At 64.9% G+C, this 434,690-nt stretch carries 466 protein-coding genes, 2 tRNA genes, 6 pseudogenes and 1 riboswitch (2 of these 475 cut by a window edge); of the genes and pseudogenes, 262 read left to right on the top strand and 212 right to left on the bottom strand.

The genetic code is table 11. The annotated features are described in order from the left end of the window. The 9 genes from EJ074_RS07180 to EJ074_RS07140 form a co-directional block, all read left to right on the top strand. Positions 1–25 carry the 3' end of a DMT family transporter gene (locus tag EJ074_RS07180; RefSeq protein ID WP_245420606.1) on the top strand. It extends 1,046 nt beyond the left edge of the window, so the window shows 25 of its 1,071 coding nt (coding positions 1,047–1,071); its start codon lies off the left edge, out of view; the stop codon is at positions 23–25. Next, positions 18–230 (top strand): hypothetical protein, encoded by a 213-nt coding sequence (locus EJ074_RS07175; protein WP_095808815.1) that lies wholly within the window; start codon positions 18–20, stop codon positions 228–230. The genes EJ074_RS07180 and EJ074_RS07175 overlap by 8 nt, the downstream gene beginning before the upstream one ends. A gap of 394 nt (positions 231–624) precedes the next feature. After that, positions 625–1,062, top strand: a complete 438-nt coding sequence (locus tag EJ074_RS07170; protein ID WP_095808740.1) for a MucR family transcriptional regulator — start codon at positions 625–627, stop codon at positions 1,060–1,062. Positions 1,063–1,273: 211 nt separating this feature from the next. Further along, the gene (locus tag EJ074_RS07165) at positions 1,274–3,151 is read left to right on the top strand and encodes an ABC-F family ATP-binding cassette domain-containing protein (protein ID WP_095808741.1); all 1,878 of its coding nucleotides are present in this window, start codon (positions 1,274–1,276) and stop codon (positions 3,149–3,151) included. A gap of 215 nt (positions 3,152–3,366) precedes the next feature. Further along, complete coding sequence (locus EJ074_RS07160) at positions 3,367–5,472, top strand: molybdopterin oxidoreductase family protein (protein ID WP_095808742.1); 2,106 nt, start codon at positions 3,367–3,369, stop codon at positions 5,470–5,472. A gap of 303 nt (positions 5,473–5,775) precedes the next feature. Then, entirely contained in the window at positions 5,776–6,552 is a 777-nt protein-coding gene (gene dapB, locus EJ074_RS07155) for a 4-hydroxy-tetrahydrodipicolinate reductase (RefSeq protein ID WP_095808816.1), read from the top strand. A gap of 203 nt (positions 6,553–6,755) precedes the next feature. After that, positions 6,756–7,742 carry an ABC transporter substrate-binding protein gene (locus EJ074_RS07150; protein ID WP_245454860.1) on the top strand — a complete coding sequence of 329 codons (987 nt, stop codon included), beginning with the start codon at positions 6,756–6,758 and terminating at the stop codon, positions 7,740–7,742. A gap of 163 nt (positions 7,743–7,905) precedes the next feature. After that, the gene (locus EJ074_RS07145; protein WP_095808744.1) at positions 7,906–8,760 is read left to right on the top strand and encodes an ABC transporter ATP-binding protein; all 855 of its coding nucleotides are present in this window, start codon (positions 7,906–7,908) and stop codon (positions 8,758–8,760) included. Positions 8,761–8,774: 14 nt separating this feature from the next. After that, positions 8,775–9,650, top strand: coding sequence for an ABC transporter permease (locus tag EJ074_RS07140; protein ID WP_095808745.1), 876 nt, complete (start codon positions 8,775–8,777; stop codon positions 9,648–9,650). Here EJ074_RS07140 and EJ074_RS07135 read toward each other — a convergent pair. Next, entirely contained in the window at positions 9,631–11,028 is a 1,398-nt protein-coding gene (locus EJ074_RS07135; protein ID WP_095808746.1) for a sensor histidine kinase, read from the bottom strand. The genes EJ074_RS07140 and EJ074_RS07135 overlap by 20 nt on opposite strands. Next, positions 11,025–11,702 carry a response regulator gene (locus EJ074_RS07130; RefSeq protein WP_095808817.1) on the bottom strand — a complete coding sequence of 226 codons (678 nt, stop codon included), beginning with the start codon at positions 11,700–11,702 and terminating at the stop codon, positions 11,025–11,027. The genes EJ074_RS07135 and EJ074_RS07130 overlap by 4 nt, the downstream gene beginning before the upstream one ends. 479 nt (positions 11,703–12,181) lie before the next feature. Between EJ074_RS07130 and EJ074_RS07125 the strand changes: the two genes are divergently transcribed. Beyond that, the gene (locus tag EJ074_RS07125; protein ID WP_095808747.1) at positions 12,182–12,421 is read left to right on the top strand and encodes a DUF680 domain-containing protein; all 240 of its coding nucleotides are present in this window, start codon (positions 12,182–12,184) and stop codon (positions 12,419–12,421) included. Between the two features lie 67 nt (positions 12,422–12,488). Next, positions 12,489–12,692 carry a DUF680 domain-containing protein gene (locus EJ074_RS07120; RefSeq protein WP_095808748.1) on the top strand — a complete coding sequence of 68 codons (204 nt, stop codon included), beginning with the start codon at positions 12,489–12,491 and terminating at the stop codon, positions 12,690–12,692. A gap of 225 nt (positions 12,693–12,917) precedes the next feature. Here the strand turns inward: EJ074_RS07120 and EJ074_RS07115 are convergent, their stop codons facing one another. The 3 genes from EJ074_RS07115 to purM form a co-directional block, all read right to left on the bottom strand. After that, positions 12,918–13,427: a histidine phosphatase family protein gene (locus EJ074_RS07115; protein WP_095808749.1), complete on the bottom strand. Its 510-nt coding sequence runs from the start codon at positions 13,425–13,427 to the stop codon at positions 12,918–12,920. A 271-nt stretch (positions 13,428–13,698) separates the two neighbouring features. Continuing rightward, positions 13,699–14,406, bottom strand: coding sequence for a phosphoribosylglycinamide formyltransferase (gene purN, locus EJ074_RS07110; protein WP_095808750.1), 708 nt, complete (start codon positions 14,404–14,406; stop codon positions 13,699–13,701). Beyond that, positions 14,403–15,482, bottom strand: a complete 1,080-nt coding sequence (gene purM / locus EJ074_RS07105; protein WP_095808751.1) for a phosphoribosylformylglycinamidine cyclo-ligase — start codon at positions 15,480–15,482, stop codon at positions 14,403–14,405. The genes purN and purM overlap by 4 nt, the downstream gene beginning before the upstream one ends. A 363-nt stretch (positions 15,483–15,845) precedes the next feature. Between purM and EJ074_RS07095 the strand changes: the two genes are divergently transcribed. From EJ074_RS07095 to hdaA, 3 genes are read left to right on the top strand one after another with little or no spacing between them, the layout of a single operon-like run. Further along, the gene (locus EJ074_RS07095; RefSeq protein ID WP_095808752.1) at positions 15,846–16,448 is read left to right on the top strand and encodes a CDP-alcohol phosphatidyltransferase family protein; all 603 of its coding nucleotides are present in this window, start codon (positions 15,846–15,848) and stop codon (positions 16,446–16,448) included. Between the two features lie 22 nt (positions 16,449–16,470). Beyond that, positions 16,471–17,613: an AI-2E family transporter gene (locus EJ074_RS07090; RefSeq protein ID WP_348626991.1), complete on the top strand. Its 1,143-nt coding sequence runs from the start codon at positions 16,471–16,473 to the stop codon at positions 17,611–17,613. Between the two features lies 1 nt (position 17,614). Further along, positions 17,615–18,319, top strand: coding sequence for a DnaA regulatory inactivator HdaA (hdaA, locus tag EJ074_RS07085; protein ID WP_095808754.1), 705 nt, complete (start codon positions 17,615–17,617; stop codon positions 18,317–18,319). Between the two features lie 37 nt (positions 18,320–18,356). Here hdaA and EJ074_RS07080 read toward each other — a convergent pair whose 3' ends face one another. The 6 genes from EJ074_RS07080 to EJ074_RS30570 all read right to left on the bottom strand — a co-directional run bounded on the left by EJ074_RS07080 (position 18,357) and on the right by EJ074_RS30570 (position 23,208). Further along, on the bottom strand, positions 18,357–18,623 hold the full coding sequence (locus tag EJ074_RS07080) for a hypothetical protein (protein WP_095808755.1): 267 nt from the start codon (positions 18,621–18,623) through the stop codon (positions 18,357–18,359). A gap of 463 nt (positions 18,624–19,086) precedes the next feature. Beyond that, complete coding sequence (locus tag EJ074_RS07075) at positions 19,087–19,761, bottom strand: outer membrane protein (protein WP_095808756.1); 675 nt, start codon at positions 19,759–19,761, stop codon at positions 19,087–19,089. A 432-nt stretch (positions 19,762–20,193) separates the two neighbouring features. Then, positions 20,194–20,270: transfer RNA gene (locus EJ074_RS07070), tRNA-Pro, on the bottom strand. Positions 20,271–20,386: 116 nt separating this feature from the next. Further along, positions 20,387–20,869 (bottom strand): pyridoxamine 5'-phosphate oxidase family protein, encoded by a 483-nt coding sequence (locus EJ074_RS07065; RefSeq protein WP_095808757.1) that lies wholly within the window; start codon positions 20,867–20,869, stop codon positions 20,387–20,389. A 74-nt stretch (positions 20,870–20,943) separates the two neighbouring features. Further along, the gene (locus EJ074_RS07060) at positions 20,944–22,107 is read right to left on the bottom strand and encodes an NAD(P)/FAD-dependent oxidoreductase (RefSeq protein WP_095808758.1); all 1,164 of its coding nucleotides are present in this window, start codon (positions 22,105–22,107) and stop codon (positions 20,944–20,946) included. Between the two features lie 129 nt (positions 22,108–22,236). Further along, positions 22,237–23,208: an NAD(P)H-dependent oxidoreductase gene (locus EJ074_RS30570; RefSeq protein WP_135904456.1), complete on the bottom strand. Its 972-nt coding sequence runs from the start codon at positions 23,206–23,208 to the stop codon at positions 22,237–22,239. A gap of 266 nt (positions 23,209–23,474) precedes the next feature. Between EJ074_RS30570 and EJ074_RS07050 the strand changes: the two genes are divergently transcribed. Continuing rightward, the gene (locus tag EJ074_RS07050; protein WP_095808760.1) at positions 23,475–23,780 is read left to right on the top strand and encodes an ETC complex I subunit; all 306 of its coding nucleotides are present in this window, start codon (positions 23,475–23,477) and stop codon (positions 23,778–23,780) included. Positions 23,781–23,832: 52 nt separating this feature from the next. Continuing rightward, positions 23,833–23,909: transfer RNA gene (locus EJ074_RS07045), tRNA-Arg, on the top strand. A gap of 224 nt (positions 23,910–24,133) precedes the next feature. Here EJ074_RS07045 and EJ074_RS30565 read toward each other — a convergent pair. From EJ074_RS30565 to EJ074_RS07025, 5 genes are all read right to left on the bottom strand, one after another. Next, a complete protein-coding gene (locus EJ074_RS30565) occupies positions 24,134–24,769 on the bottom strand; it encodes a CatB-related O-acetyltransferase (protein WP_095808761.1) in 636 nt (211 codons plus the stop codon). Between the two features lie 167 nt (positions 24,770–24,936). Further along, a complete protein-coding gene (locus tag EJ074_RS07035; RefSeq protein ID WP_095808762.1) occupies positions 24,937–25,128 on the bottom strand; it encodes a hypothetical protein in 192 nt (63 codons plus the stop codon). A gap of 39 nt (positions 25,129–25,167) precedes the next feature. Next, entirely contained in the window at positions 25,168–25,266 is a 99-nt protein-coding gene (locus tag EJ074_RS29880) for a putative RiPP precursor (RefSeq protein WP_189523785.1), read from the bottom strand. A 479-nt stretch (positions 25,267–25,745) separates the two neighbouring features. Beyond that, complete coding sequence (locus EJ074_RS07030; RefSeq protein WP_095808818.1) at positions 25,746–25,988, bottom strand: DUF982 domain-containing protein; 243 nt, start codon at positions 25,986–25,988, stop codon at positions 25,746–25,748. Between the two features lie 316 nt (positions 25,989–26,304). Then, complete coding sequence (locus EJ074_RS07025) at positions 26,305–26,550, bottom strand: DUF982 domain-containing protein (protein WP_095808763.1); 246 nt, start codon at positions 26,548–26,550, stop codon at positions 26,305–26,307. A 206-nt stretch (positions 26,551–26,756) separates the two neighbouring features. Here EJ074_RS07025 and EJ074_RS07020 point away from each other — a divergent pair, with 206 nt between their 5' ends. Continuing rightward, positions 26,757–26,996: a hypothetical protein gene (locus EJ074_RS07020; protein WP_095808764.1), complete on the top strand. Its 240-nt coding sequence runs from the start codon at positions 26,757–26,759 to the stop codon at positions 26,994–26,996. A 64-nt stretch (positions 26,997–27,060) separates the two neighbouring features. On the opposite strand, the gene EJ074_RS07015 is transcribed toward EJ074_RS07020, so the two are convergent. Then, positions 27,061–27,255, bottom strand: a complete 195-nt coding sequence (locus tag EJ074_RS07015) for a hypothetical protein (protein WP_095808765.1) — start codon at positions 27,253–27,255, stop codon at positions 27,061–27,063. A 523-nt stretch (positions 27,256–27,778) separates the two neighbouring features. On the opposite strand from EJ074_RS07015, the gene EJ074_RS07010 reads away from it, so the two are divergent. After that, positions 27,779–28,138, top strand: coding sequence for a metalloregulator ArsR/SmtB family transcription factor (locus EJ074_RS07010; protein ID WP_095808819.1), 360 nt, complete (start codon positions 27,779–27,781; stop codon positions 28,136–28,138). Positions 28,139–28,531: 393 nt separating this feature from the next. On the opposite strand, the gene EJ074_RS07005 is transcribed toward EJ074_RS07010, so the two are convergent. From EJ074_RS07005 to EJ074_RS06985, 5 genes are all read right to left on the bottom strand, one after another. Then, a complete protein-coding gene (locus EJ074_RS07005; protein ID WP_095808766.1) occupies positions 28,532–29,338 on the bottom strand; it encodes an ABC transporter permease in 807 nt (268 codons plus the stop codon). 4 nt (positions 29,339–29,342) lie between these two features. Continuing rightward, complete coding sequence (locus tag EJ074_RS07000; protein WP_095808767.1) at positions 29,343–30,176, bottom strand: ABC transporter permease; 834 nt, start codon at positions 30,174–30,176, stop codon at positions 29,343–29,345. A 21-nt stretch (positions 30,177–30,197) separates the two neighbouring features. Further along, positions 30,198–31,310, bottom strand: a complete 1,113-nt coding sequence (locus EJ074_RS06995; RefSeq protein WP_095808768.1) for an ABC transporter substrate-binding protein — start codon at positions 31,308–31,310, stop codon at positions 30,198–30,200. Positions 31,311–31,377: 67 nt separating this feature from the next. Further along, a complete protein-coding gene (locus tag EJ074_RS06990; RefSeq protein WP_095808769.1) occupies positions 31,378–32,472 on the bottom strand; it encodes an ABC transporter ATP-binding protein in 1,095 nt (364 codons plus the stop codon). A gap of 139 nt (positions 32,473–32,611) precedes the next feature. Continuing rightward, positions 32,612–33,508: a LysR substrate-binding domain-containing protein gene (locus EJ074_RS06985; protein WP_095808770.1), complete on the bottom strand. Its 897-nt coding sequence runs from the start codon at positions 33,506–33,508 to the stop codon at positions 32,612–32,614. An 82-nt stretch (positions 33,509–33,590) separates the two neighbouring features. Here EJ074_RS06985 and EJ074_RS06980 point away from each other — a divergent pair, with 82 nt between their 5' ends. From EJ074_RS06980 to EJ074_RS06925, 12 genes are all read left to right on the top strand, one after another. Further along, complete coding sequence (locus tag EJ074_RS06980) at positions 33,591–35,183, top strand: amidohydrolase (protein ID WP_129552862.1); 1,593 nt, start codon at positions 33,591–33,593, stop codon at positions 35,181–35,183. 30 nt (positions 35,184–35,213) lie between these two features. Continuing rightward, positions 35,214–36,146 carry a dimethylarginine dimethylaminohydrolase family protein gene (locus EJ074_RS06975; protein WP_095808771.1) on the top strand — a complete coding sequence of 311 codons (933 nt, stop codon included), beginning with the start codon at positions 35,214–35,216 and terminating at the stop codon, positions 36,144–36,146. A gap of 147 nt (positions 36,147–36,293) precedes the next feature. Further along, positions 36,294–36,911, top strand: a complete 618-nt coding sequence (locus EJ074_RS06970; protein ID WP_095808772.1) for a cupin domain-containing protein — start codon at positions 36,294–36,296, stop codon at positions 36,909–36,911. Between the two features lie 133 nt (positions 36,912–37,044). Next, positions 37,045–37,986: a substrate-binding domain-containing protein gene (locus EJ074_RS06965; RefSeq protein WP_095808773.1), complete on the top strand. Its 942-nt coding sequence runs from the start codon at positions 37,045–37,047 to the stop codon at positions 37,984–37,986. 97 nt (positions 37,987–38,083) lie between these two features. Continuing rightward, positions 38,084–38,881, top strand: a complete 798-nt coding sequence (locus EJ074_RS06960) for an ATP-binding cassette domain-containing protein (protein ID WP_095808774.1) — start codon at positions 38,084–38,086, stop codon at positions 38,879–38,881. Continuing rightward, on the top strand, positions 38,878–39,897 hold the full coding sequence (locus EJ074_RS06955; RefSeq protein WP_095808775.1) for an ABC transporter permease: 1,020 nt from the start codon (positions 38,878–38,880) through the stop codon (positions 39,895–39,897). The genes EJ074_RS06960 and EJ074_RS06955 overlap by 4 nt, the downstream gene beginning before the upstream one ends. A gap of 1 nt (position 39,898) precedes the next feature. Next, positions 39,899–40,987, top strand: coding sequence for a phosphotriesterase (locus tag EJ074_RS06950; protein WP_095808776.1), 1,089 nt, complete (start codon positions 39,899–39,901; stop codon positions 40,985–40,987). Between the two features lie 30 nt (positions 40,988–41,017). Beyond that, the gene (locus EJ074_RS06945) at positions 41,018–41,788 is read left to right on the top strand and encodes a glutamine amidotransferase (RefSeq protein ID WP_095808777.1); all 771 of its coding nucleotides are present in this window, start codon (positions 41,018–41,020) and stop codon (positions 41,786–41,788) included. Positions 41,789–41,790: 2 nt separating this feature from the next. Continuing rightward, a complete protein-coding gene (locus EJ074_RS06940) occupies positions 41,791–42,702 on the top strand; it encodes a ribokinase (protein WP_095808778.1) in 912 nt (303 codons plus the stop codon). Further along, entirely contained in the window at positions 42,699–43,565 is an 867-nt protein-coding gene (locus EJ074_RS06935) for a BtpA/SgcQ family protein (RefSeq protein WP_095808779.1), read from the top strand. Before EJ074_RS06940 ends, EJ074_RS06935 begins: the two co-directional genes overlap by 4 nt. Continuing rightward, the gene (locus tag EJ074_RS06930; RefSeq protein ID WP_095808780.1) at positions 43,562–44,818 is read left to right on the top strand and encodes a Zn-dependent hydrolase; all 1,257 of its coding nucleotides are present in this window, start codon (positions 43,562–43,564) and stop codon (positions 44,816–44,818) included. Before EJ074_RS06935 ends, EJ074_RS06930 begins: the two co-directional genes overlap by 4 nt. Positions 44,819–45,043: 225 nt before the next feature. Further along, positions 45,044–46,483, top strand: coding sequence for an FAD-binding oxidoreductase (locus tag EJ074_RS06925; RefSeq protein WP_129552861.1), 1,440 nt, complete (start codon positions 45,044–45,046; stop codon positions 46,481–46,483). A gap of 46 nt (positions 46,484–46,529) precedes the next feature. Here the strand turns inward: EJ074_RS06925 and EJ074_RS06920 are convergent, their stop codons facing one another. Further along, positions 46,530–46,745 (bottom strand): hypothetical protein, encoded by a 216-nt coding sequence (locus tag EJ074_RS06920; RefSeq protein WP_095808821.1) that lies wholly within the window; start codon positions 46,743–46,745, stop codon positions 46,530–46,532. Between the two features lie 133 nt (positions 46,746–46,878). Here EJ074_RS06920 and EJ074_RS06915 point away from each other — a divergent pair, with 133 nt between their 5' ends. The 4 genes from EJ074_RS06915 to EJ074_RS06900 all read left to right on the top strand — a co-directional run bounded on the left by EJ074_RS06915 (position 46,879) and on the right by EJ074_RS06900 (position 49,175). After that, positions 46,879–47,139 carry a hypothetical protein gene (locus EJ074_RS06915; RefSeq protein WP_095808782.1) on the top strand — a complete coding sequence of 87 codons (261 nt, stop codon included), beginning with the start codon at positions 46,879–46,881 and terminating at the stop codon, positions 47,137–47,139. 3 nt (positions 47,140–47,142) lie between these two features. After that, on the top strand, positions 47,143–47,403 hold the full coding sequence (locus EJ074_RS06910) for a hypothetical protein (protein WP_129552860.1): 261 nt from the start codon (positions 47,143–47,145) through the stop codon (positions 47,401–47,403). A 286-nt stretch (positions 47,404–47,689) separates the two neighbouring features. Then, a complete protein-coding gene (locus EJ074_RS06905) occupies positions 47,690–48,169 on the top strand; it encodes a class I SAM-dependent methyltransferase (protein ID WP_095808784.1) in 480 nt (159 codons plus the stop codon). Positions 48,170–48,377: 208 nt separating this feature from the next. Continuing rightward, on the top strand, positions 48,378–49,175 hold the full coding sequence (locus EJ074_RS06900; RefSeq protein WP_095808785.1) for a hypothetical protein: 798 nt from the start codon (positions 48,378–48,380) through the stop codon (positions 49,173–49,175). A gap of 49 nt (positions 49,176–49,224) precedes the next feature. On the opposite strand, the gene EJ074_RS06895 is transcribed toward EJ074_RS06900, so the two are convergent. Continuing rightward, entirely contained in the window at positions 49,225–49,929 is a 705-nt protein-coding gene (locus EJ074_RS06895) for an SOS response-associated peptidase (protein WP_095808786.1), read from the bottom strand. Between EJ074_RS06895 and EJ074_RS06890 the strand changes: the two genes are divergently transcribed. Together EJ074_RS06890 and EJ074_RS30710 are read left to right on the top strand one after the other, a co-directional pair. Next, positions 49,928–50,176: a hypothetical protein gene (locus tag EJ074_RS06890; protein WP_129552859.1), complete on the top strand. Its 249-nt coding sequence runs from the start codon at positions 49,928–49,930 to the stop codon at positions 50,174–50,176. The genes EJ074_RS06895 and EJ074_RS06890 overlap by 2 nt on opposite strands. 296 nt (positions 50,177–50,472) lie before the next feature. Next, positions 50,473–50,706 carry a multicopper oxidase domain-containing protein gene (locus tag EJ074_RS30710; protein ID WP_348626990.1) on the top strand — a complete coding sequence of 78 codons (234 nt, stop codon included), beginning with the start codon at positions 50,473–50,475 and terminating at the stop codon, positions 50,704–50,706. On the opposite strand, the gene EJ074_RS29625 is transcribed toward EJ074_RS30710, so the two are convergent. Beyond that, a complete protein-coding gene (locus tag EJ074_RS29625; RefSeq protein ID WP_095808822.1) occupies positions 50,703–50,849 on the bottom strand; it encodes a hypothetical protein in 147 nt (48 codons plus the stop codon). The genes EJ074_RS30710 and EJ074_RS29625 overlap by 4 nt on opposite strands. Before the next feature lie 216 nt (positions 50,850–51,065). Here EJ074_RS29625 and EJ074_RS06880 point away from each other — a divergent pair, with 216 nt between their 5' ends. The 5 genes from EJ074_RS06880 to EJ074_RS06860 all read left to right on the top strand — a co-directional run bounded on the left by EJ074_RS06880 (position 51,066) and on the right by EJ074_RS06860 (position 57,005). Further along, positions 51,066–51,530, top strand: coding sequence for a DUF2231 domain-containing protein (locus EJ074_RS06880; RefSeq protein ID WP_095808789.1), 465 nt, complete (start codon positions 51,066–51,068; stop codon positions 51,528–51,530). Positions 51,531–51,839: 309 nt separating this feature from the next. After that, complete coding sequence (locus tag EJ074_RS06875; RefSeq protein WP_095808790.1) at positions 51,840–52,907, top strand: type III polyketide synthase; 1,068 nt, start codon at positions 51,840–51,842, stop codon at positions 52,905–52,907. Then, the gene (locus EJ074_RS06870) at positions 52,904–53,626 is read left to right on the top strand and encodes a methyltransferase domain-containing protein (protein WP_095808791.1); all 723 of its coding nucleotides are present in this window, start codon (positions 52,904–52,906) and stop codon (positions 53,624–53,626) included. The genes EJ074_RS06875 and EJ074_RS06870 overlap by 4 nt, the downstream gene beginning before the upstream one ends. After that, on the top strand, positions 53,623–54,873 hold the full coding sequence (locus EJ074_RS06865) for an NAD(P)/FAD-dependent oxidoreductase (RefSeq protein ID WP_095808792.1): 1,251 nt from the start codon (positions 53,623–53,625) through the stop codon (positions 54,871–54,873). The genes EJ074_RS06870 and EJ074_RS06865 overlap by 4 nt, the downstream gene beginning before the upstream one ends. Positions 54,874–55,481: 608 nt before the next feature. Then, entirely contained in the window at positions 55,482–57,005 is a 1,524-nt protein-coding gene (locus EJ074_RS06860; RefSeq protein ID WP_245454803.1) for a DUF2778 domain-containing protein, read from the top strand. Between the two features lie 3 nt (positions 57,006–57,008). On the opposite strand, the gene EJ074_RS06855 is transcribed toward EJ074_RS06860, so the two are convergent. Both EJ074_RS06855 and EJ074_RS06850 read right to left on the bottom strand, forming a co-directional pair. After that, positions 57,009–57,902, bottom strand: a complete 894-nt coding sequence (locus EJ074_RS06855; protein WP_095808823.1) for an EamA family transporter — start codon at positions 57,900–57,902, stop codon at positions 57,009–57,011. Positions 57,903–58,022: 120 nt separating this feature from the next. Further along, entirely contained in the window at positions 58,023–58,781 is a 759-nt protein-coding gene (locus EJ074_RS06850; protein ID WP_095808794.1) for a DUF4239 domain-containing protein, read from the bottom strand. 256 nt (positions 58,782–59,037) lie between these two features. Here EJ074_RS06850 and EJ074_RS06845 point away from each other — a divergent pair, with 256 nt between their 5' ends. From EJ074_RS06845 to EJ074_RS06830, 3 genes are all read left to right on the top strand, one after another. Beyond that, complete coding sequence (locus EJ074_RS06845) at positions 59,038–59,823, top strand: ThuA domain-containing protein (protein WP_095808795.1); 786 nt, start codon at positions 59,038–59,040, stop codon at positions 59,821–59,823. Between the two features lie 53 nt (positions 59,824–59,876). Then, positions 59,877–60,935, top strand: a complete 1,059-nt coding sequence (locus EJ074_RS06840) for a Gfo/Idh/MocA family oxidoreductase (RefSeq protein WP_095808796.1) — start codon at positions 59,877–59,879, stop codon at positions 60,933–60,935. A gap of 378 nt (positions 60,936–61,313) precedes the next feature. Continuing rightward, positions 61,314–61,715, top strand: coding sequence for a GFA family protein (locus EJ074_RS06830; RefSeq protein ID WP_095808798.1), 402 nt, complete (start codon positions 61,314–61,316; stop codon positions 61,713–61,715). 278 nt (positions 61,716–61,993) lie between these two features. Here EJ074_RS06830 and EJ074_RS06825 read toward each other — a convergent pair whose 3' ends face one another. From EJ074_RS06825 to EJ074_RS06815, 3 genes are all read right to left on the bottom strand, one after another. Next, positions 61,994–62,716, bottom strand: a complete 723-nt coding sequence (locus tag EJ074_RS06825) for a 3-keto-5-aminohexanoate cleavage protein (RefSeq protein ID WP_095808799.1) — start codon at positions 62,714–62,716, stop codon at positions 61,994–61,996. Positions 62,717–62,822: 106 nt separating this feature from the next. Further along, on the bottom strand, positions 62,823–63,086 hold the full coding sequence (locus EJ074_RS06820; RefSeq protein WP_095808800.1) for a hypothetical protein: 264 nt from the start codon (positions 63,084–63,086) through the stop codon (positions 62,823–62,825). 135 nt (positions 63,087–63,221) lie between these two features. After that, positions 63,222–64,481, bottom strand: a complete 1,260-nt coding sequence (locus EJ074_RS06815) for a cytochrome-c peroxidase (RefSeq protein ID WP_095808801.1) — start codon at positions 64,479–64,481, stop codon at positions 63,222–63,224. A gap of 236 nt (positions 64,482–64,717) precedes the next feature. On the opposite strand from EJ074_RS06815, the gene EJ074_RS06810 reads away from it, so the two are divergent. From EJ074_RS06810 to EJ074_RS06790, 4 genes are all read left to right on the top strand, one after another. Then, a complete protein-coding gene (locus EJ074_RS06810) occupies positions 64,718–65,140 on the top strand; it encodes an OsmC family protein (protein ID WP_095808824.1) in 423 nt (140 codons plus the stop codon). 5 nt (positions 65,141–65,145) lie between these two features. After that, positions 65,146–65,673 carry a hypothetical protein gene (locus EJ074_RS06805; RefSeq protein WP_095808802.1) on the top strand — a complete coding sequence of 176 codons (528 nt, stop codon included), beginning with the start codon at positions 65,146–65,148 and terminating at the stop codon, positions 65,671–65,673. A gap of 479 nt (positions 65,674–66,152) precedes the next feature. After that, a complete protein-coding gene (locus tag EJ074_RS06795) occupies positions 66,153–66,890 on the top strand; it encodes a 2OG-Fe(II) oxygenase (RefSeq protein ID WP_095808804.1) in 738 nt (245 codons plus the stop codon). A 126-nt stretch (positions 66,891–67,016) separates the two neighbouring features. Continuing rightward, a complete protein-coding gene (locus EJ074_RS06790) occupies positions 67,017–68,639 on the top strand; it encodes an ABC-F family ATP-binding cassette domain-containing protein (RefSeq protein WP_095808825.1) in 1,623 nt (540 codons plus the stop codon). Between the two features lie 276 nt (positions 68,640–68,915). Here EJ074_RS06790 and htpG read toward each other — a convergent pair whose 3' ends face one another. After that, positions 68,916–70,808 (bottom strand): molecular chaperone HtpG, encoded by a 1,893-nt coding sequence (gene htpG / locus EJ074_RS06785; protein ID WP_095808826.1) that lies wholly within the window; start codon positions 70,806–70,808, stop codon positions 68,916–68,918. A gap of 449 nt (positions 70,809–71,257) precedes the next feature. On the opposite strand from htpG, the gene EJ074_RS06780 reads away from it, so the two are divergent. Beyond that, the gene (locus tag EJ074_RS06780) at positions 71,258–72,676 is read left to right on the top strand and encodes a hypothetical protein (protein WP_095808827.1); all 1,419 of its coding nucleotides are present in this window, start codon (positions 71,258–71,260) and stop codon (positions 72,674–72,676) included. Positions 72,677–72,718: 42 nt separating this feature from the next. On the opposite strand, the gene EJ074_RS30125 is transcribed toward EJ074_RS06780, so the two are convergent. The 3 genes from EJ074_RS30125 to EJ074_RS06770 form a co-directional block, all read right to left on the bottom strand. Beyond that, positions 72,719–73,087: a hypothetical protein gene (locus tag EJ074_RS30125; protein ID WP_245454802.1), complete on the bottom strand. Its 369-nt coding sequence runs from the start codon at positions 73,085–73,087 to the stop codon at positions 72,719–72,721. Between the two features lie 92 nt (positions 73,088–73,179). Continuing rightward, positions 73,180–73,527 (bottom strand): type IV secretion system protein, encoded by a 348-nt coding sequence (locus EJ074_RS30120; protein ID WP_245420615.1) that lies wholly within the window; start codon positions 73,525–73,527, stop codon positions 73,180–73,182. A 228-nt stretch (positions 73,528–73,755) separates the two neighbouring features. Then, positions 73,756–75,411: an acyl-CoA synthetase gene (locus EJ074_RS06770; protein WP_129552858.1), complete on the bottom strand. Its 1,656-nt coding sequence runs from the start codon at positions 75,409–75,411 to the stop codon at positions 73,756–73,758. A 342-nt stretch (positions 75,412–75,753) separates the two neighbouring features. On the opposite strand from EJ074_RS06770, the gene EJ074_RS06765 reads away from it, so the two are divergent. Beyond that, complete coding sequence (locus EJ074_RS06765) at positions 75,754–77,310, top strand: serine hydrolase (RefSeq protein ID WP_129552857.1); 1,557 nt, start codon at positions 75,754–75,756, stop codon at positions 77,308–77,310. Positions 77,311–77,329: 19 nt separating this feature from the next. Here the strand turns inward: EJ074_RS06765 and EJ074_RS06760 are convergent, their stop codons facing one another. Together EJ074_RS06760 and EJ074_RS06755 are read right to left on the bottom strand one after the other, a co-directional pair. Continuing rightward, on the bottom strand, positions 77,330–77,884 hold the full coding sequence (locus EJ074_RS06760) for a hypothetical protein (protein WP_245454801.1): 555 nt from the start codon (positions 77,882–77,884) through the stop codon (positions 77,330–77,332). Between the two features lie 56 nt (positions 77,885–77,940). Next, positions 77,941–78,879: a hypothetical protein gene (locus EJ074_RS06755; RefSeq protein WP_095808830.1), complete on the bottom strand. Its 939-nt coding sequence runs from the start codon at positions 78,877–78,879 to the stop codon at positions 77,941–77,943. Positions 78,880–79,231: 352 nt separating this feature from the next. On the opposite strand from EJ074_RS06755, the gene EJ074_RS06745 reads away from it, so the two are divergent. Beyond that, entirely contained in the window at positions 79,232–80,353 is a 1,122-nt protein-coding gene (locus EJ074_RS06745) for a KamA family radical SAM protein (protein WP_095808831.1), read from the top strand. A 144-nt stretch (positions 80,354–80,497) separates the two neighbouring features. Here the strand turns inward: EJ074_RS06745 and EJ074_RS06740 are convergent, their stop codons facing one another. After that, complete coding sequence (locus EJ074_RS06740) at positions 80,498–81,037, bottom strand: group 1 truncated hemoglobin (protein WP_095808832.1); 540 nt, start codon at positions 81,035–81,037, stop codon at positions 80,498–80,500. 243 nt (positions 81,038–81,280) lie between these two features. On the opposite strand from EJ074_RS06740, the gene EJ074_RS06735 reads away from it, so the two are divergent. Together EJ074_RS06735 and EJ074_RS06725 are read left to right on the top strand one after the other, a co-directional pair. Next, positions 81,281–82,054, top strand: coding sequence for a BA14K family protein (locus tag EJ074_RS06735; protein ID WP_129552855.1), 774 nt, complete (start codon positions 81,281–81,283; stop codon positions 82,052–82,054). A 354-nt stretch (positions 82,055–82,408) separates the two neighbouring features. Then, positions 82,409–82,834, top strand: coding sequence for a globin family protein (locus EJ074_RS06725; RefSeq protein WP_095808833.1), 426 nt, complete (start codon positions 82,409–82,411; stop codon positions 82,832–82,834). A gap of 387 nt (positions 82,835–83,221) precedes the next feature. On the opposite strand, the gene EJ074_RS06715 is transcribed toward EJ074_RS06725, so the two are convergent. Both EJ074_RS06715 and EJ074_RS06710 read right to left on the bottom strand, forming a co-directional pair. Further along, positions 83,222–83,419, bottom strand: a complete 198-nt coding sequence (locus EJ074_RS06715; protein WP_245420620.1) for an FAD-linked oxidase C-terminal domain-containing protein — start codon at positions 83,417–83,419, stop codon at positions 83,222–83,224. Between the two features lie 244 nt (positions 83,420–83,663). Beyond that, positions 83,664–84,083 (bottom strand): SgcJ/EcaC family oxidoreductase, encoded by a 420-nt coding sequence (locus tag EJ074_RS06710; RefSeq protein WP_095808835.1) that lies wholly within the window; start codon positions 84,081–84,083, stop codon positions 83,664–83,666. A gap of 185 nt (positions 84,084–84,268) precedes the next feature. On the opposite strand from EJ074_RS06710, the gene minC reads away from it, so the two are divergent. The 3 genes from minC to minE all read left to right on the top strand — a co-directional run bounded on the left by minC (position 84,269) and on the right by minE (position 86,376). Further along, positions 84,269–85,135, top strand: coding sequence for a septum site-determining protein MinC (gene minC, locus EJ074_RS06705; protein ID WP_095808836.1), 867 nt, complete (start codon positions 84,269–84,271; stop codon positions 85,133–85,135). Positions 85,136–85,291: 156 nt separating this feature from the next. Beyond that, a complete protein-coding gene (minD, locus tag EJ074_RS06700) occupies positions 85,292–86,107 on the top strand; it encodes a septum site-determining protein MinD (protein ID WP_095808837.1) in 816 nt (271 codons plus the stop codon). Then, entirely contained in the window at positions 86,104–86,376 is a 273-nt protein-coding gene (gene minE / locus EJ074_RS06695; protein ID WP_095808838.1) for a cell division topological specificity factor MinE, read from the top strand. Before minD ends, minE begins: the two co-directional genes overlap by 4 nt. A 345-nt stretch (positions 86,377–86,721) precedes the next feature. On the opposite strand, the gene EJ074_RS06685 is transcribed toward minE, so the two are convergent. From EJ074_RS06685 to EJ074_RS06660, 5 genes are all read right to left on the bottom strand, one after another. Beyond that, positions 86,722–88,500 carry an ABC transporter ATP-binding protein gene (locus EJ074_RS06685; protein WP_095808839.1) on the bottom strand — a complete coding sequence of 593 codons (1,779 nt, stop codon included), beginning with the start codon at positions 88,498–88,500 and terminating at the stop codon, positions 86,722–86,724. Further along, entirely contained in the window at positions 88,497–89,519 is a 1,023-nt protein-coding gene (locus EJ074_RS06680; protein ID WP_095808840.1) for a glycosyltransferase, read from the bottom strand. The genes EJ074_RS06685 and EJ074_RS06680 overlap by 4 nt, the downstream gene beginning before the upstream one ends. A gap of 328 nt (positions 89,520–89,847) precedes the next feature. Continuing rightward, on the bottom strand, positions 89,848–90,963 hold the full coding sequence (locus tag EJ074_RS06670) for a glycosyltransferase (RefSeq protein WP_095808841.1): 1,116 nt from the start codon (positions 90,961–90,963) through the stop codon (positions 89,848–89,850). Beyond that, on the bottom strand, positions 90,963–92,111 hold the full coding sequence (locus tag EJ074_RS06665) for an acyltransferase (RefSeq protein WP_095808842.1): 1,149 nt from the start codon (positions 92,109–92,111) through the stop codon (positions 90,963–90,965). The genes EJ074_RS06670 and EJ074_RS06665 overlap by 1 nt, the downstream gene beginning before the upstream one ends. Beyond that, positions 92,111–92,344: a hypothetical protein gene (locus EJ074_RS06660; protein WP_095808843.1), complete on the bottom strand. Its 234-nt coding sequence runs from the start codon at positions 92,342–92,344 to the stop codon at positions 92,111–92,113. Before EJ074_RS06660 ends, EJ074_RS06665 begins: the two co-directional genes overlap by 1 nt. Positions 92,345–92,951: 607 nt before the next feature. On the opposite strand from EJ074_RS06660, the gene EJ074_RS06655 reads away from it, so the two are divergent. Next, complete coding sequence (locus EJ074_RS06655) at positions 92,952–93,431, top strand: hypothetical protein (protein WP_129552854.1); 480 nt, start codon at positions 92,952–92,954, stop codon at positions 93,429–93,431. 589 nt (positions 93,432–94,020) lie between these two features. Then, complete coding sequence (locus EJ074_RS06650; RefSeq protein ID WP_095808847.1) at positions 94,021–94,473, top strand: hypothetical protein; 453 nt, start codon at positions 94,021–94,023, stop codon at positions 94,471–94,473. A 276-nt stretch (positions 94,474–94,749) separates the two neighbouring features. Here the strand turns inward: EJ074_RS06650 and EJ074_RS06645 are convergent, their stop codons facing one another. Next, positions 94,750–95,394 (bottom strand): response regulator transcription factor, encoded by a 645-nt coding sequence (locus EJ074_RS06645; protein WP_095808848.1) that lies wholly within the window; start codon positions 95,392–95,394, stop codon positions 94,750–94,752. After that, positions 95,391–96,791: a sensor histidine kinase gene (locus EJ074_RS06640; RefSeq protein ID WP_095808849.1), complete on the bottom strand. Its 1,401-nt coding sequence runs from the start codon at positions 96,789–96,791 to the stop codon at positions 95,391–95,393. The genes EJ074_RS06645 and EJ074_RS06640 overlap by 4 nt, the downstream gene beginning before the upstream one ends. Positions 96,792–97,028: 237 nt before the next feature. On the opposite strand from EJ074_RS06640, the gene EJ074_RS06635 reads away from it, so the two are divergent. After that, positions 97,029–97,313, top strand: coding sequence for a hypothetical protein (locus EJ074_RS06635; protein WP_095808850.1), 285 nt, complete (start codon positions 97,029–97,031; stop codon positions 97,311–97,313). Between the two features lie 355 nt (positions 97,314–97,668). Here the strand turns inward: EJ074_RS06635 and ade are convergent, their stop codons facing one another. Together ade and EJ074_RS06625 are read right to left on the bottom strand one after the other, a co-directional pair. Continuing rightward, positions 97,669–99,378 carry an adenine deaminase gene (gene ade, locus EJ074_RS06630; protein WP_095808851.1) on the bottom strand — a complete coding sequence of 570 codons (1,710 nt, stop codon included), beginning with the start codon at positions 99,376–99,378 and terminating at the stop codon, positions 97,669–97,671. 132 nt (positions 99,379–99,510) lie between these two features. Beyond that, positions 99,511–100,383, bottom strand: coding sequence for a LysR substrate-binding domain-containing protein (locus EJ074_RS06625; protein ID WP_129552853.1), 873 nt, complete (start codon positions 100,381–100,383; stop codon positions 99,511–99,513). 70 nt (positions 100,384–100,453) lie between these two features. On the opposite strand from EJ074_RS06625, the gene EJ074_RS06620 reads away from it, so the two are divergent. Next, positions 100,454–101,473: a permease gene (locus EJ074_RS06620; RefSeq protein WP_095808853.1), complete on the top strand. Its 1,020-nt coding sequence runs from the start codon at positions 100,454–100,456 to the stop codon at positions 101,471–101,473. Between the two features lie 62 nt (positions 101,474–101,535). Here EJ074_RS06620 and EJ074_RS06615 read toward each other — a convergent pair whose 3' ends face one another. Next, positions 101,536–101,916 (bottom strand): YkvA family protein, encoded by a 381-nt coding sequence (locus EJ074_RS06615; RefSeq protein WP_095808854.1) that lies wholly within the window; start codon positions 101,914–101,916, stop codon positions 101,536–101,538. A gap of 90 nt (positions 101,917–102,006) precedes the next feature. Further along, on the bottom strand, positions 102,007–102,540 hold the full coding sequence (locus EJ074_RS06610; RefSeq protein ID WP_095808947.1) for a DUF6428 family protein: 534 nt from the start codon (positions 102,538–102,540) through the stop codon (positions 102,007–102,009). A gap of 44 nt (positions 102,541–102,584) precedes the next feature. Here EJ074_RS06610 and EJ074_RS06605 point away from each other — a divergent pair, with 44 nt between their 5' ends. From EJ074_RS06605 to arsC, 3 genes are read left to right on the top strand one after another with little or no spacing between them, the layout of a single operon-like run. Next, positions 102,585–102,935, top strand: coding sequence for a metalloregulator ArsR/SmtB family transcription factor (locus EJ074_RS06605; RefSeq protein ID WP_095808855.1), 351 nt, complete (start codon positions 102,585–102,587; stop codon positions 102,933–102,935). A gap of 41 nt (positions 102,936–102,976) precedes the next feature. Beyond that, on the top strand, positions 102,977–103,681 hold the full coding sequence (locus EJ074_RS06600) for an MIP/aquaporin family protein (RefSeq protein WP_095808948.1): 705 nt from the start codon (positions 102,977–102,979) through the stop codon (positions 103,679–103,681). Beyond that, the gene (gene arsC, locus EJ074_RS06595) at positions 103,678–104,088 is read left to right on the top strand and encodes an arsenate reductase (glutaredoxin) (RefSeq protein WP_095808856.1); all 411 of its coding nucleotides are present in this window, start codon (positions 103,678–103,680) and stop codon (positions 104,086–104,088) included. The genes EJ074_RS06600 and arsC overlap by 4 nt, the downstream gene beginning before the upstream one ends. 62 nt (positions 104,089–104,150) lie before the next feature. Here arsC and EJ074_RS06590 read toward each other — a convergent pair whose 3' ends face one another. After that, positions 104,151–104,333 carry a hypothetical protein gene (locus tag EJ074_RS06590; protein ID WP_245420625.1) on the bottom strand — a complete coding sequence of 61 codons (183 nt, stop codon included), beginning with the start codon at positions 104,331–104,333 and terminating at the stop codon, positions 104,151–104,153. Between the two features lie 259 nt (positions 104,334–104,592). Here EJ074_RS06590 and EJ074_RS06585 point away from each other — a divergent pair, with 259 nt between their 5' ends. Further along, the gene (locus tag EJ074_RS06585) at positions 104,593–104,742 is read left to right on the top strand and encodes a hypothetical protein (RefSeq protein ID WP_095770090.1); all 150 of its coding nucleotides are present in this window, start codon (positions 104,593–104,595) and stop codon (positions 104,740–104,742) included. 271 nt (positions 104,743–105,013) lie between these two features. Here EJ074_RS06585 and EJ074_RS06580 read toward each other — a convergent pair whose 3' ends face one another. Then, on the bottom strand, positions 105,014–105,349 hold the full coding sequence (locus EJ074_RS06580; protein WP_095808857.1) for a low affinity iron permease family protein: 336 nt from the start codon (positions 105,347–105,349) through the stop codon (positions 105,014–105,016). Next, a complete protein-coding gene (locus EJ074_RS06575; RefSeq protein ID WP_129552852.1) occupies positions 105,349–105,693 on the bottom strand; it encodes a hypothetical protein in 345 nt (114 codons plus the stop codon). The genes EJ074_RS06580 and EJ074_RS06575 overlap by 1 nt, the downstream gene beginning before the upstream one ends. Positions 105,694–105,884: 191 nt before the next feature. Here EJ074_RS06575 and EJ074_RS06570 point away from each other — a divergent pair, with 191 nt between their 5' ends. Further along, the gene (locus tag EJ074_RS06570; RefSeq protein ID WP_095808859.1) at positions 105,885–106,142 is read left to right on the top strand and encodes a metal-sensing transcriptional repressor; all 258 of its coding nucleotides are present in this window, start codon (positions 105,885–105,887) and stop codon (positions 106,140–106,142) included. A 7-nt stretch (positions 106,143–106,149) separates the two neighbouring features. Continuing rightward, positions 106,150–107,493 carry a cation diffusion facilitator family transporter gene (locus EJ074_RS06565; RefSeq protein ID WP_095808860.1) on the top strand — a complete coding sequence of 448 codons (1,344 nt, stop codon included), beginning with the start codon at positions 106,150–106,152 and terminating at the stop codon, positions 107,491–107,493. A gap of 54 nt (positions 107,494–107,547) precedes the next feature. Here the strand turns inward: EJ074_RS06565 and EJ074_RS06560 are convergent, their stop codons facing one another. Together EJ074_RS06560 and EJ074_RS06555 are read right to left on the bottom strand one after the other, a co-directional pair. Next, on the bottom strand, positions 107,548–107,763 hold the full coding sequence (locus EJ074_RS06560; protein ID WP_095808861.1) for a hypothetical protein: 216 nt from the start codon (positions 107,761–107,763) through the stop codon (positions 107,548–107,550). Positions 107,764–107,912: 149 nt separating this feature from the next. Then, positions 107,913–108,275: a hypothetical protein gene (locus tag EJ074_RS06555; protein ID WP_095808862.1), complete on the bottom strand. Its 363-nt coding sequence runs from the start codon at positions 108,273–108,275 to the stop codon at positions 107,913–107,915. A gap of 193 nt (positions 108,276–108,468) precedes the next feature. Between EJ074_RS06555 and EJ074_RS06550 the strand changes: the two genes are divergently transcribed. Continuing rightward, the gene (locus tag EJ074_RS06550) at positions 108,469–108,741 is read left to right on the top strand and encodes a PilZ domain-containing protein (RefSeq protein ID WP_095808863.1); all 273 of its coding nucleotides are present in this window, start codon (positions 108,469–108,471) and stop codon (positions 108,739–108,741) included. Between the two features lie 98 nt (positions 108,742–108,839). Here EJ074_RS06550 and EJ074_RS06545 read toward each other — a convergent pair whose 3' ends face one another. From EJ074_RS06545 to EJ074_RS06530, 4 genes are all read right to left on the bottom strand, one after another. Further along, a complete protein-coding gene (locus EJ074_RS06545) occupies positions 108,840–109,124 on the bottom strand; it encodes a photosystem reaction center subunit H (RefSeq protein WP_095808864.1) in 285 nt (94 codons plus the stop codon). A 104-nt stretch (positions 109,125–109,228) separates the two neighbouring features. After that, positions 109,229–109,552: a DUF2934 domain-containing protein gene (locus tag EJ074_RS06540; protein WP_129552851.1), complete on the bottom strand. Its 324-nt coding sequence runs from the start codon at positions 109,550–109,552 to the stop codon at positions 109,229–109,231. A 97-nt stretch (positions 109,553–109,649) separates the two neighbouring features. Continuing rightward, positions 109,650–112,088 carry an FAD-dependent oxidoreductase gene (locus tag EJ074_RS06535; protein WP_095808865.1) on the bottom strand — a complete coding sequence of 813 codons (2,439 nt, stop codon included), beginning with the start codon at positions 112,086–112,088 and terminating at the stop codon, positions 109,650–109,652. A gap of 139 nt (positions 112,089–112,227) precedes the next feature. Further along, complete coding sequence (locus EJ074_RS06530) at positions 112,228–113,226, bottom strand: L,D-transpeptidase (protein WP_095808866.1); 999 nt, start codon at positions 113,224–113,226, stop codon at positions 112,228–112,230. A 166-nt stretch (positions 113,227–113,392) separates the two neighbouring features. Here EJ074_RS06530 and ligD (EJ074_RS06525) point away from each other — a divergent pair, with 166 nt between their 5' ends. Further along, positions 113,393–115,162, top strand: coding sequence for a DNA ligase D (gene ligD, locus EJ074_RS06525; protein WP_095808867.1), 1,770 nt, complete (start codon positions 113,393–113,395; stop codon positions 115,160–115,162). A 2-nt stretch (positions 115,163–115,164) separates the two neighbouring features. Here the strand turns inward: ligD (EJ074_RS06525) and EJ074_RS06520 are convergent, their stop codons facing one another. After that, positions 115,165–116,502, bottom strand: coding sequence for a phospholipase D-like domain-containing protein (locus EJ074_RS06520; RefSeq protein WP_245420626.1), 1,338 nt, complete (start codon positions 116,500–116,502; stop codon positions 115,165–115,167). Positions 116,503–116,715: 213 nt separating this feature from the next. Between EJ074_RS06520 and EJ074_RS06515 the strand changes: the two genes are divergently transcribed. Beyond that, positions 116,716–117,069 (top strand): DUF768 domain-containing protein, encoded by a 354-nt coding sequence (locus EJ074_RS06515; RefSeq protein WP_165349876.1) that lies wholly within the window; start codon positions 116,716–116,718, stop codon positions 117,067–117,069. Beyond that, positions 117,050–117,334 carry a hypothetical protein gene (locus EJ074_RS06510; protein WP_129552850.1) on the top strand — a complete coding sequence of 95 codons (285 nt, stop codon included), beginning with the start codon at positions 117,050–117,052 and terminating at the stop codon, positions 117,332–117,334. The genes EJ074_RS06515 and EJ074_RS06510 overlap by 20 nt, the downstream gene beginning before the upstream one ends. A gap of 10 nt (positions 117,335–117,344) precedes the next feature. Here the strand turns inward: EJ074_RS06510 and xth (EJ074_RS06505) are convergent, their stop codons facing one another. Further along, positions 117,345–118,133 carry an exodeoxyribonuclease III gene (gene xth, locus EJ074_RS06505; RefSeq protein WP_095808870.1) on the bottom strand — a complete coding sequence of 263 codons (789 nt, stop codon included), beginning with the start codon at positions 118,131–118,133 and terminating at the stop codon, positions 117,345–117,347. 36 nt (positions 118,134–118,169) lie between these two features. Continuing rightward, on the bottom strand, positions 118,170–118,376 hold the full coding sequence (locus EJ074_RS06500; RefSeq protein ID WP_129552849.1) for a DUF3606 domain-containing protein: 207 nt from the start codon (positions 118,374–118,376) through the stop codon (positions 118,170–118,172). Positions 118,377–118,664: 288 nt separating this feature from the next. On the opposite strand from EJ074_RS06500, the gene EJ074_RS06495 reads away from it, so the two are divergent. Further along, positions 118,665–118,940 carry a hypothetical protein gene (locus EJ074_RS06495; protein ID WP_245454800.1) on the top strand — a complete coding sequence of 92 codons (276 nt, stop codon included), beginning with the start codon at positions 118,665–118,667 and terminating at the stop codon, positions 118,938–118,940. Positions 118,941–119,137: 197 nt separating this feature from the next. On the opposite strand, the gene EJ074_RS06490 is transcribed toward EJ074_RS06495, so the two are convergent. The 3 genes from EJ074_RS06490 to EJ074_RS06480 all read right to left on the bottom strand — a co-directional run bounded on the left by EJ074_RS06490 (position 119,138) and on the right by EJ074_RS06480 (position 122,839). Then, on the bottom strand, positions 119,138–121,066 hold the full coding sequence (locus EJ074_RS06490; protein WP_095808952.1) for an adenylate/guanylate cyclase domain-containing protein: 1,929 nt from the start codon (positions 121,064–121,066) through the stop codon (positions 119,138–119,140). A 329-nt stretch (positions 121,067–121,395) separates the two neighbouring features. Further along, positions 121,396–122,232, bottom strand: coding sequence for a methyltransferase domain-containing protein (locus tag EJ074_RS06485; protein WP_165349875.1), 837 nt, complete (start codon positions 122,230–122,232; stop codon positions 121,396–121,398). Between the two features lie 187 nt (positions 122,233–122,419). Continuing rightward, positions 122,420–122,839, bottom strand: coding sequence for a VOC family protein (locus EJ074_RS06480; protein ID WP_095808873.1), 420 nt, complete (start codon positions 122,837–122,839; stop codon positions 122,420–122,422). Between the two features lie 224 nt (positions 122,840–123,063). Between EJ074_RS06480 and EJ074_RS06475 the strand changes: the two genes are divergently transcribed. Together EJ074_RS06475 and EJ074_RS06470 are read left to right on the top strand one after the other, a co-directional pair. Beyond that, on the top strand, positions 123,064–126,438 hold the full coding sequence (locus tag EJ074_RS06475; RefSeq protein ID WP_095808874.1) for an AAA family ATPase: 3,375 nt from the start codon (positions 123,064–123,066) through the stop codon (positions 126,436–126,438). Between the two features lie 322 nt (positions 126,439–126,760). Beyond that, complete coding sequence (locus EJ074_RS06470; RefSeq protein WP_095808953.1) at positions 126,761–128,965, top strand: adenylate/guanylate cyclase domain-containing protein; 2,205 nt, start codon at positions 126,761–126,763, stop codon at positions 128,963–128,965. Positions 128,966–129,031: 66 nt separating this feature from the next. On the opposite strand, the gene EJ074_RS06465 is transcribed toward EJ074_RS06470, so the two are convergent. Then, positions 129,032–129,898 carry a FecR domain-containing protein gene (locus EJ074_RS06465; protein WP_095808875.1) on the bottom strand — a complete coding sequence of 289 codons (867 nt, stop codon included), beginning with the start codon at positions 129,896–129,898 and terminating at the stop codon, positions 129,032–129,034. 277 nt (positions 129,899–130,175) lie between these two features. Beyond that, a complete protein-coding gene (locus EJ074_RS06460; protein WP_095808876.1) occupies positions 130,176–130,637 on the bottom strand; it encodes a phasin in 462 nt (153 codons plus the stop codon). A 292-nt stretch (positions 130,638–130,929) separates the two neighbouring features. On the opposite strand from EJ074_RS06460, the gene EJ074_RS06455 reads away from it, so the two are divergent. Continuing rightward, the gene (locus EJ074_RS06455) at positions 130,930–131,262 is read left to right on the top strand and encodes a hypothetical protein (protein ID WP_129552846.1); all 333 of its coding nucleotides are present in this window, start codon (positions 130,930–130,932) and stop codon (positions 131,260–131,262) included. 213 nt (positions 131,263–131,475) lie between these two features. Here EJ074_RS06455 and EJ074_RS06450 read toward each other — a convergent pair whose 3' ends face one another. Continuing rightward, positions 131,476–132,000, bottom strand: a complete 525-nt coding sequence (locus tag EJ074_RS06450; protein WP_095808878.1) for a hypothetical protein — start codon at positions 131,998–132,000, stop codon at positions 131,476–131,478. Positions 132,001–132,290: 290 nt separating this feature from the next. Between EJ074_RS06450 and EJ074_RS06445 the strand changes: the two genes are divergently transcribed. The 4 genes from EJ074_RS06445 (at position 132,291) to EJ074_RS06430 (ending at position 136,080) form a co-directional block, all read left to right on the top strand. Next, positions 132,291–132,896: a cupin gene (locus EJ074_RS06445; protein ID WP_095808954.1), complete on the top strand. Its 606-nt coding sequence runs from the start codon at positions 132,291–132,293 to the stop codon at positions 132,894–132,896. Further along, positions 132,893–133,504: a dihydrofolate reductase family protein gene (locus EJ074_RS06440; RefSeq protein WP_165349874.1), complete on the top strand. Its 612-nt coding sequence runs from the start codon at positions 132,893–132,895 to the stop codon at positions 133,502–133,504. The genes EJ074_RS06445 and EJ074_RS06440 overlap by 4 nt, the downstream gene beginning before the upstream one ends. A 617-nt stretch (positions 133,505–134,121) precedes the next feature. After that, positions 134,122–135,720, top strand: coding sequence for an alpha/beta hydrolase (locus tag EJ074_RS06435; RefSeq protein WP_129552844.1), 1,599 nt, complete (start codon positions 134,122–134,124; stop codon positions 135,718–135,720). A 30-nt stretch (positions 135,721–135,750) separates the two neighbouring features. Further along, positions 135,751–136,080 carry a hypothetical protein gene (locus EJ074_RS06430; RefSeq protein WP_129552843.1) on the top strand — a complete coding sequence of 110 codons (330 nt, stop codon included), beginning with the start codon at positions 135,751–135,753 and terminating at the stop codon, positions 136,078–136,080. Between the two features lie 106 nt (positions 136,081–136,186). Here EJ074_RS06430 and EJ074_RS06425 read toward each other — a convergent pair whose 3' ends face one another. Beyond that, on the bottom strand, positions 136,187–136,543 hold the full coding sequence (locus EJ074_RS06425; RefSeq protein WP_095808882.1) for a hypothetical protein: 357 nt from the start codon (positions 136,541–136,543) through the stop codon (positions 136,187–136,189). A gap of 248 nt (positions 136,544–136,791) precedes the next feature. Here EJ074_RS06425 and EJ074_RS06420 point away from each other — a divergent pair, with 248 nt between their 5' ends. From EJ074_RS06420 to EJ074_RS29875, 3 genes are all read left to right on the top strand, one after another. Continuing rightward, entirely contained in the window at positions 136,792–137,088 is a 297-nt protein-coding gene (locus tag EJ074_RS06420; RefSeq protein WP_095808883.1) for a hypothetical protein, read from the top strand. Next, complete coding sequence (locus EJ074_RS06415; protein ID WP_095808884.1) at positions 137,036–138,538, top strand: winged helix-turn-helix domain-containing protein; 1,503 nt, start codon at positions 137,036–137,038, stop codon at positions 138,536–138,538. The genes EJ074_RS06420 and EJ074_RS06415 overlap by 53 nt, the downstream gene beginning before the upstream one ends. Before the next feature lie 62 nt (positions 138,539–138,600). Next, positions 138,601–138,834 (top strand): RNA-binding protein, encoded by a 234-nt coding sequence (locus EJ074_RS29875; RefSeq protein ID WP_176478471.1) that lies wholly within the window; start codon positions 138,601–138,603, stop codon positions 138,832–138,834. Positions 138,835–138,890: 56 nt separating this feature from the next. Here the strand turns inward: EJ074_RS29875 and EJ074_RS06405 are convergent, their stop codons facing one another. Both EJ074_RS06405 and EJ074_RS06400 read right to left on the bottom strand, forming a co-directional pair. Then, on the bottom strand, positions 138,891–139,454 hold the full coding sequence (locus EJ074_RS06405; RefSeq protein WP_095808885.1) for a DNA-3-methyladenine glycosylase: 564 nt from the start codon (positions 139,452–139,454) through the stop codon (positions 138,891–138,893). Beyond that, a complete protein-coding gene (locus EJ074_RS06400; protein ID WP_165349873.1) occupies positions 139,444–140,061 on the bottom strand; it encodes a TetR/AcrR family transcriptional regulator in 618 nt (205 codons plus the stop codon). The genes EJ074_RS06405 and EJ074_RS06400 overlap by 11 nt, the downstream gene beginning before the upstream one ends. Before the next feature lie 146 nt (positions 140,062–140,207). On the opposite strand from EJ074_RS06400, the gene EJ074_RS06395 reads away from it, so the two are divergent. After that, entirely contained in the window at positions 140,208–140,660 is a 453-nt protein-coding gene (locus EJ074_RS06395; protein WP_095808887.1) for a hypothetical protein, read from the top strand. A 66-nt stretch (positions 140,661–140,726) separates the two neighbouring features. Here EJ074_RS06395 and EJ074_RS06390 read toward each other — a convergent pair whose 3' ends face one another. From EJ074_RS06390 to EJ074_RS06380, 3 genes are all read right to left on the bottom strand, one after another. Next, positions 140,727–142,070, bottom strand: a complete 1,344-nt coding sequence (locus EJ074_RS06390; protein WP_129552842.1) for a chloride channel protein — start codon at positions 142,068–142,070, stop codon at positions 140,727–140,729. Between the two features lie 186 nt (positions 142,071–142,256). Continuing rightward, a complete protein-coding gene (locus tag EJ074_RS06385; protein ID WP_095808889.1) occupies positions 142,257–142,556 on the bottom strand; it encodes a hypothetical protein in 300 nt (99 codons plus the stop codon). A 147-nt stretch (positions 142,557–142,703) separates the two neighbouring features. Continuing rightward, positions 142,704–142,961, bottom strand: coding sequence for a hypothetical protein (locus tag EJ074_RS06380; RefSeq protein ID WP_245420644.1), 258 nt, complete (start codon positions 142,959–142,961; stop codon positions 142,704–142,706). Between EJ074_RS06380 and EJ074_RS30115 the strand changes: the two are divergent. Both EJ074_RS30115 and EJ074_RS06370 read left to right on the top strand, forming a co-directional pair. Beyond that, a pseudogene (locus tag EJ074_RS30115) lies at positions 142,951–143,294 on the top strand (SAM-dependent methyltransferase); the annotation flags it as partial. The gene EJ074_RS06380 and the pseudogene EJ074_RS30115 overlap by 11 nt on opposite strands. 40 nt (positions 143,295–143,334) lie before the next feature. After that, on the top strand, positions 143,335–143,634 hold the full coding sequence (locus EJ074_RS06370) for a DUF718 domain-containing protein (RefSeq protein WP_129552841.1): 300 nt from the start codon (positions 143,335–143,337) through the stop codon (positions 143,632–143,634). Positions 143,635–143,890: 256 nt separating this feature from the next. Here EJ074_RS06370 and EJ074_RS30560 read toward each other — a convergent pair whose 3' ends face one another. Beyond that, positions 143,891–144,013 (bottom strand): hypothetical protein, encoded by a 123-nt coding sequence (locus tag EJ074_RS30560; protein ID WP_281033653.1) that lies wholly within the window; start codon positions 144,011–144,013, stop codon positions 143,891–143,893. Between the two features lie 243 nt (positions 144,014–144,256). Between EJ074_RS30560 and EJ074_RS30110 the strand changes: the two genes are divergently transcribed. Then, positions 144,257–144,634: a response regulator gene (locus EJ074_RS30110; RefSeq protein ID WP_165349872.1), complete on the top strand. Its 378-nt coding sequence runs from the start codon at positions 144,257–144,259 to the stop codon at positions 144,632–144,634. Between the two features lie 24 nt (positions 144,635–144,658). Here the strand turns inward: EJ074_RS30110 and EJ074_RS06360 are convergent, their stop codons facing one another. Beyond that, positions 144,659–144,928, bottom strand: coding sequence for a hypothetical protein (locus EJ074_RS06360; protein ID WP_129552840.1), 270 nt, complete (start codon positions 144,926–144,928; stop codon positions 144,659–144,661). Between the two features lie 211 nt (positions 144,929–145,139). Here EJ074_RS06360 and EJ074_RS06355 point away from each other — a divergent pair, with 211 nt between their 5' ends. Further along, positions 145,140–146,819, top strand: a complete 1,680-nt coding sequence (locus tag EJ074_RS06355; protein ID WP_129552839.1) for a winged helix-turn-helix domain-containing protein — start codon at positions 145,140–145,142, stop codon at positions 146,817–146,819. Positions 146,820–146,855: 36 nt separating this feature from the next. On the opposite strand, the gene EJ074_RS06350 is transcribed toward EJ074_RS06355, so the two are convergent. Further along, the gene (locus EJ074_RS06350; protein ID WP_129552838.1) at positions 146,856–148,004 is read right to left on the bottom strand and encodes an amidohydrolase; all 1,149 of its coding nucleotides are present in this window, start codon (positions 148,002–148,004) and stop codon (positions 146,856–146,858) included. A gap of 235 nt (positions 148,005–148,239) precedes the next feature. Here EJ074_RS06350 and EJ074_RS06345 point away from each other — a divergent pair, with 235 nt between their 5' ends. Then, positions 148,240–149,415, top strand: a complete 1,176-nt coding sequence (locus tag EJ074_RS06345; protein ID WP_095808955.1) for an MFS transporter — start codon at positions 148,240–148,242, stop codon at positions 149,413–149,415. 127 nt (positions 149,416–149,542) lie between these two features. Here the strand turns inward: EJ074_RS06345 and EJ074_RS06340 are convergent. Then, positions 149,543–150,192 (bottom strand): annotated as a pseudogene (locus EJ074_RS06340) (glutathione S-transferase family protein). 169 nt (positions 150,193–150,361) lie between these two features. Here EJ074_RS06340 and EJ074_RS06335 point away from each other — a divergent pair. The 3 genes from EJ074_RS06335 (at position 150,362) to EJ074_RS06325 (ending at position 153,361) form a co-directional block, all read left to right on the top strand. Continuing rightward, on the top strand, positions 150,362–151,267 hold the full coding sequence (locus EJ074_RS06335) for an alpha/beta hydrolase (protein ID WP_095808893.1): 906 nt from the start codon (positions 150,362–150,364) through the stop codon (positions 151,265–151,267). A gap of 134 nt (positions 151,268–151,401) precedes the next feature. Beyond that, positions 151,402–152,361, top strand: coding sequence for an EamA family transporter (locus tag EJ074_RS06330; RefSeq protein ID WP_095808894.1), 960 nt, complete (start codon positions 151,402–151,404; stop codon positions 152,359–152,361). A gap of 88 nt (positions 152,362–152,449) precedes the next feature. Further along, positions 152,450–153,361: an ankyrin repeat domain-containing protein gene (locus EJ074_RS06325; protein WP_095808895.1), complete on the top strand. Its 912-nt coding sequence runs from the start codon at positions 152,450–152,452 to the stop codon at positions 153,359–153,361. A 65-nt stretch (positions 153,362–153,426) separates the two neighbouring features. Here the strand turns inward: EJ074_RS06325 and EJ074_RS06320 are convergent, their stop codons facing one another. From EJ074_RS06320 to EJ074_RS06305, 3 genes are all read right to left on the bottom strand, one after another. Then, positions 153,427–153,804 carry a hypothetical protein gene (locus EJ074_RS06320; protein ID WP_095808956.1) on the bottom strand — a complete coding sequence of 126 codons (378 nt, stop codon included), beginning with the start codon at positions 153,802–153,804 and terminating at the stop codon, positions 153,427–153,429. A gap of 765 nt (positions 153,805–154,569) precedes the next feature. Continuing rightward, complete coding sequence (locus EJ074_RS06310) at positions 154,570–154,767, bottom strand: hypothetical protein (RefSeq protein WP_129552837.1); 198 nt, start codon at positions 154,765–154,767, stop codon at positions 154,570–154,572. Between the two features lie 12 nt (positions 154,768–154,779). Then, positions 154,780–155,010, bottom strand: coding sequence for an RNA-binding protein (locus EJ074_RS06305; RefSeq protein ID WP_095808896.1), 231 nt, complete (start codon positions 155,008–155,010; stop codon positions 154,780–154,782). A 1,024-nt stretch (positions 155,011–156,034) separates the two neighbouring features. Here EJ074_RS06305 and EJ074_RS06300 point away from each other — a divergent pair. The 4 genes from EJ074_RS06300 (at position 156,035) to EJ074_RS06285 (ending at position 161,165) form a co-directional block, all read left to right on the top strand. Next, positions 156,035–158,095 carry an ABC transporter ATP-binding protein/permease gene (locus tag EJ074_RS06300; RefSeq protein ID WP_095808957.1) on the top strand — a complete coding sequence of 687 codons (2,061 nt, stop codon included), beginning with the start codon at positions 156,035–156,037 and terminating at the stop codon, positions 158,093–158,095. A 376-nt stretch (positions 158,096–158,471) separates the two neighbouring features. Further along, positions 158,472–159,884, top strand: a complete 1,413-nt coding sequence (locus EJ074_RS06295; RefSeq protein ID WP_165349871.1) for a polysaccharide biosynthesis/export family protein — start codon at positions 158,472–158,474, stop codon at positions 159,882–159,884. 32 nt (positions 159,885–159,916) lie between these two features. After that, entirely contained in the window at positions 159,917–160,669 is a 753-nt protein-coding gene (locus EJ074_RS06290; RefSeq protein ID WP_095808958.1) for a hypothetical protein, read from the top strand. Positions 160,670–160,871: 202 nt separating this feature from the next. Continuing rightward, complete coding sequence (locus tag EJ074_RS06285) at positions 160,872–161,165, top strand: hypothetical protein (protein ID WP_095808899.1); 294 nt, start codon at positions 160,872–160,874, stop codon at positions 161,163–161,165. Between the two features lie 49 nt (positions 161,166–161,214). Here EJ074_RS06285 and EJ074_RS06280 read toward each other — a convergent pair whose 3' ends face one another. Beyond that, a complete protein-coding gene (locus EJ074_RS06280) occupies positions 161,215–161,655 on the bottom strand; it encodes a hypothetical protein (RefSeq protein ID WP_095808900.1) in 441 nt (146 codons plus the stop codon). Positions 161,656–162,065: 410 nt separating this feature from the next. Here EJ074_RS06280 and EJ074_RS06275 point away from each other — a divergent pair, with 410 nt between their 5' ends. From EJ074_RS06275 to EJ074_RS06260, 4 genes are all read left to right on the top strand, one after another. Then, on the top strand, positions 162,066–162,500 hold the full coding sequence (locus EJ074_RS06275; protein WP_095808901.1) for a DOPA 4,5-dioxygenase family protein: 435 nt from the start codon (positions 162,066–162,068) through the stop codon (positions 162,498–162,500). A gap of 462 nt (positions 162,501–162,962) precedes the next feature. After that, positions 162,963–163,145, top strand: coding sequence for a hypothetical protein (locus EJ074_RS06270; RefSeq protein WP_095808902.1), 183 nt, complete (start codon positions 162,963–162,965; stop codon positions 163,143–163,145). Positions 163,146–163,610: 465 nt separating this feature from the next. Beyond that, complete coding sequence (locus EJ074_RS06265) at positions 163,611–164,237, top strand: LysE family translocator (RefSeq protein ID WP_095808903.1); 627 nt, start codon at positions 163,611–163,613, stop codon at positions 164,235–164,237. Positions 164,238–164,252: 15 nt separating this feature from the next. Next, on the top strand, positions 164,253–165,404 hold the full coding sequence (locus EJ074_RS06260; protein WP_095808904.1) for an ATP-binding protein: 1,152 nt from the start codon (positions 164,253–164,255) through the stop codon (positions 165,402–165,404). A 74-nt stretch (positions 165,405–165,478) separates the two neighbouring features. Here the strand turns inward: EJ074_RS06260 and EJ074_RS06255 are convergent, their stop codons facing one another. Continuing rightward, positions 165,479–165,664: a hypothetical protein gene (locus EJ074_RS06255; RefSeq protein WP_095808959.1), complete on the bottom strand. Its 186-nt coding sequence runs from the start codon at positions 165,662–165,664 to the stop codon at positions 165,479–165,481. A 267-nt stretch (positions 165,665–165,931) separates the two neighbouring features. Between EJ074_RS06255 and EJ074_RS06250 the strand changes: the two genes are divergently transcribed. Next, on the top strand, positions 165,932–167,611 hold the full coding sequence (locus tag EJ074_RS06250; protein WP_245454799.1) for an RNA-directed DNA polymerase: 1,680 nt from the start codon (positions 165,932–165,934) through the stop codon (positions 167,609–167,611). Between the two features lie 58 nt (positions 167,612–167,669). Then, on the top strand, positions 167,670–168,353 hold the full coding sequence (locus tag EJ074_RS06245; RefSeq protein WP_245420634.1) for a hypothetical protein: 684 nt from the start codon (positions 167,670–167,672) through the stop codon (positions 168,351–168,353). Positions 168,354–168,371: 18 nt separating this feature from the next. On the opposite strand, the gene EJ074_RS06240 is transcribed toward EJ074_RS06245, so the two are convergent. From EJ074_RS06240 to EJ074_RS06200, 9 genes are all read right to left on the bottom strand, one after another. Continuing rightward, positions 168,372–168,617, bottom strand: coding sequence for a MoaD/ThiS family protein (locus tag EJ074_RS06240; protein ID WP_095808906.1), 246 nt, complete (start codon positions 168,615–168,617; stop codon positions 168,372–168,374). A 105-nt stretch (positions 168,618–168,722) separates the two neighbouring features. Beyond that, positions 168,723–170,987, bottom strand: coding sequence for a xanthine dehydrogenase family protein molybdopterin-binding subunit (locus EJ074_RS06235; protein ID WP_095808961.1), 2,265 nt, complete (start codon positions 170,985–170,987; stop codon positions 168,723–168,725). Between the two features lie 5 nt (positions 170,988–170,992). After that, a complete protein-coding gene (locus tag EJ074_RS06230) occupies positions 170,993–171,466 on the bottom strand; it encodes a (2Fe-2S)-binding protein (protein WP_095808907.1) in 474 nt (157 codons plus the stop codon). Continuing rightward, positions 171,466–172,326 carry a xanthine dehydrogenase family protein subunit M gene (locus EJ074_RS06225; protein ID WP_095808908.1) on the bottom strand — a complete coding sequence of 287 codons (861 nt, stop codon included), beginning with the start codon at positions 172,324–172,326 and terminating at the stop codon, positions 171,466–171,468. Before EJ074_RS06225 ends, EJ074_RS06230 begins: the two co-directional genes overlap by 1 nt. A 306-nt stretch (positions 172,327–172,632) precedes the next feature. Next, positions 172,633–173,736 (bottom strand): hypothetical protein, encoded by a 1,104-nt coding sequence (locus tag EJ074_RS06220; protein ID WP_095808909.1) that lies wholly within the window; start codon positions 173,734–173,736, stop codon positions 172,633–172,635. A gap of 95 nt (positions 173,737–173,831) precedes the next feature. Continuing rightward, positions 173,832–175,148 carry an HlyD family type I secretion periplasmic adaptor subunit gene (locus EJ074_RS06215; protein ID WP_095808910.1) on the bottom strand — a complete coding sequence of 439 codons (1,317 nt, stop codon included), beginning with the start codon at positions 175,146–175,148 and terminating at the stop codon, positions 173,832–173,834. 3 nt (positions 175,149–175,151) lie between these two features. Then, complete coding sequence (locus EJ074_RS06210) at positions 175,152–176,909, bottom strand: type I secretion system permease/ATPase (RefSeq protein WP_245420636.1); 1,758 nt, start codon at positions 176,907–176,909, stop codon at positions 175,152–175,154. Between the two features lie 11 nt (positions 176,910–176,920). Next, positions 176,921–178,345 (bottom strand): family 16 glycosylhydrolase, encoded by a 1,425-nt coding sequence (locus EJ074_RS06205; protein WP_095808911.1) that lies wholly within the window; start codon positions 178,343–178,345, stop codon positions 176,921–176,923. A 211-nt stretch (positions 178,346–178,556) separates the two neighbouring features. Then, on the bottom strand, positions 178,557–178,811 hold the full coding sequence (locus EJ074_RS06200) for a hypothetical protein (RefSeq protein WP_128276691.1): 255 nt from the start codon (positions 178,809–178,811) through the stop codon (positions 178,557–178,559). A gap of 369 nt (positions 178,812–179,180) precedes the next feature. On the opposite strand from EJ074_RS06200, the gene EJ074_RS06195 reads away from it, so the two are divergent. After that, positions 179,181–180,287 carry a glycosyltransferase family 4 protein gene (locus tag EJ074_RS06195; protein ID WP_165349870.1) on the top strand — a complete coding sequence of 369 codons (1,107 nt, stop codon included), beginning with the start codon at positions 179,181–179,183 and terminating at the stop codon, positions 180,285–180,287. Positions 180,288–180,408: 121 nt separating this feature from the next. Here the strand turns inward: EJ074_RS06195 and EJ074_RS06190 are convergent, their stop codons facing one another. Both EJ074_RS06190 and EJ074_RS06185 read right to left on the bottom strand, forming a co-directional pair. Next, on the bottom strand, positions 180,409–181,521 hold the full coding sequence (locus EJ074_RS06190) for a hypothetical protein (protein WP_095808914.1): 1,113 nt from the start codon (positions 181,519–181,521) through the stop codon (positions 180,409–180,411). A gap of 151 nt (positions 181,522–181,672) precedes the next feature. Further along, complete coding sequence (locus EJ074_RS06185) at positions 181,673–182,464, bottom strand: pyrroline-5-carboxylate reductase dimerization domain-containing protein (RefSeq protein ID WP_095808915.1); 792 nt, start codon at positions 182,462–182,464, stop codon at positions 181,673–181,675. Between the two features lie 135 nt (positions 182,465–182,599). On the opposite strand from EJ074_RS06185, the gene EJ074_RS06180 reads away from it, so the two are divergent. Then, positions 182,600–182,839, top strand: a complete 240-nt coding sequence (locus EJ074_RS06180; RefSeq protein ID WP_095808916.1) for a hypothetical protein — start codon at positions 182,600–182,602, stop codon at positions 182,837–182,839. A 23-nt stretch (positions 182,840–182,862) separates the two neighbouring features. Here the strand turns inward: EJ074_RS06180 and EJ074_RS06175 are convergent, their stop codons facing one another. After that, positions 182,863–183,567 carry an SDR family oxidoreductase gene (locus EJ074_RS06175; RefSeq protein ID WP_095808917.1) on the bottom strand — a complete coding sequence of 235 codons (705 nt, stop codon included), beginning with the start codon at positions 183,565–183,567 and terminating at the stop codon, positions 182,863–182,865. Positions 183,568–183,697: 130 nt separating this feature from the next. On the opposite strand from EJ074_RS06175, the gene EJ074_RS06170 reads away from it, so the two are divergent. Next, the gene (locus tag EJ074_RS06170) at positions 183,698–184,615 is read left to right on the top strand and encodes a LysR substrate-binding domain-containing protein (protein ID WP_176478473.1); all 918 of its coding nucleotides are present in this window, start codon (positions 183,698–183,700) and stop codon (positions 184,613–184,615) included. Between the two features lie 170 nt (positions 184,616–184,785). On the opposite strand, the gene EJ074_RS06165 is transcribed toward EJ074_RS06170, so the two are convergent. The 3 genes from EJ074_RS06165 to EJ074_RS06155 all read right to left on the bottom strand — a co-directional run bounded on the left by EJ074_RS06165 (position 184,786) and on the right by EJ074_RS06155 (position 187,425). Beyond that, on the bottom strand, positions 184,786–185,229 hold the full coding sequence (locus EJ074_RS06165; protein WP_095808918.1) for an SRPBCC family protein: 444 nt from the start codon (positions 185,227–185,229) through the stop codon (positions 184,786–184,788). 259 nt (positions 185,230–185,488) lie between these two features. Further along, the gene (gene dinB / locus EJ074_RS06160) at positions 185,489–186,754 is read right to left on the bottom strand and encodes a DNA polymerase IV (RefSeq protein ID WP_095808919.1); all 1,266 of its coding nucleotides are present in this window, start codon (positions 186,752–186,754) and stop codon (positions 185,489–185,491) included. A 290-nt stretch (positions 186,755–187,044) separates the two neighbouring features. Next, positions 187,045–187,425, bottom strand: a complete 381-nt coding sequence (locus tag EJ074_RS06155; RefSeq protein WP_095808920.1) for a cupin domain-containing protein — start codon at positions 187,423–187,425, stop codon at positions 187,045–187,047. Positions 187,426–187,845: 420 nt separating this feature from the next. Between EJ074_RS06155 and EJ074_RS06150 the strand changes: the two genes are divergently transcribed. Next, positions 187,846–188,037 carry a hypothetical protein gene (locus tag EJ074_RS06150; protein WP_095808921.1) on the top strand — a complete coding sequence of 64 codons (192 nt, stop codon included), beginning with the start codon at positions 187,846–187,848 and terminating at the stop codon, positions 188,035–188,037. A 126-nt stretch (positions 188,038–188,163) separates the two neighbouring features. Here EJ074_RS06150 and EJ074_RS29610 read toward each other — a convergent pair whose 3' ends face one another. Beyond that, the gene (locus EJ074_RS29610) at positions 188,164–188,439 is read right to left on the bottom strand and encodes a hypothetical protein (RefSeq protein ID WP_095808922.1); all 276 of its coding nucleotides are present in this window, start codon (positions 188,437–188,439) and stop codon (positions 188,164–188,166) included. 365 nt (positions 188,440–188,804) lie between these two features. Here EJ074_RS29610 and EJ074_RS06140 point away from each other — a divergent pair, with 365 nt between their 5' ends. After that, the gene (locus tag EJ074_RS06140) at positions 188,805–189,038 is read left to right on the top strand and encodes a polymerase (RefSeq protein WP_095808923.1); all 234 of its coding nucleotides are present in this window, start codon (positions 188,805–188,807) and stop codon (positions 189,036–189,038) included. 213 nt (positions 189,039–189,251) lie between these two features. Beyond that, positions 189,252–189,482 (top strand): hypothetical protein, encoded by a 231-nt coding sequence (locus tag EJ074_RS06130; RefSeq protein ID WP_095808964.1) that lies wholly within the window; start codon positions 189,252–189,254, stop codon positions 189,480–189,482. 84 nt (positions 189,483–189,566) lie between these two features. On the opposite strand, the gene EJ074_RS06125 is transcribed toward EJ074_RS06130, so the two are convergent. After that, on the bottom strand, positions 189,567–190,784 hold the full coding sequence (locus EJ074_RS06125; RefSeq protein ID WP_129552834.1) for a pilus assembly protein: 1,218 nt from the start codon (positions 190,782–190,784) through the stop codon (positions 189,567–189,569). Between the two features lie 279 nt (positions 190,785–191,063). Here EJ074_RS06125 and EJ074_RS06120 point away from each other — a divergent pair, with 279 nt between their 5' ends. The 6 genes from EJ074_RS06120 to EJ074_RS06095 all read left to right on the top strand — a co-directional run bounded on the left by EJ074_RS06120 (position 191,064) and on the right by EJ074_RS06095 (position 195,583). Beyond that, entirely contained in the window at positions 191,064–192,317 is a 1,254-nt protein-coding gene (locus EJ074_RS06120; protein ID WP_095808925.1) for a pilus assembly protein TadG-related protein, read from the top strand. 5 nt (positions 192,318–192,322) lie between these two features. Then, positions 192,323–192,766: a TadE/TadG family type IV pilus assembly protein gene (locus EJ074_RS06115; RefSeq protein ID WP_095808926.1), complete on the top strand. Its 444-nt coding sequence runs from the start codon at positions 192,323–192,325 to the stop codon at positions 192,764–192,766. 16 nt (positions 192,767–192,782) lie between these two features. After that, positions 192,783–193,247 (top strand): TadE/TadG family type IV pilus assembly protein, encoded by a 465-nt coding sequence (locus EJ074_RS06110; RefSeq protein ID WP_095808927.1) that lies wholly within the window; start codon positions 192,783–192,785, stop codon positions 193,245–193,247. 456 nt (positions 193,248–193,703) lie between these two features. After that, positions 193,704–194,495: a hypothetical protein gene (locus tag EJ074_RS06105; RefSeq protein ID WP_095808928.1), complete on the top strand. Its 792-nt coding sequence runs from the start codon at positions 193,704–193,706 to the stop codon at positions 194,493–194,495. A gap of 286 nt (positions 194,496–194,781) precedes the next feature. Continuing rightward, positions 194,782–194,970, top strand: coding sequence for a DUF1059 domain-containing protein (locus EJ074_RS06100; RefSeq protein ID WP_095808929.1), 189 nt, complete (start codon positions 194,782–194,784; stop codon positions 194,968–194,970). Positions 194,971–195,175: 205 nt separating this feature from the next. Further along, positions 195,176–195,583, top strand: coding sequence for a hypothetical protein (locus tag EJ074_RS06095; protein WP_095808930.1), 408 nt, complete (start codon positions 195,176–195,178; stop codon positions 195,581–195,583). Between the two features lie 219 nt (positions 195,584–195,802). Here EJ074_RS06095 and EJ074_RS06090 read toward each other — a convergent pair whose 3' ends face one another. Then, the gene (locus EJ074_RS06090; RefSeq protein WP_245420638.1) at positions 195,803–196,072 is read right to left on the bottom strand and encodes an exopolysaccharide production repressor protein; all 270 of its coding nucleotides are present in this window, start codon (positions 196,070–196,072) and stop codon (positions 195,803–195,805) included. Positions 196,073–196,780: 708 nt separating this feature from the next. Next, positions 196,781–197,014 (bottom strand): hypothetical protein, encoded by a 234-nt coding sequence (locus tag EJ074_RS06085; RefSeq protein ID WP_245420641.1) that lies wholly within the window; start codon positions 197,012–197,014, stop codon positions 196,781–196,783. Between the two features lie 453 nt (positions 197,015–197,467). Here EJ074_RS06085 and EJ074_RS30105 point away from each other — a divergent pair, with 453 nt between their 5' ends. The 7 genes from EJ074_RS30105 to EJ074_RS06050 all read left to right on the top strand — a co-directional run bounded on the left by EJ074_RS30105 (position 197,468) and on the right by EJ074_RS06050 (position 200,875). Next, positions 197,468–197,620, top strand: coding sequence for a hypothetical protein (locus EJ074_RS30105; protein WP_245454798.1), 153 nt, complete (start codon positions 197,468–197,470; stop codon positions 197,618–197,620). Positions 197,621–197,790: 170 nt separating this feature from the next. Then, entirely contained in the window at positions 197,791–197,982 is a 192-nt protein-coding gene (locus tag EJ074_RS06075; protein WP_095808933.1) for a hypothetical protein, read from the top strand. 164 nt (positions 197,983–198,146) lie between these two features. Continuing rightward, complete coding sequence (locus EJ074_RS06070; protein WP_095808934.1) at positions 198,147–198,332, top strand: DUF3606 domain-containing protein; 186 nt, start codon at positions 198,147–198,149, stop codon at positions 198,330–198,332. Between the two features lie 682 nt (positions 198,333–199,014). Continuing rightward, positions 199,015–199,317: a DUF982 domain-containing protein gene (locus EJ074_RS06065; RefSeq protein ID WP_095808966.1), complete on the top strand. Its 303-nt coding sequence runs from the start codon at positions 199,015–199,017 to the stop codon at positions 199,315–199,317. 27 nt (positions 199,318–199,344) lie between these two features. Beyond that, a complete protein-coding gene (locus tag EJ074_RS06060) occupies positions 199,345–199,632 on the top strand; it encodes a DUF982 domain-containing protein (RefSeq protein ID WP_095808935.1) in 288 nt (95 codons plus the stop codon). 199 nt (positions 199,633–199,831) lie between these two features. Further along, the gene (locus EJ074_RS06055; protein ID WP_095808936.1) at positions 199,832–200,185 is read left to right on the top strand and encodes a GYD domain-containing protein; all 354 of its coding nucleotides are present in this window, start codon (positions 199,832–199,834) and stop codon (positions 200,183–200,185) included. Positions 200,186–200,338: 153 nt separating this feature from the next. Continuing rightward, positions 200,339–200,875: a J domain-containing protein gene (locus EJ074_RS06050; protein WP_129552833.1), complete on the top strand. Its 537-nt coding sequence runs from the start codon at positions 200,339–200,341 to the stop codon at positions 200,873–200,875. Positions 200,876–201,822: 947 nt separating this feature from the next. Here EJ074_RS06050 and EJ074_RS06045 read toward each other — a convergent pair. Continuing rightward, on the bottom strand, positions 201,823–202,677 hold the full coding sequence (locus EJ074_RS06045) for a DUF1236 domain-containing protein (protein ID WP_129552832.1): 855 nt from the start codon (positions 202,675–202,677) through the stop codon (positions 201,823–201,825). A 221-nt stretch (positions 202,678–202,898) separates the two neighbouring features. Between EJ074_RS06045 and EJ074_RS06040 the strand changes: the two genes are divergently transcribed. Further along, the gene (locus EJ074_RS06040; protein ID WP_095808939.1) at positions 202,899–203,198 is read left to right on the top strand and encodes a DUF1236 domain-containing protein; all 300 of its coding nucleotides are present in this window, start codon (positions 202,899–202,901) and stop codon (positions 203,196–203,198) included. 225 nt (positions 203,199–203,423) lie between these two features. Continuing rightward, positions 203,424–203,645, top strand: a complete 222-nt coding sequence (locus EJ074_RS06035; RefSeq protein WP_095808940.1) for a hypothetical protein — start codon at positions 203,424–203,426, stop codon at positions 203,643–203,645. Between the two features lie 200 nt (positions 203,646–203,845). Here EJ074_RS06035 and EJ074_RS06030 read toward each other — a convergent pair whose 3' ends face one another. Next, positions 203,846–204,343 carry a DUF982 domain-containing protein gene (locus tag EJ074_RS06030; protein ID WP_245420642.1) on the bottom strand — a complete coding sequence of 166 codons (498 nt, stop codon included), beginning with the start codon at positions 204,341–204,343 and terminating at the stop codon, positions 203,846–203,848. 147 nt (positions 204,344–204,490) lie between these two features. Here EJ074_RS06030 and EJ074_RS06025 point away from each other — a divergent pair, with 147 nt between their 5' ends. From EJ074_RS06025 to EJ074_RS06015, 3 genes are all read left to right on the top strand, one after another. Next, positions 204,491–204,790 carry a DUF1236 domain-containing protein gene (locus tag EJ074_RS06025; protein WP_095808941.1) on the top strand — a complete coding sequence of 100 codons (300 nt, stop codon included), beginning with the start codon at positions 204,491–204,493 and terminating at the stop codon, positions 204,788–204,790. 77 nt (positions 204,791–204,867) lie between these two features. After that, positions 204,868–205,077 carry a hypothetical protein gene (locus tag EJ074_RS06020; protein WP_095808942.1) on the top strand — a complete coding sequence of 70 codons (210 nt, stop codon included), beginning with the start codon at positions 204,868–204,870 and terminating at the stop codon, positions 205,075–205,077. A gap of 104 nt (positions 205,078–205,181) precedes the next feature. After that, positions 205,182–205,463 carry a DUF2934 domain-containing protein gene (locus EJ074_RS06015; RefSeq protein ID WP_095808943.1) on the top strand — a complete coding sequence of 94 codons (282 nt, stop codon included), beginning with the start codon at positions 205,182–205,184 and terminating at the stop codon, positions 205,461–205,463. 209 nt (positions 205,464–205,672) lie between these two features. Here the strand turns inward: EJ074_RS06015 and EJ074_RS06010 are convergent, their stop codons facing one another. The 5 genes from EJ074_RS06010 to EJ074_RS05985 all read right to left on the bottom strand — a co-directional run bounded on the left by EJ074_RS06010 (position 205,673) and on the right by EJ074_RS05985 (position 210,182). Then, positions 205,673–206,767 (bottom strand): ISAs1 family transposase, encoded by a 1,095-nt coding sequence (locus EJ074_RS06010; protein WP_245454792.1) that lies wholly within the window; start codon positions 206,765–206,767, stop codon positions 205,673–205,675. A gap of 96 nt (positions 206,768–206,863) precedes the next feature. After that, complete coding sequence (locus EJ074_RS06005) at positions 206,864–207,067, bottom strand: hypothetical protein (protein ID WP_095809595.1); 204 nt, start codon at positions 207,065–207,067, stop codon at positions 206,864–206,866. 405 nt (positions 207,068–207,472) lie between these two features. Beyond that, positions 207,473–207,820 carry a hypothetical protein gene (locus tag EJ074_RS05995; protein WP_129552831.1) on the bottom strand — a complete coding sequence of 116 codons (348 nt, stop codon included), beginning with the start codon at positions 207,818–207,820 and terminating at the stop codon, positions 207,473–207,475. Positions 207,821–208,136: 316 nt separating this feature from the next. Then, on the bottom strand, positions 208,137–209,009 hold the full coding sequence (locus tag EJ074_RS05990; protein WP_095809593.1) for a DUF2167 domain-containing protein: 873 nt from the start codon (positions 209,007–209,009) through the stop codon (positions 208,137–208,139). Positions 209,010–209,549: 540 nt separating this feature from the next. Beyond that, the gene (locus tag EJ074_RS05985) at positions 209,550–210,182 is read right to left on the bottom strand and encodes a S24 family peptidase (protein WP_095809592.1); all 633 of its coding nucleotides are present in this window, start codon (positions 210,180–210,182) and stop codon (positions 209,550–209,552) included. An 80-nt stretch (positions 210,183–210,262) separates the two neighbouring features. Here EJ074_RS05985 and EJ074_RS05980 point away from each other — a divergent pair, with 80 nt between their 5' ends. Beyond that, positions 210,263–210,586 carry a hypothetical protein gene (locus EJ074_RS05980; RefSeq protein WP_245420778.1) on the top strand — a complete coding sequence of 108 codons (324 nt, stop codon included), beginning with the start codon at positions 210,263–210,265 and terminating at the stop codon, positions 210,584–210,586. 311 nt (positions 210,587–210,897) lie between these two features. Next, positions 210,898–211,050, top strand: coding sequence for a hypothetical protein (locus EJ074_RS29605; RefSeq protein ID WP_165349786.1), 153 nt, complete (start codon positions 210,898–210,900; stop codon positions 211,048–211,050). Positions 211,051–211,172: 122 nt separating this feature from the next. On the opposite strand, the gene EJ074_RS29600 is transcribed toward EJ074_RS29605, so the two are convergent. Further along, positions 211,173–211,328, bottom strand: a complete 156-nt coding sequence (locus tag EJ074_RS29600; protein ID WP_165349869.1) for a hypothetical protein — start codon at positions 211,326–211,328, stop codon at positions 211,173–211,175. A 441-nt stretch (positions 211,329–211,769) separates the two neighbouring features. Here EJ074_RS29600 and EJ074_RS29595 point away from each other — a divergent pair, with 441 nt between their 5' ends. From EJ074_RS29595 to EJ074_RS05945, 6 genes are all read left to right on the top strand, one after another. Next, positions 211,770–211,967 (top strand): hypothetical protein, encoded by a 198-nt coding sequence (locus EJ074_RS29595; protein ID WP_165349868.1) that lies wholly within the window; start codon positions 211,770–211,772, stop codon positions 211,965–211,967. A gap of 352 nt (positions 211,968–212,319) precedes the next feature. Further along, on the top strand, positions 212,320–212,919 hold the full coding sequence (locus EJ074_RS05970) for a hypothetical protein (protein WP_135906568.1): 600 nt from the start codon (positions 212,320–212,322) through the stop codon (positions 212,917–212,919). Positions 212,920–212,926: 7 nt separating this feature from the next. Beyond that, the gene (locus EJ074_RS05965) at positions 212,927–213,145 is read left to right on the top strand and encodes a hypothetical protein (protein WP_095809590.1); all 219 of its coding nucleotides are present in this window, start codon (positions 212,927–212,929) and stop codon (positions 213,143–213,145) included. Between the two features lie 243 nt (positions 213,146–213,388). Further along, on the top strand, positions 213,389–213,985 hold the full coding sequence (locus EJ074_RS05955; protein WP_095809596.1) for a DUF6456 domain-containing protein: 597 nt from the start codon (positions 213,389–213,391) through the stop codon (positions 213,983–213,985). Between the two features lie 147 nt (positions 213,986–214,132). After that, positions 214,133–214,438: a hypothetical protein gene (locus tag EJ074_RS05950; protein ID WP_129552829.1), complete on the top strand. Its 306-nt coding sequence runs from the start codon at positions 214,133–214,135 to the stop codon at positions 214,436–214,438. A 238-nt stretch (positions 214,439–214,676) separates the two neighbouring features. Next, a complete protein-coding gene (locus EJ074_RS05945) occupies positions 214,677–215,771 on the top strand; it encodes an ISAs1 family transposase (RefSeq protein WP_245454792.1) in 1,095 nt (364 codons plus the stop codon). Between the two features lie 173 nt (positions 215,772–215,944). Here EJ074_RS05945 and EJ074_RS05940 read toward each other — a convergent pair whose 3' ends face one another. The 3 genes from EJ074_RS05940 to EJ074_RS05930 form a co-directional block, all read right to left on the bottom strand. Then, positions 215,945–217,222 (bottom strand): DUF763 domain-containing protein, encoded by a 1,278-nt coding sequence (locus EJ074_RS05940; RefSeq protein ID WP_129552828.1) that lies wholly within the window; start codon positions 217,220–217,222, stop codon positions 215,945–215,947. 104 nt (positions 217,223–217,326) lie between these two features. Further along, the gene (locus EJ074_RS05935; protein WP_095807707.1) at positions 217,327–217,686 is read right to left on the bottom strand and encodes a hypothetical protein; all 360 of its coding nucleotides are present in this window, start codon (positions 217,684–217,686) and stop codon (positions 217,327–217,329) included. A 234-nt stretch (positions 217,687–217,920) separates the two neighbouring features. After that, on the bottom strand, positions 217,921–218,235 hold the full coding sequence (locus tag EJ074_RS05930; RefSeq protein WP_095807706.1) for a hypothetical protein: 315 nt from the start codon (positions 218,233–218,235) through the stop codon (positions 217,921–217,923). 348 nt (positions 218,236–218,583) lie between these two features. Here EJ074_RS05930 and EJ074_RS05925 point away from each other — a divergent pair, with 348 nt between their 5' ends. After that, on the top strand, positions 218,584–220,716 hold the full coding sequence (locus EJ074_RS05925) for an AI-2E family transporter (RefSeq protein ID WP_245420432.1): 2,133 nt from the start codon (positions 218,584–218,586) through the stop codon (positions 220,714–220,716). 348 nt (positions 220,717–221,064) lie between these two features. Further along, on the top strand, positions 221,065–221,418 hold the full coding sequence (locus tag EJ074_RS05915) for a cupin domain-containing protein (protein ID WP_095807705.1): 354 nt from the start codon (positions 221,065–221,067) through the stop codon (positions 221,416–221,418). A 223-nt stretch (positions 221,419–221,641) separates the two neighbouring features. On the opposite strand, the gene EJ074_RS05910 is transcribed toward EJ074_RS05915, so the two are convergent. Then, the gene (locus EJ074_RS05910; RefSeq protein WP_095807704.1) at positions 221,642–223,654 is read right to left on the bottom strand and encodes an acyltransferase family protein; all 2,013 of its coding nucleotides are present in this window, start codon (positions 223,652–223,654) and stop codon (positions 221,642–221,644) included. 301 nt (positions 223,655–223,955) lie between these two features. Between EJ074_RS05910 and EJ074_RS05905 the strand changes: the two genes are divergently transcribed. Continuing rightward, entirely contained in the window at positions 223,956–224,498 is a 543-nt protein-coding gene (locus EJ074_RS05905; RefSeq protein WP_095807703.1) for a hypothetical protein, read from the top strand. Positions 224,499–225,028: 530 nt separating this feature from the next. On the opposite strand, the gene EJ074_RS05900 is transcribed toward EJ074_RS05905, so the two are convergent. Continuing rightward, positions 225,029–225,259, bottom strand: coding sequence for a hypothetical protein (locus tag EJ074_RS05900; protein WP_095807702.1), 231 nt, complete (start codon positions 225,257–225,259; stop codon positions 225,029–225,031). A gap of 173 nt (positions 225,260–225,432) precedes the next feature. Between EJ074_RS05900 and EJ074_RS05895 the strand changes: the two genes are divergently transcribed. Continuing rightward, a complete protein-coding gene (locus tag EJ074_RS05895; protein ID WP_129552827.1) occupies positions 225,433–226,365 on the top strand; it encodes a hypothetical protein in 933 nt (310 codons plus the stop codon). A 304-nt stretch (positions 226,366–226,669) separates the two neighbouring features. Next, a complete protein-coding gene (locus EJ074_RS05890) occupies positions 226,670–226,759 on the top strand; it encodes a hypothetical protein (RefSeq protein ID WP_095807700.1) in 90 nt (29 codons plus the stop codon). A 1,016-nt stretch (positions 226,760–227,775) separates the two neighbouring features. Here the strand turns inward: EJ074_RS05890 and EJ074_RS05885 are convergent. After that, the gene (locus EJ074_RS05885) at positions 227,776–228,069 is read right to left on the bottom strand and encodes a hypothetical protein (RefSeq protein WP_095807699.1); all 294 of its coding nucleotides are present in this window, start codon (positions 228,067–228,069) and stop codon (positions 227,776–227,778) included. Between the two features lie 257 nt (positions 228,070–228,326). Continuing rightward, the gene (locus EJ074_RS05880) at positions 228,327–229,223 is read right to left on the bottom strand and encodes a LysR family transcriptional regulator (protein WP_095807739.1); all 897 of its coding nucleotides are present in this window, start codon (positions 229,221–229,223) and stop codon (positions 228,327–228,329) included. A 135-nt stretch (positions 229,224–229,358) separates the two neighbouring features. Here EJ074_RS05880 and EJ074_RS05875 point away from each other — a divergent pair, with 135 nt between their 5' ends. Next, positions 229,359–230,795 (top strand): MFS transporter, encoded by a 1,437-nt coding sequence (locus EJ074_RS05875; protein WP_245420431.1) that lies wholly within the window; start codon positions 229,359–229,361, stop codon positions 230,793–230,795. A 352-nt stretch (positions 230,796–231,147) separates the two neighbouring features. Further along, the gene (locus EJ074_RS30100) at positions 231,148–232,716 is read left to right on the top strand and encodes an alpha/beta hydrolase (RefSeq protein WP_245420430.1); all 1,569 of its coding nucleotides are present in this window, start codon (positions 231,148–231,150) and stop codon (positions 232,714–232,716) included. 23 nt (positions 232,717–232,739) lie between these two features. On the opposite strand, the gene EJ074_RS05865 is transcribed toward EJ074_RS30100, so the two are convergent. Further along, positions 232,740–232,955, bottom strand: coding sequence for a hypothetical protein (locus tag EJ074_RS05865; RefSeq protein WP_095807697.1), 216 nt, complete (start codon positions 232,953–232,955; stop codon positions 232,740–232,742). Between the two features lie 193 nt (positions 232,956–233,148). After that, positions 233,149–233,316 (bottom strand): hypothetical protein, encoded by a 168-nt coding sequence (locus EJ074_RS29590; RefSeq protein WP_165349867.1) that lies wholly within the window; start codon positions 233,314–233,316, stop codon positions 233,149–233,151. Between the two features lie 953 nt (positions 233,317–234,269). Between EJ074_RS29590 and EJ074_RS29585 the strand changes: the two genes are divergently transcribed. Both EJ074_RS29585 and EJ074_RS05855 read left to right on the top strand, forming a co-directional pair. Further along, positions 234,270–234,620, top strand: a complete 351-nt coding sequence (locus EJ074_RS29585) for a hypothetical protein (RefSeq protein WP_165349866.1) — start codon at positions 234,270–234,272, stop codon at positions 234,618–234,620. A gap of 240 nt (positions 234,621–234,860) precedes the next feature. Further along, positions 234,861–235,169 (top strand): hypothetical protein, encoded by a 309-nt coding sequence (locus EJ074_RS05855; RefSeq protein WP_095807696.1) that lies wholly within the window; start codon positions 234,861–234,863, stop codon positions 235,167–235,169. A 64-nt stretch (positions 235,170–235,233) separates the two neighbouring features. Here the strand turns inward: EJ074_RS05855 and EJ074_RS05850 are convergent, their stop codons facing one another. The 7 genes from EJ074_RS05850 to EJ074_RS05820 all read right to left on the bottom strand — a co-directional run bounded on the left by EJ074_RS05850 (position 235,234) and on the right by EJ074_RS05820 (position 241,173). Beyond that, on the bottom strand, positions 235,234–236,472 hold the full coding sequence (locus tag EJ074_RS05850) for an MFS transporter (protein WP_129552825.1): 1,239 nt from the start codon (positions 236,470–236,472) through the stop codon (positions 235,234–235,236). Between the two features lie 12 nt (positions 236,473–236,484). Further along, positions 236,485–236,940, bottom strand: a complete 456-nt coding sequence (locus tag EJ074_RS05845) for a MaoC family dehydratase (RefSeq protein WP_095807694.1) — start codon at positions 236,938–236,940, stop codon at positions 236,485–236,487. Then, a complete protein-coding gene (locus tag EJ074_RS05840; protein ID WP_165349865.1) occupies positions 236,937–238,223 on the bottom strand; it encodes an NAD(P)/FAD-dependent oxidoreductase in 1,287 nt (428 codons plus the stop codon). Before EJ074_RS05840 ends, EJ074_RS05845 begins: the two co-directional genes overlap by 4 nt. A gap of 25 nt (positions 238,224–238,248) precedes the next feature. Then, on the bottom strand, positions 238,249–239,475 hold the full coding sequence (locus tag EJ074_RS05835) for an NAD(P)/FAD-dependent oxidoreductase (protein ID WP_095807692.1): 1,227 nt from the start codon (positions 239,473–239,475) through the stop codon (positions 238,249–238,251). A 71-nt stretch (positions 239,476–239,546) separates the two neighbouring features. Further along, on the bottom strand, positions 239,547–240,125 hold the full coding sequence (locus EJ074_RS05830; RefSeq protein WP_095807691.1) for an OsmC family protein: 579 nt from the start codon (positions 240,123–240,125) through the stop codon (positions 239,547–239,549). Positions 240,126–240,279: 154 nt separating this feature from the next. Continuing rightward, entirely contained in the window at positions 240,280–240,516 is a 237-nt protein-coding gene (locus EJ074_RS05825) for a DUF1127 domain-containing protein (RefSeq protein ID WP_165349864.1), read from the bottom strand. 156 nt (positions 240,517–240,672) lie between these two features. Further along, positions 240,673–241,173 (bottom strand): hypothetical protein, encoded by a 501-nt coding sequence (locus EJ074_RS05820; protein WP_245420429.1) that lies wholly within the window; start codon positions 241,171–241,173, stop codon positions 240,673–240,675. Between the two features lie 368 nt (positions 241,174–241,541). On the opposite strand from EJ074_RS05820, the gene EJ074_RS05810 reads away from it, so the two are divergent. Further along, positions 241,542–242,906: a nodulation protein NfeD gene (locus tag EJ074_RS05810; protein WP_095807689.1), complete on the top strand. Its 1,365-nt coding sequence runs from the start codon at positions 241,542–241,544 to the stop codon at positions 242,904–242,906. Then, positions 242,903–243,661, top strand: coding sequence for a slipin family protein (locus tag EJ074_RS05805; RefSeq protein WP_095807688.1), 759 nt, complete (start codon positions 242,903–242,905; stop codon positions 243,659–243,661). The genes EJ074_RS05810 and EJ074_RS05805 overlap by 4 nt, the downstream gene beginning before the upstream one ends. 181 nt (positions 243,662–243,842) lie before the next feature. Here the strand turns inward: EJ074_RS05805 and EJ074_RS05800 are convergent, their stop codons facing one another. From EJ074_RS05800 to EJ074_RS05790, 3 genes are read right to left on the bottom strand one after another with little or no spacing between them, the layout of a single operon-like run. Next, positions 243,843–246,131 carry a xanthine dehydrogenase family protein molybdopterin-binding subunit gene (locus tag EJ074_RS05800; RefSeq protein WP_095807687.1) on the bottom strand — a complete coding sequence of 763 codons (2,289 nt, stop codon included), beginning with the start codon at positions 246,129–246,131 and terminating at the stop codon, positions 243,843–243,845. After that, on the bottom strand, positions 246,128–247,111 hold the full coding sequence (locus tag EJ074_RS05795; RefSeq protein ID WP_095807686.1) for a xanthine dehydrogenase family protein subunit M: 984 nt from the start codon (positions 247,109–247,111) through the stop codon (positions 246,128–246,130). Before EJ074_RS05795 ends, EJ074_RS05800 begins: the two co-directional genes overlap by 4 nt. Then, entirely contained in the window at positions 247,108–247,569 is a 462-nt protein-coding gene (locus EJ074_RS05790) for a (2Fe-2S)-binding protein (RefSeq protein ID WP_348627020.1), read from the bottom strand. Before EJ074_RS05790 ends, EJ074_RS05795 begins: the two co-directional genes overlap by 4 nt. 609 nt (positions 247,570–248,178) lie before the next feature. Here EJ074_RS05790 and EJ074_RS05785 point away from each other — a divergent pair. The 3 genes from EJ074_RS05785 (at position 248,179) to EJ074_RS05770 (ending at position 250,077) form a co-directional block, all read left to right on the top strand. Continuing rightward, entirely contained in the window at positions 248,179–248,793 is a 615-nt protein-coding gene (locus EJ074_RS05785; protein ID WP_095807736.1) for a TetR/AcrR family transcriptional regulator, read from the top strand. 120 nt (positions 248,794–248,913) lie between these two features. Further along, the gene (locus EJ074_RS05780; protein ID WP_095807735.1) at positions 248,914–249,144 is read left to right on the top strand and encodes a hypothetical protein; all 231 of its coding nucleotides are present in this window, start codon (positions 248,914–248,916) and stop codon (positions 249,142–249,144) included. Positions 249,145–249,852: 708 nt separating this feature from the next. After that, on the top strand, positions 249,853–250,077 hold the full coding sequence (locus tag EJ074_RS05770; protein ID WP_095807683.1) for a hypothetical protein: 225 nt from the start codon (positions 249,853–249,855) through the stop codon (positions 250,075–250,077). Positions 250,078–250,606: 529 nt separating this feature from the next. On the opposite strand, the gene EJ074_RS05765 is transcribed toward EJ074_RS05770, so the two are convergent. After that, entirely contained in the window at positions 250,607–250,990 is a 384-nt protein-coding gene (locus EJ074_RS05765) for a hypothetical protein (RefSeq protein ID WP_245420428.1), read from the bottom strand. Positions 250,991–251,121: 131 nt separating this feature from the next. Here EJ074_RS05765 and EJ074_RS05760 point away from each other — a divergent pair, with 131 nt between their 5' ends. The 3 genes from EJ074_RS05760 to EJ074_RS05750 are packed head-to-tail and all read left to right on the top strand — an operon-like array spanning position 251,122 to position 253,271. Then, positions 251,122–252,183 (top strand): glycosyltransferase family 2 protein, encoded by a 1,062-nt coding sequence (locus EJ074_RS05760; protein ID WP_095807682.1) that lies wholly within the window; start codon positions 251,122–251,124, stop codon positions 252,181–252,183. Beyond that, positions 252,158–252,850 carry a class I SAM-dependent methyltransferase gene (locus EJ074_RS05755; protein WP_095807681.1) on the top strand — a complete coding sequence of 231 codons (693 nt, stop codon included), beginning with the start codon at positions 252,158–252,160 and terminating at the stop codon, positions 252,848–252,850. Before EJ074_RS05760 ends, EJ074_RS05755 begins: the two co-directional genes overlap by 26 nt. Then, the gene (locus EJ074_RS05750; RefSeq protein ID WP_095807680.1) at positions 252,828–253,271 is read left to right on the top strand and encodes a GtrA family protein; all 444 of its coding nucleotides are present in this window, start codon (positions 252,828–252,830) and stop codon (positions 253,269–253,271) included. The genes EJ074_RS05755 and EJ074_RS05750 overlap by 23 nt, the downstream gene beginning before the upstream one ends. An 8-nt stretch (positions 253,272–253,279) precedes the next feature. Here the strand turns inward: EJ074_RS05750 and EJ074_RS05745 are convergent, their stop codons facing one another. The 4 genes from EJ074_RS05745 to EJ074_RS05730 all read right to left on the bottom strand — a co-directional run bounded on the left by EJ074_RS05745 (position 253,280) and on the right by EJ074_RS05730 (position 256,173). Further along, positions 253,280–253,897 (bottom strand): hypothetical protein, encoded by a 618-nt coding sequence (locus EJ074_RS05745; protein WP_245420427.1) that lies wholly within the window; start codon positions 253,895–253,897, stop codon positions 253,280–253,282. Beyond that, on the bottom strand, positions 253,890–255,053 hold the full coding sequence (locus tag EJ074_RS05740; RefSeq protein WP_095807733.1) for a hypothetical protein: 1,164 nt from the start codon (positions 255,051–255,053) through the stop codon (positions 253,890–253,892). The genes EJ074_RS05745 and EJ074_RS05740 overlap by 8 nt, the downstream gene beginning before the upstream one ends. Positions 255,054–255,231: 178 nt before the next feature. Next, positions 255,232–255,690 carry a hypothetical protein gene (locus EJ074_RS05735; RefSeq protein WP_095807678.1) on the bottom strand — a complete coding sequence of 153 codons (459 nt, stop codon included), beginning with the start codon at positions 255,688–255,690 and terminating at the stop codon, positions 255,232–255,234. Positions 255,691–255,801: 111 nt separating this feature from the next. Beyond that, positions 255,802–256,173, bottom strand: a complete 372-nt coding sequence (locus tag EJ074_RS05730; RefSeq protein ID WP_095807677.1) for a DUF559 domain-containing protein — start codon at positions 256,171–256,173, stop codon at positions 255,802–255,804. Positions 256,174–256,456: 283 nt separating this feature from the next. On the opposite strand from EJ074_RS05730, the gene EJ074_RS05720 reads away from it, so the two are divergent. The 4 genes from EJ074_RS05720 (at position 256,457) to EJ074_RS05705 (ending at position 260,677) form a co-directional block, all read left to right on the top strand. Continuing rightward, positions 256,457–257,461, top strand: a complete 1,005-nt coding sequence (locus tag EJ074_RS05720; RefSeq protein ID WP_165350052.1) for a LacI family DNA-binding transcriptional regulator — start codon at positions 256,457–256,459, stop codon at positions 257,459–257,461. Between the two features lie 230 nt (positions 257,462–257,691). Beyond that, positions 257,692–258,519: a 3-methyl-2-oxobutanoate hydroxymethyltransferase gene (locus EJ074_RS05715; RefSeq protein WP_095807676.1), complete on the top strand. Its 828-nt coding sequence runs from the start codon at positions 257,692–257,694 to the stop codon at positions 258,517–258,519. A gap of 8 nt (positions 258,520–258,527) precedes the next feature. Then, positions 258,528–259,538: a sterol desaturase family protein gene (locus tag EJ074_RS05710; RefSeq protein ID WP_095807675.1), complete on the top strand. Its 1,011-nt coding sequence runs from the start codon at positions 258,528–258,530 to the stop codon at positions 259,536–259,538. Positions 259,539–259,705: 167 nt separating this feature from the next. Continuing rightward, entirely contained in the window at positions 259,706–260,677 is a 972-nt protein-coding gene (locus tag EJ074_RS05705) for a substrate-binding domain-containing protein (protein WP_095807674.1), read from the top strand. Between the two features lie 106 nt (positions 260,678–260,783). Here EJ074_RS05705 and EJ074_RS05700 read toward each other — a convergent pair. Continuing rightward, a pseudogene (locus tag EJ074_RS05700) lies at positions 260,784–261,118 on the bottom strand (endonuclease domain-containing protein). Between the two features lie 136 nt (positions 261,119–261,254). Then, entirely contained in the window at positions 261,255–261,554 is a 300-nt protein-coding gene (locus EJ074_RS05695) for a hypothetical protein (protein WP_095807673.1), read from the bottom strand. Positions 261,555–261,742: 188 nt separating this feature from the next. Here EJ074_RS05695 and EJ074_RS05690 point away from each other — a divergent pair, with 188 nt between their 5' ends. The 4 genes from EJ074_RS05690 (at position 261,743) to EJ074_RS05675 (ending at position 265,132) form a co-directional block, all read left to right on the top strand. Beyond that, positions 261,743–262,642, top strand: a complete 900-nt coding sequence (locus tag EJ074_RS05690; RefSeq protein ID WP_095807672.1) for a VOC family protein — start codon at positions 261,743–261,745, stop codon at positions 262,640–262,642. Positions 262,643–262,666: 24 nt separating this feature from the next. Next, positions 262,667–262,879: a hypothetical protein gene (locus EJ074_RS29580; protein WP_165349863.1), complete on the top strand. Its 213-nt coding sequence runs from the start codon at positions 262,667–262,669 to the stop codon at positions 262,877–262,879. A 33-nt stretch (positions 262,880–262,912) separates the two neighbouring features. Then, positions 262,913–263,509, top strand: a complete 597-nt coding sequence (locus tag EJ074_RS05680; RefSeq protein ID WP_245420425.1) for a sulfotransferase family protein — start codon at positions 262,913–262,915, stop codon at positions 263,507–263,509. Between the two features lie 246 nt (positions 263,510–263,755). Beyond that, a complete protein-coding gene (locus EJ074_RS05675) occupies positions 263,756–265,132 on the top strand; it encodes an amidase family protein (protein ID WP_095807670.1) in 1,377 nt (458 codons plus the stop codon). A 17-nt stretch (positions 265,133–265,149) separates the two neighbouring features. Here the strand turns inward: EJ074_RS05675 and EJ074_RS05670 are convergent, their stop codons facing one another. After that, positions 265,150–265,890, bottom strand: a complete 741-nt coding sequence (locus tag EJ074_RS05670; RefSeq protein WP_207210059.1) for a DUF2270 domain-containing protein — start codon at positions 265,888–265,890, stop codon at positions 265,150–265,152. A 94-nt stretch (positions 265,891–265,984) separates the two neighbouring features. Beyond that, a complete protein-coding gene (locus tag EJ074_RS05665) occupies positions 265,985–266,191 on the bottom strand; it encodes a hypothetical protein (protein WP_095807668.1) in 207 nt (68 codons plus the stop codon). Positions 266,192–266,445: 254 nt separating this feature from the next. Between EJ074_RS05665 and EJ074_RS05660 the strand changes: the two genes are divergently transcribed. Further along, on the top strand, positions 266,446–268,503 hold the full coding sequence (locus tag EJ074_RS05660) for a cation:proton antiporter (RefSeq protein WP_245454797.1): 2,058 nt from the start codon (positions 266,446–266,448) through the stop codon (positions 268,501–268,503). Beyond that, positions 268,497–268,784, top strand: a complete 288-nt coding sequence (locus EJ074_RS30095; protein ID WP_245454796.1) for a universal stress protein — start codon at positions 268,497–268,499, stop codon at positions 268,782–268,784. The genes EJ074_RS05660 and EJ074_RS30095 overlap by 7 nt, the downstream gene beginning before the upstream one ends. Positions 268,785–268,960: 176 nt before the next feature. Here the strand turns inward: EJ074_RS30095 and EJ074_RS05655 are convergent, their stop codons facing one another. Both EJ074_RS05655 and EJ074_RS05650 read right to left on the bottom strand, forming a co-directional pair. Next, complete coding sequence (locus EJ074_RS05655) at positions 268,961–269,596, bottom strand: ankyrin repeat domain-containing protein (RefSeq protein ID WP_095807666.1); 636 nt, start codon at positions 269,594–269,596, stop codon at positions 268,961–268,963. Between the two features lie 277 nt (positions 269,597–269,873). Next, positions 269,874–271,079, bottom strand: coding sequence for an MFS transporter (locus tag EJ074_RS05650; protein WP_095807730.1), 1,206 nt, complete (start codon positions 271,077–271,079; stop codon positions 269,874–269,876). A gap of 442 nt (positions 271,080–271,521) precedes the next feature. Here EJ074_RS05650 and EJ074_RS05640 point away from each other — a divergent pair, with 442 nt between their 5' ends. After that, positions 271,522–271,941: a VOC family protein gene (locus tag EJ074_RS05640; RefSeq protein ID WP_095807664.1), complete on the top strand. Its 420-nt coding sequence runs from the start codon at positions 271,522–271,524 to the stop codon at positions 271,939–271,941. A gap of 101 nt (positions 271,942–272,042) precedes the next feature. Then, positions 272,043–272,426: a DUF559 domain-containing protein gene (locus EJ074_RS05635; RefSeq protein WP_095807663.1), complete on the top strand. Its 384-nt coding sequence runs from the start codon at positions 272,043–272,045 to the stop codon at positions 272,424–272,426. A gap of 76 nt (positions 272,427–272,502) precedes the next feature. Here the strand turns inward: EJ074_RS05635 and EJ074_RS05630 are convergent, their stop codons facing one another. Continuing rightward, positions 272,503–272,805 (bottom strand): hypothetical protein, encoded by a 303-nt coding sequence (locus EJ074_RS05630; RefSeq protein ID WP_129552822.1) that lies wholly within the window; start codon positions 272,803–272,805, stop codon positions 272,503–272,505. Positions 272,806–272,964: 159 nt separating this feature from the next. On the opposite strand from EJ074_RS05630, the gene EJ074_RS05625 reads away from it, so the two are divergent. Next, on the top strand, positions 272,965–274,383 hold the full coding sequence (locus EJ074_RS05625) for a LuxR C-terminal-related transcriptional regulator (RefSeq protein WP_095807661.1): 1,419 nt from the start codon (positions 272,965–272,967) through the stop codon (positions 274,381–274,383). Positions 274,384–274,422: 39 nt separating this feature from the next. Here EJ074_RS05625 and EJ074_RS05620 read toward each other — a convergent pair. The 5 genes and pseudogenes from EJ074_RS05620 to EJ074_RS05600 all read right to left on the bottom strand — a co-directional run bounded on the left by EJ074_RS05620 (position 274,423) and on the right by EJ074_RS05600 (position 279,867). Further along, positions 274,423–275,314, bottom strand: a pseudogene (locus EJ074_RS05620) (carbohydrate ABC transporter permease). Position 275,315: 1 nt separating this feature from the next. Further along, positions 275,316–276,254 carry a sugar ABC transporter permease gene (locus tag EJ074_RS05615; protein ID WP_095807659.1) on the bottom strand — a complete coding sequence of 313 codons (939 nt, stop codon included), beginning with the start codon at positions 276,252–276,254 and terminating at the stop codon, positions 275,316–275,318. A 106-nt stretch (positions 276,255–276,360) separates the two neighbouring features. Further along, complete coding sequence (locus EJ074_RS05610) at positions 276,361–277,686, bottom strand: ABC transporter substrate-binding protein (RefSeq protein WP_129552821.1); 1,326 nt, start codon at positions 277,684–277,686, stop codon at positions 276,361–276,363. A 36-nt stretch (positions 277,687–277,722) separates the two neighbouring features. Beyond that, positions 277,723–278,799 carry a sn-glycerol-3-phosphate ABC transporter ATP-binding protein UgpC gene (gene ugpC, locus EJ074_RS05605; RefSeq protein WP_095807657.1) on the bottom strand — a complete coding sequence of 359 codons (1,077 nt, stop codon included), beginning with the start codon at positions 278,797–278,799 and terminating at the stop codon, positions 277,723–277,725. A gap of 468 nt (positions 278,800–279,267) precedes the next feature. Beyond that, positions 279,268–279,867: a DUF922 domain-containing protein gene (locus EJ074_RS05600; RefSeq protein WP_095807656.1), complete on the bottom strand. Its 600-nt coding sequence runs from the start codon at positions 279,865–279,867 to the stop codon at positions 279,268–279,270. 193 nt (positions 279,868–280,060) lie between these two features. Between EJ074_RS05600 and EJ074_RS05595 the strand changes: the two genes are divergently transcribed. From EJ074_RS05595 to EJ074_RS05580, 4 genes are all read left to right on the top strand, one after another. Beyond that, a complete protein-coding gene (locus EJ074_RS05595) occupies positions 280,061–280,708 on the top strand; it encodes a GntR family transcriptional regulator (RefSeq protein WP_095807655.1) in 648 nt (215 codons plus the stop codon). A 306-nt stretch (positions 280,709–281,014) separates the two neighbouring features. Further along, on the top strand, positions 281,015–281,260 hold the full coding sequence (locus EJ074_RS05590) for a hypothetical protein (protein ID WP_095807654.1): 246 nt from the start codon (positions 281,015–281,017) through the stop codon (positions 281,258–281,260). Between the two features lie 142 nt (positions 281,261–281,402). Continuing rightward, positions 281,403–282,032 (top strand): glutathione S-transferase family protein, encoded by a 630-nt coding sequence (locus EJ074_RS05585; protein ID WP_095807729.1) that lies wholly within the window; start codon positions 281,403–281,405, stop codon positions 282,030–282,032. Between the two features lie 126 nt (positions 282,033–282,158). Continuing rightward, a complete protein-coding gene (locus EJ074_RS05580) occupies positions 282,159–282,386 on the top strand; it encodes a hypothetical protein (RefSeq protein ID WP_095807653.1) in 228 nt (75 codons plus the stop codon). Positions 282,387–282,619: 233 nt separating this feature from the next. Here EJ074_RS05580 and EJ074_RS05570 read toward each other — a convergent pair whose 3' ends face one another. Then, entirely contained in the window at positions 282,620–283,627 is a 1,008-nt protein-coding gene (locus EJ074_RS05570; RefSeq protein ID WP_095807652.1) for an aldo/keto reductase, read from the bottom strand. Between the two features lie 168 nt (positions 283,628–283,795). Next, positions 283,796–284,320 (bottom strand): GNAT family N-acetyltransferase, encoded by a 525-nt coding sequence (locus tag EJ074_RS05565; protein WP_245420423.1) that lies wholly within the window; start codon positions 284,318–284,320, stop codon positions 283,796–283,798. A 475-nt stretch (positions 284,321–284,795) separates the two neighbouring features. On the opposite strand from EJ074_RS05565, the gene groL (EJ074_RS05555) reads away from it, so the two are divergent. The 8 genes from groL (EJ074_RS05555) (at position 284,796) to EJ074_RS05505 (ending at position 295,201) form a co-directional block, all read left to right on the top strand. Then, the gene (groL, locus tag EJ074_RS05555; RefSeq protein ID WP_095807651.1) at positions 284,796–286,424 is read left to right on the top strand and encodes a chaperonin GroEL; all 1,629 of its coding nucleotides are present in this window, start codon (positions 284,796–284,798) and stop codon (positions 286,422–286,424) included. Positions 286,425–286,580: 156 nt separating this feature from the next. Then, the gene (locus EJ074_RS05550; RefSeq protein WP_095807650.1) at positions 286,581–286,805 is read left to right on the top strand and encodes a hypothetical protein; all 225 of its coding nucleotides are present in this window, start codon (positions 286,581–286,583) and stop codon (positions 286,803–286,805) included. Between the two features lie 247 nt (positions 286,806–287,052). Continuing rightward, complete coding sequence (gene ligD / locus EJ074_RS05540; protein WP_129552820.1) at positions 287,053–289,548, top strand: DNA ligase D; 2,496 nt, start codon at positions 287,053–287,055, stop codon at positions 289,546–289,548. Between the two features lie 406 nt (positions 289,549–289,954). After that, positions 289,955–290,863 (top strand): Ku protein, encoded by a 909-nt coding sequence (locus EJ074_RS05530; protein ID WP_095807648.1) that lies wholly within the window; start codon positions 289,955–289,957, stop codon positions 290,861–290,863. Continuing rightward, on the top strand, positions 290,860–291,999 hold the full coding sequence (locus EJ074_RS05525) for a tetratricopeptide repeat protein (RefSeq protein ID WP_165349862.1): 1,140 nt from the start codon (positions 290,860–290,862) through the stop codon (positions 291,997–291,999). The genes EJ074_RS05530 and EJ074_RS05525 overlap by 4 nt, the downstream gene beginning before the upstream one ends. A gap of 220 nt (positions 292,000–292,219) precedes the next feature. Continuing rightward, a complete protein-coding gene (locus tag EJ074_RS05515) occupies positions 292,220–292,873 on the top strand; it encodes an alpha/beta family hydrolase (RefSeq protein WP_095807647.1) in 654 nt (217 codons plus the stop codon). A 155-nt stretch (positions 292,874–293,028) separates the two neighbouring features. Beyond that, the gene (xth, locus tag EJ074_RS05510) at positions 293,029–293,799 is read left to right on the top strand and encodes an exodeoxyribonuclease III (protein WP_095807646.1); all 771 of its coding nucleotides are present in this window, start codon (positions 293,029–293,031) and stop codon (positions 293,797–293,799) included. Positions 293,800–294,022: 223 nt separating this feature from the next. Beyond that, entirely contained in the window at positions 294,023–295,201 is a 1,179-nt protein-coding gene (locus tag EJ074_RS05505) for a hypothetical protein (RefSeq protein WP_095807645.1), read from the top strand. Positions 295,202–295,362: 161 nt separating this feature from the next. On the opposite strand, the gene EJ074_RS05500 is transcribed toward EJ074_RS05505, so the two are convergent. Next, positions 295,363–295,473 carry a lasso RiPP family leader peptide-containing protein gene (locus tag EJ074_RS05500; protein ID WP_095807644.1) on the bottom strand — a complete coding sequence of 37 codons (111 nt, stop codon included), beginning with the start codon at positions 295,471–295,473 and terminating at the stop codon, positions 295,363–295,365. A gap of 517 nt (positions 295,474–295,990) precedes the next feature. Here EJ074_RS05500 and EJ074_RS05490 point away from each other — a divergent pair. From EJ074_RS05490 to EJ074_RS05470, 5 genes are all read left to right on the top strand, one after another. Continuing rightward, positions 295,991–297,592 carry a WD40 repeat domain-containing protein gene (locus EJ074_RS05490; protein ID WP_095807642.1) on the top strand — a complete coding sequence of 534 codons (1,602 nt, stop codon included), beginning with the start codon at positions 295,991–295,993 and terminating at the stop codon, positions 297,590–297,592. 83 nt (positions 297,593–297,675) lie between these two features. Beyond that, entirely contained in the window at positions 297,676–299,166 is a 1,491-nt protein-coding gene (locus tag EJ074_RS05485; protein ID WP_129552818.1) for a tetratricopeptide repeat protein, read from the top strand. A gap of 141 nt (positions 299,167–299,307) precedes the next feature. Further along, positions 299,308–301,353: an amidase gene (locus EJ074_RS05480; RefSeq protein WP_095807640.1), complete on the top strand. Its 2,046-nt coding sequence runs from the start codon at positions 299,308–299,310 to the stop codon at positions 301,351–301,353. 286 nt (positions 301,354–301,639) lie between these two features. Then, entirely contained in the window at positions 301,640–302,083 is a 444-nt protein-coding gene (locus EJ074_RS05475; protein WP_129552817.1) for a hypothetical protein, read from the top strand. Positions 302,084–302,216: 133 nt separating this feature from the next. After that, positions 302,217–302,768 (top strand): isochorismatase family protein, encoded by a 552-nt coding sequence (locus tag EJ074_RS05470; RefSeq protein ID WP_095807638.1) that lies wholly within the window; start codon positions 302,217–302,219, stop codon positions 302,766–302,768. Between the two features lie 213 nt (positions 302,769–302,981). On the opposite strand, the gene EJ074_RS05460 is transcribed toward EJ074_RS05470, so the two are convergent. After that, entirely contained in the window at positions 302,982–303,167 is a 186-nt protein-coding gene (locus EJ074_RS05460; RefSeq protein WP_129552816.1) for a hypothetical protein, read from the bottom strand. Between the two features lie 218 nt (positions 303,168–303,385). Here EJ074_RS05460 and EJ074_RS05455 point away from each other — a divergent pair, with 218 nt between their 5' ends. Continuing rightward, positions 303,386–304,579 (top strand): amidohydrolase family protein, encoded by a 1,194-nt coding sequence (locus EJ074_RS05455; RefSeq protein ID WP_095807636.1) that lies wholly within the window; start codon positions 303,386–303,388, stop codon positions 304,577–304,579. 402 nt (positions 304,580–304,981) lie between these two features. Continuing rightward, the gene (locus EJ074_RS30555) at positions 304,982–305,149 is read left to right on the top strand and encodes a DUF1127 domain-containing protein (RefSeq protein ID WP_348627019.1); all 168 of its coding nucleotides are present in this window, start codon (positions 304,982–304,984) and stop codon (positions 305,147–305,149) included. Between the two features lie 822 nt (positions 305,150–305,971). Here the strand turns inward: EJ074_RS30555 and EJ074_RS05440 are convergent. Beyond that, on the bottom strand, positions 305,972–306,286 hold the full coding sequence (locus tag EJ074_RS05440) for a GYD domain-containing protein (RefSeq protein WP_095807635.1): 315 nt from the start codon (positions 306,284–306,286) through the stop codon (positions 305,972–305,974). Between the two features lie 448 nt (positions 306,287–306,734). On the opposite strand from EJ074_RS05440, the gene EJ074_RS05435 reads away from it, so the two are divergent. Both EJ074_RS05435 and EJ074_RS05425 read left to right on the top strand, forming a co-directional pair. After that, on the top strand, positions 306,735–307,901 hold the full coding sequence (locus EJ074_RS05435; protein ID WP_176478405.1) for a PLP-dependent aminotransferase family protein: 1,167 nt from the start codon (positions 306,735–306,737) through the stop codon (positions 307,899–307,901). A 581-nt stretch (positions 307,902–308,482) separates the two neighbouring features. Next, the gene (locus EJ074_RS05425) at positions 308,483–309,028 is read left to right on the top strand and encodes a YbhB/YbcL family Raf kinase inhibitor-like protein (protein ID WP_165349861.1); all 546 of its coding nucleotides are present in this window, start codon (positions 308,483–308,485) and stop codon (positions 309,026–309,028) included. 252 nt (positions 309,029–309,280) lie between these two features. Here EJ074_RS05425 and yghU read toward each other — a convergent pair whose 3' ends face one another. Continuing rightward, on the bottom strand, positions 309,281–310,150 hold the full coding sequence (gene yghU / locus EJ074_RS05420; protein WP_095807632.1) for a glutathione-dependent disulfide-bond oxidoreductase: 870 nt from the start codon (positions 310,148–310,150) through the stop codon (positions 309,281–309,283). Between the two features lie 385 nt (positions 310,151–310,535). Here yghU and EJ074_RS05415 point away from each other — a divergent pair, with 385 nt between their 5' ends. Together EJ074_RS05415 and EJ074_RS05410 are read left to right on the top strand one after the other, a co-directional pair. Further along, positions 310,536–311,438 carry a S1C family serine protease gene (locus EJ074_RS05415; protein ID WP_095807631.1) on the top strand — a complete coding sequence of 301 codons (903 nt, stop codon included), beginning with the start codon at positions 310,536–310,538 and terminating at the stop codon, positions 311,436–311,438. A gap of 13 nt (positions 311,439–311,451) precedes the next feature. Beyond that, positions 311,452–312,408, top strand: a complete 957-nt coding sequence (locus EJ074_RS05410) for a LysR family transcriptional regulator (protein ID WP_095807630.1) — start codon at positions 311,452–311,454, stop codon at positions 312,406–312,408. On the opposite strand, the gene EJ074_RS05405 is transcribed toward EJ074_RS05410, so the two are convergent. Beyond that, complete coding sequence (locus EJ074_RS05405) at positions 312,359–313,084, bottom strand: SDR family oxidoreductase (protein ID WP_129552815.1); 726 nt, start codon at positions 313,082–313,084, stop codon at positions 312,359–312,361. The two genes, EJ074_RS05410 and EJ074_RS05405, sit on opposite strands and share 50 nt — an antisense overlap. A gap of 189 nt (positions 313,085–313,273) precedes the next feature. On the opposite strand from EJ074_RS05405, the gene EJ074_RS05400 reads away from it, so the two are divergent. Further along, positions 313,274–313,870: a YdeI/OmpD-associated family protein gene (locus EJ074_RS05400; protein WP_095807725.1), complete on the top strand. Its 597-nt coding sequence runs from the start codon at positions 313,274–313,276 to the stop codon at positions 313,868–313,870. Between the two features lie 232 nt (positions 313,871–314,102). Here EJ074_RS05400 and EJ074_RS05390 read toward each other — a convergent pair whose 3' ends face one another. Then, entirely contained in the window at positions 314,103–314,768 is a 666-nt protein-coding gene (locus tag EJ074_RS05390) for a GntR family transcriptional regulator (protein WP_095807724.1), read from the bottom strand. Positions 314,769–315,043: 275 nt separating this feature from the next. Between EJ074_RS05390 and EJ074_RS05385 the strand changes: the two genes are divergently transcribed. The 7 genes from EJ074_RS05385 to EJ074_RS05350 all read left to right on the top strand — a co-directional run bounded on the left by EJ074_RS05385 (position 315,044) and on the right by EJ074_RS05350 (position 322,860). After that, on the top strand, positions 315,044–316,744 hold the full coding sequence (locus EJ074_RS05385) for a dihydroxy-acid dehydratase (protein WP_095807629.1): 1,701 nt from the start codon (positions 315,044–315,046) through the stop codon (positions 316,742–316,744). Positions 316,745–316,788: 44 nt separating this feature from the next. Next, the gene (locus tag EJ074_RS05380) at positions 316,789–317,712 is read left to right on the top strand and encodes a dihydrodipicolinate synthase family protein (RefSeq protein ID WP_095807628.1); all 924 of its coding nucleotides are present in this window, start codon (positions 316,789–316,791) and stop codon (positions 317,710–317,712) included. A gap of 250 nt (positions 317,713–317,962) precedes the next feature. Beyond that, positions 317,963–319,171: an ABC transporter substrate-binding protein gene (locus EJ074_RS05375; RefSeq protein WP_095807627.1), complete on the top strand. Its 1,209-nt coding sequence runs from the start codon at positions 317,963–317,965 to the stop codon at positions 319,169–319,171. A gap of 44 nt (positions 319,172–319,215) precedes the next feature. Further along, entirely contained in the window at positions 319,216–319,968 is a 753-nt protein-coding gene (locus tag EJ074_RS05370) for an ABC transporter ATP-binding protein (protein WP_095807723.1), read from the top strand. Further along, the gene (locus tag EJ074_RS05365; protein WP_095807626.1) at positions 319,961–320,665 is read left to right on the top strand and encodes an ABC transporter ATP-binding protein; all 705 of its coding nucleotides are present in this window, start codon (positions 319,961–319,963) and stop codon (positions 320,663–320,665) included. The genes EJ074_RS05370 and EJ074_RS05365 overlap by 8 nt, the downstream gene beginning before the upstream one ends. A 331-nt stretch (positions 320,666–320,996) precedes the next feature. Further along, a complete protein-coding gene (locus EJ074_RS05355; RefSeq protein WP_095807625.1) occupies positions 320,997–321,884 on the top strand; it encodes a branched-chain amino acid ABC transporter permease in 888 nt (295 codons plus the stop codon). 1 nt (position 321,885) lies between these two features. Continuing rightward, entirely contained in the window at positions 321,886–322,860 is a 975-nt protein-coding gene (locus EJ074_RS05350; RefSeq protein ID WP_095807624.1) for a branched-chain amino acid ABC transporter permease, read from the top strand. Positions 322,861–322,889: 29 nt separating this feature from the next. On the opposite strand, the gene EJ074_RS05345 is transcribed toward EJ074_RS05350, so the two are convergent. Then, entirely contained in the window at positions 322,890–323,357 is a 468-nt protein-coding gene (locus EJ074_RS05345; RefSeq protein ID WP_095807623.1) for an Lrp/AsnC family transcriptional regulator, read from the bottom strand. A 101-nt stretch (positions 323,358–323,458) separates the two neighbouring features. Here EJ074_RS05345 and EJ074_RS05340 point away from each other — a divergent pair, with 101 nt between their 5' ends. From EJ074_RS05340 to EJ074_RS05320, 5 genes and pseudogenes are all read left to right on the top strand, one after another. Beyond that, positions 323,459–324,661 carry a diaminopropionate ammonia-lyase gene (locus EJ074_RS05340; RefSeq protein ID WP_129552814.1) on the top strand — a complete coding sequence of 401 codons (1,203 nt, stop codon included), beginning with the start codon at positions 323,459–323,461 and terminating at the stop codon, positions 324,659–324,661. Positions 324,662–324,828: 167 nt separating this feature from the next. Continuing rightward, on the top strand, positions 324,829–326,022 hold the full coding sequence (locus EJ074_RS05335) for a diaminopropionate ammonia-lyase (RefSeq protein ID WP_095807621.1): 1,194 nt from the start codon (positions 324,829–324,831) through the stop codon (positions 326,020–326,022). Between the two features lie 91 nt (positions 326,023–326,113). Continuing rightward, positions 326,114–327,273 (top strand): annotated as a pseudogene (locus EJ074_RS05330) (amidohydrolase). A gap of 256 nt (positions 327,274–327,529) precedes the next feature. Further along, on the top strand, positions 327,530–329,626 hold the full coding sequence (locus EJ074_RS05325; RefSeq protein ID WP_095807620.1) for an EAL domain-containing protein: 2,097 nt from the start codon (positions 327,530–327,532) through the stop codon (positions 329,624–329,626). Positions 329,627–329,768: 142 nt separating this feature from the next. Continuing rightward, positions 329,769–330,281, top strand: a complete 513-nt coding sequence (locus EJ074_RS05320) for a hypothetical protein (RefSeq protein WP_095807619.1) — start codon at positions 329,769–329,771, stop codon at positions 330,279–330,281. A gap of 12 nt (positions 330,282–330,293) precedes the next feature. Here the strand turns inward: EJ074_RS05320 and EJ074_RS05315 are convergent, their stop codons facing one another. The 6 genes and pseudogenes from EJ074_RS05315 to EJ074_RS05290 all read right to left on the bottom strand — a co-directional run. Then, entirely contained in the window at positions 330,294–330,614 is a 321-nt protein-coding gene (locus EJ074_RS05315) for a plasmid stabilization protein (protein ID WP_095807618.1), read from the bottom strand. A 45-nt stretch (positions 330,615–330,659) separates the two neighbouring features. Beyond that, positions 330,660–330,860 carry a hypothetical protein gene (locus EJ074_RS05310; RefSeq protein WP_095807617.1) on the bottom strand — a complete coding sequence of 67 codons (201 nt, stop codon included), beginning with the start codon at positions 330,858–330,860 and terminating at the stop codon, positions 330,660–330,662. Positions 330,861–330,888: 28 nt separating this feature from the next. Continuing rightward, positions 330,889–331,101 carry a hypothetical protein gene (locus EJ074_RS05305; protein ID WP_095807616.1) on the bottom strand — a complete coding sequence of 71 codons (213 nt, stop codon included), beginning with the start codon at positions 331,099–331,101 and terminating at the stop codon, positions 330,889–330,891. Between the two features lie 154 nt (positions 331,102–331,255). Continuing rightward, the gene (locus EJ074_RS05300; protein WP_129552813.1) at positions 331,256–331,753 is read right to left on the bottom strand and encodes a hypothetical protein; all 498 of its coding nucleotides are present in this window, start codon (positions 331,751–331,753) and stop codon (positions 331,256–331,258) included. 187 nt (positions 331,754–331,940) lie between these two features. After that, a complete protein-coding gene (locus tag EJ074_RS05295) occupies positions 331,941–332,462 on the bottom strand; it encodes a ferritin-like domain-containing protein (protein ID WP_095807615.1) in 522 nt (173 codons plus the stop codon). Positions 332,463–332,526: 64 nt separating this feature from the next. Continuing rightward, positions 332,527–332,631 (bottom strand): annotated as a pseudogene (locus tag EJ074_RS05290) (KGG domain-containing protein); the annotation flags it as partial. Between the two features lie 566 nt (positions 332,632–333,197). Here EJ074_RS05290 and EJ074_RS05285 point away from each other — a divergent pair. Beyond that, positions 333,198–333,431: a hypothetical protein gene (locus tag EJ074_RS05285; RefSeq protein ID WP_095807614.1), complete on the top strand. Its 234-nt coding sequence runs from the start codon at positions 333,198–333,200 to the stop codon at positions 333,429–333,431. Positions 333,432–333,560: 129 nt separating this feature from the next. After that, positions 333,561–333,785: a hypothetical protein gene (locus EJ074_RS05280; RefSeq protein WP_095807613.1), complete on the top strand. Its 225-nt coding sequence runs from the start codon at positions 333,561–333,563 to the stop codon at positions 333,783–333,785. 62 nt (positions 333,786–333,847) lie between these two features. Here EJ074_RS05280 and EJ074_RS05275 read toward each other — a convergent pair whose 3' ends face one another. Next, positions 333,848–334,078, bottom strand: a complete 231-nt coding sequence (locus EJ074_RS05275) for a hypothetical protein (RefSeq protein WP_095807612.1) — start codon at positions 334,076–334,078, stop codon at positions 333,848–333,850. A 378-nt stretch (positions 334,079–334,456) separates the two neighbouring features. On the opposite strand from EJ074_RS05275, the gene EJ074_RS05270 reads away from it, so the two are divergent. Beyond that, positions 334,457–335,176 (top strand): Crp/Fnr family transcriptional regulator, encoded by a 720-nt coding sequence (locus EJ074_RS05270; RefSeq protein WP_095807611.1) that lies wholly within the window; start codon positions 334,457–334,459, stop codon positions 335,174–335,176. A 98-nt stretch (positions 335,177–335,274) separates the two neighbouring features. Here EJ074_RS05270 and EJ074_RS05265 read toward each other — a convergent pair whose 3' ends face one another. Both EJ074_RS05265 and EJ074_RS29575 read right to left on the bottom strand, forming a co-directional pair. Continuing rightward, the gene (locus EJ074_RS05265) at positions 335,275–335,574 is read right to left on the bottom strand and encodes a DUF982 domain-containing protein (RefSeq protein WP_095807610.1); all 300 of its coding nucleotides are present in this window, start codon (positions 335,572–335,574) and stop codon (positions 335,275–335,277) included. A 195-nt stretch (positions 335,575–335,769) separates the two neighbouring features. Then, complete coding sequence (locus EJ074_RS29575) at positions 335,770–335,946, bottom strand: hypothetical protein (protein ID WP_165349859.1); 177 nt, start codon at positions 335,944–335,946, stop codon at positions 335,770–335,772. Positions 335,947–336,144: 198 nt separating this feature from the next. Here EJ074_RS29575 and EJ074_RS05260 point away from each other — a divergent pair, with 198 nt between their 5' ends. From EJ074_RS05260 to EJ074_RS05245, 4 genes are all read left to right on the top strand, one after another. Continuing rightward, positions 336,145–337,128 carry an SDR family oxidoreductase gene (locus tag EJ074_RS05260; protein WP_129553996.1) on the top strand — a complete coding sequence of 328 codons (984 nt, stop codon included), beginning with the start codon at positions 336,145–336,147 and terminating at the stop codon, positions 337,126–337,128. Between the two features lie 15 nt (positions 337,129–337,143). After that, a complete protein-coding gene (locus EJ074_RS05255; RefSeq protein WP_095807608.1) occupies positions 337,144–337,449 on the top strand; it encodes a hypothetical protein in 306 nt (101 codons plus the stop codon). A 379-nt stretch (positions 337,450–337,828) separates the two neighbouring features. Next, a complete protein-coding gene (locus EJ074_RS05250; RefSeq protein ID WP_165349858.1) occupies positions 337,829–338,881 on the top strand; it encodes a flavodoxin family protein in 1,053 nt (350 codons plus the stop codon). Between the two features lie 14 nt (positions 338,882–338,895). Next, complete coding sequence (locus tag EJ074_RS05245; protein ID WP_095807607.1) at positions 338,896–339,900, top strand: YihY/virulence factor BrkB family protein; 1,005 nt, start codon at positions 338,896–338,898, stop codon at positions 339,898–339,900. Here EJ074_RS05245 and EJ074_RS05240 read toward each other — a convergent pair. Then, complete coding sequence (locus EJ074_RS05240) at positions 339,865–340,101, bottom strand: hypothetical protein (RefSeq protein WP_129552812.1); 237 nt, start codon at positions 340,099–340,101, stop codon at positions 339,865–339,867. The two genes, EJ074_RS05245 and EJ074_RS05240, sit on opposite strands and share 36 nt — an antisense overlap. 404 nt (positions 340,102–340,505) lie before the next feature. Here EJ074_RS05240 and EJ074_RS05235 point away from each other — a divergent pair, with 404 nt between their 5' ends. Continuing rightward, entirely contained in the window at positions 340,506–341,417 is a 912-nt protein-coding gene (locus EJ074_RS05235; protein WP_095807605.1) for a hypothetical protein, read from the top strand. 289 nt (positions 341,418–341,706) lie between these two features. Next, positions 341,707–341,883, top strand: coding sequence for a hypothetical protein (locus EJ074_RS29570; protein WP_095807604.1), 177 nt, complete (start codon positions 341,707–341,709; stop codon positions 341,881–341,883). 246 nt (positions 341,884–342,129) lie between these two features. On the opposite strand, the gene EJ074_RS05230 is transcribed toward EJ074_RS29570, so the two are convergent. Both EJ074_RS05230 and EJ074_RS05225 read right to left on the bottom strand, forming a co-directional pair. Beyond that, the gene (locus EJ074_RS05230; protein ID WP_095807603.1) at positions 342,130–342,318 is read right to left on the bottom strand and encodes a DUF3606 domain-containing protein; all 189 of its coding nucleotides are present in this window, start codon (positions 342,316–342,318) and stop codon (positions 342,130–342,132) included. A gap of 144 nt (positions 342,319–342,462) precedes the next feature. Next, positions 342,463–342,693: a hypothetical protein gene (locus tag EJ074_RS05225; RefSeq protein WP_095807602.1), complete on the bottom strand. Its 231-nt coding sequence runs from the start codon at positions 342,691–342,693 to the stop codon at positions 342,463–342,465. A 1,076-nt stretch (positions 342,694–343,769) separates the two neighbouring features. Between EJ074_RS05225 and EJ074_RS05220 the strand changes: the two genes are divergently transcribed. The 3 genes from EJ074_RS05220 (at position 343,770) to EJ074_RS05210 (ending at position 345,957) form a co-directional block, all read left to right on the top strand. Beyond that, on the top strand, positions 343,770–344,021 hold the full coding sequence (locus tag EJ074_RS05220; protein WP_095807601.1) for a hypothetical protein: 252 nt from the start codon (positions 343,770–343,772) through the stop codon (positions 344,019–344,021). A gap of 652 nt (positions 344,022–344,673) precedes the next feature. After that, positions 344,674–345,186 carry a hypothetical protein gene (locus EJ074_RS05215; RefSeq protein ID WP_095807600.1) on the top strand — a complete coding sequence of 171 codons (513 nt, stop codon included), beginning with the start codon at positions 344,674–344,676 and terminating at the stop codon, positions 345,184–345,186. 528 nt (positions 345,187–345,714) lie between these two features. Further along, positions 345,715–345,957, top strand: coding sequence for a hypothetical protein (locus tag EJ074_RS05210; RefSeq protein ID WP_095807599.1), 243 nt, complete (start codon positions 345,715–345,717; stop codon positions 345,955–345,957). Positions 345,958–345,990: 33 nt separating this feature from the next. Here EJ074_RS05210 and EJ074_RS05205 read toward each other — a convergent pair whose 3' ends face one another. Next, on the bottom strand, positions 345,991–346,710 hold the full coding sequence (locus EJ074_RS05205) for a Crp/Fnr family transcriptional regulator (RefSeq protein WP_095807598.1): 720 nt from the start codon (positions 346,708–346,710) through the stop codon (positions 345,991–345,993). 217 nt (positions 346,711–346,927) lie between these two features. Here EJ074_RS05205 and EJ074_RS29565 point away from each other — a divergent pair, with 217 nt between their 5' ends. Then, positions 346,928–347,101 carry a hypothetical protein gene (locus EJ074_RS29565; RefSeq protein WP_165349857.1) on the top strand — a complete coding sequence of 58 codons (174 nt, stop codon included), beginning with the start codon at positions 346,928–346,930 and terminating at the stop codon, positions 347,099–347,101. 165 nt (positions 347,102–347,266) lie between these two features. Here the strand turns inward: EJ074_RS29565 and EJ074_RS05200 are convergent, their stop codons facing one another. Both EJ074_RS05200 and EJ074_RS05195 read right to left on the bottom strand, forming a co-directional pair. Then, positions 347,267–347,452: a hypothetical protein gene (locus tag EJ074_RS05200; protein ID WP_095807597.1), complete on the bottom strand. Its 186-nt coding sequence runs from the start codon at positions 347,450–347,452 to the stop codon at positions 347,267–347,269. Positions 347,453–347,576: 124 nt separating this feature from the next. Next, positions 347,577–347,780, bottom strand: coding sequence for a CsbD family protein (locus EJ074_RS05195; RefSeq protein ID WP_095807596.1), 204 nt, complete (start codon positions 347,778–347,780; stop codon positions 347,577–347,579). 232 nt (positions 347,781–348,012) lie between these two features. On the opposite strand from EJ074_RS05195, the gene EJ074_RS05190 reads away from it, so the two are divergent. Continuing rightward, positions 348,013–348,420, top strand: a complete 408-nt coding sequence (locus EJ074_RS05190; protein WP_095807595.1) for an HD domain-containing protein — start codon at positions 348,013–348,015, stop codon at positions 348,418–348,420. Between the two features lie 57 nt (positions 348,421–348,477). On the opposite strand, the gene EJ074_RS05185 is transcribed toward EJ074_RS05190, so the two are convergent. Beyond that, on the bottom strand, positions 348,478–348,813 hold the full coding sequence (locus EJ074_RS05185) for a hypothetical protein (protein ID WP_129552811.1): 336 nt from the start codon (positions 348,811–348,813) through the stop codon (positions 348,478–348,480). A gap of 272 nt (positions 348,814–349,085) precedes the next feature. Here EJ074_RS05185 and EJ074_RS05180 point away from each other — a divergent pair, with 272 nt between their 5' ends. The 4 genes from EJ074_RS05180 (at position 349,086) to EJ074_RS29560 (ending at position 351,223) form a co-directional block, all read left to right on the top strand. Beyond that, positions 349,086–349,331, top strand: coding sequence for a hypothetical protein (locus EJ074_RS05180; protein ID WP_095807593.1), 246 nt, complete (start codon positions 349,086–349,088; stop codon positions 349,329–349,331). Positions 349,332–349,369: 38 nt separating this feature from the next. Continuing rightward, the gene (locus EJ074_RS05175) at positions 349,370–350,419 is read left to right on the top strand and encodes a PAS domain S-box protein (protein WP_095807592.1); all 1,050 of its coding nucleotides are present in this window, start codon (positions 349,370–349,372) and stop codon (positions 350,417–350,419) included. A 155-nt stretch (positions 350,420–350,574) separates the two neighbouring features. Further along, positions 350,575–350,934 carry an SPW repeat protein gene (locus EJ074_RS05170; RefSeq protein WP_095807720.1) on the top strand — a complete coding sequence of 120 codons (360 nt, stop codon included), beginning with the start codon at positions 350,575–350,577 and terminating at the stop codon, positions 350,932–350,934. A gap of 124 nt (positions 350,935–351,058) precedes the next feature. After that, positions 351,059–351,223 carry a hypothetical protein gene (locus tag EJ074_RS29560; protein WP_165349856.1) on the top strand — a complete coding sequence of 55 codons (165 nt, stop codon included), beginning with the start codon at positions 351,059–351,061 and terminating at the stop codon, positions 351,221–351,223. 40 nt (positions 351,224–351,263) lie between these two features. Here the strand turns inward: EJ074_RS29560 and EJ074_RS05165 are convergent, their stop codons facing one another. Then, on the bottom strand, positions 351,264–351,731 hold the full coding sequence (locus EJ074_RS05165) for an Lrp/AsnC family transcriptional regulator (protein WP_095807591.1): 468 nt from the start codon (positions 351,729–351,731) through the stop codon (positions 351,264–351,266). A 128-nt stretch (positions 351,732–351,859) separates the two neighbouring features. On the opposite strand from EJ074_RS05165, the gene EJ074_RS05160 reads away from it, so the two are divergent. After that, positions 351,860–352,615, top strand: a complete 756-nt coding sequence (locus EJ074_RS05160; RefSeq protein WP_095807590.1) for a tryptophan 2,3-dioxygenase family protein — start codon at positions 351,860–351,862, stop codon at positions 352,613–352,615. A gap of 316 nt (positions 352,616–352,931) precedes the next feature. Next, positions 352,932–353,354: a DoxX family protein gene (locus tag EJ074_RS05155; RefSeq protein WP_176478400.1), complete on the top strand. Its 423-nt coding sequence runs from the start codon at positions 352,932–352,934 to the stop codon at positions 353,352–353,354. Positions 353,355–353,440: 86 nt separating this feature from the next. Here the strand turns inward: EJ074_RS05155 and EJ074_RS05150 are convergent, their stop codons facing one another. From EJ074_RS05150 to EJ074_RS05135, 4 genes are all read right to left on the bottom strand, one after another. Continuing rightward, on the bottom strand, positions 353,441–353,746 hold the full coding sequence (locus EJ074_RS05150; protein ID WP_095807589.1) for a hypothetical protein: 306 nt from the start codon (positions 353,744–353,746) through the stop codon (positions 353,441–353,443). Between the two features lie 73 nt (positions 353,747–353,819). Then, positions 353,820–354,089 (bottom strand): hypothetical protein, encoded by a 270-nt coding sequence (locus EJ074_RS05145; RefSeq protein ID WP_129552810.1) that lies wholly within the window; start codon positions 354,087–354,089, stop codon positions 353,820–353,822. A gap of 166 nt (positions 354,090–354,255) precedes the next feature. Beyond that, positions 354,256–354,753 carry a hypothetical protein gene (locus EJ074_RS05140; RefSeq protein WP_095807587.1) on the bottom strand — a complete coding sequence of 166 codons (498 nt, stop codon included), beginning with the start codon at positions 354,751–354,753 and terminating at the stop codon, positions 354,256–354,258. Positions 354,754–354,903: 150 nt separating this feature from the next. Next, positions 354,904–355,227 (bottom strand): hypothetical protein, encoded by a 324-nt coding sequence (locus EJ074_RS05135; RefSeq protein ID WP_095807586.1) that lies wholly within the window; start codon positions 355,225–355,227, stop codon positions 354,904–354,906. Positions 355,228–355,728: 501 nt separating this feature from the next. Between EJ074_RS05135 and EJ074_RS05125 the strand changes: the two genes are divergently transcribed. From EJ074_RS05125 to msrA, 8 genes are all read left to right on the top strand, one after another. Continuing rightward, entirely contained in the window at positions 355,729–356,235 is a 507-nt protein-coding gene (locus EJ074_RS05125) for a hypothetical protein (RefSeq protein ID WP_095807585.1), read from the top strand. A 368-nt stretch (positions 356,236–356,603) separates the two neighbouring features. Further along, positions 356,604–357,155 carry a putative peptidoglycan-binding domain-containing protein gene (locus tag EJ074_RS30085; protein WP_245420433.1) on the top strand — a complete coding sequence of 184 codons (552 nt, stop codon included), beginning with the start codon at positions 356,604–356,606 and terminating at the stop codon, positions 357,153–357,155. Continuing rightward, complete coding sequence (locus tag EJ074_RS05110) at positions 357,152–357,355, top strand: hypothetical protein (protein ID WP_095807584.1); 204 nt, start codon at positions 357,152–357,154, stop codon at positions 357,353–357,355. The genes EJ074_RS30085 and EJ074_RS05110 overlap by 4 nt, the downstream gene beginning before the upstream one ends. Before the next feature lie 105 nt (positions 357,356–357,460). Beyond that, positions 357,461–357,700: an ABC transporter permease gene (locus EJ074_RS05105; protein ID WP_095807583.1), complete on the top strand. Its 240-nt coding sequence runs from the start codon at positions 357,461–357,463 to the stop codon at positions 357,698–357,700. Then, on the top strand, positions 357,685–357,879 hold the full coding sequence (locus EJ074_RS05100; protein WP_095807582.1) for a hypothetical protein: 195 nt from the start codon (positions 357,685–357,687) through the stop codon (positions 357,877–357,879). Before EJ074_RS05105 ends, EJ074_RS05100 begins: the two co-directional genes overlap by 16 nt. Further along, positions 357,879–358,202 carry a hypothetical protein gene (locus EJ074_RS05095; protein WP_095807581.1) on the top strand — a complete coding sequence of 108 codons (324 nt, stop codon included), beginning with the start codon at positions 357,879–357,881 and terminating at the stop codon, positions 358,200–358,202. The genes EJ074_RS05100 and EJ074_RS05095 overlap by 1 nt, the downstream gene beginning before the upstream one ends. Positions 358,203–358,279: 77 nt before the next feature. Then, positions 358,280–358,561, top strand: coding sequence for a hypothetical protein (locus EJ074_RS05090; protein ID WP_245420420.1), 282 nt, complete (start codon positions 358,280–358,282; stop codon positions 358,559–358,561). A gap of 159 nt (positions 358,562–358,720) precedes the next feature. After that, positions 358,721–359,239, top strand: a complete 519-nt coding sequence (gene msrA, locus EJ074_RS05085; RefSeq protein WP_095807579.1) for a peptide-methionine (S)-S-oxide reductase MsrA — start codon at positions 358,721–358,723, stop codon at positions 359,237–359,239. Between the two features lie 221 nt (positions 359,240–359,460). Here msrA and EJ074_RS05080 read toward each other — a convergent pair whose 3' ends face one another. From EJ074_RS05080 to EJ074_RS29555, 3 genes are all read right to left on the bottom strand, one after another. Continuing rightward, positions 359,461–359,910, bottom strand: a complete 450-nt coding sequence (locus EJ074_RS05080; protein WP_129552809.1) for a GFA family protein — start codon at positions 359,908–359,910, stop codon at positions 359,461–359,463. Between the two features lie 116 nt (positions 359,911–360,026). Then, the gene (locus EJ074_RS05075) at positions 360,027–360,317 is read right to left on the bottom strand and encodes a hypothetical protein (protein ID WP_095807578.1); all 291 of its coding nucleotides are present in this window, start codon (positions 360,315–360,317) and stop codon (positions 360,027–360,029) included. Continuing rightward, positions 360,314–360,604 carry a hypothetical protein gene (locus EJ074_RS29555; RefSeq protein ID WP_165349855.1) on the bottom strand — a complete coding sequence of 97 codons (291 nt, stop codon included), beginning with the start codon at positions 360,602–360,604 and terminating at the stop codon, positions 360,314–360,316. The genes EJ074_RS05075 and EJ074_RS29555 overlap by 4 nt, the downstream gene beginning before the upstream one ends. A 173-nt stretch (positions 360,605–360,777) precedes the next feature. Here EJ074_RS29555 and EJ074_RS05065 point away from each other — a divergent pair, with 173 nt between their 5' ends. Next, positions 360,778–360,942, top strand: a complete 165-nt coding sequence (locus EJ074_RS05065; RefSeq protein WP_095807576.1) for a DUF3309 family protein — start codon at positions 360,778–360,780, stop codon at positions 360,940–360,942. A gap of 36 nt (positions 360,943–360,978) precedes the next feature. Here the strand turns inward: EJ074_RS05065 and EJ074_RS05060 are convergent, their stop codons facing one another. Next, positions 360,979–362,844, bottom strand: a complete 1,866-nt coding sequence (locus EJ074_RS05060) for a CHASE3 domain-containing protein (RefSeq protein ID WP_245420419.1) — start codon at positions 362,842–362,844, stop codon at positions 360,979–360,981. Between the two features lie 704 nt (positions 362,845–363,548). Between EJ074_RS05060 and EJ074_RS05055 the strand changes: the two genes are divergently transcribed. From EJ074_RS05055 to EJ074_RS05025, 7 genes are all read left to right on the top strand, one after another. Next, on the top strand, positions 363,549–364,775 hold the full coding sequence (locus EJ074_RS05055; RefSeq protein WP_095807574.1) for an anion transporter: 1,227 nt from the start codon (positions 363,549–363,551) through the stop codon (positions 364,773–364,775). Between the two features lie 151 nt (positions 364,776–364,926). Further along, on the top strand, positions 364,927–365,940 hold the full coding sequence (locus tag EJ074_RS05050) for a LacI family DNA-binding transcriptional regulator (RefSeq protein ID WP_095807573.1): 1,014 nt from the start codon (positions 364,927–364,929) through the stop codon (positions 365,938–365,940). Next, positions 365,937–367,454 (top strand): sugar ABC transporter ATP-binding protein, encoded by a 1,518-nt coding sequence (locus tag EJ074_RS05045; protein ID WP_095807572.1) that lies wholly within the window; start codon positions 365,937–365,939, stop codon positions 367,452–367,454. Before EJ074_RS05050 ends, EJ074_RS05045 begins: the two co-directional genes overlap by 4 nt. Further along, positions 367,454–368,530 carry an ABC transporter permease gene (locus EJ074_RS05040; protein ID WP_095807571.1) on the top strand — a complete coding sequence of 359 codons (1,077 nt, stop codon included), beginning with the start codon at positions 367,454–367,456 and terminating at the stop codon, positions 368,528–368,530. Before EJ074_RS05045 ends, EJ074_RS05040 begins: the two co-directional genes overlap by 1 nt. Positions 368,531–368,609: 79 nt before the next feature. Beyond that, positions 368,610–369,599: a substrate-binding domain-containing protein gene (locus EJ074_RS05035; RefSeq protein ID WP_095807570.1), complete on the top strand. Its 990-nt coding sequence runs from the start codon at positions 368,610–368,612 to the stop codon at positions 369,597–369,599. Positions 369,600–369,947: 348 nt separating this feature from the next. Continuing rightward, the gene (locus tag EJ074_RS05030) at positions 369,948–371,072 is read left to right on the top strand and encodes an alpha/beta hydrolase (RefSeq protein ID WP_129552808.1); all 1,125 of its coding nucleotides are present in this window, start codon (positions 369,948–369,950) and stop codon (positions 371,070–371,072) included. 444 nt (positions 371,073–371,516) lie between these two features. Next, positions 371,517–372,674, top strand: a complete 1,158-nt coding sequence (locus EJ074_RS05025; RefSeq protein ID WP_129552807.1) for a sulfite oxidase — start codon at positions 371,517–371,519, stop codon at positions 372,672–372,674. 156 nt (positions 372,675–372,830) lie between these two features. Here the strand turns inward: EJ074_RS05025 and cyoD are convergent, their stop codons facing one another. Genes cyoD through cyoA form a run of 4 tightly spaced genes read right to left on the bottom strand, consistent with a single transcriptional unit; the run spans position 372,831 to position 376,832 of the window. Next, positions 372,831–373,241, bottom strand: coding sequence for a cytochrome o ubiquinol oxidase subunit IV (gene cyoD, locus EJ074_RS05020; RefSeq protein WP_095807567.1), 411 nt, complete (start codon positions 373,239–373,241; stop codon positions 372,831–372,833). Then, positions 373,238–373,930, bottom strand: a complete 693-nt coding sequence (locus tag EJ074_RS05015) for a cytochrome (ubi)quinol oxidase subunit III (protein WP_095807566.1) — start codon at positions 373,928–373,930, stop codon at positions 373,238–373,240. The genes cyoD and EJ074_RS05015 overlap by 4 nt, the downstream gene beginning before the upstream one ends. Then, on the bottom strand, positions 373,927–375,933 hold the full coding sequence (gene cyoB / locus EJ074_RS05010; RefSeq protein ID WP_165349854.1) for a cytochrome o ubiquinol oxidase subunit I: 2,007 nt from the start codon (positions 375,931–375,933) through the stop codon (positions 373,927–373,929). The genes EJ074_RS05015 and cyoB overlap by 4 nt, the downstream gene beginning before the upstream one ends. Before the next feature lie 2 nt (positions 375,934–375,935). Next, positions 375,936–376,832, bottom strand: a complete 897-nt coding sequence (cyoA, locus tag EJ074_RS05005) for a ubiquinol oxidase subunit II (protein WP_095807564.1) — start codon at positions 376,830–376,832, stop codon at positions 375,936–375,938. A gap of 527 nt (positions 376,833–377,359) precedes the next feature. On the opposite strand from cyoA, the gene EJ074_RS05000 reads away from it, so the two are divergent. Next, on the top strand, positions 377,360–378,646 hold the full coding sequence (locus tag EJ074_RS05000) for a mechanosensitive ion channel domain-containing protein (protein WP_095807563.1): 1,287 nt from the start codon (positions 377,360–377,362) through the stop codon (positions 378,644–378,646). Between the two features lie 24 nt (positions 378,647–378,670). On the opposite strand, the gene EJ074_RS04995 is transcribed toward EJ074_RS05000, so the two are convergent. Beyond that, positions 378,671–380,227, bottom strand: a complete 1,557-nt coding sequence (locus EJ074_RS04995; RefSeq protein WP_129552805.1) for an FAD-dependent oxidoreductase — start codon at positions 380,225–380,227, stop codon at positions 378,671–378,673. A 371-nt stretch (positions 380,228–380,598) separates the two neighbouring features. On the opposite strand from EJ074_RS04995, the gene EJ074_RS04990 reads away from it, so the two are divergent. Further along, the gene (locus EJ074_RS04990; RefSeq protein WP_165350050.1) at positions 380,599–381,198 is read left to right on the top strand and encodes a LysE family transporter; all 600 of its coding nucleotides are present in this window, start codon (positions 380,599–380,601) and stop codon (positions 381,196–381,198) included. 117 nt (positions 381,199–381,315) lie between these two features. Here EJ074_RS04990 and EJ074_RS04985 read toward each other — a convergent pair whose 3' ends face one another. The 5 genes from EJ074_RS04985 to EJ074_RS04960 all read right to left on the bottom strand — a co-directional run bounded on the left by EJ074_RS04985 (position 381,316) and on the right by EJ074_RS04960 (position 385,755). Continuing rightward, a complete protein-coding gene (locus EJ074_RS04985) occupies positions 381,316–381,606 on the bottom strand; it encodes a cupredoxin family copper-binding protein (RefSeq protein WP_245420418.1) in 291 nt (96 codons plus the stop codon). A gap of 68 nt (positions 381,607–381,674) precedes the next feature. After that, positions 381,675–382,199, bottom strand: a complete 525-nt coding sequence (locus EJ074_RS04980; protein ID WP_095807717.1) for a DUF4142 domain-containing protein — start codon at positions 382,197–382,199, stop codon at positions 381,675–381,677. Between the two features lie 312 nt (positions 382,200–382,511). Beyond that, positions 382,512–383,198 carry an RNA polymerase sigma factor gene (locus tag EJ074_RS04970; RefSeq protein WP_095807559.1) on the bottom strand — a complete coding sequence of 229 codons (687 nt, stop codon included), beginning with the start codon at positions 383,196–383,198 and terminating at the stop codon, positions 382,512–382,514. 84 nt (positions 383,199–383,282) lie between these two features. Next, positions 383,283–384,368, bottom strand: coding sequence for an HPP family protein (locus tag EJ074_RS04965; RefSeq protein ID WP_095807558.1), 1,086 nt, complete (start codon positions 384,366–384,368; stop codon positions 383,283–383,285). 214 nt (positions 384,369–384,582) lie between these two features. Continuing rightward, complete coding sequence (locus EJ074_RS04960) at positions 384,583–385,755, bottom strand: cystathionine beta-lyase (RefSeq protein WP_095807557.1); 1,173 nt, start codon at positions 385,753–385,755, stop codon at positions 384,583–384,585. Between the two features lie 565 nt (positions 385,756–386,320). Between EJ074_RS04960 and EJ074_RS04955 the strand changes: the two genes are divergently transcribed. From EJ074_RS04955 to EJ074_RS04935, 5 genes are all read left to right on the top strand, one after another. Then, positions 386,321–387,349 carry an amino acid ABC transporter substrate-binding protein gene (locus EJ074_RS04955; RefSeq protein WP_095807556.1) on the top strand — a complete coding sequence of 343 codons (1,029 nt, stop codon included), beginning with the start codon at positions 386,321–386,323 and terminating at the stop codon, positions 387,347–387,349. 63 nt (positions 387,350–387,412) lie between these two features. Beyond that, positions 387,413–388,600 carry an amino acid ABC transporter permease gene (locus EJ074_RS04950; RefSeq protein ID WP_095807555.1) on the top strand — a complete coding sequence of 396 codons (1,188 nt, stop codon included), beginning with the start codon at positions 387,413–387,415 and terminating at the stop codon, positions 388,598–388,600. 4 nt (positions 388,601–388,604) lie between these two features. Beyond that, a complete protein-coding gene (locus EJ074_RS04945) occupies positions 388,605–389,762 on the top strand; it encodes an amino acid ABC transporter permease (protein WP_095807554.1) in 1,158 nt (385 codons plus the stop codon). Positions 389,763–389,839: 77 nt separating this feature from the next. Then, the gene (locus EJ074_RS04940) at positions 389,840–390,643 is read left to right on the top strand and encodes an amino acid ABC transporter ATP-binding protein (protein WP_095807553.1); all 804 of its coding nucleotides are present in this window, start codon (positions 389,840–389,842) and stop codon (positions 390,641–390,643) included. Positions 390,644–390,896: 253 nt separating this feature from the next. Next, positions 390,897–391,562, top strand: coding sequence for a TIGR02117 family protein (locus EJ074_RS04935; RefSeq protein ID WP_095807552.1), 666 nt, complete (start codon positions 390,897–390,899; stop codon positions 391,560–391,562). Positions 391,563–391,654: 92 nt separating this feature from the next. Here the strand turns inward: EJ074_RS04935 and EJ074_RS04930 are convergent, their stop codons facing one another. Together EJ074_RS04930 and EJ074_RS04925 are read right to left on the bottom strand one after the other, a co-directional pair. Continuing rightward, on the bottom strand, positions 391,655–392,884 hold the full coding sequence (locus EJ074_RS04930) for an FAD-dependent monooxygenase (protein ID WP_129552804.1): 1,230 nt from the start codon (positions 392,882–392,884) through the stop codon (positions 391,655–391,657). A 27-nt stretch (positions 392,885–392,911) separates the two neighbouring features. Next, entirely contained in the window at positions 392,912–393,157 is a 246-nt protein-coding gene (locus tag EJ074_RS04925; RefSeq protein ID WP_095807716.1) for a zinc-finger domain-containing protein, read from the bottom strand. 212 nt (positions 393,158–393,369) lie between these two features. On the opposite strand from EJ074_RS04925, the gene EJ074_RS04920 reads away from it, so the two are divergent. Then, on the top strand, positions 393,370–395,565 hold the full coding sequence (locus EJ074_RS04920) for an RNA degradosome polyphosphate kinase (RefSeq protein WP_095807550.1): 2,196 nt from the start codon (positions 393,370–393,372) through the stop codon (positions 395,563–395,565). Then, a complete protein-coding gene (gene ppx / locus EJ074_RS04915) occupies positions 395,562–397,097 on the top strand; it encodes an exopolyphosphatase (RefSeq protein WP_095807549.1) in 1,536 nt (511 codons plus the stop codon). Before EJ074_RS04920 ends, ppx begins: the two co-directional genes overlap by 4 nt. A 21-nt stretch (positions 397,098–397,118) precedes the next feature. On the opposite strand, the gene EJ074_RS04910 is transcribed toward ppx, so the two are convergent. From EJ074_RS04910 to betI, 4 genes are all read right to left on the bottom strand, one after another. Then, on the bottom strand, positions 397,119–397,541 hold the full coding sequence (locus EJ074_RS04910) for a DoxX family protein (RefSeq protein ID WP_095807548.1): 423 nt from the start codon (positions 397,539–397,541) through the stop codon (positions 397,119–397,121). Positions 397,542–397,667: 126 nt separating this feature from the next. Continuing rightward, a complete protein-coding gene (locus EJ074_RS04905; RefSeq protein WP_095807547.1) occupies positions 397,668–398,090 on the bottom strand; it encodes a DoxX family protein in 423 nt (140 codons plus the stop codon). A gap of 290 nt (positions 398,091–398,380) precedes the next feature. Next, complete coding sequence (gene fumC / locus EJ074_RS04900; protein WP_095807546.1) at positions 398,381–399,778, bottom strand: class II fumarate hydratase; 1,398 nt, start codon at positions 399,776–399,778, stop codon at positions 398,381–398,383. Positions 399,779–400,127: 349 nt separating this feature from the next. Then, entirely contained in the window at positions 400,128–400,742 is a 615-nt protein-coding gene (gene betI, locus EJ074_RS04895) for a transcriptional regulator BetI (RefSeq protein ID WP_095807715.1), read from the bottom strand. 138 nt (positions 400,743–400,880) lie between these two features. Here betI and choX point away from each other — a divergent pair, with 138 nt between their 5' ends. Both choX and EJ074_RS04885 read left to right on the top strand, forming a co-directional pair. Further along, positions 400,881–401,819, top strand: a complete 939-nt coding sequence (gene choX, locus EJ074_RS04890) for a choline ABC transporter substrate-binding protein (RefSeq protein WP_095807545.1) — start codon at positions 400,881–400,883, stop codon at positions 401,817–401,819. Beyond that, positions 401,816–402,658, top strand: a complete 843-nt coding sequence (locus EJ074_RS04885; protein ID WP_245454795.1) for an alpha/beta hydrolase — start codon at positions 401,816–401,818, stop codon at positions 402,656–402,658. Before choX ends, EJ074_RS04885 begins: the two co-directional genes overlap by 4 nt. Before the next feature lie 86 nt (positions 402,659–402,744). Here EJ074_RS04885 and EJ074_RS04880 read toward each other — a convergent pair whose 3' ends face one another. After that, on the bottom strand, positions 402,745–403,338 hold the full coding sequence (locus EJ074_RS04880) for a hypothetical protein (RefSeq protein ID WP_095807543.1): 594 nt from the start codon (positions 403,336–403,338) through the stop codon (positions 402,745–402,747). A gap of 240 nt (positions 403,339–403,578) precedes the next feature. Between EJ074_RS04880 and EJ074_RS04875 the strand changes: the two genes are divergently transcribed. Both EJ074_RS04875 and EJ074_RS04870 read left to right on the top strand, forming a co-directional pair. Further along, positions 403,579–403,908, top strand: a complete 330-nt coding sequence (locus EJ074_RS04875; RefSeq protein WP_095807542.1) for a hypothetical protein — start codon at positions 403,579–403,581, stop codon at positions 403,906–403,908. A 63-nt stretch (positions 403,909–403,971) separates the two neighbouring features. After that, positions 403,972–405,120 carry a metallophosphoesterase gene (locus EJ074_RS04870; RefSeq protein ID WP_095807541.1) on the top strand — a complete coding sequence of 383 codons (1,149 nt, stop codon included), beginning with the start codon at positions 403,972–403,974 and terminating at the stop codon, positions 405,118–405,120. A 17-nt stretch (positions 405,121–405,137) separates the two neighbouring features. Here EJ074_RS04870 and EJ074_RS04865 read toward each other — a convergent pair whose 3' ends face one another. Beyond that, on the bottom strand, positions 405,138–405,317 hold the full coding sequence (locus tag EJ074_RS04865) for a CsbD family protein (RefSeq protein ID WP_095807540.1): 180 nt from the start codon (positions 405,315–405,317) through the stop codon (positions 405,138–405,140). Positions 405,318–405,458: 141 nt separating this feature from the next. Here EJ074_RS04865 and EJ074_RS04860 point away from each other — a divergent pair, with 141 nt between their 5' ends. The 6 genes from EJ074_RS04860 (at position 405,459) to EJ074_RS04840 (ending at position 409,013) form a co-directional block, all read left to right on the top strand. Then, the gene (locus EJ074_RS04860; protein ID WP_095807539.1) at positions 405,459–406,118 is read left to right on the top strand and encodes a glutathione S-transferase family protein; all 660 of its coding nucleotides are present in this window, start codon (positions 405,459–405,461) and stop codon (positions 406,116–406,118) included. A 167-nt stretch (positions 406,119–406,285) separates the two neighbouring features. After that, positions 406,286–406,621: a metalloregulator ArsR/SmtB family transcription factor gene (locus tag EJ074_RS04855; protein ID WP_095807538.1), complete on the top strand. Its 336-nt coding sequence runs from the start codon at positions 406,286–406,288 to the stop codon at positions 406,619–406,621. Further along, positions 406,621–407,400 carry an SRPBCC domain-containing protein gene (locus EJ074_RS04850; RefSeq protein ID WP_095807537.1) on the top strand — a complete coding sequence of 260 codons (780 nt, stop codon included), beginning with the start codon at positions 406,621–406,623 and terminating at the stop codon, positions 407,398–407,400. The genes EJ074_RS04855 and EJ074_RS04850 overlap by 1 nt, the downstream gene beginning before the upstream one ends. 197 nt (positions 407,401–407,597) lie before the next feature. Beyond that, positions 407,598–407,957, top strand: a complete 360-nt coding sequence (locus EJ074_RS04845) for a YkgJ family cysteine cluster protein (protein ID WP_095807536.1) — start codon at positions 407,598–407,600, stop codon at positions 407,955–407,957. A gap of 77 nt (positions 407,958–408,034) precedes the next feature. Continuing rightward, positions 408,035–408,193, top strand: coding sequence for a hypothetical protein (locus EJ074_RS29550; RefSeq protein WP_165349853.1), 159 nt, complete (start codon positions 408,035–408,037; stop codon positions 408,191–408,193). A gap of 208 nt (positions 408,194–408,401) precedes the next feature. Continuing rightward, on the top strand, positions 408,402–409,013 hold the full coding sequence (locus tag EJ074_RS04840; RefSeq protein WP_095807534.1) for a LysE family translocator: 612 nt from the start codon (positions 408,402–408,404) through the stop codon (positions 409,011–409,013). Between the two features lie 225 nt (positions 409,014–409,238). Here the strand turns inward: EJ074_RS04840 and groL (EJ074_RS04835) are convergent, their stop codons facing one another. The 3 genes from groL (EJ074_RS04835) to EJ074_RS04825 form a co-directional block, all read right to left on the bottom strand. Beyond that, positions 409,239–410,891, bottom strand: a complete 1,653-nt coding sequence (gene groL / locus EJ074_RS04835; RefSeq protein WP_095807533.1) for a chaperonin GroEL — start codon at positions 410,889–410,891, stop codon at positions 409,239–409,241. A gap of 69 nt (positions 410,892–410,960) precedes the next feature. Further along, entirely contained in the window at positions 410,961–411,257 is a 297-nt protein-coding gene (gene groES / locus EJ074_RS04830) for a co-chaperone GroES (RefSeq protein WP_010915433.1), read from the bottom strand. 214 nt (positions 411,258–411,471) lie between these two features. Beyond that, positions 411,472–412,275: a methyltransferase domain-containing protein gene (locus EJ074_RS04825; protein WP_095807532.1), complete on the bottom strand. Its 804-nt coding sequence runs from the start codon at positions 412,273–412,275 to the stop codon at positions 411,472–411,474. A gap of 88 nt (positions 412,276–412,363) precedes the next feature. Here EJ074_RS04825 and EJ074_RS04820 point away from each other — a divergent pair, with 88 nt between their 5' ends. Then, entirely contained in the window at positions 412,364–413,215 is an 852-nt protein-coding gene (locus EJ074_RS04820) for a hypothetical protein (protein ID WP_095807714.1), read from the top strand. Positions 413,216–413,268: 53 nt separating this feature from the next. On the opposite strand, the gene EJ074_RS04815 is transcribed toward EJ074_RS04820, so the two are convergent. Then, positions 413,269–413,895: a TetR/AcrR family transcriptional regulator gene (locus EJ074_RS04815; RefSeq protein WP_095807713.1), complete on the bottom strand. Its 627-nt coding sequence runs from the start codon at positions 413,893–413,895 to the stop codon at positions 413,269–413,271. Positions 413,896–414,017: 122 nt separating this feature from the next. Here EJ074_RS04815 and EJ074_RS04810 point away from each other — a divergent pair, with 122 nt between their 5' ends. The 5 genes from EJ074_RS04810 to EJ074_RS04790 all read left to right on the top strand — a co-directional run bounded on the left by EJ074_RS04810 (position 414,018) and on the right by EJ074_RS04790 (position 420,475). Then, a complete protein-coding gene (locus tag EJ074_RS04810; protein ID WP_095807531.1) occupies positions 414,018–415,214 on the top strand; it encodes an MFS transporter in 1,197 nt (398 codons plus the stop codon). Further along, a complete protein-coding gene (locus tag EJ074_RS04805) occupies positions 415,214–416,494 on the top strand; it encodes a D-arabinono-1,4-lactone oxidase (protein ID WP_129553994.1) in 1,281 nt (426 codons plus the stop codon). The genes EJ074_RS04810 and EJ074_RS04805 overlap by 1 nt, the downstream gene beginning before the upstream one ends. Further along, entirely contained in the window at positions 416,491–417,627 is a 1,137-nt protein-coding gene (locus EJ074_RS04800; protein WP_095807530.1) for an alanine racemase, read from the top strand. The genes EJ074_RS04805 and EJ074_RS04800 overlap by 4 nt, the downstream gene beginning before the upstream one ends. 278 nt (positions 417,628–417,905) lie before the next feature. Next, positions 417,906–418,841 (top strand): bifunctional helix-turn-helix transcriptional regulator/GNAT family N-acetyltransferase, encoded by a 936-nt coding sequence (locus EJ074_RS04795; RefSeq protein ID WP_129552803.1) that lies wholly within the window; start codon positions 417,906–417,908, stop codon positions 418,839–418,841. Between the two features lie 140 nt (positions 418,842–418,981). Continuing rightward, positions 418,982–420,475: a winged helix-turn-helix domain-containing protein gene (locus EJ074_RS04790; protein ID WP_095807528.1), complete on the top strand. Its 1,494-nt coding sequence runs from the start codon at positions 418,982–418,984 to the stop codon at positions 420,473–420,475. 21 nt (positions 420,476–420,496) lie between these two features. On the opposite strand, the gene EJ074_RS04785 is transcribed toward EJ074_RS04790, so the two are convergent. The 5 genes from EJ074_RS04785 to EJ074_RS04765 all read right to left on the bottom strand — a co-directional run bounded on the left by EJ074_RS04785 (position 420,497) and on the right by EJ074_RS04765 (position 427,253). Beyond that, a complete protein-coding gene (locus tag EJ074_RS04785) occupies positions 420,497–420,829 on the bottom strand; it encodes a hypothetical protein (protein ID WP_095807527.1) in 333 nt (110 codons plus the stop codon). Positions 420,830–420,846: 17 nt separating this feature from the next. Further along, positions 420,847–421,260, bottom strand: coding sequence for a hypothetical protein (locus tag EJ074_RS04780; protein WP_095807526.1), 414 nt, complete (start codon positions 421,258–421,260; stop codon positions 420,847–420,849). Between the two features lie 67 nt (positions 421,261–421,327). Next, positions 421,328–424,426 (bottom strand): efflux RND transporter permease subunit, encoded by a 3,099-nt coding sequence (locus EJ074_RS04775; protein ID WP_095807525.1) that lies wholly within the window; start codon positions 424,424–424,426, stop codon positions 421,328–421,330. Between the two features lie 116 nt (positions 424,427–424,542). Continuing rightward, positions 424,543–426,111 carry an FAD-dependent monooxygenase gene (locus EJ074_RS04770; RefSeq protein ID WP_245420417.1) on the bottom strand — a complete coding sequence of 523 codons (1,569 nt, stop codon included), beginning with the start codon at positions 426,109–426,111 and terminating at the stop codon, positions 424,543–424,545. Positions 426,112–426,113: 2 nt separating this feature from the next. Then, positions 426,114–427,253 carry an efflux RND transporter periplasmic adaptor subunit gene (locus EJ074_RS04765; RefSeq protein ID WP_095807523.1) on the bottom strand — a complete coding sequence of 380 codons (1,140 nt, stop codon included), beginning with the start codon at positions 427,251–427,253 and terminating at the stop codon, positions 426,114–426,116. 245 nt (positions 427,254–427,498) lie between these two features. Continuing rightward, a riboswitch (cobalamin riboswitch) is annotated at positions 427,499–427,703 on the top strand. Between the two features lie 185 nt (positions 427,704–427,888). Here EJ074_RS04765 and EJ074_RS04760 point away from each other — a divergent pair. From EJ074_RS04760 to EJ074_RS04750, 3 genes are all read left to right on the top strand, one after another. Next, a complete protein-coding gene (locus EJ074_RS04760; protein ID WP_129552802.1) occupies positions 427,889–428,674 on the top strand; it encodes an ABC transporter ATP-binding protein in 786 nt (261 codons plus the stop codon). 29 nt (positions 428,675–428,703) lie between these two features. Next, complete coding sequence (locus EJ074_RS04755) at positions 428,704–429,651, top strand: ABC transporter substrate-binding protein (RefSeq protein ID WP_095807522.1); 948 nt, start codon at positions 428,704–428,706, stop codon at positions 429,649–429,651. Between the two features lie 81 nt (positions 429,652–429,732). Continuing rightward, the gene (locus EJ074_RS04750; RefSeq protein WP_095807711.1) at positions 429,733–430,719 is read left to right on the top strand and encodes an iron ABC transporter permease; all 987 of its coding nucleotides are present in this window, start codon (positions 429,733–429,735) and stop codon (positions 430,717–430,719) included. Between the two features lie 8 nt (positions 430,720–430,727). On the opposite strand, the gene EJ074_RS04745 is transcribed toward EJ074_RS04750, so the two are convergent. The 5 genes in view from EJ074_RS04745 to EJ074_RS04725 are tightly spaced (at most 12 nt apart) and all read right to left on the bottom strand, a layout consistent with a single transcriptional unit that may run on beyond the window. Then, the gene (locus tag EJ074_RS04745; protein ID WP_095807521.1) at positions 430,728–431,663 is read right to left on the bottom strand and encodes a phosphatidate cytidylyltransferase; all 936 of its coding nucleotides are present in this window, start codon (positions 431,661–431,663) and stop codon (positions 430,728–430,730) included. Further along, a complete protein-coding gene (locus EJ074_RS04740) occupies positions 431,663–432,322 on the bottom strand; it encodes a lysophospholipid acyltransferase family protein (protein ID WP_095807520.1) in 660 nt (219 codons plus the stop codon). The genes EJ074_RS04745 and EJ074_RS04740 overlap by 1 nt, the downstream gene beginning before the upstream one ends. Continuing rightward, positions 432,319–432,762, bottom strand: coding sequence for a hypothetical protein (locus tag EJ074_RS04735; RefSeq protein ID WP_095807519.1), 444 nt, complete (start codon positions 432,760–432,762; stop codon positions 432,319–432,321). The genes EJ074_RS04740 and EJ074_RS04735 overlap by 4 nt, the downstream gene beginning before the upstream one ends. Then, positions 432,759–434,099 carry a phosphatase PAP2/dual specificity phosphatase family protein gene (locus EJ074_RS04730; protein WP_095807518.1) on the bottom strand — a complete coding sequence of 447 codons (1,341 nt, stop codon included), beginning with the start codon at positions 434,097–434,099 and terminating at the stop codon, positions 432,759–432,761. The genes EJ074_RS04735 and EJ074_RS04730 overlap by 4 nt, the downstream gene beginning before the upstream one ends. A gap of 12 nt (positions 434,100–434,111) precedes the next feature. Further along, positions 434,112–434,690, bottom strand: the 3' end of a protein-coding gene (locus tag EJ074_RS04725; protein ID WP_165349852.1) for a bifunctional alpha/beta hydrolase/class I SAM-dependent methyltransferase. Its footprint extends 1,209 nt past the window's final position; only the last 579 of its 1,788 coding nucleotides appear in the window; its start codon lies off the right edge, out of view; it ends in the stop codon at positions 434,112–434,114.

The following is a 434,690-nucleotide window of genomic DNA, read 5'->3' as shown; positions in this document are numbered from 1 at the left end:
AGATCATGCCGAAGATCATGCTTGACGAGGAGGAACGGCGCGCCAGACAGGAGGCGCATTGGCTGGTCAGGGAATTCGGCGTCGAAGCGCCGCTCTATGCCGCCATGAAAGCCGAAGGAGCGATCGAGCAAAGGGATTTCGGCCGCTGCGCGCGCTGGAAGCGCGTCCTTGAGATTCTGTCCGACAGCGAGCGGCCGGAATTCCGGCGCCAGGCCGCCACGACGAAATGAGCGTGTGGAGCGGTCTGCGATCTGCTCTGATTGCGCTGGGCTTTCGGCCGCACTCCCACAACGCCGGGCGGTCGGGGCTGGCCGCAAAAACTCCAGCTGCTCGAAATGGCGGTAACTGCCAAACTTCGAACCTATAAAGGATTATACATCAATCGAAGTGCTGAAAGCGCCATCTGGTCAGCCAACAGGGGCTTGGCGCGATGTAACGCACCGCTTTGGGCTATTAGAAATCCTAACTTGCGCGATAGCCACCTTCGGTGGAAACATTTAGCGGTATTGAGTCGTGTGCTTTACTGGCACAGGAGGGCCCGTTGGGGGGCTTGTCCGATTCGATACCTAAAGAAAAGTCTCCAAGAACAGCTGGCGACTTCAGAGCCAGCAGAGGGTGAAAAAATTGTCAAATCTCGACGACAAGACCGCAATCGAGCTGACCGCCGACATTGTGTCGGCTTATGTCGGCAACAATCCACTTCCGGCTTCCGGCCTGCCTGATCTGATTGCCAGCGTCAGCGCGTCGGTGCGCAAGCTCGCCGGCGCCGCCGCCGTCAAGGAAAGCGCGCCGCTGACGCCGGCCGTCAATCCGAAGCGTTCGGTCTTTCCTGACTACATCGTGTGCCTCGAGGATGGCAAGAAGTTCAAGTCGCTGAAGCGGCATCTGTCGACCGACCACGGCCTGACGCCGGACGAATACCGGGCCAAATGGGGCCTTGCGCCCGACTATCCGATGGTGGCGCCCAGCTACTCGGCCACCCGCTCGGCATTGGCCAAGTCCTCCGGCCTCGGCCGTAAGCCGGCCGATGCCGGCAAGGGCAAGCGCAAGGGCAAAGCCTAAGCATATCGACCCCACCTGGCTGGTGGGGTTGCCGGCTGCACTCCCCGGGTGACAAGCTCGCGCTTGCCGCCCAGCGTTGGTGTGTGGCCGGCCGTCCCCGTCGATCCCGGCAGCCTGGCGGGATGTCGGCCTCACCGGTGGCCGGTGAGGAGCGGTCTTGCCGGCGCGCTGGCTCTTGCGAAGCGCTGACGTCCAGTGCAAAAGCCCGGCCATGCTCATCATCAACGATCTCTCGCTGCGCATGGCGGGGCGCCTGCTTCTCGACCATGCCACGCTGACCTTGCCTGCCGGCACCAAGGCCGGTCTCGTCGGCCGCAACGGTACCGGCAAGACGACGCTGTTCAAGGCGATCACCGGCGATTTTCCGTCCGAAACCGGTTCGATCAGCCTGCCGAAGAACACCCGCATCGGCCAGGTGGCGCAGGAGGCGCCCGGCACCGAGGAGCCGCTGATCGAGATCGTGCTCAAGGCCGATGTCGAGCGCCAGGCGCTGATCGAAGAGGAAAAGACCGCCACCGATCCGCACCGCATCGCCGAGATCCATACGCGGCTCGCCGACATCGACGCGCACTCGGCCGAGTCCCGCGCCGCCACGATCCTTGCCGGGCTCGGTTTCGACGAGGCCGCGCAGAAGCGACCGGCCTCGTCCTTCTCGGGCGGCTGGCGCATGCGCGTGGCGCTCGCCGCCGTGCTCTTCTCCGAGCCCGATCTTCTGCTGCTCGACGAGCCGACCAACTATCTCGATCTCGAAGGCACGCTGTGGCTGGAGAACTACGTTTCCAAATATCCGCACACCGTGTTGCTGATTTCGCATGACCGCGATCTGCTCAACCGCGCCGTCAACTCGATCGTCCATCTCGACCAGAAGAAGCTCAGCTTCTGGCGCGGCGGCTATGACCAGTTCGAGCGCCAGCTGACCGAGCAGCGCGAGCTGCAGGAAAAGAGCCGCGCCAAGCAGGAGGCGCAGCGCAAGCACATGGAATCCTTCGTCGAGCGGTTTCGCGCCAAGGCCTCGAAGGCCAGGCAGGCGCAGTCGCGGCTGAAGGCGCTGGAAAAGCTGAAGCCGATCGCCGCGGTGGTGAACGACACCGTGCGGCCGTTCTCCTTCCCCGAGCCGGTGAAGACGGTGGCCTCGCCGATCGTGGCGCTCAACGGCGTCAATGTCGGCTATACCGAGGGCAAGCCGGTGCTGAAGAAGATGACGCTGCGCATCGATGCCGACGACCGCATCGCGTTGCTCGGTGCCAACGGCAACGGCAAGTCGACCTTCGCCAAGCTGCTCGCCGGGCGCCTCAAGGGCGAGACCGGCAGCATGACGATCGCGCCGGGCCTGAAGGTGGCGATCTTCGCTCAGCATCAGCTCGACGATTTGCGCCCCGAGGAGAGCGCCTATGAGCATGTGCGCCGGCTGATGCCGGATGCGCCGGAAGCCAAGGTGCGCGCCCGCGTCGCCCAGTTCGGGCTGTCGACCGAGAAGATGAACACCGCCGCGAAGGATCTGTCCGGCGGCGAGAAGGCGCGTCTGTTGATGGGGCTCTCCGCGTTCGAAGGTCCGAACCTCTTCATCCTCGACGAGCCGACCAACCATCTCGACATCGACAGCCGTGAATCGCTGATCCATGCGCTGAACGATTTTCCGGGCGCGGTGATCCTGATCTCGCACGACCTGCATCTGCTCGAGGCGACGGCCGACCGGCTGTGGCTGGTCAAGGACGGGGCGGTCAACCCTTATGACGGCGACCTCGAGGATTACAAGACGTTGGTCACCGGCGTTTCCTCCAATCGCCGCGAGCAGAAGGAAGCGGACAAGACATCCAAGGCCGACCGCCGCCGCGAGGCGGCCCAGCGCCGCGCTGCGCTGGAGCCGCTGGCCAAGGAAATCCGCGCCACCGAGGCGCTGATGGACCGCATCCGCAAACGCATCGACCTCATCGAGGACGAACTCGCCAATCCGGCCGTCTATGAGAAGGATCCCTCGACCGCCACGCGGCTGGCCAAGGAGCGCTCGCAACTGGCGCAAACGTTGGCGCAGAACGAGGACAAGTGGCTGACGATGTCGGCGGAGTATGAGGAAGGGATCGCGGAGTAGCGCGTGATCTTCCCCCTTGAGGGGGAGATGTCGCCAAAGGCGACAGAGGGGGTAGCCGCGCGTAGAGCGCCGACGCCTGGTGTGACGAAAGAGGACGTCGGCTCTTTACGCGAGACGACCCCCTCTGGCCTGCCGGCCATCTCCCCCACGAGGGGGGAGATTAGCCAGTCATCTGGCTCTACACGCCACCCGCAAAACCCGCTACAAACTCCCGCATGAACCAGCACGCCAAGCTCGGGATCGGCCATTCGGCCTGTCCGCATGACTGTCCGTCCACCTGCGCGCTCGAGGTCGAACTGCTCGACGACAAGCGCATAGGCCGCGTCCATGGCGCCAAGGCCAACAGCTACACGGCGGGCGTCGTCTGCGCCAAGGTCGCCCGCTATGCCGACCGCGTCCACCACCCGGACCGGCTCCTGAAGCCCTTGGTGCGCGCTGGAAGCAAAGGCGAGGGCGCCTGGAAGGAAGCGAGCTGGGAAGCGGCGCTCGACCTCGTCGCCGAGAAGTTCATCGCCGCCGAGGCGAAATACGGCTCGGAAACCGTCTGGCCCTACTATTACGCCGGCACGATGGGGCTGGTGCAGCGCGACGGCATCCAGCGGCTGCGGCATGCCAAGAAATATTCGGGCTTCTTCGGCTCGATCTGCACCAATCTCGCCTGGACCGGCTGGATGGTGGGAGCGGGCGCGCTGTGCGGCCCCGATCCGCGCGAGATGGCAAAGTCCGACTGCGTGGTGATCTGGGGCACCAATGCGGTGGTCACGCAGGTCAACGTCATGACCCATGCGACCAGGGCGCGGAAAGAGCGCGGCGCCAAGATCGTCGTCATCGACATCTATGAGAACGCCACCATGAAGCAGGCCGATCTCGGCCTGTTGCTCAGGCCCGGCACCGACGGCGCGCTCGCTTGCGCGGTCATGCACGTGCTGTTCCGCGACGGGCTGGCCGACCGCGCCTATCTCGAAAAATACACCGACGACCCGCGCGGGCTGGAAGCGCACCTCAAAGATCGTACGCCGCAATGGGCCGCCGCCGTCACCGGCTTGAGCGTCGCCGAGATCGAGGCCTTCGCCCATCTCGTCGGCACGACCAGGAAGACCTATTTCCGCCTCGGCTACGGTTTCTCGCGCCAGCGCAACGGCTCGATCAACATGCATGCCGCCGCATCCATCGCCGCCGTCACCGGCGCATGGCAATATGAGGGAGGCGGCGCCTTTCATTCCAATTCCGGCATCTTCAAGCTGAACCAGGATCTGCTCGAAGGCACCGCGATGCGCGACCCGAACGTGCGCTATCTCGACCATTCGCGCATCGGCCCGGTCCTGACCGGCGCCGAGGACGCGCTCTATGGCGGGCCGCCGGTGACGGCCCTGCTCATCCAGAACACCAATCCGGTCAACGTCGCGCCCGAGCAGCGGCTGGTGAAGCAAGGCTTCCTGCGCGAGGACCTGTTCACCTGCGTGCACGAGCAGTTCATGACCGACACGGCCAAGCTCGCCGATGTCGTGCTGCCGGCCACGATGTTTCTGGAGCATGACGACCTCTACAAGGGCGGCGGCAACCAGCACATCACGCTCGGCCCCAAGCTGATCGAGCCGCCGCAAGGACCGCGCACCAACCACTATGTCATCGAGGAACTCGCCGAACGGCTGGGCGTTTCCGACAGGCCGGGCTTCGGCCTGACCGAGCGTCAGCATATCGACATCATTCTCGGCAAGCGCGGGCTCGGCAGCTTCGATAGCCTGAGGGAAGAAAAGTGGATCGACCTGCAGCCTGAATTCGACGACGCGCATTTCATCAACGGCTTCGGCCATGCCGACAAGAAATTTCACTTCCGCCCCAACTGGACCGGACAGTCGTCGCCCAACCGGCCGCCGAAAAGCATGGGCCTGTTCGGGCCGGTCGATCTGCTGCCCCAGTTTCCCGACCATGTCGAGCTGATCGAAGTTGCGGACGAAGAGCATCCGTTCCGGCTGACGACGTCGCCGGCGCGCAATTTCCTCAACTCGACTTTTGCCGAGACGCCGGTGTCGAAGGCGAAGGAGGGCCGGCCGGAACTGCTGCTCCATCCCGAGGACGCCGCCGCGCTTGGCATCGCCGATGGCGACCGCGTCGAGATCGGCAACCGGCGCGGCGAGGTGGTGATTCACGCAAGGTTCTTCGACGGTGTGAAGCGCGGCGTGGTGGTGGCCGAAGGCATCTGGCCGAACAGCGCGCATGAGCGCGGCGAGGGCATCAACGTGCTGACCGGCGCCGACGCGCCGGCGCCTTACGGCGGCGCCGCCTTCCACGACAACAAGGTCTGGCTGCGGGCACTTTGACATAGATGATGGGAGCGCATTTGGTAGGTCGCACGGCTTGGAGATTAGCCGAAACATCCATCGCTTCGTCATCCACGGGCGAAGCAAGGAGCGAAGCGACGCGCGCAGACCCGAGGATCCATGCCGTCACGCTGAAGCGCCGCCCACGGTTCAGAATTCTGCTTCGCTTGTGCCCCGACCTAAGTCACGGCATGGATCCTCGGGTCTTCGCGACGCCGCTTCGCGGCTGCTCCGCCCGTGGATGACGAAGTCGGGGAGGTTTCGGCCAATTCCGAACCTGTGCGCTGATTCTTCGAGGTGTCCTTGCCGCAGCCATTGAAAATAGCCATTGCCGGCGCGCTCGGGCGCATGGGGCGGCAAATGGCAGAGGCCGTCGCAGCCGACCCTCGACTTGACCTGGTCGCTCGCTTCCACCGGCCGGGCAGCGCCGGCGAAGGGCTGGTCGAGCGCGATGAAGCGCTGTCGCTTGCAGATGTCGTCGTCGATTTCACCACGCCTGCGGTATCCGCCGAACTTGCGAGCGACTGCGCGGCGCGCGGCGGCCCGGCGCTGGTCATCGGCTCGACCGGCTTCAGCACCGCCGAGCTGGACACAATCGCCGGAGCTGCCAGGAAGGTCGCCATCGTGCGTTCGGGCAGCTATTCACTTGGCCTCAACATGCTGACCAGGCTTGTCGAGCAGGCGGCCCGGGCGCTGGCCGCTGACGACTGCGACATCGAGATTCTCGAGGCACATCACCGCTTCAAGGTCGACGCGCCGTCCGGCACGGCGCTGATGCTGGGTGAGGCGGCCGCGCAAGGGCGCGGCGTCGAGCTGAACGATGTGGCAAAGCGCGTTCGCGATGGCGTCGTCGGCCCACGCCCGCAGGGCGAGATCGGCTTTGCTGTGCTGCGCGCCGGCAGCATCGTCGGCGAGCACAGCATCAGCTTCCTCGGCGACGGCGAAGTGCTCACCCTTTCGCATTCGGCCGGCGACCGCTCGATGTTCGCGCGCGGCGCCATCGCCGCTGCCCTTTGGGTCGCCGGACGGTCACCCGGCGAATACGACATGCGCGATGTGCTGAGCCTCACGTCTTCGTGACGGGTGCGAGCCCGCCGGACCGTTCGTTCGTCACCAAAACGGCTGAAAGCCAGCTGAAAGCTTAGGCATGCCATGAGGGTGCTGCGGCAGGCGCCGCGCGTCCGGTTCGGGAGCGGCCGGCAAGGAGGAAATGCGGTGCAGCCCGGATGGCGCGCCGCCCGTTTGGAGGAAGTTACGTGACCGGTTTCATCTCGAAGTGCATTCTGCGTTCTGCGGCGCTGACGCTGGCAATCGTCGCCACGGGCGCGACGGCGGCCTCGGCGGCCGACAAGATCACCATCATCGTCGGCGGCATGGAAAAGCAGATCTACCTGCCGGCCGTGCTCACCCAGCAACTCGGCTATTTCAAGGATGAGGGGCTCGACGTCGAGCTGGTCAATTCCCGTGCCGGCGTCGAGGCCGAGAACGAATTGCTTGCCGGCGCCGTGCAAGGTGTCGTCGGCTTCTACGACCACACCGTCGACCTTCAGTCGAAGGGCAAATACATCCAGTCGATCGTGCAGTTCAGCCAGGCTCCGGGCGAGGTGGAACTGGTGTCGGCCAAGCACTCGGAGATCAAGTCGCCGGCCGACTTCAAGGGTGCCACGCTGGGCGTCACCGGCCTCGGCTCCTCGACCGATTTCCTCACTCAGTACCTGGCCGTCCGCAACGGCCTGAAGCCCGGCGACTACACGCTGCTGCCGGTCGGCGCCGGCAATACCTTCATCGCCGCCGTCAAGCAGGACCAGATCCAGGCCGGCATGACCACCGAGCCGACCATCGCCAAGCTGCTCAAGACCGGCGAGGCCAATATCCTTGTCGACATGCGCACTCCCGAGAAGACCAAGCAGGCGCTGGGCGGGGACTATCCGGCAGCGTCCTTCTATGTCCAGTCGGCCTGGCTCGACAGCCACAAGGAAGAGGCGCAGAAGCTCGCCAATGCCTTCGTCAAGACGATGAAATTCATCGCCAGCCATTCGGCCGAGGAGATCGCCGACAAGATGCCGAAGGACTATTACGCCGGCAACAAGGACCTCTATGTGCAAGGGCTGGCCGGTGGCAAGGCGATGTTCACGCCGGACGGCCGCATGCCCGCCGACGGCCCGGAGACGGTGCTGAAGGTGCTGTCGACTTTCTCCAAGAGCCTGCAGGGCAAGCAGATCGACCTGTCGAAGACCTATACGTCGGCCTTCGTCGACGCCGCCAAGTAGCATCGGTCGGCAAGCGCGGACCATTCCGTCCGCTCGTTGAAAAACAACAACTTGCGCTGCTTGCCTGAATCAATCCGGCAGCGGCGCGCCTTCCAGACATTGGCGCTTGGGAAACCGCGGCTGGCCGCGATCTTCCCGTGCGTCCTCGCGACAGGAGTGTGCCATGCAACCGCAAACCGTGGCGGTCCAGAAACTGTCCCAGGCCGCGCTACCGGCCGACGCCGCGATCGCCATCGATGACGTGACGCTGCGCTTCGTAACGCCGGACGGCCACATGATGACGGCGATCCGCGATTTCACCATGACCGTGGCGCGCGGCGAGTTCGCCTGCGTCGTCGGGCCGACCGGCTGCGGCAAGTCGACGACGCTCAATCTCGTCACCGGCCTGTTGCGGCCGACCACCGGCAATGTCCGCGTCATGGGCAATCCAGTCAGCGAGATCAGCCGCGACATCGGCTTCGTCTTCCAGGCGGACGCGCTGTTTCCGTGGCGCAGCGTCATCGACAACGTCGCCGCCGGCCCGCTCTATCGCGGCACGCCGAAGGCCGAGGCCTATGACCGGGCGCGCGACTGGATCGCCCGCGTCGGCCTTGCCCGCTTCGAGAAGCATTATCCGCATCAGCTCTCGGGCGGCATGCGCAAGCGCGTGGCGCTGGCGCAGACCTTCATCAACCAGCCCAAGATCCTCCTGATGGACGAGCCGTTCAGCGCGCTGGACATGCAGACCCGCACCGCCATGCAGGACGAGCTGCTCGGCCTGTGGTCGGAACAGAAATCCTCCGTCGTCTTCGTCACTCACGACCTCGAGGAAGCGGTGGCGCTGGCCGACAAGGTCTATGTGCTCACTGCCGGACCGGGCACGGTGAAGAGCGTCTACCACATCGACCTGCCGCGCCCGCGCGTCATGGCCGACATCCGCTACGATCCGAAATTCATCGAGATCGCCAAGGTGATTTGGAGTGACCTGCGCGAGGAAGTGCAGCTCGGCCAGAGCCGCGGCCTGCAAACCGGTCATTGAGAGGAGAAATCGTCATGACCGCCATCTCTGCCACCGACCAGGCCGCAATGCGCGCGACCTCGATCGTAGCCGCCGAAGCCCGGGCCAGGGCGCGCCTGCGCCGCCGCCATGCCCTGGTCATCGGGCTGCGCCTCGCAATCCTCGTAATCTTCCTCGGCCTTTGGGAATTCTGCGCCGACTACAACATCATCGATCCGTTCTTCTTCTCCAGCCCCTCGGGCATCTGGGAACAGATCTGGTCATGGGTCACCGAGGGCACCTCGCAGGGGCCGCTCTGGCTGCAGATCTATGTGACGCTGGAAGAAACCTTCCTCGGCTTCGTCATTGGCGCGCTCGGCGGCATCGCCGCCGGCATCATCCTCGGCCGCAACAAGCTCCTGGCGGACGTCTTCTCCATCTACATCAAGATCGCCAATTCCGTGCCGCGCGTCGTGCTCGGTTCGGTCTTCATCATCGCGCTCGGGCTCGGCATGGCCTCCAAGGTGGCGCTCGCCGTGGTGATGGTGTTCTTCGTCGTCTTCGCCAATGCTTTCCAGGGCGTGCGCGAAGCCGACAGGGCGATGATCGCCAACGCCCAGATCCTCGGCGCCTCGCCCTATCAGATCACCACCACGGTCATCATCCCCTCGGCGATGAGCTGGATCCTCGCCAGCCTTCACGTCAGCTTCGGCTTCGCGCTGGTCGGCGCCGTGGTCGGCGAATTCCTTGGCGCCAAGCAGGGCATGGGCCTGCTGATCTCGACCGCGCAGGGCGCCTTCAACGCCAATGGCGTCTTTGCCGCCATGATCATCCTGGCGGTGATGGCGCTGGTGGTGGAGTTCATCATCACCCGCTTCGAGAACTACGTCGTCAAGTGGCGCCCGGCACCGTTCAACGAGCAGGGGACTTGACAGCGCCGCCCGGCGTCTCGTCCGGCGCTGCCAGCGGCAGCCGCACCTCGACCTTCAGCCCTCCGGCGGCGGCATCGCCAAGCGCGACGCTGCCGCCGGCATGCTCGACCACCTCGCGCACGATTGCCAGGCCGAGCCCGCTGCCTTCCTCGCTTGATCCGGCGACGCGGTAGAAGCGCTCGAAGACGTGCTCCCGTTCCTCAGCCGGAATGCCGGGGCCGGTGTCGGTAACCGTCAGCAGACCCTCGCGGTCGCTGACGGCCAGCTTGACGGTCACGCTGCCGCCGGCCGGTGTGTAGCGCAGCGCGTTGTCGACGAGATTGACGATCATCTCGCGCAGCATCGTGCCGTCGCCGATCACCGCAACAGGCCCGGTTTCCTCGAGGCCGAGATCGATGTTGCGGGTGATTGCTGTCGGCGCCTGCGTTTCCAGCACCTGCCGCGCGGCTTCGGTGAGGTCGATGCGGTCGGCTCGCGGGCGCCGGCTGCCGGGCTCCGCCCGCGACAGGGTGAGCAACTGCTCGGCAAGCCGCGCCAGCCGGCCGGAGCTTGCCTGCAGGGCCACCAGCGCCTCCTGGCGCCGGTCGGCGGCGGTCTCGCGCAGCGCGTAGCTCGTCTGCGTCGACAGCAACGCCAGCGGCGTGCGCAACTGGTGCGCGGCATTGGCGATGAAGCGGCGCTGCGCCGCCATTTGCGCCCGCACGCGCTCCATATAAGCATTGAGCGCCTCGATCAGCGGCCTGATCTCGCTTTGCGCACCACGCACTTCGACCGGGTCGAGATCGCTGCGGTTGGGTGAGCGCACCGCGTCGCGCAGCCGGATCAGCGGCGCCAGCCCGCGGCGCAGGCCGAGCAGCACGAAGACGCCGGCGATCGCCACCAGGGCCAGCTGCTGCGCGAAGGCGCTGAGCCACAGCCGCTTCGCCATCGCATCATGACCGGCAAGCGTGACGCCCACGGTGACCCTGATCGGCGAATCCGGTCCGGCGCCGATCACGGCATGGCTGAAAGTTGCGAGGCGCAACAGTTGATCGCGGTAGGGCGCCTCGATGCTCGCATCACCCGATGCCGTGGGCAGGTCGGGGTAACCCGTGAGCAGCCGCCCGCCCGCGGTCTCGACGCGGTAGTAAACGCTGTCGCGGTCGCCGGTGTCGAACATCTCGATCGCGGCCGGCGGCACGGTCGCGTCGAGCACGCCCTCGGCCATCGTCACCTGCTCGGCGATCGCGCGCGCCGACCCGACCAGCATCCGGTCGGTGACCAGGTCGGCTGTCGCCAGCGCGTTGCGCTGGCTGGTCCACAAATTGACGGTCGCCAGTGCGGCCAGAGGCAGCACCACCCAGGCCAGCAATTGCAGGCGCAGGCTGCTAATCCTCATCGCGCCTGATCTTCATGGCGCAGCAGATAGCCGAGGCCACGCAGGGTGGCGATCTGGACGCGCGATCCTTCCAGCTTCTTGCGCAGGCGATGAACGTAGATCTCGATGGCGCTGGGGTCCGCATCGGTGTCGAAATCGTAGACCGCCGCCGACAGCGCCGCCTTGCTCACAGTGCGCCCGGCCTTGACCACCAGCTGCTCCAGCACCGCGTGCTCGCGCGGCGTGAGCGCCAGTGTCTCGCCGGCCAGCGAGAACAGCCTTGTGTTGGTGTCGAAGACGAGATCGCCGCAGGAAATCACGGGCGCGGTCCGGTCGTTGGAGCGCCGCAATTGCACGCGGATGCGCGCTTCCAGCTCCTCGATCTGGAACGGCTTTGCCAGGTAATCGTCGGCGCCTTCGTTGAGGCCCTTGACCCGCCCGTCGAGGCTGGCATTGGCGGTGAGAACGATCACCGGCACCGGGTTGCCGCGCGCTCGCAACCGCTTCAGTACCTCCATCCCGCCCAGGCGCGGCAGCGCGAGGTCGAGGATGATCAGCGCATGGTCGCCGGCCGCCAGCGCATGCTCGACGTCCTCGCCGTCATGCACGACGTCGACGACATAGCTCGCCTGGCGCAGCGTCTTGCTCAGCCAATCGGCCAGTTCGCGATTGTCTTCGACAAGCAAGAGCCGCATGGTCCATCGCTTTTCAGCAGTGCATCCATCCGCGTCGCCAAGCCTTTCGCGCACGCGGCCGGCGGTCCCAACGGACGTTGAAGACAATCGATAGTCTCGATCCGTCGGCAAGGCAAACACCACCGGGATGAAGGCCGCAGGCGCCGTTACGCCGACCAACCGGTGCGCGGCGCGATAAGACCGAACCGTTCGGTTCAATTTATGTTGACGCATCGTGCAGGCCCGGTGAACGTCCGCCGGGTCGATGGAAGCTCGCGCTCAAGCATCGTTTCGGTAAGCGATTGATATAAAAAGAAAACAATGTGGCAATGGTACTTTTGGCGAATATTTCAAGATCGAACCGATGGGTTCGATTTGCACGTTTTCGTGATTGGAAACAGCAGCAGGGCAGACCCATTTCGGTTTTGTCCAAGCGACGCGATTTCCTCCCAAGGCACGCCACTGGACGGACAGAACTTTGAAAATTTGGAGTACCTGAAATGAACAAGATTGCTCTTACCGCTGCGGCCCTTCTCGTGGCCACGGGCAGCGCCTTCGCCGGTTCCGACCACTATGGCTCAGACAATGTCAACCAGCCGGCCGTGACTCAGTCCGCCCGGGCTGGTGACAACATCGACCGCGGCATCACCGGATCGATCCGCAAGTTTGAGCAGCGCGATCTCAAGATCTCGCCCGATCAGAACCAGCCGCAGTCCGGCCGGGGCATCTGGGGCCGTTAAGCCGGCCTCAGACCCGAACCAACCCTCGAACAATCAAGCATCAATCCCAAAATCTGGAGCAACTGAAATGACCAAGATCGCTCTTACCGCCGCCGCCCTGCTGGTTGCCACCGGTGCCGCCTTTGCCAACTCCGACCACTACGGTTCGGCCAACGCCAATCCGCCGGCCGCTTCGGTCGACAGCACGATCACCGCTTCGACCAGATCGGACGCCAATGTCCAGAAGCCGGTGACCCAGGGCGCCGATCGCGACCTGTTCGGCAATCATTGAAAGGTTCGGTCTTCGATAGACCTCAAAGCGGCGGGCTGGTCCCGCCGCTCTGTTTTTGTGGGCAGCAGCCCGGCTGATGCGCGATGCCGATCAATCGGTCATCACGAGGCGGCGATGGCCGTAACGAGGCAACCGGCGGCGGCGAAAGGGGATCAAGGGAGACGGCGATGAGGCACTGATCTCCCCCACGAGGTCCCACGAGGGGGAGATTGGCAGCTTCGTCGGCTACCCCAGATCCTTCGGCCTGATGCAATGCGTTAGCCGGGCAGCGCCGAAATCGAGCTTCGCCCAATTCCCCTTCACCGTGAACCGCGCCAGCGCCGCAGTCGGAAACTTTGCTTCGATCTTTTTAACCACATCCGCGTCCGACCCCGCGCCGGCCAGCCGCCTCACGAGTTCCTGCAGGCCAGGATTGTGGCCGATCACGATCAGGCTTGTCGCCTTGGCCTGCCGTACGCGTGCCAGTACGGCGGCCGCCTCAGCCTCGTAAAGCTCCTCATCGAACTCCGCCGGCACGGGCTTCGGCAATTCAGCCGCGACCAGCCGCCAGGTGTCACGCGTGCGCAGGGCCGGCGACACCAGCGCAAGCTCCGGCAGCCAGCCGCGCCGCGCCATCTCGCGCCCCATCAGCGGCGCTGTCTTCAATCCGCGTGGCCCGAGTGGCCGGTCGAAATCGTCGAGCTTGGGATCGTCCCAACTCGACTTGGCGTGGCGCAGCACCAGGAGTTGTTTCATGGGCATTGATCAGAACCCCGATTGCTGTCCAATCGGGCACGGGCTTTGCACTTGATATCTTCAATGTCCAAAACAGCGAACGGACCACTGGCCAGCCCTTCCGTCCACAAGGTGATCGGCCGCCTTCCGAATCCGGCCAATTCATGGTCCCAGATCGTCGTCCATTCTGTCATCGGCAGCCGCCGCCAAGTGTATCTTAGGGCAACAACAGGCATGATCATAATTGGTCTGCAAGGGTCGGCCCGTCGATCGGAGAGACCGGCCTGCGCGCCTACGGCGTGATCCGCGCCAGCTGTTCGAGATCGGTCTCCTCGCGCAGCGGATCCGGCGCCATCACTACCGATGTGGCGTTGTCGGCGTCGTCGGCGAAATGGGCGAGCACGGTGTGGCCCTTTTCCATGCGCGCCTTGCCCTCGGCGACCAGCCCCAGCGCCAGCGGATAGATCCGATGCTCGGCTTTCAGCACGCGGGCGGCGAGCGTGTCCTCATTGTCGCCGACCATCACCGGGACGGCGGCCTGGGCGATGACCGGGCCGTCATCCGTTTCCGGCGTGACGAAATGCACCGAGCAGCCATGGATGCGCACGCCTGCGCGAAGCGCCCGCGCATGCGTGTCCAGCCCCTTGAAGGCGGGCAGCAGGGCAGGGTGGATGTTGAGCATGCGGCCTTGCCATTTCTCGACGAAGCCGCGCGACAGGATGCGCATATAGCCGGCCAGCGCCACGATCTCGGCGCCGAAGCCGGTGAGCGCGGCATCGATCGCCGCATCATGCGCGTCCTTGCTCGCATGGTCGGAGCGCTGGATGACCTTGGTCGGTATGCCGCGCGCCTGCGCGACGCCGAGGCCGGCCGCATTCGCGCGGTCCGAGATGACGCCGACGATCTCGGCGGGATAGGAGGGATCGCTCGCCGCCGCAATCAGCGCCGTCATGTTGGAACCGCGCCCCGAGATCAGGACGACCGTGCGCTTCCTGCTCATAGGGCGATCGAGCCCCGATAGATCACGCCGGCGTCGCGCCGCGGTACGATGCGGCCGATCGGCGTCACCGTCTCGCCGGCCTCCTGCAGCACCGCCGCCACCTGCGCCGCCTGGCCGGAGGCGACGGCGAGGATCATGCCGATGCCGCAGTTGAAGGTGCGCATCATCTCTTCCGGCGCAACGCCGCCGGTCTTGGCCAGCCACGAGAACACCGGCGGCACCTCGATCGCCTCGAGGTCGAGCTCGGCGGAGAAATCCTTCGGCAAAACGCGCGGAATGTTTTCGGGAAAACCGCCCCCGGTGATGTGGGCGAGCGCCTTGATGCCATGCGTGTTGCGGATGGCCTTCAGGATCGACTTCACGTAGATGCGCGTCGGCTCGAGCAGCGCCTCGGCGAGACTGGCTTCATCATTGAACGGCGCCGGGTCGCTCCAGCCGAGGCCGCTTGCGGCCACGATGCGGCGCACCAGCGAAAAGCCGTTGGAGTGCAGGCCCGAGGAGGCGAGGCCAAGCAGCACGTCGCCTTCGACAATGTCGTCGGTGGGCAGCAACTGGCCGCGCTCCGCGGCGCCGACGGCAAAGCCGGCGAGGTCGTAGTCGTTGTCGCGATACATGCCGGGCATCTCGGCCGTCTCGCCGCCGATCAGCGCGCAGCCGGCCTGCCGGCAGCCTTCGGCAATGCCGCCGACGATCGCCGCACCCTGGTCGGGGTCGAGCTTGCCGGTGGCGAAATAGTCGAGGAAGAACAGCGGCTCCGCGCCTTGCACGACGATGTCGTTCACGCACATGGCGACCAGGTCGATGCCGATCGTGTCGTGTTTTCCCGCATCGATGGCGATCTTGAGCTTCGTGCCGACGCCGTCATTGGCCGCGACCAGCACCGGATCGGTGAAGCCGGCCGCCTTGAGGTCGAACAGCCCGCCGAAGCCGCCGATCTCGCCGTCGGCGCCCGGCCGCCGCGTCGCGCGCACCAGCGGCTTGATCTTCTCGACCATCAAATTGCCGGCGTCGATATCGACGCCCGCCTCGGCATAGGTGAGCCCGTTCTTGCGCGTGGCCGGATCGCCCTTGCTCATATCTGGCTCGTCCCTGTTTCCATTGCGGGCTCTTCGCATGAATGGTTTCGGGGAGCAAGGATGACGCGCTGGTAGGGGAGTTTTGCCCCCGATAAAAGCGGATATGTCGGCGGGACAGCACCCCCCTCTGGCCTGCCGGCCATCTCCCCCTCAAGGGGGGAGATCAGATGTCGCGGTCGCTTTCGCCAACCGCCATGGTTGGAACAAGAACACCGGCGTCGATACAGTCAATCTCCCCCCTTGAGGGGGAGATGCCCGGCAGGGCAGAGGGGGGCGCCTCGCGCGGACCTGCGTCGCCCCCTCCCTTGCGCCAACCTCCCATCTCCCTCATCTATTTCAGAACAAGCCATGACGGGACCTCGCGTGACCATACCCAACATGATCACGATCATGCGGCTGCTGCTGGTGCCCGCCGTGGTGTTGGCCATGCTGCAGGCGCGCTGGGACTGGGCCTTCGCCGGCTTCCTCGTCGCCGGCGTTTCCGACGGGATCGACGGCTTCATCGCCCGCCGCTACAGGCAATCCTCGCAACTCGGCGCCTATCTCGACCCGATGGCCGACAAGCTGCTGCTGGTCTCGGTCTTCGTGGTCATGGGCTTTGCCGGCGAGTTGCCGCTGTGGCTGGTGGTGATCATGGTCTCGCGCGACGCGCTGATCATCGGCGCCGTGCTGTTGTCCAGCATCATGAGCCACCCCGTCGAGATGAAGCCGCTATATGTGTCGAAGGCCAACACCGCCGTGCAGATCGTGCTGGCGGCATTGGTGCTTGGGGAACTTGCCTTTTCGCTGCGCCTCGACCCGCTCCGGCCGGTGCTGATATTGCTGTCCGGGGTCTTGACCGTGGCTTCGGCCGCGGCCTATCTCGTGGCCTGGCTAAGGCATATGAGCGGCTATGGCGAAGGCTCCCAGTCGAGCGACCCCAAGACCAACGCCCCCAAGACGGGCAAATCCGATACGGACACCTGACGGTGAAGCCGCGGCGGTCGCGGTGGCTGATGATCAATCGGCCGCGCTTCGCCGCCAGATCTTCTTCTGGCTGGCCACGGCCATGCTTCTGGCGTTGTTTCTCTATGTTTTCTCGGGCATCCTGCTGCCCTTCGTCGCCGGCATGGTGCTGGCTTATTTCCTCGATCCGGTGGCCGACCGGCTGCAGCGGCTCGGCCTTTCGCGGCTGATGGCGACGGTGGTGATCCTGATTGCCTTCATCGTCGTCGTCGTGCTGGCCTTCGTCATCCTGGTGCCGGTGCTGGCGACGCAGATGGCCGATTTCGCCCGCAAGCTGCCGGAATATCTCACCCGCCTGCAGTCGCTGATCACCAGTTTCGATCCGAAATGGCTGGAGCAGCGCTTCGGCGTCAACGCCGGCAGCCTGCGCGACGGGCTGAACTCGCTGCTCACCTCCGGCTTCAGCGTGCTGACCGCCGTCTTCACCTCGATCTGGAGTTCGGGCGTGGCGCTGGTCTCGGTGGTGAGCCTCTTCGTCGTCACCCCGGTCGTCGCCTTCTACATGCTGCTCGACTGGGACCGCATGGTCGCCGTCGTCGACAGCTGGGTGCCGCGCGACTATGTCGAGACGGTCAGGGCGCTCGCCCGCGACATCAACACCGCCACGGCTGGCTTCGTGCGCGGCCAGGGCACGCTCTGCCTGGTGCTCGGCGCCATGTATGCCACCGGGCTGACGCTCACCGGGTTGAACTTCGCCATCCTGATCGGCTTCTTCGCCGGGCTCATCTCCTTCATTCCCTATGTCGGCTCGCTGACCGGGCTGGTGCTCGCCGTCGGCGTCGCCTTCGTGCAGTTCTGGCCGGACTGGATGATGGTGGTGCTGGTGGCCTGCGTGTTCTTCGTCGGCCAGTTCATCGAGGGCAACATCCTGCAGCCGCGGCTGGTCGGAAAGAGTGTCGGCCTGCATCCGGTCTGGCTGATGTTCGCGCTCTTCGCCTTCGGCGCGCTGTTCGGGTTTGTTGGGCTGCTGATTGCGGTGCCGGCTTCCGCGGCGATCGCGGTGCTGGTGCGCTTCGCCATCAGCCGCTACCTCGAATCGCCGCTTTACAGGGGCCGCGTCGCCGAACCCGTGCCGCGTTTGCCCGCCGATCGTGACGGCGGCCATCGCTCGCAACCACGTCGCTGAAATGGCCGGCGAGCGCAACGATCCGCCGCGACAGCTGCCGCTCGACCTTGGCCACGGCACGGGCTACTCGCGCGACGAACTCGTCGTCTCCGGCACCAATGCTGAGGCCGCGGCGCTGGTCGACCGCTGGCCGGACTGGCCCGCGCCGGTGGTGGTGCTGGCAGGTCCCCCCGGCTCCGGCAAGACGCATCTCGCCTCGATCTGGCAGGCCCATGCCAACGCGGTCGCCATCGATTCGCGCAGCATCGGCGTGCACATTGCCGGTCTTGGCGCCACGCCGGCGGTCATCGACGACATCGACAGGGACCCGATCGACGAACAGGGCCTGTTCCATCTGATCAATGCCGTGCGCGGCGCCGGTTCCACCCTGCTGCTCACGGCGCGGCGCTTTCCCGCCGCCTGGCGGGTGACGCTTCCAGACCTCATCTCGCGGCTGAAGGCGGCGGCGACAGTCGAGATCCACGAGCCGGACGACATGCTTCTGGCCGGCGTCATCACCAAGCTGTTCGCCGATCGCCAGGTCGAGGTCGAGCCGCATGTCGTGCAATATCTGGTCAGGCGCATCGAGCGCTCGCTGGCGACCGCCATGCGCGTCGTCGAGCGCCTCGACCGCGCCGCGCTGGAGCGCAAGACGCCGATCACTCGCGCGCTCGCCGCCGAGACCGTCAGCGCCATGGACGAGGGCCAGGGCGAGTTCGATATTTAGAACATCGAGGAAGGCTGGCCCCGGGACTGCGCGCTCTTTACGCCCATAGGCCGGCCAGATGCCGAGCCAGCAGATAAATTCCGGTATGCGCCGCCACGTAGCAGGCGGCGACAAACACGAAGAACACCACGCCGACGGACCGGGACCGGGCGACGCTGCCATCCTGCCTCTTGCTCGGCCGGTTGTTCCAGACCCACAGCGCAGCGCACAGAATTGCCCAGACGATCATGACCGGAACCGTGAAGCCGTAATAGGCCAGGTAGGCCGGGCCAATCAGCGACAGCAACGCCTCGATAACAGGCATCCAGAGTCCCCCTTTTGCGGAAGTCTAGAGCAACTCCAGACAAACTGTGTAGCGGGTCCGATGTTGCGGGACGATGCGTCGTGGCTGTCCCATTTCGAGACCGTTTCCCTGGCATCCATCTTGCAGCGTGGAAGACGCCGGTTGATCCCGGTCCCGGTCGCGTTCCAGATCGGGTTGTAGGCTCGCCGGGCTTGAGGTTGTTGGGGACTCGCCCGGCGGGTTTACGGTCCAGGCAGATCGGCCGACCTTACCTGTGGCTCAGCCTTCACGCAGAAACCGCAATTGTTGCCGATTCCACTTCACATCGTAATGGAACAGCAGTTCGGGCTGAATGGACTTTGCCAATGGACGAGATCAGCCGGCTCGCGCCGATGTCCTCGATCAATGCACTTGTCACCTTGTACGGGCGGCACAAAGAAAAAGCCCCGCCGGAGCGGGGCTGCAATGCTGCAATTTGCAGCAATCAGAACTTGTAATTCAGGCCAATGCGAACGGTATGGAAGGCCACGTCGTTCTTGAGGGTAACACCGGGTTGAGAAAACACAGTCGATTTGCCGAGATCGGTGTAGAGATATTCGGACTTCAACGACCAGTTTGAATTGATGGCGTACTCGGCGCCTCCTCCGACGGTCCAGCCGGCTTTGGTCTTGGACGAGTCGATCCCGGCAAATTGGAGTTCGGTCTTGACCTTACCATAGGCCAGGCCGCCGGTGCCATAAACCATGAAGCGATCGACAGGCGTGTAGCCGATGCGAGCACGCACCGTGCCGAACCACTCAACCTTGGTCTCAAGCGGGGGTCCAAAAAAGATGCTGGAAGTCGCTTTGACATCGGAAGCCTGGAAGTCGGCTTCGATGCCATAGACCATCTGGCCCGACTGCCAATTGTAGCCGGCCTGAACGCCGCCCAGAAAGCCGCTTGCACTGATATCAGCAAAATCGGAGGTGACGCCGCCACTATCGAGCGGATGCTTGAAGTTGCCGAAGCCGCCGCCGGCGTTCACGCCGATGTAAGCACCCGTCCAATCGAAGGAGGACGCAACCGGCAGGGGTGCCTCCTCGCCATTGATCACGGCGTCTGCGGCATAGGCGGTGCCGGTCGCAAGGACGAGAACGGTTGTAAGAAGAAGCTGTTTCAACGGATGGCCCTTTCGTTGCCAAAGACTGCACTGCTGGAAGGGCGCTCGCCGATTTCAGCGAGAGGCGCCCGTCGCAAACCTTTCCAGGTTTGACGTCCAGGCTTAGGTAGGATGAATGCCCCCCGTAAGGGCCTGCGTACCACCTGAGCGCGAGTAGCCTTTCTGCCGAACTCCGCCGGTTGTCAACGCTGCCAATCGGGAGACGCAAGTATTTCTTTCAGAAGGTGCTGAAAAGCCACAGCGGCTGGAAGAGTGTCTGTTCTTTGTATTGCCGGAGCAGCCCGGGAGGCCAAAGGCAGGAGCGGCGCTATCAGCGGATTCGACCAGTTGCGTCGGGTACTCACAAACAAGTTCTTCTCGGCCCGGGACGGAATCAGGTCGGTCTGGGAGGCCGATCCTGGAATCCTATCCATGCAAGGCGCGATCGAAGAATGGTCGGAGTGGCGTGATTCGAACACGCGACCCCCTGATCCCAAATCAGGTGCGCTACCAGGCTGCGCTACACTCCGACGCTCGCGGCGTATAGGGTCCCGGCGCCGAGAAGGCAACCGAAAAACGGAAAACCCCCTTCGCCATCGCCATGCAGAAACGGCGCTCGCGCTGCCGCGCAAGGTCGCCCTGCAGGCTACAGATCGACCTTCGCGACCTTGTCCTTGTATTCCTGCTTGGGATCGTAGCCGAGCAGCAGCTTGATTCCCGATACCATGCTGGAGGCGTCGAGCCAGATCTCGGCCTGATCCGGGTCGAACCGCAGCGATGTCAGCTTCGGATCGTCCCTTCCGCCTTCGAACCACGCTGCGACATAGCGGTTCCACAGCCGGTCGATGACCACGCTGTTGTTGTCGACGCGCAGCCTGCCTTGCACGGTCGCGAAAAGGTCATGGCCTTTTGAGACGAAGGTCGCCGTTGCCTGGTCGCCACCGGCAAGGCCGAGGACGAGTTCGGTGTCCTTCGCCGTGAAGAACCAGATCGGGCCGTTGCGGTCGTCCTCCAATTGTGCCGTCATCGGTCGGGGAATGATGTTCGAGCCGTCAAGGCCGATCATCATCGTCATGTCGGATTTCAGGGCTTTCCAGAATTTCGCTTCCAGTTCAGCGGGTGTCGGCATCTGTTTTCCTTTCGCCAGAGAAAGGCAAACGACCGGCAGTCCTGTCTGTTCCTTGCAGCGCCTGGCCGCGGCGCTCAGCCCCTGGCGACCGCCTTGGCGATCGCCGCGCCCTGGATGCGGGCATTGGCGAAGCAGCCGCGAATGCTCGGCCGCATGCCGGTGAACCAGAGTCCCGGCAGCTTCGGGTCGCCGTGTGGGCCATTGAACAGGGGCACGCCCTTGGCGTCGAGCACGTTGAGCTTGCCCACCATCGTCTCCAGCCCCGTTCGATAGCCGGTGGCGGCAATCACGACGTCCGGCGAGATCGCCTGCCCGTTGTCGAGAACCACGCTGTCGGCCCGGAACTCCAGCACCTGCGGCACGACGATGATGCGGCCGGCCTTGATCGCGTCGACCGCGCCGTCGTCGGCGGCAATCGCCGTATAGTCGGCGCCGAGCCGGCTGGCGCCGCCCGACGGGGCAGGGGGCAGGCCGTATTCGCGCAGATCGCCGAAGACCAGGCGCTGCGTCGCCGCCATCGCAGCGTCCGCCAGCCTGACCGGCAGCCTTGCCATCAAGGGCGAGAACCGGTGCACGGCGATCTTGCCGATGCGCTTCGGCAGCAGCGAGGGCCCGTTGCGCGCGGCGAGCCACATCTGGCCGGTCTCGACAGTGGAAAGATGGTTCAGCGCGTCGAAGCCGGAATTGCCGGCGCCGACCACCAGAACCTTCTTTCCGGCATGATCGCTGGCCCGGCCGAAGTCGGCGGAATGGATGATCCTGCCTGAAAAATCCTCCATGCCCTTCCAACTGGGAATGAAGGGATGCCGGTCGCGACCGGTCGCGACCACCACGTGGCGTGCCGCGCGCGCTCCGGTGTTGGTCTTCACCAGCCAATGGTCGCCAAGGAATTCGATGCCCTCGACGACTATGCCGAAGGCGATCGGCAGCCGGTGCGTTGTCGCGAAGTCGTTGAACAGACGGATCACGGCGCTGCGATGCGGAAAGGCGGGCGTGCCTTTGGGAAACGAAACGCCTGGCAGTGTCGACAGATCGCGATGCGTGTTGAGATGCAGGTTCTCGTGGCGGCGATGCCAGGATTCGGCCAGCCGACCCTCGCGCTCCAGGATCTGGGTGGCGATGCCGGCCTCGATCAGCGCATGCGCGGCGGCCAGACCCGCGGCACCCGCACCGATCACGAGCGCACCGTCGAGGATCGCAGGCTCGCCGGTCCAGCCCGGCGAGATTTCCGCTTCCATGCTCATTCTGTTCTTTATCGTCGTCATGGCCGTCAAATGACACGGCCGTGTATCCGACATATGCCGCTGGCAGGGCGATGGGAATAGGCCGAGGTTGCACAGAACTCCGGCATTGTGTCGCGGACAAGGTCACCCGTGCGCCGGGTCGGCGTGCCGGTGCACCAGCTTGAAGCCTCCGTCCTCCAGCCGGAAGACCTCGGTTACGCGCAAGGTCATCTCGGCCGGCTGGCCGTTCTTGCCCATGCGTGCCTTCGCATGCTGCAGCCCGGTCCAGAAGGCCAGATCGCCGCTGGAGGAGGCTTGCAGCACTTCCAGATCGGAGCTTCCGCCCCGGTGGAAGCTGGCCGCGTCGCGCTCATAGCGACCGGCGACAGCGTCGGCGCCCTCGAGGTGGTCGCCGCGCGGCGAAAAGAACGTCGCCGGCTCGCTCTGGGTGACGATCGACTTCAGCGATGTCGGATCGCCGTTGACATAGTCTTCGGCGATCTTTTCGCGCTGCCTCATGAAGGCGTCGAAGGATGAGCCGCCCGGCCGCACCGCTCTTATCCAGTTCTCCAGCGCACCCATGAATTTTTCCAGGAACGCGGCGGTCTCGCCGTTCTTCACCGCGCCCTTGTCGTCGAGCAGCTCGGCGACATTGCCGATATAGGCTTCCGGCTGCTGCATCACCGGCATGTCGAGAAAGACGAAGGTTTGCCTCAGCGCCTGGTTGGACCCGAACGCCCCGATCTTGCCCGGGCTGACGCTGACGACGCCGGCGGGCAAGCCCTTGAAGACGCTTTCTCCATGTGGTCGGGAGCCGACGTCCAGGGCGTTCTTCAGGCAGCCCGGAATCGAGCGGTTGTATTCCGGCGTGACGAACAGCACCGCGTCGCAGTCGCGGATCGCGGCGCGGAAGCTCAGCCAGGTCGCGGGCGTTGTCTCGCCTTCCAGGTCCTCGTTGTAGAGCGGCAGTTCGCCGATCTCTATGAAGCGGCAGTTGAGCGAGTCCGGCGCGCGTGCGGCAAGCGCCTTGGCGATCTTGCGGCTATAGGATTGGGCGCGAAGGCTGCCGACGAGGATGGCAAGCTGCAGGACGGGGGTCTCGGCTGTGCTGGTCATGGCTGGCTGTCCGGTCTGGAGCGATGGGTGGCGCTGCTTCATGGCACGAGCGGCCGCGTTGCGGCCCTACGGCTGAAGCACCGCCTGACTTCGGTTAATGTTCCGGTCGTTGCGAGGTTCCGCCCTCGACAGCCGCGCTGCCTCGCCTGCGGCCTTGCCGCCGGCGCCGTTGCACAGTAATGACGAGTTGGCGCTGGGGCCCGCAGTGGGTTCGGTTGCGGCGCCGATGAAGCAATACCCCGCTTCGGGGCGTCAACGAGGTGGTCATGTCCGCGCGCATTTTCAGCCCAGCCAAAACCGCGATGCAGTCCGGCAAGGCCAAGACCGGTCATTGGGTGCTGGAATTCGATCCCGCGCAGCGCAAGAAGATCGACCCGCTGATGGGCTACACCTCGTCCGGCGACATGCTGAGCCAGGTGCGGCTCACCTTCGACACCCGGGAAGAGGCGGTCGCCTATGCCGAGAGGGAAGGCCTGGCCTTCCGCGTCGAGGAGCCGAAGGAGACGAAGCGCCGGCAGATTTCCTATTCGGACAATTTCCGCTATGACCGCAGGACGCCCTGGACGCACTGACCCTGACGTCGAGCGTCCTGGCGCAATAGCATCACCGGCCCCGGCCGGCAGCGGTCCCGTAGCTCAGCTGGATAGAGCACCGGCCTTCTAAGCCGATGGTCGCAGGTTCGAATCCTGCCGGGATCGCCAGTTTTCAATTGTCCGACCCGGAGACATAGGTAACAGCTTGTCCCTAAGACATGGGTGACAACCTCGTGCCGAACGGGTTGTCGATGGTCTGCAAGGTTCTCTGCTCCAGGTCGACGGGTGGCGGCACGTTCGTTGCCGCCAGCAATATCGACGCCGGCAAGATGCCTCAGGCCTGGTCGATGCTCACGCAACCAGTTCTGTTTCGTCCGCGGGTCCGCGCCTGATCACCCAGCCGTCTGCTGCGATGATCCGGACGCCGGTGAACTGGCAACAGCGCCAGGGCTTGACCGGCCGTTGCTCTCTGAAGTCGGCGTGCGGAGCACCCCATACTTCGAGACGAAATCTGCAGCCGGGCCGCGAATGTCGGTCATCGCCGCCTCTACTTGCTCTTCGGGCCAGTCCCACCATCGGATGGCCAACAGGCCGTCTATGACCTCCGGGCCAAACCGATACCGGATGATCTTTGCAGGATTGCCAACAACCACCGCAAAGGGCGGCACATCCTTCGAGACGACGGCGCCGGCTCCCACAACTGCCCCGTCGCCGATCGTCACTCCGGACAACACGATGGCGCGCGATCCTATCCATACATCGTTGCCGACGGTGATAGGACCTTTTGTGATATTGGCGGAATCCACGAAAAAGGTGGAGACCGAAGACGTCGGGTGTTCTCCGGCGGCTATGAAAAGTGCTCCGGCCGCGACTGCTGTGTAGCTTCCAAGGATGACCGGGGCTTCCGCGGTGGCATTGAAAACATTGGTGCAGTCAACGCCGTGGGTTTTGCGGCCCATAGTGACGTACTGGCCCGGGTATGGCTTCCGCAGACCCAACCTTGTTCGCAATTTTCTGAACATCGCCATGTGATAATCCCCCGCAACTCTTTGCCGGCGCAGCCGCTCCGGCCGGAGCGCAAGTAATCCGGGCTCGCGCCGCGCGCAATTTCGTTAGCCGCAATTCTCAATTGAAATCGAAGCAATCCCCAGGGACCGCAATTTCGCGCGGGCGCCGTCGTGAAGAACCCATGCCTCTATCGATCGTCCCTGCGAAAAAGCACTGAGCAGTCGATCTCGTCGTGAAATGGCGCCTGCGGATCGAGCACCAGCCAGGATGCATGGGTCCGCAGTTCCCTCAGCCTGGCGTTCTTCTCGAAGCGCGCCTGGCGCTCCGCCTCCTTTTGCAGCGAAAGATCAGGTTCGGCTTGGTTGCGCAGAGGTCTCATCGCAGTCATCCAGACACCCCGGCCGGGATCCTCGACCCGCTATTCGCCCAGGACGACCCCGGAGGCGACGATCTGCGCCGTCCGCGCCGTGAGTTTCTCGCGCTTCACCAGCCTGGGCTTCTCGTAGGTCTTCTTCATTCCGCCGTTCCGAAACAGATTGGCTTCGACCGACAGAGTGAACGCACTCGCCGGACTTGCGTTCCCGTTCTCGCCGCGCCCTGTGGATAGTAACGGCTTCTTTACCATGGCCCCATCCTTGCGTTGAAAACCGGCCTTCGACTCGCCGAAAAAGCAAATGCCTGGACCTTCAGGCGCCCTGGAGCCCAGCGGCCGACGTTTTCATGTATCCCCAACGGGCGCGTAAGCGAGGACGCGTTCGCAGTATACGTCGGTCGCGGATCGCCAATGCGGGGGTGACTACCAAGCAAGCCCGCTCCGGCCTGGGGGCCGAAACGGGCTAGGCTTGGTATGGAGCCCGCAGTCGGGCAGATTACGGAAAGTAGATCTGCCGGCAGCGGCAATGTGTCGAGGTTTTTGCGCCGGCGCCGGCCTGCTGGCAGGACCCTATTGGCTGTTATCCAAGGTTGGGCGGCACCACGGCATGATCCCGCAGTTGGTCAGGCGAGCAGGCCGGCGGCCTTTGCCGCCTTGCGCAGCGTCTTGCGGGCGTCGATCGGGCTTCTCAGCCCATCGAGCGCGTCGCGGCAGACTCGGCTCGCTGCCCGCCAGGTGCGGTCGCGCGCTCGCCGCGGCCATCGCTGGTCGAGACACTCGACGGCCTCGAAACAGGTTGAAACCTTGCGTTTTCCGCTTGGCTGGAAGTCGATCACGACTGGTTCGGAAAACCAGACATCGTTCATCACTTTCTCCATTCTTATGGTCGTCTTTTGAGCAAGCAATCGGCGCCGGGCGGCGCCCGATGGGATGCGGATCCGAGGGCGATAGGCGGATCCGCGCATTAACCATTCACGACAGATAATGTTCCGAAGAATTTGAGCGCGCTGGGCAGAAGAAAAGATCCGCCCGGAGAGGGCGGGGACTGGAGCCCGGATCGCCACCATTCGGCTAACGCGTGCTGCCCAAACCATCCATCAAGACAAGGCTTGAAGCGCTTGGCCTGAATTCGTGCAGCGCAAACCGTCTCCAGCAAACTGGCGGTATGCGCGGTGCGGCGGATCACTCGACCAGCACATGCGCCTCGCGGGCGGCGCTTACGAAGGCGTCGCGGGCGTTGTCGGCCGGAACGTCGCCGCTCATTGCCCGGCGGCAGGCGCGCACCGCCGCGCCATGCAGGGCGCTGCCGGCGTCGCGCCACTGTCCCGTCAGCAACTCGACGGCCTGCTGCGCATTGGAAATGTGCCGGATCGAGCCTGCGATGCCGACGGCGACTTCGACCGGCTTGGAAAACCATCCCTGGACCATTGCGAAAACCCCTGATGCGTTTGACGCACTAGAACGCGGGGACCGCCTTTCGGGTTTCATCCAGCATTTCAACAGGATGTGAATGCGCTGTCAGGGGAGCGGGGCGGGTCGGCCAGACCGGCAGCGCCATCCGGCCGGCGAGCGGAATTTGCCAAATACGCCTGCGACGGCGGAACCCGTCGGCATTCAGGCGCGTTAGCGGCGCTATGATCAAGCGCACCTTCCTGGCCATAATCTTTGTGCAGGTCGCCCTTGCGTCGGCTTACGTCACCGAATTCGTGTGGGTGGAGGTCAACCCGGTGGTGGCGGCCGAGGCCAAGTCTCTAGCAATTTCCGTGGATAAGGAATTGGCGAAGCCGACGCGGCCATTTGCGCCCTGTCAGTGCCCTGATGCCGGACGAGGTCCGGGAACGTCCACCGTGCTGGTGCTTGCCGCCGGCAATTGAAAGCAGTGGAAATGTTACAGGGGCTCGGCGGCGGGCAGACGCGTCGCAAGCAGCAGCGGGTCGATTATCGGCCGAGCGGCCTGCGTGAAAGCTCGATGAGTTCCGCCTCGTCGGTAATCCCAGCCATGTAGTTCGCGATGATGCGGGAGGCGCGCGCCTCTTTCTGCTGCTCGGTCTCGCCCTCGACACGACCGCTCTCGAAGACGCGGCCAAGCATGGCCGTCTCGGCGGGCGTGAATGTGTTTCGCTCAATGGACATGGCTTCCTCCTCGAGAGCCCTGCGTGAGACCGATTCAGCGCGCGACGCGCTTTATAGTTCCCGGCTAATATTATCATGGGTCAGCCTTGGTGAGGGAGCCCCTGCCAACTCTGCGATTCGAGCTATTGCCGCTGGCGGCGAAAGGCGTCAACCCAGGATCCTGCGTATCTTAAGCGCCGGTTCGTCCATGCTGAAGGCTTGGTGAGACGGCTGGTCCGGCATCCATCTGCGCACCCGATTTCCGCTGCTCCTCGTTATATCCTTGATGAGCGAGCGATCCGCTGATATTCATTAGCAGCGCGGAATTATTCCGAATCTGCGCCAACTTGCGCCGCGCAACATTGCGGCGCAAGTTGTCCGAGGCCAAGACCCCGACGTGGTGGCAACCGGGTTGCGAAGGGATCTTGGTCGAACAAGAAGCAGGGCCGGTTCCGATCCCAGTCGGAAACGGCTCATGAAATGCTCTGGAAGTCTGAAGCCATTGCCCCCATGGCCTCGGAAGAGCATGAACATGGGGAAATCGATGGTTACGAAGAAACTTACCGACAACGCGGAAAGCGCGGCAGCCTTTCTTGCGGTGATGGGCAACGAGAAGCGTCTGCTCATCATGAACTACCTGGCCGAGGGCGAATTGTCGGTCGGCACGCTTGCCGACAAGGTCGAACTCAGCCAGTCCGCGCTCTCCCAGCATCTGGCCAAGCTGCGCAGGTTTGGCCTGGTCGACACCCGCCGCGACCGCCAGAATGTCTACTACTCCTGCAAGTCTTCGGCGGCGTGCGAGCTTCTGAAGCTGCTCGACGGCTTGCTGGCCAAGGAAAAGCCGCTCGCCGGACCGGCGCGACAGGCTCTCGTCGAGAGGATGCGGCCCCCGCAGGCCGCCTGATCGGCAACCCGCAGGCGAGGCGGGCGGCCTCGTCCGGCGCTGGCGTGAATGCAGGCCGCACCGACCGCGCAGCGAAGTTGGTGCGGGCTCACGCTTGTTCCGCTTGTGCAATGGCGTTCGTCAATCACGTTTGTTTGAAGAGCGCCGGCCAAGACGAGCGCAGCTGCCCGTAAGCTCATGATAAGATTGGGCTTCCTGTGTGCGTCCGGTCGTCTTGGTCGATCGAAGTTCACGCATTTGTAAATCGCCCGACCGACAGCTGTTGGCTAAGTTCCCCGCGATCCACACCCCCGGATCACGTGATGGGCCGAACTTCCACTTTGGCGCCTCACGAGGCCTGCCGCTCCTGGGAGCGGCGGGCCTCCTATCTTTTGACGGATAGCAGCGGCCGCCTCATGGCGCCGTCTGCCGCCGGGTGATCACGCTGCGGACGGCGAGCACCAGCACCGTGACGATGATCAGGATCACCGATAGCGCGGCGATCGCCGGGTCGATGTTGTCGCGCAGCCCCATCCACATCAGCCGGGGTAGGGTGATGGCGTTGACCGAGGTGATGAACAGCGTCACGCCGATCTCTTCCCAGGACAGCACGAAGGAAAGCAGGGCGGCGGTGACGATGCCGAACTTGATGTTCGGCATGATTATCCGCGTCGCGCGCTCCCACACGCTGGCGCCAAGGCCGCGCGCGGCGAGGTCGATGCGGCGGTCGAGCTGGCTGAGCGAGACCAGGATCAGCACCGTGGCGAAAGGCACCGTCATCACCGAATGCGCCATGGCGACGCCGAGCCAGGTGTCGTAGCCAAAGAAAGTGGAGATGCCGGAGACGGAGGTGAGCAGGAAATAGAGCGTCACCGCCGACACCACGGGCGGCACCACCATCGGCAACAGCACGAAGCCGACGAGGGCGGCGGTGAAGCGCGGCTGGAACATCCACACACCCAGGCTGAAGGTGAGCGCCAGCACCGTGGAGAGCGCGCTGCTGACGACGCCGATCCTGATCGACAACAGGATGGAATCCAGCCAGCGCGGATCCTCGATCAGCGAGCGGTAGTGGCGAAGCGACAGTTCCCCGCTGGGCATGGTCAGCATGCGGCTCGGCGTCAGCGACACCGGGACGACGGCAAGCAGTGGCAGGAGCAGGAACAGCGCCACCAGCAAAGCGAGGACGAGCGAGACAGGGCCGGGGCGATAGGTCGGCATCCCGCTACACCAACTGCTTCGGTTTGACGGAACGGAAAAGCAGCGCCATCAGCGCGCCGACGAACACCACCAGCACGACGCTGATCGCTGCGCCCAGTCCCCAATCGGGGCTCTGGAAAATCCTGAGATAGATGAGCTCGGCGATCATCACGCTGCGGCCGCCGCCGAGGATGGCCGGGGTGACGAAGAAGCCCAACGAGAAGACGAAGACGATCATCGCCGCGCCGATGATGCCGGAGCGCGTCATCGGCACGAACACCGTCCAGAAGGTGCGCATGCGGCTGGAGCCCAGCCCGCGCGCGGCGAGCAGCACGCGCTCGTCGAGGCTCCGCATGGCCGAGGCCAGCGGGAACACGGCGAAGGGAATGAGGAAATGGGTCATGCCGACGACGACGCCGAATTCGTTGCGCACCAGGGTCAGCGGCTCGGAGATGAAGCCGATCGATTGCAGCCAGGTGTTGATCAGGCCCCGATTGGACAGGAGCGCCACCCAGCCGAAGGCGCGCGTCAGCACTGAGATCCAGAACGGCACCAGGATGCAGAATTCGGCGAGCACGCGCTGCACCGGGCTGCCGCGCACCCACACCACCGTGATCGCATAGGCCGCGGTGACCGACACGAGCGTGACGATCGCGGCGATGCGCAGCGTGCGAACGAACACCGACTGCACCAGCGGGTCGCTGACCAGCGCGCCATACTGACCGAGACCCGGTCTCGGCAGGGTGAAACTCCACTTCACCACACCGAGGAACGGCCAGGCATAGGCAAGCACGAGAAACAGGAGCAGCGGCGCCATCAAAAGCGCCGCGCCCATCCTGTCGGAGAGGGTGCCTCTCATCAGCCGGAAATCCTCGCCCGATCAGGCGGAGATGATCTTGGTGTATTCGTCCAGCGCCGCGCCGTAATTCTTGGCGTACCACTCCATGTCGAGCACGATCTGCTTCTTCATGTTTTCGGGGTCTACCGGGTTGATGCGCTTCTTGTCGGCCGGGATCAGCGCGTCGGTTGCCGGGTTGGCCGGGCCTTGGCCGAGCTTGTCGAACATCACCAATTCCTTCTGCGGGTCCTGGGTGCTGGCGATGAACTTCATCGCCGCTTCCTTGCCGCCCGGATTGTTCTTCAGCACGGCGAGCGCGCCGGGCGAGATCAGGCCCTGGTCCCAGATGAACTTGATCTGGCCGCCGGAGTCCTGTTCGATCAGCGAAGCGCGCGTCGACCACACGATCGCCATCGAAGCCTCGCCGTTGAGCAGCACGCTCTGGCTCTCGGCGCCGCCGCCCCAATAGGAGACGACGTTCTCCTTGAAGGCTGCGATCTTGTCGTGCGCGCGCTTGAGATCGAGCGGATAGAGCGAGGCCGGCGCGACGCCGTCGGCAAGCAACGCGGCTTCCCAGCTCGACACGCCCCATTTGTAGAGTGAGCGCTTGCCCGGGAATTTCTTCACGTCGAAGAAGTCGGCCATGCCGGTCGGCGCGTTGGAGCCGAATTTCTGCGAGTCGTAGGCGATCACATAGGAGAAGAAGTAGGTGGAAGCCGCATACTCCCAGCCGAAGCCTTCGCGCATCTTCTTCTTGTCGACGATCGAATAGTCGATCGGCTCGAGCATGCCCTGGCCGCCGAGCGTGATGGCCGAGAACGGGTCGACGTCGACCAGGTCCCAGGTGGGCGCGCCGCTCTTGAACTGCGCCGCAATCGCGCCTTCGGTCGGGCCTGAGCCGTCCATCTTGACCGGAATGCCGGTGTCCTTGGTGAAGGCCTGGCCATATGCCGCGTCGTAGGCCGTTATGGCGTCGCCGCCCCAGTTGACCAGCACCAGTTCCTTCGCCGCGGCGAAAGCGCCGGTCGAGCGCAAAAGCATCGGCGTGCCGGCAAGCACGAGGCCCGCAAGCTGCGCGAACTGCCGGCGCGAAATCTCGCCGCGCTTTGCCCTTTCGGCGAGCGATTGGATGGTTTGCTTCTTGGTGTCGTTCATGTCAGTTCCCCATGTTTTCGTTGGTCTGATCCGGAAACCGTGCGGCGAATTCAGGCCGCTTCGGCGCTCATTGTCCTCCGTCCGGAAGGAGGAAACCCTTCTCCGCCGGCCAGGTCAGCCAGACGGAATTGCCTTTGCTGAGCGCGGCCGCCGCCACCTCGTTCGGCACCGAGACGGTCACCTTCGCGCCCTGGCGCGTCGTGAGGTCGAGCTTGGTCGCGGCACCGAGATAGGTCGAGGCGACAGCGGTCGCGGCAATGCCGTTCTGGCCGGCCGCCGCCTCCGGCGCGATCGACATGTGCTCGGGGCGGATGGCGAGGATCGCATCGCCATTCACCGCCTCGGCCTTGCAGCGCATGCTGACCGCGCGGTCTTCGCAGAGGCCGGTGGCGCCGTTGTCGGCGGGTTTGACGCCCTTCACCGGCAGCATGTTGATCTCGCCCAGGAACTCGGCGACGAAGCGGTTCGCCGGCCGGTCGTAGACCTCCTCCGGCCTGCCCACCTGCAGCAATTTGCCATGGTTGAAGATGGCGACGCGCGACGACAGCGCCAGCGCCTCGCTCTGGTCGTGGGTGACGAAGACGAAGGTGGTGCCGGTCTCCTGGTGCAGCCGCTTCATCTCCGCCTGCATCTGGCCGCGAAGGCTCTTGTCCAGCGCCGAGAACGGCTCGTCGAGGAGCAGCACGCCCGGCTCGAACACCAGCGCGCGCGCCAGCGCCACGCGCTGCTGCTGGCCGCCGGAAAGCTGCGCCGGCAGCTTCTTCTCATGGCCTTTCAGTCCGACGCGCTCGATCATCTCGCCGACACGGCTTTTGATCTCGGCGGCCGTCTTCTTGCGCACCTTGAGTGGGAAGGCGATGTTCTGCTCGACGCTCATATGCGGGAACAGCGCATAGCCCTGGAAAACCATGCCGGCGGCGCGCTGTTCGGCCGGGCGGTCGGTGATGTCGATGCCGTCGCTGAAAAGCCTGCCTTCGCTCGGCTGCACGAAGCCGGCCAGGATCATCAAGAAGGTGGTCTTGCCGGAGCCGGAGGGCCCAAGCAGTGTCAGGAACTCGCCGCGGCCGATATCGAGCGTCAGATTGTCCAGCGCCCGGAACGAGCCGAAGCTCTTGCCGATCCCGTTCGCCTTGATCTCTGCGGCCCGGCCGGGTTGCTGCATCCTGGCTTTCCTCAGTGTTGGATGAATCGTAGGCACGCCGGCGGTTCACCGCAACCGAATAGTTTTCGCCTGATCGGCAAATTTGATTCACGGGTGGGGAGCGGGCGAGGCGAGAGGTGGTGCTCTCGAAGGCGCTGCCTCAATACACCCCAACCCCATCCTTCGACAGCTTGGCCCTCAGCCACCCTCCGAACGCGTTGAGCACCGGATGCTCCGCCTTGGCGTGCTCGGAAACCAGATAATACGACCGCGGCGAGGGAATCGCGGTGTCGAACGGCTTGACCAGCCGGCCTTCGCTCAGCGCCCCGCGGCTGGTCAGTTCGTCGCCCAAGGCGATGCCTTGACCCGCAATTGCCGCCGAGAAGACAAGGTTCATGTCGGAAAAGAAGATACCGCCTTCGGGGTCGGGATTTTCCACCTTGGCCAGCGCCAGCCAGCGCGCCCAGTCCTCGGTGTCGCCGAGATGCAGGAGATTGGCGCGCAAGACATCTGCCGGCTTGGAGAAGCCGCCGACCTTGTTGAGCAGCGTCGGGCTGCAGAGCGGCGTGAAGGAGATATCGCAGAGCAGCTCCACCGCGCGGTTCGGCCAGTTGCCGACGCCGAAGGCGATGAAGGCGTCGGCTTCCGCGTTGCTGACGTCGTCGAGCCGGCGCGGCGTCAGTATATGCAGGGCGACGTCCGGATACATCTGCCGGAACTCCGCTATATGCGTGCAGAGGAAAAGCGAGGCGAAGCCCGGCGTGCAGGAGACCGCGAAGGAGCCGCCGACGCCGGCGCCGGCATTTTGCGCCACCGCATCGCCGAGCACGGTGAGCGCCTTGCGCACATCGGCGGCATAGCGTTGGCCGCGCGGGGTCAGCGACACGCCCTTGCCGATGCGCTCCAGGAGGTCGAAGCCGAGTTCGCGCTCGAGCAGCCTCAGCTGGTGCGAGACGGCGCTGCGGGTGAGGTGGAGTTCGTCGGCGGCGCGCCACACGCTGCCATGACGGGCGAAGCTGTCGAGGGCGCGCAGCGCCTGCGTGGAAGGTATTCGCAAGAGGCCTCAGGTGAACCGAATTTGCACGAGCCGGGAAAACATATCACTTTTTGACGAGCCGCTTCACTGCTTTCTTGGGCACATGGAGGAACCGGTGGCGACGTCCGCGCAGGAAACAGCACTCGCTTGCATCGACGGCATCCAGCCGCTCCTGTCGGTGTGGACCCGCAGCATTTTCGACTTTGGCGAGACCGCCTGGCGCGAATACGAGTCCGCCGCCTGGTATGTCGACCGCCTGAAGCGCGAGGGGTTTTCGGTCGAGGAAGGGTCCGGCGGCATGCCGACCGCCTTCTGCGCCCATTGGACCAATGGCGACGGCCCGACCATCGGCATGTATGCCGAATATGACGCCGTGCCCGGCAATTGCCAGGACGCGGCGACGGTGAGGCGGCCGCGTGCCGGCCTGGGCGTCGAAGCCGGGGGGCACACCGATCCGCATTCGGGCCTCGGCATCGGCAGCCTCGGCGGCCTGCTCGCCACCAAGGCGGCGATGCTCGAGCACGGCATCCCGGGCACCCTGCGATTCACCGGCGAGCCGGCCGAGAAGGTGAGGGGCTCGAAGCCGATCCATGCCGCCAAGGGCTATTATGACGGCCTTGCCGGGATGATCTCCTTCCACCCCTTCTACATGCTGCCGCTCTGCAACACGGCGCGCTGGGACACCCATTGCGGCGCGGCCTACGCGATGATCTACCGCTTTGTCTGCGACGAGCCGGAAAACTGGGCGCGCGCGGGCGATGGCACACCGATCCCGCAGGCGCATTCGGCGGTCAGGGCGCCCGGGGCCAACGATGCGCTAATGACCATGTACATGGCCTCCAAGGTGCTGCGCGATTCCATGCTGCCGCATCAGGGCGGCTGGTCGATCAGCGAGGCGATCCTGACCGCCGGACAGGCGACCGCCGACAATCTGCCGGCGGGACTGGCCGAGATCCAGTACATGATCCGGGTGCCGACCATTGCCATGGCCGAGCAGGTGACCGCCGTGCTCGACCGCAATGCGCAAGCCGCGGCGGAGATGAGCGGCTGCCGTTACGAGCGCCACTGGGTGTCGAAGTCGCGGCCGGGGCTGGCCAACCACGCCATGGCCGGCATCACCTATGACGCGCTCTCCACCGTCGGCCCCCCGCAATGGAGCGAAGAGGCCAGCGCCATCGCCCGCGAGATCCAGGTCAATGCCGGCGGCGAGGCGACCGAGAACCCATTCATCGACGAAATGGAGCGACTGATCACGCCGCAGGAGGCGGAAGCGATTCTGCGCCGCGAACTGCCGCCGTCGCAGGTGAACTCCACCTCCGACGATTACACCGACATGAGCTGGCATGCGCCGACCGCACGCTTCTATGTCGCCCGTCCGGCGCTGCGCTCGGCAAAAGGCCACGCCTGGCCCGGCTGGGTGATGAACGCGCTGGGCGGCATTCCCGCCACCATCGATCCGATGGTCGCCTGCGCCGCGAAGACGATCGCGCTCACCGCATTGCGTCTGCTCGAAGACAAGGCCGCGCGCGATGCCGCGATGGACGAGTTCGTCGCCCGAACCGGCGGCGGCGTCGGCGGCTCGAACTGGATCGCGCCGCTCTGCGACTATGATCCGCCGATCAATTTCCGCTGGCCGGAATATGTCACCACCGCGCGCGGGCGCGACTGGTGGATCCCGGCCGCCTCCACCGCATGACACGAACAACCTAACCTCGAGGAGAACCCCATGACCGTCCATGACCGCATCGTCGCCGAGCCGTTCTCGCTGCAGCGCCGCAACCCCGCCGGCGGCACCAAGCCGCTGACCGCCTGGGGCTTCGCCAACGAGACCGATGTGCTGACCGACGTGCTGCTCGGCTCGCCCAATTTCCTGCGCCATCTGTCGACCAGCTCGCTGTCGCGCAAACATCTGCGCGAGGCGCCCTGCAACATCCAGATCGCCCAGGCGCAGCACAAGGACCTCGTCGCCGCCTACGAGCATTTCGGCGTCAACATCCACTGGCACGAGCCGACGCCGGAACTGCCGATGCAGGTCTATTCGCGCGACTCCAGCGTCATGACGCCCTATGGCGCATTCATCACTGCGATGGCCAACTGGTGGCGGCGCGGCGAGAACTACGCCGCCATCCGTACCTATGAAAAGCTCGGCATCCCAATCTACGACATGGTCACCGCAGGCACTTTCGAGGGCGGCGACTTCAACGTCATCGAGGAGGGCGTGGTGCTGATCGGCTGCGGCGGCGCCCGCACCCAGGAAGAGGGCGCGCGCCAGGTGCAGGCCTGGTTCGACAAGGAAGGGTGGGAAACCCGCATCGCCTTCATCGACGAATATTATGTCCATATCGACCTCATGGTGGTGCCCATCGCCGAAAAGCTCACCGCCGTCTGCCTCGCCTGCACCGAGCCCGGCATCGTCGACTGGCTGAAGGGCAAGGGCCACGAGATCATCGACGTGCCCTTCCAGGACACGATGGCGCTCGGCTGCAACTTCATGGCGCTCGGCAAGGACAGGGTGATCGCGCCGACCTCCAGCAAGACGCTGATCGAGAAGCTCAAGGCGCGCGGCTTCGAGGTCGCGGCGATAGACATGAGCGAGATCTCCAAGACCGGCGGCGGCATTCACTGCATGGCGCAGGCGCTGAAGCGGGTGAAGGCGTAGGGCGTCTGTCGCCAGGCATTCGGCCGGCGCGGCATTCTGGCGGCGCGTGATTCCAGCCGAGGCGTTGTCCATTTTTCACGAGGATGGACAACGCAAGGGATCGGTTTTACGAGTCAGCGCAACCAGCGGAGATCTTCGCGCCCCCCGATGAACAAGATCGATACCCACGACAGCAAGGGCAGCGACGAGCGCTCGACCGCCACCAGCCTCTTGCGGCTCGGCACTCGCTTGAAACTCTCGCGGCAGACGCGCGGGCTGACCCTGAAGGCGCTCGCCGAGGCCGCCCATTGCTCCGAAAGCCTGCTGTCGAAGGTCGAGAACGGCAAGGTCTCGCCCTCGCTTCCGGTGCTCCACAGGCTCGTCGAGGTGCTCGGCACGAACATTGGCTGGATGTTCGAGGAATCCGACGGCGAGGAGGGCATTGTCTTCCGCGCCGGGGCGCGGCCCCTGATCACGCTCGATCCGCTCCGCCGCGGCCAGGGCATATCGCTCGAACGCGTGATTCCCTATTCGCCCGGCCATCTTCTCCAATGCAACATCCACCATATCGAGGCGGGCGGCGAGAGCGCCGGTCCGATCCAGCATGCCGGCGAGGAAGTCGGCTACTTGCTCGAAGGCTCGATCGAACTCATGATCGGCGAACGGACATTTCGCCTGTCCGCCGGGGATTCCTTCGTCTTCAATTCGGAGCTGCCTCACTGGTATCGCAACGTCGGCACCGCCCGCGCCAGCATTTTCTGGGTGAACACGCCGGCGACATTCTGATCTCTCCCCTTTCGTTCGCGAATCGCTAATTCAAGTCACTTGACAAGCATTCAAGCATCTTGAATGATGCCTGTGCGCTCAGGCGTCAGGTGAGCCCGATCAAGGGCCTTTTCCGAAATCAAGGGGAACCGGAATGCGTCTTACCAAGATTCTTTCAGGCTGCGCCGCAGCCATCGTCATGACCCTCGCCCTCGGCTCGGCTTCGGCCATGGCCGAGACCTATGCGCTCGTCACCATCAACCAGCAGGCACTGTTCTTCAATCAGATCAATGACGGTGCCACGGCCGCGGCGAAGGCCGCCGGAGTGGATCTCGTCATCTTCAACGCCAACAATGTGCCGAGCGCCCAGAACGATGCGATCGAAAACTACATCACCCAGAAGGTCGACGGCATCATTCTCGTCGCAATCGACGTCAATGGGGTGAAGCCGGCGATCACCGCGGCCAAGGCCGCCGGCATTCCCGTGATCGCCATCGACGCGCAAATCCCCGATGGTGACAACGTCGCCTTCGTCGGCGTCGACAACACCAAGGCCGGCGAGGACATCGGCAAGTTCTACGCCGACTACGTCAAGAACAACATGAACGGCAGCGCCAAGATCGGCGTCGTCGGGGCGCTCAATTCGTTCATCCAGAACCAGCGCCTCGATGGCTTCAAGAAGGCCGTTGCCGAAAGCGGCCAGAAGGTCACATTCCTCGACACGGTCGACGGTCAGAACGTCCAGGACGTCGCGTTGTCGGCTGCCGAGAACCTGATGACCGCCAATGCCGACATGACGACGCTTTACGCCACCGGCGAGCCGGCTCTGCTCGGCGCCGCGTCCGCCGTCACCAGCCAGGGCCGCACCGGCGACGTCAAGCTTTTCGGCTGGGACCTGACCAAATCGGCGGTGCAGGGCCTGGAAGAGGGCTGGGTGGTCGCCGTCGTCCAGCAGGATCCGGCCGGTGAGGGCAAGGCTGCGATCGAAGCCTTCGTCAAGCTCAAGAAGGGGGAAAAGATCGACCCGATCATCAATGTCCCGATCACCATCGTCACCAAGGAAAATGTCGGCCAGTTCAAGGACATGTTCAAGTAATCTCTCCCGAGACGGCCGGGCTGCGCATCGACCTGACGGTTGACTGCGCCGCCCGGCCACCGTTCACTTGAATACGACGGCCTGAACTGGAACCGTGATGAGCGATGGCGAGACCTACCGCGTCAGGATGACCGGCATTTCCAAACGATACGGCCCCATCCAGACGCTGGATGATGTCTCGCTGGCGCTGAAGCCCGGCGAGGTGCTCGGCCTGGTTGGCGACAATGGCGCCGGCAAATCCACCTTGAGCAAGGTTCTGTCCGGCGCGGTCATTCCGGATTCCGGCACGATCGAGATCGACGGCAAGGCGGTGTCCTTTTCCTCGCCGGCCGATGCCCGCGCGGCAAGGGTGGAGATGGTATATCAGGACCTGTCGCTCTGCGACACGGTGGACGTGGCCGGCAACCTCTTCCTCGGCCGCGAGCCGCGCCGCCGCGTCCTCGGCATTCCCTTTCTCGACGGCAGACGCATGCATGACGAGACGCGCCAGATGCTCGACCGGCTCGGCATCGTGATCGCCGACACCAGGCTCAAGGTCGAGAACCTGTCCGGCGGACAGCGCCAGTCGATCGCCATCGGCCGTGCCGCCTCCTTCGACCCATCGGTGCTGATCATGGACGAACCCACCGCCGCGCTCGCGGTGGCCGAGGTCGAGGCGGTGCTGGAATTGATCCGCGGTGTCAGCGCCCGCGGCGTCAGCGTCATCCTCGTCACCCATCGCCTGCAGGATCTGTTCCTGGTCTGCGATCGCATCCAGGTCATGTATGAGGGCCGCAACGTCGCCGAACGCAACATCGGCGACACCAGCATCGAGGAGGTCGTCAACCTGATTGTCGGCCGTAAATTCAACGCGCGTTCGGCGCGCGCCACTCGTGGCGAGGAAGCGCGGCCATGAACGTCACCTCGCAGTCGGCCGATATCGGCGCCTCGCCGCCCAAACGCGCCCACAAGAGCACGTGGCGCGACGTGGCGATCGCCAATGGCGGCGTCGTCTCGATCGCGCTGTTCTTCCTGGTCGTGTGTGTCGTCTTCTCGCTGGTCACCGGCTCTTTCCTGACCGCGCCCAACCTGCTCAACATCGTGCGCCAGTCCGCGCCCCTGCTGATCGTCGCGGCGGCCATGACCTTCGTCATCACCACGGGCGGCATCGATCTTTCGGTCGGCTCCGTGCTGGCCTTGACGGCGACGCTGTCGGCCGTCTTTCTGCAGGCAGGCCTGCCCTGGCCGCTGGTGGTGGTCGCCATGCTGGCGCTCGGCGCGGCGACCGGTGCCCTGCAAGGTTTCTTCATCGCCTATGAGCGCATACCGGCCTTCATCGTCACGCTTGCCGGTTTGTCCGTCATCCGCGGTGTGGCCTTGCTGATCACCGGCGGCTATTCGATCCCGGTCGAGCCGTCCAGCTTCTTCGTCAGCATCGGCAGGGCGTGGTTCATCGGCGTGCCGGTACCGGCGCTGCTCGCCCTCGTGGTGCTGGTCGTCGCCTATCTCGCCTTCAATCAGACGCCGTTCGGCCGCTATGTCACCGGTATCGGGGCCAACGCCGAGGCGGTTCGCCGCGCCGGCGTCGACACGCGCTTCGTGACGCTCTTCGTCTATATCCTCTCGGGCATGGCTGCGGCCGCGGCCGGCATCATTCTGGCGGCGCGGCTCGGCTCCGGCTCGTCCAACGCCGGTCAGGGCTTCGAGCTTGACGTCATCGCCGCAGTGGTGCTTGGCGGCACCAGCCTGTTCGGCGGGCGCGGCACGATCATCGGGACCGTGCTCGGCGCCTTGACCGTCGCCGTGATCGGCAATGGGTTGATCCTGGCGCATATGTCGCCCTTCCTCACGCCGATCGTTACCGGCACGATCATCCTCGTGGCCATCTGGCTGAATTTCCGCCTGTTCAAGGGCGCCGTGCGGGGCCGCTGACATGGATCATCTGTTCGACGACAAGCCCAGGGAACGGGCCCCGATCGGTGTCCGCTCCGGCACGGTGATGACCGTCACCGGCCCGCTTGCGGTCGCCGACATGGGCGTGACGCTGATGCACGAGCATATCCTGCTCGACGGCGCCACGTCGTGGAAATGCCCGTGCCACCCCGAGGAGAGGAAGATCGCCGAACACCCGGTCGGTATCGAGATCATCGGCGAATTGCGGATGAACCCATACATGAACCGAGACAACGTCTCGCTCGACGACAGCGACCTGGCGCTTTCGGAACTCGCCAAATACCGGGCGCTCGGCGGCCGCACCGTGGTGGACGCCACCAATATCGGCATCGGCCGCGACCCGGTTAGGCTGGCGCGCATCGCGCGCGCCTCGGAATTGCGCATCGTCATGGGCACGGGCTTTTATCTTGAGCACACGCATCCCAAATGGCTGAAGGCCATGGACGTCGACGATGTCACCGAATTCCTCGTCAACGATGTCGGCGGAGGATCGGAGCAGCCCGAGATCATGGCCGGCATCATCGGCGAGGTCGGCGTCAGCAAGGATTTCACCGAGGAGGAACGCAAGTCGCTGCGGGCTTCCGCCCGCGCCGCCAGGATCACCGGCGTGCCGCTGACCATCCATCTGCCTGGTTGGGAGCGGCTGGCGCATGAGGTGCTCGACGTGATCGAGGCGGAAGGCGCCGATCTGAGGCACACGGTGCTGTGCCACATGAACCCGAGCCACAACGATCTCGCCTACCAGAAGAGCCTCGCCGAGCGTGGCGCCTTCCTGGAATACGACATGATCGGCATGGATTTCTATTATGCCGATCAGGACGCGCAATCGCCCTCCGACGAGCAGAACGCGCAGGCGGTCCGGTCGCTGATCGACATGGGTCTGATCGACCGTATTCTTCTGTCGCAAGACGTCTTCCTCAAGATCATGCTGACCCGCTTCGGCGGGTTCGGCTACGGGTTCATCCTCAGGCACTTCGTGCCGAGACTGAAGCGCCATGGCGTCGAGCAGCCGGCGATCGACAGAATGCTCATCGACAATCCGAAGACCGTTTTCGCCGCGAGCCTGTGAGCCGCGACCAGTTCGACTCAGGGAGTAGACATGTCCAAAAAGAAAGTTCTTCTCGCAGGCGAATCCTGGGTCTCGACCGCGACCCACATCAAGGGCTTCGACCAGTTCCCGACCGTGACATACCACACCGGCGCCGATGAACTGCTGGCCGCGTTGAAGGACGGGCCGTTCGACGTCACCTTCATGCCCGCGCATGAGGCGCAACGGAATTTCCCCCAGACCATGGACGCGCTTTCCGCCTACGACGCGGTCGTGCTTTCCGACCTCGGCGCCAACACGCTGCTGCTCCACCCGGACACCTGGGTCCATTCCAGGCCGACCCCGAACCGGCTCCGCCTGTTGCGAGACTATGTCGGCAATGGCGGCGGCCTTCTGATGTTCGGCGGCTACTACAGTTTCCAGGGCATCAATGGCGGCGCACGCTACCACAAGACGCCCGTCGAGGATGTCCTGCCTGTCTCCTGCCTGACGGTGGACGACCGCGTCGAGGTGCCGGAGGGCTACGCTCCGGTGATCGTCGGCCCCGACAGCCATCCGATCCTCAGGGGGCTCGGCAAGGACTGGCCGATCCTGCTCGGCTTCAACGAGGTCAAGGTCAAGGACGGCGCGGAAGTGCTGGCCACCGTGTCTTCGGATTACGGCTCGCTGCCGCTGCTGGTGACCGGCACATACGGCAAGGGCCGCACAGTCGCCTGGACCTCGGATGTCGGCCCGCACTGGCTGCCGCCGGGCTTCGTCGCCTGGAATGGCTACAGGACGCTGTTCGAACAGATGCTGGGCTGGGCAACGGCCAGGGACTAGCCATGCGCGTCCATGTCGTCGGCAATGTCTGCATCGATACGACGTTTCGGCTGGACAGGTTTCCGCAACCGGGCGAGACACTGAACGCCTCCAGCCATGCCGACGGGCTGGGAGGCAAGGGCGCGAACCAGGCGGTGGCCGCCGCGCGCTGTGGAGCGGATGTTCGGTTCCGGGCCGCCATCGGCAACGATGCGGCCGGAGCGTGGATCAGCGAGCAGTTGAGCCGCTATCTCGACATCGGCTACCTGACGACGCTGCCGCTGCCCAGCGACCGTTCGACGATCATGGTCGAGCCGGGCGGTGAGAACCTCATCGTCACCGGGGCGAGCTGCGCGGCCGCTTTCGATCCCTTGGCCGAGGATGGCTTCCTGTCCTCGATCGAGCCCGGCGACATCGGGGTGATGCAGGGCAATCTTGGTGAGGATGCAACAGCCGCATGCCTGCGGGCGATGCGCGGGGCCGGGGCTGTGACGATCTTCAATCCCAGCCCGCTCGCGGCCGGTCACGCGCCGCCTCTCGATAGCGTCAGCCTGGTTGTGATCAACACAGTCGAGGCCGCGCAGCTGACCGGATACAGCGATCCCGCCATGGCGGCTCGCGAATTGATCCGCAAGGGTGCCGCCGGCGCGATCGTGACCCTTGGCGCATCCGGCTGCCTGGTCGCTGACGGCGAGGCGAGGATCGAGATGCTGGCGGCTCCCAAAGTGGCCGTCGCAGACACCAGCGGCGCCGGCGACGTTTTTTGCGGCTGCCTGGCCGGCTGCCTGGCATGCGGCATGGATCTGGCGGCGGCGGCGCGCATCGCCGTCCGCGCCGCTGCCATCTCCGTCGGGCGCCCAGGCACGCTCGGGTCCTGCCCCACCAGGCAGGAGATGAAAATGCTCATGGAAACGGGTCAGGTTCAAAACGCATGACACAACAACCGGTTGGTCGCAAACCCATTGGTCCCAAGCCCGTCGGCCGTGCCGCGCATGACGTGCTGCAATCGATCTTCGGCCGGCGCAAGGTGGTGATCGGCGTCGTCCATCTGGCACCATTGCCGGGTGCTCCGCGCTATGATGGCGAGGCGGTCGAGGCCATCTACAAACGCGGCCTCGACGACGCGCGCGCCTATCTCGAGGGCGGTTGCGACGGCGTGATCGTCGAGAACCATGGCGATGTGCCGTTTGCCAAGCCGGACGACGTCGGGCCGGAAACCGCCGCCTACATGTCCGTCGTCTCGGATCGCATCCGCCGTGAGCTCGGCCGGCCGATCGGCATCAACGTGCTCGCCAACGCCGCCATTCCCGCGCTGTCGATCGCCAGCGCCTCGGGCGCATCCTTCATTCGCGTCAACCAATGGGCCAACGCCTACGTCGCCAATGAAGGTTTTGTCGAGGGGGAAGCGGCGCGCGCCATGCGCTTCCGCGCCAGGCTCCGCGCCAACGGCATTCGCATCTTCGCCGACGCGCATGTCAAACATGGTGCGCACGCCATAGTCGGTGACCGGCCGATCGAGGAACAGGTGAAGGATCTGGCCTTCTTCGATGCCGACGCGGTGATCGCCACCGGCCAGCGCACCGGCCACGCCGCCGACCTCGGCTATATCAGCATGATCAAGGAAGCAGCCGGATTGCCGACCCTGGTCGGCAGTGGCGTGACGCTCGAAAACGTCAACGACATCCTCGATATCGTCGACGGCGTCATCGTCGCCAGTTCGCTGAAACATGACGGCGTCTGGTGGAACCAGGTCGATCCTCAGCGGGTGATAGCCTTCATCGGCGGCCTGAAGCGGTGACCTTGGTGCCGGAGATCGATGGCCAGCGTCTGCTCGGGCGGCTCGATGCCTTCGCCCGGATCGGAGCGACACCGGCCGGTGGCGTCAACCGGCAGGCGTTCAGCGTCGAGGACCGCAAGGCGCGGCGCCTGCTGACCGAACTGGCGCTCGAGCGCGGCTTCACCGTCTTTCAGGACGGGATGGCGAATCTCTTCGTCCGCCGGGAGGGTTCGGACCCCGCGCTTCCCCCGCTGCTGATCGGCAGCCATCTCGACAGCCAGCCGACGGGCGGGCGCTTCGATGGGGCGCTCGGCACGCTTTCCGCATTCGAGGCGCTCGAGGCGGTGGCGGACGCGAAGCTCGAGACCACAATGCCGATCGAGGTCGTCGCCTGGGCCAATGAAGAGGGCAGCCGGTTCGCGCCCGGCGTCATGGGCTCCATGGCATTTGCCGGCGCCGACGTTTCGGGCTGGGATTCAATCGTCGGCAGTGACGGCGCATCCCTTGCGAGGGAGCTCCAGGCGACCATTGCCGCCTTGCCCGAGGCAAGGCTTCGTCCGATCGGCATGCCGATATCGGGATATATCGAGCTCCACATCGAACAAGGGCCATCGCTGGAAAAGGAGGGGCTGCCGATCGGTGTCGTCACCGCGGTCCAGGGCACACGTTGGCTGGAAGTCGCCATCGAGGGAGCCGCCGGCCACGCCGGGACGACCGGCCTTGCCTATCGCCGGGATCCGATGGTTGCCGCCGCCGCGGCGATGCACAGGCTGCAGCAAACGATCATGCCGCTCGACACTAGCGCGCGGCTCACTGTGGGACGCATCGCCGCCAGTCCGGGATCGATCAATGCCATACCTCAGGACGTGGTCTTCACCGTCGACCTGCGCCATCCAGAGCCGGAGCGGCTGGATGCCATCGAGGCCGAGGTGCGCCGGGTCTGTACGGCCGAGGCCGAGGCGCAGCACTGCGTGACGAGGATCGCACGTTCCTTCGACATGCCGGGAGCCGCGTTTTCCTCAGACATGGTCAAGATCATACAGCAAGCCGCCAACGCTCTGCAGTTGCCGCACCGGCAGATGATTTCGGGTGCCTTCCATGACGCGCTGTTCCTCGCCCGGGTGGCGCCGGCCGCGATGATCTTCGTGCCATGCCGCGACGGCCTGAGCCACAACGAAGCCGAATATGTCGAGCCCGCCCACGCAATCGACGGCGCGCGGCTGCTGTTGCTGGCCGCCGTCATGGCGGCGTCGCCCGGCGCTCCGCACCGGTGAGCCTTCCAAGCACCCGCTGAAGCCTCGGTCCCCTGAGGGATGGAAATATTGCGTCGTGCGCCGGCAAATTGCCGGCGTCTGCGGACCTCGGCAAGCCCGCCTGCAACTGCCACCAGGCTGGAAATGCCGGATCCCGCCGCCCGCCGAAACTTGCGCCCCGCCTAACATGAGCGCACACTAAAATTCCCGGAGGAGGGCTCATCAACAAGAATTGGGAGGAAAATCATGAATGCCATGAGCTTCACTGCCCTTGACGGCGGCAAGACGACGGTCGCTGCCGCCGCCCTGGAAACGCTTTCGACGCAAATACGCGGCACGGTGCTGCGGGAAGGTGATGCCGCCTATGACGGCGCACGCAGCATCTGGAACGGGATGATCGACCGGCGGCCGAGTCTGATCGTGTGCTGCGTCGGCGCCTCCGATGTCGTTACAGCGGTGAATTTCGCCCGCGAAAACGGGCTGCTCGTCTCCGTGCGCGGCGGCGGCCACAACATCGCCGGCACCGCTATCTGCGATGGCGGCATGGTGATCGATCTGTCGCTGATGAAGTCGGTGCGGGTCGATGTCGGGGGGCAGCGGGCCTGGGTCGGACCCGGCGCCACGCTTGCCGACGTCGACCGGGAAACACAGGCCTTCGGTCTGGCGGTGCCGACCGGCATCAACTCGAGCACCGGTATTGCCGGCCTGACGCTGGGCGGCGGCTTCGGCTGGATCACCCGCAAATACGGGCTGACCATCGACAATCTCGTTTCGGCGGACGTGGTGACTGCCGACGGCAGGCTGCTGCGCGCCAGCGAGAGCGAGAACGCGGACCTGTTCTGGGCGCTGCGCGGCGGCGGCGGCAATTTCGGCGTCGTCACGGCGTTCGAGTTCCAACTCCACCGTTTCCAACCACAGGTATTGTCCGGTCTCGTCGTCCATCCCTTCGCCGACGCCGGCAACGTGCTTCGCGAATATCGCGCGGCGCTCGAAGACGCACCCGACGAACTGACCTGCTGGGTGGTCATGCGGCAAGCACCGCCGCTGCCGTTCCTGCCGGCCGAATGGCACGGCAAAGAGGTGCTGGTGCTGGCCATGTGCTATTGCGGCGACATCGAGGCCGGTGAAACGGCGACCCGAAGGCTTCGGACCATCGGCCGGCCGATCGCCGACGTCGTCGGTCCCAATCCGTTCACCGGCTGGCAGCAGGCCTTCGATCCGCTGCTTGCGCCCGGCGCCCGCAACTACTGGAAGAGCCATGACTTCACGGAGCTTTCCGACAGCGCGGCCGAGGTCGCCACGGAAGCGATATCGCGGCTTCCGGGTCCCGAATGCGAGATATTCTTCGGCCATGTCGGCGGTGCGGCGAGGCGCGTCAAGGCGGATGCAACGGCGTTTCCGCAGCGCAGCTCGCATTTCGTGATGAACGTCCACGCCCGCTGGCGCGAACCGGAAATGGACAGGGCCTGCATCGAGTGGGCGCGCGGCATCTATGAAGCCTCGAAGCCCTATGCCGCCGGGACGGCCTATGTGAACTTCATGCCGGAGGACGAGGTCGACCGCATCGAAGCGGCCTATGGCGGCAATTATCGCCGACTGCTCGAGATCAAGCAGCGCTACGATCCGCAGAACCTGTTCCGCATGAACCAGAACCTGCGTCCGAAGGAAAGCCTGCGAGCGGCCTGACGGCAGACACCAGTCCGGGACGGCGCGGGGTGTGCGCCGTACCGGCTTATGAGGAATGCTGCTGCGTCTCAGCCTGAGCGTCCGAATGCGGGACGCCCATAGCCTTGCGCCTGGAGCGCGCGTCGAGCCGTTCCTGCAGGTGTCCGTTGAGCACGATCATCTCCTTCAGCGCCCTCATCGCGTCGCCCTTATGCTCCGCGATGAAGGCTTCAGCGAGCGCCTGGAGCGCGGCTTCCTGGCGGCTGTCGACGATGTGGTCCATGGCGGTTTCCTTGGCTTGCACCGTCATGTGAACAAAAAGGGAACAAAAATGTCGAGAACGAATTGACTCCACGAGGAAGGCGTTCCTATTTTGTCAGCAGATGGGGCGGTTGCTCGGGATTGGGAGAGCCGCATTGGGCAGACGGAAAAGCCGCTTCGACAAATTGTTCCAGTCGGATGCGGAGGCAATCATTCGCGACGCGCTGGAACTGCGCGAGACGGTGCTGGCGGCGCAGCTTCACCTCAAGGCCAATGGCGAAATCTATTGGCGTCTCAACGGGTTGGTGGACAGGCTGCACGAGGTGATGGCCGCGGTGGCGGGCCAGGAACCCGATTTCCGCGCCGCCTGGCTCGGCCTGTTGCCGCTGCCCGAGGATTATTCAGACCGGACATGAGAAATGGCCGGACCCATGGACAGCGTCGGCCGGGCGGCCAAGGCCAACATGCTGCTCATCGTCGAATGCCGCCACTGCTACCATGTCGGCCGCTTCAAGGCCAACGACGTGGCCAAGGTGGTCGGCTGGAACAAGCCGCTCGAAGTGATCCGCTTCCGCTGCAAGCGCTGCGGCCGCAAGGACACCGAGATCAAGACCCAGTTCATCGACCAGGATCACCCGCCCAAGGGCTACATCTGGGTGCTGCAGAAGGCGAGGGGATAATCGCAAGATGCCTTCCAACTGCGTATCGATCGCTCAAGACGCGGGCTATTTTGAGGATCTCCAAGAACAAGGCGCTGTGTCCGATAGCCCTACAGCAAGTCGCGCAAAACTGTGCCGCGGTTTTGCGAAAACAACATGCATCAAAAAGCGCGTCGCCTGGATCCGTTTCAGCGCGACGCGCTTTAAGAGTTCAAGGCTTGGTTTGCCGCATTCGGGATCGACGGCGTCCCCGGCCGAACCTACAGTGGCGACCCTCGACACCCTCGAGCCTGCCCGGAGCCGCCCCATGGACAGCCGCCTCGACCGCATGATCGCCCGCCTCACCACCCAGCGTCGGGCGCTGGAGCGGGCGGCTGAGGAGATACGGGGCCTGCCCGGCCCGGTGCTGGAGATCGGCCTGGGCAAGGGCCGCACCTACAGCCATCTGCGCAAGCTGTTCCCGGACCGCCGGATCATCGCCTTCGACCGCGACCTGCACGCCCCGGCCGAAGCGGCGCCGGCCAGTGCCGACCTTGTGCTGGGCGAGTTCCGCGAAACGCTGTCCGCCTTGTCCGGCTGCGCGCCCGCGGTCCTGGCCCATGCCGATTTCGGCAGCGAGGACCGCACCCGCGACGCCGCCCAGGCCGGCTGGCTGGCGGCGCTGATCGATGGGTTGATGGCACCGGGCGGCCTGGTGGTCAGCGACCGGGCGATGCAGTCGCCGCGCTGGACCGCCTTGCCCTTCGACACGCCGGACTGGTCGTATTTCCTCTGGCGCGTGAACTAGTCCAGTTTCCGCGCGGCTTCGCCGGCCGGGCGGCTAAGGCCAACATGCTGCTCATCGTCGAATGCGGCCACTGCTACCGTCGACCAGGATCACCCGCCCAAGGGCTATATCTGGGTGCTGCAGAAGGCGAGGGGGTAGGGGCAGTCTTGCACTGCAGGTGGCCCAAGAGCATATGGAAAGTCGGAATAGTCGACGCTATTGGTGAGAAATGGAGACCTCCGACAAAGTCACGCTCAACGACAACGAGAAGCGGCTATTTGCAAAGTTCGGATTAATGGTGCTCCTGGCCGTTGCTGTATTTGGCTACAGCAAATGGTCTCGCTCTGCCATGGAGTCTCGCGTCTACCCAAAGTCTGATCTTGCAGCAGCCCTGGCCTATGTGGACTCTCTCCCCCAGACGTCAGCGCCGACACTCTTCTCCACCAACAACCGAGATATCCGGTTCCATGGCAATTCCAAACTGGCCTGGCGCGCCCTGATCGAGTTTCAATCAAGGCAGGCTGTCGACTATCCTACAGGGCCGCCGAGCTTTGGCTCGAGCATCCACGTCATCATCATGCCCGGCTTCCTGCAGCAACCCATCATAAGGCAACAGCAACTGGCAGCAGAGATGGCCAGCAATGGGGTGGCCAACGCAATAGTGAGAACCGGAAATTCCGACGGCTGCATGGCTGGAAAGGACACTTCTTTTGGCTGGACAGAAACAGGCTTCGTGCTGGTGGACCCCAGCTTCGGGAAAATGTCGGATGCTCAGGTAGTGGACTGCATCGTTGGCGGATTGAGCTTTGTTAACGGCCTGCCAGTTCGCGCAGGTACCTTTTCCATCAAAGACATTCCTGCTGCTGCCGTTAGCGCAGTAATTCTGGATTACGTCATGCGATGCGCCTATGACGGCGAAACTGAAAGTGAGCCTGCCGGCCGATCAAGGGCAGGCATCACCACTCGGCCATCCTTAAAATGCATCCACGACAGGATCCGCACTGCCTTGGAAGGCAAGTCGAGCTGAGGCCAAAATCCCTTAGGGCATCGCCCCGACGATTTCCTGCCCATACTCCCTAAAACAACGACCCTTGCGCCGGCGGCTCGGCCGGAAACTTGATCTGCGTCGCCGGCTTTTTCACGATCACCAGCGCGTCGTCCGGCGCCGGTCGCTGCAGCTTCTTCGCCTCCGACCATGGCGCAGTCAGCCACAACTCAGTCTCCTCCGACGTGGTCAGGATTACCGGCATCGCCTTCTCGTGGATCGGCGCGATCAGCGCGTTGGGTTTTGTCGTCAGGAAGCCGTAGAGCTCGTGGTCGCCCGGGCCCTCCTTCACCTTGCGCACGCCGTGCCAGGGCGTCCACAGGCCGGCGAAGAAGAACAGCGGTCGGTCTTCACGCAACGCAAACCAGAAATTCTTCTGCACGCCGGTTTCGGGATCCTTGTCGCCCGGCGTCGGCGAGGGCTCGGCGAAGCTCGTCACCGGCACCACGCAGCGGTTCTCGATGCCGAGAAAAGGCAGCCAGTGGGCATATTGCGGGTTGCGGATGTTCGTGGTGCCGGAATCGGCGTTGCCGCGCACGCGATCGGCCGGCGTCGGCATGCCCCAGCGCAGCCTTGCGAGCTCGCGGCTGCCGTCGGCGGCATTGCGCACCACGGGCGCTGCCTGATTGGGATAGATGTCGAGCGAAGGCTCGAGGTTGCCCGAAATGTCGCGCAGCGCACGTGTCCACTGGCGGATCGCCTGCTGGCTGGTGGTGATGTTGTAGAGATTGCACATGCGGCGGCGTTTCTCCGGCTGCCGACTGTTTCCCGCATTTGCCGGGAAAGCGCCAGAGCCAATGGCGGCTGCCTGCCCGGTGCAGGACCGCGCCGAACAGCAGCGCGGCGCGCGTCAGGCCGGCTGGTGTGACGGCGGCTCGCCTCGGCAGCCCCAGCCCGACCTGCAGCGTGAAAGCCTCCGGCACGCCGATCGTGCTGGTGACGTCGAGGCCGGCACCGTCATCGCCAAGCGTGCGCCAAAATGAGAGACTGGGCGGAACATTCGGTAAAGGCCGAACTGCCGTGTCGGATGGGCAGATTTGATGAAGGACGGGTGGCCGTGACGCGCCGGGCGGCCCGGCAGCCTGGGGGGGTATTGGGTTGGCAGCCGGGCCTGACCGGAGTTTGCGAGCCTGCCGGCTCATGCGAACATGCGCTTGCGCTCATGTGAGGGCAAGAACGACCTAGGCCCTAGGACCAAAGCAGCAGGCGGGGCGCAAATGGCCGAGCCCGGCCAGTTGCCGAGCGCCTTCTGGCACCCTGGAACTCGCGCATCCCTCGGTTGACCCTGCGCGGCCCCGTGAACGTGTCGCCTCGGTGCGCGTTGATCCCCGGCCGCCGCCTTGAAGCAGCGGGTCCCGGCAAGTGGCTGGTCCACTGCCACATCGCGCACCACACCACGAACAACCATGTCGAAGAGAAGGGCGGCGGCGGGCTGATGGTGCTCATCGACGTCAGCAGACGAGGACCGGAACTTCCGGCCTCCGTTGGACGGGCAGCGGATTGCTTAACTTAAAAACCGAAGAACTGCCTGCCGACGAGATAGCACAGCGCCCCGACCGCCAGCGGGAACAGCGCGGGTGCGACTTTGCCGAGCAGCGACGGTTTTATGCCTGTGCCTGGCTCATGTGGCTTGGCGTTGCCGAGGTTCTTGGTCATGGGCTGTTGCCGCAACTTGTTGCCGCTTAACCCATAATATTAGAAATCGCTGATTAATTTTCTGACAATTCCGACCGCGCAATTGCGCCGATCGGTGCGCGGGAGGCTGGAACATTCCTCTACAACCGGAGTTTGATATGCGGTTCGGCTCTCTGTCGCCGGGCTGGCCAGGTCCGCTGGTCAGGGTCGGCGCACCAGTAACGTGGAGACGTCGCGATGACCCACTATCCGCATAGCACGGCCAGCATCGGCGGCCACCCGATCCATCCGATGCTGATCCCTTTTCCGATCGCCTTTTTTGTGGCGACTTTCGTTTGCGACCTGATTTTCTGGCGGACGGGCAACCCTGGCTGGATCGTCGCCACGCTCTGGCTTCTCGGGGCGGGCCTGATCATGGCGGCCCTGGCCGCTCTTGCCGGGCTGACCGATGTGCTGGGCGACGACCAGGTCCGCAACCTGCGGGATGCATGGCTTCACGCCGGCGGCAATGTGCTTGTCGTGCTCATTGAACTCTACAATTGGTATTCGCGATACTCCACCGGCGAGGCGGCCGTGGTTCCGGTTGGCCTCACGCTGTCCCTGATCGTCGTCCTTATCCTCCTGTTCACCGGATGGAAGGGCTGGGGCATGGTCTACCGCCATCATGTCGGTGTCGCCGACGATCCGGGCGGATCGCGCTGAAGGCCGCCGTGCCAGCCCGTGAGCGCCGCGGCGATCATCGCTGCGAACCATTTCGTGGGACGAAAATGGCCATCAAAAGCGTTGTCTGACAAGACAATGCTCGAGGCGCGGCGTTCGCGACTGGTGCGTGGCGCCACCGCATGACCCGGTTCTCGGAACCGCCGCATGGCCGATCGAGAAGGCCATGTGCCAGGTCGAGTATTGCAGCATCAGCCGCGCGCACGAAGCAGCGCGCGGCACCGCACTGAGCGAGGATCCTCCGGCAGCAGGGCAACGGTGGCACCGCGCCCGACGCCCAGGAGAAGGAACATGCCCGTCAGCGCCTACATCAACCGGATCGCGACAGCGGTTCCGGAGCACGAAGTCCATGAGTTCTACCTGCGCTACGCGGCCTCCATGCTGCCCGCCGATCGCCGGAAGATATTCCAGCGCATGGCGGGTCTCGCCGGCATCGAGCATCGCTTTTCCTGCTTTGCGCCCGCGCTCGATCCCGAAGGGTCGTCGGCCGACCTTGCAGGAACCTTCAGGCGCGGCGCCTTTCCCGGAACGGCCGCCAGAATGGCGATGTTCAGCCAGGCGGCACCCGTTCTTGCGCAAAAGGCCGTCAACGGACTCCACCTTGGCGACGAGGCATCGCGTATAACTCATCTCATCATCACCACCTGCACCGGCTTCTCCGCGCCGGGCATCGACCTCGACCTTGCTGCGCGTTGCGGCCTGCCGGACGGCATCGAGCGCACGATGATCGGTTTCATGGGCTGCTACGCGGCAATCAACGGCCTCAAGCTTGCCCGCCACATCGTGCGCTCGGACCCCCGAGCCAGGGTCCTCATGGTCAACATCGAGGTCTGCACGCTGCATCTGAGGGAAACCACCAAGCTGGAAAAGCTGCTCTCCTTCTGCCTTTGGGGCGATGGCTGCGCGGCGACGCTGGTCACCGCCGAGCCGCCGGGCATCGAACTCGACTCCTTCCGCTGCACCGTCGCGTGCGAGCAACGGGCGTTGATGACCTGGGATATTCGCGACCACGGCTTCGACATGGTGCTGTCCGGCCAGGTGCCGGCGGCGGTCCAGCAGGCGTTGCGCAGCAACAGGGACGCCATACTCGGCGGCCGGCCGCCGGAGGCGATCGACCTTTGGGCCGTGCATCCCGGCGGGCGCACCATTCTCGATGCCGTCGAAAGGGCGCTGGACCTGGAGCCCAGCGCGCTCGAACCGTCGCGCGAGGTGCTGCGCCAATACGGCAACATGTCGTCGCCCACCGTCATGTTCGTGATGGAGAAGATGCTGCAGGCGCCGGGCGGACGCCTTGGCTGCGGCATGTCGTTCGGACCCGGGCTGACGGCCGAGACCATGCTGTTCAGGACCGTCTCGTGACCGCGCTCGCTCAACGCAGCCTCGTGCCGGAAATCCTTGACGGCCTTTTGGCCGAGGATCCCCGCGCGCTGCGCTCGCGCCGCGATCTCGCCCGCATCAACGCGCTGATGCTCCAGGCACCGATCATGGTCTCGCTCTTGCGGAAATTCATCGTCACGCCGCCCGGCCGCATTCTCGAGATCGGTGCCGGCGATGGCACCTTTATGCTCAAGGTGGCCCGGCGCATGGCAAGAGAGTGGCGCGCGGTGGAACTGACGATGCTCGACCGCGTCGGCCTCGTCTCGCCGGACCTCGCCGCGGATTTCGCCGGCCTGGGATGGAAGCTCGAAACCATCACCGCCGACGTCTTCGACTGGGCGGAGAGGACCGAGGGCAGGACCTTCGACGCGATCACGGTCAACCTGTTCCTGCATCATTTCGACGACGATGGGCTGTTGCGCCTGTTCTCGCTCCTGCGGCGCAAGGCGCCGCTGATCCTGGCGACGGAACCGCTGCGTGCCAGCTTCGCGCTGGCCGCGACCCGTCTTCTGCCGGCGATCGGCGCCAATGACGTGACCAGGCATGACGCCGCCCAGAGCGTGCGCGCCGGCTTCCGCGGGACGGAACTTTCCGATCTCTGGAGTGCTGCCGGCGGCCGGCCGCTGGAGGAGCGGCGCGCCGGCCTTTTCTCCCACGTCTTCGTCGGCACCGGTCAGATGCCGCCCGGGGATGCCCGATGAGGCGTGCCTCCACCCACGACGCGATCGTCATCGGCGCCGGCCCGGCGGGCTCCTCGCTGGCGCTGGCGCTCGCACGCCGTGGATGGGCCGTGGCGGTCGTGGAAAAGAGCGTGTTTCCGCGCCGCAAGGTATGTGGCGAATACATCTCGGCGAGCAACCTCGCGCTTTTGGACCAACTCGGGATCGGCGATGCCTGGCGCGCCGAGGCCGGCCCCGAGATCCGCCGCGTCGGGCTGTTTTCCGCCGAGACCAGCATCGAGGCGCCGATGCCGGGCGCGAGGTCCGGCCCGGCGGCGGGAGACGGCTTCGGCCGCGCGCTCGGCCGCGACATATTGGACACGCTGCTGCTCGACGCGGCCCGCTCGGCCGGCGCAGACGTGTTCCAACCCTGCCGCGCCGTCGCCATCGAACGCGACGGCAACAGCCAGGCGGTACGCATCGAGGCGATGGACGCCCGCGACGAGGCGACGATCCTGCGGGCGCCGGTGATCGCCGCCGCGCACGGCTCGTGGGAGCCGGGACCGCTGCCGAGCCAGCTCGACAAGTCCAGCCGCCCCGGCGATCTCCTCGGTTTCAAGGCGCATTTCACCGGATCGTCGCTTGCGCCCGACCTGATGCCGCTGCTGACCTTTCCTGGCGGTTATGGCGGCATGGTGCTGGCCGACCATGGCCGCATGTCGATCTCCTGCTGCATCAGGCGCGACATGCTCGCCCGCCTGCGCGGCAGCCTTGCCCGCCAACGCGGCGGCCATGTCTCGGCGGCTGAAACGCTCGAGCATCATCTCAGGGCGACATGCCGGGGCGCCCGCGACGCTCTGGAAGGAGCCTCCCTCGACGGCCCGTGGCTTGCCGCTGGTCCGATCCGGCCGGGTATCCGCGCCGGCTATGAAGCGGACATCTTCCGTGTCGGCAATGCTGCCGGCGAGTCGCATCCGATCATCGCCGAGGGCATATCGATGGCGCTCCAGTCCGGCTGGCTTCTGGCGCGGGAACTCGGTGAGGCGGCAAGCGCGCGGGCGCAGCGGGAAGCGGCCGGCAGACGCTATGAGGCGGCCTGGAGAAGATTGTTCTCGACGCGGGTCCGTGCTGCCGAGGCCATCGCCCGCCTGGCCCTTGGCCCGGGCGGCGTTGTCCTGATGCAAGCAGTCGTCCGTCATTTTCCGCGGGCGCTGACCTTGGGCGCGCGGCTCAGCGGCAAGACGAGTCCCGTCCCCGGTTTGACCGATCGGCGCCTGGCGCAAAGCTGAACCGCTCCAGGCCACAGCCCGCACCAACTGTATCTGGCTTTTGTCGACAGCATCGCAATTGTCGTGTCTGTACAAACCTGGTCCGCTTCCTCGCGGCGTGATTTTTGGGGGCGAAATTTCTTGCCGAGCCAGGTGCGGCAGGTCTTTTCGACGGCTTTGCCGGCTGCCATCATCGCCCGGCTTGTTCCAGTGCCGGGCCGCTTGGTCGCATTTTAACCCTAATCCTTCTCTACGCGCCCGGGTTGCTGCGGTTCCCGTCTTCACGCTTTCTTGACAGATGCTGGAAAAACGGGCAGCAAAGCGGGTGAGGGAGAGCATTTTTACCGTGACGGAGATCATGGAGGGCTCTTTTTTCGTATGGACCGTCGCCACATTGGCGATCGGTGGAGGGATTGGTTAACCATCTTTGTCCATCTTTTGAATCAATCGGCAACAGACGCGTGAAGGTGCAGGGGGCACCAGGCGAACTGTGATCGTGACGGGTGCCAGGTCCGCAAACCGGCATGCCGATTGAGAGTGGTCGTATGGCGTTTTTGCGTTTGAAGAACCGGGGTGACACTCCTGAAGGGGGGGTAACTTCGAAGAAATCTGGTGGTCGTTGGGTTGTGGTGCCTGCTGTCGGCGCCGCGCTCGCCCTGTGGTCCATGGCGACAATGGCCGGCCTTTATTCGGTGAGCACCTCGCTCACCGCCGCCTCCAACGGATTGCCGCAGGGCCTGCTTGCGCCGGGCAAGATCACGCTTGGCGACCAGCGGCGTCAGCTTGCCAACGCCTGGACGCCGCGCCTTGCCTCGAGCGGCGCCTACAAGCAGGGCTCGCTCACCGGCGGCTGCGACAGGGGTTGCCTCAGCCTCGCGACGAGCTTCGCGCGTGACGGAAAGGCGGCGCGGCTGAAGCCGGCGGCGCCCAACAGTGTGGCGCACCAAACAATCAGCGCCGCGCGCGAATCCGTGCAGGTCGCCTCCGCCGCAACGCTCGCCGATCGCTTCGACGGCGTCGTCAAGCGCGCCGGGCTTTCGCCACAGAAACTTGCCGCCGCCTTCGCGCGCGCCGAGAGCGCGCCCGTGCTGCTGGCGAGCCTGCCGATGGCGAGCCGCTTCGGCGGCGGGCTACCCAACGCTCCGGCCGAAGCGCGTTTCGGCTCCGCTCAAATCGACGTCCAGGGGGCTTCCGAACTGGCGCTGTCGCTGGCCAATGTCATGCCGGAAGCGACCGCCGACGTGCCGGCCGCCGTCGCGCTCGCCGACAGCGATGCGCCTGGTCCGGCGGCCGCCGCGGGTGGCGCCGCCGCTTCCGGGCAGGGCGAGGTGCAGGTCGCTTCGCTGACGCCGCAGGACGGGCTGCCCGACAGCATCGACTTGCCTGGCCTTCGGCCGCGCACGGCGCTCGACCGCGCGCCCCAGGCGCCCGAACAGAACGCCGCGAAGCCGCAACCCGCGAAGCCGCAGGCAGCACAGCCGGCAAAACCACAGGCCGCCAGACCGCAACCGGCCGCCGTCGACACTGCGGACGGCCCGCAGGCGCCGCGCTCCTTGAGGAGTAGCGATCAGGGGCTTCCGGGTGTGCAGGGATCGAAGCCGATCAGCGGTGAGCCTGCCAAGCGCACCAAGCCGCAAGCCTCCGAGATGCTCGCCTATGCCAAGCCGGACACGCCCGAGCGCGGCAATATGGGCAATGCCTTCAGAAACCTGTTCAATGCGCCTTCGACGGGCAATGGCGTCGCCATCTACGACATCTCGGCCAAGACTGTTTACATGCCGGACGGGTCGAAGCTCGAGGCACATTCGGGATTGGGCTCGATGGTCGACCAGCCCCGCTTCGTCAACCGCAAGAATGTCGGTCCGACGCCGCCCGACACCTACAATCTGTCGCTGCGTGAATCGCGCTTCCACGGCGTCGAGGCGATCCGGCTGACGCCTTCCAGCGGCAAGAACAAATATGGCCGCGACGGGCTGCTGGCGCACACCTACATGCTGCGCGGCGGCCGCGCCGAATCCAATGGCTGCGTCGTCTTCAGGGACTATCACCGCTTCCTTGCCGCCTACAAGAAGGGCAAGATCAAGCGCCTCGTGGTGGTGCCGCGCCTGACCCGGTCGCCCACCCAGCTCGCCCAGGAAGGGCGCTCGGGCTGATCGCTATTCGGCTGGTGCGGTCTCCTTTAGCTTCGGCAGGATCATGTCCTTGGCCGCCGTCAGCGCGCCGAGCACGATCAGCGCGCAGGCCAGCCCGATCGACCAGTGATAGGTGCCGAAGCCGAACACCAGCAGGGCCACGACCGAAAGCAGCGGCGCGGCATAGGACAGCGCGCCCAGGATCATGATGTCGCCGTGCTTGCAACCCCAGTCCCAGGCATAGAAGCCGGCGCCGAGCGGGATCGTGCCGAGCGTGGCGATCGCCGCCCATTGCGCCGCCGGAGCCGGCCAGACCGTCTCTTCCAGCCCCAGATGCAGCAGGAAGGCCACCGCCGAGGTGATCAGGCAATAGCCGGCGACGACGTCGACCGGCGCCTGGCCGAAACGGCGCGACAGCACCGAATAGCCTGACCAGACGAAGGCGCAGAACAGCGCGATGATGTGCCCCGGCATGATGCCGCCGGCCAGCCCCACGCTGCCGCCCTTGCTGATGATGGCGACCGCGCCGGCCAGCCCGAGAAGCACGCCGATGATATGGTGGAACCGCAGCCTCTCGCCGGGCAGGAAGGCGGCGAACACCACGATCAGCAACGGCCAGAGATAAGCAATCAGGCTGACCTCGACCGGCGGCGCCGACTGGATGGCGAAGAAATATGCGCAGTGATAGATGCACAGCCCCGCCACGCCGAGCGCCCAGACCTGCCAGGGCTGGCGCAGCGATCTGATCGCCTGCGGCCGGAATATCCAGCTGGCGACGCCGACCATGCCGCCGAGGAAAAAGGTCATGGCCGCGAGCTGGAATGGCGGGATCGGACCGGCTGCCGTCGAAAGCAGTGCCAGGAACGACCAGGTCAAAATGGCGATGAAGCCGATCAGGGTGGAGATTGTTCTCGTCATGTCAGCGCTTGTGGCACGGCCGACGGGTTGCCAGTTTATCGCCAGCGACGGATTGGGAAGCGCCGGCGACCTGGGCGGCAAGGCCGGGCGACGATCATGTCGCCGGCTGCTTCCGTGCTTTCACTGTTGCGTCAGTTCCGCCAGCGCCCGTTGCAGGGGCGCCGGCGAAACCTGGATCGGGCCGGTGAAGGGTGCGTCCATGTCGATGATCAGGTAGATGGCCGCCGCCGCCAGCGCCCCGGAGACGACGACGGTGCCGACGATGGTGGCGTTGCGCGGCGCCCGGAACCCGAAACTGGCGAAGATCAGCACCAGCCACGCGACCAGCAGTGCGATCAGCGGGGCGGGGATGGCGCCCTCCGATTGTTCGGCCAGTATCCAGCGCTGCTCGATCAGCTTCTGCAGCTGCTGTATCGCCATCTGCTGCGCGGCGACGTGCTTGGCGTCCGGCGGCGTCAGGTTGGCCAGCCTGTCGCCGACCTGGTTGAGCAGCAGTTCCGACAGCCTGTTCGGGACGACGGTCGTGTCGCGGTCGTTGGCAGAGGTATCGACGACGCGCTGGGCATAGGCGATTAGCGATTGGCGGGCGCCTTCCGCCTCCGCTCCGTACTGTCGTATCGAACGGTCAAGCAGGATGAGATCGGTGGCGAAGGTGTGAACGTTGCCATTGATGGCCTCGAACGTGTTCTTGGCCGAGTTGATCATCAGGCCGAGCACCAGCGAGGACAGCACCACGAACAGGTTGGCGGCAAGGCGCACCACGGCGCTGGTGTCGTCCTGGCGATGATGAGTGGGAAAATGCTCATAGATCATCAGGCTGACCAGCGCCGCGCCGGCCAGACAAGCAAAGATCGCCAATCCGATCAGCACCTCTCCCATGGCCGGTATTGTGCACGGGAAAGGGCGCTTGCCAATCGGCCCGGCCGAGGTTGAATCAAAGCGGCAGCATAAGGGTGTATGTTGTTGTTCGGTAAGGACCCTTTCAGGCTGGCATGCCGTTCTGTCACGCTGTCACGCGGACCCTTCGCATCTGCCTGACAGAGCCGCTGGCCTTGAAAGCCCTTTCAATGTCGGCCGAACGCTTTATCTATGGCCGCGGGCGGCTCAAACCCCACCAGCATTCACGAGGCTATCCATGACAATTCGCGCTGTCGTCTGGGGCGAGAACATCCATGAGCGGACCAATGAGCTGGTCGCCGGTATCTATCCGGAAGGTATGCACGCCACCATCGCCAAGGCGTTGAACGCCGAGACCGCGATCTCCGCCTCGACCGCGACGCTGGAGCAGCCCGAGCACGGCTTGTCGGAATCCCGCCTCGCCGAAACCGACGTGCTCGTCTGGTGGGGCCACAAGGACCATGGTGCGGTCGCCGACGAGGTGGTCGAGCGCGTGGCGCGCCGGGTCTTCGAAGGCATGGGGCTGATTGTTCTCCATTCCGGTCACTTCTCGAAAATCTTCAAGCGGCTGATGGGCACGCCCTGCACGCTGAAATGGCGCGAGGCCGGCGAGCGCGAGCGGCTATGGGTGACCAGCCCCAGCCATCCGATCGCCGAAGGTATCGGCGAGTTTTTCGAGCTCGAATACGAGGAGATGTATGGCGAGCAGTTCGCCGTGCCGGAGCCGCTGGAGACGGTGTTCATCTCCTGGTTCCAGGGCGGCGAGGTGTTCCGCTCCGGGCTCACCTACCGGCGTGGCGCCGGCAATGTCTTCTATTTCCGGCCTGGCCACGAGACTTATCCGACCTACCACGATCCGACCGTGCAGAAGGTGCTGCGCAATGCGGTGAAGTGGGCGCACAACCCGCAAGGGGCCAAGCCCGCCATCCTCGCCGCGCCGAACGTGCCGGTGGACAAGGCGCTGGAGCCGATCGTCGAGCGCGGCGGCAAGCTGCACGCGCCGGGCGAGGCGGGCTTCCGCTAACCCGATTTTCCGCCCCACTGATTTGAACCGGACACTTCGCTCGGAGGAGCACAATGCGGCTTTTGATACTCGGCACCGGCTGGATGGCGCAGGAACATGCCCGCCGCTTTAGCGCCATCGCGGGCGTCGACATCGTCGGCGCGGTCGACGTCGATGCGGCGCGTGTCGGCGACTTCGCCGACAGCCATAAGATCCCGAAGCGCTTCACCTCGCTGGAGGCCGCGATCGATTGGGGCCAATTCGACGCGGTCGCCAATGTCACGCCCGACCGCATCCACCACCCGACCACCATGGCGCTGATCGCCGCCGGCAAGCCGGTGCTGTGCGAGAAGCCGCTGGCCGAAAATTTCGGCAAGGCCGACGAGATGGCGCATGCCGCGGAAGCCGCCGGCATTGTCAATATGGTCAACCTCACCTACCGCAATGTCGCGCCTTTGCAGATGGCGCGGCAGATGGTGCAGGCGGGCGAGATCGGCACCGTGCGCCATGTCGAGGCATCCTATCTGCAGAGCTGGCTGGTGTCGAAATTCTGGGGCGACTGGCGCACCGATCCGAAATGGCTGTGGCGGCTGTCGCGCGGCCATGGCTCCAACGGCGTGCTCGGCGATGTCGGCATCCATATCCTCGATTTCGCCAGCTATGGCGCAGCCCTCGACATCGACCATGTCTTCTGCCGGCTGCGCACCTTCGACAAGGCGCCGCAAAACCGCATCGGCGAGTACGAGCTCGATGCCAATGACAGCTTCGCCATGACGCTCGATTTTTCGAACGGCGCCTTCGGCGTCGTGCATGCAAGCCGTTGGGCCAGCGGTCATCTCAACGAGCTCAGGCTGCGCATCTATGGCGACAAGGGTGGCATCGAGGTGGTGCACAATCTCGACGGCTCGCTGCTGAAGGCCTGTGTCGGCGCCAATGTCGAAAACGCCGAATGGCAGGAGCTCGACGCCGGCACCGTGCCGACCAACTACCAGCGCTTCGTCGAAGCAGTCAGGAGCGGTGTGCAGACCGAGCCAAGCTTCCGCCACGCGGCGGGCCTGCAGAAGGTGCTGGATCTGGCCGTGGTGTCGGATGAGAAGCGCGCAGAACTGAGGGCCAAGGCGGATACGCAGTGAGTTTCGGAGGGAGAGGTTGGCACTCCACGGCGCCCCCCTCTGTCCTGCCGGACATCTCCCCCACGAGGGGCCCACGAGGGGGAAGATCGATGTCGCGCCGGCGTTCGCCAACCACCAAGTTCGAAGAAGGGCGCCGTCCGCGGAGCTGCCAATCTCCCCCCAAGTGGGGGAGATGCCCGGCAGGGCAGAGGGGGGCGCTGTCCCGCCGGCCTATCGGCTACTTCCCAATTGAGAACACCGACGAGATTGTATCGGAAACTCGCCCACCCCGGTGATTGCGGAATTGGACGGCTGGCATCCTTCCGCCACACCGCCGAACTGCATAAGGTGCTGGATCCGTACCTCTCGTGCAGGAAGCAGGAAGCGAAAGGAGCCAGCATGGTCACGCGTCGCGCCGAATGTTGCTGCGGCCAGCTGTCAGCCACCTGCACGGGTGAGCCGGTCCGCATCTCGGTGTGCCATTGCCTCGACTGCAAGCGTCGCACCGGCAGCGCCTTCAGCTACAATGTGCGCTTTGCCGAGACCGACGTGGCGATCGAGGGCCGTGCCTTGCAGTTCATCCGCGTCGGCGAGCAGGGCGGCCATGTCACCTACAGCTTCTGCCCGGATTGCGGGACCACCGTCCACTATCGCATCGACACACAGCCCGGGCTTACCGCCATCCCGGTCGGCGCCTTTGCGGATCCGTCTTTCCCGCCGCCCTTCCAGTCCTTCTACCACGACAGCCGGCGCTGCCAGTGGGTCGAGATAAACGCCGAGCCGCTGGCGAAGTTCGGGTGACTGCCAGCTTTGGTTCCTGCCCCGCGAATGGGACGGAGAGGGGGTCGGCGCTCCCCTTCAATCATTTTTGAGTAAGGTTGGCACTCTACGGCCCCCCTCTGTCCTGCCGGACATCTCTCCCACGAGGGGGGAGATCGATGTCGCGCCCGCTTTCGCCAATCACCAACACTTCAAGGAAGGGCGCCGTCCGTGAAGTGCCAATCTCCCCCCTAAGTGGGCCCCAAGTGGAGATGGCCGGCAGGCTAGAGGGGGGCGCTGTCCCGCCAGCCTGGCCATTTTCACCGAGAGCGATAAATCCCCACCGCCGCCGCCACCAGCGCAGCATTGCCGTCGGCAACACTGCCGTCCGGCAGCTCCTTGCCGTCCTCCAGCCCGACCCGCGTCGAAAACTTGCGCGACGCCGCCCGCTCGACGAAGGGCCACACCGTCGCGTTCTCGCCATGCAGCAGGATCGAGCGGTGGATGCCGGCGCGCTCCAGCACCTTTTGGATGCTGTCGGCGACCGCAAAGGCGTCCTCCGCCGGCTGCTCGGAAATCTCGATCAGCACGCGCAGCACCCGCCCGCCATGGTCGAGGCTGGCCAGCCGCAAGGCATCGCCGATCGAGGCAAGCCCGGCCTCGATGCCGATGCCGCGGCCGCGCAAGGCTTCCATCACTTCAGGTGCCGCGGCTTCGCCGAGGTTGACCGAAGCGTAGTCGGGCAATTCCTGCCAGCCGGCGATGGCGGCCAGCGTGCGCCGGTCGTCCTTTTCGATCCAGGCCCCGGTCGAAACGCCGATCAGCGTGCCTGGGCAGGCATGGCGCAGCGCCGCCACCGTCCTGTCCATCGCTTCCGGCTGCAGGCTTTCCTGTCGGTCGGCGCCGCGCGCATGGACATGCAGCTCGGCGGCGCCCGCCGCGACCGAAGCTGCGCCTTCCTGCGCCATGGCATGCGCGTCGAGCGGCAGGGCAGGGTGGAAATCGGCGGGGCGTGCCCCGTTGATGCAGGCCTGGACGATCATGGCGAGGCAATCCTGTTGCTGCTGGCGGGAGTCTAGCGCAGGGCAGGGGAACCGGAAATGGCCGCGGCGAAATCCTTGGCTTTGGCGCAAGCACGCGCCGCTTGAATCAATGCGGCAGCGCGCCGTCCCAATCGCTTTGTTCGCCTGCGTTTTTTCCTGGCTGTCGGTGTTCGCTGCACGAACCTTGACGCAGCCTGGGCGCCTTGGCTCCCCGGCGCCCAATTTCCTCATTGGCCGCGACCGTGAACCAGCGAACTTCCTGCACGGTCAGGCCGATGAGCACGCGGCCCGCATATTCGGCGGGTACGTCATTGGTCGTATCAACCACAGCCCAGTTGTCGGCCGGGTCCAGCACCGCCACGAACCTCATTGGATACCCCATCGCCAATCGCGAGAAGTATGGCAGCCGCTGCCCGCCGCTGCTGTGACCGAGCCCACATTGGGCCGCTTTGCGCGGATCGCTCGATGCCGGCAGACAGGCGTTCGTTCTACGTGCTGCGGCTCCTCACTGCCCCGCCTGGTCGGCATCGGTCAGCGTGCCGAGGAAGGCGACGATGTCGTCGATTTCGGCGTCGGTCAGCGCCGGTTTGTCGCCCGGCTTCCTGCCATCGAAGGGCAGGTCAGTGTTGAGGTTCCCCCAGTAGGCCTTTGGCAGATCGTCGAATTTGTTGACCGTGCCGTCGGCGTTTTTCGGATACCAGCGGCCGGGGTCGCTGTCGCGGCTGGCGTAGAAGGCCACTGCCTCGCGCAGCGTATGAATATGGCCGTTGTGGAAGAAGCTCTTGCGCAGCGCCACGTTGCGCAGCGTCGGCGTCTTGAACAGGCCGCAATATTCGCTGCGGCCCTTGAAGTCGGTGCGCAGCGGCCCGCAGAGGCCGAGGTCGAAATGGTTGGGATCGGCATTGGCGGCAATCGCCGGGTTGCGCGGCATGCCGATGGCGATCAGGCCGAAATCGGTGAATTGCGGCGGCTCGCCGTTATTGGCGGGTTCGCTCAAGTGGCAGCTCGCGCAATTGCCCTTGCTCTCGTCCTCGAACAGCGCGCGGCCGCGCAGCTCCTGCGCGGTCAGGGTCGCCTTGCCGGCGAGGAACGCGTCGTAGCGGCTGGAATAGGGATAGAAATCGGCGCTGCTCTGCTCGAACGTGCCGAGCGCTTCGATCGCCGCGTCGAAGGCCTCCTGCGGGTGCTCGAACACGTCGGCGCCGAACGCCGCCTTGAAGGCTTCGGCGTAGGGCGCCTTGCCGAGTGCCGCGACCACTTGGGCCTCGTCCTTGTTGCCCATCTCGAAGGGCGACAGGAGCGGGATCCTCGCCTGGTCCTTGCCATGGTCGGCGCGACCGTCCCAGGTCAGCCCGCCGGTCGGGCCGTTGTCGACGCTTTCGTCGCCTTCATCCTCGGAATCGTAGAAATGCTCGGTGAAGGCGGGCGCCGCCTGCAGGTAGCGCAGCGACGGAACCGCCCGCTGGCCCGGCTGGTCGAGGTTCGGCCCGCCCATCTCGACCGGCGCGGCAGAGGCCGGACCGAAAGCATGGTTCGGATCGTGGCAGGACGAGCAGGCTTGCTTGCCCGACGCCGACAACGACGGATCGAAGAACATTCTTCGCCCTAGCGCCGTCAGCGCCTCGGCGCGCGCGAAGGCCTCGGCGCGCGACATCGGGCCGGGTTTTACGCTGCCCGCCGGTGCCGTGTTTGCCGGCAGAGCCACGCCGAAGATCGTGACTGCCGCAACGGCGATCGCCTGGCTTTTCCATCGTTTCGTCGTCATCACACCGCTGCTGCCATCCAGATCCGCGGCTACGATAAGATCGCTTGGCCGCCTGCGGCAAGCCGCCGATTGGCCGGCCCGATGGCGCTGTGTATGACGAAGGGAGTACCGATCGCAGCAAGCGCAGCTGGTGGGGCGCCGATGCCAATTGGTCATCGCCGCGCCGACCCTTGGCGGTTGTCCTCGCCAATGCCTATCCCTTATCTATGGATGTCAGATCGGACGAAGGACATTCGATGGGCGAGCTCAAAATAAGAACCCGCGCTACCGGCGCTTCTGCCGTCCTGCCGCCGGGCGGACTGCCTTCGGTGACGACGCCGACCGGCGGCGCTGTCGATGTGGTGACCTCGGTGAGCGCGCCCGGCTTCAACCCGCTCGACCTGCTCTACGCGTCCTTGGCCGCCTGTATGGTGCTCAGCGCCCGCATCGCCGCGAGCCGGCTCGGGGTCGCCGACCGGCTCGGCGAGGTGAGGGCTGAGGTCAGCGGCGAGAAGGCGAAGGACGAGCCGTCACGCGTCGAGACATTCAACATCAGGCTGGACATCGGCGGCGATCTCGACGCGGCCACCAAGCAGCAGATCGTGGAGGATGCGGAAAATATCTGCACCGTTTCCAACACGCTGCGCGGCGCGCCGGTGCTGCGTGCGATGTTGGGGTGAGGGCGATGGCGCGTCTTTCCCCCATCGACTACGCGACCGCCACGGCGGAAATCCGTGCCGAGCACGATCGGGAACTCGCATTGCGCGGCCACATGACCAACATGAAGCGCATCCTGCTGCACTCGCCGGCGGCACATCGCATCTATGCCGAATGGTTCACGCTGCGCGATCTCTTGCGGCCCAGGCTCGACGACCGCGCCATATGGCTGTTCTCGAAGGCGATATCCGAGACGCTTCGCGCCGAAGTCCCGGTCGCCTTCTTCCGCCGCGCGCTGATCGATAATGGCCTCGATCCCGACACGATCGTTCCGACCGCCGACGAGGCGCTGCTGATCGATTTCGCCAAGGCGGTCGCCGCCGACGCCAATGCCCTGCCGGACGCCACCTGGGCCGCGCTCAATGCGCGCTACGACGAGGCGCTGCTCGTCAACCTCGTCGCGTTTGCCGGCATCATGGTAGCGACCTGCGTGTTCACCAACGCGGTGAAGGTGGACCTCGATCCGGAGCTGGAGGCATATCGCCGGAAGGCTTGAGACCAAGGCGGTGCGCTGCCTTCTCGGTTGGCGGCACGCGCGCCACCGCCTCAGCCATGACGTGCTCCAGGCGCCCGATGATGTCGCGGAGCAGGTCGAGCGCACCATCGAGGCGGGCCGCGAGGCGGCGCGCCCGCAGCAGGCATTCCGCCGCAGGGTATGGTGGTGGCGGGTTCGCAGCGAGGGTTGCGAAGAGGCACAAGGAAACTGAGGTCGCGATCCTTCGCGCCCCCCTCTGTCCTGCCGGAGATCTCCCCCACGAGGGGGGAGATTGGATGCCGTGCGGGTTTCGCCAATCGCCAACGTTGCAGAAAGGGCGACGCTGCCAATCTCCCCACCGGTGGGGGAGATGTCCGGCAGGACAGAGGGGGGCGCTGTCCCGCCAGCATTTGCAACAATCCGATTCCGCATCTCCGCAGGAATCGGGTGGCCGCAGCATGGCCGCCGCCCCACTTTGATACCGACCGAAGGAGGCGCTCATGACCATCCTGGACACGAAGCGAGCAACCCGTTCCGCCGAGCCCCGCGTCGCCGCGCTGGACTGGCGCGGCGTCGTCTCCGACCTCAACGCCTATGGCTGCGCTGTCCTGCCGGGCCTGCTGTCGGCCGAGGAATGCGCCGAGATCGCCGCCCTCTATCCGCACGAAGAACATTTCCGCAGCCATGTGGTGATGGCGCGCCATGGTTTCGGCAGGGGCGAGTACCGGTATTTCAAATATCCGCTGCCCGACCTGATCCAGGGCCTGCGCACCGCGCTCTATCCGCGCCTTGCCGGCATCGCGAACGACTGGAACGACAAGATGGGCGCAGCCTTGCGCTATCCTTCCGATCACGCTTCCTTCCTCAAGCGCTGCCATGACGAGGGCCAGAACAAGCCGACGCCGCTGCTGCTCCAATACGGCCCCGGCGACTTCAACTGCCTGCATCAGGATCTCTACGGCGCGCTCGCCTTTCCGCTGCAGGTGGCAATCTTGCTCTGCGAACCCGGCGAGGATTTCACCGGTGGCGAGTTCGTGCTCACCGAGCAGCGCCCGCGCATGCAGAGCCGCGCCGAAGTGGTGCCGCTAAGAAAAGGCGACGCGGTGATCTTCGCCGTGCATAACAGGCCGGTACAGGGCACCAAGGGATTCTATCGAGTGAACCTGCGCCACGGCGTCAGCCGCCTGCGGTCGGGGCGCCGGCATACGGTGGGGATCATCTTCCACGATGCGAAGTGAGAGTAGGGGAGCTAGTCAGTAGAGTGTGACCGCTGAAAGCGGCGGATAAGGGGTTCCCTTATCCCGCGCATTCCCTTATTGGCCCTACTCCCCTACTCCCCTACTCCCCTACTCCCCTACGAGCCCATGATCCGTCTCGAAAACATCGGCAAGCAGAACGGCCGTCAGATCGTCTTCATCGAAGCCTCGGCCGCTCTGCAGAAGGGCGAGAAGATCGGCCTCGTCGGCCCGAACGGCGCCGGCAAGACGACGCTGTTTCGCATGATCATCGGCCAGGAGCAGCCGGACGAGGGCCAGGTCTCGGTCGAGCGCGGCGTCACCATCGGCTATTTCAGCCAGGATGTCGGCGACATGGAGGGACTAAGCGCCGTCGCCGAGGTGATGGAGGGTGCCGGCCCGGTGAGCGCGGTGGCGGCCGAGATGCGCGAGCTCGAACACGCCATGGGCGACCCCGACCGCGCCGACGAGATGGATCAGATCATAGAACGCTACGGCGAATTGCAGCATCGCTTCGAGGAACTCGACGGTTATGCGCTCGACGGCCGCGCCCGCGAGGTGCTGGACGGTCTCGGCTTCAGCCAGGAGATGATGGACGGCGACGTCGCAAAACTCTCCGGCGGCTGGAAGATGCGCGTCGCGCTCGCCCGCATCCTCTTGATGCGGCCGGACGTCATGCTGCTCGACGAGCCGAGCAACCACCTCGACCTCGAAAGCCTGATCTGGCTGGAGAAATTCCTGAAGGATTATGACGGCGCGCTGCTGATGACCTCGCATGACCGCGAGTTCATGAACCGTATCGTCTCAAAGGTGATCGAGATCGACGCCGGCGCGCTGACCTCATACTCCGGCAATTTCGAGTTCTACCAGGAGCAGCGCGCGCTGGCCGACAAGCAACTGCAGGCGCAGTTCGAGCGCCAGCAGGCGATGCTCGCCAAGGAGATCGCCTTCATCGAGCGCTTCAAGGCGCGCGCCTCGCATGCCGCGCAGGTGCAGAGCCGGGTGAAGAAGCTGGACAAGATCGACCGCGTCGAGCCGCCGAAGCGCCGCCAGACGGTGGCCTTCGAGTTCCAGCCGGCGCCGCGCTGCGGCGAGGACGTGGCGACGCTGAAGAACATCCACAAAAGCTACGGCAGCCGCTCGATCTATGCCGGCCTCGACTTCCAGATCCGCCGCCGCGAGCGCTGGTGCGTGATGGGCGTCAACGGCGCCGGCAAGTCGACGCTGCTGAAGCTTGTCGCCGGCGCCTCCGAGCCGGATGAGGGCTCGGTGGCCCGGGGCCCGAGCGTCAAGATGGGCTATTTCGCCCAGCACGCCATGGAGTTGCTCGACGGCGAGCGCACCGTCTTTCAGACGCTGGAGGACAGTTTCCCGCAGGCCGGCCAGGCGCCGCTGCGGGCCCTTGCCGGCTGCTTCGGCTTTTCCGGCGACGAGATCGAGAAGAAATGCCGCGTCCTCTCTGGCGGCGAGAAGGCACGGCTGGTGATGGCGCTGATGCTGTTCGATCCGCCGAACCTGCTGGTGCTCGACGAGCCGACCAACCACCTCGACATGGCGACCAAGCAGATGCTGATCGAGGCGCTTGCGCAATATGAAGGCACCATGCTCTTCGTCTCGCACGACCGCCATTTCCTGGCCGCGCTTTCCAACCGCGTGCTGGAGCTCACGCCGGATGGCATCCACACCTATGGCGGCGGCTACACGGAGTATGTTGCCCGCACCGGCCAGGAAGCGCCGGGCTTGAGGGGGTAGGGGAAGGCAGGGCGAAGCCGCGCGAGACTCGAAGACACCTGCCGCGACCTGTTGGCGTTGCGGCGGTGGAATTGAAAACGCCGGCGGGACAGCGCCCCCCTCTGTCCTGCCGGACATCTCCCCCACTTGGGGGGAGATCGGATGTCGCCGCGGCTTTCGCCAATCGGCAACATTGCAGGCATGAGCGACGCGCCGAAGCTGCCAATCTCCCCCCAAGTGGGGGAGATGTCCGGCAGGACAGAGGGGGGCGAGAAGGATCGCGACCGATCCCTTCTCTCACCCCTTCGCCAACCCGCGCTCGATCAGCCGCGCCAGGCGCGCCGAGAAGGCCCTGGCATCGGCCGGCTTGTCGCCGTCGAGCACGCGCGCCTCGTCATAGAGGAGGTGCGCGGCGTCTTCCTTGAAACCGCGCTCGTCGTCGCCGAGCCTGGCCAGTGCGGCGACGCGCTCGTGGCGCGGGTTGATCTCGAGGATCGGCTTGGCGGCCTTGTCGAGCCGGCCGGCGGCGTTGAGCAGCCGCTCGAACTGCCGGTCCGGGCCGTGCTCGGGCGCCACCAGGCACACCGCGCTTTCGGTCAGCCGGTCGGAGGCCTTCACGTCCGCGACTTCGTCGCCGAGCGTCGACTTGACGAACGTGAGGAAGCCGTCGATCTCAGGCGTCGTCTCGGCCGCGGGTTTCGCCGACGCGTCGAGCAGGGGAATATCGGTCAGTTCGGCCGCGCCCTGCGTGACCGACTTCAACGGCTTGCCGTCGAACTCGGGCGCCATCGTCACCCAGAAACTGTCGACGGGGTCGGTCAACAGCAGCACCTCGATGCCGCGCGCCCTGAACCCTTCGAGCTGCGGCGAGGCCTCCAACCGGGCGCGATCGTCGCCGGCCATGAAGAAGATCGCCTTCTGGCCTTCCTTCATCGCCGCGACATAATCGGCGAGACTGCGCAAGGCATCGCTGGAAGCCGTCGAGCGGAAGCGGGCGAGCTTCATGAGCTGCTCGCGCCGCTCGTAGTCTTCGTAGAGACCTTCCTTGAGCACGACGCCGAAGTTCTCCCAGACCTTGGCATAGGCCTCGGCGTCGTTGTCGGCCAGCTTGGCGAGGTCGCCGAGCACGCGGTTGGTCACACCCTTGCGGATCGAGGCGAGCAGCGGGCTTTCCTGGATCATCTCACGCGAGACATTGAGCGGCAGGTCGGCGGAATCGACCAGCCCGCGCACGAAGCGCAGATAGCGCGGCACCACGTCGGCGTCGTCGGTGATGAAGACGCGCCGCACATAGAGCTTCATGCGCCCCTTGCGGTCCTGGTCGAAAAGGTCGAACGGGCGCGAGCCCGGCACGAAGGCCAGCACGCTGTATTCCTGCCGGCCCTCGGCGCGGAAATGGATGGTGGTCGCCGGCTCGTCATACTGGCCGGCGATGCTGCGGTAGAAGTCGGTATACTCTTCCGGTTTGATCTCGCTCTTTTGCCTCACCCACAGCGCCGTGCCGTCTGCGATGTCGCGCGCCTCGGCGCCAGGCTTCTCGACCAGCGCGATCGGCACCGGCACATGGCCCGACTGCGACTTCGCCAGGCCTTCCAGCCGGTAAGGCGTGGTGTAGGAGGTCGCGTCCTCCATCAGGTGCAGCACGACGCGCGTGCCGCGCTTCGGCGCAGCAGTGAGCGGCACCGGAGCGATCTCGTAGGTGCCCTTGCCGTCGGAGGACCAGCGCCAGGCCTCCTCGCTGCCGGCCTGGCGGCTGATGACGTCAACATGGTCGGCGACCATGAAGACGGAGTAGAAGCCGACGCCGAACTGGCCGATGAGCTGCGAGTCCTCGCTCGCCTTGCCGGCCTCGATGCGCTCGATGAAGGCGCGCGTGCCGGAGCGGGCGATGGTTCCCAGCGCCTCCGCCATTTCGTCGCGAGCCATGCCGATGCCGTTGTCCTCGACGGCGAGCTGCTTGTTGTCCGGATCGGCGGAAATGGTGATGCGCGGCTTTGGGTCGTCGCCCAGCAGTTCCGGGCGGCTGATCGCCTCGAAGCGCAGCTTCTCGCTGGCGTCGGCGCCGTTGGAGATCAGCTCGCGCAGGAACACGTCCCGGTCGGAATAGACCGAATGCACCATCATGTGCAGCAGCCGCGAGACGTCCGCCTCGAATGTCCTGGTTTCAGCCTGTTTGGTATCCGTCGTCATTCAGAAACTTCCCAAGTCTTCCTTCTGCCTCGGCGCGCGGAAGCGCGTTCGGGACATCATCGTTAAGATCATTTCAATTGTGCCGGCAGCCCGGCCCGGCCGAGACCGCCTTCGGCCTGACAATATCGTGATGGCGCGCGAAGGCAACAAGGGGCGGGGCCAACTGAAGCATGCTGCCTGAGCCTGTGCCGCGGTTTCGGGCCAACGACATGCGTCAAAACAATAACTTAGCGCGCCTGGCGCGACGCGCATCCTGCCGCCGGCGAGATCGAAAAGGCACTTAGCGCCAGCGGCAGAGGTGGCGCTGGCGGAACGCCGGGCAAGCGTCTGGAAAGCCACGATAACCTTAATTTATCCTTCTTTCGGGGAGGCTTCCCGTACGGAACGTAAAGAGCTAGATTAGGAATTCGTTAAGTACTCGCCGGTGTAAGCGTAAGGGGTATGTGGTTATGAATTTTAGGTCTCTGATCAAGCGGGCCGAGGACGTAGATAAGGAATTTCAAGAACTTCAGTCGGATTTGGCGGAGGCTTTCGAGGAATGTCTTGCGGCTGACGAGGAGACGTCCCTGGAGGACGAGGCGGCCGCCGACCTGGCGGCGAGCGACGGGGACGAGCCCGCTGAAGCCCAGTCCGAAGCCCCGGCATCGCGGCTTACCGCGCACACCCAGACGCGGCTGGCAGCCTTGGAGGCCGTCGCCGAGCTTTTCCGCGACGGGCAGGGCTATCTGGAGGAGATCGAGGCAAAACTGGCCGAAATCACCACCGCGCATCAGATGACGCGCGATGTTTTGAACGTCCTGCATGGCGACGTTCTGCGCGCCAACGAGATGGAACTGACCAACGCGGCCTTGACCGCGGAACACAAGATCCTGTCGGAGCAACTGCTCGACGCCGCCAGGAAGCAGCGCGAGCGCGACGGCGCGGCCGAGGCCTGGCAGCAGCGCGAGGCGAGCCTGGTCCAGGACCGGGAGTCGCTGCGCGATGCCCTTGCTGCGGTGCGGCTCGAACTGGTCGAGATGGGCAATGAGAACGCCAGGCGCAAGGCGGAGTTCGGCGAGGTCGTCAAGTCCCTGGCGGCCAAGACCGTCGAGTCCGACAGGCGCGCTGCCGAGAACAAGCTGCTGCGCGAAAAGCAGGTCGGCCTTTCCGTCGACCTCGAGCAGGCGCAGAAGCGCGAGGCGGAGGCGCGCCACAAGTTCGACGAGTTCGCGGCAACCCATGCCAGCGAGACGGCGCGCGTTGCCGACCTGATGGCTCAGCTCGGCAGGCACGAAAAGGAAGAGGCCCGCCTGCAGAAGTCCCTCGAGACGGCGCAGACCAAGCTTGCCGAAGCCGCCGAGGCAGCCCGCATTGCGGAAGCCGATAGCGCGGCCGAACTGGCCCGCAATCATGCCGAGATGCGCGGCCTGCGTTCCGAGATCCAGGAGCTGCAGGCGCGACTGGAGCAGGCTTCGAACGAACAGAGCGAGGCATTGTCGGAGCTAACCAGGCTCAGGGCGCAGTTGAACGATGCCATGACCGAGCGCCAGATCGCGGAGGAAAGGCTGGCCGTTCTCAGGAACGAGAGCGAGATCGACAAGAAGAACCTGTCGGTGGCCAGCACCAGCCTGTCGCAGCTTACGCTGCAGCAGGCATCCGATCAGATCCAGCTCGATATCCAGAAGCAGGAGTGCGAGGATCTGCGCGCCGAGATCGTGACGCTCAACGCCCGCATCAAGGAGCTGCTTCCCTACGAACGGCTGCACAGGGTGACGGATGCGAGGTCGCGCAACGACGTTGCGCCCCCGGCCAACGGCATCATCGCGGAAGTGGTGCGCCCGACCGCCCGCCGCACGCCCCGGCGCAACCTGCGGCTCAACGCCGGCTAGAGCAATTCCAGGAAAATTGCGTAGCGGTCTTCCTGGAGCCGGCTACTTGCCCGCCATATGGTCGGCAAGCTCCTGCGCCTGGGCAAGCAGCGCCGGAAACACCGGGTCGCCCGGCAGGCGCTGGCCCATGCAGGCGCGATAGTCGCCGTCGCCTTTTTCCCAGGCGGCATTGGCGGAATCATAGGCCTGCTGGTCCTTGAGGTCGGAGTTCTGATAGGCCTGCTGGAATGTCTGCGCGGTGGCGTCGGCCGCAGTCCACACGGCCCCGCAGGCGGCGATCTTCGGGACGGCGGGTGCCGCGGGTGCCTCCGCGATCAGCACGCGATCGCCCTTGACCACCGCAACCACGACCTGCTGGGCGTAGATCGGCCCGACATCCTGTGTCCAGCCGCCGAGCCTTGCGATCGCCATGTCAGCGCCTTCGGGCTTCTTCAGCGCAAAGTCGAGCGTCTTGACGAAAGCGGCGTCGGCGCCGATCGCCTGGGTGTAGAAGGCATCGAGCTTCAGCGCCTCGTCGATATGCTCGGACCCTCATCGCTCTTGGCGTATCTCAGCCCATCGAGCATGCCGAACCCGACATCGGAATCGCTGAGGCTTTCCAGATTGATGGTTCCGTTGGCGGGAAAATCCTCGACCGCCAGCGGGCCAAGCAGCGCGGAAAGGCGCCCCTGCAGATCGGCAAGCGCCTTGGTGTTCGTCGCATCGATCGTTTCCACCGCAGCATTCGCGCTTTCCTGCGCCGCGATCTCGGCGATCGCCTTGTCGCGCGCGGCGATATAGTCGTCCTCCGGCGAGGCTGCGAAAGCCAGACCGCTCGCGAGGGTGAAGAGAAGCGTCCAGATAAGCCGCATGAAATAGCTCCCCACCTTCGGTTTATCAGAAGACAACGCCAACCCATTTGAAGCCAAGATTGGGCTAAAAAAAGACTTGGCGCAGCTAATCTCCCCCCTCGTGGGGGAGATGGCCGCGAAGCGGCCAGAGGGGGTCGGTTCGACTGGGCTCGGCGATCTACGTTGGCGCCACACGCGAGACGACCCCTCTGTCGCCTTCGGCGACATCTCCTCCTCAAGGGGGGAGATTCACCCCTTCCGCTTCTCCACCTCCGCTTTCCTCAACAAGAAGCGCTGGATCTTGCCGCTCGGCGTCTTCGGCAGTTCGGTGACGAACTCGACCTCGCGCGGATAGGAATGCGCCGAGAGCCGCTTTTTCACATGCTGGGCGAGTTCCTCGCCGAGCGCCTCGCTGCCCTGAAAAGCCGGCGCCAGCACCACGAAGGCCTTGACGATCTCCGTGCGCTGCGGGTCCGGCACGCCGACCACTGCCGCCTCGTTGACCGCCGGATGCTCGATCAGCGCGCTTTCGACATCGAACGGGCCGATGCGATAGCCGGCCGAGGTGATGACGTCGTCGGCGCGGCCGATGAAGGAGACCGAGCCGTCCGGCTCATATTCCACCGTGTCGCCGGTGCGGTAATAGCCGCCCGCGATCGCCGGCGTTTCCGCCTGGTGGTAGCCCTCGAACCAGCGCAGCGGCGAGCGGGCGATATCGACGGCAAGCACGCCGGGCTGGTTGGGGCCGAGCTCGCGGCCCGCCTCGTCCAGCACCACCATGCGAAAGCCGGGCATGGTAAAGCCGGCCGAACCGGCGCGAACCGGGTGCGCCAGCCCATGATGGTTGTTGACCATCATGCCGTTCTCGGTCTGGCCGTAATGGTCGTGGATCGGCGCGGCGAGGTGGGCCTCGAACCAGCGGATCACCTCCGGGTTGAGCGGCTCGCCGGCGCTGCTCACCACGCGCAACTTGCCTTTGATGCGCGCGGCGGCTTCGGCGCCTTCCGCCATCAGCAGGCGATAGGCGGTGGGCGAGCCGGCAAGGCTGGTGACGCCGAGCCGCTCGACGATGTCATAGGTGCTTCTGGCATTGAAGGCGCCTTCGTAGAAAGTCGTGGCGATGCCGAGTTGCAGCGGGCCGGTGATGGCGTAGTAGAGCCCGTAGGCCCAGCCGGGATCGGCGATGTTCCAGAACACGTCGTCGGGGCGAAGCCCGATCGCGTCGCGCATATAGGCGCCGAAGGCGAGCAGGGCGTTGAGCGGCACCGGCACGCCCTTCGGGTGCCCTGTCGTGCCGGAGGTCGACATCATCATGAACAGGTCCGAGCCCTTGCGCATCACGGGCTCACAGTCGGGGGAGGCAGCGGCAATTGCTGCGCGGAAATCGATGTCGCCGGCAGGCAAAGTCTCGCCGGGAGCGAGGATGGTGGCGATGCGCGGACGTTTTTCGACCTCGTCGAGCTTGCCGCGATTGGCGGTATTGGTGACGACAAGCTTCGCCTTGCTGTAGCCCAGGCGATGCTCGATCGCCTTCGGGCCGAAGGCGGTGAACAGCGGCTGGTAGACCGCGCCGATGCGCCAGGCGCCGAGGATCAGCGCCACCAGCTCCAGAATGCGCGGCAGCATGCCGGCCACAACGTCGCCGGGGCCGACGCCGAGATCCTTCAGCATGTTGCCGGCGCGGCCCGACAGGTCGCCGAGATCATCGAAGCTGAACTCGCGCAACTCGCCAGTGGCCGAGATCGCCCGCAGCGCCAGCCGGTTCCCGCCCGTGTAGCGGCCGCAGCATTCGACATAGGCATTGATGCCGCGTGCCGGATCGCCGTGAAGCCGCGCGAGCTCGTCCTCGATGCGGAAGCGCTGGACGGCATCCTCATAGCGCGGCAGCGTGGGCGCTTTGGCCATGGCAATCCTCCCTTTGGCGGCGGATATCTCCCATAGCGCGCCATCGGGGGAGATTGCATGAAAAGATGGCCGTGGTCGATTGCGGCGAAAGTCGAGGGAAGCGATGGCAGGCGAGCTCTGTTGGCGTTCTGTCACACCCCCCTCTGTCCTGCCAGGACAGAGGGGGGTGTGAAGGATCGCCAGCTTGTCGCTCTCAGGTCCGTTGCAACAAAGCCTTTCCGATCAGGACATTAGCGCCAGTTCCGGAATCAGCATCTGAACGCATGGCACCGCTGGCGACGGCGGGCTTGGCCCCGCCAGCGCCGGCCTGTACAATCATAGGGTGAATGCAGGAGGGCGCGGATGCGGCTTGATCGGGTTCTCTGTCATTGGAGGGTTTGGGGCTTCCTCGCCGTCATGGCGCTTTGGCCGCCTGCGGTATCGGCCGCTCCCATCACCCCCGAGCGCATCAGCACCGCCCTCTCCAAACTCGAAGCGCTGGCCGAAGGCGCTGTCGCCAACGGTGCCGTGCCCGGGCTCGCCATCGCGGTCGTGCATGACGACAAAGTGGTGTTCCTGAAGAGTTTCGGGCATCGCGAAGCCGGCAAGCCGGAGCTTGTCGACGCCGACACGGTGTTCCAGATCGCCTCGCTGTCCAAGCCGGTCTCCGCAACCGTCGTTGCGGCGCTGGTCGGCGAGGGGGTTTTATCGTGGGACTCGAAGGTGGCCGATCTCGATCCGGCCTTCCGGCTGGCCGATCCCTATCCGACCGCCGAACTCACCATCCGCGACCTGTTCGCGCATCGCAGCGGGCTTCCTGGTACGGCGGGAGACGACCTCGAGGACATCGGCTACGACCGCGCCACGATCCTTGGTCGCCTGCGCTTCGTGCCGCCGTCGTCGAGCTTTCGCGCCGGCTATTCCTACTCCAATTTCGGACTGACCGAGGGCGCCATCGCCGCTGCCAGGGCGACCGGCAAGTCCTGGGAGGAGGTCGCCGAGGAGAAGCTCTATCGGCCACTGGGAATGGCCTCGACCAGCTCCCGTTATGCCGATTTCGTCAAGCACGCCGACCGCGCAGCGCTCCACGTCAGGCTCGATGGCGTCTGGACCGCGAAGATCAAGCGCAATCCGGATGCCCAGGCGCCCGCCGGCGGCGTCAGCTCCACCGCGCGCGACCTTGCGCAATGGGTGCGCCTGGTGCTGAGCGACGGCGTCCATGACGGCAAGCCGCTGATTGCCGCCGACGCGCTCGCCCAGACCCATGTGCCGCTGATGACGCGGGGCAAGAACCCCGTCTCCGGTGGCGAATCCTTCTATGGCCTCGGGTGGAATATCGAATTCGGCCGCCACGGTCTGAGCTGGGGCCATGCCGGCGCCTTCAGCGTCGGCGCGCGAACCCTGGTGACGATATTTCCGCACGAAAAGCTTGGCATCGTCATCCTCACCAACGCCTTTCCGACCGGCGTGCCGGAGGGGCTGTCCGACTGTTTGGCCGATCTCGTGTTCGACGGCAAAGTCGAGGGGGATTGGATCGCGGCCTGGAACGGGATCTATGGCGGCCTTTTCGGCCCGGCGGTCGAGGCCGCCAAGGCCGCCTATGCCGCGCCGCCGTCGCCGGCAAGGCCGGCTCGGCCGGCCGACGCCTATGCCGGCCGCTATGCCAGCGACTTCATCGGCGATGCGGTGGTGTCGGGCGCCGGCGACGGCCTGCTGCTCAAGCTCGGGCCGTCAGGCGCGCGGTCCTATTCGCTGGCGCATTTCGACGGCGATCGCTTCGTCACCTTCCCCGACGCCGAGACGCCGGACAGGCCCGCCGGCGTCAGCTTCGCCATCGGCCCCGACGGCAAGGCCACGGCGATGACCGTCGATTTCCTCGACGACAATCATCTTGGCACGCTGCAGCGCGTCGGCGACTGATGGCGAATTACTGGCAGCCTTAGACTCTGTCCTTACGCCGAAACACGCGAAGATCCATCTCGTGCCAACGTGTCATCACCTTTTCCTCGAAGCGATCGATTTTGAATTTAACGCAATCCGTGCCCTCGATCAGGAAGGTATCGTCCTTGGATGCAACATCCTCCAGGAATTGAAGAGACTGAGCGGCAAGGTTGACTTCGCCACTCAGCCCCGAAGTTTGACCGATCAATTGGTAAAAGGTGAACATTGCGTAGCAATAATTGTCGAAGGTCTCGAACTCTGAGAAGTCCGCGACGTCACATTCATCCAAGGTCATTGCGGGGTAGCTGTATGGACCCTGAGTAATGCCATTCGTGTCTCGCCTTATGGCCTTGGACATAGTGGGCAGATAGAGGGGTTTGGTGGCGCCGACCTCCTCCAGCACGGAGGTACTCCACTCCCAGCAGCTCATGTATCTGTGATCGAAGGCCTCGCGCAGCACGCCATCTTCGTCTGGCAGCCACAAGTTATGTTCTCGCTCGGCGTCGATTAGCTGGTAAACGTCGAAAAGAAACTCGTATATGAGTGCAGCCACCGTCGCGTTTCGCATTTCTCAACCTTACTGATGTGACCTGGGCTGCGCACTTAGGATTATTGGGTAATTCCTCCATACTGAAGCAGCTTGAAGCAGTCGCCGCTGCCCGACTTCGCTTGCGCCAGCGCCGGCTTCGCCCGGTCTAGCCATTCCTGGTGCGTTTTGGCGTCGGCTTCGATGGCGTCGACCGGGGCGGCTTTGACGAAGCCGCGGCCATGGCTGAACAGCCAGCAGGCGCGGCCGAGATGCCGCCGGGCGCGCTGACGCAAGAGATCGGCATCGTAGAAGATGTCGAGCACCTCCTGCTTGATCTTGCGCTCTTTTTCGGGATCGGCGACCGCTGTCGCCACCGGCTCGCCGCCGATCGCGTCCTGCAGGTCCTTGTAGTCGAGCGCGAGCTGGGTGGTGGCGTATTTGATCTCGCTCTCGTCGCGCACGATGTCGAACCACAGCGTCGGATCGAGCTCGTTGACGACGAAGGAGGATTCGAAATCGCGCGACAGGTTCAGCACATCGAACTCGCCGACGTCGATGTCGCGCTCGACCAGACGGATCTTGTCGACCTGCTTGCCGAGCTCTGCCCCATGCAGACTGACGGCGGTATTCTTGCCGCCGAGATCGGGGCTGATATACGGCCCGCCTTCATCCAGCAACTCGTCGAATTCACCGAGCGACTGGATGACCGGCGTGCCGCGGGCAATGCGGGCGGCGAGCTTGGCCATCACCTGCTGCAGCTCGGCATCGCGCTTGCGCTGGTCCTGGTAGTTCTGCTGGAAGAAGAAGATGAACAGCGAAACGCCGATGCCGATCAGGATCACGCCCAGCTGCGAGAAGATGTTGCGGTAATATTCGAGCAGCTTTTCGCGGTGGCGCACGTCGTCGCGCACGCTGTGGGCGACGCGCAGATTGACAATCAGCGACAGGATCAGCAGCCCCCCGCCGACCAGGATGAGCCCGCCGATGAGCAGGTAGCCATGACCAGTGTTGAAATTCATGTTGTCTCCCCGAAGCCCCGGACGAGGCAGAGTAATCGCATTTCGGTCAAACACCTATGGCTTGAGGAGCCATGGCTGGCGCTCAGTCACACCCCCCTCTGGCCTGCCGGCCATCTCCCCCGCAAGGGGGGAGATTAGCGGCTTCTGCGCCCCGCGCGTCCTGCAGCGTCGGAGATTGGCGAAGCCTGCGCGACATCCGATCTCCCCCCTTGCGGGGGAGATGTCCGGCAGGACAGAGGGGGGTGGGCGGGAACTCGACGTCGACCAAACTGCGACTGCCACGACGAGGCTCGCCATTGACCCCATCGCCCATCCAGCCGATACGTCCGCGAAATACCTTCCGAGAACTGCCATGACCTCAGACGCCAACCTCAAACAACCAGCCACCATCGCCGCCCGCCATCCCGACACCGCCTGGCAGGACGATGTCCGTGCCGGCGTGCGCCACGTGCGCGACCTCGCCTCCCTGCCGCTGTCGCCGGCCGAGCGCGCCGCGGCGCAGGAAGCGGCCGCCAACCATAAGGTGCGCATCCCGAAACCTTATCTCGACCTGATCGACTGGAGCGACCCGGACGACCCGATCCGCGCCCAGGTGATCCCTGCACGCCAGGAACTGGTGGCCACCGAGGGCGAACTCGACGACCCGATCGGCGACCACGCCTTCAGCCCGGTGCCGCGGCTGACCCACCGCCATGCCGACCGCGTGCTCTTGTTCCCGACTTATCAATGCGCGGTCTATTGCCGCTTCTGCTTCAGGAAGGAATCGCTGACCGCGATCGGCCGCGGCTATACGCGCGAAGCCCTGGAACCGGCGCTGGCCTATATCGCCGGGCACCCAGAGATCCGCGAGGTGATCCTGACCGGCGGCGATCCGCTGTCGCTGCCCGACAAGGCGCTGGAAGAGATCCGCGCCCGCATCGAGGCGATGCCGCATGTGCGGCTCTTGCGCATCCACACCCGCGTGCCGGTGGCGCTGCCGTCGCGCATCACGCCCGGCCTCGTCGAGGCGCTGCAGGGCCGGCTGATGGTGACCGTGGTCACCCACTTCAACCACCCCCGCGAGATCACCCGGGAGACCGAGGCGGCTTGCCGGACGATGCGGCAGGCGGGTTTCGTGCTGCTCAACCAGAGCGTCCTGCTCAAAGGCGTCAACGATGATGTCGAGGTGCTGGAGGAACTCTGCCGCGAGCTGATGTATCGGCTGGGCGTCAAGCCTTATTACCTCCACCATGGCGACCTCGCGCCCGGCATGGCGCATCGCCGCACCACAATCGCGCGGGGTCAGGCTCTGGTCGCGGAACTGCGCGCCCGGCTCTCCGGCATCTGCAACCCGACCTATGTCATCGACCTGCCCGACGGCGGCGGCAAGGTGCCGCTGGCGGCGAGCCACGTCGAGGGCTGCGAAGGCCGGCAATGGCGCATTCGCGGTCAGGACGGGAAGGTGAGGAGATATACCGAGGTGCTGGGCGAGTAGGGGAGCCGTGTCGGCAGTCCACGGCGGATGGCACTGCGCCGCTCGCGCTGCGCCGCGATCGGAGCGATCGCCACGCTGTATCAAAAACCTGCACTGTCTACCGATCGCCGTGACGGGCGTCAGGACGATCGCACGTAACGCGCGTCAGGCCTTTTTGAAGCCGGCGGTAACCTCGTCCTTGTGCGCGGCGAAGGCCTCCAGCACCTCCTTCTTCTCGGGCTTCGGAATCTTGAAATGGTCGAGCGTCCGTCCGAGTTCGGCCGCGACCTCATCGAATTCCGCGGGAGAGATGTGCAGGTCGCGGTGAGCTTCTTCGAGGCCGAGCGGCGTCGCGCCGGGCTTGGTGGCGACGAATTTGAGGGGACCGCCCGAAACGTCGCAGACCCACAGCGTGCGCATGAACTTGAGGCCGGGGAGCCGTTCTAGGTTCTTGGTGTGCCATTTCCGCAGCTGCGGGTTCTTGGACTTCTTGCCGACGATCGGGTTCTTCACCAGGGCGTCGCTGAAATGGTCCACCACCGCCGCGATGGCGAACACGCCCCCCAGCCGCTCATAGAGGCTTTTTTCGGGCTTGGTCTGCGCCAGCGCATTGTCGGTGGGCAATAGCGCCGTCGATGCGGCGGCCACCGCCAGCCCGGCGACGACGTTTCGTCTTGTCAAAGCTATTGAAACAGCCGTTTTCATCTCTGGTTTCCTTCGCGTAGCGCCAGAGCAAGCCGCGGCCTGTCTGGCGGCGTCGATGAAGTGAATGTTTGGAACATAGTGCACTTTGCCTTGTCGGCATCGTCTGCAAGGTCAACGAAGCCCTTGCCCGAATTATTCCGAGAGCGGCATTCGGCGATCCGCGCGGCGGCCGGCTGCGTGGCGCTTCTTGGGAACCAGCCTCATCGCCCCGCATTCTATGGGCGGGGGTTGAAGGAGCGCGGCGTGAAGGCTTTGTTGGGAATTGTCGGCGGCTTCGTGCTGACCTTGGCGGTGTTTGCCAGCGGGCTCGCCTTCGCCACCTGGCTGCTGGCCGCCAAGCCGGTGCGTGTGGCGACGCCGGCGATCGGCGTTTCCGAACTCTGGACCAGGGACGCCAAGCCGGTCGATCCGGCCAAGCAGAACCTCGAGCGCCTTCCCGCGCAGCAGGCCGCCGGCGTGCCGGCCGCCGGGACCGCGGCGAAGACGGGGACGCAGACTGCGGCCGTCGTGGCGCCGGCGCAAGCCGCGCCGCAGCCCCAAACCCAGACACAAGCCCAGACGCAGACAGCGGTGGCGCCGGACGCCTCTCAGCCCGACGCCGCTTCGGCTGCCCAGCAGCAAACCGCCGCCGACCTGCCGGCCGCCCATCTCGAATGGTGCGCCAACCGCTATCGCAGCTACCGTCCGCAAGAAAACAGCTACCGTTCCTACAGCGGCGAGCTGCGCCCTTGCATCTCGCCCTATCTCGACCCCGGCCGCAGCGCCTCGATCGGCGGGCGTCAGGACAATCAGGACGAGGTGAGCGACGACCAGGCCGAAACGGAAGGCTACGCCACTTCGAGCGACGGTTTCGCGACCACCTATGGCGATCCGCCCGAAGAGGAGCAGGTTTTGAGTGCGGACCCGCAGGCCTCGGCCGACCACGTCGACTACTGCTTCAGCCGCTACCGCTCCTACCGGCCCGAAGACAACAGCTATCAACCCTACGACGGCGGCCCGCGCCGGCAGTGCGAGTAGCGCCGCCACGAAAGGCCGGCGCGAGGCGCCCCCCTCTGTCCTGCCGGACATCTCCCCCTCAAGGGGGGAGATCAGATGTCACGTCGGCTTTCGCCAATTATCGGCGCAGGAACGCAGGCGCCGTAGCCGCCACTGCCAATCTCCCCCCTGGGGGGGGAGATGTCCGGCAGGACAGAGGGGGGCGCCTCGCGCCGTACCATTCCAGTTGGCTTCGCATGGCCACCACCACCACAACCACCACAACCCGTTACCCGGCAGACACCATCCTGAAACACGTCGCCATCTCGCCCGCCATAGCTGCGAAACGCTCAACCTGCATGGTCGCGCATGTCAGAATTCAGGAGAAGTATGTTTATGACCCCCGACCAGATCAGGCTTGTGCAGGATACGTTCCGGCAGGTCCTCCCGATCCGCGTGGCCGCCGCCGCGTTGTTCTATGACCGCCTCTTCGCGATCGACGACAGCCTGCGCAATCTGTTTCCGGCAACCGACATGACCGGCCAGGGCGCCAAGCTGATGGCGGCCATGGGTTTCGTCGTGCAGGGGCTGGAGCGCGCCGAGACCATCCTGCCCACCGTGCGCGATCTCGCCCGGCGCCATGTCGGTTACGGCGTCGAGGAGCGCCACTATCCGGTTGTCGGCGAGGCGCTGATCGACACTCTGGCCACCGGCCTCGGCAATGCCTTCACGCCGGAGGTGCGCGAAGCCTGGGAAGCGGCCTACGGCCTGCTCTCCGGCGTCATGATCGCGGCCGCGCGCGAGGTCGAACTGGCGGCTTGAAGCCAGCGCCTCTATCTCTCCCCTTGCGGGAGAGAAAGCGATTTCAACACCTTAGCCGTTAGAAATCGCAAGTGAGGGGAAAAGCGCCGCCTTTGACTAAGAGATGCCAGCGCCCTGCGAAATCCCCTTCCTGGCATTTTCCAGGCACTTGGCCGGGGACAAGACGGCTAGAAAAGAGGATAGACGCCGCGTTCCTTCGCGCCCCTCTCTGTCCTGCCGGACATCTCCCCCCAAGGGCGGAGATTGGCAGCTTCAGCGCCGGCTCTCCCTTTCAACGTTGGAGATTGGCGAAGCCCTAGCCGACATCCGATCTCCCCCCTTGAGGGCCCTTGAGGGGGAGATGGTCGGCAGACCAGAGGGGGGTGCCTCGCACCGACGTCTCAGGCCTCAGCCCACAACCTTCCCCGGATTCATCAAATTCCCCGGATCGATCAGCCCCTTCACCATCCGCGCCAAATCCCGCTTCACCGGATCGGCATAGCGCTCATAGGCCTCGCGCTTCTCCAGCCCGACGCCGTGCTCGGCCGAGAGCCGCCGGCCGTCGCCGCATCCCGCTCGAACTTCGCAAACCTCGCCTAAGCCCAACCCTGTTGGCTCCCACTTCTTTGCTGCCGAGGTAGGCCGGGTCGCCGGCTTCCCAGTGGTGGCGCGCTCCAGTGAATTTCGGGCTCACCGCGTCGGCGTTGGCCGCCGCCAGCCAGTCGTCCTTGTCGATCGTCGGGCGATTCATGGCGTGCGTCATGCATCTCCAAGCAGCAACAGCGCGCCGATTGCCGCGCTTGCCCTTGATGCTCGCTTGCTGATGCTGCGGCACGACTTTGCAGGGAGCCTACCTCCTTGCAGGGGGAGCAATCGCACCTGGAACAATGTCGGTGTTTTGCGCCACCTTGATCCGCCAGCCCGCTTGTTCTTCCTTCACAACCAGAAGCAGAATGCCTTTTCGTGTTCCGGCGGGTGAGCCGTCCGGGGCGGATGCACCGGTCAAGGTCCATGCATAGTGCAGCGATGCGAGGCCTGGAAACAGTTCCACGACCGACGAGACGACACCCTCCAGCCGGCTGTCGCGAAACATCGTTTTATGAGTTGCGCGGTGCGCCTCCTCGATCTCGGCGCGGTTCTTCCACCACATGCCCACGACATTGACGAAATGCGCATCCTCGCAGAACAAAGCTGCGAAGTCGTCCATGTCATGCCTGTTCCAGGCATCGGCAAAGGCAGTCGCGACATCTTCGGCTTTGCTGACCGCCATGACAAGATCTCCCTTGCTCTCCGCCAGGCCTGCGGTTGGACGATAGCGGCATCGGCAGGCACTGTCACCGCCCCGCCACAAAACTTAGCCGCGCCACTTCCTTAACGCTCCCGACCCGCAAAATTAACCATTTGTTAACCATTGCGCCGGCACCCTTTAACCATTGAGTAAGGATTCGTCTGGCCGTGACCTTCGCCGCCCCTTTGCACAACAAATCCATCCGCTTCCGCGCCCGCTCGTTCGTCGCCTTCACGTTGACGCCGGAGGCGCCGATCGACGAGTGGCTGCAGGGGCTCGATCACTGGATCGCCAACTCGCCGGGCTATTTCGCCGGCCGCCCGGTGGTGCTTGATCTGAACCTGCTAAAACCGGGGCCGGAGGAAATCGCCGCCCTTGTCGGCGTGCTCGGCTCGCGCGGCATCCGCGTCTATGCCATCGAGCTCGAAGGTGCCGAGCTCGGCCCCGAATTGCCGCCGCTGCTCGCCGGCGCCAAGGAGGCGACCGCCGAGGGGCTGCTCGGCCGGGCGGCGCGCAAGGCGAAAGCGGAAGAGATCACGGTCGAGACCGCCACCGTCGAGGAGGTGGCCGCCCAGGTGAGGGCGCCGCAGGAGGAACTGGTCGACGCCGAACTGGCCAGGCTTGAAGCGGTCAGTGCCGAACCCGCAAGGCCCGAACCGGCGATGCCGGGGCAGGGCGCCGAGCCGGTGCGGCACGAGCCTGCCGCCGGCACGCTGATGATCAAGGCGCCGATCCGCTCCGGACAGTCGGTCTTCCACCCGCATGGCGACGTCATCGTGCTGGGCTCGGTCGCCTCCGGCTCCGAAATCGTCGCCGGCGGCTCGATCCATGTCTATGGCACGCTGCGCGGACGGGCCATCGCCGGCTCGGAAGGCAACGTCTCGGCGCGCATCTTCTGTCGCAAGAACGAGGCCGAACTGCTCGCCGTCGACGGCTGGTACACCACAGCCGAGGAGATGGAAGGCGTCTCGCGCGGCAAGGCGGTGCAGGCCTTCCTCGACAACGATGCGCTGTGCGTGGTGCCGCTCGGCTGACGCGCAATCTTCAGACCGGTTTCGCGTGGCAAAGTGTGCATGTCGCCCAAAAGTATGCAGCGGTTTTGGGTGAACGACATGCACCAAACAAGAATTACGGGTCCCGCCGTGCCCGGCACGGCCAGTAAATAAAAATCGCCAATGGAGGCTGGATATATGGGCAAGGTAGTCGTGGTCACTTCGGGCAAGGGGGGCGTCGGAAAGACGACCTCGACGGCCGCGCTCGGCGCAGCCGTGGCCAAGACCGGCAAGAAGGTGGCTCTGGTCGATTTCGACGTCGGCCTGCGCAATCTCGACCTCATCATGGGTGCCGAGCGCCGCGTGGTATTCGACCTCGTCAACGTCATCCAGGGCACTGCAAAACTGTCGCAGGCGCTGATCCGCGACAAGCGGCTGGAGACGCTCTACCTGCTGCCGGCCTCGCAGACTCGCGACAAGGACGCGCTGACGGAAGAGGGCGTCGCCGAGGTCATCGCTCGCCTGCGCTCGGTCTTCGACTATGTCTTCTGCGACAGCCCGGCCGGCATCGAGCGCGGCGCCCAGCTTGCGATGCGCTTCGCCGACGAGGCGGTCATCGTCACCAACCCGGAAGTGAGCTCGGTGCGCGACTCCGACCGCATCATCGGGCTGCTCGACGCCCGCACCATGAAGGCCGAGCAGGGCGAACTGGTCAAGAAGCACGTGCTGGTCACCCGCTTCGACGCGGCCCGCGCCTCGCGCGGCGAGATGCTGTCGATCGACGACGTATTGGAGATCCTGTCGACGCCGCTGCTCGGCATCATCCCGGAAAGCCAGGATGTGCTGAGGGCCTCCAACCTCGGCGCGCCGGTCACGCTGTCGGAACCGCTCAACGGCGCCGCAAAGGCCTATATCGAAGCGGCACGGCGGCTGGAAGGCGAGGACCTGCCGGTGGTCGTCCCCTTCGAGCGCAAGGGTTTCCTCGAAAGGCTTCTCGGAAGGAGGGCGGCATGAGCATCCTCGACCTCTTCAAGCGGCGCACCAGCGCTCCCGTCGCGCGCGAGCGGCTGCAGCTGCTTCTCGCCTACGAGCGCCAGAGCCGCGGCCAGCCCGACCTCGTCTCCGTCCTGCGCGAGGAGATCATGGCCGTCATCGCCAAGCATGTGCAGATCGACCAGGACTATCTCCAGGTCTCGATGGAGCGCGGCGCGACCATGTCGACGCTGGAAATCGACATCCAGATCCCCAACAAAAGCGCCGTGCCCCTGGCGATGGCTGGGTGAAGCTGCCGATCTCCCCCCTTGTGGGGGAGATGCCCGGCAGGGCAGAGGGGGGCGCTGTCCCGCCAGCGTTGCCGTATTTTCTCGATACCCCTCGCGAGGATTCTTAGTTGAAGTCCATCTGGACCCGATCGAGGTAGCGCTCTACGGCGCCCCCCTCTGTCCTGCCGGACATCTCCCCCACAAGGGGGGAGATCAGATGTCGTCGCCGCTTTCGCCAATCGCCAACGTTGCAGGAATGGCACGGCGCTGAGGCTGCCAATCTCCCCCCTTGCGGGGGAGATGCCCGGCAGGGCAGAGGGGGGTGTTTCGCGCCAACCTTGGCCACTTCCCTTGCAAAGAAAGCCATCACTCCGGCCGATACAACTCGTCCATGCTGAGCGCCGCCATCTCGGCGAAGGGCGCCTGCTTCTTCACCCTGCCATGCTCCAGGATCACCAGGTCGTCGCAGAACGAGATGGTCGAGTGGTGGTGGCTGATGACGATGGTGGTGCGGCGGCCGGCGCGTGATTTCAGCGTCTCGACGATCGCCGCTTCCGACAGCCCGTCGACGGCATTGGTGGCCTCGTCGAGGATCAATATGTCGGGGTCGCGCAGCAGCGCCCGCGCCAGCGCGATGCGCTGTCGCTGCCCGGCCGACAGGTTGACGCCGCGATAGCCAACGACGGTCTGGTAGCCCTGCGGCAGGGTTTCGATGAAGCCGTGCGCCTCGGCGAGTTCCGCCGCGCGGCGCGCCTCTTCCGCGCTGGCGCTGTCCTTGCCGTAGGTGATGTTGTCGAGGATCGTGCCGTCGACCAGTTCCAGCTCCTGGCTGGCCAAGGCGATGTGGCGGCGCCAGTCGGTAGGATCGATCTCGCAAAGCGGGGCGCCGTCGACGAGGATCTGGCCCGCGTCCGGCTCGACGAAGCGGCAGAGCAGGTTGACGATCGTCGTCTTGCCGGCGCCGGAGCGGCCGATCAGCGCCGTCGAGCGGCCGCTTCTGATATCGAAGCTCGCCGCATGCAGCACCGCGGCGCGCTGCTCCTCATTGGCATAGCTGAAGCTCACGCCCTCGAAGGCGATTCTTTCGCTCAGGCCTGCGAACGGTCGGCTGCCCTCCGGCGGCGCCGGCTTGCCATGCGGATCGAGCAGCCAGCTCACCTCCTCCAGCGAGCCGGAAAGCCCCTGCAACTGGCTCCACGTCATCTGCAGCGCCCTGACATGCGGCTGCAGCCGGTAGAGCAGGATGAGGAAGGCCGCGACCAGCGGAAAGCTCAGGCCAGCCAGCCAGGCGCCGATCACCACCGCCAGGAACAGCATGGCGTGCAGCACCTCCGTCAGCGGCGCCAGCGCGCCCTGGCGGCTGGAGAGCAGGAAGGCCGCCCGGCGCACGCCGTCGGAGGCCTTCTCGAACGCCGCCTTCTCGCGCGCTTCCTGGCCGAAGATGCGGATCAGCCGGCCGGCATGCACCAGATGCAGCATCTGCGAGGCCAAAGCGCTGTTGCGCGCCGAAACGCTGCGGCTCGGCGCCCTCAGATGCGCCGAAAGCGCCATATGCGCCGCCTGCACCAGCGCGAGCCCGAGCATCACCAGCAGCGTCATCTGCCAAGACAAGAGCAGCAGGAAGCCGAGCAGGATCAGCGCCGCCGAGGCGCTGACGATCGCGCCGAGCATCCCCTGGATGGCGTCCGACGCGCGCCAGGATTCGTTGGCGATGATGTTGAGCAGCCGCCCAGGGCTCTGCCTGAGGAAGAACGGATATCCGACGCTGAGCAGGCGCTCGGCCAGCGCGCCGCGGATCGACTGGCTGGCCTTGCCGTAGATATGAGCGGTCAGCACCGAATTGGCGAAGGCGAGCAGGTTCTTCAAGAGGATCGAGCCGAGGATCGCGGCCGAGATGGCGATCAGCCGCTCGCGCTCGCCGAGCCCGGCGCCGACCTTCTGCAGCAGGGCTGAAAGCCCGGCCATGCCGGTCGCCTCGCCATGCCCCATGATGATGCCGAGCAGCGGGATGATCAGCCCGATGCCGAAACCTTCGAGCGCCGCGCTCGCCAAGCCGAGCACGACGACGGCGGGCAGCAGGGCGAGCTGACGGCGGCCGAGGGCGCGTCGGAGCATCGACAGGGTCGGGGTGTTGCGTCCGGTCATCGCGCGCCGGCCTCGGCCTCGGTATCGGCGGCCGTCGGGTTCGGGCGCTGTTGCCGTCGCGGCCGTCCGGCAAGCACCAGAAGAGCGAACTTCGCCGCGCCCGCCAGATTCATCAGCACGATCGGCCAGTGCGACAGCCTGAGCTCCGGGTCGAAGCGCGGGCCGCCCATGATTTCGCGCAGCGCCGCCCGCGCCGCCCAGTAGAAATGGCGCAGCAGCCATGGCGCCCGCCAGAGATGCTTCAGGCACAGCGCGCCGTTGCCGAAATGATAGTCGCGGTGCAGCCGGTCGATCGCCTTGCGGTCGCGCCGTCCATGGTGGTGGAAGATCGTCATGTCGGGCACGTATTCGACCGGCATGCCGGCAAGCATCGCCCGCACAAGATAATCCGTGTCCTCGGCCGAGCGCAGCGCCCCGCCGGCGCCGAAGCGCTCGTCGAAGGGACCGATGCTGGCGGCGACCTCGCGGTGCATGGTCATGTTGCAGCCGAGCACGAAACCGCCCGGATGGACGGCGGGCGTCAGCCGCTCGCGCTTGTCGCAGCGCTTGATGGTGAAGGGCAGGTCGGCGGCGTCGCCGAGCTGGACGCGGCCGCCGCGGATCAGCCATTTCTCGCCGCTCGCATAATGCCTTTCCAGGTCGACGAGATAGTTGCGGTCGAGCCGGCAGTCGTCGTCGACGAAGACCAGCACGCGCCCGCGGGCGCGGGCCAGCCCGGCATTGCGCGCCGCCGCCAGCCCCGGGCGGGTCTCGAACATCGCGGTCAGCGGGATGTCGCCGATCGCTGCGATTCGCGAAAGATATTGGGCCGTGCCGTCGCGCGAGCCGTTGTCGACCACCACCAGCTCGGCAGCGAAGCCTGGATGCGCCCGGCAGGCGGCGCGGATCGAGTCGATGCAGGCCTCCAGCACGCCGACGCGGTCGCGCGTGCAGACGATGAAGGAGACCTGGGGCCGCTGCTTCGGCGGGGCGGCTGCAGGCGCGCGGGCGCGCGACAGCGGATGGTGCGCGGCGTTCATGTCGAGAGCTCCGCGCCGAAGCTGCCGATCTCCCCCCTCGTGGGGGAGATGGCCGGCAGGCCAGAGGGGGGCGCGAAGGAACGCCAGCCCTCGGGATTGGCGTGTTCCAAATCACGATTGTCGTGCGACCAAAATTTGACAGGTCGGCGGGACAGCACCCCCCTCTGTCCTGCCGGACATCTCCCCCTCAAGTGGGGAGATTGGCTGTCGCGCCGGCTTTCGCCAATCGCCGGCATCGGTAAGTAGGCGCACCCGCAAAAGCTGCCGATCTCCCCCCTTGAGGGGGAGATGCCCGGCAGGGCAGAGGGGGGTGCCTCGCGCATCACCCTCATGCCGCCTCTACCTTATAGGGCGCGAGCACGGAGGCCGCCGGCCTGGCCTTGGCGCAATAAGCCAGCCAATCCGCCTGCTTGCCGACCCACATCGAGGCCTGGCTGAGCCAGGGCGCCCAGGCGCCGGGGCTGAGCGCGTATTTCTCGCGGCGGCGGATGGCGTTCCATTTCGCGGTCCGCGTCAAAAGTTCATGGGTCAGCGCCGGCCGGCCCTCGTCGTTGACGAGTTGGTAGAGGAAATAGAACAGGTTCAGCGCGCCCGCCTCGAAGCTTGGCCGCGACGCATCGGGCAGGGCAGCGATCCGCTGTTCCAGCGTCCGGATGAAATCCGCCGCCCGGCGCACGGTGTCGAAGGAGACCTCGCCTCCGATGGCGCGCAGGTCGCGGGCGTCCTCGGCAAGACCTTCGCGCTCCAGATTCTCGGCGACGATCCTGAGGTGGGTGCGCCGCATCTCGCGCAGGTGCCGGCTGGTCACGCTGCCGGTGTGAACGCGGTAGACCAGCAGGCTCTCCGCCATCATCGCCGTCGGGTAACGGTCGGCGAGCCGCCGGAAGAGGTCGAAATCCTCGGCGTGGCGGTAGCTGCCGTCGTAACGGAGGTCGGCCTCTGCGATGACCTTGCGGCTGTAAACCACGGTCGGATGGATGAAGATCGTGAAGAACTTCGACAGAACCGGGAGACCGAATCGGAACACCGGATCGAGCCGGCCGCGGGCGATGCGGCCGTGCTGCAGAATGTCGACGACCGCGCCGCAGAAGCCGAGTTCGGGCCGCGCCGCAAACAGCGTCGCCTGGCGCGACAGGCGCCAGGGATAGGCGAAGTCGTCGGCATCCATGCGCGCGACCAGTTCGCCGCGCGCGACCGCCAGCCCTTCGTTCAGCGTGGCGACGAGGCCCCGGTTCTCGCGGGAGATGATGGAGACGCGGCCATCGGCCTTGCGGCAGCGCTCGAGGATCTCCAGCGATCTGTCGGTCGATCCGTCATCGATGGCGATGACCTCGAGCCGCCCGTAATCCTGCCGCAGGATCGACTGGATCGCGGCGGCGATGTAAGGCTCGGCATTGTAGACCGGCAGCAGCACGGAGATCAGGGGCAGCGCGGCGCTCGCCATCAGCGTCTCGCCTCCGTTCGCTGCAGGTCGAGCGCGCTGCCGCCAGCCGTGCCAATCCATTTGCTTTCGTGCCCGCCGCGCGTGCTCGGCCGCGCCACATAGGGGAAATAGCGCTTGAGGCTGTTGAGCGGCCTCTCGGCGAGAAACCAGGAGAGCGAGGCGGCTACCAGCGTGGCGGTGCCCGCGACCAGCAACCGGCCCGGTCCCTGTTCCGAAACATTGAGCGGGATCCACGGCTGCGCCTTGACGGCGTATGCCAGGAGGATCGGGTGATAGAGGTAAATGCCGTAGCTGATGCGGCCGACAAACAGCAGCGGCCGCCGTTCGGCCAGCCAGCCGAGCGTGCCGCGCAGGCCGTGCGAGCACATCGCCACGATCGCCATCATCGGCACCAGCGGCAGCACCTGGACCAGCAGCCAGCGCGGCCATTCCCATGCCGAGCTCGCCGGCCCCGGATCGGACCAGACCACGGCGAGGAACGCTGCCGCGAAGGCCGGCCAGCCGCGCCGCATCCATCGCGGCACGTCGGCGCCCCGGGCGCGGCGCACGGCAAGCAGGCCGCCACAGGCGAGCGCGTCCATCGAGGCCGGCGGCAACAGGTCGCGCGCGAGTGCCGGAACGGCGGTGATCGGCCAGTAGAAGCGGTAGGCAAGCGAGAAGGCTATGGCCCCGATGGTGATCGCCTCGATGCGTTTGCGCGGCGCCAGCAGCATGATCACCGGCCAAGCGACATAGAACTGTTCCTCGATGCTGAGGCTCCAGAGATGGCAGAGCACCCATGGCGTCCAGTCGTTGCGCAGCGCGTACCAGAAGTTCGAGAGGTAGAGCGCATGCCAGGTCAGCGAGGATCTTGACTGCTCGAGATCGGTGAACCAGACGAGCCCCAGCACCGCGAAATAGGGCGGGAATATCCGGATCGCGCGCCTGACATAGAACGAGCGCAGCGCCGGTCCGGCTTCGAATGCGGCCGCGTCGCGCGCCTCCAGCAAGAGGCGCGTGATCAGGAAGCCGGAGAGCACGAAAAACAACCGCACGCCGAGATGGCCGAGGAAGGAGGTGCCGCCGGGTGCAAGGAAATGGGCATAGAGCACCAGCGACACGGCCACGGCCCGCAACGCGTCCAACTGGGTATCGCGCCTTTCGCCCATCACACGCTCGCCTCGCCGATCCCAGGCTCGAAATCGGTGCCGCTCAGCGGAAGCCCCAAGCTGGTCAACTCCTCCACCGCATATTCGCAATTGCTAAAGGATTGGAACGAGAAATGCTGCGCCGCAACACAAAATGTTTGCCGCGTTGAAATAGAACTGTGAAGCATGGCCAGAAAAAGAACCGGATATCGCCATTGTTTCGCCTCTTTCGGCGGAAGCGCATCAATCCTCAAGCAAATGTGAGAGGGGAGAGCCCCGATCTTGCAAATAGGTGCATGCACGAGGCGCCGTCGGAAGCCTGCACAACTTTGCCGGGCAGGTCGGTAACAATCGGCAATTCTTCTTGTCGCTCTGGATTTATCGCGAGAATCTCACAGAGCTGAATTTCAAGCTGTTGTGCGATGCGGCAGAGCCGCGGGGTTTGCCACGGACGCCGCGACTCAAGCTGAGCGACGCTTGCCGGCCGCCATTGCAGGGGGCATGGCCGTCGCCTTCGGTGCGGCCCTCACCACAGGCAGGTTGTGCCGCCTGGTTGACGCCCAAAAAGCGCTTGCGGTTCTCGCCAGGGCGACTTTCATCGAAACAGGGACTTGAAGCGCGTTGCCTGATCCGTTTCAGTGCTGCGCGCGCTGGAAGGGGCGGACGCGCGATCGCGACAGACCACATCCGATGGTTGAATTAGGACTAAGGTCTGATACCGATCCAAATTTAGTCTGATCAAACAAGACAAGGGTCGTGGGCCACTTCCCCGCGACGCGTCAATTGGGGATGCTTATGTCGCGGCAGTGCCAGTGGGGTAGTTCGGCCGAGGGGCCGGAAGGCTGGCATGGGGAGAATGGGATGCGCATACCGCGCATGGGCTGCAGATTCGTTCTGCGCGCGCTGGCCGCGCTTGCGTTCGCTATTGCCCCATTTCATCTCTCCCTCGACGGCCCCGCGGTGACCAAGGCCTATGCCGACAAAGGCGGCAATGGCAATGGCAATGGCGGCGGCAACGGAAACGGTAACGGCGGCGGAAACAACGGGAACGGAAACGGCAACGGCGGATCCAACGGAAACAGCAACAACGGCAACGGCAACACCAGCGGCAACAGCAGCGCCAAAAGCACGAGCAGCAGCACCGCCGATGTCGAAGATCATGTGACCGCCGCGACCGGCGACAAGGTCGAGGTCAGCGCCAACAGCATCGAGGTCACGCATCGAAACGGAATGAAGGAGACGATCGAGAACGGCCGCTTCAGGATGGAGGACAAGTTCGGACGCACCATCGTCGAGCGCAGGGCCACCGTGGCGGATCTCGATCGCCTGAAGAGTTTGTGAGAGCGAGGTTCTATCTGGATTTAGATCTTAAGGGACCAAAAGCCAGCGCTGCAAAATCAGGTTGCCACCTTTTGCTTCGTCTCTTTGGTCCTGATCGTCTTACGACAGAACTCCCGCTGCTCACCTTGCCCCCGCCTTTTGGCGGGGGTACTTTTTTGGGCCCTTGAATGATGATCGGGGGCGGACCTTGGCGCAGGCCCCAACCGGGGAGAAATCCATCTGCGCAATCAAAGTGCTACGGCGTTTTCTTCGCGTCCGAGTGGATGCGTGCGCCGTTACCGTGCCGCGGTTCATTGCTGCGACCGCGCAGTTCTCGCACTGTCAGTGATAATGAATTGCCGGCTGATTTCAAGCGGTTTGGCTAACGCGGCGTTAAGCCGGGCGCCTGCCGGTGCCAAGCTGCGCAGCTGCGACATAGGTCCCCAAACGGTGGCCAAAAAGGTCCGACCCCCTATGGCAAGGGTCGTGGGCCGCTTTCGTAACCTTACCAAAGCGTGAATCCTTTCCGGGTCGAGACCCCGGTTGCGCCTTGGCCGGGCTGGGAGCGGAACTCCGGCACGGCCGAGGCGGATCGGCATGAGAAGGACAGATGCGCCAACCGGCATTCACTCGGCTTGCCTGGTCAACGCTGCTTGCCGCAGCGGCGCTGGCGCTTGCCGTCGCGCCGGTCCTGCCTGACGGCGCGACCAAGCTCGTCGTGGCGACGGCCTTTGCCGGCAACAATGGCAATGGCGGCGGCAACGGCGGCGGCAATGGCAACGGCAACGGCGGAAACAATGGCAACGGAGGCAGCAACGCCAATGCCGGCCCCGGCAACAACAGCGGCAAGGGCAACACCAATCCTGGCGGCAAGGCGAGCCACGTCAACGCCGCGACAGGCGACGTGGTCGAGATTGTCGGCAACAAAATAACGGTCATCCACCGCAACGGCATGAAGGAGGAGGTCGACAACGGCCGCTTTGAGATGACCGACGCGCTCGGCCGCACAATCGTCGAGCGCAAGGCAACACAGCAGGATCTGAAACGTCTGCTGAACTTGTGAAGATCGAAGAGAAGTTACCCCCTTTTCCCGGTCTTCACTTGTCACCCCCGTCTCCGGAGGCGGGGGTGATTGTTTTGGGGAGAGGGAATAGTGAAGGGAGTGGTGAATGGTTAATAGTGAATAGTGAATAGTGAATAGTGAATAGTGAAAGATTTTAGGGGTGAGGCCTTTGGCTATGAGCTAGATCATTCACTACTCACTACTCACTACTCACTACTCACTACTCACTACTCACTACTCACTACTCACTATTCACCATTCACCATTCACCATTCCCTAATTCCTCTCCTTCGCCTCATGCATCAGCAGCGCCGCTTCCGTGCGGTTGCGCACGTTGAGCTTGGCCAGCACCCTGGTCATGTGGTGCTTGACCGTCTTTTCCTGCAGCGACAGCCGCGACGCGACCTCCTTGTTGCTGAGGCCTTCCGCCACCAGCCTCAGGATCTCGGCCTCGCGGCCGGTGAGCTGGCTGAGCGGGTCCGGCTTGCGGCCGGAGGGCTGCAACAGGTCCGAAAGGAGCCGCGCCGACAGCGTCGGCGAGACGTAGCTCTGGCCGTTGGCGACGTCGCGCAGGATCTCGGCCAGCGATTTGGAGCCGACGCCCTTCAGCACATAGCCGCGCGCGCCGGCCTTCAGCGCCTGGGCGACGTCGCCATTGGTCTCCGACACCGTCAGCATGACGATCTTCTGCTCGGGCATCGCCGCAAGGATGCTGGCCAGCGCATTGAGACCGCCGCCCGGCATGCTGATGTCGAGCAGCAATATGTCGGGCGTGCTGCCGCGCGCCAGCTTTTCGGCGTCCTCGGCGCTGGCGCCTTCGCCCACAAGTTCGAAGCCGCCGATCTCGCCGAGGCTGCGCGCCACGCCCTCGCGAAACAGCGGATGATCGTCGACAATGGCAATACGGATCGGTGCGGTCACGGCTGCTCCTCGACAGACAATGTGATTACGAGTCTCGTTCCCCCCGAGCCCGACAGCGTTTCGAACTGCCCGCCGATGCTCTCGATGCGTTCCCTGAGACCCGCGAGTCCCAGGCCCTCGCTCCGGCCTGGATCGAAACCAGGACCGGTGTCCATCACCTCGACCACCAGCTTGCCGCCCTTTGTGGTGGCTCGCACCTGCTGACCCTTGCCCTTGCCGTGGCGATAGGCGTTGTTCAGCCCTTCCTGCACGAAGCGATAGATGCTGATCTTCTCCGAGGTTCCGAGTTCGGGCAAGCGCTCGGGCAGGGTTAGCAACACTTTGGTGTCGGTGCGCCGCTCATGCTCGGCCACCGCCAGCCGCAATATGTCGGTCACCGCCTGGGCCTCGATCTGCGGCAGCACCAGCCCGTTGCAGATGCCGCGTATCTCGCGCATCGCCTCGCCGAGCGTCTTGTGGATGCCGGCGATCTCGGCCTCGCGCTGCGGTTTCGGCGTGGCCGGATCGACCAGCACCGGGCTGTCCATCCTGAGCGCGGCGAGCGCCACCAGCTGCGCCGGGCCGTCATGCAGGTCGGCGCCGATCCGCCTCAGATAGCGCTCGTTGAGGGCGGTGGCGCGGCGCGAGGCGCGCTGCACGCGCTGGCGCAGCGAAGAATTCTGCGCCAGTGCCGACTGCAGCTCGGCAACCTTGGCCTCCAGGGCCGTCCGCTGCGTGGCGATGGTGCGGCTGCCGCGGAAGACGATGCCGGACAGCAGCGCCAGCGCCGTCAGGGTGGCGGCGGCCACCACCAGCCACGTCCACCACAGCGCGGAGTTCAGCGTTTCCTGGAAATCGTCGGCGACTTCGTAGAATTCCGACACCGCCACCACTTCGCCCGACCACGGCTCGCGCACCGGATTGTAGATCTCGAACAGCGGCGCCTTCACCGCCTTCTCCTCGGTCGCCTCGGGGTCGTCTCTGAGGTCGTTGTATTCGGCCACGACATTGCCGGCGAAAGCGGAGACGAGATTGGGGTTGGGCGGGAAGGTCCTGCCGATCAGCGCCGAGTCGTCGGAGTAGAGCACCAAGCCGTCGCGCCGCCACAGCTTGAACGAGACCAGCCTCTTTCCCAGCGCGCCCTGGCCGAGCGTCTCGTCCAGCGCGCGCTTGACGGTGTCATCCAGTTCCCGGCTCTTGCGCAGGTCCGGCAGCAGCGGCGCGATCACGCTGTCGACGTAAAGGGCCGTGGTCGTGGCGGAGTTGTGCATGACGCCTGCGCGGATCTGCGCGGTCACCCACAGGCCGACCACGAGCATCACCGCCAGGAGCCCGATGCCGCCTACGATGAGGAACTGAACCGCCAATGACAGCCGGCTCAACTGATCGAAGAGTTTCCTCAAATCCACCCCAGGCATCCACGCCGTCAGATTCTTCCGCGGCGCGGAGAGTATAGGGCCATTGCGGCGATTGCGACACAGACCTTGGTCCGGTCGCTGGCGGACGGTTAACGGCGCTCGCCAATCCGCCGTTGCGCCGGGCTGGTCTGCTCGCCGGCGCAAGGGCGGTTCTGCCAGGGGGATGCTCTACGGAACCGACCCGTCGCTTGCCTGTTATGCGATGGAAGGGACGCTTCCCGCATAGGAGCGATATTGATGAAACGTCTTCTAGTTGCCACGGCGCTGCTGGCCCTGTCCGGCGGTCTTGCATTTGCCCAATCGAGCGGAACCTCGTCGAGCGGATCCACCTCGACCACCACGACGATGCCAACCACCCAGGACACGGACACGACCACAACCAACTCGACGAACTCCGCCAAGGACTGTGCGCCGGGCCAGGAGACCGGCAGCGCGAAGCAGGCCGCCCCTGGCCAGCAGGACGACACAACCGCGAAACAGGCCGCCCCCGGCCAGGTGAAGAAGACGACCGAAGGCTGCTAGGCCAGACAGCTTCGTCGAAGCCGTGGGCGAGCGCCGCCATGCTTCGCTCGCCCGCAAGCGCCAGGCAGCCTCAAGCGCTTAGCATCGATGGAACATTAGCAGATTCTAAGGGTTGACGTTTCTGCGAGGGTGAACAGGAAGCGTTTCCGCGCACACCCTCACAGATCCGGTAGAGGCCGGCCACGCCTAGGCGCGGGTCTCCGGCCGGCCATCAGTGGAGAGCACCATGAACAACATCATCTGGATTGTCGGCGCCATCGTCATCGTCATCGCCATCCTGAGTTTTCTGGGCCTGCGGTAAGGCAGCGCCGGCCCCTGAAACACGAGCGGGGGGTGGCTGAGACCTGACGCCGTCTCACGCCACGAAACCGAACCTGTCGACATCGAACAGGCCCATGTCGGTGAGCTTGAGATGCGGGATCACCGGCAGCGCCAGGAACGCCACCTGCAGGAAGGGCTCTGGGATGGTGCAGCCGATCTTCTGAGTGGCCTCGCGCAATTCGTGCATCGCCTGCGTCACCGTCTCGAAGGGCTTCAGGCTCATCAGCCCTGCCAGCGGCAGCGCGAGTTGCGCCGTGACGCGGCCGCCGTCGGCCACCGCCATGCCGCCGCCCATCTCGATCAGCCGGTTGACCGCAACCGCCATGTCGGCGTCGGAGGCGCCGACCACGGTGATGTTGTGGCAGTCATGGCCGATCGAGGAGGCGATGGCGCCGCGCTTCAATCCGATGCCTTTGACGAAGCCTTTACCGATATTGCCGTTCCTGCCGTGACGCTCGACCACCGCCGCCTTGAGGATGTCGGCCCCGATGTCCGGCTGCAGGGAGTTTTCGGCGATGGGCAGGGCGGCGTCCTCGCGGAAGCTGATGAGAAGTCCGGGCTTGATGACGATCACCGGCGTCTGGTTGCGGCCGCTCGTTGCCTCGATGCGGAAGGCCTCCGGCGTCACCGGCCTGGCCTTCACCGATGACAGGCCGACCGGGTTGACGGCTTTTCGCGTCTTGAACAATTCCGGCGTCACCAGCCGCCCCGCCGCGATCACGTCGCTCACCCGGCAGTCCTCCAGATGCTCGAGCAGCGCGATGTCGGCGCGCCAGCCGGGCGCCACCAGGCCGCGGTCGGCGAGCCCGAAGATGCGCGCCGCCGAATGGCTGGCGGCGCGGTAGACATGATGCACCGGGCAGCCCGTGGCGATGAGGCGGCGGATCGAGGAATCGAGGTGGCCTTCCTCCGCGATGTCGAGCGGGTTGCGGTCGTCGGTGCACAGCGCCACGAAGCTAGAGGTGTCGGCGTCGAGGATCTCGGCCAGCGCCTCGAGGTCCTTCGAGGCCGAGCCCTCTCGGATCAGGATGGCCATGCCCTTGGCAAGCTTCTCGCGCGCCTCGGCGGCGGTGGTGGTCTCGTGGTCGGTGCGGATACGGGCGGCGAGATAGCCGTTGAGCCGTTGGCCCCTGAGCAAAGGCGCGTGGCCATCGATATGGCCGTCGGCGAAGGCGTCCAGCTTGGCGATCATGCCGGCGTCGCCGGCCAGCACGCCCGGAAAATTCATCACCTCGGCCAGGCCGACCACCTTGGCATGGGTGCGGAAGGGCAGGAGGTCCTCCGCTTCCAGCCTGGCGCCCGAGGTCTCGAATGCGGTCGACGGCACGCAGGACGACAGGTTGACCCGCACATCCATGATGGTCTGCTCGGCGCAGTCGAGGAAATAGCGGATGCCTTCCGCACCCAGCACATTGGCGATCTCGTGCGGATCGCAAAGCACGGTGGTGACGCCGTGCGGCAGCACGCAGCGGTCGAACTCGAGTGGGCTGACCAGTGAGGATTCGATGTGGAGATGCGTGTCGATGAAGCCCGGCACCGCGAAGCGGCCGCGGCCGTCGATCACCCGCTCCGCCTCGTAGCGCGCATGGGTGCCGACGATGCGGTCGGCGACGATGGCGATGTCGGTTTCGGTCACCGCGCCGCTGACGATGTCGAGCAGCCGCACGTCGCGGATCACCACATCGGCGGGAACCTCTCCGGCGCCGGCGCGGATCATGCGGATCAAAAGCTCTCTCGAATCCATCGGGGCTCCCGTCTGAAAGAGCGTTCACGCTCGCTCCAAGTAAGGAGACGGTCAAGGGGCAGGCCGGAAGCAGCCATTTACTGCACGAGGGACACAGCCGTGCATCTGCAGGCAGTGTTCGCTGCTTACACGTCACTTTCCCTGAAACGTTCGTGAGATGATCGCCGACAGTTTTTCGGCTAGCCGCCGAGGCCGCTTCGGTGAGCCGGTGAGCGCCAGATGCGTTTCACCCAACTGCGGCAGCTTCGCGCTCGCCAACGCCCTGATGTGATCTGTCAGCGTGCTTTCCGGCAATACGCCGATAGCGACGCCGGCGGCGATTGCCGCTCGAACACCTGAAATGCTCTGGCTGGTGCAAACGACCTGATACTCCAGTCCGGATTTCCGAAGCAGGTCGAGACAGCGTTCCCTCCACCAGCAAGTCTTATCGAACAGCGCCACCGGCAGAGGCCGACGGTTCTCCACATTGTGGAAGGCGGAGCCGGTCCACACGGCGCGTTCGCTATGAACAATGACGTCGTTTTTGGAGACGCGCTCGGGCGAGTGCAGGGCGAGATCCAGTTCGCCGGCAGCCAGTGCACGTGGGAATTCCATGCTTGAACTGCAGCGCACGAAAATGCGAGCTGTGGGCTCCGCTTCGGTGAAGGTGGCCAGGATAGACGGAAGAATCGTGTCGCCATATTCCTCGGGAATGCCAAGGCGGATCTCTTGCTCGTCTGGCGCTTCGCGCAGATCGGTTGCCACCTGATTCAGCATTTCGACAACGTCGCGGGCGACGGGTAGCAGCCGCTCGCCGGCGGCAGTCATCGCAACTCCCCGGCCATGCCTTTCGAACACCCGCTGTCCGAGGGCAGCCTCCAGCTTTTGCACCTGGAGGCTGACTGCGGACTGCGTTCGGTACAGCCGCGCCGCGGCGCCACTGAGGCTCCCCGCCTTGGCCACAGACAAGAACGTGCGCAGCAATTCGCTGTCCAGTTGGGTACGGTTGCTATCGCGTGCGCTCATAGCTGATATTTATGCTATTCGTTTCATTTATGGAAGCCGGACTGGTAGTTGTGGCACAAAAGGTGATGCCATGACGGTTGCGGTTCCGCCGCTTCAAAGAAAGCACCTCTTCTGGGCGACAGTCCCTATTCTGACTTCTGCTGTCGCTCTGATGTGGCCGCAAAAGGTCACTGCGACGCTGCATTTTGTCGTGCAGAGTTTCATGGACGTCGCATTGTTGATCGCCTTGGGGCTGGTCATCTCGGCGTGGGCCGCGGCTAGCGGAGCGGCGACAGTTACGGCACGATGGTTCAAGGGACGCCCTGTCGCGACGATCTTGATGGCGTCGGGAATTGGTAGCGTAATACCCGTGTGCGGCGTAACGGTGCTGCCGCTCACGACTGGCCTTCTTGCATCCGGCGTTCCGCTTGCACCCATCATGGCATTTTGGGTTTCCTCTCCAATTACAGGTCCCACCATGCTCGCCGTGACCTGGGCGCTGCTAGGCCCTGGGTTCGCCATTGGAAAGTTGGTTGCGGCTTTCGCGCTTGGAGTCTTTTCGGGCGCGATAACAGCTCTCCTTGCCCGTACGCAGATGGTGCAACATCCGCTACGGTCACAAAAAAGCATGAGTGGACTGTGTGACACCTGCACGCCGGCGGGCCTCTCTTTCAGGATTTGGCGAGACCGGGCGCGTATGCGTGCATTTGGAACAAATCTTGTCTCTACAACAAGAACTGTCGTTCTTTGTTTGACGTTTGCCTTTTCAGCTGAGTTTCTGCTGAGAGACTTTCTGCCGTCTGATGCTCTTGCCGCTTATGTCGGCGTAAACTCCAGCTATGCCATCCCGCTTGCGGTGCTGGTCGGCGCGCCGATGTATCTCGATGGCCTTGCCGCACTGCCTCTAGTCCAAGGTTTGCTTGATCTCGGCATGTCACCTGGTGCTGCAATGGCGCTCCTCGTTTCAGGCGGCGCGGTTAGCATCTGGGGTGTCATGGCTGTCGCACTGGTCCTCAGGCCGTCAACGATTGCGTTGTTCGTGGCGCTCGCGGTTTCCGGATCATTGGTCATCGGCTATGTCTTCCAAGCGCTCTGGACGCTCTTGTCTTGATTGTCGCCATCGGAGCGGGGGTGGGGTTCACAACTATCGGGCACGCGGAAGCGAGAGGGCACTCAAGCTGCCTTCGGCCAGAACAGCCAAAGCAGCGCCAGCGCCGCCAGCACCCAGACCGCAACCATGAAAGCCAGGCCGGCCTTGCTGACCGGCTTGTCGCGGCGCGCGGCCTGGTCGCGGAATTCCTGCATAAGGTCTCCCGGGACGAGCTTGACGGCGAGCATGATGCCGAGCGGCACGATCACTAGGTCGTCCAGATAGCCGATGACCGGGATGAAATCAGGAATGAGATCGACGGGGCTCAGCGCATAGGCCGCGACGGCGCCGGCGGTGGCCTTTGCATACCAGGGCACGCGCGGGTCGCGCGCGGCAATCCACAGCGCCACGACGTCGCGCTTGACCCCGCGCGCCCATCGCTTCGCTGTATCGAGAGCCGACATGTCGTCTATATACGGATGCGCAAGCCGTCAGGCCAACTGTCGCAGGACAATCCGTGGCCCGGGTGGCTCTGACATTCCGCCGGCAATCCGTCAGCTGCAGCAAGCCTCGCTCGCGGCCGAGCAACATGATCTGCTCGCCTTCTGTTCTTCCAGCCAGCGGTCGCGCGGCTTGCAGCTCGCCGGTCGCGGCGACAGTTCGACTTCGACGGCGTTCCCGACCAACATCGGCTGACCTGCCCGGTACAATTCCATCGGTCGGACACCGTCGCTGACTTCGAAGGTGAGCTTGGCGGACTGGTCGAGGGCGACGTGATCGGACACCTTACGGATGATCGCGGCGAACTTGCCGGCCTGCATGTGGACAGGCCCGCCTTCGTCCACGTCCCATAGCTGGACGAAGATTTCCGACCAGGACTCCGGGTTGGCGCCGCAATCCAGTGCCGAGAACTGTCCAGCCTTGACTTCGGTCACATGATAGCCAGGCTTCACTGGCCGGCCATCATAGTGGAACACCAGCGGGCTGTCCTTGACGTCCGCCAGCGCGTTCAGCAGATCGCCGATAGTCAGGTCGGAGGGATCCGCCGGAAGGGCAGGGGTGATTTTGCGGTTGTCAGGAGAGAGCATGTCGGCTATTTCCTCCATTTCAATATTTCAAGGATTATTGAAACGTGGATGAACGTCAAGCCCTGATCGCCTTTGGAGCGTTGGCGCAGGAGACGCGCCTGCGCCTTCTGCGACTGCTGGTGGTTGCCGGGCCGGATGGCATCGCGGCCGGTTCGCTCGCCGAACAGACCGAGGTTTCGCCCTCCAACGTCAGCTTCCATCTCAAGGAACTGGAGCGCGCCGGCCTGGTCACGCAGCGGCGCGACGCGCGCTCGATCATCTACAGCGCCGAATATGAAGCGATGTCCGGGTTGGTCCGGTTCCTGATGGAGGATTGCTGCTCGGGTCGTCCGGAAATCTGCGCGCCCGCGCTGGCTGCACCTTGCTGTCAGCCCGGCAAAGGGACCCGGCAATGATCATCGAGCCGATCGACGCGAACGATCCGGCCATAGGCAGCATGAAAACGACACCCTTCAATCTGCCGCGCCGATTTGTTGCCGAAGCTCTGGGCACAGGCTTGCTGGTCGCAACCGTGGTCGGTTCCGGGATCATGGCCGAGACGCTGACGCATGACGCGGCGTTGGCGCTGCTCGGCAATACGTTGGCCACCGGCGCCATGCTGGTGGTGTTGATCACCATCCTCGGCCCGATCTCGGGCGCGCATTTCAATCCGGCCGTCTCACTCGTGTTCTGCTTGAGCCGCACGCTGCCGGCCCGCGATCTGCCGGCCTATCTGGTCGCGCAACTCCTGGGCGGCATCGCCGGCACGATCGTCGCGCACCTCATGTTCGCCCTGCCGGTTCTGGAGATCGCGACCAAGCTGCGCGCCGGGCCGGCGCAATGGTTCTCCGAAATGGTGGCCGCATTCGGCCTCGTCGCGGTCATTCTCTCCGGAGCCCGGTTCGAGCAGCGAGCCGTGCCATGGCTGGTCGGGCTCTACATCACCGCCGCCTACTGGTTCACCGCCTCGACATCCTTCGCCAATCCGGCCGTGGCGTTGGCGCGTTCGCTGACCGACACCTTCTCCGGCATCCGGCCCATGGATCTCCCGGGCTTCATCGTCGCCGAGCTGCTTGGGGCCTTGATCGCGCTGGCGCTGATGGGCTGGCTGCTGCGGCCGGGGATCATTCCGCAATCCCAGCCACGGAAGGCACAGTCATGACGGTCACGATCTATCACAATCCCGCCTGCGGCACCTCGCGCAACACGCTCGCCATGATCCGCGCCAGCGGTGAGGATCCGGTGGTGATCGAATATCTGAAGACGCCGCCGAGCCGCGAGCGGCTGGTCGCGCTGCTCTCGGCGCTGGGCATGGCGCCGCGCGAGCTGCTGCGAGAGAAGGGGACGCCTTATGCCGAGCTTGGCCTCGCCGACCCCAAATGGAGCGACGACGAGCTGATCGATTTCATGCTCGCCCACCCCATCCTGATCAACCGGCCGATCGTCGAGACCCCAAAGGGCGCAAGGCTATGCCGGCCTTCGGAGGCGGTGCTGCCGCTCCTCGACAATCCGGTGCGCGAGTTCGTGAAGGAAGACGGCGAGAAGCTCCAGGAAAGGAAGTCGGTCTGAGGGGTGCCGCGCGAGAGATCAGGCTGAGCGGAACCGGCGCTGGGCGCTTTCCGCCCGGCTGCTCAGGCGCACTCCCTCAGTTCGACCACTTCGACGCCGAGGCGGAAGGCCTGTCCGTCGGCGTAGGAGCGCGCATATTGCTCGGCCTCGAACGGGAAAATCACCGTGGTGCCGTAAGCGGTGACGCGCACCGTCCACTTCTGGCCCTTGACGAGTTCAACCCCGTGAAGCTTCGCCGTCACCATCTCACCCTCCTCAGTCCCGGCATGCTCGCGACGTGAAAGATAACGTCGCAAATGTCATTTGAGTACAAATAATCCGACCGAATTGTGGTCGCTGGCGTCTCGATTCCGACATTCGGGCGCTTGCGTCCGTGAAATGGATCACTGTCGGGCGAGAGTTCTTGTGCCAGCGGCGGCCGATTGGGGTGGTGCCGACATGCTCGGAAGCGGAACCGGAGCAACGGCAAGGGGGTTGACGTCACTGATTGCAAAGGAGGTTGCCATGATCCGCAAGCTGAAGTCCGGCGAATACCGTCTCTATTCGCGCAAGGTCGATCCGAGGACCGGGAAACGCAGGAATCTCGGCACGTTCAAGTCGCGCGAAGCGGCCGAGAAGCATGAGCGCGAGGTGCAGTACTTCAAGCGCCACTAGTTTCCCGGCACGACGACCGCAATGGGGATTTCACCGGTCGTTTCGGTGAACCATCGCAAACGTTCGCAATTGGCCGAAGCCTTTCGCGCCGTCGTCATCCTGCGGGCGAAGCAAGGATCGAAGCGACGCGCACAGACCCCCTCTCGTGACTTCGACGCGCTGCTGCAGTGCAGAATTCTGCTCCGCTCAATCCCTCGGCAAAGGTCCCGACGGGGATCCCCGGGTCTTCGCTCCGCTGCGCGTCGCTACTCCAGACGATGTTGAAGAAGCTCTAGCCCGAGAGACCGGCAGCCTCGGAGGCCCTTTCCTTTTCGATTTCCTCGGGCTCCTTGCTGTCGATTTGCGCGATGTCGTTGCGCGCGTTGCCGGTCGCCCGGATCAACTCGTCGAGCTTGGCCTGCAAGGCCTGGGTGTCGCGGTGCTCGGCCCTTTGGATGAGCAGCGTCATCGCCCACGTCACCAGTGTGGCAATGCCGTGCCAGTCCAGCGTCTCCGGCTCGAACACCAGCCAGCCTAGCGTGAATGCGCCGAGGATCAGGAACGCCGAAGGCCTCGACGTCATCGTGCCGATCTCGGTCAGCGCTTCCCGGATACGATTCCTGGCCATCAGGCCGAACGGCGAGGCCGCGGGGCGGTTCCAGCATCTGGCCGATGCTGGTCGGAGGAATTCGCCGGCGGCAGTCTCCGCTGGCGGTATTTGCGCATCATCTTGACGCTCCTCGTGTCGACGGTGATCCGTCCGAGCACCTGGATCGTGGTGCGGCCGAGATCCTCGTCGACGTGAACCACTTCGCCTTCGAACTGCAGCTTGTCGCCTGGCTTGGCATTGGGCTCGACGATCGAATAGGTGTGGCAGTCGGTCGGAATGGCGACCGTCACGCGGTCCTCGACGCGCTCCGTCACCGTGGCGATCACCGCCACCCTGTCGCCAATCTCCACCGGCCGTGCCATCGGGCGTACGCTCCACGTCTCCGCGCCGCGAGGGGATAGGTCGGCGCCGTTCAATTAACGGCGAAGCCGCCGCTTGGTTGCGGCCTGTTGCCTGGGCGTGGCGCTGCGGGTCCGGTCCATGCGTCGGGCAGCGCCGCAGGGTTGGGCGGCAGGCTCTTGCGAGATCCTGCCCTGGGGGATAGGATGAAGTCATGACGATACACAGCTCCCATCCCGATATCATCGCCCGGCTCAAGCGCGCGCACGGCCATCTTGCGGCGGTGCTCACCATGTTCGAGCAGGGCCGATCCTGCCTCGATCTCGCGCAGCAGCTTCACGCCGTCGAGAGCGCGGTGAGCAATGCCAAGCGTGAACTGATCCATGACCACATGGAGCACTGCCTGGTCGACGGCGGCGAGCCGACCAGGGAAACGCTCAAGGAGCTGAAGCAGCTCACCAAATATTTGTGAGGCTGCCATGCCGAAAAAGCTTCTGGACTGGCTCGGCTTCGGCCCGCACGGCCACGACCACGGCCCACACAGCCACGGCAGCCACGGCGATGGCCATCGTGGTCCGCATGGCCACACCCACGGCGTCATCGACGCCACCATCGCGACGACCGATCGCGGCATCTGGGCGATCAAATGGTCCTTTGTCATCCTGGCGGTCACCGCCGGGCTGCAGGTCGCGGTCGTCGTGGCGTCGGGCAGCGTGGCGCTGCTCGCCGACACCATCCACAACATCGCCGACGCGACCACCGCCATACCGCTTTGGGTCGCCTTCGTGCTGGCGCGCCGCAGGCCGACCAGCACCTTCACCTACGGTCTCGGCCGCGTCGAGGATCTGGCCGGCATCGTCATTGTGCTGATCATCCTGGTCAGCGCGATTGTTGCCGGATACGAGGCGATCGACCGCCTGCTCGACCCGCGGCCGGTGCGTTTTCTCGGCTGGCTCGCCGCGGCCGGCTTCATCGGCTTTCTCGGCAACGAGGCGGTGGCGGTGCTGCGCATCCGCGTCGGCCGCCAGATCAACAGCGCCGCGCTGGTCGCCGAAGGCTATCACGCCCGCACCGACGGCCTGACCAGCCTCGCCGTCGTCATTGGCGCGATCGGCGTCTGGCTCGGCGTCCCGCTTTCGGACCCGATCATCGGCCTGCTGATCACCATCGCCATCTTCGGCATCGTCTGGCAATCGGCGCGCTCGGTGCTCACCCGCATGCTGGACGGCGTGGAACCCGGACTTGTCGGCGAGATCCACCACGCCGCCGAACATGTCGCGGGGATCGACAGGGTTGTCGAGGCGAAGGCCCGATGGCTCGGCCACAGGCTGCATATAGATGTGACGATTGCCGTCAACGACGGGCTGCTGCTGGCCGCCGCCAACAACATCGCCGCGTCGTTGAAGGTCGAGCTCTTTGCCCACATTCCCGGGCTCGCCGTGGCCACGGTCCGCTTCGTCGAGCCCCAGCCCGAAGGTGGCCATCATCACGCGCCGGACCCGTTCCTGGTCTCGGGCAAGCTCGCCAGCGGGCTGTTGGAGATCATCGACACGCCGCAGGGCGAGCGCATGCGGCTGCGCCTGTCGCGCCATGCCGAGGGCCTGCAGGCGAAGGTCGCGATCGAGCGGCCGGGCGGCGCGGTGGAGCGCCTGCCGCTGTCGCCGGTCGGCGGCGACCACCACCATCTGCAGAGCCTCGTCGCCCCGGCCGAGCCGCACGCGTTCAGCGCCAGGCTGCAGCTTGCCGCCGGCGGCGACAGCGAGGACCTGCCGTTCGCCATGTCCGAGCCGCACGGCCATCACCACGAGCATCAGCATGGATGATTGAGGCGCTGTTTGGGGCTGCCCGTCGTATCCGGCTGGTCCGTTGCAGAGGGCTTACTGGACCGGCGCGTGGGCCATGATGAACTTCAAAGCGTCGTCGTAGCTGTTGAAGTCGTCGATATTGGCGGCGAGAGGCTTGTATTCGCCGCTCACGGCCCAGACCGGCTTCTCGCCGGAAGAACTGAGCAGATAGAAAAACGCAAAGCACTTTCCATCGGCCCAGACGAAGTACAGCTCTTCGTCCCGAAAGATCTTTTTCACGGTGATCATGGATTGCGCGCGGCCACAGCGCGATGCCTTAGGTTGAGGGCCTCCTTGTAGCGCGACGCGCCGCAAGAGTCCAATCGGGCTTAGGCGACCCTGTCGGCGATCACCAGCAGGCACGTCCGCGAACAGCCGGCCTGAATGGATCGATTCACTCAGTCCAGTTTCGTCAGCCGGTGGAAATTCGCTCTGACCCGTCGGCTTGCAGGTCTGACTGCCGCAACCAAGGCTGCCTTGCCGGCGGCGCCGTTGAGCAGGGACGGGCTGCGGCCAGAAAAAATTTCCGGCCAGAACCGCAATGCGGAACGGAAAAGGGTTACCTGCGCGGCGTATAGTCCCTCAGCGCATGCGAGCGCTTTCTCGCTGATGGCGCCCGCCGCTTCCACGCCATTGGGGGCGCTGCTGCCGGCATCCAGGGCAATCATCGGCAGGCGCATCATCACTACGGCCGGGGCCAGCATAAGGTCGCTGTAGAGCGAGGCTGCGTTTCGGACGTGACGTTTCCTGCGCACCGGCATGAGGACTCCTGCTTCGAGCGATATCGCCGCTCCAATACGCGCCAGGCAGGAGTTTGTTCCTCTGTGTGCAGAAACGGGATCGGGCAGCCGGCCGCGACGGGCAATCGCTAACGGAACGGAAACGCCTCGCTGCTATCGTGTCATGTCGGGCTGAGATGCTGAGCCCGCCGAAGAGTTCCGGGATGCGTGCGACATGACCACCTTTCCCCGTATCGAGCGCCGTCTTCACTCGCGTGAATTCGTGATGAAGGAGGCCACGATCGTCACCGGCGAGGCCAGGATCAGGTGCTCCATCCGCAACCAGCACGAACACGGCGCCGAACTGCGCGTCGGCCCTCAGGTGGAACTGCCGGATCGCTTCACGCTGATCGTCCCTGACGACGACGCCGCCTATCGCGCCGTGGTGCGCTGGCGCCGCAACGAGCGCGTCGGCGTGCAGGTCTTCAGCAATTCGATCAAGAGCTGACGCGCGCAATCAGTCGTCGCGAGCCTCAAATCGGAATGCTCGCCTCCAGCTCAGTCGCGATGCTCTCTTTCGCGTCAGTCGCGATGCACTCTTTCGTTTCAGTCGCGGTGCTCCGGCATGGCCTTCAGCTGGTCCTTCGTCCAACTGGTGACGGCGTGGACGTCGCCGTCCTCGTCGCGCATGAAATCCAGCTGGCTGGCGCTGACGGCGACGGGCTTGGCGCCGATGCCGAGAAAGCCGCCGACATCGATGACGACCCGGCTGCCATGCAGGTGGTCGACGGAGCCGATCTTTTCGTCGTCGGGGCCATAGATGGTGGCGCCCTCGAGGATGTCGGGGGTGAGTTCGGCATTGGTCAGCCTGACGTGGTTGGTGTGGTCCATGGTGGTCTCCTGTGGGTTAGACAGGAGGAACCTCCCACGGCGCCGAGGGTTCCCGCGCGCTCAATGCTGTTCCCTTCGCCTGGGAGCGAACCGCGGTTGCGACGCTATAGCCTCTTCCGGGCCCTGAGGTTACGCGCCGCCTGCTCGATCGCGGCGCGGTCGTTGCCGAGCCGGTCGAGCAGCTCCTGCGCTTCCTCGCTGCTGATCCCGGTGTGCATGGCAAGCGCCTCCACGGTCAGGATGTCCGAGCTCGACAGCTCGCCGGTCTCGGGCAGCGCATCGCCCGCGGTGAGCGGCAAAGCCGCCTCGCGGTCGATCTCCGCCTCGGCCTGATGCCAGTGCCGCTCGTGGTCGCCAAGGATGCTGCCCTCGCGCTGCCAGATCTCATAGGCGCGCTGCCTGATCTTCTCGGTCCGATCGTCTTCCATGGCCTTGTCCTCCTTGCGTTGTCCATCAACGCAGGGCGAGGCGGAACGATCCGTGCCATTGCACACGGCGATCGGCTGCTTGGAGGATTTGAGGAGCTTACATGCGTGCCCGGGCCGAGGTGGGGTCGTAAGGCGAATCGGCAATGACCTCGGCGACCTTCCACTCTCCCAGCACCGCGACGTCGAGCTTCGTTCCGGGGTTGGAGAAACGCTCGGGCAGCACGGCCAGCGCCACATCGTACCCGAGCGCGTAGGCGTAGCCGCCCGAGGTTATGCGCCCGACCAGCTCGCCGCCGATGTAGAGACCCTCGGAGGCAAGCGTGCTCGCGCCGTCGGTTTCGATCTTGAGCGTGACCGAACGGCGCTGGTCGTTCCTGTCCTTGTATTTCAACACCGCCTCGCGCCCGACGAAATCGCCCTTGTCCAGGCGGATGAAGCGTTCCAGCCCGCTCTCCAGCGCGTTGAGCTCCGGGTTCATGTCGCGGTACATGGCGCGGTACGACTTCTCCAGCCTGAGCGATTCCAGCGCATGCAGCCCGACAAGCCGCATGCCGTGCTTCTCGCCCTCCGCCAGGATCGCGTCCAGCAATTGCCGCTGGTACGCCATCGGGTGGTAGAGCTCCCAGCCGAGCTCGCCTTCATAGTTCACGCGCAGCAGCCGCACGTCGCTGGCCAGAGCCACATTTCCGGTCTTGACGCCGAACCAGGGGAAGTTCGCGTTCGAAAGGTCGATCTCCGTGAGGGGTTGCAGCACTTCGCGCGCCTTGGGCCCCACGACCGTGAAGCAGCCGCGGTCGTTGGTGACATTCTTCAAGGACACGCTGCCGTCGGCGGGAAGCAGCTTCGAGAGATCGTCGAAATTCCAGCGCTCCGCCCTTGGCGTCGAGATGAGGTAGAAGCTGTCTTCGCTCAGCCGCGCCACCATGTATTCCGCCTGCACGCCGCCGCCGGCCGTCAAATGGTGCGCCAGCGTCGCCCGGCCGATCGCGGGCAGGCGGTTGGCCAGGATCCCGTCGAGCCATGAGGCCGCGCTCGGCCCCGACACCTCGAACTTGGTCATCGGCGTCATCTCGACCAGGCCGACGGCGTTGCGCACCGCCAGCACTTCCTCGGCGACAAGGTTCCCCTTCGGCGTCCAGCGCCAGCTGTACTGGTCCTTGGCCTCGACGCCGTCGCGCGCGAACCAGTTGGGCATCTCCCAGCCGTTGAGCACGCCCCAGACGGCGCCAAGCTCGGTCAGCCTGGCATAGGAGGGCGCGGTCTTCTGCGGGCGGCAGGCGGGCATGTCCTGTCCCGGATATTTCTGCTCCGCATGCGTGCCCCAGGCCTCGCGCACCTTCTCGCGCGTCCAGGCCTTGTTGGCATAGTCGCCGAAGCGGCGGGGATCGAGGTCGGAGGTGTCGAGGCTGTTGCCGCCTTCGACGATCCGCTCCGACAGGTAATAGCCGATCGCGCCGCCCCACAGGATGCCGCCGGGCACGCCCTCGGCCAGCCAGACATTGGTCAGGCCCCAGGCCGGTCCCATCAAGGGAAGCTCGTCCGGCGTCATCTGGAACGGCCCGCGGACATTGGCCTTGAGGCCCACGCGGCCCAGCGCCGGGATCAGCTCCAGCGCCTGTTCCCAATTCCACGACACCGCCTCGAAATCCTCTTCGACCAGATCGGCGCCGAACCAGGCGGGAACACCGTTCTCGGCGAACAGCTTGAGGTTTTCGGTGCGCTCATATGGCCCGAACATCAGGCCGTCGCCTTCTTCGCGCAGGTAGCCCTCGAAACCCTCGTCGCGCAGGATGGGCATTTCGGGACGCCCCTGCCGCTTGCGCTCCACCACCTCCGGCACCGCTTCGGTGATCCAGTACTGGTGCAGGATCGGGATCGCCGGAATTTCAAGCCCCAGCAGCGCGCCGGTCTGGCGCGCGTAATTGCCGGTCGCGCAGATCACGTGCTCGCAGGTGATGTCGCCCTGGTTGGTCTGCACCAGCCACTCGCCGCTCGGCGTCCGCTTGAAGCCGGTGACTTCGGTGTTGAGATAGATCTTGCTGCCGAGGTCGCGCGCGCCCTTGGCCATGGCATGCGTCACGTCGGCCGGCGCGATGTGGCCGTCATCGGGGTGATAAAGGGCGCCGAGCATATGGTCGTTGTTGAGCAGCGGGCACAACTCCCTGGCTTCCGCGGGTGTCAGCAACTGCGCCCGCGCGCCCTGGACGTCGGCCACGCTCATGTAGCTCTTGAATTCGTCGAACCGGTCCCTGGAATTGGCGATGCGCAACTGGCCGCATTTATGCCATCCGACGGGCTGTCCCGTCTCCGCCTCGAGCCTTTCGTAGATCTCGATGGTCTTCCTTACCATCCGGCCGACATTGATATTGCGCGAGTAGGACGGGACGAGGCCCGCCGCATGCCAGGTCGAGCCCGCGGTCAGCTGGGTGCGCTCGAGCAGCGCCACGTCGGTCCAGCCGCGCTTGGCCAGTCCATAGAGGATACCCGCGCCGACACACCCGCCGCCGACAATCACCACTCTCGCATGTGCTTGCATCGAGCCACCAAGTCCAGATCGTTTCCAAAAAAGCGCCGCCGAAGCTACAGGCGACGAATGAACCTGTAACGTTCTGAAAAACTAGGGGTGATGATAAACTGGGCTTATGCAGTGTTCCCGCATCGCGCCCCGCCAGCGCTCACTGCGCGGACACATCCTGCGCCGTCTCGTCCTTGAACTCGACCTTCGTGCCCGGCTTCACCATGGCCGCGAGGTCCTCAGCGTCCCAGTTGGTCAGCCGGATGCAGCCATGCGAGAAGCTGGTGCCGATCTTGCCGGGTTCGGGCGTGCCGTGGATGCCGTAGCTGTCGATGGAGAGATCGATCCAGACCGAGCCCACCGGATTGTTCGGTCCCTTGGCGATGGTGAAAGGCTCCTTGCTCTTGACGCCCTTGAAGGCGAATTTCGGATTGTAATGATAGGTCGGGTTATGCACCACCCGCTTGATCTCAGCGCCGCCGCTCGGCGCCGGTTTCTCCTCGCTGCCGATCGAGGCGGGATAAACCGCGACCGCTTTGCCTGACACGTCGAGCACGCGCACCAGCCGGGATGCCTTGTCGACCTCGACGGTCGCAATCTCCGCCGGTGGGTCGCCGCGCCCGACGTCAGGCACGACCAGGCTCGCGTCGGCCTTCCTGAAGCCGGCGCGGGGATTGAGCATGCGCAGCAATTGTTCGCTGACATGGAAACGCTCGGCCAGCCGCTCGCGGGCGTTGCGATAGCCGAGCCGCTTGAGGCGGGCCATGCGCTCCAGGCGCGTGGGAATGCGCCGGGTGAAAGGCCCGCGCACATCCTTGGCCGTGACCTCATAGGTCACCAGAACCGGCTCGGTTGAGCCCGCCGTCAGCTTGTCCCAGGTCTCCCTGGTGAGCTTGCCGTCCGAAGGCAGGCCGTTCGCCGCCTGGAAGGCCGAGACGGCCTTGGCAAAATTGTCGGAAAGCCGGCCGTCGATCAGGCCCGGTGAGAAGCGGGCGCGGTCGAGGAGGATCTGCGCCTTCAGCAGCATCGGATCGACGCCCTTCGGCTCGCCGTCGCTGAATTGCGCCTGGTTGACCGTGTCCAAGTCCAGCCTGGCGGCCTGGCTTGCGCCGCACGCGAGCACCAGCGTCACCATAAGCGTGAGAATGAGCCTGACCATCGCTGTCGATCCCGAGACAAAAACTGCAACAAGAACCTGTCTCTAAGACGCGGCACGGCCAATGTTGTTCCTGAGCCAAGTGTCCGCCAAAACATACAATTTCGCTAAAATGCCCGGAACCGACAGCTGGCGCGGGGCTTGATTAGCGATTCCTGGAGTCGCGCGTATGAGTAGCGGCAAAAGCCGGCTTTCGTTCATCGAGTTCCAGTCGCCCACCCTGGTGGAGAAAGCTCCCGAAGACGGCGAATGGCTGCACGAGATCAAATATGACGGTTACCGCACCCAGCTCATCGTCGAGGGCGGTTCGGCGCGTGCCTTCACGCGCCGCGGCTACGACTGGTCGCATCGCTACAGGAGGATCGTCGAGGCGGCGGCGCAGTTGAAGGCGGAGTCGGCGATCATCGACGGCGAAGCCGTCGTCTTGGGCGACACCGGCCTGCCCGACTACCAGGCGCTGGAGCGGGAACTGGGCAACCCGAACTCGCCGCGGCTGATCTTCTACGCCTTCGACCTCATGCACCTCGATGGCCGCGACCTTCGCCAGCAGCCGCTGGTCGAGCGCAAGGCCGCATTGGAGAAGCTGCTCTCGGACACGGCGCCGACGCTGACCTATGCCGAGCATCTGGCGGTGAGCGGCAAGGACATGTTCGAGCATGCCTGCCGGATGGGCCTGGAGGGGATCGTCTCCAAGCGCGCGGATGCCGCCTATCGCTCCGGCGTCCAGCCGAGCTGGGTCAAGGTCAAATGCATCAAGAGCGACACCTTTCCGATCGTGGCTTTCGTCGAGAAGCTCGGCGCCAAGCCGCGCCGCATCGCGTCGCTCTACATCGGCAGGCGCGACGGCGATCGCCTGCTTTATGCCGGCAAGGCCAAGAGCGGCTATACGCTTGAAGTGGCGCGGCGCGTGCGCGAACGCCTCGATCCGCTGATCGTCGGCGAGTCGCCGCTGACCGAGCCGATCATCAAGCCGAAGGCGACCTGGGTCAGGCCGGACGTGCTGGCCGAGGTGCAGTTCAGCGGCGTGACCGATCGCGGCATTCTGCGCGAAGCGGTGTTCAAGGGATTGCGCGAAGACTTGGTGTCCATCCCGCCGAAGCCGCCGGCGCCCTCCAGGCGGCGGGCGGGCCACGAGCACGGCGTCCCGCGCGAGAACATCCTGCAGTTGCTCCCCGACGCGGTCGCGCCTTCCAGGGAAGATCTCGCGCGCTACTGGGAGCGGGTTGCCGACCAGGCGCTGGTCCATCTTGCCCGGCGGCCGCTGAAACTTGTCCGCCATGCCTTCGGCGCCATCTTCTATCACAAGGGGACGCTGCCCAGCATTCCCGCCGCGGTGCACCAGCTGCGCGTGCAGAAGCGCGAAGGCGGGGAGGGCGTGCGGGTCTGGGTCGACGACCTTGCCGGCCTGCTCGGCCTCATCGAGATGGATGCCGTCGAACTCCACCCCTGGAACGCCACCGTGGACGATATCGAGCATGCGGATCGGATCGTTCTCGACCTCGATCCCGGCGAGGGCGTCGGATGGGATGAAGTGATCGAGGCCGCGCTGGCGCTGCGCGACATCATGGCGGCGGCCGGCCTGGAGAGCTGGCCCAAGCTGACCGGCGGCAAGGGCATTCACCTGATGGCGCCGCTCGGCACGAAAATGACCCACGACCGCGCCCGGCACATGGCAAGATCGCTGGCGCAATGTCTCGTCGATGCCGATCCCGAGCGTTACCTGCTGTCGGCCGATCCGGCAGCCCGAAAAGGCAGGATCTTCATCGATTATCTGCGCAACGGACGCGGCAACACGGCAGTCGGCGCCTTCTCGCCGCGGGCGCGGCCCGGCTTCCCGATCGCGCACCCTGTCGCCTGGACGCAGGTCGAGCGCGGCATCCGGCCGGACGCCTTCGCCATGGACCATCCATTCAGGGCGGCTGCCCGCAAGGCGGCGTGACATCAAAGCTGCGTGTGCAGCCTGCTGGCCAGCCAGTCCGTCACCTTTTCGGTGAAGGGACGCGCTTGCCATTCCTCGAGGCTGATCTGTCTCGACTGCCCAAGATCCCGGTTGAACAGGTCGATCTGCGTCTGCGCGAACGCCTTGCCGTAGACGTTCAGGTTGACCTCGTCGTTGAGCCGCAGCGACCGCTCGTCCAGATTGGCGGAGCCGAAGGTCGCCCAGACATCGTCCACGATCAGCAGTTTGGGATGATACATCGTCGGCTGGAACTCGTAGATCCGCACGCCGGCCTCGAGCAGTTCGCCCCAGAAGTAGCGCGAGCCCTTTCGGACGATGGGCACATCCGTCAGCGCATTGGGGACGATGACGTCGACCGCCACGCCTCTCTTCCTGGCGTCCAATATCTGCTGCAGGGCGATGTCGTCCGGGACGAAATAGGCCATCCCGATCCTGATGTGATCCTTGGCGGCAGCCATCGCGGCCAGCATCATCAGCTCCATGTTTTCGGAGCCGTTCGGCTGCGAGGCGAGGATAAGCTGGGCGCTGAGTGACCCCACCGCTTCGGGCGGCGGGTAGAATTTCTCGCCCTGCAAAGTCTCGCCCACGGTTTCCAGCCAGTTTTCGGCGAACGCGGCCTGGAAGGCGGCCACGGCCGGTCCTTCGATCTGGTAGTGCGTGTCGCGCCACTCATCCGGATTGCGCGCATCTCCCAGCCAATTGTCGGCGATGCCGACCCCGCCGGTGAAGGCGACCTTGCCGTCGGTGATGAGCAGCTTGCGATGCGTGCGGTTGTTCACCCGGTCGAGCGTGTACCAGTAGACAGGCCGATAGCGCTGGAACCGCACGCCCGCGCTCGTCATGATGTGGATCAGGTCTTCATCGAAGGGCAGGCTGCCGACCCAGTCGACAAGCACGCGCACCTCGACGCCCTCCCGCGCCTTCGCAGCCAACGAGGTGGCGAATTCGTAGCCGACAGATCCCGACCAATAGATGTAGGTTTCCATGTCGATGGTGGAGCGCGCCGCATGGATCGCGCGCAGCATCGCCGGAAAGATCTCGTCGCCATTGACCAGGGTTTGCACGGCGTTCGCATCGAACATCTGTCCTTGCGAATAGTTGGTCATGCTCTTGGCGAATTGCGCATCGGCGGCATCGAAACGGTGCGGCACGATGCTGCGCAGAACCCGCGGCTCCGGCATCAGGTTGATGACGGCCAGCGTGACCAGGCTGGCGGCAATCGCAACGGCGACATATTTGAGGATATCGAGCCCGCGGCCGAGCCTTCGTCCGATCGATTTCCTGATTGCCGATAAAGCTCCAAAGCCTCGAGGCCGCACGTTGCTCGCCCTGCGGTTAAGTCCGGTGATTTGCCAACAGCAAGAACTTTCGATCCTGATGCAGGTTCCCGGCGTCGCGTGAGATGCATGGACACGCCCGGGCGCCCGACCTTTCACCCGTCGAATTCGAGAAGCAGCGGCACGATCGACGAACCGCTGCATCCTTCGCGCGCAATCGGCGTTGAAGATGGATCAACCAGGGTGGGTTTAGCCATGGACACCGATCGAGCGCTTCCTCACGCCAGCCCGGAGACCTCCGAGGAGCCGGATATCCTCGTCAACAAGACCGCGCATTTCGTCGGCGAATGGATCGATGAGCATCTGGCGGAGGTCCCGGCTGCGCTTCCTGACGACCTGGCCGCCGAGAGCCTGGCCGATCGATGTATCGCCGACGCGGCAAGCGAAGGGATACTGCCCGAGGACATCAGCGAGGAAGTCGGCGACCTCAAGGAATACATCGCCGACACCCTGCGCGCCGAGCACGGTCCGACTGGCGCCGGCTCTGGGAACCATGGCGAGGGCCTTACGGCGCCCGAGGGAGAAACGAATGCCGAAATTCCGCTTTGAGTTCATCGAAAGCACGGCCCAGCCGGCGATCCAGGTCGAGATGGAAAGTCTTGAGGCCGCGAAGGCGGAGGCAAGGCGGGCCGCGAAGGAGGCGATGCTCGACGGGATTGTCGAAGGCATGGATCCGACTTCCTGGGTGACGAAGATCTACGACGAAGCCGGCTACCTGGTCGCCACGATCGGCTTCCAGGACCTGGTGTCCGCCGCGCCCTCTGCTGGCCAGGCGACTGAGGAAACGGAGCCAGGGGTGATCCGGTCCGGTTGAGAGGGCCTGGTCAGCCGGCCTTGCCTGGCCAGGCAAGGTCGATCCAGGCTGGGGCATGATCGCTGGGCTTCTCCCAGCCGCGCACGGCGACATCGACGCCGGCGCTTTGCAGCTTCTCCGAAAGAGCCGGGCTGGTCAGCAGGTGATCCATCCGCAGCCCGGAACTGCGGTCGTAACCGCCCCGGTAGGAGAAATTCCAGTAAGTGTAGACGCCTTTTTGGGGGTGGATCTGCCGAACCGCATCCGTCCAGCCCATGCCCAGCATGGCGGCGTAGGCCTGGCGGCTCTGCGGGAAATAGACGGCATCGCCCAGCCAGCGTGCCGGCACAACCGCATCGATCGGCGTCGGCACCACATTGTAGTCGCCGCAAAGCACGGTGTCCTGTGCGAGCAGCGTCTGGGCATAGCCTATCAGACGCTGGAACCAGCAGAGCTTGTAGTCGAATTTCGGTCCGGGCGCCGGATTGCCGTTCGGCAGGTAGATGCAGCCGATCACCAGCCCGTCGACCATGGCTTCGATGTATCGGCTGTGGGTGTCGTCCGGATCGCCGGGCAGCCCGCGCCTGCGCTCCAGCGGCTGTTTGCCCCGGGCGAGAATAGCCACCCCGTTGTAAGACTTCTGCCCGTGCCAGATGGCGCCGTAACCAGCCTGCCTGATCGCTTCGGCCGGAAACTTCTCGTCGGATGTCTTGAGTTCCTGAAGGCAGACGATGTCGTATGCGGTTTCGCCGAGCCATTTCAGCAGGACCGGCAACCGCCCGTTGACGCCGTTCACGTTGAACGTCGCGATCGTGGTCATCTTGGCGCTGGTCTGTGGGAGCTGATTGGCCGCAATCTAGCTGTCGTCCTTGTAGGTCTTGGCGGCCTCTTCGATCTTGCGCCAATCATTGCCGTAGCGCCTCACGAGCTCGCGCGCCTGCGCAGGCGACAGGTTCTGTGTCTCGACGATATGGTTCACTTCCGTCTCTTCGCCCTTCAGCGGACGCGAACGCGGTCTCTTCGGCCGGCCCGCCCGTGTCTCCTCTGCACCTCGCCTTGGCATGCATCGACCCTCCTGGTTTGGATTAACCGTCGAGAGCAAGGAAGGTTTCGGCGAGGCCAGGATCGTCGGCGGACGCTTAAGATGCGATCGCCGCCATTAACCATCAATTAACTATGCGGTCGCCTTTAATTCGATCTTGGAGGATACTGATTTCGGATGGTGAGTCGCTCCGGGGCGCGAACGAGAAAGCGCGCTTTGGCTCCGCACGAGAGCCGGATTGAAGGAAGCGACGGAACGCCGTCCTGACACGGGGAGGCGCCTGCATCGAATTCGATGAGGAGCGCCAAAATGCAGATCGAAGACGCAGTTGCAGCAGTGACAGCCGAAGCGAGCGCACTTCTGTCTTGCCTCGGCCAGCCTGTCGTCGCCTACCACGTCACCGAAATCATGAGAGAGACCGACATGGAGCACGCCCGCGAGATGCGGCTCGCCTTGGTGCGGCGAAGCATCGAGGCTCTTGTCGATGACGGCCTGGAGGACGCTGCGGCCGAACGCTTCACATCACAGTTCAGCGGCCGCGTCGGCCTGACCTGGAGACTTCTGCACGACGGCACCTCGCACTGATCCCGACCAGGTTCCTGCAACGACCTGTTTTGGGCGCGGAGCTGATATCCGCGGATGTCAGCTTTAGAGCCGTTGCCGTCGTTTTCGTCCCACCTGCCGAACGACGGGTTTGCGCCTATCTCGGCCTAGCAGACAAACCTCAGTCGTTCTTCCCTGCACCACAAGCGGACCTACTGCTTCCGGCCCCTTTTTCGGTCCTATGGCTGCCCGAGAGGCTTCGCCTCCCCCGCCTCGCATTCCGGCAGCCGCACAGGTTTGGCGAGCTCTGCCAGCGCCTCGGGCTTGGCGCAAAGCGGAAAGCCGGCGAGCGGCATTGTCTCGATGAAACGACCGCGCTCCGTCTTGCTCAAGCTGTATTCATTGACCATGCCCTCGACGGTCAGGTCCGGATACCGTTTGAGGGTTTCCCTGACCGAAGCATTCGCGTCATCGATTCGATCGAGCGCCGCAAAGGAGCTGCTACGCATCATCCACTCCCATTTGCTGTAGTTATCGGTCGTCTTGCGCTCCAGCATCTTCAAGGCGTCCTCATAGCGGCCAGCCATAAAATAGGCATTGGAGTAGAAAGCGGTTGCCCACATCGGGTAATTCGGGTCGAGCCGTATGACTTGGTCGACCAACTGAGCGCCGCGTTCGGGTTCGTCGAAGGCTGACGCAAAGCCGGAATAGAATGTCAGGATTTCGGCCGACCCCGGAGCGAGGCGGAGGGCCGTGTCCAGCTCGACCTTGGCGCGGGCGTTGTCGCCCTTGTCTTTGAGGCTCATGCCAAAAACCGCGTGCGCCTCAGCGTCGCTCGGATCGAGCCGCACCGCGCGTTCGGCTACATCGGCAGCCGCCTTGACCTCGCTCTCGGGATTGATACCGAAGCCAGCCAATATGTTATGAGCATGATAAAGTTCCACCCAGGCGCGTGCGAACTCCGGATCCAACTCGACAGCGAGGTTGAGCAGCCTAATGGCCTCCTGCTCATCCGCTACGGTAATCTTTTCAATCCTTTCGGTTCCGAGCAGATAGTAATCATAGACAGTCAAGCTGTCCGGCCGCTTGCGCTTCGCTGCAGCCCGCCCCGCTCCCTGAATCAGCCCCACGCCGTTGCCGAGACGGTTGGTGACCTGCTCGGCGATCTCGGTTTGAATGGCGAACACGTCTTCAGCGGGCCGGTCCCATCGCTCCGACCACAGATGATTGCCGGTTTTTGCATCGATCAACTGCGCGGTGATCCGCAGCCGGCCTCCCTGGCGTTGGATCGAGCCTTCCAGCACATAGCCGACGTCGAGCGCATTTGCGACCTGGCGGACATCCAGCGACTTGCCTTTGTACGCTTGCGTCGAATTGCGTGCCACGACGTCGAGTTCGGGAAACTGCGCGAGATCGGTGATTATGTCCTCGGTGAGGCCATCGGCCAGACGCCCTGTGGCGTCGTCGCCGCCAAAGTTGTTGAAGGGCAGCACTGCGACCGACGGCTTGGCACCCAGAGCAGCTGAATGAAAGAACCACCATGTCCCGCCGCCGCCCAGCAGAGCAAACAGTACGATGGCCGCCGCCGTCCCAACCCAGCCCGGCATCGCCTTGCGCAAGGTCCGGCGCGGCCGCTTGCCGTCGAGCCTCAGCCGGTACATCCGAACCGGGCGGCTGATATTCTTTACTTGTTGCTCGCCAGCGAAATCGAGGGACCAATCAAGCTTGCCTTGCAGATGGTCAAAGGCTGTGCCCGACACGATCACGCCGCCAGCATCGGCGAGTTGCTGCAATCGCGCGGCGACATTGACGCCATCGCCATAGACATCGCCGTCAACCAACGCAACGTCGCCCAGATTGACCCCGATGCGGAACACGATGCGCTCAGGCTCCGGCAGACCTTCGTTGCGCGCGGCCGCCGCACTTTGGATTTCCGCTGCGCAGGCGACTGCGTCGACCACGCTGTCGAAGACGACAAGCGCGCCATCGCCCATCAGCTTGATGAGGCGGCCATGGTGCTGGGAGATGGCGGGGTCGAACAGCTCGGCACGAACGGATTTCAACCGCTCGATGGTGCCGGCCTCATCGGCCTCCATCGCCCTTGAGTAGCCGACCATGTCGGCCGCCAGGATCGCCAGCAGCTTCCGGTTCAATGGAGGGACGATCATCATCCGGCCCCCGGACCCAATAGGGCTAAAATGGTACACCCAGCGCAGCGCCCTGACGAGTGGCCCACCAAAGGCAGGGCCATCGATTAGCCCCGGTGGTCGGAAAGGTCGCTTCTGGTGCAAAGCGGTCCGCACGAGGCTGGATACACGGGTCGGCTTTCTTGCCCAGTCATCCTGAAAGTTGACAGTCGGGTCCCGGCCACTTTTCGGCCGTTGAGGTCAGCGCTGCTGCTCACCAAAAGCGGACGTGCACGGGCAGGGCGCGTTAGTTCAAGTCCCGACCCGAAGGAGACGGTCTCCGGCAAGCCAGCTGGAATCGAGCCCAGGCATCACCGCCTTCGGGCAATAATCTCGACCGGCGCAATCAGGCCGGCTGAAATGCTTTCGCTCATGTTTCGAACCATCTGGGGCCGCCGCGCTCCCATGAGTGTCTGGACGCCCAGGACCGTCCGCCCTGTGGCCGCCTGGGCGCGCTGCCGAGCGAAATAGTCAAGCGCAACGTCACGCCGCTGGCGCTCCGACAAGATCTCGAACCCTGCCGCGGAAAGCGCGTCGCGGTACTGCTCTGGGGCGGTGATGGCGTTCGCGTCCGCCGTACTCGCCCATGGCAGCGGATAAGACAGCTCGCCGGCACCAGTGCGCATGACGTCGAAGATACCAAGACGCGCATCCGCGCGCAGGACCCGCGCAACCTCCGAAAATAGTGCGCTCTTGTCGGCAATGTTCATTCCGACGTGCAACATGTATGCGGCAGTGAACGAGCCATCTGCGAAGGGCAGCGCCAAAGCATCGCCCTGCTGCAACGAGACGCGCTCCTTAAGATGCAGCCAGCCGGAGAGGACATTGCCGGCTTCGACGTAGTCGCGGGTGAGGTCGATGCCGGTCACCTGGCAACCATACTGCGCAGCGATCTGCCGGGCCGGTCCGCCGAGGCCACAGCCGATGTCGAGCACCCGATCCCCAGCGGTGAGCGCAAGTTGCGCTGCCAGCTCTGCCGTGGCGGCGCGGCCGCCGATGTGAAACTCGTCCACCGGCGAGAGATCCTCGGCGGTGACCGTGCTTTCGGTCTTCCCCATCGCGGCAAGGCCATCGCGGATATCCGCAACGAGGCTGCTTCGCGCGTAGTGGTCAGCAACCTGTGAACGCGGCGCCGCTTCCATGATCATCGCCCCTTTTGTGCACCTTCGCGGATCACCTCTGCGCCACCGCCCGCTTCCGTCATCGCAATCGGCCATTCCCCGAACTCGGTCCGCCTGTGATAGCATTTGATCCAAGCTCTAGCCATGACGGATCACGACCCGTGCTTCACATCGCATATCGATGAGCCTCCTGATGCTTGGCGGCTCAACCGTGTCAGTCCGCCTTGTCCTCCGAAAACATTGGAGAAACGTCCATCCACATCGCGCCCACGGCATGGCCGTCGGGATCAGCGAGGTCGCGGGTGTACATAAACCCATGATCTTCGATTGGATTGATGTCGGCAGTGCCGCCGTTTGCAGCAGCTGCGGCGGCCATCGCGTCGACGGCCTCGCGGCTATCCAGGGACAGCGCCAGCATGACCTCGCTGGACGTTGATGGCGGGATCGGCCGGGTGGTCATAGTCTGCCATTTTTCACGGCTGAGCAGCATGAAGTGGATTTCATCGCTCCACACCATCCCCGCAGCTGTCTCACTGGTGAACTTGGGATTGTTCTTGAAGCCGAGAGATTCATAGAAAGCCATGGACGCCTTCACATCGGTCACCGGCAGGCTCACGAAAATCTTCTTGCTCATAGATCGTCCCTTTCGAGATGCCAGTCCAGCGAGTGGCGTCTGCTTGAAGACGGTCGACCGACTGCAACGCCGACACGGCCTCTCATTTTTTTGGATCGCCACCGCAGCGGCACGGAAGCCGAGGCTCAGCATACGTTTGATCCAAGCCGCTCATTCAAGGCCCGGTCCTAGACAGGCTCTCTCCCCTGGTGGATCATGCGTGGTAGGTAGCCAGGGGCGCCGCCATGGACGTCGGAGGTTGGCTGCGGAGGCATGGCCTCGAACAGTATGAGGCCTCCTTCCGCGAGAATAAGATCGACGGCACGGTCCTGCCGAGATTGACGGCCGAGGACTTGAAGGATCTTGGCGTCGGTTTCGTCGGACATCGTCGTAAGTTGCTCGACGCCATCGCAGCCTTGCGCGCTCAAGCAAGCGCACCAACGCCGCTGTTATCCGATGCGCCTCCGGCAGTCGACAACGCCGCGAAGGACACCGCTGAGCGCCGCCAGGTCACCGTCATGTTCTCGGACCTTGTCGGCTCGACAGCGCTCTCCGCGCAAATGGACCCCGAGGATTTGCGTGAGGTGATTGCGGCCTACCAGAGGTGCGTTGCCGAGGCCGTGCGTGGCTTTGGCGGGTTTGTGGCCAAATACATGGGCGACGGCGTGCTGGTGTATTTTGGCTATCCGAAGGCGCACGAGGAGGACGCGGAGCGAGCCGTGCGAGCGGGGCTGGCGGTCGTTGATGCGATCGCAAGGCTGGCGACCCCGGCACAAGGGGCGCTTGCGGTACGCGTCGGCATCGCGACGGGGCTGGTGGTGGTGGGCGATCTCATCGGCGAAGGGGCGGCGCAGGAGGAAGCGGTGGTCGGCGAGTCGCCGAACCTGGCGGCGCGGCTCCAAGCTTTGGCGGCGCCCGGCCAGATCGTGATCCCGCTTGCGACGCGCCGACTGCTCGGCGGGCTGTTCGAGTTCGACGACCTGGGCCTGCACGACCTGAAAGGGTTCGACGCCCCGATCCGCGCGTGGCGCGTGCTTCGCGAGAGCGCCGCCGAGACCCGGTTTGAAGCGCGCGCGACGGGTAGCCTCGCCCCCACAGTTGGGCGCGAGGACGAGCTTGCTCTGCTCGCGGAACTGTGGAGCAAGGCCGCTTCCGGGAAGGGGCAGGTGATCCTGCTCTCCGGCGAGCCCGGCATCGGCAAGTCGCACCTGGTTCAGGCGCTCCGCGAGCGTCTGCGGGACCGGCCGCACATCCGCATACGTTGCCAGTGCTCGCCGTTCCACGCAAATAGCGCCCTCCGCCCGTCGATTGTTCAGCTAACCCGCGCGGCTGGCTTCCACCCAGACGATTCGCCGAGCGTAAAACTCGACAAGCTGGAGCGCCTCCTGGCGCGGTCCGCGGACACCGTCCCGGACGACGCCCCCTTGTTGTCGGCGCTTCTTTCGCTCCCGGCCGGCAGCCGTTATGCACCCCTGAACCTCAGTCCTCAGCGCCGCAAGGAACTGACTCTCGAGGCTCTGGCCCGGCAGCTTATCGGTTTGGCGGCCCGCCAGCCCGTGCTGATGGTTTTCGAGGATATCCACTGGATCGATCCGACTTCGCTCGAGCTTCTCGAGCGATTGGTCCCGCAGATTCCGCGCCTTGCAGTATTGGCGATCTTCAGTTTCCGCCCTGGATTCGACCCGCGTTGGATCGGCCACCCGCAGGTCACCTCGCTCGCGCTGAATCGCTTGAGCCGCCGGCAGGGCGCGGCCCTGGTGGGGCGGTTGACCGGGGGCAAGGCGCTGCCGGGCGGGTTGCTCGAGCAGATGGTGGCCAAGACAGACGGCGTGCCCCTGTTCCTCGAGGAGGTGACCAAGGCCGTCATTGAATCTGGCGTGTTGACCGATGAAGGCGACCGTTACGCCCTCTCGGGTCCGCTGCCACCGTTGGCGATCCCTGCAACCCTGCAGGATTCTCTGGTGGCGCGGCTCGATCGGCTGATGACGCCGGCGCGGGAGGTCGCGCAGATTGGCGCCGCCATCGGCCGCGAATTCTCTTATGATTTGCTGGCGGCGGTGGCGCAGCGCGAGGAACGGGAACTACAGGACGCCCTCGACCAACTGATCGGCGCCGAACTCGTGATCGCGCGCGGTCGGCCGCCGCACGCGACATGCATGTTCAAGCACGCATTGGTGGGAGATGCCGCCTATGCCACCTTGCTGCGCAGTCGCCGCCAGCAGTTGCACACCCGGATCGCCCACGCGCTCGAGCAGCATTTCGGCGAGGTCGTCGAACACGAGCCCGAGATCGTGGCTCAGCACTACACGGCTGCGGGCCTCTCACTTCAGGCTATCGGCTATTGGCAGCGCGCGGGAGAGAGCGCCAACGACCGTTCGGCCAACGATGAGGCCCAAAACCATCTGCAGAAAGCGCTGAACTTGATCGAAACGCTCCCTGCAGGCCCCGAGCGCCAGCGGCGCGAACTCGCAGCGCTAACGGTGCTGGGCCGCGTGCTCACCGCCAAGAATGGCTACGCAAATGCCGAGGTCGAGCGGGTCTATTCTCGCGCGCGCCGCCTTTGCGAGCTGATGCCGGAAGATGCGGCTGTCTTCCCGGTTCTGCTCGGCCTGGCCATCTACTCGGCCACGGGCGCCAAACTCACGTCGGCGCACGAGCTGAGCGGACGGCTTCTCGACCTTGCTCTGCAGAGTAACGATCCCGTGTGGGTGGTCGAAGCCCATTATGCTCGGGGGGTCAGCTCTTCTTGGCGCGGCGACTTCAGGGAGGCACGCAAACATCTGGAACTGGGCTCCGAAGCTTATCGCCCACAGCGACACCGGGCTCATCTCGCCCTCTACGGCCAGGATCCCGGACCGATTTGCCTATGTCGTGGGTCAGCAGTGCTTTGGCACCTCGGCTACCCCGACCAGGCGCTGACCCGGATGGAGGACGCCCTTGTCTTGGCCGAGCGATTGGCGCACCCCTTCAGCCGCGCTTACGTGCTGGTATGGGCAGCGTGGTTACGAATATTCCGACGCGAGGTGGCCGAAGCCGAGGAGCAGAACGAGCGTGGGCTCACCTTCGCGACCGAGCAGGCGTATCCCTTCTGGGTTGCCATGGCCGCCCAGCAGAAGGGATGGCTCTCGGCGAAGCAGGGCCATAAGGAGCGGGCGATCGCCCAAATCGAGGACGGCCTGGCCCGGATGCAAGCCGTCGGAACGCAAGTGACGCAGGCTTACACGATGGGATTGCTGGGGGAGGTGCTCGGGAGTGTCAATCGCGCGTCTGACGGCGTGCGCCTGATCGATCGGGCTCTCGACCAGGTGAACCGGACCGGCGAGCAGTGGTGCGATGCCGAATTGCTGCGGCTCCGAGGGGCGATATGCGCTGCCGCGGAACCAAGCGACTGGCACGAGGCTGAAATCTCGTTCCGCCAAGCAATTCAACGGTCACGTCAGCAAGGCGCCAAATCCTGGGAGCTCCGCGCCGCCACATCGCTTGCGCGCCTTTTGGCCGAACAAGGCAAGCGCGCCGAGGCGCATGACCTGCTCGCGCCGACCTACGGCTGGTTCACCGAGGGCTTCGACACGCTCGATTTGAAAGAGGCCAAGACCTTGCTCGACAAGCTGGGAGCATGATGACGTACATGCCAGCCATTCCCAGCCCCCGAAAGTGACACGGCAGCCTTGCGCCTCGAGGCGGTCGCTATTCATCGACGGACGCGCGTCCAGATGCGCGGTGAAGTCTGGAATCATGTTCCTTCGCCCTCGGCTGTCGACCATGTCGAGCCGGTTTTTGGCGGCGCAAATCGCCAGCGCTGGACGGCGCTGCTGCGTTGGGCGGTAAGGTTGGCGATTGCACATTTGCCGGGAACGATGCAGCCTAGCCTTGGGGGCTCGAAAAGCTGCCTCCCGGAGCGGGGCCATGCAGGAAGGATACGCGGCACGGCTACTGGTGCTTGTGACACGCGCCCAGTTTGCCGGCGTCATCCTGGGTTTGTCGCTGGTCGCGGCGCTTACCATTGTCCGGGCGCGCGACCCGCAGCCGTTGAGACTCGCCCGCGAAGCGACGTTCGACCAGTATCAGAGGCTGGCACCTCGCAGCTTCGAGTCGATGCCCGTCCGTGTGGTCGACGTCGACGAGGCGTCGTTGCAGAAGTTCGGGCAGTGGCCGTGGCCCAGGGATCGCATGGCGGCCCTGGTCGAGAAACTGACCGAGCTCGGTGCGGCGGCCATCGCATTCGACATCCTGTTCGCCGAGCCCGACCGTCTGTCGCCTCGCCGCGTTGTGCGCGACGTGCCAGGCATCGATCCGGCCTTGCTCGAGCGCCTGCCCGACAACGACGAAATCTTCGCCCGCTCGATCGCCGGCAAGCCGGTTATCCTGGGCTACGGCATCTCCAACGAAGGGAACTATCGGCCGCAAGTGAAGGCCGGCATTGCCTTTACCGGCGAGAGCCCGGTCGATGCTCCTCCCCATATCAGGGCAGCCACACCGCTGCGGCCGCAGCTTGAGGCCAATGCCGCCGGCATCGGACATATCAGCCTCAATCCGGGCAGATCGACCGCCGTGGTCAGGGCAGCCCCACTCTTCCTGAGTGATGGCGAGCAGCTTTATCCCGATCTTGCCCTGGAAGCCATAAGGGTGGCGCAGGGCGCCTCCACCTACCTCATTGCCGGTGCGCCGGATCGGCAGGGCATAATGACCTCCGTCAAGATCGGCGACTTCGTCATCCCGGTGACCTCGGCCGGCGAACTCTGGCTCTATGTCAGTCCCGACCGGGCGGAACGGTATGTTTCCGCCAAGGACGTGCTCGCACCCGACGGCGTCTCGCCCGAAACAAGGGCCGCGATCGAGGGCAGCATCGTGTTTGTCGGCACCTCCGCCGCCGGCCTGCAGGATATTCGTGTCACGGCGCTCGGCGAGAACGTGCCGGGCGTCTCTATCCACGCCCAGATCGTCGAGCAGGTGCTGTCCGGCCACTATCTGTCGCGGCCCGACTGGGCGAACGGGCTGGAAATCGCGTCCATCGCGACGCTGGGCAGCCTTCTGGTGGCTCTCACGATTTTCGTAAGCCCCGCGATCGCGCTCGCCTGCGGCCTGGCGATCACGGGCCTTGCGCTCGTCGCATCATGGCTTGCCTTTTCGCTTGCGGGACAGCTGTTCGACCCGTTTGCGCCGATCGTCATGGGCACGATCACGCATTTCGCGACAACCTCCTTCCGCTTCCTGGTGACTGACCGGGAGCGGCGCGCGATCCGGCGGGCCTTCGGGCAATATTTGTCGCCATCGCTTCTCTACCGCATCGAACATACGCGCAACGCGCTTCGTCTTGGCGGAGACGACCGCGAACTGACCGTTATGTTCGTCGATGTGCGAAACTTCACCGAGATCAGCGAGACACTGCCGCCAACCGCGGTCGTGCGGTTTCTGAACACGCTTCTCGACGCGCTCAGCCGTCATGTCACCGCCAACGAAGGCACGCTCGACAAGTTCATCGGCGATTCGATCATGGCCTTCTGGAATGCCCCGATCGATGTCGCGGATCATCCTGCCAAGGCCGTTCGCGCGGCATTGGCCATGCGTGAGACGATTGCTCGCCTCAATGAAAGCGATGCATTCGGCTTCGGGCCAGGGCAGACGGTTCGCGTCGGCATCGGAATCCATACCGGCATCGCCTGCGTCGGGAACATGGGTGCGGAGTCGCGCTTCAACTATTCCGCTGTTGGCGACGCGGTGAACACCGCGGCGCGCATCGAGACGGCGTGCAAGACGGTGAATTTCGACATCCTCGCGTCCGACGACACGGCACGATCGCTGACAGGCTGGGCCCTGCTCGAAGCGGGATCGCTGGAGCTCAAGGGAAAAAGCGCGAGGACCAGAATCAATGCCGTCGTCGGCGATGAACATGTTGCGTCGTCGCCGGATTTTGCGGAATTGCGGCTTGTCCACGGCAAGCTCCTCGAGGCGCTGCATTCGCGCTCTCCGGGCAGCCGAAAGATCATAGCGGCGGCCAAAGCCAAGGCCGCGGGCTTGCCGGCAGGCCTGCAGGACTTCTATGCCCGGATAGCGCGCAGACCGGGTGACTTTCTCGCCCAGGGGGCGGGAACGGCGGTGGAAGCGAATGCCGGCTATGCGGAGCAACAATTCGGCTCCGGTTCCTGACCGTCGCATACCAAGGAAAGGAGCGGCGATCTGCTGCTGCTGCCGTCGCCGCCGCCGGCCTTTGCCCTATTTTTTCCCAGGGCCCTCGGATTTTCCGGGATTGCTCGGATCATGCTTACCCGGATCATTGCCATGGCCGTTGTTGCCGTCATCCGCAGGCGGGTCCGGCGGGTCCGGCGGGCTTGGTGGATCGGGCGTGCCAGGACTGGGTGGACTGGCCGCCGGTGCGTGCGGCTCCGCCTTGTCCTGCTGAATGGCGGCGGCAAGCCCGCAACTTCCGCCGATCCCGGCAAAGGTTCCCGAAAGCTGCTGGGTACCGGTTAGAAACGGCAACGCCCGCGGGGTGCCGAGTGTGGTGAGCACAGATCGATTGACCTTGATAACGTCGGTCATTGCGCCTGAAGGCGTGGCGACCACGCAATCGCAGCGCCGCTTCAGTTCCCTGCATCCGCCGCCGCTGCAGAATTTGGCCGACCCTTTCAGGAGCACGACGGCGGTCTTGCCGTTGGGCGCGACGTGGACATCGAATGCGGTTCCCCGCACGCCTATCGTGCCTGCAGGCGTCACGATCCGGTAGGCGGATGAAGGCGAGCTTCCGCTTATCCAGCGAAACGTTCCCTTGGCAGCGCGGATGGTGAGGGTTTTCACCGACTTCTCATCGTTGAAAACGTACTTGTCGATGACGACGGAAGAACCCCAGCCTACCGCCAGCTTGGTGCCATCCAGGAACACGAATTGGCCAAGCCCGGTGTTGGAGGTCCTGATGCGCTCGTCCCGATGAACGGGCGCGCTGACCACCAGCGGTCCGGTTGCGCCGGTAACGGAAGTCTTGATCAGGACTGCCTGGCCCACTGCTTCGGCGGCCATCGTCGGTGTTGCATTGTTGAGAGTCGCGGCAAGCGCGGCAATGGCAGCCCACCTCAAGGACGGCATGGCATCCTCCCGAAACGCCCTTATTAGCACATGCTTGCATGGCTGTCCCTGCGGAGGCATACCTCAAATGGAGTAGAACATGGCTCTTTGGTCAGGAGCACTCGAAGCACGCATTGGAGCGCCGACGCATCGAGCCTCTTGTCGATGACGGCCCGGAGGGCGGCGCCGCCGAACGTTTCGCATCACAAACCCAACCGAACGGAAGAAGACCGGCGCCGGTCTTTTTTGGTGCGGCGAGCGGAGGATACAGGCCTCCGCTCGCGGATGGCCTGAGCGGTCAAGCCGCCTTGAGGTCCCTCAAGACCTTCTCGAAAGCATCCTTGATCGGCTTCGACACGTCCTCGGCAGCTCTCAGCATCAAGGCCTGCAAGGTTTTGGCCTGCTCGATGGAGGTTTCGATCTGCTTGTTGAGGAAGGCGGACTGCAGTTCCAGGAACTCGGAGGGTGATTTCGCGGCAACCAGTGCTTCGAGATGTGTGAAGCCGGCTTCGGTATTGGCTCGCAGAGCGGCAATCGTCTTCAGCGACACCTCGTTGCGGCTTGTCTTGGCCAGCTCAAAGCTCGACTCAAGCGCCTTCTGAGTGGTCTCGGCGTCCGATTGCAATTTGGAAAAGGCCTCCTTCGCCTGCTCGACGCCCTGTTCGGCGACGGCGCGAACCTGCTCGGTGGCCTTGGACGGATCGAAGCTGACGGATTCGACGTTCTCGATCGTTTCGGTCTTGCCGGTGGTCTTGGACATTTTTTCATCCTCTCCCAGAGAGTGGCCTCAAAACAAAGCCCCCTCCTTCATGGTACGAAACCACCGCAACGGATTTGTGAAGCTGACATGAATTTGTCGTCGGCGATGCAGGATCGGTCTGACGCACGTCAGGCTCTGGGTGGCATTGCATGAGCCCATCCTGCATCATGTAGGTGGTTGAGCGTCGCTTGCGCGCCGCGTTGGCCATTCGCAGGCCAATGGCATTTCCGAAGAAACGCTAATATACATCATGGTTCGAGCGAGCAGCGCCTCTGCCTACTCGAGGGATGCCATGCGAAGGTTCATCTTCACGGCCATGTGCATTGCCGCCGCGACAGGCGCGAACGCCCATGACTGGTACGAAAACAAGGTCGATCCGATAACGCATTTCAAGTGCTGCGGCGGGACTGATTGCCGCCCCATACCTCAGTCTTCGGTGCAGTCCAGGATCGACGGCGGCTACAACTATCTGCCCGATGGTTTCCACATCCCGCGTGAGCGTGTGCAGGAATCGCCGGACGAGCAGTATCATATCTGCGAGAACACCTACGTCATAACCAATCAGCCATATCTGCGCTGCTTCTTCGCGCCGCGGCTCAAGATGTCTCGACTGCTCTCGCGATAAGACAATAGAAGCGACCGGGCTCTATCTCGACCACAGCAGCCGCCGCGACGCCAGCGCCAGGCCGAGCCCGGCGGACGGCCCCGCCGCGCTGCGGGAAATACACGACGCTTCGCCGCGGTGAACGCCTTCGCTCGATCTTGCGTCTTGTCGCCGCCCTTCAGCATGGTTGCGGATTTCAGATCTGCAGCGTCGGCTTGCATCGCCAGCCGATGCTCACCGCTCCGGAACCACGGCCCACAGCGTCCTGGCAAAGCCGCGCTTGTCGAGCGGCCACGTCTCGCCGGTCACCACTGCCTTGCCGCCTTGACATTTGTAGGAGTAGACGGCGTCGTGCCCCGTCGCGAAGGCCGGCACGACGTCGTCGTTCGGATTGGCCTTGCAGAAGGCGTCCGCGCCGGGATTGTCGCGCGCCGCGTTCATCCTGGCGCAGGGCAGGTTGGCGCCGACGACGCAGACCAGGACCTTGCCGTCCATGCAGCGATAGTTGGCCTGCGTCTGCAGCTGCGACTCGTCCGGCGTGGTCCTGGCGTCGGGCATGAGCTTTTTGAGCGCCTTGAGCGTGCCGTCGTAAAGCTCGTGCGAATAGGGCCGGATCGTATCGTCATTCCGCAGCTCGCGGCACAGTCGATAGAGGTCCGCGCTGTTGGCTGCATTGCCAGAGGCGATGATGGCGAAGACGCCCAGGGCCGGCGGCAGCACCGTCGCGAAACCGATCGTCCAAAAGCGCAACGCCCGCATATGCGACCTCCTCGGAGGCCCCGCGTCGAAGTTTTCCGGCGCCGCAGTCGACGCCTGCGCAGGCCCTCAAGCCACTTGCAGCTTGCTCGTCACCGCGCCCTCATGCAAGCCGCCCGCGCGGTCACGGGCAGCATTCGGCCTGCCAATTGCCGGGTTGGAGTCTGAAGTTTCGATGCGCCATGGCTGCTCGCGACGCCATCTTCGGAACCACCGGCGCCGCCGCAGGTTGAATTCGATCTGCGGCCGATGGATGTTGGGCGGCCGCTCCATCGCTGTTGGAGGATCCGGCCTTGAGCATCGTCGAGAGGATGAAGAAGGCGGCGGAGAAGGTCACCGGCATCGCAAGGCCGGGCAAGGCGCGGCTCGACGGCTGCCTGCGCGAGCGCAAGGCGAACGCCTTTCGCTTCAAGGATGACGGCCTCGTGCCCAATCATCCCTCCTGGCCGCTGATCGTCTATCGCGGCGCCGTCAAGCTGCCGGACGGCCTCGATCCGGCGGCGGTCTTCGAGGAGCTTTTCGACGCCAATGGCTGGGGCGACAGCTGGCGCGACGGCATCTACGATTATGTCCATTATCATTCGCGCATCCACGAGGTGCTGGGCGTCGCGCGCGGAACCGCCAAGGTGCGCTTCGGCGGCGACAAGGGCCGGGCGCTGTCGCTGAAGGCCGGCGACGTGGCGATCCTGCCGGCCGGCACCGGGCATCAGCGGCTCTCGGCATCCGGCGACTTTTTCGTCGTCGGCGCCTATCCGCGCTCCGGCACCTATGACGAATGCACCAGGCCCGAGCAGCACGCCGAGGCGCTGCGAACGATCCCGAAAGTCGGCCGTCCGGCGAAGGATCCGGTCTATGGCGGCGATGGTCCACTGCTTGCCGCATGGAAGCGGGAGCGATGACCAGCATCGTGGCCATCGAGCATATGACACTCGACGGCGTGTATCAGGCTCCCGCGCGCGCCGACGAAGATACCCGCAACGGTTTCGCGCATGGCGGCTGGTCCAACGCCGGCAACGACGCGAGGATGCAGGAAGTCATCGGCCGCTACATGATCGGCGGATGGTCGCTGCTTGCCGGCAGGATCACCTATGAAGACCTTTATGAGGGCTGGGCCGTGAGGCAGCCCTCCAGCCCGATGACGCAGGCGCTCACCACCGTGCGGAAGTTCGTGGCCTCCCGCGATGCCGGCTATGAGCTTCGCTGGGACAATTCCACGCTGCTGGCCGGCGAAGCCGTGGAGACGGTGCGCCGGCTGAAGCAGAGCCACGACCGGCCGCTGATCCTGTTCGGCAGCGGCAGCCTGCTGCGCTCGCTGATGCGGGATGCGCTCGTCGAGGAAGTGGTGCTGATGATGCATCCGCTGATCCTGGGCGAGGGGCTCCGCCTTTTCGAGACCGGGTCTGCTCTGTCGAAGTTGAGATTGTCGAGCCAGGCCACGACCGAAACGGGCGTGGCGATCCTCACCTATGCCTGCGCGGCGACGCACGGGCCTGTCCTCATCAGTTGATCTTCCGTCGCCGGCGGCTATCCGCGTCTCGGCACCTGTGACGAATGCACCAGGCCCCAGCAGCATGCCGAAGCGCTGCGCACGATCCTGAATGTCGGCGGTCCGAAGAAGGACCGGGTCTATGGCCGCCGTGGCCCGCTGAGGACGCAAGGAAGCATCGTGGGCACTCGACTGATGCCAGGGCTCGCGGGACCGCTCGAACCGGGGTCACGTTTGTGGCTTCTGCACGACTCAAATCGAACCTGCGACTGCAATCCTGCTGCTTATTCGACTTGCCTCAAGACATGCATTAGAATACACTAATATTTCATAATCTTGGGATCACCAAGTGAGGGGCGAGAACAAGGCGTCAACAGCTTCCAGTATGCAGCCGTGATGGCAAGCGGCCGTGCCAAATGGCACTGATCGACAAAGCGCTCTCCAGAGCATGAGCGAACAGTCGGCATGCACCTGCAAAGCTTTCGCTGGTAAGCTCTGGCACCAGACGTGATGTTATTTCTGCGCCGCTTCGCACCCGGCTCGGGGCATGCGGCGAGCTGTGCGTAACAGCGCTGGTGGCTAAGCCTGTTCGGTAAGCGATCGATGATCGCAGGCCTCTCTTGATAGACGAGGGCCAGATGCCGACCTGTTTTTCACATCCGTATATCAAGCTGGACCGGTTTCTATTGCTCGCGATCTCCGCGGTTGCGCTTCTGCTTTGCGCGGGGGGCGGGAAATTGTATGCGGGGGAGTTCAAGAACACTCCCTGTTGGTTTGAGGTTCCGCCGGACCGCACAATGACGTGCGGCGTGCTCAGCGTGCCTGAAAACCGCAAGAAAAAGACCGGCAACCAGGTCACCCTGTCGGCAATCGTCTTCGAGCCGGAACGCGAGCGCCACGAGCCCATTGTGTTTCTCACGGGGGGGCCGGGTCAGCCCGCCGACATAAGCAACAGGGAAGACATTGACGGATGGTGGGAATTCATCGGTGCTCAAAGCTGGATGATTGGGCGCCGGGTTGTCGTTGTCGATCAGCGCGGGATTGGAAAGTCGGCTCCGACCCTGGACTGTTCGCAATATTTTGAGCCTGATCACTGGAACGCCATTCTGAAAAGCGTCGCGGCCGACAACAACTTTGGCAGCTTCCAGAAGAAAGAGCTTGTCGCGTGCAGGACCGCGTTGGTCGCCAAGGGGATCGATCTCGACGCCTACAATACTGAGGAAAACGCCGAGGATATCAATGATCTCCGCAACGCTCTCGGGATAGAAAAGTGGGTTCTGTATGGTATCTCTTACGGTACCAGACTCGCGCTTGAGGTGATGAATCAGCACCCTGAAGGCGTCTCCGCGAGCATATTGGATTCAGTTGTTCCGTTGGACATCAACTATCTAAGCGAGGACGGTCCAAATCTGGAGCGTTCGCTCAAATTGCTGGAGCGGGATTGCCAAAAAGAAAATAGCTGTATGAAAGACCTGTCAAAGGCCGTTCAGGTTATCGCCAGGCAATTGGATCGGCAGCCGCTACTTTTACGAAGTTCTGGCCAGGATGCCAAATACACATATGTGTCTGGCGCAGAGTTCTTGGATATCATTTTCGGCATGCTCTATGATCGCGATGCGATCCTGTCGCTGCCAGAGCTGATCGAGAGAACATATGAACAGGATTTCAGGCCTCTGGCCGATATATTGTTCGAGCCGGACGATCTGGAGATTTCCCAGGGAATGGATTTCTCCGTCACTTGTTCCGACAACAATATGCCTGATCTGAGCGACAAGAACGATCAATACTGGGCAAAATGGGTTCAATCGGACGACTATTCCTGGGCGTGCCCCGTTTGGGCTCTTGAGCACGGGGCAGCATCTCAGCCGCCGCCGCGCCGCACCGACATACCAACGCTTCTGTTGTCGGGCGAGTATGATCCGGCAACGCCAACCGTGTGGGCAAATCACGCGGCCCAAACGCTTCCTTTCGGGCAAGTGGTTGTTTTCCGCGGAATCGGACACGACGTCATAGATTCCGATCCATGCGGGTCGAAGGTGACCGCCGATTTCCTGGCAAATCCTCGGCGCAAGGTGACGACTGCATGCATCGCGCAGATGGAGGCTCCCAAGTTCGCGAACCCCGTTCAGAAAATGTGGTCGGGAGTGACGGCACAACATGCCTTGTCGGCAATGGCGTCCAAGCAGGTGAGATTGCCCTTCCGTTTCCGCCACCTCGGTTCTGTCTCGTCCGAATAAATGTCGCGAAAGTGGAGAGGAGATTGAACAATGTCTATGACACGTCGCGCATTGCTTTCCACGCTGAGTGCAAGTGTCATTTGCGTCGCCTTTGATGGCGTTGCGTCCGCGAAAGGTGGCGGAGGCGGCAAGGGCGCGGGCCGGGATGGCGCGCTGGATACGGGAACCGGAATTGTACCCAGTCCGGCCAACGCAACCAACCAGATGCAGGTAAGAAGTTTCAGGATTTTCGAAGGCAAGGCGTGTCGTCGTGACTACATGCGGTTTTGCCCCACGAAGCCGATAGGCAAATGCGACCTGGAAAGCAGGGTCGACCAATTGTCGCCTGACTGCAAAGACTTCGTCGCTAAGCATCGGTGAAAGCCACAGCATCTGGCTGGGACTATGATCCTGGCGATCCGATGCGGCTTGCCTGGAGGGCAAGAATTGCTTCAGCCTCGTCCTGAAGCTGGGCGGGTTGTGAAACTCACGGATATTTCGTCTGCTTCACCTCGTCCCGGCTGTCGCTCTCCAACGCCTTCGGCAGCGGCAGGCTGGAGCATTTCAGGTGCACCTCACGGGCGAACCGCTTTCGCTGCTGCCGCTCGTGCTCTTTCACGGCCGCTACCAGCCCCATGCTGTAGGGGCCGAGCATCACGCCGAAACCCCAGCCGGGGTGCTCTTTCTCGCGAGTCTCGTAGTTCGAGGCATCCATGCGGGCTTGCTGGCATTCCGGCGACGCCCATTTCGCGTCCTGCCGCGAAAGCGAGGCTTCGTAACTGACCGGAGAACTCGCGCATCCAGCCACCGCCGCGCTCAGCGCGACGACCATTGCAATTCTCATCCGCAAGCCTCTCCTAATTTTAGGCCGGAGAGAGCACAGAACGCCGCTGTTCACAAGGAGAGGGCCACGGCGGGAGAGCCGGCGGCTCAGTTTGCCGCAGCATGCGTCGCCGCGCGAGGCGGGGCTGAAAGGAACGCCGGGGCGCGTCACCTGCACCGTGCAACCTCCTGATTTCAGCAGAATTTCAGAACTTCGTCGGTACGGCGCGAGCAATGTCGGGCATGCTGCTCTGATATTCGGAGGCAGCCATGTTCGACGATCAAGCCCGCTACCGCGCACGCCAGGAACTCCTCGAGCTCGTCGCCGGCGGAATGGTCAGTCCCGGCTACGCGCCGCCCGGCGTGCTGACCGAAATGCTCGAGATCGCCGCCATGGAGCTGAAGGGTGACAGCGGCCGGCTGCAGCGGGCCAGTCCAACGGACATCTTGACCCCGGCGTGGAATGGTAGGCGAATAGGCGACTGGATGTTGCGCAAGGGCAGGTCGCTGGTCCATGGCGGAATCCGCTTCGCAGGGAGTTTTGCAACTTGGCGCCTGCCAGCTTGACCTGGAGCGCGGACTGCTGCTCAGGGACGGGGCAGCGGTTCCCCTGCGTTCAAAGGCGTTCAGCCTGCTTTCCTATCTGGCGCGGAACGACGGCAAGGTCGTCACCAAGTCCGACCTGATCTCAGCGGTCTGGGGCGGCATCGCCGTCACCGAGGATTCCCTCACGCAGGCCGTGCGCGACATCAGGAAGGCGCTCGACGACGGCGACCAGGCGATCCTGAAGGCCGTGCCCAAGCGCGGCTACCTGCTTTCGGCTCCCAGCCACAAGCAGCACTGCTCACAGCCGGTCGTGGCGGTGGTGCCGTTCGAGGACGGCCGCGCGCCCGGCGAGACGTCGGATGCCCTCAGCAGCGCCTTCGCGGAGGACGTCGCGGACAGGCTCGCCCGCTTCCACACGCTGACGATCCTCAACCGGGAAACGGCTCTCGCGGCGTTCCGGCAGGCGCAGGGCAGCGGTCCGGCCATCGCGCTGCGGCCGGACTTTTTCGTGCGCGGGACCGTCATCAGGGATGGCGGACAGCTCAGGATCAGCGCCAAGCTTGTCGACGCGCAGGCCGGAACGCTGATCTGGGGCGAGAGCTACACGGCGGCGGGGCCCGACCTGTTCGCCGTCCAGGATGACATCGCCCACCGTGTCGTGAACCGGCTGGTGTCGAACCTGGAGGCGGCCGCCTTGCGGCGCAGCGCCGGCAAGCCGACGCAGGACCTTGCGGCCTACGAACTGGTGACCCGAGCAATCGTGCGGTTCCGCGGCTATCGTCCCGACGACAATGCCGAGGCCCTGAAGCTGCTCAAGGCGGCGGTTTCACGCGACCCCGACTATGGGCTCGCCCATGCCTATATGGCACTGGTGGAGCTGGCGATAGCCGACTACGGAAGCGCGCCGGCGCATGTCATCGCAAGCTGCGTCGACCGTGCAGCGCTCGCCGTGACGCTGGCGCCGGACGAGCCCCGCTGCCACCGCATCCTGGCGCAAGCGCGGCTTGCCGCGCGCGACCACGAGGCGGCCGAGCACCACATGCGGCGCGCGCTCGACATCAATCCCAACGATGCCGACACGATGATGCAGCTCGGCCATGTCCTGTGCCTGCGAGGGCGGCCGCGCGAGGGGCTGGAGTTGATGGACAGGGCGATTGCCGCAAATCCTCTCCATGCCGATTGGTACCACTGCGATCGGGGCATCGCGCTCTATGCCGCCCACGACTATGCCGGCGCCGCAGCAACGGTACAGCGCCTGCCTTACGGGCCGCGGCGGTGGTCGATGCTTGCGGCCGCGCTGGCGCGCTCGGGCGACAGGGCCGGCGCGCGGGAATGTGTGATGCACATTCGCAGAACCGACCCCGGCTTTTCGCCGATAGAGCATTTGCAAAGCGGCATCGAATTCGAGAGGGCGCAGGACATAGAGCATCTCATCGAGGGCTTCGAACTCGCTGCCGCCCTGGCAGTATGATCTTCTTCGCGTCAAGCCCATGATGTGCGATAATTCGAAAGCCGCGTTTGAGGGCGGCGGCAATGTCATTGTCGCGCTACGGTGGTGTGTACGAGCCGGCCGATCTGGCTTTGCTCCAACGTGTGTTCAATCGGCTGTGCGAGGAACGCCGGCTGGCGCGAAAGGACCGGGAACAGCGCGAACAATTGGCTGGCGAAGTCATCCGCGCTTTCGATGACGGCACGACAAACGAAGCTGCCTTGTGGCGGGCCATCTCCAAGCGGCGGAAAGCGCGCCCGGATTTGTCGGATGTATGATCGCGGTCCTGGCCCCGGTCGCGCCGTGGCCTCGCGGCAATCGGCGGGCAGGCCGCTTAGAGCTTGCGGCTGAGATAGGGCGAGCCGCCGATGCCGAAGCGCCAGTCGGCCTCCACGCCTTTGCTGATCCCGATCCTGCGTCCGGTGAGGATCGCCGCCGCGTCGGTCTCCGAGCGGGCGAATTCGAAGGGCGGCGCGCTCAGCAGCAGGCCGTTATGCGAGCCGTCGACAGCGAGCGCCTGGCAGAGCTTGCCTGGACCCGAGCACAGCAGCCGGTCGTCATCGGTGCCCCGGTTCGCCCGCATCGCGGCCAAGCCGAATTCGGGCTGGATCGCGCGGATCAGCACCGCGCTGCCCGGCAGGCAAACGGCATTCAGGCACCAGTGGATTCCGTAGGAGCGGTAGACATAGGCGGTGCCGGGGGCGCCATACATCGCCGCGTTGCGGGGCGTGCGGCCGCGATAGCTGTGCGAGGCCGGATCGTCGGGACGGTAGGCCTCGGTTTCGACGATGATGCCGCCGACGCCGTCAAGCCCCAGCCGCGCGCCGATCAATGCGCGCGCCACCACGACGGCGTCGCGCGCGAAGAAATCGCGATGCGCTCCGTCCTTAGGCGGCATGGCGTTGACCGCTCGTCAGATAGGCCATGATCATCCTGCGGCACTGGTCCATCGCGCGCTCGCCTGAAACACTGACCGGGTGGCGCTCGATGGCGCGATGAATGACGTTTTCGAGCAGGATCTCGATCAGCGCCGCCGCATCGCCGAGATCGAGGTCGGGCGCAATCTCGTGCCGGTGGCGCGCAAGCTGCTCCTTGATGATCGCGGCGATCCGGCTGCCGACTTCCTGGACCTTTTCCGCGCGATAGCGCGGCGCCAGCTCGTTCAGCGCCCGGTACAGCTTCGGATCTTGCGGATGGGCGGCCATCGCCACCTCGATCATGGCCTCGACGGTTTCCGCCAGCGTGCCGTGCCCGCTCGCCTCCACCGTCTGGCTGAATGCCGCCGAGAATTTCTCGGCATGGTGGTCGACCAGCGCCGCCGCCAAGCCCTGCTTGTTGGGGAAATACTGGTAGAGCGAGCCGACGCTGACGCCGGCCCGCTCGGCAACCCTGGCGGTGGTCAGGCCCTCGAATCCGATATCGGTCAAAAGCTGAGCCGCGGCCTGGATAATCGCCTCCACGGTGGCCCTCGCACGCTCCTGCCGCGGAAATTTGCGTTGCGTCACATCCATTTAGCCAGTCGCGCCGCAGCGCGCTCCAAAAGCGAATACAAAATGTGACGAAACCGTCACATATTCACCCAAGCATTGCAAGCGGCCATCGGCATCTGGCCGAAACGGGTCACCGAGGCCGGCAAATCGGAGACAGCATCATGCTCTATACAAGCGTTCTCGATATCCACGCCTTCGCCATGATGGCAGCCGTCGTGCTGTTCCTGGCGGCCGAACTGCTGCTGTTCGCCGGCACCGGCGGCGATGCGAAGATGGCGCGCTTCGCGCTCGGTACCAGCCGCTCCGCCAATGTGGTCGCCATGATCGGCATGCTGGCCGGCATCGCGCTTCTCTATCTCGGCGGCTGGTCGCTGCTGACGCCCTGGCTGCTGCTCTCCTTCGCGCTGATCGCCGCCATGATGGTGGTCAACCGCCGCTTCGTGCGGCCCTGGCAAAAGAAGGTCCAGGCCGCCATCGCCGACGCCTCCCGCAGCGATCTCGGCGCGCTCGCCGGCGACCGCCGAGCGCTCGTCGGCCGCGTTGCCGTCATTGCGCTGTTCGCGCTCGTGGGCGCGCTGATGATGCTCAAGCCGGAACTGGCTCTGCTGGCATAGGAAGTCTCGCAGGTGCCGGTCCAGCCGGGGTCTGCAGCCCGGCAGCCGGCAGCGGCAGCTTCTCCGCTACGCCTCGACGCCCCGCGATCTCCGCCGCCGGATCCCTTCGGCGATGAACACTCGCGACAGCGCATGGTAGAGCGGCTCGTTGGAGATCAGCCGCGCCGTGCCGTAGCCAAGCACCGCCGCGCACATCAGTGCGATGACGTTGTCGTGGTTGCCGGTCATTTCCAGGATGATCACGAAGGCCGTCATCGGCGCCTGCACGACGCCGGCGAAATAGCCGGCCATGCCGAGCAGGGCGGCGGTGCCGGTGGCGGCGCCGAGCATCAGCCCGAGCGTGCTGCCGAGGCCCGCGCCGACGGCGAGCGACGGCGCGAAGATCCCGCCCGGGATGCCCGAGACCATGGAGAGCAGGCCGGCGGCGAATTTCGCGATGAAGAAGAATGGCGGCAGCGGCGCGCCCTCGATGGCGCCGCGCGCCTGCGCATAGCCGGTGCCGAAGGTGAGGCCCCCCGACGCGAGACCGACCATGGCCACCGCCAGGCCGCAAATACCCGCAACGACCAGCGTTCGCCACAGCGGCTGCAGCGCGTTCCAGCGCCGTATGCGCCGCGTCGCCTTCAGCGCCAGCAGCGAGAACAACGCGCCGACGCCGCCGCCGATGATGCCGCAGGCCAGCACCAGCGGCCATTCGCTGCCGAAGGCCACAGTGTCTCTGGCGACGCCGAAATAGGTGTAGTTGCCGAGCAGCCCCATCGAGGCGAGCCCGGCGAGGATCACCGCCGTCAGCACCAGCCCGTTGGTGCGCGCCTCATAGGCTCGGCCCATCTCCTCGATGGCGAACACGATGCCGGCAAGCGGCGTGTTGAAGGCGGCCGCTATGCCGGCCGCCGAACCTGCAAGGATCAGGCCGCGCGCCTGCGCGATGCCGCCCCAGCGCGCCGCCTGCAGCATCAGCGAGGCGCCGACCTGCACGGTCGGCCCCTCGCGGCCGATCGAGGCGCCGCTGAAGAGGCCGATGACGGTGAGCGCGATCTTGCCCACCACCAGACGCAGCGAAAGTATGTGGCTGCGGTCCTCCTCGTCGCGCAGATGGCGCGCGGCAATCGCCTGCGGAATGCCGCTGCCCTGCGATCCGGGAAAGAATGCGTAGGCGAGCCAGGCGCAGAGCACGAAGCCGAGCGGCGTCATGACAAGCGGCAGGTAGAAGCGCCAGCCGTCATGCGCCCCGACGAGCGCGTGGAACAGCGCCTGTGCCCAGTCGGCCAGAATCGCGAACAGCACGCTGATCAGACCGATCGAGATCGCGCCCGCCCAGAACACCAGCCGCGGCTGCCAGACGCGCCGTGAGGCCCACATCGCCCGCGAGCGCCGCAGCATTGGGTGTTTGCGCGATAAGCCTGCCATGTCGGGTTCCGTGATGATCGGCCCGGCCTAGCACACTCTTGCAGCCGATCAACCCCGCGCAGTCGCCGCGCAGTCAGGCCCAGAGGGGAAGGAACGCCGATCCAAGCCTCGAAAGCGGGGGCAGGTCGGACATCCCGCCGGCGGGAGGCGCCGGCGGGAAGGCTTCGCTCCGACGTCGAGGACGTTTCACATCGCCATTTTTTCACATTCGGCCTGCGCCTTCTTGGTCGACGTGTCGATCATGTAGGCTTTGCCTTTGGCGTCGGTCATCATCATCATGCAATGCTTGATCGGCTTGGCCGTTTTCATCATTTCGGCGCTGGTTTTGGCGTCCGGCATCATGGTGCCCATGTGCCCGTCGGGCATGATCGCCGTCACTTGCCCGCCCTTCATCATCGTCATCGTGCCCATCGTGTCCTCGGCGAATGCCTGCGAGGCGCAAAGGCCGACGGCGCCGGCGATGACAACTAGCTTGATCGAATGCATTCCGCATACTCCCATTTTTGAAGGGGCATGGTTGCCCCATTCGGGACTTCGGGGCGCATTCCGGTCCGTTACATGGACACGAAGATGTGATTGCCCGTGTCCTGCCTACCTGACAGCTTGGCCCGGCCAGGGCGGCGCGGCCGGGGGCTAGAGCGCCGCCCGGTTCGCGGCGTCCAGCGCCATCTGCCAGTCATTTTCCATCACCGCCTTGGCGAAGGCCGAGATGGCGGGGGAGGGCAGCCGGTCGGCGACCGGCACCAGCGACACCTCGCGCACGATCTCGGGGTCGACGACGAGCCGGTGGCAGACGCCGGGCTGGCTGGCCGAGAATTCGGCGATGAAGCAGGCGGGCGTCGCCGCCAACACGCGCTTCGAGGTGGCGCCAGCCAAGGCTTTCCCGGGCAAGTACGATCTCGTCGCCTTCTTCGATTGCCTGCATGACATGGGCGATCCGGCTGGTGCGGCCAAACACGTGCCTCAGGCGCTCAAGCCGGACGGCACCTCGAGCCCTTTGCCCATGACCAGCTTTCGGCTAATCTCAATCCGGTCGGCCGCATCTACTACGCCGCCTCGACCTTCGTCTGTACGCCGGCCTCGCTTTCCCAGGACGTAGGACTGGGGCTCGGCGCCCAGGCCGGCGAGGCGAGGCTGCGCAAGGTCGTGGCCAGCGGCGGTTTCACCCGCTTCCGCCGCGCCGCCGAGACGCAGTTCAACATGGTCCTCGAGGCCCGTCCGTAGGTAGGCCAAGCGGCATTTGGCAAATTGATGGGAGGAAGGCATGACCGCTTACAACGTCGTCCGGTTCCGCACCAAGCCGGGCAAGGAGCAGGCATTCATCGATGCCCACGAGAAGGTTGCCCTCGACGCCGCCGGCTTCCGCAAGGGCGCTCTCATCAAGACCGGCGAGCGGACCTTCTGCTTCGTCGGTGAATGGAACGACATGGACAACATCGTGGCGGCCCGGCCGCAGATGATCGGCCTGCTCGACACGTTCCGCGACATGCTGGAGGATCTCGGCGGCGGGCTCGGCGTCACCGATCCCGTCTCGGGCACGGTGGTCGCCGACGTCAAGACCTGAAGGGTGGCGCCCGCACGTCGCGGTGCGAGCCGGCGGCCGCAAGCCGGCGGCTGCGGGCGGGCGCGCGCCTTGATTGCAGTTTGCCGAAACCAACTCTGACCCGGCGGGGCCAGGCCGCGGATTGCGCGCGCCAATCAATGTGCCGCGACGGTCGCAGGAGCTGATCTGGCAACCCCGCATCGCGACGGCGATCCCGCCAGGACAGCGGGACCGCAGATTGCGTTCGCGCTTCGCATTTCGCCCGTTCCGTGCTTGACTACGGCACTTCTCCTGCCTTGAACAAGGTGTGGCGATTACCGGACTTGTCGACGCCGGCGACGAGCCCGACCTTGTCTGCCGTGAGGTGAATCCCGACTTCGAGCGCCGCCAGAGCGGGCAACTGGCTCTCGTTCGACTGGATCGAGACGGGCGCCCCCCAGCAGCCGGCCGACAGGCCCCGCCGGCACGGCTTCGGCACGGAACCGATCGAGGGCCGCACACCTTATGAGTTGAACGGCAAAGGCAAGCTGACGATCGGAGCCGATGGCGCTCGGTGCCATCTGGAGTTTCCGCTCAAGAACGGCGCCAGCATCCTGGAGACCGGAGCCCCCAGCCAGCAACCGTGTTCGGAGGAGCGCTCGACATGACCGGCGAACAGAATCTGAGCGGCCGCACCATTCTGGTGGTCGAGGACGAGTACTATCTTGCGACCGACACTGCGCGCGCACTTCAGGGGGCCGGCGCCGAAATCATCGGCCCGTGCCCGACCGAAGACGACGCGCAGGCCGAATTGCGCGAGCGGCGACCGGACGCAGCCATAATCGACATCAATCTCGGCCAGGGCGCCTCGTTCAACCTGCCCGAGACCTTGAGCGAGCAGGGCATCCCCTTCGTCTTCATCACCGGCTACGACCAGGACGTCATACCGCAGGCGTTCAGTCACATCGAGCGGCTGGAAAAACCGGTGCAACCGCGCCAGGTGGTCGGCGCGGTTGAAAGGCTGCTGGAGCGGATCGAGTAGCTGCCTCCCAACGCCGAATGAGGGTTAGCGATACCGCCGCAACGCCGGGGTTGTGATGGATGTCGTCTGAGCATTGTCGCCAGAAGCGATAGTTGTTTGTTTCGGTTCGCAGATGTAAGCGGTTGAGAGATACTTAAGGCCAACAGGAGGTCCGATAAATTCATATTGACGTTTCAGATATTTGCATTCGGATTCTGAACTCAACACCTTGGGAGGAAAGCCGTTTTCACGATTGCCGGCTACTACAGTGCCGTCAAGATTTAACAGAAGGGTAATTAAAAGGAACTGATCCATCGCTATCCCCTAATCTCCCTGACATGGTCGGGGCCGCGGAGTTTCGCGATGCGGGAATCCGCTTTTGCAGCCATTTGCGCTGCCAAAAGAAGAGCGAGCGCGATGATGAGCCTGTTGCTTCATGTCTTCCTCCTTCCAATCCCGTGCTGCTGTGATTGCTTGGAAGCGACGGTCGAATTGGCTAAGCTAGGAAGCGCGCCAGGAGGGTGAAATGTCCCGAAAGGCTCCTGAAATTGACCTGAAACCTGCTGAAACGATCACGTTTCGCGGTTTGGTCTTCCTGACGAAAAGCAGGGAACTGCGGACCGCTGAAGGCAAGGCGATCGAGCTTCGCAGCCAGTCCGTAGAGGTGCTCTCGACACTGGCGGCACGGCCGGGCCAGATCGTGTCCAAGGATGCTTTGATGCGGGCGGTCTGGCCCAACACCTTCGTTACCGAAGACAGCCTTACGCAATGCATCGCCGATATTCGCCGTGCGTTGGGCGACGACGAGCATGTGATCGTGGAAACCTTCCCCAAGCGAGGCTATCGGCTGAATGCCGATCCATCGGCCGCGGCGCACCCAAATGCCGCAGCCGGCACGCAACGTGCCAGGACGTGGGTCTCGCGACACAGTTTGATTCTTGCTGCGCTCGTTCTCGTTGCGGCAGCGATCGGCGCATACTACGGCGCGGAAACATGGCGAGCCGCTGCGGTTTCTTCGAGCGACATGCCCAGGATTGCGATCCTTCCCTTCGACGACATGAGTGCCGGCGCGGATAAGGGATATCTCAGCGATGCCGTTGCCGAGGGGATCATCACCGAGCTGGCACGAAGCAAGACTTATGCCGTCATCGCCCGGAACTCGAGTTTCAGGTACCGCGGTAAGCCCACCGACACCAAGCAGATCGCAGATGAACTCGGCGTCGACTACCTGCTTGAGGGCAGCCAGCAGAAGATCGGAAACCGGCTGAAAGTGACGGCCCAACTGCTGAAGGCGCATGATGGATCGCATGTCTGGGCCAACAGCTACAACCGCGAGATCGGCGATCTTTTCGTCGTCCAGGAGGAAATCATCCGCACGCTCGCGGAAAGGGTCGGGCGCAGGATCGAACGCCCCTTGCCGCAGAGCGGTGCCGCCAGGGTCAGCGCGCTGCACTATCATCTGATGGGGATTGCCGAGATCCGGGAGGACTTCTCGGCCGCGAGGAACAAGCTGTTTCGGCAACTGAACCTCAAGGCGATCGAAGAGGATCCGAACTCGCAGTTCGGCTATATCGGGCTGGCCTGGTCCTATCGCAACGATGCGATGTTCGGCTGGAACGATCAGGAATCGAACCGTGACGAGGCGTTGAAGCGCGCGGCCGAATACGCCGACAAGGCCATCCTGCTCGCTCCCGATGATGCTGAAGCGCATAATATCCGCGCCAGCATCCATACCGAAGCCGGCGAGGTCGAGCAGGCCCTTGCCCGCTACGATCAGGCAATCGCCCTGAACCCCAGCAACCCGGATTTCCTGGTCCGCAGCACGGATGTGCTACTCTATATTGGCCGGACAGACGAAGCGATCGATCGGATCAAGCAGGCCATGGGCATCGATCCTTTCTACCCAGACGACTTCAACTGGCAGATGGGCTGGGCGCTCTGGGAAAAAAACGATTGCGCGGCCGCACTGGCGGCGATGCGAAGAATGTCCAGAATCCCGAGCGGCGCTCACCGCATGCTTGCCGGCATCCACGCTTGTCTGGGAAACAAGCGAGAGGCAAGGCAAGCGCTTGCGGTTTTCCTCCAGAGCACTCCCGACGAATCCATCAGTAAAGAACGCAGGGAGTGGGAGAAGATATGGACCGCTCCCGGAAGTCTCGACCGCTGGATCGAACAGATGCGATTTGCGGGCTTGCCGGAGGAGTGATGGCTGACCGCAGGCGACCCGGCATGGTCGAGCCGCTCACCCCAAAAGATTGCGCGCCGTGCGCATGAAGATCCTCGAGCCGATCGGGATCAGATCGTCGGGAAAATCGTAGTCCGGGTTGTGCAGCGAAGGATGGCGCTCGCCGGCGCCGAGGAAGAACATCGCCGACCTGGCATTGTGGCCGAAGATGCCGAAATCTTCGGAGGCGCGCATCGGCAGGGCTTCCTCGCCGCGCGTGACACCTTCCTCGTCCAGCGCCCGGTTGAGATGCTCAACGGCATCGGGCGCGTTGACGCTGGCGACGAATATCTCGTGATAGTCGCAGCGCACGGACAGGCCATGCGCGGCGGCGACCTTTGCGGCAAGCGCTTCCGCGGCCGCGACCAGCTCCGCCATGCGCTCGTCGCGCCGGGTGCGCAGCGTCGCCCAGACCTCGGCGTAGCCGGGCGCGATTCCGAACACCGCTTCGCCCATCGCGCAGTGAGTGACGGTGACCATGCCGAAATCATCGTCGGCGAAGGTGCCGCGCCCGAGACCGGGCAGCTGCGGCATCAGCTGGCTCACCGCCGGCATCGGCGAGGTGCCGGTCTCCGGCATGGAGGAATGCGCGGTCTTGCCGTCGAGCATGATGCGCATGCCGCGCGAGGCGCAGTTGACCACGCCGGGCTTGACGCGCACTTCGCCGAACGGCACGCCCGGCAGATTGTGCAGCGAGAAGGCGAAGTCCGGCGCGATTTCGGAAAAGCGCGGGTCGGCGACGACGCCGGCGGCCCCATTGCCGGTCTCCTCCGCCGGCTGGAACATCAGCACCACGCGCCCGCGCGCCGGCCTCTCACGGCCGAACAGCCGGCCGAGCGCGGCCAGGATCGCTGTGTGCCCGTCATGGCCGCACATATGCGACTTGCCCGGCACCTGGGATGCATGCGCGACGCCCGAAAGCTCCTCGATCGGCAGCGCGTCGAGCTCCCAGCGGAACAGCACGGTGGGCCCGGCCTGCCCGCTGTCATAGACCGCCGCGACGCCATGCCCGCCCAGTCCGGTCAACACCCTGTCCGGCCCGGTATCGGCCAGGAAGGCGACGACCTCTTTTGCCGTCTTCTCCTCCTCGTTGGAGATTTCCGGCTGCCGGTGCAGCTTGCGGCGCCATTCCGTCAGCTCGACGATGTCGCGATTGGTCAGGGTCATGGGTACGGCTCCCGCTTGGCTTCCAGCTTCACACAAACACAATAGGGTTTTGCTGGCGCCGTGCCATGTCGGTCGATTCAGATAGTCCATCGGCGAATTGCCGGACATAGGGGTCGGGCGAGCCCACTATCCTGCGCGGCGCCAACCCCTTTGTGTGAACATGGCTGGCGAAAGCATATATGATATTGCTAATATAAAAACAGGCCGCGCACCATCGGCGGTCGGGAGGATCCAAGTGCGAAGCCGCTGGACCATTCTTGCTGTTTTGTTTGTCGCACGTGCTGCCTTCGCCTTCCAGTTTGGAAGCGTGGGGGCCGTCGCGCCGCAGCTCAGTCAAGGTCTCGGCGTGAGCCTGGCCGATATCGGTATCCTTATTGGGCTCTATTTCGCGCCGGGCGTCCTGCTTGCGCTTCCCGGTGGCACGATCGGCCGCCGTTATGGCGACAAGGCGACCGTGCTCGCTGGGCTTCTGGCGATGCTCGCAGGCGAATTGCTAATGGCGTCGTCGACCTCATGGGGCTTGCAAATCGCGGGCAGGTTGATTGCCGGGACCGGCGGTATTCTCTTGAGCGTTCTCATGACCAAGATGGTCGCAGATTGGTTCGCGGGTCGCGAAATCGCCACCGCGATGGCCATCTTCGTCAACTCGTGGCCGGTAGGCATTGCAATCTCGCTCATGCTGTTGCCATGGATCGGACTGACATTCGGGCTTCACCTTGTCCACCTTGCTGTCGAAATGTGGATCTTGATCGCACTGGGCGTCATGGCGGTTGTCTATCGCGCGCCGGAGACGGCCGCCTTCGTTGAAAGCGAGCGCGGCAGTCTGACCCCAGAAACGATTTATGCCTTGGTCGCGGCCGGTGGAATCTGGTGTCTCTACAATATCGGTTTTTCAATGATCTTTAGCTTTGGACCGTCGATGCTCGGTGAGCGACACTGGTCCATTGCCGCAGCTGGATCAGCTATCAGTATCGTGCTCTGGCTCGCTGTGATTTCCGTGCCCCTCGGGGGCGTCCTTGCTGATCAGACCAAACGCGGCGAAGCAATCGTTGTTACGGGCAGTATAGCCTTTGCGATGCTAACGTTGATCCTGTCGCAAAGCGGGCCAGTGCTCCCTACCGTAATTGCGCTGGGGATCGTTTGCGGCCTGCCGGCCGGTGCGATCATGAGCCTTCCTGCGCGTGTGCTCGAGCGAAAGACGCGGTCGATCGGAATGGGAATTTTCTTTACGGTTTTCTATGCCGGGATGCCGGTAGGAACGACAATTGGAGGAAGGCTCTCCACGTCAATTGGCACCGCGAGCGCAGCTCTCGACTTTGGTGCCGTGATGCTGCTGGTTTGCCCGGTCATCCTGTGGCTGTTCAGGCGTGTTGTTCTTGGCCAAAATCGGACTGCCGTTTCATCCACATAGCCGGTTTCACTCAGCGTTCGCGCGGAACTCGCCAGACTGTTCCACACGAAGACATGCGAGGCGGATGGCGCCAGCCAACCGCCCGCGGCCGGCAATTAGCATCGGATTCCTCGGCGAGGAGCCCCCGTCAGCCGTTCGTGGCGCCGGTAAAGACCGCCAGTTGCGCCTCAAAAGCCCGCTTGAACGCAGGCCGTGCTTCGCCGCGCGCGACATAGGCGGCAAGGTTCGGGTACTCCTCCAGCAGGCCCGATCCGTTCAGCCGCCGCAACACCATCACCATCATCAGGTCGCCGGCGCTGAAGCCGCCATCGAGCCAGTCGGCATCGCCGAGGCGGGCGGACAATTCGCCCAGCCGCTTGCGGATGCGATCCTCGACCAGCGGCAGGCGCTGCTCGTGCCAGGGCTGGTCGCGCTCCACCAGCTTTGCAGTTTCGCGATCGAGGATCGGCGGCTCCAGCGTGCTGAGCGCGGCGAACATCCAGGTGACCGCGCGCGCCCGGCCATGCGCATCCTGAGGCAGCAGCCCGGCATGGCGCTCGGCGATATGCAGCACGATCGCGCCCGTCTCGAACAAAGCGAGGCCGCCTTCCTCATAGGTCGGGATTTGCCCGAAAGGCTGCAGCGCGCGATGCGCCGGCTCTCTCATCTCGCGGAACGAGACCAGGCAACGTGATAAGCCTGGCCGACCTCCTCGAGCGCCCAGCGAACGCGCATGTCTCGCGCCTGTCCCCGGCCGCGGTCGGGCGAACGTTCGAAGGCTGTGATGGTGGGGGTCATCGGAAGGCTCCGGGTTGTATGACGGCGTGCATGATCTCAACGATCGTCTTATGGTTTGGTTCTTGGGTTCTGCCCAAAGGACGACCGGCCGGCGCCGTTTCCGACAGCTTTCACCATTTTCTTTCGCGTCGGATCTGTCGCTAAACTGGTACTGAGCGGAGGAGGGAGAATGGACGACGGGGGCGAACACCGCGATCTGGCCGAGATCGCCGCCATCCGCGCCTTGCTGGCGTCAAGGCCGCGACCGGTGGGCTGGGACGAGCGCCGGGCGCGGCTCGACGAGGTCGGTTCGGGCTGGCCGGTTGCGCAGGACATCCGATGCGAGGCGGTGGTCATCGACGGCCTCGCGGCGGAGTGGTCGCTGGCGCCTGGCTCCGACAAGGACAAGGTCCTGCTCTTCTTCCACGGCGGCGGCTACTGCTCCGGCTCGATCAAGAGTCATCGCCGAATGGTGACCGAGGCCGGCCGCGCGATGGGGGTGCGCACGCTCGCCATCGACTATCGACGCGCGCCCGAACATCCGTTCCCGGCGCAGCACGAAGACGCGCTGGCCGCATGGCGCTTCCTTGCCGGGCAGGGCATCGCGCCGGATCGCATCGTCGTTGGCGGCGACAGCGCCGGCGGCAATCTCAGCCTCTCTTTGGCCGGCAGGTTGCGCGCGGCGGGCGAGCGCTTGCCGCGCTGCCTGTGGCTGGTTTCTCCCTGGACGGACCTGTCGATGTCCGGCGCGACGCTGTCGAGCAAGGATGGGACCGACCCGATCATCCACCGGGCCTATCTGGAGGAACTGGCGGCAGCCTATGTTCCGGATGGGATCGACCGGCGCGATCCGCTGATCTCGCCGCTGTTTGCCGATCTCAAAGCGTTTCCGCCGATGCTGATCCAGGTTGGCTCCGCCGAGACGCTGCTCTCGGATGCAGCGCGGCTCGCGGAAGCCGCCGGCGCGGCAGACGTCAAGGTCCGCCTCGAGGTCTGGCCGCATATGATCCATGCCTGGCCGGTCTGGAATGCGGAACTGAGCGCCGGCCGCCGTGCCTTGCAGAGCGCGGGCCAGTTTGTCCGCGAATTCATGTAGTCCTCGGCTCGACCTGCTCGCGTCATTTGCCATGGCACCTCCGCCCCTCGGTCCAGGCGAAGTTATGTAACACGCGCAGATTGAGCTATAGTGCCCGCCGCGCACGCGGGCATTCATCGAGCAGGGGGTATGACATGCAGGCAATGCCGATAGCCCATCATGGCGAGCGCTCCGCCGTCGCGGCCATGTCCTCCCTGAGCGGTTATCCGGCCGCCGTGCTGTGCTGGCTGCTTTCGGCCGGCGTCTATATCGCGGCCAAATGGGTGGCGCCGGAAATGCCGCCCTGGGGACTGTGCTTCTGGCGGCTGGCGCTGGCCTGCGCCATCCTGCTGCCGATCGTGCACCGCCATCACGGCGCGATGATTGCGCTGCTCAAGACCCGGGCGCTGGAGATCGTCGCCGTCGGCGCTATCGGCCTCACCATCTGCCAGGGCATGATCTATCACGGCCTCGCCGACACCGACGCGACCACGGCCGGCATCATCATGGCGCTGTCGCCGGTCATGACCATGGTGCTTGCCCGTTTCGTGCTCGGCGAGCCGCTCGGGCTCTGGCAGTCGGTGGGCGCGGCGATCGCGCTCGTCGGCATGCTGGTCATCGTCGCGCATGGCGACCTGACGGCGCTGCTGCAGCTGCGCTTCAATCTCGGCGAGTTGTGGATCGTCGGCAGCGCGCTGTGCTGGGCGCTCTACACCGTGCTCGTGCGCCGCGCCAAATTCGGCATCGAGCTCTTGCCGCTGGTCGTGCTGCTGCTGGGGGCCGGGGCGCTGGTCGCGCTGCCTTTCCATCTGTGGGAACTGGCCAACGACGAACGCTCCACCATGAACGCCAACGGCCTGCTGGCGCTCGCTTATCTGGCCGGGCCCGGCGGCGCGCTGATGTACTATCTCTACAACCGCAGCGTCGAGACGCTGGGCGCCAGCCGGGCGAGCATGCTGCTCTATCTGCAGACCATGTTCGTCGCCATTCTCGCTTATCTCTTGCTCGGCGAGAGCCTGCACGACTACGATCTCTTGGGCGCCGTCTTCATCGTTGCCGGCATCGTGCTTGCGACGGTGCTGAAGCCGAAGCCGGTTCCCGCCCGCGCCGCCTAGAAAGCCGCGCGACGGCCCGCTCTGCACTGTTCGCGAACCCTGATCGGGTGTACCTTCTTCGATCCGTATCGGCGGGAGGGACGGCCGGATGCGTGGTCTCATCGCAAGCTTGCTGATTTTCCTGGGTGCTCTCGCAGCCGCCCGCGCCGGTCCGCTCCACGACGCGGCCAAGAGCGGCGACCTCGGCGCCATCACTGCGGCGCTCGATGCCGGCGCCGACATCGAGGCGCAGGAGAAGGGCGCCACGCCGCTCTTCTTGGCGGTGCGCAGCGGCCATGTGGAGGCGGCCGAACTGCTGATCAAGCGCGGCGCCGACGTCAACAAGGAGTCGAAGCTCGGACTGCCGATGACCGTTGCCGTGCTGAAGAACGCCGCCGACATGATCCAGCTGCTTCTGGCGCATGGCGCCGACGCCAACGGCACGACGCGGGGCGAGCCGATGCTGACGCTGGCCGTCGCCAATGGCTGCCTCGACTGCGTCAAGGTGTTGGTCGAGGCCGGCGCCGACGTCAACGCCGTCTGGATCCAGGGCGACCCCACCGAGCTGCCGGGCATCATCACGCCCTATCACCTTGCCAGGCACGACGACCATGCCGACATCGCCGCCTATCTTTTGGCGCATGGCGTCGTCATCCTGAAGCCGCCGCCGATTTCCGCCAGTCTGGCGAAGGGCGACCCGGCCAAGGGCCAAGCCCTGTTTGCCACCACCTGTGCCCCCTGCCACGTCGTGCGGCCGAAGGACAATTCCACCATCGGGCCGAACCTGTGGAACGTCGTCGGACGCGACAAGGCCTCGACGACATTCGAGCGCTACTCCAAGACCCTGCTCGCCTGGGACGGTGCCTGGACCTATGAGGACCTCAATATCTTCCTCGCCGGTCCGACGCTGACGACGCCCGGCGTCAACATGGACTTCCGCGGCGTGCCCGACGAGACCGACCGGCTGAACGTGATCGCCTATCTCAGGACGCTGGCCGACACGCCGGTTCCCCTGCCGTGAGAACTGGCGCGTCGGCTAAACGAGCCTGAAGTGCAGCCGCAGTCCACAGTCAAGATCAGTCCCAGTCAGGCCGAAGCGATCGCCCACAGCTGCGTCAAGCCCATCGCAAGAACGAGGATCACGCTTGCTCCGATGAACAGCGCCACAGGTATCTGCTTCAGATGAGCGCCGAAGCGGCTGCCCGAGAAGTCGTCGACGGCATCATCCAGCATTGCCTTTAGCTCATCCATGGCGGACCTAGTAGCCAGAACACCATAAACCGTAATTGCGACCACAATCGTCGCGAGCGCGAGCCTTGCGGCTAGTCCCGCTGATGGTCCGTACGCCAGTATCGCGAACATAGTCCCGATATTGGCGAAAAAAATGATCGCATATGTCTGCGTCAGATGGCCAAGTCGCGCGGCTGCCCCCGCCATATATTGATCAACGGTGAGTTTCGCCATGTGCTCCTCCAGCAAGTGACCAGCTAAGTACCGAGTTGCAAATAACCTACCGGCGTCGGAGCGTCGGGAGCTTGGCAAGTCGTTCATTGCGCTGCATGCGGGCGCCCCCCCCACGAGAGTTCGTTCGATTTCTGTCAAAGCGAGCGAGAGCCAGCATCGACGATCGCAGGCTTCGCAACGAATTCGGCTCGCCGCCCATAGCTAATCCGCGATGAATCGATCGCTTATCTGCTCCGGCTGTCGAACCTTGAAACAAGGGGCCCGGTGGATTTTTTCGCTGAGCGATGCGAGTTCAGCTCCTAGATTAGCATATACTAATATGCTATGCAAATGCGAGGGGCTACTTCCATGGTGCAGTTGAAAAGGCCTATTGCATTGATATGGCTTGCCTTAGCCAGCAGTGCGAATGCTCACGATTGGTACACTGCCAAAACTGACCCGGTTCTTCATTATGCTTGCTGCGGCAACAAAGATTGCCACCCAATCGATCCCAATGACGTCAGGGCGACGAAAGACGGTTACTATGTCAGGCTGTCCCGCCCGACTCACATGAATGACCTACAACAAGCGGAGTGGTTCATCCCAAGAGAGCGTGTACAGGCAGCGCCCGATGATCGATATCACATCTGTGAGCGGCTAGTGACGCTCTATCGGACGATCATTCCACACATGAAGTTCGAGACTTATCAGAGAGTCAGGTGGACGTGTTTCTTCGCGCCAAGGGGCACAAGTTCAATCGCGCAGACCCACCAGATGTGATCTGGGCTAGCGTTTGCGTTTTTCCATTTCCTGATAAACGAGCAAGAGCATTGTCGCCTCGGCGCTTCCCGGCCGAGCATTCCTTGGCAACCGTTTCTCAAGCGCCTGCAGCTTCGCGCTATCCGGTAGTGTCTCAATTTGAATTTTCGGCCACGCGCTTTTGTAGGGGCCGCGCTTTCCCGGCTTCGGCGCAACGGCGTCCATCTTCTCGGCTAGCTATTTAGCCCACCGCTTCGCAGCCGCCTTCTTCGCGATCTCCGCGCGCCGCTCCGGTGACATGTTGGCGGCGCGTTTCTTTCCGCCTTTCGACCCAAGCTCTTTGGCAGCTGGGTTCTTACCGTCATCTGGCGTATCGTCGGCTTCCTCGCCCGTAGCAATGCGCATGACGCGGACGGCGTTGCCGATCACGTCGGCTGGTCGCTTCTGGCCTTTAGGTCCGGTGGGCATCGTGCAGCCTCGACAATTCCAACTCGGCGTCTGACAATTCCTTTTCCCAATACGTGATGTCTTCCGGTGTGGCGGGGAGAGGCATTGCGTTTGCTTTGTAGGCTGCCAGGATGGACTTTGCCAGCCGAACGCGCGATCGCTCGGTATCGCGTAGCAGCTCAAAAACGTCCGGCTGATTTTCTTGTTCGTTCTCCATACCACCAAGCATATAGGCGGTTCGGCCTAGGGGAGCAAACGCGGCAAGGCGCTTTTGCCTTGCGCCCAAATTTCAAACTGAGACACTACCCGCTATCCATATCCGAGAGGTGGTTTCCAATCGCCTCGATCGCATCACGAAGTCTCGCCACCAACTCGACCGCAACGACCTGCATTTTCCTCCGTCCCTCACATTATATGAGAAGGCTCTAACGTATCTGGCGGCCTTTTAACATGTGGCGATTCGGGCATGCTTCGAACAAGAAGTGAGATCGGGTTGGAACCGGGGATGCTCCACATCCCCGGAAGTGGGGGCGTGGTGCGGAGATCCTCGTGAAGAAGCAGGACGTGTGACGCCGAGCACCCAAGCCCGGCGCCGGTTTCCACCGCACGTCAAGCAAAGTGGAGTCAGTCATCTTTGCCAATGGTCACATCTGCTGTGTCTAACGCCCTCAGCGTCTCGGTTCTGGTTCCCCATTGATTCGATTGATAAGGCCGGTGCGGTCGCAGCAATCGCCTATCTCAGAACGCTCGCCGACGCGCCGGCTCCGCTGCCCTGAGCCGCATCGGCGCGGCCGTCGCCGGGATCTGGAACACCAGAAGCCCCGGCCTGGCATCCCGGAGGCATGAAACCTTCTGATTTTTGAGCCGTTGTCGGCTGATGTCGGAGATAGACGCCAGGCCAAAAGCGGCCGATGGGGCCAAATCGGGGGAGGATAGGCTGTCGCGGCCGGGAAAGCTGCGGGCAGAGCAACTGCGCGACGAAAAATCGCGCTCAGCGGAATCGCGCCCAGAGAAATCGCGCCCAGAGAAATCGCGTCCACAGAAATTGCGCTCAGCGAAATCGGGCGATGGGAAAGCGCGCCCAAGGAAGCCGCGCGGCAAGCCGCATGACGGGAAACCGCGCGCCAGGACAGCGCGCGAAGAAAGGTCGCCTTCGCACAAGCCCCCCGAGGACAAGGTCTCGCCTGTCGAGGTCGCGTCGGGGGTCGTCGGCGAGCCGGGGCCGCCGCCGCCCGATGCGGTCGAGCCCGGTCCGGAGCTGACGCCGGAGCAGGCCGACCGGGCGCGGAGGAAATATCTGCTGAGGCGCTTCTGGATCAGCGCGCGCGGCTACTGGAGCCGCCGCGGCGACAGGCTCGCCTGGCCGTTCACCATCGGCGTCCTGGTGATGATCTGCATCAATGTCGGCTTCCAGTACGGCATCAACGTTTGGAACCGCTCGATCTTCGACGCGCTCGAGCAGCGCAACGCCCGCAGCGTCTATTTCCTCAGCGCCGTGTTCGTGCCGCTGGTGCTTTGCAGCGGCAGCCTTGTCGTGGCGCAGGTCTATCTGCGCATGACCATCCAGCGCCGCTGGCGCTCCTGGCTGACCACCGCCGTCATCGCGCGCTGGCTCGCCAACGGCCGCTACTACCAGCTGAACCTGGTCGGCGGCGACCACCAGAACCCCGAGGCCCGCATAACCGAGGACCTGCGCATCGCCACCGAGTCGCCCGTCGATTTCATCTCCGGCGTGCTGAACGCCTTCCTGGCCGCCTCGACCTTCATCGTCGTGCTGTGGACCATCGGCGGCGCGCTGACCTTGCCGATCGGCGGTGAGAGCGTCACCATCCCCGGCTTCCTGGTCATCACCGCGGTGATCTATGCCGGCATCACCTCGACCTCGATGGTGGTGATCGGCCGCAACTTCATCCATCTCTCCGAGCGCAAGAACCAGGCCGAGGCCGAAATGCGCTACACGCTGACGCGCGTGCGCGAGAACGGCGAGAGCATCGCCCTGCTCGGCGGCGAGGAGGAGGAGCGCAGCGGCATCGACAAGGACTTCGCCCATGTGCTCAAGCAATGGGCGCTGCTGACCGGTCAGCACATGCGCACCGCGCTGGTGTCTCAAGGGTCGATCCTGTTCGCCCCGGTTGTGCCGGTGCTGCTCTGCGCGCCGAAATTCCTCGCCGGCGACATGAGCCTCGGACAGGTCATGCAGGCGGCATCCGCCTTCGGCATCGTGCAGGGCGCCTTCGGCTGGCTGGTCGACAACTATCCGCGCCTGGCCGACTGGAACGCCTCGGCCCGGCGCATCGCCTCGCTGATGATGTCGCTCGACGGGCTGGAGCGCGCCGAACAGAGCGACAAGCTGGGCCGCATCCAGCGCGGCGAGACCGACGGCGAGGCGATGCTTTCGCTCGACAATCTCTCCGTCTCGCTCGACGACGGCACCGCCGTGGTCAAGGAGACCGAGGTCGCGATCGAGCCGGGCGAGAGGGTGCTGGTGGCCGGCGAATCCGGTTCCGGCAAGTCGACGCTGGTGCGGGCCGTCGCCGGCCTGTGGCCCTGGGGCGGCGGCAGCGTCAACTTCCACCCCGACCGGCGCCTGTTCATGCTGCCGCAGCGCCCTTACGTGCCCTCGGGCACGCTGCGCCGCGCCGTCGCCTATCCGGGCGCGGCCGACAACTGGACGCTCGAAGAGATCAGCGCCGCGCTCGACAAGGTCGGCCTCGACTATCTGAAGGACCGCATCGAGGAGGAGGCGCCCTGGGACCAGACGCTGTCGGGCGGCGAAAAGCAGCGGCTGGCCTTCGCGCGTCTGTTGCTGCACAGCCCCGACATCATCGTGCTGGACGAGGCGACCTCGGCGCTGGACGAGAAGAGCCAGGACCAGATGATGCAGACCATCATCCACGAATTGCCCAAGGTCACCATCATCAGCGTCGCGCACCGGGCCGAGCTCGAGGCCTTCCACAGCCGCAAGATCACGCTGGAGCGCCGCAAGGGCGGCGCGATCATGGTCAGCGACATCAACCTCGTCCCGCGCAAGGGCAGGCGCAACGTGTTCGCGCGCGCCTTGTGGGGCAGCGGCGGGCGCGATGGCGGACGGCGCGAGGCGCAATGAGGCGCCACGACCGTGGCGCGGCCCGTCGTGTTTATTAGCGGAAACTAATTTTCGAGCCACCCGTTAAGAGGACTGGGAGCGAATTTCAACGCTCGCACCACCACCCACGACGGATGGATAGCGGCTAAGTTGAAAGGAGACAGTCCCTAAGCCTTTTGCGGTGCTTGGCGTGGCCGGGAGCTTTTCTATCATTCGTCGTTCGGTGCGGCATGCAGCCGCGCGATGCGGGTTCACGGAGAAGACAGCGGCAAGGGTCGCGCAGCCGGAGGGTTCAGTGATGGGTAGCCAGTCGACATACCTCCACCGTGACTCCACCTCCACCAAACGGCGGTATTTGAGTTTGCTTCATGGGCGGCGCGGCAGAGCGCCCAGCCCCATGCTGTGCCTCATCTCGCTCTGGCTCGTTCTGCTGCTGGGATCTGCGGCAAGCAGCCAGGCGGCGGCCGACGACAAGCTGGCGCCGGGAGACAGGATCGAACTGCGCGTCTGGCGCTGGACGACCCTGCGCGACGGTGCCGTGGAAGGCTTGCAGCTCAACCAGAATTTCAGCATCGACGCGACCGGCGGGCTCGAGCTGCCGAACATCGGCAGGCTCGAAGCCGCGGGCCTGCAAACCGACGAGCTGGCAAAGCTGATCGCCGATTGCCTGCAAGCCAGAAGCGGCCAGGCCGAGCGGCCGGAGACGACGGTCAAACGCATAGCCCAGCCAGCCATGGAAACGACAGCCTCCCTGGCGGCCGCAGGCGACAAGCCGGCGCCCGAACCGCCGGCGGTTGCCGCAGCCACCGCCAACTCGCCGGCTCCGCAGGGCGGCAACATCGAGAAGGAACCTGGCACGGCGCCTGCGGGCGCCCCCGAGCCGCAACTCTCCGCGGAACTGGCGTTCAAGGCGGCGCAGGCGCTCAGGCAAGGCGCGCAAGCCTTGCTTGGCGGGCATGAGGAGACCGGCTTACGCCGCGAACTGGCGGCGGCGCGCGCGGCCGTGGACCTCATGCAGCGCAACACCCGCGACTTGAGCGCCCAGGCACGCGCAGGGACTGATGCGGCGGCCAGGCAAGGACAAGCCCTCGAGGAGCAACGGCGGACGGCCGAAGCGCTGGCGCGCGACCTTGAGGCGGCGCGGCGCACGATCGAGGGCTTCAAGGCCAAGGCCATCGTCTGGGACAACGAGAAGGCCGCGATGCTTGGAGCGCAGCACGCGACGCAGGCCTCGCAGGCTGCGGTCGAGCAGGCGCTGGCTGTGGAGCGGCAAAGGGTCGGGCGCCTGGAACAGGAACTCGCCACCTCCCGCCAGACCATCGTCGCCCTCCAGACCGGCGCGGATCGCGCCGCGGCCGAGCAGGCCGGCGCCGTGAGGGACCGGCAGGCGGCCGAGGCGGAGCTGAAGCAGGCCGGCGAGGCGCTGGAGCTGGCGCGCCAACGGGCAGATGCCGCTGCACACGATCTCGACGCTGTGCGCAAGGAGCGCGACGCGGCACGGCAGGCCGCGGAAGGCCTCGGCGCGGCCTTGCAGGAAGAGCGTGAAAGGGCAAACGGCCTGGCCCGCAGCCTCGGTGCCGCGCGGCAGCCCAATGACGTCGCCAAGGCGCGCGGCCGCGCGGTGGGCCTGACGCGCGCGCCGAAAGCCCGCAATCCGGCCCATCGGCTTGCAGCTGTGTCGGAGCGTCCCGTGCCTGCGCGCAAACAGCTTCGCAAGCCGCAAGCCGATCTGGTGGCGACCATAACGCTTCCGCCCGCCTTGCTTCCGACGCGACCGCCGAGGTTCGACCTCGCCGGTGATGAATGGTGAGGCGAGATGCATGCCGCAGCAGGAGGATGGCCATGAAAAACTATCTTGCGGCCGCGCTGGCGATCGGAATCTCGACCGGGCCGGCCTTGGCTCTTGAAGCGGGCGTGGGCGCCAGCGTCGGCGGCGTCGGGGCGAACGCTGGCGTGAGCGCCGGTTCGCAAGGCGCCTCCGTCGGGGTCGGCGCGAGCGCCGACGGCGTCGGCGGTGCGAATGTCGGTGCATCGACCGGCACCGGCGGCACGGGCGTCAGCGCCGGCGCCAATCTGGGCAGCGCAAGCGCTGGCGTCTCGGCAGGCGTCAGCGCCGATCCATCAGCCGCCGCAAGCGCTGGCGTGTCGGCAGGCGTCAGCGCCAATCCATCAGCCGCCGCAAGCGCATCGGCTGCCAGTCCCGACGCGGTCACGACGGCCGCTCCCTCGGCCAAGGGCGCCGGAAAGCCCATCGCCCTGCCGCGCGCGCTGAGGCCCTCCAAGGCCGGCGAGGGCGATTTGCAGCGGGCCACCAAGGGCTATCCCGTCGCGCCGCTGTCGCCGTTGAAAGCGATCCCCGGCACGCCGGCCGCCGTGGTGCGCACCTGCCGCGCGGCGATCATGACCGCCGCCAGGCCGCTCGGCGCCATGCGTGTCTACGTGGCAAGCGCCGGCCTTTTGCGCCGGCGCGGAGGCGGACTCAATGCCCCCATCGAGGTGCGCATAGACTACGCAAGGCAAGGCGGCATCGAAATCCGGCAGGCCAAAGTCGGCTGCCGCCTCGACGCGGCGGGCAGGGTCACCGCGGTGATATGACGCCGGGCCAGGCTCAACCGCCGGCGCCGGGCAGGGCGAGACCGCGGCCTCGACGCGCGCCGCACGGACGTTTTTCGGGAACAGGGCGCTGAAGCGCGGCGTTGAAGCCATGAAGGGACGGCCGTCCCTGCCGCTTTCGGCCTTCCGCACAGCCCAAGGTCGGGCGCCGCATGGGACGTTGAACTCCCATTGGAGACCCCTCATGCGAACCTTCGTCATCCTTGCAGCGTTCACGCTGCTTGCCGGCCCCGCGTCGGCAGCCGATCACCTCTTGACCGCCACCGAGGCTGGCGGCCTGACCACCGACAGCCAGCCGTTCCAGAACGGCATCAACAACAAGGCTCCCACCGGCGAGGATGTGGTCGGACAGGGTAGCCCGCTGTCCGGCGAAGACGCCACCGTGCCGGCCACCGATACCCAGACGGGCGCCTCGATCAGGAGCATGCCGTCGGCCACTGAAGGCAAGACGGCGCCGTCGGCCCACGCCAACAAGTGAGAAACCGCGCCGCCTCGCCAGGAGGCGGCGCTCCGCATTCTGGTGCCGGCTATTTCACCGTGATGCTCATGCCGCTGAGGTCGGCATTGACCTGCAGGCCCACCTGCCGGCCTGTGAGTTCGAGCTCGGCGCCCTTGTCGTTGGTCATGACGATGACCTGCGCGCCTTTGCCCAGCGCGCCGCCGCCGCCGGCAGCACCATAGACGCCCGTGACGTCGCGGGCGCGGCGAATGTTGCGCACCTTGCCCTTGAAGTAGGTCTTGGACGCCCCGAAGGCGAGGCCGCCCGAGATGCCGCCGATCGTGATCGGATAGCGGCGGCCGTGGAAGGTCAGCGTGCCCTCGCCACCCGAGCCGCCGACGAAGAAGGCCGCCTTGTAGACGGCGAAGCGGATCGTGCCGGTGTCGGCATGTGCGGCGCCGGCAAGGCCGACGCTGCCGGCGGCGATGGCGGCAAACGCGATGGAACGGAACCTGGACGAAATCTTCATGATGGGGACTCCTCGACATCGCCGCGTGCCCGGCCGGGCAGGTCGGCGTCGGATCAAAGTGAAAGCTGAACAGTCTTGCCCGCCATTTGGTTCCCGGCAGGCGGCCGGAATCCGGGGAGTCGGGGGAGCCGGGGCAGGGACTGAGACAGCAGCTCGTCGCTTCGGCCGTTCGGATGGCTGTTGACGATGCCGGGCAAGCGATATCTTGTTCCCGCGGTCACATGGCGACAGGCGTGGCGCGACCCGGGAGAGAACATGAACGACGCTTCCGAACAGCTCACATCGGCCGGCCATGCGGCCTGGAGCGCCAACGCCACCCATGAGCCGGCATCCGCCTGCGGGCAGGGCCCGCAGCGCGGCCCTGCGGGGGGAATTCCGCCGGGCGGCCATCGTCGAAGGGGAGAATTGAGATGAACGAAGACGCCGCGGGTTCGAAGTCGCACAGTCCGCGCCGGCTCGCCGAGATCGCCAGCTATCACGCCCATATCTACTATGACGGGCAGGCCGAGCGGCGGCATGCCGAATGGCTGCGCCAGCGCATCGGCGAAAGCTTCCGCGTGCGGCTGGGCGATTGGCGCGACGAGCCGGTCGGCCCGCACCAGCAGGCCATGTACCAGGTCTCCTTCGCCAACGAGATTTTCGCTTCGATCGTGCCGTGGCTGATGCTGAACCACGGCGGCCTGAGCATTCTCATCCACCCCAACACCACCAACCCCAAGCGTGACCATACGCTCGACCCGATCTGGATCGGCCGCCCGCTGGCGGTGAAGGGCGAGGTTCTCGGCGACGAGGACGAGGCGGAAGAGGCGCTGGAGGTCAACACCCAGCCGACGCTGGAGGCGTAGGGGCGGCGCCGCCGACGCTTCGTCATCCTCGGGCTTGACCCGAGGATCCATGCCGTGACGCTCGCCGTGGAACGCGGCGGGGCAGAAATTCCGCATCGTCGCAACGCACGCAGGTAACGGTATGGGTCCCAGGGTCTGCGCGCGTCGCTTCGCTGCTTGCTCCGCCCTGGGATGACGAAAGGCACGGCGCCAGAGGAAAAACCGCTGCGTTTGCTGAATTTGCTTAAAAATGCGGCGCCGCTCACACTATACGCCTTTTGGCTAAGTCCATTTATTGCAGTAGGCGGCGGCCCTCGACTCAGACGCGATTGGGATCAATACTTCACGCCATAAGTTAATGCATGTCGCTCGGATGTGTGGGCGGTACTGGGGCAACGACGTGCATCGACACGAAGACCTGAAGCGCGCCGCCTGAACCCGGTTCAGCGCGGCGCGTTTTAGGCGGGGCGGGGGCTCTCGAACATGGATGCCGATATCATCTCGGGCATTGCCGTTACGTCGATTGTCGTCGGCTTGGCCGGTCAGGCCGTTCTGCTTTGGATCGCATGCCGCGGCCTTGGCTGGACGCCGGCGATGCAGGTCGCGAGCAAGCGAAGAGCGCGCTTCGCCGACGGCCGCAATTTGCCTGGCTCCTCGCGCCGGTGAAGCGACACTGCAGCACTGGCCTGTGCGGCCTGCGCCGACGGACATAGGCGGCGTCGCCCTCGACAAGGGCTGCGCAGCCAGTCATCACGACGATGACAAGCGCGCTTGATTGCCGATCTCTCAATAAAGCGTGAGCTGAAAGCCCTGGTCCTTCGGCCCGTTCCTGCGGCGGCCCTTGCGGCTTTCCGGATCGGCCCGGTAGCAGGTCACTGCCGGCAACGCTGAAACCACCGACACTGACAACCGCGACGAGGCACCGGTAGGCGAGGATGCCGATCGCACTGAGGGCTCCCACGACGCTGGAAAATCTTGAAGGATCATGGCCGACTGACAGCAGGGCCTTGGTTCCTGGCCCTTGGGGTGTCGAACATAGGATCGCTGCATCCGTCCAGCGCACCGCCGCGACCTTTGCATAAGCCGTGCCGATGGTGCACAAGACCGCATCCGAAACGGGAAGCCACGGCGATGCTGCCACTCGACACGATCGTTGCCTTTGCCGCGGCCGCGACGCTGCTGGCCTTTGTGCCTGGGCCCGACAATCTGTTCGTGCTCATCCAGTCGGCGCTTTATGGCCGCATGGTGGGCGTGTTCGTCACCCTCGGCCTCTGCACCGGGCTGATCGTCCACACCGTTGCGGTCGCCATCGGCGTGGCGGCCATCTTCCAGACCTCGCAAGCCGCCTTCGACGCGCTGAAGATCATCGGCGCGGCCTATCTGATCTATCTCGCCTACAAGGCCTTTCGCGCCAGGCCCGAGGCGCTGGCAAGCGCCGCCGGCAAAGCCAAGCCGATGCGGCAGATGTATCTGCGCGGCATCGTCATGAACGTGACCAACCCGAAGGTGGCGATCTTCTTCCTCGCCTTCCTGCCGCAGTTCACCCATCCGGAGCGCGGCAGCATCGTCGCCCAGATGCTGCTGCTCGGCGCCATCTTCATCCTCTGCGCCTTCTTGTCGTTCACGCTGATCTCGATGCTGGCCGGAACGCTCAGCCGCTGGCTGCGCCAGTCCGACCGGGGGCAGCTGTGGCTGAACAAGATCGCCGGACTGGTGTTCGTGGGCCTGGCGCTGAAGCTTGCGACGTCGCATCGGTGAGGGGATGCCTATCAGATGCTAACCAACGCATTGCTGGAGGAGTTGCGCTGCAGGGGCGAGGGGGCCGACTTGGACTATAAGGCGGAGCGCTATCCATTTGCCAGCGCCAGCGATGAAGAGAAGTCGGAAATTCTAAAGGACATCCTAGCGCTGGCCAACGCGCACCGGGACGGTACCGGTTACATACTAGTGGGGTTTAGGGAAAACCCTCCCCATCCGGCGGAAGTGGTTGGATTGTCCTCAGAAGGCGCCATCGATGACTCTCGCCTCCAAGAATTCGTAAATGGAAAGCTCGAGAGCAAGCTGAACTTCCGTTACGAGGAAGGACTGTTCGAAGGCCAGCACATAGCCGTGATTTCCATACCGAAGCAGCAACGGCCCTTCTACCTCAAGAGGGCCTACGGCAAGTTGACCAAGGACGCAGTGTATATCCGCCGAGGGAGTGCCACCGCGATTGCGTCACCTCGAGAGATCGCGATGATGGGAGCAGCCAACGTGGCGCGGAGCGAAGCTCGGGTTTTGCTGTCATTCCATGGCCCCGAGAACCAGCCTTTGCCGAGTAGCTTCGAAAGGGAGTTCCTGACCTTCCCAGAAAAATTGCCTGATTTCGCCGAAAATCGGAACGAAATGTTCGCCTTCCCAAGACCTCTTTCGAACAAGAACTATTGGAGAGACGGTGCTTACTATTACTCAAGTTGGAGGCGGGTGATACAGGTTAGGTTATTGTTGTCCAACAATTCTGAGTTCTCCCTCGGAGATACACATCTCGAAGTGACTTGCAATTGCCCGGAAGGAGAGGCGATGTCGATGCTTCGGGCCGACTGCATGCCCGAGGTGCCAGGCACCTCCTACTTAGCCCAGCTCAAGCTGGAGCGTGCTAACCAGCTCATGGTTGTCGATGATCGCGGTTGCGAGCCGGTGGCTCATATAACCATAGGAACGATACGGCCAGGCCAGACGGTTCGCGCTGAAGAGGATTTGGCACTCCTGCCCACGAGCCCGGGGAGCTATCTTCTTCGGGCTCGCATCTTGGCCAATGAGATTCCGACCCCGATACTGATAGAGCACCAGTTTGACGTTGCGGGTCCCGTGCGGAAGGTCAGTGCGCGGGAGCTCTTGGTGTCAATGGACGCCCTCTCGGACGAGAGTGAAGACAGCGGGGGATAAGGCAGACCTGCTCTAGCAGAATGCGTTTCGAGCACGAGGTGCAAACTGAATCGTCGCGGGCTGGTCGCCTGCGCTTACATGTCCAATTCGAGCGGTTCGTGCCCTTGCTTCTCGTGCCAGATGACCTGTCGTAGATCTCGCTTATCGACCTGCTGCCCACAGATCGGGCACAGGTAGAAGCGGCCCTGATCATCGGTCGGATCACCGCCGTGCTTCTTTCCCGTTTTGCTAAGAGGCGGAATACGGGACAGCTTGGTCATAGTTTGCTCTATGTGCCTTCGCGCCTGCGTTGCGCTCAACGGCGGCCTCTATGAAGTGTTCCATACTGCTTTTCAGCAAGCGCTAACGAAACAGTCGTGCGGCCGCACAATTTCTATGTGATCGCCGTTGAGCAGCCGAGACCTCTTGGTTGTAGTCGCAATTCGCTATACCTAATGTCAGCCCTTGGGGACTTGCGTCGCAAACTTACTCGGCGGGCCGACTGGGACGAATCTCACGAGACGTCGCAGCCTCATGCCGACTGCGTGATGGGCTCCCAGCCTGATTTGCGGCGGCTGATGGGCAGAATGGGGGTAAAGATGGAAGTAAAACGAGAGCATTTCTTACAGGCGGCTTTAGAGATCGGTCAGGCTGGCGAGAATGATACGCTGCCATATGATGTAGATGCAGCGTTTATCAAAGATAAGTCGAAAGAGTTGTCCGAAATTTGTTTCACTTTATTCAAGTTCGTTGACGACAAGCCCGAGAAAGAAGCCGTTGCATTCATGAACGAGCTTACGGTCGGCTCTGAACGATTGCTAGCCCCTTCGAGATCTCATGGATTTCGCATTACCACAAAGATCCACCCGTTTTGGAATCTGTACTTGAACGGGCTTGGGCTTGCCATCGCCCAAGCAAACGAAGGAAATCGGAGCCCTCGGGTGCACTCATACCGTCTTGGAGGCCAGAACCCTGAGTTCTTCGATAGAGCGAGATCATGGCGAGCGTACAAGGAGGTTACCCTTGAGGAAAAGGCGCTCCAACAGGAGGGATGTGTCGTTGTTCAGACGGATATCTCAAGTTTCTACGAGCATATATATCACCATCGACTGGAAAATGTTGTCAAAGACCTTGAGAGCAAAGACTCCACCGTGGCGCTGCAGGTCAATCGCATACTGAGTAAATTGGCTGCAGGTCGTTCGTTTGGGTTGCCTGTGGGAGGACAGTGCGCCCGGATTCTTGCGGAGGTGATGATGACGCCAATTGACCTCTCGCTTTCTGATGCAGGCATCGTTTGGCACCGCTACGTCGATGACTTCACCTTGATTTGCAGCTCTCAACAGGACGCTTATAAGGCGCTCTCGGTGCTCTCGCATTCTCTTGCAGATTACGGCCTGTCGCTGAATCGAAGCAAAACTACTATACTGAGTGCAAAGCACTATATTGATTACATTGCTGCTCAACTTAGTGGCGGCGAAGACGCAAGTGTTGCCCTGAGAGAGCTTGATCTGCATTTTGATCCGTATTCCGACATGGCTCGGGGCGAATACGAGCAACTGAAGAAATCTTTCGATGAGATTGACATCCAGTTTTTGCTTGACCTCGAAAAAGAAAAGTCACAACCAGACAGTTTCGTGCTAGCACAAATAGGTCGTGCCCTGAAGTTCCAAGAGCCGGCGGTGGCTGCTCAATTGTGCGCTACATTGCTGGATCCTAAGAATCTTGATTCGTTTAGGGCTTCTTGGTCGAAGATCTTGAGAGGGGTATATTCAGTAAGATCAAATGATGAGTTTAAGGCTGTGTTCGATCATATTGACCAATTGCTTGATGACGTGTTGTCGACAGCATCGCACCTTCTATTGCCTGAGGCAAATATTCTCCACTTCTTACGTGCAATACGATTTAAAAGGACGGAGGTGCGTGGCGCGTTTATTCGGGGTGTCTACGATCATACCTCTTCGCAGTCGGTAAAGCGTGCCTGTATCGACTGCTGGAGGTACTGGCGCGAACGTGCGAGCTTCACCCGTTTGAGAAATCAGTGGCAGAACTTAGGGGCTGATGAGCAGCGGATGCTCTGGCTGGCAGCAGGGAATTTTGGCGACGACGGCGCTCACGCTAGGAGTCAGTTGCGGAGGTCGTTAGGTCAGGTTTGGCGGCTCGGGTTTGAGTCGGCCGGTGGCGCTACCTTTGCATCTTGCTACGAAGATTGGGCGAAAGATGTCGCTTGAACGGCTCCCTCTTCGTGATCCGAGGACTGTAGCGCGGGATATACCGGGGGTACTAGATGTGCTTTTTCCCCGTCTGTCCGGCGGGCTGGTGAGTTCGCTAAACAGAAAAATGTTCTCGTTCTCAGGTATAAAGCCAATATCGGATACGCTCGTTGAGCATAGTAAGCTCCAGAAAGCGATGCTATTTGAGCTCGCAATAGTTCGAGCAGAGGGTATTCTCAGTGGACACAGTGCACCAAGTTGGGAAGATTGCCTCCGGATCGCAACGGAGCGTCAAGCAAAGCACTATGATGCGAAGATCCCAGAAAAACTCGATCAATGGGATGTGTATATAGCAAGCCATGCCGCGCGCAATTTAGTCGCTATGTTGCAGAGGGTTGGACGTCAGAGGCCCGAGGCGCAACTGGAAAGAAGCCCCGTGATCCCAGGGTTGGGCTGGATTGCGTCTGGAGCAGGGGACTTTGCCATCGGAGGGATGCTTGTTGAAGTGAAGCACACCGATAGAAATTTTGTATCTGGGGATTTTAGGCAAATATTAATGTACTGGATTCTGAAGTATTCAGCAGCAATCGACAATGAAGCGGATATTTGGTCGGAATGCTTACTGTTGAATCCAAGAAGAAATGCGGCACTTTTGGTGAAGTTTGACTACCTGCTGCGGTCGGCTTCGGCGAACCTCGGGAGAGTCGAGTTATTTGAGCTTTTGCGCGCGGTGGTTGGCCAAGATCGAGATCATCGATAGGTTGAGGCAGGCCCCCATTCACCCCCCAGCCAACCGCGGCAGCAGAAAAATCTCCGCCCCCGGCGGCAGCTCCTTCCCCCACGTATCCCTATAAATTACCCCGTCGATCGACACCGCAATCCCCCGGTCGATCCAGGGCTCGATGCCGGGATATTGTTCCGAAAGCTTGCGGAACAGCTCCCTGATGTCCTTGGCCTCGATGTCGAGCTTGTCCTTGCCTCCGGCGGCGGCGCTGAGCGAACCCCAGAGCGTGACGGCGACCATCGGACCTAGACCCTCATTGGGGATGGAGCATGTCCGACCTTTTCGGCATCATGCTCCATCCCTTTGTTTTGACGCAATTCCGGACGGAAGACCGCTGGAATGGCTTCAGCCTTCCCGCTCCGCCTCCAGCGCCGCGAGAATCCGCGGCGGCGACATCGGGATGTGGGTCATGCGCACGCCGACCGCGTTCGACACCGCGTTGGCGATCGCCGCCAGCGGCGGCACGATCGAGGTCTCGCCGACGCCGCGCACCCCATAGGGGTGGTTGGGGTTGGGGATTTCCAGGATCTGGGTGTCGATCATCGGCAGGTCGGAGCAGACCGGGATGCGGTAGTCGAGGAAGCCGGGGTTCTGCAGCCGCCCGTCTTGGCCGTAGATATACTCCTCGTTGAGCGCCCAGCCGATGCCTTGCGCCGCACCGCCCTGGTACTGGCCCTCGACATAGGTCGGGTGCACCGCTTTGCCGGCATCCTGCACCACCGTGTAGCGCAGCACTTTTGTGAAGCCGGTCTCGGGGTCCACCTCGATGTCGCAGATATGGGTGGCGAAGGAGACGCCGGCGCCGTCGGCGACGAGCTCGCTATGGCCGGCGATCGGCCCGCCGGTCTTGGCCGCGGCGGCTGCGATCTCCTTCAGCGACAGCTTGCCGAGATTGCCGTGTTTTTCGCCTTTAGCCACAGCGTGGCCCTGTTCCCAGGCGACGTCGTCGACCGGAATCTCCCACATCTGCGCTGCGCGCTCGCGCAGCGTCTTAATCGCATTGCGGGCGGCCGAGATGGTCGCCATCGAGGAGGAGAAGGTGCCGCGGCTGCCGTCGGTCATGTCGTTGTAACCGAGGGAGGACGTGTCGGCGACCACCGCCTTGACCTGGGCATAGTCGATGCCGAGCTCCTCCGCCGCCACCAGCGACAGCGACGCGCGCGAGCCGCCGACGTCGACCGTGCCGACGGCGAGCGAGACCGAGCCGTCCATGCCGATGTTCAGGTCGGTGCAGGTCTGGCCGCCGAAGTTGAACCAGAAGCCGCAGGCCATGCCGCGCCCCTGGTTTGCCTTCAGCGGCGCCTTCATGTGCGGATGCTGCTTCACCGCCTCGAGCGTCGGCCCGATGCCGATCGGGCCGTAGACCGGGCCATAGGAGGAGCGTGTGCCTTCCTGGGCGGCGTTCTTGATGCGGAACTCGACCGCATCCATGCCGATCTCCTTGGCGAGCTCGTCGATCGCGCTCTCCACCGCGAAGGCCGCCATCGGCGCCGACGGCGCGCGATAGGCCGCGGTCTTCGGCCGGTTGACCAGCACCTCGTAGCCGACGGTCTTGACGTTCTCGAGCTTGTAGCAGGCGAACGCCGTCATGGCGCCGATCTCGGCCCACATGCCGGCATAGGGGCCGCAGCTGTAGCGCAGCGTCGCTTCCGCCGCGGTGATCGTGCCGTCCTTCCTGGCGCCGATCCGAACGTCGATCGAGGTGGCGCTGGTCGGGCCGGAGGCGCGGAACACCTCGTCGCGGGTCATCACCAGCTTCACCGGGCGGCCGGCTTTGCGCGACAGCGCGAGCGCCACCGGCTCGGCCCAGACATGGGTCTTGCCCCCAAAGCCGCCGCCGATCTCGGAAGAGGTGACGCGCAGCTTGGAGACCTCGATGCCGAGCAGCTGGGCGCAGTGCTGGCGGTAGACGAAATGGCCCTGGGTGCAGACCCACAGATCCGCGGTGCCGTCCGGGTTGACGCTGCCGACGCAGGCATGCGGCTCGATATAGCCCTGATGCGTCTGCTCGGTCTTGAACGAGCGCTCGACGACGAAATCGGCCTGGGCGAAGCCGGCATGGGTGTCGCCATGGCCGAACTGGCTGCGCTTGGTGACGTTGGAGGCCTTGGCGGGCTTTTCCTCGGCACCCTCGGTGAAGACCGTGTCGTTGATCACCGGTGCGGTGTGCTTCATCGCCTCGTCGACATCGGTGACATGCGGCAGCACCTCGTAGTCGACCTCGATCAGCTTCAGCGCCTGGCGGGCTATGCGGGCGTCTACCGCCGCGACCGCGGCCACCGCATGGCCGTCATAGAGCGCCTTCTTGCGCGCCATGCAGTTGTCGAGGATGTCGTACATGGCGGCATCGCCATCTGTGAGGTCGGGCAGGTCCTTCGCCGTGATCACCGCCTTCACGCCGGCGAGCTTCTCCGCCTTCGAGGTGTCGATGTTCCTGATCACCGCATGGGCGTGCGGGCTTCTCAAGATCCGGCCGACCAGCTGGCCGGCCATGTTGAAGTCGGCGCCGTAGCGGGCGCGTCCCGTCACCTTGTCGACGCCGTCGGGGCGGATCGGGCGCGTGCCGACGGAGGTGAAATTGCGTCCCGAGTATCGCGGATCGAAGTTCATCGTCATCAACCCTTCATCACGGCGGCCGCGTCCTGAACGGCGCGCACGATCTTGTCATAGCCGGTGCAGCGGCAGAGATTTCCCGCCAGCCCGAAGCGGATCTCCTCCTCGGTCGGGTCGGGGTTCTTGGCCAAGAGGTCCTTGGCCGCGATCAGGAAGCCGGGCGTGCAGATGCCGCATTGCAGCGCTGCATGCTCGAGGAACTTCTGCTGCAGCGGGTGCAACTGGTCGCCCTGAGCCATGCCCTCGATGGTCTCGATCTGACGGCCTTCCGCCTCCGCGCCGAGCACCAGGCAGGAGCACACCAGCCGGTCGTCGAGGATGATGCTGCAGGCGCCGCAGTCGCCGGTGCCGCAGCCTTCCTTGGCGCCGGTGAGGCCCAACCGGTCGCGCAGCACGTCGAGCAGCGTCTCGTCGGGCTGGCACAGATACTCGACGTGGTCGCCGTTGATTGTCGTTGAAACCGCTACGCCGGCCATCACTTGCCTCCTGCACGCTTATAGGCGGTGGTGGCGGCACGCGTGGCCAGCACACCCGCAACTTTTCGTCTGAAATGGATGGTGCCGCGCTTGTCGTCGATCGGGCGGCAGGCGCCCGAGCAGACCTTGGCCAGCCGCTCCAGCGTCGCCTGGTCGAGCTTCGAGCCGACCAGGATCTCGGCCGCCTCTTCGACCAGAAGCACCGTCGGCGCGGCGGCGCCCAGCGCCACGCGGGCCGATTTCACCACGCCCGCATCGTCGAGCGTCAGGTTCACCCCGGCGCTGACCACGGCGATGTCCATCTCGGTGCGCGGAATGAAGCGCAGATAGGCGTCGCCCGCATTTGGCGGCCGCTTGTCGAGCAGGATCGCCTCGACGATCTCGCCCTTGGCGAGCGAGGTCCGGCCCGGTCCGGTCGGCACGGCCTCGACCGCGATGGTGCGCCTGCCAGACGGCCCGACGACCACGGCCTTCGCACCCGCCGCCACCAGCGCCGGCACGCTGTCGGCGGCCGGCGAGGCGTTGCACAGATTGCCGACGATGGTGCAGCGTCCCTGCACCTGCTTGGAGCCGATCAAATTGGCCGCCTCGACCACGCCCGGCCAGGCCGCCTTGAGCGCCTTGTTCTCGCCCAGCGCCGCGCAGGGCACCGCGGCGCCGATGCTGAAGCCGTCTGCCGTCTGCTTGATTTCGCTCAGGCCCTCGATCGCCTTGATGTCGACGATCAGCTCGGGCTCGATGAAGCCACCCTTCATCCTCACCAAGAGGTCGCTGCCTCCGGCCAGAATGGCTGCCGTGCCGGTTGATCCGGCCAAAAGGCCGGCGGCATCTTCTATTGAATGCGGACGTATGTAGCGCATCGTCTCCCCATGATTATCGGAAATCTCGGCACCGTTATAAAGCCTCTGCTCATAATGGCCATCCCGCTTTTGCATGTGCGGGTTGGGCCAGAGCCGGCGAATCCTGTCCCAGAGGGGGCCGGGCAGGGGGCCAGGGCTTTGCTCATATGGATTCTTACGAAGGTTGAGCCCGCCCTAAAATGAAGATTCTTACGAGGATTGACCCCACCCCTAGTGCCGCGCCAACGCTTCCGAATATTCATATGCCTTGGGGCAGAGGCCAGGGGAACGACATTCGCCGGCGCAAACCTCGTCGGGCTGGCCGCTTCAGCCGCGTCCCTGCAATGCGGTTCGCCGCCATTGCCGGAAGCGTCGCTCCCAGCGCCGCAAGGCAGCGTTGACCGAGGGCCGCGGCAACGGCCGCGACGGCATGGACGAGGCGACCAGCCGCTCGCCGAGCACCGCGGCGACGGTCGCATAGGACCGCAGCCGATGCACGGCGCCGACGCTTGCAAGGTCGATGTGGCGGGCCGGATGCGCGGCGACGCTGGCGATCGTCTCGCGCCAGCCGGGCAGGTTGGCCAGCAGCGGTCCCGGCGCAAGATCGCTGTTTCGGTATGGCCAGGCCGCCGAATAGACCGCCGGGATGCCGTGGCCGAGGAAATCGACCGCCTTGATGTCGGATTTTGAATCGATGAAGGCCTGGTGACGCTCCGAATGCACCGGCAGCGGCGCGACCGCCATCGTCGCCTCGGCCGCGGCGAGAAACCGCCGATACTCGGCGAAAGCCAGCCCCGGTATGTGCTCGAGCTGGCGAAACAGCGACCGGATGCTGTCGGCGAAGCGGCCGACCAGGATCGCCTTCAGGCCGAGCTCGTTCGCCGCCGCCGCAATCGCCTCGGTAAGGCCCGGCGTCTCGGTCTCGATCAGCGGAACATCGCCTGAAACCCAGAGCAGCCGCTTGGCCGGCACGGCCCATCGGCTCGCATCGACGGCGACCGGCTCGAGGCCGTTCGGAACGACGATGCTGCGATCCTGAAAATCGACGCCGGTGGCTTCCGCGAGCTCGCTTGCGAGCTTCTGGTTGGGCGTCGACACGGCCTCCGCATGCGCCAGGCACCAGGCGATCCGGCGGCTGGTCTGCTCCAGCTTGCGTTGCTGGAACGGCCGCCGCGGAAGCAGGTCGTCAATGTCGTAAATGAACGGCAGGCGGCGGCGCGCCAGAAAATCCAATTGCGTCCCGCTGATGTTTCTCTGCGCAATGGCCGCGTTGAAATGGTCGAACCTGCGCTGGCCCATTGGCGCCATGTCGTTGTCGAGCAGGACGTAGTCTGCAATGACTCCGCTCTTGACCAGTGAATCAAGCAAAGGCGCCAGACGTATCTGCCCGATGTCGGGATCGCTGGCGAGAACAGCTACGTTGATGCTCATTGTTGCCAGCTGCGTCGGGTTGGCTCTGTCGAATCTGGCGGATTGTTAGCAGGGCGCAGCCGGTTTGTCTTCGGCTGCGCGAGCGTTGTTGCCGCTCATCTTTCGGTGAACGCCCGCGCGAAGGAATCGAGCATCGGCCGCGCCAGATACTCGAAGAAAGTCCGCTCGCCGGTGCTGATGAAAGCCTCCACCGGCGTTCCCGGATAAAGCTGCTCGGCCTTCACGCCTGCCGGCAGCCGGTCCGCGATCTTCAGCCTGGCGCGGAAATAGGGCTCGTGCGTGGTCTGGTCGACCAGCCGGTCGGCGGAGATCTGCGTCACCGTGGCCGACATCTCCGGCGTCAGCCGCATGTTGAGCGCCGACAGCCTGAGTTTGGCCGGCTGGCCGACGCGCACCTGGTCGACATCCTTCGGCCGCAGCTTGGCATCGACGACCAGCCCCGCTGCCGTGGGCAGGATCTCCATGATCTTTTCGCCCGCGCCGATCACGCTGCCCGCCGAATTGTAGGTCGACGACACCACGATGCCGGCCGCCGGCGCCGTGATCGTGGTGCGGGCAAGCACGGCCTGAGCGGCCCGCCTCTGCTCCTCGATGTCGGCGAGGTTGGTGCGGACCTCGTCGAGCTTGGTCAGCGCTTCCTCGACGCGCTGCGTGGTCAGCCGCTCGGTCTGCTGCTCGGCCTCGATGATCTGCGTGTTGGCCGCGGCAAGATTTGCCTCCAGCGCGCCGGCCTGGCCGACGAGGTCGGCCTCTGAGCGCAGGAGCTGCGAATATTCGGTGCGGTTGGTCAGGCCCTTGTCGAGCAGGCTGGTCTTGATGCCGAGCTCCTTCTTGACGACGTCCGATTGCTGCTGGATGGCGAGCTTCTGGGCGTTCAGGCCCTGCACCGACTCGCGATGCATGGCGACCCGCTGCGCCAGGATCGACTGTTCGGAGCGGAAGCGGGCGAGCCTGGCGTCGAACTCCTTCTGCTGTTCGCGGATGAGGGCCTGGAATTCCTGCTGGAAGGGCGCCGGCGCGGCCTGGCTGATCGGCGCCAGCCTGTCCAGCCCGTCGCGCTCCGCCTCCAGCCGCGCCGCGCTTGCCGTGAGCGCGATCGACTGTCTGGTCAGCCGGTTGAGGTCCGCCTCGGCCGCCGTCCGGTCGAGCAGGACCAGCGGCTGGCCCTGCCGCACGCGGTCGCCCTCATGCACCAGCAGTTGCTGGATGATCCCGCCCTCGCGATGCTGGATCAGGATGTTGCCGCCCGTCGCCGCGATCGTGCCTTGCGTGATCACCGCGCCCGAGAGCGGCGCGAGGGCCGCCCAGTAGCCGAAGCCGCCGGCCAGCAGCGCTATCGCCGCATATCCGGTCAATGCCACGCGGCGGAAGTCGGTGCGCGGCTGGCGGTCCCAGGCGAGGCTCTGTTCCATCGCCTAAGACCCGAAGCGGATGCTGTGCGCCCGGATGGTCGGCGCGAACGATCCCGTCACCACCGTGTTCGGCTTGGCCGCTGCCGGCTGCCGCAGCACCTCGGCGCTGGCGCCGAAGGCTTCGATCACGCCGCCGCGCAGCAGCATCACGCGGTCGCAGGCGGCTGCAATCGCGGGGCGGTGCGTGATGACGATGGTCGTCACCCCGGCGGCGCGCGCCGCGGCAAGCACCGCTTCCAGCGCCGCCTCGCCGCTGCCGTCGAGATGCGTGCTGGGCTCGTCGAGCACCAGGATGCGCGGATTGCCGTAGAGGGCGCGCGCCAGCCCGATGCGCTGGCGCTCGCCGCCCGACAGCGCGCCTGACGCGCCGATCATGGTCTGGTAGCCGTCGCGCAGCGCCAGGATCAGCTCGTGCGCCTCTGCCCGCTTTGCCGCCTCGACGATCGCGCCGTCCTGCGCTGCTGGGTCGAAGCGGGCGACGTTTTCCGCGATCGATCCGGGAAAGAGCTCCACCTCCTGCGCCAGATAGCCGATCTGCCGGCCAAGCTGGTTTTCGTCCCAGGTTCTAAGCTCGGCGCCGTCGATGCTGACCGAGCCGCCGCTCGGCTGCAGCGCGCCGACCAGCAGCCGCGCCAGCGTCGATTTGCCGGCGCCGCTCGGACCGACGATCGCCACCGCTTCGCCTGCGCGAATGGCGAAGTTCAGGCGCTTGAGGATGGGCTCGGTGCCGAAACCCGCATTCGGCGCGAGGAAGAACAGGTCCTGCACCGCAATTGCGCCGCTCGGGTCGGGGAGAGCGAGCTTGCGCGCTTCCGCCGGTTGCGCCGCCAGCGCGGCCTGCAGCCGCGTCCACGCCCGCCTGGCATCGACGATCTGCCGCCAGGACCCGATCAGCTGGTCGAGCGGCTGCAGCGCGCGCGACGACACCAGCGAGGACGCGAAGATCATGCCCGCCGTCATCTGCCCTTCCAGCACCAGCCAGGCGCCGGCGCCGAGGATCGCCAGCTGCAGCACCATGCGCAGTGCCCGCGATGCGCCGCTGAAGACAGCGTTGGCGCCGGCGGAGCGGTCGTGCAGGGCGAGCGCTTCCGCCACCTGCCGTCCCCAGACCCGCGCGGCATTCTCGACCATGCCCATGGCGCGCAGCGTCTCGGCATTGCGGGCAAAGGCCTGCTCCGCCTGGCTGGCGACGGCCGAGCGCTCCAGGGCCAAGGCGTCGTTCCTGCCGATGGCAAGCTGGTTGGCCACGACCAGGAGCAGCAGGAGCACCGCACCCGCCAGCGTCAGCCAGAACAGCACCGGGTGGATGAGATAGAGCAAGGCGAGGAAGACGGGTCCGAAGGGGAGGTCGAACAGCACCGCCACCCCGCGCGACCTGATGAAGGCGCAGACCGAGGCCAGGTCGCGCAGCGGCGACAGGCCGCCGGCATGTCTGGCGCCGAGCGAGGCGGCGAATGTCGTCGCGCCCAGTCTCCGGTCGACGGTGGCCGCGACGCGCTGCGCGTAGATGGCGCGAACCGCGTCCAGCAGCCCGAGAAAGGCGAGCGCTGCAACCGCGATCGCCGACAGGTAGATCAGCGTCTCGAGGCTGGAGGAGGGCAGGACGCGGTCATAGACCTGCAGCAGGTAGAGCGGGATCACCAACAGCAGGATGTTGATCAGCAGCGAGAACAGGCCGAGATCGGCGACGGCGCGCCGGAACACCGGCCGCAGGCCGGGCGGCCTCGACAGTCCCGCAAGCTCTTGGCAGCGCTGGTCCATTGCGCCGCTGCCTAGGCCGTGGGTTCGCCCGCTATGCTGACATGGGCCTGCTGCAGATCGTCCAGCGTGTAGGCGTGGATATAGTCGATCTTCATCTGCGCCGGCGTGGCCAGATGATCGGGCGGCACGCCGGCCTGGCCGCCGATCGCAAGATCGACCAGCATGTACATCGGCTTGTGCATGTCGGAGGGCGTCGCCGCTTCCGCGACCTGCACGCCGTCATAGGTCCAGACGAGCTTGTCCGGCGTCCACAAGAGGCCATAGGTGTGAAAGCCGTCGGTGTCGGAGACGTTCACCGTCGACCCGATCTTGGTATGCGTTCCCGTCTCGTTGGTGTGCGCGGTCATCAGGAGTTGGTTCGGGTTCTGGCCGTACATTTCCACGACGTCCAGCTCCGGCGGCCACGAGCCGTCTTCCGGCAGCAGCCAGAAGGCCGGCCAGGCGCCGGCGTTTTCGGGCAGGTCGGCCCGCATTTCGAAATAGCCATAGGTCTGCGAGAAGGAGTCGTGGGTGGTCAGCAGGCCCGAGGTGTATTCGTAATTGTTGATGTAGGGCTTGATGTCCGCTGGTGCCTGCGCCGCGGTGATGGTGAGGACGCCGTTGTCGACGTTGAACGGGTGGACCGAGCTCGTCGGCCCGTAATTGGCGTCGATATACCACTGCAGCTCGTTGTTGCCGGTCAAGGTGCTGCCGTTCGGCGCCCCCCACCAGAAGTTGGTATCCCAGGTGCCGGTGTGCCCGTCCGAAAGGCTCAGCGTGTTGAAGTCGTCGGAGAAGGCGAGCGTCATTCCGGACTTGTCGATCGGCAGCTCGAACTGGCTGGCCTGCATCTTGTCGGCGGTCGTGTTGTTGAACACCAGCACCTCGTTCGACCCGAGGTCGAGCAGAAGATTCGTGCCCGCCTGGATCATATGCGCCTTGACGTCGGCGAAGGACGTGAAGTCATAGCCATTGAGGCGCACCGTATCGTCGGCCCCGAAATCGGTGATCAGATCGCTGCCATGGTCTTTGGTGATGATGAAAGTGTCGGCCCCGCCGCCGCCGATCAGCACATCGTTGCCAAGGCCGCCGTCAAAGGTCTGGCTGCCGGAGCCGCCCTTGATGATGTTGTCGATCGAGTTGCCGAACGCGAAGTGGTTGTTGCCGGTGACGACGAGGTTCTCGAAATTGCTGGGAAGCTTGTAGCTCATCCAGGTGTCGATGGTGTCGACGCCCTCGCCGGGCAGCTCGACCGCCCGGTTGATCGTCGAATAGAGGTGGTAGTAGTCGTCGCCCGGGCCGCCATACATGGTGACGTTGACGCTGGTGTCGCCCCAGAAGGAATCGTTGCCGGAGGTGCCGTGCATTTCCGGCCCGGCGCCGGTGGCCGAGAACCAATGGGTGGAAGCGCCGCTATAGGGAAGAGGGACGCCCTTGGCGTTGACGACGGTGGTCATCGGTCGATCCTTCCTCGTGATGCTGGCCCGCGCGATCGGCGGATGCGGGGTTCCACCGGCCGCTTGCGGACCAACTTGCAACTCACGCTATCGTTCCAAGGAATCACCATGGAGTACAGGGAAAAATTTCATTTCATCTATCAATTCTTGCAGATGAATATAATAAGGAAGTCCTAATACACTTAATTGCGCGAATTCTGGTCAATTTTACTCAATATTGTTTGTTTCTGAAAATGTCCTGCCAAAAGATTGGGCAGGTTGTCGCGAGACCGCGCATTTGTTTTCGCGCAGCCTTCTCACCGGAGCGAATCGTCGCCTGCCATGCCTCGTCGCCGATCGCCCAGGCGGCCGATCGCCCAGGCGGCGGCCGATCGCCGGCCTGAGCGTCCGCTCCGGAAACTACAGGCTGAAGCATTACGCACGGCGGGAAGCGCAGGTCGTGGTCGGCAAGGTCTCGCTTCTTCAAGCGCCGCTCGGCGTGCCTTGGGGAATGCCCGTGGTGCTGACCGTGGAACGCCGATAGCGAACCTGTTGCGCGGCGACGTGGGCATGGGCACAAAAATACAAGCCGCGCCGGTGAAGGAGCCGGTTCGTTTTCCGACCTTGAAGCAGATGCTTTTTTAGCGTGCTGCGAATAGTTCCGATCGGGGGACCAGTATACCCGTGACGCTGTCTTGTGGGGCTCACTGTATTGTGCCTTAACAGACATCCGTGCGTGTGTTAGCGCCCCTGCTGCTGGGAGCATTGCGGACCGCGGGAGGCCTCGCGGTTTCGGTTCGGGTGAGCAATTGGAGTAGGGAGCAGTCGAGGCTCCTACATGGCAGGATGGAGCGGCATGGAGATTGCGATCGCAGTCGCGGATCTCGTCAGGGCGGGCGGGGTTGAGCGGGATGCCGCGCGAGTGGCGCGGGTGCTGATCGATCGAGGACACCGCGTGAGACTCTACAGCACGTCGGCGGGGCCACTCGCGGCCGGCATTCCAATCACCATACTGCCGGCGCGGGGTCTGACCAATCATGGCCGGATGGCCGCCTTCGCGAGCGATCTTCAGGGCGCTGTCGATCGCCGCAGGCAGCTGGTCGTCGGATTTCAGAAGCTGACCGGGCTCGATGTGCTCTATTGTGGCGATTGGTGCTTCGCCGAGCGGCGGCGATCGCAGCTGTTGCCGCGCTACCGCGTCATGCGGCAGCTGGAGGAGGCCTGTTGCGGCCCGCGCTCGAACACGGCCCTGCTCATGCTCAGCCAGCCCCAGGCCGATGCCTACCGGCGCGCATGGTCGATCCGGCCCGAACGTATCACGGTTCTGCCGCCCACGCTCGCCCCCCGCCGCATTCTTCCCTCGCTGCCCGACCCCGAGCGGCAGGAATTGCGCCGCTCCCTCGGCATCGAGGAGCGACAGAACGCGTGGCTATGGATCGGCGTGCAGCCACGAACCAAAGGCCTGGACCGCGCTGTCGCCGCGCTTTCCCTGGCGCCGGACGCACTGCTGCTGGTCGCCGGCGTCGATCCCGCGCACAAACGCGCGCGCCGGATGTTCGAGGAGGCCGACAGGCGAGGCTGCCGTGATCGCATTGTCGCCGTCGGCGCGGCCGACCACGCCATGCTCGACAGGCTTTTCGGCGCCTGCGACCTGCTCGTTCATCCTGCCCGCCTGGATGTGACCGGCACGGTCATCGTCGAGGCGCTTGCGGCGGGCGTGCCGGTCGTCACGACGCAGAACTGCGGCTATGCCGCGCATGTCAGCGCCTCGGGTGCCGGCCTCGTGCTTTCACCCGATGCCTCGCCGTCGGCGATCGCCGAGGCCGCGCGTGTCGTGAAGAGCAAGCGGGCGAGCCTCAGCAAGCTGGCGCACGACTATGTCGCGACAACCGAAATGACCACCGGGATCGAGCTCGCCGCCACGAGAATCGAAGAGGTCGCGAGCCGGATGTCCGCTGCCTGAGCCAGTTCCTTTCCGTGTAACGGTCAATTGCTCTAATGCATGTCGCCCAGAAGTGTGCAGCGGTTCTGGGGCAACGACATGCATAAGAGCGAAGACTTAAAGCGCGTCGCCTGAATCCGATTCAGCGCGACGCGCTTTTGCGTCGGGACCGCCGCCATTGCCGTATGCGTTGCTCCCATCCGCGCAGGACGGAGTTGATCGAGGGGCGCGGCAGCGGCCGATAGGGCATGGCGGATCGGGCAAGCTGGTCGCCCAGCATGGTCGCGACGGTCGCGTATGATCGCTGGCGGTGAACGGCCTGCACTTTCGGGCCATCGATGTGCCCGGCGGGATGCCCGGCAACGTCCGCGATCGCCTCGCGCCAGCGATGCGGCTCGTTGGCCACCAGCGGCGCGAGGTCGAGATCGCTGTTCCGGTATGGCCATGCCGCCGAGTAGACCGCGGGAATGCCGTGGCCAAGGAAATCGACTGCCTTGATGTCGGATTTCGAATCGATGAAGGCCTGGTGGCTTTCCGAATGGAAGGGCAAGGGCGCGACGGCAATCGTCCGGCGAAGCGAGGCCAGAAACCTCCGATAGTCCGCGAAGCCAAGTCTCGGGATATAGTCGATCCGGTCGAACAGCGACTTGATGCGATCCGGGAAGCGGCCGATCAGGATCGCCTTCAGGCCGAGTTCGTTCGCGGCGGTGGCAATCGCCTCGGCCAGGCCCGGCGCCTCGGTCTCGATCATCGGAAGGTCGCTGGACACCCAAAGCAATTGCCTGGCCGGGACGGCCCATCCGCTCTCGTCGACCGCGACGGGTTCCAGACCGTTCGGGACGACGATGCCGCGGCCTTGAAGACTTACGCCGGTGGCCTCTTCGAGCTCGATTGCAAGCTTCTGGTTAGGGGTCGATACGGCGTCCGCATGCGCGAGGCACCAGGCGATCCTGCGGCTGGTCTCCTGCTTCTTGCGATGCTGGTGCGCCGGCAGCCGCGGCAGCAGATCGTCGATGTCATAGACGAAACGCAGACGCTGACGCGCCAGAAAACGGAGCTGCGCCCTGCTGACGTTCCGCTGCACGATCACGGCGTTGAAGGCGTCGAAGCCGCGTCGTCCGATGGGAGCCAGGTCGCGGTCCAGCAGCACGTAGTCCGCTATCGCCCCGGCGCGTGTCAGCGCGTCGAGCAAAGGCGCCACACGTATGCGACAGATCTCCGGCTCACTGGCGAGAACGGCTACGTTGATGCCCATTGGGCCTCTGCATGTGTTGGCATTGGCGAGCGGACCCAAATTGGCTTGGTGCTGTGGCCGGCGAAAAGATCTGCACTCGAGACATTGCAGGGGTCACGCCCGACCGGCCCTTGCCGACTTTCAGCCAGGATTTCTGCCTCGGCCTGCCCGCTCACGCCTTGCCCATCGCGATCGACTTTTCGAATGCCGCCGCCAGCCCTTTGGCGACCGCCTCGTCGAACCCCGCTTGCCGCATCGTCTCGATCGCGGCGGCTGTCGTGCCGCGATAGCCGAGGAAGGCTTCGACCGTGTCGGGGGGAGAGGCGTCGTTGAGCTCGAGCAGCCGCCCGGTCCCCGTCAGCACCGTGTTGACGGCGCGGCGCGCGACTTCCGGCGACAGGCCGAAGCCGATCGCGTGCACCATCATCGCGTTCGCCAGCAGGGCCGGGAAGGCGGGACCCGAGCCCGTCAGGCCGGTGAGGTAATCGATGTCGCGCTCGCTCGCCACCTCGTCCTGCAGACCGCAGGCATCGAAGATTGCCCGCACGATGGCGCGGTCCTGTTCGGTGGCCTCGCTGCTCGCGATCCACGGCGTGTAGGATTTTGAGACCTCGGCCGCAGCGTTGGGCAGCGTGCGCACGACCCGGCGCGTGCCGTGCCTGTCGCCGATCTCGGCCAGCCTGATCCCGGCCATCACCGAAATCACCAGCTTGCCTTTGGCATCCAGCCCAAGCGGCGGCCAGTCCTGCGGCCGCACCGAAAGCATGATCACATCGCAACGGTCGGCGAGCGCCTGGTTGTCGTCGGTCCAGAACGCGCCCGGGAAACGCTCCGGCTTCGCGCTCCGGTAGGAGAGGGCGAGACCTTCCGCGCGCACGACTCCGGCTGCCAGCGCCGCGCCCGCAATGGCGCCGCCCAGCCAGCCCGCGCCGCCCACGATGCCCAGCTTGAAAGATGTGCTCATCCTTGCCTCCGTTGCAGCGCCGCACGGTAGCCGTCGGGCAAACAATTTGACAGCGAAAGCGCGCGGCCGGTGCCACGGCCGCTGCCTTACCCAAGGTAAGCAAAATTTCACCAAGCGCTATTAGAAACCGCTCTCATGGATCGCAACAAGAACAACGACCTCTTTGTGCTGATGGCGGCGCTTGCTGCGCTGGCGATCTACAACATCGCCTGCGGCATCAAGACGGGCGAAGTCCGGGGCAGGTTGAATTGGGTCGCGCTCGCCGACGATCCGACACGCTTTTGGAACATCGTGGTCGGCAATTCGATCGTCCTGGTGGCCTCAGTGGTCTTTTTAGGGGTTCTGTGGGCGCTCAATTCCCGCAGACCCGGATGACCTGAGCCGGCGCCCGCTCTACCTCACACCGCCCTCGTTATTCCGCCGTCGACGCGGATGTTCTGGCCGGTGATGTAGGCGGCGCCATCCGAGGCGAGGAAAGCGATCGTCGCGGCGATCTCTTCCGAGGTGCCGTAGCGCTTCATCGGCACACTGTCGCGTCGCGCTTCGGTCTCCGGGAGGCTGTCGATCCAGCCCGGCAGCACGTTGTTCATGCGGATGTTGTCGCCGGCATAGGTGTCGGCAAAGATCCTAGTGTAGGCGGCGAGCCCGGCGCGCGCCACGGCCGAGGTCGGGAAGGCGGCGCTCGGCTCGAACGCCCAGGCAGTCGAGATGTTGATGATAACGCCCGACTTTTGTTTCTGCATCACCGGCGTCACCAGCCGGGTCGGACGCACGGCGTTGAGGAAATAGGTGTCGATGCCCTTGTGCCAGTCCTCGTCGCTGATCTCGATGATCTGCGCCCGCGGCCCATGGCCGGCGCTGTTGACCAGCACGTCGATGCGGCCCCAGCGCTCCAGCGCGCCGTCGGTCAGGCGCTTGAGGTCTTCGTTCGACTGGTTGGAGCCGGTGACGCCGAAGCCGCCGAGCTCCTTGCCCAGCGCCTCGCCCTTGCCGGAGGAGGAAAGCACGCCGACCTTGAAGCCGTCGGCCGCCAGCCGCTTCGCCGCCGCCGCCCCCATGCCGCTGCCGCCCGCCGTCACAAGAGCCACTTTTTCTATCGCCATGTCGCTATCGATTCCTGCCTGTCAAAGGCGAAGAAGCCGCCTTTGCGCTGAAGTTCCTGCTCTGTTATCATGAGCGGATCGATCGCGCGAACCAGTTTCGCTTTTTTTATCCAGTAGAAAAACTACTCGCATGGCGGATGGTATCGGAAGGCTCCCTTCGCTCAACGCGCTCCGCGCCTTCGAGGTGGCGACGCGCCATCTCAATTTCCGGCTTGCCGCCGAGGAACTGCGCGTCACCCAGGGCGCGGTCGCGCAGCAGGTGAGGGGGCTCGAGGCCGAGCTCGGCCTGAAGCTGTTCGAGCGCCAGCCGCGAACGCTGGCGCTGACCGAGGCCGGGCGCGGCTATGTCGCCAATGTGCGGCGCGCCTTCGAGCTGATCGCCGAAGCGACCGAGGCGCTGCGCCCGGAGCCGCAACATATCACCATCAGCGTCACGCCGACCTTTGCCTCGAAATGGCTGATCCCGCGCCTGCCCGACTTCACTGCCGCCCATGCCGACATCGATCTGCGCATCGTCGCCAGCGACCGCATGGCCAATTTCCAGACCGACGCGGTCGATCTTGCGGTGCGGCTCGGGCGGCCGCCCTTCGGGCCTGGCCTCAGCGCCGATCTTCTGTTCGAGCAGGAAATCGTCGCGGTGGCGAGCCCGCTGCTCGTCGAGAAGCTCGGCGTCCCCGACGCCGCGGAAAGGCTTACCCGCTATCCGCTGCTGCACGATTCGCATGGTTTCTGGCCGCGCTACCTGGAGCTGGCTTTCCCCGGCCACGTGCCGACCGCGGCCAAGAACATCCGCTTCAACCAGACCTCGCTCGCCATCGAGGCCGCCATCGCCGGCCAGGGCCTGGCACTCGCCAGCCTCTTCTTCGTCGAGGACGACATCGCATCGGGCCGGCTGGTTCGGCCGATCCCCGCCGTGCTCGCCCCCGGTTCGGATTTCTACGTGGTCTCGCCGCGCAAGCCACGCCATCCGGCTCCGGTCGCGGCGGTGAGCTCCTGGCTCGCCGACTTGGCCGGTCGGGGCGGGTTGAAGCAGCGGCGAAGCGCTTAATCTCCCCCCTCGAGGGGGAGATGGCCGGCAGGCCAGAGGGGGTCGCCGCGCATGGAACGCCAACCTCCATTGCGCAACGAGGCCGAGCCCAGTCGGACCGACCCCCTCTGTCGCCTTCGGCGACATCTCCCCCTCGAGGGGGGAGATCGGCGTCCCGCCATCGCGACCCTCTACTGATTGATCTCGGGCTCGACCAGCCGCGCCAGGTTCTTCAGCGATTCCTGCCAGCCGAGATAGCAGGCCTCGGCCGGAATGGCGTCGGGAATGCCGGCCTGGGTGATGTTCAGCTCGGTGCCGACCGAGACCTTCTTCAGCTCCACGGTCACCTGCATCTCGCCGGGCAGGTTGGGGTCGTCGAACTTGTCGGTGTAGCGCACGAGCTCGCCCGGAACGAGCTCGACATAGTCGCCGCCGAACGAATGGCCGTCGCCCGTGGTGAAGTTGCGGAAGGACATCCTGAACGTGCCGCCGACCTTGGCCTCCAGGTGATGCACCGTGCAGGTGAAACCGTTCGGCGGCAGCCATTTCGCCAGCGCGTCCGCCTCGATGAAGGCGCGGTAGACTTTCTCGGGCCTTGTTGCCAGGACGCGGTGCAGGCAGACAGTGCTTGGCATATCGTTTCTCCTGTTGATTGCCGGTCTATGCTCCAAGGACGAGCGAGGCTTGGCAAGACCGACATGGGGGCGGAATTTTTTGAGTGTACTGCCAGGCGAAAGCGGCGGAGCGCGTGATCTCCCCGCTCGAGGGGGAGATGCCGGGCAGGCCAGAGCGGCCCGACCGGACTCGGCCTGATTGGAGGTCGGCGTTCCACGCGCGAGGACCCCCTCTGACCGCTTCGCGGTCATCTCCCCCTCGAGAGGGGAGATCAAGCGCTCACAGCTCCTTCTCGGCCAGTTCCCTGAATTCGTCCGGCACCGAGCGCGCCGCCTCCAGCGCCGCCGTGCCGTAGCCGACGGCCTGGCGGCCGAAGCGCAGGCGGATCTTGTCGACGGCGCGGTCGGCGCCGAAGCGGGCGAGCCCGCTGCGGCTGCCGGGCTTAAGCTTCTCGTCGGCCAGCCCGAGCGGCAGTTCGAGCTGCAGCTCCGGCGTCTCCTCCAGATGCGAGACCGAGATCGCCAGCAGCGAGATCTCCTTTTCTCGCGCGTTGGCGGCCAGCACGCCGCGCACCAGCTCCTCGGCGATTTCGGCCAGCATGTTGGTTGCCGCTATCGGCTGCTCCAGCGTTACCGAGCGGGTGACCGCGCGCATGTCGGCGAAGCGCACGCGCACCGTCACCGTGCGTCCGGGCCGGTTCTTGGCGCGCAAGCGGCTGGCGACGCGGTCGGCCAGATGCAGCAGCGTCGGCACGAAGACGCTGGGCAGCGCCGGCTTGCGGCCGAGCGCCGACTGCGCACCGGCCGAAATTGCGCGCCGGTGCGTCTCCAGCCGGCGCGGGTCGCGGTTCCAGGCAAGTGCTGCCAGCTTCTGCCCGGCGGCGTGGCCGATCAGCCGCTCCAGCGCGCCGCTATGCGTGCGCGCCAGCTGCCCGATCGTCTCGACGCCGATCTCGGCCAACCTTGCCCTGGTCGCCGGTCCGACGCCCCACATCAGCGACACCGGCAAATCGTGCAGGAACTCGATCTCGGTGCCGGGCTCGACCACCACCAGCCCGTCCGGTTTGGCCACCTGCGAGGCGATCTTGGCGAGATGCTTGGTGCGGGCCACGCCGATCGAGATCGGCAGGCCGAGCTCGGCCTTGACGCGGCGGCGGATGGTCCTGGCGATCTCCTCCGGCGGCCCGAACAGATGCGTGCAGCCGGCGACGTCGGCGAACGCCTCGTCGATCGAGATGCGCTCGACCAGGGGCGTAAAGTCGTCGAGCACCTTGATGGCCGCGTCGCCGAGGCGCTGATACTCGCTGAAGCGGCCGCCGACGAAGATCAACTGCGGACAAAGCTCGCGCGCCTTGCGGCCGGGCATGCCGCCGCGCACGCCGAAAATCTTCGCCTCGTAGGAGGCGGCGAGCACTACGCCGCCGCCGACGGCGATCGGCTTGCCTCTGAGCGACGGGTCGAGCAGTTGCTCGACCGAGGCATAGAAGGCGTCGAGGTCGGCATGCAGGATGGTGGCGGCGCCGGCGGTGGCGTTCGTGGCAGGCATCCCGCGCTCCCGGCTCCATCGCCGCACCGCATCGCAGCATTAGTAGCGACTGTTGCAAGAGGGATATTTACCAGAACATAATGAGAACAAAACCGGTCTGCTTGTCAAGTTGCCGTGTGGCGCCAGCCGTCTTCCCCTTGCGGGGGAGATGTCGCCGAAGGCGACAGAGGGGGTCGTCGCGCGTCAAGCGCCGACCTCCTTCGCCCCCGCAATAGGCCGAGCCCAGTCGCACCGACCCCTTCTGGCCGCTTCGCGGCCATCTCCCCCTCGAGCGGGAGATAACCGGCGCGCTATGCCGGCTTGGCGTATTGCTCGGCGCTCAGGACCTCGATGCATTGGAAAGGCTGGTTGCCTTCCACCCAGGCGTCGTGGCCGGGCGGGATGGTGTAGGACGAGCCGGCCTCGAAGGTCTTTTGCGTTCCGTCGGTCATGCGGATGGTGATCTTTCCGGATACGACATAGCCGACATGCGAGACCTGGCAGCTCTCGGTCTTGACCACCGGCTTCACGCATTCGGACCAGCTCCAGCCGGGCTGCATATTCATTCGTGCCAGGGAGTAGCCCGGCAACCGCACGATCTCGACACGCGTCTTGGCGGGCGAGCGGACCTCGTCGGGATTGTCGTGCGACTTGGACTCCAATTTGCTGACGGTCATTGCGGTTTCGGCCATGGCACTCTCTCCCCTAGCAAAAGCGGCGCCTGACGCAGCGATCGCCGGCGACCGCTGCCCGACTCATACGCCCGCTCATGAGAAATTGCTAATATAGTTGGGGAGCGTCACGGCTCCTCTCAATTTTTTGATTGCATCTTATCCGAAGTTAATGCGCAATCGGATTGTTCGATGCTTTCCTGGCCCTCGCGCTGGCACGACGATGGTTGAGGGACCATCCGTTCCCGCCCGAAAGGGAGGATTCGATGCACCCTCGACGAACAGTCTGGGCGACACCGTCGCAGCCCACGCAATCCCCGATCAGGACGATCCCGAACTTGGTCGGGCGCGCGCCGCGCGTCAGGCCGGGCGAGACGTAGCCGGGCGGGGGAAAAGACCATTGGGCGCAGGATAATCAACGAACAACCTGGGAGGAAACCGATGCTTCATGAGGCTCCGAAAACGGATGCCCGTCCGCCGGTCATTGCTGCCCGGCGGGCTCCGCCGGCGCTGCGCCAGTGCTGCGACAACTACATTTGCCCCACCTGCAGCCAGGTGGTCGAACTGACCGATTTCCGCCAGGTGGTCTGGCATCAGCAGCCCGGCCATCAACCCATGCAATTGGAGGACTGATCGGGCCGAGTGCGGGAAGGCTGCCCGGACGTTTCTGTTGCGAAAAAAGGGCCCGCGCTCGAGGCGCGGGCCGAGTTTGAGTAGCCGGTATATCAACGCAACCCGGCACGATTGGTTGCGCCGCTATCAGCCGCCGTTGGCCGGTGCTGGTGCCGGCGCCGGTGCAGGCGCGGCCGGGGCTGGCGCCGGGGTGGTCGTCGGCGCGGAAGGCGTCTCCACCTTGGGCGCCTCGACCTTCGGCGTGTCGAGCTTGACATTGACGTCTGTCGAGCCGCCGCCGCCACCGCCGATATTGATGACGCCGGTGAAGAACAGCAGCACCAGGATCGCGACGATGGCGAGCACGACCGCGATGGCAGTGCCGCCGCTCCCGCTGTTCACAACTGTAGGTCCGTCGGCCATGACTTCCTCTCCTTTTGCCGATTTCGATGCTGGCCAACGGAGCCAAAGGATGATTGTTCCGGCGCTCGGGCCACGGTCCATGGCGCCCCTGGGACTGAAGTCTCACCCTGCGACGCAGAGGCCCGAAATGCCGGATTTGTTGAAACAACCTACGCGGCAAATCATTGGGCCGCAGACCGTCGAGCACAGTCCCTTCATCGGCGGTTGACCACGAGGTGCCCGCCATTTCCTGCGATATGGCGGGCATCTCCTCACAGCATTTGCGGCCGGGCGCAGTCGCTTCGTGTCGCGGAAATGCGGCTAAAACAGATGGTTAGAGCCGGATGCCGATGTCGATTTGAGGCATCCTGCGTCAGGAGCGCTCCATGCAACCGGGCGAAATGATCGCGAACGCCTTCGCCGTTCTCCTGCTGGCGGGATTGATCGCCGGCATCTTTCTCGCCTTCGGCAGGCCGCTCTGGCCGGAGCCCGGCGCGCAGATGGTGGTCCTGCTTCCCGTCGATCCGTCGACGACCGGCTCCATGCGCCAGTCCTGCATGGAACCGTGCCTGCCGTTCCACTTCGATCTCAGCCATGCGCCGGCGCGGCCGCAGCGCTAAAAGCGCCTCGCGCTGACACGGATCCAGGCGATACGCTTTGGGTCTTTGTTTTTATGCATGTCGTTTTCGCAAAACCGCTGCACACTTTCGCGCGACATGCAGTGATGCACGTCGCCCGGAACCGCTGCGCATTTCCGTGACCGCGACGCGCGGGAACCGCTTCGCCCATCGCGCCGTTGATTCGCGGAAGGGATGTTGTGGGCGGAGGCCGCCATGGACAACTTCGAACTCATCGATCTTCTCTGCGTCGTCGACGCCTGCGCCAGCGATCGCTCGGCCGGGCGCCTCGTCTCGATGTCCAAGGCAGTCGAGGAACTGCGCGTGCTGACCGGCGATTTCGTCTCCTCGGACGAGGCGGCCGTGAACGCCCTGAGCCAAGTGGCCTTGCAGCGCGGCTGCGCGGTGCTGTTCGACGAACAGCCGGGCGCGGATATCGTGGCGTGACACAACAGACCACGCCGGCGATCTATGTGAGACGATCCGCTCTGGCCGCTTCGCGGCCATCTCGCTCGAGAGGGAGATCAGCGATCACTTGGCCAGCGTGATCATCCGGCTGGCATACATCTCCCGGCTGCCGAGTTCGGCCGCGCAGTCCGACTTGAACGCCGAGTTTCCCGTGATCTGCACCGTGTCGCCGACCAGCCGCAGGCAGCTGCCTTGCGAATTCATGTCGGAGTTGCCGGCATAGGTGATCGTGGCGTCGGGGGCGTAGATGAAACCGCTGATGACCGAGCCGGCTCCGCCGTTCAGCGTCAGCGCCGACGTGTTGCCGTGGGGCTGGTAGATGGTGATGCCGGCATAGGGGCCGGTTGTCATCGGCGACAGGTTTACCTGCTCGTTGGCGTTGATGTAGATCTGCGAGCCTTCCATCAGGAAGAGCGTCACGCCCGCGCCGGTCAGCGTGCCATTGCCGCCGGGCTTCACGCTCACTCCGCGCAGGATGTAGACGCCCGGGTTGAGAGTGATCTTCCCGGTCCAGCTCTTGTCGCAATAGGTGCCCGGCGACAGCGTCACCATCTTGCCGTTGGGCATCGATTTGCAAGTCCCGAGCGCGGGAGGGACGACGTCGGCCAGTGGGTCGAAGGACGCGTACTGGTTCTCCAGCGGCGTGCCGCAGGTGAGCGTGGCGCTGGGCGGTGTCATGCCTTCGGTCTCGCCGACCGTCGAGACGCAGGCGGCGCTGACGACGGCCGAGCCGCCGCGGTTGACGGCGTCCGAGGCGTCGGAGTTGGCGGCGATCACGCAGCCATTCATGGCGACGCTGGTCGTGCCCTGAAAGTTGACGGCATCGTCGGCATGCTCATTGAGCGCCAGCACGCACGCTTCTGCCCCTGGTTTGATCTTGACCGAGGCGGAGCGCGTCGCCTGCCAGTCGGACGCGCTGCTGATAAAGGACGGGCGGCTGATGCTGGACGACAGCGCGATGGTGTAGCCGCTCGGACTGCCGCTCGCCGTCGCCTGGAAGGCCGAGACGCTGCCCGCATACTCCCCGGCGTCGGCGACGCTCATATTCGCCGCGAAGAAGGTCTGGCCGAGCTGCTGCACGTCGCTCGCCGACATGCTGGCCATGTATTTCGTGCCGATGGCGAGGCCGGCCGCATCGAGCGAGTTCTGCAATTGCGCGGCGTCGTCGCTGGTGCCCACCAGGTTGACGGCGCCGGCCACGGCAAGCATCAGCGGCACCGCGGCGACAGCGGTCGCCACCGCGAAGTTGCCGCCCTTCGAAGCCCAGAATTGCGCAAGCATGGAAAGCACCCCTCGCCGGATATGGCAGAGTGATACGTCAGCGGCCTCTACGAGCGATTTCCGAAAAAGTTAAAATGCAAAAAGTCTAAAATATAAATGTTTTCCGTGGTTTGAGCCTTAAGTCCTAGCGGCGATGGGTCTAAAGTCTTACTGTTTGCGCCACAAGTCGGTGAGACTGGCCTCTGCAGTCTGACCTTCGCAAGTCGAGCGAAAAAATTAGGCATTCCTTTATCCACGGGTGATGACGTGGTCGCCGGGATAGCTTGGGCGCGCTCGGCCATGACACAACTCGGTCGGATCATCAAAAAATTCCTCTCTCGCGGCTTGCGGAGGGGGGAGGGCGGCAATGTCGCCACCATCTTCGCGCTGACCCTGCCGATTGTCGTCGGCGGGGCCGGGCTCGGGGTCGAGACGTCCTACTGGTACTATTCGAGCCTGAGGCTTCAGTCGACGGCGGACGCGGCCGCCTATGCCGGCGCCGTGGAGAAGTCCTGGGGCTCCGACACTGCGACCATCACCGCGGCCGCCACGGCATCGGCGACCGAAAACGGGCTGGGCACGGGCACCATCACCGTCCACACGCCGCCGACGTCGGGGGCTTATACGGCAAAGAAGGCGGTCGAGGTAATCCTCAACCAGAACCTCGACCGGATGTTCACCTCGATCTTCTCATCGAGCAAGGTGCCCGAGCAGGCCAGGGCAGTGGCGCTGATCACCGACGCCTCCTACGCTTGCGTGCTGGCGCTCAGCAACTCGGCCGCGCAGGCGGCGCTCTTCTCCGGCAACACCACCGTCAAGCTCAACGGCTGCTCCGTCATGTCGGATTCGACCGCCAGTGATGCCATCACCGTGCAGGGATCGGCGGGTTTGGCGGCCGACTGCCTGATTTCGGTCGGCGGCATGGTGCTGAACAACCCAGTGACCACGAAATGCGCCTCGAAGATCACTCAGGCGCTGCCGGCGTCCGATCCGTTCGCGAACCTGCCGGCGCCAACACCCAGTGGCGGTTGCAAGAACGTTAACGGCAGCAAGACAACGCAAACACTGCAGGCCGGTACATACTGCAGTGGCATGAACCTCAATGGCAATGTCGCGCTTACTTCCGGCACTTATATCGTGCAGGGCAATTTGAAGATCAATGCCGGCGCGGTCATCACCTGCGCCTCACCCTGCACCAACGGCGTGACCATCTACATGTCGGGCAGCAACACCGTCAGCATCAACGGCAACGCCACGGTGACGCTCAGCGCCCCGACTTCCGGAACCTATTCCGGCGTGCTTTTTTACGGCGACCGGACCGGGACTGCGGCACAGAGCACCTTCAACGGCACCGCGACCTCCTCGCTGACCGGCGCCATCTACTTCCCCAAGCAGCAGGTCAACTATCTCGGTAATTTCTCCGGCCAGAACGGCTGCACGCAAGTCGTCGCCGACACCATCAAATGGTCCGGCAACTCCACCATCAATCAGGACTGCTCGAGCCTTGGGATGAGCGGCATCACGGCCGCGTCGTCGATAAAGCTCGTCGAGTAGGCGCCATGCAACCACCGGCGACCCGTTTCCGCAGAGACCGATCCGGCGCCGCCGCGGTCGAGTTCGCGCTTGTGCTGCCGGTGCTGTGCGTCGCCCTGCTGGGCACCGTCGATGGCTGGTCCTACGTCACCCACTCGCTCTCGATGCGCGCCGGCGTGAAGACGGCGGCGAATTTGGTGCTGGCGGGCTCCAGCGACGACAACGCCACGCAAGCGGCCGCGCTGGCGAGTTGGGAGAAAAAGCCTACGGACGCGGCCGTCACGGTGAACCGCGTCTATAAATGCGGGACGATTGTGGTGGCGTCGGCGTCGACCATGTGCGCGGGATCGAAAGTGCCCACGATCTACGTCGAGATCCAGGCGTCGGGCACCTGGACGCCGCCCTTCAGTTTCGGCCCGTTCCCGGAGGACACGGCGATGGACCATCAACAGGTGGTCCGTGTCCGCTAGGCGAAGCCCGGGAAAAATGCGCAGCGGTTTTCTGACCCCAATTGCGTCTCGCTGCAAGCGGCTGAATCCAAAGGCGTTTGCCGGCAATGTTTCGGGCGGCGGCGCCATCGAGTTCGCGCTGATCGCGCCTGTCCTCATCATGCTGTTGTTTGGGATTTTCGCCTTCGGCTGGTCGATGAATTCCAACTCCAGCGTTCGCTACACGCTGGAGGCCTCCGCGCGCTCGCTGCAGCTCAACAACACGATGACCCAGTCGCAGATCCAGGCGATCGCGACGCAGAAGCTGACAGCGCTTGGCCTCAAGAACGTGAGCGTGACGATTGTCACCGATCCGGCAAGCGGCGGCTTCTGCATGGCGCACCTGACCGCCAGCTACGCCTACGTCATCGATTTCCCCTATTTCGACCAGTTCCCGATCAACTATTCGACCACGGTCTCGGTGCCGAAACTCAGCAGCGTGGCGGGAGCTTGCCCGACCTGAAACGCAGTTGACGCCGAACCGGCAATGCGAAACTTCGCATGCGTCCTTGCGCCTTGCCTACCTTGCAGGCCGGCCACACCAACGTAAGCACGAGCGGGCCAGTTTGTGCCGCCGCGATCTGCTGCTTGAGCGTCACAAGCCATTGATTTCAGCACCTTTCACCTGTTCGTTCACGCCGTTCGCGAGCCGGAAAACCCGCTCCTTGGGACCATGGTCGGGGAGGACATGGGCACTCATTGTTGCAAACGGCCGAGCGCGCCTAAGGCCTTTGATTTAATCAGCAATTTCAAGGACATAAGGGGCATTCTGCGACGCTCTGCAGGCCTGCGGGGCAGCTTGCTCGCACATCGCTACCGCAACTGTCTAAAGTTTACTGCATTCAGTTAGGGAATTCTCATACGACACGCCGTAGCGGTCGGGTGAGGTGGCGATTTCAGTAGACCCGCAGGAGGTATTATGAAAATCCGAAAAATCCTTTTCACATCGCTTGCCGTTCTGGCGCTCGCGGCGGCTCCGGCGATGGCCGGCGGCAATGGCAATGGCGGCGGTCATGGTGGCGGCAATGGCGGCGGCAATGGTGGCGGTCACGGCCATGCCGGTGGCAATGGCGGCGGCGGCAAGAGCAGCGGCAAGAGCGGCGGCAGCGCCACGCACGGCAAGTCGGCGTCAGCCAAGGGCCAGCTCGCGAAATCGCAGGTGGACGACGACACCGATGACACGGCGACGCCGAAGGAGAAGAACCTCCATGCCAAGCTGGGCCGGCTGAATTCATTGCAGCGCAACATCAACGCCTACCTGAACTCCAAGAGCCCGAAGTTCGCCGCCGTCCAGGCCTATGTGACGCAGGCTGCGGCAGCCAAGAACGCGCAGGCCGCGGTTGAGACCGCGCAGCAGGCCGTAGACGACGAACAGGCCAAGCTCGACGCGCTCAACCAGCAGCTGACAGACCTCAATAACATCGACCAGTCCCAGATGACGGACGACGAGAAGGCGGCACTGGCCGACCAGATCGCGGATGTCGAAGCACAGATCGCGGATCAGCAGACCGCGGTGGATGATGCCAACCAGGCACTCACCGATGCCGAGACCGCGGCTGCCAACACGCCAGCTCCCGACGATCAATCGCTCGACGAGGCCCTCCAGGACATGGCCAACAAGCCGGTCGACCAGGAGGTCACGGACTGGGCCAAGGACGTGCTGTCGCAGAAGATCGACGAGGCCGCCGCGGCGACGTCTACGACGCCGTAAGTCGGGCGCTACCACCGACCAGAGGGTAGCCGTAAGTCGGGTGCTACCGACCAGAGGGTAATAATTGATGCCGCCGTTCCCCCGGCGGCATTTTTCGTGGCAGCAAAGAAACGGCAGCAATGAAGCTGCCGATCTCTTCCCTCCTGGGGGAGATGCCCGGCAGGGCAGAGGGAGGCGCTGTCCCGCCGGCGTCTCAGATCTCGCTCCGGCTTTCGTCAGGAAAGCCATTGACAAAAGCCCGACTCCGCTCGCTCATTTAAGCACTCTCTAATGTGCGGAGCCGGCAATGCCATATACGTATCGGTGCAGAGACTATCCGGGGATGGAAGCCTGTCCGGGAAGCTTCACGGCGCAAAGCGCGGAAGAGGTGATGAAGCATGTCGAGCTTCACGCCAAATCGGCTCATGGCGAAGATCCCGGTCAATGGTCCGACGAGGAGCGCAAGCAACTCGAGGCGATGATAAGCGCCAGCTAGCCGCGCCTTTGAAGGCCGCGCCATCCCTCTTCGGCTACCCGAGCCCCGGGGCTGAACCCTCGCTTGGTGCAGGTCCGTCGAAGCAGCCCTGGCTTCGACAACGCTGCGCAAAAGCCGCCGCCGCCACAACCGCGCATTGGCTAATATGCATTGCGACGTGTAGACTTGGCAGAGTCGGGTTTGACTGGGCATTGGGAGGACAATCATGCCACGGGTTTCGGAACTCTTCTTCAAGACGGCCATCGTGTTTCTCGTCCTGGGCATAGCGGCCGGGCTGCAGATGGCGATTTCGGGCGATCACGGCGCCTTCCCGGCGCACGCCCACATCAACCTTCTCGGCTGGGTCACCAGCGCGATCTTCGGCGGCTATTACGCGCTCAACCCGGCCAAGGCCGAGCGCCGCGTCGCCATGATCCATTACGGCCTTTACACGGTCGGCATCGTCATCATGCTGCCGGCGCTCTATTGGATGCTGGCGGCCGGTCATCCCGAGGTCGAGCCGGTCGTGGCGGTCGGCTCGCTGATCGTCGCCGCCGCCGTGCTGGTCTTTGCCTTCGTGGTGTTCTCGTCCTCGGTCCCGGTGCGTTCGGCCACGCCCGCCACTGCGCGCTGACGGGGCGACGGAGCGCGTGATCTCCCCCCTCGAGGGGGAGATGTCGCCGAAGGCGACAGAGGGGGTCGCCGCGCGTGGAGCGCCAACCTTCATCTGCCGCGAGAAACAGGCCGAGTCCGGTCGAACCGACCCCCTCTGGCCTGCCGGCCATCTCCCCCTCAAGGGGGGAGATCACGCGCGTCGCTGCACGGATATGACTTTCGGTTACTGGAAGTCCCGTTAAGGCATCTGCCTCGGGAACAGCCGCGCAATCAGGGCATGGATGATGCCGTCGCGCTCGAACGGGCCCGGCAGCTTGGCCGGCCCCGCGGTGGCGTCGGACTTCGACTCGTCGGCCGACCGGCTCTCGCCATGCACCAGCCACAGCACGGCCGTGAAGTAGCCTGCCTGCAGCACGACGGCCGCGAGGAATGTCCAGCCCAAAGCTGCCCAGACCGATCCGGTGCTCACCAATGTCCAGCCCAGGATCGCGAGAAGTGTCGCCGTCATTCCCACAAGAAATTGCGGAAAATACATATGCCCATCGAACACTCCCGGCGTTGATGCCGGCAATGTCCGCCCGTGTCTCTACCCGGTTTGAGCCTTGCACCTTTCAGGCACGACCGCAAGTTGGGAACAATGCCAATGTGTGCGGCCCATTGACGTAGGACTTACGTCGTAGGCCGCCAAATGGCAAGCGCGCGCTTCAGCAAGCCGCCTGCCGTCCGAAGAAGCAGAACCTTCGAATTTGCGTCTGTGGGGCGGCCGCCATTTGGCGCAGCCGGCCTTCCCAGGCTCCTGGCCGATGCCCGGCGGGACCATCGCCTGAGGACTTTTGCGCCCGGAACCAAGTTTCCGGCGGTCCGTTCCCAACTCGTGCAATTGAGGAGGCTCTGATGGATCGCAGCGTCTACCAGGCGCGCTGGATACTCGCGCCGATACTTGGCTTCAGCGTCGTCTTTTTCGCTGTCGGACTGCTGGTCGGCTAGCGTCGGCGCTGCGGGGAACGCGCCCTGAAGGCCTTTGGAAAGACCCGGCCCGCTCGATCGAGCTTGGGCTCAGGATCAGCGGGCCGGGCACTACCCCATGCCGGGGGGCGGGCAGAGGCAAAACAACATTGCGCCGCCGGCCGCCATCTCGCCATAACAAGCGTTACAGCATGTCGCGCAAAACTCTGCAGCGGTTTTGCGAAAACGACATGCATGAACACTTAGCCGCTCACTCTGAATTCCGCAGCCGTTCCAGATGGGTGATGTGTTCGAGTTGGATCGCCTGGAACTCCTGCAGCATCTTCACCGCCTCGTCGGTAGGGTGGCCATGTTCGGCCAGCCGCTCGATCAGATCCCGCTGGCGAGCAATGCGCTCTTCGCCTTCACGGACGTGGCGCTGTGCCATTTCCAGCTGGGTTTCGCGGCGCGGCATAGCGCCGAAGCATAGCAGCGGCGGCAGCATCGGAGAACTAGGCCCGTTGCCGTGTCTGTGCTCCAGCAACGGGCCTAGTCTGTCCGGCTTGCCTTGTCGGTGGACACATTGGCAGCAAACCGGACGTTCCCCAACAACCGGGGCAGAGCCCCACCCGTAGCCCCACTGTGCGGCTTGATTCCGGGCCGCGCTGCAACAAAAGTTAATTGACCCGGGGCGACTGAAGTCTGACGTTCGAACGCATTGGTCCCAGCATCGACGATCGGTTGGTCGTAGGGCCGGTGGCGCTGCTGCATGGCGGCTGGGCCGAACTTCCCGAAACGCCATATTAGCAGCCGCTTGACGACGTCCGTGCGTGCTCCAGACTCATGTCATGGCTCGGGGCATCAAGATCGGCGACGAGGTCGCCACGTCACCATCCCGTCCTACGGATTTCCACACTCGCTCGTCGACCGGACGTCGAAGGTCAAGAAGGGCCAGCTGATGGAACTCATCGGCGACGTCACGCATGTCGACGGCGAGTGGCTGACGATCAATCTGGGTGTCCCGGTGACGGTGAACGGGGATACGGTTCGCCTGGTGACAGCCTACAAGCCGCCGGCCCGCAAGACGCCGCTCATCGACAAGGCGACGTGAGGGCCGGGCGCGCGCCTCCATGAGATGCTGCAGCGGCCTGAACCGTGGCGCAGTCTGATGCATGTCGTTTTCAGCGCGACGCGCTTCAGGGGCAGGGCGGCGACGCAAGAATTTTCACGCATCCATCATAGTTAATTCCCGGCCGCAGCGCTGGGGCCTAACCATGTCGGATGAAGAGCTACATCGTTGAAATCATGTCCGGTGACGTCGTGACCTCATCGCAGTTGGTGGAGGCGCACACGGCGGCCGCCGCAGCAGCCCGGGCAACCGGCCGCGCCGTCCGCATTCGGCGCGACGAGGTGCTTTGGGTCAGGGTCACCGACGCCGCGAACGGCATCGTCTACAAATACGCCTTCCAGTAGATTTTACGCATATGCCCGGAACTGTGCAGCGGTGCCGGGACAGCGAGGTGGCCCGAGATCAAGGACCTGAAGCGCGTCGCCCGAAGCCGTTTCATCGCGGCGAGCGTGGCGGCTTGGAACAATTCCCACGTCGTGGCTGTTGGTTCTGCCAAGGAGGAACAAACATGGCTGACGACAGGATGAAGCGCGACTTCCGCGACCGCGACCGCGTGTCGGCGGATGAGGACTATGAGGTCCGCTATTTCGCCAAGCAGCACCGCATCACGCCCGAGCAGGTTCGGGAACTGATCGGCGCGCATGGCAACGACCGCAAGACGCTGGAGCGCGAGGCCAGGAAGCTCAGAGGGTGACGAGGCTTTTCAGATCTGGCCCGCGCGGCGCGTGATGTGGCGCTGAAGATGTGTCGAGACTGACGGGCCCCGGAGCCCGGCCTGTCGTACTGATTTTGGGGGCACATTTCGCAGGCCGGGCCTTACCCCGAGTTTCGGGATGAGCGGGGCAAGGATCTATAATGCGCCGTCTGCCTTCGCTTCGCCCTAACATTTGTTAGGGATTACTAATATTAGAAGATGCAGGGCTCGCCCGTTGCACCTTTTCGGTGACCTGCGTCCTCCACCGAAACGTTACGCAGTTTGGCGAGTGCATTTGCCCGCCGAACGCCGGACTACCCGCAATAGGATAGCTGCGCACTACCCCTTCTCCTTATGGATGCATTTTGGCCGTTTCGGCGGTGGCGTATATTCTTCGCAGCCGGTGTCCTGATAGCGCGGTCCCCCTAGCTACCCGCCGGTTAGGCCCGGTCGCCTGCGATCCGCGAACCAACATGGGTAGCCGGGCCGCTCCCGCCTTCTTCATTGGCTTTCCGCGCGCAGGCAGCGCTTTTTGGCAGGCCGAGGGGTCCTCACGATGGCCGATGCGCCAAGCTCTTGACGGTCAAAAATGTCGAACCCATATCGCCTTTCGGGCGGAACCGCGCTGTCGGTCGCCGCCTTCACCCGAAGCAAGAATTGTTCGTTCGATTTGGAGGATCCTATGAACGATCGGATGTTCGACAGCCCTGTTCTGGTAAAGAGCGGGAACAGCGTCATTGAGGAAGTCGCTTGCCTGGAAGACGCCCTGGAATTCCTGTACGAATGGCCCAAAAACAGACGCGGTCCCATCTACGAGACGGCACTTCGCGCATGCCAGCGAGCATTCGACAGCGACTACCCGCTGAAGGCGGCCCGAGACGCCTTTTGCGGTTTTGCGAAAGCCGCCAGAATCCTTGAGGAAGCGGCCGCGGGACTGCCTTGGATGACCTCCAAAGGCGGCCGCAGCGGCGGCTTGGTGGCCTAGAACCGTTGCCGGACAAGGGAGTTCGCGATGCTGGCCAAACCCTTCGAAACGCCCATCCGAGTCTGGGTCGGTTTGGGCTTCCCCCGGCAGTTGAACACGGTGGTCGACGCCTACCAGTTTGCCATCGACTGGTGCGGCAACAGCCCTGAGCAGAAAGCGGCGATCCGCGCCTGCAAGGCCGCGTTGGTCGGCGACATCGACGCCGAAACCGCAAGAGGCGTCTTCGTGGCCTTTGCCCGCCGCAAGGACATCCTCATCGAGGATGATGGCGCAATGCCTCCCGTCATCAGCGCAGGGCAGTCGAAACACGCCTGACGTGACTGAGGCGGCTCCCTATGCCGCCTCGTCCGTTCCAAGCACCTTCGCGTCTCTGCAGCGGTTCTGAGACAGCGATATGCATCAGCACAAGAAACATGAAGCGCGTCGCCGTTTCAGCGCGACGCGGCTTTAGACCCGGCCGTCGCCTCGACGGCCGATCCCCTGTATACTTGCCGCAAACCAGGGAGGATCGATCATGCCGTTATACCTGACCAGGTTCAGCTACACGCCGGCAACATGGGCCAAGCTCATCCACAACCCGGAGGACCGCCGAGAGGCGGCCAAGCAGTACATAGAATCGGTCGGCGGGAAGTTGCATGGCTTCTGGTACGCCTTTGGTGAGCACGACGGCTATAATCTGTGGGAGGCTCCGGACAACGTGTCCATGGCCGCGACGGCGCTCGCGATCGGCTCGGGCGGCGCGCTGAGCTCCATCGAGACGACTGTCCTGCTGACCGTGGAGGACACGCTTGCCGCGCTGCAAAAGGCATCGTCGATCAAGTATCGACCGCCGGGAGAACAAGCGAAGCCGACCGAACCCAAAGGCTAACCGCAGGGTCGAGGCGAACGGCAACGCCATGCGCCTACTTTAATGCATGTCGCCGGAGCCGCGATTGTCGCCGGCCGTCCGGCGGCTTGCATGGGCGGGGCGCTTGAGTAATGCTGTCTGTGGGGGGTGGTGTGATTCTTTGGAAGCACCACGATGTTCATCGACTACTACGAACTTCTGGAAATAAGTCCGCGGGCCAACTCGGAAACGATCGAACGCATATTTCGCTATTTCGCCATGCGCTACCATCCCGACAATCGGGACACCGGCGATGAGGCACGTTTCAGCGAAATCGTCGAAGCGCACAACACGCTCAAGGATCCGGTCAAGCGCGCCCGGTACGACATTCAATACAACGACCGGCTGGAGCATCGGCGCGAACTGGCCGAGGAGGCCAGCGATCCCAAGAGCATCGAACGGGATTCGACCATTCAGGCGAAAGTGCTTTCGCTCCTCTATGTGCGGCGCCGACAGGACGTCAACAGTCCTGGCATCGGCGACGAGGAGCTCGAGCGCCTGTCAGCCTGTCCGCGCGAGCATCTGGAGTTCCATCTCTGGTATCTCAAGGCAAAAGGCTGGATAGCCAGGATCGAAAACGGGATGTTTGCCATCACGGTCGACGGCATCGATCGCGCCAACGCCGAGCATCGTGGCAACGCCCCCGTCACCAGATTGCTGAACCACAGCTAGACGGTTCGGGACAGCGTCGCTTGGCCAATTTCAGCCTGGCGCCCATTAAGGGTGCGAGATTAACCAATCGTAGACCGCGCTGTCCTAATCTGAGACAGCGCGGTCTGCTGCAGACTGGCCGCGCAGGCGGCTCCGGCATTCAGGCAACCCTACCCCTGGTCGGAGCCGCCACTTTCTATATACCAGCAGCGGTTGAATCAAGCCTTACCAAGCATCCTTTCCAGTGTATTTCCCGGATCGGTCGGCTTCGACGGTTCGACGGCCCCGGGCGCCATTCGTCTCGCCAGCGGGCTCCTTCTGTTCGCGTCATGTTCGAAATAGAAGCTGTTGCTAAAATATACCTGTTCACGGCCGTTTGGATGAGAGGAGGGGTAACCGAAAAGAGGTAGGGAACATTGCCCCCGACGCGCGGTTCGGCACATGTCGGCTTGCGTAAAACCCCTCGCACGCAAGCCGGCCTAGTCCCAAACTTGCCCGCTGGCTCAGCCAAGCGGGCTTTTTTGCGATCTTCCGATTGTTGCCGATTGGCGCCGATTATCGGGGGCGGCCGCGCCAGCTTTGGAATGGGTTTGTAGCCTGCCAACGCTGCGCTCGGCGCCTTGGCGGCGCGTGAGCGGAACATAGGCGGCCCGGCCCGCTTATCGTAGTGTGACACAGGATAGTGCGGGACCGGGCCTACCCTGCGGCAAGGCAGGGCAGGCGTATGGTGCATCTCTGCCCCGGTCTCGCGTTAACAAATGATAGTCCTCCCAAACAAATGATAGTGGAAGGTTACTGCATGTCGCGCAAAACTGTGCAGCGGTTTTGCGAGAACGACATGCATAAAAAGATAGACCTATAGCGCGTCGCCTGGATCCGTTTCAGCACGCCGCGCTTTAGCTTCCGGTTTCACGAAAAAAGGCCCGCCATGCCGGGGGCGCGGCGGGCCTTGGGGCTGGTCTCGCCTATCAGGTCAGGATCAGCACGATCGTGTAGGTGTTCGGATCGACGATGACGATGCGTCCGTCGGCGAGCACGAAATACTCGTAGCTCTCGTAGGCCGGAATGATCTTGACGATACGCGCCGGCAAGCGGTGCAGACGGATCTTGTGGCGCGGCACCTCGACGCCGACCGAGATGTCGAACGTCACATCGCGAACCGGCTGGACCTTGGTCTCGTGGATGATCTGCGTGATCTGCGTCTTCTGCTCGACGGTCACGTTGGTGATCGAAGCCGTCTTGTCCTGATCGGTCTGGACCTTGGTCTCGCCCTGAGCGTTCTGCTCAGTGGTGGTGCCGGTCTGACCTTGAGCGTTCTGCTCGGTCTGCATCTTGGTGGTACCCTGGGCGTTCTGCTCGGTCGCCGTGCCGGCCTTGCCCTGCGCCTGCTGCTTCTTCTTCAGCTGCGTGTTGTCCTGGGCATTCTGCTCAGTGGTGGTGCCGGTCTGGCCCTGGGCGTTCTGCTCGGTCTGCATCTTCGTGGTGCCCTGAGCGTTCTGCTCGGTCGTCGTGCCGGCCTGGCCCTGGGCCTGCTTCTTCTTCTTCAGCTGCGTGTTGTCCTGGGCATTCTGCTCAGTGCTGGTGCCGGCCTGACCCTGGGCCTGCTCATCGGTCTTCATCTTCTGCTTGCCCTGGGCCTGCTCTTCGGTCTGCTTCTTCATCTTGCCTTGGGCCTGTTCGCCCGCCTTGCCGCCCTTCGGGCAGTCGGCCTGGCCGGCCGCGCAATTGTTGTCGCCGCTCGGCTGCACGGCTTCGGTCTGCGCCATCGCGGCGCCGCAACCGACGCCGAGTGCAATCATGCTCGTGATAAGCAGGTGTTTCATCGGAGTTTCTCCTCGGAAAGTCGGTCCCTTCGCTGGAGTAACCCGCCTTCAAACGCATTGTTCCGAAATCGTCCGGCGGGCAACGCCTGGCGCGGCCGGGTGAAACCGGCGCTCCGATTTGCAAGGAACAAGCCCCGTCCGCTGGCGTTAGGGCCAGTGCCGCCCGGCTGTGGAAATCGCAGGCGCAGCGCAGGAGGCGATTATCCACAAGGAGACGATCGATGAAACTGCATCTCACCACCGCCGCCGCGGGCCTTCTGCTTCTTGCCGGCATCGGCGCGGCAGCCGCCCAGGATGTCATCATCCAGCCCGAGCAGGAAACGGTGATCCGCGAATATGTGCACAAGCAGCCGCTGGCCTCGGTGAAGGTCCCGGGCGTCGAGCTCAATGTCGGCACCGTTCTTCCCGACACTGTCGAACTGCACGAAGTGCCGAACGTCCAATACCGTTATGTCGTCGTCGACAACCGCACGGTGGTGGTCGACCCCGGCACGCGCAAGATCGTCAAGGTCATCGACTGACAAAGATGATCGCCGGCCAGGCCCGCTGCTCGCCGAGCGGCGGGCCTGAGCGTGTATTACTTTGTTACCAACAGCTAACGGAACCTTTCACTCTACAGCGAGTTTGGCGCTCTGTATTCGCGATCCCTTATATAAAGCGATGCCTCATATACAACACAACTTTGGGCAGGATGCGGATCGGGCGGCGGCAAAACGAGGACGGGTTGGGGGAGGAGACTGACCAAAATGTCGAAACGAGAAGTCGGAACATCCCAGTCGCTTGGGATACGAGTCGCCGATTTGAGAGCCAGGATGCGGGACGCCCGGATCACCGAACATGAGATGAAGGCCTTCCAGAAGGTCGCGGCCATAATGGGGGGCGGCGACGGCTCCCTACGCATCGATGCGGACGATCTGATCGCCGCATCCTTTGTCACCGAGTCGTTCAGCGAACCGACGCCGAACTGACAGCGGACCATCCTCGTCAAGCGGATCTGTCCAGGCCGCCCGATTGGTTTCGGCGGCAAGCGCCGCATTGCGCTTCCGCCAGGCTTGTATGGAAAAGGCCGCGGGCCGGCACAGGAGGGCCAGCTTCTTTCTCGGGCTTTTGCGCGGCCGCGAAGAGGCCGCCCCGCCGCTAACGTTCCGCCGAGGGTTCGCCCGAACCCTCAGAGCCGCGGCTGGTGGTCGCGCCTTGCTTTCATGCGCCTGATCTTGGCTTCGCGCAGCGCCGTGACCGGGTCGATGCCGGTCCACACGATTCCGGCCTGCTCGGCGAAGCGGATGAAGGCGCGCCTTGCCGCGCTGAGTTCCACCTCGCCGGTGCGCGCGGCCTCGCAGGCGCAGAGCGCGATCCTGTGGCTGCTGCCGCGTGCCGCGGGCGGCCATTCCTTGAGGAAGTTCTGCATCTGCGCCAGCGATGTGATCTCGCGCTTGAACCCGGCCCCGACGGCGATCGCCACCGGGGCCCGCAGCGCAACGTCGCTTTTGACGAGTTCATTCATGGCTGCACCTTTTAGGCACTCCTGCGCGTCAGCGACGCGCTTTAAGTGTTTGTTTTCGCGCATGTCCCTGAACCGCCGCGCAGTTTTGGGCGACACGCTCTCAAGCTGCTCAATGCGGAGCGGTTGAAAGGGTTCCGCCGGCCACGCCGGCAGCCAGATCACGCCTCTGCAGCCAGCAATCGGGCATCGCCGGCGGAACAAGAGCCGGGCGCCGACGTTTGCCCATCGAGCTCGCAAGTTTGACCTGTCGATGTTTCCGCTGCCGGCGGAGGCAGGGGCGAAGCTCGCTTAACCAACAGGAGACTTACGATGAAACGCTTTCTCATTCCTGCCGTCACCGGCGTTGCCCTGATGGCCGGCCTCGGCCTAGCGGCTGCGGACGAGGTGATCATCACCCCCGAGCAGCAGACCGTCGTCAAGGAATATGTTCACAAGCATCCGATCGCCTCGGTCAATATCCTTGGCCTCGAGCTTGGTGTAGGCTCGACCGTGCCGGATACGGTTGAGCTGCAGACGGTGCCGGACGTTCAGTACAGATACGCTGTCGTGAACGATCACACCGTGTTGATCGATCCGGGTACGCGCAGGGTCGTCCAGGTCATCCAGTGACGACTGCGCCATGACCAACATGCCCTCCCGCCGTCCAGCGATGGCGGGAGGGTGTTGGCTTTGGGAGGAGCATTGGCATGCATCATCCACATGTCGAATCGCCTGACATTGCCAAGAACGTGGACCAGCTTCTGGCTGAACACCGCACCGGACTGCTGTCGATGAAGGACGCGATCGCCCTCCTGCGCCAGCGCACCGGCACCGAGCGTTCCGACGCGGATTTGGCCGCGTTGATCACGAAAAAGGCAGCGCATCTTGGCGTCGCCGTCGTTTCCAACGACCGCTGAAGAATTCGCGCACGAACTCCAGCGCCGCCGCCCCGATGTGCAAGACGGCGCCGTAAAATTCGGCTAAGCTTCCCTCCGAACCGGTCCCAACCACGGAGGCGACAGTGACGGACGACAGGCAGGAACGCATTCGCCGGCGGGCGCACGAGATCTGGGAACAGGCGGGGCGGCCGGAAGGCTCGCATATGGAGCACTGGGACCAGGCGACGGCGGAGATCGACGGCGAGAAGCAGCCGAAGTCCAAGGCCGCGCCCAAGAAGGCTGCCGCCTCCAAGGCTGCTGCCGTCCCCAAGGCTGCTGTTGCCAAGACCGCCAAGCCCAAGCCAGCTCCCAAGGCAGCCCCCAAATCAGCAAAGGCGCCAGCCAAGCCGAAGGCCAAGAGCTGATTCTGCGGCGGTCGTCAGGCCGCTGCCGTTATCCGATGATCCTGGCGTGGAGCGCCTCATCTCCTCCCTTGAGGGGGGAGATGTCGCCGAAGGCGACAGAGGGGGTCGCCCCGCGTGGGGCGCCAGCCTCCATTTGCCAAGAAGCAGGCCGAGCCCAGTCGGACCGACCCCCCTCTGGCCTGTCGGCCATCTCCCCCTCGAGGGCAGGGCTATCGCATATGAGTAAGCGCCTGGATGAGGTAGTCGTCATTCCAGGCGCATTTCTTGATGCGGTGGCTAATGGGGACTTTGTCGACATCGGCGCCCTGAAGGATGTTTCTGGCGATGCGGTTGAGGAGCGCGGTGTTGGCGGGAGCATTGTCCTTGCGGGCGCGGGATTGATCCTCGTCCAGATGGACGTCGAGCATCCAATGCAGCCCATTCTCGATCTGCCAATGGGCTCTTGTGAGTTCGAGCGCCTGTTGCGGTGATAGCAATGTGGAAGCCATGAACAGGCGCGTCAGCGGCTTGGTCTGGTCGCGCCGGCTGGTGATGCGGATGAAGGCTTTGTGACCGGGCATCAGCGGTTCGGCCGCCGCCACGACCTCGGCCTGCCGCCATTCGCTGCGGCCATGGCTGGTTTCAGTCCGCTCCGCGACAGCGGGGGTGATCTCGGTCAGTTGTTGCTTGGCGTGAGCAACCCAGTGCCGGCGGTTTCCTTTAAGCGCGAGCAGGTAGTCGCCGCCGCGTTCGGTGATGGCCTTTGCCATGCGCGTGTGACAGTGGAGCGCATCGGCGGTGACCATTCTGCCAGTAAGATCAATGAGTTCGACGACCCTGAGGGCTGCCTCGACCTCGTTCTCTCCGGCGCCGGGCGATACCGCCGCCAGACACAGCCGCGTCTCGGCGGCGAAGGCTGACACCGTCAGCGGCGGACTGGCCGCAAGGCCCTTCTCATAGGCTCGCCGCAGCGCCTTGCCGTCGAGCGAGACCACCTCCTCGCAGGCACGCGCGAAGCCCGCGGCAAAGGCGGCGAAAGCACGGCCGAACGCCTCTGGATCCAGCAGCCGCAACAGCCGCGAGAAGGTGTCGTGGCTGGGCGCCACCTCATATTCGATCAACCGCGACAGCGCCTGCTTGCGCTCTTGCGCGAACAACGAGAACTCCGTCGCATTGCTCGCCCCGCACAGGCTCGCCGCGATCATCATCACGATCAAATCGCCAAGCCGATGCGTGGCATTGCCGGCGCGCGGATCGGGCAGCGCGCCAAAATAGCTCTCAAGGCTGGAAATGGCAGTCTCTCCTTCGTTCGACTGCCTGCCCAAAGAATCCCTTCTCAGGCCAACTTCAAGTCCCAAAAAGCCATATGCGATTCCCCTGCCCTCGAGGGGGGAGATTTCAAGCCGCGGTCGAAGAAAAAATCAGCGCGCCCCCTGCTTCTTGGCGTATTGGGCGACGGCGCAGAGGAAGGCGAGCGCTGCGGTATCGCAAGCAACGCGGGACGGACCTTTCGCGAACAGGACCGCATCCGCGACGGGAACCGTCAGGCCATGCTTTCTGGCAAATGAAGTGACTTCATAAGGCTGGTCGTCGGCTTGCTCGCCGATGTTGATTTGATGGTCCATCAACCGAATTCCTCCCTGGTAGGCGACTTTTGCCCTCCTGCACCCGAAACGGATTAAACTACCCGCGCCGGACGCGAGTCCAGCAATTGGCAATTGTGTGAAACGATGCATTTTTTCGGTGAAACGATGTATTTTTCGAGGCGCGCCCGAGGGTTGTAGCGGCACGATCCGCAAGCTCCGCGGGGGATGGCAACCGCCTTCGCCGCGATCCTTCGCGTCCCCCTCTGTCCTGCCGGACAGCTCCCCCACAGGTGGGGGATCAGAGTCCCGGCCGCTTTCGCCAATCGCCAACGTGCTGAAGGGCCACCCTGCCTGTCTTCCCCCTCGTGGGGAGATGTCCGGCAGGAAAGACGGGAACGCTGTCCCGCAGGCGTTCGGCCCGATTTGTCCTCACGAACCGGCTGCTCACTCCCACGCATCGCTTGACTTGGCGAACCCCACGCCGGCAGCCGTCATGGCCAGTTCGCACTCGCTGATCAGCCTGAGGTTTCTAAGGTAGCGCGCGACGGTCTCGGGCAGCCAGGCTGCGCAGGCCTCGACATAGGCGCGGCCATGCACCAGCGTGCCGGTCGACAGCCGCTCATCCTTGTCGGCGATCACCTTCAGATATTGCCGGATGAAGCGGATGTCGTCGGCGATGTCCTGGCTGGCCATGCGCCAGGCGCTGGCCAGCCGCTCGCGCTCGGCGAGCGGCATTGGCGAAAGGAGAGGGCGGGAAAGATCGGCGAAAGCAGCATGGTTGGCGGTGTTCAAGATTGTCCCCTGGAGAAGAGGAATATCGTACTTTATGTACGAATAGCGGTCAAGCGAGTTTCGTACAGTTTGAACGATGATGTCGCTATAAGAAAACTGCAGAAATCTTGTTACGCCCCATTCTCTTCTTGGCGGAGAAGCTGTCGCCGGCCGTCCTACAACGCTGCCGATTGGCGAAAGCGCCGCCGACAGCCAATCTCCGCATCTGTGGAGGACTTGTCAGCGAGGCGGACGCAAATGACGAACGTCCGGAGCGCCAGCGAAGGGCTGGGCCGCGTAGGAACGCCACCTCTCAGCCCGTCGGCAAAAATCCGGATCAGCTGCCCGCCTTGTTGCGGCTGAACAGCCGCCTCAGCCAGACCAGCGGCAGGAGCAGGACGAAGGCGCCCTTCTTCAGCACCACTAGCAGCAGGGCGATGAGGCCGGCGCCGGCGGCCTTGCCGTATTTGACGCCGAGCATCGTCGCCAGAACGCCCAGCGCGCCATAACCGGCGACTTTGTCGCCGCTGGCAAATTCGGTGTAGGAGGTGCCGAGCCGCGGCTTGTAGGCGGTGGTCGACGCCTCGACGATCTTCTGCACGGATCCGGCCGCGATGTTGCCGTCCACCGGCACGATCTTCATCGGGATATAGCCCTGCCGGTCGAAAATCGAGACCGAGATGTTGATCGTCCTGTCGCGGGCCCAGTTGAGGACATTGGCGTAGTAGAGAATGTTCCGAGCCCTGTCGATCTGCGGATAGACGAGCCAGCCCTCGAAGCGGATGTCCTGGCCGACCCGCTCCGACTGCGCCTTCACCGAAGCCTTGAAGCTCTCCTCGATCGAGCTGATCTCGTCGTTGCGGTCGGCGCCGTCCCAGTCAGCCAGGCTCACATAGCCGTCAGAGACCGGTTTTTCGACGGTCAAGTTGTCGATCTCCGGCGTGAAGCCGAAGATCAGCTGGTCGATCGTGCCGCACTCCGCCCGGTCCCAGCCGAACTCCTTCACCACCAGATTGCAGCGGTCCTCCGGCTTGAGGTAGATGGCGCCGCCGCCAGCCGGAGTGATTGTGCCTCTGGCGGCGCTCAGAGGCTGGGTAAAATTTTGCGGATGATAGTCGGTGTCGTTGGCATGCACGATGGCCGGCTCCGCAAGGAAGCAGGCATGCGCCACCAGAATAAAAATCAAATTTTCCCTGACTGATTTGTTCATGAACCCCCCTCCCGATAACGGGACCCCAACCTCACGCGTCCGTTATCTAAGGGGATTTCGCAGCCAAGTACAAGTCCTCGAAGTTCTTTTTTTGTTCTTCGTTAAAACTATGGAACTGTTGCGGCGCCATCCAGCAGGCCGCGGTTCGCCGCCGGCCCTTTGAGGTTCCCGTTTCGAAGGCCGGCCCCAAGCGCAGCCGCGGTTGCCCAACGCTGCCGACGAACCTACCTCGCCCCGAGACTCAGCGCCTTCTTGCGGTCGGCCGCGGCGCGCTTGTGGGTGCCCTTGGCCTCCCGGGCCTCGCTTCGCGCTCTGTAGAGACCGGCAAACCTGGGATCGAGCTTGATGGCCTTGCTGAGATCCGCAATGGCTCCATCATAATCCGCTGTGGTAGTTCGGATCTCCCCTCTGCCAAAGTAGCCATGGACGTTGTGGGGTCGAGGCTGAGCGCCTTTCGAAGTCGCTATAAACCGCTGGCACCGTCGTGCTGGCCCGTACGATCGGCATAGACCTTCGCCTCAGTGGGGGCGAGATTGGCGCTCACATGTCGATCATCGACCGTTTCACCCGCCCGATGATGGTGATCGCGCCCTCCAGTTCCGGCGGCGGAATGTCGAGATAGGACGCCGGCTGGAAGGGTGGGGTGTCGTTCGGGCGGTAACGCTTGTAGGTGGCCCGCCCTGTCTCGTCGGCGATGACGTAGCAGCCATTGGTCACCAGCCGCTTGTCGCGCAGATTGACGAAGATGATCGAATCCGGCGGCGAGATCTTGTTCATCGACGGCCCGTCGACGCGCAGCGCGATCCACTCGCCTTCCTCGAGGTCGGCGGTGGGGATGGTCGGATAGTCGGAGAGGTTGACCACGCCCTCCTGGCTGCCGAGCTCGCCGGCGCTGATCCAGGACACGATCGGCACGTCGACGGTGAGCGGCGAGGGGGCAAGGTGCACCGGCGCCGCCTCGGTGCCGTCCACATTGAACAAGAGCCAGCCGGGGTCGACGCCGAACAGCCGGCCGTATTTCTCCGCCGCCTTGCGCGACAGCGGCCGGTTGCCGTTCTCGTGGCTGATAAGCGTGTTCTTGTTGATGTCGCGCAACGCGCGCGCCGCATCGCTGGGCGAGGCATAGCCCGCCTGGGCGCGCGCCTGCTGCAATCTGTGCCGAGAATCCATCATCGTACAAAATGCCTGAAAATTATCGTCCAAACTGTACGATTTCGCTTGCGTGCCATTCGTACATAACGTACGCTTAGCGCATGAATGAGCATCCCGCAAGCATTTCCGTATCGCCAACCAGCATTTCGCCACCGCCCCCGAGCGTCCCGGGTCTGCCCACCGGCGTTTCGGGGCTGCCCACGAGCATCTCGGAGCTTATCGACCGCTGGCAGAGCATCGGCGCCTTCGCCGCCGCTGTCGGCTGCGGCTACGAGGCCGCGCGCCAGATGCGCCGCCGTGGGCGCATCGCGCCGCAGCACTGGCCGCATGTGGTCGCCGCCAGCCGCAGGCTCGGCATTGCCGGCGTCAGCTACGAATGGCTTGCCGGGCATCGCCGCTCCTCGATGCAAGGGGAGGCGGCATGACCATGCATTTCGAACTCCAATCGTCCGGACTGTCCTCCTCCCCGGTCCGGGCGCATTCCGGGGCGTTCGCCCCGGATCCGGTCGAACCGCCCGCACCCCGGTTCACCGGAACGGCCGGAGCCGCTCCTCCCTCGGCTCCGGCCCCCAATTCGGGCACCGTCGGCGCTGCACCCCCAGCCCTCGACAAGGGGCAGGGGGACTGCGCTGCCGCGGTCAGCCTATGCGCCGGCCACCTGGCTGCAACGCTGCCGGATTTCGCTCCCGCTTGTGGGGAGGGGCTAGGGGCGGGGGTACCTCGCAGAGCGCCGTCCTTGCTCCCAGGTCGCGCCATCTCCTGCATCCGCACCGAGGACGGCACCGTCATCCTGTTCGACCGCATGACCGGTCGCGCGGTGTCGGGGCTGACGCGGGCCGCCGCCGAGGCGGCGCTGCTTCGATTGATTGGTGCGGCGCCCGCCGCCTGATCCGCCCCTTTTGTCCGACCTGAGATGCGGCCTCGCGGCCGAACCCTGGCGCTTGGCCGCAAAGCCAAGGCCTTCGCAAGACCAGCCCTTCGCAAATCAACGGAATGAGACATGCCCGCCGCCTACACTGAAAAGGAAATCGACGAGATCGCCGCCTGGCTTAAGGAGGGGCTTTCGGCCTCGCGCATTGCCGGCCGCTTCAGCGCCCTGCGCGGCAGCCCGGTCTCGCGCAACGCCATCATCGGCATCGTGCACCGCAATGCGGGCCTGCGGGCCATCGGCTTCTCCAACCCGAAGGGCGGCCGCGCGGGCGGCCGGCCGCGCAAGCACGCGCGCCCGGATCGGCCGGGCCGGCGGGGCAGGGTTGCAGCTGTAGGCATCACGCTGTCGGAACCGGCGGCACTTTCCAGGCTTGTCGAGTTGACAGAGGGCGCCGGCGCCGAAGCCGCCAATCTCCCCCCTATCCTCAAACTAGGAAGCGGGGGAGATGCCTGGCAAGGCGCTGTCCCGCCGACATATCCGTTTGTTGGACTGCTGCGAAAGCCGCCGACGCCACCATCCGCACCCCACCCAAAAAGCCCAAGTCCCGCAAACCCGCGCGCGCGCTGCCCCCAGCCTGGCTGTCCCCCGGCGAGCGCGAAAGATCCGAAGCCCAGCTCTACAAGCTGCCCGCGCCGCCGCCGCCGGCGGCGCCCGGCCGCCAGCCTCATGTCGCGGCGATGCGCTTTCTCGACTGCCTGTTCGGCCGCTGCCGCGCGCCGATCGACCTCGCGCTGCGCGAGGAGCCTGAGGACGACCCGCCCGGCGCCCGCCCAGGCCCCGACATGCTCTGCTGCGGCCTGCCGACCACCGCCACCCGCTCCTACTGCGTCCATCATCACGCCAGGTTCCACGGCCATCGCGGGAGGGGAATGTGAGAGGCGGGGCGCTAATCTCCCCCCTCGAGGGGGAGATGTCGCCGAAGGCGACAGAGGGGGTCGCCGCGCGTGAAGCGCCAGCCTCTTCTTGCGATGTCTCCAAAGCGCCGGAGCTCTACGCGGGACGACCCCCTCTGGCCTGCCCATCCTTCGCAGCAGCTTCGCTGCAGCTACGGAGGGTGAACCGGCCATCTCCCCCGCAAGGGGGGAGATTAGCCAGTCGCCACGGCCCCGCCTCTCATCAGGCCTGCCCATGAGCGGCACGATCTGGTCGAAATTCTTCTGGTCGGATTGGGAGTCCGATCCGAACCTGCGTCTCTGCTCGCTGGCGGCGCAAGGGCTGTGGATGCGCATGCTGTGCATTGCCGCCGCGCACGAGCCGGTCGGCTATGTCGCCATCGCCGGCAAGGGGCTGGACGAAGCGTCGCTCGCCCGCCTCGCCGGTTGTGGGACCGGGGAGCTTGGCGCGCTGCTCGGCGAGCTCGAGAGCAACCGCGTCTTCTCGCGCGACCGCCACGGCCGCATCTATTCCCGGCGCTTGATCGCGGATGCCCGCAAGGCGCGTGTCGCACGCCGCAACGGCCTCAAGGGCGGCAACCCAAGCCTTTCGAAGGAAAAGACGATTCCGCCGTCGGATAAGCGGCGGGCGCGGGCAGGGGATAAGCCGGAGGATAGGCCCCAGAGTCCACAAGCCAAGAGTCCACAAGACCAGAGTCCAACGGGAGAAAAAGCTCCCGCTTTTTCTTCCCGGGTCCCAGCTTCGCGGGACAGGACCGACAAAGCTCGTTCGGGACAAGCAACCGCGCCCGCACCAAAATGGCATCGCCGCAAAACCCATGTCGATGCCGCCAACGCAATCATCGAGGAGATCAATGACCGCAGCCGAATTGCAGCAGGCGGCGAAAGCGCTGGCCGCGATGTTCTCATGCTTCCCGCAATCCGCGCTCGCTGACGCCGACATGCAGCTGCGCGGCTATCTGGCGGCGGTGCAGGATGCCGAGTTTTGCGACGTCCAGGCCGCCATCCAGCGCTTCATCCGCGGCGAAGCGAAGGTGGTGAACGCCCAGTTCTGCCCCTCCAGCGCCCAGCTGTCGATCGAGGTGCGCGAGAGGCGGCTGATGCGCGAGCTGCTGGCGAAAAGGAAAGGGCAGTCACCTGTGAGACTGGTGAAAGCATAGGCGCCAGCCAATCTCGACATGTCGGCGCGAGGCACCCCCCTCTGCCCTGCCGGGCATCTCCCCCGCAAGGGGGGAGATCGGACATCGCCTCGGCTTTCGCAAATCGCCAGCGGTGCAGGAAAGGCGCCTGCGCCAAAGCTGCCAATCTCCCCCCTTGCGGGGGAGATGTCCGGCAGGACAGAGGGGGGGTGGCTCGCGCCAGCCTCTCCAATGACGACCCACCCCACCACAAAGGACCAGCCCATGCCCCGCAAATCCGCCAGGAAGCCCGCACCGCCGAAACTCCCCAAGGGCGAGGCCGAGCAGGTGCGCATCCGCCGCGAGGTCGGCCATGATTTCGCGCTCAAGACCGACGCCCACGGCCGCCAGCGCCTCACCCCCGGCACGGCCGAGGCGCGCCGCGTCTACGAGGTGTCGAACGGCGGCTACACCTCCACCGGCGGCATCGTGCGGCTGCGCAATGTCGATCCGCTCACCGGCATCACCTCGCTCACCCGCCAGCAGCGCGAGGCCGGCCAGCGCTTCCGCGACGATTTCGAGCGCACGGCGCGCGAGGGCCTGCAGCCGCAGTCCTGGAGTGAGCGCGTCGACGGCGGCCGGGTCGGCGGCGGCATCCCCGACCGCGTGCTCTCAGCCGGCCGCGCCCACGCCCACGCCGAGGCGGCGCTCGCCCATTGGGAAGTGGCGGAGGTGGTCCGAAAAATCTGCCTCGAGGGCCAGTCGGTGAAGGCCATCGCCGAACGCAGCGGCGAAGGACGCGACGTGGTGGTGAAGCTGCTGAAGGTCGGGCTGGATCTGCTGGCGGTGCACTATGGGATGATGGGGAGGCGGGCGGGGTGAGTGGCACAAAAAACTGTTTGGTTTAGAATACTTGGCACCCGCGATCTCGTTGGGCACGATGGCGTCCATGATCGCCAAGGAGACACCCGGATTGAAGATGAAGCCGCCGGTCGGCCACGACCAATTCGCTCCACTCGTGAGCGTCCAATGACCAAGCTCTGGGAACTGGAAAAGACCGTCGAAGTCGAGTTCACCGTCGAAACGGCGATCTACCGCTTTCGCCTCGAAGCGCAGAAGCCTGCCCACGAGCACGGCAGATACCGGATCCGGCTGTTCGAATACGATCTGTTCCGCATCAAGCCGACGCTTGGCGATTATCCCGAGGGCGGCGCCGACCACGAAATCCAGTTCGCCGCCAACCTGTCCATCGACCGCAAGGAATACAAGGCCGCCTCTGCCGACGAAGCATTGCAAATGGCCATCGACGACCTGCGCAAGCAGCTTTTCGTTTAGGATCGCAACCGAATTGCCGGCTTCGGTGCTGTCGCTTGATCGCACCGATTATCGTACATCATCAGGCACTTGGCGCCAGCCGGTGAATCAAGGTCTGAGCCGCGCGACTGCTTTGAAGTCTCAAATCGCAGACGCCTGGCGCTGCCCCTTATCCGCCTGCGGGCACCTTCTCCCCGTGAACGGCAGGGGAATCGCATATGGCTTTTTGGGACTTGAAGTTGGCCTGAGAAGGGATTCTTTGGGCAGGCAGTCGAACGAAGGAGAGACTGCCATTTCCAGCCTTGAGAGCTATTTTGGCGCGCTGCCCGATCCGCGCGCCGGCAATGCCACGCATCGGCTTGGCGATTTGATCGTGATGATGATCGCGGCGAGCCTGTGCGGGGCGAGCAATGCGACGGAGTTCTCGTTGTTCGCGCAAGAGCGCAAGCAGGCGCTGTCGCGGTTGATCGAATATGAGGTGGCGCCCAGCCACGACACCTTCTCGCGGCTGTTGCGGCTGCTGGATCCAGAGGCGTTCGGCCGTGCTTTCGCCGCCTTTGCCGCGGGCTTCGCGCGTGCCTGCGAGGAGGTGGTCTCGCTCGACGGCAAGGCGCTGCGGCGAGCCTATGAGAAGGGCCTTGCGGCCAGTCCGCCGCTGACGGTGTCAGCCTTCGCCGCCGAGACGCGGCTGTGTCTGGCGGCGGTATCGCCCGGCGCCGGAGAGAACGAGGTCGAGGCAGCCCTCAGGGTCGTCGAACTCATTGATCTTACTGGCAGAATGGTCACCGCCGATGCGCTCCACTGTCACACGCGCATGGCAAAGGCCATCACCGAACGCGGCGGCGACTACCTGCTCGCGCTTAAAGGAAACCGCCGGCACTGGGTTGCTCACGCCAAGCAACAACTGACCGAGATCACCCCCGCTGTCGCGGAGCGGACTGAAACCAGCCATGGCCGCAGCGAATGGCGGCAGGCCGAGGTCGTGGCGGCGGCCGAACCGCTGATGCCCGGTCACAAAGCCTTCATCCGCATCACCAGCCGGCGCGACCAGACCAAGCCGCTGACGCGCCTGTTCATGGCTTCCACATTGCTATCACCGCAACAGGCGCTCGAACTCACAAGAGCCCATTGGCAGATCGAGAATGGGCTGCATTGGATGCTCGACGTCCATCTGGACGAGGATCAATCCCGCGCCCGCAAGGACAATGCTCCCGCCAACACCGCGCTCCTCAACCGCATCGCCAGAAACATCCTTCAGGGCGCCGATGTCGACAAAGTCCCCATTAGCCACCGCATCAAGAAATGCGCCTGGAATGACGACTACCTCATCCAGGCGCTTACTCATATGCGATAGCCCTGCCGTGAACGGGGAGAAGAGGGCTGGGCGCGCCGGCGGTGCTTGTTCTGCGACGCTGAAGGTTGGCGAAAGCAGCGATCACAGCCCATTTCTCCCCGTCACTATACGGGGAGAAATGTCCGGCGGGACAATGAGGGGCGGCGCCGACCCACGGGCTTGTCAGTGACGCCTCAAGCATCCTTCAGCGGCTTCGGCCCACCCTCCGGCGCCCCCTCCCACCCAAACACGCTCCGCCCGCCGAGCAGATGCGACTGGTCCATCTCGCCCGCCACGATCTCCTTCAGGCTCGGCCCGGTCACATAGCGCTCCATCCTTCGCGACTCCCCATCCAGCCGCTTGAGCGCCTGCAGTTCCTCCTCGCGCCCGAGCCTCGCCTTGCTCACCGCCGATTTCAGCACCGAGATCGTCTCGTCATAGACCTTCAGCGGCACCGGGAAGGGGTGGCGGTCCTTGCCGCCGTGGGCGAGCGAGAAGCGCGCCGGGTCGGAGAAGCGGCAGGGGGCGCCGTGCACCACTTCCGAGACCATGGCGAGCGCCCGCACCGTGCGCGGGCCGACGCCGGGGACCAGCAGCAGCTCGGGGAAATCCTTCGGGCCGCTGTCGATCGCGGCGGAAATGTTGCCGTGCAGGCGGCGCATGACGATGTCGCTCTCGCGCACGTCGTGATGCGCCGGCATGACCAGATGGGGCAGCAGCGGCTGCGCGGCGAGCCCAATTTCTGGCTTAGCTCGCTCAGGCTGCGGCTCGAGCACGGCAAGCTCGGCCAGGATCTTTTCCGGGCTCATCGTCTTCAAGAGCGCGATCTGGCCGCTGCGCGCCTTTTCGGCGCGGTGGTCGGTGAGGTTGACGATCTCGCCCTGGCGCTCGCCCTCGATCGCCGCATGCGGCTGGTCGACGAAACTCGTCAGCCCCTCCGATAGCCAGTGGTAGCGGCGCGCCTGGCGGGCGTCGCCGTTCATGCCCTGCTGCACCACCACCCAGCGCCCGTCATCGGTGACGATGAAGCCGTGCAGATAGAGGTCGAACCCGTCCTGCACGGCGGCGCTGTCGACCTTGGCGACGAGCCGGCTGGCGGTGGCAAGCGCGGCGCCGTCAAGCCCGACATGATCGCCGATGGCCAGCAATTCGCCAGGCGTCTTGCGCGAATGCGCGCCGCGCCCGCCGCAGACATGGATGCCGAGCTCGCCGGCCATCGGGTTCAGCCCGCGCTTCAGCGCGCCGATGACCGAAGTGGTGATGCCGGAGGAATGCCAGTCCATGCCCATCACGGCGCCGAAGGACTGGAACCAGAAGGGATGGGCGAGGCGGCGCGAAAGCTCGTCGCGGCCGTAATGGTGGATGATGGCTTCGCACAGCACCGCGCCGAGCTTCGTCATGCGCTCGCCCAGCCATTTCGGAACCCGCCCGCCATGCAGCGGCAGGTCGGCACTGCCGCTTCGCTGCGTCATGTGGGATTCTCCCTGAATGCCGAAAGGTAGATGGCAATTCAGGCAGGATTTGCAAGCGCGGTCAAATCTCCCCCTCGAGGGGGGAGATCAGCCAATCGCGACCCTCAATACCGGCACACCCGCACGCGTTCCAGCACACGGCGGTGATGGTGCCAGTGCCGCACCCACTTCACGTGACAGTGGCGATAGTGGCGGTGCCGGTAGTAGTAGCGGTGCGGGTAGCGCACGGCGTAGCCCGGATAATAATCGTTATAGTAGCGCGGGCCGTAATAGCGGCCGCCATAGTCGTAGAATGGGCCGCCATAGTAGGGTCGGTAAAACGGAAACGGCCCGCCGAAGGGGCCACCGAAAGGGCCGCCGAACGGGCTCAAGCCGAGGCCAAAGAACCCCTGTGCGTCCGCGGGCGCGATTGTCGCTGCCGCGGAAGCGACGGCGATCACCGAGGCAAGTAACAGTTTTTTCATGGCAACCTCCTCCTTGAAGGCCGATTACCCGGTAAACGCCCTGCGGGAAGCCTGTGTTCCCGATTGCTAATGTTCGTGATCGCCGATGTTCGTCGGAGGAGGATGCGTAGCTGAGGGGCGGTCAGAGCCGTCCGTCCAGAGCCAAGCGCTGTGATTGGGAAATGCAATATCCAGGCGACCCCTGTCGCCCACGGCGACTCTCCCCCTCGCTGGGGGAGAGTCGCTGGCCACCCGTTACCGGCGGCAGATGCGCACTTCCTCCACCACGCGGTGGTGGTGGCGCCAGTGCTTCACGAGCTTGATCCGGCAATTGCGATAATGCCGGTGATGATAGCGCACCACATAACGATCGCGATAGGGAGTGTAGTAGTCGTCATCGTAGACGTGTCGGTAATAGCGATGAGGGTAATACCCGCCATAGTAGTCTCCGTAGTAAGGATCATAGGACGGGCCGATACCGATACCGAGCTGGACGCCGCCGGCGCTGGCCGGTGCAACAGCGAACGCCGAGGCGATGGCGATCATTGAAGCAAGCAGAAGCCGTTTCATCGCTGCCTCCTTGAGGTTTCGATGGATGCCCCTTCGATCGCTAAACGGTTTCGGGGCGGGTGGTGTTCCCGGGAAAATGTGCGGCGCCAAGCAATCTCCCCCTCGAGAGGGAGATGGCCGCGAAGTGGCCAGAGGGGGTCGTCGCGCGTAGAGCGCCGGCGTCCTTTCGGCGGCGCAAGAAGGTCATTGATGACGTTTGACGCGCGGCGACCCCCTCTGTCGCCTACGGCGACATCTCCCCCTCGATGGCCCCTCGAGGGGGGAGATTGGTCGCGCTCCGCAACCATCGCCCCCGCCATGCGTTGCACGCCGGCGAAATATCGCCAATGATGGCGGTGGAGGCTACAAGTGGCGGCCAATCGTGGGAATGGTGAACGGGCGTCGGAGCCCGGGCTGGCGAGCCTGCTTGCCGCCTCCAGGGGGCATCCCCGCACCGCATTGCCGACCGTCGCCAGCGTCGTCACCACGGTCGCGGCACTCTATTTCGGCCGCGAGGTGTTCCTGCCGATCGCCGTCGCGCTGCTCTTGACCTTCGCCATCGCCCCGGTCGTCGCCTGGCTGAAGCGCTTCGGCGTTCCGCGCCTTGCCGCCGTCATTGCCAGCGTGCTCGGCGCCTTCGCAGCACTTGCGCTGTTCTCCTTCGTCGTCGCCACCCAGGTCAGCGACCTTGCCAGCAACATCCCCGTCTACCAGATCAACATCCTGACCAAGATCCGCGCGCTCAAGGAAAGCGGGCTCGGCGGCGGCATCATCTCGCGCCTGAGCGGCGTCATCGAGCGCGTGGGCCAGGAGATCGAGCGCCAGGAGCCGCAGTTGCCTTCGGCCGCCGAGGCGCCGAAGCGCGAGCCGATTCCGGTCGAGGTCGTCGCGCATGAGAAGCCGCTCGAAGTGCTGCAGAACCTGGTGGCGCCGCTGCTCAGCCCGCTCGCCTCCGCCGGCCTGGTCATCGTCGTCGTCATCTTCATGCTGATGGAGCGCGAGGATCTGCGCGACCGCTTCATCCGCCTCGTCGGCTATGGCGACCTGCACCGCACCACGCAGGCGCTGCAGGATGCCGGCAAGCGCGTCGGCCAGTATCTGCTGATGCAATTGGTGGTCAACATCGTCTACGCCATCCCCATCACCATCGGGCTCTGGGTGCTGGGCATTCCCAACGCGCTGCTCTGGGGCCTGCTGGCACTGGCGCTACGCTTCGTGCCCTATATCGGCCCGATCATCGGCGCGCTGCTGCCGCTGTTTTTGGCGCTGGCCGTGGCGCCCGGCTGGTCGCTGCTCCTGTGGACCGCGGCGCTGTTCATCGTCATGGAGCTGATCACCGGCAATGTCGTGGAGCCCTGGCTCTACGGCTCGCGCACCGGCTTGTCGCCGTTAGCCATCATCGTGGCGGCGATCTTCTGGACCTGGCTGTGGGGGCCGATCGGCCTGGTGCTGTCGACGCCGCTCACCGTCTGCCTGGTGGTGCTCGGCCGGCATGTGCCGCAGTTCGAGTTCCTCGACGTGCTGTTCGGCAACGAGCCGGTGCTGGAGCCGCATGCCAGGCTCTACCAGCGGCTGCTGGCCGGCGATCCGGAGGAGGCGACCGACCATGCCGAGGAGATGCTGGAGGAAAAATACCTGTTCGAGTTCTACGACCAGGTGGCCGTGCCGGCGCTGCTGCTCGGCGAGCAGGACCGCATGCGCGGCGTCATGGACGACGAGCAGCGGCAGCAGGTGGCCGAAAGCGCGCTGACGCTGGTCGCCAATCTCGACGACAGCGCCCAGGAGGAGGCCGAGGCCGAAGAGGAGGAGGAGGCCGCCGCTTCCGCCGAGGAGAAGCGGCCCGAGGGCAAGACAGCCGAGGGCAAGGCGCCCCCCGGCAAGGGCTCGCAAGCCAAGGCTTCGCAAGCCAGGATCGATGGCCGCAAGGCAAGCCCGGACAAAGCGGGCACGGATAAGCCTGGCGCCGACAAGGCGGCTGAAGTGAAGATCAATGGCGACAAGACCGCCGACGAGGCCGAGGAGGTCGACCTGCCGGACGGGTCCGGCATTTCGGTGCTGTGCGCCGGCGGCCGCGGCGAGCTCGACGACGCCGCCGCCGCCATGCTGGCGCAGGTGCTGGTCGTGCAGGGCGCCGAAGCCTCGCGGGCGAGCTTCGCCGAGCTGGAGCCGTCCGCCATCCGCCGCCTCGCGCTGGACGGCATCGACGCCGTCGTCATCGGCTTCCTCAATCGCGATTCCACCAAGCATGCGCGTTTCATGGTGCGCCGGCTGAAGCGCCTCAAGCCGCAGCTCAGGGTCGGCATCGTCTTCTGGTCGGAGATAGGCAATGGCGATGTCGAGGCCGCGGCCGAGCTCGCCGGTGACCTGAACGCCGATTTCGTCGCCCACGGCATGGTCGACGCGGTGACCGGCGCGCTCTCGCACGCCGCGCCCGTGGCGCTGAAGCCAGCCCACAAACGCCGGCCCCCGGCGCGGCGGAAGCTGGCACGGGCGGCGGAGTAGGGGGGCGGCTTAGTAGGGCGCCGACGCCGAAGCTGCCGATCTCCCCCCTTGCGGGGGAGATGCCCGGCAGGGCAGAGGGGGGTGTGAAGGAACGCCGACGCCTCCCATAACGGCTTCAACGTCAGAAGTCGCAACCTGGCCGGTTGATATGCTGGCGGGACAGCACCCCCCTCTGGCCTGCCGGCCATCTCCCCCGCAAGGGGGGAGATCACGCGCTCCAGCGCCCCGCGCTACCTTCACTGGGCAAAACCATCCCCTCACCGTCACCCACTGTCGCGGCGCCGCGTGCGGGTCGGGCCGACATCCGCTAGTCTATCACCCGGCCAACGCAAACCGCAGGAGCCACCGATGACCAAGCAGACCATCCTCAAATTCGGCGCCGTCGAGCATGCCGATCCGGGCGACCTGCCGGGCTGGGTCGTGGTCGAGGGCAGGCCGACCATGCAGACGGCGGTCCAGCACACCAGCGAGGACGGCAAGGTGATGTCGGGCACCTGGCGCGCCTCGCCCGGCACCTACCACGCCACCTACACGGACTATGAATTCGTGCACATGATCGCCGGCCGCATCATCATCACGCCGGACGGCGGCGAGTCGGTCGAGGTCGGCCCGGGCGATGCCTTCGTTGTCGAGGCGGATTTCAAGGGCACCTGGAAGATCGTCGAGCCGGTGACCAAGCATTTTGTGGTCGTGGTGGGGTGAGTCTTGTCTCCCCCCTTGAGGGGGAGATGTCGCCGAAGGCGACAGAGGGGGTCGTTGCGCATGGAGCGCCGACGCCTTCATTGTCGAGAGAGGGGCGTCGGCGCTCTACGTGAGACGACCCCCTCTGGCCTGCCCATCCTTCGCAGCAGCTTCGCTGCAGCTACGGAGGGTGAACCGGGCATCTCCACCTCGTGGGGGGAGATAAAGCGCTCCATCGCCCCGCCTACCGTCCTACCTTCGAGATCACCCTCTTCTCCACCTCCGGCTCCAGCGATTCCGCGAACGGCGTCGCCAGATGGTGCTGGTCGCGGAAGGCGAGCTTGCCGTCGATGAAGACGTGGCAGGTGGTGGCGTTGCAGAAGCGGTCGGTGAGGTCGACATAGCTTGCGTTCGGCACGCTGGTGACGATCTCGCGCTCCACCGCCGCCATCTTGTCGTTGGCGGCATCGGCGCGCGCCTGGTCGCAGAGCGAGGGCGTCCCGCCCCGCCACAGCGCGCGCGCCACGCAGGTGTCGATATGCTCGTCGTTGAACGGCACGTCGCGGATGAAGGCGATCTTCAGCCCGGCATTGCTCAGCGTGGTCAGCGTCGAGCGCAGGCCGGCCTGCCAGGCGGCGTCCGAGGTGTCCGGCTCGCGCTTGCCTTCCGCCATCTTGCGCGAGGAGGTCAGCGCCAGTTCCGAGATCACCACCAGCGCCGGCTTCGCCTGGATGATCTCCTTGATCGCCTGCTCGCGCCACTGGTCGCATTCGCTGTAGTTGCGCTTCAGCTTGGCGACGAAGAAGGTGAAGCGCGAGGCCCGGCATGAGCTCTTCAGCCAGGTCTCGACCCGGTAGCCGTCCTTCCTGGCCGCTTCGATCAGCGGCGTCGACCAGTGGTCGGCGTGGGAGTCGCCGAACAGCGCGATGGCGCGCCGGCCGGTCCCGAACACGCAGGGCGCCGGCCGCACCGTGAAATAATCCTGCACGCAGGCGCTGGCGCGCGCGGTGGCCGGCTCGGCCGCGCTTGCGGCGATCTCGCGCTGCTCGGGGTCGAGGTCGTGCACGGCAAGCCTGGCGTTGCCATAGGCAGCTGCGACGCCGGTGCCGGTCAGGAGGAGGGCCGGCACCAGCGCCCGCGCCGCGTTGGCCATCAGCCAGCCGTTGCGGCGGATCGGGTTCTCGATCAGGTGGTAGGTCAGGACGGAGAGGGCCAGCGTCAGCCCCAGGCAGATCAGGCGCTGCGGCACGGAGAGCTCGGTGGTCAGCATGCCGGCATAGACGATCACCGGCCAATGCCAGAGATAGAGCGAGTAGGACAGCCTGCCGACCCACTGCAAGGGCGGCAGCGCCAGGAAGGCATTGACGCAATTCCAGGAAAAGTGCCCCGCGGTTTTCCGTTCGGAGTTGCGTGAAGAAATGCCATTCCCGACGCCGGCCGCGCCCGCCAGCAGCAGAAGGACAGTGCCGGCCACCGGCACCAGGGCCAGGAAGCCGGGGAAGGGGGAGTCCTCGCTGAAGGTAAGGTAAGCGAACGCAATCATCGCCAGCCCGGCGAGGCCGAAACCCAGGCCGAGCCGCGGGCGCTTCGCCAGCAGCCACGCCGGCGCCAGCGAAGCCAGGCCGCCCGCGGCGAACTCCCAGGCGCGCAGCGGCGAGAAGTAGAAGGCCCAGGGCTGCGACACGGTGGTCAGCCAGGCGCAGACGGCGAAGGAGACGAGGCCGGCAATGCCGATGGCAAGCACGATGGCGCGGCGGCCGGGCTTCAGCCAGGCGGCCAGCATCAGCAGCGCCGGCCAGGCGAGGTAGAATTGCTCCTCCACCGACAGCGACCAGTAATGGATGAACGGGTTGCTGGCCGCGTCGTTGGCGAAATAGTCGAACGACCAGCGGATCAGCCACAGGTTGATCATATAGGCCGAGGCGAACATCGCGCCCTTGGAATAGAGCGCCTGCTCTTCCGGCGAGAGCACGATGACGCCGAAGGCGAGCGTAGCGAGGATGACGAAGAGCGCTGCCGGCAACAGCCTGCGCGCGCGCCGCGCGTAGAAGCGCAGCAGGTCGAGCCGGCCGGTCGAGGACATCTCGGCGACCAGATGCCGGGTGATCAGATAGCCCGAGATGACGAAGAAGATGTCGACGCCGGCAAAGCCGCCGGGAAGGCCCGTCAGGCCGAAATGGAAGGCGACCACGCCCGCCACGGCGAGCGCACGCAGACCTTCGATGTCGGGCCGGAAGCCCTGGGACGGTTCTGACACGAAGACGAACCTCGCAATGTTCGTTCGTATCCCGCCTTGAAGAAAGCCTCGCCTCTATGCGCCTCTATCGCAATGCAACATATTTAACGCGCCGCAACATAAAGGGAGGGTGCTGATCTCCCCCCTCGAGGGGGAGATCGAATCGATGTCGCCGCCGGTTTCGCCAACCCCCTTAGCCGAAGCTACCCTGCAATTGTCCAGAACCGCCCGATCTGGTAAAATCCGGTCACCGACAAACGGCCCCGGAGAGCCGTGCGTCCGACATCATGCACAAGACATCCACTCGAACCGGAGAACGGCCATGAAACGGCTTCTGACGGTCGCTGCGCTTATGGCAGCGGGCAGTTTGATTGCGATGCAGAGCGCAGTTGCCGACGATGCTGCGCTGATCAAGAGCGCCGAGTCCGCCGCGCCCGCCGCCGTGGCGAGCGGCGCCGCCATCTACTCAATGGACGACAAAGGCAACATGAAAACCTTGCGCGAGGGCAAGAACGGTTTCTGGTGCATGCCGGACAACCCGGCTTCGCCCGGACCGGATCCGATGTGCGGCGATGCCAACTCGATGGAGTGGGCGATGGCGTGGCTCGAGAAGAAGGATCCGCCCAAGGGCAAGGTCGGCTTCATGTACATGCTGTCCGGCGGCACCGACGGCAGCAACACCGATCCCTATGCGACGGCACCCGCCGAGGGCAACAACTGGATAGAGACCGGCCCGCATGTGATGATCGTCAACGCCATGGACATGATGGCGGGCTATCCGACGGACCCCAAGCCGGACACGAGCAAGCCCTATGTGATGTGGCCCGGCACGCCCTACGCCCATCTGATGATCCCGGTTAAGTAGAGATCGAGCGCCATCTCCCCCCTCGAGGGAAGATGTCGCCGAAGGCGACAGAGGGGGTCGCCGCGCGTGAAGCGCCAGCCTTCACCTGCAGCAAGGGGGCCGAGTCCAGTCGAACCGACCCCCTCTTGCCGCTGCGCGGCCATCTTCCCCTCGAGGGGGGAGATCAGTGCGCCCCGTCGTCAGGCATGCCCGCGCGGACCGCGATGTCTCGCGGTCCGCCCTTCTGTCGTCACGCATTCCCGCGCGGACCGCGATGCCTCGCGGTCCGCGCGGGTGGGCGCCTGCCCCCGCGGCGGCGCCAAGCCTCCCAACGCTGCCGGCGGCTTGGGCTGTTCGGCCTTGTCGGCCGCCGCTGTTTTCCTCGCTCGCTCCCGGGGGGACGCGCGACGCGCTTCAAGTCTTAGCTTTGACGCAGGTCGTGATCCCCGCTGCACATTTCGGGGCGACGTGCATCACCGCAATTCCGTCCGGAACTGCGCAAAAACAAATGGTTAGAGCGGATCGGCGTTTCGGTGAAACGATGATCCGCTCTAGAAATGCAGGTCCAGCGCCTCCGGATAGCCTTGGCCCAACTGGCTCTGATCGGCTGACGAGGCCGTGCTGCCGGCCGGTGCGATGGTGCCGCCGGTGACCGTCTGGTCGAGCGGCGGGGTTTTCTGCGTCTTGACGACCTTGGTCCCGTGCGGCGGGATCTTCTCTTTGGCTATGGCGGCTTGCGACAGCGCAAGGGCCACGACGAGTACGGACAGAACGATTTTCATGACAACTCCCCAGTGCCCCACAACGAGCCTAGCGCCGGCAGTCCCGCCGCGAAGCTTGCATGCGCGGAAAACCCTGGAATTCTCTGGAATTCCTGGAATATTAGCTGTTGGAAAATCGGCGTGGCGGCCGACTGCCGGCGTGTGTTATTGCTGGTGAGGCAAGGGGAAACGGCATGGCGCAGCATATCGCGCAAAAGCTGCGGCTGACGTCGGCGGTGCTGGGGACGGTCAGCCGCAAGGATCTGGCGGCGGCGTTTCGCGCCGTCAACCCGAAGACGGCCTTCGACCTCGGCCGCGCCGACAAATGGCTGCAGGGCAGGGCCCATCCGCGCGAGCTCAGCGTCTATGACGACTGGGCTAAGGTCCTGCGGCTCGATCAGCCCGGCGCCTGGATCGCCGAGAGCGACCTGTCGAGCTTCACGGCCGAGATCTCGGCCCGTCACGGCATCGACAGCGCCGACCTCGAACGTCGCGCCGTGGCGCAGGTCGAAGCCTCCTCCGCGCATGACGATCGCGGCCTGAGCATCGCGCTCGTCGGCAGCTATGCCTGCTATTCGCGAGCCTGGTCGCCCTATTATCGCGGCCAGCTCATCAAGGGCAGCCTGGCGATCGAGGCCGGCCCCGGCGTGCATGGTCTCACCGCCACCTATCGCGAGGCGCTGCCGACCGGTCAGTTGGCGCTCGCCGGCCCGGTCACGCCGGCCAAGCGCGGCCTCTACCTGCATCTCAAGGAAACCGGCGGCGATGCCCAGTTCTTCTTCAGCCTGTTTCCGCAGTCGCAGCCGGGCAGCGTGCTTGGCGGCTATATGTGCGGCACCGCCATCATCGGCCCGGAGGCGCAGCCCTCGCTCACCCGCATCCTCATCATCCGCCTGCGCCATGCGGCGCCCGACGCCTCCTGGGGCGGCTATCTGCTGCCCGGAGGTTCGATCGCCGCTGACCTGGCCGGCCTCGGCATCGCCATCGAGCACCCCGAAACGGTCGACCGGCAGCTCGGGCAATTTCTCGCCGTCGACGGCGACGGCGGCGCCAACCAGATCCCGCCGGCCGAATTCCGCGCCATCCTCGACGTGTTCGACCGCCACTGGCTGCGCCAGCCGGCATGACGCCGCGCAAGCCAGCGGGCCTGTCGCGAAGCCGCGCGGTTCGCCTGCCGTCCGCCCAAACCTTGACAGCGCGGCTCGTTCGCGCTCCCCTGCGCCAGTCGTCGACTGTGCAGGACCAGCCGAATGAAGAAGCCTTACAGGAAACCGACGCTCGACAAGCGCGATAAGCTTTCCGCCGCCACGGCGACGGTGCCGGCGTCCGGCTTCACATTCTGAGCCCGCGATCTGGCGGCCCGCAGCCGCGGCTTGACAAGCCGTCCTTGAGGCGCTCACCTGCACGGATTGTCTTCAGGGGGAATCTCGGATGAAGAAGGTTTACGCGAAGCCGACACTCGAGAAGCGCGGCAAGCTCTCTGCCGTCACCGCGGCCAATGGTTCTTCGATATTGATCTAGCCAGCGGCCCGAGCGCCGCTTCGACGCTCCTGGCCAGGAGCGGGCGGTGCACTGCAGGTGCCCGCCCGTCCGGCGCCGCCGCCAAGCTGCTGAAACCCCGTCCGTCCCCAACAGCAACGGTCATGCGTGACCAGTGATTGCGAAGTGCCATTGGCGTGCCCGGCTGTCAATCTGGCCGCGCCGGGGGGTGCAAGCGCGTTTTTCAGCATTTTGCAGCGCACATTTGGGTTGCCGTGAGCGCCGCGTCGTGGCCTCGCCAAGCCCCGAGATGGCGGATTTCCGGCCTTTTCGCCCGCTTCATCGGGCGATCCGCTTATCCGTTTGAATAGGCTGGTTTTTCGCGACTCGTCTCATTGGCGGGGCCGACGCCCACCTGACTTTTTTTGGGTGCATTTCTGCCGACAGCATTCGCTTATGGCGGAGCGCCCGGTGACGGCTGCTCTCCCCCTCGAGGGGGAGATGGCCGGCAGGCCAGGTCGGTCCGACTGGACGCGGCCTATTGCAGCCGTGGAGGATTGGCACTTCAAAGCGACCCCCTCTGTCGCCTTCGGGTAACGCTCCCGCTGCGCCTCTGTGAACCGCTTCATGGTGTCTGCACGCCACCATGCTACAATGCGCGGCGCGAGCGGGGAGGGTGCCATGGCCAATCATTTGCTGCGGGTTCTGCGGCGCTCCAGGCTGGAACGGTTTGCGCTGGGGCTGCTCGTCTTCCTGGTGACGCTGATTGCCGCATTGCTGGGCGGCGCCCGGGTCTGAGGCTGCCGAAGCGCAGGATTTGCACCCGGCGACCACTGCGGCCTTGGCGATTTGCTGCCTTGGCGGATCAAGTGCGGTCGTCAGCCGGCTATGACCGGTTTCGCGAAAGTGGTAACAACTCCGGCCGAGAGTGGAACCGGGCCTGCGACCTTTCACAGTCGGCCGCCGCGCATCGCGATCACGATGGCGCGTCGGCAGGGTCCTGAGAACGCCAAACGGCGGGCGCTGCGGCCCGCCGTTTGGCTGCCCAGGCTCGCCGCTTAATTCGCGCCGCCGAGCTGCTTGGTCATCTTGCAGAAATCGTCGTGCTGCTTGGCGATGGCCTCGTCGCCGCAGTCCTTCTTCATCGAGGTGCGGTCTTCTTCGGTGAGCGCCATCCAGGCGGTCTTGAAATCGGCTTCGCTCTTCATCGTCTTCATGCCGGCGTCGGTGAAGAACGGCGACATCTTCTGCGGATCGTCGAGTGCCGAGGTGCCGGTCGTGCTGCCGGCCATTGCCGAGCCGGCCATGATCGAAAGCGCCATCGCGCCAAGGAAAAGGAAACGGGTTTTCATGATATACCTCCAAGTGAAAAGATCGTTCGCATCACGATCGATTGAAGAACGAATATCGCAAGTGGAAGTTTCCCGACGAAAACAATATTATCCTGGCAGGTGCAAATCTTGTAGATAAACAAGGAAGACAAGACGCAAACAAACCGCTCCAAGTTACAAAGTAACTGGAGAAGAGGAGTGCGTGAACTGGCGCAACCTCATGCAGAACGGGCCCGTCGACGATAGGTTCCGGGCGGAAAGCGAAAGTCGGTTTCGCTTTACGATCGGCCGGCGCACACCTCCCGCACCAGCGCGCGCAGCCAGCGATGCGCCGGATCGGCGTCGAGGCGCGGATGCCACAGCAGCGAGATGGTGAGTTCCGCCAGCCGCAGGGGCAGCGCGAAGCTGAACATGCCTTCGCGCAGCTTGCCGGTATAGCGCTCGGGCACGGTGGCGATCAGGTCGGAGCCGCGCGCCAGCGCCAGCGCTTCCGAGAAGCCGCCGACCACGGTTGCGATCTCGCGCCTGAGCCCGTCGAGTTCCAGCGCCTCGTCGACCGGCCCGCGGTCGAGTCCGCGGCGCGAGATCAAAATGTGGCGGCCGGCGGCGAAACGCGCGGCGGTGACCCTGGCTTGGCTTAACGGGTGACCTTGCCGCACGACGCCGACGAAGCGGTCGCGGAACAGCGCCTGCGCCCGCACCTCCGGCCCGGTCGAGCCGCCGACCACGCCGGTCTCGAGGTCGACACCGCCTTCGCGCATAGGGGCGCTGTCCTTGTCGGGCTTGGCCACGAAGCGCAGCTGCACGCCCGGCGCTTCGGCGGCGACGCGGGCGATCAGCCCAGGGCCGAAATTCTCCACGAAGCCGTCGCTGTTGCGCAGCGTGAAACTGCGCACGAGCCGCTTGAGGTCGAGCTTCGCGGCCGGGCGCAGCATGGCTTCGGCCTGTTTCACCAACTGGCCGACCTCGGCGCTGAGCTCGATCGCGCGCGACGTCGGCACCAGGCCGCGCCCGGCCCGCACCAGCAGCGGATCGCCGGTTGCTTCGCGCAGCCTTGCCAGCGCCCGGCTCATTGCCGAGGGGCTGAGCCGCAGCCGCCGCGCCGCCTTGGCGACGCTGCCTTCGGCGAGCAGCACGTCCAGCGTGAAGAGCAGGTTGAGATCGGGTCGCGACATAAGCGCAACCATAACATGGTTGTCGCTCGGTGACATGGCGTTTCATGCAATGATGAAGTGCAAATGCTGCATGTTCCGCCATATCTGGCAGCCGCCTATCTTGCCGGCAAGTCTCACCCGCGCCGGAGAAGCACCATGGCCGACATCGCTCATTCCCACGTCGCATCCGCGAGCCGATCCACGGCCGGCGCGCTGGCCAGCCTGTCGCTCGCCATGCTGCTCTCTTCGCTCAGCACCTCGATCGCCAATGTCGCGCTGCCGACGCTGAGCACTGCCTTCGCCGCGTCGTTTCCGGCGGTGCAATGGGTGGTGCTGGCCTATCTCGTGGCCATCACGGCCTTCATCGTCAGCGTCGGGCGGCTCGGCGATCTGGTCGGCCGCCGCCTGCTGCTGGTCGCCGGCCTTGGCCTGTTCAGCGCTGCCTCGCTTGCCGCGGCGCTCGCGCCGTCGCTCGCGCTGCTGGTTGCCGCGCGCGCCGCGCAAGGACTGGGCGCGGCGGTGATGATGGCGCTGACCGTCGCTTTCGTCGGCGAGACGGTGCCGAGGGAGCGCACCGGTAGCGCCATGGGCCTGCTCGGCACCATGTCGGCGATCGGCACCGCGCTCGGCCCCTCGCTCGGCGGCGTGCTCATCGCCGCTCTCGGCTGGCGCGCGATCTTCCTGGTCAACGCCGGGCTCGGCCTCGTTGCCCTGCTTGCGGCGCAGCGCTTCCTGCCCGCCGCGCGCGAGGCCAAGGCGGCGAGCGCCGTCGGCCAGCCGGCGAAGAAAACTGGCCCTCGCTTCGATGTGCTTGGCACGCTGCTGCTCGCCGCGACGCTGGCCGCCTATGCGCTGGCGATGACAATCGGGCGCGGCCATTTCGGCGGCCTCAACATGGCGCTGCTGGCCGTGGCAGCGCTCGGCGCCGGTCTGTTCGTCATCGCCGAGGGCAGGGTCGCCGCGCCGCTGGTGAACCTCTCGCTGCTGCGCGGTTCCGTGCTGGGCTCGAGCCTTGCCGTGAATGCGCTGGTCTCGACTGTGATGATGGCGACGCTGGTCGTGGTGCCGTTCTATCTGTCGCGCGCTCTCGGCTTGGGCGAAGCGCTCACCGGCGCCGTCATGTCGATTGGCCCGGTCGTCTCGGCGCTCTGCGGCGTCGTTTCCGGCCGCATCGTCGATCGCCTCGGCGCCGGCCGCATGATCATCGCCGGCTTGGCGATGATGGTCGTCGGCTGCCTCGCCCTGTCGATGCTGCCGGGCCTGTTCGGCCTCGCCGGCTACACGGCCGCGATCGTGCTTCTGACGCCGGGCTACCAGCTCTTCCAGGCGGCCAACAACACCGCCGTGATGCTGGATGTCGGTGAGCGTGAGCGCGGCGTGGTGTCGGCCATGCTGAGCCTGTCGCGCAATCTCGGCCTCGTCACCGGCGCGGCGGCGATGGGCGCGGTGTTTGCCTTTGCGGTGGGTGCGAGGGATATCGGTCGGGCAGCGCCCGAGGCGGTCGCGAGCGGGATGAGAGTCACCTTCGCGGTGGCGGCGGGATTGGTGGTGGTGGCGCTGCTGATTGCCGTTGGACGTTGGCGAAAGCGTTGAAGCTGCTGATCTCCCCCCTCGTGGGGGAGATGCCTGGCAAGGCAGAGGGGGGCGCTGTCCCGCCAGCCTGTCCGTTTTTGTGACAAACAAGATCACGGAAGGCCGAGTTCCTTCGCGCCCCCCTCTGTCCTGCCGGACATCTCCCCCACGAGGGGGGAGATTGGCAGCTTCGGCGCCGTCGCCAAATGTAACGCATCGCACATTCGGCACTGCCATCTTGGCGTATCGGTCGTGCCGGCAGCGAACAAGGCTTCCGCATTTTAGCCGATTTTGATATTCCGGTGCGGTGTTCTCTCGCCGCTGCGATGAGGAACCGAAGGGGGTAAATGGCAACCGAAGGGTGCCTGGCCGCATGACCGACGGTCCGCAAGCCGGGCCGCTGGAATTGCGCGTGCTCGGTAATTTTGAGGTGGCCCGCGGCGGCGAATTGCTCGACCTGCCGCCCTCACGCAAGACCCGCGCCCTGCTCGCCTACCTTGCCGTCACCGCCAGGTCGCATCAGCGCGAGCGGCTATGCGAGATCTTCTGGGACGTTCCGGACGATCCGCGCGGCGCGCTCCGCTGGAGCCTGTCCAAGATCCGCCAGGTGCTGGGAGATAGCGAATCCGCCCTGGCCGCCGACCGCAACGCGGTGTCGCTGAAGGTCGAAACCGACTATGCCCGCCTGCAGCCCCTGGTGAAGGGCGAGCTGTCCTCATGGCCGACCGACGAGCTGGAGGCCGTTGTCGCCTCGATCCGCGGCGATGTCCTGGCCGATCTGTCGCTCGAGCGGTGCGCCGAATACGAGGCGTGGCGGCAGGCCATCGCCAGCGAGGTCGAGATCGCCGAGCTCGGCATATTGCGCGAGCTGGTCGAGCGCCTGGCCGGCGAGCCGAAGCGGGCGCTGCCGCTCGCCCGGCGTCTGCGCCGCCTCGTTCCCGAGGATGCAAGCCTTGCGGCCGAGATCGAGGCGCTGGAGGAGAAGGTCAGGACGGCGGCCGCGCAGCCGACGGCACGGTCCGCGCAGCCCGCCACCGCTGTCGCCGCCCCGCCGCAATCGCCTGCGCCCGCCAAGAGGCCGGCGCACGCGCAGGACCCCGGCCGCGCCGTGCATTTCTGCCGCGCCGTCGACGGCACCAGGCTCGCCTATGCCAGGACCGGCAGCGGCCCGCCCATCCTGCGCGCCGCGCACTGGATGTCGCATCTCACCTATGACTGGGACAGCCCGATCTGGCGGCACTGGATCGCGGCGCTGTCGCGCGACAACCAGCTGGTGCGCTATGACGAGCGCTGCAACGGCCTGTCGCAGCGTCAGGTGCCCGACGTCTCCTTCGACACCATGGTCTCCGATCTCGAATGCGTGGTCGAGGCGGCAGGGCTCGACCGCTTTACCCTGCTCGGCCTCTCGCAGAGCTGCGCCGTCTCCATCGCCTACGCCATACGCCATCCCGAGAAGGTATCGGGCATGATCCTCTATGGCGGCTATGTCAAAGGTTGGCGGGCACGCGGCGACGCCGGCGAGATCGCGACGCGCGAGGCGATCGCGACGCTGATGCGCGAGGGCTGGGGCAAGTCGAACCCGATGTTCCGCCAGGTGTTCTGCTCGATGTTCATTCCCGGCGCCACGCACGAGCACTTCGCCTGGATGGACGAATTGCTGCTGCGCACCATCCTTCCGGACGACGCCTGGCGCCTGCAAAGCGCCTTTTCCGTCATCGATGTCGGCGATCTTCTGGAGAAGGTTAGCGTGCCGACCTTGGTGTTGCACGCGCGCGACGACAATGTCGCCCCGGTCGAATCCGGACGCACCCTGGCCGCCGGCATTCCAGGCGCGCGCTTCCTCGAGCTGGAAAGCCGCAACCACATCCTGCTCGAAGGCGAACCCGCCTTCGACGAGTTCGTCGGCCATGTCCGGGCCTTCATCGCCGAAACGGCCGGGTGACCGGCCTTGGCGATCGCGTCAGTTCATAGGCGACGGATTTGGTGGATCGCCGTGCCGCCGTCTCCAGGCAATGCCCGCAGCCGGACCGGCCGACCCTGGTTGGCTTGTCGGGCCAGGCGTTCGGCCTCCTCTCGCGTCAACCCGACTGGCAGCTCGCCCGCGATCTCCGCCGGGAGATCGTAAAGCAGGTCATACACCATCCAGTCGTCGCACGGATCCTGGATGACGGCGAATCTCATTGGGCAAGTTTGCCGCTTTATTTGATGCGACTCAATTGTGACCGAAGTCTAATGTGCCGGCGCAGAGGTCTTAGACTGCATAGCGCCGTATATTGGCCGTGACGGCGGATGTATTCGGCAGGCCGCTTGGCAGCATGTTTCGAACATTCAGAGCATGACAGCTATATCGAAAAGCTCCGCAGCTCCCAGCTGCTCATGCCGAATCCTTCGGCTTTATGGCCAGGGCCTCGCGAAGCAGCGAGGGCCATTCGAAGCCGATGAGCAGGACGAGTTCCCGGGCCTGCTCTTCGGTGATGCTGGTCCTCTCGACCAGCCGCCGAACGAGCACGGCCAGCGTGTCATTCTGCTGCTCCGATGTCATGGGAAGGCCTCCGTGGGGCCCCCTAACATTAACATTTGATATTTGTTCCCCGCTATCTTGTTGATCTTGCTCGGCCTCGAGCCGGGTGTCGACGCTGTCGGCAACGCAGAGGCTTGTCGAGCCGCTGCGCATGCCCACAGCTTGCCCGGCAAGAGCCATTCTCGCCCAGCGATCGCTCGATCACCCAGCACGCGCCCCGAGTCGCGCAGCTTCGTCAGCCGCGTCTTCCGGTGTCCGACAGCAGTGTCGCACTGCGGCGCCAGACAGGGCGCTCGGCGCAAAAGGCTCCTCCAAAAAAAACCCTTGACGCCTCACCTGCCCCATCCTCCTTGGCTGCAAGGCTTTCCGGCATCTCCAACCGCGGTAAGCGTCCCTCGACGGGTCTAACCCGTTCGTATTAGCGCCCCCTAAAATGATTGGATTGACACAAACGCCCAAACGGAGCGCGATGCAAGCCAATGCCGCGTCCTCCCTTGGGCACGCGGCAGAGGCCTTCGGTGGAACCCACCCAACAACGCAACACCGGGCCGGGCTGGCTCGTCTCTTGTGTAAGCAGGAGCGAGCCAGTTTGGCGTTCGGAAATAAACCCGCCGGGCGAGAACCCCAACCACCTCAAGCCCGGCGAGCCTACTAACCTGATCAGAATACGCGATCAGGACCGGGATTAACCGGCAACGTCCTCGGTGCAAGGCGTATGCCAGCCTTTCGGTCCTGAAATGGGACAGGTCAGCTTCGGGCGACTCGGCCATGGCCGGGCGTCTGCCGGCAGCTGAAACAAAAAAGCCCGCCTGGGGGACGCCAGGGGGCAAATTTGGGGTTGGAATCCCTGCCTGCGCACAAAGGGGTATGGGCGCAAGCAGGCGCAGTATAACTTTGGCCGGGAGAGAAGGTTCCGTACCTCTTTCGGCCTATGCATGCCGCCCGGCAGCGCGCAACGGTCCCGGGACAAGGGCATGCATCGCTCAGCCGAAAACAGGCCCGCCCGCTGGATCAGCGTGCGGGCCTTTGTCGACCGACAGCGTGACACAGGAGAGAATCTCGCCGCGCCCCGAACCAATATCTCGGCGAGATGTTCCAAAACAAAACAAAAACCCGCCGGCCGAGCCGACGGGTTTCTCAATGGCTGCTGGCCGGGACGTCAGATCGTGGTTGGACCTGATGCCGCCGGAACGGCCGTAACGGCGCCCAGTTTTTCGCGCCTGGTCAGTGTCGGCTTCTCATATGTCTTCTTCATGTGTGGCCCCGCATTTGAATCCAACGCCCGATACCTGCCGCGAAGCTGCTCGACCGTCAACAACAAATGATGAGCGCGCCGGAAGCGAGCAACGGCCCGTTGCCGGGAGGAGGGCAGCGGGCCGTTGCGCTTGGCGGCAGCTACATCCGGGAGGAGTGGACTGCGGCCTGCCGAACCCCCGGGCGACCACATTGTTCCGCAGCCTGCGTGCTCCTGCTTGCCCCGAAGCTGCCCGGCGCCCGGCCGGAACCAAACGGAACGGCATCGGTTTACCCGGCGAAGGGATGTTCAAGGAACCGGGAATATCACAATGAAAACAGTGCTTCTCGCCGCCTTGGCGCTCAGCATCGCGGCGCCGGCCGTAGCATCCCCGGCCGAGGCCGACCTCGTCATCAAGACGCACCACAGGCACCATCATCGGCACGCCGTCGTCATCAACGACGAAGGCCAGCGTCTGCATCACCGCCGCCACGGCACGGAAGCCTTCTACGACAACGGCAGGCGCGCCTGGCATCGCCATCATCGCCGCGATACCGTCGTGATCACGGGCTCCATCGAGCGTCATCATTACCGCCACCATCGCCGTCACGTCATCGTCGACAGCGACACCGACTATTGATCGGCTCCGGCTCGTAGGCGCGGCCTGCGGGCATTGATCCGCCCGAGGCTCGGGACCGACAGCGTCACCGCTTGCCGTGCGCCATGCTTGCGGCGGCCGGCAAGCGGCGCAGCGAAAGCATGGCCAGCGTGCCGATGAGCGGGCCCGGCGCCAGCACCAGGAAAGCCCAGCGCCAGCCGAGCAGAGCCGCGGCATGCGGCAGCAGCCAGATCGTCAGCACCGTCAACCCGAAGCCGAGCCCAAGCTGCACCGACAGCGCGGTGCCGACGAAACGCTGGTCGGCAAGCTCTGTCGCCGCCGCCGAGAACTGCGCGGAATCACCAACCACCGAAACGCCCCAGACCAGGATGACCAGCCCGAACAGCCACAGCGGTCCGTCGAAGGCGAAACCAATGACTATTGCGCAGGAACCGGACACCATCATCATCCCGGCGGTGGTCAGGCTGCGGCCGAAGCGATCGGAGAGCACGCCGCCGATGAGGCAGCCGCCCGCACCGACGGCGATGGCCAGGAAAGTCAGCACCGACGCCAGTTGGGGCGAGGACTGCTGCTGCGCCTCCAGCGCGGCGCGCGTATAGGCGAGCAGCCAGGCCCACATGGCGTAAAGCTCCCACATGTGGCCGAGATAGCCGATATTGACCAGCATCAGCGGCCGGATGCGAAAAACCGCGCCGATCTGGCGCGGTTGGAACACGGCCTTGCCGAAGGCATAGGGCCCCTCGCGGGCGAAGAACCAGAACAGCATCGAGCCGGCAAGCGCGGCCGCGGTGGCGGCCATCACCACGAGCTGCCAGTCGAGCGAACCGGCCAGCGCCCGGAACAGATGCGGCAGCGAGGATCCAAGCGTGAGAGCGCCGATGAGGGCGCCGAGCGCCAGTCCCCGTCCGCGCACGAACCATGTCGAGACCAGCTTTAAGGCCGGCGGATAGACGCCGGCCAGCGCCACGCCGGTCAGGATGCGCGCCGCAATAAGGCCTGCGGGCCCCGGCTGCAGCAGGAGCGAGGCATTGGCCGCGGCCGCGACGAGGGCCGAGATCGCCATCAGCCGGTTGAGCCTGACGATGTCGGGCAGGTTGACCAGGCTGGCCGCCAGCGCGCCGGCGACGAAGCCGATCTGCACGCCATTGGTCAGCCAGACATCGACCGCCCCCGACAGCTGCCAGGCGGCCCTGAGTTCGGGAACGATCGCTGTCGCCGAGAACCAGGTGGTGAGTGACAGCACGACGGCAAGGCAAAGCACGCCGAGCATGCTCCAGCGGTTTGCATCCTCGGCAAGGAGAGCGCCGCCGTTCTGCAAGGCCATCGTTTCCGCCGCTTAACTCTTCGCCACCGGCACGGTGAATACCGTTGCGGTGCCTGTCAAGCAGAGCTCGCCGGCCTCGTTGCGCACCGACGTCTCCAGCCTGGTGATCGGCTTGTCGGGCCGCACCTCCGTGACCTCGACGCGGCCGGTGATCAGTTCGCCGACGCCCACCGCCTTGACGAATTTCCATGCCACTTCGAGGAACACCGAGCCGGGGCCCGGAAGATCCTCGGCCACCAGCGCGTTGAGGATGCCGGAGGTGACGCCGCCCTGCACGATCAGCCGGCCGAACACCGAGGCTTCGGCGGCCGCCTTGTCGTAATGCAGCGGGTTGCGGTCGCCGGTCATTTCGGTGAACGCGACGATGTCTTCGGCGCGCGTGCGCCGCGAGCGCTCGGCGAAAGCGCCCACTTGCGGCCGCCCGTTGGCGATGCCAACCCAGCCGTCCTTCATCACATGTGCAGTCATGATCGTGCTCCCATTCTGTTGCGATACGTTCCGCAGCCGGTCGTGACCGGCGCCTTGTCCTCGTTCGCCGGCGTCCGCCCGGCCGCCGGCCGCGATGCGGAGCGGCGCAGCGGCATGCCCCGTTCGGACAGCGCCTGCACCTCGGCCTTCATTATCGCGCTGAGCCGCCGGTGAGTCTCGCCGATGCCGGCGAGCGTCCAGTCGAAGCCGGCCACGGCATCGGTGGTGGCGAGGATCTGGGCGGCGACGAGATCGCGGTCGCGCTGGTAGGCCGCGAACGCGGCTTCGGAACCATCCACAATGGCCCGTGCCAGGCTCTCGGCGTCGCGCAACGCGTCGGAAATGCCGTGCGCGGTGATCGGGTCGCGGAAGAAGCCGGCGTCGCCGACCAGCGCCCAGCCCGGGCCATGCGCCTGGCGGATGAAGCCCGGCACGCCGCGAAAGGTCTGCAGCCGGACGTCCGTCGGCGCCCGGCTCGCCTGTTCGGCCAGCGCCGGCGACAGCGCCTCCAGCACCTCCATGCGCGCGCCTGCGTGGCCGAGGCGGAAGCGCTGGTCGAACAGCCTCGTCGGCACCGAGGCGACGATGCAGGCCTGCCCGTCATTGGTCGGGATCAGCGAGCCGGCGAGCCCATCGCGAAAATACCAGTGATAGCCCGCGCCGGGTTCGACCGGCGCATAGCCGTAGACATGGGCGGCCGAGACGCTGCCGTGCCGCAGCATCGGCGCGTTGCAGCATTTGGCGACCAGCGAGCCGATGCCGTCGGCGCCGACGACGATGTCGGCGCTCACCCTGAGCGACGCGCCGGCTGCCCGGATCTCGACACCGCGCACGCGTCCGCGTGTATCGGCGATGAGATCGCCGACCGCCATGTCGTGCAGGAACTCCGCACCCGCCTCGCGCGCCGCATCGACCAGCATGCGGTCGAGCACGGTGCGGCGCGGCGCGATCAGGCCGGGAAGGTCGGGCCCCGCGTCGAGCGGGATGGTGATCGCCTCGTCGCCATAGTGGAAGGTCGTCGTCTCGATCAGCGGCGTGCCGGCCTCGAGCAGCGGCTCGAGCAGGCCCCAGCGCGACAGCTGCAGCACGGCCGGCCGCATCAGGGCATGCGTCGACAGCGTGTCCGAGCCATAAGGCCTGCGGTCGATCGCCAGCACTCTGAGCCCGGCGCGGGCGAGCAGCAGGGCGGTCGAGGCGCCGGCGCAGCGCGCGCCGACGATGATGGCGTCATAGTGGGCGCGCCTGGGGACGGCTGGAAGCGAGCGGTTCGGGATCGTCAGCATCGTCATTGTCCTCACGCGGCGTTCTTCACGCGGCTTGGCGGCTGTTGCGGTCGAGATAGAGCGAGATCTCGGCGGCGATCGCCTGCGCGTCGGTGCCGACGCCGCCGATGAAGTTGGAATCGCGCTTGCGCAGGAAGCGGAAGCCGAGCGCATAGAGGCCGGGCACGCTGGTGACGCCGTCGCGATGCGCGATCTCGCCGTCGGGCCCGAGCGCCTGCGGCTCCAGCCAATCGAAGGAGCGGGCATAGCCGGTCGCCCAGATCACCGTGCCGATCGATCCGTCGGTCAGCGAAAGCCGCCGCGCATGGGAAGAGGGAACCCTGACCGGCTCGCGGCGCATCGGCCGCGCCGCGCCGGCGAAACGGTCGATCTCGGCGAGCAGGCGCGCCTGCTTCACCTCCGCCGCCGCGACTTGGGCCCCGAGATCGTCGGCGAAGCCGATTGCCCCATCGGCAATGCCTTGCACACGCCCGGTCAGCTCCACGCCGAGCCCCTGCAGCGTGGCAAGGTCGACATCGGCCCCGTCCGGCCGGCCGGCGAGCTGCAGCGACGGCTGGCGCCTGGCGCTTTCGGGATTGGCGAGAGCCTCGAGCCGCTGCGTCATCAAGCCCATCTCGCAGAGCCAGAAGAAGATGTCCTTGCCGCGCCATGTCCGCGGCAGGCGGGTGTGCTTGCCGACCGAGAGCAGCACGCGGCGGCCGGCACGCGCCAACTCGTCGGCGATCTGCACGCCGGAGGAGGACGCGCCGACCACCAGCACGCCGCCGGGCGGCAGTTCGGCAGGGGAGGAATAGCGCGAGGCATGGATGGTGAGCGGGCCGCCCATCATGTCGGGCGCGCAGGGGACGAGCGGCCGGTCGCAATGGCCGGTCGCCACCACCACGGCCTTGCCCGACCAGTCCCCGGCGCTGGTGGCGAGCGCGAAGCCGGCGCCGTTTCGCCGGCACGAAAGTACCTCGACGCCGCATTCGACCGGCACCTGCCAGCGGCTTGCATAGGCTTCGAGGTCATGCACGAACACGTCCTTCGTCCTGAAACCGTCGGGGTCGGGGCCGGCATAAGGGGAACCGGGCAACGCGTTCAGCCAGTTCGGCGTCAGCAGCCTGAGCGAGCGCCAGGCCTGCGAGCGCCAGCGTTCGCCGACGCGGCCGCGCTCCAGCACGGCGTGGTCGATGCCGCTGCGGCCAAGGCAATGGCTGAGCGCAAGCCCGGCCTGCCCGCCGCCGACGATGACGACGTCTGCGCGTTTCATGGCTCTGTTCCGTTGGCTGGGAGGGAGACGGTGGGTGGGGTAGGGCCCGTCTCCCTCCGTGGGTCATAGGATCACTGGATGGTCTTGATCCCGACCGTGACCGGCACGCCGTTGGTCAGCACGTCGAATACCGCCGAGCGGGCGCGGGCCTGCTCGACCAGCTGCGTGAGCTTCTCGGCCGGCGCATCGCCCTCGACCTCGAACGACACCTGGATGTTCTGGAAGCCGTTGCGCACCTCGTCGGAGATGCCGAGGATGCCGCGCAGGTCGATGTCGCCGTCGACCGAGCACTTGACCTTGGTCAGCTTGATGCCGCGCGCCGCCGCGATGTTGGCGAGGCCCGCCATCAGGCAGCTCGCCAGCCCGTGCAGCAGCCATTCGACCGGGGTCGGCGCATTGTCGGCGCCGCACAGGATCGCCGGATGGTCGCTGTCGGCATAGAAGGGCTTCTCGTGCTTCTGCTCCTGGCCGGCGCCGTGGAAGCCATGCATGACGCTCTTGGAGTGCGTGCCTTCGACCCATTCATTGTGGGCGCGGAACTGGAACTTCGCCAGTTCCGGCTGGCCGGCGACGAAGTTGATCGTGGCGAGCAGGTTCGGCGTGTCTACGCCGTTGAGCGGAACGCGTGCAGGTTTGGTGTTGGGTTGCATTTCTCTTCTCCCTGGGTCGTTTGCGGCTTGGTTGCCGTGACCATGCAGTCTTGGCGCCGAGGCGTTTGAGCGAGAGTGGGTGCCAGCGTGGAATTTTCGATACGCGCGCCGTGGAATTGCATCGCGCGTTTCATTTCCAGATGGGCGCGCCGCCTCAGCCGAACATCCTGTCGGCCTGGGTTAGCGCGCCTTGCGCGGTGGTGTAGCGGTCGATCTGCGAGCGGCTGATGCCCATGTCCTTCAACATGTGATCCGGCATCGCCTGCAGCGCGGCGCGCTCGCTGCGCATCTTCATGGCGTAATAGGCAAGCCGCAAAAGGCGGCCGGCAGAGCCGGCAAGGCCGAAGCCCGCGCGGCCGGTTTCGTAATGCGCATGATCCATCGTCGTCATCGTCGTCTCCATCAAATTGCGACGCGACCATTCGCGCCGTCGATGGAAGGACAATGAGGCAAGGGCGAGGGAGCCAGCGTTGGAGCCGGCGTCGAAACGAGCGTGGAATCGTGAGGGCAGCGCTAATCCCCCCTCGAGGGGGGAGATCAGCCAGCCTCAATCGGCCTCGCCGCCCGAACCTTTCCCGCACGCGGCCATCACCTTGCCGATGGCAGCACTCGACCCGGCCAGCGGAAAGCGCGCCTCGCCATATCTGTCGGCGGAAACCGTGACCTCGCCCTTGCCGCGCAGCAGGGCGAGCAGTGGGTCGTCTATGCTCAGCTCGGAGGTGAAGTAATTGTACATCGCCTCGAGCTCGAGCTTCTTGGTGAGGCTCTTGTCGCCGGCCTTGAAGGTGAAGGAGCCGCTGATGCCGGGTTCGAGCTGCGGGCCCGAGGCGCCAAGATCGTAGCTCAGCACCGGCTTGGGCAAGCAGGTCAGCATCAGATGCGCGTCGCCTCGCGGCCCGCCGCAGACCGAGGCGGTGAGCACGCTGCCGCCCTCGTCCTCTTCCATCTTGGCGGACCAGGCGCAGGCGGCGGCGTTGGCGGACTGGGTGGTGAAAAATGGAGCGGCCACAGAGGCAGCCGTGATGAATTTCGCCAATGCGCTTTTCATGATCGTCCCCCACTAAAGCTGTCGGATCATACAGAGATTGGCGAAAGCTGGTGAGCGAGCTTTGTGGGTAGAGAATTGTGAGGCGTCGGCGCGAGGCACCCCCCTCTGCCCTGCCGGCCATCTCCCCCTCAAGGGGGGAGATTATTCGCTCCGCCGCTTTCGCCATGTTCCAGCGCTAGAAGGCTAGGCGCGGCGCCGATACAGCCAATCTCCCCCCTTGAGGGGGAGATGCCCGGCAGGGCAGAGGGGGGTGCCTCGCGCCGGCCTGGGCAAGATCGGCAGCGGCCGCCGCCTTCGCCCTTCCACCGCACGTCCTCATTGGACTTCGCCTCGGCACAACCCCATATTGAAACCACGGAGCTTTTAGCGTGAGACTCGCGCGGCTGGCCCTTCTCGCAGCGGCTTTCGCGGCCGCCGTCTGTTTCCCCTTGTCCTCGCCCGGAACGGCGGCGGAGAAGATCGCCCTGAGCGTCGCCGTCGATGGTGCGATCGGGCCGGCTAGCACCAGGCAGCTCGAGGAGGCGCTCGACGTCGCCACCAGGCGCAATGCCGCAGTCCTCATCCTTCAGCTCGACACGCCGGGCGGCCTGGTCACCTCGATGCGTGAGATGATCGCCGACATCCTGGCCTCTCCGGTTCCGGTCATCGGCTATGTCGCGCCGGCCGGCGGCCATGCGGCCAGCGCCGGCACCTATATTCTTTACGCCACCCATGTCGCGGCGATGGCGCCCGGAACCAATCTGGGTGCGGCGACGCCGGTCGAGCTCGGCGGCCTGCCCTCGCTTCCGGGCGGCGAGAAGGACGACAAGGGCAGCGGCAAGCCGGCCCCCGACGCCATGATGGCGAAGGCGACCAATGACGCGGTTGCGCTCATCCGTTCGCTGGCGGAGCTGCGCGGACGCAATGGCGACTGGGGCGAGAAGGCGGTGCGCGAGGCGGCGAGCCTGTCGGCCAACGCCGCCTTGCAGGAACACGTCATCGACATCGTCGCCCGCGACGCGGCCGAGCTTCTGCAACTGGCCGACGGCCGCACCGTGGAAGTGGCAGGCAGGAAGGTGGTGCTGGCGACCAAGGGCCTTGCCGTCGAGACGCTGGAGCCCGGCTGGTTCATCCGGCTGCTCTCCGTCATCACCGACCCGAACACCGCCGTCATCCTGATGCTGGTCGGCGTCTATGGCATCATCTTCGAGTTCACCAGCCCGGGCGCCGTGGCGCCCGGCGTCATCGGCACGATCTGCCTCGTGCTCGGCCTCTATGCGCTCAACCTGCTCCCGATCAACTACACCGGCCTTGCGCTGATGCTGCTCGGCGTCGCCTTCCTGATCGTCGAGGCCTTCAACCCCACCGTGGTGCTGGGCCTGGGCGGCGTGGCCGCCTTCCTGCTCGGTTCGGCCATGCTGCTCAAGGTCGAGGGGCCCGGCTTCGCCATGTCGTGGGCCGTCACCGCGCCGGCCGCGGCGCTGACGCTGGGGCTGGCGCTGTTGACCGGCAGCTATCTCTGGGCGGCGCGCCGCAACCCGCCGCGCATCGGCGGCGAAGCCATGCGCGGGGTTTCCGCCGAGATCCTCGACTGGCAGGGCGGCGAGGGCCATGTGCTGGCCTTGGGCGAGCGCTGGCGGGCGCGGGCCGAGGGACCGCTGGCGCCTGGCGACGAGGTCGAGGTGATCGGCGTCAGCGAACTCGTGCTGACGGTGCGGCGTCGCGGCGCGCAAAGCAACGGAGCGGTAAAATGATGGTCGGTTACGTGGCCTATCTGGTCATCGCGGTGGCAGTGATCATGTTCCTGTCGGCGGCCATCCGCATTCTGAGGGAATATGAGCGCGGCGTGGTCTTCACGCTCGGCCGCTTCACCGGGGTCAAGGGTCCCGGCCTCATCATCCTCGTGCCGTTCATCCAGCAGATGGTGCGGGTCGATCTGCGCGTGGTGGTGCAGGACGTGCCGCCGCAGGACGTCATCTCGCGCGACAATGTCTCGGTCAAGGTCAACGCCGTGCTCTATTTCCGCATCGTCGACGCCGAGCGGGCGATCATCCAGGTCGAGGATTTCATGACCGCCACCAACCAGCTGGCCCAGACCACGCTGCGCTCGGTGCTCGGCAAGCATGAGCTCGACGAGATGCTGGCCGAGCGCGACAAGCTCAACAGCGACATCCAGGACATCCTCGACCAGCGCACCGACGCCTGGGGTATCAAGGTGTCCAATGTCGAGATCAAGCATGTCGACCTCAACGAGAGCATGGTCCGTGCCATCGCCAAGCAGGCCGAGGCCGAGCGGCTGCGCCGCGCCAAGGTCATCAACGCCGATGGCGAGCAGCAGGCCGCCGCCAAGCTGGTCGAGGCCGGCCGCATGCTGGCCGCCGAGCCCCAGGCCATGCAGTTGCGCTACTTCGAGGCCCTGCACGACATCGCCGGCGAGCGCTCCTCGACCGTGGTCTTCCCGCTGCCGGTGGATCTGCTCAGCCAGTTCCTGAAGGGGCAGGGCAGGTGATCTTCCATCTCGAGGGGGAGATGGCCTCACTCTCCTTCGTCATCCTAGGGTCTGCGCGCGTCGCTCCGCTCCTTGCTCCGCCCTAGGATGACGAAGACGAGAGGCTGCGTTCCTTCGCACCCCTCTGCCTTGCCAGGCATCTCCCCCGCAAGGGGGGAGATCACGCGCTCCAAGGGCCGCCTCAAATCAACTTCTCCAGCGTGATGGGCAGATCCCGTACCCGCTTGCCCGTCGCGTGGAAAACCGCGTTGGCGATCGCCGGCGCGACGCCGACGATGCCGAGCTCGCCGGCGCCCTTGCCGCCGAGGGCGGAGGAATGCGGGTCGGGGATGCCGACCGAGATCGTCTGGATATCGGGGATGTCGGCATTGGTCGGCAGCATGTAGTCGGCGAGGTTGCCGTTGACGATGCGGCCGTGCCGGCGGTCGACGATGCCTTCTTCGAGCAGCGCCTGGCCGATGCCCATGATGATGCCGCCCTTCCACTGGCTTTCCGCCAGCTTCGGGTTGTAGAGCCTCCCCGAGTCCAGGGCCGACACCACGCGCGAGACGCGCACCGTGCCGAAGTCCCTGTCGACGCGCACTTCGACGAAATGCGCGCACCAGGAATGACGCGAATAGTCGCCCTCGGTGTGGGGCAGCGCCATGGCGATGGTGGTGTAGTTCTTGTAGCGCTCCTGCGGCGTCGCGTTGGCCGGCATCGTGTCGCCCTTGGCCTCGATCCTTTCGCGGCCAAGGGCGCTCATCAGCTCGGCGATCGTCAGCTCCGGCCCTTCGCCGCGCGGCGAGGCGATGCGGCCGTTCTTCACCTGAAGCGTGTTCGCCTGCAGCCCCTTGAAGGGCGAATGCGGATCGGAGAGCGCCAGCCCGATCAGCTCGTCCAGCGCCTGGCCCGCCGCCTTGTGGACGGCGCCGGTCATGACGCCGGCGAGCCGCGAGCCGCCGGTGACCCCGGCGCGGGCGAAGTGCGAGTCGCCGAGCTTCACCGAGACCTGCTCCACCGGCACGCCGAGCGTCTCGGCCGCGGTCTGCGCCAGGATCGTGTAGGTGCCCTGGCCCATGTCGATGGAGGAGCTTTCGACCTCGGCCGAACCGTCGGCGAGGATCTTCACCACCGCCTCGCCATGGGCGCGCCGCACCGGATAGGTGCCGGCCGCCAGCCCCCAGCCGATGAGCTGGTGGCCGTCGCGCATCGAGCGCGGCTGGGGCGAGCGCTTCGCCCAGCCGAAGGCTTCCGCGCCGGCCGCGAAAGCCTCGCGCAGCTGCCTGGTCGACCACGCCTTCTTCGCGTGCGGATCCTGCTCGGCATAGTTGATCAGCCGCATCTCCAGCGGATCGATGCCGAGCTCATAGGCGAGCTCGTCGATCGCGCATTCGATGCCGAAGGCGCTCGGGTTCTCGCCGGGCGCGCGCTTCGCTCCCGGCACCACCGTGTTCACCCGCACCACATTCTGCTTCGAGGAGAAGTTGGGCGTGGCGTACATGATCGAGGTGACGGAGCCGAGCGGCTCGACCCACATGCCGTCGACCGCCGTCTCGTTGACGCCGCGATGCACGATCGACTGGATGCGGCCGTTGGTGTCGGCGCCGATCGCCACCGTCTGGCGGGTCGCGGCGCGGCCGCCATAGGATGTAAAATTCTGCGGCCGGTTGAGCACCAGCTTCACCGGCCGGTTCAGCATCTTCGCCGCCGCCGCCGCCACCGCGCTGTGCGCGAGCGCCAGCGCTTTCGAGCCGAAGCCGCCGCCGATATAGGGCGAGACCAGCCGCACATTCTCGAACGGCACGGAAAACCATTCGGCATAGGTGCGCGCCATGCCGTCGAGCCACTGGCTCGGCTCCCAGATGGTCAGCTGGTCGCCTTCCCAGCGCGCGATCAGCCCGTGCGGCTCCATCGCCGCCTGGAATTCGCGCGGCGTGTTGTAGGCCGCGCAGACGCGCACCGTCGCGGCGGCGAAGGCTGCTTCGGCGTCGCCCCATTCCTTGGTCATGGCGTCGATCGGAATGCCGTCGGTGCCGTCGCTGAGGTCGACAATGGCCGGGATCTCGTCATAGCTGACCTTGACCAGTTCTGCCGCCGCCACCGCCTGCTCGAAGGTCTCGGCCACCACGGCCGCGACATGCTGGCCGGAAAAGGTGACCTCGCGGGCTAAAGGTGCGTAGGTCGGCTGCGACGGCGGATTGCCCAGCCAGTCCGAGGCGCCCTTCAGCTCCATGATGGTGTCGGGCGTCAGCACGGCGAGCATGCCGGGCGCCGTCTCGGCCGCGCGGGCGTCGATGGCTGTCACCTTGCCGGCGGCGATGGTGGCGCCGACCAGCACCGCATGCGCCAGCCCTTCGAGCTGCTGCTCGACGGCGTAATGCGCCGCACCGGTGATTTTGGCCGGGCCGTCGACGCGCGACAGCCGTCCGCCGACCGCTTCGAGGCGCGCGCTGTCCGAGGCGGCGTGTTTCATCTCATGAACGGTCATGCCGTCTCTCCCAGTTTGAGGATGGCGCGCGCGATGACGCGCGGCGCCAGCGCGATTTTGTAATGGTTGGCGCCATGGTCGACGGCGCCCTCCATGGCGAGTTCGCTCGCCTTGCGCACGGTGTCTTCATCGAGTGGCTTGCCCGTCAGTGCTTCCTCGAGCGCGCGCGCCCGCCACGGTTTCGTCGCGACGCCGCCGAGCGCGACGCGGATGTCGCGGATGGTGCGGCCGTCGGCTTCGAGCTCCAGCCCGACCGCCGCGCTGGCCGCTGCGAATTCATAGGACTGGCGGTCGCGCACCTTAAGATAGGTCGAGCGCCGGGCCGCGGCCGAGCCCTGGATCTCGATGGCCGTGATCACCTCGCCGGGGCGGATGTCGTGCTCGCGCTCGGCGGTGGCGCCCGGCGCCAGGAAGAAGTCCTCGACCTTGAGCTTGCGCTCGCCGAGATCGACCTCGGCGTCGAAGGCGACCAGTGCGATTGCCAGGTCGCCCGGATAGGTGGCGATGCAGGCCTCGCTCACGCCGAGCACCGCATGGCCGCGCGTCACGCCGCCGATCGCCGAGCAGCCGCTGCCCGGAGCGCGCTTGTTGCAGGCCGCGAAGTTTTGCGGATCGCGGAAATACGGACAGCGCGTGCGCTGCATCAGATTGCCGCCGATGGTGGCCATGTTGCGCAGCTGCGCCGAGGCCGCCTGCCAGAGCGCCTCCGAGACGGCCGGGAAATGGCTCTTCACCCCGGCATGGTCGGCGACATGGCTCATTCTGGCCAGCGCGCCGATGATCGCACGATCGGCGCTGACGTCGATGGCGTCGAGTCCCTCGATATGGCTGATGTCGACAACGGTCGCCGGTTCGACCACACCGCATTTGGCGAGATCGACCAGCGTTGTGCCGCCGGCAAGCAGCATGGCGCCGGGAAGCGCCGCCGCGTTGCGCGCGGCCTCGACACTGTCGGCGCGGAGGTAGGAAAAATCTCTCATGAGCGGAGCTCCTGTGCGGCCTGGCGGACGGCGGCGACGATGTGCGGATAGGCGCCGCAGCGGCATAGGTTTCCGGCCATGTATTCGCGGATCTCCTCATCGGAGCCGGCATGGCCTTCGCGGATGCAGGCCACCGCCGACATGATCTGGCCCGGCGTGCAATAGCCGCACTGGAAGGCGTCCTGCTCGAGGAAGGCGGCCTGCACGGCATTGAGCGTGCCGTCTTCGCCGGCCAGTCCCTCGATGGTTGTGATCGCGCGGCCTTCGACCTGTGCGGCCAGCGTCAGGCAGGCGAGCACCCTTTGGCCGTCGACATGCACCGTGCAGGCGCCGCACTGCCCTTGGTCGCAGCCCTTCTTGGTGCCGGTCAGATGAAGCCGCTCGCGCAGCGCGTCGAGCAGCGTAACGCGCGGCTCGATGTCGAGCGCATGGTCGCGGCCGTTGATGGCGAGATGGATGGAAAGCGTGGTCGGACTGGGCTGGGTTGAGCCGTCGGCGGCTTGGCCGTTCCTGAAATGGCCGTCTTCAGGAGGATCGATGATGATTTGGCCAGTATGGATTTGACTTGTCATGGGGCGTCGGGCTCCGATTGCTGGACGCTAGGGGGAGGGAAATGGGGCTGGGCAGGTGAGGGGCAAGGCGTCGAAGCTGCTAATCTCCCCTCTCGAGGGGGAGATGCCCGGCAGGGCAGAGGGGGCGCTGTCCCGTCCCCTTCCTTCGTCATCCTCGGGCTTGACCCGAGGATCCATTCCGTGACGCTTGTCGAGGAACGCGGCGGGCCAGAATTCTGCACGCTGCGGCGCCCGAAGGTAACAGCATGGATCCTAGGGTTTGCGCCGCGTCGCTGCGCTCCTTGCTTCGCCCTAGGATGACCAATTAGGGACGTCGCGGAATGCCCCCCGCACTTCCATCGTTCAGCGAAAGCTCTCCGTCGTTCACCACGTGACATATCGCTTCCCCTGATTATATGATAAGAGCACTCCACTAAAGCGGAGGCGCCTCCGTTTATTTACGTGGGGGCTGGACCGCATTGGTTCAACCCCCGAAATGCCAGCGTGGAGAAAAAACTGTCCGACCAGCCGCCAGCCCCCGCCGAAGAGAGGCCCGACGCGTCAGCGCCAAAGCCGCTGCGCGCCGATGCGCGGCGCAACCGCGACACGCTCGTCGAGGTGGCGGCGCAGGCTTTCGCGGAACACGGCGTCGACGCCTCGCTGCAGGAGATCGCGAAGCGGGCAGGGGTCGGCATCGGCACGCTGTACCGGCATTTCCCGACGCGCGAGCATCTGGTCGAGGTGGTCTACCGCCGCGAGGTGGAAGGGCTCTGCCAGGCGGCGGACGAACTCGCCCGCTCGCATCCGGCCGATATCGCGCTGGAGCTCTGGATGCAGCGCTTCGTCGACTACATCGCCACCAAGCGCGGGCTGGCCACCAGCCTTCGCCTCCTGCTGACCACCAACGCGACGCTGTTCTCCGACACCTCCGGCCGCGTCTCCGGCGCACTGAAGGGCCTGATCGAACGAGCCGCCGCCGCCGGCAGGATCCGCGCCGACATCGATGCCTCCGATGTGCTCCATGCGTTGGGCGGCATCTACTCGGCCCCCAACACCTCCGACTGGCGCGAGCGGTCGGGGCGCCTGGTGAGGCTCTTGATGGATGGCTTGCGCTTCGGAGCGGGGGGATAGCGCGCCGCTGATCGCGCCTTGAGGGACTCTCGAAGTTGTGAACCCACAGGACGATGTGAGCCCACGCACAACAGGCATCCCCGCTTGCGCCCCCGGCTCAATTGCGCAATGCTTCCGGGCATGGCCGGCCAGTATCTGGACCACAAATTGGAATGCCCCTTTTGCGGCACCGTCCGTCTGCAGATCCCGGCCGATGCTGAACCCACCACTCCGATCCATTGTGCCGATTGCGGCAAGTATCTCGGCACCTGGGACGAGCTGCAGACTGACTTTGAGCTGCAAGGCGGGACGGACGGCGTGTTCCGTTTGGACAGAGGACGGATCGAGAAGCTGGCCTCGAACGGCAAGTAGGATCGCGCGGCCGGCTTCCACTGCCCCGTTGGATATCCAATAAGGGCCTGTTGCGGGATCGCGTGGGCCTGGTCGCATGCTGGGGCGTGTGGCGGCTGTATCATTTTAGTACAATCCACAATTTGTAGACTCTTGCTGCAGATCGGCAGCTAGTGACTCCGTCGAGCCTCAAGGGAGGGAAAGGCCCGCGGACACCCGGGAGGAAACGATGGCTGTCCAAAAGGAAGACTACCGAACGAACAGAGCCGACTACGTGATCGCTGCGATGGGAGGCCGATTGGCCGCTGATGCCGATCGCAGCGAGGCACTGGCAAGGAGAAAGAAATCTCTGTCGCTGCGAGATTGGCGGACGGCCAGATTGGCCGCAAATCCGTGTGAAAGCTTGCCGGCCCCGAAAATCAGACCGCGCGGCTAGTTGGCGCTTGGGTGCCAGCCGTCCTTTGCACGATTGGCCCCCGCAGCATGAGACGCTCATGACCGGCTTGGAGCGTGCCCAGAAGTGTACAGCGGTTCTGGGGCAACGACATGCTTAAAACAAAGACTTGAAGCGCATCGCCTGAATCCGTTTCAGCGCGACGCGCTTTAAGCCGGGCGCTGCACATCCCGCACGCGAGTGCGGCGCCTGCTGCATTTGAACAGGCCCCGTGGAGTTCCTGGGCGAGAGACGGTGCAGCCCCGGTGCAGCCCGGGGGGAACGGCTCTCTGGCAATGACGTTGTCGTCGATGGCACTGGCGGATGAAATTCGCATGGTGGAACGACACGTCGAACTGGGCGAGCGGCACATAAGCCGTCAGCTCGGCCTCATCAGGCATCTTGATCACGAGGGTTTGCCGGTGACCCAGGCAATGGAGTTTCTCCATCTGCTCGAGGATATGCAGGCGCTTCATCGCTTGCACCTGTCGCGGTTGCTCAGGAAGGCCGGGGGGCAGTAACCGATCAATCACAGCCGAAGCCGAGAGCCGCGCCCGACGGGGCGGCATTTGGGCGACCTTCCGGCGACCAATATGTGGGGTCGCCGAGCACCGCCCGGATATGCTCCCCCATGTCCGTCGCCAAGATCAGAGCGCTGTTGGGGCTCCAGACCCAAGCGCTCTCCGGCTTCGCAAAGGCGGTGCGCCGGTTCCTTTATCCGGCTCGTTGGTGAGCCTTCGGCGCATGGCCGGGCCCGGCAGCCCGACTTGCCCTGAGCCCGCAACGCCGGCGCGATCAGCCTCGACAGCTAGCAAATGTTATATCCATCCTCAGAGGTTCATGGCATAATTCGTTGTAGGGCCTGCTTTTTCTTGATTTCAAGGCCCCTTTTCCTGGGTGACCGACGGCTGCTCCCCCCACCCCAACCCCGCGCTGATCGGTCGCCCTATTCTTTCTGGGCCGGACTGCAGAATCCCTTAGCCCTCCTGAGTGGATCGCGACGCAGGAGCGCGTGCGTCGCTGCGACTCACGTCAAGCTTGTCCTGCAAGTCAGGTGATGTCGGGCTCGAGCAGGGCTGAACCAAATTGCGACCACAGCTGCTCACAATCTCCGACCCGAAGGCTCGGCGTTCCCAGTTCGCCGTAGCGGACCATCGCAGCGCGAACGTCGTATCCAAGCACCGAGGCGTTGGCTACGAACTGAATGGCTTGTCCTAAGCTGATGGTGCCGATCTGGGCTTCGGCGTTGTTGGTGAGGTCGATCACTCCAAGAATTTCCGCGTCGACGTTTCTGGCGGCGAGAACAGCAACCGAAGGAGCACTACCCAGGGCAAACAGCATTTCATTAGTCTCTGCTAATGTATAAACCGCGAAGCCGTGCAGTTGTTCCGCAGACGAGTCATCCGGCGGTTGCCGCATGACTTGCACGGTCAAAGCAGCTGCGACGTTCTTGGCGGCGGGGCCTCGATGCGGCTTGGCCGCCCCGGCAACTCCGAGCGCGCGCCCTAATACACAAATTAGTGTTTGTTCATGGAACCTTGTGGCGGGTGTTCCATTGCAACCGAATGCAAGAAGCTGTCCAGCGCATCCGGACGCGGGCACCGTCCCCACGCTACTCATTGGTGCTGCCGATATACAATGAGGAAGAGGTGTTGCCCCGGCTGGTCGAGCGCATCGGCGCGCTGGTCGCGCGGCTGGACGGAGAGACCGAGGTCATCTTTGTCGACGACGGCAGCAGCGATCGAAGCGTGCCCTACCTGCGCCGCATGGTCGCCGCCGAACCAAGCTTCCGCCTGATCGAGCTTTCCCGCAACTTCGGCCATCAGATCGCCATCACCGCCGGCATGGAAGCCGCCGCCGGCCAGGCCGTCATCGTCATGGATGCCGACCTGCAGGATCCGCCCGAGGTGGTTCTGGATCTCGTGGCGAAGTGGAAGGAAGGTTTCGAGATCGTCTACGCCAGGCGCGTCAGGCGCGAGGGCGAGACCTGGTTCAAGCGCTTCACCGCCAGCCTCTTCTACCGTGTGCTGGAGCGCATGACGCCTGTCGACATCCCGCGCGATGTCGGCGACTTCCGCCTCGTCGGCCGCAAGGCGCTGGACACCTTCAAGCGCATGCCCGAGCACGACCGCTTCGTCAGGGGCATGTTCGGCTGGATGGGTTTCAAGCAGGCGGCGGTGCCGTTCGAGCGCCCGGCGCGCACGCTCGGCGAAACCAAATACCCGTTGTGGAAGATGATGCGGCTTGCGATGCACGGCATCATCAGCTTTTCGGAGCGGCCTCTGCAGCTGGCGCTGTTCACCGGATTGGCGATTTCCGCTCTCGCCCTGGTGTTCGGCGCCTATGCCATCCTGGCCTGGATCCTCGAAGCCGGCGTGATTGCCGGCTGGACCTCGACGGTGGTGATCGTGTCGCTGCTGATCGGCATCAATCTCTTCATGACCGGCGTGATCGGGCTTTATGTCGGCAGCATCCACGCGGAGGTGAAACGGCGCCCGCTCTATGTCGTCGAAAGGCTGAGCGGTTTCGACCGTCCAATGCGCATCGCCCCCCGCGACAAGCGCGCATCGTTTCGCAAGTCCGGCAACGGGGTGACGACGGATGTCCGAGCTCTTCGACAGCTATAGGTCCAGCTACGGCGAGGCGGTCGAGGGCTCGATCCGCTTCTCCGGGCTTCAGCATGATTTCTTCCTGCGTGCCAAGGCCGAGCTTCTGCGGCGCCTGATCGTCGAGCAGGATCTTCGGCGCGGCGGGGCAGGCGTGCGCGCGCTCGATGTCGGCTGCGGCGTGGGCTCGCTTCACCCGCATCTCGCCGGTGTCTTCGATCGCCTCGACGGCTGCGACGTGTCGCAGGAGTCGCTCGCGCGCGCCAAGAGGGAGAACCCGCATGTCGCCTACAGCACGTGCGCCACCGCGCGCCTGCCTTACGCGGACGGCACGTTCAACCTGGCCTTCGCCAGTTGCGTCGTTCACCACGTGCCGCCTGCGTCGTGGCTGGAATTCCTGCGCGAGATGCGGCGCGTCGTGCGGCGGGGCGGCCTTGCCTGCATCATCGAGCACAATCCCTACAACCCGCTGACGCGCATGGCGGTGCTGAGGTGCCCGTTCGACAAGGACGCCGTCCTGCTCAGCGCCCGCAAGGCGTCATCGCTGCTTGCTGAGGCGGGCTTCCGCGACGTGCGTGCCGAGCATTTCCTGCTCCTGCCGTCGACGAGGCCGCTGGCCGGCAAGCTGGAGCGCGCGCTCGCCGCCCTGCCGCTCGGAGCGCAATATGCCTGTGTCGGACGTGCCTGAGCATCGTCTTGCCGGCGGCCTGAAGCTCCTGGCGCGCTTCGCTTCGGTCGGGCTTGTCGCCACGATCCTCTATGCCGTCCTGACCGCAGTCTTTGCCGGATCGGAATGGCTCGGCCTAGCGCCGGTCGAGGCCTCGCTCTGGGCTTACGCGGCCGCCGCCCTGTTTTCCTATCTGGCGCACAGATCCTTCACCTTCATGTCGGCGGGGCCGCACCGTTCGCAGGTGCCGCGTTTCGTGCTGCTGACGCTTGCCGGCCTCGCCCTGGCTTATGCGGCGCCGTGGCTGCTGACGGTGACGCTCGGCCTGCCCCTCGCCGTTCCGGTTCTCCTTACCTGCCTGGCCATCCCGGCGCTCAACCTTCTGGTGCTCGACCGTTGGGTGTTTGCCGAGCGGCGCCGCCGCGATGACGGGCCGGCCTGAGCGAGGCTTCAAAGCGCATCCAGCCGGAACGATTGCAGCTTGATGGCGCGGTTGTAGATGTTGCTCGCATCGGCGCTTTGCGGGACGCCGTCGGGGTAGTCGAAGGCCATGTCCAGCGTCGCCTTGCCGGCCAGCACGGCATGCGGGATGACGAAGGTCACCGTCATGGGCGCGGTGCCCGACACGGTCGCTCGGTGCACCTCGACGCCGTTCGCCGAAATGACGACCCGTTGCGAGCTGCGCCACGGACGGATGACGGCGGCGAGCTCCAGCGTCGCCCGCAGCCCGTCGCGCGGCGGCGGCAGGGCGAGTCTGAGGCGCGAGGTCTCGCCCAGCGAATGGGTGCCGTCGGCCACCGGCCCCGACCAGCCGCAGACCCTCATGCCGGCTGTTTCCGTGGCCCCGTCGGAGCGGAACGACACGGTCCGGTCCGGCGTGTAGCGCGCGATGGCGTCGCGGTTGAGGCAGGTGGTGGTCTTGTCGACGTAATAGGCGCGGTAGTCGTCGTTGACATTCGGGGTGAGGGCAAGCGCGAGGATGGCGATTTCGGCCGCCGCAAGCGCGCCCGCCAGCGCATAGCCGCCGGCCAGGATTGCCGGCCTGGCCGAGTTCGTCAGCTCAGACAAGCGCAAGATAGCCTCCAAGCCAGGCCACGGTCATGAAGTAGCAGGTGACGAGGAAGACAATCAGCGCCGCGACCAATGTCGCCTTCCAAGCCGACAGCAGCACCGCCGTCATCATCGTCAGTGGCGCCAGGCCGACGACATAGCGCACCATCGAAGCCAGGTTCGAGGTCAAAGGCAGGATCAGGGCCATGGCGCAGAACAGGGCCGCGCCAAACTGCCTGCGCGCCGCCAGCACGGCCGACAGCGCCAGCCCCAGGATTGCCGTCGACGCGCTCCATTGCGGCGCGGTCGGCAGCCAGCCCGGCTTGGGGTGATAGGCCAGGCCGTCCCAGAGGAACAGCAGCGGATTGCCCGCCACGCGCCCGAATGCGCGCTGGACATGGACGAAGGCAAAGCCGTCCCCGACGGTGAGGTAAAGGTAGAGCATGTAGGCGAACAGCCCGGCGGGCGAGATCAGTATGGCGATGATGAGATCCGGCCGGCCGAGCAGCCAGCGTGGAAAGCTCATAGTCGACCCGCCCCTGGCGCGATGCTCCTCGAACATGCGGATGACGATCGCGAACACGGCCAGCACGCCGACGACCCGCGTTGCCGAGAGCAAGGCGCAAGCCAGCCCCGCCGCGAGATAGTTCGCGCGTTTGAGCGCCAGGAAAAGGCATGACGTCAAAAGCACGAAGAGCGGCTCGGTGAGGAAGGTGGCGAAATAGAAGGAGAACGGGCCGCTGAGCAGGAAGGCGCAATAGAGCACATAGGCCCGCATGTTCCTGTCCACGAGCGGCCAGGCCACCAGGCACGAGAGATAGCCGCATGCCAGCGATGCCGCCGTCGCGATCGCGATGGTGGAGAAGGGAAGAACCGAGCGGACCGCCGCCACCAGCATTGGATAGAGCGGAAAGAATCCCCAGCGTCCGACATTGCTGCGGCCCGGAATGGGAAAGCGCTCATAGCCCTGCTCGGAAATGTCCACATACCAGCTGCAATCCCACTTGCAGAAGGCGCGGACATAGGCCGTCAGGCTCGGATCCGGCGACACCGACGCGAATGCCGAATAGCGGATGGCAAGACCGCTCAACAAAAACAGCAGCGGCACCGCCGCTACCACAATCACCGTGAGGCGAATGCCGCTCTTCGCACCCGCCACATTTTCAACTGCCAAATCCGCCTCCACCCGTCCGGATGGCATCGCCAACGGCCTCCGCATCAGGCCGGCGGCCCGGCGCACTGGCCGGGTCGGTCCGACACCGCAAAGGTAAGTAGCAGTGGGAAGTTTGGTTCCGTGGCCTATGCTGGCGATTGGACGTCGCACCGGCCGTCGCCAAATTCCGCAGGGCAGGTCAGGAACCCGCCGGCGCTCCGCTGACCGAAAAGAACTGCAGCGCGCCCGGCAGGCCGCTGGCCTTCATCTCGCCTTGCTCTTCAAAGCAAAAGCCGGAACCGACGATCAGGTCGCGCACGGTCCGCGATGCGATGATCTCACCTGGGCGGGCATGATCCAGAAGCCGCGACGTGACCTCGATGGCAATGCCGGAGAAATCCTCGCCGCGCGCTTCGCACTCGCCGACGTGGATTGCCGCGCGAACGCCGTTGGCTGATGGCTTCAGCCGCTCGCCGATCGCCATCGCGCACTGGATCGATCGCGTCGGCCGCTGGAACACGGCAAGCACCCTGCCGCGCAACCGCCTGATCTCGGTGCCACCGGCAAGCAGCAGTTCGTCGCGCACAATGTCCGCGTGCGGCTCGGCCGGATTCTCGCCGTATGCCGCGTCATCGATGGCGAGCACCGACACCAGCACCCGCTCGCTCGGGGACCGCGTTGCCGATTAGCGAAAGCCGCCGCATTGCCGATCTCCCCCCTCGTGGGGGAGACGTCCGGCAGGACAGAGGGGCGCTGTCCCGCCGGCGTCTCAAGGCGGCCCAGCCACTCCTGCCGCAATAACAATGTGCTGGCAGACATTGTCGATGTCGCGGAGGACATCGTCGTTCCAGAAGCGCAGGACGATCCAGCCATCCCGTTCCAAGCGATCGGTTCTGACCTCGTCAGCAACCGCACGCCCAGCATCGCCATGCTGCGATCCATCCACCTCCACGATCAGCCTCTTCTGCGGGCAGGCGAAGTCGACAATGTAGCCTGCGACCGGAAACTGCCTGCGGAAGCCCAGCCCCATCAGCCGATGCGCGCGAAGTTCGTTCCAGAGCTTCAGCTCCGCGTCGGTCATGACCTTGCGCATCGATCTCGCATTGTCGCGGTGTCTGGGTGGCAAGGGTGAATGCGGCATGCTCGAGCGGTGGGACTGATGTTTGTTTCGCCAATGCTTCTACTCTACGGCGCCCCCCTCTGTCCTGCCGGACATCTCCCCCACTTGGGGGGAGATCGGATGTCGCGCCGGCTTTCGTCAACCGCCAACGTGGCAGGAATGGCACCTCCGGCGACGCTGCCAATCTCCCCCCTTGTGGGGGAGATGTCCGGCAGGACAGAGGGGGGCGCGAAGGAACACCAACCTTGGAAATCGAATTGCCCCTGGCTACTTTGTCGTCCCAATCACAAGCGGAGCCCCACCCATTCCAAAGCCCACCTTCCTCGAAATCGCCCGCCGGGCCGGCGTCGGCACGGCGACGGTGGAGCGCGTGCTGAACGGCAGGGGCGGGGTGCGGCCCGGGACCGTCGAGAAGGTCGTCGCGGCGGCGCGCTCGCTCGACTATCCGCGCCGGCTGCCGGAGGCGCATCGCGGCGTCATCCGCATCGAGGTGATCCTGGTCAGGCCCGACGCCACCTTCTTTGCGCGGCTGTCGCGCGCGTTCGAGCGCATTGCCGCCACGCTCGACCGGACGATCGCGGTGCACCGTACCTTTCTCGACGAGGCCAATCCGGCGGCGATCGCGAAACGCATCCTTGAACCCGAGATGCGGCGCGCTGCCCTTATCCTCGCTGTGCCCGATCATCCGCTTGTCAGCACCGCCTTGCGGAAACTCGAGGCGGAAAACGTGCCGACGGTGCAGATCGTCACCCAGATCTCCGGCACCAGAAGCACCTATGTCGGCATCGACAACTATGCCGCCGGCCGCATGGCAGGGCTGTTGATGGCGCGCATGCAGCGCCGCCCGGGCAAGGTGGTCGCGATCTGCCACAGCCAGATCTACCGCGTCCACCGCGACCGCGTGCGCGGCTTCTTCGATTATCTGATCGATGAAGGCCAAGGCTTCGAGCCCATGGCCGCCCTGTTCGGTTTCGACGACGGCGACCGCAACGCCGAGCAGCTCCACGAGGCGCTGAAGCGCTGGCCGGACCTTGCCGGCCTCTACAACGCCGGCGGCGCCAATACCGCGCTGAACGAGGTGCTGCGCCGCCACCCGTGCGGCCGCGAGATATTCTTCGTCGGCCACGAACTCACCGAGCGCAGCGCCCGCGGCCTGAGCGAAGGCACGATGGATGTCGTGCTCGACCAGGCGCCGGAGGCGCAGGCGCGCCGCGCCATCGACCTGGTGCTCGCCGCGCTCAACCTGCACGACCTGCCGGTCGACAACCCGCCGATCCGCTTCGTTACCTTCACCGCCGAGAACCTTTGATCTGATTTGATCAAGGTAGCGCGAGCCATCGCACCAATAGCGGTGCTAACTCGTCCGCGGACGGGAGACGATCGGGCTCTCCCCCTCATCCGGCCGCAGCGCGGCCACTTCTCCCCGAGGGGAGAAGAGGGCCGGCACCGACGCTGTGGCTCCTCTCCCCACCGGGGAGAGGGTGAGGGGGGAGCTTTTCCAGCCTGCGATCGTCCCGCCCGCCGAACGGAGGATCACCAGTGGCAAGACGGCTCACGGCCTACGATCTGCAGAGCGCCAAGGGCAGCAGGAAATGGCTGCAGCTGCATGTCGACACGCCGGCCGAGGCGGCCGCCGCGGTCGCCTGCGACATCGTCATCCTCTCCTGCGAGCCCGACCACAATCTGGAAGCCATTCGCCAGGCGGCGCCCCACGCGTTCCTCTCCGTCGGCATGCCGCATGGCGCGGTCGCTTCGCCCGATGAGGCGGTGCGGCTGGGCTTCGCCATGATGAAGCGCGGCGCCGATGCGGTCTATTGCTCGCATTCGCCGCGCTTCATCGAGGCCATGGCGGCAGAAGGCATTCCGGTCACCGGCCATGTCGGCCTGGTGCCGAATCGCGCCACCTGGACGAACTTCCGCGCCGTCGGCCGCACGGCCGAGGAAGCCTTCAGGGTGCTGCGCGCGGCCAAGGATCTGGAGAATGCCGGCGCCGCCTGCATCGAGGTCGAGGTGGTGCCGGTGCGCGTCGCCGAACACATCACCCGCTCGACGCCGCTGATCACCATGGGCATGGGCTGCGGCACCGCCTGCGACACGCAGTATCTGTTCTCCTGCGACGTGCTCGGCACCCATGCCGGCCACTATCCGCGCCACGCCAAGCGCTATGCCGACTTCGTGACGCTGGAGGCCGAGCTGCAGGAAAAGCGCATCGCCGCCTTCCGCGCCTTCGGGCGCGACGTCGCCGAGGGCAGTTACCCGGAAGCGGAGCACCAGGTGGACATGGACGTTGCCGCCTATGACCGCTTCCTCACCCTGTCTCAATCCCTCACCCTGTCTCAATCCCTCACCCTGTCCAAGCCCTTGTGAGACCAGCCATGGACGACCTGCAATTCGGCACGCGCAACAAACGGGGCGACTGGGCTCCCAACGAACCGGCCGGCACCGCGCCGCTTTTCGTCTTTCCGCCGCGCCCGCTGGCGGTGCTGAAGTGGCTGCCGCATTACTTCCTGCCCTACAACCTGCTCTTCGCCGTCACGGCCGTTGTCTGGTGGCGCTACGTGCTGCCGGACGTCGAGGTGATGAAGACGCTCTCCGTCGGCTGGATCCTGCGCCTGTTCCTCGTCAACTGCGCGGCGCTGCTCGTCTTCTTCGGCGTCTTCGAGCTTCGACTCTACATTTTCAGAGCGCAGGGCAACCGCTTCAAATACAACGGCAAATGGCCCTCGGAGCAGAAGAGCAAGGCCTTCTTCTTCGAGAACCAGAACATCGACAACATGCTGCGCACCTTCGGCACCGGCATGCCGATCTGGACGGCGATCGAGGTGACGATCCTCTACGTCTACGCCAATGGCTACGTGCCGTGGCTGACCGTCGCCGAGCATCCGGTCTATCTGTTTTGCCTGGCCCTGGTGGTGCCGATCATCCATGAGACGCATTTCTTCATGCTGCACCGGGCGATCCATTGGGGGCCGCTCTACAGATGGGTGCATTCGGTGCACCACAATTCGGTCAACCCGTCGCCCTGGTCGTCGCTGTCGATGCATCCGGTGGAGCAGCTCGGCTATCTCGGCGTCGCCTTCTGGCACCTGGTCATTCCGTCGAACCCGCTGCTGGCGCTCTACCAGCTCCACTATGCCGGCTTCGGCGCCATTCCCGGCCATGTCGGCTTCGACAAGGTGGAACTGACCGAGGACAGGACCGTCGATAGCCACGCCTACATCCACTACCTGCATCACAAATATTTCGAGGTGAACTACGGCGACGGCCTGATCCCCTTCGACCGCTGGCTCGGCACCTTCCACGACGGCAGCAAGGAAGGCGAGGCGCGCATGCAGGCCCGCTACGAGAAGAAGAAGGCGCGCGCCAACGCCGCCGCTACCAAGTGACGCCCTCAAGACAGCCAGGTTGGCGGCGTTAGCCGCTCAGTGAACCGCATTTGCCGTCATGGTGAGAGGGCTTCGGCCATCCGCCCGAATATCCCGAAAGGGGCCATCCCGAAAGGGCCGGAGACAAGAGCGGGTGAACCGGCACCCATCCGCAAAGGGAGGACAGCGTGAAGAAACTTCTCATCTCGACGGCTTTGGCCGCGCTGTGGTCGACGACATTTGCCGTGACCATGTCGATGCCGGCAACCGCCTTCGCCGCCAAGCTCGGCGTCTCGATCGTCAACTTCGACAACAACTTCCAGACGCTGCTGATGCACGGCATGCAGGACCGCGCCAAGGAGAAGGGCGCCGAGATCCAGGTCGAGGACGCCCAGAACGACGTTGCCAAGCAGCTCGACCAGGTCAAGAACTTCATCGCCAGCGGCGTCGACGCCATCATCATCACGCTGGTCGACACCAATGCCTCCAAGACCATCAGCGAGGAGGCCGCCAAGGCCGGCATCCCGCTGGTCTTCGTCAATCTCGAGCCGGTCGACATGGCCAAGCTGCCCGAACGCCAAGTCTATGTCGGCTCGAACGAAGTCGAGTCGGGCACGCTGGAAGCCTTCGAGGTCTGTAAGATACTGCGCGCCAAGGGCAAGTCGGCAGGCGCCACCGCCTATATCGTCATGGGCAGCCTGGTGCACCAGGCCGCGCTCCAGCGCACCAAGGATGTCGAGCAGATCTTTTCGACCGACATGTGCAACTTCATCAAGGTCACCGACAAGCAGTCGTCGGAATGGTCGCGCGACAATGCGCAGAACCTGATGACCAACTGGCTGACCGCCGGCCCGGCGCCGGACGCCGTCATCGCCAACAACGACGAATCCGCCATCGGCGCCATCCTGGCGCTGAAGGCCAACGGCGTCGACATGAAGAACGTCGTCGTCGGCGGCATCGATGCCACGCAGGACGGCTTGCAGGCGATGAAGGCCGGCGAGCTCTCGGTGACGGTGTTCCAGAACGCCAAGGGCCAGGGCGGCGGCGGCGTCGATGCAGCGCTCGCGCTCGCCAAGGGCGAGAAGGTCGACCGCGTCGTCTACGTGCCCTTCGAACTGGTGACGCCTCAGAACGCGGCGGAATATTTGAACAAGAATTGAGGGCGACTTGGCGAGACAGACGAGACAGCCAATCTCCCCCCTAGTAGTGGCCTAGTAGTGGGGGAGATGTCCGGCAGGACAGAGGGGGCGCTGTCCCGCCAGCCTCTCAGGTCGGATCAGCCAATCCCGCGACGATAACAATGTGCTGGCAGACATTGTCGACGTCGCGGATCACCTCGTCGTTCCAGAACCGCAAGACGGTCCAGCCATCCTCTGCCAGACGTCTCGTCCGCAGTGCATCGGCCTTGGCAACACCGCCATCGCCATGCTGAGAACCGTCGACCTCGACAAGCAGCCTTTTCTCCGGGCAAGCGAAGTCGACGATATAGCCCGCTGATGTGCACGAAGCTCGTTCCAGAGCTTCAGTTCTCCAACAGTCATGACGCGATGCATCGATTTCGCATTGGCGCGGTGTCGCGGCGGTAGAGGAGTATGGGTCATCGCTGGAGCCGTTTGAGCCCGAGGGCCTTCGCCGAGGTTTTTACTCTACGGCGCCCCCCTCTGGCCTGCCGGCCATCTCCCCCTCAAGGAGGGAGATCAGCCGTCACGGCCGCTTTCGCCAATCGCCAACGAAAGACTAAATCCCAGACCCATCCAGCAGCGGCACGTCGTCGCCTTCCCAGGGGCTGGGCATCGCTCCTCTCCCGGCCGAGGGCAGCGGCATCCAGCATCTGAGCTCCGGCTCGGCATACTCGACGATGCGGCCCGGCGAGGAGTCGGACGCCCGCCAGCCTTCCGCGCCGAACTGGTCGGCGCGCGACCAGTAGGCCATGTCGACCTCGGCCGGTCCCTGCTCGGACGAGCGCACCGTGACCAGGATGCGGCTGCCGTCCCTCGGCGCGCTCGCCATGTTGCGCCAGTGGTCGGTCTCGTCCATGTGATCTCCTCCTGAAGCTCAAGCAATTCCGGACGAAACCGCGCGGCGGTTTCCGTCCGAAATGGCGTGAAGACAAATAGCCTGCCGCCATAGTTGCCGCCCGCCCGAGAGGGGTCAACCCGAACTTGACGCAAGACAGAAATATCATTCGCGACTAATATGAATCGGCCGCAATCGGACAGGCGACGATGGACGAAGCATTGCTGTCTCAGGCCACCCGACTCGGGCCGGTCCACCTCAAGGTGACCGACATCCCGGCGGCCCTGATCGTCTGGCGCGGCACGCTTGGTCTTGGGCTGGTTGGCGAGGATGCCGGCACGGCGGAGCTCGGCACCGGCGGCCGGACGCTGATCGTCCTCCACGCCGGAGCGGACACGGTCCTGCCGCAGAAGTCGCGCGATCTCTTTCACGTCGCCATCCATGTCACGAGCCGCCGCGATCTCGCCCATGTCGCCGCCCGCCTCAAGGCGTCGGGCCTCCGCTTCAGCGCCCAGGATCATCTTATTTCGGAGTCGCTTTACGTCTCCGACCCGTCGGGCAACGGCATCGAAATCTGTTTCGACACGCCGCAGCGTCTTCTGCGCAGGGAGGAGGCGGCCGACGGCCGCGTCTCGCTCATCGCCACCGACGGCAGCGCGCATTCCGGGATCGAACCGCTGGATGTTCCGGGCCTGCTGCGCGACCTCGGCAATTCCGGCCATGTCGAGCAGAAGATGGCCGACGACGCCTTCATCGGCCACATCCATATGCGGGCGCGCTCGCCCGAGACCTTGATGCCGTTCTACATCGGCGTGCTGGGCTTGCGGCCGCACATCCAGTCGCGCAATTTCGGCCTGTTCGACTGCGGCACCGCGCGCCGGCCGCATATGGTGGCCTTCAACGTGTGGGCGCGCGACGAGCTGCGCGAACCGCCGCCGGGCGCCGCCGGCCTCGACCACTTCACCGTCGAGCTCGCTTCGGAGCAGGAGCTTGCCGCCGTGGCGCTGAGGCTGGAGGCGGCCAATGCGCCGATGAAAAGGGAAGGCGGCGCCGTCGCCACCGCCGATCCGGAGGGCAATCGCTTGCGGCTCGTGGTCCAGGGAGGATGATCGCCTAAAGCAATTCCAGGAAAAGTGCGCAGCGGTTTTCCGTCCGGAATTGCGAAGAAACAAAGCCAAGCAATTCCAGGAAAAGTGCGCAGCGGTTTTCCGTCCGGAATTGCGAAGAAACAAAGCCAAGCAATTCCAGGAAAAGTGCGCAACGGTTTTCCGTCCGGAATTGCGAAGAAACAAAGCCAAGCAATTCCAGGAAAAGTGCGCAGCGCTTTTCCGTCAGGAAATGCATGACAAGGAAAAGCAGGCGTAGGGGAGAAAATGTCGATGAGGGTGATTGGAACGGGCTTCGGCCGCACGGGCACGGATTCGATGCGCGAGGCGCTGACGATGCTCGGCTTCGGGCCATGCCATCACATGTCGGAGGTGATGGCGAACGAGGAGCAGAAGCGGCTCTGGCGGGCGCTCGCCAAGGGCGCCGCGCCCGACTGGGACAAGCTCTTTGCCGGATACAAATCCTGTGTCGACTGGCCGTCCGCCCATTACTGGCGCGAGCTGATCGAAGCCTATCCTCAGGCGCGCGTCATCCTCACCTGGCGCTCGCCCGAAAGCTGGTGGGAGAGCTTTCAAAACACGATCCTGCCGTCGATCGAGGACAGTCAGGACCAGGAGTCGCTGGGCATTGCGCTCATTGCGAAACAGGTCTTCGGCGGCCGGCCGCACGACCGCGCGCATGCGATCGCCACCTATGAGGCCAATGTCGAGGCGGTGCTCGATGCGGTGCCGGCCGAGCGCCTGCTGGTCCACAAGCTCGGCGACGGCTGGCAGCCGCTCTGCGCCCATCTCGGCGTCCCCGTGCCGGACGAGCCCTATCCGAACCGGAACAGCACGGGGGAGTTTCGAGCGGCGATGAGTAGGCAGTAGTGTAGGCAGTAGTGAGTAGTGAGTGGTGAATGGTGGTGAATGGTGAATGGTGAATGGTAAATGGTTAAAAGAAAAATAGATAGTGAATGCACGGCATCAAGACAAACTGAACATCGCTACTCGCTACTCACTACTCACCATTCACCATTCACCATTCACCATTCACCATTGACCATTCACCACCACTCACCATTCACCACCATTCACCACCATCCACCACACCACCACTCCCTCCCGGAGAACCACATGGCCCACCCCGACACCACCTTCCTCACCGCCATGCAGCTGGCGGCGGCGATCCGCGACGGGCAGGTCAGCGCCGGCGAGGCGATGGAGGCGCAGCTTGCCCGCATTGAAATGGTCAATCCGCTCCTCAATGCCATCGTCACGCTCGACGAGGAGGCCGCCCGTGCCGGCGCCAAGGCCGCCGACAGGGCGATCGCACGCGGCGATGCCGTCGGGCCGCTGCACGGCGTCCCGGTCACGCTGAAGGACGGCCACGCCACCGCCGGCATGCGCACCACGGTCGGGCTGGAGGCCTTCGCCGACCATGTGCCGACGACCGACAGCACCATTGCCGCCAGGCTGCGCAAGGCGGGCGCCATCATCATCGGCAAGACCAACGTGCCGCCGAGGCTGCGCGACCTGCAGACCGCCAACCCGATCTTCGGCCGCACCTGCAATCCGTGGGATGTCACGCGCACGCCGGGCGGCTCGAGCGGCGGCGCCGCCGCGGCGGTTGCTGCCGGCCTGGCGCCGCTCGAGATCGGCAGCGATGCCGGCGGCTCGATCAGGACCCCGGCGCATCTCACCGGCATCTATGGCTTCAAGCCGACGCAGGCGAGCGTGCCGCTCACCGGCAGCTACGCCGATCCGCCCGACATGCCGCGCAGCTTCCGCCTGCTGTTCGACATCGGCCCTTTGGCCCGTGACGTCGACGATCTGATCCTGGCCCACCGCATCATCGCCGGCGCCGACGGTTTCGACACCGAAGTGCCGCCGGTGGCGACGGACGAGGCGCCGGAGCCGCCGCTCGAAAGCTTGCGGATCGCCTGGGCGGCGACCTTTCCCGGCGTCCCGGTCGCGATCGACATCGCCGACGCGATCGCCGGCTTCGCCGACGCTGCCGCCATTGGCGGCGCGCGCGTGGCGCAGGCCTTGCCGGGCCATGACTTCGCCGCCGAGCGGGCGCTGTTCTCCGATTTCATCACCTGGTACTCGCAGGCCTTCCGGTCGCCGGGCGAGGCCTCGCCGTCGCTGCCGGCCTATCTCGCCGCGCTCAACCGGCGCGATGAATTCATCCTCGCCTGGGAGCGCTTCTTCGACGACTGGGACGTTCTCGTCTGCCCGGCAATGATGTGCACCGCCTTCCGCCATCGCGAGACGGGAGCGCCGATCCCCGTCGATGGTGTCGAGACGCCTTACTGGAGCGCGCTCGCCCATGCCTGTCGCTTCAACTTGACAGGACATCCGGCCGTCGTCATTCCGATCGGCCTCGACCGGGAGGGCCTGCCGATCGGCGCCCAGCTCGTCGGCCGCCGCCACTCGGACATGAAGCTGCTGGCAGCCGCCAAGGCGCTGGCGCGTCTGACCGACGGCTTCGTCAGGCCGCCGGGACTGTGAGCGCGGCGGCAGCGTCCTTACACATGCACGTTGCCGTGCGAGAGCTCGCCGTCGTCGGCGCGGACCAGGAAGGCGGCGGCAACCATCGCCAGATAGAAGGCCAGGACGGCGCATACCACGACGGCACCGGGAATGGGACCGAGCGTCGCCACCTTCAGCGTATCGAGCAGCGAGGCGCCGAAGCCGACGGGCGCACCGTCATGCGTCAGGCTTGGCGTGGTGATCTTCAGCACCCAGGCAAGCATCAGGATCGTGTACATGAAGATGTAGTTGCGCCGCAGCCGCCTGATCAGCGCCGCGCGCTGCGAGATGAGGAAGCGCGGCGAGCGCAGGCCTTCGCCGACGATGGCCAGCCAGTTGGAGGCATAGTCCGGCTGCGGCGAGAAGATCTGCGCGAAATAATAGCGCTCGAACTGGCGCACCCTGGCGCGATAGACGTCGAAGAAGCGGTAGCGCCGCGCCTCGATCCACAACAGCAGCGTGATCAAGAGCATGGCGAAGAGGAGCACGCCGTGATGGGCGTTCGGCGTCGACAGCGACACCGAAAGCATCGCCGCCACCACGGTGATCGCCCAGTTGCTGGTGCGGTCGAGTCGGTCGCGCCAGCCGGCCATGCGCGCGATTTCGGCGCGATGGAAATGCGACATGGTGGTTGCGAATTCGGAGGAGGTCAGCTTCAGCGCGAACGCATCGGAGCCGCGCGGCGCCGCGCCGGTCTCCACTGGCTTGACGTTGTGGACCTGGGACATCCCCGCCATGCGCCTCCCGAACGCAAGGCCGGCCAGCCGGCCACACCCCTTATAGCACAATGTGTGGCCGGCTAAAATGTTTCCGCCCTTTCAGGCGGATAGGTCAGGATGCCATGGGCGGCATTTCCCGCTTCGCTCCCCTCGGAAACGGCAGCACCTCGGCCTCGGGCCGGGAGTATTGGGCGGCCGCCACCGCCTCGATCACGAGGTCCAGCGCCTCGAGCGCGGCGCGGCTGGTTTCATCGTCGCCGCGCAGATAATGGCAGGCCCTGTCGAGGTGCAGGTGCGCAGCGGCAAAGTCGCTCTTCATTAGCTTCTCCTTATCGCCCGCCGTGCGCGAAACATGCGCGAGTCGCTTTACCGGGAAGCAAAGATGGGCGGTGGTATTTGAATCGAATTGTGGCGATCTCCCTCCTTGAGGGGAGATGCCCGGCAGGGCAGAGGGGGTCGGTTCGACTGGGCTCGGCCTGTAGAAAGCGCCGGCGCTCAACGCGCGGCGACCCGCTCTGTCGCCTTCGGCGACATCTCCCCCCTCGAGAGGGGAGATTGCGCTGCAGCCGATGCATGTGCGAAACCGTTATGGCGGGGCATAATCGAGGGGTGCAGATATTGTCCTTCATGCTCAATCGGCGATGGACGCTCGCGCTTGCGGCCGCCGTACTCGCGCTCATGCCGGCAGTCGCCTGGGCGGCCGAGAAGAAAGGGATGTCGAGCGAGGGCATCTTCGTCCTGGAGATCATCCTGTTGCTGCTTGTCGGCCGCGGCATCGGCGAATTGCTGGAGCGGCTCGGACAGCCGGCGGTGATGGGGCAGCTGATCGGCGGCATCCTGCTCGGACCCTCGCTGCTCGGCTGGCTGTGGCCGGCGGCCGAGCGGCTGGTGTTTGCCGGCGATGCCGCGCAGAAATCGATGATCAACGCCATCGCCCAGCTCGGCGTGCTGATGCTGCTGCTGCTCACCGGCATGGAGACGGATCTTCGGCTGGTGCGCCGCGTCGGCCGCGCCTGCTTCTCCATTTCCGCCACCGGCGTTGCCGTGCCGTTCGGGCTCGGCTTCGTGGCGGCGCAGTTCATGCCGGCCTCCCTGCTCGCCACCGGCAGCGAGCGCATCGTCGCCGGCCTGTTCCTCGGCACCGCGCTGTCGATCTCCTCGGTCAAGATCGTCGCCATGGTGGTGCGCGAGATGAACTTCATGCGCCGCGACCTCGGTCAGATCATCGTCTCCTCCGCCATCATCGAGGACACGATCGGCTGGGTGATCATCGCCATCACCATCGGCATCGCCACGCATGGCCGCATCGAGCTGGGCGGCCTCGCCTTCACGCTGGCCGGCGTTGCCGCCTTCATGGGTTTTTCCTTCACCCTCGGCCGCCGCATCGTCTTCGATGCCATCCGCTGGACCAACGATACGTTTCGCTCGGAATATGCGGTCGTCACCGTCATCCTCGCCATCATGGGCGCGATGGCGCTGATCACCGACCTGATCGGCGTCCACACCGTGCTCGGCGCCTTCGTCGCCGGCATATTGGTCGGCGAGTCGCCGATCCTGTCGCGTCACATCGAGGGCCAGCTGCGCGGGGTGATCACCGCGCTCTTCATGCCGGTGTTCTTCGGCGTTGCCGGTCTTTCGGCCGACCTCACCGTGTTGATGGATCCGCAGCTGGCGCTGCTCACGCTGGCGCTTGTAGCGATCGCCAGCATCGGCAAGTTCGGCGGCGCCTTCATCGGCGCCGAGGCCGCCGGCATGACTCGCGCCGAGGGCATCGCCGTCGGCTGCGGCATGAACGCGCGCGGCTCGACCGAGGTGATCGTCGCCTCGATCGGCCTGTCGATCGGCGTGCTCTCGCACAACCTCTTCACCATGATCGTCACCATGGCCGTCATCACCACTTTGGCCATGCCGCCGACGCTGCGCTGGGCGCTGGGGCGCCTGCCGATGGGCGAGCTGGAGAAGAAGCGGCTGGAGCGCGAGGAGATCGACCAGCGCGGCTTCATCGCCAGTCTGGAGCGGCTGCTGGTGGTGGTCGACGAGGGCGTGGTCGGCCGCTTCGCCGCCTACCTTGCCGGCGTGATCGGCGCCGGCAAGCCGACGACGGTGCTGCATGCCAGCGGCGAAAGCGAAGCCGACCCTGGCGAGGCGGCGCATCTCGACGAAGTGGAGAAGGGCGCTGAGGAGGGACGCGAGGCGGCAAAGCAGGCCAACGAGGAACCGGTGCGCGAGGCGCCGCTGACCCGCCGCCGCCACGAGGTCCAGCTCTCGCCCGAGACCGTCGCCAAGGAGGCGCGCAAGGGCTACGGCATGCTGCTCATCGGTCTCGGCCGCGCCGTGACCTCCAAGGGCAGCTTCTCGCGCCGGCTGAACGACGTCGCCGGCGCCTTCGACGGCCCGCTCTGCCTGGTGCTGAAGCCGGCCGGCGCCGGCCGGCACATGCCGAGGCTCGGCCCCCGGTCAGGCCGCATCCTGGTGCCGGTCAACGGCACCTCGGTCGCCCGCCGCGGCGCCGAGCTGGCGCTTGCCATCGCCGCCGTCACCGGCGCCCCGGTCAAGATGCTCGTGTCGCGCGGGTCGGTCGCGATGAGCTGCGCGACACGGTCTCGCATCGCCGCCGGGAGGCCGTGCTGAAGGACATCGTCGCGCTCGCCGACCGCTACGGCGTCGAGATCGAGACCGCCATCCGCAGCAAGGCCGCCGCCGCCGATGCCATCGCCCGCCAGGCCGGCCGGAACGTGGCGCTGATCGTCATGGGCGTGGCGCGGCGGCCGGGCGAGGAGCTCATCTTCGGCGAGACGACGAGCGGCGTGCTGCAGCGCTGCCCGTGCCCGGTGATGCTGATCTCCGACGCGCGCCTGCGCCGCGACGACGAGGAGCGCGAAGCGCTGCGGTCCGGCACCGGCACCGGGTGAGGCAGGCGGCGAATCTCCCGCCTCGACGGGGAGATGGCCGCGAAGCGGCCAGAGGGGGTCGGTTCGACTGGGCTCGGTCTATTGCGCCAGATGGAGGCTGGCGCTTCAGGCGCAGGGATCCCTCCTGTCGCCTTCGGCGACATCTCCCCCTCGAGGAGGGAGATTGGCGCCGGCGCTCACTTGCCCTCGAAGAAACTGTGGATCGCGGCGTCCAGCTTCTCGATCAGCTCGGCGTCCCGCGCGCTGCCGGCCCAGATCAACGCGTTGAGCCGCATGTCCTTGTTGAGGAAGTTCACCTTGCGGGTCGCCAGCAGATAGTCCGCGACCGCGTGATGCCTTCCCTTGATGGCCTCGATGAGCGCGCTGTTGCGGCCCGTCTTGTCGGCCAGGTTGACGTCGGCGCCATGCTCGACCAGCAGCTTGACGATATCGAGATGTCCGTTGCGTGCCGCCTCGATCAGCGGCGTGCGGCCGTAATAATCGGCGCGCGCATCGATATCGATCCTCGGATGCTTCACCAGCGCCAGGATGCAGGCGAGATGGCCCCTGGCCGCCGCCAGACTGAGCGGCGTGCTCTTCCATTTGTTCCTGGTGTTGACGTCGACCGCCGGATGGCCGATCAGGGCTTCGAGCGCTTCGATGCGGCCGTTGTGGGCGGCAAGGTGCAGGCTTGACCAGCCGTCTTCATCGGCCTGGTTGATGTCCGCGCCCGCCGCCAGTTCCGAGGCGACGGCATCGGCGTCGCCCTTCTCCGCCGCGATCAGCAGGCTGGACCAGTTCCTGGCGTCTGCGGCTTCCACGCCTGCGCCCACTGCAATATCCCCCGGCTCATTGATCGCGCCGGCCAGGCCGGCATTTCAGATGCAGCGTCTCGGCTCAGAGTTTCACACTAGCCGCGGTCCGGCAAATGGATTTCGAGCCGTTTGAGCGCGTAATCTCCCCCCTCGAGGGGGAGATGGCCGGTAGGCCAGAGGGGGTCGGTCCTACTGAGCTCGGCCCTGTGCATCAGATGGAGGCTGGCGCTCCAGGCGCGGCAACCCCCTCTGTCGCCCTTGGCGGCATCTCCCCCGTGGAGGGAGATCGCAGTCCCTACGCCATCTGCAAGCGCTGCCGGCTCGGCTGCGGCGGGAAGGCGATGGCGATGCCGGCGGCGCCGAGGCCGACCAGCGCCGAGCCGATGAACAGCCAGGCATAGCTGGCATAGGCGTCGTAGATCATGCCGCCGGCCAACGGCCCGAACGACATGCCGAGGCTGGAGAGCATGGTGGCGGCGCCGAGCACGGTGCCGATGATGCGGCCGCCGAAATATTCGCGCGCCAGCACCGCATAAAGCGGCATGACGCCGCCATAGGTGGCGCCGAAGATGACGGCCAGGATATAGAAATGCTCGAGCCGGCCGGCGCCGAGATAGGCGGCGATCACCAGGCCCTGGATGGCGAGGCCAGTGATCAGCACCGGCTTGACGCCCAGCCTGTCGGCGAGCACGCCATAAAGCACGCGGCCGCCGAGTCCGGCGAGACCCTCGACGCTGTAGATCGAGACGGCTGCCATCGGCGCCACGCCGCAGGCCATGGCATAGCTCACCATGTGGAAGATCGGGCCCGAATGCGCCGCGCAGCAGGCAAAGAAGGTCATCGCCAGCACGATGAACTGCGGCGAGCGCAGAGCCTGGCCGACGCTCATGCCGGCATCCTCGGCGGCCGGCGGGTTCCCATCGGCCGAAGCGACGATCGCCGGCGGCTGGCGCACCAGCAGCACGGCCGGCAGCACGAGCACCCAGGCCATGACGCCGATGTCGAACATGGCGGTGCGCCAGTCATAGGCCGTGATCAGCCAGCGCGCGAACGGCGAGATCGTCATCGGCGCCACGCCCATGCCGGCCGAGACCAGCGACACGGCAAGGCTGCGGTTGGTGTCGAACCAGGCGGTGGTGAGCGCGATCATCGGCGCGAAGAAGGCGCTCGCCGCCAGCCCGACGATCACGCCGTAGCTGAGCTGGAAGACCAGCAGCGAGCCGGCGCGACTCGCCACCACCAGCGCTAGGCCGAGCAGCACCGCGCCGGCCAGCACGACGATGCGCGCCCCGACGCGGTCATAGATCGCGCCCCAGGCGAAGCCGCCGACGCCCATCACCAGGAAATTCAGCGTCATGGCGCTGGAGATGCCCGCGCGCGACCAGCCGGTGTCGAGCGCCATCGGCTCGAGAAAGATCGCCAGCGAAAACATCGCGCCGAGCGCTACGCAACTCATCAGCGCGCCCGCCGCGACGATGATCCAACGATAGGAAAGCTTCATGGTTTTCTCCCATGCCATAGGCATCCTGTTTGATGCGGCACGGTTTTTCCAGATCCATCGCGCCGCTTGCGTCCGAAGGACGCCGGCGCGGGAGGCAATCCTACAATCTGGTTGCATTTTTTAACTGGAATTTTGAGGGATGGATATTTGGCTGTGGCCAGAAAGGTCGCGTTCCTTCGCGCCCCCCTCTGGCCTGCCGGCCATCTCCCCCACGGCTGGGGAGATTGGCAGTTCCCGCGCCGACGCTTCTCGTGCGGAGTGGGTGATTGGCAAAAGCCGGCGTGAAGGCTGATCTCCTCCCTCGTGGGGGAGATGTCCGGCAGCACAGAGGGGGGCGCCTCGCCCCGACCTCTCCAACTGTCAGCAGTCTTCCGCACCCACATTGACCGCGTGCCGGGCCCTTCTAGATTGAGCCGCAGCAATCAGGAGGAGGCAACACACCATGGAACTCTATCGCGGCCGGCTCATCGACCACCTCCAGCTTGTGGTGCGCGACCTCGAGGCCAGCCGGCGTTTCTATGGCGCGTTGTTCGAGGTGCTGGGCATCCCGATCGGCGGCGAGGCGCAGGACTATTTCTGGGCCGACGAGCTGTTCATCTCCAGCGCCGACAGCCGCGCCGCGCTCGGCGTGCTCACCGGCCGCCACCATCTCGCCTTCCAGGCCAGGGACCGCGCCATGGTCGACGCCTTCTATCACGCTGGGCTTGCCGCCGGCGGCAAGGACAATGGCGCGCCGGGCGAGCGCCGCTACCACCCCGGCTACTACGCCTGCTTCCTGCTCGACCCCGACGGCAACAACATCGAGGCCGTGTTCCACGGCGAGGCCAAGCGCAGTGCCGATGCGGTGGAGGTGAGTTTTTAGAAGAGGCGCAACTTTCTCCCCCCTTGTGGGGGAGAAAGCGATTTCAACATCTTAGCGAAGCTAAGTGTTAGAAATCGCAAGAGAGGGGATTTTTACGCACCATGCGCCAACAGGTTCCGCCGTCGCACCGCACCTTCGCTCGGACAATGCGCGCCGACGCCACAAAGGCCGAGAACATCCTTTGGCAGGCATTGCGCAACCGACAACTCGAGGGCCTGAAGTTCAAACGGCAGGTGCCGCTCGACGGCTACATCCTGGACTTCGTCTGCTTCGAGGCGAAGCTGATCTTGGAGGTTGACGGCGGTCAGCATTCGGAGTCGCAGCGAGATGCCGGGCGTGATCGGCATTTCGCGATGAAAGGGTTCCGAACGGTGCGCTTCTGGAACGACGAGGTGGTGCGAAATATCGATGGTGTCTGCTTGACGATCCTCACCGAGATTCGGAAAGGGAGTTCCCAAGCAGATCCCCTCTCTTGCGATTTCTAACACTTAGCTTCGCTAAGATGTTGAAATCGCTTTCTCCCCCACAAGGGGGGAGATAGTGCGCGGCACCACCCCTCAGCTACTTGCTCGCCACCTCGTCGGCGCAGCGCGGGTGGGCACCGACGGGCAGCACCTCGAAGCCGGCGGCGATCAGTTGCAGCCTGGTTTCCTCGAAATGCCGCTTCGAGCCGCTGTCGATCGCGGCCGGCGCGAAGTTCCAGCCGTTGCGGGCGGCGCTGGCGAGGATGGCGGCATACTGGCGCATGCTGTCGATCTTGACGTTCGATTCCAGGAGCTGCCGGCATTCGCCGGCCAATGAGGCCTGGGTGGCGGCGGGCAGGCTCAGCATGGCACAGGCAATCGCTATCGAGACACGGCGCATGGAAACCTCCTTCGGCTGATGGGACTTTGCTGAAGGAAAGTTTTGCGCCGGTCCCGCCGCCGCGGGAATCGGCCACATGCGGTGTTTTGGGTCCTGCATTTGTAGTATTTTGCGTCAGCCCCGGTTGAAAGCACCTGCGTCCGCTGGCAGGGACGGACCATGAACCGCATCGTGACGACCTCGGAGACCTTGTCGGAGCGCGAGCGCGCGGTGGCGGAGAAGTTCGCCGCCGGCATGACCTATCGCGAGATCGGCGAGGCGCTGTACATCGCACCGTCCACCGTGCGCACCCATCTCGCCGCGATCTATGAAAAGCTCGGCGTGCGCAACAAGGTCGCGCTCGCCACGCATATCAACGGCGTCGGCGCGGCACTCGAACCGTCGCTGTCGGACAGCGCTCCGGTGCTTGCCCTGTTCCCGATCGAATGCCTCAGCAGCGATGATCGCTGGCGGCGCTTTGCCGAAGGGCTGTCGTCGGACATCACGATCGATCTCGCCCGCTACGCCGGCATTCCGGTCATCGCCTTCCACACCATGAAATCGCTTGGCAGCAAACGCCCCGACTTCGCCGCCGACGGCAAGGCGCTGGGCGCCGCCTACATCGTGTCGGGGCAGCTGCGCGCCGACGACAGCCGGGTTCGATTGACGATCGAGCTTGCCGATGCGCGCAGCGGCGTCAGCCTGTGGAGCGAGCGTTTCGAGCGTCCGGTTCAGGACGTCTTCGCCCTGCAGGACAATCTGGCCGAAAGCGTCATCAACGCGCTTGCCGGCTGTTTCGGGGCGATCGCCACCGTCGGCCGCAATGCCATCCGCCGCAAGCCGCCGGCCAGCCTGCGCGCCTACGATCTCTATCTGCTCGGCGTCGAGCAGCACAACACCTTCAGCCGTGACGGCAATGCCGAAGCCATTCGCCTGTTCTCCCGCGCGCTGGAGCTCGACCCGACCCTGGCCAAGGCCTGGATCGAACTCGGCTACGCCTACTCGATCCGGTCCTGCAACGGCTTCGGCGACGATCCCAAGGCGGCGGCCGCGAAATGGCGCTGGGCGGTCGAGAATGCGCTGCAGCTCGACCCGCTGGACAGCACGGTGCATGTTTGCCTCGGCGACGCCCTCGGCTGCCTCGGCGATCTGGAAGCCGCGGAGCGGTGTTACCGCCGCGCCTTCGAATACGGTTCCAACCAGGCGGACACGCTGGCGCTGCTTGCGGGCAGCAGGGCGCTTGTCGCCGGCGATCCGGCCGAGGCGATGCCGCTGATGGAGCGCGCCATGCGCCTCAATCCGCTTGCCCCGCCCTGGTATTTCGGCATGTACGGCCGCATCCTGTTCTCGGAGGGCAGGCACAGGGAAGCCGTCGCCGCGCTGCGCCGAAGCACGCCGGATTCTCCCAACGTGCTGATGTTCCTGGCGCTTGCCCATGCGGCGGCGGGCGAGGGCGCCGAAGCCGCCGGCTTCGCGGCCAGGCTCAGTGCCGAGTTTCCCGACTTCACCGTCGAGGGTTTCATAGCCGGCTATCCCGTCACCAATCCGGACGCCGTGCGCGTCATCCGCGAGGCGGCCAAGCTGGTGCCGCTTCGCTGATCAGGATGCGGCCGGTGCTTGGGCCGGGCTTGAGCCCAGCTATTCCTTCACCGCGCCCGTCATCGACGACACATAGTGCTCGACGAAGAAGGAATAGAGCACCACGACCGGCAGCGAGCCGATCAGCGCGCCGGCCATCAGCGCGCCCCATTCATAGACGTCGGAGCGGACCAGCTCGGTCAGCACGCCGACCGGCACCGTCTTCTTCTCGGAGGACTGGATGAAGGTCAGCGCATAGATGAATTCGTTCCACGACAGGGTGAAGGCGAAGATGCCGGCCGAGATCAGGCCCGGCACCGACAGCGGCAGCACGATCTTGGTCAGGATCTGCCAGCGGCTCGCCCCGTCGATCAGCGCGCATTCCTCCAGTTCGAACGGGATCGAGCGGAAATAGCCCATCAGCAGCCAGGTGCAGAACGGCACCAGGAAGGTCGGGTAGGTGAGGATCAGCGCGAACGGCGTGTCGTAGAGGCCGAGGTTGAACACCATCACCGAAAGCGGGATGAACAGGATCGAGGGCGGCACGAGATAGGCGAGGAAGATGCCGAGCCCGACCTGCCGTGCGCCTGAGAACCGCAGCCTTTCGATCGCATAGGCCGCCAGCACCGCGGCCAGCAGCGACAGGAAGGTGGCGGCGGTCGAAATGATGACCGTGTTGAGCAGCCAGCCGGGATAGGAGGTCTCGAACAGCAGGTAGCGTATGTGCTGCAGCGTCGGATGCACGACCCAGAACGGATTGTATCACATAGTCGGTCATCTCGACATTGGGCTTCACCGCCGTGATCGTCATCCAGTAGAACGGGAACAAGAGCACGATCAGAAACACCAGCAGCGGCAGGTAGACCGTCACCACCCGCCGCGGCAGGCTCTGCAGGTAGCCCATGCCGCCTTCGTCGGCGTCGATGCGCTCGACTTCCTTGATCGCCGCCATCTCAGTCTCCGCCGCCTTGCTGCCACCTGCGCCGCTGCAGGCCGAAATAGCTGAACAGGATCGCCGCCAGCAGGAAGGGGATCATGGCGACCGCGATCGCGGCGCCTTCGCCAAGCTGGCCGCCGGCGATGCCGCGCTGGAAGGACAATGTCGCCATCAGGTGGGTGGCATTCACCGGCCCGCCGCGGGTCAGCACATAGATCAGCTGGAAATCGGTGAAGGTGAACAACACCGAGAAGGTCATGGTGATGGCGATGATCGGCGTCAGCAGCGGCAGCGTCACATGGCGGAACAGCTGCCACCGGCTGGCGCCGTCGAGCGTCGCCGCTTCATAGAGCGACTGCGGGATCGTCTGCAGGCCGGCCAGCAGCGTGATGGCCACGAAAGGGATACCGCGCCAGATATTGGCCGCGATGACGGAAGCGCGCGCATTGGTCGGATCGCCGAGGAAGTTGATGCGGTGGTCGATCAGGCCCATCTGCTGCAGCGCCCAGGACAGGATCGAGAACTGCGAATCGTAGATCCACCAGAAGGCGATGGCCGACAGCACCGTCGGCACCACCCAGGGCAGCAGCACCACCGCCCGGAAGAACGACTTGAATGGCAGCTTCTCGTTGAGGATCAGCGCCAGCCAGAGGCCGAGCGCAAACTTCAGGATCGAAGCGCTGACCGTGTAGAGCACGGTGTTGAAGACCGACAGCCAGAACACGCTGTCGCTCCACAGATACTCGTAGTTCTCGACGCCGATATAGATGCCCGGCCGGCCGATGCGGGTGTCGGTGAAGCCGAGCCAGACGCCGAGCCCGAGCGGATAGGTAAGGAAGACCAAGAGCAGCGCAGCCGCCGGCAGCATGAAGCCGAGGCCGAGCGCGTTGCGGCTCTCGGCGAGCCGCGCCAGGACGGACGGACGTGGCTGAACGGCAATGGATGGCACGGCCATGCGCGGGCTCCTGTGAATCTGGTAGGACGGCCGGGACGGCCGCCCTTAAGTTCCGGATGCCTCCGGACGACGGGCGCGGCCGCCCCGGTTCAGGCGCCGGACCGGATCAGACGCGATAGTAGCGGTTGGCGCGCTTTTCGGCCTCTTCCATGGCCTCCTGCGGCGTGGCCTGGCCCGTCACCGCCTTGGCGAACATGTCGACCAGGACATAGTCGGCCATGGTCGCGGCCGAAGCATAGCCGAGCGGCCCGGCATAGCCGTTGGGGCGCAGCGTCGCCGAGGCCTTCGCGTAAGCCGCATTGTTCGGGTCGGCCTTCCACACCGGATTGTTGTCGAAGGCCTTCAGCGTCTGACAGCAATAGCCGGCCGATGACGTGATCCAGTCCGACATCTGCGGGTCCTCGAACATGAACTGCAGGTAGGCTTTGGCCGCGTTGGGGTAGGGCGTGTAGTTGAAGATGACGGCCGTGGTCACCTGGAACAGCTCGACCGATTTGCCGACCGGACCGATCGGCAGGTTGGTGGTGCGGATGTCCTTGGCGATTTCGGCCAGCTTCGGATCGTTGTCCTTGTTGATCTTGGCCGTGTTGTAGGCCGAGATGCCGTTGGCGATCACGCTTATCTCGCCGGCCAGGAAGGCGCGGTTGTTGTTGACGTCGAGCCAGCTTTCGGTGCCGGGAATGAAGGTCTTGTAGAGCTCCTGCGCATACTCGATCGCCTTCAGCGTCTCGGGGCTGTTGATCGTCACCTTGCCGGCTTCGTCGACCATCTGCCCGCCATGGCTCCACAAGAGCCAATGCGCGTAATTGTTGCCGTCGCCGACGCCGTGGCCATGCGTGAAGCCGGCCGGATGGCCTTTCGCCTTCAGCGCCTTGCAAAGCTCGAGGAAGCCGGCCGTGTCCTTCGGGAACTCGGCGAAGCCGGCCTCCTTGACCCAGCTTTCGCGATAGACGATGGCGTTGCCGATGGTGGCCAGTGGCAGGCCGAGGAACTTGCCCTCGCGCGTCGCATATTGTTTCGGCCCGTCATGCCAGCCACCATATTTCTTGCCGAGATACTCGCCGAGTTCGGTGACGTCATGCAGCCTGTCGGGATACTGGTGCGGGTCGTCGAACCAGACGAACATCAGGTCCGGACCTGATCCGACATTGGCCGCGACCGCCGCCTTGGGTCGGATGTCTTCCCAGCTTTCCTTGTCGACACGCACCTCCACGCCAGTCGCTTCGGTGAAGCGCTTGGTGTTCTTCAGCCATTGGTCCTCGTCGCCCTGCACGAAAGGCGACCAGCGCAGCAGCCTGAGCTTGGCGCCATCCTCCGGCTTGTAGGTCAGGCCCTCCTGGGCGAAGGCGCTGGAGCCGACGAAGCGGCTGCCCAAGGCTCCCGCCGCCGCGCCGGCGGTCGTGCGGATGACGTCTCGTCTGGTGAACTTCATGCTCGTTTCCTCCTGTTCGCTTCCTCGTTGCGCGGCCTACCGCGCCGTCTCGATCCGCTTGCCGGTTTCGCCATGAAACAAATGGATGGGGCCAGGCTCGGCCGACAGCCGGATGGTTTCGCCCGGCGCGAAGGAATGGCGCTCCCGGAAATTCGCCACGATGTCCTCGCCGCCGGCCGTGCGGGCGATGATCTGCACTTCCGAGCCGGTCGGCTCGACCACCACCACGTTCGCCGGGATGCCGTCGTCGGCCAGCCGCAGATGCTCGGGCCGCACGCCCAGCACCATCGCTTGGCCGTTGCCGATCGCGGGTGGCGCCGGCAAGGGCACGCAAATGCCGCCGGCGCCGCGGAAGGACGGCGTGCCGTCGCTGGCGAATGTTCCGGTGAGCAGGTTCATGGCGGGCGAGCCGATAAAGCTCGCGACGAACAGGTTGTTCGGCCGGTCGTAGAGCTCCAGCGGCGGTCCGATCTGCTCGACGACGCCGTCATGCATGACCACGATCTTGTCGGCCATGGTCATGGCCTCGATCTGGTCGTGGGTCACGTAGATGGTGGTGGTCTTCAGCCGCTGGTGCAGTTCCTTGATTTCGGCGCGCATCTGCACCCTGAGCTTGGCGTCGAGATTGGAGAGCGGCTCGTCGAACAGGAACACCTGCGGATTGCGCACGATGGCGCGGCCCATGGCGACGCGCTGGCGCTGGCCGCCGGAAAGCTGGCGCGGATAGCGCGACAGAAGCGGCACCAGCCCGAGGATTTCGGCCGCCCGCTTCACCCCGGCATCGCTTTCCGCCTTGGGGACACCCTTGAGCATGAGCGAGAACGCCATGTTCTCGGCCACCGTCTTGTGCGGATAGAGCGCGTAGTTCTGGAACACCATGGCGACGTCGCGCTCCTTCGGCGCAACGTCGTTGACGATCCGGCTGCCGATGGAGATGTGGCCGCGCGAGATCTTTTCGAGGCCGGCGATCATCCTCAGAAGCGTCGATTTTCCGCAGCCGGAGGGCCCGACCAGGGTGACGAACTCGCCGTCTTCTATGTCGACGCTGACGCCATGCAGGATCTCGACGGCTCCGAACGTTTTGTAGACATCGCCAATCGCGACAGACGCCATCGAATTCCTCCCGATGCTCCCTGCGGATCATCGCGGGGAACCGTTTTCTTTCCGGCGTGGTTTGAAACGGATGCCGGCAAGACGGCAGGAATCCACCACTGACGTCGGCGACGGCTGCCCAAGCTCCCCCTGGTCACGCGACTGCAAGACGGTAGCGCTACCAAACCCGCCTGTAAAGCGGCGGCGCAACAGTTCTTCTTCCGCTGGTCAGAACAGATGATCGAAGCTTGCCTGGGGAGGCAGTGCATCCACGCCGGATCGCGCTGTTGCCGTTCAACCTTCAAGTAGAAGTTGCGTAATATTAGACATGACTAAGATGATAGATTTCAACTTGCCCGCGAAAAGCTGACGCGTCAGCGTTCAAGGAGAGACGGCATTGGCCGCTCTCATTCGGCGAGCCGTCATTGCTGTGAATCCGCCAAGGTGCCGGTAAGCGAAACCGCCGCCGCAGGGCGCGTCCCGGCCGGCTTACCCGCCGATCAGGAACGCCGCGATCAGCTTCTGCAGGTTCCCGCCGGGGCCGAACTCGACCTTGTCGAAGTCGCGGCTGGCCTGGCGCTGGGCCTTCGACAGTTCGTCGAGGCGCTTGGTCAACTCGGTCCTGATCTTGGTGCAGCCGGGGTCGTCGGCGACGGTGAGGCCGACGCTGAAGGCCACGATCTTGTCGACCATCTCGACGATGCCGGCGCCGTGCACCTTCTCATGCGCGGCGAGCCCGGCGGCGAAGATATCCCAACGCGCCTGGACAGGTGCGGAGAGCGTTCCGGCGGGCTTCGGCAGCGTGTAGGTGATGATCAGCTTCGGCCGCGCCGACTTCAGCACGCAGCCGCCGCTCTCCGGCCGGTAGTCGCGCTGCCAGGTGAGCTTGAAATTGGTATGCGCGATCACGCGCCGCGCGTTGCCGGCCGAGTCCTTGCCCACCACCGGACCCTTCTCGCCGATCGCGCGATAGAGCGCCTCCGCGGTCTGCCCTGGGATGGCATAGGTCTCGGTCTTCTCGACCGGCTTCCAGTCGGCCCACGCCGGCGCGGAAAGGAGCAGGGCGATGAGAAGGAGGACAGGCTTCATGGGGTCTCGGCAAGGTTGCGGGCAAGGCTTCGTGCATAGCGGCATTCGAGGGCAGGCGCAAAGGCGGCAGAAGATGTCGGCGGCTGGCGGCTTTTTGCCCTCGGCTGTCGGCCCCTTCTGTATTCTCGTATACGGAAATCTGTCCGCCCAAACGCGTTTCTGCTAGGCAGGCGCATTGGCAGGAGGAATCGCGATGCGGGGTTTTGCCGAGGTCCAGCGGCCGCTGACCGTGGCCGAGCAGGTCGCCAACGTGCTGCGCGAAGCGATCGCCGATGGCAGCCTGGCCGCCGGCACCACGCTGCGCCAGGACGATCTGGCCGAGCGCTTCGGCTTCAGCCGCATGCCGATCCGCGACGCGCTGCGCCAGCTCGAGGCCGAAGGCATCGTGTCGATCCATCCGACCAAGGGCGCGCATGTCGCCGGCATGAACGCCGCCGAGATCCGCGAGATATTTGCCCTGCGCGAGCTGCTGGAAAGCGAGGCTCTGAGACTCTCCCTGCCCAAGCTCGGCCAGGACAGGCTCAACGAGGCCGAGGGCGTGCTCGCCCGCATCGACGCCGAGCCCGATGTCGGCCGCTGGGGCGCGCTCAACCGGGCCTTCCATCTCGCGCTCTACGGCGCCTGCGGCAACGCCCGGCTCTTGTCGCTGATCGAGGCGCACCACAATGCCGCCGACCGCTATGTGCGCGTGCTGTTGTCGAACCTCAACCACCGCGCCCGCTCGCAGGCCGAGCACCGCGAGCTGCTTTCCGCCTGCCGCAAGCGCGACGTCGAGCAAGCGGTCGCCGTGCTGAAGAGGCATCTTGGCGAAGGCATGGAAATGCTGGCGAAGAAGGGGTGAGGGGATTGGCTGAGTAAAGCTTTGGAGGCTGGCGGGACAGCGCCCCCCTCTGTCCTGCCGGACATCTCCCCCACGCGGGGGGAGATCAGATGTTACGCCCGCTTTCGCCAATCGCCGACGTTGCAGGAATGGCGCCGTCGACGGAGCAGCCAATCTCCCCCCTCGTGGGGGAGATGTCCGGCAGGACAGAAGGGGGCGTGAAGGAAAGCCTGCGTTTGTAGTCGCCTCTCTTGCGCCGCTCCGCCGGAACCCCTTCCACCCACCAGCCGTTTTCTTCGCATCACCTCCGACCCGAGGGAAGGAACGATGACCCGCAACGACATCATCTCCGTGCTTGGCCCCGTCGACGAGGCGGTGATCGCCGACATCGCGCTCACCGGCGCCAGCCTGGACGAGCTGCGCGAGGCCGTCGCCTGGATCGGCGCCGACGAGGCGCTGGTCAACGAAGGCCACGCCATGCCCGGTCCGCGCGTGGCAAGGCTGATCGAGATCCTCGATCCCCCCGAGGACGAGCCGGAAGCGCGGGGCGGGCCCGCTGGAGACTTTGCCTGAAGAAAAGAAAGTCGGCGGGATGCGCCCCCTCTGTCGCCTTCGGCGACATCTCCCCCTCGCAGACTAGCTGCCGCCACAATTCGGGTGGCGCCCATGCATGTTCCATGCGAAGCCACTGCTGGGGTGCACAGGGGAATCCACCATGCTCACGTTCTACGACTATCTGCCGTCGCAAAATGCCTGGAAGGTGAGGGTGTTGCTCGGGCTGCTCGGCATCAGCTACGAGACCCGCATGGTGTCGATCTTCGAGGGCGAGAGCCACACGGAAGACTTTCTCAAGCTCAATCCGGCCGGCGCCGTTCCGGTGCTGGGGCTGGACGAGGGCGAGGCGATCGCCGAGTCCAACGCCATCCTGGTCTATCTCGGCGAGGTCTCGCCCTATCTGCCGGCGAACCGCTATCTTCGCGCCAAGGTCATGCAATGGCTGTTCTTCGAGCAGTATTACATCGAGCCGGTCATCGGCTCGCTGCGCTTCTGGACGCTGACCGGCCGGCTGGAGCGCAACAAGGCGCTGGTTGCCGGCAAGCGCGAGGCGGCCGTGCGCGCGCTCGGCGCGCTGGAGCGCAACCTGCAGGACACGCGCTTCCTTGCCGGCGGCGCGCTGACCATCGCCGACATCGCCGTCTATGCCTATAGCCACCGCGCCGAGGATTGCGGCTTCTCGCTTGCCGATTATCCGGCGCTCAGCGTCTGGATCGACCGCGTCAGCGGCGTGATCGGCCCCAACTATCCCGTGCATCCCTACAGCATCGATCCGCATTCGGGCGGCTGACCTCCCGGAACAGAAGGGCGGGGAAGGGCGTTCCCGAAAAGGCGGCGTGCCGGCGCGGCTTGCCGGCCTGTTTGACGCGCGGCAGTTTGGCCCTGCTTTCCGGCAACTGCAAATGGAGGTCAGGAAATGGTTCGCGCCATCGCTTTCGCAGTTCTCGCCGCCGCTTTCGGCAGCGCCCCCGCCATGGCGGAGGAGCAATATTGGGTCGCCAGAGACGCAGTTTCGAAGCAGTGCGAGATCGTGCCGAAGAAGCCGGACGGGACGCTCGTCATCGATCTCGGCAAGAAGAAATACGCCAGCGAGGCCGAGGCCAGGAAGGCCATGGCGGCCCTGGCGGATTGCAACAAGCAGTAGGGTGCTGAACGCCAAAGACTGCCAGGCAGCATTCCTTCGCGCCCCCCTTTGGCCTGCCGGCCATCTCCCCCAGGAGGGGGGAGATCGGATGTCACGCCGGCTTTCGCCAATCTCCAACGTTCCAGGAACGGGCGAGCCGCCGAAGCTGCCAATCTGCCCCCTCGTGGGGGAGATGTCCGGCAGGACAGAGGGGGGCGCTGCCCCGCCAGCATTAGCAAGCAATTCGAACCTGACTACCGATCGACCATCGACATCGTCCGCTCGTTGTAGCGCGGCCCCGACACCTTGTCGGGCGTCAGCGCCATGTCGAGGCCGAGCATTTCGGTGGCGTCGAGCTTGACGTCGGCGGCGGCGACGTTCTCCTCCAGATAGGCCCGCCGCTTGGTGCCGGGGATCGGCACGATGTCGATGCCGAATTCCGGGCCCTTGGCCAGCAGCCAGGCGATCGCCACCTGGCCGGGCTTCACGCCCTTGGCGGCGGCGATGTCGCGCACGGTCGAGGCCGCCGCGACATTGGCGTCGAAATTCTCGCCCTGGTAGCGCGGGTCGCCGCGCCGGAAATCGCCTTCCGGATAGTCCTCCGCTCGCTTGACGTCGCCGGCGAGGAAACCGCGCCCGAGCGGCGCGAACGGCACCAGGCCGATGCCGAGCTCCTTCAGAGCCGGAATGATCTCGGCCTCGAGATTGCGCTCCCACAGCGAATATTCGCTCTGCAGCGCCGAGACCGGATGCGCTTCATGCGCGCGGCGGATGTTGGCGATGCCCGCCTCCGACAGGCCGAAAAAGCGCACCTTGCCTTGGCTGACCAGTTCGCCGACGGCGCCGGCGACATCCTCCATCGGCACGTCGGGATCGACGCGGTGCTGGTAAAGCAGATCGATACGGTCGGTGGCGAGCCGCTTGAGCGAGGCCTCCACCACCTCGCGGATGTGCTCGGGCCGGCTGTCGCGCGCCGTTCCGTCCTGCTTGCCGTCGACGATGCGGAAGCCGAATTTGGTCGCGAGGGTGACTTGATCGCGCCGGCCCTTCAGCGCGCGGCCGAGCAGCTCCTCGTTGATGAACGGCCCGTAGACCTCGGCCGTGTCGAGGAAGGTGCAGCCAAGCTCGATCGCCCGGTGCAGCGTGGCGATCGATTCGGCCTCGTCGGCCGGCCCGTAGGACTGGCTCATGCCCATGCAGCCGAGGCCGATCGCCGAGACTTCGAGCCCCTGGCTGCCGAGTTTCTGTTTGCCGAGGGCCATCTGCCTGTCTCCGAAAATTAGCGCTTGCGAAAATATAGAGGCCGGGCGCCAAGCGTCCAGCCGGACGCCCAGTTGATCAGGATCAAGGCAGCGGCGGCAAGAGGATCGTATCCTTCGCCTGTCTTGGGAAGGACACGAGGCGGACGGGTGAATGGCTCCGGACGGCCGCTACAGGAACCGTCCGGACCGCATGCCAGCCCGCATCAAGCCATCGGCAGCAGCCGGCGCATGATCAGCGACGCGTGGCCGCCGACGCCATGCGCGGCCGGCCGGCGCTCGACCACTTCGAAGCCGTGCTTGGGCGATCGCCCGATCGTTGCCCTCGATCACCTCCAGCGCGATGCTCGGAATGCCGGCATGGGCGGCGAGCACGGCGTGCAGCAGGTCGACCGCGAGGCCGCTTCCGAACTCTTCCGGCTCGACATGCAGCCGGTCGAGCAGGACGCCGCCCTTCTCGTCCATCGCCGCCATCGCATAGCCGGCGATCGAGCCGTCGGTCCGCTCGGCGACGAACGACATCTTGTTATTGTCGGCGAGCTCGGCCGCCAGCTTCTCCGGCGCATGCTTCTCGTCGGACAGCCGGGCCGTGTTTTGCTCGCCCATGATCGGCGAGTAGGTGCGCCGCCAGGAGCCTCCCAGCAGCCGCGAGACGGCGGTGAGGTCGTTCTTCGTCATCGCCCGAATGTGGGTCATGGCAGCCTCCTTGGTTTGCTTCAAAGATATGGCGAAGCGCCGGGACAGCCAATCTCCCCCCAAGTGGGGGAGATGTCCGGCAGGACAGAGGGGGGCGCTGTCCCGCCGACCGATCGAACTTATCCACTCAGAAACCGGTTGAGGCAAATCGCACAATTCCTGCGTATTGCTCCAACGCCGCGTTCCTTCGCGCCCCCCTCTGGCCTGCCGGCCATCTCCCCCACGAGGGGGGAGATCAGCGCTCCACCGCTTCGCCAAATTGACTCATTGCCGCTCTCCGCCATCCGGCGACGGGAATGCTGCGCCGCACAAAGTCCACCGCACCCCAATCCCGAATAACTCTGTGTTTACAGCGCCTTGAAATTAAGACCGGGGGCGAAAAATTCCCGGCCGGCGCTCTTGAAACCCCTTCGCGCCAGACTAGTTGCGATAGACGCGCGGGGCAGGCTGGCGCGCCTCGCGGAGGGAGGGTTCCATGGCTGCAAAGGAAGTGAAATTCAACACCGAAGCCCGCGACAAGATGCTGCGCGGCGTCGATATCCTGGCCGACGCGGTGAAGGTGACGCTCGGCCCCAAGGGCCGCAACGTCGTCATCGACAAGTCATTCGGCGCGCCGCGCATCACCAAGGACGGCGTGACGGTGGCGAAGGAAATCGAGCTGGTCGACAAGTTCGAGAACATGGGCGCGCAGATGGTGCGCGAGGTGGCCTCAAAGACCAGCGACGTCGCCGGCGACGGCACCACCACCGCGACCGTGCTCGCCCAGACCATCGTGCGGGAAGGGGCCAAGGCTGTTGCCGCGGGCATGAATCCGATGGACCTGAAGCGCGGCATCGACCGCGCCGTCGAGGCGGTCGTGGCCGAGATCAGGGCCAATGCGCGCAAGGTGACTCGCAACGACGAGATCGCTCAGGTCGGCACCATCTCGGCCAATGGCGATGCCGAGATCGGCCGCTTCCTGGCCGAGGCGATGCAGAAGGTCGGCAATGAGGGCGTCATCACCGTCGAGGAGGCCAAGACCGCCGAGACCGAACTCGAAGTCGTCGAAGGCATGCAGTTCGACCGTGGCTATCTCTCGCCGTATTTCATCACCAACCAGGACAAGATGCGCGTCGAGCTGGAGGAGGCCTATCTGCTCATCCATGAGAAGAAGCTCTCCAACCTGCAGGCGCTGCTGCCGATTCTTGAGGCGGTGGTGCAGTCGGCCAAGCCGCTGCTGATCATCGCCGAGGACGTCGAGGGCGAGGCGCTGGCGACGCTGGTCGTCAACCGGCTGCGCGGCGGCCTCAAGGTTGCCGCGGTCAAGGCGCCCGGCTTCGGCGACCGCCGCAAGGCCATGCTGGAGGACATCGCCATCCTCACCGGCGGCCAGGTCATCTCCGAGGATCTCGGCATCAAGCTTGAGAACGTCACGCTCGAGATGCTCGGGCGCGCCAGGCGGGCGACCGTCGAGAAAGAAAACACCACCCTTGTCGACGGCGCCGGCAGCAAGGAGGAGATCCAGGCCAGAGTCGCCCAGATCCGCCAGCAGATCGAGGAAACCACCTCCGACTATGACCGCGAGAAGCTGCAGGAGCGCCTGGCCAAGCTCGCCGGCGGCGTCGCGGTGATCCGCGTCGGCGGTTCGACCGAGGTCGAGGTCAGGGAACGCAAGGACCGCGTCGACGACGCGCTGCACGCCACCCGCGCCGCCGTCGAGGAGGGCATCCTGCCCGGCGGCGGCGTCGCGCTGCTGAGATCGGCGAAGGCGCTCGATCAAGCGGTCGGCGACAATCCAGACCAGAGGACCGGCATCGAGATCGTGCGCCGAGCGCTCGAAACGCCGGTGCGCCAGATCGCCGAGAATGCCGGCGCCGAAGGCTCGCTGATCGTCGGCAAGCTGCGCGAGAGCCAGGAATTCTCCTTCGGCTGGAACGCCCAGACCGGCGACTATGGCGATCTCTACGGCCAGGGCGTGATCGACCCGGCCAAGGTGGTGCGCACCGCCTTGCAGGATGCCGCTTCCATCGCCGGCCTGCTGGTCACCACCGAGGCGATGGTGGCGGAAAAGCCGAAGAAGGAGAGCGCTCCGGCGATGCCGCCGGGAGCCGGAATGGGCTACTGAGGCGGCGTGCTTTAGGCGCGCGTGACAGGCGATCTCCACCGCCTGGCCAGGTGGGGAGATCGGCGCTCCTTCGCCCCGCAAAATTGACTCGGTCTCCGCTCTCCGTCATCCTTATGGTCGGCCGCGTCTTCGCGGCAGCGTGTTTTGAGTGAAGCCATGGCCAGTTCCGCCGCCAGAGAGAATTCCCGCCGCGCCGCGGTGAAGAAGGCGCTCGAGCGCCATAAGGTCTATGTCACCGCGCAGCACTTCTCCGGCGGCACCTACAGCGCCCGCGTGCTCGTCGACGGCGAAGCCTACTGGGTCGACGAGTTCCGGCTTGACCAGCTGCGGCAGGGGCTTACGCCCGCCGAGCTGGAACTGACGCCGGCCGCCGACGATTGAGCACTCACGGATGACGACTGAGAGGCTGGCGGGACAGCACCCCCCTCTGTCCTGCCGGACATCTCCCCCGCAAGGGGGGAGATTGGCGGTTTCGTTGCCGGCGCCTTTCCTGCAATATTTGCGATTGGCGAAGGCGGTGGTCACATCTGATCTCCCCCCTTGCGGGGGAGATGTCCGGCAGGACAGAGGGGGGTGTGACGGAACGCGACGTCCGGAAGGCGCGCGAGCCGCCACCCACGCCTGATCCATGCCCACCAAACTCAAAAGCTACCGCACCAAGCGCGAATTCTCCCGCACGCCGGAACCCGCAGGCGGACCTGCCGGCGAGGGCGGCAATCGCTTCGTCGTCCACAAGCATCACGCCACCGCCGACCATTACGACCTGCGCCTCGAAGTCGGCGGCGTGCTGAAAAGCTGGGCGGTGCCGCGCGGACCCTCGCTCAACCCGGCCGACAAACGGCTCGCCGTCGAGACCGAGGACCACCCGATCGAATATATCGACTTCGAGGGCGTCATTCCCGAGGGCGAATATGGCGGCGGACCGATGATCGTCTGGGACACCGGCATCTGGGCGCCGATGGAGGATGTCGAGAAGAGTTTGCGCACCGGCGCTTTCAAGTTCCGCCTGGCCGGCGAGAAGCTGAACGGCGGCTGGATGCTGACGCGGCTCAAGCCCAAGCCCGGCGAGGACGAGCACAAGAAGAACTGGCTGCTGTTCAAGGAGCGCGACCTCGCTTCCGACACCGAGCTCGACATTCTCGAGGCGCGCCCGGAAAGCGTGAAGTCGGGCCGCCGCATCGAGGAGCTGGCGGCGCCTTCCAAAAAGCCGGAACGCCTGCCGCCTAAGCCCGGCTCGCTGAAACCGGGAGCGCTGCCCGGCGCCGTCAAGGCCGAGCCGCCCGCCCGCATCGAGCCGCAGCTCGCCACGCAGGTGCCGAAACCGCCGGGCGGCGATGATCCGGCCGAGCGCACCGGCGAGCTCTGGCTGCACGAGATCAAGTTCGACGGCTACCGCACCATGGCGCATGTGGTTGACGGCACTGTGCGCCTGATCACCCGCGGCGGCCTCGACTGGACCAAGCGCTATGGCGATCTCCCGCAGGCCTTTTCGCGACTGCCCGTCAGCCAGGCGATCATCGACGGCGAGATCGTCGTGCTCGACGACAAGGGCATCTCCCGTTTCGCGCTGCTGCAGGATGCGCTCTCGATCGGGGCCGGCAGCAAGCTGCATTTCTATGCCTTCGACCTGCTGCATCTCGACGGCTGGGATCTGCGCAAGGCGCCGCTGCAAAGGCGTAAGGCGCTGCTTGCCGAACTGCTCGCCGGCCAGGCCTCCAATTCCGCCATCCAGTTCAGCGACCATGTCGAGGGCTCGGGCCAAGGACTCTACGACCAGGCGACCGAGCTTGGACTGGAGGGCGTCGTTTCCAAGCGCGCCGACGCCGTCTATCTCAGCGGCCGCACCAAGAGCTGGACCAAGATCAAGGCGCGCCAGAAGGGCGATTTCATCATTGCCGGCTTCACGGTTTCCGACCGGGCCGAGGGGCTGGCCGCGCTCGGCCTCGCCGAATTCGAGGACGGCGAGCTGCATTATCGCGGCAAGGTCGGCACGGGTTTCGACAGGGAGATGGCGAAAGACCTGCTCGCCCGGCTGGAGCGGCTGACCGCCGGCGCGACCCCGCCCGAAGGCGTGCCGCGCGAAGTGATGCGCGAGATGCACTGGGTGAAGCCGCTGCTGTCGGCGCATATCCATTATGCCAACCGCACCGCCGACAATGCGCTGCGCCACAGCGTCTTTCGCGGCCTGCGCGACGTCGGCGGCCTGACCACGCCGGTGCCGGTCAAGCGCAAGCGGCTGATCGCCGAATCCGACCTCGCCACCATCTGGGTCACCAACCCGGAGCGCCGCCTGTTCGGCAAGACCGGGCCGACCAAGCTCGACATCGCCGTCTATTACGCGCTGGTCGGCGATTTCATGCTGCCGCACATCATCGGCCGCCCGGTGTCGCTGGTGCGCTGCCCGACCGGCCGGCCGCAGGACTGCTTCTTCCAGCGCCATGCCTTCACCGGCATGCCGGCCTCGGTGGCGGTGTTCGACTCCGTCAATTCGGAAGGCGAGACCAAGACCTATCTCTCGGTCGAGGACGCTAAGGGCTATCTGGCGCTGGCGCAGTTCGGCGTCGTCGAGTTCCACACCTGGGGCACGCACCGGACAAAGCTCGACAAGCCCGACCAGATCGTCTTCGACCTCGATCCGGGCGAGGGCATCACCTGGCGCGAGGTGGTGGAGGCGGCGGTCCACATCAAGGCCGGGCTCGAGGGATTGGGACTGGTGCCTTTCGCCAAGACGTCGGGCGGCAAGGGCGTCCACATCACCGTGCCGGTGACGCGCAAGCAGAACTGGAAGAAGCTGCACCAGGCCTCGAGCGCCATTTCCACCATGCTGGCCGCGACCGCGCCCGACACTTTCGTCACCACCATGGGCAAGGAAAACCGCAAGCGCCGCATCTTCATCGACTTCCACCGCAACGCCCGCGGCCACACCTCCGCCGCTCCCTATTCGCTGCGCGCTCGCACCAACCTGCCGGCCTCGACGCCGGTGAGCTGGACCGACCTGGAGGCCATCGACGCGCCCGAGGACCTGAACTACGCCTCGCTGCCGGGGCTCTTGGAGACGGCGGGCGATCCGTGGGCGGAGATCGATGAGGCGGCGAGGGACTTGCCGGTGATGGGGGAGAGGTAGTTGGAGGCGTAGTGTTCCGTCACACCCCCCTCTGTCCTGGCGGACATCTCCCCCGCAAGGGGGGAGATCAGCTGTCGCGCCGCCCTTCGCCAATCTCCAGGGTTGCAAGGCTGGCGCAGCCCGCAAAGCTGCCAATCTCCCCCCTTGCGGGGGAGATGTCCGGCAGGACAGAGGGGGGCGCTGTCCCGCCAGCGTCTCACCTCCATCTCCAATCGACGCTTCTTACAATTTGAACTATCCTCTCACCAAACCCGCCCCAGAAAACATTTCGTCAGCAATTTGCGCGTACCATCAAGGGTCGGTGTAGGATTTCCACGGCGCCAACCGTCCTTACGGACGAAGCGCTGCAGAGAGCATGAAAATGCTCCAACATGAATGTCAGTGCATGGCCGCGTAGGAGTTCATCATGGCGCCCAGGGCAAGTTGGAAAGGTTACCTCAAGCTCAGCCTCGTCAGCTGTCCGGTCCGGCTTTATCCGGCCACCAGCGCGAGCGAACGCATCGCGTTCAACCAGCTGCACAAGAAGACCCACAACCGCATCAATATGAAGCCGGTCGATCCCGAGCTCGGGCTGGTCGAGCGCTCGGACCTGGTCAAGGGTTACGAATACGAGGACAAGCAGTACATCATCATCGAGGACTCCGACCTCGAAGCGGTCAGGATCGAATCCAACCACACGATGAACATCGAGGCCTTCGTCGACGAGGGCGAGGTCGATGTCATCTATCAGGACTCGCCCTACTATCTGGCGCCCGACGGCGCCATGGCGGAGGAAACCTTCGCGGTGCTGCGCGAGGCGATGCGCCGGTCCGGCAAGCTGGCGATCGCGCGCCTGGTGCTGTCGAGCCGCGAGCGCGTGGTGACGATCGGCCCGCGCGAGAACGGCATGTTCGTCTGCACCTTGAGGAATCCCAACGAAGTGCGTGGCACGGCTGAATATTTCGGCAACATTCCTGCCGGCAAGCCGGATCCCGAAATGCTGCAGCTCGCCGAGGCTCTGATCAAGCAGAAGGAGACCACCTTCGATCCGAAGAATTATGAGGATCGCTACGAGGTGGCGCTGATGGCGATGATCCGCGAGAAGCTCAAGGGCCACAAGCCGATCATCGCGGCGGCACCGGAGCGCGGCAACGTCATCAACCTGATGGATGCGCTGAAGGCCAGCCTATCGCAGTCGGCCAAGCCGCCGGCCAAGTCGAAGAGCAAGGCCGAGGAAGCGCCGGCCAAACCCGCCAAGAAGGCGGCCGCTGGCGGCGCCGCTGAAAATCCGCTGAAGGCGAACCTCTTGAAGGCCGTCGGCAAGAGCAAGAAGTGACGGCAACCACGGGGCCAGTCATCGTTCCGGGCGCCGTCTTCGGCGTCGTCGGCGCTCTGGCCGCCTTTCCATTGCGGCTTGCCGCGCGCGAGGTCGAGCGCCGCCATGCCGAATTGAGGCGCGGCGTCACGCGGCGCACCACCCATGTCGTGTTCGGCCGAACCCTACTCGCCAAGGCCGCCATGACGAGAACCGGCGATGCCGCCATCGAGCGCCGGGCAAGAGCCGAGCGCGAGGCCGGGCGCGAACTGATCAGCGAGAACGGCTTCCTGCGCCTGCTTGGGCTTATCAAGGCGCCGGAGACGTCATCGCTGTCCCGGCAGTCGCTCATCGACCAGTCGCGGCTGGCCGGCGCGGATCTCGACTTGCTGTCGCTGTTCGACGCCTTCGAGCATGACGCCGAACCCTATTCCTTCCGCGATCTGATCCTGGCGCGCAAATATGCCGGGCTGATCGCCAGCGGCGCCGGCTGGGGCGCGATCGCGCGCTCGGTCCATCGCTCCGGCCCGGTCGCCTCGCTCACCGCCAAGTCGCTCAATCTCGGCTCGCAGCACGGCCGCCCCGACGCGATCTATCTCGACGACGGGACGAGCGAGCTCGACGGCCAGCTGCTGTTCGACCTCGGTTCCCCAAATTCGGGAGTGTCTGGAGACGACACGCTGGAGGAGCTGTTCGCCGAGGCCGAAGCGGCGGAAGAAGAGGGGCGCCACGACGATGCGGCCGCGCTCTACCAGCGCTGCCTGGCGATCGACCCGAAAGACGCCATCGCCGCCTTCAACCGCGCCAACTGCCTGCGCGGCGCCGGCCGCGCGGCGGAAGCCGCACACGATTACGCCCGCGCGATAAAGCTCGATCCCGGCTTCGTCGAAGCCTGGTTCAACCTCGCCGGACTAATGAGTGACGAGGGCAAGGTGGCGTCGGCGCGGCGGCATCTGCAGAAGGCGATCGCGCTCGACAAGGCTTATGCCGACCCGGTCTTCAATCTGGCCCGGCTGGAGTTCGACGCCGGCAACCTGGCAGAGGCGCGCCGGCTGTGGGTGCGGTATCTGGAGCTGGATGCGGTGTCCGAATGGGCAAGGCTGGCGCAAAAGGGGATCCAGTTCGTGGATTTGCATATGGCGCGCACGGCGGGGTGAGCGAGATGTTTGCGCTTGAACACCCCCCTCTGTCCTGCCGGACATCTCCCCCGCAAGGGGGGAGATTGAGCGCTCTGCCGCTTTCGCCAATCTCCAACGTTTGTGGAATGGGCAGGGCGCCCGAACTGCTGATCTCCCCCCTTGCGGGGGAGATGCCCGGCAGGGCAGAGGGGGGCGCGACGGAACTCGGCCTCTCTATAGAGGCTATAGAGGCCACCCCGTGACCCACTTCCTCTTCGATGGCCCCGACACCGCTCCCGTCACCATCCTGCTCGCTCACGGGGCCGGCGCGCCAATGGACTCCGCCTCGATGGCCGCCACCGCCAAGGCGCTCGCTGCCGCCGGTTTCCGCGTCGCGCGTTTCGAATTCCACTACATGGCGGCGCGCCGCTACGGGCACCGCAAGCCGCCGCCCAGAGCCGAGACGGTGAACCCGGAATACATCAAGGCGATCGCCGATCTGCGCGCCAAGGGCGTGAGCGGCAAGCTCATCATCGGCGGCAAGTCGATGGGCGGGCGCGTCGCCTCCATGGTCGCCGACGAGATGTTCGCCAAGGGCGAGATCGCCGGCCTGGTCTGCCTCGGCTATCCCTTCCATCCGCCGGGCAAGCCGGAGCAGTTGCGCACAAAGCATCTCGCCGACCTGAAAACGCCGACGCTGATTTTTCAAGGCACGCGCGACGAGTTCGGCACCAGGGACGAGGTGGCGACCTACGGCCTGTCGGCGGCAATAGAGGTGATCTGGTTGGAGGACGGCGACCACGATCTGAAGCCGCGCAAGGCGATCTCCGGTTTTTCGACGGCGGATCATCTGAAGACGGTGGCGGAGACAATCGGCGCTAAATTCGCGCAGCCCTCCGGCTCGTCATCCTAGGGCGAAGCGACGCGCGCAGACCCTAGGATCCATGCCGTGACGCCAAACCGCTGCAACAGTTCAGAATTCTGCCCCGCCGCGTTCCACGGCGAGCGTCACGGCATGGATCCTCGGGCCAAGCCCGAGGATGACGAAGCGAAAAGCGTCCCCGGCAAATGAAACTCGCCACCTTCAACATCAACAACATCAACAGCCGCCTCGAAAACCTGCTGGCCTGGCTTGCCAAGGCAAAACCCGATGTCGTCTGCCTGCAGGAACTCAAGGCGCGCGACACGCAGTTCCCGCTGAGCCGGCTCGCCAAGGCCGGCTATGGGGCGGTGTGGAAGGGCGAGCCGACCTGGAACGGCGTCGCCATCCTGGCGCGCGGCTCCGAACCGGTGCTGACGCGTGACGCGCTGCCCGGCGACGACGCCGACCGGCAGGCGCGCTACATCGAGGCGGCGGTCAATGGCATCGTCATCGGCTGCCTCTATGCGCCCAACGGCAACCCGCAGCCGGGGCCGAAATTTTCATACAAGCTCGCCTGGCACGAACGCTTCGCAGCGCATGCCGCCGAACTCCTCGACACCGGCCTGCCGGTGGTGCTCGCCGGCGATTTCAACATCGTGCCCGAGCCGCGCGACATCTACGCCACGCGCTCCTATGACGACAACGCGCTGGTGCAGCCTGAAAGCCGCGCCGCCTTTTCAGCGCTGCTCGAGCAGGGCTGGACCGACGCGCTGCGAAAAGTCTTCCCCAAGCAGACGCTCTACACCTTCTGGGATTATCGCCGGAACCGCTGGCCGCGCGACGCGGGGCTCAGGCTCGACCACATCCTGCTGTCGAAGAAGCTGGCGCGAAAGCTGAAGGGTGCGGGCATCGACCGCGAGGTGCGCGGCGAGGGCAACGCCAGCGATCATGCCCCGGTGTGGGTGGAGTTGGGGTGAGGCTATTTAAAGCGATCAAACGCCGGGTTCCCGCCCACCCCCCTCTGTCCGGCAGGACAGAGGGGGGCGCTGTCCCGCCGACATCTCGGCCTTACTGCCAACATCTCGCCAGTGTCCGTTGTGCGCCAACGATCTCTCACGTTAGTTTTGCCGGACTTAAAGGGGGGACTCCGATTTATGCCTGTCATTCTGGATATTCTTCTTTCGCCCTCGCGCTTCCGCCATGGCTGACGCCCTCGTCGTCCTCGTCTCTATCCTCGTCCTCATCGGCGCCGTCGCCCTCGTCTTGCTCACCTTTCATCTGCGCCGCAGGCGCCGCAAGGCGCGCGGCAGCGCCGACCCGGCTCGCGACTATGCGTCCCGCACCAACTGGCGCGGCAAAGGCGGCGGGCTCAATTTTTCGTCCTTCGTGTTCATGGATGTCGACGGCGACGGCAGGTTCGGCCTGGCCGACCGGCCGATGGGCGGCATCGTGGTGCGGGCGTTCGACGACAGCGGCGCCTTCCTCGCCGCGGTGCGCACCAACAATGGCGGCTTCGCCAATTTCGTCATGTCGGCGAGCAAGCGCCGCGCGATCCTGCGCAACGCCGGCGCCTATCGGTTCTCCGTCTCGGTGCCGAAAGGTTGGCGCGTCAGCACCGGCAACGAGACCCAGACGCTGCGCCTCGATGAACTGCCGGGCTCGCCCGCGGGTCTTGCCGGCGAGGACCTGCCGAAGGCGGTCGGCCTTGTCCCCGCACGCTTCGTGCGCGGCATGGCGGCGGCCGAGGCAACACTTGTGCTTCTGGGCGGCGGTGGGGTTTTGCAGACCAGGCAGCTCACGCCCGGCAACTTCCTCGTCGATCTTCCCGCGGGAGCCGACATGCTCAGGGTTTCGGGCTCCGGCCTCGACCGGCGCCTGGCGCTATCGGCTTACCCCATCGACCTCGGCCGGTTGCGGCCGGATGCGATCGCCGCCGACGCCGCGCTCGAGACGATCGGCTTCGACGATGTCACGCCGCTGGCGTTCCAGAAGATCCCGTCCGGCTATGGCGGGCTCGACTGGCGCAACCTCAACGCCATCGCCAGGAACTACGTCAAGGACAGCCACGGCTATCTGAACGGCAACAGTTCGGGCAATCACAGCGCCTATACCAGCAGCGGCCATGCCGCAGAGTTCGGCGCCGCCTCGCCCTTCGGCTTCCATTCGGTGATGCTCACCGCGGCATGGCTGGCCTCGGAAGGCGAGGTGGCGTTGATCGAAAGCTGGTTGGGCGATGAACTGGTCGGCAGCGACGAAATCGTGCTCTCGGCGCTGGCGCCGGTGCATTACGCGCCGATGCTGAAGGCTGTGACGCGCGTGCGCATCTCCACCAGGCATTGTTGGCAGCTTGTGCTGGACGACCTGGTGCTGGCGCGTTGAGCGCCTAATGCCCAGAGCAATTTCCCATCAAGACGAACGACTTAAGCGCGTCAGCTGGATCTGTTCTTCAGCACGACGCCTCAAGCGCCCGACATCAAAAACCCCGCCGCACCAAACGAAGCGCCGCGTGATGCCGGTCCTGATGATGCGAAACGGGTAGATCAGGCTGGAGGCGGAGGCGGAGGCGTTATGATCGAAGCGCCGTTGCCGGCGGTGATCGCGGACAGCTTGCCCTTGCGGACCAAGCTGGGCTTCTCGTAGCTCTTCTTCATGGTTCAATCCCCCTGCAGCGCCTTGGCGAAACGCTCAAGGCAAAGGTGTCACGTTCGAAACCTGCGCCGATCAATCCGCGCCCGATACCGGAGCGTTTGCCGTGATAGCCGAAAGCTTGCCTTTCCGGACGACAATGGGCTTCTCGTAGGTCCTCTTCATGCCGTGTCTCTCCTGAAAATCCCCGGCGGATAATGTCACATGCCGGTCTGCTGTCAACGAAGCGGGCGGATGTTCCTGTTTATTCTTGAGGAATTCGGACTTCTGTTGCACGCCGTCAACACTTGACCAGCAGCGCAGTCCACCTTTGCCCAGATATTGGCGTCGCGAGGCGAGAAAATCTGCAACCTAGCCGTGGTCACGAACGTGAAGGGCATCACCGACGGCGGCAGGCTTATGTGCTCTCCTGTCGATTCCGGCTCTTGCGGCGGTGCCGTTTCCCTGAAACGGTGAACCGCTCTAAGCTGGTGAAATCGCTTCTCCCAGCATGGAGATGCGCTCGGCCCGGGGGGAGAACCGATGCGAAGATCGACCGACAGGCTGCTGGCGCTGGTGATGTTGGCTGTCGGCGCCGCCTGCTTCGCCAAGCTCTATCTCGCGCTCGGGCCCGGCCTGGAAGGCTTCGCCTCGCTTCGTTCCGAGTTGTTCGGCGCGGCCGGCCTGCTCTCGGTCATGGCCGGGCTGCTGTTCATCGCCGGCCTGCTGCCGGCCGCCGCGAGGCATGACCCGTCGGCGCCGCTGTTCGGCCGCGATGCCGAGATCGCGCCGGCCGGGCGTCCTCGGCTGCGCGGCATCGTGCTTACCGTGCCGCTGCTTGCCGTGCTGGCGATCGTCGCCGACCAGACCGGTGCCTGGTTTGCGCCGAGCGGCGAACCGGCACAATCCAGGGAAGTCGCCGCCCCGGCAGCGCCCGCGACGCCGATAGAGCCTGCGCCAGCTCCGCAGCCGGCCAGCCCTGCTCAGGAAAAGGCAGCGACCCCGCCCGCCGAGCCCATCGCGACGCCTGCCCAGCCGACGCTTCCCCAGGTGCCCTTGGCCGAGGTGCCGCCCGACCTGGCGCATCCTCCGCGATCGCCGCCGTCGACGCCAGCCCAGCCGTCGACGCAAGAGACGGCCCCGGCACCCGCAGCTGCCACCCAGCAAATCGCGTTGCCGCCCGCCACGCCGCCGGTGACGGTGGCGCCGCCGCCTTCGCCGCCCACCCAGCCGACCGCGCCGGACGGCCATCGCGATGCCGTCGTCTGGCTGGCGGTCTCGCCCGATGGCCACGAGATCCTGAGCGCCAGCACCGACCGCATGATCAAGCTCTGGGACATCGACGGCAAGCGGCTGATCCGCAATCTCGGCGAGCACAAGGACATGGCGCGCGCAGCACTCTTCATGCCCGACGGGAAAAGCGCGCTCACCGGCGGCGACGACGGCGAGATCGTGCTGCGCCGGCTATCGGATGGCACCGTGCTGCGTGTCTTCTCGTCAGGCCTGAACGGCGGTGTCAACAAGCTGGCGATCACCCCGGACGGCAAGCGCGCCGTCAGCGGCCACGACAGCACCGGCAAGGTCATTGTCTGGGACATCGAGAAGGGCTTGGCCTTGCATGTGATGCCCGGACACCAGTGGCCGGTCAGTTCCGTCGCCGTCTCGCCTGACGGCACCAGGGCGCTCACCGGCAGCATCGACGGCGAGCTGAAGCTCTGGGACATTGTCGCCGGCAAGCAACTGCGCAGCTGGCACGGCCATGAGCGCGGCACCTATGGCGCCGTCTTCACCGCCGACGGCCATCATGTGGTGACCGGCAGCGGCGACTACACGATCAAGCTCTGGGACCTCGACAGCTTCAAGGAGGTCGGCCGCTTGGACGGTCATTCCGGCACCGTCTACTCGCTAGCGCTGTCCGCCGACGGCAAGCGGCTGGCATCGGGCTCGCTCGACGGCACGGCAAGGATCTGGAATATGGAGACCGGCGCCGAGATCGCCGAATTCGACCCCGGCACCGGCCCGATCTATTCGGTCGCCTTCGCCGCCGACGGCACGCTGCTCACCGGCGGCATCGACCGCACCATCCGCGGCTGGCCGGCAACGGGAGGGGATGGCGTGGTGCTGTTCGCGGGCGCGCCGGAGTAACGGAAGCATACATCAGCGCCCATATTCCAGAACAGCGCGACTTGCGCTAATGATTACTGGTGGCTGCAAGTGGGTGGGGGACGGTGAGCAAGAACGACTGGCCGCTTGAAGCGGACACGACTGCCATCAGTCCGCCTGTGCGGCGTCGCAGAAAAATTCTACCGATAATCCTGCTATTGCTGGCCACCTTTGCGCTGCTCGGGCCTGTGCGAAATTATTATGTGCAATGGTCTGCCATAAGGAAGATGCAAGCTGCCGCCCTAGCCAAGGACTACAGCGAAGAATTTCGTCAGCTGTCGTTGTTGGCGAAAATGGGCAACCGGGATTCGCAGGGCTACCTTGGCGCGATGCACTGGCGCGGCGAGGGAACCGAACAGAACGACGAGCAGGCGGTCTTCTGGTGGCGCAAGTCTGCCGACCAAGGAAATGCGGAGGCTGCGGCTGCGCTTAGTCAGGCGTATTCTCTCGGGCGCGGTGTCGCCAAGGACGATCGGCTTGCTGCCAGTTTGGCGAGAGAAGCGGCGGACAAGGGCAATGCAAATGGTGAGTACCAGCTCGGCGTTCTCTATTCTCGAGGCCAGGGGCTAACCAAAAGCGATGAGCAAGCGCTCTATTGGTGGCGCAAGGCGATCGATGCGGGAAGTGTCGAGGCCGCGTACAGTCTCGGTCAAGCCTACTTTAAGGGTCTGGGCATCAAGAAAGATGACAAAATCGGAGCGATGTGGATTCGCAGGGCGGCCGACAAGGGATATGCCGAAGCCGCCTATGTTCTCAGCACGGCCTACAAGTTCGGTCTGGGTGTCGACAAGAACAGCCAGCTTGCCGCCACCTGGGCTCGCAAGGCTGCGGATCAGGGAAACGCAGACGGCCAATACATGCTCGGCGTTCTCTACCACCTCGGTGAGGGGATGGTGCAGGACGATAGCCTGGCATTTCAATGGTGGATGAAGGCCGCGACCAGCGGCGTTCATCAGGCGCAGTCCAGCGTTGCAGGCGCCTACGCCGCGGGCCAAGGCGTGGCCAGGGATGACATTCAGGCATTTGCGTGGATGAGCAAGGCGGCCAATCAAGGCGACGCTTTTGCGCAATCCAGTCTGGGCGGCATGTATGCGCAAGGCAAAGGTGTGGCCCGGAGCGACGCGGAAGCGGCGTCTTGGTGGTTGAAGGCGGCCAATCAGGGCGATGCCAGCGCGCAGCTCAATCTGGGTGCCGCCTATGCAAAAGGCGCTGGCCTGACCCAGAGTGATGCGAATGCGGTGCAATGGTGGTTGAAGGCGGCCAAGCAGGGGGATGTTACGGCCCAATTGTGGGTGGCGTACTCCTATGCCAATGGCAAGGGCATCGCCAGGGACGACAAAGCCGCCGAGACGTGGTGGCTGGAAGCGGCCAAGGCGGGAAATGTCGATGCCGAGTTCAGCCTTGGCACGCTCTATTACCGCGGGATTGGCGGCAAGCCGGATTACCCGCAAGCAGCCAAGTGGTTCCTGAAGGCGGCCGAACACGGCAACGCCCAGGCCAAGACCTATATCGAACTCATGAAGCAAAACGGGCAGCTCGACAGCAAGACCTTGTGAGGCAAGTGCCTTCAAGGCTGGCAATTTGGCGAACGCCTGCGCGACATCGACCTCCCCCCTTGCGGGGGAGGTGCCCAACAAGGCAAAGGGGGGTGTGACGGAACGCGGCCTTTGGCGTGCGGCCATCGCAGAGGATGAGCCATGCCCGACCTCCACATCGTCGAAGCCTCGATCGCCGACCTGCGCCGCGCGCTGGACCAGGGCACCGTCACCAGCGTCGAGCTGGTCGGCGCCTATCTCAGGCGCATTGCCCATTACGACCGCCACGGCATCGCGCTCAACGCCGTGCCCATCCTCAATCCAAAAATGTTCGAGCAGGCCGAAGCCTCCGATCGCCGTCGCCGCCAGGGCAAGACGCTCGGGCCTCTCGACGGCATCCCCTACACCGCCAAGGACAGCTACAAGGCGAAGGGCCTGAGCGTCGCGGCCGGCTCGCCGGCTTTCGGCCATCTCACGGCAAACGAGGACGCCTACACCATCGCCCGGCTGCGCGCGGCGGGCGCCGTGCTGCTCGGCCTCACCAACATGCCGCCCATGGCCAATGGCGGCATGCAGCGCGGTCTTTATGGCCGCGCCGAGAGCCCCTACAACAAGGACTTTCTCACTGCCGCCTTCGCCTCCGGTTCGTCCAACGGCTCGGGCACGGCGACGGCCGCGAGCTTCGCCGCCTTTGGGTTGGGCGAGGAGACCTGGTCGTCGGGCCGCGCGCCGGCCTCCAACAACGCGCTCACCGCCTACACGCCCTCGCGCGGCGTGATCTCGGTGCGCGGCAACTGGCCGCTGGTGCCGACCATGGATGTGGTGGTGCCGCACGCGCGCAGTGTTCCCGACATGCTGGAACTGCTCGACGTGATCGTTGCCGACGATGAACAGAAGCGCGGCGATTTCTGGCGCGTGCAGCCATGGCTGCCGATCCCGAAGGCCTCGGCGCTGAGGCCGGCCTCCTACACCGGATTGTTGCTGCAGGGCGCGCTCGAGGGCAAGCGGCTCGGCGTGCCGAGAATGTATATCGGCAAGGACAGCGGCGCGCCGCGGCCGATCGAGACGCGCGCCTCGGTGCTGGAGCTCTGGCGCCAGGCCGCGCGCGACCTGGAAGCGCTCGGCGCCGAGGTGGTCGAGGTCGATTTGCCCGTCGTCTCCAATTACGAGCGCGATCGGCCCGGCGCGCGCTCCATAGTCGATCGCGGTCTAATGCCGGAAGATTTCGCCGCGCGCGAGATCTGGGATCTTTGCATCTGGTCGTGGGACGATTTCCTGCGCGCCAATGCCGATCCGGCGCTGCCCGATCTCGCCTCCGTCGACGGGCCCAGGATTTTCCCGCAGCCGCCGGGCACGCTGCCCGACCGCTACGGCGAGGACGCTTTCGACCTCGCCGACTATGTCGAGCGGGCGAAGCAAGGTGTGACGCCGCTCGAGGATATCCCGACCATCGGGGAGGGGCTGAAGGGCCTCGAGGCAGCCCGCCGCGTCGATTTCGAGGACTGGCTCGACAGCAACCGCCTCGATGCCGTTGTGCTGCCGGCCGTCGCCGATGTCGGTCCGGCCGATGCCGACGTCAACGAGGCGTCCGCCGACCTTGCCTGGCGCAACGGCACCTGGGTCGCCAACGGCAACCTGGTCTGGCGGCATCTCGGCATCCCGACGGTGACCGTGCCGATGGGCACCATGGCCGACATCGGCATGCCGGTGGGTCTCACCTTTGCCGGCAAGGCCTATGACGACGAGGCGCTGATTTGCCTCGCCGGCGACTACGAGCGCGCCACAAAGCGCCGCACCGCCCCGCCGCGCACCCCGGCATTGGCGGATGATGTGTTTGCGGGCAAGGGCAGGGTCGCGCCCGGCGGTCCTGGCGAAGCGCCGCTCGGGCTTTCGCTGACCGCGGAGACGACCCGCGCCGGCGAGACCGACGAGATCGCGATTGCGCTGCAGATCGAGGCGGGCGGTACGCTTGGCTCGATCTCAGCCGAAACGAAGGCCGCGATTGTGAACGTCCACGTCAACGGCGAACCTGTTCTCATGCAGGCTCGCGGCAACCGCTACACCGGACGGGTGGTTGTTCCCGCCTCGACGCATCAGGGTTTTCACAGCGTCTGGCGCGGCTCCTACGGCTCCATCGTCACGGCGATCGTACGGTTGCCGGACGGACGTACGGCGGGGGCGTATGTGGTGACGGGTGGGATTGAGTGAGGAGCTGAAGCTGCCGATCTCCCCCCTCGTGGGGGAGATGGCCGGCAGGCCAGAGGGGGGCGCTGTCCCTCCGGCATCTCGGTCGACATCGCCACCTCGTTCGACATCGCCAGAGTGCAAAATAAGGACCAAGCCGCGTTCCTTCGCTCCCCTCTCTGCCCTGCCGGGCATCTCCCCCACAACAAGATTGAGCGCCCCGCCACCAGCGTCCTTTCCTCTCAGAGAGGCCGGGCGCAGATCTGAGGGCTTAATCTCAGGCTAACCGCTGACGCGATAGAACGCATGAATGAATTGGTGGATCGGATCCTGCTGGGTATTTGGCACGCTGTGTTTTGCGGCGCTCGACTATCGAGTCCGAAGACTGGCAAGTGAACGACGGCCTTCTGACTGGCCTTGGCGCCTGGCGATGTACTTTGCGGTGGGTGGCGGCCTTTTCGCGTCGATAGGATACGCACCGATCTTCCTTTACCAGTTCGGCAAGGCAACCATTGGTCTATACAGTCATCCACCTGCACCGAAGAAGCTTCTGGCTTTCATGACTACGGCGGTTTGCGTTGTTCTCGCCCTGGAAATTCTCAAGGTGGCCGGCAGAACAATGCGCGAAGCCGGCGGTTCGCCGCTGGGTCACCGCTCAGTGGGTACTGCCTGGCGGATCGCTATTGCCCTCGTGTTGTTCGCCATGGCGGTGGGCCTCCTTGTTGGCAGTGTCTATGTTCTGAGTAACCGCTAGCAGACGCTCATAGCCCGTACCGCCTGAACCAAAACTGTGGCTAGCGCTCCGAAACCGTCGATCTGTCCACGAGGGGGAGATCACGGTCCTCTCCATTCTTGACCTACCAACGACACCCGCTATCTTCGCCGCCATGCCAGACACCATCCCCTCCGCCGTCGCGCCGCTCATCGTCATCGACCTGCAGACCGGCATGTTCGACGGCCGCTTCGATCCGCCGATCCATGATGCGGACACCATCGCCGAGCGCGCCCGCGCGCTGATCGACTGGGCGCGTCGAACCGGCCGCAAGGTGGCGTTCGTGCGTCACGACGGGCCGGCGGGCGATCCGCTGGCGCCGGGCGCTTCCGGCTGGCCGGTATGGCCACAGCTCGGCCAGGCCGCCGACGAGCCGACCTTCGGCAAGACGGTACGCAATGCCTTTTCCAATGCCGAGCTCGGCCAGTGGGTGGCGGGGCAGGGCGCACGCGATGTGGTGCTCATCGGCGCCCAGACCGATTTCTGCGTCGCCGCCACCGTCCAGGGCGCCTTTGCCGAGGGGCTTGCCGTCACCGTGGTCTCCGACGCGCATTCGACGCTGGATACGCAGCAAGAGAAGGCGCCCGACATCATCGCCCGCCACAATGATGCCTTTGCCACGCAGGGCGCGCGGATGACGACGACCGCGGCGCTGGTCGGCGGCTGAGTAGAGAAAGGCCGCGATCCGTCGCGCCCCCCTCTGTCCTGCCGGACATCTCCCCCACGGGTGGGGAGATTGGCAGTTTCTGCGCCTCGCTCCTCTTGCCACGCCGGTAATTTGCGAAAGCCGGCGCGACGTCTAATCTCCCCCCAAGTGGGGGAGATGTCCGGCAGGACAGAGGGGGGCGCTGTCCCGCCGACATTTGTTGTTGAAGTCCCGTCAAAACAAAACGGCGACCGCTGGGGTCGCCGCAACACGATATACATGGTCGACGCGGCCGTTGGGGGCGCATTGTTGGGGATGTGCTTGGGCGTCCGCGTCGACCACGGCGGCCTCGTACCGCGATCGAACCATCGCATATTTTTTGCGCGCGGAAACTTCCGTGAACGCGGAATAGGCCGCCAACGGCGACTCCCCCACTGCCGCGTGGGATTATGGTAAACGAATGCTTACGAAATCGCGGGGCGCGGAAGGCGTTGGCGCTGCGTGCGGGAGCACCCGCTTCGCCGGCATCTCGCCCTCAAGGAGGGGAGATCAGGCGCCGCGAATCGCATTCTGTCGGCCACCGCATTGACCAGGCCTTCCTGAGCGACAAGTAATGCTTTCATTCAACGGATTGCATCTTGCACCAGACCCATTTTCTCAACGCCAGGCTCACCGACGGTTCGCTCGCCGATCTCACCGTCGCCGGCGGCCGCTTCAGCGCCATCGTCCCCGCGGCGCATGCAGCCGCCCCGCCGGCAGGCGCCGTCGATCTCGGCGGCCTGCTGGTGCTGCCGGGCTTCGTCGAGGGCCATGTTCACCTCGACACCTCCTTTTATGGCGACGCCTGGCGTCCGCACATTCCCTGCACGGACGGCTTCGACGTGCGCGAGCGCGTCGCCGTCCAGATGCGCAACCTCAGCCTGGCGGCGCCGATGGAAGAGCGGGCGAAGAACCAGCTCGAGCTCTGCGTCGGCAATGGCAGCCTGGCGATGCGCAGCCATGTCATGGTCGACGCCACGGTCGGGCTGAAGCATGTCGAGACCATTCTTGCCGTGCGCGAAAATTGTCGCGAGCTGATCGACATCCAGCTCGTCGCCTTCCCGCAGAGCGGCATCCTCTCCTCGCCCGGCACGGCCGAGCTTTTGGAGGAGGCGCTGAAACTCGGCTGCGACCTGGTCGGCGGGCTCGACCCGGCGAGTTTCGACCGTGACGTGAAGGGCCATCTCGACGTCGTCTTCGGCCTCGCCGAAAAGCGCGGCGCCGGCGTCGACATCCATCTGCATGACGCCGGCACGCTTGGCCTGTATGAGATCGAGGAAATATGCGCCCGGACCAATGCGCTCGGCATGGCAGGACAAGTCGCCGTCAGCCACGCCTATGCGCTCGGCGACATTTCCGCCGACGCGCTGGCCAAGGCCGGCGAAAGGCTCGCCGCCGCGGGCGTCGCCATCATGACCAACGCGCCGGGCAGTCATTCTTTTCCGCCGGTGGCCGCGTTGCGCAAGGCCGGCGTCACCGTCTTTGCAGGCTCCGACAACATTCGCGATTCGTGGTGGCCCTATGGCGATGGCGACATGCTGAACCGCGCCAACATGATCGGCTACCGCTCCGGCTTCTATGAGGACTGGGAGCTGGAGGCGGCTTACGACGTGGTGAGCCATGCCGGGGCCAAGGCGCTTGGCCTCGAGGCCTATGGCATCGAGGTCGGCACCAAGGCCGACTTCGTTGCGCTGAAGGCGGAGCACATACCGGAAGCCGTCGTGGCGGTGCCGAAACCGCGCACCGTCTACCGCGCCGGCAGGGTAGTGGCGCGGGACGGGACGGTGGCGTGAGATCGGCCGGGAGGCTCCTCCGCTCGGCTTGACAGTGCGGCGGGACCTGCCGCGGGCGGGAGACTTCGTCAATATTCGAAGCCGACGCTCGCTCGCAAAGGCCGGTTCCCGGCGCAGGCCGCGCAGCAGGCTCCTTCGGGTCCGCAAACGGCTTGACCGCTCGCCCCCAGCCCGTGGGTGCATCGACGCTTCAAGGTTCGCGGCTAAACGCCTGATATCGCACGGCCCAGCTTTGTGGGATCGCGCCGCGCCTGTGCTTGCGCCTTTTCCAAACTGGTTTGTGTGCATATGTTTCAGGCTGGCGCGGTTTCGTGAAGCTCTTCACCGTTCGCGCGCAATCGATCGGATACAGACGCACCTCAAAAGCGGCACCCGGTGAACCATCGTTCTGCCGCTTACGATATGGAGGTGTCGATGTTTGAGAGACTTGGCCGAATTCGAGCCGCCTTTGCACGGGCCAGCGAGCGCCGGAGGACAATGCGCTCGCTGAACGATTTGCCGCCGGAGATCCGCAAGGACATCGGCTGGCCGGAATTGCCCCAGGACAACGAGATCCGCTTGCCGTTCTGACGGGTGTGGCCGTGCCGTCTCCTTAATGGCGGCGGGCGAGGGCTGCGCCTCACCGGCCTGCCGGTGTCCTCTGCCCGTATAGTGACGCGGAGAGGGGTGCCCTCATCGGCGGTTTCGCCAACGGTCAGCGTTGCAACAACGGCGCCGGCATTGCGGTCGGCCCCTTCTTCGCGTCACTATACGGGGAGAAGTGCCCGGCATGGCGATGAGGGGCAGCGCCGGCCCTGGCAATCGATCATCTCGAACAATGGTTGGAAGCTGAAGCACCCATAGGCTGGGGCAATGCGCCAGCCTGGCAATATCCGCTCGGTGGAGAAGCCGCGCACGTGTCAGCGGCCCGACAGCCTGTTGGGGTGGGATCAGGGGGGCCGCCGGGCCTAACCGGCAAGGTGGGTAGCCGGCTATGTCGAACTAATATTAGCGAATCTTTATTTAAAAGCCCGCTTTTCCGCTTTTCCCCCGCTAATGTCTGTCCGTCGGCGCGCTTTGCCGGCCGGCGTGTCGGCTCGGTCACACGAGGCAGGATTCCATGATTCGCCGCCGGGTCCGTGCGCGGCCGTCAAGCTGCGCGGAGCATGCGCCCCTATTGGCCGCAGCGTCGCCGCCGTCCAGCCTCGAGCGGCGAGCCCGCCGCCCAACAGCGAATTGCCGAAAGTCGATCGCACGCCGGCCGCCGCAAACCATCAGCTTTTCGCCGATCTTGGCATGGCCGGCCGGGTTTCATCAGCGGTAAGTGCGACCGGTGAAGACTCCTCCGTCTCTTGTTTAAGGGGCTGGCAGGCGGCACCGGCAATCGCCGTGCCGCCTGGCCGGCAAGGCTGATCAGCCGGCGGGCTTGTAAGCGCCGGCAGCCTTGTTGGCGACCGCCAGCACTGCCTTCATGTCTAGCTCTTCGAGGACGACGAGGTCCCTGATCGAACCGCTAGCCCGCACTGCAAGCGCCATGCCCATCCCTGCAACCTGATTCGGCACTTCGCCATTGACGACCACGTCATAGAGGCCGCGTGTAAATGTCACGCTGGTCAACCTGCCGCCGACGCTCTCAAAAAGCGCCTGGATTGCAACCTCGCGGTTCGATCCCTGCATCAGCCCTTTGGCGGCGTGGGGTTCATAGTTTGCCAATATGGTAACCTTCATGGCTTCTCCTCCAAATACCCATGTCTCGCGCTGCCCGATCTGTGGGGCAGCACGGACTTTCCTGTCTCTGACATTTGACCTGGTCTGTGGACCGCCTGGGCAATCATGGCCAACGGGCGGTTCGGCCGCAGCAATGCTTCGGCTGGCGACAATATGCGCCTATTCTAATATGACGACAATCCCGCCATGGCCCTGAAGGCGGTTCAACGCTGCCGGCCTTGATGACTGTGTTGCGCGTTCGAGTGACAGGATTCATGAGCATTCGCGAAATCCGTGCGCCAATGTCGCTGAATGGTTCGCCATGCCGCTTTTGTGCATTCACGGGAGAGACATGGTCTGATAATAGGTCAACCAAGCTGACCTAAATGCGAAGCAAAAATACCAAACGAAGCACTGCGGGAGGTGCGCCTTGACCCTGTTGAACCTTCTGGCTTCGCGCGCCTCGCGCATGAAAGCCTCGGAAATCCGCGAGTTGTTGAAGCTGCTCGACCAGCCCGACATCATCTCCTTTGCCGGCGGCATCCCGGATCCGTCGCTGTTCCCGGCGCAGGCCATCGGCGATGCCTATCAGGCGGTGCTCGGCGGCGCCGAGGCGGCCACGGCCTTGCAGTACCAGGTCAGCGAGGGTTTCCTGCCGCTGCGCAAATGGCTGGCGGGCCAGATGGGCAAGCTCGGCGTTCCGTGCGACGAGAGCAACATCTTCATCACCTCCGGTTCGCAGCAGGCGCTCGACTATCTCGGCAAGCTGTTCCTGTCGCCCGGCGACACGGCTTTGGTCACCTGGCCGACCTATCTCGGCGCGCTGCAGGCCTTCAACGCCTATGAGCCGCGCTACGACCGGCTGAACGCCGCTGGCGGCAACATGACGCCGGAAGCCTATCGCGCCGCCGCGGCCTCCAATGGCGGGCGGGTCAAGTTCGCCTATCTGGTGCCGGACTTCGCCAACCCGACCGGCGAGACGCTTGATCGGGCGCAGCGCGAGGCGGTGCTCGATCTCGCCGACGAGCTCGATACCGCCGTCATCGAGGACGCTCCGTACCGGGCGCTGCGTTATGACGGCGAGGGCGAGCAGCCGATCCTGGCGCTCGACTGCGCGCGCTCCGGCGGCATCGAGAAAGCGCGCACGCTCTTTTGCGGCTCCTTTTCGAAAGTCCTGTCGCCCGGCATGCGCGTCGGCTGGGTCTGCGCGCCGCGCCATGTCGTGGAAAAGCTGGTGCTGATGAAGCAGGCGTCCGACCTGCACAGCCCGTCGATCAACCAGATCGTCATGCACCGTGTCGCCGAGACCATCTTCGACGATCAGGTCGAAAAACTGATCGATGCCTACCGCCGGCGCCGCGACGCGCTGCTTGGCGCGCTCGAAGCCGAGATGCCGCAAGGCATTTCCTGGAGCCGGCCGGACGGCGGCATGTTCGTCTGGCTGACGTTGCCCGAAGGCGCCGACGCCACCGAATTGCTGGCGCGTTCGGTCAAGGAGGCGCGCGTCGCCTTCGTGCCGGGCAACGCTTTCTTCGCCGACGGCACCGGCCGCAACACGCTGCGCATGTCGTTCACCCTGGCCGACGACCGCGCCGTGAGCGAGGGCGTGCCGAGGCTGGCGAGGGTGTTGAAGTAAGGGACGGCAGGTGTCGCGGGGCGCACCCCCCCTCTGCCCTGCCGGGCATCTCCCCCTCAAGGGGAGAGATTGGCAGTTTGGCCTGCGGCACATCTTTGCGACGCTGGTGATTGGCGAAAGCCGGTGCGACGTCTGATCTCCCCCCTTGAGGGGGAGATGGCCGGCAGGCCAGAGGGAGGTGCCTCGCGCCGCCCCATCACCTCATTCTCGCACAAGCGTGATTGGTAGTGCGCAGGCGTGATTTTCGCCTGATCCGGTCTTCGGCTAGTTTCACCCTCGATCCAACACCCCCTGGATCACTGGCTGTGGGGTCCCACCTCAACGGCCTCAACGAAAGAGCCCCGACGGCCTCCACCGGCGGGGCTTTTTTGTTTCCGACGGGCCGGCGACCCGTCACGCAAAGTTGCTCGGCGCGGCGCCGGCTTTCAGCTAAACTCGGCAGTTCAGCCGATGCTTGTCGCTCGGAAATGTGCAGCGGTTCCGAGACAACGACATGCATCAGAACCAGGATCTGAAGCGCGGCACTGAATCGGTTTTAGCGCGACGCGCTTCAGGGAGCAGCTCAGCCAGGGAGGATGGCCATGATCCCGCGCCTCAGCCTCATCGCGCTTGCCGCTATTGCTTTCGCCGGCCAGGCATCCGCTTTCGAAATCTCGAGCCCGTCGGTCTCCGACGGCAAGTGGGATGCGAAATATCTCGGCGACAAGCCTGGATGCGGCGGCAACAGCGTCTCGATCGCGCTCGCCTGGAAGCGTCCGCCGGCCGGCACCAAAAGCTACGTGCTCACCATGTTCGATCGCGATGCCAATGGCGGCAAGGGCTTCTGGCACTGGCTGGCATGGAACATTCCGGCAAGCGCCAAGGGCCTGGCCGAGGGCGCCGGCTCGAAACGCGGCAAGGGCTTGCCCAAGGGCACGGTGCTCGGCAAGGGCGACATCGGCCGCGCCAGCTATTTCGGCCCATGCCCGCCGCCCGGCAGCGGCGCGCACCATTATGTCTTCACCCTTTATGCGCTGGGCGAAGCGAAGCTGCGCACGCCGGACAATCCCTCGCCGGAGATGGTATCGGTGGCAGCCAAAAGCCAGGCGCTGGGAGAGGCGAGTGTGACGTATACGTTTGGGAGATAGCGCGGCGCTGGTGACGTCCGATCTCCCCCCTTGCGGGGGAGATGCCCGGCAGGGCAGAGGGGGGTTGTGAAGGAACGCGGCGTTGACCTGATCGCGATTTCGAGCGCTCGCGTTGAGGTGCGGCCGGAATTGGCTGAGAGGCTGGCGGGACAGCACCCCCCTCTATCCTGCCGGACATCTCCCCCGCAAGGGGGGAGATTGCCCCGTCATCCCCGCCTTCGCCAACTACACGGGAAGGCGAAGCAGCCCCTTTCACTCCGCCGCCTGCAGTTTGTCCTGCGTGTTCGTCTCGAAGTCGCTGGCGTCGTGGCGCTCGTGCAGCTGGTAGGCCGGGTCGCCGGAAATACGGTTGACCATGCGGCCGCGCTTCACCGCCGGCCTGGCGTCGATCGCGTCGGCCCAGCGCTGCACGTGGCTGTACTCATGCACCGACAGGAACTGGTGGGCGTCGTTGTAGCTGCGGCCCTTGGCGAGCCCGCCATACCAGGGCCAGACCGCCATGTCGGCGATCGTGTAGTCGGGCCCGGCCAGATATTCGCTTTCCGCGAGCCGCCGGTCGAGCACGTCCATCTGCCGCTTGGTCTCCATGGCGAAGCGGTCGATGGCATATTCGATCTTTTCCGGCGCATAAGCATAGAAATGCCCGAAGCCGCCGCCCAGATAGGGGGCCGAGCCCATCTGCCAGAACAGCCAGGAGAAAGTTTCGGCGCGGGCGGCTGGATCCGTCGGCAGGAACTCGCCGAACTTTTCCGCCAGATAGGTCAGGATCGAGCCGGATTCGAACACACGGATCGGCTTGTCGCCGCTGCGGTCCATCAGCGCCGGGATCTTGGAGTTGGGATTGACCTCGACGAAGCCTGAGCCGAACTGCTCGCCGTCGTTGATGCGGATCAGCCAGGCGTCATATTCGGCGCCCTTGTGGCCGCGCGCCAAAAGCTCCTCCAGCATGATCGTCACTTTCTGGCCGTTGGGCGTGGCCAGCGAATAAAGCTGCAGCGGATGCTTGCCGACCGGCAGCTCCTTCACATGCGTCGGCCCGGCGACCGGCCGATTGATCGCGGCGAATGTGCCGCCACTCGGCTTGTTCCAGGTCCAGACTTTCGGCGGGGTGTACTGATTCATCGTGGGAGGCCTTTGTCTCTTGCGGGGTCGGATTGATCGGACGAGGCGCGCATGCCCTCTACTTAGGAGCGGCGGCGCACGCTTCAAATAGAAAAGTTCAAGTTTTTTTGAACTAACGTTTGTGCCAGGGCTTTTTCCCGTCTCCCCTTGTGGGAAAGGGGTCGCCGAAGGCGACGGTTGAGGGGTGTTCCAGGAAACGCCGGCGTCTCACTCCGCTGGAGCACCCCCGGCCGTCTCGGCGCTGCGCGCCGACCCACCGCCCGGGGGCGAGCCGCGGGTCTCACCCCGTCCTTCGGACCCCAAGGGGAGAAGGAAAAGCTTGCCCTTGCGCCCGTCTGCTTCCGCCATACCTATAGGCAAAAGCCCCGCAATCCAGGATCGTCCGATGACCGTCGAAAAAGTCTCCCGCTCCGTCGTCGCCGTGCGCGCCACGGTTCCGGACGACGCCTTCACCGCCAATGCGCTGGGCACGCGCCGCGAAGGCAGCGGCGTGGTGATCCGCGACAATGGCCTGGTGCTTACCATCGGCTATCTCATCACCGAGGCCGAGGAGGTCTGGCTGACCGACCAGGACGGCCGCGTGGTTCCCGCGCATGCGCTGGCCTACGACCAGGAGACCGGCTTTGGCCTGGTGCAGGCGCTGTCGCCGCTCAACCTGCCTGCGGTTGCCTTCGGCGACGCCAGGAAGGCCAATATCGGCGACGCCGTGACGCTTGCCGACGGCATCGGCCAGCAGGTCGATGCGCATATCGTCACCAAGCAGGAATTTGCCGGCTATTGGGAATATCTGATCGACGAGGCGATCTTCACCGCGCCGGCGCACCCGTCCTGGGGCGGGGCCGCACTTTTCGACAAGCACGGCAAGCTGCTCGGGGTCGGCTCGCTGCGCCTGCAGATGAGCCGCGCCGGCGAGGTCGCCGACATCAACATGGTGGTGCCGATCAACCTGCTGACGCCGATCCTCGAGGATCTGGTGAAACGCGGCCAGGTGGCGAAGCCGCCGCGCCCGTGGCTCGGCGCCTTCTCGGCCGAGTCGAACGGCATGGTGGTGGTGATGAGCGTCGCCGAGGGCGGCCCGGCGGCGCAGGCCGGCCTGCGCCAGGGCGACATTATTTCCGACGTGCGCGACGGCGAGGTCGACGGGCTCGCCGACTTCTACCGCAAGCTCTGGCAGAACCCGGCCGGGGCGGAGATCCCGCTGCGCGTGGTGCGCGACGGCCGCGAGACCTGGCTGCGGATAAAATCCGCCGACCGCAACTCTTTCCTCAAGAAGCCGCAGCTGCAGTGACGCCGCTCGCCCGATGCACCCAAGGCTGCTGAAGACATTTCTGACGGTCGCGCGGACGCGCAACGTGACGCGCGCCGCCGCCGAGGTCAATCTCGCGCAGTCGAGCGTCAGCGACCAGATCCAGGCGCTGGAGGTCGAACTCGGCGCCAGCCTTTTCTCACGCTCGCGCCAGGGGCTGGAACTGACCCCGGCGGGCGAGGCGCTGAAACCTTACGCCGAGGAGCTGCTGGCGCTCGCTGACGAGGCCCGCGCCGCGATCGACGCCTCCACCGGACAGACCGCCGGCATATTGTCGGTCGGCGCGCTGGAGTCGATTGCTGCCGCAAGGCTCGCCGGCTGGCTTGGCGATTTCCGCGCCGCCTATCCCGAGATCGACATCAAGCTGAAGATCGCCGGCAGCGGCGAATTGCTGCGCAGGCTGGGGCAGGGCGAGATCGACGTAGCCTTCTGCTTTCAGCGGTCCCCCAAGCTTGATGTCGATGCCGGCGAGCCGGACCGGCGCTTCACCAGACGCATTGTCGCGGCCGAGCCGCTGGTGCTGATCGCGCCGCCAGGCGAGAACCGGACGGATGTCGATCTGGCCGAGCTTGCCGAAAAGCGCTTCGTCGCCACCGAAGCCGGATGCGTCTATCGCGCCATGCTCGACAGCGCTTTCGTCGAAGCGGGGCTCGGCAAGCCGAGGCTCGCCGCCGAGGTCGGCAGCATCGACGCGATCGCTGGCCTGGTGGCCGCTGGCGCGGGCCTCGGCATCGTGCCGCGGCTCGCGGTTGCCGATGCGCTTGGTCGCGGCGTGGTGACGGAGGTGGCGTGGCCTGGTCCGGTCCGTTCGGCCGACCTCGTCATGGTCTGGCGTCGACGGCGGGTCCAGCCGCCGGCGCTGAAGGCGCTGCTGGGCGTCGTGAGCGAGAATTTCACGACCGTCAAACCAGCCGGTGCCCGCCCTCCACATGCAGTGTCTCTCCCGTCGTAAAGCCGTTGCCCATCAGGAAGCTGATTGCATCGGCAATGTCTTCTGGCCGTCCGACCCGTCCCGCCGGCAGCCGTTCCGCCATGGCGGCCAATGTCTGCGCTTTCCTGTCGCCGGCGACGAGCTCCCAGATCGGCGTGTCCACCCAGCCGGGCGAGACGGCGTTGACGCGGATCGGCGCCAGTTCGACGGCCAAGGCCCGGACCAGCCCTTCGAGCGCGGCGTTGACGGCCGCGGCCACCGAGCCGCGCGCCGCCGGCCGATAAGCGGCAATGCCGGAGACGAAGGTCAACGAGCCTTTGGCCGACAGTTTTGGCGCGCCATGCTTTGCCAACAGCAGCGGCCCGTAGAACTTGCTCTCCACGACGCGCTGCGCGGCCTCCAGCTCGATCTCGGGCAGCAGCCGGTAGGCGCCTTCGATCGCGGCGGCGGTGCTGACGATATGGTCGAGTTCGCCGGTGCGCTGAAACAGCGCCGCGACCTCGGCCTCGCGGCTGATGTCGACCGCCGCCGTCTCCAGCGCGGCCCGTCCGAGCTCGCCCCGTGCCACATCGAGCTTCGCTTCACCACGCCCGGCGATGATGACCGTCGCGCCTTTGTCGAGGCAGCATCTGGCCAGTGCCAGCCCCATGCCGGAACCGCCGCCGACGATCAGTATTCTTTGCTTGTCCATGTCCATGCCTTTCCTTTGCATGGACGACGATGTGGCAGGCCAGAGCTCGGGATGGAAACGGAAGCAATCGATAGTGGTATCGGCAACTCCGATGATGCCCGCTCGCCTCCTGACGAAAACTGCCATCAACGGTCGCCACAACAGCGGCGGAATCGTCCAGATTGTCTGTGGTCGAGACAACTGGACGAGGTGATGATGCCCGCAATCAAGGTCGATCCGGACAAGGTCCATGAATTCCCCGACGCGGAAAGCTTCTACGCCTGGCTGGCCGACAACCACGCCAGCGAAAGCGAGGTCTGGATCAAGATCCACAAAGTCGGGTCCGGGTTGCCCTCGATCACGCCGAAACAGGCGATCGACGTGGTGCTCTGCTTCGGCTGGATCGATGCGGTCCGCAAGTCGCTCGACGACAAGAGCTTCCTGCAGCGCTACACGCCGCGCGGCAAAAAGAGCATCTGGAGCAGGATCAACGTCGACAATGTCGCACGCTTGATCGAGGAGGGCCGCATGACCGAGCATGGCCTCAAGCAGGTCGAGGCCGCCAAGGCCGACGGCCGCTGGGACCGCGCCTACGATTCAGGCAAGGAAATGACCATTCCGCCGGACCTGCAGGCGGCGATCGACGCCGAGCCCAAGGCGAGGGAAATGCTGGCCAAGCTTTCCGCCCAGAACCGCTTCGCGCTCGCCTTCCGCACCCACAACATGAAGACCGAAGCCGGGCGCAAGAAGAAGATCGAGACGTTCGTGGCGATGCTGAAGCGCGGCGAGACGATTTATCCGCAGAAGAGGTGAGCAGGGATCATCCAATCGGTGGCGCTTGAGCACCCTTCTGCCCTGCCGGGCATCTCCCCCCGCAAGGAGGGAGATCAGATCTCGCCTCGGCTTTCGCCAATTTTCAACGCCGCAGAATTGGGCAAGAGGCCGAGGCTGCCAATCTCCCCCCTTGCGGAGGAGATGTCCGACAGGACAGAAGGGGATGTGACGGAACTCGGCCTCGCATGGCGGCCAAGCCAGTTCCACCGCCTCAAACCTCCTCGCTCTTCCCGATCTCCTGCAGGTAGAACGCCTTGCTCGGCTGCAAATGGTCGATGCAGAGCTGCGCCAGCACCCAGTTGTCGCGGCGCTTCAGCGCCTCGATCATGAAGCAGTGGTGCTGGCGCGACACTTCGAGCTTTTCGCGGTCGGCCAGCGAGTTCGCCCGCACCGGCAGGCTGAGCCGCATATATTGCTCGATCGACGACACAAGATAGGCGTTGCCGCAGGCCGAGAACATGGTGAGGTGGAAGCGGTCGTTGGCCTCGTGGATGCCGCGCAGGTAGTTGGCGTCGACATGGGCGCTGTAGATGCTGTGGATCTCCATCAATTCGTCGATCAGTGCCGCGCTGGCCGGCAGCGGGATCATCAGCGCCGCCTGCCGCTGCAACAGCTCGCGCACCTCGTAGATCTGCCTGACCTCCTCGGACGAGAGCCGTCTCACCATCGCGCCCTTGTTGCGCTCGCGCGTGACGATGCCGAGCTTCTCCAACTGGTAGAGCGCCTGGCGGATGCTGTGTCGCGAGACCGGGAAGCGGGCAAGCAGCCCATCCTCGACCAGCCGTGCGCCCGGCGCCAGCCGGCCGAAGATGATGTCTTCCTCAAGCGCTCTGACGACGTCGGCTTCCTTGCCGCCATAGTCCGTCCTGGTGAGCATCTTGATGTCCTCGCGCCGGCTTCCCCGACCCACTCTAGCCGCAGAGCCGGATTCCTCGCAACAGAAGCGATCTGTCACGATCATCGATAATATAAATGCCGGACTGTCTCGATATGCCCGGAAAAACCGGGTGTGGCCAAAGGGCTTGGATCAGAATTATTGACAGTTTGAGTGAGTCACTTAAGCTGGCCGTCGGGGAGGGCAGATGTCACTCCGCCGCCCATGCAAGCGCAGCCCAAAGGTGCCGATTGGCTTATCGCGGCCTCAAAAAGCGAGTGACCAGCTATGGCGACGCGGCCTTCTCGCTGTTTTTGCGCACCGCCTTCATCAAGGCCGCCGGCTATTCGGACGACGCGCTGGGGCGGCCGATCGTCGGCATCGTCAATACGGCCAGCGACTACAACCCCTGCCACGGCAATGCGCCGCAGCTGATCGAGGCGGTCAAGCGCGGCGTCATGCTGTCGGGCGCGCTGCCGATGGTCTTTCCGACCATCTCCATCCATGAGGCCTTCGCTCATCCCACCTCGATGGTGCTGCGCAACCTGATGGCGATGGACACCGAGGAGATGGTGCGCGCGCAGCCGATGGACGCCGTGGTCGTTGTCGGCGGCTGCGACAAGACCTTGCCGGCGCAGATCATGGGCGCCATCAGCGCCGGCCTGCCGACGGTGGTGGTTCCGGTCGGGCCGATGGTGGTCGGCCACCACAAGGGCGAGACGCTGGGGGCCTGCACCGACTGCCGCCGGCTGTGGTCGGACCATCGTGCCGGCGCCATCGGCGATGCCGAGATCGAGCTGGCCAGCGGCCGGCTGGCGCCTTCGGTCGGCACCTGCATGGTCATGGGCACCGCCAGCACCATGGCCATCATCGCCGAGACGATGGGCCTCACCGTGCCTTTCGCCGCTTCCATTCCCGCGCCGCTGGCCGAGCGGGTGCGATCGGCCGAGGCTTCCGGCCGCGTGGCCGCGCAAATCGCCGTCTCCGGCGCGCCCGTTCCCGGCGCGCTGGTCACGCCGGCGGCGCTGCGCAACGCCATGGTTGTCATGCAGGCGATCGGCGCCTCCACCAACGGCATCATCCATCTCGCCGCGATCGCCGGCCGGGCCGGCCATTCGGTCGATCTCGCCGAGTTCGACAGGATCGGCCGCGAGGTTCCGGTGCTGGTCGACCTGAAACCTTCGGGCGAGCATTACATGGAGCATTTCCATGAAGCGGGCGGCGTGCCGCGCCTGCTCGCCGAACTCGCCGGCTTTCTCGATCTCGGCGTGCCGGTGATCGACGGCGGCACGCTGGCGGAGCGGGTGATGAAGCGCGAGGCCATGCACGAGCAGCACGTCATCCGGCCGCTCGGCCGGCCGCTCAAACCGCAGGGCGGCATCGCCGTGCTCTCCGGCAATCTCTGCCCGCGCGGCGCCGTCATCAAGCATTCGGCGGCCTCGCCTGCGCTGATGCGGCACACCGGCCGCGCCGTCGTGTTCGAGTCGGTCGCCGACCTTGCCGAGCGCATCGACGATCCGGCGCTCGACGTCGCGGCCGGCGACGTGCTGGTGCTGCGCAATGCCGGCCCGAAGGGCGCGCCAGGCATGCCGGAGGCCGGCTACATCCCGATCCCGAAGAAGCTTGCGGCGCACGGTGTCAAGGATATGGTCAGGCTGTCGGACGCGCGCATGAGCGGCACCGCCTTCGGCACCGTGGTGCTGCATGTCTCGCCCGAAGCCGCAGCCGGCGGGCCGCTCGCCCTGGTCCGCAACGGCGACAGGATCTGTCTCGACGTGCCGGCACGGCGCATCGACATGCTGGTCGACGAGGCGGAGTTGGCGTCGCGGGCCGCCGCCCAGCGGCCCGCCTTGAAGCGCCCGGCGCGCGGCTATGCGCGGCTCTATCACGACCACGTGCTGCAGGCCGACCAGGGCTGCGACTTCGATTTCCTGGCCGCGCCCCCAGCCGGCGCGGGCCATGGCCAGGGGGACGAATGAACGCGACCGGCCCGGTTTCGCAACCACGCGACGGAAAGTCATAGATGGACAGACTGCAAGGCGTCATCGCCGCCACCCCGACCCCGCTCAACGCCGATCTCACGATCGACACCGGCCGTCTGATCGCCCATTGCCGCTGGCTGCTCGGCGAGGGCGGCTGCGACGGCATCAACCTGCTCGGCACCACCGGCGAGGCGACATCGTTTTCGGTCGAGCAGCGCGTTGCCGCGATGCGGGCGGTGGCCGCTTCCGGCCTGCCGCTGGAGCGGGTGATGGTCGGCGCCGGGGCCTCGGCGATGGCCGATGCCGCGGCGCTGACGAGGGCTGTGCGCGACCTCGGCTTTGCCGGGGCGCTGCTCCTGCCGCCTTTCTATTACAAGGGCATCGATGCCGAGAGCCTGGCCGACTATGTCGGCGAGGTCATCGGCATGGCCGGCGCCTCTGGCGTGAAAATCTACCTCTACCACATCCCGCAGAACACCGGCGTTTCCTTCAGCTCCGAGACGATCGCCAGGCTGCGCCAGCGCTATGCCGAGGTCGTCATCGGCCTGAAGGACTCCTCGGGCGACATCGCCTTCTCGCGCGCGCTGGCCGCTCAATTCCCGGGCTTCGATGTCTTCCCGAGCTCCGAAGGGAGCCTGAGCGAGTGGAGGAGCGCGCGATTCGCCGGCTGCATCTCGGCCACCACCAACGTCACCGGCGCGCTGTCGCAGATCGCCTGGTCGGATCCCGAAGGCGATAATGGCCGCGAGGCGGCGGCCGCGGCGATGGCCATCCGCGGCGCGCTCGCCGGCTTCCCGCTGATGGCCAGCGTCAAGGCAGCACTTGCCGAAATGACCGGCGAGGCCGGCTGGGAGCGGCTGATGCCGCCGTTGCGCCGCCTGTCGCCCTCGGAGCGTGCGGACCTGTTCGAGCGGCTGGGCAAGACCGGTTTCGCCTCCATCAAGGTATCGGGCGCGGCCGGCTGAATTCACCTTCACGCAGACGTGAGCAACAGGGCGAGGGCGCAGACCCGGCATGCTACGAAAATAGCATTCTCGCAGCCGCGGGCCCGGTGCTAGGGTCGCCACGCCTGCCACTCGGCAGGCAGCGGCATGATCCCGCGGGATGGAGGTGGCGAGCGGGAGCGGGTCCGTATTCTCACGAAAATTGGGGGATAGTTGAACCATTGCGAGGCAGCCGCGTTTGACGTGGTTGACCACAAGGGAGGAACCATCAGTGAAAGCATCCTATCTCGTCTCAGCCGCGCTCATTGCGGCAACCGCAATGCCGGCGGCGGCTGGCGAAATTTCCGACGGCAAGGTCAAGATCGGCATCCTCAACGACCAGTCGGGCGTCTATGCCGATTTCGGCGGCAAATGGTCGGTCGAGGCCGCCAAGATGGCGGTCGAGGATTTCGGCGGCAAGGTGCAGGGCGCGCCGATCGAGGTCGTCAGCGCCGACCACCAGAACAAGCCGGACATCGCCTCCAACATCGCGCGCCAGTGGTACGACACCGAACAGGTCGACGCGATCATGGAGCTTACGACGTCTTCCGTGGCGCTCGCCGTCCAGGGGCTTTCCAAGGAAAAGAAGAAGATCGACATCGTCACCGGCGCCGCTTCCACCGACCTCACCGGCAAGCAGTGCTCGCCCTATGGCTTTCACTGGGCCTATGACACCCATTCGCAGGCCGTCGGCACCGGCGGCGCCCTGGTGCAGCAGGGCGGCGACAGCTGGTATTTCATCACCGTCGACTACGCCTTCGGCTATTCGCTGAAGGAGCAGACCGCCAAGCTGGTCGAAGCCAGCGGCGGCAAGGTGCTGGGCGAGGTGCGCTACCCGCTGGGCTCGACCGACTACTCCTCCTTCCTGCTGCAGGCGCAGTCCTCCGGCGCCAAGATCATCGGCCTTGCCAATGCCGGCCTCGACACTTCCAACTCGATCAAGCAGGCGGCCGAATTCGGCATCGTCGCCGGCGGCCAGCGCTTGGCAGCACTGCTCTTCACGCTCGCCGAGGTGCATGGCCTCGGCCTCCAGGCGGCGCAGGGCGTGGTGCTGACCGAAGGCTATTACTGGGACCGCGATGACGTGAGCCGCGATTTCGCGCAGCGTTTCTTCAAGCGCACCAACCGCATGCCCAACATGATCCAGGCCGGCACCTATTCGGCGGTGACACAGTATTTGAAGGCCATCGACAAGGCCGGCACCGACGAGACCGAGGCGGTCGCCAAGCAGCTGCATGAGATGCCGGTCAACGACGTGTTCACCGTCAACGGCAAGGTGCAGGCCGACGGCTCGATGGTGCACGACATGTATCTCTACCAGGTCAAGAAGCCGGAAGAGAGCAAGAAGGACTGGGACTACTACAATTATCTGGCGACCATTCCCGGCGACAAGGCCTTCCTGAAGGCCGAGGAAAGCGGCTGTCCGCTCGTCAGCAAGTGACGCTCGACACCACGACCGCCATCCGACGGGACGGCACAAAACAGATGCCGCGGGTGGTGCTTTCCGCCCGCGGCCTCAGGCGCGACTTCGCCGGCTTCGTCGCGGTCAAGGATGTCGATCTCGACGTCCATCACGGCAAGATCCATGCGCTGATCGGCCCCAACGGCGCCGGCAAGACCACCATCTTCAACCTGTTGACCAAATTCCTGCAGCCGACCAGCGGCAGGATCGAGCTGCTCGGCACCGACATCACCCGCACGCCGCCGGCCAGGGTGGCGCGCATGGGGCTGGTGCGCTCGTTCCAGATCTCGGCGATCTTTCCGCATCTCACCGCGCTCGACAATGTGCGCGTGGCGCTGCAGCGGCCGGGCGGGCTGGGCTACCAGTTCTGGCGCTCGCTCGCATCCCTGGACCGGCTGACGCCGAGGGCGCGCGAGCTGCTCGCGATCGTCGGCCTCGACGATGCCGCGCACCGGCTGGCCGGCGACCTCTCCTATGGCCGCAAGCGCGTGCTGGAGATCGCCACCACGCTGGCGCTCGACCCCAAGGTGCTTCTGCTCGACGAGCCGATGGCCGGCATGGGGCATGAGGATGTCGGCATGATCTCCGGCATCATCCGCTCGCTGGCCCGCGACCGCGCGGTGCTGATGGTCGAGCATAACCTCGCCGTCGTCGCCGACCTCTGCGACTGGATCACCGTCATGCAGCGCGGCCAGGTGCTGGCCGCCGGCGACTATGCGACCGTCAGCCGGGACGAGCGCGTGCGGGTCGCCTATATGGGGACCGAGCATGAGTGAACCGCTGCTTGCCGTGCGCGATCTGCACGCCTGGTACGGCGAGGGCCATGCGCTGCACGGCGTCAATCTCGATGTCTTTCGCGGCGAGACGGTGACGCTGCTCGGCCGCAACGGCGTCGGCAAGACGACGACGCTGCGCGCCATCATGGGCCTGATCCGCAAGCGAACCGGCAGCGTCACCTTCGACGGCAGGGACCTGATCCAGCTGCCGCTGCATCGCGTCGCCCATCAGGGCATCGGCTTCGTGCCGGAGGAACGCGGCATCTTCGCCACGCTGACCGTCGACGAGAACCTCATCCTGCCGCCGGTGGTGGCCAGGGGCGGCATGAGCGTGGAGGAAATCTTCGAGCTCTTCCCCAACCTGAAGGAGCGTCGCAACAGCCAGGGCACGAAGCTTTCCGGCGGCGAGCAGCAGATGCTGGCGATCGCCCGCATCCTGCGCACCGGCGTCGAGATGCTGCTGCTCGACGAGCCGACGGAAGGGCTGGCTCCGGTCATCGTCCAGCGCATCGGTGAGTTGCTGGCGACCTTGAAGCAGCGCGGCATGACCATCCTCCTGGTCGAGCAGAACTTCCGCTTCGCCGCCCGCATCGCCGACCGCTTCTATTTGATGGACCACGGCAAGGTGGTGGAGGGTTTTGCCGTCGGCGCGCTTTCCGCCCATACCGAGAAGCTGCACGAGGTACTGGGCGTATGATGGCAGCAACGCAAGGAACACCTGCAGGAGAGGGGGAGCCTTCGGGACGCCTCCGATCGCGTGCGGATTGCATCTTGGCCCTTGCCTTCCGGGCGTCGGCGCCGCCCCACATCGCCCTGCCGGGCACTTCTCCCCGTATAGAGACGGGGAAAAGGGGCTGGCCGCAACCTCATCGCCCTTCTTGCAACGTTGGTGATTGGCGAAACCGTCGGCGACAGCGTCCCTCTCCCCGTCACTATACGGGAAGAGGATGCCGGCAGGCAGGTGAGGGGCAGCGCCGGCGAGGACAGTTGGACTTGCCGATATCCGCAGTTCTCGCGGAGATCACGCCATGACCATGATCTTCGGCATCCCCATCCAGGCCCTGCTCGGCCAACTCCTTGTCGGTCTGATCAACGGCTCTTTCTACGCCATGCTCAGCCTCGGGCTGGCCGTCATCTTCGGGCTGTTGCGCATCATCAACTTTGCCCATGGCGCGCTCTATATGCTCGGCGCCTTCATCGGCTATCTGCTGCTGGTGCATCTGGGCATCGGCTACTGGCCGGCGCTGGTCGTCGTGCCTTTGGCCGTCGGCCTGTTCGGCATCGTGGTGGAACGTCTCGCGCTGTCGCGCCTCTACCGCCTCGACCCGCTCTACGGGCTGCTCTTCACCTTCGGCCTGGCGCTCGTGATCGAAGGCGTGTTCCGCTTCTACTACGGCGTCTCCGGCAACCCTTACGCGGTGCCGACGCTGCTCGCCGGCGGCACCAATCTCGGCTTCATGTTCCTGCCCAATTATCGCGGCTGGGTGGTGGTGGCCTCGCTCATCGTCTGCATCGGCACCTGGCTCTTGATCGAGAAGACCAGGCTCGGCTCGTATTTGCGCGCCGCGACCGAGAACCCCGAACTGGTGCAAGCCTTCGGCGTCAACGTGCCGCTGCTGTTGATGCTCACCTATGGGCTGGGCGCCGCCCTTGCCGGCCTCGCCGGCATCCTCGCCGCGCCCGTCTACCAGGTCAGCCCGCTGATGGGCTCGGACCTGATCATCGTCGTCTTCGCCGTCGTCGTGGTCGGCGGCATGGGCTCGATCCTCGGCGCCATCGTCACCGGCTACATGCTCGGCCTCGCCGAGGGCCTGACCAAGGTTTTCTATCCCGAGGCCTCGAACCTCGTCGTCTTCGTCATCATGGCGATCGTGCTGCTGCTTCGGCCCGCCGGCCTGTTCGGAAGGGATGCCTGAGATGAGCGAGGCGACCCTTCACCAAGAGCGCGCCGCTGCCTCCATCAGAATGGAGCGGGCGCTGGTTGCGCTCGGCATCCTGGCGCTCGTCGCAGCCCCCTTCCTCATCTACCCGATCTTCGTGATGAAGATGCTGTGCTTTGCGCTGTTCGCCTGCGCCTTCAACCTGCTCCTGGGCTATACCGGTCTGCTCTCCTTCGGCCACGCCGCCTTCTTCGGCGGCGCCGCCTATTTCTGCGCCTATGCGGTGAAGGCCTGGGGTTGGCCGCCGGAGGCCGGGATCCTGCTCGGCACCGCAGGTGCGGCTGGCATGGGCCTCGTCATGGGCTTCCTCGCCATCCGCCGGCAGGGCATCTACTTCGCCATGATCACGCTTGCGCTGGCGCAGATGTTCTATTTCTTCTGCGTCCAGGCGCCCTTCACCGAAGGCGAGGACGGCATCCAGGGGGTGCCGCGCGGCCATCTGTTCGGCGTCGTCGATCTCAACGTGCCAATGAACATGTATTTCTTCGTGCTCGCCGTTTTCCTGATCGGCGTCTTCGCCATCTGGCGCATCGTCAACTCGCCCTTCGGCATGATCCTGCGCTCGATAAGGGAGAACGAGAATCGCGCCATCTCGCTCGGCTATTCGGTCGGCCGCTACAAGCTCGCCGCCTTCGTCATGTCGGCCGCCCTTGCCGGCCTCGCCGGCGCGACCAAGGCGATCGTCTTCCAGTTCGCCACGCTCACCGACGTCACCTGGCAGATGTCGGGCGAGGTGATCCTGATGACCCTGCTCGGCGGCATCGGCACCATGGTCGGCCCGGTGGTCGGCGCCGGCCTCGTCGTCGGGCTCGAAAACACGCTGGCCACCTCCGGCTTCCCGGTGACGATCGCCACCGGCGTGATCTTCATGGTCTGCGTGCTGATCTTCCGGCGCGGGATCGTCGGGGAGGTCTATGCGAGATGGCTGGCGCGGGGCCGCGGTGACAGCTGATCTCCCCCCACGAGAGGGGAGATAGCCACTCACCCCACTGGCACTTCCATCCCGACCTTCACCCGGTCCATCGCCACGAAAGTCCGGAACCGCTTGACGTTGTTGTTCTCGAAGAACAGCCGTCGGGTCAGCGCCTCGTAGTCGGCCATGCTCGCCACGGTGACGACGAGGATAAAGTCGGCCTCGCCGGTCACGTAGTAGCATTGCTGCACCTCGGGCACGGCTGCGAAGCCGCGCTTGGCGGCGTCGATCAGTTCGGCGCGCTCGCTCTCCACCTCGACCTCGACGAAGATGGTGATCGGATGGCCGACCCTGGCCGGATCGACGAGCGCGACATTGGCGCGGATGACGCCTGTCTCCTCCATGCGCCTGATGCGCCGCTGCACGGCCGGCGCCGACAGGTTGACCGCCTCGCCGATGATCCGCTGCGGTGTGGTGTTGTCCTTCTGCAGGATGGACAGGATCGCCCGGTCGAGGGCGTCGAGGTTTGCGGTCATAGCGACGTCCAGACGAAACAAACTTGCATGGAGGCGGCCAAATCAGAGCGCCTTTCTCATGCGCTCTGCAATAGATTTCAGCGCACCACAGGGAAAACGCCATGATGCTGCTCAACCGCCATCCCGAACACGACCAGCCGCTTGCCGCGACCGATGCCGCCACCCTCGGCATCGCCGGCGCCGAGGAGGCGGAGCGTTTCCTCGAAGCCCGCGACAACCATGCCGAGACGCCCCTGCACGCCCTGCCGGCGCTGGCTGGCGCGCTCGGCATCGCTGCGCTGCACGTCAAGGACGAAGGCAGGCGTCTCGGCCTCGGCAGTTTCAAGGCGCTGGGCGGCGCTTATGCCGTCATCCGGCTGGTGCTGGAGGAAGCCGGGAGGCGGCTCGGCCGCGCCGTCGATGTCGGCGAGATCAACGACGCACCAGTGCGCGCGGTCGCCGCGCAGATGACCTTCTGCTGCGCGACCGACGGCAATCACGGCCGCTCGGTGGCGCAGGGCGCCGGCGTGGTCGGCGCGCGCTCGGTGGTCTTCGTCCATGCCGGCGTAAGCCGCGAGCGGGTCGCGGCGATCGCCCGCTTCGGCGCCGAGATGGTCAGGGTCGAGGGCGGCTACGACCATTCGGTGCGCGAAGCCGCCCGCATTGCCGCCGAGCGCGGCTGGACGGTCGTTTCCGACACCTCCTGGCCGGGCTACGAACGCATTCCAGGCCTTGTCATGCAAGGCTATACGGTGATCGTGCGCGAGGCGCTGCGGCGACTGCCCGCGCCGCCCACCCATGTCTTCCTGCAGGCCGGCGTCGGCGGCTTCGCGGCGGCGGTCGCCGGCCATCTGGCGATCGTGCTCGGGGAGCAGCGGCCAAAGGTCGTGGTGGTCGAGCCGGCTCGAGCTGCCTGCATCTACGCCACCGCCGAGGCCGGGCGCCCGATGAAGATTGCGCATGAGCAGCCGACGGTCATGGCGATGCTCGAATGCCACGAGCCGTCGCCGCTCGCCTGGCGCGTGCTGTCGCGCCTGGGCGATGCCTTCATGACGGTCGACGAGGAAGATGCGGTCGCGGTGATGAACCGGCTGGCGCGCCCCCTGGGCAACGATCCGGCGATCGTCTCCGGCGAGAGCGGCGGGGTAGGGCTCGCGGGGCTGATCCGCGCCGCCGAAGACAAGGACATGCGCATGGCGCTTGGCATCGACAGCAGCTCCCGCGTCCTGATCGTCAACTCCGAAGGCGCGACCGACCCGGGCCGCTACACCGAGCTGGTCGGCATGGCGCTGGAAGAGGTCTTGGGGGCACAAGAGCCGGCATGAGCAATTTGACCATCAACGCCGGCCGCCTTCCGGCATGGACCGGCGTCGAGTCCAGCCAAGGCTGTCATCCGGCGACATCAAATCGAAACAAACTTCAATCACTTAGCTCAGACCAGGGCCGCGATTCTCGCGCGCGTCGAAAAGTCCAGTGCCTCGAAGAAAATACCATGATGCTGCTCAACCAGGGTCCCGAACACAACCAGCCCTTGGTGGCGGCCGACGCCGAGTCCCTCGGCATGGCGGGCGCCGAGCGCGCCGAGCAGTATCTCAAGGCGCGTCACAGCCATCCTGAAACGCCTCTTTACGCCTTGCCGGCACTGGCCGATGACCTCGGCATCGCGGCGCTGCATGTGAAGGACGAGGGCCAGCGTCTTGGCCTTGGCAGCTTCAAGGCGCTGGGCGGCGCCTATGCTGTCATCCGGCTGGTTCTGGAGGAGGCCGGCAAGCGCCTCGGTCGCACCGTCGATGTCGGCGAGATCGGCGACGCAAGAGTGCGCGAGATCGCGTCCGGCATGATCTTTGTCTGCGCCACCGATGGCAACCATGGCCGTTCGGTCGCGCAAGGCGCCGGCGTGGTCGGCGCGCGTTCGGTCATCTTCGTTCATGCCGGCGTCAGCGCCGAGCGTGTCGCGGCCATCGCCCGCCTCGGCGCCGAGATCGTCCAGGTCGAGGGCGGCTATGATCATGCGGTGCGCGAAGTCGCTCGGGTCGGCGCCGAGCGCGGCTGGAAGATCGTTTCCAACACGTCCTGGCTGGGCTACGAGCGCGTGCCCGGCCTTGTCATGCAGGGTTATACGGTGTCCTTGCGCGAGGCGCTGCGGCAGATGCCGGAGGCGCCCACCCACGTCTTCCTGCAGGCCGGCGTCGGCGGCTTCGCGGCGGCGATCGCCGGCCATCTGGCGATTCTGCTCGGCGAGCGGCGGCCGAAGGCCGTGGTGGTCGAGCCGAGGCGCTCGGCTTGCGTCTACGCCTCGGCCGAGGCCGGACGTCCCGTGACGATCGCCCATCAGCAGTCGACGGTGATGGCGATGCTCGAATGCGCCGAGCCGTCCCTGATCGCCTGGCGCGTGCTGGCGCGCGTCGCCGACGCCTTCATGACCGTGGAGGAGGAAGACGCGGTCGCGGTGATGAAGCGGCTGGCGCGGCCCGCCGGCAACGATCCGGCAATCGTCGCCGGCGAGAGCGGCGGCGCGGGGCTCGCCGGGCTGATCCGCGCCGCGGGAAGCAAGGACATGCGGGCGGCTCTCGGGCTCGATGCGACGTCGCGCGTGCTCACCATCAACTCGGAAGGCGCGACCGACCCGGCTCGCTATGCCGAACTGGTCGGGGCGCCGCACGACGTGATGCTGCAAACTGCCTGAAGCAGTTTCCGCAAGCGGCCTTCCGTCTGGAATCGCGCGGAGACGAAACCCGATTGCGGGAAAGCGCGCCTGGAACGACAGTGAGGGGACGATGGCCGAACTCGATCAGCACGCGCTTCATCGGGACATGACGGCGTGGCGGCGCGACCTCCACGCCCATCCCGAATTCGGCTTCGAGGAAAAGCGCACCGCAGCCTTCGTGGCAAAAAAGCTCCGTGCGTTCGGCCTGGAGGTGGCCGAAGGTGTCGGCGGCACCGGCGTCGTCGGCACATTGAAGCGCGGCAGCGGCAACCGCGCGATCGCGTTGCGCGCCGACATGGACGCGCTGCGCATCGCCGAGCAGGGCGCTTGCGCCTATCGTTCGCAGACTCCCGGCATCATGCATGCCTGCGGCCATGACGGCCACACGGCCATGCTGCTCGGCGCCGCCAAGCTGCTCGCCGCCGAAGGCGGCTTCGAGGGCACGGTGCGCTTCATCTTCCAGCCGGCCGAGGAATGGGGCAGGGGCGCGCTCGCCATGCTGGAGGACGGCCTGCTCGAGCGCTTCCCCTTCGAGGAAATCTTCGGCCTGCACAACATGCCGGGCCTGCCCATTGGTCATTTCGAGACCCGGAGCGGGCCGGTGATGTCGGCCGAGGACAATTTCGAGATCGTGCTGAAGGGCCTCGGCGGCCACGCGGCGCGGCCGCATGCCGGGCAGGAGACGCTGGTCGCCGCCTGCGCGCTGGTCGTCAATCTGCAGACCATCGTCTCGCGCCGCCTGAGCCCTGCCGATATCGGCGTCGTTTCCGTCACCGAGCTCGTCACCGACGGCACCCGCAACGCACTGCCCGGTCTCGCCCGCATTCTCGGCGACTCCCGCACTTTCCGCCCCGAAGTGAGTGCCGCGATCGAGAACGAAATGCGGCGCATCGCCGAGGGTACCGCGCAGGCCTATAACGTAGCGGCTGAAGTCACTACACGCGCGAGTTCGTGCCTTTGATCAATGACGCAGCGCTCGTCGACGAAGCAATTGCGGCAGCCCGCACCGTGCTGGCCGACGACGCCGTCCGCATCGCCGCCGAGCCGATGACCGCGTCGGAGGATTTCGCCCGCTTCCTGACAAAAGTCCCCGGCTGCTTCGTCTTCCTCGGCAACGGCAACTCCGCGCCGCTGCACAACCCGTCCTACGACTTCAACGACGACGGTCTGCTCCACGGCGCACGTTTTCACGCCGCGGTGGTGAGGAGAAGGCTGGGGGCGGGCGATTAGCAATCTCCCCCCTCGTGGGGGAGATGCCCGGCAGGGCAGAGGGGGGCGCTGTCCTGCCAGCCTCTCAAGTCGTTGCCATCATACTTGAGCCGGTTAGCGGGTCGCATACAATGTCCGCCAACGCCGCGTTCCGTCGCGCCCCCCTCTGGCCTGCCGGCCATCTCCCCCACGAGGGGGGAGATCAGCAGCTTCCCCGGTAACCCTTTCTTCTTTCGTTTCGTGCAGACTTGCGCGGGGGGCGAGAAGAAAACAGGGTATGGCGGACGGCAAGACACGTAACGGCAGGTTCTGGGCGGTGGCGCTCGACCGCGCGCATCTCGGCCTCTGGGACTGGAATCTCTCGACCGGCGACTGCTACTATTCGCCGACCTGGTCGAAGATGCTGGGCTATGCGGAGGGCGAGCTTGCCAACACCGCCGATCTCTGGCTGACGCTCACCCATCCCGACGACCGCCAGCGCGCGATGGACAGCGGCGACCGCCACATCGCCGGCCAGACCGAGTCCATCGAGACGGAACTGCGCCTCAAACACAAGGATGGCCACTGGGTCTGGGTGCTCGACCGCGGCGGCATTGTCGAGCGCGACGCCGACGGCAAGCCGCGCCGGCTGATGGGCGTGCAGACCGACATCACCAAGCAGAAGGAGGCGGAGGCCGCGCTGGAGCAGGTCAACATCCGCTTCCGGCTGGCGCTCGCCGCCAGCGGCACCGGCATCTGGCACCACGACATCGGCACCAACAAGAGCTATTGGGACGCCCGCAGCCGCGAAATCTTCGGCCTTGTCGCCGAAAAGGACGAGGTGACGGCCGACCTCTGGCACACCTTCCTGCACCCCGACGACAAGGAAGCCACCGAACAGGCGCATCAGGTGTCGGCCGGCTCCGACAGGGTGGTGGCGGTGCAGTACCGCATCGTGCGCCGCGACGGCGTGGTCCGCCACGTCGAGTCGCTGGTGCGCTTCATTGCCGGCGTGGGCTCCGCCGGACAGATACTCGGCACGGTGCGCGACATCACCGAGGAGAAGCAGCGCGCCGCCGAACTGGCCTACGCCGCCGAACACGATGCCCTGACCGGCCTCCTGAACCGCGCCGCCTTCGACCGGCTGCTCGGCGACTATATCGGCACCCAGCGGCGGCTGCCGCTGGCCGTGTTCTATGTCGACCTCGACTACTTCAAGGCGCTCAACGATTTCGCCGGCCATGCCGCCGGCGACCTTGCCCTGAAAGGCGTGGCGGCCGGCATCCTCGCCAGCCTGCCGCCCTCGGCGCACGCCGCGCGACTTGGCGGCGACGAGTTCGCGCTGCTCGTGCCCAATTGCGACGATGCCTGCGCAGAGCGGCTCGCACGCGCCGTGCTGGCCGCCGTGCGCGACGCCGATCTCGGCCTTGCCGTGCCCTCGCGCAGGCTCGCGGCCAGCGTCGGCATCGCCTTCGTGCGCGACGCCAACATCACGGTTGCCGATGCGCTGGCCTGCGCCGACGACGCCTGCTACGCGGCCAAGGCCGGCGGCCGCGACCGCTTCGCCGTGTTCTCGCCGAAGGCGGTGTCGGGCTCGGGCGGCCTCAACGCGGCGCGGCTTGCCGCCGACACGGTCGACGCCATGGAGGACGGCAGGCTGAAGCTCTACGGCCAGGAGATCCACAAGCTCGACCGGCCCTGGGCGGAAAGCCGCCATGTCGAGGTGCTGGCCAGGCTCGCCGGGCGCGACGGCAGGATGATCCCGCCGGGCGACTTCATACCCGTGGCCGAACGCTTCGGCATCGCCGCGAGGCTCGACCGCTGGATCATCCGCACGGCGCTCATGCGCCACGCCCAGGCAATGCGTTCGGGCGCCATCTCGCTCGGCTTCAATCTGTCGGCGCAGACGCTGTCGGACCCGCAGCTTTGGGATTTCGTCGACGCGGCAATCGCCGAGACCGGCGCGCCGCCGACCGGCATCGGCTTCGAGATCACCGAGACCGCCGCTGTAACCAATTTCGACGCCGCCGAGCAGTTCGTGCGCCGGGCGCGCGAGCGCCGCTGCCGCGTCAGCCTCGACGATTTCGGCGCTGGCATGAGCTCCTTCGAATACCTCAGGCGCTTCCCGATCGACGCCATCAAGATCGACGGCTCCTTCATCGAGCACATCGCCGACAGCCGCTTCGACCGCGAGATCGTCTCGGCGATTTCAGGCATCGCCAGGAGCATGGGCGCTGCCGTGGTGGCCGAGAAGGTCGAAGAGAAGGCCGCGCTGGAAATCCTCAGGAGCATGGGCGTTACCTACGCCCAGGGCTTCCTGCTGCATCGCCCGGAGCCGCTGGAGGCGATCGTCGCGCGGGCCACCGGCGGACTGCCGCAGAAGCGGTTCGGCTGACGCAGCCGACCGCGCTGCCCGGGACGGAGCGCAAGAGATCGCTAACCCTCTCACCTAGGAAATCCTTCATGGAATTCCTTTACCTGCTTGCCGAACCCACTGTTTTTCCCAGGAATGACGACGGGCACCCGCGAGACCGGCAATGTCTTCACCTCCGACACTGAACGCCGCCGTCCTGATCCAGCAACGCCCGGTGTCGATCGCCAGACCGGTCGGCGACGGTGTGGCCGCGGGCAGCAGTCCCGCGGCATCCGGTGCCGGAGCGTCCCGGTCGCAGACCCTCCACTCCCTGTTCAGCGTGACCGGTCTCAACGTCACGGCCACGAAGGTTCGGCTGATGGAGCGCGCGGGCAAGGAGTTCAGCCTCGAGCAGGGCGACTACGCGTCGGTGATGTCCTATGGCTCGGCCGTCAAGAACGCCGTCGAGGCATTGAAGCAGCACTCTCCCTCCGCCATTGTCGAGATCGAGAAGCAGCTCGGCCTGGACCAGCTTGGCATTCCGCTCGATACGCTGGTCGATGCGATCGTCGATCCGCAGGGCCGCGCCGGCAACGGGTTGGACGTCATGCTGAAGCAGCGTCTTGCCGAGATCGCCGGCGATGGCGCCGGCAAGGTTCCGATCACCGCGGACGAGATCGGCCTCTACGGCCGCTGAGCGCGTCTTGCATCAATGGTGCGCGTGATGCTCGGCGTTGCGCTTGCGGGTCGCTGCTGCCTTCTTGGCCGAGGCGGAACGGTCGGCCGCCGAGCGTGACGCTGACGCCTTGCCGCCGGCCTTGCCACCCTTGTGCGCCGCCGGATGGCCGGTGTGCTTGCCGCGTCCCGAGCCGCCGGCCTTCTTGCCGCCGCCGTCGTCCTTGTTGACGGTCGCCCAGGCGCGCCGCTCGGCTTCCTTCTCGGAGACGCCGCGCTTCTCATAGCCCTCGGCGATATGGTCGGCCTTGCGTTCCTGCTTGTCGGTGTATTTCGATTTGTCTCCGCGTGGCATTTTTCTTCTCCTTTGCGCCTGAGTGAAGGCCAGGGCCACCCGGCCTTATGTATTCTTCTTCTTCTTCACCGCGTCGCCCAGGTCGGAGCGTTCCGGGTCCTGGTTGTTCTCGCCGGCCGCGTCGCGGTCCTCGTCCGGGTCGTCCTTGGCCGGGAGGTAGCCTCTTGGCCGGTTGGCTTTCGGCCCTTCCCACCGCGGCCATTGATCGGAAGTGCCTGGGCGTCCGGTGCGTGGTGTGTTGCTCATTGTCCTGCCTCGCTTTCGGAAGAGCCGTTCAGCCCTCCGCCTTCATGGTTCGTGCGATCCTCAGAAGCTTGTCGCGATCATGCCCGTGCTCCCGGATCAGCTCGCGCGCCTGCTTCGGCGACAGATCGCTGTTCTCGGCCAGGAAGCGCACGTCAGGATCATCGCCGCCCTTTGTCGGCAAATGCGTGCCGGCCGGCTGGCGGCCGGCGCCGGGACGGTGCGGAAGTTCGCTCTTGTTCATCGCTTTCTCCTTCCGATAACGGACCAACCCTGGCGGGAGGGACTGGTTCCCTCCGCAGGCCCGGGTTTGTGCCGCCTTCGGCCGCTCTGGAGCGCCCAGGCAGCGTGGCGGCGCGCCGGCGCGCTCGAAAAAAGCGTTCATGAGCTCCCGGGGCCTAGCTTGCCGCCTTTTCCTCGCGGCGCAGCGAAGCCTCCTTCTTGCGGCGCAGCACCTCGTCGGTTCCAACGATGTCCTTCGCGCCGCCGGAAATGGAGGTCGACACGACCGCAGGCGGATCGCTCGCCGGAAAACTGTCCTCCAGGCCCGCTTCCAACTGCTCTTCCAGCGTTTGCGCGTTCTCGGAGCGGCCCTCGGTGCGGCGTCCCTCGATCTCCTCCAGGTCGCTCTTGGTGTCGGGATGCTCGCGGACGTTCCTGATCGTGGATATGACGAGCTCGACGGCGAACTCCTTCATTGCGTCCGCATGCGGCGCGGCGAGGTCGGCCTCTTCGACGACGCGCACCAGCGCCTGCTCGACCTTGTCCAGTTCCTTCATCCCAAGACAGCTGCCGAGCCGCTGCGTCAAGGCGTTGAGAAGGGCAGGGGCAAAGGTCGAATAGGCCAGCGTTCGCGTCTCGTCGACGCTATCAGGGTGAAGAGTGTGCACGGACATCGGAGCCTCCACTGGTTGTCCTGCGTGAAGCGGCCGTTGGGGCCATCCCTAGGCAACTGCGGGAGGCGCAAGTGGTTCCAGAATGGCTGGAGCGGCAGGCTGGTGTTCAGATGACCGCTATCAACTCGAAGTTGCGGCCCCGGCTGCTGCCAGGGCCGCTTGCTGGTGTGCGAGCGTGCCAAACCCGCTATGCGGCCTTCTGCAGGGCCCGCTCGTTCGCGCCGCTTTCGCCGAGCTTGGTCAGCGTCTCGTCGGTGGCCGACTCTTCCTTCAGCGTCTCGCGCAGCAAGGGCAGGGCGTCCTTGAGGCCGAGCTGTTCGGCCCAGGCGATCAGCGTGCCGTAGCGCGCGATCTCATAATGCTCGACCGCCTGGGCCGCGGCGACCAGGCCGGCATCGAGCGCCGGCTCGTCCTTGTACTCCTCGAGGATTTCCGAACCCTCTTCGATAATGCCGTCGATCGCCGGGCAGGTCTTGCCGCGCGCCGGCTTGCCGAGCAGCTCGAACACCTGTTCGAGGCGGTCGACCTGGGCTTCCGTCTCCATGCGATGCTTCTCGAACGCCGCGCTCACCTCCTCGGCCTGCGCCGCCTTGGCCATCTTCGGCAGCGTCTTCAGGATCTTCTTTTCCGCATAGTAGAGGTCCTTGAGGCCGTCCACGAACAGGGTCTCGAGACCGCTCGCGGCCTGGGACGAACTTTTCTTCGCCATCTGTGTCTCCGTCAGTTGAATTGGGGAAGGCGCCCGCCTTGCTGCGAGCGCCGCTTCGAAGTCAGGACTGGCCGCCCTTGCGGCCGGCTTGCGAGGCGCGCTCGCGGTCTTCGGCGAAGTTGCCGCTGCCGCCCCTATGCTGGCCGCCAGCGTGCTGGCCTCTTTCCATGTCGCCGCCCTGCTGGCCGGCGCGGCCCTTGTTCATGTCCTCGGCTTGCTGCTGCCCGCCGCGCCTTTTGTTCATGTCATCGGCGTTCTGTTGTCCGCCGCTGGGGCGCTGATCCTGATCACGGTTCTTGTGGCTCTGCTGGCCGGCCTTCACATGTTGTTCGTGGCTGCCGCCTTGATTGGCCATGTCGATGCTCCATTGGTCTTGGTTGAGGGTTGTTTCAAGGAGCGTTGATTTCCTTGAGCAATCCTAATCATTGCCCAGATCGGATGTTCCCGCCGAAATATATCGTGACCGTCGTCGCAGGCCTGCTCTCCTGGATCGTGCCGAGCGGGGGGCGGCGCCGCACGACGCCCCACGGTCGCAGCCGCGCTCGGACTGAAGTCCGATCACGCACCGCATTGGGCCTGCCGCCGAAACCAGAAGCGGGGCTGCGAGTTTGGTCAGCGGCCGTCCGAGAAAGCCCCCTCCATCGGCGGCCGTTCTGGGTGCCTGCCAGCCCCCCGTGCTGGCGGGCACCCCATTTGTTACCAACCGCAACGGCGGTATCGACACCGAGGCAAAGCGTGACCCCTATATCGATCCGGCGGGAAGCGGAAAGCGGACCCGCCAACGACAATCATCCTTCCGACAATCCATCGATCCTCGATCTCATCCCGGCCGACGATGATGCTGCCGCCGACATCGCCAGAAGGACCGAGCGGCTGGGCATCGCGGTCGTGATCGCGATCGCGCTTTGCCTCCTCATCGCGCCGGCGATCTACGTCACCTTGACCTATGCGACATCGCTGCTGAGCTGAGCGGATCGGCGCGTCCCTCGGCAGCAAGCTGCGCCAGGCGAAAATTCTCCCGGCTTTTAACAAACTTAATGGTGGAGAGGGCGTTTGACCGCCATTGTCGGCCCAGGGAGATAGGAGGAGGAGGAGGAGATGCCCGTGATCGACATGCCTGCAAGGAACCTGGCCCGCATCATCGACCATTATGTCGAAACCCGAAAGAGTCACGATTGGCCGATCTCCACCGGACAGGCCGTGACCGCCATCCGCTGCGTGCTGCCGCAATGCACGCTCTCCGACAGGCAGATCGCCGATCTCGTAGCAAGCGCAGCCATCGCACGCCACCGCAACCTGGCGTTCGACCATTCGGCGGCGTGAAGGGGTTCCAATCCAAGCAGGTCGGGCGCCCGTAGGTGCCCGGCCGAGTTGCGTGACCGTGCTCAGCTCCACGCGGAATCGAGAGTGAGGGAAGCCTCGAAGATCTGTTCCTTCTCGTTGCGCACCTTGACGGTGATCTTCAGGCGGTCGCCGGCCGGCATCTCGTCGCGGGCGATGTCATGCAATATCCGCAGCGCCTCCATGCCCGCTCGCTCGCGGCTGGGAAAGAGCTGTCCTTCGCCGTCCAGCTGGGTCTGTTCGGTGTTGTAGAGATCAAAGAAGAAGCGTTCCATCGGTCAGTCCATCCCCGGCATTGTCGATGTTCAATTCTTCGCAGCCGGCATGGTTCCAAACGCCTGGTGCGGAGCCGATGAGCGTCCTGTCGCGGCCCGGAATGGCGTAAAAGCAAAGGGTTACTGCATGTCGCGCAAAACTGTGCAGCGGTTTTGCGGAGACGACATGCATAGAACAAAGACCTGAAGCGCGTCGCCCGGATCCGTTTCAGCGCGGTGCGCTTCTAGACCCGCGGGATGCGGTGGACGCTGGACCGGCCAGGAGCAGGTTCGCGCTGAAGCGGCACCATCGGCCGGCCAGCCGCGGCGGCCGCCTGCAACCACGCATGCTTCCGAGCGTTGGGCTGGAAAGTACGAACGGCGGATTGGAAACGCTGCATGCTCGAGCCCCTTTATCTGAACCTTGGCCAGCACGATGTCCTCTCGGATGCGGAGAAGGCGCTGCTGGCCGGCGCCATGTCCAGCGAGAAATATTTCGTCCCCGGAGAAGACATCGTGACGATGGGCTCGCGGCCGAGCTTCAGCACGCTGATCCTCGACGGCTTCGCAGCACGCTACAAAGTGCTGGAGAATGGCGGACGGCAGTTCACCGCCTTGCACGTGGCCGGCGATTTCGTCGACCTGCACGCTTTTCTGCTCAGGACGATGGACCACGGCATCATCGCGCTCTCGCCCTGCCACATCATCGCGGCGGACCACACCAAGCTGCGCGCCATCACCGAGAAGGCGCCGCATCTGACGCGGCTGCTGTGGCTGGACACGCTCGTCGACGGCGCCATCCACCGCGAGTGGATCGTGGCCATGGGCCGCCGTTCGAGGATGGCGCATCTGGCGCATCTCATATGCGAGCTGTTCGTCCGCCTCCAGGTCGTCAAGAAGACGCGCGAGATGAGCTTTCATCTTCCGCTGTCGCAGGCCGAGCTCGCCGATGTGCTCGGCCTTTCGGTGGTTCACATGAACCGCGTCATCGGCACGCTGCGCCGCATGAACGTGATCAGCTGGGCGAACCATATGATCACCATCCTCAACTGGGATCGCCTGGCGGAGATTGCCGAGTTCGACCCGACCTATCTCAGCATGACCTGCGAGCCGCGCTGACCTGACGGATGCGCGTTGGCGGAATGCGCCTGGCGCTATCCAGATGCAGCTCGACGCTATTCAGATGTGCTTGGCGCCTATCCAGGATGCGCCTTGCGCTATCCAGGCGGCGCCTTGCGGCGCGAGGACAGCTCGTCGAGCATGGTGAGCGCGGCACTGGGCTCGGCGGGCCTCAACAGTCCCTGCCGTGCGGCAACCTTCTTGAAGAGTGCGAAGGCGACCGCGGGCCGGCAGATCCCGGCCATCGCGTCGTCCACCAGGCGCACGGCTGCGAGGTAGTCGGGCGCATCCTTGTTCTTCCATGCTCCGCCAAGCGCTTTCTTGGCGTCGGCGATCGAGGATACCATCATCGTGCCGCCGTTCACGAAGCGGATGGTCAAAGGCAGAAATCGGCTCATGCGTCACTCACCAGCCCAGCCATTCGCGCGTGCGCAGGGCCAGCCCGACGAAGGGGGCCGCCGTCAGCAGGGCGGCCGCCAGAACGAAAAGCGGGTTGTTCATCCGAAAGGTTTTCATGTTTTGACACCACAGGGACAGAGATCGCCATAAACGAAGACCGGGCCGCCGGGTTGCACTCGTGCGGTTGGCGAGGTCTACATGTTGCTTGCCGGCCGGACCGGCGGCCCGGGCCTGTGCGGCGGCCGCGGGCGCGGCTTCAGCGGCTCGTCGGAAAGCGAGGCGCGGATCAGCCTGTATGGCTGTGGTGACAGGGCAGCATGCCGGCCGCGCAGTTTCGCCGACAGTCTGCCGATCAGATTTCGAACGTCCATGGGACTCCTCCTGAGAGCAGAGTCCCCCCAAAACGGGGATAGGCATATCGCGCCTTTCGGCCGCGCGCATTTAACTTTGATGTAGCTGCGCCCCCTTACCAAGCCCGCCGCGGCTCGACCGATGCGAGCCAAACTTTTTGCGCCGGCATGCGTTGTCCTTCGAAAGCGAAGGAGAAAGAGATGCCGGCAAACTCCGCCATGTCGACGAAATCCGATAGCCAACAGACCGTTCGCAAGCAGCGCGCCGTGCAGCGCAACATAGACGCCAAGGATAAGGCCAAGGACAAGGCCAAGCCGAAAGCGAAGTCGCCGGGCGCCATGCAGGCGGGCGCGCGCAAATACCCGGAGCCGCCGTTCCCGAAGCAGCATCATCCCAAGCCCGGCCAGGAATGGGCCATCGATCCGGCGCCCCTTTACGACGCGCCGTTCTGGCAGGGATCGAACAAGCTCGACGGCAAGGTGGCGCTGGTCACCGGCGGCGACTCCGGCATCGGGCGGGCCGTCGCCGTGCTGTTCGCGCGGGAAGGAGCGGACGTCGCCATCGTCTATCTCAGCGAGGACCGCGACGCCAAGGCGACCAAGCAGGCGGTCGAGGCCGAGGGCAGGCGCTGCATCATCCTGCGCGGCGACGTCGCCAAACGCGCCTTCTGCCGCAAGGCCGTGGCCGAGACCGTCAAGAGGCTGGGACACCTCGACATTCTCGTCAACAACGCCGCCTTCCAAATTCATGCGAGCGAATTTGCCGACCTCACCGAGGAGCATTTCGACACCACGCTGAAGACCAATCTCTACGGCTATTTCCACATGGCGCAGGAAGCCGTCCCACACCTGAAGCCGGGCTCGGCCATCATCAACACCGGCTCGGTCACCGGCATCGAGGGCTCGAGGGAACTGGTCGACTATTCGATGACCAAGGGCGGCATCCACGCCTTCACTCGGGCGCTCTCCGGCAACCTGATCGCCAAGGGCATTCGCGTCAACGCGGTCGCGCCGGGACCGGTGTGGACGCCGCTCAACCCGTCGGAAAAGGAGGCCGAGGATGTTTCGCAGTTCGGCGCCAAGACGCCGATGAAGCGTCCCGCCCAGCCGGAAGAGATCGCGCCGGCCTATGTGTTCCTCGCCTCGCCGCAGTGCTCCAGCTACATCACCGGCGAGATCCTGCCGATCGTCGGGGGTTACTGAACCGAGGAGGATCCCATGAAGAGAGTTGTTCTTGCAGCAGTCATTGGGCTCTTGTCGGCGCTGCCTGCGATGGCGCAGGCGGACGAAGAGCCAATGCACAAGCAGACGCAGAACTGCCAGGCAAAGCCCGATCCAAACGACCCGCAGCAGAAACTGAAGCAGCAGGCCGACACGGACGAGTTGTCGCAGCAGCTGAACGATTGCGGCGGCGTGCTGAAGCCGCCGCCGACCGGCGACAAGAACGCCACCCCGCCACCGCCGACCGGCAGCGAGATGCCGATCATCAAACCGGGCGACGTGCCGCCGCAAACAGCGAAGTAAAGGAGAGAAACTCGCCTTGCCTGGAACTTTTGCCAAAGGCGCGAGTTCTGGCGGGTAGTTCCCGAAACTTCGTGTTTACTCCCGAACTTGTCAGCCCCGGTTCCTCCCAACCGGGGCTGTTTTTCGATCGGAGCTCTGGCCTCGCCGAGGCAGGGAACCATCGCGCCGACGCCGAATTGATGTTGGCGGGCCGCGTCAGCCGGACCTGGTGGCAAAGAGAACAGGGCTGGTTTCTCCGGCTTCCCGCCCTGGCCAACGAAGAGGCAGTCGAGCTCTTGTCCCACCCGGCCCGCTCCGATCGGGCGTGGGGCAATCCATGGCGAAAGACATGAATCCGATGATAGCTGGACCCGGGCCGAGCAAAGAGCCGCGCAAGGGAATGCCGAGCCCGCGTCTGGACGAGAACGAATTCAAGGCGCGCTATCGCCGGCGCTTCTATGACCCTGCCTTCCGGTCCGAGGACGAAGCCGTCGCTAGGCTGGCCGAGATCGCCTGGCAGGCCTATCGAGAGGAGCGCAAAGCCCCGATCACCCGCAAGGCGGGGCAGGGCTTTCATGATCCCGACTATGACCTCTCGGTCGAATGGTTGGCCGCGAGGGATGCGGTCGAGGCGGCGCAGCGCCGCCACCGGGACAAGGCCGCGCCGTCGCGCATCCTGTTGATCAACGGCTCCTCGCGAAGCGAGCACACCTGTCCGGGCGAGATGTCGAAGAGTTTCCGGCTTGTCGAGCTGGCGCGGCGGACGATCGCGACAAGGCCAGGCTTTTCGGTCGAGTTGCTCGACCTGGCGCGGCTCGCCTCCGAATACGGCCGCAAGATCTATCCGTGCAAGGCCTGCTTCTCGACGGCGGCGGCGCTCTGCCACTGGCCGTGCTCCTGCTATCCCAACCATTCGCTCGGCCAGATCGACGACTGGATGAACGACATCTACCCGCTCTGGGTCGAGGCGCATGGCGTGATGATCGTGACGCCGGTCAACTGGTATCACACCTCCTCGCCGGTGAAGCTGATGATGGACCGCCTGGTCTGCGCCGACGGCGGCAATCCCGATCCGTCGCTGACGCAAGGCAAGAACGCCACGCTCGCCAAACAGGCCGAGCTCGCCGGCTGGGCCTATCCACGCCATCTCGAAGGCCGGCTGTTTTCCGTCGTCGTCCATGGCGACACGGAAGGCGCCGAAAACGTGCGCCACGCGCTCGTCGACGCGCTGCGCTCGATGAAGCTCGACCAGGTCGGCGAGGCGGCCGAGCTCCACCGCTATATCGGCTACTGGAAGCCCTATGCGACCAGCCATGACGAGCTCGACGCCGACAGTGCCGTGCAGACGGAGGTGGCCAACGCCGCGCTGGCGCTCGCCGAGGCCGTCGAAAAGCGCCGGGCCGGGTCGTTCGAGACGATCGGAGCGGCGCTCGAGGATCCGCGCCCGAAATAGAGACGGTGAGAGCCATGCATCGCTGGTTTCAGGAAGCCTGGATACTGCTGAAGGAAAGCCTCACCGGCTACCTCAACGACAATGCGCTGAGCCATGGTGCGGCCATGGCCTTCTACGCCACGACATCGCTGGCGCCGATCCTGCTTATCGTGGTGGCGGTCGCCGGCTTCGTCATCGGCAACGACGCCGCCCAGCTCGCGCTCTCGGCGGAGATCTCGGGCGTGATGGGGCCGGAGAGCGCCGATCTGCTCAAGGCGACGATCGAGACCGCCTCGCAGCGCTGGTCGGGAACGCTCGCCACCATCATCGGGTTTGTCACGCTGCTGATCACCGCTTCCGGCGTTTTCGGCGAGATGCAGCAGTCGCTGAACGAGATCTGGAAGGTCGAGCCCAATGGCGTTTCGCTTTCGCGCCTGGTGCGGGCGAGGGCGGCGAGCCTCGGACTGGTCGCCGCGCTCGGCTTCATGCTCCTGGTCTCGCTCGCCGCGAGCACCGCGATCTCGGCCCTGAGTGACGTCATCAATCGGCACCTGCCGTTCGGCGAGTTGATCGTGAGCTCGATCAACACCGTCGTCTCCTTCGTGCTGATCGCGGTTCTGTTTGCCGCTATCTACAAGGTCCTGCCGGACCGTCGGCTGAAATGGCGTGATGTCGCCGTAGGTTCGCTGGTCACCACGCTGCTCTTCACCATCGGCAAGTCGCTGATCGGCTGGTATATCGGCAGCAGCTCGATCGCGACCTCCTACGGCGCGGCCGGCGCGCTGATGGTGGTGCTGCTGTGGGTCTATTACTCGGCCCAGATCTTCCTGTTCGGCGCCGAGATCACCCGCGCCTATTCGGTGCGGCGCGGCAGCCGGCCCGACCTCGCGCCCGTGGTGGCCGCAGCCAGCGGCGACAAGGCAAGGCCGGTCGGCCGGCCAGTCACCAAAACGCCGGACCGTGAGGTTACCAGGTGGATTGTGATCAGCAGCCTGATCGCCACGCTAATCTCGCAGCTGCGGGGAGGAAGGCATGGTTGATGCTGCCGGCCGGTGATTGACCGGTCCGGTCGGACGCTGCCCTGTCGCGTGGTCCCGCCGCTCCTCCTGGCGGTGTTCGATTTCATAGGAAAGCCAGCGGCAGAACATGCCGATGACGGAGGTGGAGGTGCCGCCGAGCAGGCAGACGATCAGCAGTGGGTTTTGTGACGCATGCTGCCAGCTGACGATCGTCAGCAGCACGACGCTTGCCGTCGAGATCGAATAGCCAAGGCCCTTGAGCAGATGCAGTGACGATCTGTCATGGCGTCGTGCAATTCCCGGTCGTGGTTTCCGAAAACGCCGGTCAGCGTGTCTGCGAACCCTGAGCCGTCCAAGTGGAACATTTGGCCGCGGCTGAAGTTCCTTTGCCGCGAGACTGCGCCCTCGCCGCGGCAGCGGCAAGGGCGCTGGGCGAAGGCTATGACTGCCGCGGCCTGCCCTGAACTTCGCCGTGTAAAGCTTTGGAACGAAAGCCGATTCCGGGAATTGCTACTGTGTCTCAAATACAGGAGGTTCCCATGGGACGCGGCATACTGCTTTGGCTGCTCGGAGTTCCGATTCCAATCATCATCCTGCTCATGCTGTTCGCGCGGTAGGAGTTCGAGATGAGCACCGTAGTTTCTGACGTCGCCGTTTCCGGCGCCAAGGAATCCTCATCGTCCGCGGTGAGCTGGGGGCCGATCATCGCCGGCGCCTTCGCCGCTTCGACGCTGACCATCATCCTGATGCTGATCGGCTCGGGGCTCGGCCTGACCATGGTCTCGCCATGGACCGGCGGCAGCGCCTCGCCAACCACATTCGCGGTTTCTGCCGCCGTCTGGCTTGTCGTCGTGCAATGGCTGTCGGCGGGGCTCGGCGGTTATCTCACCGGTCGCCTGCGGACCAAGTGGGTCGGCATCCACGACGACGAGATCACCTTCCGCGATACCGCGCATGGCTTCCTCGCCTGGGCGCTCGCGACGCTGCTCGTTGCGGGCGTGCTCAGCTCCGCTCTGTCGGCGGCCGTCGGCACAGGCGTGCAGGCGGCCTCCAACGTCGCCTCCGGCGCTGCGATGGGCGCGTCTTCTGCCGCGGCGGCGAATGCCGGTGATGGCACCGCCGACAACGGCATGGGCTATTTCGTCGATACGCTGTTCCGTCCTGCCGATGCCGGTACGGTCGCCTCGGCTGGCCAGAACGATGCCGGTGCGACTGCGCAAGCTTCGCGCATCCTGGTTGCCAGCGCAGCCAGGGGCGAAGTGACGGCCGACGACAAGGCCTATCTGGCGAAGCTGGTCGCTGCCCGCACAGGGCTCTCGGAGGCTGATGCCGCCAAGCGCGTCGATACCGTCATCGCCAACGTCGAGGATGCCAAGAACAAGGCCAAGGCCGCCGCCGACACCGCCAGGAAGGCAAGCGCCACCTTCGCCTTCGTCGGCGCCCTGTCGATGATCGTCGGCGCTTTCATCGCCAGCGTTGCCGCCGCCCTGGGCGGCAAGCAGCGCGACGAGGACGAGGCGCTGTTCGTTCGCGACTGATCGCGGCGGGCTTCGCGGTCTCGCCGGCAACGCCGATCCGGACCCGCGGCATCCCGGAACAAGTCGGCCGGGAGGCGGTTCAGTTAGAGCCAGAATGTTTCTGGTACTCCAGCAAGACTTGCCCGCCGGCCTGCCGGCGGGCCTTTTTGCCAGCTTGAGCAGCGAATGCAGCGTCCTCGGTCTGGCCGGGACCGCGCGCAAATCACGCCGGCTTCACATTTTGTTTCATCGGTGAGCCTCCGTGAAACCACCTTCCATCCAGTCGGTTCAATGGGAAAGGAGGTGGCGCATGAAATCGCCGGACAATGATGGCAAACACAAAGAAGCCGAAGTCTCGCTGCTGGCGCCTCGCCTTGCCAAAGCAGCCGAGATCTCCGAGGAGCAGGCGCGCGAGCTTGTGGAGCTGATCGGCACCGACTGGGCCTCCCTGTTGCGCGAGGCCCGCTTCCTGAAGGCCCGGCATTGATATTCTTGCGGCTGGAGGAGGGTCGAACCGAACGGACGCGTCAAGCGCCTTCGACGCTCGGGAGATTTTGGTTCATGGCATGAGGTTCGGGGTCGCCAGACACTCCTGGCGAGGCCCCAGCCTTTCCTGCCGTGGCCGGCGGGTTTTTCTGCGTTGAGGGCGCCGGCTATCCCGCGGCGCTGCCGCGGCAGTCGAGAAGATCACCGGCAAGCCGATTTCGCCGAGGGCCTTCCACCCGATAGAGCGCTACTGTGAGCCAAGTGCCTTGGCTTCGCGCTCGAGCGTCGCCCGGTCGTTGCCGTGCTTGCTGATGAGTTCTCGCGCTTCAGGGATCGTCAGCTGGAATTTCCTCGCGAAATAGGCGACCTCATATTGCTCGTCGCCCGAGACGCGGTCGCGATCATGGAAATCGCGTTTGCTTTTGTCGTCAGCCATGGCTGTTCCTCCTGGCAGAAGAAACAGCGGCCGCAGGCGAATGTTCCGCGTGCTGGAAGCCGGCCGCCCGGCTCTCACTCATGCGCCGAAGAAGGCCGCGCGGAGGGTACTAGGCACCGCTGGGGATGTGGCGCCAGCGGTCCGCTAATGCCAGCTATCCGTGAAGGTCAGCGTGGCGGTATAGACCACTTGCCCACGTTCATCCCGCACCGAAGCAATGTAACTGCGATCTCCCCGCTGCTTCTCTTCCATGGCAATGGCCGGCAGCGTCCACGAAACAGCCTTTCGGACATCGTCCGGGGAGTCCAGATGGACACCCAGATCGTCGGCAGTGCGATGGCCGTTGGCGCTGATGTCGAAGAAATAGAGTGGCATGGCTCGCCATGGTGCCGGAGCGGGACAGGGGCGCATTCACCTGGGTTAGGCGATGTGGTTTTTCACATGAAAGAGCCCGCTCCTGAGGCTGATGGGCGGGCTCTTGTCGGGGCCTCCTGGGGCGTCTCCCAATCAAAGGGCGACCTGCCATTTCCCGACCCGGCGCGTTCTGCGTCGCGCCGTCCTACTCAACACCGTTACCGGGAAAATGTTCCTCGCCAGGCTTCGAGCGCGGCGGATTTGGCAACTTCATCATCGAGGCGACCAGGGAGGCGATAGCGCCAATCCGCATTTCGGAGATGATGCGCAAGGGCAGCAGCAGCGGATAACCCACCCCAAAGGAACGAAGGCGGCATACAGCGCGTTGGTTTCCCCAATTTTAGGGTCCTGAGCACGTGGAAGACTGTGACGATCATCATTGGAAATTATGGGTGGAGGCGCTCAAGTTGCGGGCGGAACGGCGACGGCTCCTTGCCGAGATCCGCGCCCAACAACATCTGGCGCAGGAAGTTCGCCTCAAGGTCCAGGAGGCCCGCGAGCGGATCGGGGCTGGGCGTGCCGTGAGATAGCGGATCGCTCCGGCCGCAGATGCCCGCCATCTGGGGAGAATGGCGGATCCCCTTCACTTTCCAAAAACCGACGACGGGAGGGGTTCACATGCGGCGTGTGCAAATCAGCAGCGACAGCAGGACCAATGCTTGGTGACATCGGACCTCGGTCGGATCGGTTTTTTAACCTTTGTTACGGCGCATCCAACGGTGAAGCCGCACAGTTGGAGCCGCGTCGGGCCTGAATTGGTGTCGGGGTGGGGTCCGGTTTGCAGTCACCCAAAGCAGACCGGACGAGGAGGCCCGTTGTCGGAGCGCACAGCCGACAACGGGCCCAATCCACGCCAAGTGGTGTTCAAGCAACCTCTAACGGAACATTCGCCGGGTCACTCGGTTGGGTGTCGCGGTGCGGTGACCCTTGGCCAGGAGCCGCGCCGCAGTTGGCCGGCACGCATTCGGGAGCCTGCTCGACCTCCGCGGCAGGGCTCGTTCAATCCAACATCGAGCGGGTTGGGAGTTGGGCTGACCATGAATTTTCCCTTCGCAGAGGGTACGCTCGGCGAGAAGTTGGAGGCCGGCACGGGCCTCTCCGTCTATTGTCTTAACTGTAAGGAGTCCGCGATCCTGAACGTCGCCGAACTGGTGCGGCGGCTCGGCGCCAACCAGTCCTGCATGCAGCACGATTTGGTCAAAGTCATCTTTTGCCAGGAATGCCGCAAGGCCGGTCGCGACGATCGAAATCTGCAATTCACGAACCATGTTCGGACGCCCGACGAATGACGGCAGCGCTCGCCAGCGCGCCTTGGTGCGCATCCTGATTTCCTGTCGCCCACAAGTGTGTAGCGCTTCTGGGGAAACGATAGTCGTAAAGAACAAAGACTTGAAGCGCGTCGCTTGAAGCCGTTCAGCGTGAGGTGCTTTAGCGAAAGTGACCGGCGCCTGTTGCCTGTTGGGGGGAAACCCGGCGCCGGCCCGGCGAACCCGAAGTTCGCCGCGCATTCAGACCTAGCCGACAAAGGTTGGCAGCCGCGACATCAAAAGATGCTTCATAGGCTGCCCATCGCATCCGCCATGCGCACGGGCGTCGCGGCCCAAGAGATCCGAGACGGTCTATGGCGCGCTGCAGCTGTGGGCAAAAGCGATGCAGCATCGCCGCCGGATATTTCGGCCCAAGCTAATATTTGAGGGCGCTAATGGAACGGTCGCGCCGGCTATGGGTTTGTAGATGCGAGCGGTCATGGTCCGCTTCTGGGTCGCTAGAGAAAGCCCGTCGCCTTGTCTCCCTGGCTTGGCGGCGGGCTTTTATTTGCTGAGCGTTTGAAACCCAGGAGCTGCGCCCTATGTGATATGCATCGTCGGCAACTACCCAAAGGACGTCGGCGGCTGAGAGACAGCCCACGCGCTCCCGTCTGTATCAAAGACCGGAGCGACCATGTCTCTGCTGGACCAGCACCTTGGAATCTTGGAGCAGTCCGCTGCGCTGCTGAGGCACGCGAGCCGGATGCGCTGTGACGTCGAAAGGGACGTGGCCCAAGCCCTCGCGGGCTCGCGAGAAAGCATCGCGCGTTCGCGTCGCCTGCTTGACGAAACCAAGGTGCAAACATGGTGGCCCGACGGAGAAGACCGGGGATCCGCGGCTCGGGCGGAGTTCTCCCGCGCGGCAGCGGTGGACCTCGCTGGGAACCGCGGCGTCAGGCCGAACTTGAACACGCACGAAAAAATTCATCGGGCGAGCACTGAGGTCAAGAGAATGTCGGAATTGTCGAAGCCGAAACGCGACAGCAAGAGCGAGGCGACCACTCAGGCCGCACGGTCCATCATCGAAGACGAGATGGCAAAAAGAAACGCCAAGACCGCACGCCTGCGGGCGGCGAGGCTGGCGCACGCGCCGATTCCGCTGCTCCCCAAAAGCCAGCCAAAACCCAAATCGCAGATCTCTCGGTAAGCGCTGAGAAACTGGGTAGCGGTCCCGCCGCGTCGGTGCGGCGGCACAGCCGATTGCTTTGACCAACTCGCCTGAAGGAGATGCCCGCCACAGCATGAATGGCGGGCACCACCACTTTCCAAAACCGACGATGAGAGGGGTTTTACATCGGCGGCGCATTGCAAACGAGCAGCACAGGCCCGAGTTTCCGCAAGGGGGACCAATGCGCAGAGGCGTGCGACCTCAGTCGCATCGAATTGGCTCGTAGTGCTCATCGTGGAGGCGGAGCTTCGTCGTCGTCGGTGACCGGCAGAGGCGAGCGGACGCTTGCTGGCGTCGTCATGCTTTCGGCCAATAAAGCCTGTCGCTTTTTCCCAGGAACATCGGCTTGCTTTTGAAGTTCGGTAAAGCGGCTCAAGCCTACATCCCCGACCGTGCCGCTGTCGGATGTTGTTGGCCCCGACACGAGCTCGCCCGTGCCCCCTGCGGGCGGGCTCTTGATCAGGGGCGGCGGGGGCAAGATCCACGAAAGCGAGGAGCAAGCGAGCCATGGCAGGCAAGGCGACCCACGACCAGCAGCAGCGGATCATCGAGGAGCGGGTCAACACCCGCAATGCGGACGGCGATTTCAATGCCGAGGAGGAATTGAAGCGTTCGAAGCAGGAGCGCGTGGCCCGCGAGAAGGGCCGCTCGCTGAAATCCGGCGACAGCGACCTGGTCGATCCCGACGACAGGGAGATGCTTCGCGGCGAGAACCAGGAATCGGCACACCACAAGCGGCGTCCAGACTAGCCGTGGACCCTTGCACACTTTTCCTGGAATTGCTCAGCGGGGTTCCCGCGTCATGCTGAGATAGGTCGGATCGAACTCGGCAATCTGCTGCAGCCTGTGCCAGTCGAGGATGGTCACCGTATGGTTCGACCACGAGACGACGCCGCTGTTGCGCAGCGCGCTGATGACGCGGTTCATGTGAACGACGGACAGCCCGAGCACGTCGGCCAGCTCCGCCTGCGACACCGGCAGGTGGAAGCTCATGCCATTGGTCTGCTTCACCACCTGCAGCCTGACGAACAGCTCGCAGAACAGATGCGCCAGATGCGAGACTTTGGAGCGCCGCCCCATCGCCACGATCCACTCGCGGTGGATGGCGCCGTCGATCAGCGTGTCCAGCCACAGCAGCCTGGTGAGATGCGGCGCTCTTTCGGTGATGCTGCGCAGCTTCGAGTGGTCGGCGACGATGACGCGGCACGGCGACAGCGCCGTGATGCCGTGATCCATCGTCTTCAGGAGAAAGGCGTAGAGGTCGACGAAATCCCCCGGCACATGCAGCGAGGTGATCTGCCGGCCGCCGTCGGACAGCACGCGGTAGCGCGCCGCCAGCCCATCGAGGATCAAAGTGCTGTGGGTCAGCCGCGATCCCGACGACACGATATCCTGGCCGGCGGTAAAATGCCTCTCGCCGGACATCAGGTCCGTGAGAAGCGACTTCTCTTCGTCGGATAGACTGTCGTGCTGGCCGAGGTTGAGGAAAAGGGATTCAAGCATTCATGTCTTCCATGAGCGCGAGCCGGGGGCCCGGTCTCAAGGGGCTGCAGAAGAGGTGTGCCTGACGAGGTATGGGGTTGTTCTTCAAAGCGCGCTAACATTTGATAATCCGGCGCTTTTTCCCCCGCGAATTGGCTCAATACCTGCGCGGCGGCGGGAACAGTTTTAATCGGCCGCAGTTGGTCAGGGACAGACTTCAGCCGGGAGCGAAGAAACCATGCAAATCGTTTGGACCGAACCGCCGCAGCTGGACATTGCCGCGGAGCGCGAGCGTTGCGCGACGCTGGCCGAGGCCCAGGCGAGGCGCTTCGAAAAGCGGAAGATGTATCCGATCGCCCGGGCGATGGCCCAACTGGCCGAGCAAATCCGCACCGCCTCGCCGAGCGCGTAGACCTTCAGGACAAACTTCCCGGGCAAACAAGCCGGCCGGCGGCGCCTTGCAGCGTGGCCGGCCGGATACGCGAGGCGAGCGTTCAGGCTCGCTCCATCTGCATCAGATTTTTGACTTGCACATGTCTTTGTTCCGAAACCGGTTCCCACTTTCGGGAGACATGCTTTAACGCTTGCGCTTCTCCCTCGCCGGGGTCTTCGGCTCGGATATCTGCTGCGCCTCGCGGATCATGCGCAGCGCTTCATCGGGCGTGAGGCCGCACTTGCGGGCAAAATAAACCGCCTCTGCCGTCTCCGAGCGGGAGGCCGCCGCCATGGCATGCAAGGCCGGTCTTGATTTCTTCTTGGGCATCGGTTCACCGCGCCAGGAATCACTTAGTCAACTAAGAATAATCCGCTTTGTTCGGCAATGCAAAACCTTGGGTTAGAAGCCGCAGCCCGGCCTCGGGCTGCGGCGCTCGTTCGCCCGCGGAGGCTTACCAGGCCTGACGGTCGTACCAGTCGTCGACATCGCGGCGGACACGGTCCTTCTCGATGCCGTAGCGTTCCTGGATCTTGCCTTCCAGCTGGTCGCGCTTGCCGGCGATGCGGTCGAGGTCGTCGTCAGTGAGCTTGCCCCACTGTTCCTTGACCTTGCCCTTGACCTGCTTCCAGTTTCCTTCGACGCGGTTCCAGTCCATGGGGTTCTCCTTTGTTTCACCTGTGAAGCCAAACGGGCGTCTCGCGCGCCGGTTCCCTGCGGAAAATTCCAGCCCGGGCGGAACATTCCCGCAGCTTCGATGTTGGAGACCCAGGCTGGTGCGCAAGCCCTGCTCCCATGAAAGAAGGCGCGCTGCCGAACCGGGTATTTGCCCGGACAAGTCCGCCCCGGCCGTCCCCCGCCGTGGCGGACTTTTCTTGGATCGAGACGAGATGCTCTACCGCGCGGCGAAGATTGCAGAACAGGCCCATAGCGGGCAGACCGACAAGACCGGCCGTCCCTATATCGAACATGTCCGGCGCGTCGCCGACGCGGTCGAGACGCTCGAAGAAAAGGCCGTCGCCTATCTGCACGACGTGGTGGAGAAGGGCGAAGGCTGGACGCTGGAGCAGCTGGAAGCGGCTGGCTTCAGCCAGTCCGTCGTGGCCGCGGTGGACGCTCTGACCAAGCGGCTCGACGAGAGCGAGCAGGACTTCATCTCTCGGGCGGCTTCGCATCCTGTGGCGAAATCGGTCAAGCAAGCCGATCTGAAGGACAATCTGTGGCAGGCGCATCAGACAGGAGCCGCGCCGCAGAAATATGAGACCGGGCTGCGTCTGCTTGACGGGATGACCGCTTGAGCCGCCGCCTTGGGTTGCCGAGGCGGACGCCAAGAAGCCCGGCGCCCCCTGAACGGGCTATTTCTCCGGATTGAGCTGCAACAGATCGATCGTCACGCCAGGCGGCGACCGCTCGCTCAACGCCTTTTCAAGGTCGTTGCGGTTGTCGCCGGCGCAGGCATCGGGAAGATCGAGTGCCGTCAGCGCCTCCTCATCGAACTCGATCGGCGCGCCGTAGAGCTGGGCGACTTGCATCACCAGGCCTTCGATGTCCTCGCGGGCGATGTTGTCGTCGATGTTCTTGAGCCGGATCTCTTCCGACAGTCTGATGATATTGACGATTCCGTGGTCCTGCAGGGCCTGGCGAACCTTGCAGTGGGCATCGTCGCGCATCCGAGTGGAAAATCCCAACATTGGAAAACCCTCCTTTCAAGGGGGTTTGTCCCTCTGCTCCCACAATGCGCCCATCTAAGCGCGCTGGCAACACACAAATGTTAAAACGGCCAAATAAATCAATAAGTTAGCATAAGGCACCAAATGTTGTTTCTAACCATCGTTGGTATCGTTAGCCTGAACCTGTTTCCGCTCATGGGGCTTCCTTGACGTTTTATGAGCCCGATCCTATTTCTACTCATAATTAGACACATGCTCATTCGGAGCATTCGGCTTCTTTGAGGGAGATTGAAGTGGCTGAGCTGGAACGTCCGCAACGGCTGCAGATCATGCTGACCGACGAGGAGTTGGCGGCGCTGGAAAACTGGCGTTTCGAAAAGCGGATGCCGAGCCGATCGGCGGCCGTGCGCGAGCTGTTGCGCCGCGGCTTGGCGTCTGACGGTTTCCTGACTGCCGAGTCCGGCACCAAGTCTCAGGACTTCGGCGTGCTGTCGACGAAGGACGACCTTTCTGCCAAACCTCCTTCCGACGGCAGCTAGGCGGTTGCCTTGTGGCTGAAACGCGCTACGTCTTGCCGATGACGAGAAGTGGGGGCAGGGATCCGGAAGATTCGATTGCCGATGCGCGGCTGGCGGCGATCGTGGATTCTTCTTTCGATGCCATCGTCGCCAAGGACCTCAACAGCATCATCACCAACTGGAATCTCGCGGCCGAGCGCATGTTCGGCTACACCGCCGAGGAAGCGATCGGCCGATCGATCCTCATGCTCATCCCCGAGCATATGCACGACGAGGAGACCGATATCATCTCCCGCATCCGCAGGGGCGAGCGCATTCCGAGCTTCGAGACCATCCGCCGCCGCAAGGACGGCTCGCTGATCACCGTCTCGCTGACGATATCGCCGATCAAGAACCGCAACGGCGAGATCATCGGCGCCTCCAAGATCGCCCGCGACATCAGCGCCGCCAAGGAGAGCGAACGCCGCATCCGGCTCTTGATGCGCGAGGTCAATCATCGCGTGAAGAACCAGTTCGCGGTGATCCTGTCGATGGTGAGGGAAACCAGCAAGCGCTCGGCCCATCCCGGCGAGTTCGAGGAGCTCATCCGTTCGCGCATCATGGCCCTGTCGCGCTCGCACGACCTGCTGGTCACTTCGGAGTGGGCGGGTGCGAGCCTGTTCGATCTCATCCAGGAGCACCTGAAGCCGTTCGGCCACGAGGAGCGCATCTCGCTCTCCGGTCCGCTGCTGACGCTGCAGTCGAACGCCGTGCAGAATCTCGGCATGGCCTTCCATGAGCTCGGCACCAACTCCTCCAAATATGGCGCGCTGGCAGGCGAGGGCGGCCGGGTCGAGATCACCTGGACGGTTGACACCGGCGCGGACGCGCAGCGCCTGTTCCATCTTACCTGGCGGGAAGTCTCGGCCGGCAACGGCGGTGCCGCGACGGAACCGGTGCGCAAGGGTTTCGGTACGGTCGTGCTGCAGCGTGTGGCGCCGCAGTCGCTTGGCGGCTCCTCCAACCTCGAACGCGCGCCCGGCGAGCTGACATGGTCACTGACGGCGCCGCTCGAGGCGATCATCGTGCCGCAGCTCGGGGCCGAGAGCCAGGCGGAATTCGGCGCATAGGCGCCGCTGTTCGCGTGCTGGTGGTGAGCCACCCGCAAGCCGGAGCCGCCCGGCGCCTCCTTGCAATCCGCAGAAACGTAATTACATCAATTACTAAGCGTGCAATGTCCACGCGAACGCAGTTGCTTTTGTCAAGCTTCCCCATGGAGGTTGTCATGGCAATCAAACTGATGGAAGGAAGACGGGGCCAGGACTGGGTCAATCTGATCCTGGCGATCTGCCTGTTCCTCTCCCCCTGGGTCATCGGCTTTGCCGGCGTGATGGTTCCCGCGTGGAACGCCTGGATCGTAGGCGTTGCGCTCGGCGCCCTGGCGCTGGCGACGCTTTCGATGTTCGCCGAGTGGGAGGAATGGGTCAATCTCGTCCTCGGACTCTGGCTGATCGTGTCGCCCTGGCTGCTGGGCTTTGCAGCCGACACGAACATCATGACCACGCATGTCGTGCTCGGCGTGCTCGTGGTCGTGGCATCGGCCTGGGCCGTCTGGGACGCCCGCCATCCCCACGCGCATGCGTGAGTGATTGACCGGGAGCCCGCCGCGCACGCGGCGAGCTCCTGGGTTTTGTACTTGGCATCGGGCTGCAGTTGCGACGAGTTCACGCAATTGCTGCAACTGGAAACGTTTTCGTGCATTCTTGGGAATGGCCTCGATACTCCACCCCGACGCCCCCGCCAAATGCTGCTCCTATTGCGGCGGCCGCGACCATGATTTCGAGGAATGCCCCAAGCGCAAGGCCGACGCCGAGAAGGAGCAGGCGGCGCGGAAGCCTGAGCCGGCTGCTCCTGCGGGGCCTGACGTGATCTGAGCCGCCGCAGCGTTCCTTCGCGCCAGCCTGCCGATCATGACTACCTCAGCACATGCGCTGCTGCATCCGCGAACGAGATCTCGCCCTTGATCTCGCGCATCGCCATCGAGGTGACGGTGCGGCGCACGCCGGGCAGGCGGCTGAGCTCGATGCGCAGCATCCTGTCGAGCGCCCTCATGTCGACGGTGACGATCTGCAGCAGATAGTCGGCCTCGCCGGTGGTGGCGTAGCAGCGGCGGATCAGCGGGTGCCGCTTCACCGCGGCCTCGAAGGCGTCCGACACTTCAAAGTCGATCGACACCTGGATGAAGGCTTCGATGCCGAAGCCGATTGCCGCCGGATCGATGCGCGTGGAATAGCCGCGGATGACGCCGGCCTCTTCCAGCGCCTTCACCCGCTTCCAGCACGGCGTCTTCGACAGACCGACCGACTCGGCCAGTTCGCCGAAGGAAACGCGAGCGTCGCGCTCGAGGGCGGCCACTATTCTGCGGTCTGCGGCATCCAGCATGAATTGTTCTCCGATGTTCCTAAGAATAACGGTTTTCGTCCTCCGCGATCGGCCGATAGGATAACAGATAGAAACAATGTTCAAGCCGGAGGCGTTATCCTCGGGGCATCGTGCAAGGAGGCTGAGCCATGGACAAGCCGGATTACCACGCCCGCATCGAGGCGCCGGAGATGCTCGACTACGGCGTCTACCTGAATTGCGACCGGCTGCTTTCCTGCCAGAAGCGGCTTTCCGAGATGGTCAATGCCGACGAGTTGCAATTCCAGATCGTGCACCAGGTGGAGGAACTGTGGATGAAGCTCATGGCCTACACGCTGGTCGACGTCCTCGATTGGCTGGAAAGGCAGGACACCCATCGCATCGTCACGCTGATGGGCCGCGTGCACCGCCTGATGCGGCTGATGACGGCGCAGCTCGATCTGCTGGAAACCATGTCGCCCAAGGAGTACCAGCAGATCCGGCTGCAGCTCGGCAACGGCAGCGGCCAGGAATCGCCCGGCTTCAAATTCATCTTGCGCCTGCCCCCGGAGCTGTGGCGGGCCTTCAAGCACTCCTATCTCGACGGCCGCGGGCTGACGGTCGCGGACATCTACGACGCCCATTACGACCATGGCGATGCCTATGCCGTGGCCGAAGCGCTGATCGAATTCGACGAGCTGTTCCAGAAATTCCGTGCCAACCACCTCTATCTGATCCACCGCTCGATCGGGCTCGGCGCGAAGTCGCTGAAGGGCCGGCCGGTGGAAATCCTGGAAGGCGGCGCCCGCCATCGCTTCTTCCCCGAGTTGTGGGACATACGCTGCGACATGACCGACCGGTGGGGCGCCGCCTACGGCACCGTGCGGGAGTCGATCAGCCACCCGCCACGGGCGAGGGCGGGGTAGGGGAGCGGGGGGGCGGACAATGGAGCGCCGCGTTCCTTCGCGCCCCCCTCTGTCCTGCCGGACATCTCCCCCACTTGGGGGGAGATCGGACTGCACGCTTGCTTTCGCCAATCTCCAAGCGTTGGAGGAGGAGCGAGGGGCCCAAACTGCTGATCTTCCCACCCGTGGGGAAGATGTCCGGCAGGACAGAGGGGTGGCGCTGTCCCGCCGGCCCGGTGTTTTTTGCCCAAGGCCACAATTTTCCCCACCCCTGTCGGAATCATCGCGCTTCGCCCGTCCTTGGAGCACATCAATCGCTTCAACCCGGAGAAGTATCGTGGAAAATGTTCAATCGGCCTGGCAGACCGCCGCCATCCTCATCGCCCGCCTGATCTTCGCCGCCGTTTTCGCCATGGCCGTGACCTTCAAGTTCATGGATATGGGCGCCACGGCCGGCTACATCGCCGCCGCCGGCTTCCCGTTCCCGCTGTTGCTCGCCTGGTGCGCGGCGATCCTCGAAGTGCTGCTGGTCGTCGCCTTCCTCACCGGAGCGCTGTTCACGCCGGCGGCCCTCATCGCGGCCCTTTATGTGATCTTCCTCGGCTTCGCCTTCCACGGTCCCTCGCACTGGGCGGGCAACCAGGCCGAGTTCGGCTTCTTCGTCGACCATTTTACTTTTCTGGCCGGCCTGTTCTTCGCCGCCGTCCACGGACCGGGCAGCGTGCTCGCCGTCCGCCAGGGCTGGCCGGGCAGGGCGTGAGCTTTTCCTTCTCCCCGTTTTACGGGGAGAAGGTGCCCGAAGGGCGGATGAGGGGCAGCGCCGCCATCAAAGCCTTCGCATCACCATCACATCTGGTCGTTGTAGGGTTCCTTCATCTGGCCGACCATGCGGGCCAGCTTCGAGAAGGACGGCATGTCGGCTTCCGGCTGGCATCGGTTGGCAATCTCGAGCAGGCGGATCGGGAAGTTGACGGCGTCGCGGCTCGACGCCGACATGCCCTCGGACCTGTCTTCTCCGGTCTCGATGGCCTCGGCCTTGCGCAGCGCGATGTCGATCTCCTCGACCGTCAGCACGCCCTTGCGCACCAGCACATGGTTGATCGCGGCGACGGCCATCAGCAGGCCCTCGAGTTGCAGATTGGCGACGTTCATGGCGTGCTCCTCCCATTGACCTCGCCTCAAAACGCACGAGCGGCGTTTCCGATCCGGGGAGAACGGCTTCCCCCTATGCCTCCAGCCAGCGCTGGCCGTATTCGGCCCACAGCAGCCTTATCTCACGGCCGCCTAGCGGCGGGGTGGAACGGTCGCCATAGGTGATGGCGACGGCGATGAGGTCGTATTGGCCGTCGGCCTGGGCGATGACGCGGATCGCTTCGCCGAGCGGCCGTGAGTGGAAGATCGGATCCGCCTGGCCCCGGCCCAGGCTGCGAACACCCGAAATGCTTGCTGGCGCATGCCGCATCCGAAAGACGGTTGCCATGGCAGGTCGGTCCATGCCTGCTCTCCGCGATTCCCCCGCGCGGATGACTCCATAAGCGCCAGCTAATGGCCAGCCTGTGCGGTTTCTGCTGGAGCTTGTGCGCGGGTGACGAGACGGCTGGCCGTCTCGCGCCTCGTTTGAGGTCTGCGGGGCAGCGACGAAACGGCGGGCCGTTTCGCGCTTAACGGCTCCAGCGGCGGAACCAGTCGGGATCGGGCTCCGAGGTCCTGGCGATGGCCAGCCCGATGAGCACGCCGAACAGCCCGCCGAGCGCAACCGCGGTCGAAACCGTGCCGGGGTTCTGCTGCACCGCCTCCGACACGCTGCTCGCCTGGCTGCGCAATTGCCTGGCGGCGCGCGAGGCGCGATCCGAGGCGCCGCTGTACCAGCCGGAAGCGCGGTCGGCCGCGCCCCGGTACCAGCCCTCGGCCGTCTCGGCGGCATCCTCGGCCTGGTCGGCGAGCATCCGGTTCAGCCGGGTCACCTCGCGCTTCAGCTCCGCGATCTGCTTCTTCATCGCCTCCTGCGAGGTGCTCGAAGCGTTGCTGCTGCGGCTTGCGCCGCTGCGCGCGGCGGCGCGGCTGCGCGATGGCTTGGCGCTGCTGCGGCTGGTGGAATGACCGTTGCGGGCTTCGGCCGAATTGCTTTCGCTGGCGGGAGTGTTCTCGTTGTCTGCCATTGGTCTCTCCTATCCGATCCATGCCAACGGTCACGGCAGTCATCGGTTCCCTGTCGGCCGGTGCCCAACGGAAGCGGCCGCGGAGCGCACCCCGCGGCCTTTGCCGGACATCATCGACCAGTCATGATTGGCTGGACGTCAAGCTGCAGCTTACTTGCCGCAGTGGTTGTCGTTCACGGTGGGCGCACCGCTGCCCGGCGACAGGTTGCTGGCATCGGGCTGCGCGCCCTGCGGACCAGGTGCGCAATTGCGGTCGGCGTTCGAATTCATGCCGTCATCATAGCCCGAGCCGCCGTAAATGCTGCCGGTCGTGCTCTCGTCGATGCCGGGGTTGGCTGGCGTGGCCGGGTCGACGGTGACCGATTGGCCGCTGCCGCCCATGCCGCCACTATCCGCATTGCCGGCATTCTGGGCCATCGCAGCCGTGGCCAGACCGATCGTGAGCGCGGAAGCCGCGAGGATGGTTCTAAACATGATTTTCTCCTTTTTCTAACGAAGGGTCGTCGCGTTGCGACCTAGTGGGAACCGCTCGCGCTGCCCATGGTTCCGATAAAATTTTCAATCCAGGGCTGTGACGGCGCCCGGGTGCGAGACAACGAAAGATGGTAGGAAAAAATACCCAAACCCCTTGCATGGTGAGGGCAGCAATGCTATGATTTTGTCCATGGTGCTGATTTGCGCCAACAACCCGCCGCCCGGCCGCCGCCGCCCGGCGGTTTTGTTTTTCCGGTGTCGCACCGCTCCGCCGCTAATATCCAATGACGGCGGGACAGCACCCCCCTCTGGCCTGCCGGCCATCTCCCCCCGCAAGGAGGGAGATTGGATGTCACCGTCGCCTTCGCCGATCGCCGATGCTGCAAGAAGAGCGCCATCGGCGGAACTGCTGATCTCCCCCCTTGCGGGGGAGATGGCCGGCAGGCCAGAGGGGGGTGGGCGGGAACGTGACCTTTCCAGTTGAACGTTACGGACGTCCCCATGCCACGCTATGCCACCATCATCACCGGCGATGACGGCGCCGAGATCGTCAGCGCCATCGGCGAGTTCGAAACTTCTGCCCGGCCGCACAGCACACGCCGTGTCGAGGAAGTGGCGCCGGGCGTGCGCATCGGCATGGTGCGTGGCGGGCCGGTCGATGCGGTCGCCGGTTTCGGTTTTCCGCGCCAGGGTCTCGACCCGTCGGCGATCGCCGCAACCAGCTCGAAGTTGAAGGCGGCGTCGGCGAAGCTGCCAATCTCCCCCCAAGTGGGGGAGATGTCCGGTCCACCCTCCGCAGCTGCAGCGCAGCTGCTGCGGAGGACGGGCAGGACAGAGGGGGGCGCTGTCCCGCCGGCCTTGCCAATTGGCGAGGCTGGGTCCGGCCAGTTCGATCAGGCCCCGCCAAAACCGGCCCGCGCCAAGCCGCGCAAGAAGTCTGTTCGCAAGGCCAGCAAGGCGCGGAGATCCGCCAAGGCGCCGGCGTCCGACGGGGCGGACCGTGGCTGACGAGGCCCCCGCGAAGAAGCCGCGGCGCAAGACCCCGGGCGCGAAGCCCACGAGGTCGAAGCGCGAGCCCGACCCGTTGGCCGCCGCCGCGCGTCCGCGGCGATCGAAAAAGACCCTCGGCGACGATTTTGCCGCAGCACTGCGCGCCGATTTTCACGCCCATGGCGCCGGCGTCATCGCCGCGGTGCGGGCGGACAAGCCCGACCAGTATCTGAAGGTCGTGCTGACGATGCTGCCCAAAGAACTTTCTCCCAAAGATTTTTCAAGACACCTCCATGCCGACAACAACAGTCTCGAGCAGTTGACCGATGAGGAGATCCGCAGCCGCATCCGCGGCCTCGAAGCGCTCGTCCGGCCGCTCCTCGACGATGCGGACCTACCGCCGCTTCTACTGGGACGCCGTGCTTGGCGCCGAGCTTCCCGACGGCATCGACTACGCCGTGTTCGACTTCGCCGTGAACAGCGGGCCGGGCAGGGCGGCGAAATATCTGCAGGCCGTGCTCGGCGTTGCCAGGGACGGCCGCATCGGTCCGGCGACGCTCGGGGCCGCGAGAGCAAGGCCTGCCGGCGTCGTCATCGACGCGCTCTGCGATGCGCGTCTGGCCTTCCTCGAGCGTCTGCCGACCTGGCCGACCTTCGGCAAGGGCTGGAGGGCGCGCATCGCGTCGGTGCGCGCCAATGCGCTGCTGCTTACGGCGCGGCCTGTTGTGCCCGCTCACTCCGCGCCGCAGGCGACGGCGCCGGTGGCCGAACAGGCGGCGGCTGGGGCTCGGGCTGACGGCGCGCGGTCCGACCCGCCCCGTCAGGCGCCGCCCGGCAAGGCAGCCCGCACCCTGGCGCTGACCGTGCTGGCGCTGGGCGCGGTCGCGGCCTGGACGGCGCATCTTCCCTGCAACCTGCTTGGAGTGTTCTGCAAATGATTTCCGTCATCATCCGCATCGTCCTGCGCTATGGCGCCGGCGTCCTCGTCGCACGCGGCCTTCTCGGCGCCGGCGATGCGGCGGCGCTGTCTGCCGATCCCGATATCCAGATGGCGCTCGAAACCGGATTCGGCCTCGCCGTCAGCGCCGCCACCGAAGTCTGGTACGCGCTCGCACACAGATTCCACTGGTCGAAGTGAGGGCGCAAGAATGGTTCAGCTCCTCACCGAAGTCATTCGCCAGATCTTGCCCTGGGCGATCGGCGCGCTGCTCCTCATCGGCGCGCTGTTCGTGTGGTGGCTGTCATGACGGCGCTTCTGTCCTTCCTGCTCGGCAATCCGGCGCTCTTGCGCCTGATGGCGTCCTTCATCGCGGCACTCGGCTGGGGCTTCCACCAGCGGCTTGCCGGCGCACGAGCCGAACGCGCCAGGCAGGCGGCCGGCGAGACGGCGGCGCGCGATGTGGCCGATCAGGTCGACAACGATATCGCCGCGCTGCCGGCCGATGCGATCCGAAAGGAGCTGAAATCATGGGCAAGGAACTGACCGCTGTTCTGATCGCTCTGGCGCTTGCCGGCTGCAGCCCCGCCGGGGGTAGCTTCTGCACGGCCGCCGCGCCGCTGCGGCTTTCGGCGAAGACGGTCGATGCGTTGTCCGACGCGGAGGCGAGGGCGCTTCTCGCCCACAATCGCAAAGGAACGAAACTCTGCGGCTGGAGGCCCTGATGCACGACATTTTCGACCTGCTCGGCATCAAGGGCCAGGTGGTGGCGGCAGGCCTCGCCGGCGGCGTGCTGAGGGCGCTGTCACGCCATCGCTACAAGCTGCGCGAGATGGTGGCCTCGCCGATCTGCGGCGCGCTCGCCGCCGCTTATCTGACACTGCCTGTGGTCGCGTGGGTCGAGGCGAGCGGCCTACCGATGCCTGACGCAGCCGACGACACCACCACGCTCGCCGCCGCCTTTCTCATCGGCGTCTCCGCCATGTGGATTTCCGACATCGTTTTCGAGGTGGTGGTGCGCAGGTTTCGCACGCAGCGCGACGAATGATCGGCGAGTCATCGCAGTAGCGTCAGCAAGATCCTGAAACATCGAAACCGGCGCGACGACATTTTTTCGAAACCTCAGTGAACCATTTCATGTTGCCAGGCGACACATCGCTGCAAATAGACGCCATTCAACGTGGAGATTCAAAAATGACCGCAATCATTCGCAATACTCTTCTTGCCTTTGTTGCCGCATCTGCTTTGGCCGGCTCGGCCATGGCCGGCCAGCAGGCCGCCAACACCGAATGCGAAAACTCGCCAACCAACAAGCTCTGGGCCGGCCGCTGCTGCGGTATCGCCGACTCCAACTGTCTTGGCGGCGAGGGACACGGCCACGAAGGCCGTGGCGGCCGGCAGCGCTAACCTGTTTGATAGCGAACACCCGCCGCCTAGCTGTCGATGGGTGTTCGCTCTACGCGTGTCGATTTCGATTAACGGCCACTTGGGCGGTTAGCAACTTGAGCCGCTGGAAGAAGCGGGTGAGAATACCCACCTATGGAGAAATCCAAAAGGAGGTGTGACATGGCTTCTACCGAACGCGCGATTCTCGCGGGCGGCTGTTTCTGGGGCATGCAGGACTTGATCCGCCGCTTCCCCGGGGTGATCTCGACCCGCGTCGGTTATTCGGGCGGCGATGTTCCCAACGCTACCTATCGCAACCACGGCACCCATGCCGAGGCGATCGAGATCGTCTTTGATCCAGCCAGAACCAGTTTTCGCACATTGCTCGAGTTCTTCTTCCAGATCCACGACCCGACGACGAGGAACCGCCAGGGCAACGATGTCGGCACGAGCTACCGCTCAGCGATCTTCTATGAAAACGACGAGCAGAAGCGGGTCGCAGAGGACACCATCGCCGATGTCGATGCCTCGGGCCTATGGCCGGGCAAGGTCGTCACCGAACTCGCCCCGGCGGGCCCCTTCTGGGAGGCCGAGCCTGAACATCAGGACTATCTCGAGCGCTATCCCAGCGGTTACACCTGCCATTTCGTGCGGCCGGGCTGGAAGCTCCCGGTCCGCGAAAAAGCGGCCGCCTCGTAGATATTTCACGGCTACGCAATGTAGCCTTTGGCCAATTCCGCCCGCTGTGCCGCAAGGCATGGCGGGCTTTTTTGCGTTCCGGGCGCGATCTTACCCGGATTGCCAGCAAACGGCCTCGAACTTCGGCGCGGTGCCGCTGTCGGGATCGCTGGTAATGCCGACAAACAGCCGCATCCGGATTGGCTCCGACGCAAGCGCGTGTTGCCCAAACTTGTTCAGTTCTACGCAGATTCGCGCAGGCGCTCGCCGAGGCCATTGGCTGGCGCGTCGTCCACAGCGGCGTCCGCGATCCGGTCGTGCTCGAACTGGCGCGCGCCGGGCAGGGGCTGCAGCCAGTGCTCGCGTCGGCCGACCCACAGTTCATAGCTTGGTTCAAGCCCTTCGGTCGGCGCTACGTCGAGGCCGCCGATCGCCACCTCGACCTCATTTTCGCCGACGAACGGAACGCGGCTGCCGCAGGTCGGGCAAAAGCTGCGCCCGCCATAGGTGCTGGTGATTCCGGCCGCCTCGAAGGCGGCTCGCGGCCAGACGGCAAAGGCCTGGAAGGCCGATCCGCTAGTCTTGCGGCAATCCTTGCAATGGCAAAGGCCGACCCTGAGAGGGTCGCCGGCCACCCGGAACTGAACGCCGCCGCACAGGCAACTGCCGCTTCGCGTGAAATCGCTGGACATGGCTTCCTCCTGCCTCCACGCCCGGTGCCTGAAAGCAGTCTCGACGAACACCGAGCCGTTGCCGGCTACAATTCGCAGCCGGGCATAACGGTTCCGCATCGCCGCAAAGCCAGGAGCTAGCCAGGGAAGTCGAACGGCGGCTCCTCGCAGCGATAGACGCGACATTGCCCATCTCGGGTCGGCACCGCGACCGAGACCGGCACCTCTGGCCAGTCGCACTCATTGCCGAACTGGCGCACGAAACGGTCATAGGTGCTGGGTCCGGTGGTCAGCACCGCCGCGTGGCGCTCTTGGATCAGCGCCTGCGTCTCGGCGCAGGTCATGGCGCGCGTATCTGGTCGGGCGTGAGCGACACTCGCTGGCCACATCATCGCACCGGCAGCAAAGGCGATCGACAGGCTTTTCATTCGAGGGGCCAGGTTTTCAGTGGTGACGCGCCCATTTGATTGCCTTTCAGCGCCTTTTGCAACGCCAGGGCGTTGTGCCTGGCCGGAAGCCGTTCCAGCGGGTCCCCAACGTAGGCGGTTTGAAATGGGTGGTTCCTCGGGTGCGGACCGGCGCGAAGGCCTGTCGCGGGAACGGCAGGCGTTACGGGGCGTTGTTTAGCAGTTTCGAATGCTGCAGGTTGGAAAATGAAGGACGTTTTTGGTACTGCCACGATCATCGCATCGATCGCCATCGCCATCGCGTTCATGCTGTTGGCGCCCAGAGGCCTTGAAGCCAACCCAGGGCCAATCGTCTCATCCGACAGCGCCGATCTTCAACGGCAAGGGATCCCGGCCCAGCCGAGAGCGGAACTTAGGCAGCCATTTGTGAGTTCCTCCCCTTGACAACAGGCGGCACTGCGCTGTCGGAGAGGAAAAAGCCATGACCCTCGGTACAATTCTCATCATCATTCTCATTCTCGCCCTGCTTGGCGGCTTCGCCGGGCTGGGCGGCGGCCCGTTCTATGGCACCGGCTATTATGGCGGCGGCGGCCTCGGGCTGCTGCTGGTCATCGTGATCATTCTTGTGGTGCTCGGGCGGATCTGATCTTCGCCCGTTTCAAGCGCACGGCGCCTCAAGGTCTTACGGCTTCGCGAGCGCATCACGCAGCTTCGCCGAAAGCTGCTCCAGCGTGAACGGCTTGGCGATGAAGTTCACGTCGTGGTCGAGCACGCCGTTATGGACCACCGCGTTGCGGGTGAAGCCGGTCATGAAAACGATCTTCAACGACGGCGCGCGTCCCTTCGCTTCTTCCGCCAACTGCCGGCCATTCATCGCCGGCATGACGATATCGGTCAGCATCAGCGCGATGGCGGGATTTTCACCGAGCTTGCCGAGTGCTTCCTCGCCGCTCCCGGCCTCGATCACCGTATAACCGAGCTCGAGCAAGGCTGCTGACGTGGCGGAACGCACCCGGGCGTCATCCTCAACCAGAAGGACCGTTTCGGTCGCGGCCGGCTCGGCCTTGCCGCCGAGCCTCGCGAACGGCGCCGCCTCTTCCGGACCCGCGAAACGGGGCAGGTATATCTTGATCGTCGTGCCTTCGCCCGGTTCGGAATAGATCTTCACATGCCCGCCCGACTGTTTGACGAAGCCGAAAACCTGGCTCAGGCCCAGCCCCGTTCCGTGGTTGACAGGCTTCGTCGTGAAGAACGGCTCGAAAGCCCTGGCCATGACGTCCGGCGACATGCCGGTGCCGGTATCGGTCACCGCGATCATCACATACTGGCCGGCCTTCACTTCCGGGTGGCCGGCAGCGTAGGCCTCGTCGAGATGGCAGTTCGCGGTCTCGATGGTGAGCTTGCCTTTCTCGCCGATCGCGTCGCGCGCGTTGACCGCCAGGTTCAGGATGGCATTCTCGACTTGGCTGGGATCGGCATGCGCTTTCCATAGGCCGCCGGCCAGCACGGTTTCAATCTCGATCGACTGCCCCAGCGTGCGGCGCAACAGGTCCGACATGCCGGTGACCAGCCGGTTGGCGTCGACCAGCTGCGGCGCAAGCGGCTGCTGGCGCGAAAAGGCGAGCAGCCGTGCCGTGAGATTGGCGGCGCGGGCTGCAGCGTCTGCGGCCGCCTCGACGAAGGTCTCCACGTCGTGCTCGCCGCGCGCCAGCTTGCGCTGGGCGAGGTTCATGGCGCTGGTGATGACCGCCAGCATATTGTTGAAGTCATGCGCGATGCCGCCCGTGAGTTGGCCGACCGCTTCCATCTTCTGCACCTGGCGCAGCTGTGACTCCGCTCGCTCGCGCGTGTGGATCTCATTTTCCAGCGCCGCGTTCTTCGCGCTCAGCGCATCCTGGGCAATCACCACGGCGCGGAAGCGGCGGCCGGACTCGCGGATCGTATAGAGCCCGAGCAGAAGTATGGCGGCCAGCGCCGCGAACGAACCGGCGCGCAGCCAGTCTTCGACCTGTTCCATGCGCAATGCACGCGCCTGCAGGTTTGCCCCATCGATACGCCGGATCGCGTCGATATTGGCCTGGATCTGCTCCATGTCGAGCTTGCCGCTGCCGCCACGCACGATCTCCAGCGCCTTCGACATGTTGCCCGCGTCGTAAAGGCGGATCGTCTCGGCCAGTTCGGACTGCTTGCGGGCGAGCGCCTCCTTTATGCCGGCGACTTGCTGCGCCGCCTCGCTGCTTGCCGGCAACATCTGGTCGATGCGCGCAAGCTGACCCGGCAGCGCTTCGACCGCATGCTGGTACGGCTGGAGATAGGTCTTCTCGCCTGTGAGCAGATAGCCGCGTTGGCCTGTCTCGGCGTCCTGGGTAAGCGAAAGCAGGCCGGCGAGCAGTTGCTGGGTCTCAATGGATCGACGGCTCGCGACACGATCCGCGATCTGCGTTTCGGCCAAGATGGCACGCCCACCGACAATCGCCGCCACGATGACAAACCCGCCGAGGAGCGGGAGCGCTTGCCACCGCATGGCACGTCGCAGTCGTGCGATCATCTACCCTGCCGAACCAGAAAACCCGAAGTCCGGAAGTGGTAAGCGGCGGCAGAGCGCAACGCAATAGGCTCGTTGCGAAGAGATGCTAAGCCTGCAGGTTTTTAACTGGCAACGGCTATGTCAAACTTTAATGACGGCACTCCGTGCGCTGTGCCACAAGCTAGCTGTTTGCGGCGGCCGGTCGAGGCCGGTCGGGGAGCCTGCCGCGTCCGGCGGGGGTACGGCAGGCTCCCCAAATTTCGTGCTTTCTCAGGCCTCCGGGCCGCGGCACTCCATGCATGCCACGCTTTGCCCCGGGCATTTCAGCCTATGCGTCCCTTCCGGGCAGCAGTGACCATTGGAACTCAGCCACCGGGCACACACGAACACGGTGCGAGCGCCGTGGCAACGCCGGCATTCTCCCTGGACCATCGGCTCTTCCTTGCGCAGAACGCGATGGTCCCCTTCCACGACCGTGTTCATCCGAATAGTCCCCCGAACGACAGGATGGTCAGCCTGATCTGTCCAGCAATTATTACATTAGATGATCCGAATATACAGGCCGCTCTGGCGGCCGCTCAAAATCCCGGCTGTTCCCTAAGGCGGCAGCGAGTTTGCTGGACCGCGGTTTCCCAGCTTTCGGCTTTCGGGCACCATTGTTAAAGGTGGTCCCGCGGACACCGGCAGATTCTGCCGGGCAGGGCAGGACACGGGATATTCCGGCAATGACATGGACGGGCACCGGCGCGCTTCTCATCCTCGTGCTCACCTATGCCGGTGTTGCCGTCGGTCGCTTCCCGGGCCTCCGGCTCGACCGCGCCGGCATCGCGCTGCTCGGCGGGGCTGCCATGATCGCCATCGGCGCCATCGGCATCGAGGATGCCTACCGTTCCATCAATTTCGACACCATCACGCTGCTGCTCGGCATGATGATTGTGGTGGCGCATCTGAAAGTCTCAGGCGCCTTCCGTGCGCTCGGCGGCTTCGCCATCGAGCACGCGCACGCACCATTCATGCTCCTGATCATGGTGACGCTTCTGACCGGCGTTCTCTCGGCCTTCCTGGTCAATGACGCGATCTGCCTGGTGATGGCGCCGATCGTGGTCCACGTCACCCGCATCATCAACCGCAACCCGGTTCCCTATCTGATCGCCACCTGTACGGCCTCCAACTGCGGCAGCGTCGCCACCATTACAGGCAACCCGCAGAACATGGTGATCGGCGCGCTGTCGGGCATCTCCTATCCCGCCTTCACGGTGGCGCTTGCACCCGTCGCGCTGTTCGGCCTCGTCGCCGTCATCGTCATCATCCGCATCGTCTACCGCGCCGAGTTCTCGCGCACGGTGGAACTCAGCCCCGAGGTCTATCGCGGCCGCATGCTGCCGGGACAGGTGCTGAAGGCGACCATCGCCTGCGTGATGCTGGCGGTCGCCTTCTTCGTCGGGGTACCCGTGGCCAAGGCGGCGCTGATCGCCGGCGCCTTCCTGCTCGTCACCCGCGCGATTAAGCCGCATCGCATCTACCGCGAGATCGACGGACCGCTGCTCTTCATGTTCGCCGGCCTGTTCGTGGTGGTGGCCGGTGCCGAGCGCACTCTGCTCACGCCCGAGCTGACGGCTTCCGCCAAGGCAATCGGTCTCGACGATGTGTGGCGGCTTTCCGCCTTCACCGCGGTGCTTTCCAACATTATGAGCAACGTGCCGGCGGTGCTGGCGCTGAGGCCATTCATTCCGGGTCTCGAGAACCCGCAGCGCGCCTGGCTGGTGGTGGCGATGAGTTCGACGCTCGCCGGCAATTTCACGCTGCTCGGCTCCGTGGCCAATCTGATCGTCGCCGAGCAGGCGAAAGCGGCGGGCAAGCTACTGTCCTTCGTCGCTTTCTTCAGAGTCGGACTGCCTCTGACCTTGCTGACGCTCGCCGCCGGGACGGCCTGGCTCGCTTTCATCTCCTGATTTCGACATTTCCGTCAGAAAAATCTCGTGCGCTCGCTCATCGAATCGATTGCGCAAACGTTTCGATGATTCTATGGTCGTCGCAGATCTCGCCGAAGAGCGGGACGGGAAACGCAATCGAGGGAGGTGTGCTTGGCAGCACTCCGTTCGCATGCCGACAATGGCTGAGGTCGCGCGCCGCGCCGGCGTTTCGGTTTCGACCGTGTCGCATGTCGTCAACCGCACGCGTTTCGTCTCGCCCGAGAAGGCGCAGCTGATCAACGACGCGATCGCCGCCATGGGCTACCAGCCCAACGAACTGGCGCGCTCGCTGAAAGTGGCCTCGACCAACAGCGTTGGCCTCGCGATCTCGGCGATCTCCAACCCCTATTTCACCGACATCATCTGTGCGGTGGAAGCCGAGTGCGCGCGCCTCGGCCTGATGGTGTTCCTGTCGGACACGCAGGAAGATCCCGAGCGCGAGCTTCAGGTGGTGCGCGCTTTCCACCAGCGCCGTGTCGACGGCGTCATTCTGGCGCCGTCCGGCTCGCCAGAACGCGCGATCGCCTATCTCGCCGAAAAGAAGCTGCCTTGCGTGCTCATCGACCGCTTCGCCGACGACCGCTTCGACCAGATCGGCGTCGAAAATCAGACGGCGATGCGGGCGCTGATCGACCACGTCGCCTCCTTTGGCCACCGGCGCATCGGCTACATCGCCGGCCAACCGGGGCTGGCCACGACGCGCGAGCGCATCGAGGCCTTCCGCGCCTCGCTCGCCGCCAATGGACTTGAGTGCCTGCCGCGCTACGTCTCGCCGGAGAATGTCGACACGGCGGGCGCCACGACATCGACGCATGCGATCCTGTCGCTGCCGGAGCCGCCCACCGCATTGGTCACCGGCAACAACATGACGACGATCGGGGCAGTCCGCGCCGTCCGCGAGAAGGGGCTTTCGATCCCGCGCGACCTGTCGCTGGTCGGCTTTGACGATTTCGAATGGGCCGACTGTTTCGAGCCGAGGCTGACATTGGTCGAGCAGCCCTGCACCGAGATCGGCCGCCAGGCGGCAGCGCTTCTGAGCGCCCGCATCGCCTCCAGCGACGCGGCACCCCGCTCCGTGCGGCTGCAGGCGACGCTGCAGGCGCGCCAGTCCTGCGCGAAGCCGGTTCGCATGAGGCGAGCATGAGCGCGCCGCTGCTTTCCGTCACCGGCGCGGTGAAACGCTTCGGCGGCGTGCAGGCCCTGCGCGGCGTCGATTTTGATCTCAGGGCCGGCGAGATCCACGCGCTGCTGGGCGAGAACGGCGCCGGCAAATCGACACTGATGAACCTGCTGTCGGGCGTCTACACGCCGGACGAGGGTGAGATCCGCATCGACGGCAAGCCGGTGACCTTCAACAACCCGCGCGAGGCGCAGGCAGCCGGAATCGCAACCATCTTCCAGGAACTCGACCTCGTGCCCTCGCTCGACGTCGCGGCGAACCTTTTCCTCGGCCGCGAACTGATGCGTGCCGGCGGCATGCTTGACGTGCCGGCGATGCGCCGCGAGGCGAAGCAGCGGCTGGACGCGATCGAACTCGCCATCGACCCGGCGCGCCTTGTCGCCGACCTCTCCATCGGCCAGCGCCAGGTGGTGGCGATCGTCAAGGCGCTGTCCTATGCCTCGCGCGTCTTGATCATGGACGAGCCGACGGCGGCACTTACCGTCAGCGAGGTCGAGCGCCTGTTCGACATCATGAGGAAGCTTGCCGCGACCGGCGTCGGCATCGTCTACATCTCGCACCGGCTGGAGGAAGTGCCTGAGATCGCCGACCGCGTCACGGTGATGCGCGATGGCCGGGTCGCCGGCATCACCGAGCCGCATGCGCCGCAGGCCGAGCTGGTGCGGCTGCTGGTCGGACGGCCGCTGGACGAGCTCTATCCAGAACGTGCCAAGGGCGTGGGCAAGACGCTGCTCAGCCTGAAGAATGCCAGCTTCCGGCTCTCCCGCGAAAGCGCCGGCTGGCAGGCGCCGAGCGGCATCTCGCTCGAGGTCAGGGAAGGCGAGATCGTCGGCCTCGCGGGCATCATGGGGGCAGGGCGCACGGAGCTGCTCTCCGCGCTCTACGGCACCGGCCTTGCCGGCCGCTGGCATGGGGAGGTCGCGGTCGACGGCCGCCCGGTGAGACTCGAATCCATCGATGCAGCACGCAAGGCAGGCATCGCCTTCGTCACCGACGACCGGCGCGGCAGCGGCCTGATGCTCAGGATGGCGGTCGGCCTCAACCTGGTGATGTCGGTGATCCGCCGCATCTCGCCGGCCGGCCTGATGTCGCCGCGCCGCCAAGCGGAGGCCGTGCGCCAGTCCTTCGGCCAGTTCGACATTCGCCCGAAGAACCCCGACATCGCCGTCGGCGCGCTCTCGGGCGGCAACCAGCAGAAAGTGGTGCTCGCCAAGGAAATCCTCGGCAATCCGCGGCTGTTGCTGCTCGACGAGCCGACGCGCGGGGTCGATGTCGGCGCCAAGGGCGAGATCTATGCGCGGCTGCGGGCGCTTGCGGCGCAGGGCTTGGGCATTCTGGTCGCCTCGAGCGAGATGCCGGAGCTGATCGGGCTTTGCGACCGGATCGTGGTGCTGCGCCAGGGGCGCAATGTGGCGGAATTCATCGGCGGCGTCGACGAGCACACAGTGCTTGCCGCGGCAAATGGCAGGGAGGCCTGATGTCGGACCAGAAGATTTCGGTGGCGGCCAGCCCGGCAGGATCAAGCCCGGCGGCGCAAGTGACGGCGGCACCCAAGCATCGCGTCGACCCGCTGGCGATCGTCGTGCGTTTCCAGAGCCTGATCGGTCTGGTTCTGGTGGCCATCGGCGGCGTCATTTTCTCGCCGCGGCGCCACGGCGAGATCCTGTTCCTCAACCCCGACAACATCGCCAACATCGTGCGCGCCGTGTCGGAGACCGGCATCATCGCCATCGGCATGACCTTCGTCATCATCACCGCCGGCATCGACCTTTCGGTCGGGGCGGTGCTCGGCCTCTCCGCCGTGGTGACAGCCACCATGATGATCTCTGGTGGCTTCGGGCTTATCCCGACCATTTTGGCGGTGCTGGTCATGGGCGTCGTCTTTGGGATCGTCCAGGGGACGATCTCCACCCGCTTCCGGCTGGAGCCGTTCATCGTCACGCTGGCCGGGCTGCAGGCGGCGCGCGGTCTGGCGCTGATCGTTTCCGGCAACCAGTACATCAACATCTCCTATGGCGACGGACCGGGCCTGGCGCCGCCGGTGTTCGCGGTGCTGGGCGAGCGCCTGTTCGACAACACCGTGCCGGTGGCCACCATCGTCTTCATCATCTTCGCCGCGATTGCCACGCTGGTTCTCAACACCACGCGCTTCGGCCGCTACGTCTATGCCGTCGGCGGCAACGAGCGCGCCGCCCGCATTTCCGGCGTGCCGGTGTCGATGGTGAAGATTGCGGTCTATGCCATCACAGGCTTTGCCTCCGCGCTTGCCGGCATCGTCCATGCCGGCCAGTTCAACTTCGGCAGCGCCAATGACGGCATGGGCTATGAGCTCACCGCGATCGCTGCCGTCGTTATCGGCGGCACCAGCCTGTTCGGCGGCGCCGGCTCGATGGTCGGCACGGTCGCCGGCACCATCATGCTTGGTGCCTTGGCCAATATCCTTCAGCTCAACAACATCACCCCCGCCACGCAGCTGCTCGCGACCGCCGCGATCATCGTCCTGGCGGCAGTGCTTCAATCCCTCGTTCGCCGCCGCGAGGGTTTGGGACGATAGGAGGCCGGCGGCAGCACACCTCGAAGACTGAAACCAGAGGTCAGGCCGTCCCCCGGCCCGACAGAGGAGGAGACTGAGCATGAAAACCACACTGAGAGGATCGCGCGTCCTGCGGACTGCACTTCTGGCGGGCGCGGCCGGCCTGTGCATCGCAGGCGGCGCCCAGGCCGCCGACCCGATGGTCAAGGCCTGTGCCAAGGACGGCCAGTTCGTCATCGGCTTTTCGCAAGCCAACAACGCCGAGCCCTATCGCCAGCACGTCAATGACGAGCTGACGGCGGCCGCTAAGGAAGTGCCGGGCTTCACGCTGCAGATCGCCGACGGCGCCGGCAACGTCAACACGCAGACTTCGCAGGTCGACAACTTCATCACCCAGAAGGTCGATCTTCTGCTGATCTCGCCCTTCGAGGCCGCCCCGCTGACGCCGGCCGTGAAGCGCGCCATGGACGCCGGCATTCCGGTGATCGAACTCGACCGCAAGACGGTGGGCGAACCCGGCAAGGACTACACGGCCTTCATCGGCGGCGACAACTTCAAGATCGCCGAGGAAGCCGGCAAGTTCACGGCCACGAAGCTGCTGCCCGATGGCGGCGAGGCGGCGGTGCTCGAAGGCCTGCCGAGCTCGACGCCGGCGGTGGAGCGCTTGAACGGCTTCAAGGAAGGCGTGAAGGCCAACGCCAAGATCCAGATAGTTGCCGAGCAGGCCGCCGACTGGGTTCCGGATAAAGCCCAGACCGCCTTTGCTGCCATGCTGCAGGCGCATCCCGACATCAAGGTGCTCTATGCGTCGAACGACATGATGGCGGCGGGCGCGCTGCTGGCCGCCAAGGGCGCCGGCAAGGACGTCAAGATCATCGGCACCGACGGCCTGCCCGGCCCGGCCGGCGGCATCGAGGCGGTGGCCAAGGGCGACTGGGCGGCGACCTTCACCTATCCGACCGGAGCCAAGGAAGCGATCGAGATGTCGAAGAAGATCCTGCTCGACTGCGCGACCTCGGTGGAACCGACCGTGACGGTGGACACCACCGCGATCACGGCGGAAAACGCCAAGCAGTTGATGGGGAAGTAGGGCAGGGCTCTACCCGTCGAAGTTGTTGCGACAAGGCTCTCGTCCCGAGGGCCTTGTTTTTTGGCAGGCAGATGGCTTGTTCGATGCGTTTGCGCTTCGATCAGGAGACAGCCCGCCTGACGCTGTCAGCCTTCGCGCCGGCTGTGGTCTAGCTGCAAAGAACAAAGTAATTGCAAAGTGTAATTGACTGAAATTCAAAAAGAGAGCTTATTGTTATTCAGGGGAGGCGCCGGCTTCAACTTAAGCGAATTGACATAGGCCTAGTCCGCGCGGTGGACCGTTCCCGCGCGAGCGGCGTCCGTGCCCTGACAGTGACTGAATGCGACCATTCATTCGGAGGAGGCGGCCTTGTCCAAGCAATACACCGTTTATTTTGCCACGAACCGCAATCCCATTGTCGGCAGTGCGGGCAAGATTACAGGCTTCGGGCCATATCTCAGTCAGGCGCAGGGCATGGACCTGAGATATGGCCAGATCCAGGTTGCCGTTTCCGGAGCCCCGAAACAGGGGAAGATCGTTCCGGGATCATTGCGCGTCTATGACGAAAAGATGCTTGTCGGCCTTGGGCAGCAACCCAAGCGAGGCAGCGACGAGCTGTTTTCGGCGCTCCGTCCTTCGCTTGCCTCGGCCAAGACCATCGTCTTGTTCGTCCATGGCTTCTTCAACACCTTCAGCGACAGCATGGAACGCGCCGCCACCATCCTCGCATTCTATGGGATCGACGCGGACATTCTCGCCTTTGGCTGGCCTTCGCAGGGCACGCTGTTGGGATACCAGCTCGACAGGGGTATGGCTCGACAGAGCGGTCCGGCCTTCGCGCGGGTCGTCCGCAGATTGATGGCTGAAGTGGCTGAAATGACCAAAGCAGCGCCCAACGCGTCACCGCCTGTCATCCACCTGCTTTGCCATAGCATGGGCAACTACGTTCTGCGCTTCGGTGTCCAGGCGCTTTTGGCGCAGCCGCGCGACGTCGACGCCGGCGACCCACTGCCATCCGCGCCGGCCACCCATCTTCCGACCGTGTTTCGCCAGATCATTCTCGCCGCGGCCGACGAGGATTCCGATGCATTTGACAGGCAGGACAAGTTGAGGGCCCTGCCGGACCTCGGGCGCAGAGTAACCGTCTACTATACGCATGAGGACTGGGTCCTTACCGTGCTTAGCGGCACGTTCCAGTTCAACGGTCCGCGCCTCGGCGCAACCGGTCCCGATAATATGGCGACCATCAGCGACAAGGTCGTGGCGGTGGACGTGAGCAACGTAGTTCCGGCCGAGCTGAACGCGACCAGCCATCAATATTACCGGATCTATGGACCAGTGCGCGACGACGCCGTGGCGGTTCTTTCAGGGCAGGCATCGGACAAGATCCCTGGCCGGGTGGCGACAGCAGTACCGCGCCGCTACGTCATCGTGCCCAAGAGGACGGCCGCTCCGTCTCGCAAGCGTTCGACGCCAGCTTTGGTCGATGCCTAGGCCAAAGCCGTTTGCGGAAAAGCAGGCACTCTGCCATCGAAATGTCGCGGCAAGGCTCCTTAGGGAGCCTTGTTTGCTTTCGCGTCCCGGACCCGGCAGCGCCTCTAGGCTGAGATCGGTGCTGACCAGATCCATGCCGCTCGCAAGATCCAACGCACCATCGTCGGCGGCATTCGATCTTGGAGCACGAAGCCCAGATGCGAAGCTGCGAGCCCTCGTCACGATCACAGATAAGGCGTATAGTTGAAGATCGCCGGCTCGGACCTGACAAGCTGGCGAATTGAGAGCGGGAGGCGTCGCTTCAACTAGGGCGCGCTTCCAACTCGGACTTGTTCCACTCCGGCTTCTGCTTTTCGCGATCCCGGTCGCTATTCGCACTCATCAGTCGCTATTCGCACTTATTACTTGAGGAGAACTGAGCTTTTCACTGGAGGAGAAGTTATCATGCATTACCTTCCCAGACGTGAATTCATGGTTCGAGGAGGGGCAACCCTCGTTGCGCTGGCGTCCTTTCAATCGCGGATTGCCTATGCATTTCCAACTCGGGCCAGCGAAGAAGTCATCAAATGGCTCGATCAGCTGCCGCCGAACCCGGTTCCGCAGGTCGTCAAAAATCAGTTGGTGTGGGAGGATCTCGATTCCTGGGTGACGCCCAACGACAAGTTCTTTTCAATCGCGCATTTCAACCGGCCCGTCGTCGACGAAAGCACGTGGAAGCTCGAAATTGGCGGCTCCGTCAAAAAGCCGACAGCCCTGACGCTCGCCGACATCAAGGCTCGACCGCGCCAGGAAGTCACGTTCACAGTCGAATGTTCGGGCAATACTGGCCTGCCGTTCTTCAATGGTGGGATTGGCAATGCTCGCTGGGCCGGCACGCCGCTCGCCCCGATCCTTGAGGAGGTCGGCGTCCTCGACAGTGGTATCGAGGTTGTTTTCTGGGGCACTGACAAAGGTGAAATCAAGCGAGCCGACGATGTCAAGTTTACGCAGAACTTTGCGCGCAGCATGTCGCTCGCCGACGCCTTGGACCCCAAAAACATCCTCTGCTACGAGATGAACGGGACTGGCTTGCCTGCTGACAACGGGTTCCCGCTGCGGCTGATAGCGCCGGGCTGGTACGGGATCGCGAACGTGAAATGGCTCAAGCGAATCGAAGTGAGGGACCAGCGCTTCGTGAACCAGTTCATGGGACGCGATTATGTCACGCTGCGCGAGGAGGAGCACAACGGAGAGACGGTATGGGTGGAAACCTCTGTCGGGCGGGCGCGCCTGAAGTCCGCACCGGCCCGGGTCACTCATATCGGGAATGATTACCGGATCGTCGGGGCGGCCTGGGGTGCGCCGATCGAGCGGGTCGAGGTGAAGATCGATCACGGGCCATGGATGCCGGCGACCATCGACGAAACCGAAAAGGCGGACTTCGCTTGGAAGATATGGTCCATCGACTGGCCGAAGCCCTCCGCTGGGGAGCACACGGTCACCTCGCGTGCGGTTAGCACGGGAGGGCAGGTCCAGCCCGCAATGGACGATCCCATCATAGCCAAGAAGCATACCTACTGGGAAAGCAACGGTCAGGTGACGCGACGCATCGGCATTCACTGACCGGCTGAAAGCCTATCAAACCTTGAGTTCGATGTGACCCCATGCTCTTGGCATGGGGTCATGCAGGCATCGTCATCATTGCGCGGCTTCGATCGAGCCGGCCATGACGGTGGCGACCCATGCCGGAAAGCGCCAAGCAAACTGGCGCCGGCCGCCTTATGGCATCATCCCGGCCTGACGGGCGCTCATCGGGGCCATGTTGAGGTCGAGATGAGCCATGATCCACACCGAGCCGAGCACGACCAGCGCGACGATCAGAACGCCGAAGGCGAGCGCGAGCAGGTTGTTGGTGTTGTCAGGTCCCGTGGTCAGATGCAGGAAGAAGACGAGGTGCACCCCCATCTGCGCTATCGCCAGCACCACCAGCGCCGAGATCACCGCCGGCTGGTAGATGAGGTCGGTCTGCGCCGCAAGAAAGGAGGCGATGGTCAGCAGGATCGCCAAGCCATAGCCGAGGAGATAGCCCGAAAGGCCGCCCGCCAGCTCGTGTTCGGTGATGCGCTCTTCGCCCGGCGCTGAATCGCGATGGTCGAACTGCTCCTCGGTCCGGGTGTCGATATCGGTCATGGCGACGCTCCCAGCAGATAGACCAGGGTGAAGATGGCGACCCAGATGATGTCCAGCGCGTGCCAGAACAGGCCGAAGCAGTGAAGCCGGCGCAGAAAGTCGGCCCGGAAGCCTTTCACCCAGAGCTGGGCCATCATGGTGCCGAGCCAGAGCAGGCCCAGTCCGACATGCGTCCCATGGCAGCCGACAAGGGCAAAGAAGGCGGACAGGAACGCGCTGCGCGAGGGACCGGCCTGCTCGCCGACCATGGCCGCGAACTCTTGCACCTCCAGGAACAGGAAGGCAACGCCGAGCAGGCCGGTGACGAGGAGCCAGGACTGGGTGGCGGCCATCGATCTGCGATGGGCCGCCAGTGTTGCGAGGCCGCCGGTGAAGCTCGATGTCAGCAGAAGTCCGGTCTGCACCGCGACCCGCGTCAGCTCGAACAGGTCCTTTCCCGTCGGCCCGCCGGCCGTAGCCTTCGACAACACCGCGTAGGCGGCGAAGAACGCCGAGAAGATGATGATGTCGGAGAGAAGAAAGATCCAGAAGCCGTAGGCCACCGTCACGAACTTGGAAGCCGGGCCACCCTGGCCGTGCCCCGTCGCCGAAAGCAGGTCGTGCCCGTGCCCGCCGCGGCCGGCCCGGTCCGGCCCGCGCCTCGCGCGGCCGGCGATGCCGCCGGAGAAGGCGCCCGCGTGATCGCTCATGCCACGCGCTCCCGCTTGCGCATCCAGGCGAGCTGCGCGGCCCTGCCGTCGCGGTCGATGCGCTCGACCTCGTCGGCTGAAATCTCGTAGTCGCTATGGTCGCGCCAGGCGAAGACGACGAAGGTGGCGTAGGCGCCGATGAAGCCGACGATCGCCAGCCACCAGATATGCCAGATCAGCGCGAAGCCGATGAGCGTGGCGAAGAAGGCGGTGACGAACCCGGTCGGGCTGTTGCGCGGCATCTCGATCGGCGCATAGCCTTCCTCTTCGGCTTGCGCGCTTTGCTCCTCGACGGCCCTCTGCTTGATGCTCCAGTAGGGCTCTTCATCCTCGACATGCGGCAGATGCGCGTAGTTGAAGACGGGCGGCGGAGAGGATGTCGACCATTCCAGCGAGCGCCCGTCCCACGGGTCGCCCGTCTCGTCGCGCATCGCGTCGCGATGGCGGATCGAGACGATCAACTGCGCGACCTGGCACGCGGCGCCGACGATCATCACCGCAATGCCGAGGGCCGCCACCATCAGCCACGGCGTCCACAGGTCCATGTTGATATGCTGCAGGCGGCGCGTCATGCCGAGCAGGCCGACGATGTAGAGGGGCACGAAGACCAGCACGTAGCCGGCAAGCGTGAACCAGAACGCGGCCTTGCCCCAGCCTTCGTGCAGACGGAAGCCGAAAGCTTTCGGGAACCAGTAGGTGAAACCGGCGAAGGCGGCAAACAGCACGCCCGAGATGATCACATTGTGGAAATGCGCCACCAGGAAGAGCGAATTGTGCAGCATGAAGTCGGCCGGCGGGACGGCGAGCAGCACGCCGGTCATGCCGCCGATGATGAAGGTGGTCACGAAACCCAGCGCCCACAGCATCGGAGTGTCGAAGCGGACCCGCCCGCCATACATGGTGAACAGCCAGTTGTAGATCTTGACCCCGGTGCCGACGGCGATGACCGAGGTGGCGATGCCGAAGGCCGCGTTGACGTCGGCGCCGGCGCCCATGGTGAAGAAGTGGTGCAGCCAGACCATGAAGGACACGATGCAGATGAACAACGTCGCCGCGACCATCGAACGGTAGCCGAACAGCGGCTTCGAGGAGAAGGTCGAGAAGATCTCGGAGTAGATCCCGAAGGCCGGCAGCACCAGGATGTAGACCTCCGGGTGCCCCCACGCCCAGATGAGGTTCACGAACATCATCTGGTTGCCGCCGGCTTCGTTCGTGAAGAAGTGGAAGCCGAGATAGCGGTCGAGCGTGAGCATCGCGAGCGTCGCCGTTAGGACCGGAAACGCCGCGACGATGAGCAGGTTGGAGGCGAGCGAGGTCCAGCAGAACATGGGCATGCGCAGATACCCCATGCCCGGGGCACGCATCTTGAGGATGGTCGTCACCAGGTTGACGCCGGTCAGCAGCGTGCCGACACCGGAGATCTGGATCGACCACAGGTAATAGTCGACGCCGACGCCAGGCGAATAGGTCGTCTCCGACAGCGGCGCGTAGGGCAGCCAGCCGGTGCGCGCGAACTCGCCGATGACCAGCGAGATGTTGACCAGCAGCGCCCCCGTTGCCGTCAGCCAGAAGCTGACGGAATTCAGCGTCGGGAACGCGACGTCGCGGATGCCGAGCTGCAGCGGCACGACGAAATTCATCAGCCCGATGACGAAGGGCATCGCGGCGAAGAAGATCATGATCGTGCCGTGGGCCGAGAAGATCTGGTCGTAATGCTCCGGCGGCAGGTAGCCCGGCCCATGGATGGCCAGCACCTGCTGGGTGCGCATCATGATGGCGTCGATGAAGCCGCGCAGAAGCATCAGCGCCGCCAGGACGATGTACATCACGCCGATGCGCTTGTGGTCGACCGAGGTAATCCATTCGTGCCACAGATACGGCCAGTATCCCTTTGCAGTGATCCAGATCAGCACCGCGACGGCCGCCAGGAAGACGATCAGCGCCGCGCCGAGCGGGATGGGCTGATCGAAGGGAATGGCCGACCAGTCGAGCTTTCCGAGCATCCTCATCCTCCTTCTGCCGGCTGGTGGGGCATCTCGGACGTTCCCGCCTTCGGGCTCATCTGCGGCTCGCCGGCGGCGGTTGCGGCCGGTCCAGGACCCGGCGGCAGCGTCTGGCGCACGACCGCGTCGAACAAGCCGGGCTGCACATGCCCGAAGGAAGCCGGCGGCGCATTGATGCTTTGCTTGGCCAGCTCGCGATAGGTGTTGGCATTGAGCACACCGCCTGCGCCATGCAAGGAAGAGGCCCAGCTGGTAAACGCATCGGCCGAGACGGCCCGCACCCGAAAATTCATGTCCGAGAAGCCGTCGCCGCTGAAATGCGCCGACTGGCCGAAATAGTCGCCCTCGTGGTCGGCCTGCAGATGCAATTCGGTTTGCATGCCGTTCATGACGTAGATCATGCTGCCGAGCTGCGGCACGAAGAAGGTATTCATCACGCTGGCCGAAGTCAGCTTGAAATGCACCGGCACCCCAGCGGGGATGACGAGCTGGTTGATCGTTCCGACGCCCTGGTCTGGGTAGAGGAACAGCCATTTCCAGTCGAGCGCCACGACCTGGATGTCGAGCGGCGGCTGGCTGGAGGCGATCGGCTTTCGCGGATCGAGATGATAGGATCCGTAATAGATAAGCCCGCCAAGAAAGAGGATGGTGAGCGTCGGGATCGACCAGACGATCAGCTCGATCCGGCCGGAATAGGTGAATTCCGGATCGTAGCGTGCGTTGCGGTTCGACGCGCGGAACATCCAGGCAAAGGCAAGAAGCGCCACCAGCGTCGGGATGACGATGACCAGCATGACCGCCAGTGAATTGAGAAGGATCGTGCGATTGCCCGCCGCGATCGGGCCCTGCGGGTCGAGCACGCCCTGCGCGCAACCGCAGAGCGTTGCGGCTGCCAGCATCCAGATGAGCGAGCTTCCCCGCCTGGGCTTACGGAAGGCGAACACAAGGACCTGTCTATGCGTGAGAACGTGCTTGCGGGGCGTTGTGGGGGAGGCAGCGCCATCGTCGGAGCGGCGCCGACCATGCAAGGTGGCTGAAAGCTGCGAGCGTCAGCTCGCCACGGTTGAGAAGCTCGCGTCGGTGGTCGGCGCGTTCTGCGGCATCTTTCATCTGAAGTCTCCCCAGATGCAGACGTTGAGGCGCTTCTGCCAGACACCATCCAACTGCTGAACAGAGCACTTGACTGAACCACATGCCGCTCGTTCCGCAAAGGCTGTTTTTTGCCCGTTGGCGGAGCGGGCCAGGGGACAGATAGGGCGTGGCTCCGCCCTGACCAGATGAAGCTTTCCGCACGATCGCCAGCATGGTGAGAAGTCGCGCAGGCGGCCGCCTCATGAAGCATCCGGCAGGCCGGCTTGACCATTCGCAACGCCGACGACATTGTGGAACCACCAGTTGCAGTTCGTAGCCAAGCGGTCGTGCGGCAATGGATGTTCGCGACGCCATCGACAGATCGCTGTCCTGGGCCACCGGATGGTTCGACTATGCCGCCACGCCGTGGTTCGTCTATCAGGCTGCCATCGTCGTCACGCTGTTCCTGGCGGCAAAGCTCGCGGCGCGGCGGATCGAGCCGCTCATCGAGGATCGGGCGCGCCAGATCAAGGGTCATCCCGGACTGTTGAGGGTCGCGATCGCTCTATTGCGGCGCACCGACTGGATCCTGTTCACCCTCTTGCTGCTTGCCGCGCTCAGTCTTTTGCGCGCCTTCACCTGGCCAAGTCGGAGCCATCTCGTCCACATCGCGCTTTCGCTGTCGCTTGCCTGGCTGGTCGCGACGGTGCTGTCGCGGATCATCCGCAACCGCCTCGTCGCGCGCATTCTCGGATGGCTGACCTGGATCTATGCCGCGCTTGTCATCCTGGGCATCAGCGACGAGGCGGCGGCCTTCCTCGACGGCCTTGCGATCCCGCTCGGCGCGGTTCGCCTTTCGGCCCTCATGGTGCTGAAGGCGGCGCTGCTTCTGGTCGCGACCGTTTGGCTTGCGGTGGTCATCGGCAACTACATCGACGAGCGCGTCCGCGTCTCGGAGGAACTGACCCCCTCCATCCGTGTCCTTATAGGCAAGGTCGCCAAGATCGGCCTCGTGCTGGTGGCGGGCGCCGTCGCGCTTTCCGCCGTCGGTCTCGACCTGACTGCGCTGACGGTGTTTTCCGGCGCCGTTGGCGTCGGCCTCGCTTTCGGGCTGCAGAAAGTGGTCTCGAACTTCGTCTCCGGCGTCATCATCCTGCTCGACAAGTCGATCAAGCCGGGCGACACCATATCGCTCGAAAATACATTCGGCTGGATCCGCGAATTGCGGGCGCGCTTTGTCTCGGTGGTGACGCGCGACGGCCGCGAATTCCTGATCCCGAACGAGGATTTCATCACCCAGCGGGTCATCAACTGGTCGTTCAGCGACAACCTCGTGCGCCTCGACGTCAACTTCGGCGTCTCCTATGACGCCGACCCGCACAAGGTCAGCGAACTGGCCATAGAAGCCGCGATCAGCGTCGGCCGGGTCGAAGCCGACCGGCGGCCGGTCTGCTGGCTGACTGACTTCGGCGACTCCTCGCTGAACTTCGTCCTGCGCTTCTGGATTCGCGATCCTCAGCAGGGCCTGACCAACGTGCGCGGCAAGGTGCTGCTGGCGCTGTGGGACACGTTCAAGGCCAACGGCATAAGCATCCCCTATCCGCATCGCGAGATCATCATGAAGCCGGGCGGATCAGGATAGGGGGCGAGGACCTGCGGCAAAGCGTCAGGCGGCATGCGCCTTGTCGGACAGCGTCGCCTTCTTAAGCGGCGAAACGGCTGGTCCGTTGAGAACCGACCCATCCGGCGCGAACTGGGAGCCGTGGCACGGGCAATCCCAGCACTGCTCCGTGGAGTTCCAGTGAAGGTGGCAGCCGAGATGCGTGCAGGCCGCCGCGTTGACGTGGAGCTCTCCATTGAGATCGCGGCAGACGGCAAGCTTGTGCAGCCCTTCGCGCAGCGTGCCGCCTTGGCCGGGGCGCAGTTCCTCGGCCGAGTCGATTTCACCGGGTTTCAGGTATTCGGCGAAATTCTTGAGCGCCGTCGCATTCTCCGTCAGGAAATTTATGATCGATGTCGGGGTCTTGCGGGACGGATCATAGACTTCCTCCCATCGATTGGCGCCGCCGACGATCAGATCCTTGAGCAGCATCCCCGCGAGTACGCCGTGGGTGATCCCCTGACCGGAGTCTCCTGTCGCCACATAGATGTTTTCGCTTCCGGGATTGCGTCCTATGAATCCGCAATAGTCGATGGTGTCCAGAACCTGCCCGGACCAGCGATGCACCTCTTTGCCGAGATCGGGAACAAGCGTCCGGATCCACGCCTCGATGGCTTCGAACCGCGCATGCCCATCGTCCGCTTCGCCAGATTTGTGGTCGGCGCCGCCGACGATGAGATAGTCCGTGGAGCCAGGGCCAGGATTGAGCCGCACATAGTGATAAGGGTCCGCCAGGTCCCAATAGAGGGCGTCCGGCAGCGCATCGCGAGGCAAGCCAAAGGCCATGGCATAGGTTCGGTAGGGCGCCATCTTGCTGTGCAGCGCGAAGCGGTTGAGGGTAGGGGCGTTGGTGGCGGCCACGGCGCTGGCCGCCTCCACCACATGACCGGTCTCTGACGTCAAGTGGACGCGACCGGCGTGCTCCTCCACACCGGTGACGGCGGTGTCGGCGAAGATGAGGCCGCCCTTGTCAAGGATCGCCGCCGCGAGTCGCTTCAGGTATTTGAGCGGATGGAACGTTGCCTGGCCGGGATAGCGGAGCGCCGGCGCGGTTTCGAAGCCCTTCAGGGGGATGCCTTGGCACGGTTCGACCGGCGCGCCCGCCTTGCGTGCCGCCTCATATTGCTCCTCGATGCGGTCGCGGGCCTCCTTGCTTTCCATGCCTTTCGCGGGAAACAGGAAGCCGTCGAGCCGCCGAAAATCGCAGTCGATGCCGAGTTCGCCGACCAACGCCTCCACCCTGTCGACCGCGGCTTGCTGGCTCTGCTGGAATAGCTTGGCGATGGCCTCGCCCCTCAAGTCGATGAGCGCATCGATTCCGTCATCGCAGATGGGAGTCAGGTGCGCGGTGGTGCGAGCGGTCATGCCGCCCGCAATTCTTCCGCGATCGATGACGACGACCTTCCTCCCCGCAACGGCAAGTTCATGGGCCGTCGAAAGTCCGGCAATGCCTGCCCCGATGATCGCGGTGTCGCAGGTAAGGTTCCGGTCCAGTCGCGGTGCGTCGGGCAGGACCGCGACATCCATCCATAGAGACCTGGTCTGTTCATCACTGGCGTTCATTGGAAGCTCCGCCACAGTCGCTCTGCCGATCCGGCATGCGCAATCCACATTCTGTGCAACGCGATGCCCGAAGGCAGGTTCCTCGTAGGTCGCAGGCGCGGCAGGTCGTTCTGAGATCATCACCGTGAAGCCGGGCGGATCAGCATTGCGGGCACGGATTTGCCAGCCTCCGCGGCGGGAACCGCCCCGGCCGCTCCTGGAACGGAGGAACAATGTCGTGCTGGCCGAACGGATCAGCTCCCCCAGGGGGGTGACAAGCCGAGTGGCGCGTGCATTGCTATCGCGCGCTGTGAACCGGCATCACCTGGGAGAGTGCCTTGTCCGAGATTCCGACCATCCTTTCCATTCTTGGCGTTTTCCTGCTCGGCGCGATGAGCCCGGGTCCGAGCTTCGTCGTCGTCTCGCGCATCGCGGTGGCGGGCGAGCGCACGGACGGCCTTGCCGCCGCCATCGGCATGGGCATCGGCGGGTTCATCTTCGCAGCGGTCGCGGTGGCTGGCTTGACCGCGCTCCTCGTCCAGCTTGCCTGGCTGGATATCTTCCTGCGTATTGCCGGCGGTGCCTATCTGTTGTGGATCGGCATAAAGATCTGGCGCGGTGCCAACCAGCCGATCGAGGTTGCCACCGATAAGTCGGAGCGGGCCGGCTCGTTCCGGCGGGCGCTGCGCCGCGCGTTGCTGGTGCAGCTTGCCAATCCGAAGACCGCGATCTTCTACGCTTCGATGTTCGCGGCCATGTTGCCGGCCTCGCCGCCGCTCTGGATGCTGCTCATTCTGCCGCCGCTGCTCTTCCTGAACGAATTCGTCTGGTATGCGGTCGTTGCCTTCGCCTTTTCCGCTCGCAGGCCGCGCTCGGCCTATCTCAGCACCAAGCACTGGATCGACCGTGCCGCCGGCGCTGTCGTCGGTGCGCTCGGTCTGAAGCTGATGCTGGAGGGCATGGCCGCTGCGCCGCGGGGTTTCGCCGGATAAGGTGAGCCCGTCCTTGCCGCCGGCATCGAGCTCGCGCCCGTCGCTGCCGGCGGCAGGAAATGACAGCTCGGGCCTGAGGATGCTGGAGCACCCAGCCGGCGAGCGCTGCCGCTTCGGTTATGGCGAAACCTCCAGGCGGCCTTTCATGTTGGGGTGGAAGCGGCAGAAGTAATCCACCGCTCCGGCCGTTTTGACGATGATCCTGCCCTTCGACTTCGGCGGGATCGCCACCTCCCAGCCGCCCTTCACCGTCGCGGTGTGGGCGATCACGTCGTTGTTCGTCCACTCGATCGTGTCACCGACCTTGGCCTCGATATTCGCCGGCGAGAAGACCAGTTTGTCGATCGTCACCTCGATGGTGGCGGCGAGCGCCGGCGAGGCCGAGAACGCCAGCGCCAGCGCGACCAAAGCAAGTCCAGGAAAAGGGTGAAGCGGTTTTCCGTTCGGAATTGCTTCAAAACAGACAAATGCCGCTCTCATTTCAGCATGCCGGCGACATGCTCGGCATGCTGCTGATGCCCCTGGAAGATCTTGAGGCCGGTCTCGAGCAGGCTCTTCAGTTCGGCATTGCTGGCCGACGGGATGAGCAGCGTTTCGAGCGCGCCGTTGACCTGCTTGTGATAAGCCACCTCGTTCTCGATATAGGCCTTGTCGAAGTCGGCACCCTTGAGCTTGGCGAGCTTGGCGCGCTCCTCCTTGGCAGCCTTGGTCAACGCCTGGCTGGTGGCGTTGTCTTCAGGCTTCACCTTCAGCTTCTTGAGCAGGTCGAGCGCCTGCTTGTTTACCGCCTCATGGTCGCGCTCCATGTCCTTGGCGAAGTCGACGACCTCTTTGTTCTTCGAGTCCTTGATCGCCTGTTTGGCCGCCTCGATATCGATCACCCCCGCCGTGTAGGCGATATGAGCGATCTGCGGGTCGGTCGGCTTCTCGGCAGCCTGCGCATAAGGCGCGGCGCTGACGAGGAGCAGGGCGGCAAGGGTGGCGATCGAACGGATATACATGGCATCTCCTTCGCCCTGCAGCACAACGGCCTTGGGCTTCATCTGTGTTGACGGTCATTGGATGCGAAAAGGGGGCGAGAGGTTCCCGAGAAGAGGATGGCGGTGCAAATCCAATCACCGGCCGAGTTCCTTCGCGCCCCCCTCTGGCCTGCCGGACATCTCCCCCACAAGGGAGGAGATTGGCAATTTCGGCCCCCGCTCATTCCGGCAACGTTGGCGATTAGCGAAACCCGGCACGACATCCGAGCTCCCCCTCGTGGGGGAATGGCCGGCAGGCCAGAGGGGGGCGCTGTCCCGCCGCCCTACCGAGCGTCAGGCGTCCTCGAATCCCAGCTTTCTCATCACCGCTTGCGTCAGCCGCTCGCAGCGGCGGCCGGCGAAGGGGAAGGCGTCGAGCAGCACCGGGCCGATCTCGTCGTCCAGCGCCTTGCGCACCAATGCGCGGGCGCGGTGCAGCCTCGTCTTCACCGTCTCCGGCCTGATGCCGAGCAGGTCCGCGGTCTCCTCGATGCTCAGACCCTCGATGACGCGGGCGACGAAGACTGTGCGGTAGACGTCGGGAAGACTGTCAGTTGCCCGCTCGACAAGCCCAAGGATCTGCCGCTGCGCCATCGTCCGCTCCGGATCGTCGCCTGGATTTAAGGGGAAGCGTATGATCTGCGCCTCCGGGTTTTCGGGCATGGGCACCGTGACCTTTCGCTTGCGCAACCGGCCGAGCGCCTCGTTGATTGTGATGCGCGACAACCAAGTGGAGAGCGAGGCGTCGCCGCGAAAGCTGTCGAGACTGGCGAAGGCGCGCAGGTAAGCCTCCTGCACGATGTCCTCGGCCTCGGCGTTGTTGCGCACCACGCCCCGCGCGATGCGGTAAAGGCGCTGGTTGTGCATCTTGATGATCAGGCGGAAGGCATCCGCCTCGCGCGCCAAGGCGCGGCGCACCAGCACCATGTCGGCGCTGTCGGCCGCGCCGCTCGCGGCAGCTTGCAATGCGGTTTTTCTCATCGCGCCCAATCTCCGGACAGGCATTTCATCCTGCAATTGGATGCGCCCGCCCGCAAAAGGTTCCCGGCCGTGTTCAGCCGGACGCTATGCTACAGCTTTCACCTGCTGCCTGTCTGCCGCCTGCACGCGAGCGGCGGCGGCGAGAAGATCGGTCTGGGTGATCAGGCCGAGAATGCGGCGCTCGGCATCGACGATCACGACCGCATGGCTGCGGCCGTCGGTCAGCACCGGCAGCAGGCTCATCGCCGCCGTATCGGGGGAGGCGGTGCCTGCCTTCGACATCACGTCCTTTACCGTGTCGGTCGCTGCAGTCAATTCGCGCAGGCCGACGGCGCCGACCAGCTTTGCCTCGGCATCCACCACCGGCAAGGTACGGATATTGTGATCGAGAAGCTGCTTGCGTGCCTCGTCGGCCGAGGCATTTTCCGGCACCGAGATCACGTCGCGGGACATGATGTCCTGGCAGAGCAGGGTGCGGTGCGAGCGCACCATCGCCTGCAACTCGACCTGGCGCAGCAGCCTCTCGATGTCCTCGCGGTCGATATCGAAGGTCTCGTCGAGGGCGGCAAGGGCGGCGTCGACGTCCTCGGGCCGGAAGCCGACGCGCTCGGCCGGCGGCCGGTCGGCGGTGCCGTGGGTGTTGGCGGCGGGAACATGCACATGCGGATAGTTTCGCCGCGACAGCCTGTGGAACAGGAAGCCGAGCGCCACCAGTATGGTCGAGTTCAGCGCTACCGGTACGAAGGGAAACAGGAAACCGGCGCTGATCACGGCCGGTCCGCCGAGCACGGCGGTCAGCGCCGCGGCACCGCCTGGCGGATGCAGCGATCGCGTAAACGACATGGCGGCGATGGCGAGCGCCACGGCGAGACCGGAGGCGATCACCGGGTTATGGACGAAATGCATGACAGTCACGCCCACCAGCGCCGAGATGGAGTTGCCGCCGATGATCGACCATGGCTGCGCCAGCGGGCTCGACGGCACGGCAAAGAGCAGCACGGCGGAAGCGCCCATCGGCGCCACCAGCAGCGCCACATGCGGACCGCCACCCATGGCGAGTCCGCTGATCAGGCCGGTCAGCGCAATGCCGATCGTCGCCCCGATGCAGGCGAGCAGCCGTTCGCGGAGTGTCGCGCCCGCAAGGATTGGAACAAAGAGGCGAAAAGCCATGGCAGGCCCCAGTTCGGCTTGAATTGTCGAATGGCTTGAACTTTGCGTTGCTCGCAATGCCGCCGAAGCCGCGGATTTGAAAGCCAAACCAATCCGCATTGTCGCGGCTGGAGAGAATATTATTGCCCGGCACAGCCGCACCGGCCGGCTGCCAGCGGCTTCGCCCCTCTCAATCGCGCCAGCATGTCTGGAGCGTTTGCGGATTATGTTTAGGTCAACTGGCGGCGGCCGCCGCGGCGAGGCCCCGCGCAATGTCGGCCTTGAGATCCTTGACGTCTTCCAGCCCGATCTGCAGGCGGATCAGCGGTCCCTCATAGGAACCCTTGGCGATGGTGCGGTCGCCAAGGAAGACCGCCACTGCCAGGCTTTCATAGCCGCCCCAGGAATAGCCGAGGCCGAAGATCTGCAGCGCGTCGAGGAAGGCGTGCTGCTGCTTCTGCCCGCCACCCTTCAGCACGATGGAGAAGATGCCGCTGGAGCCGCAGAAATCGCGCTTCCACAGCGCATGATCCGGGTGGCTTGCCAGCGCCGGGTGCAGCACCTGAGCCACCCCGGGCTGCTCCTCCAGCCAGCGGGCGATTTCGAGCGCGCTCTGCTCGTGGTGCGCCAGTCTGATCCCCATGGTGCGCAGGCCGCGCAGCACCTGATAAATGTCGTCGGGACCGGAACAGCAGCCCAGCGTGCAGAAGCCCTCATAGAGCCGCTTCCAATGCGCCTCATTGGCCGACACGGTACCGAGCAGCACGTCGGAATGGCCGGCCGGATATTTCGTCGCCGCATGGATCGAGATGTCGACGCCATGGTCGAGCGGCTTGAAGTAAAGCGGCGTCGCCCAGGTGTTGTCCATCATCACGATGGCGCCGGCCGCACGCGCCGCCTTGGCGATGGCCGGAATGTCCTGCACCTCGTAGGTGTTGGAGCCTGGCGATTCCGTGAACACCACCTTGGTGTTGGGCTTGATCAGCGCGGCGATTCCGGCGCCGACTCGCGGATCGTAATATTCGACCTCGACGCCCAGTCGCTTCAGCATCGTGTCGGCGAAATGGCGGGTCGGATGATAGACGGAATCAACCAGCAGCAGATGATCGCCGGCGGCGAGGAAGGTGAGCAGCGGTATGGTCACCGCCGCCAGGCCGGACGGCACGGCGATGGTGCCGGCCGACCCTTCCAGCGCGTCGATGGCAAGCGTGAGCGCATCCATGGTCGGCGTGGCGCGCGTACCGTAGGTGTATTTCTGGTTGCGCGCGGCCATCGAGGCGGCGTCGGCAAAAAGCACGGTCGAGGCATGCACGACTGGCGGATTGACGAAGCCGAAATAGTCGCGCGGGTTGTTGCCGGAATGGGCAAGCCGCGTGTTGATGCCGATCTCGCTGCCGTCCTTCGCCATTGTTCCTTGCCTGTCCTGAAATGTCAGGAGGCCAGCCATAATCCGGGTCAGCAGGCGGTGCAACAATTCGCTGTCCGCCAGCTAGCGATGTTTGGCTGGGCCAAACCTGCGGGCAGCGCACGATCCTTCGCGCGGGGTTCAGGTCGTGGGGGACACCTCGAAACGCCGCCGCTCGCCTGCGCGCTCTTTCATCAATCCAGTCAGTTCCTTCATGAATCGAGTCAGTCCTTTCGATGCGAAAACATCGGTGCGATTCACATGACGGCTATAGTTCTCGTGGCCGGATTTGCCGGTTGCGATTGCAGGTTCCGGCTATTCGGTGACCGCTTTTACCTGCAATTCCGACATTTCCGGCAATCGGTTTTCAAACGTGTCGCAATTCGGTCATTTCCCTTGACCTCACAGAAATAATCGCCTTCGATGCGTTTCGTGAATGGGAGGCAGTGCATCGGCTACGATGCGGGTCCGGGAGAGGGCCGATAAGGGAGCTGCATTCACACGCGGAAAAGATCAGGGCTGCCTGGGGAACAGGGGCACCTGTAAAACAGAAAAGGGTCTGTGGGTCATGAAACATATTGCAATCGGCATTCTCGGCGCCGCCGCGCTCGGATTTGCGGCGTCGGCAGCTTCGGCCGGCACGCTGGATACCGTGAAGCAGAAGGGCTTCATCCAGTGCGGGGTCTCGACCGGGCTCGCCGGCTTCTCGGCGCCGGATGACAAAGGTGAATGGCAGGGCATCGACGCCGACTTCTGCCGCGCCGTCGCGGCCGCTGTTTTCGGCGACGGCACGAAAGTCAAGTTCACGCCGCTCAGCGCCAAGGAGCGGTTCACCGCGCTGCAGTCGGGCGAGGTCGACATCCTGTCGCGCAATACCACCTGGACGATCAACCGCGACACCGCGCTCGGCCTGAACTTCGTCGGCGTCACCTACTATGACGGCCAGGGTTTCATGATCAACGCCAAGAAGCTTCCGGGCGTGAACTCGGCGCTGCAGCTTTCGGGCGCCGCCGTCTGCGTGCAGAGCGGCACCACGACCGAGCTCAACCTTGCCGACTACTTCAAATCGAACAAGATGGAGTACAATCCCGTCGTGTTCGAGAAGCTGGAAGAGGTCAACGCTGCCTATGATGCCGGCCGCTGCGACGTCTACACCACCGACCAGTCGGGTCTCTACGGCATCCGCCTGACGCTGGGCGCGCCAGCCGACCATGTCGTGCTGCCCGAGATCATCTCCAAGGAGCCGCTCGGGCCGGCCGTTCGCCAGGGCGACGACCAGTGGTACCACATCGTCAAGTGGACCTATTTCGCTCTGCTCGACGCCGAGGAGCTCGGCATCACCAAGGCCAATGTCGACGAAATGAAGAACTCGGACAACCCCGAGATCAAGCGCGTGCTCGGCCAGGAGGCCGACACCAAGATCGGCACCGATCTCGGCGTCTCCAACGACTGGGTCGTCAACATCGTCAAGGCCACCGGCAACTACGGCGAAATTTTCGAGCGCAATGTCGGCTCCGGCAGCCCGCTCAAGATCGCGCGCGGAATCAACGCGCTGTGGACCAAGGGCGGCCTGCAATACGCTCCGCCGATCCGCTGATCGAAATGTGATCCGGGAGGCAGATCGTCTGCCTCCCGGTCTCTCTTTCCAGGGGATGGTCGCATGGCTTCGCAGGAAATCCTTCGCGAGGAGCCGAGTCGCGGCTCCTTCGTCAATGACCCCAAAATACGCAGCCTCTTCTTTCAGACGCTGGTCATCGTCCTTCTGTTCGGCTCGGTCTGGTGGATTGTCAACAACGTCATCGACAACCTGCAGCGCCTCCACATCGCCTCAGGATTCGGCTTCCTCAAGGGCCGTGCCGGCTTCGACATCTCGGACACGCCGATTGCTTATACGTCCGATTCGACCTACGGCCGGGCCATCGTCGTCGGCCTGATCAACACGATTATCGTCGCCGTCGCCGGCATTGTCACCGCCACCATCATCGGCTTCGTCATCGGCATCGGCCGCCTCTCGCAGAACTGGCTGATCCGCAAGATCTGCACGGTGTATGTCGAAATCTTCCGCAACATCCCTCCGCTGCTGGTCATCTTCTTCTGGTACTCCGGCGTGCTGGCCGTGCTGCCGCCGCCGCGCGAGAGCATCCATCTGCCGGCCGGCTCGTTCCTCAACCAGCGCGGCTTCTATTTTCCCCGCGCGGTCTGGGGTGACGGCTCCTGGCTGATTGTCGTCGCCTTGGTCGTGGCGCTCGCCATGGCCTGGTTCGTCGCCCACAGGGCGCGCCAGCGGCAAATGGCGACCGGCCAGCAGTTTCCGGTGTTCTGGACCTCGGTGGCGCTGATCATCGGCCTGCCGGTGCTTGCCTTCCTGCTCAGCGGGATGCCGCTAAGCTTTGATTTTCCCAAGCAATCCACCTTCAATCTCACCGGCGGCTTCCAGCTCAAGCCGGAATTCCTGTCGCTCTACCTGGCGCTGTCCTGCTATACGGCAGCCTTCATCGCCGAGATCGTGCGCGCCGGCATCAGGGGAGTCAGCAAAGGCCAGACCGAGGCGGCAGGGGCACTAGGGCTGCGCTCCGGTCCGATCCTGCGGCTGGTCGTGGTGCCGCAGGCGATGCGTATCGTCATCCCTCCGCTCACCAGCCAGTATCTGAACCTGACCAAGAACTCCTCGCTGGCGATCGCCATCGGCTATCCCGATCTAACCGCCACGGCCGGCACCGTGCTCAACCAGACGGGGCAGGCGGTCGAGGGCGTGCTGATCATGATGATCGCCTATCTTGTGCTGAGCCTCGTGACCTCCGCGGTCATGAACGTGGTCAACGCCAGAATGGCGCTGGTGGAAAGGTAAGGCCATGCAGGAACACGACATGTCCTGGGTGCGCACCGAGATGGCTCTTGCCCAGCCGGCTCCGCCCGGCGAACGCGGCGCGATCGCCTGGGTGCGCAAGAACCTCGTCGGCTCCGTCGGCGACACCGTGCTCACCATCCTCGGCATCGCCATCATCGCATGGATCCTGCCGCAGGTGATCAATTGGGCGTTCATCAACGCGCAGTGGACCGGACCGGACCGCACCGTCTGCGCCACCGTCTCGCAGGGCGGCATCCAGCCGGATGGCTGGAGCGGCGCCTGCTGGGCCTTCGTCAACGCCAAGTTCGGACAGTTCATGTTCGGCACCTATCCGGTCGAGGAGCGCTGGCGGCCGATCCTGGTCGCCATCCTGTTCGTGGCGTTGCTGGTACCGATGCTGATCCCGCGCGTACCGCGCAAAGGGCTCAACGCAATCCTGCTCTTCCTGATTTTGCCGATCCTTTCCTTCTTCCTGTTGGTTGGCGGTGTGTTCGGCCTGCCGGTTGTCGAGACCTCGCGTTGGGGCGGCCTGTTGGTGACGCTCACTTTGTCCTTTGTCGGCATCGCGGTGTCGCTGCCGCTCGGCACGGTGCTGGCGCTCGGCCGCCGTTCCAAGATGCCCATCGTCAAGATGCTGTGCGTGGTGTTCATCGAAACCGTGCGCGGCATTCCTCTGATCACGGTGCTCTTCTTCGTCAGCGTGATGCTGCCGCTGTTCCTGCCGGCCGGCGTCACCTTCGACAAGTTCCTAAGGGCACTGATCGGCGTGTCGCTGTTTGCCGCCGCCTATATGGCCGAAGTGGTTCGCGGTGGCCTGCAGGCGATCCCGAAAGGGCAGTATGAAGGCGCCGACTCGCTCGGCCTCGGCTATTGGCAGAAGATGGGGCTGATCGTGCTGCCGCAGGCGCTGAAGCTGGTCATCCCCGGCATCGTCAACACCTTCATCGGCATGTTCAAGGACACCAGCCTCGTCCTCATCATCTCGATGTTCGACCTGCTGGGCATAGTGAAGCAGAACTTCGCCGACGCCAATTGGGCGACGCCGCAGACCGCCAAGTCCGGCCTGATCTTCGCCGCCTTCGTGTTCTGGCTGTTCTGCTTCGGCATGTCGCGCTATTCAATGTATACCGAACGCCGGCTCGACACCGGCTACAAACGCTGATGCATGTCGCCCAAAACGGTGTAGCGGTGTTGGGATAACGACATGCATCAAATTCAACGATAAAAGGGGAATTGGCCATGGCCACCGAGAACGCCGTCAGCGCGGAAGACCTGAAGGTCGATGCCAAGAAGATGCATATCTCGACCACCGATGTGGCGATCGACATCATCGGCATGCACAAATGGTATGGCGAATTCCATGTCCTTAAGGACATCAACCTCAAGGTCATGCGGGGCGAGCGCATCGTCATCTGCGGTCCGTCCGGCTCCGGCAAATCGACCATGATCCGGTGCATCAACCGGCTGGAAGAGCACCAGAAGGGCAAGATCATCGTCGACGGCAAGGAACTCACCAACGACCTGAAGAAGATCGACGAGGTGCGCCGCGAGGTCGGCATGGTGTTCCAGCACTTCAACCTGTTCCCGCATCTGACCATCCTGGAGAACTGCACGCTGGCGCCGATCTGGGTGCGCAAGATCCCGAAGAAGCAGGCGGAAGAGACCGCCATGCACTTCCTCAAGCGCGTCAAGATCCCGGAGCAGGCCAACAAGTATCCGGGCCAGCTTTCCGGCGGCCAGCAGCAGCGCGTGGCGATCGCCCGCTCGCTGTGCATGAACCCGCGCATCATGCTGTTCGACGAGCCGACCTCGGCGCTTGACCCGGAAATGATCAAGGAAGTGCTGGAGACGATGGTCGGCCTGGCCGAGGAAGGCATGACCATGCTCTGCGTCACCCACGAGATGGGCTTTGCCCGCAAGGTCGCCAACCGGGTGATCTTCATGGATCAGGGCCAGATCGTCGAGCAGAACACGCCTGCCGAGTTCTTCGATCACCCGCGCCATGAGCGCACGAAACTGTTCCTGTCGCAGATCCTGCACTGAGCGCCCCCATGGTCGTCATCCTCGGGCGGAGCAAGGAGCGAAGCGACGCGCGCAGACCCTAGGATGCATGCCGTGATGCCAAGGCGTGCAATGTGTGCACAATTCCGCACCGCGGGGCCCTAAGGCAAAGGTCAAGGCATGGATCCTCGGGTCAAGCCCCGGGTCAAGCTTGAGGATGACGAAGTCACGAACGGCTTCGGCTAATCACGAAAGAAGCGATGGAAGCGCCGGGTTCGTCTTGATCGCCCGACCGATGAGAAGAGCGCTGCGCTTGCTCGCCACGCTGGCTGTCATGGCGGCACTTGCCGGGACGCTCGGCACGCTGGTCCCGCGGCCGCTCTGGCCCGCGGCGGCGGCGGGCGAGGGTAGAAGGCACATTCTGGTTTTGAAAAACCCGATCCACACCGACATCGCTATTCCCGTGGATGACAATGTGCGCCGGCGCTTCCATTTCCTAGCCGCTGACGGCCTGCCCGCCGACGCGCCGCAAGTACGCTATCTCGTCTTTGGCTGGGGCGGCCGCGCCTTCTATCTGGAGACGCCGACTTGGTCGGAGCTGAAGGCGGTGCCGGTCCTGAAGGCGCTGACGCTAGACGCGTCGGTGATGCATGTCGATGTCGCCAGCGCGATCAAGGAGCCACATCCAGACGTCACCGGCTTCGACGTCGACGAGGAGCATTTTTCGGAACTGCTCGACTACATCGCGGCGAGCTTTCAGCAGGGGCCGAACGGACCGATCCTCCTCGACAATGCCGGCTATTCGGCGTTCGACCGCTTCTACGAAGCCAACGGCCATTTCAACGCGCTTGTCGGCTGCAACACCTGGACAGCGGGCGCACTGCGTGTGGCCGGCCTGCGCACCGGCTGGTGGAACCCGCTGCCGGCCTCGCTCGGGTTGTCGATGCGCCTGCACAATTGAGGGCGCTGTTTCCAGAAATTTGCCAACGCCTCATTCCTTCGCGCCCCCCTGTCCCGCCGGCGTAAACCAGTTGACAGGCATCTATCTCAAGCTCACCTCACCACCTTCCGCTCCTCCCACCCATAAAGCCAGTCCAGATCTGCGGCCAGCTTCTCTCCCGGCCGCGTCGCCAGCACCAGGTTGCGGGCGATCGCCACCGGGCCCCAGGCATGCCAGGCAAGCCGGTTGAGCGCGCCGCGCCGGAGCACTTTCTCGATGCGTGGGCGCCTGAGATTTTCCCAGATAGAAAGGCTTTCCTGCAGGTCGGCCGGAAGGTCGGGGATCAGGCTGGCAAGCATCGCGGCGTCTTCGATTGCCATCGCCGCGCCCTGCGCCGCAAAAGGCGTCATCGCATGCGCCGCGTCGCCGATCAGCGCGACGCGTTGGGCCGTCCAGCGCCGCTGCTCGACGGTGTGGATTGGAAACGCCGTCCACGGTCCCGCGAGGGCGACAAGCCGTGTCAGCGACGGCGCGGTGCCGCGCATGGCGCCAGCGAGGAGCGCGGGGTCGGCGTGGCCGGACCAGCTTTCGGCGATGCGCTCTCCCTTGGTGAAGGCGGCGAGATTGAAGGCGCTGCCCTTGCTGACGGGGTAGGCCACCAGATGGAACCCGGGATGCAGGAAGGTGGTGACGCAGTCGCCCGCGCCGATCCCCGCAAAGGCCTCGCCGGCCGCGCTGTCGGCGCGGACCGTGGCGCGCCAGGCAAGCTCGCCCGAGAACCGGCTTCGCCGGAAAGCGGACTCGCTGCCGGCAAGCTGCGTTCGAACCGACGACCAGACGCCGTCAGCGCCGACCAGCAGCTGCCCCTCCGCCTCGATCTTCCGGCCGTCCGTTTCCGCAGTCACGGCTATGCCTTGCGGCGCCGCCGCAATGCCGCTTACTCGCGCGCCGGTGACGATTTCTATGTCGGGATGCTCGGCAACGGCCCCAAGCAGCGCCGCCTGCAGGTCGCCCCGGTGCGCGACGAGATAGGGCGCGCCCCAGCGGGCTTCGCTGGCCCCGCGCAACGGCACGCGCGCCAATTCGCGCAGGCTCGCGGCGTCCTTCAACACCACCGCTTCCGGCCTGACGGCATTGGGCAGCAAGCGGTCAAGAACGCCGAGCTGGCGCAGGATGCGCGTCGCGTTGGGCGAAAGCTGGATGCCGGCTCCGGCGGCCTCGAGAGTCTTTGCCTGCTCGAATATCCTGACCGCATGACCGCGGCGTGCGAAGGCAAGTGCAGCCGTCAGCCCGGCGACGCCGGCCCCCGCGATGATGATCTGCCGGGACCGCGTCTCATTCATGGCCTAGCCGTCATTCATGATCTGAGATCAGGCGGCCTGGTCGACATAGAGGCAGCCGGCGGGCTGCGTTTCCGTCGCCTTCAGCTTCGGCGAATAGCGGAAGAGCGTCGAGCAATAGGGGCAGACCTTCTCATTGTCGTCGCCCATGTCGAGGAATACATGCGGGTGGTCGAAGGGCGGATTGGCGCCCGTGCACATGAACTCCTTGACGCCGATATCGATCGCCGGATGGCCCGCGTCGTTCTGGAAATGGGGAATGGAACCGCCTGCCATCGTCGTCTCCAATAGGTTCGGCTTGATTTTCGGCCCGCTTGCATCTGGATCATAACCCGCCAGTTTGCAAGATCGATGAAATGAAACTGTCGTAAAACCCTGTCAGAGGATAAGTTGAGCCGGTTAACCGGCCTGACGAGTTTGCAGCCAAGCGGAAGCGCTTGGCGTGGCGGAAATGCGGCCAAGGCAGCCAAGGCAGGGCAAGAGGAACCATGAACGAACTGAAGCCGGTACAGAGCGAGTTCATCACCATCGAGGCGGCGAGCCCGGAGGGGGGCAATCCCGACCGTTTCGTCAACCGCGAATTTTCCTGGCTGCAGTTCAACCGCCGCGTGCTCGAGGAATCGCTGAACGCGCATCATCCGCTGCTCGAGCGCGTGCGCTTCCTGTCCATCTCGGCCGCCAATCTCGACGAGTTCTTCATGGTGCGTGTCGCCGGCCTCGCCGGCCAGGTGCGCGAGGGCATCGCGCTCAAGAGCCCGGATGGCCGCACCCCCGAACAGCAGCTCGAGCAGTTGCTGCGCGAGGTCGAGCGCCTGCAGGAGGACCAGCAGAAAAGCCTGTCGACGCTGATGGATTTGCTCAACAAGGAGGGCATCGAAAGCATCACCCGCGACGGTCTCAGCAAGGACGAGAAGGCCTGGCTGGAGGAGCATTTCCAGGACCAGGTGTTCCCGGTGCTGACGCCGCTGTCGATCGACCCGGCGCACCCGTTCCCGTTCATTCCCAATCTCGGCTTCTCGATGGCTCTGCAACTGCGCCATCGCAAGAATGGCGAGCAAATGAGCGCGCTGCTGCGCCTGCCGGTGGCGCTGAAGCGCTTCATCCGTCTGCCCGACCGCAAGCATCACGTCCGCTTCATCCCGCTCGAGGAGGCGGTCGGCCTCTACATCGGCAAGCTGTTCCCCGGCTACGAAGTCAAGGGCTCCGGCACGTTCCGCATCATCCGCGACAGCGATATCGAGGTGGAAGAGGAGTCGGAGGATCTGGTGCGCCTGTTCGAGACGGCGCTGAAGCGCCGCCGGCGCGGTTCCGTCATCCGCATCGAATTCGATGTGGCCATGCCGTCCGAACTGCGCGAATTCGTCGCCGGTGAGCTCGGCGTCTCGTCGAACCGCATCAGCGTGCTGACCGGTCCGCTGGCGCTCAGCCAGATTTCCGAGATCGTCGCCGTTCCGCGCGACGACCTCAAATTCACCCCTTACAATCCGCGCTTTCCGGAGCGCATCCGCGAGCATGGCGGCGATTGCTTCGCCGCCATCCGCGAGAAGGACATCATCGTCCATCACCCCTACGAATCCTTCGACGTCGTCGTGCAGTTCCTGCGCCAGGCGGCGGCCGACCCGGAAGTGGTGGCGATCAAGCAGACACTGTACCGCACTTCCAACGACAGTCCGATCGTGCGTGCGCTGGTCGATGCTGCCGAGGCAGGCAAGTCGGTGACGGCACTTGTCGAGCTCAAGGCGCGGTTCGACGAGGAGGCCAACATCCGCTGGGCGCGCGACCTCGAGCGGGCCGGCGTTCAGGTCGTGTTCGGCTTCCTGGAATTGAAGACCCACGCCAAGATGTCGCTGATCGTGCGTCGCGAGGACGGCAGGCTGCGCAACTACGTGCACCTGGGCACCGGCAACTACCATCCGGTTACCGCCCGCATCTATACCGACCTGTCCTTCTTCACGACCGACGCTACGATCGCGCGCGACGTCGCCCAGCTCTTCAACTTCATCACCGGCTACGCCGAACCCGCGGAGGAGATGCGGCTTGCCGTGTCGCCCTTCACGCTGCGCACGCGCATCCTGAAACATATCGCGGAAGAAGTAGTCCATGCCCAGGAAGGCAGGCCAGCCCGCATCTGGATGAAGATGAACGCGCTCGTCGACCCCATCGTCATCGACGCGCTTTATGACGCCAGCCGCGCCGGCGTCGAGGTCGACCTCGTCGTGCGCGGCATCTGCTGCCTGCGCCCGCAGGTGCCGGGCCTGTCCGAGAACATCAGGGTGAAGTCGATCGTCGGCCGCTTTCTAGAGCACAGCCGCATCTTCTGTTTCGGCAACGGCCACGGCCTGCCGTCGGACGAGGCGATCGTCTACATCTCCTCGGCCGACATGATGCCGCGCAACCTCGACCGCCGCGTCGAGACCCTGGTGCCGATCACCAATCCAACTGTGCATGAACAGGTGCTTGGCCAGATCATGCTCGGCAACGTCATGGACAACCAGCAAAGTTTCGACGTATTGGCTGACGGGACCTCCCGGCGCGTCATGCTGGAAGAGGGCGAGGAGCCGTTCAACGCGCAGGAATATTTCATGACCAATCCGAGCCTGTCCGGACGGGGCGATGCGCTGAAGTCGCATGCGCCCAAGCGCATTGCCCAGTTCAAGCGCCGCAAAAAGAACGGCGCGGCGTGATTTCAGCTTCCCAAGGCCGGCTCCAGGACCGGCGGCCGCTGTCCATCATCGACATCGGATCGAACTCGATCCGCCTCGTCGTCTATGAGGGGCTGGCGCGCTCGCCGACCATATTGTTCAATGAAAAGATGCTGGCCGGTCTCGGCCGCGGCATCGTTTCCACCGGTCAGCTCGATCCCGAGGCGGTGACGCGTTCGATGGAGGAGTTCCGCCGCTTTCGCGCGCTCTCCGAACAGGCCGGTGCCGAGCACATCTACGTGCTGGCGACGGCGGCCGCGCGCGAGGCGATCAACGGCCCGGACTTCATCCACCGGGCCGAGGATGTGCTGAAGACAGAGATCCGCGTGCTCAGCGGGCGCCAGGAGGCCTACTATTCGGCTCTCGGCATCATCTGCGGCTTCCACCCGGCCAGCGGCATTGCCGGCGACCTCGGCGGCGGCAGCCTGGAACTGATCGACATCAACGGCGAGGCGATCGGCGACGGCATCACGCTGCCGCTCGGCGGCCTGCGCCTGCTGGACATGGCGAAGAACTCGCTTGTTCAGGCCCAGAAGATCGCGCGCCAGGAGTTGGCGCGGGCGAAGCTTCTCAAAAGCGGGCAGGGCAGGGTCTTCTACGCCGTCGGCGGGACCTGGCGAAACCTTGCTCGGCTGCACATGGAGATGACCAACTATCCGCTCGGCGTGATGCACCATTACGAGATCGGTGCCGATAGCGCCCAGAGCTTCCTGAAGCAGGTGGCCAAGGGCGAGGTCGAAAAGGTGAAGGGCATCGAGGGCGTGTCCAAGAACCGCCGCTCGCTGCTGCCTTACGGCGCGGTTGTGCTGCAGGAGATCATGGCGGTGATGCAGCCGTCGAAGATCGTCGTCTCGGCGCTCGGCGTGCGCGAGGGTTTTCTCTACTCGCTGCTCGACCAGGCAGAGCAGAAGGCCGATCCGCTGATCTCGGCGGCGGAGGAGCTTGCCTTGCTGCGCTCGCGCTCGGTTCACCATGCGCATGATCTGGTCGAATGGACCGGCAAGGCTTTCAAGGCATTCGGCATCGACGAGACCGAAGACGAAGCGCGCTACCGCGAGGCCGCCTGCCTGCTCGCCGACATTGGCTGGCGCGCGCATCCCGAATATCGGGGCAGGCAGTCGCTCAACATCATCGCGCATGCCTCCTTCATTGGCGTCGACCATCCCGGCCGCGCCTATCTGGCGCTCACCAATGCCTATCGCCATGACGGCATCTTCAACGAGGGGGTCGCGCCCGAGATCAAGGCGCTGGCGCCCCCGCGCTATCTGGAACGCGCGCGTGTGCTGGCGGCGATGATGCGCGTCGTCTACCTGCTGACGGCGGCGATGCCGGGCGTCATGCCGAGGCTGAAGTGGGAAAACCGCCCCAACGGCGCGCTGGCGCTGGTCCTGCCGCCTGGGCTCGCGGACCTTTATGGCGAGCGCCCGGCTGGCCGGCTGGCGCAACTGGCGCGCATCACCAACCGGCGCCTCGTGCTGGCGGTCGAGGGCGGGCCAAGCGTTTCGGTCAAATAGCGCGTTTCGGTCGGGTCCGGGTCAGGTCAGTTGCGCGTCGATCCCGGCGCCACGTCCATCGGCCGACCATGCGCCGGCGCCGGCCATGGCCAGCGCCAGGAAACCGCCCGCAATGGCGATGTCCTTCATCAGCATCTGCTGGTGCATGAACGCGAGCGTCGCATCGTCGGCGCCCTGCCCATAGTGGCCGATGAAACCGGCCATCACACAGAAGGCAGCAAGCAGCAGCGCCACGATCCGCGTCTGAAAGCCGACCAGGATCAGCAATCCGGCGATGAGTTCGAACAGGCCGGTGCCCCAGGCGGCCAAAGTCGGCAGCGGCAGACCGAGCCCGGCGAAATAGCTGGTCGTGCCGGCGATGTTGGCCAGCGCCTGGAACCCCGACGGCACGAACAGCGCGGCAAGCAGAAGGCGCGAGACAAGAAGCAGTGCGTTACGGGTCATGAGCACCTCCTTGCCGGCCGCGACTCACACCGGCGCTTATTGCAGTTTACGCCTGCAACTAGAAAACGAAAAAGCGGCGCGGAAAATTCCGCGCCGCGCTGTCGTCTTTAGCCTTGGGAGAGTAGTTCAGCCGCGCTTGGCGTCGATCGAGTAGGCGCCGGCGCCCGAGGAGGCGAGCAGGATGAAGCCGCCGGTGATGGCCAGGTTCTTGAGGAACTGGATCATCTGCATCTGGTCGGCCCAGCCGGTGTGAGCGACCAGTCCCGTGGCGATGGTGAAGATGGCGAGCAGCCAGGCAGCCGCCCGCGTCTGGAAACCGACGAGAATGGCAAGGCCGCCGAGCAGTTCGATCAGGCCCACCACAACGGCGGTCACGGTCGGCAAGGGCAGGCCGAGGCCGCCGAAATATGCGGCGGTGCCGGAAATGGCGGTCAGCTTGCCGAAGCCTGAAAGCAGGAAGATGACGGCGAGCAGCATGCGGCCGAGCAGGATCGTGGTCGAACTGTTGGACGTTGTGCCGGCGGTAGCGGCGGAAGTGTTGATGGACATGGCGGGTCTCCGAACGGGTTGAATGCCCCAGTCAGATAGACGATGGAGACTGTTCACCAAAGATGGCTATGTGGCGACACATTGTTCACAGATTTTGTGTACTCGCGGTCACGCAACTGACGCGAAATTCATGTCGTGCGACTCGGCGGCAGGAGCAAATTGTGCTGGGCAAAAATCTCGCTTCGTCATCCACGGGCGAAGCAAGAGGATCCCAGGGTCTTCGCAACGCCGCTTCGCGGCTGCTTCGCCCTGCGATGACGAAGCCACAGCCTCGCGTTTGTGCCGCGTCGTTATCCCGGATGCGTCATGTCTTCAGGCCGCACCAGCCGGTCGTAGTCGGCCTCGCTGACCAGTCCGGTGGCCAAAGCTTCCTCACGCAGCGTGGTGCCGTTCTTGTGCGCCGTCTTGGCGATCTTGGCGGCATTGTCGTAGCCGATCGTCGGCGCAAGCGCCGTCACCAGCATCAATGAGCGCTCGAGCGCCGCCTTGATGTTGTCTTCACGCGCCTCGATGCCGACGACGCAATTGTCGGTGAAGGAGACCGAGGCGTCGGCAAGCAGCTGCACCGACTGCAGAAAGTTGTAGGCCATCAGCGGGTTGTAGACATTCAGCTCGAAATGACCCTGGCTGCCGGCGAAGGCGAGCGCGGCGTTGTTGCCGAACACCTGCACGCACACCTGCGTCAGCGCCTCGCACTGGGTCGGGTTGACCTTGCCCGGCATGATCGAGGAGCCCGGCTCGTTTTCCGGCAGCGAGAGCTCGCCGAGGCCCGAGCGCGGCCCGGAGCCGAGCAGGCGGATGTCGTTGGCGATCTTGAACAGCGCTGCAGCCGCCGCGTTGATCGCGCCGTGCGAGAACACCATGGAATCGTGGGCCGCGAGCGCCTCGAACTTGTTCGGCGCAGTGACGAACGACAGGCCGGTGAGGGCGGCGATCCGGTCCGCCACCTTTTCCGCAAAGCCGACCGGCGCGTTTAGGCCGGTGCCGACCGCGGTGCCGCCCTGCGCCAGCTCCTGCAGGCCGGGCAGCGTCAGCTCGATGCGCTTGATCGAGGAGGCGACCTGCGCGGCATAACCGGAGAATTCCTGGCCCAGAGTGAGCGGCGTGGCGTCCTGCGTGTGGGTGCGACCGATCTTGATGATGTGGTTGAAGGCGCGGGCTTTGGCGTCGAGCGCCTTGTGCAAATGGTGCAGCGCCGGGATCAGGTGATGCGCCACCCGCTCGGCGCAGGCGATGTGCATGGCCGTCGGATAGGTATCGTTCGACGACTGGCTCATATTGACGTGGTCGTTCGGATGCACCGGCTTCTTCGAGCCCATGACGCCGCCGAGCATCTCGATCGCCCGGTTTGAGATCACCTCGTTGGCGTTCATGTTGGATTGCGTGCCCGAGCCTGTCTGCCAGACCACCAGCGGGAAGTGATCGTCGAGTTTGCCGTCGATGACTTCCTGAGCCGCTTCGACGATCGCATTGCCGATCTCCGGGTCGAGCCGCTTCAGTTCCATGTTCACCTCCGCCGCCGCGCGCTTGACGATGCCGAGCGCGCGAACGATTGAAGCCGGCTGCTTTTCCCAACCGATCCGGAAGTTGCCCAGCGAACGCTGCGCCTGCGCGCCCCAGTAACGATCGGCCGCGACCTCGATTGGACCGAATGTGTCGGTTTCGGTTCTGGTCTTTTCAGCGCTCACGGGAGGTCTCCGGTCTGTGATCTGCGCAAGGGCGTATCGCGTTGCACAAAGGGCATCAAGCGGAGATTGCGGGCGGCGATGATGCGAATCGGTTGAAGGGGGGCGCCGCTTCCTTCTCCCACAGAGAGGTGTTTGGACTGGGGACATGGCGAACAGTTGTGCGAGGACATCGCGAACGGTCTTGCGGGTTTCCGGATGCCATTCGAGGACAGAAGCGCGATGAGACGAGAAGGAAAGAGTTTGTGCGTCTATAGCTGGCGCCGCGAATGTGAGTGCGTTGTGCCGGCGCTTCGATCCGTGGATCCTCGATGAGGTGGGAATGCGCGACACCTATCGCCGGGTATGAACTTTATCCGGCAGTGGCCAGGCCGACCGACGCGGGCTGTAGTATGGTAAGACGACCCGCGACGAAATCCTTGACCTGGCGAACGGCCTGATCGCGCGTGACGCTGCCCGGCCGCAGGCCCAGTCTGAGCCACAGCCCGTCGATCAGTGCTGTGACGCCGAGCACGATCTCGTCAGCCAGTTCGGGCGAGGCGAGGCCGCGCAGGCCGGACAGCAGATTTGAGCGCATACGCGCGTGGATGACCTTCTGGATGCGCGCCAGCTTCTCGTCTCGCGGCACCTCGGCGCAGAGCGACAGCCAGGCATGGCAGAGCGGCGGCAGGAACAGGTGCTCCTCGAAATTACCCTCGATCACCGCGTCCAGCCGCTCCATCGGCGTTCGCGCCCGCTTGAGGCGCGCCACCACGGCGTTGCACAGCACGGCATTGGCCTCGCGCATCGCGTGCTCGAACAGCTCCTGCTTGTTGCGGAAATAGTGCAGCACGATGCCTTTCGAGGCGCCGGCCTGCGCAGCTACCTTTTCCAGCGTCGCGCCGGCGATGCCTTCCCGCTCCAGAACGGCGAAAGCCGCTTGCCGCAACTCCTTGCGGCGTATGTCGCTGAGACGTGTGAGTTTCACCGGGCCGATCCATGCATGCGAATCCATGTTGACATCTTCGCCCGCTCAGATCAATGATTGACCGATCGGACAATATAATGACCGAAAGGTCAAAAAAGCGATCAAAGATCAAAAAGCGATCAAAGAGAGGAGAACGGAATGTTGCGCATGCTTGCGAATGGCATCTGTGCCACGGCGCTAATGCTGGCGCCCCAAACGGCCGGGGCCGCCGAGGTCGAGGGCTGCAAGATAGTTCGCATGGCGGAGCCCGGCTGGAATGATCTTGCCTTCACCACGGGCGTGGCAAAGGTGCTGCTCCAGGCTCTCGGCTACGAGCCGCAGAGCGAGGTGCTCGGCATCAACGTCATCTACGAAGGCATGAAGAACAAAGACCTGGATCTGTTCCTCGGCTACTGGGATCCGGCGATGGTCACCTACTACGAGCCTTACAAGAAGGACGGTTCAATCGAGAATGTGCGCGTCAACCTGGTCGGTGCCAAATACACTTTCGCCGTGCCGACCTATGTCTGGGACGCCGGAGTCAAGGACCTATCCGACCTGCACAAGTTCGCCGACAAGTTCGGCAAGAAGATGTACGGCATCGAGCCCGGTTCCAATCAACTGATGATGGACGCCATCGCCGATCCGCAATTTGGCCTCGACGGCTGGCATGTGGTCGAGTCCAGCGAAGCCGGCATGCTGTCGGAGGTCGGCTACGAGATCAAGGAGAAGCAGTTCATCGTTTTCCAGGGCTGGGCGCCGCATCCGATGAACACCATGTATGACTTCAAATACCTGACCGGTGGCGACAAGTTCTTCGGCCCGAATTTCGGTGCCGCGACGGTGACCACTCAGGTGCGCAAGGGCTACCTGCAGGAATGCCCGAACGTCGCCCAGTTCCTGAAGAACCTGGTCTTCGACATCGACATGGAAAATGTCGGCATGGGCTACCTCATCAATGAGGGGATGAAACCGGAGGAGGGGGCGTTGAAGTCGATCACCTTGCACAAGGATCGCCTCGATGCGTGGCTCGCAGACGTCACCACCTTCGACGGCAAGCCCGGTCTTGCCTCGGTCAAGGAGAAGCTCGGACTGTGAGCCCGGCGCCTTTGGACCTGGAGGAGCAGGAGGCCGAGCAGGGCGCCTGGGCCGCCCGCAAGCAGATCGCCGATGCCGGCGGTCTCGACCTCGCTTATGTCGAGGTCGCCGGTTCGGAGCCGCCGCTGCTGCTCATCCACGGCTTCACCGATACCAGCCGCAGCTTCTCGTTGCTGGCGTCGCATCTCTCCGGGCGCCGGTTGGTCATTCCTGACTTGCGCGGCCATGGCGCCTCGCAGGCCGGCGACGGCTGCGGCGTCGCCGATTTCGCCGAGGACATTGCCGGACTGATCCGCGACCTGCGGCTGGATCGGCCGATCGTTGTCGGCCACTCGCTGGGGGCCATGGTGTCGATCGCGCTGGCAGCGCATCATTCGGAACTGGTCGGCCGGCTGGTTGTAATGGCCGGGACTTTGAAGCCCGATTTCGCGCCGGACCATGCCCTCGTCGCTGGCGTCGCGGCGCTGCGAGATCCGATCTCGTCGGCCGATCCGTTCTACGACTGGTGGCATGCCTGCCGCCCCGGCGTGCCGACGGCCTTCCTCAGCAGGCTAGCCGACGACGCCTCGGCGATGCCGGCGGCGCGCTGGCGCGCCATTCTCGAAGAAATCCGCCGGACCGATTTGACCATGGCAGCCCGGGCCGTACGTGCTCCGACGCTGATCATTGCCGGCGCCTGCGATCCGCTTTTTAGCGAGACGCACCAACAGGCGCTGGCAGTGGCACTGGCAGGTTCACGTCTTATTTGGGCGCAGGATTGCGGTCATAACCCGCACTGGGAGGACCCGGCTCTTATTGCCAGCGCGATCGCCGGGGCGTTGCAGAATGCGGAGGCGTGACGACCTCGACAGCGATCGGGCCATGGACGGCAGGCGCATGTCAGGCCGGCGGGGAAGGCGGGTTCGATACCGACCCAGGTTGAGCCTCACTCCTTCAGCGGCTTGATCGTCTCGAACCCCACCTGGCTCTGAGCGCTGGTGCCTTCGTCATAGCGCCGCGCCAGCACTGCCTGCAGGTCGGGCGAATAGAGTGCGGTAAAGGTGTCGATCACCGCTCCGGAATCGCCGGTGATCGTCTCGCTCACCGCAAGCACGGTGTATTTGCAATCGCCAAGCTTGTAGCTTTCCTTGCCCTTCACGGCGAGCGCCAGCGTCTCGGTGCCCTTCGGCGTCTTCTTCGTCGACAGCCGCACGAACTGCGTCTTGCTCTTGGCGCCGGCCTTCAGCGGAAACAGCTTCTTGATGTCGCCGAGCGGGATCATCGACAGCCTTCCGGTGTCGCTGTCGCGAAACACCTCGATCAGACCGGCATAGAGGTACTGCGTCTGCGGCGACTGCGACTGATAGTTGTTGGCGACCGCCACCATGCCGCCAGGCGCCGGCCGGAACTCGCTGCGGATGCCGGGCTTTTCGAGCACGAAACCCGCCTTCGCCGACTTTGCATCGACGCAGTCGGCGGCTTGCGCAGCGCCGGCAAGGCTTAGCATGGCGAGCGTCATGCCGATTGTGATGGTTTTCATGGCGTCCCCTTTCCGCATGGCTGTGGGAGCAATGCCAGAGCGCGACCGGACTGTCGACCTAGGAGATTCAGCTTCCGATGATTGCTGACCCGCTCTGATCTGATTCGTGCAATTCCCAGCAGAGAACCGCTACCCGGGAATATCCTAAGAACTTGCAAGAGCGCGCAGGGGCAGGCGCCGATGGGGAAAATACAATCGCGTCTGGTATGACATTCGGCCGCGCCATGCTAATTCGTTCATATGCGCTTTCTGGTCGTATCTTTTGTAGCGGTCGCCATCCCGTATGGCTTTGAACGAGTGTTTTTTGGCAGAAAATTTGGATTCTTTGCAGCTCTATTCTGGCTGTTTGTCATTCAATTGGCCCTGTTGTTCGGTGGCGAGGTAATCCTCGAAAGTCAGGTCGGCCAATCCCTGCCCAGTTGGCTGAAATCGATCAGCTTTGCTGTCGGAGCATTGGCTCACCTGACGATTGGCATGACGCCACTTGCTGCTGTCATTGCCGCATTGGCATTTGGGACGGTGATCGCAGCCACGCGGGTATTGAGAAAGCTCCGAGAAACTCCAGACTGAACCACTCCAGTTTGTCGGCGTGAAAAGTCTGCCGAGCAGCAACTAGACGAAACGACGCCGAGAATGTTCAATCGCGCGACGATGAACCGCCGCTCGCCAGCAACCGTCTCGCGCCGCGCTTTCCTCTCACAGATGGGAAGCCTTGCGGCCCTGTGCGCAGCGCCGCGCGCCGCCCTTGGCCAGGCCGGACGCGCCATCCAGCCGATCGATGCCACCTTCCTGTTTATCGCCGACATCCACGCCTGCCGCATGGCGAGTGGGCTCAGCCCCAATTGCCTGCAGGAAGGCAAGACCGATGCCGCGCTGCTCCGCAACGTCGCCGCGTTGAACGCGCTCGCCGACAAGCAATGGCCGGCCGAGATCAACGGTGTCGCCACTGGCCTGCATTCGGCCGGCGCCCGCATCGGCACGCCGCTCGGCCTCGTCACCGGCGGCGACATCACCGACGACGGCGGCGGCCAGGTCACGGAGCCCAGCGAGGGCACGCAGCTTCTCCAGTTCAGCCAGCGCTATCAGCAGGGCATCGGGCCTGATCGCGTCCACATGCCGGTCTATGTCGGGCTCGGCAACCACGATCTCGACCAGAACGGCTCGCCGCCGCATATCGACTGGTATCGGCGCGAATTGCGAGACTATGTCGAGGTCAACCACCGCCCGGGCGTTTTCTTCAAGCCGCCGGTGCCGGCGACGAACTATGATATCGACACCGACTGCTACTCCTGGGACTGGGGCGGCCTGCATCTGGTCCAGACGCATCGCTTTGCCGGCGACACCGGCCATGGCGCGCCGAGCGGCCTGCCCTGGCTGAAGCAGGACCTTGCCACCTATGCTGCCGACGGGCGCCCAGTGATCCTGTTCCAGCACTATGGCTGGGACACCTTCTCGATCGAGCGCTGGGATCCGGCAAAGCGCACTTTTAGTGATGAGGGAAGCGGTGCGCCGCATTGGTGGAGCGACGGCGACCGCCATGCGCTGCTTGGCGTGCTCAAGGGCTACAATGTCGTGGCCGTCTTCCACGGCCATCAGCACGAGGTGCCGATGATCTACCAGCGCGATGGGCTGAACCTGGTCAAGCCGAAAGCCGCCTATTTGGGTGGCTTCGCGCTGGCTCGGGTGACCAATGACAATCTGGACGTGGTGCTTGGCGAGGCCACCGGCGATCACGGCGAGATCGTCTTCACCAATGCCTTTGCGAAGGCGCTTGAGACGTGACCGCGACGGGCCGCCAATCACATCGCCTTTTTGCACATGGCCTTCATGTCGCCACAGGCCTTCTGCACCTTGCCTGTGGCCGTATCCGCCATACCCTTGATCTGCATCCGGCGATTTCCCGTAGCCCTGCCTACGGCTTGCCGGATGGAGCCTCTGATCTGCTTGGCGAGGCCCGCAACCTGATCTATGTTCACCATCTCCGTGTCTCCGGGAGATCCAATCCGCGAGAGAAACGGGCTGGTGTGGTTCGCGGTTCCTGCCGGGGCCGGGCCAACGGGCCGGCGCATCCTGGTCTGCTTCGCTATGCGATCGCACAAAGCTGAATCCGGGGAACCATCTTGGCGGAATTCACCCTTTACATCGGCAACAAGTGCTTCTCATCCTGGTCGCTCAGGCCATGGGTAGCGATGAGGCATCTGGAGATTCCCTTTCAAGAGAGCTTCGTGCGCCTGCGCACGCCCGAGACCGCGGCCAACCTTGCCAAGGTGTCGCCGACCGGGCTGGTTCCCGTGCTCGACCACAATGGCAGGATTGTCTGGGAAACCCTTGCGATACTTGAATATCTTGCCGACTTGTTTCCGCAGAAAAGGCTTTGGCCGGAAGAGCTCGGCGCCCGCGCCTTGGCCCGTTCGGTGGCGACAGAGATGCATTCCGGCTTTCGCGAGGTGCGCTACGGCTGGCCGATGAACCTGCGCCGGCCGAAATCCCACAAGCCACTCGACGCCGAGGGCGAGGTGCAGCGGGCAAGAATCGAGACGATCTGGCGCGAGTGCCGCGACCAATATGGCAAGGACGGTCCGTTCCTGTTCGGCCATTTCACAGCGGCCGATGCCATGTACGCTCCGATCGTCACCCGCTTCGACACCTATGGCGGCGAGCTCGCGCCCGTCACCCGGGCCTACGTCGATGCCGTGCTGGCAACGCCGGCGATGCGGCACTGGTATGCCGAGGCGGCCAAGGAGCCTTGGCCGGAGCCCGGGCCGCACGAGCAGGACTAGCAAACGGCCGCGCGAGGCTTCCAGCGACGAACCTGGAACATGCCTCACGCCGCCTAGCTGAAGGCTGGGCCGGACAATCGCCGAATTCTGGTGTGTTGGATCATCGCCTGGGAAGAATTGACCGGGGGCACTTTTCGGCATAATACGTAACCAAATGGATACGCATTATGCCGCAGGCTGATCCCGACCGTTCCGTCTTTCGCGCCATTGCCGATCCGACGCGGCGCGCCATCCTCGACCGCTTGCGAAAGGGGCCGGCGCCGGTCAACGAGCTGGCGTCCGCCTTCTCACAGAGCCGGCCGGCCATTTCCAAGCATCTCAGGATCTTGCGAGAACTCAACGTCGTTTCCGAGCAGCGGCAGGGTCGCGAACGCGTCTACCGGCTGGAGCCGGCGGAACTGAAGGACGTTGCCGACTGGATCCTGCCTTACCGCGACTTCTGGCAGCAGAGCCTCGGCAATCTCAAATCCTATCTGGAGCGCGCCGATTTGGAGGACGACTGATGGCCAGCAATGACAGACCGCGTGCGATCGCCGACGTTTCGGCCGGTACTATTCTTGCCACCGTGACGATCGCGGTGCCGCCCGAGCGGGTCTTCCGCGCGATCACCGCCGATGACCAGATCCCGCTCTGGTGGGGCGCGGACGACATGTACCGCACGACGAAGCACACCGCCGATCTCCGGCCGGGCGGCGCCTGGCGCTCGGAAGGCAAGAGCGCCGACGGCCAGGATTTTCATGTTGGAGGCGAATATCTCGAGGTCGAGCCGCCGCACCGGCTGGTGATGACCTGGAAGGCGCCGTGGGACGGCGACAACGTCACCACCGTCACCTACACGCTGGAGGCGGTGGAGGAGGGCACGCGGCTGACCCTGCGCCATGACGGCTTCGGCCCGCGCCAGGAGTCCTGCCGCAGCCACGGTTCCGGCTGGGAGCGCGTTCTTGGCTGGCTCGGCGGGTTCCTCGCCGCAGAAGCAGGGCGCAATGCGCCGGCCGTGTTTCATTGCCGGCTGATCCCGCCGCGGCCGGATTTCGCCTTCACCATGACCGAGGAAGAGAGGGCGCTGATGGGCGACCACGCCGACTATCTGCGCAGTCAGCTGCGCCACGGCACGATGATGATTGCCGGCCCCGTCGCCGATCCGGCGGGTCCCTGGGGGCTCTGCATATTGCGTGTCGCCACCGAGGCCGAGGCGCGAGCTGTGACCGACGGCGATCCCGTCCTTCGGTCAGGCCGCGGCTTCCGCTACGAGGTGCTGCCCATGATGAGCGTGATCATGTGAGGGCTGCAAAAGAAAACGCCTCTCGCGCTTTTTACGGCGCGGGAGGCGTCTTTTGTCATCAACCTTTCTCGATTTCTCATGAACTGCTGACGACCGATATAAAATCGCGGGCCGGCGAAAAGGTTCCCGGCAAAATGAAAAAAATTGTGCGGCCGCCATGGGTGCATTCCTCGGGTCGTGCTAGAGGCACGCGCAACATGAGGATTGCCTTGCCGCACGACCATTTTGCCGCCTTTGATTGCCGGAGCTGCGGCGCCTGCTGCGCCTATGCTGCCGATTGGCCGCGCTTCTCGACGGAGGAGGACGCCGAATTGGAGCGCATCCCTGAGAAGCTCGTCGCCGCCGACCAGTCCGGCATGCGCTGCGAGGGCGGCCGCTGCGCCGCACTTCGCGGCGATGTCGGCAAGCAGGTGGCCTGCACGGTCTACGAAGCGCGCCCGCATGTCTGCCGCGCCTGCATGCCTGGTGGCGGCGACTGCTTGATGGCGAGGGCGGCATATGGGCTGCCCCTTGTAGCTCCGCCAGTGCCGCGGTCTATCGGCCTCTCCCTGGATTAGCAGTCGCTAAGAACTGGTGCGAAGACGCCATGAGGGTGGGGATTCACATCGGCCGTGTTCCGATCTAGACTCCGACCATGGACACGGCACTCGATGAGCTTTCCCGCCTCCTGCAAGCCCCGCGGCCCACGCTACGGAGCCGTTACGGCGCCTTCGCCATTCGCATTGCTGAAGGCCTCGCCACCGGGCTTGCGATCGGCGCGGGCTTCGCCATCGTCCGCGCCTTGGCTGGCTAGATCCCTGGCGCGGACACTTTCGGTCTGCACCTCGCGCGACTGTCCGCTTGTCCGGCAGCCTCCCGGCGCCGACGACATGCGCATCAAATCCGACAAGAAAGCGTAGGACGCTCGGCTTCTCCGTTCCTACGCCGCACTGTCTTGCCCGCGCTTGTGCGTCGCCATCAGCCCCGATACGTTGCGCGCGGGCAGGGCAGTGGAGGATACTTTGAGCATCGAATTCCTGTTGACGTCGCTGATTATCGTGGCTTCGCCCGGTACCGGCGTTCTTTACACGCTCAGCGCCGGTCTCTCGCGCGGCGCGCGAGCCTCGATCATCGCCGCCTTCGCCTGCACGCTGGGCATCATTCCGCATATGGCCGCAGCCATCACCGGTCTCGCCGCCGTGCTGCACACAAGCGCCGTCGCCTTCGAGACGCTGAAATATCTGGGTGTCGCCTATCTGCTCTACATAGCCTGGAACACGCTGAAGGAGAAGGGCGGCTTGAGCGTTGACGAAAGGGCCGCGCCGCGCTCATCGGGCAAGGTGATTACCTCCGGCATCTTGATCAACATCCTGAACCCGAAGCTGTCGATCTTCTTCTTTGCTTTCCTGCCGCAATTCGTCAGCACCACCGAGCCGCACGCTTTTGCGAAGATGCTGGAGCTCAGCGGCGTCTTCATGCTGATGACCTTCCTGGTCTTTGCCGGCTACGGCGTGTTCGCCGCTGCGGTCCGCAGCCATGTCGTGTCGCGCCCGAAGGTGCTGACCTGGATGCGCCGGACCTTCGCCGGCGCCTTCGTCATGCTTGGCGCCAAGCTGGCACTGACCGACAGGTAAGCGGGCTGTCCGGGCGGCACGAAAAAGGGCGGCATCTCTGCCGCCCTTCCGTATCCGCAGCGGGTTGGACTTCCTTAGAAATCCATGCCGCCACTCAAGCCCGCTTGCGGGCTTGAGCATTGTTGGTCGATGGGCTTATGGATTTCCTTGGAAATCCATGCCGCCACTCAAGCCCGCTTACGGGCTTGAGCATTTGTCAGTCGATGGGCGTGCTTATGGATTTCCTTAGAAATCCATGCCGCCCATGCCGCCCATGCCGCCGCCGGGCATGCCGCCCGGCATACCGCCGGCAGCTTCCTTCTTCGGAGCTTCGGCGATCATGGCTTCGGTGGTGACCAGCAGGCCGGCGACCGAAGCCGCGTCCTGGAGAGCGGTGCGCACGACCTTAACCGGGTCGACGATGCCCATGGCGATCATGTCACCATACTCGCCGGTCTGGGCGTTGAAGCCGAAGGTCGCGCCCTTGTTCTCGAGGATCTTGCCAGCAACGATCGAGGCTTCCGCACCGGCGTTGGCCGCGATCTGGCGGGCCGGAGCCTGCAGCGCGCGACGCACGATGTTGATGCCCGCAGCCTGGTCGGAGTTGGCGCCGGTGGCCTTCAGGTTGCCCGAGGCGCGCAGCAGGGCGACGCCGCCGCCGGCGACGATGCCTTCTTCCACGGCCGCGCGGGTCGCGTTCAGCGCGTCGTCAACGCGGTCCTTCTTTTCCTTGACCTCGACCTCGGTCGCGCCGCCGACGCGGATCACCGCGACGCCGCCCGCGAGCTTGGCCAGACGCTCCTGCAGCTTCTCCTTGTCGTAGTCCGAGGTGGTCTCCTCGATCTGCTGCTTGATCTGGGCGACGCGGCCCTGGATCTCGGCCTTCTTGCCGGCGCCGTCGACGATGGTGGTGTTCTCCTTCGAGATCGACACCTTCTTGGCGCGGCCGAGCATGTTGAGGCCGACATTCTCGAGCTTGATGCCGAGGTCTTCCGAGATGACCTGGCCACCGGTGAGGATGGCGATGTCTTCCAGCATGGCCTTGCGGCGGTCACCGAAGCCCGGCGCCTTGACGGCGGCGATCTTCAGGCCACCGCGCAGCTTGTTGACGACCAGCGTGGCCAGAGCCTCGCCTTCGACGTCTTCCGAGATGATGAGCAGCGGCTTCGAGGTCTGAACGACGGCTTCCAGGACCGGCAGCATGGCCTGCAGGTTGGAGAGCTTCTTCTCGTGCAGCAGGATGTAGGCGTCTTCCAGGTCGGCGACCATCTTGTCGGCGTTGGTGACGAAGTAAGGCGACAGGTAGCCGCGGTCGAACTGCATGCCTTCGACGACTTCCAGTTCGGTCTCGGCGGTCTTGGCTTCCTCGACGGTGATGACGCCTTCGTTGCCGACCTTCTGCATCGCTTCCGCGATCATCTTGCCGACCGACTCGTCGCCATTGGCCGAGATGGTGCCGACCTGAGCGACTTCCTCGGAGGTCTTGATCTTCTTGGCGGCCTTGCCGAGAGCGCCGACAACCTCACCGACGGCGAGGTCAATGCCGCGCTTCAGGTCCATCGGGTTCATGCCGGCGGCAACCGCCTTGTTGCCTTCCTGGACGATGGCCTGGGCCAGAACCGTCGCGGTCGTGGTGCCGTCGCCGGCGATGTCGTTGGTCTTCGAAGCGACCTCGCGCACCATCTGCGCGCCCATGTTCTCGAACTTGTCCTCGAGTTCGATCTCCTTGGCGACGGTGACGCCGTCCTTGGTGATGCGCGGGGCGCCGAACGACTTGTCGATGACGACGTTGCGGCCTTTCGGGCCGAGCGTCACCTTCACCGCGTCGGCGAGGATGTTGACGCCGCGCAGCATGCGCTCACGGGCATCGCGGGAGAATTTTACGTCTTTTGCAGCCATTGTAATCTCCTGGCAGGGGTTCGGGTCGAACCCGCAGATTCAAGATTCAGTTGATGGTGTGGCCGATGCTCAGCCGATGATGCCCATGATGTCGGATTCCTTCATGATCAGAAGGTCTTCGCCATTGAGCTTGACTTCAGTGCCCGACCACTTGCCGAACAGGATGCGGTCGCCGGCCTTGACGTCCAGCGGGACGAGCTTGCCGCTTTCGTCGCGGGCGCCGGAGCCCACGGCGATGATCTCGCCTTCCTGCGGCTTCTCCTTCGCCGTATCCGGGATGATGATCCCGCCGGCGGTCTTGGATTCGGATTCGACCCGGCGAACGACCACGCGGTCATGAAGCGGGCGGAACTTGGACTTTGCCATGTTTTCTTCCTCGAATGAGAACGGTGAGAACTGTTCCTCCATCCGGCGAGGCCGGATATAAGTTAGCACTCACCTAAGGCGAGTGCTAACGTGGCGCTGAAATAGGCTGGCCGCCTGCCAGAGTCAAGGCGCGCGGGAGGGGGCAATCGCGCGAAATTTTTCCCGTCCGCTCGTCCGGCTGCGGAATGTGCCGTCCGCCCTGCCGCATCGCCGTCTATCGCAGCGCCTGGCAAGGTGATCCCAGCACCAGCAGCGGGCAACGCTCGGCCAGCGGATAGGAGCCGCTCGGCACGACGCGCACATCGCTGAACCAGTCTCTTGCCTCATCGACCAGCATGGCCAGCGTCGCGAAGCAATAGGTCGTTTCGGATCCCGCATAGACATCGATTGTTTCGATGGAGCACAGGCTCCATCCCGACGCCGCGGCAAGGGCTGCTCGGTCCGGGAAGTTATTGTCGAAAGCGTCACGGATCGCCTGCACACCTATGGCGCGATCGCAATCGTCCGTTGCACATGCCATCGCTATGCGCCATTTGAGTGCGTGGAAATTCCCGATCTCGCCGGCGAGCGCCTGGGCCTTGATGCTTGGCAAATCCTCGAATGTCTCTGGACCGGCGAAAACACGGATCGCTGCCCGCCCGCCGGGCTTCAGCACCCGGGCGACTTCGCCGAAAAGGCCATGGCGTGCGCGGGCGGAACCGACGACGGTCAAGCACCCATCGCCGATGACTGCGCCGACGCTGGCGCTGGCGATCGGAAGGTCCAGCCAATTCCCGGTTATCGCCCTGCGGCGGGCGTCATCGCCCGGCCATACGCCCGAAACCATCGCCGCTGACCCGTCGACCGCCAGCATGGTCCTGCCGAGGCCGGCCAGTTCCGGAGTGACGCCCAGCAGAAGAACGTCCGCTTCGCCCGGGTCGAGCTCGCGCTCGAAAATGCCGACCGTCTCCGGGGTCGGCCGCAGGGGCGCTTCGAGCGAGTTCCAATGGCGATGATAATTGTCCCAGTGTGTTGTCATGGAGATCCGTCGGACGCGGGAAGGAAACTCTAGATTCAATCGCTAGTAGCCGCTTAATGTAAATGCGGTGGAAACGAGGGATGGCTTGGTGGCGCGTATCATTGTCATAACGCATGAGCATGACCAGTTCCTGGGCAAGCGCGACATCCTGCTGCGCAGGGGAAGTCCCTATCTGCTTTTCGATATTCTGGGACAATTGAAAAGCCGAGGCCATTCGATCCGGATTCAGCAGGGGCTGTCGAAGAGGCACGACGCCGATATCGCTGTCCTGCATGTCGATGCGACGACGACATCCGCGGACTACCTCGATTATGCGGGAAGTTTTCCGTTCTGCCTCAATGTCGGGGCGGCCGACATTTCGAAACGGAAGATCAGCGGGGCGCTGGTAAGCAGCGGCGAGGTCTGGCAAGGACCCGTGATCGTCAAGAGCAACCTCAACAATCAGGGCATTCCGGAGACGCTGCTGAATCGGCGAGCAAAGCGGGCGGGGAAATCGCCACCTTTTCCGGACGTGCCGGTCCAACGGGCATATGAGGTTTACGCGTCCCTGGGTGAGGTTCCGGACGGCATCTTCGGGCGCGATGATCTCGTCGTGGAAAAATTCATTCCGGAGAAAGAACACGACGGCTTCGCGGCGCGTTTCTGGGTTTTTTGCGGAGAGCACGAACGTTGCACCCGCTATGTATCGCCGAACAGCCTGGTCAAGGCATCCGAAACCATCCGGCGCGAGCCTGTGCCTGTCCCCGATGAGATGCGTGAGCGGCGACGCGAGCTCGGCTTCGACTACGGAAAATTCGATTTCGTCATGCACGAGGGCAAGGCCGTCCTGCTCGATGCCAACAAGACGCCGGGACGACCGAAAAACCTGGTGAAGATGTTCGCGGCCGGCGCCGCTCATCTGGCCGACGGCTTCGAGGCCCTGATGCGCAAGGTCGTCTAACGCAAGTCCCCCGAGGGGGTGAGCGCCGCGCTTTTGCGGGCTGCGAGACTTCCCTACAAAAACAGCCGCAACTGCGCATGGATGATCGAGCGATAGTCTTCGATCGTCCTCCGGCCCTCCGCCTCGTCCTGGGTCAGCGCCAGCCGCACGACGCCGCCGGCAAGCTGGAAGATCAGGAACACGACACGCCCAAACGCCTCGCGTTGGTCGGCCCGCAGCATCGGCGCGACCTTTGTGCAGAACATATCCGCCTGCCGCCGCGTCTCGGCGATATCGAGATGCTGCAGGGCCTTGTCGGCCTGGATGGCGTTCTGCAGGTCCTGGATGGCCGGATCAGCCGCGACACGGCTGCAATAGTCGTCGAGCAGACGGTCAGCGGCGGTGGTCACGTCATCCAGCCCGCGGATTTCGGCGATGATCGTGGCGAAGCGCGCGCGGCTCTCTTCCGCAAACCGGTCGTAGAGCATGGCGAGGATCGCCGACTTGCTGGGGAAATAGTGGTAGACCGTGGCGATCGGCCCGCCGGCCAGCGCGCCGACTTCCTTCATCGTCACCGCATCGATGCCCTTCTCGCCGATCAGCCGCATGGTGGTCGCAAGGATCGCGTCGATCCGCTCGCGGCTGCGCTCCTGCTTGGGCTTGCGCCGCGGTTCCGTCGCCGTTCGCCTTGCTTCCCTCATGCGCCAAATCTCTCGGTGAGAGCTTGCGAATTCGCGGTTGACAAGAAACATGATCAAGTATCAGTTTCACGAATGCTGACAATTTGTCAGTTTTTCAATCGAGCCGCAAGGGAGGGCGCCTCGTGACTGTCGCTGATGCCGGACAGGTGGAAGAGGGCGACTGGCTGGTCGGCAATCCGACCGGCCTGCAGCTTGCTTCGGCGCTGTGGATCGGCTCCGTCGGCCTGCTCATCCTCGGCCTGCAGCCGGTGCTGCTCGGCGCGCTTTTCTCGGAAGGCCATGTCACCGGTGACGAGCTGGCGCTCGTCGCCACCGCCGAGATGATTGCCATCGCCATCGGCTCGGGCGTCGTGGCCATGCTCTTGCCGGCGCGCAACATGCGCGGCAAGAGCGCGCTGCTCTTGCTCCTGCTGGCGCTCGCCAACTCCTGGACTGCCTACGCCATTACCGCCAGCTCCTTGATCGCCGCGCGCGCTGTCGCAGGTCTTGCCGAGGGCGGGCTGGTCGCGGTCGCCACCGAACTGATCGCCCGTTCGCGGCGCGCCGAGCGCATCGGCGGCTATTTCGTCACGCTGCAGACGCTGGTGCAATGCGCTCTGGCGCTGCTGCTTGCACTCTATGTCGTGCCGGCCATGGGCGCGAGCGGAGGCTTCATCGCCCTCGGTGTGGTCTGCCTCGCTTCGCTGCTGGTCGCCTGGACGGTGCCGGACGACTATGCCAACCTGCCGAAGGAGGAGCATTTCGCCAATGTGCTCACTGTGCCGGCAATCACCGCGCTTCTCTCGATTCTGTGCTACTTCATGTACTTCGGCGCGATCTGGGCCTTCCTGGAGCCGCTTGGAGCGCAGTTCGGCATCGATGGACGCACCGTCGGCCTGATGGTGTCGGCCAGCCTCGCTGCGCAGGTGATCGGCGCCATGATCGCAACCGTGTTCGAGGCGCGCCTCGACTATCGCGCCGCCATCACCATCATCGGCGCGGTCGCGGTCGCATGCTCGGTATTGCTCGCTTCGGCCCCGGGGTTCAATGCCTTCTGGGCAGCGACGCTGGTGATGGGTTTCATTCTGCTCTTCATCGTGCCCTACCAGATCCGGCTGGCGATCACCGCCGATGACAGTCGCACCGCCGTGCTTCTGGTGCCGGCGGCCCAGCTCCTGGGCCTTGCCATCGGCCCGATCGCGGCCTCGCTGCTCATCGACGGCGAGAATTTCCGGCCCGTCCCGGAATTCGCCGCCGCCACCGCGCTCGCCAGCGTGGCCCTGCTCGGCGTCTTCGTGCTGGTTGCGCGGCGTCGCAGCCCGGCTTCAACGGCGCGATGATGGCAAACTCCTGGAGCAACTGGTCCGGCCTCGTGAAGGCAGCGCCGAAGCTGATCGCCACACCCGCCGACGTCGGCGAACTGGCAGACCTCGTGCGCACGGCGCCGGGTCCGCTGCGGGTTGCCGGCGCGGGCCATTCATTCACGCCGCTGGTCCAGTCCGACGGCACCATCATCTCCCTGGAGAAGATAGAGGGGCTGGTCTCGCATGACGCCGCGCACCACCAGGCGCGGGTGAGGGCGGGGACAAGGCTCGGCGCCCTGATGCGCATCCTGCAAGGCATCGGACAGGGCCTGCCGAACATGGGCGACATCGACCGCCAGGCGATCGGCGGCGCGCTGGGCACGGCGACGCATGGCTCGGGCTCGACACTCGGCGCCTATCACACACAACTGGAAGCTGTGCAGTTCGTCGACGGACAAGGCAAGCTGTGCGAGTTCAGCCGGGCAGGGGATCAGGAAATGATCCATGCCACCGGGGTGGCGCTCGGCGCCTTCGGCGTGCTCACGGAATTGACGCTCAACAACATGCCCACCTACTGGCTGCGCCGCCGCAAATGGGTGCTGCCGATTGGCGACATGCTGCGCGAGTTCGAGGCGATGATGGCCGCGCACCGTTCGGCCGAATTCTACTACATCCCGTTTTCCGGCTACGCCCAGTTCATCGCCAGCGATCTGAGCGATCAGCCGACGACGACCCGGCCGACGGAAGACGACGAAGAGGGATTGGCCACCCTGCGCAAGCTGCGCACTCTGCTGCGAAGGCTGCCTGCACTGCGCCGGGCGCTGATCAAGGGCGCGGTCAAGAAGGTGCCATCCGAGGACTATGTCCAGGATTGGCTCAACGTCTACGCCAGCGACCGGCAGACAAAGTTCAACGAGATGGAATATCACCTGCCTTTCGAGGAAGGGCCGAAGGCACTGGCCGAGATCATCGAGCTGACGGAAAAGCACTTTCCGGAGGTCTATTTCCCGATGGAGGTGCGTTCCGTGGCGCCAGACGCGTTCTGGCTCTCGCCCTTCCACAAGAGGCTCACCTGCTCGATCGCTATCCACCACGATGCGGCGAACGATCCGCTGCCCTTCATGCGCGCGGCCGAACCCATTTTCCGCAAATATGGCGGCCGGCCGCATTGGGGGAAGATTCACAGCCTGAAGGCGGCGGACTTCAGAAAGCTCTATCCGCGCTGGGACGACGCGATGGCGGTGCGCCGTGACATCGACCCGGGAAACCGTTTTGTCTCGCCCTACATGGCCGGCCTGTTCGGCATTGAGCAATGAGCGCCTATTTCACCGAACTATCGAAGGCATTGAAAGCGGCCGATATTTTTCGGCCATGCCTGGTGCTCGACCGTGACCGGCTGGACGCCAATATTGCGCTTGTGAAGCGAAGGCTTGCGCCCGGCCTTGCCGTGCGGCTGGTCGACAAGTCGCTGCCATGCCTGCCGCTTCTGGCGCATATCGCCAGCGCGCTCGGCACCAGCCGCTTCATGACCTTCCATCCGCCAATCACCCAGGCCGTGCTGGATGCCTTTCCCGAAGGCGATCTGCTCTACGGCAAGCCGATGCCGGCCGGCGCGGCGCGGGCCGCGCTCGCCAGCGGCGGCGCCGGCTGGGGATCGCGCGTCTGCTGGCTGATCGACACGCCCGAGCGGCTGGCTGAATACGCATCGCTCGCGGCCGAGCTGAGCACCGAACTGCGCTTCGCCTTCGAGGTCGATATCGGCCTGCATCGCGGCGGGTTTGCCAGCCCGTCGGAGATCAAAGCGGTGACCATCCCGAAGAGACTGCGCTGCGCAGGCATCATGGCCTATGAGGCGCATGCGCCGGAGATCCCAGGCCTGTTCGGCGGCGCGGAAAAGGCGCTGAAGCAGGCCTGTGCCAAAGCGGCCGAGTTCGTGTCCGCTCTCGATCTCGGCCAGCGCAGCATTCTCAACATCGGCGGCTCGAAGACGGCGCTGCTGCATGGTGCCGCGGTGGCCAATGAAGTGTCGATCGGCTCGGCCTTCATGCTGCCCGGCGATTTCGACACGCCCGGCCTCGACGGTTTCCAGCCGGCGGCTTTCATCGCGACGCCGATCCTGAAAGTGGTCGATCCGGTGCTGCCCGGTCCGGCGTGGCTGTCCAAGACCCTGCAGGCACTGGGCCTTTTCCCGCGCTGGGGCTGCTATCTCTATGGCGGCAAATGGATGGCCGAGCCGGTGTTCCCCGAAGGCATGAAGCCGAACGGCTTCATGGGCTTCTCCTCCAACCAGCAGTTCATGGGCTTGCCCGCTGGCGCGGACGTGAGGCCGAGCGATTACGCCTTCCTGCGGCCGACGCAGAGCGAGGCGGTGCTGCAGCATTTCGGCCCGATTGCGGTGTTTGCCGGTGGGCGGATCGTGGAGTTCTGGCCGGTGCTGCCGATGGGGTGAGGGCGTAACAGCCCTCGCAGTGATCCTTCGCGCCCCCTCTGGCCTGCCGGCCATTTCCCCCACGAGGGGGGAGATTGGAAGCTTCGGCGCCTCGCTCTTGTTGCGACGTTGGAGAATTGGCGGAGGCCAGCGTGACGTCTGATCTTCCCCCAAGTGGGGGAGATGTCCGGCAGGACAGAGGGGGGCGCTGTCCCGCCAACGTTGATCATCCAATGCGTGCATATTTAGTTGACTCAGTCAACTAAATGATTGATCCTGTCCAGGACAGGAGGACTCCCATGACAATCCACAATCGCGCCGGTAAGGATCGCATCGACGTCGTCCGCGCCTTCAACCGCTTCTACACCCGCCAGATCGGCCTGCTCGACGAGGGTCTGCTGAAGAGCCCGTTTTCGCTCACGGAAGCGCGGGTGCTTTACGAACTGGCCCATCATGACGGACTGGTCGCCAGCGATCTGGTGCGCGACCTCGGCCTCGACCCCGGCTATGTCAGCCGCCTGCTGAAAAAATTCGAGGAGCGCGGCCTGGTCGCGCGCGCCGCCACCGAGGCCGATGCGCGACGCTCCTCGATCGCGCTGACGCCGGCGGGCAGGGAAGCCTTCGCCCCTTTGAACCGGGATTCGCATGACCAGGTGCGTGCGCTGCTCGGCCGTCTCGCCCCGGCGGACCAGGACCGATTGGTCAAAGCGATGCGCCTCGTGCAGGATCTCCTCGGCGATCGTCCCGAACCCAAGGTGCCATATGTCCTGCGGCCGTTGCAGGTCGGTGATATCGGCTGGATCACGCATCGCCAGGGTCTCATCTACGCGCAGGATTATGGCTGGGACGAAACCTACGAGGCCCTCGTCGCGGAGATCCTCGCTGCCTTCGTCAAGAACTACGATCCGAAATGGGAGCGCAGCTGGATCGCCGAACGGGAAGGCGAGGTGGTCGGTTCGGTCTTCGTCATGCGCAAGTCGCCGGAGGTGGCGAAGCTGCGATTGCTCTATGTCGAGCACTCGGCCCGGGGCCTCGGCATCGGCCGGCGGCTGGTCGACGAGTGCATCGCCTTCTCGCGCGCCACGGGCTATAAGACACTGACGCTGTGGACCAACGACATCCTTGGCTCGGCCCGCCGCATCTACCAGGCGGCTGGATTCAAGCTGGCCGAAGAGGAACGCCACCATTCCTTCGGCAAGGACTTGGTCGGCCAGACCTGGAACCTGCAGCTTTAGCGCGCTTTGCTTCCCACGAGGGGAGGAGGGGAAGGCCAGCCAGTTTGATCCAAATTGCGCGCTGGGCAATAATAGCGCGGCGTGTGCCGGGTCGCGTGGGATCGACCGGTATGATGCGCGGATGGGGAAGGGGTGTCCCGATGACGGTCGCGACGGCCGATCAGGTTTTCCGGTTTGGCGGGTTCACGCTCGACCTCGCCATGGGAACGCTGCGCGGCGTCAACGAGCCGCTGTTCCTGCGGCCGAAGGCCTATGCGGTGCTTTCGCATCTCGCCCGCAACATGGGCCGTGTCGTGCCGAAATCGGAGCTGATGGATGTCGTCTGGCCGGGCGTCTATGTGACCGAGGATTCGCTGACCCAGTCGGTGCGCGAGATCCGCAAGGTGCTGGGCGAGGAGATGGTGCGCACCGTCTCCAAGCGCGGCTACATGCTGGCTGCCGAGGCCGAGGCGGCACCGGAGATCAGCACCCATCCGATCGTGGCCGTCGTGCGCTTCCGCAATGAGAGCGGCGACCCGGCCGACGAAGCGATGGTCGACGGCTTTGCCGAGGACCTGATCAATGGCGTGGCGCGCTTCGGCACAATTACGGTGCTGGCCCGCAATTCGAGCTTTTCGTTCGCCTCCTTCGGCCGCGCCGAATGGCCCCAGATCCGCGCCCGCATCGGCGCCGACTATCTGGTCGAAGGGTCGCTGCGCCGCCAGGGCGAGCATGTCGTGGTCGCCGTCAGTCTCGTCGACATCGCCACCGCCAGCCAGCTCTGGGGTGACCGCTACCAGTCGCATGGCGAGGGGCTGTTCGCGATCGAGCGCGAGATTGTCGAGCAGATCGTCAGCCGCCTGGTCACGCGGGTCACCAATGCCGGACTGGAGCAGGCCTCACGCAAGCCGGTCACCAGCCTTGCCGCCTACGAGTTGGCGCTGCGCGGCTTCGCGCTGCTGCGCGATCCGGCGCAGACCGATCAGCGCGGCGCCGAAGCTCTGTTCGAGGCGGCCGTCGCCAAGGATCCGAACTACGGATTGGCTTATACCTATCTCGCTTTGGCACGGGCGCTGGATGGCGAGTTCGGCCGCGCCAGCGACTCAGTGCTGGAAAATGCGCGCGATCTCGCCGACAAGGGCCTGGCCTTGTCCCCGGACCAGCCGACCGGCCATCGCGTGCAGTCGCTGATCCGCCTCTACATGCGCGACCACGAAGCGGCCGAGCATCACATGCGCATCGCGCTGCAGCTCAACCCTTATGACGCCGACAGCATCGAGCAGATGGGCATGCTGCTGACGATGCGCGGCCGGCCGCTGGAAGCGCTGACCTGGCTGGCGCGCGGCATTCGCATCGACCCCTTGCACCCGCACTGGTACCAATTCGACCGCGCGCTGGCGCTTTATATGATGGGGGAATATCGACAGGCGGCCGACGCGCTGGAACTGGCCACGCGACCGGCGCCGTGGATCCGGACGCGGCTGGCCGCCTGCTACGCCCAGATGGGCGACATGGAGAAGGCGCGGCGGCAGATCGTCCTCATCGAGGAGGGTGAGCCTTTCTCGCCGCTCGACTATGCGCTGCGCGGCGTACCGTTCGAGAACCGGGCGGATGCCGAGCATCTCGCCGAGGGCGTCAGACTTGCCCTCGGCTAATTTGGGTTGTGCCTGAACGCCTCAATCGACGACGACCACGATGTAGCGGCCCTGATAGGCCCGGTAATAGGTGCCGCCGCAGCGCCAGACCTCGAAGCCGTTGACCTTGGTGCGCACGCAGCCGGCCGGCAGCGTGGCCACCCAGGCGGTGGTGTGCCTCAGCACGCGCCAGGTCGTGGTCCGGCGCGCGACGCCCGCCGCGCTATGCGGCGTCCAGGGGTGGCCGAAACGGGCTTCAGCCGTGCCGACCAGCGACAGGGCCGGCACGGCGCTGCCGACGATCTCGACGGCGGCGAGGCCGAGTGCGAGCAAGGCGGCGGCCGAGCGGAATTTCTTCACGGATTTCAAAGGCATTGGCGTTTCTCCTAAGTCTAGTGGGAAGATGAAACGGCAACCCGGGTCGAGCCCCTCAGTGCCGCCAGGTGAGCAACCACGAACAGCCAGTGCGCCGCGGTCGTGACGTAGCCGACGACGAGCACGTCGGCGGCGATGAAGAACTGCCAGAACAGAAGGTTCGCGGTTCCGAGCAGCACGTGCACGGCCGCCAGCACGGCGTGCCAGTTGCGCGAATAGGCGATGCGCCAGAGCGTCACGCCGATGATCAGGGCAAGCCCATGCGCCTCGATGAAACCGATGCCGGCGCCGGGCGCGTCGCCGAGCAGGCCGGCTTCGGCGCCGCGCCCGAAGAAGGAACCGGCAATGTCGGTGACGAGCCCGCCCGCCGATGCGAGGATCAGGAACCCGGCATTGAAGCGAACGAGAAGATTTCCGTAGAAGAGGGTCATGGTCGTTCCTTTCCGTTTGATTGGCTGCCACGGCGGCTTTCCGCCGTGGCTTGGGAGGATGTGCCGTTCAGGCGGCCAGCGGCTGCGGCTCGGCGGTCGTCACCCGGCCGGTGGTCTTGTTGGTCTCTGGCGCCTTGATGCGGAACCAGGTGACGTAGAGCGTCGGCAGGAAGACCAGCGTCAGCACGGTCGCCACCATCAGGCCGCCCATCACCGCATAGGCCATCGGTCCCCAGAACACGGTCGGCGCGATCGGGATCATGCCCAGGATGGCGGCCGCGGCCGTGAGCAGGATCGGCCGCAGCCGGTGCGTGGTGGCGCTGATCACCGCGGCCCAAGGCTCTTCGCCGGCGGCGATATGCTGGTCGATCTGCGCGATCAGAATGACCGAGTTGCGGATCACCATGCCGATCAGCGACATCACGCCGAGGATCGCGACGAAGCCCATCGGTGCGCCCGACAAGAGCAGCGCGCCGGCGACGCCGATGATCGCAAGCGGAGCGGTGAGCAGCACCAGCACCAGGCGCTGGAAGCTCATCAGCTGGATCATCAGCACCGTCGCCATGATGAACAGCATCAGCGGGAAGACCACGAAGATGCTGGCCTGCGCCTTGGCGCTGTCCTCGATCACGCCGCCCTGCTCGACGCTGTAGCGCGCCGGCAGCTCCGCCTTGAAGGCGGTGATGGCGCTCTCCAGCCGCCGCGACACGGAGGTGGCGTTCTCGCCCGGCGCGACGTCGGCCTGCACCGTCACGGTCGGCAGGCGGCCACGGCGCCAGATCAGCGGCGGCTCGGTCTGATAGCTGAGCTTCGCCACCTGTTCGAGCGGCACGCGGCGTCCGCCCGAGGCGCTGATCGTCAGGCCACGCAGCGTGTCGATGCTGGCGCGCTCCGATTCGACGGCGCGGGCGACGATGTCGACGAGATAGGTATCGTCGCGCATCTGGGTGATCTTCGAGCCCGACAGCACAGCGTTGATCGTCTCCGACAGCTGCTGCGAGGAGATGCCCAGCGCCCGCGCCCTATCCTGGTCGACCTCGACCTTGATGACCTTGGCCGGCTCGTTCCAGTCGTAGTTGATGTTGCGCACCGAAGCATCGCTGCCCAGCACCTGCGCGAACTGCTGCGCCAGGCTCCTGGTCTTGTCCGGGTCCGGACCCGAGACGCGGAACTTCAGCGGCCAGCCGACAGGCGGGCCGAGCTCCAGCGGCGTGACGCGGGCCATGACGTCGTCGAAGCCGGTCGACAACTGCTTCTCCAGCCGGTCGATGACCGCCTGGCGCACGGCGTGGCCCTTGGTCACTACGACCGCCTGGGCGAAGAAGTCGTTGGCAAGCTGTGCGTCGAGCGGCAGGTAGAAGCGCACCGCGCCTTGCCCGACATAGAAGCTCCAGTGGTCGATGTCGGGATCGGTGGCAAGCAGCTTCTCGACCCGCTCCACAACCGCATCCGTCGACTTGATCGAAGCGGTACGCGGCAAAGTGAGGTCGACCATGACCTCGGGCCGGTCCGACTTCGGGAAGAACTCCTGCCCCACAAAGCCCATCGCCACGACCGACAGCGCGAACAGCCCGGCGGTTGCCGACAGCACCAGCCACTTCGCCCGCATCGCCGTCTCGAGCAGCGCCTGGAAGCCGCGGGCAATGCGCGAGGGCTGATGGCTGCCACCATGGCCCTTGATGCGGTCCGGCAGAAGGAAGACGCCGGTGAGCGGCGTGAACAGCACCGCCACCACCCAGGAGACGACCAGCGCGATGGCAACGACGGCGAACAGCGAGAAGCAGTATTCCCCGGCGCCACTCTTGGCGAAGCCGACCGGCACGAAGCCGGCGATCGTCACCACCGTGCCGGTGAGCATCGGGAAGGCGGTGGACGTATAGGCGTAGGTGGCTGCCGAGATCTTGTCGTAGCCTTCCTCCATGCGCGAGATCATCATCTCGACCGCGATCATGGCATCGTCGACCAGCAGGCCGAGCGCGATGATCAGCGCGCCGAGCGAGATGCGCTGCAGCGAGATGCCGAAATACTCCATGGTGACAAAGGTGATCGCCAGCACCAGCGGGATGGCGACTGCCACCACGACGCCGGGCCGCCAGCCAAGCGCCAGCAGCGAGACGGCGAGCACGATGGCGATCGCCTCGCCGAGGCTCTTGGTGAACTCGCCGACGGATTCCTCGACCACATGCGACTGGTCGGCGACCAGGCCGAGTTCGGCGCCGAGCGGCAGTTCGGCCTCCATCTCATGCATCTTTTCCTTGACGTTCTCGCCCAGCGCCAGCGCGTCGCCGCCCGAGGTCATCGAAATGGCGATGCCGACCGCCGGCTTGCCGTTGAAGCGGAACATCGGTTGCGGCGGGTCGGAATAGGCGCGCTTGACCTCGGCGACGTCGCCCAGCCGGAAATAGTGGCCGTTGGCGTAGAAGTTGATCGCCTTCAGGCTCTCCTCGGAGGTGAAGCTGCCGGAAACGCGGATGGCGATGCGCTCGGGTCCGGCATCGACCGTGCCGCTCGGGGTCAGCGCGTTCTGCGCCTGCAGCGCCTGCGACAGCGTGCCGACGTCGAGGCCGAGCGCCGCCACCTTCTGAGTCGAGAATTCGAGATAGATCTTCTCGTCCTGCTGGCCGACCAGGTCGACCTTGGCGACGTCCTTCACGGTGAGCAGTCCGGCGCGCAGGCTGCTGGCCAGGTCCTTCAGCTCGCGATGGCTGAGGCCGTCGGAGGTGAGCGCATAGATCAGCGAATAGGTGTCGCCGAACTCGTCATTGTAGAACGGCCCCTGGACGCCGGACGGCAAGGTCGGCTTGATGTCGTCGAGCTTCTTGCGCACCTGGTACCAAAGCGGCTGCACCTGGTCGCCCGCGACCGTGTCCTTCAAATTAACGAAGACGACCGACTCGCCAGGCTTGGTATAGCTCTTGACGTAGTCGAGGTCGGGCAGCTCCTCGAGCTTCTTCTCGATGCGATCCGTGATCTGCTCCACCGTGTCGCTGGTGGTGGCGCCGGGCCACATCGTCTTCACCACCATGGTCTTGATGGTGAAAGGCGGGTCCTCCTCGCGGCCGAGGCCGCCATAGGCGTAGAGCCCGGCAAGCGCCGCCGCGATCATCAGATAGACGACGAAGCTCCGGTGGCGCAGCGCCCATTCGGAAAGATTGAAGCTGGTCATGATGCGGTTCCTTCTCAGGCGCACAAAAGCGCGTTCCGCCGGCGGCTGCCGGCTGGCGAAAACAACTGACGGTTGGGTTCGGTCGGCACCCGCCCTCGGGCGGGAGCCGTGGAAGTTCAGGCCAGGCTGTGCATCGTACCCGGCACGCGGTAGGGCGCCCGCTCGGCTAGCCGCGGCCTGATGGCGAGGCTGGCGAGATAGCGCTGGAAGCTGGCTGCTTCTTGAACTGGCGAGGCGAGTCCGACATGGCCGTCCGGCCGCACCAGATAGGCGGCGTCGCGCTGCAGGCCGGCTTTCCCGGCCGCCTCCGACCATGCGAACGCGTGGACCGGGATCCCGGTCGATGCCAGCATCGCCCGGAACTCGGCATTGACCTCGCCATAGACATGGACCTGCCAATCCAGCGACCGCAGCGGCTGGAAATTGTCGCTGCTGCCGTGGACGACATAAGGCAGGCGATCCCCGCCGCTCACCTTGCCTGCCGTGCCCGAGCTGATCGGCCCGGCGCGATACTGGATCGCTGCCTGCGAGATCAAGCCGAAGAAGGCGCGCGAGCCGAACGATGTGTGGAGCAGCGCGTTCAGGAACTTCGGCATCAGATAGCGCCGGAACAGCCCGATCAGCCGCGAGCGGCTGGTGATGAACCGGAAAGCGGTATCGGTGCTCTCGATCAGCTTCTTCGCAAAGGCGATGCGTTCCGGCTCGTAGCTGTAGAGCAGGCGCGGATCGGCTCGCCCCTGCACGACCGCGGCGAGCTTCCAGGCGAGGTTCACCGCGTCGCCCATGCCGGTGTTCATGCCCTGGCCGCCGGCCGGGCTGTGGATGTGGCCGGCATCGCCGACCAGGAAGACGCGGCCGACGCGGAAGCGTTCCGCGACCCGGTGGTGGACGCGGTACGTCGAGAACCAGTTGACTTCATGGACCTTGACGCCGGTGTCGCGCTCGATGTCTGCACGGATCGCCTCGAAGGTGATCGTCTCGTCGGCCTCATGTGCCTTCGGCACGATGCCGATCAGCCTCGCCGAGCCGGACTGCCGGACCGGCATGACGATCGCGAAACCATAGGTGCTGATCGTCGTGTCCATGCCGTTGCGGGTGATCTCGCCGCTGCCTTTGACGTCGGCGACGTAGAAGGACTGCTCGTACGTGCCGCCGGGGAAGCCGATGTTCAGCCCATGGCGCACGGCACTGCGGGAGCCGTCGCAACCGGCGAGATAGGCGGCGCTCACGGTCTCGGTCTTGCCGTTCCGCAAAAGGGTCGCGATGACCGCTTCGCCCTTGTCCTGGAAGGCGACGAGCTCCGTGCCGCGCTCGACCTCGACGCCGGCACGCTCCAGATGCGTGATCAGCACGCGCTCGTGGATATGCTGCGGCAGCGCGAAGGCGAAGGAATAAGGACTGATGCCGCGGCCGAAATCGGAGAGCGGCAGCCTCGCGGCGACGCCGGACGGCGTGTGTATCGTTAGCTGCTCCAGTCTAACGCCCTCGGCAAGGACATCCTCGACGATGCCGATCTGGCGATGGAACTCCAGCGTGCGCGCCTGGACGGCCAGCGCCCGCGACGTTTCGCCGGGAGCCGCCGCCTTGTCGAAGATGCGCACCGGCACGCCGAGCCTGGTCAGCCAAAGTGCGAGCGTCAGCCCGGTCGGGCCGGCGCCGGCGATGAGGACCTTTGTCTTGGACATGGTCATTGTCCTTCTCCCTCAACGATACGAACTTTTTCGTGTTCCCGCAGCCGGTTTACGCCGGCGGTGACGACCACATCGCCCTGGCCAAGCCCGTCGCTGACGACGACCCGATCGGTCTCGTAGCGAGCGACGGTGATGGGCCTCAGTTCCACCCCCGACGCGGCGGTGACCACCCAGACGGCCGGCTTGCCGTCCTTGTCGAACAGCGCGCTGCCCGGCAGCACCACGACCGGCGTGCCGGCCACCTCGGCGCGGCCGGAAACGCTGGCACCGAAGCGCATTTCTTGCGGAGCGTTCTCGAGCGAAACCTTGACCTGGAAAGTGCGGGTCGCGGCATCGGCCATCGGCGCGATCTCGCGGACGGTGCCGATCGCGGTGATCGCCGGATTGCTGAGCAGCGAGACAGTGACCTGCGGTGGCCGCTTCGTGTCGGGCGTGTTGGCGAAGGCGGCTTCCGCGATCGAGAACACCGCGTCGCGCCCGCTCGGATCGGCAACGCGCACCACCATCTGGCCGACAGCGACCGACTGTCCGGCCTCGGCACCGGTGGCGGTGACGATGCCGTCGAATTCAGCATGCAGTTCGGTATAGGCGACCTGGTCCTTGGCCATCTCGAAGGCGATGTTCGCCGATTTGAGCTTGGCCTGCGCCGAGCGCAAATTCTTCAGCGTCGCGTCGTAAGTGGCGCGCGTGGTGAACCCTTTGGCGAGCAGCGCGCCGATGCGGACCTCGGCGGCGCTTGCTTCGACGAGCACGGCTTGCGCCGCCGCGACATCGGCCTCGGCGCTGGCGAGCCGGTTGCGATAATCCTGGTCTTCGATGCGGGCGAGCACCTCACCCTTCTTCACCGTCGAGCCGATCTCGGCGATGCGTTCGAGCAGCTTGCCGGATACGCGGAAGCCGAGGTCGCTTTCGAGCCGCGGCCGTATCTCACCGACGGCCGTGCGGGTGTCGGCGCTGCGGGTCGGGGCGACCGCCATGGCCTTGACCAGTTTCATCTCCGGCGCGGCGGGCTTTGCGTTCGAGGCCTCGCTGCGTGCGCCGTGCCAAACCATGGCGGCGCCGCAGGCGAGGATGGCGATCGAGCCGGCGACAAGGCGGCGCCTCAGCGGCCTGTTATGGAAAAGTGCGGCAATCATGTTGTCTCCGTGACCAAGGTTGCGGTCGCGCCGGGAGGATGCTGCGACCGGAAAATGTTGGCTGGGAGCGATCGGCGTTTTGGCCGGTCTTTCGCCAGCCCGATCTTTTTGCGTTTTCGGGCCCGCGAAATCCCGAACGCTTTCTGAAGTTTTTCCGATGTTTGGCTGAGGCAGTGCCGGAAATCGGGATTTTCGCAAGCCGGCGAGATTGCACGGAAGCCAGTTGCGACTCGTGCGCGGGCGACCTAGGATGGCTGCGTCATGGTCCCGAGCCGCAAGGCGAAGGGTGAAAAGGGAACACGGTGAGATCCGCCTCGGGTCGATGCCGTGGCTGCCCCCGCAACTGTGAGCGGCGAGCTCCATCTGAAAACCACTGGCCGACAAGGCTGGGAAGGCGGATGGCGCGGCGACCCGCGAGCCAGGAGACCTGCCATCGACACGAGTTGACCGGACGGGGTGTGCCGGGAGGAGACGCGGCGCCGGTCTGTCAGCCGGCCGTCCAGCATCCTTCCGTCGCCATTTGGAGAGTGACGGAATGTTGGACGGCTCCATCGATCGCCACGAGTGCGCGCCCTGCCGAAGCTATTTGCTCGGATCAGCCGGCCTGATTCGAAAAGCCGTTCGGGAGAAGCTCCATGACTGAGCTTCTCGAAGCTCGCAGCCTGACGGCCGTGGCAGGCGGCAAGCTCCTGGTCGATGGCGTCAGCCTGTCGCTCACTCCGGGCGAACGGCTGGCCATCGTCGGGCCTAACGGTGCCGGCAAAACCACGCTCTTGCGCATGCTGTGTGGTGCTCTGCGGCCGGCCAGCGGCGAGGTGCGCCTGGCCGGACGCCGGCTGGATAGGATCACGCAGGGCGAGCGTGCACTCAGCATGGCCGTCGTCGGCCAGGCCGACCAGCCTGATCCGCGGGTTACTCTCATCGACTATGTCGAGCTTGGCCGCGTCCCGCATATCGGCATCAGGCGCAAGCGCGAGGATCGCGATATCGTCGTGGATGCGCTGCGCCGGACCGGACTCTTGCCGCTGCTTTGCCGCACGATCGGCTCGCTGTCCGGTGGCGAACGGGAACGTGCGCAACTCGCCCGTGCCATGGCGCAGGAGCCAAAAATCCTGTTCCTCGACGAACCGACCAACCATCTCGATCCGCGCGCCCGCGGCGACCTTCTCGACCTTGTCGCGGACTTCGGCATGACCGTCGTTGCCGTGCTGCACGACCTGTCGCTGGTGGCGCCCTTCGCCACCACGGTGGCGGTGATGAACAATGCCCGGCTGCATGCGCTGGCGCCGCCGCGCGAGGCGCTTGACGCCCAGCTCGTGCGCCAGGTCTTCGGCATCGATGTGCTGCGTCTGCCGCATCCGACAGAAGACCGCGAGCTCACCGTCTTCGACCTTGCCAACGGCGCATCCTCGCCATCCTGAACCTGTCCAAACAAAGGAGCACCTGTCCCTTGAAACGCATCGCGCTGTCGTTTGCCTTTTTGCTCGCCGCCTCGCCGGCCTTCGCTTTTCCGGTCACCATCGACAGCTGCGGCAAGCCGCTGACCTTCGAGGCGCCGCCAAAGCGTGCCGTCATTCACGACCTCAACATGGCCGAGATGGCCTTCGCGCTGAAGCTGCAGTCCTCGATCGTCGGTCTCACCGGCATCACCGGCTGGTACAAGGTCGGGCCGGAGTTCAAGGCCGCGCAGGGCTCGATCCCGGAACTCGCGCCGAAATATCCGACGCTCGAGAATCTGATCGCCGTGCAGCCCGATTTCTTCTTCGCCGGCTGGTACTACGGCATGAAGCCGGGCGGCGAGGTAACGCCGGACACACTCGCCCCGCACGGCATCAAGACGCTGGTGCTGACCGAAAGCTGCGTCCACCTCGACAAGGACCGACCTGCCGCCTCGATGGACCTGCTCTATGGCGACGTCGAGAAGCTGGGCAAGATCTTCGGCAAGGAGGCCGATGCTCAAAAGCTCGTCGCTGGCTGGAAGGCCGAGCTCGCCGACATCACGGCGAAAATTGGCAACGCCAAGGGCACCCGCGTCTTCCTCTATGATTCCGGCGAGGACAAGCCTTTCACCGCCGGCAGGTTCGCCATCCCGAATGCCATGATCGCAGCCGCCGGCGGCGAGAACATCATGGCCGACATGGAGACGAGCTGGGGCAACACCGACTGGGAGACGGTCGCCTCGCGCAATCCGCAATTCCTCATCCTGCTCGATTACCAGGACGGCGGCGGCTACAAGAAACTGCTCGATTTCCTCAAGGCCCATCCAGCGATGAAAGAGACCGACGCCGTCAAGAACGAGCGCTTCGTGGCACTGCGCTACGCCGAGCTGACGCCCGGTCCCGCCAATATCGAAGCGATCGGCAAGATCGCCAGGGCCATGCATCCGGAAGCGTTTTAGGTCTTGAGCTGAGCTGGGAGTGTTATTGTTGACGGATCGCCTGACGACGTGAATCTACACCACCGATCGTTCGTCTTGTCGATAGCCCTGGGCGCGGCTCTCCTGGTCGCGCTCGCCCTGCTGTCGATCGCCTATGGCTCGACATTGATACCTTTGCGCGAGGTCCTCGGCGCGCTGGCGCATACCGCCGGGCTGGATGGCCCCGCCGTTCCCGGACCCGTGGGCAGCATCGTCGTCGACCTCAGGCTGCCGCGCACCCTGCTGGCGATCGCGGTCGGCGCCGGCCTTGGCGCCGTCGGTGCGCTGCTGCAGACCGTCAGCCGCAACGACCTAGCCGATCCGTTCCTGTTCGGCCTCTCCTCCGGCGCCGCTGCCGGCGCCGTTTCGGTCATCACCGCCTTCGGCGACAGGTTTGGAATATGGACCTTGCCGGTGGCGGCGTTCACCGGCGGCATATTGGCGGCGACAATCGTGCTGCTCCTGGTCTCACGGGTGAGGGGGCAGGGCCCCGAGCGGCTGATCCTTGCCGGGCTCGCCGTATCCTTCATGTTCACCGCGCTTACCAACTATCTCGTCTTCGCCGGCGACCAGCGCGCCGCCCATTCGGTGCTGTTCTGGACCATGGGCGGGCTTGGGCTTGCCCGCTGGGACAATATCGGGCTGGCGGCGCTGGGCGCCGGAATCATCCTCGCCTACGGCCTCTGGAACCACCGCCGCTTGGACGCCTTCCTCGCCGGCGAAAGCGCTGCCGAAAGCCTCGGCGTGCCGGTGGCGCGCATGCGCCGGACGACGTTCCTTGTCGCCGCCTTGGCCACTGCCATCCTCGTCGCGGTCGCCGGTGTCATCGGCTTCGTCGGGCTGATGATCCCGCATCTCGGCCGGCCGCTGGCTGGTCCGCTGCATCGGCCGCTGATTGCAGTCTGCGCGCTGTTCGGCGCGATCCTGCTGCTGGCCAGCGATCTGCTCGCCCGCACGCTGCTGCCGCCGCAGGAATTGCCGATCGGCATCATCACCAGCTCGCTCGGCGCCTTCTTCGTCGTCACGCTCCTGATGCGCAGGCGGATCTAGCCGGCGGATCAAACCGTCCAGAAATAGCGCACGATGTGGAAGAAGATCGGTGCGGCGAAGACCAGGCTGTCGGTGCGGTCCAGCATGCCGCCATGGCCCTCGATCAGGTGGCCCCAGTCCTTGACGCCCTGGTCGCGTTTGATCGCGGAGGCGACGAGCCCGCCGAGGAATCCCATCGCGCAGGCGATGAAGGCGACGGCCGAGGCCTGCAGCGGTGAGAACGGCGTGATGAAGGCGAGCAGCGCGCCGAGCAGGCTCGACGCGACCAGTCCGCCGATCAGGCCTTCCCAGGTCTTCGACGGCGAGACCGTCGGCGAGAAGCGGTGTTTCCCGAACAGCTTGCCGAAGATGTACTGCAGCACGTCGCTGCCCTGCACGACGATGATCAGGAAGGCGATCAGCAGAAGGTTGCGGCCTTCGAAACCCGGCACGTTGAGCGTCAGCAGGGCAGGGACGTGGCTGACGCAGTAGACCGAGATCATGATCGCCCATTGCTGAGCCGAGACGCGTTCCAGGAAGCGTTCGGTGTCGCCATGCAGCGCCGTGATCGCCGGCATCAAAAGGAAGCAATAGACCGGGATGAAGATGACGAAGAGCCCATACCAGGCGGTCCACACCAGCCAGTACTGGACCGGTATGACGATGCCGAACATGCCGAGCAGCACCCAATGGTCGCTACGGCGGCTGTGCGTCAGCGTCACGAATTCGCGCAGCGCCGCGAACGAGATCAGCGCGAACAGGATCGTCATGCCGTAACGGCCGAAGAAGAAGGCGACCGTCATCAGCGCCACCATCACCCACCAGGCGTTGATGCGCTGGGTGAGGTTGACGAGCGTCGCGCTGAGCGGCTTCGGCGCGCGCATCGAAAGGATGCCGGAGGTGACGCTGGCGGTGCTCAGCACCACGAAAAGGCCGATGATCAGTATGCTGATTTCGTGGCGCATCAATCGTCTCGTTCGGGGCGCGGATTGAGCGCCAGAAGTTCGGCCCGGGCGCGCTCGAGAAAGGCGCGGCGCTCCTCGCCCGGCGCCACCGACACCGGCGCGCCGAAGACGACGCGGCAGAGCAGCGGCACCGGCAGGAACTGGCCCTTGGGCAGCACGCGCGACATGTTCTCGATCCAGCAGGGGATGAGCTCGACGTCCGGGCGCGCCATCGACAGATTGTAGAGCCCGGAGCGGAACGGCAGCAGCTCGTCGCTCATGTTGCGGGTGCCTTCCGGGAAGATGATCAGCGAGTGGCCCTGGTCGAGCACCGAGAGCATGACCGAGATCGGGTTCTCTTCCGGACTGGTCCATTGCCTGCTGATCAGCACGGAGGACAGCATGTCCTCAGCGATGAAGCGGCGCAGCCGCGACTTGCCCCAATATTCGGCCGCGGCGATGGCGTGCGTGATGGCCCGCTCCTTCTCGCTGAGGCAGGCCGACAGCAGGATGAAATCGCCATGGCTGGTGTGGTTGGCGAAATAGATGCGCTGCCGCTCCGACGGCTGGCTGCCGCTCCAGATCGGGCGCACGCCGGTCACCGCCCAGGCCAGCGCCGACAGGCCGACGGAGGTCGCCGTCTGCAACAAGGTGAATGTCCTGAGCGAGAGCCTGCTCATCGCGGCATCCAGAAACCGGCCGTCAGGAACGCAACGACGAAGATCGCAAAGGCGATCCGCTGCCGGGTGAGCAGGCGGCGCGTGCCGGCGATACGGTCGTCGAGGGGGCGCTTGTTGGCCGGAGCGGGCTTCAGCCGCATGCGCGCCAGAAGGTCGTCGACGGCGGCGCCTCCGGAAACCTCGTCGTCATGAGTTGCCATCAGCCGGAACAGCAGCGCGTCGAAGACGAGAAGCGCGGAAAGCCCCAGCACCACGACGGCACTCGCCGAGGCCACCAAAAGCGCCAGCACCGCGAGCGGTGCCTGGAACGCGCCGCGCGCCGAGGCGACCAGCGGCGCGACACTGTCGCAGGCGATCACGACGGCAGCCGGCCATGCTGCCTGCTTCACCAGCATGGCCGCAAACCGGCCGGTCCGTTCCCGATAGGCGCCGTCCGTCATGCCGGCTCGTCCAGTCCGATCTGAAGATGCACCGGACGACCGGACGCGGCGAGTTGCCTGCGCGCCTGCGCCGGCGTACGCGAGCGGCCGGTGGCGACCAGCCATGCGGCGACGACGGTGGCGCTGCGCTGGAAGCCGAGCGCGCAGCAGACGAGCACCGTGCCTTCCCTGCGCGCCGGCTCGATCGCACCCGCCGCCTGGTCGAGCCTGTCTGCGGGCGGCGGCAGCAGGTCGAGCATGGGGAGGCTGATCCAGCGGCCCACGGCCCCACGCGGCCGCTCCAACTCGGCGGCAAGATCGATCACCGTGCCGAAGCGGTTGGCTTCGCCGGCTGCGGGAAAACGTCCGAGGAAGACGCCGTCGCTGACTGCCACTACCGGCGGCAGCTTGCGTGTCCATGCCAGAACGTTGAGTCTGGCGCCCAGGCGATAGGGCCAAAGCACGACACGGCTTGCCAGCGACACATGGCCGTCCGCTGTCTTCTGGAACACCTTGGCGCCGGCTCCGGCATAGCCGAAGGCGACGATCGCCAGCGCCAGCGCCGGCCACAAAAGGACAAGCGCGACAGCGCAAAAAAAGACGCCGATGGCGGCGCCGGCCAGAGCGAGGGCAGCACCCGTCGCGTAATACAGGGAAAGCCGCCGCGCCTTGGCATCGGCGGTCAGGCGGAAACCGGCAAGCGGCAGCTCGCCCTTGGCCGGAAACAGCCACAGCGCAAGGAACCCGAGCAACGCGCCGGTCGGGATGTCGATGAAATGGTGCTGCCACGTCGTCAGCACCGAGGCGCCGATCAGGAAGCACCAGCCGTGCCAGATCGGCAGGAGGATCCCGCCGAGGCGCTGGCGCCAGTGATCCCAGATGATCACCAGAAGCGCAATGTGCAGGGAAGGGGCCTGGTTGAAGGGCTTGTCGAAGCCGCCGAGCACGGCAAACAGGAAACCTGGCACTCCGCTCGTTGCCGGGCGCACGAAGGTCGCAGTCAGCGGAAACAGGATGAAGCAGCCGACGGCGACGATCTGCGCGGCCAGGTAGCGGCCGGCCAGCCGGTCGACACCCTGCCTGCTCCCGTTGAGCAGGAGCGACAGCCCGTAGAACAGGTTGATCGACCAGTAGGGCACGATGGTCCAGGCGAGGAACGGCACCGCGTGCTCCCAGGAGAAGACGATGCTGCCGACATGGTCGCGCGTCGAGGCCAGCCAGTTTGCGAAGCCGTAGGTCGAATAGAAGAACGGCGCCAGGAAGGCGAGCCAGAGCGCTGCTCGGACGACGATCCGGCTGTAGGGCTCGGGAGTTGCTGTGGAGGCTTGAAGGCGCTGCGCCTCGGTACCGGTTGGCATGCCTGGACCGTCCTAAACCCGCCTTGCGAGCGAGACGGTGAAGATCCCCCACTGGTCGATGCGCTGGTCGAGCTTTTCGAAGCCGGCAGCCTCGACGAGTTGGTCCATTTCGCTCTGCGTGCGCCGCCGCATCACCCAGGCCTGTCCGCCGCGATGCGAGGTCAGGCTGCGCGCGATCATTTCGAGCTGCGGATGCCAAGGCTGGTTGGTGTAGATGAGCAGGCTCCCCGGCTGCATGGCACGGGCGAGACCGCTGAGCGAACGGGCAATCAGCGCGTTGTCGGAGAAGAGCTCATAGAGGCCCGAGACGATGGCGAGATCGGGCGCGGGATCGAGCGCGGCGAGCCCGTCGCCATCGAAGGCATCGGCCAGGTGGAACGAAACGCTTGGCGGCAATTGCCGTTCGGCTATCAGGTTGCGCCCCAACTCGACGTTGAGTTCGGAATAGTCCTGCAGGCGCACGCTGGCCGGGTGGTCCGGGCTCTTGGCGATCGCGTCGAGAACATAGCGGCCGTGTCCGGCCGCGATGTCGAGAATGTGCGCCGGCCGCCCGGCCGCTTTGAGCGTTCGAAGCGACGAGTCGATCAGCTC

The sequence above is a fragment of the Mesorhizobium sp. M3A.F.Ca.ET.080.04.2.1 genome, from assembly GCF_003952525.1.
In the GTDB taxonomy this organism is placed as follows: Bacteria; Pseudomonadota; Alphaproteobacteria; order Rhizobiales; family Rhizobiaceae; genus Mesorhizobium.
The sequence above is the reverse complement of the archived record's forward strand: the minus strand, read 5'-3'. Positions and strand labels throughout refer to the sequence as shown.

Excerpts from the sequence above, each read along its gene's own strand:
- EJ074_RS06115 (WP_095808926.1), top strand. The coding sequence starts at position 192,323 with ATGCAACCACCGGCGACCCGTTTCCGCAGAGACCGATCCGGCGCCGCC.
- EJ074_RS04855 (WP_095807538.1), top strand. The coding sequence starts at position 406,286 with ATGCCGCAGGCTGATCCCGACCGTTCCGTCTTTCGCGCCATTGCCGAT.
- EJ074_RS05680 (WP_245420425.1), top strand. The coding sequence starts at position 262,913 with ATGAGGGTGATTGGAACGGGCTTCGGCCGCACGGGCACGGATTCGATG.
- cyoA (WP_095807564.1), bottom strand. The coding sequence starts at position 376,832 with ATGCTGGCAGCCGCAACGCTCTGCGGTTGCGCGCAGGGCGTGCTCGAC.
- EJ074_RS06060 (WP_095808935.1), top strand. The coding sequence starts at position 199,345 with ATGCTGGCCAAACCCTTCGAAACGCCCATCCGAGTCTGGGTCGGTTTG.
- EJ074_RS06625 (WP_129552853.1), bottom strand. The coding sequence starts at position 100,383 with ATGAGCGCACGCGATAGCAACCGTACCCAACTGGACAGCGAATTGCTG.
- EJ074_RS06120 (WP_095808925.1), top strand. The coding sequence starts at position 191,064 with ATGACACAACTCGGTCGGATCATCAAAAAATTCCTCTCTCGCGGCTTG.
- EJ074_RS06850 (WP_095808794.1), bottom strand. The coding sequence starts at position 58,781 with ATGGGAGAGGTGCTGATCGGATTGGCGATCTTTGCTTGTCTGGCCGGC.
- xth (WP_095808870.1), bottom strand. The coding sequence starts at position 118,133 with ATGACCACGATCGCGACGTTCAACGTGAACGGCGTCAACGGGCGGTTG.
- EJ074_RS06865 (WP_095808792.1), top strand. The coding sequence starts at position 53,623 with ATGAGGCGTGCCTCCACCCACGACGCGATCGTCATCGGCGCCGGCCCG.
- EJ074_RS05040 (WP_095807571.1), top strand. The coding sequence starts at position 367,454 with ATGTCGGACCAGAAGATTTCGGTGGCGGCCAGCCCGGCAGGATCAAGC.
- EJ074_RS05075 (WP_095807578.1), bottom strand. The coding sequence starts at position 360,317 with ATGAAAAGCCTGTCGATCGCCTTTGCTGCCGGTGCGATGATGTGGCCA.
- EJ074_RS04815 (WP_095807713.1), bottom strand. The coding sequence starts at position 413,895 with ATGAGGGAAGCAAGGCGAACGGCGACGGAACCGCGGCGCAAGCCCAAG.
- EJ074_RS06530 (WP_095808866.1), bottom strand. The coding sequence starts at position 113,226 with ATGGTCAGGCTCATTCTCACGCTTATGGTGACGCTGGTGCTCGCGTGC.
- hdaA (WP_095808754.1), top strand. The coding sequence starts at position 17,615 with ATGGCCGGCGAGCGCAACGATCCGCCGCGACAGCTGCCGCTCGACCTT.
- EJ074_RS06535 (WP_095808865.1), bottom strand. The coding sequence starts at position 112,088 with ATGCAAGCACATGCGAGAGTGGTGATTGTCGGCGGCGGGTGTGTCGGC.
- EJ074_RS06405 (WP_095808885.1), bottom strand. The coding sequence starts at position 139,454 with ATGCCGCCTAAGGACGGAGCGCATCGCGATTTCTTCGCGCGCGACGCC.
- EJ074_RS04875 (WP_095807542.1), top strand. The coding sequence starts at position 403,579 with ATGCGCTTTCTGGTCGTATCTTTTGTAGCGGTCGCCATCCCGTATGGC.
- EJ074_RS05820 (WP_245420429.1), bottom strand. The coding sequence starts at position 241,173 with ATGAAAAGCGCATTGGCGAAATTCATCACGGCTGCCTCTGTGGCCGCT.
- EJ074_RS05660 (WP_245454797.1), top strand. The coding sequence starts at position 266,446 with ATGTGCGAAACCGTTATGGCGGGGCATAATCGAGGGGTGCAGATATTG.
- EJ074_RS30110 (WP_165349872.1), top strand. The coding sequence starts at position 144,257 with ATGACCGGCGAACAGAATCTGAGCGGCCGCACCATTCTGGTGGTCGAG.
- EJ074_RS05880 (WP_095807739.1), bottom strand. The coding sequence starts at position 229,223 with ATGTCGCGACCCGATCTCAACCTGCTCTTCACGCTGGACGTGCTGCTC.
- EJ074_RS05800 (WP_095807687.1), bottom strand. The coding sequence starts at position 246,131 with ATGACCGTTCATGAGATGAAACACGCCGCCTCGGACAGCGCGCGCCTC.
- EJ074_RS05315 (WP_095807618.1), bottom strand. The coding sequence starts at position 330,614 with ATGCCACGCGGAGACAAATCGAAATACACCGACAAGCAGGAACGCAAG.
- EJ074_RS05695 (WP_095807673.1), bottom strand. The coding sequence starts at position 261,554 with ATGGACGAGACCGACCACTGGCGCAACATGGCGAGCGCGCCGAGGGAC.
- cyoB (WP_165349854.1), bottom strand. The coding sequence starts at position 375,933 with ATGCTCGGAAAGCTCGACTGGTCGGCCATTCCCTTCGATCAGCCCATC.
- EJ074_RS06330 (WP_095808894.1), top strand. The coding sequence starts at position 151,402 with ATGCAGGCAATGCCGATAGCCCATCATGGCGAGCGCTCCGCCGTCGCG.
- EJ074_RS05250 (WP_165349858.1), top strand. The coding sequence starts at position 337,829 with ATGCCGAGCCCGCGTCTGGACGAGAACGAATTCAAGGCGCGCTATCGC.
- EJ074_RS06475 (WP_095808874.1), top strand. The coding sequence starts at position 123,064 with ATGGACGTCGGAGGTTGGCTGCGGAGGCATGGCCTCGAACAGTATGAG.
- EJ074_RS06240 (WP_095808906.1), bottom strand. The coding sequence starts at position 168,617 with ATGGTCGCCGTCACGCTCTGGGGTTCGCTCAGCGCCGCCGCCGGAGGC.
- EJ074_RS06270 (WP_095808902.1), top strand. The coding sequence starts at position 162,963 with ATGGATGCCGATATCATCTCGGGCATTGCCGTTACGTCGATTGTCGTC.
- EJ074_RS06210 (WP_245420636.1), bottom strand. The coding sequence starts at position 176,909 with ATGGACCAGCGCTGCCAAGAGCTTGCGGGACTGTCGAGGCCGCCCGGC.
- EJ074_RS05230 (WP_095807603.1), bottom strand. The coding sequence starts at position 342,318 with ATGGCTGACGACAAAAGCAAACGCGATTTCCATGATCGCGACCGCGTC.
- EJ074_RS06130 (WP_095808964.1), top strand. The coding sequence starts at position 189,252 with ATGGACAACTTCGAACTCATCGATCTTCTCTGCGTCGTCGACGCCTGC.
- EJ074_RS06295 (WP_165349871.1), top strand. The coding sequence starts at position 158,472 with ATGCTGTGCCTCATCTCGCTCTGGCTCGTTCTGCTGCTGGGATCTGCG.
- EJ074_RS06370 (WP_129552841.1), top strand. The coding sequence starts at position 143,335 with ATGACCGCTTACAACGTCGTCCGGTTCCGCACCAAGCCGGGCAAGGAG.
- EJ074_RS04880 (WP_095807543.1), bottom strand. The coding sequence starts at position 403,338 with ATGAAAACCATCACAATCGGCATGACGCTCGCCATGCTAAGCCTTGCC.
- EJ074_RS06155 (WP_095808920.1), bottom strand. The coding sequence starts at position 187,425 with ATGGCCGAAACCGCAATGACCGTCAGCAAATTGGAGTCCAAGTCGCAC.
- EJ074_RS04905 (WP_095807547.1), bottom strand. The coding sequence starts at position 398,090 with ATGTCCATCAACACTTCCGCCGCTACCGCCGGCACAACGTCCAACAGT.
- EJ074_RS07175 (WP_095808815.1), top strand. The coding sequence starts at position 18 with ATGCTTGACGAGGAGGAACGGCGCGCCAGACAGGAGGCGCATTGGCTG.
- EJ074_RS30565 (WP_095808761.1), bottom strand. The coding sequence starts at position 24,769 with ATGGCGATGTTCAGAAAATTGCGAACAAGGTTGGGTCTGCGGAAGCCA.
- EJ074_RS06555 (WP_095808862.1), bottom strand. The coding sequence starts at position 108,275 with ATGCCGGTGCGCAGGAAACGTCACGTCCGAAACGCAGCCTCGCTCTAC.
- EJ074_RS29575 (WP_165349859.1), bottom strand. The coding sequence starts at position 335,946 with ATGGACGTTCGAAATCTGATCGGCAGACTGTCGGCGAAACTGCGCGGC.
- EJ074_RS06550 (WP_095808863.1), top strand. The coding sequence starts at position 108,469 with ATGACCACCTTTCCCCGTATCGAGCGCCGTCTTCACTCGCGTGAATTC.
- groL (WP_095807651.1), top strand. The coding sequence starts at position 284,796 with ATGGCTGCAAAGGAAGTGAAATTCAACACCGAAGCCCGCGACAAGATG.
- EJ074_RS06980 (WP_129552862.1), top strand. The coding sequence starts at position 33,591 with ATGGAGGAACCGGTGGCGACGTCCGCGCAGGAAACAGCACTCGCTTGC.
- ligD (WP_095808867.1), top strand. The coding sequence starts at position 113,393 with ATGAGTAGCGGCAAAAGCCGGCTTTCGTTCATCGAGTTCCAGTCGCCC.
- EJ074_RS06285 (WP_095808899.1), top strand. The coding sequence starts at position 160,872 with ATGCGAACCTTCGTCATCCTTGCAGCGTTCACGCTGCTTGCCGGCCCC.
- EJ074_RS06185 (WP_095808915.1), bottom strand. The coding sequence starts at position 182,464 with ATGAGCACATCTTTCAAGCTGGGCATCGTGGGCGGCGCGGGCTGGCTG.
- EJ074_RS04770 (WP_245420417.1), bottom strand. The coding sequence starts at position 426,111 with ATGTCCAAGACAAAGGTCCTCATCGCCGGCGCCGGCCCGACCGGGCTG.
- EJ074_RS06495 (WP_245454800.1), top strand. The coding sequence starts at position 118,665 with ATGCAGATCGAAGACGCAGTTGCAGCAGTGACAGCCGAAGCGAGCGCA.
- EJ074_RS06920 (WP_095808821.1), bottom strand. The coding sequence starts at position 46,745 with ATGGACCACATCGTCGACAGCCGCCAGGAAGCCGCGCTCCAGGCGCTC.
- EJ074_RS05730 (WP_095807677.1), bottom strand. The coding sequence starts at position 256,173 with ATGCCGCATTCACCCTTGCCACCCAGACACCGCGACAATGCGAGATCG.
- EJ074_RS05060 (WP_245420419.1), bottom strand. The coding sequence starts at position 362,844 with ATGATCGCACGACTGCGACGTGCCATGCGGTGGCAAGCGCTCCCGCTC.
- EJ074_RS05980 (WP_245420778.1), top strand. The coding sequence starts at position 210,263 with ATGAATGAGCATCCCGCAAGCATTTCCGTATCGCCAACCAGCATTTCG.
- EJ074_RS04965 (WP_095807558.1), bottom strand. The coding sequence starts at position 384,368 with ATGGCTTTTCGCCTCTTTGTTCCAATCCTTGCGGGCGCGACACTCCGC.
- EJ074_RS07120 (WP_095808748.1), top strand. The coding sequence starts at position 12,489 with ATGACCAAGATCGCTCTTACCGCCGCCGCCCTGCTGGTTGCCACCGGT.
- EJ074_RS05795 (WP_095807686.1), bottom strand. The coding sequence starts at position 247,111 with ATGAGAGATTTTTCCTACCTCCGCGCCGACAGTGTCGAGGCCGCGCGC.
- EJ074_RS06995 (WP_095808768.1), bottom strand. The coding sequence starts at position 31,310 with ATGAACGACACCAAGAAGCAAACCATCCAATCGCTCGCCGAAAGGGCA.
- EJ074_RS06390 (WP_129552842.1), bottom strand. The coding sequence starts at position 142,070 with ATGGCAGGCTTATCGCGCAAACACCCAATGCTGCGGCGCTCGCGGGCG.
- EJ074_RS05245 (WP_095807607.1), top strand. The coding sequence starts at position 338,896 with ATGCATCGCTGGTTTCAGGAAGCCTGGATACTGCTGAAGGAAAGCCTC.
- EJ074_RS05985 (WP_095809592.1), bottom strand. The coding sequence starts at position 210,182 with ATGATGGATTCTCGGCACAGATTGCAGCAGGCGCGCGCCCAGGCGGGC.
- EJ074_RS04780 (WP_095807526.1), bottom strand. The coding sequence starts at position 421,260 with ATGACCCTCTTCTACGGAAATCTTCTCGTTCGCTTCAATGCCGGGTTC.
- EJ074_RS29610 (WP_095808922.1), bottom strand. The coding sequence starts at position 188,439 with ATGGCCGACGGACCTACAGTTGTGAACAGCGGGAGCGGCGGCACTGCC.
- EJ074_RS05110 (WP_095807584.1), top strand. The coding sequence starts at position 357,152 with ATGATTTCCGTCATCATCCGCATCGTCCTGCGCTATGGCGCCGGCGTC.
- EJ074_RS06680 (WP_095808840.1), bottom strand. The coding sequence starts at position 89,519 with ATGAACGCCGCGCACCATCCGCTGTCGCGCGCCCGCGCGCCTGCAGCC.
- EJ074_RS05235 (WP_095807605.1), top strand. The coding sequence starts at position 340,506 with ATGAGCACCGTAGTTTCTGACGTCGCCGTTTCCGGCGCCAAGGAATCC.
- EJ074_RS05050 (WP_095807573.1), top strand. The coding sequence starts at position 364,927 with ATGCCGACAATGGCTGAGGTCGCGCGCCGCGCCGGCGTTTCGGTTTCG.
- EJ074_RS05170 (WP_095807720.1), top strand. The coding sequence starts at position 350,575 with ATGGCAATCAAACTGATGGAAGGAAGACGGGGCCAGGACTGGGTCAAT.
- EJ074_RS05615 (WP_095807659.1), bottom strand. The coding sequence starts at position 276,254 with ATGGCCGTGCCATCCATTGCCGTTCAGCCACGTCCGTCCGTCCTGGCG.
- EJ074_RS05630 (WP_129552822.1), bottom strand. The coding sequence starts at position 272,805 with ATGCGCCGTGTCTCGATAGCGATTGCCTGTGCCATGCTGAGCCTGCCC.
- EJ074_RS05710 (WP_095807675.1), top strand. The coding sequence starts at position 258,528 with ATGGACGACCTGCAATTCGGCACGCGCAACAAACGGGGCGACTGGGCT.
- dinB (WP_095808919.1), bottom strand. The coding sequence starts at position 186,754 with ATGCCTGCCACGAACGCCACCGCCGGCGCCGCCACCATCCTGCATGCC.
- EJ074_RS06455 (WP_129552846.1), top strand. The coding sequence starts at position 130,930 with ATGCGAAGGTTCATCTTCACGGCCATGTGCATTGCCGCCGCGACAGGC.
- EJ074_RS06020 (WP_095808942.1), top strand. The coding sequence starts at position 204,868 with ATGCATCATCCACATGTCGAATCGCCTGACATTGCCAAGAACGTGGAC.
- EJ074_RS29595 (WP_165349868.1), top strand. The coding sequence starts at position 211,770 with ATGCGCTTTCTCGACTGCCTGTTCGGCCGCTGCCGCGCGCCGATCGAC.
- EJ074_RS06620 (WP_095808853.1), top strand. The coding sequence starts at position 100,454 with ATGACGGTTGCGGTTCCGCCGCTTCAAAGAAAGCACCTCTTCTGGGCG.
- EJ074_RS06480 (WP_095808873.1), bottom strand. The coding sequence starts at position 122,839 with ATGAGCAAGAAGATTTTCGTGAGCCTGCCGGTGACCGATGTGAAGGCG.
- EJ074_RS07145 (WP_095808744.1), top strand. The coding sequence starts at position 7,906 with ATGCAACCGCAAACCGTGGCGGTCCAGAAACTGTCCCAGGCCGCGCTA.
- purN (WP_095808750.1), bottom strand. The coding sequence starts at position 14,406 with ATGAGCAGGAAGCGCACGGTCGTCCTGATCTCGGGGCGCGGTTCCAAC.
- EJ074_RS07050 (WP_095808760.1), top strand. The coding sequence starts at position 23,475 with ATGTCCGCGCGCATTTTCAGCCCAGCCAAAACCGCGATGCAGTCCGGC.
- EJ074_RS05305 (WP_095807616.1), bottom strand. The coding sequence starts at position 331,101 with ATGAACAAGAGCGAACTTCCGCACCGTCCCGGCGCCGGCCGCCAGCCG.
- EJ074_RS05000 (WP_095807563.1), top strand. The coding sequence starts at position 377,360 with ATGGATGTTCGCGACGCCATCGACAGATCGCTGTCCTGGGCCACCGGA.
- EJ074_RS04950 (WP_095807555.1), top strand. The coding sequence starts at position 387,413 with ATGGCTTCGCAGGAAATCCTTCGCGAGGAGCCGAGTCGCGGCTCCTTC.
- EJ074_RS05690 (WP_095807672.1), top strand. The coding sequence starts at position 261,743 with ATGGACGAAGCATTGCTGTCTCAGGCCACCCGACTCGGGCCGGTCCAC.
- EJ074_RS06765 (WP_129552857.1), top strand. The coding sequence starts at position 75,754 with ATGCGGCTTGATCGGGTTCTCTGTCATTGGAGGGTTTGGGGCTTCCTC.
- EJ074_RS05165 (WP_095807591.1), bottom strand. The coding sequence starts at position 351,731 with ATGCTGGATGCCGCAGACCGCAGAATAGTGGCCGCCCTCGAGCGCGAC.
- EJ074_RS07165 (WP_095808741.1), top strand. The coding sequence starts at position 1,274 with ATGCTCATCATCAACGATCTCTCGCTGCGCATGGCGGGGCGCCTGCTT.
- EJ074_RS04955 (WP_095807556.1), top strand. The coding sequence starts at position 386,321 with ATGAAACATATTGCAATCGGCATTCTCGGCGCCGCCGCGCTCGGATTT.
- EJ074_RS05905 (WP_095807703.1), top strand. The coding sequence starts at position 223,956 with ATGAAACGGCTTCTGACGGTCGCTGCGCTTATGGCAGCGGGCAGTTTG.
- EJ074_RS06725 (WP_095808833.1), top strand. The coding sequence starts at position 82,409 with ATGACCCCCGACCAGATCAGGCTTGTGCAGGATACGTTCCGGCAGGTC.
- EJ074_RS06500 (WP_129552849.1), bottom strand. The coding sequence starts at position 118,376 with ATGCCAAGGCGAGGTGCAGAGGAGACACGGGCGGGCCGGCCGAAGAGA.
- EJ074_RS05530 (WP_095807648.1), top strand. The coding sequence starts at position 289,955 with ATGGCGCCCAGGGCAAGTTGGAAAGGTTACCTCAAGCTCAGCCTCGTC.
- EJ074_RS04930 (WP_129552804.1), bottom strand. The coding sequence starts at position 392,884 with ATGAATGAGACGCGGTCCCGGCAGATCATCATCGCGGGGGCCGGCGTC.
- EJ074_RS29875 (WP_176478471.1), top strand. The coding sequence starts at position 138,601 with ATGTCATTGTCGCGCTACGGTGGTGTGTACGAGCCGGCCGATCTGGCT.
- EJ074_RS05825 (WP_165349864.1), bottom strand. The coding sequence starts at position 240,516 with ATGACGACGATGGATCATGCGCATTACGAAACCGGCCGCGCGGGCTTC.
- EJ074_RS05220 (WP_095807601.1), top strand. The coding sequence starts at position 343,770 with ATGAATTTTCCCTTCGCAGAGGGTACGCTCGGCGAGAAGTTGGAGGCC.
- EJ074_RS30100 (WP_245420430.1), top strand. The coding sequence starts at position 231,148 with ATGACCGACGGTCCGCAAGCCGGGCCGCTGGAATTGCGCGTGCTCGGT.
- EJ074_RS05840 (WP_165349865.1), bottom strand. The coding sequence starts at position 238,223 with ATGCTGACGATCCCGAACCGCTCGCTTCCAGCCGTCCCCAGGCGCGCC.
- EJ074_RS06845 (WP_095808795.1), top strand. The coding sequence starts at position 59,038 with ATGACAATTCGCGCTGTCGTCTGGGGCGAGAACATCCATGAGCGGACC.
- EJ074_RS04795 (WP_129552803.1), top strand. The coding sequence starts at position 417,906 with ATGACAATCCACAATCGCGCCGGTAAGGATCGCATCGACGTCGTCCGC.
- EJ074_RS06110 (WP_095808927.1), top strand. The coding sequence starts at position 192,783 with ATGCGCAGCGGTTTTCTGACCCCAATTGCGTCTCGCTGCAAGCGGCTG.
- EJ074_RS07020 (WP_095808764.1), top strand. The coding sequence starts at position 26,757 with ATGATCAAGCGCACCTTCCTGGCCATAATCTTTGTGCAGGTCGCCCTT.
- EJ074_RS06940 (WP_095808778.1), top strand. The coding sequence starts at position 41,791 with ATGCGCGTCCATGTCGTCGGCAATGTCTGCATCGATACGACGTTTCGG.
- EJ074_RS06955 (WP_095808775.1), top strand. The coding sequence starts at position 38,878 with ATGAACGTCACCTCGCAGTCGGCCGATATCGGCGCCTCGCCGCCCAAA.
- EJ074_RS06990 (WP_095808769.1), bottom strand. The coding sequence starts at position 32,472 with ATGCAGCAACCCGGCCGGGCCGCAGAGATCAAGGCGAACGGGATCGGC.
- EJ074_RS06065 (WP_095808966.1), top strand. The coding sequence starts at position 199,015 with ATGAACGATCGGATGTTCGACAGCCCTGTTCTGGTAAAGAGCGGGAAC.
- EJ074_RS30555 (WP_348627019.1), top strand. The coding sequence starts at position 304,982 with ATGGAGGTGTCGATGTTTGAGAGACTTGGCCGAATTCGAGCCGCCTTT.
- EJ074_RS05225 (WP_095807602.1), bottom strand. The coding sequence starts at position 342,693 with ATGCCACTCTATTTCTTCGACATCAGCGCCAACGGCCATCGCACTGCC.
- EJ074_RS06450 (WP_095808878.1), bottom strand. The coding sequence starts at position 132,000 with ATGCGGGCGTTGCGCTTTTGGACGATCGGTTTCGCGACGGTGCTGCCG.
- groL (WP_095807533.1), bottom strand. The coding sequence starts at position 410,891 with ATGGCTGCAAAAGACGTAAAATTCTCCCGCGATGCCCGTGAGCGCATG.
- EJ074_RS06665 (WP_095808842.1), bottom strand. The coding sequence starts at position 92,111 with ATGGGCGAAAGGCGCGATACCCAGTTGGACGCGTTGCGGGCCGTGGCC.
- yghU (WP_095807632.1), bottom strand. The coding sequence starts at position 310,150 with ATGAATCAGTACACCCCGCCGAAAGTCTGGACCTGGAACAAGCCGAGT.
- EJ074_RS06585 (WP_095770090.1), top strand. The coding sequence starts at position 104,593 with ATGATCCGCAAGCTGAAGTCCGGCGAATACCGTCTCTATTCGCGCAAG.
- EJ074_RS05610 (WP_129552821.1), bottom strand. The coding sequence starts at position 277,686 with ATGAAGTTCACCAGACGAGACGTCATCCGCACGACCGCCGGCGCGGCG.
- EJ074_RS06615 (WP_095808854.1), bottom strand. The coding sequence starts at position 101,916 with ATGTCGGCTCTCGATACAGCGAAGCGATGGGCGCGCGGGGTCAAGCGC.
- arsC (WP_095808856.1), top strand. The coding sequence starts at position 103,678 with ATGACGGTCACGATCTATCACAATCCCGCCTGCGGCACCTCGCGCAAC.
- EJ074_RS06655 (WP_129552854.1), top strand. The coding sequence starts at position 92,952 with ATGCGCATACCGCGCATGGGCTGCAGATTCGTTCTGCGCGCGCTGGCC.
- cyoD (WP_095807567.1), bottom strand. The coding sequence starts at position 373,241 with ATGACCGATATCGACACCCGGACCGAGGAGCAGTTCGACCATCGCGAT.
- EJ074_RS07060 (WP_095808758.1), bottom strand. The coding sequence starts at position 22,107 with ATGGAAGCGGAAATCTCGCCGGGCTGGACCGGCGAGCCTGCGATCCTC.
- ade (WP_095808851.1), bottom strand. The coding sequence starts at position 99,378 with ATGGATTCGAGAGAGCTTTTGATCCGCATGATCCGCGCCGGCGCCGGA.
- EJ074_RS07010 (WP_095808819.1), top strand. The coding sequence starts at position 27,779 with ATGGTTACGAAGAAACTTACCGACAACGCGGAAAGCGCGGCAGCCTTT.
- EJ074_RS05965 (WP_095809590.1), top strand. The coding sequence starts at position 212,927 with ATGCAGCTGCGCGGCTATCTGGCGGCGGTGCAGGATGCCGAGTTTTGC.
- EJ074_RS06965 (WP_095808773.1), top strand. The coding sequence starts at position 37,045 with ATGCGTCTTACCAAGATTCTTTCAGGCTGCGCCGCAGCCATCGTCATG.
- minE (WP_095808838.1), top strand. The coding sequence starts at position 86,104 with ATGAGCATCCTCGACCTCTTCAAGCGGCGCACCAGCGCTCCCGTCGCG.
- EJ074_RS04910 (WP_095807548.1), bottom strand. The coding sequence starts at position 397,541 with ATGACCCGTAACGCACTGCTTCTTGTCTCGCGCCTTCTGCTTGCCGCG.
- EJ074_RS05675 (WP_095807670.1), top strand. The coding sequence starts at position 263,756 with ATGGCCCACCCCGACACCACCTTCCTCACCGCCATGCAGCTGGCGGCG.
- EJ074_RS06570 (WP_095808859.1), top strand. The coding sequence starts at position 105,885 with ATGACGATACACAGCTCCCATCCCGATATCATCGCCCGGCTCAAGCGC.
- EJ074_RS04960 (WP_095807557.1), bottom strand. The coding sequence starts at position 385,755 with ATGGCGAAGGACGGCAGCGAGATCGGCATCAACACGCGGCTTGCCCAT.
- EJ074_RS04935 (WP_095807552.1), top strand. The coding sequence starts at position 390,897 with ATGAGAAGAGCGCTGCGCTTGCTCGCCACGCTGGCTGTCATGGCGGCA.
- groES (WP_010915433.1), bottom strand. The coding sequence starts at position 411,257 with ATGGCAAAGTCCAAGTTCCGCCCGCTTCATGACCGCGTGGTCGTTCGC.
- EJ074_RS06085 (WP_245420641.1), bottom strand. The coding sequence starts at position 197,014 with ATGCTGCCGCCGCTGCTATGCTTCGGCGCTATGCCGCGCCGCGAAACC.
- EJ074_RS04925 (WP_095807716.1), bottom strand. The coding sequence starts at position 393,157 with ATGGCAGGCGGTTCCATTCCCCATTTCCAGAACGACGCGGGCCATCCG.
- EJ074_RS06905 (WP_095808784.1), top strand. The coding sequence starts at position 47,690 with ATGGACAGCCGCCTCGACCGCATGATCGCCCGCCTCACCACCCAGCGT.
- EJ074_RS06460 (WP_095808876.1), bottom strand. The coding sequence starts at position 130,637 with ATGTCCAAGACCACCGGCAAGACCGAAACGATCGAGAACGTCGAATCC.
- EJ074_RS06225 (WP_095808908.1), bottom strand. The coding sequence starts at position 172,326 with ATGCGCTACATACGTCCGCATTCAATAGAAGATGCCGCCGGCCTTTTG.
- EJ074_RS06190 (WP_095808914.1), bottom strand. The coding sequence starts at position 181,521 with ATGGGCATCAACGTAGCCGTTCTCGCCAGTGAGCCGGAGATCTGTCGC.
- EJ074_RS06335 (WP_095808893.1), top strand. The coding sequence starts at position 150,362 with ATGGACGACGGGGGCGAACACCGCGATCTGGCCGAGATCGCCGCCATC.
- EJ074_RS06770 (WP_129552858.1), bottom strand. The coding sequence starts at position 75,411 with ATGGCCAAAGCGCCCACGCTGCCGCGCTATGAGGATGCCGTCCAGCGC.
- EJ074_RS04980 (WP_095807717.1), bottom strand. The coding sequence starts at position 382,199 with ATGTATATCCGTTCGATCGCCACCCTTGCCGCCCTGCTCCTCGTCAGC.
- EJ074_RS06070 (WP_095808934.1), top strand. The coding sequence starts at position 198,147 with ATGGCTGACGACAGGATGAAGCGCGACTTCCGCGACCGCGACCGCGTG.
- EJ074_RS06545 (WP_095808864.1), bottom strand. The coding sequence starts at position 109,124 with ATGGACCACACCAACCACGTCAGGCTGACCAATGCCGAACTCACCCCC.
- EJ074_RS05175 (WP_095807592.1), top strand. The coding sequence starts at position 349,370 with ATGACGAGAAGTGGGGGCAGGGATCCGGAAGATTCGATTGCCGATGCG.
- EJ074_RS06610 (WP_095808947.1), bottom strand. The coding sequence starts at position 102,540 with ATGCTCTCTCCTGACAACCGCAAAATCACCCCTGCCCTTCCGGCGGAT.
- EJ074_RS05205 (WP_095807598.1), bottom strand. The coding sequence starts at position 346,710 with ATGCTTGAATCCCTTTTCCTCAACCTCGGCCAGCACGACAGTCTATCC.
- EJ074_RS06830 (WP_095808798.1), top strand. The coding sequence starts at position 61,314 with ATGGTCACGCGTCGCGCCGAATGTTGCTGCGGCCAGCTGTCAGCCACC.
- EJ074_RS06325 (WP_095808895.1), top strand. The coding sequence starts at position 152,450 with ATGCGTGGTCTCATCGCAAGCTTGCTGATTTTCCTGGGTGCTCTCGCA.
- EJ074_RS06670 (WP_095808841.1), bottom strand. The coding sequence starts at position 90,963 with ATGGCGAGCGCCGCGCTGCCCCTGATCTCCGTGCTGCTGCCGGTCTAC.
- EJ074_RS05275 (WP_095807612.1), bottom strand. The coding sequence starts at position 334,078 with ATGGAACGCTTCTTCTTTGATCTCTACAACACCGAACAGACCCAGCTG.
- EJ074_RS05310 (WP_095807617.1), bottom strand. The coding sequence starts at position 330,860 with ATGAGCAACACACCACGCACCGGACGCCCAGGCACTTCCGATCAATGG.
- EJ074_RS04845 (WP_095807536.1), top strand. The coding sequence starts at position 407,598 with ATGAGGATTGCCTTGCCGCACGACCATTTTGCCGCCTTTGATTGCCGG.
- EJ074_RS05440 (WP_095807635.1), bottom strand. The coding sequence starts at position 306,286 with ATGAAGGTTACCATATTGGCAAACTATGAACCCCACGCCGCCAAAGGG.
- EJ074_RS29585 (WP_165349866.1), top strand. The coding sequence starts at position 234,270 with ATGCATCGCTCAGCCGAAAACAGGCCCGCCCGCTGGATCAGCGTGCGG.
- EJ074_RS05435 (WP_176478405.1), top strand. The coding sequence starts at position 306,735 with ATGAAAGCCTCGGAAATCCGCGAGTTGTTGAAGCTGCTCGACCAGCCC.
- EJ074_RS05015 (WP_095807566.1), bottom strand. The coding sequence starts at position 373,930 with ATGAGCGATCACGCGGGCGCCTTCTCCGGCGGCATCGCCGGCCGCGCG.
- EJ074_RS05105 (WP_095807583.1), top strand. The coding sequence starts at position 357,461 with ATGACGGCGCTTCTGTCCTTCCTGCTCGGCAATCCGGCGCTCTTGCGC.
- EJ074_RS04805 (WP_129553994.1), top strand. The coding sequence starts at position 415,214 with ATGGCAAACTCCTGGAGCAACTGGTCCGGCCTCGTGAAGGCAGCGCCG.
- htpG (WP_095808826.1), bottom strand. The coding sequence starts at position 70,808 with ATGACGACGGATACCAAACAGGCTGAAACCAGGACATTCGAGGCGGAC.
- EJ074_RS06105 (WP_095808928.1), top strand. The coding sequence starts at position 193,704 with ATGAAAATCCGAAAAATCCTTTTCACATCGCTTGCCGTTCTGGCGCTC.
- EJ074_RS06035 (WP_095808940.1), top strand. The coding sequence starts at position 203,424 with ATGTCGAAACGAGAAGTCGGAACATCCCAGTCGCTTGGGATACGAGTC.
- EJ074_RS06175 (WP_095808917.1), bottom strand. The coding sequence starts at position 183,567 with ATGGCGATAGAAAAAGTGGCTCTTGTGACGGCGGGCGGCAGCGGCATG.
- EJ074_RS05955 (WP_095809596.1), top strand. The coding sequence starts at position 213,389 with ATGCCCCGCAAATCCGCCAGGAAGCCCGCACCGCCGAAACTCCCCAAG.
- EJ074_RS04970 (WP_095807559.1), bottom strand. The coding sequence starts at position 383,198 with ATGAGAAAAACCGCATTGCAAGCTGCCGCGAGCGGCGCGGCCGACAGC.
- EJ074_RS06810 (WP_095808824.1), top strand. The coding sequence starts at position 64,718 with ATGGGCGAGCTCAAAATAAGAACCCGCGCTACCGGCGCTTCTGCCGTC.
- EJ074_RS05415 (WP_095807631.1), top strand. The coding sequence starts at position 310,536 with ATGACCGTCGAAAAAGTCTCCCGCTCCGTCGTCGCCGTGCGCGCCACG.
- EJ074_RS05055 (WP_095807574.1), top strand. The coding sequence starts at position 363,549 with ATGACATGGACGGGCACCGGCGCGCTTCTCATCCTCGTGCTCACCTAT.
- EJ074_RS06900 (WP_095808785.1), top strand. The coding sequence starts at position 48,378 with ATGGAGACCTCCGACAAAGTCACGCTCAACGACAACGAGAAGCGGCTA.
- EJ074_RS06395 (WP_095808887.1), top strand. The coding sequence starts at position 140,208 with ATGCTCTATACAAGCGTTCTCGATATCCACGCCTTCGCCATGATGGCA.
- EJ074_RS06385 (WP_095808889.1), bottom strand. The coding sequence starts at position 142,556 with ATGCATTCGATCAAGCTAGTTGTCATCGCCGGCGCCGTCGGCCTTTGC.
- EJ074_RS06490 (WP_095808952.1), bottom strand. The coding sequence starts at position 121,066 with ATGATCGTCCCTCCATTGAACCGGAAGCTGCTGGCGATCCTGGCGGCC.
- EJ074_RS05940 (WP_129552828.1), bottom strand. The coding sequence starts at position 217,222 with ATGACGCAGCGAAGCGGCAGTGCCGACCTGCCGCTGCATGGCGGGCGG.
- EJ074_RS06415 (WP_095808884.1), top strand. The coding sequence starts at position 137,036 with ATGGCGGAATCCGCTTCGCAGGGAGTTTTGCAACTTGGCGCCTGCCAG.
- EJ074_RS05875 (WP_245420431.1), top strand. The coding sequence starts at position 229,359 with ATGGCCGACATCGCTCATTCCCACGTCGCATCCGCGAGCCGATCCACG.
- EJ074_RS06290 (WP_095808958.1), top strand. The coding sequence starts at position 159,917 with ATGAAAAACTATCTTGCGGCCGCGCTGGCGATCGGAATCTCGACCGGG.
- EJ074_RS05255 (WP_095807608.1), top strand. The coding sequence starts at position 337,144 with ATGAAGAGAGTTGTTCTTGCAGCAGTCATTGGGCTCTTGTCGGCGCTG.
- EJ074_RS05900 (WP_095807702.1), bottom strand. The coding sequence starts at position 225,259 with ATGAAAATCGTTCTGTCCGTACTCGTCGTGGCCCTTGCGCTGTCGCAA.
- EJ074_RS05355 (WP_095807625.1), top strand. The coding sequence starts at position 320,997 with ATGACCATGATCTTCGGCATCCCCATCCAGGCCCTGCTCGGCCAACTC.
- EJ074_RS07080 (WP_095808755.1), bottom strand. The coding sequence starts at position 18,623 with ATGCCTGTTATCGAGGCGTTGCTGTCGCTGATTGGCCCGGCCTACCTG.
- EJ074_RS04775 (WP_095807525.1), bottom strand. The coding sequence starts at position 424,426 with ATGACCAGCTTCAATCTTTCCGAATGGGCGCTGCGCCACCGGAGCTTC.
- EJ074_RS06960 (WP_095808774.1), top strand. The coding sequence starts at position 38,084 with ATGAGCGATGGCGAGACCTACCGCGTCAGGATGACCGGCATTTCCAAA.
- EJ074_RS04870 (WP_095807541.1), top strand. The coding sequence starts at position 403,972 with ATGTTCAATCGCGCGACGATGAACCGCCGCTCGCCAGCAACCGTCTCG.
- EJ074_RS30125 (WP_245454802.1), bottom strand. The coding sequence starts at position 73,087 with ATGGCGATCGCAAGGCTCGGCGGCTGGACACAGGATGTCGGGCCGATC.
- EJ074_RS06590 (WP_245420625.1), bottom strand. The coding sequence starts at position 104,333 with ATGGTGACGGCGAAGCTTCACGGGGTTGAACTCGTCAAGGGCCAGAAG.
- EJ074_RS06100 (WP_095808929.1), top strand. The coding sequence starts at position 194,782 with ATGCCATATACGTATCGGTGCAGAGACTATCCGGGGATGGAAGCCTGT.
- EJ074_RS05805 (WP_095807688.1), top strand. The coding sequence starts at position 242,903 with ATGATGGTCGGTTACGTGGCCTATCTGGTCATCGCGGTGGCAGTGATC.
- EJ074_RS05100 (WP_095807582.1), top strand. The coding sequence starts at position 357,685 with ATGGGCAAGGAACTGACCGCTGTTCTGATCGCTCTGGCGCTTGCCGGC.
- EJ074_RS06255 (WP_095808959.1), bottom strand. The coding sequence starts at position 165,664 with ATGACCAAGCTGTCCCGTATTCCGCCTCTTAGCAAAACGGGAAAGAAG.
- EJ074_RS05335 (WP_095807621.1), top strand. The coding sequence starts at position 324,829 with ATGATGCTGCTCAACCAGGGTCCCGAACACAACCAGCCCTTGGTGGCG.
- EJ074_RS06320 (WP_095808956.1), bottom strand. The coding sequence starts at position 153,804 with ATGGCGAAACTCACCGTTGATCAATATATGGCGGGGGCAGCCGCGCGA.
- EJ074_RS30085 (WP_245420433.1), top strand. The coding sequence starts at position 356,604 with ATGCGGACCTACCGCCGCTTCTACTGGGACGCCGTGCTTGGCGCCGAG.
- choX (WP_095807545.1), top strand. The coding sequence starts at position 400,881 with ATGTTGCGCATGCTTGCGAATGGCATCTGTGCCACGGCGCTAATGCTG.
- EJ074_RS05935 (WP_095807707.1), bottom strand. The coding sequence starts at position 217,686 with ATGAAAAAACTGTTACTTGCCTCGGTGATCGCCGTCGCTTCCGCGGCA.
- EJ074_RS30105 (WP_245454798.1), top strand. The coding sequence starts at position 197,468 with ATGGAACTCATCGGCGACGTCACGCATGTCGACGGCGAGTGGCTGACG.
- EJ074_RS06465 (WP_095808875.1), bottom strand. The coding sequence starts at position 129,898 with ATGCCGTCCTTGAGGTGGGCTGCCATTGCCGCGCTTGCCGCGACTCTC.
- EJ074_RS06215 (WP_095808910.1), bottom strand. The coding sequence starts at position 175,148 with ATGGAACAGAGCCTCGCCTGGGACCGCCAGCCGCGCACCGACTTCCGC.
- EJ074_RS07160 (WP_095808742.1), top strand. The coding sequence starts at position 3,367 with ATGAACCAGCACGCCAAGCTCGGGATCGGCCATTCGGCCTGTCCGCAT.
- EJ074_RS06125 (WP_129552834.1), bottom strand. The coding sequence starts at position 190,784 with ATGCTTGCGCAATTCTGGGCTTCGAAGGGCGGCAACTTCGCGGTGGCG.
- EJ074_RS06355 (WP_129552839.1), top strand. The coding sequence starts at position 145,140 with ATGTCCCGAAAGGCTCCTGAAATTGACCTGAAACCTGCTGAAACGATC.
- EJ074_RS29625 (WP_095808822.1), bottom strand. The coding sequence starts at position 50,849 with ATGACCAAGAACCTCGGCAACGCCAAGCCACATGAGCCAGGCACAGGC.
- EJ074_RS07115 (WP_095808749.1), bottom strand. The coding sequence starts at position 13,427 with ATGAAACAACTCCTGGTGCTGCGCCACGCCAAGTCGAGTTGGGACGAT.
- EJ074_RS29565 (WP_165349857.1), top strand. The coding sequence starts at position 346,928 with ATGCAAATCGTTTGGACCGAACCGCCGCAGCTGGACATTGCCGCGGAG.
- EJ074_RS06795 (WP_095808804.1), top strand. The coding sequence starts at position 66,153 with ATGACCATCCTGGACACGAAGCGAGCAACCCGTTCCGCCGAGCCCCGC.
- EJ074_RS06430 (WP_129552843.1), top strand. The coding sequence starts at position 135,751 with ATGTCTATGACACGTCGCGCATTGCTTTCCACGCTGAGTGCAAGTGTC.
- EJ074_RS06565 (WP_095808860.1), top strand. The coding sequence starts at position 106,150 with ATGCCGAAAAAGCTTCTGGACTGGCTCGGCTTCGGCCCGCACGGCCAC.
- EJ074_RS05280 (WP_095807613.1), top strand. The coding sequence starts at position 333,561 with ATGCCCGTGATCGACATGCCTGCAAGGAACCTGGCCCGCATCATCGAC.
- EJ074_RS05470 (WP_095807638.1), top strand. The coding sequence starts at position 302,217 with ATGCCAGACACCATCCCCTCCGCCGTCGCGCCGCTCATCGTCATCGAC.
- EJ074_RS06840 (WP_095808796.1), top strand. The coding sequence starts at position 59,877 with ATGCGGCTTTTGATACTCGGCACCGGCTGGATGGCGCAGGAACATGCC.
- EJ074_RS06935 (WP_095808779.1), top strand. The coding sequence starts at position 42,699 with ATGACACAACAACCGGTTGGTCGCAAACCCATTGGTCCCAAGCCCGTC.
- EJ074_RS05185 (WP_129552811.1), bottom strand. The coding sequence starts at position 348,813 with ATGTTGGGATTTTCCACTCGGATGCGCGACGATGCCCACTGCAAGGTT.
- EJ074_RS06235 (WP_095808961.1), bottom strand. The coding sequence starts at position 170,987 with ATGAACTTCGATCCGCGATACTCGGGACGCAATTTCACCTCCGTCGGC.
- EJ074_RS04865 (WP_095807540.1), bottom strand. The coding sequence starts at position 405,317 with ATGGTGAACATAGATCAGGTTGCGGGCCTCGCCAAGCAGATCAGAGGC.
- EJ074_RS06075 (WP_095808933.1), top strand. The coding sequence starts at position 197,791 with ATGAAGAGCTACATCGTTGAAATCATGTCCGGTGACGTCGTGACCTCA.
- EJ074_RS05930 (WP_095807706.1), bottom strand. The coding sequence starts at position 218,235 with ATGAAACGGCTTCTGCTTGCTTCAATGATCGCCATCGCCTCGGCGTTC.
- EJ074_RS05210 (WP_095807599.1), top strand. The coding sequence starts at position 345,715 with ATGGCAGGCAAGGCGACCCACGACCAGCAGCAGCGGATCATCGAGGAG.
- EJ074_RS06250 (WP_245454799.1), top strand. The coding sequence starts at position 165,932 with ATGGGCTCCCAGCCTGATTTGCGGCGGCTGATGGGCAGAATGGGGGTA.
- EJ074_RS05855 (WP_095807696.1), top strand. The coding sequence starts at position 234,861 with ATGAAAACAGTGCTTCTCGCCGCCTTGGCGCTCAGCATCGCGGCGCCG.
- EJ074_RS07135 (WP_095808746.1), bottom strand. The coding sequence starts at position 11,028 with ATGAGGATTAGCAGCCTGCGCCTGCAATTGCTGGCCTGGGTGGTGCTG.
- EJ074_RS04850 (WP_095807537.1), top strand. The coding sequence starts at position 406,621 with ATGGCCAGCAATGACAGACCGCGTGCGATCGCCGACGTTTCGGCCGGT.
- EJ074_RS05160 (WP_095807590.1), top strand. The coding sequence starts at position 351,860 with ATGGACAAGCCGGATTACCACGCCCGCATCGAGGCGCCGGAGATGCTC.
- EJ074_RS06195 (WP_165349870.1), top strand. The coding sequence starts at position 179,181 with ATGGAGATTGCGATCGCAGTCGCGGATCTCGTCAGGGCGGGCGGGGTT.
- EJ074_RS07030 (WP_095808818.1), bottom strand. The coding sequence starts at position 25,988 with ATGAACGATGTCTGGTTTTCCGAACCAGTCGTGATCGACTTCCAGCCA.
- EJ074_RS05970 (WP_135906568.1), top strand. The coding sequence starts at position 212,320 with ATGCTGTGCATTGCCGCCGCGCACGAGCCGGTCGGCTATGTCGCCATC.
- EJ074_RS06045 (WP_129552832.1), bottom strand. The coding sequence starts at position 202,677 with ATGAAACACCTGCTTATCACGAGCATGATTGCACTCGGCGTCGGTTGC.
- EJ074_RS07025 (WP_095808763.1), bottom strand. The coding sequence starts at position 26,550 with ATGGTCCAGGGATGGTTTTCCAAGCCGGTCGAAGTCGCCGTCGGCATC.
- EJ074_RS07130 (WP_095808817.1), bottom strand. The coding sequence starts at position 11,702 with ATGCGGCTCTTGCTTGTCGAAGACAATCGCGAACTGGCCGATTGGCTG.
- EJ074_RS05780 (WP_095807735.1), top strand. The coding sequence starts at position 248,914 with ATGGCCGGCCAGTATCTGGACCACAAATTGGAATGCCCCTTTTGCGGC.
- EJ074_RS05580 (WP_095807653.1), top strand. The coding sequence starts at position 282,159 with ATGGTTCGCGCCATCGCTTTCGCAGTTCTCGCCGCCGCTTTCGGCAGC.
- EJ074_RS05480 (WP_095807640.1), top strand. The coding sequence starts at position 299,308 with ATGCCCGACCTCCACATCGTCGAAGCCTCGATCGCCGACCTGCGCCGC.
- EJ074_RS05340 (WP_129552814.1), top strand. The coding sequence starts at position 323,459 with ATGATGCTGCTCAACCGCCATCCCGAACACGACCAGCCGCTTGCCGCG.
- EJ074_RS05295 (WP_095807615.1), bottom strand. The coding sequence starts at position 332,462 with ATGGCGAAGAAAAGTTCGTCCCAGGCCGCGAGCGGTCTCGAGACCCTG.
- EJ074_RS05585 (WP_095807729.1), top strand. The coding sequence starts at position 281,403 with ATGCTCACGTTCTACGACTATCTGCCGTCGCAAAATGCCTGGAAGGTG.
- ligD (WP_129552820.1), top strand. The coding sequence starts at position 287,053 with ATGCCCACCAAACTCAAAAGCTACCGCACCAAGCGCGAATTCTCCCGC.
- EJ074_RS05565 (WP_245420423.1), bottom strand. The coding sequence starts at position 284,320 with ATGACCCACATTCGGGCGATGACGAAGAACGACCTCACCGCCGTCTCG.
- EJ074_RS05080 (WP_129552809.1), bottom strand. The coding sequence starts at position 359,910 with ATGTCCAGCGATTTCACGCGAAGCGGCAGTTGCCTGTGCGGCGGCGTT.
- EJ074_RS06260 (WP_095808904.1), top strand. The coding sequence starts at position 164,253 with ATGCTAACCAACGCATTGCTGGAGGAGTTGCGCTGCAGGGGCGAGGGG.
- EJ074_RS05850 (WP_129552825.1), bottom strand. The coding sequence starts at position 236,472 with ATGGCCTTGCAGAACGGCGGCGCTCTCCTTGCCGAGGATGCAAACCGC.
- EJ074_RS04765 (WP_095807523.1), bottom strand. The coding sequence starts at position 427,253 with ATGATTGCCGCACTTTTCCATAACAGGCCGCTGAGGCGCCGCCTTGTC.
- EJ074_RS05665 (WP_095807668.1), bottom strand. The coding sequence starts at position 266,191 with ATGAAGAGCGACTTTGCCGCTGCGCACCTGCACCTCGACAGGGCCTGC.
- EJ074_RS06790 (WP_095808825.1), top strand. The coding sequence starts at position 67,017 with ATGATCCGTCTCGAAAACATCGGCAAGCAGAACGGCCGTCAGATCGTC.
- EJ074_RS06440 (WP_165349874.1), top strand. The coding sequence starts at position 132,893 with ATGACCAGCATCGTGGCCATCGAGCATATGACACTCGACGGCGTGTAT.
- EJ074_RS06165 (WP_095808918.1), bottom strand. The coding sequence starts at position 185,229 with ATGCCAAGCACTGTCTGCCTGCACCGCGTCCTGGCAACAAGGCCCGAG.
- EJ074_RS05145 (WP_129552810.1), bottom strand. The coding sequence starts at position 354,089 with ATGGACCGACCTGCCATGGCAACCGTCTTTCGGATGCGGCATGCGCCA.
- EJ074_RS06825 (WP_095808799.1), bottom strand. The coding sequence starts at position 62,716 with ATGATCGTCCAGGCCTGCATCAACGGGGCACGCCCCGCCGATTTCCAC.
- EJ074_RS05045 (WP_095807572.1), top strand. The coding sequence starts at position 365,937 with ATGAGCGCGCCGCTGCTTTCCGTCACCGGCGCGGTGAAACGCTTCGGC.
- EJ074_RS06580 (WP_095808857.1), bottom strand. The coding sequence starts at position 105,349 with ATGGCCAGGAATCGTATCCGGGAAGCGCTGACCGAGATCGGCACGATG.
- EJ074_RS06910 (WP_129552860.1), top strand. The coding sequence starts at position 47,143 with ATGGCCGGACCCATGGACAGCGTCGGCCGGGCGGCCAAGGCCAACATG.
- EJ074_RS06420 (WP_095808883.1), top strand. The coding sequence starts at position 136,792 with ATGTTCGACGATCAAGCCCGCTACCGCGCACGCCAGGAACTCCTCGAG.
- EJ074_RS04735 (WP_095807519.1), bottom strand. The coding sequence starts at position 432,762 with ATGACGGACGGCGCCTATCGGGAACGGACCGGCCGGTTTGCGGCCATG.
- EJ074_RS05505 (WP_095807645.1), top strand. The coding sequence starts at position 294,023 with ATGGCTGACGCCCTCGTCGTCCTCGTCTCTATCCTCGTCCTCATCGGC.
- EJ074_RS05895 (WP_129552827.1), top strand. The coding sequence starts at position 225,433 with ATGGCGCAGCATATCGCGCAAAAGCTGCGGCTGACGTCGGCGGTGCTG.
- EJ074_RS06875 (WP_095808790.1), top strand. The coding sequence starts at position 51,840 with ATGCCCGTCAGCGCCTACATCAACCGGATCGCGACAGCGGTTCCGGAG.
- EJ074_RS06230 (WP_095808907.1), bottom strand. The coding sequence starts at position 171,466 with ATGGCCGGCGTAGCGGTTTCAACGACAATCAACGGCGACCACGTCGAG.
- EJ074_RS06575 (WP_129552852.1), bottom strand. The coding sequence starts at position 105,693 with ATGGCACGGCCGGTGGAGATTGGCGACAGGGTGGCGGTGATCGCCACG.
- EJ074_RS06095 (WP_095808930.1), top strand. The coding sequence starts at position 195,176 with ATGCCACGGGTTTCGGAACTCTTCTTCAAGACGGCCATCGTGTTTCTC.
- EJ074_RS06205 (WP_095808911.1), bottom strand. The coding sequence starts at position 178,345 with ATGACCACCGTCGTCAACGCCAAGGGCGTCCCTCTTCCCTATAGCGGC.
- EJ074_RS05835 (WP_095807692.1), bottom strand. The coding sequence starts at position 239,475 with ATGAAACGCGCAGACGTCGTCATCGTCGGCGGCGGGCAGGCCGGGCTT.
- minD (WP_095808837.1), top strand. The coding sequence starts at position 85,292 with ATGGGCAAGGTAGTCGTGGTCACTTCGGGCAAGGGGGGCGTCGGAAAG.
- EJ074_RS07065 (WP_095808757.1), bottom strand. The coding sequence starts at position 20,869 with ATGCCGACACCCGCTGAACTGGAAGCGAAATTCTGGAAAGCCCTGAAA.
- EJ074_RS06945 (WP_095808777.1), top strand. The coding sequence starts at position 41,018 with ATGTCCAAAAAGAAAGTTCTTCTCGCAGGCGAATCCTGGGTCTCGACC.
- EJ074_RS05325 (WP_095807620.1), top strand. The coding sequence starts at position 327,530 with ATGGCGGACGGCAAGACACGTAACGGCAGGTTCTGGGCGGTGGCGCTC.
- EJ074_RS06890 (WP_129552859.1), top strand. The coding sequence starts at position 49,928 with ATGCGGCGGCGTTTCTCCGGCTGCCGACTGTTTCCCGCATTTGCCGGG.
- EJ074_RS06360 (WP_129552840.1), bottom strand. The coding sequence starts at position 144,928 with ATGGATCAGTTCCTTTTAATTACCCTTCTGTTAAATCTTGACGGCACT.
- EJ074_RS04920 (WP_095807550.1), top strand. The coding sequence starts at position 393,370 with ATGAACGAACTGAAGCCGGTACAGAGCGAGTTCATCACCATCGAGGCG.
- EJ074_RS06050 (WP_129552833.1), top strand. The coding sequence starts at position 200,339 with ATGTTCATCGACTACTACGAACTTCTGGAAATAAGTCCGCGGGCCAAC.
- EJ074_RS05035 (WP_095807570.1), top strand. The coding sequence starts at position 368,610 with ATGAAAACCACACTGAGAGGATCGCGCGTCCTGCGGACTGCACTTCTG.
- EJ074_RS07140 (WP_095808745.1), top strand. The coding sequence starts at position 8,775 with ATGACCGCCATCTCTGCCACCGACCAGGCCGCAATGCGCGCGACCTCG.
- EJ074_RS05845 (WP_095807694.1), bottom strand. The coding sequence starts at position 236,940 with ATGACTGCACATGTGATGAAGGACGGCTGGGTTGGCATCGCCAACGGG.
- EJ074_RS04940 (WP_095807553.1), top strand. The coding sequence starts at position 389,840 with ATGGCCACCGAGAACGCCGTCAGCGCGGAAGACCTGAAGGTCGATGCC.
- EJ074_RS05490 (WP_095807642.1), top strand. The coding sequence starts at position 295,991 with ATGCGAAGATCGACCGACAGGCTGCTGGCGCTGGTGATGTTGGCTGTC.
- EJ074_RS05400 (WP_095807725.1), top strand. The coding sequence starts at position 313,274 with ATGCCCGCAATCAAGGTCGATCCGGACAAGGTCCATGAATTCCCCGAC.
- EJ074_RS05065 (WP_095807576.1), top strand. The coding sequence starts at position 360,778 with ATGACCCTCGGTACAATTCTCATCATCATTCTCATTCTCGCCCTGCTT.
- EJ074_RS06305 (WP_095808896.1), bottom strand. The coding sequence starts at position 155,010 with ATGCCCACCGGACCTAAAGGCCAGAAGCGACCAGCCGACGTGATCGGC.
- EJ074_RS05195 (WP_095807596.1), bottom strand. The coding sequence starts at position 347,780 with ATGGACTGGAACCGCGTCGAAGGAAACTGGAAGCAGGTCAAGGGCAAG.
- EJ074_RS05990 (WP_095809593.1), bottom strand. The coding sequence starts at position 209,009 with ATGAACAAATCAGTCAGGGAAAATTTGATTTTTATTCTGGTGGCGCAT.
- EJ074_RS06895 (WP_095808786.1), bottom strand. The coding sequence starts at position 49,929 with ATGTGCAATCTCTACAACATCACCACCAGCCAGCAGGCGATCCGCCAG.
- EJ074_RS05190 (WP_095807595.1), top strand. The coding sequence starts at position 348,013 with ATGCTCTACCGCGCGGCGAAGATTGCAGAACAGGCCCATAGCGGGCAG.
- EJ074_RS05760 (WP_095807682.1), top strand. The coding sequence starts at position 251,122 with ATGCAAGAAGCTGTCCAGCGCATCCGGACGCGGGCACCGTCCCCACGC.
- EJ074_RS06755 (WP_095808830.1), bottom strand. The coding sequence starts at position 78,879 with ATGAATTTCAACACTGGTCATGGCTACCTGCTCATCGGCGGGCTCATC.
- EJ074_RS06170 (WP_176478473.1), top strand. The coding sequence starts at position 183,698 with ATGGCGGATGGTATCGGAAGGCTCCCTTCGCTCAACGCGCTCCGCGCC.
- EJ074_RS06650 (WP_095808847.1), top strand. The coding sequence starts at position 94,021 with ATGCGCCAACCGGCATTCACTCGGCTTGCCTGGTCAACGCTGCTTGCC.
- EJ074_RS07015 (WP_095808765.1), bottom strand. The coding sequence starts at position 27,255 with ATGTCCATTGAGCGAAACACATTCACGCCCGCCGAGACGGCCATGCTT.
- EJ074_RS06025 (WP_095808941.1), top strand. The coding sequence starts at position 204,491 with ATGAAACGCTTTCTCATTCCTGCCGTCACCGGCGTTGCCCTGATGGCC.
- EJ074_RS05950 (WP_129552829.1), top strand. The coding sequence starts at position 214,133 with ATGACCAAGCTCTGGGAACTGGAAAAGACCGTCGAAGTCGAGTTCACC.
- EJ074_RS29560 (WP_165349856.1), top strand. The coding sequence starts at position 351,059 with ATGGCCTCGATACTCCACCCCGACGCCCCCGCCAAATGCTGCTCCTAT.
- EJ074_RS06740 (WP_095808832.1), bottom strand. The coding sequence starts at position 81,037 with ATGAAAACGGCTGTTTCAATAGCTTTGACAAGACGAAACGTCGTCGCC.
- purM (WP_095808751.1), bottom strand. The coding sequence starts at position 15,482 with ATGAGCAAGGGCGATCCGGCCACGCGCAAGAACGGGCTCACCTATGCC.
- EJ074_RS05625 (WP_095807661.1), top strand. The coding sequence starts at position 272,965 with ATGAACCGCATCGTGACGACCTCGGAGACCTTGTCGGAGCGCGAGCGC.
- EJ074_RS05350 (WP_095807624.1), top strand. The coding sequence starts at position 321,886 with ATGAGCGAGGCGACCCTTCACCAAGAGCGCGCCGCTGCCTCCATCAGA.
- EJ074_RS05475 (WP_129552817.1), top strand. The coding sequence starts at position 301,640 with ATGAATTGGTGGATCGGATCCTGCTGGGTATTTGGCACGCTGTGTTTT.
- EJ074_RS06540 (WP_129552851.1), bottom strand. The coding sequence starts at position 109,552 with ATGGAAGACGATCGGACCGAGAAGATCAGGCAGCGCGCCTATGAGATC.
- EJ074_RS04945 (WP_095807554.1), top strand. The coding sequence starts at position 388,605 with ATGCAGGAACACGACATGTCCTGGGTGCGCACCGAGATGGCTCTTGCC.
- EJ074_RS05200 (WP_095807597.1), bottom strand. The coding sequence starts at position 347,452 with ATGCCCAAGAAGAAATCAAGACCGGCCTTGCATGCCATGGCGGCGGCC.
- EJ074_RS06805 (WP_095808802.1), top strand. The coding sequence starts at position 65,146 with ATGGCGCGTCTTTCCCCCATCGACTACGCGACCGCCACGGCGGAAATC.
- EJ074_RS05650 (WP_095807730.1), bottom strand. The coding sequence starts at position 271,079 with ATGAAGCTTTCCTATCGTTGGATCATCGTCGCGGCGGGCGCGCTGATG.
- EJ074_RS05550 (WP_095807650.1), top strand. The coding sequence starts at position 286,581 with ATGGCCAGTTCCGCCGCCAGAGAGAATTCCCGCCGCGCCGCGGTGAAG.
- EJ074_RS29880 (WP_189523785.1), bottom strand. The coding sequence starts at position 25,266 with ATGAAGAAGACCTACGAGAAGCCCAGGCTGGTGAAGCGCGAGAAACTC.
- EJ074_RS06435 (WP_129552844.1), top strand. The coding sequence starts at position 134,122 with ATGCCGACCTGTTTTTCACATCCGTATATCAAGCTGGACCGGTTTCTA.
- msrA (WP_095807579.1), top strand. The coding sequence starts at position 358,721 with ATGGCTTCTACCGAACGCGCGATTCTCGCGGGCGGCTGTTTCTGGGGC.
- EJ074_RS06040 (WP_095808939.1), top strand. The coding sequence starts at position 202,899 with ATGAAACTGCATCTCACCACCGCCGCCGCGGGCCTTCTGCTTCTTGCC.
- EJ074_RS04745 (WP_095807521.1), bottom strand. The coding sequence starts at position 431,663 with ATGCGCCACGAAATCAGCATACTGATCATCGGCCTTTTCGTGGTGCTG.
- EJ074_RS04730 (WP_095807518.1), bottom strand. The coding sequence starts at position 434,099 with ATGCCAACCGGTACCGAGGCGCAGCGCCTTCAAGCCTCCACAGCAACT.
- EJ074_RS06745 (WP_095808831.1), top strand. The coding sequence starts at position 79,232 with ATGACCTCAGACGCCAACCTCAAACAACCAGCCACCATCGCCGCCCGC.
- EJ074_RS05885 (WP_095807699.1), bottom strand. The coding sequence starts at position 228,069 with ATGAAAACCCGTTTCCTTTTCCTTGGCGCGATGGCGCTTTCGATCATG.
- EJ074_RS05365 (WP_095807626.1), top strand. The coding sequence starts at position 319,961 with ATGAGTGAACCGCTGCTTGCCGTGCGCGATCTGCACGCCTGGTACGGC.
- EJ074_RS06265 (WP_095808903.1), top strand. The coding sequence starts at position 163,611 with ATGCTGCCACTCGACACGATCGTTGCCTTTGCCGCGGCCGCGACGCTG.
- EJ074_RS05865 (WP_095807697.1), bottom strand. The coding sequence starts at position 232,955 with ATGAGATTCGCCGTCATCCAGGATCCGTGCGACGACTGGATGGTGTAT.
- EJ074_RS05135 (WP_095807586.1), bottom strand. The coding sequence starts at position 355,227 with ATGTTTAGAACCATCCTCGCGGCTTCCGCGCTCACGATCGGTCTGGCC.
- EJ074_RS06970 (WP_095808772.1), top strand. The coding sequence starts at position 36,294 with ATGAACAAGATCGATACCCACGACAGCAAGGGCAGCGACGAGCGCTCG.
- EJ074_RS06310 (WP_129552837.1), bottom strand. The coding sequence starts at position 154,767 with ATGGACGCCGTTGCGCCGAAGCCGGGAAAGCGCGGCCCCTACAAAAGC.
- EJ074_RS06815 (WP_095808801.1), bottom strand. The coding sequence starts at position 64,481 with ATGACGACGAAACGATGGAAAAGCCAGGCGATCGCCGTTGCGGCAGTC.
- EJ074_RS29555 (WP_165349855.1), bottom strand. The coding sequence starts at position 360,604 with ATGAACGCGATGGCGATGGCGATCGATGCGATGATCGTGGCAGTACCA.
- EJ074_RS06710 (WP_095808835.1), bottom strand. The coding sequence starts at position 84,083 with ATGGCGGTCAGCAAAGCCGAAGATGTCGCGACTGCCTTTGCCGATGCC.
- EJ074_RS05265 (WP_095807610.1), bottom strand. The coding sequence starts at position 335,574 with ATGAGCCGATTTCTGCCTTTGACCATCCGCTTCGTGAACGGCGGCACG.
- EJ074_RS04800 (WP_095807530.1), top strand. The coding sequence starts at position 416,491 with ATGAGCGCCTATTTCACCGAACTATCGAAGGCATTGAAAGCGGCCGAT.
- EJ074_RS05890 (WP_095807700.1), top strand. The coding sequence starts at position 226,670 with ATGAAGAAGGTTTACGCGAAGCCGACACTCGAGAAGCGCGGCAAGCTC.
- EJ074_RS05670 (WP_207210059.1), bottom strand. The coding sequence starts at position 265,890 with ATGGCGGGGATGTCCCAGGTCCACAACGTCAAGCCAGTGGAGACCGGC.
- EJ074_RS04760 (WP_129552802.1), top strand. The coding sequence starts at position 427,889 with ATGACTGAGCTTCTCGAAGCTCGCAGCCTGACGGCCGTGGCAGGCGGC.
- EJ074_RS04740 (WP_095807520.1), bottom strand. The coding sequence starts at position 432,322 with ATGAGCAGGCTCTCGCTCAGGACATTCACCTTGTTGCAGACGGCGACC.
- EJ074_RS06180 (WP_095808916.1), top strand. The coding sequence starts at position 182,600 with ATGGATCGCAACAAGAACAACGACCTCTTTGTGCTGATGGCGGCGCTT.
- EJ074_RS06055 (WP_095808936.1), top strand. The coding sequence starts at position 199,832 with ATGCCGTTATACCTGACCAGGTTCAGCTACACGCCGGCAACATGGGCC.
- EJ074_RS05320 (WP_095807619.1), top strand. The coding sequence starts at position 329,769 with ATGTCTTCACCTCCGACACTGAACGCCGCCGTCCTGATCCAGCAACGC.
- EJ074_RS05425 (WP_165349861.1), top strand. The coding sequence starts at position 308,483 with ATGATCCCGCGCCTCAGCCTCATCGCGCTTGCCGCTATTGCTTTCGCC.
- ugpC (WP_095807657.1), bottom strand. The coding sequence starts at position 278,799 with ATGGCGTCTGTCGCGATTGGCGATGTCTACAAAACGTTCGGAGCCGTC.
- EJ074_RS06005 (WP_095809595.1), bottom strand. The coding sequence starts at position 207,067 with ATGGACCATCAAATCAACATCGGCGAGCAAGCCGACGACCAGCCTTAT.
- EJ074_RS07000 (WP_095808767.1), bottom strand. The coding sequence starts at position 30,176 with ATGAGAGGCACCCTCTCCGACAGGATGGGCGCGGCGCTTTTGATGGCG.
- EJ074_RS04790 (WP_095807528.1), top strand. The coding sequence starts at position 418,982 with ATGACGGTCGCGACGGCCGATCAGGTTTTCCGGTTTGGCGGGTTCACG.
- EJ074_RS05755 (WP_095807681.1), top strand. The coding sequence starts at position 252,158 with ATGTCCGAGCTCTTCGACAGCTATAGGTCCAGCTACGGCGAGGCGGTC.
- EJ074_RS06090 (WP_245420638.1), bottom strand. The coding sequence starts at position 196,072 with ATGACGGCGACACTTCTCGCGATCCTGGGCTGGACATTGGTGAGCACC.
- EJ074_RS07125 (WP_095808747.1), top strand. The coding sequence starts at position 12,182 with ATGAACAAGATTGCTCTTACCGCTGCGGCCCTTCTCGTGGCCACGGGC.
- EJ074_RS05215 (WP_095807600.1), top strand. The coding sequence starts at position 344,674 with ATGTCTCTGCTGGACCAGCACCTTGGAATCTTGGAGCAGTCCGCTGCG.
- EJ074_RS06150 (WP_095808921.1), top strand. The coding sequence starts at position 187,846 with ATGCTTCATGAGGCTCCGAAAACGGATGCCCGTCCGCCGGTCATTGCT.
- EJ074_RS29550 (WP_165349853.1), top strand. The coding sequence starts at position 408,035 with ATGGACACGGCACTCGATGAGCTTTCCCGCCTCCTGCAAGCCCCGCGG.
- EJ074_RS05125 (WP_095807585.1), top strand. The coding sequence starts at position 355,729 with ATGCCACGCTATGCCACCATCATCACCGGCGATGACGGCGCCGAGATC.
- EJ074_RS06640 (WP_095808849.1), bottom strand. The coding sequence starts at position 96,791 with ATGCCTGGGGTGGATTTGAGGAAACTCTTCGATCAGTTGAGCCGGCTG.
- EJ074_RS29600 (WP_165349869.1), bottom strand. The coding sequence starts at position 211,328 with ATGGCCCGCAGGCCCGCATTGCGGTGCACGATGCCGATGATGGCGTTG.
- EJ074_RS05770 (WP_095807683.1), top strand. The coding sequence starts at position 249,853 with ATGACGTTGTCGTCGATGGCACTGGCGGATGAAATTCGCATGGTGGAA.
- EJ074_RS06560 (WP_095808861.1), bottom strand. The coding sequence starts at position 107,763 with ATGATCACCGTGAAAAAGATCTTTCGGGACGAAGAGCTGTACTTCGTC.
- EJ074_RS05600 (WP_095807656.1), bottom strand. The coding sequence starts at position 279,867 with ATGAAGCCTGTCCTCCTTCTCATCGCCCTGCTCCTTTCCGCGCCGGCG.
- EJ074_RS06510 (WP_129552850.1), top strand. The coding sequence starts at position 117,050 with ATGCCGAAATTCCGCTTTGAGTTCATCGAAAGCACGGCCCAGCCGGCG.
- EJ074_RS05590 (WP_095807654.1), top strand. The coding sequence starts at position 281,015 with ATGACCCGCAACGACATCATCTCCGTGCTTGGCCCCGTCGACGAGGCG.
- EJ074_RS06950 (WP_095808776.1), top strand. The coding sequence starts at position 39,899 with ATGGATCATCTGTTCGACGACAAGCCCAGGGAACGGGCCCCGATCGGT.
- EJ074_RS05500 (WP_095807644.1), bottom strand. The coding sequence starts at position 295,473 with ATGAAGAAGAGCTACGAGAAGCCCAGCTTGGTCCGCAAGGGCAAGCTG.
- EJ074_RS05300 (WP_129552813.1), bottom strand. The coding sequence starts at position 331,753 with ATGTCCGTGCACACTCTTCACCCTGATAGCGTCGACGAGACGCGAACG.
- EJ074_RS04785 (WP_095807527.1), bottom strand. The coding sequence starts at position 420,829 with ATGCCTTTGAAATCCGTGAAGAAATTCCGCTCGGCCGCCGCCTTGCTC.
- EJ074_RS06280 (WP_095808900.1), bottom strand. The coding sequence starts at position 161,655 with ATGAAGATTTCGTCCAGGTTCCGTTCCATCGCGTTTGCCGCCATCGCC.
- EJ074_RS05150 (WP_095807589.1), bottom strand. The coding sequence starts at position 353,746 with ATGAACGTCGCCAATCTGCAACTCGAGGGCCTGCTGATGGCCGTCGCC.
- EJ074_RS05830 (WP_095807691.1), bottom strand. The coding sequence starts at position 240,125 with ATGCAACCCAACACCAAACCTGCACGCGTTCCGCTCAACGGCGTAGAC.
- EJ074_RS04825 (WP_095807532.1), bottom strand. The coding sequence starts at position 412,275 with ATGACAACACACTGGGACAATTATCATCGCCATTGGAACTCGCTCGAA.
- EJ074_RS06350 (WP_129552838.1), bottom strand. The coding sequence starts at position 148,004 with ATGACCCTGACCAATCGCGACATCGTCGAGCTGACGGAATGGCGCCGC.
- EJ074_RS06600 (WP_095808948.1), top strand. The coding sequence starts at position 102,977 with ATGAAAACGACACCCTTCAATCTGCCGCGCCGATTTGTTGCCGAAGCT.
- EJ074_RS06485 (WP_165349875.1), bottom strand. The coding sequence starts at position 122,232 with ATGATCATGGAAGCGGCGCCGCGTTCACAGGTTGCTGACCACTACGCG.
- EJ074_RS05345 (WP_095807623.1), bottom strand. The coding sequence starts at position 323,357 with ATGACCGCAAACCTCGACGCCCTCGACCGGGCGATCCTGTCCATCCTG.
- EJ074_RS29590 (WP_165349867.1), bottom strand. The coding sequence starts at position 233,316 with ATGACATCGGAGCAGCAGAATGACACGCTGGCCGTGCTCGTTCGGCGG.
- EJ074_RS06635 (WP_095808850.1), top strand. The coding sequence starts at position 97,029 with ATGAAACGTCTTCTAGTTGCCACGGCGCTGCTGGCCCTGTCCGGCGGT.
- EJ074_RS05405 (WP_129552815.1), bottom strand. The coding sequence starts at position 313,084 with ATGGACATGGACAAGCAAAGAATACTGATCGTCGGCGGCGGTTCCGGC.
- EJ074_RS05570 (WP_095807652.1), bottom strand. The coding sequence starts at position 283,627 with ATGGCCCTCGGCAAACAGAAACTCGGCAGCCAGGGGCTCGAAGTCTCG.
- EJ074_RS05915 (WP_095807705.1), top strand. The coding sequence starts at position 221,065 with ATGACCAAGCAGACCATCCTCAAATTCGGCGCCGTCGAGCATGCCGAT.
- EJ074_RS06820 (WP_095808800.1), bottom strand. The coding sequence starts at position 63,086 with ATGAGGTTCGTGGCGGTGCTGGACCCGGCCGACAACTGGGCTGTGGTT.
- EJ074_RS06925 (WP_129552861.1), top strand. The coding sequence starts at position 45,044 with ATGAATGCCATGAGCTTCACTGCCCTTGACGGCGGCAAGACGACGGTC.
- EJ074_RS06685 (WP_095808839.1), bottom strand. The coding sequence starts at position 88,500 with ATGACCGGACGCAACACCCCGACCCTGTCGATGCTCCGACGCGCCCTC.
- EJ074_RS05390 (WP_095807724.1), bottom strand. The coding sequence starts at position 314,768 with ATGCTCACCAGGACGGACTATGGCGGCAAGGAAGCCGACGTCGTCAGA.
- EJ074_RS05025 (WP_129552807.1), top strand. The coding sequence starts at position 371,517 with ATGCATTACCTTCCCAGACGTGAATTCATGGTTCGAGGAGGGGCAACC.
- EJ074_RS06880 (WP_095808789.1), top strand. The coding sequence starts at position 51,066 with ATGACCCACTATCCGCATAGCACGGCCAGCATCGGCGGCCACCCGATC.
- EJ074_RS05095 (WP_095807581.1), top strand. The coding sequence starts at position 357,879 with ATGCACGACATTTTCGACCTGCTCGGCATCAAGGGCCAGGTGGTGGCG.
- EJ074_RS05380 (WP_095807628.1), top strand. The coding sequence starts at position 316,789 with ATGGACAGACTGCAAGGCGTCATCGCCGCCACCCCGACCCCGCTCAAC.
- EJ074_RS30570 (WP_135904456.1), bottom strand. The coding sequence starts at position 23,208 with ATGACCAGCACAGCCGAGACCCCCGTCCTGCAGCTTGCCATCCTCGTC.
- EJ074_RS05270 (WP_095807611.1), top strand. The coding sequence starts at position 334,457 with ATGCTCGAGCCCCTTTATCTGAACCTTGGCCAGCACGATGTCCTCTCG.
- EJ074_RS06220 (WP_095808909.1), bottom strand. The coding sequence starts at position 173,736 with ATGAGCATCAACGTAGCTGTTCTCGCCAGCGATCCCGACATCGGGCAG.
- EJ074_RS06975 (WP_095808771.1), top strand. The coding sequence starts at position 35,214 with ATGACCGTCCATGACCGCATCGTCGCCGAGCCGTTCTCGCTGCAGCGC.
- EJ074_RS05410 (WP_095807630.1), top strand. The coding sequence starts at position 311,452 with ATGCACCCAAGGCTGCTGAAGACATTTCTGACGGTCGCGCGGACGCGC.
- EJ074_RS06780 (WP_095808827.1), top strand. The coding sequence starts at position 71,258 with ATGAATTTTAGGTCTCTGATCAAGCGGGCCGAGGACGTAGATAAGGAA.
- EJ074_RS07035 (WP_095808762.1), bottom strand. The coding sequence starts at position 25,128 with ATGAGACCTCTGCGCAACCAAGCCGAACCTGATCTTTCGCTGCAAAAG.
- EJ074_RS29570 (WP_095807604.1), top strand. The coding sequence starts at position 341,707 with ATGAAATCGCCGGACAATGATGGCAAACACAAAGAAGCCGAAGTCTCG.
- EJ074_RS05260 (WP_129553996.1), top strand. The coding sequence starts at position 336,145 with ATGTCGACGAAATCCGATAGCCAACAGACCGTTCGCAAGCAGCGCGCC.
- EJ074_RS04995 (WP_129552805.1), bottom strand. The coding sequence starts at position 380,227 with ATGAACGCCAGTGATGAACAGACCAGGTCTCTATGGATGGATGTCGCG.
- EJ074_RS04990 (WP_165350050.1), top strand. The coding sequence starts at position 380,599 with ATGAGCCCGGGTCCGAGCTTCGTCGTCGTCTCGCGCATCGCGGTGGCG.
- EJ074_RS07005 (WP_095808766.1), bottom strand. The coding sequence starts at position 29,338 with ATGCCGACCTATCGCCCCGGCCCTGTCTCGCTCGTCCTCGCTTTGCTG.
- EJ074_RS05370 (WP_095807723.1), top strand. The coding sequence starts at position 319,216 with ATGCCGCGGGTGGTGCTTTCCGCCCGCGGCCTCAGGCGCGACTTCGCC.
- EJ074_RS05635 (WP_095807663.1), top strand. The coding sequence starts at position 272,043 with ATGCGCCAACAGGTTCCGCCGTCGCACCGCACCTTCGCTCGGACAATG.
- EJ074_RS05640 (WP_095807664.1), top strand. The coding sequence starts at position 271,522 with ATGGAACTCTATCGCGGCCGGCTCATCGACCACCTCCAGCTTGTGGTG.
- EJ074_RS05750 (WP_095807680.1), top strand. The coding sequence starts at position 252,828 with ATGCCTGTGTCGGACGTGCCTGAGCATCGTCTTGCCGGCGGCCTGAAG.
- EJ074_RS05140 (WP_095807587.1), bottom strand. The coding sequence starts at position 354,753 with ATGGCAGACAACGAGAACACTCCCGCCAGCGAAAGCAATTCGGCCGAA.
- EJ074_RS05595 (WP_095807655.1), top strand. The coding sequence starts at position 280,061 with ATGCGGGGTTTTGCCGAGGTCCAGCGGCCGCTGACCGTGGCCGAGCAG.
- EJ074_RS06275 (WP_095808901.1), top strand. The coding sequence starts at position 162,066 with ATGAACGAAGACGCCGCGGGTTCGAAGTCGCACAGTCCGCGCCGGCTC.
- EJ074_RS06855 (WP_095808823.1), bottom strand. The coding sequence starts at position 57,902 with ATGACGAGAACAATCTCCACCCTGATCGGCTTCATCGCCATTTTGACC.
- EJ074_RS30120 (WP_245420615.1), bottom strand. The coding sequence starts at position 73,527 with ATGCGGCTTATCTGGACGCTTCTCTTCACCCTCGCGAGCGGTCTGGCT.
- xth (WP_095807646.1), top strand. The coding sequence starts at position 293,029 with ATGAAACTCGCCACCTTCAACATCAACAACATCAACAGCCGCCTCGAA.
- EJ074_RS06140 (WP_095808923.1), top strand. The coding sequence starts at position 188,805 with ATGCAACCGGGCGAAATGATCGCGAACGCCTTCGCCGTTCTCCTGCTG.
- EJ074_RS06515 (WP_165349876.1), top strand. The coding sequence starts at position 116,716 with ATGGACACCGATCGAGCGCTTCCTCACGCCAGCCCGGAGACCTCCGAG.
- EJ074_RS06425 (WP_095808882.1), bottom strand. The coding sequence starts at position 136,543 with ATGAGAATTGCAATGGTCGTCGCGCTGAGCGCGGCGGTGGCTGGATGC.